The following is a 342,619-nucleotide window of genomic DNA, read 5'->3' as shown; positions in this document are numbered from 1 at the left end:
GATTGTCTGATAAATTGTTAAAGAGCGGTGCGACCAGCGGGTTAACCGTCTGTCGCGAGGTGGCGTATATTACGCTACTCTCCTTCGGAGTCAACCACTTTTTTCAGCGATTTCCTCCGGCGGTTCAGCGTTTCCTGAACCTCTCAACCCGGTGGCTGTGAAGCCGTTGTTCCGTGTCGATGGAGGCGCATTATAGGGAGTTCGTTTTCCCTGACAAGCGCTATTTTAAAGTTTTTGCACAACCGCTCATTTTACAGGCAACCCGCTGCAATAACCATCAAAATCGTGTGAAGCAGCAAAGAAAACGGGCCCGAAGGCCCGTTCAAAGCAATGAATATTACTGATCAGCCACAATTGCTCCATCCTTCACATCCATATTGATGGTTTTACCAGGCACCAATGCTCCAGAAAGGATCTGCTGCGCCAGCGGGTTTTCGATCTGCTGCTGAATGGCGCGTTTCAATGGTCGCGCGCCGTATACCGGATCGTAACCATTCTCGCCCAAGACTTTTAACGCCTCGTCTGAAATGTGCAGCGCATATCCTCGTTCTTCCAGACGTTTATAAAGTCGCTGCAGCTGAATCTGCGCAATAGAAGCAATATGTTTTTCTCCCAGCGGATGGAACACGACGACTTCATCAATACGGTTAATAAACTCAGGGCGGAAATGGTGGCTGACAACTGTCATCACTAAATCTTTCATATCGGCATAATCCAGCTCGCCGAAACGCTCCTGAATCATGTCTGAACCCAGGTTCGAGGTCATGATCACGACGGTGTTGCGAAAATCGACCGTACGTCCCTGCCCATCCGTTAAACGGCCATCGTCCAGCACCTGCAGCAGAATGTTAAAGACGTCAGGATGCGCTTTTTCAACCTCATCCAGCAGAATGACTGAATAGGGTCGACGACGCACAGCTTCTGTCAAATAGCCGCCCTCTTCATATCCCACATATCCGGGTGGTGCACCCACCAGACGAGAGACTGAATGTTTTTCCATAAACTCCGACATATCAATACGAACCATTGCGTCATCGCTGTCGAACAGGAAATTAGCTAATGCTTTACAGAGCTCAGTTTTACCTACGCCGGTCGGACCAAGGAACAGGAACGAACCAATAGGACGATTCGGATCGGAAAGGCCGGCGCGGCTGCGGCGAATCGCATTGGATACCGCTTCAACGGCTTCATTCTGACCAATTACACGGCTATGCAGCTCCTGTTCCATACGCAGCAGCTTGTCACGCTCGCCTTCCATCATGCGGGCCACAGGAATGCCGGTCCAGCGCGCCAGTACATCGGCGATCTCTACGTCGGTAACGCGGTTGCGCAGCAGCTTCATGGTTTTGCCTTCTGACTGCGTGGCTGCAGCCAGCTGTTTCTCCAGCGCCGGAATTTTTCCGTACTGCAGCTCAGACATCTGCCCCAGGTCGCCTACACGTCGCGCCTGTTCCAGAGAAAGACGCGCCTGCTCCAGCTCCGCCTTGATATTTTGCGTGCCGGAAAGAGAGGCTTTCTCCGCCTTCCATTCCTCTTCCAGCTCGGCGTATTCACGTTCTTTCTGGTCAAGTTCGCTTTCCAGCATCTCCAGCCGTTTGATACTGGCCTCGTCAGACTCTTTCTTCAGCGCCTGCTGCTCCAGTTTTAGCTGAATGATTCGGCGCTCAAGGCGATCCAGCGGCTCCGGTTTAGAGTCAATCTGCAGACGGATGCTGGAGGCCGCCTCATCTATCAGGTCGATCGCCTTATCGGGCAGCTGGCGATCGGCGATGTAGCGATGCGACAACGTAGCGGCAGCGACGATAGCCGGGTCGGTAATCTGAACGTGATGATGCAGCTCATAACGCTCTTTCAACCCGCGCAAAATGGCGATGGTATCTTCCACGCTCGGCTCAGCCACGAACACTTTCTGGAAGCGACGCTCCAGCGCGGCATCTTTCTCAATATACTGACGATATTCGTCCAGAGTGGTTGCACCTACGCAATGCAGTTCGCCGCGCGCCAGCGCAGGTTTCAGCATATTGCCGGCATCCATCGCGCCATCCGCTTTACCGGCGCCGACCATGGTATGCAGCTCATCAATAAACAGGATGACGTTGCCCTCCTGCTTCGACAAGTCGTTAAGCACCCCTTTCAGACGCTCCTCAAACTCGCCGCGATATTTCGCGCCAGCCACCAGCGCGCCCATATCCAGCGCCAGCACGCGGCGACCTTTCAGTCCTTCCGGTACTTCACCATTGATAATACGCTGCGCCAGGCCTTCAACAATCGCGGTTTTGCCGACGCCCGGTTCGCCAATCAGCACCGGGTTATTTTTGGTACGGCGTTGCAACACCTGAATAGTGCGGCGAATCTCTTCATCACGCCCAATTACCGGATCGAGTTTGCCCTGCTCGGCGCGTTCGGTAAGATCGATGGTGTATTTTTTTAATGCCTGGCGCTGATCTTCAGCTCCCTGATCGCTCACGTTTTCTCCTCCACGCATTTGCTCGATGGCCTTGGTGAGTTTTTCATTGGTCGCGCCAGCGGATTTCAACAGATCCGCCAGCGAGCCACGTGAATCGAGGGCCGCCAGAACAAAGAGTTCAGATGATATAAAGTTGTCGCCGCGCTTTTGCGCCAGCTTGTCGCACAGGTTAAGCGCGCGCACCAGATCGGACGACGGCTGTACATCGCCTCCGGCGCCTTCCACCTGCGGCAGTCGATTGATTGCCTGCTCGATGCCGCTGCGTAATGCAGCTACATCAATACCGGCAGAAGATAACAGTGGACGGACCGATCCCCCCTCCTGGTTGAGCAGCGCGCTCATCAGATGCAAAGGTTCGATGAATTGATTGTCTTGCCCCAGCGCAAGTGACTGGGCGTCAGCAAGGGCGAGTTGGAATTTATTAGTAAGACGATCCAGACGCATGATTCCTCCCATGACAGGTCAAGGTGCTACTGGAGATTAAATGAGGTCATCCCTCAAATTTTCAAGGTTAATGACCTGTCAAAGTGAGCGAAAAATACGCTACCTGGATCGTCCTGAGGCGTAAGGTTATATCAGCCAGATCAAAGTTGCCATACGGCCGGTAGTGCCATCGCGTCGGAAAGAGAAAAAATCGTTGCTTTCACTGAAGGTGCAGCGCGCCTCAGCGCTGACAGAACGGATGCCTGCCGCCAGCATACGCTGACGCGCCAGCAGCCAGATATCCGCATAATATTTATTGCCTGCCGGGCGAAAAGCCTGTTCTGCCTGTGGATCCTGCGTCAGAAAAGCGTCGCGGACTTCTCCGCCCACTTCAAATGCCGCAGGCCCGATTGCCGGGCCAAGCCAGGCATAAATCTCCTGCGGCTCACAGTGAAATTGCGCCAGAGTCTTTTCCAGCACCCCGGCGCACAGGCCGCGCCATCCGGCATGTGCAGCAGCAACTTCGCTGCCGTCCGCGGAACAGAACAGCACCGGCAGACAGTCGGCCGTCATTACTGCGCATACCACGCCGGGTTCCCGCGTCACAGCGCTGTCGGCACGCAGCGGGGTCTGCCGCGCCGCGCTTAGCCTCGCCACTTCGGTGCCGTGCACCTGTTCCAGCCAGTGCGGCATAGCGGGAAGCTGCGCCAGCTCGACTAAACGCTGGCGGTTAGCTGCAACGGCGGCGGGCTGGTCGCCAACGTGTCCGCCAAGATTTAACGATGACCACGGCGCCGGGCTGACGCCGCCTGTTCGGGTAGTTGAACAGGCGCGCACGTTAGCTGGCGCGGGCCATTGAGGAATGATTAAGGCACTCACATCCAGTCCAGCTGATCGCGGAAGGTATGCGTATCGGCTTTCAACGCGTCGATCAAATCAACCATATCCTGCGGCAGCGGCGCATGCCATTCCATCTCGATACCGGTAATCGGATGATAGAGACGCAGCATTGTCGCGTGCAGCGCCTGGCGATCGAAGCCGCGCAGCGTGGCGATAAAGTCGTCGGAAGCCCCTTTCGGCGGACGCGGACGGCCGCCATATAGCGGATCGCCCACCAGCGGATGGTTAATATGCGACATATGAACGCGAATCTGGTGCGTGCGGCCCGTTTCCAGACGCAGACGCAGACGCGTATGCGCGCGGAAATGTTCCATGATGCGATAGTGAGTGACCGCAGGTTTACCCATCGGATGCACCGCCATATGGGTTCGCTTGGTGGAGTGGCGCGAAATGGGTTCCTCTACCGTGCCACCCGCCGTCATGGTGCCGATCGCAACCGCCTCATATTCACGGGTAATTTCGCGCAGCTGAAGCATCTCTACCAGATAGGTTTGCGCCGGGACGGTTTTCGCCACCACCATTAAACCGGTGGTATCTTTATCAAGGCGGTGTACGATACCGGCACGCGGCACGTCAGCAATCGCCGGGTAGTGGTAAAGCAACGCGTTCAGCACCGTACCATCCGGATTGCCTGCTCCCGGATGAACGACCAGGTCGCGCGGCTTGTTGATAACCAGAATATCGTCATCTTCATATACGATATCCAGAGCGATATTTTGCGCTTCCCAGCGTTGTTCTTCTTCAATTTCGGCGTTAATCGCCACATGCTCACCGCCGAGCATTTTCTCTTTCGGCTTGTCGATAACCGTACCGTTGACGGTGACGCGACGCGCGAGGATCCACTCTTTTATGCGGGAACGTGAATAATCAGGGAACAATTCCGCCAAAATTTGATCTAAGCGTTGCCCGAGTTGTGATTCGGATACCGTTGCGGTGAGTTGAACTTGTTGTGCCATAGACAGCTTCTTCGTTAACGTTGGGTTTTCACGGCGATGCCGTTTAATATAATGTGCTATCGTACCTGGTCATTACCGGGAGCTATACGGACAGCTTCCGCCATAACATTTTGAGGATAATCATTTCGTCATGACGCGTATGAAACATCTGGTGGCTGTCGCCACTCTGAGCCTGGCCTTGCTGGGTTGTTCCGGCTCACAGGATACAGTGCCGGACAGCCCGCCTTCTGAAATTTATGCTAACGCTCAGCAAAAGCTGCAGGACGGTAACTTTAAAGCCGCGATTAAGCAACTGGAAGCGCTGGATAACCGCTACCCGTTCGGCCCTTACGCCCAGCAGGTACAGCTGGATTTGATCTACGCGTACTACAAAAATGCCGATCTGCCATTGGCTCAGGCGGCGATTGCACGTTTCATGCGTCTCAATCCCACTCATCCGAACATCGACTATGTCATCTATATGAAAGGTCTGACGGATATGGCGCTGGATGATTCTGCACTGCAGGGCTTCTTTGGCATTGACCGTTCCGATCGCGATCCGACCCATGCCCGCGACGCTTTCCGGGATTTTTCTCAGCTGCTGCGCGGTTACCCCAACAGCCAATACGCTGCCGATGCGCAGAAGCGTCTGGTCTATCTCAAGGATCGTCTGGCGAAGTATGAACTTTCCGTGGCGCAATTCTATACCAAGCGCGGGGCCTATGTCGCTGTTGTTAACCGTGTGGAAGGCATGATGCGTGATTTCCCGGATACACAGGCCACGCGCACTGCTCTGCCGCTGATGGAAAATGCGTATCGTCAGTTACAGCTAAATGGCGAAGCGGATAAAGTGGCGAAAATTATTGCGGCGAACAATGCGGCGTCGTAAGTAAGATTGACGAATCTGGCAGCCAGCGGGCTGCCATTTTTTTGCCTGAAAATCAGGCAATAGCGTTTTTTTACGGCGGGGTTAACTTATCAATCATGTACCTGCCGTCGGGCTACTTCAAGTTTTTTACGATACTTTTTGTCGGTTTTGCACAAATCACCAACATTGACAAAAAGTGACGTTTTTTCGTGACGCAGATCACACAAATTAGCTCTCTGCACGGTATGCTGGCTCTACCAAGACGGAAATGACAGAGAGGTATGAATAATGATTCTGAACATTACCAGCAAACAAATGGAAATCACTGCGGCTATCCGCAATCATGTCCAGGAGCGTCTTACCAAGCTGGAAAAATGGCAAACCGATCTGATAAACCCGCACATAGTGCTTTCAAAAGAGCCAAAAGAATTTGTGGCCGACGCCACCATTAACACTCCTAACGGCACGCTCGTGGCCAGCGCAAAACATGAAGATATGTACGCCGCGATTAACGAACTTATTTCTAAGCTGGAACGCCAGCTGAATAAGGTGCAGCATAAAGGGGAGGCGCGTCGCGCGACCGCAGGCGTGAAAGATTTCATCCCGGCGGATTAAGTAAAGGATCCTGAAACAACGCGCCTGCGGGCGCGTTTTTTATTGACAGGGTTAAATCAGTACGGTTACTCTCAGGTCACTTTATCTCTGGAAATCATCATGAAACAACTGCCGTTTTTCTTCGCATTCTTTTTTACCTTCCCCTGAACGGGAGGCAATTCGTCATGTGAAAAGAAATGCGAAGACGAACAACAAAGCCTCCCAACCGGGAGGCTTTTTTATTGGACAGCTTACAGGTGAGCCTTATGAATCCCGATAATCCGTTACTGGCGCTGCGTGACAAAATCAGCGCTGTCGATGAAAAGTTACTGACGCTGTTAGCCGAGCGGCGTTCGCTGGCGATTGAAGTAGCCCAGGCGAAAATGGCCACGCACCGCCCGATTCGTGACGTTGAGCGTGAGCGCGCATTGCTGGAACATCTGATCTCTCTCGGCCAGAAACATCAGCTTGACGCGCACTACATTACCCGTCTTTTCCAGTTGGTTATCGAAGATTCAGTGCTGACTCAGCAGGCCCTGCTGCAAAAAAACCTTAACCATACCCATGCAGAGGCAGCACGTATCGCGTTTCTTGGACCGAAAGGATCTTACTCCCATCTGGCCGCGCGCAAATATGCGGCTCGCCACTTCGATAATATGGTCGAAAGCGGCTGTCTGAAATTTCAGGATATTATTCATCAGGTAGAGTCAGGACAGGCGGATTATGCGGTGCTGCCTATCGAGAATACCAGCTCCGGCTCGATTAATGAGGTTTACGATCTGCTGCCGCAGACCAGCTTGTCTATCATCGGGGAAATGACCATTCCTATTGAACACTGCGTGCTGGTAGCCGGAAACACCGACCTGCAGCAGATTGAAACGGTCTACAGCCATCCTCAACCCTTCCAGCAGTGCAGTCAGTTCATTAACCGTTATCCGCACTGGAAAATCGAATATACCGAAAGCACGGCCGCAGCAATGGAAAAAGTCGCCGCGCTTAACTCGCCAAAAGCGGCGGCGCTGGGCAGTGAAGCGGGCGGAGAGCTTTACCAGCTGCAGGTACTGGAGCGCAATCTCGCCAATCAGCAGCAGAATATCACGCGCTTCATTATCCTTGCGCGTAAGCCGGTTGATGTTTCTGAACAGGTGCCGGCGAAAACCACACTAATTATGGCGACCGGGCAGCAGGCCGGCGCGCTGGTAGAAGCGCTGCTGGTTTTGCGCCAGCATAATCTGATTATGAGTAAGCTGGAGTCGCGACCGATTAACGGTAATCCCTGGGAAGAAATGTTCTACATTGACGTGCAGGGCAATCTGCGCTCGGAGAGTATGCAGCAGGCGCTGCAGGAGCTGGGTAAGCTGACGCGCTCACTCAAGGTGCTTGGCTGCTATCCGGGCGAAAATGTGGTGCCAGTCGAGCCCCGCTGAAAAAGAAAGGCATCCTCAGGGATGCCTTTAAGATTTTGATAACTTGTCTGCGCGGGTTATCCGTGGTTTGTGTGTGCCAGCATCCTCAGTGACGCCTTCTCTGCTCAGGGGCGACTGTCGTTCGCCGATCGCAGCAGGCTGCGGCTTTCCAGCAAAAAGCGTTTGGCGTAATCGCCAAACCAGTGCTCGACGCGGCGGAAGCTGTCGATAAACGCCTGCTTATCGCCCTGCTCCAGCAGTTTAATCGCCTCGCCAAAACGCTGATAGTAACGTTTAATCAGCGCCAGATTGCTTTCAGAAGACATAATAATGTCCGCGTAAAGCTGTGGATCCTGCGCAAACAGGCGCCCCACCATCGCCAGCTCAAGGCGATAAATTGGTGATGAGAGCGACAGCAGTTGATCGAGATTGACGTTCTCTTCCGCCAGATGCAGGCCGTAGGCGAAAGTTGCGAAGTGACGCAGCGCCTGAATAAACGCCATGTTCTGGTCGTGCTCAACCGCGCTGATGCGATGTAAGCGCGCGCCCCACACCTGAATCTGCTCCAGAAACCATTGATAGGCTTCCGGCTGACGGCCATCACACCAGACAACCACCTGTTTCGCCAGGCTGCCGCTGTCGGGACCAAACATCGGATGCAATCCCAGCACCGGCCCGGCGTGGGCAGCAAGCATCGCCTGCAGCGGACGGTTTTTCACCGAAGCCAGATCGACCAGAATGCAATCTTCCGGCAGTTGCGGCAGCTGCGCGATCACCTGTTCGGTCAAATGAATCGGTACGCTGATGATTACCATACCGGCGTCGCTTAACAGTGATTTCGCGCGATCCCAGTCATTTTTATCGAGAATTTTGACCTGATAACCGGAAAGGGTAAGCATTTTTTCAAACAGACGTCCCATCTGACCATTGCCGCCGACGATTACCACCGGTCGCAGTGTCGGACAGAGCGTTTTGAAACCTTTGTCGTTTTCGCTGGAATAGGATTCGCGCATGACGCGACGCAGTACGTCTTCAATTAAATCGGGCGGCACGCCCAGCGCTTCCGCCTCTTTACGCCGTGACGCCAGCATCGACGCCTCACGTTCCGGCACATAAATCGGCAGACCGTAACGGCTTTTAACTTCCCCTACTTCGGCGACCAGCTCAAGCCGCTTCGCCAGCAGATCGAGCAGAGCCTTATCAACTTCATCAATTTGATCGCGTAGCGCGGTCAGTTCAGCAACCATTGCTTATTACACCTCGTGTGACAGACGCGCCGACAGCACTCCCTGCAGATCCTGATGGATCTCGCGCAGCAGCGTTTCCGTGGATTCCCAGTTAATGCAGGCATCGGTAACGGAAACGCCATATTTCATTTCGCTGCGCGGCTGTTCAGAAGACTGGTTGCCTTCATGGATATGGCTTTCCAGCATCAGGCCGATAATGGAGCGGTTTCCATCTTTGATCTGGGCGACAGCCGATTCGGCTACGCCGGGCTGACGGCGAAAGTCTTTATCAGAATTACCATGACTGCAATCTATCATCAAGGCCGGGCGCAGTCCCGCTTTCAGCATCTCTTTTTCACACCTGGCGACATCTTCCGGCCCGTAGTTTGGCGCTTTGCCGCCGCGCAGAATCACATGTCCGTCGGGGTTGCCCTGGGTTTGCAGCAGACAGACCTGCCCAGCCTGGTTAATTCCAACAAAACGGTGCGGCATGGCGGCGGCGCGCATGGCGTTAATGGCGGTGCCGAGGCTGCCGTCGGTGCCGTTTTTAAAGCCGACCGGCATAGAGAGACCAGACGCCATTTCGCGATGGGTTTGCGATTCGGTGGTACGCGCGCCGATAGCGGACCAGCTGAAAAGGTCGCCCAGGTATTGCGGGCTGTTGGGATCGAGCGCTTCGGTGGCGAGCGGCAATCCCATTTCCACCAGGTTAACCAGCAGCTGACGTGCGATGTGTAAGCCTGCTTCCATATCAAACGAGTTATCCATGTAGGGATCGTTGATCAGCCCTTTCCAACCTACGGTAGTACGGGGTTTTTCAAAATAGACGCGCATAACGATATAGAGCTGATCCTGCAACTGCTCAGAGAGGATCTTCAGACGACGCGCATAATCAAGAGCGGCTTCCGGATCGTGAATCGAACAAGGGCCGCAGACCACCAGCAGACGCGGATCGCGCCCTGCGATGATGTCAGAAATTGTCTGGCGGGAAGCGGCGATTTGCGCTTCCTGCTGCGCGGTGAGCGGAAATTTAGCTTTCAGCTCCTCCGGCGTGATTAAAATCTGTTCGTCGGCGATATGCACGTTGTTCAGCGCGTCTTTCTGCATGGTTACGATCCTTTTCACTCGTTAGGCGTTCGTCTGATCCTCAGTAAGGATGGGCATCACTCTATCACACATCGTAAAGGTTGCAATCCGTAGCTGTACACTTTTATTACCATAAGAATAAGCTCGCTTGATAATATTTATTTAAAACTATAAAATTCAATAAGTTATTTATCTATACTGCTATAATTAGATATTCTATATGTAAAATATTATTTACACATATCATGATTCCATCAAAACCGCGGCTCTTGTTACGCTAACTTTCTGTTATCGCTTTAATCTGGAATAAAAATGGCCGGAGAAAAACCTGTAATCCAACTGCGCGCGTTCACGTCTGCCGACATTCCGGCATTTACCCAGGCCGTAAATGCCTCGCTGGATACGTTGCTTCCCTGGATGACGTGGGCACATGAAAGTTATCGTGAAGAGGAAGCTGAGAGCTGGATCCACTTTACCCAGATGCAGCGAAAAGCGGGCCTGGCGGAAGAGTTCGCGATTGTGGATCAGCAACAGCGTTTACTGGGCGGCGCAGGTATCCGCTTCGCTCGCAACCGCGCCGAGTTTAGCGCAATTGGCTACTGGGTACGGAGCGATGCGCAACGACAGGGTGTCGCCACGCAGGCGGTCGCTCAGCTTGTTGCCCTGGGCTTTCAACGTCCCGGTGTTGAGCTGATAGAGATTCTGGCGGCGGAAGAGAACTGCGCCAGCCGTGCCGTTGCTGAACGCTGCGGCGCGCAATTTATTGACTGTCGCTACGGGCTGATCATTCTTGAAAGCGGCCCGGTCAATACGGCGATCTACCATATTCATCGCCATCATGGTGATAAACGCTGAGCCGCTGCAGCCAGTTTGTGGTCATCGTCATAAAAAAAGGGGTTGGCATCACGCCAACCCCTTGTTTGCTATTAACTTTAAGATGTCGCTTACGCGAGCTCTTAGTTAAGACGCTCTTTAATACGAGCAGACTTACCAGTACGCTCACGCAGGTAGTACAGTTTGGCTTTACGCACGGCACCACGACGTTTAACGGTAATGCTGTCGATTACCGGTGAGTGAGTCTGGAAGACACGCTCAACACCTTCGCCGTTAGAAATTTTGCGAACAGTGAATGCAGAGTGCAGACCGCGGTTACGAATAGCGATAACCACGCCCTCGAATGCCTGCAGACGTTTTTTAGAACCTTCAACGACCCATACTTTCACTTCTACGCTGTCGCCAGGGCGGAAGGAAGGTACGTCCTGCTTCATCTGCTCTTGTTCGATTTGCTTGATAATGTTGCTCATAATTAAATCTCTTATCCTGGGTAAACTGATATTTAGGGAAGATTACTCTTCCGCATCATCGTTTTGTTGCTGCTGATGTTCACGTTTGAACTCACTCAGCAACCTTGCTTGCTCTTCAGTCAGAGCCAGGTTTTCCAGAAGTTCAGGTCTTCTCAGCCAGGTACGGCCCAGCGACTGTTTCAGGCGCCAGCGGCGAATATCTGCATGGTTTCCTGACAGCAACACTGCCGGGACCTCCATGCCTTCTAACACTTCAGGGCGGGTATAGTGCGGGCAATCCAGCAGGCCATCCGAGAACGAGTCCTCTTCGGCTGACGCCTGTTTGCCCAGTACGCCAGGAATAAACCGGGCGACGGAGTCAATCAGCGTCATTGCAGGCAGTTCCCCACCGCTAAGCACGTAATCACCGATTGACCACTCTTCGTCAATTTCGGTTTTGATCACGCGCTCATCGATCCCTTCGTAACGACCGCATACCAGAATAAGCTTCTGATTGGTCGCCAGTTCGCAAACGCCCTGTTGGTCGAGTTTGCGCCCCTGAGGTGAAAGATAAATCACCTTAGCACCCTCTCCTGCCGCCGCTTTCGCTGCGTGGATGGCGTCCCGCAGGGGTTGCACCATCATCAACATTCCCGGTCCGCCGCCGTAAGGACGATCGTCTACGGTACGGTGTCGGTCATGCGTGAAGTCGCGAGGACTCCAGCTTTGAATGTTGAGCAGGCCGTTTTTTACTGCCCGGCCGGTTACCCCGTAGTCGGTAATAGCGCGAAACATCTCTGGAAAAAGGCTGATGACACCAATCCACATCGCGTTCGCCGTTTCGTTACCGTTTTGTCCGGAGATCAAAAACCAGGATCCCAATCTACTTCAATCGAGCCAGTATTGAGATCGACTTTCTTGATAACCTGTTCATCAAGAAACGGAATTAACCGCTCCTTCACACCGAATGCATCCTTCAGGTTTGCCTTAACGACCATCACGTCGTTCGATCCGGTTTCCATCATGTCGATGACTTTTCCCATCTCGTAGCCGTCGACGTTTACTACGTTGCAACCAATCAGGTCTTTCCAGTAGTAATCGCCATCCTGCAGCGCAGGCAGCTGCGTCGAGTCAACCAGGATTTCGCAATTGGTTAACTGTGCCGCCGCATCCCGATCGTCAATGCCTTTGACTTTGATGATCAGGTCCTGATTGTGGTGCTTCCAGCCTTCCAGTTCGACCTGCTGCCATTTGCCGGCAAGCTGGATGAACCAGGGCTGATAGTCAAAGATACTATCGGCGTCTTCGGTGGAGGAAAACACTTTGAGCCAGCCCCGAATGCCGTAAGCGGCCCCCATTTTGCCCAGTACCACAGGCTGCGCGGGAGGCTGTGCGGCAAGTTGTCTGCTCATGCTCACCACCGTGACAGATTAAGCTGCTTTTTTCGCTTCTTTGATCAGCGCGTTAACGCGATCAGAAAGCGTTGCGCCCTGGCCAACCCAGTGCTCGATACGGTCCAGATCCAGACGCAGATGTTCAGCCTGACCAGAAGCGATCGGGTTGAAGAAGCCTACGCGCTCGATGAAGCGACCATTACGTGCATTGCGGCTGTCAGTAACGACAACTTGATAGAACGGACGCTTTTTCGCGCCGTGACGTGCCAAACGAATTGTTACCATAACATCCTCTTCAGTTAATAAAACACCCGGCCCCCATCGAGGAACGGGGTCCGGGTGCCATATAAAAAGCCCGAAAATTTTACTCATTTTGGCGCAAAAAGCAACCTGATAGCGTAACCTTTCCGGCTTTTATTGTATAAGTGCTTAACGCCCCGGGAATCCTGGCGGCATCATGCCTTTCATATTGCGCATCATTTTCGCCATCCCGCCCTTCTTCATCTTCTTCATCATGCGCTGCATGTCGTCGAACTGCTTTAACAGGCGGTTAACGTCCTGCACCTGCATGCCGGAGCCGGTAGCGATGCGGCGCTTGCGGGAGCCCTTGATGATCTCCGGCTTCTCGCGCTCTTTACGCGTCATGGAATTAATGATCGCCTCCATACGCACCAGCACCTTGTCATCCATCTGCGATTTCACGTTATCCGGCAACTGGCCCATGCCGGGCAGCTTGCCCATCAGACTGGCCATGCCGCCCATGTTGCGCATCTGCTTCAGCTGCTCGAGGAAATCGTTGAGATCAAAGCCGTCGCCGGTTTTGAGTTTCTTCGCCAGCTTTTCCGCCTGTTCGCGGTCAACCTTGCTCTCGATATCTTCGATCAGCGACAGCACATCGCCCATGCCGAGAATACGGGAGGCGATACGATCGGGATAGAACGGCTCCAGCGCCTCGGTTTTCTCGCCGACGCCCATGAACTTGATCGGCTTGCCGGTGATATGACGAATCGAGAGCGCCGCACCGCCACGCGCGTCGCCGTCGACCTTGGTAAGGATCACGCCGGTCAGCGGCAAGGCTTCGTTAAAGGCTTTCGCGGTATTGGCGGCATCCTGGCCGGTCATGGCATCGACCACAAACAGCGTTTCAACCGGATCGATCGCGGCATGAACCTGTTTGATTTCGTCCATCATCGCTTCGTCAATGTGCAGACGACCAGCGGTATCCACCAGCAGCACATCGTAGAATTGCAGCTTTGCCTCTTTCAGCGCGTTTTTCACGATGTCGACCGGCTTCTGGCTCAGGTCGGAAGGACAAAAGTCAACGCCGACCTGCTGCGCCAGAGTTTCCAGCTGTTTGATCGCCGCCGGGCGATAAACGTCAGCTGAAACCACCAGCACCTTTTTCTTGTGCTTTTCACGCAGGAACTTACCCAGTTTGCCGACGCTGGTGGTTTTACCGGCGCCCTGCAGGCCTGCCATCAGCACTACGGCGGGCGGCTGCGCGGCCAGGTTCAGGGCATTGTTTTCTGCGCCCATCGCCTCAACCAGTTCGTTGCGGACGATTTTGATGAATTCCTGACCAGGGGTCAGGCTTTTGTTAACATCATGACCAACCGCGCGCTCTTTCACACGGTTGATAAACTCGCGCACCACCGGCAGCGCAACGTCCGCCTCCAGCAACGCCATACGAACTTCGCGCAGCGTTTCCTTGATGTTTTCTTCGGTCAGCCTTCCGCGGCCGCTGATATTGCGCAGGGTTTGCGACAAACGATCGGTTAAATTATCAAACATTGTCTCTCACTCAGAAAAATAGAGAGGCCGCCTGGGCGACACAATGCGGCGGATTATAACACGAAGCGCTGACGATCTCTGCAATTGCCCATCAGATCGTTTGGAGCAAAACCGCGCTGGCGCTATACTGCTTTTTCCTTATCTGACCGATACCTGACACGATTTATGTCCGTTTTTGCGCTAGTGGCACTGTTCGCCTATTCCCTGAGCCTTGCATTGATCATTCCCAGCCTGTTGAAACGTAACAGCGGCTGGCGACGAATGGCGGTGCTTTCCGCCTTCGTGGCGCTGGTATCGCATGCCATCGCGTTGCAGCAGCGTATCTTCGCCGCCGATAGCGGGCAAAACCTTAGCCTGCTGAATATCGGCTCGCTGGTAAGCCTGCTGATTTGTGCCATCATGACCATTGTGGCGTCGCGCAATCGCGGCTGGCTGCTGTTGCCGATTGTTTACAGCTTTGCGTTAATCAATCTGGCTTTTGCCACCTTCGTGCCGAACGCCTTTATTACCCACCTGGAAACCACGCCGGGCATGATGATTCATATCGGCCTTTCGCTGTTCGCCTACGCCACGCTGATTATCGCCGCGCTCTATGCGTTGCAGCTGGCATGGATTGACTATCAGCTGAAGCATAAAAGGCTGGTCTTTACCCAGGATATGCCGCCGCTGCTGAGCATCGAACGCAAGATGTTTCACATTACCCAGGTGGGCGTTGTGCTGCTGACGCTGGTGCTCTGTACCGGCCTGTTCTACATGCACAACCTGTTCAGCGCCGAGAATCTCGATAAGGCAGTGCTCTCTATTACCGCCTGGTTTGTCTATATCGTTTTACTTTGGGGACATTATCATGAGGGCTGGCGCGGTCGCCGCGTGGTGTGGTTCAACTGCAGCGGCGCATTGCTGCTGACAATGGCCTATTTTGGCAGCCGCATTCTTCAGCACCTGCTTACTTCATCCTCTCACTAAAAAGGAAGTTCTGCGTTGGAACATGTTTCAACCACCACACTGATTATTACGCTGGTTATTATGGTGCTGGTTTCCGCCTACTTTTCTGGCTCCGAAACCGGCATGATGACCCTCAACCGCTACAAACTGCGTCATCAGGCTAAAAGCGGCCATCGCAGCGCGCGTCGGGTAGAAAAGCTGTTACGACGCCCGGATCGCCTGATTAGCCTGGTGCTGATCGGAAATAACCTGGTCAATATTCTCGCCTCCTCGCTGGCGACCATTGTGGGTATGCGTCTTTATGGCGATGCCGGGGTGGCCATCGCCACCGGCGTGCTGACTTTCGTGGTGCTGGTGTTTTCAGAAGTGCTGCCTAAAACCATCGCCGCGCTCTACCCGGAAAAAGTGGCTTATCCCAGCAGCCTGTTGCTGGGACCATTACAGTACGTGATGCTGCCGCTGGTCTGGCTGCTTAACACCATCACCCGCATTCTGATGCGTATGGTCGGCATCAAAACCGATGGCTCCGCCAGCGCTGCGCTGAGTAAAGAAGAGCTGCGGACTATCGTCTACGAATCGCGCAGCCTGATGTCGCGCCGTCATCAGGATATGCTGCTCTCCGTGCTGGATCTGGAAAAAGTTAACGTTGACGACATCATGGTGCCGCGCAATGAGATTGTCGGCATCAACATCAACGATGACTGGAAATCAGTGATGCGTCAGCTCAGCCATTCGCCACATGGCCGCATTGTGCTGTTTCGCGATTCGCTGGACGATGCCGTCGCTATGCTGCGGGTACGCGAAGCCTGGCGCATGATGACGGAGAAAAAAGAGTTCAACAAAGAGACGCTGCTGCGTGCTGCCGACGAAATCTACTATGTGCCTGAAGGCACGCCGCTCAACGTTCAGCTGGTGAAATTTCAGCGCAACAAAAAGAAAGTGGGGCTGGTAGTGGATGAGTATGGGGATATTAAAGGGCTGGTGACGATTGAAGACATTCTTGAAGAGATTGTCGGCGACTTTACCACGTCGATGTCGCCCTCGTTGGCGGAAGAAGTGCTGCCGCAGAATGATGGCTCGGTACTGATCGAAGGCAGCGCCAATGTGCGGGAAATCAACAAGGCGTTCAACTGGACGCTGCCGGAAGAGGAAGCCCGCACCATTAACGGCATGTTGCAGGAAGCGCTGCAGGAGATCCCGGAAGTGAACACGCGTGTGCAGGTCGGCAACTATGACGTAGATATTCTCGACGTGCAGGACAACATGGTGAAACAGGTGAAAATCACCCCGCTAACGCCGTTAAAAACGTCGATAGGTTCCTGATGCTGGCTGCAGAAAAAAGGCGACCCGTTGGTCGCCTTTTTTATCTGCCTGACAGACTAGATATGCAGTTCCTGCAGTTTCTCTTTCGGCAGCGCCAGCTCATCGTTGTGGTTGACACGCACGTCATGAGAAAGGATGTGACGCGCAATATCCTGCGCTTCGTCGAGAGAATGCATCTCATAAGTACCGCACTGATATTCGTTCAGCTCCGGGATTTGACGCTGATCGTTGACTTTCAGCACGTCACCCATCGCCGCTTTCCACGCGGTGGCAACAGTTTGCTCGTCCGGCGTGCCGATCAGACTCATATAGAAGCCGGTACGGCAGCCCATCGGAGAAATATCAATGATTTCAACGCCTTTACCGTTCAGGTGATTGCGCATGAATCCGGCAAACAGATGTTCCAGCGTGTGGATCCCACGCTCAGGCATCACTTCTTTGTTAGGCGCGCAAAAACGCAGATCAAAAACGGTGATGGTATCGCCATGAGGAGTGTTCATGGTTTTCGCGACGCGTACAGCAGGCGCGGCCATGCGTGTATGATCAACGGTAAAGCTATCCAACAATGGCATTTTGTCACCTCTATTTGATAAATTTTTTATAAACGATGAAACTTTTCTGTTCGCCCAGCGTCTGAATATATGAAAGACGCGCATTTGTTATCATCATCCCTGACAACAGAGATGTTAATTTGGCCACAGTGACGTGGCCTTTTTCTTTTCTACCCTTCCCGGCTGGCCAGATAGGCTTCAAATTCCAGCGTATCGCTCTCTTCCAATGTTTTTTGCGCGGCCAGTGATTCACGTGCCTGACGGGCAAAGTCATCTTCAGTCACTACTTCAAGCGGCTCTTCCGATAACATATGACGATACTGTTCCGCCAGAGCAATACCGGTACCGGCTAAGCCGTTATCCTTCATTGCCTGCAGAATGCGCGCTGAATAGGTTAGCTCAGGATCGTCGAACGATGCCACCAGTTGATCGCATACTTGTTGATATTGCGTGCTGCCTTGGTTGCTGTCGAGCACTTCGGCGACGCGACGCAGATCGGCGAACAGGGTTTTACCTACCTCAACCAGCGAGTGCTGCGCTTCTTCGCAGCCCACCGCAATCACCTGCTCCGGTTTACGCCCTTCCAGCACCACGCGGTTCCAGTTTTTGCGGCTGCAAAGCAGCTCTTCTGCACTCATTTCCGGCGCATCCGCCAGCGTGCACCAGATCAGGAAAAGATCGAGGAAACGCACCTGGTCAGCATCGACGCCGGTGGCGGAGAACGGGTTAATGTCCAGCGAGCGCACCTCAATATATTCGATGCCGCCACGCAGCAGCGCGTCTGACGGCGCTTCGCCTGAACGCGTCACGCGTTTCGGACGAATCGGCGCATAAAGCTCGTTTTCAATTTGCAGTACATTGGTGTTGAGCTGCAACCAGTTGCCCTGCGCATCTTTGGTGCCCATCGCCGCATACTCTTCGGACGGCGTTTTGATGGCGCTTTTCAGGGCCCTGACATATTCATCGAGTGAATTGAAGGTAATGCCCAGGCCGCTTTGCGATTTATTGGTGTAGCCAAGATCGCTCAGACGCAGCGAAGTGGCATAGGGCAGCCACAACATATCCTTACCATTGCTTTCAAATGGCAACTTACTCTCGCGTCCCTGCAGGAAGCTGGAGCTGATGGCTGGCGAGGCGCCAAAAAGATAAGGAATAACCCAGCCGAAGCGGTAGTAGTTACGGATCAAACGCAGATAGCCAGCGGAGATGGTCTCTTTGCCGCTCTCTTTGTCTTTCACGTCGGCCCACTCCTGCCAGAACGAAAGCGGCAGCGAGAAGTTGTAATGCACGCCGGAGATGGTCTGCATCAGCGCGCCGTAGCGATTTTTCAGCCCTTCGCGGTAAAGCGTTTTCATGCGGCCGATATTAGAGCTGCCATACTGCGCCAGCTGGATAGCGTCAGCATCGTCAATAATGCACGGCATACTGAACGGCCACATGCGCTCGTCGCCCAACTCGCGCGCAACGTGACGATGAATATCGCGCAGGAAGGTGAGCAGATGATCGATATCCTGATCCACCGGCGTAATGAACTCCAGCAGCGTTTCAGCGAAATCGGTGGTAATCCAGTCGTGCTTTAGCGCCGAGCCTAAAGACTCAGGATGACCGCTGGTCGCCAGATGTCCATCTGGTTTTACACGCAGCGTTTCGCGCTCAATACCACGGCAGATGCCTTTAAGCGCGTCGGGATGCGCTTCCAGCCAGGAAAGCGCCTTTGATACGTCCGGGATCACATTAACCTCCCGCTGTGAAAATATTTTATTTTTGTTCAGCATAATGTTAACCGTAGCCTCGAATCTGTGCGAATCAATGCCACCATTGCATGCCCTGTAATGTGGCGGTCGCGATAACGATGTAACGCAGTGTTTTACCGACAGCGAGAAACAGCAACGCCGGAAGCCAGGAAAAGCGCAACCAGCCTGCCATTACGCAGAGCAGATCGCCAATTACAGGCAGCCAGCTGAATAAAAGCGCTGCTGGTCCCAATCGGTGCAACCACGTCATTGCTGTGTCATGCCATCGCCCTTGCCGTTTCAGCGGCAACAAGCGACCAAGAATAATATTGGTCAGACCGCCCAGCGTGTTCCCCAGCGATGCGGCCAATAACAACCCGTAAACTGATGCCTTATGGACTATCAGGAAAGCAATCAGCAGCGCCTCAGAGCTTCCCGGAAGGAGCGTCGCACTGAGAAAACTGCTGCCAAACAAGGAGCCGTAAGTTAAAACTTCATTCACAGTAAACGCACGTCTACCACATCCATGCCAGCCGCTTTCGCTGCCTGCAGGCCAAAATCAGCATCCTCAAACACCACACAACGTTCCGGTGCCACGCCCATCAACTGCGCGCAGCGCAAAAAGGTATCCGGCTCAGGTTTATGACGCGTAACGTCATCCGCGCCTACAATGGCAGTAAAAAGGTGGCGTACGCCCAATTGGGTCAGTAAGGCATCGGCCATGCTGTGTTCGCTTCCGGTTCCTACCGCCATCGGACGGCGACCGTGATACGCCTTCACCACTTCCATGAGCGGCAAAGGATGAACATTTTCCAGCAGCATCGCTTTTACGGCAGCCGTCTTTTCAGCGGCCAGAAGATGGGGATCGTGAGTGGCCTGGTTCTGCTCAATAATAAATTGCGCCAGTCGCCAGGTCGGCGCGCCGTTGAATTCAATGATCCGCGCTTCATCCAGCGTCATTCCATAACGCGCCAGCACCTGATGCCAGGCTTTTCGATGTGTCGGCTCAGTATCCAGAATGGTGCCGTCCATATCGAAAATCAGGGCGTCGTATTGATCGTACATCGTCACTCCGGACATTCAATAAATGAGCCTTTACTTTAGCGTAATGCGCACAGGTTGTCGCCGGTAGTGATGAACAGCAAATGCTTTGAAAGCATTAGCATTTTTTGTTTTCAGAAAAAGGCGAGAGTGAAATGCCGGAGTTAACTGTCGGGAAACAATATAGTTTTTTGCTGTTAACGGCAGAAGAAAAAACAGGAAGATAAGCGATGGTGCATCCGGGAGGATTCGAACCTCCGACCGCTCGGTTCGTAGCCGAGTACTCTATCCAGCTGAGCTACGGATGCATTGAGAAATCGTTTTGAAGATTGGGGATGCTGCTGAAGTATAAAAGAGAATGGTGCATCCGGGAGGATTCGAACCTCCGACCGCTCGGTTCGTAGCCGAGTACTCTATCCAGCTGAGCTACGGATGCATTAAAAAATCGTTTTGTATGGACCGAATGAAATCAACCTGGGAATAATACGAAGAATGGTGCATCCGGGAGGATTCGAACCTCCGACCGCTCGGTTCGTAGCCGAGTACTCTATCCAGCTGAGCTACGGATGCATAGGTAATTCTTGTACAACGCAGGGTGCTGACAACTCACCATGAAAGGAACGACTCGTTCACTCTTATTTTCTTATTTACCGATGGTGCATCCGGGAGGATTCGAACCTCCGACCGCTCGGTTCGTAGCCGAGTACTCTATCCAGCTGAGCTACGGATGCATCGGTAAATGGCGGTGAGGCGGGGATTCGAACCCCGGATGCAGCTTTTGACCGCATACTCCCTTAGCAGGGGAGCGCCTTCAGCCTCTCGGCCACCTCACCTTACGCGTTCTTGCGAACCGTGCTTCTGAACTTTGTTTCCGCTCATCGGCACTGCGTGGCGCACATATTACTTTCCCCGACTTATAAGTCAAACAATTTTTCCCGCCAATGATTCGATTGCACAAATCACAGGCAATCCGCATATTTTGAAGGCAAAAAGAGTGAATAATCAACAGAGAAAGTCTGCTGAATTTAGCAAAAAGGGAAAAAAGAGTGAGAAGAGAAAAAGTAAGAAAAGGTGGGAGTAAAGCGGTAGCGCCTCGCCAGCAAGCGAGACGCTGGATCCGTTAGTAACTCGTTTGCTGAGTTTTTTCGGCCTGAATGCGCTGATAGATCTCTTCGCGATGCACCGAAACTTCTTTAGGCGCGTTAACACCAATGCGAACCTGGTTACCTTTAACTCCCAGCACCGTTACAGTCACCTCATCGCCAATCATGAGGGTTTCACCAACTCGACGAGTTAGAATAAGCATTCTTTGCTCCTTGAAAGATTAAAAGAGTCGGGCCTGTTTGGGCTCCCGGCATTATCCATCATATAACGCTAAAACGTTGACTATGACAAATACACCAATGTGCTTCATCGCGCCAATACATTCTGCTGATAGTTAGTTTAGCCGAAATACACTACCTCAGCCTGACTTTGTCATTACCTGATAGTCATCGTATTAAAAAGCGCCGGGGCTCAATACCCTGGCGCTTTTCACGACGCTTTGTTCTATTTCAGTTTGGCGCTAACCCAAGCCTCTACGCCCGAGAGCGCGCCAGCTAACGCCTGCGCGTCGGTTCCGCCTGCCTGCGCCATATCAGGACGGCCCCCTCCTTTACCACCGACCTGTTGGGCTAGTTCGCCCACTAACTCACCCGCTTTGACGCGATCGGTCAGATCTTTTGTCACACCGGCAATCAGCGATACTTTCCCTTCCGCCACGGTAGCCAGCACAATCACCGCTGAGCCGAGCTGGTTTTTCAGATCGTCAACCATGGTACGCAGCATCTTGGGTTCCACATTGCTGAGTTCATTAACCAGCAGCTTCACGCCCTGCAAATCGATAGCTTTGCTGCTCAGCGATGCGCTCTCCTGCGCGGCCTGCTGATCGCGCATCTGCTGCAACTCTTTCTCCAGCGCGCGGAGATGATCTACCAGTCCGCGCACTTTTTCGTTCAGGTTGCTGCTGTTGGCTTTTACCAGCTGCGCAACTTCATGCAGCTGCGCGCTCTGTGCATGCATCTGCGCCAGCGCGCCCTCGCCCGTTACCGCTTCGATACGGCGAATACCTGCTGCCGTGCCCGATTCAGACTGAATACGGAACAGGCCGATATCACCGGTACGGGCGGCATGGGTGCCTCCGCACAGCTCTGTGGAAAAATCGCCCATGGTCAGCACGCGCACGCGCTGATCGTATTTCTCACCAAACAGCGCCATTGCGCCTTTGGCTTTTGCCGCATCGAGATCCATCACGTTGGTTTCAACGGCCAGGTTGCGCCGAATCTGCGCATTGACAATATCTTCAACCTGACGAATTTCCTGAGGCTTCATTGCTTCAGTATGCGAGAAGTCGAAACGCAGGTATTTATCGTTAACCAGTGACCCTTTCTGCGCCACATGCTCACCCAATACCTGACGTAACGCCGCGTGCAGCAAGTGGGTTGCCGAGTGGTTGAGACGGATGCGTGCGCGACGCGCCTCATCTACCTGTGCATCCAGACGTTCACCCACGCGCAGATGTCCGCTATTCAGCTTACCGATATGACCAATCGCCTGACCATATTTTTGTGTATCCCGTACGGCAAATTCAGCATTTTTCCCTGCCAGCAGGCCGGTATCGCCAACCTGACCGCCCGATTCGCCGTAGAAAGGCGTTTCGTCCAGCACTACAACGGCTTCCTGACCAGCAGCTAGCTCATTTACTGCGTGACCATCAATGAAGATCGCCTTTACCGTCGAAGTCAGGTTGAGATGGTCGTAGCCTTTGAACGCGGAGGCAGAATCAATGCGAATCACATTGTTGTAGTCCGCACCGAAACCGCTCGCTTCGCGCGCGCGCTGGCGCTGCTGCTCCATCGCCGCGTCAAAACCCACCTCATCGATTTTCAGGTTACGTTCGCGGCAGACGTCGGCGGTCAAATCGACCGGAAAACCAAAGGTATCGTACAGGCGGAATACGGTTTCGCCATCCAGCGTATCGCCCTGCAGTTTCGCCAGCTCTTCATCCAGCAGCGCCAAACCACGCTCCAGCGTTTTCGCAAACTGCTCTTCTTCGCTTTTCAGGATATGCTCAACCTGCGTCTGCTGACGTTTCAGATCTTCGCCTGCGTCGCCCATCACTTCGATCAGCGGCGCCACTAATTTATAGAAAAAGGCTTCTTTCGCGCCCAGCATATTGCCGTGACGTACCGCGCGACGAATGATGCGGCGCAGCACGTAGCCGCGGTTTTCATTCGAGGGGGTTACGCCGTCAGCAATCAGGAAGGCGCAGGAGCGAATATGGTCCGCAATCACGCGCAGTGATTTATTGCTGAGGTCGTCGGCGCCGGTTACTGCGGCGACAGCTTCAATCAGCTTACGGAAGAGGTCGATCTCGTAGTTGGAGTTAACATGCTGCAGCACGGCAGAGATACGCTCCAGCCCCATGCCGGTATCCACAGACGGCTTCGGTAACGGCAGCATAGTGCCATCCGCCTGGCGATTAAACTGCATGAATACGATGTTCCAGATTTCGATATAGCGATCGCCATCTTCATCCGGGCTGCCTGGAGGACCACCAAAAATATGGTCGCCATGATCGTAGAAAATTTCACTGCAGGGACCACAGGGGCCGGTATCGCCCATCTGCCAGAAGTTATCTGATGCGTACGCGCTGCCTTTATTATCGCCAATGCGAATAATGCGCTCATGCGGTACGCCAATCTCGTTCGCCCAGATGTCAAAGGCTTCGTCATCGGTCTCGTAGATGGTGACCCACAGACGCTCTTTCGGCAGTTTGAACCACTGCTCGCTCGTCAGCAGTTCCCAGGCGAAGGCGATCGCTTCTTTTTTGAAATAGTCGCCGAAGCTGAAGTTGCCCAACATTTCAAAAAAGGTGTGGTGACGTGCGGTATAGCCGACATTTTCCAGATCGTTGTGTTTGCCGCCAGCGCGTACGCAGCGCTGTGAGGTAGTCGCGCGATGGTAGTTGCGCTTGTCCTGCCCAAGGAAAACATCTTTGAACTGGTTCATCCCGGCGTTGGTAAACAGCAACGTCGGATCGTTATTCGGTACGAGGGAGCTGCTGGCTACAACCTGATGTCCCTTGCTATGAAAAAAGTCGAGAAACGCTTGACGGATCTCAGCAGTGCTCTTGCTCATATATATCCTGGAATCACGCTAACGAACGTTCCGTCTCGCCTGCCGACCAGCATCCGCGCGGCCAGCCAGCAACAGAGGAACAAAAAGTGGGGATAAGATAAATTTTCTTCAGTGGGAAGTAAAATCCCATCGCAATTCAGTCGTTAAAATTTCTGAAAACGGCCTGAATGTCCTCCATCATAAAGCCTTTCGACTGCAAATAGCGCTGCACTTTCGCTTTTTCTTTCCACTCTGTGGGTAAGGGTAAACCAAACTTGCGCTCGGCGAGATCGGCTGCGCAGGCTGTCCAGTCTATCTCCGTCGCCTCCAGCGCCAGGTCAACCTCTTCGCGGCCAATTCCTTTTTGCGTCAGTTCCATACGAATACGCTGGGGTCCGTAGCCTCTACGGCTGCGGCTCTGGATAAAGCGTTCGGTAAAGCGATCGTCATTCAGCCAGCCATTCTCCTGACACCAGTTCAGCACCTTCTCCATCTGTTCGTCGGTGATAATCTCCGGCTTTTTTTGCTGCATCCAGGCTGCGCGCTGGGCTGACTGCTGCAGCTTGCGCTTCAACTCTTCACGACTGTGATCGCGCTGCGTCAAAATGCGCATCGCGCGATCAAGCAGGCGAGAAAAGGAGATGATCTGAGGCGCTTCAGGCTGTTCCGACATAGTGATTACCTTCTTAATGCTGAGGAGGAATTATGGCTGGAGAGAAGAGAGAGTGAAAGGCTGGCGCGGGAGAAAAGAAAACGGGAGTGGATTCCTCCACTCCCGTTGTTGTATCAGAAGTCTTCGTTGGTTTCGCTCTCTGCTTTTTCATAATCATCAGCAGAGGTTTCCCCAGCGCCGGTTTCACCGGTTGCGTTGAGCAGCATGTCACGCAGCTTCTGCTCAATCTCGTTGGCAATAGCCGGATTCTCTTTCAGGTGGTTGCTGGCATTCGCTTTACCCTGACCGATTTTATCGCCGTTGTAGCTGTACCAGGCGCCTGCTTTTTCAATCAGCTTATGCTTCACGCCCAGATCCACCAATTCACCGAAGACGTTGATGCCTTCGCCATACATGATTTGGAACTCAGCCTGCTTAAACGGCGCGGCGATTTTGTTTTTCACTACCTTCACGCGGGTTTCGCTGCCCACCACGTTGTCGCCTTCTTTGATGGCGCCAATACGGCGAATATCGAGACGGACGGAAGCGTAGAACTTCAGCGCGTTACCACCGGTGGTGGTTTCCGGGTTACCGAACATCACGCCAATTTTCATACGGATCTGGTTGATGAAGATCAGCAGAGTATTGGACTGCTTCAGGTTACCGGCCAGCTTACGCATCGCCTGGCTCATCATACGCGCCGCCAGACCCATGTGTGAGTCGCCGATTTCGCCTTCGATCTCCGCTTTCGGCGTCAGCGCCGCAACGGAGTCGACGATAATTACATCGACAGCACCGGAACGCGCCAGCGCATCACAGATCTCCAGCGCCTGCTCGCCAGTATCAGGCTGTGAACAGAGCAGGTTATCGATATCCACGCCCAGCTTCTTGGCGTAAACCGGATCGAGCGCATGCTCAGCATCGATAAAGGCACAAGTTTTGCCTTTACGCTGTGCCGATGCAATCACCTGCAGCGTCAGCGTGGTTTTACCGGAAGACTCCGGACCGTAAATTTCAACCATACGGCCCATCGGCAGACCACCCGCGCCCAACGCGATGTCCAGCGACAGCGAACCGGTGGAGATAGTCTCCACATCCATCGAGCGATCCTCACCCAGACGCATGATGGAGCCTTTGCCAAATTGTTTTTCAATCTGGCCAAGCGCAGCCGCTAAAGCCTTCTGTTTGTTTTCGTCAATTGCCATTTCAACTCCTAATCATGCCGGGTAAGCACGCATATCGAATGCCTGCTCGCGTTCTGTTGCCGCTAATTATACTGTATAGCCATACAGTATCAAGCTCTATTTATCAAAAATTCATCATGTAACGTACGCAGCGCCCAGGCCACCGACTGCCGTCGGACCGCCTCGCGATCGCCAGTGAAATGCTGTTGAAAAGCCTGGCTTTTTCCATGCGGAGCGGCAAAACCGAACCATACGGTTCCCACCGGTTTTTCCGCCGTGCCGCCGTCAGGTCCGGCGATGCCGCTTACGGCGATAGCGTAATCCGCGCGGGCGGCAAAACAGGCACCTTTTGCCATCTCGAGCACCGTTTGTTCACTCACCGCGCCGAACCGATCAAGCGTCGCGGATTGCACGCCGATCATCTCTTGTTTAGCCTCATTACTATAGGTAACAAAGCCGCGTTCAAACCAGGCGGAGCTGCCGCTAATGTCAGTAAAAACTTTAGCTATCCAGCCGCCGGTGCAAGATTCCGCGGCGGTTACCGTCGCGCGCAATGCTTTCAGCCGCTCGCCGATCATCAGGCTGAGCTGCAGTAATTCATTATCGGTCATGCCCGTTCTCCTGGGTTTCCGGGGCTTAACGTTAGCAGGTAATGGGGGGTTAAGTTAACCTTTTCAACCCTTCCCCCGCCGGGTTAAGTCATTCTTGCGAACAGGATTCCGCCGCCTTCAGGCCCTTTTCATCGCCACGATAAAAAGTCGGGGAAAAGCCAGCAAAATCTCTCCGTCTGCCTGACGAGGATAAGCGTCGCTCAGCGCCTCCTGATATGCCGCCAGAAAACCTTCCTGCGCCTGTTCATCCAGAGCGGATAAAAAAGGCCGTAAGCCGGTTGCGCGCAGCCAGCGGCTAATCGCCTGTACATCATTCATGCGGTGATAATAGGTGGTGCGCCAGATATCGACTTCACAACCCGACCGGCTCAGGAGATCATAATAGCAGCCAGCGCTCAGCAGTTTTTTACGATCGTCCGCGCCGGAGGCGATAGCGTCGCGCCAGGGATCGCGCGCAGCGACCTCACGCATCAACCGATGAGAAGGCTCGTCCAGATTATCGGGCATCTGAATTGCCAGCGAACCGCCCTCAGCAAGCTGGTTAATCAGCCGTGGCAGGAGTGTTTCATGATCGCTCACCCATTGCAGCGACGCATTCGCATAGATAACCTGCTGCGGCAATTCAGCCTGCCAGTCGCGGAAATCGCCCTGAATGAACCGGCACTGCGGCAGACGGTTGCGCGCCTCAGCTAACATCGCTTCCGAGCTATCCAGCCCGGTGATAATGGCTTCAGGCCATGCGCGCAATAATAGTTCCGTGCTGTTACCCGGCCCGCAGCCTAAATCTGTTGCCTGGCTAACGTCTTGCGTCGGTATGCGTGCCAGCAATTCCCGTGCGGGACGCGTTCTTTCCGTTTCGAACTGCCGGTATAACGCTGGATTCCACTCTTGCATCGTTTTCCCCTTCACTGCGTCGCGTTTATAAACACTCTACTTGCGCTGCGGGAAAGCAGATGATTAAAAATGCGATATCAGACAACTTTCACACTATCCGCTATAGCAGTACGCGCATCCTCTGGTTAAGTTAAAACAACGTTTCATTTTTCACTAACAGGAGCCCGTCATGCACGCTCAACCTGCTTTTTCCGGCGTATGGTGTCCATCGGTAACGCCTTTCGACAATCATAATGCGCCTGATATCGAGGCGCTGGGTCGCCATTTTGCGCGTCTGAACCGTTCCGGCATCGATACGCTGCTGTTAATGGGCAGCATTGGCGAATTTGCCTCGCTTACGCAGCAAGAACGTATGTTGTTGATCAAGGAAGCGCGTTCGTTATCAACACTGAGTATGGTAGCGAACGTCTCAAGCACCTGCGTGCCAGATATGCTACAGCTGGCGGAACAGGCCTGGAAAAGCGGTTTCGATGCGGTAATGGTGCTGCCGCCCTATTACTATGGGCAAACGCAGAAACAGCTGATGAGCTACTTCAAAGCGCTGGATAAACAGCTTGGCGGAAAATGGTTCGCCTACAACTTCCCGGCACGTACCGGCTGCGATTTGACGCCAACGCTGATTGCCGAGCTTGCGGCGGAGCTGCCCAATTTTATCGGCATCAAGGATACCGTGGACTGCCTTTCTCACAACCGCGCGTTGATTGAGGAGACAAAGAAAGTACGCAGCAATTTCGCCGTGCTGTCAGGTTATGACGAGTATCTGCTGCCAAACCTGCTGGCAGGCGGCGCAGGCGTGATATCAGGGCTGAACAACATTGTGCCCGAGCTGTTTGCCGCAGCGATGCAGGCCTGGCGTGCCGGCGATCTGGCCGAGCTTGCAAGCGTACAGCAACGCATCGGCCAGCTGATGGCGATCTACAGCATCGGTGATGATTTTGTTACCACGATTAAAACCGCGGTCTCGCGTCGTTTCGATTCCATGTCCAGCGCGTCACGCAACTACGGCGGCGCGCTGACGGCAGAGCAGTGTGAAATTATCGATCGGCTATTTGCCTGATCTCTTGCCGGGCCGGAGACATTGCAGCGCCGCTGGCCCGCCGCTATCAGCTTTTTTTCACAAATTCAGACTTCAGCTTCATGGGTCCAAATCCATCGATCTTACAATCGATGTTGTGATCCCCTTCAACCAGACGGATCCCTTTAACTTTGGTGCCGATCTTCAGCGTGAAAGAGCTGCCCTTTACCTTCAGATCTTTGATAACCGTGACGTTGTCGCCATCGGCCAGCAAATTGCTGTTGGCGTCGCGTACGACCAGCGCATCGTCTGACTGCGCCTCCGTTTGCGACCAGATATGACCGCATTCGGGGCAGTTAAGATTGTCGCCATCCTGCCAGGTATATTCAGAATGACACAGAGGACAGGCGGGTAAAGGCTGCATAAAAACTCCTTAATCGGCAGCTAAAAGACAAGATAACGCCATAAGCGGGCGTCATCTTATCTCCTTACAGTTAATAAGGGTAGCGTTAAAGCAGCGAGTCCTGACGCGCCTTGCTCACCGCCTCGCCCAGCTGCCAGACCGCCATCGCATAGTGCGTGCTGTGGTTATAGCGCGTGATGGTGTAAAAGTTAGGCAGCCCGTACCAGTATTGATAGCTGCTGCCCAAATCAAGGCGCAGCAGGCTAGCTTCGTTGTTGCCATCCAGCGATCCCTGCGGCGACAAGCCCGCTGCGGTCAGCGAGTTAACGGCGTAACGCGTTTTAAATCCGTTCTCTAAATAAGGCGCCTGCCCGCTGGCGGGCACCGCCACGCTCTGACCGGGCTGCCAGCCGTGCGCCTGGAAATAGTGCGCCACGCTACCAATGGCATCGACCGGATCCCAGAGATTAATATGACCATCGCCATTGAAATCAACGGCATATTCCTGATATGACGACGGCATGAACTGGCCGTAGCCCATTGCACCAGCAAAAGATCCGCGCAGATCCAGCGGATCGTCCTGCTCATTACGCGCCATCAGCAAAAACGTTTCCAGCTCGCTGCTAAAGTAGGCCGCGCGACGTGGGTAGTTAAACGAGAGGGTAGACAGCGCATCCAGAATGCGCGTTTTGCCCATTACCCTGCCCCAGCGGGTTTCCACACCGATAATGCCGACAATAATTTCCGGCGGCACGCCGTAAACCTGCTGCGCGCGCATTAACGCATCCTGATACTGATTCCAGAAAGCCACGCCGTTTTGCACATTGTCAGGGGTAATAAATTGCTTGCGGTAACGAATCCATGCGCCGTTGGGTCCGGTAGGAGGCGTATAGCTGGGTGCCTGGCGATCCATCAGACGCAAAACATAATCGAGCCGCTTAGCCTGACCGATAACAGCATGCAGCTGCTGCCGATCAAAACCGTGTTTCGTCACCATTTGATCGATGAAATCTTCTGCGGCCTGATTTCCGGCGAAGTCGCCGAACATCGGCTGTACGTTATGGGCAGACTCCAGTAAAAACCCCCCTTTGGGTGCGGGAAGGGTTGCCGCTTGTTTTGGGGTTTCTGGTTTGCTGCTGCAGGCAGCGAGCAGCGTAATTAATGAAACGAGGGCGACCTTAAAACGCATCAGATATCCATAAGCCAGGTTAAACCAAGTGCCGTAATGGTAATCGTTCAGCGCAGCGACATACAGGTGAAAATGTTAAAAAAACGTCAGTCCGGACGCTTTACGCCGTTTGCATTTTAACTTTGCGAAGCGGCTCGACACTTTCAACTTTGCTGCGCAAAAACCGTTTTCTCTCGCATCCACCTTTGCTATGTTCGGCGCCAATAAAAGCAGGAAGTCGCATGCAGGCGGGTGAAGCCCGCGCGGCAATAGTGGTAACATCGCCCTTTCGCGACGAATGCCACATGCAAGAAGCGTGAGTAAGAAAAAATAATTAACGGCAACCCCGGCACTATCGGGTTAACAGGAAGAGTCAACGTTGAGTGAAATCGAGATGAAAGGATCAGAGCAAATGGACTTCAGCGCCCATACGCCGATGATGCAGCAGTATCTGCGTCTGAAAGCGGAGCATCCCGACATCCTGCTGTTCTACCGCATGGGGGATTTTTATGAGCTGTTCTATGACGACGCTAAACGCGCCTCTCAGCTGCTGGATATTTCCCTGACCAAACGCGGCGCTTCAGCAGGCGAACCGATTCCGATGGCTGGCGTGCCCTATCATGCCGTGGAAGGCTATCTGGCAAAACTGGTGCAGCTGGGGGAATCCGTCGCGATTTGCGAGCAAATTGGCGATCCCGCCTTGAGCAAAGGTCCGGTCGAGCGCAAAGTGGTACGCATTGTCACGCCCGGCACTATTAGCGACGAAGCGCTGCTGCAGGAACGTCAGGATAATTTGCTGGCGGCGATTTTCCAAAGCCAGCGCGGATATGGATACGCCACGCTGGATATCAGCTCCGGGCGTTTTCGCCTCAGCGAGCCGGGCGATCAGGAAACCATGGCGGCGGAGCTGCAACGCACCAATCCGGCTGAGCTGCTCTACCCGGAAGATTTTCAGGCCACGGCGCTGATTGAAAACCGTCGTGGCTTACGTCGTCGCCCGCTGTGGGAGTTTGAAATTGATACTGCGCGTCAACAGCTTAATTTGCAGTTTGGCACGCGCGATCTGAATGGCTTCGGTGTAGAGCAGGCGCATCTCGCGCTGCGTGCCGCCGGCTGTTTATTGCAGTATGCAAAAGATACCCAGCGTACCTCCCTGCCCCATATTCGCTCGCTCTGCATGGAACGTCAGCAGGATGGCGTGATTATGGACGCCGCCACGCGGCGCAACCTGGAGATTACCCAGAATCTGGCTGGCGGCAGCGACAATACTCTGGCGTCTGTACTGGATAAAACCGTAACGCCGATGGGTAGCCGTATGCTGAAGCGCTGGCTGCATATGCCGCTACGCGATATAGAAACGATTAATCGTCGCCAGGAGTCGATTGCGGAACTGCAGGATCTGTGCGAAATCCTGCAGCCGGTGCTGCGACAGGTAGGCGATTTGGAACGTATCCTGGCGCGCCTGGCGTTGCGTACAGCCCGACCGCGTGATTTAGCCCGCATGCGCTACGCCTTCCAGCAGTTGCCAGCGTTGAATGAGCAGCTGGCTGACGTCCAATCTCCGCAGCTGCGGCAGTTACGCGAGCAGATGGGCGAGTTCAGCGAGCTGCGCGAGCTGCTGGAGCGGGCAATCATCGACTCGCCGCCGGTACTGGTGCGTGACGGCGGCGTCATTGCTCCCGGTTATCATGCAGAACTGGATGAGTGGCGAGCGCTGGCGGACGGTGCTACCGATTATCTCGACAAGCTTGAGATACGCGAACGCGAAAAGCTTGGCCTGGATACGTTGAAAGTGGGCTTTAACGCTATACATGGCTACTACATCCAGGTCAGCCGTGGTCAAAGTCATCAGGTGCCCATTCATTACGTCAGACGGCAAACGCTGAAAAATGCCGAGCGCTATATTATCCCGGAACTAAAAGAGTACGAAGATAAGGTGCTGACGTCGAAAGGCAAAGCGCTGGCGCTGGAGAAGAGTCTTTACGACGATCTGTTCGATCAGCTGCTGCCGCATCTGGAAGCATTGCAGCTCAGCGCCTCCGCTCTGGCAGAGCTGGATGTGTTAAGTAATCTGGCGGAACGCGCCTGGACGCTGAACTATTGCCGACCGGTATTGCAGGATAAACCGGGGATCAAAATCACCGGCGGCCGTCATCCTGTGGTGGAGCAGGTGCTTAAGGAGCCGTTCATTGCGAATCCGCTCTCACTCGCGCCTCAGCGCCGAATGCTGATCATTACCGGCCCGAATATGGGCGGTAAAAGCACCTATATGCGTCAGGCGGCGCTGATCGCCCTGATGGCGTGGATCGGCAGCTTCGTCCCGGCGGAAGAAACCCTCATTGGCCCGCTGGATCGTATTTTTACCCGCGTCGGCGCCGCTGACGATCTTGCGTCTGGTCGTTCAACTTTTATGGTGGAGATGACAGAAACCGCCAATATCCTTCATAACGCTACGGAACACAGTCTGGTGCTGATGGATGAAATTGGTCGCGGCACTTCAACCTATGATGGGCTTTCTCTGGCATGGGCCTGTGCCGAAAGTCTGGCTAACCGCATCAAAGCGATGACGCTGTTCGCCACCCACTACTTTGAGCTGACCACCCTGCCGGAGAAAATGGAAGGAGTGGTAAACGTGCATCTCGACGCGGTAGAGCATGGCGATACCATTGCGTTTATGCACAGCGTGCAGGAAGGTGCCGCCAGTAAAAGCTATGGCCTTGCCGTGGCGGCGCTGGCCGGCGTGCCAAAAGAGGTTATCAAGCGGGCGCGGCAAAAGCTGAGGGAACTGGAGGCGCTTTCAGGCAGCAGTGCGGCTTCTACCGTTGACGGCTCGCAGCTGCCGTTGCTGGTTGAAGAGAGCTCTCCTGCTGTGGAAGCGCTGGAAGCGCTTGACCCTGACACTCTGTCGCCACGCCAGGCGCTGGAATGGATTTATCGTCTGAAATCGCTGGTATAAGGCGGGTTAAAAGCTTGTCAGATGCCCAATAAAAAAGGTGGCCACTGGCCACCTTTTTGTTGGATTCCTGCCCGCTTAACGATTATTCACGAAACAGCGCTTCAATATTCAGACCTTGTGCCTGCAGGATTTCACGCAGACGACGCAAACCTTCAACCTGAATCTGACGTACACGCTCGCGAGTCAAACCGATTTCACGGCCCACATCTTCAAGCGTTGCCGCTTCATAGCCTAACAGGCCGAAACGACGTGCCAGCACTTCGCGCTGCTTGGCGTTCAGTTCGAACAACCATTTGACGATGCTTTGCTTCATATCGTCATCCTGCGTGGTATCTTCCGGACCGTTATCTTTCTCATCGGCCAAAATATCCAGCAGCGCTTTTTCGGAATCACCGCCTAACGGCGTATCCACTGAGGTAATGCGTTCGTTGAGGCGCAGCATACGGCTGACATCTTCAACTGGCTTATCCAACTGCTCAGCGATCTCTTCAGCACTCGGCTCATGATCGAGCTTGTGTGAAAGTTCACGCGCAGTACGCAGATAAACGTTCAGCTCTTTAACAATGTGGATAGGCAGACGAATGGTACGGGTTTGGTTCATGATTGCCCGTTCAATGGTCTGACGAATCCACCAGGTGGCGTACGTTGAAAAACGGAACCCGCGCTCCGGGTCAAACTTTTCAACGGCACGAATCAAGCCCAGGTTACCTTCTTCAATCAGGTCCAGCAGAGCAAGACCACGATTGCTGTAACGACGGGCAATCTTTACCACCAGTCTTAAGTTACTTTCAATCATGCGGCGACGAGAAGGGATGTCGCCTCGCAGAGCACGGCGAGCGAAGAACACTTCTTCCTCTGCCGTTAACAATGGCGAATAGCCAATCTCTCCGAGATAGAGTTGCGTCGCATCCAACACGCGCTGCGTCGCACCCTGTGACAACAACTCTTCTTCCGCTACGTCGTTATCACCAGGTTCGTTTTCAACAAGAGCCTTCTCATCAAAAACCTCAGCTCCGTTCTCGTCGAATTCCGCGTCTTCGTGTAACTCGTTAACTTTCAGCGTATTCTGGCTCATAAGCGGCTCCTACCCGTGATCCCAAGGCAGAACACCAGGGTTCTGCCGGTTTATCGCTGCGGTAAATAACGCAACGGGTTTACGGATTTCCCCTTGTAACGAATTTCAAAATGCAATCTAACTGAACTGGTTCCGGTGCTACCCATGGTAGCTATTTTTTGCCCCGCCTTCACTTCCTGTTGTTCCCGGACCAGCATCGTATCGTTGTGGGCGTAGGCGCTCAGGTAGTCATCATTATGTTTGATGATAATTAAATTACCGTAACCCCGAAGTGCGTTACCTGCGTAGACCACCCTTCCCGATGCGGTGGCGACCACAGGTTGTCCGCGCGTTCCGGAGATATCGATGCCTTTATTGCCACCTTCAGCGGCAGAGAAGTTATCGATAATCTTACCCTCGGTCGGCCAACGCCAGCTGCCGACAGGAGTCGAGCTGTTCGTGGTGCTACTGACCGTGGGCGGTGCGGCAACCGGAGCTGTTGTCGTTGCAACATTTGCTCCTTTCGACGGTAATAATTTGCTACCTGTCGAATTTCCTGAATCTTCAGAATACGTAATAACAGGTTGCTGTGCAACAGGGGTAGATTTAATTTGCGACGAACCGGGAGTAACCGGCACGGCGCCCTGCGTTGCATCAGCCGCCGTGATGGCGTTTCCACCGGTAATCGGCTGCCCTGATCCGTTGTCCACCTGAAGAGTCTGACCCACGCTCAAGCTGTACGGCGCGGGGATATTGTTGCGTTGGGCAAGGTCGCGAAAGTCATTGCCGGTAATCCATGCAATGTAGAATAAAGTGTCCCCGCGCCGTACCGTATAGGTCGCTCCGCTATAGCTACCTTTCGGAATATTCTGATAACTGCGGTTGTACACAATGCGCCCGTTTTGTGTGACAACATTATTACCGCCGCTAACCATTCCACCGCTTGCTGGCGCAGAGGGCACCGTGCCGCTAATCATTCCGCCCTGGCTGGGAGCAGACGGCACCCCGCCTGAAGCGTTGCTCATTCCGGAGTTATCTCCAACGCTGCTTATCGGTGCCTGTGTGTTATCGCCGGAACTACATCCTGCCAGCCAAAAACCTACCAGTGAAAGCGCCGCCAGACGACGTAGTTGAAATAGAGTGCTTCCCGTGCTCATTGCTCCCCCGTAATGGCAATCCTGTGTGTCTCTGAGTTACTGCAGACGGCTGCGTAAAACGCTGCATAGCGCGTCAAAGCTTGTTTTTCACGATTAAGAGAAAGGATAGTAACAATATCAACAGTGCCAGGCTATGGAACAGTTGTGAAGAAATACGATGGGAATCCTGCTTCAGGCGAGATCGCCCTGCACCAGCGGCACAAATCGTACCGGCTCAATCGTCTCTTCGATAAAATCGTCATCCTGGCGTCGGATGCGTTTCAGCACCTGATGATCTTCTCCTACCGGCAGCACCATAATGCCGTAGTTATCGAGTTGCGCCATCAGTGCAATCGGAATTTCAGGCGGGGCGGCGGTGACGATAATGGCATCAAAGGGGCCGCGTGCGGGCCATCCCTGCCAGCCGTCGCCGTGACGCGTAGAAACGTTATGCAGATCGAGCTGTTTCAATCGGCGTTTCGCCTGCCATTGCAGGCCTTTTATCCGCTCGACAGAATAAACATGGTCAACCAGATGCGCGAGGATCGCCGTCTGGTAACCTGAACCGGTGCCGATTTCCAGCACGCGTGAAGCGGGTTGCAGTTCCAGCAGCGCCGTCATTCGCGCCACCATATAGGGCTGGGAGATGGTCTGCCCGGAACCGATCGGCAGCGCGACGTTGTCCCAGGCTTTATGTTCAAACGCTTCATCGATGAAACGCTCACGCGGCACGTCGGCGATCGCCTTTAGCAGGCGCTCGTCATCAATGCCCTGCTGACGCAGTTGTGACAGCAACGTTTCAATGCGTCTGTTCACCATGCAAGATTGACCTCTGCTTTAGTTAACCAGTCAGCGACCACATCCTGCGCGCCATGCGCGGTTAAATCGACGTGCAGCGCGGTCACCGAAACATAACCTTCGTCTACGGCGGCAAAATCGGTATCCGGGCCGGCGTCAAACTTTTCACCCGGCGGGCCAATCCAGTAAAGGGTGTGGCCACGCGGATCCTGCTGCGGGATCACTTGATCGGCCGGATGGCGGCTGCCGCAGCGCGTCACGCGAATGCCTTTAATCTCCGCCAGCGGCAGATCGGGCACGTTGATATTCAGAATACGTCCGGTGCGCAGCGGTTCGCGCGCCAGCGCGCGCAAAATCGCGCAGGTTACCGCCGCCGCCGAATCATAGTGCTGATGTCCATCCAGCGATACCGCCAGCGCCGGCAGTCCGAGATGCCTTCCCTCCATCGCCGCCGCTACGGTGCCGGAATAGATCACATCATCGCCCAGATTGGGCCCGGCGTTAATGCCTGATACCACAATATCCGGCTTTGGGCGCATCAGCGCGTTAACCCCAAGGTAGACGCAGTCCGTGGGCGTGCCCATTTGCACAGCGATATCGCCATTATCGTGGGTAAAGGTGCGCAGCGGCGTTTCCAGCGTCAGCGAATTAGATGCCCCGCTGCGGTTACGATCGGGCGCGACAACCTGCACCTCAGCAAATTCACGCAGCGCCCTGGCCAGCGTCTGAATGCCGGGCGCATGAATGCCGTCATCGTTACTCAGCAATATCCGCATCGTTACCTTCTTGTTGGAGAAGTTCCCGTACCACGCTAGTGGCGAAGCTGCCCGCCGGAAGCCAGAATGTCATTTCCAGCGTCGCGTCATCCTGCCAGTACCAGCGCATATCCCGTGGGATTACCAGCATCGCGCGCCGTGCCGTATCAACGCGTTCCCGCTCAAGCAGTGTAACCAATTCCGCCGCCGCTGCCAGGCTCTGCTGTTCAAGCTCCAGTGCCGCGAGCTGCGTTCCCGCTTCGCCACGGCCCGCCAGCGGCGCAGTGACGCGCAGCTCATTATCCAGCACGCGCTGCTGCAGAACCTCCAGCTCCTCTGGCTGCGCCACAAACCAGCTGCCGCGACCGGTAAGCTGCAAGGCATCTCCAGCCAGCACGTCGGTCAGGTTGCCTTGCTGTAACAGTCGGCCGCTGGCGACCTGGTTAAACAGGGCGCTGCGCGCCGCTGAGAGGATCAGGCTGCGCTTATTGCGATCGCGCACCTGAATCTCGCCACGCGCCCACTGCTGCGCCATGGTCAGGTTATGCCCATCACGGCCAAAACGCTGCTCGCCGAAGTAATTAGGCACGCCTGCGTCACGAATTTTCTCCAGACGCTGCTCCACATCCTGGCGCAGGCTAATCTCACGCACAGTCAGACGAAACGCATTGCCTGCCAGCGCGCCGGTGCGCAGCTTGCGCTTATGGCGCACAGCCTCAAGGATTTCACAGCCCTCAAGGCTGAAGGCGCTCAGATCGGGCATCTCTTTGCCGGGCAGACGAAAACAGAGCGTCTGCTCGGTGACCGCATGGCGATCTTTCATCCCGGCGAAGCTCAGGTCACGCTGCGGGACGCCGAGAAATTTTGCCAGTGCCTCCGCCACGAAACGCGTATTGCAGCCGGTTTTGCGAATGCGCACCAGCAGCTGTTCGCCTTCGCCATCGGGCGCGTAACCGAGATCTTCGATCACTAAAAAATCTTCCGGCGTCGCTTTGATAACGCCCGTGGCGCGCGGCTTGCTGTGCAGCCAGGTTAAATCCTGCTTCAGCATTAGTTACTTGCCTTTACAATCAGCGCTACCGCTTCACAGGCGATTCCTTCACCACGGCCGGTAAAGCCCAGCTTTTCCGTGGTGGTCGCTTTTACGTTGACATCATCCATATGACAACCGAGATCTTCAGCGATGTTGATGCGCATTTGAGGAGCGTGCGGCAGCATTTTTGGGGCCTGCGCAATAAGGGTGACGTCCACGTTGCCGATGCGATAGCCCTTTTGCTGAATGCGGCGCCAGGCCTCACGCAGCAGGCCGCGGCTGTCTGCGCCTTTAAACGCGGGATCGGTATCGGGAAACAGCTTGCCGATATCGCCCATTGCCGCCGCGCCCAGCAGGGCATCTGTCAAGGCATGCAGCGCCACGTCGCCATCGGAATGTGCGATAAATCCTTTTTCAAAAGGAATACGCACGCCACCAATCACTAACGGCCCTTCCCCACCAAAGGCATGAACATCGAAACCGTGACCGATACGCATTATGCGCTCTCCTTTAAATGAATCTGTGTGAGATAGAACGCCGCCAGCGCCAGATCTTCCGGCCTGGTGACTTTGATGTTATCACTGCGCCCGTTAACCAGTTCGGGATGATAGCCGCAATACTCCAGCGCCGAAGCTTCGTCGGTAATGGTGGCACCTTCGTTGAGCGCCCGTGTCAGGCAGGCAAATAGCAGCGCATGGGGAAAAAACTGCGGCGTCAGCGCGTGCCAGAGATCTTCGCGCTCTACCGTATGGGCGATCAGCGTTTTGCCCGGCTCGCCGCGCTTCATGGTGTCGCAGACCGGCGCCGCCAGAATCGCGCCCACCTTGCTGGTGGCGCGCACGGCTAACAGGCGGTTGAGATCGTCAGGATGAAGACAGGGACGCGCGGCATCATGCACCAGCACCCAGCCTGCGCCCTCCGCCGCTTTCAGCCCGGCCAGCACCGATTCGGCGCGTGTTCCGCCGCCGACCACGCTAATAACGCGTGAATCCTGCGCCAGCGGCAGAGCCGGAAAGTAAGTATCGTCGGGGCTGAGAGCAACAATGACCCGTTTAACTGCCGGGTGGGCCAGCAGGCGCGTAATGCTGTGCTCAAGAAGCGTGTGCTGACCAATAGTCAGATACTGCTTGGGAGAGGTGGACTGCATACGGCTGCCGATACCGGCAGCCGGCACGACGGCAATCACATCCGCAGGGGAAGCCAGCTTGTTCATGTTTTATCGTTGTTGGTTTTGCGCAGCTTGTTGCGCGTTACGTTTGTTCTGGTCCGGCACCAGGCGATAGAAGGTCTCACCGGGCTTAACCATACCCAGTTCATTGCGTGCGCGCTCTTCGATGGCTTCAGAGCCGCCGTTAAGATCGTCGATTTCAGCGAACAACTGGTCGTTGCGCGTTTTGAGTTTGGCGTTTGTCGCCTGTTGTACCACCACGTCATCGCTGACGCGCGTGTAATCATGAATACCGTTCTTACCCAGCCATAATGAATACTGAAGCCAGCCGAGCAGCACGAGTAGCAGTAACGTCAGTTTTCCCATTCCCGCCCCCTGAAAATCGGCCCAATCATCCCATAACTTCGGCCCGGACTCCACTCCGGCGGCAAAATTGCCGCGCTTTCGGAATCAGCTGCATAAAAAATAGCAAGGTTGAGGTCAGGAATGGCAGGTAAAGTTTTGTAACCTGAAGATGCGTTTGTACATCCCGCAGCTACCAGCCGGAGAGAAAGGAGAAGAGCAGCCAGAAGAGGAATACCACGGCAATCGCGGTAACGAGCGCGGTCCAAAAAAGATGACCCCGCAATACCAGGCTCAGCGCGATCCCCAGCACCACTGACACCGGCAGCAGCGCAAGAAAGAAAGGCCAGGTATAGAGAAAGAAGAACAGCGTGTTAGAGCCGTACAACAGGAAGGGAATCGCCAGCGCGCACCAGTAGGAGAGGAAACCAATTACACCACCTGGCAGGGCTGAGCGAGGCTCATCCTGGGTGCGTTCATCTTTGCGTGCCAGCATAGGGGTAACATTCTGCATAAAAATCCTGTTGACGCTGAATGCGGCGAATCACGCAGGATTCGCCGCTCTCTTTTCAGGATTTGATGATATCGCGGTCACGCAGCAGATCTAACAATTGGGTGGTCAGTTTTGTAACCAATTGTTCGCCATCGAGATGGATTTCAGGCTGCTCCGGCGCCTCATAAACCGAGTCGATGCCGGTAAAGTTGCGCAGTTCGCCCGCACGCGCTTTTTTGTACAGCCCTTTGGGATCCCGCGCTTCACATATCGCGAGCGGCGTATCCACATAGACCTCGATGAAGCGGCCATCCGCCAGCAGGTCACGCACCATCTGCCGCTCGGCGCGGTGCGGCGAAATAAAGGCGGTAAGCACCACTAACCCGGCATCTACCATCAACTTCGCCACTTCGCCGACGCGTCGGATGTTCTCTTTACGATCGTCATCGCTGAAGCCGAGATCGCGGCACAGGCCATGCCGCACGTTGTCGCCGTCCAGCAGATAAGTGCTGACGCCGATCTGGTGCAGCGCCTGCTCCAGCGCGCCGGCGACGGTGGATTTACCGGAGCCGGACAGCCCGGTAAACCACAGCACGACGCCCTGGTGCCCGTGCTGCTGTTCGCGCTCTTCGCGCGTCACAGCATGGGCATGCCAGACGACATTCTCGTCGTGCTGCGCCATTATTGACCACCCAGCAGATCGCGCGCGTTCCAGTGCGGGAAGTGACGACGGATCAGCGCGTTCAGCTCCAGCTCAAAGTCGCTGAACTGACCGGCGTTGCGGGCCGCCTGCGATTGCGGCTCGTTGATCATGCCCGCGCCCACAGTAACGTTACTCAGGCGATCGATAAAGATCATCCCGCCGGTCACCGGGTTCTGCTTATATTTATCCAGCACCATCGGCTCATCGAAGGTGAGTTCCACCAGACCGATACCGTTCAGCGGCAGGCTCTCGGTTTCACGCTTCGCCAGGGTGTTGATTTCAACCTGATGCACAATCTTTTCGATACGCGCGCGCGCTTTCTTACCAGCGATTTTGATGTCGTAGCTCTGACCCGGCTGCAGCGGCTGTTCAGCCATCCACACCACGTCGACGGCGGCGGACTGCACGGCGGCCAGCTCAGCCTCTACGTCGACCAGCAGGTCGCCGCGGCTGATATCAATCTCATCTTTCAGCACCAGGGTAATCGCCTCGCCCGCGCCCGCTTCCTGCAGGTCGCCGTCGAAGGTCACGATGCGCGCCACGCTTGACTCCACGCCGGACGGCAGCACTTTTACCCGCTGTCCCACTTTTACCACGCCTGACGCCAGCGTACCGGCATAGCCGCGGAAATCGAGATTCGGACGGTTCACATACTGCACCGGGAAACGCATCGGCTGATGATCGACCACGCGGTTCAGCTCAACGGTTTCCAGCACGTCCAGCAGCGTCGGGCCGCTGTACCAGCCCATGGTCTGGCTCGGCGTGGCGACGTTGTCCCCTTCCAGTGCCGACATCGGTACAAAGCGGATATCCAGGTCTTCCGGCAGCTGCGCGGCGAAGTCGAGGTAATCCTGTTTGATCTGCTCAAAAACGTCCTGGTTATAATCCACCAGATCCATCTTGTTAATCGCCACTACCAGGTGCTTGATGCCCAGCAGCGTGGAGATAAAGCTGTGACGACGCGTCTGATCCAGCACGCCTTTACGCGCGTCGATCAGCAGAATCGCCAGATCGCAGGTAGAAGCGCCGGTCGCCATGTTGCGCGTATACTGCTCGTGCCCTGGGGTATCGGCGATAATAAATTTGCGCTTCTCGGTAGAGAAGTAGCGATAGGCGACATCGATGGTGATGCCCTGCTCGCGCTCCGCCTGCAGGCCATCCACCAACAGCGCCAGGTCGAGCTTCTCGCCCTGGGTGCCGTGACGTTTGCTGTCATTGTGCAGCGAAGAGAGCTGATCTTCATAAATCTGACGCGTATCGTGCAATAAACGACCAATTAGCGTACTTTTGCCGTCGTCCACGCTGCCGCAGGTCAGGAAACGCAGCAGACTTTTATGCTGTTGCGCCGTCAGCCAGGCTTCAACGCCACCCTGATCGGCAATCTGTTGTGCAATAACGATATTCATCTGGCGTCTCCTTAGAAATAACCCTGACGTTTTTTCAGTTCCATCGAACCGGACTGATCGCGGTCAATCACGCGCCCCTGACGCTCACTGGTGGTGGAAACCAACATCTCTTCGATAATTTCCGGCAGCGTCTGCGCTTCCGATTCCACTGCGCCGGTCAGCGGCCAGCAGCCCAGGGTACGAAAACGCACCATGCGCTGCTTGATCACTTCGCCCGGCTGCAGATCGATACGGTCGTCATCCACCATCATCAGCATGCCGTCGCGCTCCAGTACCGGACGCGGCGCGGCGAGATAGAGCGGAACAATCTCAATGTTTTCCAGGAAGATGTACTGCCAGATATCCAGCTCGGTCCAGTTCGACAGCGGGAAAACACGGATGCTTTCGCCTTTGTTGATCTGGCCGTTGTAGTTGTGCCACAGCTCCGGACGCTGGTTTTTCGGATCCCAGCGGTGGAAGCGGTCACGGAATGAATAGATACGCTCCTTGGCGCGCGACTTCTCTTCGTCGCGCCGCGCGCCGCCGAAGGCGGCATCAAAGCCATACTTGTTCAGCGCCTGCTTCAGCCCTTCAGTTTTCATGATATCAGTGTGCTTGGCGCTGCCGTGTACAAAGGGGTTGATGCCCATCGCGACGCCTTCCGGGTTGCGGTGCACCAGCAGCTCTGCGCCCATCGCCTTCACGGTGCGGTCGCGGAACTCATACATCTCGCGGAATTTCCAGCCGGTATCAACATGCAGCAGCGGAAACGGCAGCGTTCCCGGATAAAAGGCTTTGCGCGCCAAATGCAACATCACAGAAGAGTCTTTGCCGATAGAGTACATCATCACGGGATTGCTGAACTCAGCCGCGACTTCACGGATGATATGAATACTCTCCGCCTCCAGTTGACGCAGATGAGTGAGTCGTTTTTGGTCCATAATTTTCCCTCAAGCCAGATTGACAACAGCGGACTCGCGAGCCCCCTGCTGCGCTGAATGTTGAAACCAGGCCAGTTGCCCGTGCAAATTCACCACTTCCCCAATTACCAGCAGCGCTGGCGTCGGCGCTGAGCGAGCCAGCGCGTCGAGTTGTTCTAGGGTGCCGGTCAGTACCTGCTGATCCTGGCGCGTGCCGCGTCCAATCACCGCCACCGGCGTATCCGGGGCGCGCCCGTGCTGAATCAGCGCGGCGCTAATTTCCGCGGCCTTCACCGTGCCCATGTAGATTGCCAGCGTCTGACGCGCGCGCGCCAGCGAAGGCCAGTCGATATCTGCGCCGTCGGCGCGGCAGTGTCCGGTAATAAACAGCACGCTTTGCGCGTAGTCGCGGTGGGTTAACGGGATGCCCGCGTAAGCGGTGGCGCCCGCCGCAGCCGTTACGCCCGGCACCACCTGAAATGGAATGCCCGCCGCGCGCGCAGCCTGCAGCTCTTCGCCGCCGCGACCAAAAATAAAGGGATCGCCGCCCTTCAGGCGCACCACACGTTTGCCTTGCTGCGCCAGCTTCACCAACAAGTGGTTGGTCTCTTCCTGCGAAACCGAATGGGCACCGGCACGCTTGCCGACACAGATGCGATCGGCATCGCGCCGCACCAGCTCCAGCACCTCGTCGCTGACCAGGTGATCGTAAAGCACCACGTCCGCCAGCTGCATAACCTGCAGGCCGCGCAAGGTCAGCAGGCCGCTGTCGCCCGGTCCGGCGCCGACCAGAATAATTTCGCCCTGATTGTTTTCTTCGCCGTTCAGCTCATTATCGAGCGTCTGCTTTGCGGTGCTGAGGTTTCCGGCCGCCATCTGGCTGGCAAACAGGCCGTTAAAGGCGCGCTCCCAGAAACGACGACGATCAGACATTTTGCTGTAGCGCTGTTTAACTTTGTCGCGCCACTGACCGGCAACCTGCGCCATCTGCCCGAGGTTGGCAGGCAGCAACGCTTCCAGCTTCTCACGCAGCAGACGCGCCAGTACCGGCGCGGTGCCGCTGGAGGAGATCGCCACCACCAGCGGCGAGCGGTCAACAATAGAGGGGAAGATAAAGCTGCATTTCGGCTGATCGTCGACAACGTTAACCAGCTTCTGACGCGCGTTAGCGGCCTCAAAGACCCGGCTGTTCAGCGCATTGTCGTCGGTTGCGGCAATCACCAGAAAAACGCGATCCAGCTGCGCCTCATCGAACGCCGTCGCCAGCCATTCAACCTGCTGCTCTTCCTGCAGCGCCTGCAGTTCAGGACAGAGCGCGCGGGCGGCAATATGCACCTGAGCGCCGGCCCGACGCAGCAGTTCGATTTTACGCGCTGCCACATCACCACCGCCGACAACCAGAACCGGTCGGCCTTTGAGATCGGCAAAGAGAGGCAGATAGTCCACGTTAACCTTATCGTAGTTACAATGATTTAACGTGACTATACGACTGCGGGTTCAGGCAGATGAAATTACGAATTGGAATGAGTAGTTACCTAATGGAATAACGCGCCGCAAATGCTAAGAACAAATTGTGCTTAGCAGATGATATTACTGGCGTTTCGGGACAATTCGAATTGTGCAATCGCCATCACGGTTTCATACTGGCGATGAAATTTTTTCGCCCCAAACGTCACAGGACGACAGGAAAGGATTGCGTTATGTTTGCCACTCTCCGCCTGACCGCGCTGGCTGCGCTGCTCAGTTGCGGTTTAACCCTTCAGGCCCAGGCTGATGAAGCCGAAACCGGTCAGTTTGCTGAACAACAGCTGCGCCATATCGCCAGCTGGTTTCCCGGACGGATGAGCGGCAGTCCGGCAGAAATGATGGCGGCGGACTATCTCCGACAGCAGTTCAGCGCCCTGGGTTTTCAGAACAATACCCGACAGTTTAATACTGGCGCACCCTGGCGTGATGCTCACGGCGAGCAGCGCTGGCATAAAGTTACCGCCACCTCGGTGATCGCCGCACGCGCCGGTACGCAGCCGCAGGAGATTTTGATTCTGGCCTCGCTGGATACCTGGACGCCGCAAAACGCTGCTCAGGCGCAGCATGATCAGGGCGGCCTGCGCCTGCAGGGCGCGGATGATAATGCCTCAGGACTCGGCGTGATGCTGGAGCTGGCGCGCCATCTGAGCACAATGCCGCTGCATTATGGCGTACGCTTTGTCGCCCTCAGCGCCAGCGAAACCTCGCAGCGCGGCATGGAAGATTATCTGGCGCGTATGAGTGAAAAAGAGAAGAAGAACACGCTGTTGGTGATTAACCTGCACAGCCTGATCGTTGGCGATCGGCTCTGCTTCAACAGTGGCGTGCATATGCCGGGATCGGTACGTCAGCAAACCAGTCAGCGCGCGCTGGCGCTGGCGCGCCGCTTCGGCATTCCCGCCGCCAGCTATCGTTTGACGGAAAAAGATCATCACCCCATCAATCCGTTCGATAAAGCGGGCTTTCCCCTGCTGGATGTTACCGCCGGCAACGGGCCGCTGAGCGGCGCAGGAGGCATCCAGCGCGCGCGCACGACGCATTTTCCCGAGGGTACGGTTCGCCACCAGACCAATCGCGATAACCTGAACTATCTGGATCGCTGGCTGCCGGGCCGCATCACGCAGCGCATGCATGACAGCGTGAAAATTTTGCTGCCGCTGCTGACGGAGCTGACGAATCCACAAAAATAAAGCCGGAAAGGGGTGATTGCCCCTTTCCGGCTTCTTCACTTCGTTGCAGACCGCTTAGCCTTCGTGTAATCCGCACTCGCGTTTCAGGCCGAAGAAGCGCGTCTCCTCTTCCGCCATGCCCGGTTCCCATTTTTTGGTGGTGTGGGTATCGCCCACCGATAGATAGCCTTCGTCCCAGAGCGGGTGATATTTCAGGTTATGCTGCTTCAGGTACTGATAAACCTGACGGTTATCCCAGTCAATGATCGGCAGGATTTTAAACACGCCACGCTGAACGGCCAGCACCGGCAGATTGGCGCGGCTGCCGGACTGATCGCGACGCAGCCCGGCGAACCAGGTGTGCGCGCCAAGGGTTTCCAGGGCGCGGTTCATTGGCTCAACCTTATTGATCTGGTTGTACTTTTCGATGCCCTCAACCCCCTGCTCCCACAGCTTGCCGTAACGCGCTTCCTGCCAGGCTGGCGAGGTTTCCGCACGGAAAACATGCAGATTCAAATCCAGCTTATCGGTCAGCTCATCGATAAAACGGTAGGTTTCCGGGAACAGATAGCCGGTATCGGTCAGAATCACCGGAATGTCTGGTCTCAAACGCGTCACCAGATGCAGCGACACCGCCGCCTGAATGCCAAAGCTGGAAGAGAGCACAAAGGCGCCCGGCAAATTGTCCAGCGCCCAGCTGACGCGCTCCTCGGCGCTGCGCTTTTCCAGCAGCGCATTGGTTTCGGCAATTGCCAGAATGCGCTCAACTTTCGGTAATTCATTCAGTGTTGCGAGATCGAGTACAGACATGTTGCCTCCGTTATTCCCAAAAATCGCGGGCCGGATCCAGTACCGGTTTCACGATGCCGGCGCGAATGACGAAATCACCAAAGCCTTCGTCATGGTCACGCTCTTTCGCCCAGCGGCCCACCAGCTCATCAATGCTGGCAAGAATCTCGCTTTCGTTAATATTCTCACGGTACATGCGCGGAATGCGCGTGCCGATGCGGTTACCGCCGATATGCAGGTTGTAACGACCCGGCGCTTTCCCGACTAACCCGATTTCAGCCAGCATGGCACGACCGCAGCCGTTGGGACAACCGGTGACGCGTAGCACTATGTGCTCTTCGCCAACCCCATGACCCTGCATGATCTCTTCCACTTTAGTAACGAAAGCGGGCAGGAAACGCTCCGCTTCCGCCATCGCCAGCGGACAGGTCGGGAACGCCACGCAGGCCATGGAGTTCTCACGCTGCGCGCTGACGTTCTCCATTAAACCGTGCTGGCGGGCAATCAGTTCGATACGATCTTTTTCGCTCGCGGGTACCCCCGCCACGATCAGGTTCTGGTTAGCGGTGAGACGGAAGTCGCCCTGATGAACCTTTGCGATCTCCAGCATACCGGTTTTCAATGGGCGCCCCGGATAATCGAGCAGACGACCGTTTTCCACAAACAGCGTCAGGTGCCATTTGTTGTCGATGCCTTTGATCCAGCCAAAGCGATCGCCGCGGGTGGTGAATTCGTACGGACGAATCGGCTCGAAGGCGATACCTGCGCGCTTCTCCACTTCCGCTTTGAAGGTCTCGACGCCCACGCGCTCCAGGGTATATTTGGTCTTGGCGTTTTTACGGTCGGTACGGTTGCCCCAGTCGCGCTGGGTAGTCACTACCGCCGTAGCCACGTCGAGGGTTTTATCCAGCGGCAGATAGCCGATTTCGCTGGCGGTACGTGCATAGGTCGCCTTGTTGCCATGCTCAATAGAGAGACCACCGCCTACCAGCAGGTTGAAGCCCACCAGCTTGCCGTTCTCGGCGACCGCGATAAAGTTCAGATCGTTGGCATGCAGATCCACATCGTTGTGCGGCGGGATCACCACGGTGGTTTTGAACTTACGCGGCAGGTAGGTTTCACCGAGGATTGGCTCCTCATCGGTGGTCGCTACCTTCTCTTTATCCCACCAGATTTCTGCGTAGGCGCGGGTGCGCGGCAGCAGATGCTCAGAGATCTTCTTCGCCCACTCGTATGCTTCCTGATGCAGTTCAGACTCCACCGGGTTAGAGGTACAGAGCACATTACGGTTCACATCGTTGGCGGTCGCCAGCGCGTCAAGGCCCACTTCGTGCAGCATCTGATGCGCCGGTTTGACGTTCTTCTTCAGAATGCCGTGAAACTGGAAGGTCTGACGGTTAGTGATCCGAATGCTGCCGTAAATGGTTTTGTCGGTGGCGAATTTATCGATCTGAAGCCACTGCTGCGGCGTAATGATGCCGCCCGGCAGACGGCAGCGCAGCATCATCGCGTGACGCGGTTCCAGCTTCTGTTCAGCGCGTTCGGCGCGAATATCGCGATCGTCCTGCTGATACATGCCATGGAAACGGATCAGCAGAAAGTTATCGCCGTTAAAGCCGCCGGTCAGACCTTCATCGAGATCTTCCAGAATGGTGCCGCGCAGATAGTTGCTCTCTTTTTTCAGGCGCTCTGCGTCAGAAAGTTTGCCTTCAACGACCAGCGGTCCAGGGTGTTTTTCACTCATCAGTAAACGTCTCGCTGATAACGGCGCTCAATGCGCAGCTCACTTAAAAATTCGTCGGCCGTTTCACGATCCATTCCGCCGTGCCCGACCACCACATCCAGCAATGCCTGTTCAACGTCTTTCGCCATACGATTGGCGTCGCCGCAGACGTAAATATGCGCGCCTTCCTGAATCCAGCGCCACACTTCCGCGCCTTTGGCGCGGATTTTATCCTGTACGTAAACTTTCTCTGCCTGATCGCGCGACCAGGCGAGATCGATGTTGGTCAACAGGCCATCCTTGACATATTTCTGCCACTCTACCTGATAGAGAAAATCCTCGGTAAAATGCGGATTGCCGAAGAACAGCCAGTTTTTGCCGCCTGCGCCGTCGTTGTCGCGCTGCTGCATAAAGGCGCGGAACGGCGCGATGCCGGTGCCGGGACCAATCATAATCACCGGCGCGTCCGGGTCGGCAGGCAGACGGAAGTTATCGTTGTGTTCGATGAACACGCGGATTTCGCCATCCTCTTCCAGACGATCCGCCAGATAGCTGGAAGCGCCGCCCGCGCGGGCGCGGCCATCAATCTCGTAACGCACCGCGCCGACGGTGATATGCACTTCGGTATCTGTTTCCGCCTGCGAGGAGGCGATGGAATAAAGGCGCGGCGTCAGCGGGCGCAGCAAGGCGGTCAGCTGCTCGGCACGCAGTTCGCACGGCGCCTGACGCACCATATCCACAATCGGCATGGTCTGCGCATAGTGTTGCAGCTGCGCTTTATCCGCCACCAGCGCCAGCAGGGTTTCGTTACGCGCCAGCGCGGCGTATTGCTCTACGATCTGCGGCGTGTTGACGGTAAGTTCAAACTGTTTTTGCAGCGCGTCAGCGATCCTCAGGCTCTGACCGTTGATCTCAACTTCTTCGCTGCCGTTCAGCCACAACAGCTCAGTAAGCTCCTGCACCAACGCCGGATCGTTCTCATACCAGACGCCAAGCGCATCGCCTGGCTGGTAACGCAGACCGGAGTCGCCGAGGTCGATCTCGATATGACGCACATCTTTATCAGAGTCGCGGCCGGTAATTTTCTGGTTAACGGCCAGGGCGGCGCTAAGCGGCGCCTCTTTGCTATAGGGGCTGGTGAACACTTCGTTCACCGTACCCGCCGCGCTCATCGCCGCCTGCGCCGGGGTGGCAGCAGGCGCGCGCTGTTTCAGAATCGCGGTAATCTGTTCGCGCCATGCCGCCGCTGGCGCAGCGTATTCCACATCGGCATCCACGCGATCCAGCAGGCGTTCGGCGCCCAGCTCAGCCAGGCGTTTATCGAAATCCTTGCCCATCTTGCTGAAAAATTCGTAAGAGGTGTCACCAAGACCAAACACGGCAAAGGCGGTGCCCTCAAGCTTCGGCGCTTTTTTCGACATCAGGAATTTATACAACGCGACAGCTTCTTCCGGCGGATCCCCTTCTCCCTGCGTCGAGGTGACGATCACCAGCAGCTTCTCCTGGCCAATCTGCTTGAATTTATAGTCACCCGCATTCACCAAATTCACGTTCAGCTTCGCCGCCAGCAGATCGTCGCGCAGCTGTTCCGCAACGCGACGGGCGTTGCCGGTTTGCGAAGCGGAGATCAGCGTAATAGCGGGCGCTTCAGCCTGCGCCGGCGCGCTGGCCGCCATGCTGCCGGGCGTCTGATTGAGCATCCCCCAGAAGTAGCCGGAGAGCCACGCCAGTTGAGTGGTGGAGAAATCGGTTGTCGCCGCCTGCAAGCGCGCGAGTTGCTCCGGCGTCAGCGGGAGCAGAGAACTTGGGGGAGCCTGAGTCGTCATCGCGTTAAGAATTCCAGTGTCAAAAGTCCGGACCGTAAAGTGGCGGAAGAACAGATAGGTTACCGGCCCGTATATTAACGATTAAATAAAGCTTCGACATAAATAATAACCAAAACGACTAAACGGTTTTACGGGTAAAGTTAATCGGCAAAAGTGGTAAAGAAAAATCTTTCAATTCAAACATATGCTGTAATCACCTTACAGGCAAAGCGGGAAAAATGACTTTTAGCCCGTGACGGGTGCGTAAATTCCGCTTTTCAGGTAGACTTTGCGGGTTTTTAAGACCGGAAAATATTATGTCTACCACGCTGTTTAAAGAGTTCCAGTTCGAAGCGGCTCACCACTTGCCCCATGTGCCTGACGGGCACAAATGCGGGCGCTTACATGGCCATTCATTTTTGGTGCGTCTGGAAATTACCGGTGAAGTGGATGCGCATACCGGCTGGGTAATGGATTTCGCCGAACTGAAAGCGGCGTTTAAGCCGATTTACAATCGTCTCGATCACTTCTACCTGAATGAGATCCCGGGTCTGGAGAATCCTACCAGCGAAGTACTGGCGAAGTGGATTTGGGACCAGATGAAACCGCGCCTGCCCGAGCTGAGCGCGGTAATGATCAAAGAGACCTGTACCGCCGGCTGCGTCTATCGCGGCTGAGCCAAACGGATCGACCTGTTCGATCCGTTTTTTTTATCCCGTCATCATTCTGTCATCTTTGCTACTTACGTTGTTGGCTCCTTCATTAAAGATCAAGAGAATCAACAATGAATCTGGTCAAAAAACTTTCCCTGATTGCGCTTTTTATTTCTGCCTCTGCCGCCGTTCAGGCACAGAATGTGCTCGATTTTCCACAGCCGGAAAATAACCCTGATGAGTTTTATGCCGTGACTGAAATCCCGGCGGGCGGAATCATCAAATATGAGACCGACGCCAAAACAGGTTTTATCGTTGCGGACCGCTTTCAGTCGATGCCGGTAGCCTATCCGGCTAACTACGGCTCATTGACCCAGTCACTGGGCGGCGATAACGATCCGCTGGATGTGATCTTTTATACCCGCGCGCCGATGCAGCCGGGCACGCTGATCAAGCTGCGTCCGATTGGCGTGCTGAAGATGATTGATGGCGGCGAGGTGGACGATAAGATTGTCGCCGTACCGGCCAGCAAAATCGATCCTACCTATGATGATGTTCAGGCAATCAGCGATCTGCCGAAAATGGAGCAGGAGCGCCTGCAGGCGTTTTTCCGCGTTTACAAGCAGCTGCCAGATGGACGCAAGAAAGTGGAGCTGAACGGTTTCCAGGATGCGGCGACGGCCAAAACGGAGATCAAACAAGCATTCGACGCCTGGAAAGCGAAGCAGTAAGTTTTCCGACGATCGCTCAGGGCGGCTGTGGGCCGCCCTGCTTATTCAGACTCAGGCGATGTTCAGGTATTTGTGCGTCTGCATCGATAAACGCCAGTTGCGGGCGATACAGGTCTCGATGCAGAGCTTGGTCGCCGCCTCTTTACGGCTGATGGGCTGTAGTGCGATGACCCGCTGCTTGTCATCATCAATGCCTGCCAGCAGTTCATCCAACGCTTCGATGTCGCGTTCGCGCCCGACCGGATGTTTGATCTCATCGGCGCGCGCCAGCGCCTGCGGCAGCACGTCGTAGCCGCCACGCATATTTACTTTAGGCGAAACCGTCACCCAGGTGGCATCAGAACAGTGAATGCTGTGCGTTCCGCTGGTTTCAATCTGGCAGCCAAACCCAGCCGCTTCCAGCGCGCTGGTCAGCGGTCGCAGATCGTAAATGGCTGGTTCCCCACCGGTAATCACCACATGGCGCGCCGTCCAGCCCTGACGGGCAATAGTATCAATCAGCATCGCGGCATCGGCGTTGCCCCAGGCATCGCTTTCAATATTTTTGACCAGAATGTCACCCAGCGAAGTCTCCCGATCCGCCAGCTTTTCCCAGGTATGTTTGGTATCACACCAGCTACAGCCCACCGGACATCCCTGCATACGGATGAAGATGGCCGGAACGCCGGTATAAAAGCCTTCGCCCTGCAGCGTCTGGAACATTTCGTTAATCGGGTAGTGCATTTTTTACTCGTCTGGATAAATCGGGGCGCTGATTATGGCAGAGATTTGCTGCGCGACAAAATGAACATTGTCAGCAAGCGGCAGGCAGCGGTGGAAAAAGCATGGAATGAAAAAGCCTCGCGCCAGGGCGAGGCTTCAGTCAGACAGAGGCGCAGCCGTCGCCGCGCCCGCAGGCGATTACGCCTGGCCTTTCACTTCTTTCAGACCGTTGAACGGCGCTTTTGAACCCAGCGCTTCTTCAATACGGATCAACTGGTTGTATTTCGCTACACGGTCAGAACGGCTCATAGAACCGGTTTTGATCTGGCCCGCTGCGGTACCTACTGCCAGGTCAGCGATGGTAGCGTCTTCGGTTTCACCGGAGCGGTGAGAGATCACCGCGGTGTAGCCTGCGTCTTTCGCCATTTTGATCGCCGCCAGAGTTTCGGTCAGAGAACCGATCTGGTTGAATTTGATCAGAATGGAGTTAGCGATGCCTTTCTCGATACCTTCTTTCAGGATTTTGGTGTTAGTCACGAACAGGTCATCACCCACCAGCTGGATTTTGTCGCCCAGCACTTTGGTCTGGTAAGCGAAGCCTTCCCAGTCAGATTCGTCCAGGCCATCTTCGATGGAGACGATCGGATACTGTTTGGTCAGATCTTCCAGGAAGTGGGTGAACTCTTCAGAGGTGAACGCCTTGCCGCCTTCACCAGCCAGCACATATTTGCCGTCTTTGTAGAATTCAGAAGCCGCACAGTCCATCGCCAGGGTGATATCTTTGCCCAGCTCGTAACCGGCTGCTTTTACCGCTTCCGCGATCACGGCCAGCGCTTCGGCGTTGGAACCCAGGTTCGGCGCGTAGCCGCCTTCGTCGCCAACAGCGGTATTCATGCCTTTGCCTTTCAGCACTTTCGCCAGGTGATGGAACACTTCAGAACCCATGCGGATCGCTTCTTTCACGCTGGAAGCGCCTACCGGCTGGATCATGAATTCCTGGATATCGACGTTGTTGTCGGCGTGCTCGCCGCCGTTAATGATGTTCATCATCGGCAGCGGCATAGAGAATTTGCCCGGAGTGCCGTTCAGTTCAGCGATGTGCTCATACAGCGGCTGACCTTTAGAGGCCGCAGCGGCTTTCGCAGCTGCCAGAGAAACGGCCAGAATGGCGTTTGCACCGAAGTTGGATTTGTTTTCAGTACCGTCCAGGTCGATCATGATCTTATCAATGTTCGCCTGATCTTTGGCATCTTTGCCTTTAACCGCATCAGCAATCGGACCGTTAACTGCCGCAACCGCTTTGGTCACGCCTTTGCCGAGGAAACGTGATTTGTCGCCGTCACGCAGTTCCAGAGCCTCACGCGAACCGGTAGAAGCGCCTGATGGAGCCGCTGCCAGACCAACGAAACCACCTTCCAGATGCACTTCTGCTTCAACAGTCGGGTTACCACGGGAGTCGATGATTTCGCGACCGATGACTTTAACGATTTTGGACATTAGTTTTTCCTCAGTACAAGTTAGTCAATCCTAAGACAAACAACGCGCGAAAAGTTCGCGCGCTGCTCGTGAAAACTTACTTCGCTAAACGCTTCTGGTACTCGTGTGCCGCCTTAACAAAACCGGCGAACAGCGGGTGACCGTCGCGCGGGGTTGAGGTGAACTCAGGGTGGAACTGGCAAGCCACAAACCACGGATGGTTCGGGATCTCGATAATTTCCACCAGTTGGTCATCCCCGGAACGCCCCGCCACGCGCAGGCCTGCCGCTTCAATCTGCTTCAGCAGCAGGTTGTTCACTTCATAGCGATGACGATGGCGCTCAACAATGGTGTCGGAACCGTACAGCTGACGCACCAGGCTGTTGTCGGTTAGCTGACACTGCTGGCTGCCGAGGCGCATAGTGCCGCCCAGATCGCTCTGCTCGCTACGCACTTCCACATTGCCTTCTTCGTCACGCCATTCGGTAATCAGCGCCACCACCGGATATTTACAGTCTGGCACAAATTCCGTCGAGTTGGCGCCTTCCATCCCGGCGACGTTGCGCGCGAACTCCATCAGCGCAACCTGCATGCCGAGACAGATGCCGAGATAAGGCACGTTGTTTTCGCGCGCGTATTTAGCGGTAATCAGCTTGCCTTCCACGCCGCGATAGCCGAAGCCGCCCGGAATCAGAATCGCATCCAAATCTTTCAGTAATTCGACGCCGCGCGTTTCCACATCCTGCGAATCGATCAGCTTGATGTTAACGGTAACGCGATTTTTCAGGCCGCCGTGCTTCAGCGCTTCAATCACTGATTTATAGGCATCCGGCAGCTCAACATATTTGCCCACCATACCGATGGTAACTTCGCCGCCCGGATTTGCTTCTTCATAAATCACCTGCTCCCACTCGGCCAGATTGGCTTCCGGCGCGTTCAGGTTGAAGCGTTTGCAAATGTAGTCATCCAGCCCCTGCGATTTCAGCAGGCCGGGGATTTTATAAATGGAATCGACATCTTTCAGCGAGATAACCGCTTTTTCCGGCACGTTACAGAACAGCGCGATTTTAGCGCGTTCGTTGGACGGCACCGCGCGGTCTGAACGGCAGATAAGCACGTCAGGCTGGATACCGATCGACAGCAGCTCTTTCACCGAATGCTGCGTGGGTTTGGTTTTCACCTCGCCTGCCGCCGCCATATAGGGAACCAGCGTCAGGTGCATATACATGGTGTGCTCACGGCCCACGTCCACCGCCATCTGACGGATCGCTTCAAGGAACGGCAGCGATTCGATATCCCCTACGGTGCCGCCGATTTCCACCAGCACGACGTCGTGACCTTCGCCACCTTCGATGATACGTTCTTTGATGGCGTTAGTGATATGCGGGATCACCTGGATGGTGGCACCGAGATAGTCGCCGCGACGCTCTTTGCGCAGCACTTCGGAATAAATGCGGCCAGTGGTGAAGTTGTTGCGGCGCGACATTTTGGTACGGATGAAGCGCTCGTAGTGACCCAGATCCAGATCGGTTTCGGCCCCATCATCAGTAACGAACACTTCGCCGTGCTGTGTCGGGCTCATGGTGCCGGGATCGACGTTGATATACGGGTCCAGCTTCATGATGGTCACGTTAAGACCACGGGCTTCGAGAATGGCTGCGAGGGAGGCTGCGGCAATGCCTTTACCCAGAGAGGATACGACCCCGCCGGTCACAAAAATATAGTTCGTTGTCATGCTGAACCTGAGAGTTTAGGTTTAAAGATGGTGGAATAACCAGGACGGGAAAACAGTATACCGGAAACCACTATCTGCGACAATTGATGAATCAACGCCATCCTCCAACGCATTGCTCGGGTAACATAGCGGATTGCATTCAGGGAAATGTTGACCTGCGTCACAAAGTCGCGGTCTGGCTGAATCGAGTAAGCTTAAACGGTGAAACTATGCGCAGTTCAGGAATAATTGGCTGACAACGATCCCGTTACGCCTTTTCCTGCGCCTTCACCTGCTGCCAGGCGGCTTCCATCTGCTCCAGAGTCGCCTGCGACATCTCCAGGCCCTGTGCGGCGATAATGGCTTCAACCTGACGGAAACGGCGCTCAAATTTGTCGTTGGCCTTTTGCAGAGCGGTTTCCGCCTTGCTGCCGAGATGACGGGAAAGGTTAACGGTAGCAAACAGCAGATCGCCAATCTCCTCCTCCAGTTTTGCCGGATCGATTACTGCCTGCTGCGCCTCGAACATCACTTCATCAATCTCTTCGTGCACCTTCTCTACCACCGGGCCGAGAGTGGTCCAGTCAAAACCGACATGGCTACAGCGCTTCTGGATTTTATGGGCGCGCATCAATGCCGGCAGCGCTTTAGGAATATCGTCAAGGGCGGAGTGTTGTGCTTTATCGGCGCGCTCGGCGCGTTTGATCTGTTCCCAGTTGTGCAGCACTTCGCGGCTGCTTTCCGCTTTCACCTCGCCGAAAATATTCGGATGACGGCGCTCCAGCTTATCGCTGATGGCGTTACAGATGTCATCAAAGTTGAAGCGATCCTGCTCGCTCGCCATCTGAGCATAAAACACCACCTGAAACAGCAGATCCCCCAGCTCGCCGCGCAGATCGTCAAAATCTTCGCGCTGAATGGCATCCAGCACTTCGTAAGTCTCTTCGAGGGTATAAGGCGCGATGGTGGCAAAGGTCTGTTCACGATCCCACGGGCAGCCGTGTTGCGGATCGCGCAGGGTCTGCATGATGTTAAGCAGGCGTTCAAGGGAAGACATAGGCAGTTCCGTTAAAAAATAGAAAAGGCGCAGCCAGCCTGAGCGCACAGGCTGGCGGAGTTACTGGATGAAATCAATGTAACCGTTTCGCGTCGATAATATCCGGCACCTGATTCAGCCGCGCCAGCACACGTCCCAGCACCTGCTGATTATAGATTTCGATATCCATATCGATGGTGGCGAGCTGCTTTTTGGTATCGCTCCGGCTGGAGACGCCCAGCACATTGACCTTCTCGTTGGCGAGAATGGTGGTGATGTCGCGCAGCAGGCCGCTGCGATCGTTAGCGGTGACGCGTACCACCAGCGAGTAGCCGCTGGAGTAACTTTCGCCCCAGACCGCATCAACAATACGCTCCGGCGCATGATTAGTGAGTTCGGCCAGCTGGTCGCAGTCGGCGCGATGAATCGAGATGCCGCGCCCTTGGGTGATAAAGCCGACGATATCGTCGCCCGGAATTGGCTGGCAGCAACGCGCAATGTGATGCATCAGGTTGCCGACCCCTTCCACCACCACGCGGCCGCTCTCTTTGCGTGCCGAGGCGGGGGTGTAGGATTTTTGCGTCAGCTGGCGCAGCGCCTCGCGATCTTCTTCTTCCGCGCTCGGCTTATTCAGCTTCGACTGCAGATAGTTAATCATCTGATTCAGACGAATATCGCCGCCGCCGATAGCCGCCAGCAGTTCATCCAGCGAGCTGACGTTGTAGCGCGGCAGCAGGACTTTTTCCGCCTCTTTCAGGCTGATATCGAGATGGCTCAGTTCACTGTCAAGGATCTGGCGCCCGGCGATGATGTTTTTATCGCGATCCTGCTTGCGGAACCAGGCGTGAATTTTTGACCGACCGCGGCTGGTGGTGATGTAGCCGAGGTTGGGATTCAGCCAGTCGCGGCTCGGGTTCGGCTGCTTCTGCGTGATCACCTCAACCTGATCGCCCATCTGCAACTGGTAGGTAAAGGGCACGATGCGGCCGCCGATTTTAGCGCCGATACAGCGATGGCCGATATCGCTGTGGATGTGGTAAGCGAAATCGAGCGGCGTGGAGCCGGCTGGCAGATCCACCACGTCGCCCTTGGGCGTAAACACATAGACGCGGTCGTCGAACACCTGACTGCGCACCTCTTCCAGCATTTCGCCGGAGTCCGCCATCTCTTCCTGCCAGGCGATCAGCTTACGCAGCCAGGCGATGCGCTCCTCATGCCCCGCCGCGCCGCGCGCGTTGCTGTTGCCCGGCCCCTCTTTATATTTCCAGTGCGCGGCGACGCCCAGCTCCGCATCTTCATGCATCTGGCGAGTGCGGATCTGAATCTCTACCGTTTTTCCCTGCGGGCCAAGCACCACGGTGTGAATCGACTGGTAGCCATTGGGTTTGGGGTTGGCGACATAGTCATCGAACTCATCAGGCAGATGGCGATAAAGCGTGTGCACGATGCCCAGCGCGCCGTAGCAATCCTGCAGGCGATCGGCGACGATGCGCACCGCACGCACGTCAAACAGCTCATCAAACGCCAGCGACTTCTTCTGCATTTTGCGCCAGATGCTGTAGATGTGCTTGGGACGGCCATAGACCTCCGCGCGCACCCCTTCTGTGGTCATCTCTTTGCGCAGGCCGGAAACAAAGTTTTCGATATATTGCTCGCGATCGATGCGGCGCTCATGCAGCAGTTTAGCGATGCGCTTGTACTCATCGGGATGCAGATAGCGGAAGCAGTAATCTTCCAGCTCCCACTTCAGCTGGCCGATACCCAGCCGGTTAGCCAGCGGCGCATAAATATTGGTGCTCTCTTTGGCGGCCAGCACGCGCTCATCTTCGGGCGCATCCTTCATCTCGCGCAGATGGGCGATGCGCTCCGCCAGCTTGATCACCACGCAGCGGAAATCTTCCACCATCGCCAGCAGCATGCGACGCACATTATCGACCTGCTCGGAGGCCATCGAATCGTTATGAATTGCTTTCAGCTGGCGAATGGCGTCCATGTCGCGCACACCGTGCACCAGCGAGACGATCCCTTTGCCAACCGTCTGTTCCAGCTCCTCTTCGCTGACCACATCAGCGTTGGCCAGCGGGAAAATCAGCGCGGCGCGCAGGCTGTCGATATCCATGCTGAGCATGGAAAGGATCTCCACCATCTCGATACCGCGCCATAACAGCAGCGTCTGATCGGGATGATCGCGCGTTTCAGCTTCACAGTAGCGCCAGGTGTCAGCGAGACGGGCACATGATTGCGGGTTGGCGATGCCAAGGCTTTCGATCCATTGATCGAGAGCAAACTCCCCGGCCGTGTTTAAATGCGCACTTCTTACCGCAACCATATCCTCTCCTGCCACAGCCACTCAACGGCGGCTTATGTTTTGCTGAACAGCACCATGGATTCGAGATGACTGGTATGAGGAAACATATCCAGCATCGCGACCCTTTCCAAATGGTATCCCGCTGACAGTAATGTCTGACTGTCACGGGCAAGTGTTGTAGGGTTACAGGAAACATAGACCACACGTTCCGGGGCAAGTTTAACGATGTGCGACATTACCCCCGCCGCACCGGCCCGTGCCGGATCCAGTAACACCTTGTTAAATCCCTGCGCCGCCCACGGCTGGCGCGAAACGTCCTCTTCCAGGTTGTGCTGAAAAAAGGCGACATTTTTAAGATTATTCAAGCCAGCATTATACTCTGCCTGCCTCACTAATGCTGCAACGCCCTCCACACCAACCGCATTTAATACAAATTTTCCTACAGGAAGTGTGAAGTTTCCCATACCGCAAAACAGATCAAGCACGCGGTCCTGCGGCTGCAAATCGAGCCATTCGATCGTCTTCGCCACCATCTGCTGGTTCACCGCATCATTCACCTGAATGAAATCCTGCGGGCTGAAGGTGAGCTTCAGGTTGTGGGACTGGTAAAAGGGCGTTTCACCACCCAGCGCGGTCAGCCTGTCGCTGCCGTCCGCCAGAAACAGCATTAGCTGATGTTTATGCGAAAAACGTTCCAGTTTTTGTCTATCGTCCGCATGCAGCGCATCAAGATGGCGCAGCACCATCAACGGACCGTTATCCGCCAGTACCAGCTCAAGATGTCCCAGCCGCTTTGCCGCCTTCAGTTCGTTCAGACATGCTTTAACCGGCAGCAGCAGCGCCTCAAGTTCGGGCGCCAGAATGGGGCACTGCGCAATATCCACCAGATCGTTGCTCGCCGCCTGGCGAAATCCCATGCGCAGCTGCTGCGTTTTCGCCTGCCACTGCAATCCCAGCCGGGCGCGACGGCGATAGCCCCAGGGCGCGCCGGCAATGATCTCCTCCACCACGACCGGCTGCTGCGTCTCGCGGCTGAGCATACGGGCCAGCGCCTGCGCTTTGCTGCTCTGCTGCAACGCCTCATCAACGTGCTGTTGCTGACAGCCGCCGCACACGCCAAAATAAGCACAGCGCGGCGTGACGCGCGCCGGACTCTGACTCAGCAGGCGCGTGACTTTGGCGCGCGCGTACTGACGTTTATCCTCCAGCAGCGTCACCTCTGCCTGTTCGCCGGGCAATGCGCCCGTCACGAACAGCGTCTTGCCCTGATGTCGCGCAACGCCCTGACCAAAGGGATCGAGCGCTTCAATGGTGACGGTGATACGCTGTCGGGTCGTCACGCGCTGTTTTGCGGAGTAAAATTGCGCCATAGTGTTGTGAATTCTCTTTTAACTTGTCACGGTGTGCCTGCAACGGAAGTTTTCCCGTCATGCACAGGGATCGTAATGCCAGGAGTAGCCAGGCGACTATTATGACGAAATACAGCCTGCGGGCGCGAATGATGATTTTGATCCTGGCACCAACCCTGATGATTGGTCTGCTGCTCAGCACCTTTTTCGTGGTACATCGTTACAACGAACTGCAGCGACAGGTGATCGATGCCGGTGCCAATATTATCGAGCCGCTGGCGGTCTCCAGCGAATATGGCATGACCGGGAATCATCGTGATGCGATTCATCATCTGGTCAGCCTGCTGCATCGTCGCCATTCCGATATTGTCCGCGCCATTGCGGTTTTCGACAACCACAACCGTCTGTACACCACCTCCAATAATCTTCAGACGCCCGGCCTGCTGCAAAAAGAAGATCCGTCTAGCCTGACGGACAATGTCTCGATTGAGCGTAACGGCAACCTGATGATTCTGCGTACGCCAATCGTTACCGAGCGCGCCGCGCCAAATGAAACGCCGACCGGCAATCCGCTGGGCTATGTGGCAATTGAGCTGGATCTGCAATCGGTGCGTTTGCAGCAATATAAAGAAGTGTTTGTTGCCACGCTGCTGCTGCTTTTTTGTCTCTGTATCGCCATGCTGTTCGCCTATCGCCTGATGCGTGATGTCACCGGCCCGATTCGCAACATGGTGGCGACCGTGGACCGCATTCGCCGCGGCCAGCTCGACAGCCGCGTTGAGGGCTATATGCTGGGCGAGCTGAGCATGCTGAAAAATGGCATCAACGCCATGGCGATGTCGCTGACCGCCTATCACGAAGAGATGCAGCACCACATTGACCAGGCGACCTCCGATCTGCGGGAAACGCTGGAGCAGTTAGAGATTCAAAACGTTGAGCTGGATCTGGCGAAAAAGCGCGCGCAGGAAGCGGCGCGCATCAAATCGGAATTTCTGGCGAACATGTCTCACGAGCTGCGCACGCCGCTCAACGGGGTGATCGGCTTTACCCGCCAGATGCTGAAAACCGGACTTGGCACCACCCAGCGCGACTATATGCTGACCATTGAGCGCTCGGCCAACAATCTGCTGAGTATTATCAATGACGTGCTCGACTTCTCCAAGCTGGAGGCGGGCCGGCTGGTGCTGGAGTCGATTCCTTTCCCGCTGCGCGCCACGCTGGACGAAACCCTGGTGCTGCTGGCCCCTTCCGCGCATGAAAAAGCGCTGGAGCTTACCGTCAGTGTGGATAAAACCGTGCCGGATAATGTGATTGGCGATCCGCTGCGCCTGCAGCAGATTCTGATCAACCTGATGGGTAACGCCATTAAATTTACCGAGCATGGCACCATCGATCTGAAAGTGGCGAGACGCAGGCAAAATAATACCTGCGTCGAGCTGGAGATTCAGGTGCACGATACCGGCATCGGCATCTCGGAACAGCAGCAGACGCAGCTGTTCCAGGCGTTTCGTCAGGCGGATACCAGTATCTCCCGGCGTCACGGCGGCACCGGCCTTGGCCTGGTGATTACCCAGCGGTTGGTCAGGGAGATGGGCGGCGAAATCGCTTTCCACAGCCGCCTTAATCATGGCTCCACCTTCCGGGTGCATATTCAGCTCGATCTTAACCCTAACGCCCCCAGCATGCCGCGGGTGCTGGACGCGCTGAATCAGTCGCGCCTCGCCTATGTCGAGAGCCATCCGGCGGCGGCCAAAGCCGTGCTGGAGATGCTGGGCGCCACGCCGTTGCAGGTGCATTACAGCAGCACGCTGGAAGGGCTCGGCGACGAGCGCTTCAACACTCTGCTGGTGGGCATGCCGGTCAACGTTACCCGACAGGCGCTCTTCGCCGAAGGCCGCATTCCTGCACTGCTGGAGCGCGCCGACTCGGTGATTATGGCGTTGCCGAGCCAGATGATGATCTACGCCGACGAGCTGAAGTTATGCGGGGTTGCCGCCTGCATCGCCAAGCCGGTTTCGATGACGCGCCTGATGCCGCTCCTGCTCGATCTGCATGCCCGCCAGCGTGATGAACTGCCCGTCAGTCCGCGTTTACCGCTGACCGTGATGGCGGTGGATGACAATCCGGCGAACCTCAAGCTGATCGGCGCGTTGCTGGAGGAGCAGGTCGAGAACAGCGTACTGTGCGACAGCGCGGAACAGGCGATTCGTCAGGCGCGTCAGCAGCGACTGGACGTGATTCTGATGGATATTCAGATGCCGGAAATCGACGGCATTCGCGCCAGCGAAATTATCCGCAGCCTGCCGCTGCATGCCGGGACGCCTATTGTGGCGGTCACCGCCCACGCCATCGACGGCGAGCGTGAGCAGCTTATCAAAGCCGGAATGAATGATTACCTTGCCAAACCCATCGATGAGAGCAAGCTGAGCCTGCTGCTGGCGCGTTATGCCCCTTTGCCCGCGCCGCCAGCGCTATTGCCTCACGTCTCGCCCTCCCTCGACTGGACGCTGGCGTTACGCCAGGCCGCCAACAAGCCGGAACTGGCACGTGACCTGTTGCAGATGCTGCTCGATTTTATGCCCGAGGTGCGTGAAACCCTGGAAAAAGGCATGGCGACCAACGATGCCGCCGCGCTGCGCGAAATCATCCATAAGCTGCACGGCAGCGCCAGCTACAGCGGGATGCCGCGCATGAAGCAACTCTGCCAGCAGTTGGAGAAAAATCTGCACCAGGCGAGTGATATCGCGGCGCTGGAGCCGGAGCTGCTGGAGCTGATTGATGAGATGGACAATGTGGCGAAGGAAGCGCGAGGCTTGCTGGACGAATGATTTCCCTCTCCCATCGGGAGAGGGACGGATCACATTAATTGACCGATCTTCAGGCTGGCGGCGATATTACGCGCCGTCATGCGCACATTCTGCCCGGCGTTGCCCAGCGCCTCTTCCAGCGAGCAAATGCTGTAAAGCACGCTGAATACCGCATCCACGCCATGCTGGTGCACTACGCCGACATCCGCCGTCAGGCTGCCCGCGATGCCAATCACCGGCTTGTTAAAACGTTTCGCCACCTTCGCCACGCCAATCGGCACCTTGCCATTGATGGTCTGGCTGTCGATGCGCCCTTCGCCGGTGATCACCAGTGTCGCGTCTTTGACCTGCTCTGCCAGACCCAGCGCTTCGGTGACAATCTCAATGCCGCGCCGCAGCTCTGCCTGACAAAAAGCGTGCAGCGCCGCGCCCATACCGCCTGCTGCGCCGCCGCCGGGAATATGCAACACGTCGATATCCAGATCGCGGTGAATAATCTCCGCATAGTGCGCCAGCGCCCGATCAAGCTGCTGTACCAGCTCAGGCGTCGCGCCTTTTTGCGGGCCAAATATCGCCGAAGCCCCTTGATCGCCGGTCAGCGGATTGGTGACGTCGCAGGCGACTTCAAAGCGACACTGTGCGATGCGATCGTCAAGGTTGCTGATGTCGATGCGATCAAGATCGGGCAGCGCGCCGCCGCCAAAACCGATCTGCTCGCCCTGCTTATCCAGCAGGCGCGCGCCAAGCGCCTGCATCATACCGGCGCCGCCATCGTTGGTGGCGCTGCCTCCAATGCCGATAATAAAATGCTCCACGCCCCTGTCGAGGGCGTTTCTAATCAGCTCGCCGGTACCGTACGAGGTGGTGATTAGCGGATCGCGCTGTGCTGCCGGTACCAGTTCCAGCCCGCTCGCCGCCGCCATTTCAATAAACGCCGTGTGTTCATCGCCGGAAAGGCCATAAAAAGCATCGACCTCTGCGCCAAGCGGACCCGTTACCGCCAGTCTGACGAGGCTTCCCTGTGTCGCCGCCACCATCGCCTCTACCGTGCCTTCACCGCCGTCGGCGACCGGCAGTTTGACATAACAGGCATCGGGAAAGATGTCGCGGAATCCCGCCTCAATCGCTGAGGCCACTTCCAGAGCAGATAAACTTTCTTTATATGAATCCGGTGCGATAACGATTTTCATAGGCAATCCGAGCGCATAATTGACTGAAGCCAGTCCTGACGTGGCAGAAAGGCTATCCGGCATAAGGTCGATACCGGACGCAGGATCTACCGTGAAATCTCGACCTTCGCTAACTGTTCATAATAGCAGGCCAGCGCGCTATGGTCGGCGTTGCCTTTGCCATCAGCCTTCAGCGCCTGCATCATCTCCATCACCGCCGCGGTCAGCGGCAGATGCGCGCCAAGCTCGTGGGAGGTATCCAATGCATTCGCCAGGTCTTTGATATGCAGATCGATGCGGAAGCCCGGCTTGAAGTTGCGATCCATCACCATCGGCGCTTTGGCATCCAGCACCGTGCTGCCCGCCAGGCCGCCGCGAATCGCCTGATAGACCAGATCGGGATTGACGCCCGCTTTGGTTGCCAGCGACAGCGCCTCTGACATCGCCGCAATATTCAGCGCCACAATCACCTGGTTAGCCAGCTTGGTGACATTGCCCGCGCCGATGTCGCCGGTATGCACTACCGAACCCGCCATCGCCTTCATGATGTCGTAGCACTGGTCAAACACCGCTTTGTCGCCGCCGACCATCACCGACAGGGTGCCCTCAATCGCTTTCGGCTCGCCGCCGCTCACCGGCGCATCCAGCATTTTCACCTGTTTTGCCGTCAGCACATCGTGCACTTCGCGGCTCGCCAGCGGCGCGATAGAACTCATGTCGATCACCACCAGTCCCGGTTTTGCGCCGTCGATAATGCCGTTTTCGCCCAGGCAAACCTCTTTTACCTGCGGAGAGTTGGGCACCATGGTAATAACCACATCGCACTGTTCCGCCACCTCTTTTGGCGTTTTCGCCACGGTTGCGCCCAACTCCGCGAGTTCCGCTTCATTTTGCTGATTGTGATCGCGCACCACCAGGCTATAGCCCGCTTTCACCAGATTTTTACTCATGGGTTTGCCCATGATGCCGAGGCCGATAAATCCAATTTTCATGACATACTCCCCTTTAGTCAGTTACTTCTTAAAACGGTCGCACAGCGCCTGCGTCGCGTTGCGGAAAACCCCTAAATCGCTGCCGATGGCAACAAAACCGGCGCCCCACTCCAGATAGCGACGCGCATCCGCCTCTACCGGCGCCAGGATGCCGCTCGGTTTCCCCGCCGCTTTCGCGCGTTCAAATATATGTTTAATCACCTTCAGTACTTCCGGATGCGCCGGCTGCCCGAGATAGCCCATCGCCGCCGACAGATCGCCCGGTCCGACAAAAATGCCGTCAACCCCTTCCACCGCCGCAATCGCGTCGATGTTATCCACCGCCTGCTGCGTTTCGATCTGCACCAGCAGCGTGATGTTGTCATTTACGGTGGCGTTATAGTCGGGCAGCGTGCCGTACATATTGCTGCGGTGAGAGACGGAAACGCCGCGGATCCCGGCAGGCGGATAGCGCGTGGAGGCCACGGCGCGGCGCGCTTCCTCTTCCGTTTCCACAAAGGGGATCAGGAAGTTGTAAAAGCCGATATCCAGCAGTCGCTTAATGATCACCGGCTCGTTGCAGGGCGGACGTACTACCGGCGCGCTCGGGCTGCCTTTCAGCGCCATCAGCTGCGGCACAAAAGTCGTGATGTCATTGGGGGCGTGCTCGCCATCCAGCACCAGCCAGTCGAAACCGGCCAGGCCCAGCACTTCGGTGGTGATGGGGTTAGCCAGCGCGCACCAGCTGCCAATGAGCGTCTCACCGGCCAGCAGGCGCTGACGAAACGGGTTAAGCCAGGATGCATTACTCATGATTTTTACTCCTGTCACAACGACGCCCGCAGCGGGCGTCGAAGAAGTTAGCGTACCAGGCAGGGACGCTTGTTATCGAAAGTCCAACCGGGTACGAGGAACTGCATGGCCTGGGCATCGTCGCGCGCGCCAAGCCCATGTTTCTGATACAGCGCATTCGCCTGCATCACCTGATCCATATCCAGCTCAACGCCCAGCCCCGGTTTCTGCGGCACCTGCACCATGCCGCCTTTGATCTGCAGCGGCTCTTTGGTCAGGCGCTGATTGCCCTCCTGCCAGATCCAGTGGGTGTCGATGGCGGTAATTGCGCCCGGCGCGGCGGCGGCCACGTGGGTAAACATCGCCAGTGAGACGTCGAAGTGGTTGTTAGAGTGCGAGCCCCAGGTCAGGCCAAAATCGTGGCACATCTGCGCGACCCGCACCGAACCCTGCATGGTCCAGAAATGCGGATCCGCCAGCGGGATATCCACCGACTGCAGCGACAGGGTATGGCCCATCTGACGCCAGTCGGTGGCGATCATATTGGTCGCGGTAGGCAGGCCGGTGGCGCGACGGAATTCCGCCATCACTTCCCGGCCAGAGTAGCCCTGCTCGGCGCCGCAGGGATCTTCCGCATAGGCCAGCACGTTTTTTAGCTGTTTGCCCAGCAGAATCGCTTCATTGAGCGACCAGGCGCCGTTGGGATCGAGAGTAATGCGCGCCTCTGGGAAACGCTGCGCCAGCGCGGTGACGGCTTCCGCCTCTTCGCCGCCGCGCAGCACGCCGCCCTTGAGTTTGAAATCGTTGAAGCCATATTTCTCGTACGCCGCTTCCGCCAGGCGCACCACCGCGTCCGGCGTCAGCGCCTCTTCATGACGCAGGCGATACCAGTCGCATTTCTCATCCGGCTGGCTTTGATAAGGCAGATCCGTTTTGGTGCGGTCGCCGATATAAAACAGGTAGCCGAGCATTTCTACGCGGTCGCGCTGCTGACCATCGCCCAGCAGGCTGGCGACGTTTACTTCCAGATGCTGCCCCAGCAGGTCCAGCAGCGCCGCTTCAATGCCGGTCACCACATGGATGGTGGTGCGCAGATCGAAGGTTTGCGCGCCGCGCCCGCCCGCATCGCGGTCGGCAAAGGTACTGCGCACCAGGCCCAGGATATTTTTGTATTCGCCGATCGGTTTCTGCACCACCAGCGCGGCGGCATCTTCCAGCGTCTGCCGGATCTTCTCGCCGCCAGGAATTTCGCCCACGCCGGTATGGCCCGCGTTATCCTTGATAATCACGATATTGCGGGTAAAGAACGGCGCGTGCGCCCCGCTCAGGTTCAGTAGCATGCTGTCGTACCCCGCAACCGGGATCACCTGCATTGATGTGACTTTAGGTGTGGTACTCATCTTCTGCTCCTTTATGCTGTTGCGCGGCCAAACGCCGGGCGCTTGCGGTCGAAAGTCCAACCGGGAACCAGATACTGCATCGCCGTGGCGTCGTTACGCGCGCCGGCGGGCAGCGATTGATAGAGCGCGTGCGCCTGACGCAGGCGATCCCAGTCCAGCTCAACGCCGAGGCCAGGCTTGTCCGGTACGGCGATCTTGCCGTTGCGGATCTGCAGCGGCTCTTTGGTCAGGCGCTGGTCGCCTTCCTGCCAAATCCAGTGCGTATCGATGGCCGTGGGATTACCCGGCGCTGCCGCGCCCACATGGGTAAACATCGCCAGGGAAATATCGAAGTGGTTGTTGGAGTGGCAGCCCCAGGTCAGGCCCCAGTCGTCGCACAGCTGCGCAACGCGCACCGCGCCGTTCATCGTCCAGAAGTGCGGATCTGCCAGCGGGATATCGACCGCGTTCAGCATCACGGCATGATTCATTTCGCGCCAGTTGGTGGCGATCATGTTAGTGGCGACCGGCAGGCCGGTGGCGCGGCGAAACTCCGCCATCACTTCCCGGCCAGAGTAGCCCTGTTCAGCGCCGCAGGGATCTTCCGCATAGGTCAGCACATCCTGCATCCCTTTACACAGGCCGATCGCCTCATCCAGCAGCCAGGCGCCGTTGGGGTCCACGGTGATGCGCGCATCGGGAAAACGTTTTTTCAGGGCGGAAGCCGTCTCAATCTCCTGCTCGCCGGGCAGCACGCCGCCCTTGAGCTTGAAATCCTTAAAGCCATATTTGTCCTGCGCCGCTTCCGCCAGCCTCACCACCGCCTCGCTGTCCAGCGCCTGCTGATGGCGCAGGTGATACCATTCATGGCTCGCCTGTTCGCCGCTCAGATAAGGCAGGTCGGTTTTGCGTCGATCGCCGATATAGAAGAGATAGCCCAGCACCGTAACCTCATCACGCTGCTGGCCCGGCCCGAGCAGCTCCGCTACCGGCACGCCAAGCGCCTGGCCAAGCAGGTCAAGCAGCGCCGCTTCCAGCGCGGCTACCGCATTGACGCGCAGTTCAAACGTCCAGGCGCCTTTGCCGAAGGTGTCGAAATCCGCCGACTGATTGCCCTTATGCACCTGCTGTACCAGACGGTTCATACGCGCCACCTGCTGGCCTTTTACCTGCGGAATCGCTTCCATCAGCGTCCGGTAGATGGTTTCGCCGCCCGGCGCTTCGCCTACGCCGGTATGGCCGGCGTTGTCGGTCAGCACCACGATATTGCGGGTAAAGCAGGCGCTGTGGGCGCCGCCGATGTTCAGCAGCATGCTGTCGTATCCGGCGACCGGAATCACCTGCATATCGGTGATAACCGGCGTGCTTTGCGTAGTCATACTCTATCCTTATGTCCGATGTTTCAGTTCGATACGTTTGATATCGCCCGCAATGACCAGGAAACTGAACGCGGCGACGAAGGCATGGATGCCGACATAGACCAGTGCGCCTTCAAACGAGCCGCTGGCGGCGATGATGTAGCCGATAGCGATAGGCGTCACGATGCCAGATAAGTTGCCGAACATATTGAACAGGCCGCCGCTCAGGCCGCTGATCTCTTTCGGCGCGGTATCCGCCATTACCGCCCAGCCCAGCGCGCCGATGCCTTTACCGAAGAAGGCGAGCGCCATAAAGAACACCACTACCCACTCAGTGTCGCTGTAGTTACACATCACCATGCTGATGGAGAGCAGCATGCCAAGCACGATAGGCGTTTTGCGCGCGATATTGAGCGAGCCGGTTTTACGCATCAGGTAGTCGGAGATAACACCGCCCAGTATGCCGCCAAGGAAACCGCAGATTGCCGGAATCGACGCTATCATCCCCGCTTTCAGGATCGACATGCCGCGCGCCTGCACCAGATAGACCGGGAACCAGGTGATAAAGAAGTAGGTCAGCGCATTGATGCAGTACTGGCCGAGATAGATACCTATCATCATGCGCGAGGAGAGCAGCTGTTTAATCTGGAACCACTTTTCATTCCAGCTCACTTTGTGCTCGGACTTTTTCGCATCCATATTGATCAGCGCACCGCCCTGCTCCATGTACTCCAGTTCGGCTTTATTCACCCCTGGATGGTCATTGGGATCGTGAATCACTTTCAGCCAGATAAAGCTGAGGATGATGCCGAGACCGCCCATAAACCAGAACACATGCGCCCAGCCCACCTCAGCGACCAGCCAGCCCATGATTGGCGCAAAGATAACCGTGGCGAAATATTGCGCGGAGTTGAAAATCGCCACTGCGGTGCCGCGTTCCTGCGCCGGGAACCAGGCCGCAACAATACGGCTGTTGCCAGGGAAGGATGGCGCTTCGGCCAGGCCGACCATAAAACGCAGCATGAACAGCGAAGCGATAATGCCGAAACCGCTGAAGATACCCACAAAGCCCTGCAGCAGGGTAAACAGCGACCAGGTGAAGATGCTCCAGAAGTAAACGCGTTTTGAGCCGAAGCGGTCGAGCAGCCAGCCGCCCGGTATTTGGCCGATAACATAAGCCCATGAGAACGCCGAGAAGATATAGCCCAGTCCGACTGAATCCAGACCGATATCCTTAGACATGGCGGAACCGGCAATCGAAATGGTAGCGCGGTCACCGTAGTTGAAAGAGGTGACGATAAATAACATCACCACAATCCAGTAGCGGGCATTGGTGCGTTTTTGCACCTTTTCCGCAGTCTGGCTAACTGTATTCATGTTGCACTCCTGAGATATAGCCTGCGCTACATTCACTCTGACTGCATACACATCGCGTTGGGTATCAGAATGATGTTGGGTTAAACACGGCGATTAGTAATGGGCAAACCAGTGATGCGTCGTGACAAATAACCTAACGTTGTGTAAACGATAGCCAGTATAAGAACGGAACCGGGGCGAGGCATTGGCGTAACGCCTGAGGATTAAGCGGTAATAAAGCTGTTTTTATGGCATTCGCCCATATTGCTGCGTTATGGCTCACGGAACAAACTTTTAAACTTCCTTTTTGAACAATAATTGAACACGCCATCAAGGCTTTGTGAGTCCCTTCACTTGCTTTTGGAAAAACGTACCAAAAATGGTGAATAAAGCAGCTTAAAGCCAGTCAATTGCACAATGCTTCGCCACTGGCTGCTCTTTATACTCATTTCTGGCAACCATGATCGTTAGACAAATAACTTTATTACAGCGCGCCGCTGCGTACGGCGCGATTGACTGGAAGGCGAGCGATGAAGCGAACTCTTACCGAGCAACCGCTCTATATCAAAGTTCACGAGGCCGATAATGTGGCTATCGTGGTTAACAACCTGGGATTACCGGCCGACACCACCTTTGCTGATGGTCTGCAACTCACCGAACATGTGCCGCAGGGCCATAAAGTCGCCCTGCAGGCGATCGCCCGCGGCGCGGAGATTGTGCGTTACGGCGAAGTGATCGGCTATGCGCTGCGTGACATTGCGCGCGGCAGCTGGATTGACGAGTCGCTGGTCGCGCTGCCCGAAGCCCCGCCGCTCGACAGCCTGCCGCTGGCGAATAACGTGCCCCCCGCTCTGCCGCCGCTGGAAGGCTATACCTTTGAAGGCTACCGCAACGCGGACGGCAGCGTCGGCACGCGTAACCTGTTGGGCATTACCACCAGCGTTCACTGCGTGGCGGGCGTGACCGATTACGTCGTACAGATCATCGAGCGCGATCTGCTGCCGAAATACCCTAACGTTGATGGCGTGGTCGCGCTGAATCACCTTTATGGCTGCGGCGTGGCGATAAATGCTCCGGCAGCCGTGGTGCCGATTCGCACCATCCACAACCTGGCACTCAACGCCAATTTTGGCGGCGAGGTGATGATCATCAGCCTGGGTTGTGAAAAGCTCCAGCCAGAGCGCCTGCTTACCGGCACGCCGGACGTGCAGCCAATTTCGCTGGGCGACGAAGATATTGTGCGTTTGCAGGATGAGCGGCTGGTGGGATTTGCCGCGATGGTGGAAGAGATTCTTCAGGTTGCCGAGCGCCATCTGCAACGTCTTAACCAGCGCACGCGGGAAAATTGCCCGGCATCCGAGCTGATCGTTGGTACGCAGTGCGGCGGCAGCGACGCCTTTTCCGGCGTAACCGCTAATCCCGCCGTTGGCTTTGCTTCCGACCTGCTGGTGCGCTGCGGCGCAACGGTGATGTTTTCTGAAGTGACCGAAGTGCGTGACGCCATTCATCTGCTGACGCCGCGCGTCACAGACGAAGCGGTGGGCAAACGGCTGCTGGAGGAGATGGCCTGGTACGACGACTATCTTGATCAGGGCAAAACTGACCGCAGCGCCAATCCCTCCCCCGGCAATAAAAAAGGCGGACTCGCCAATGTTGTGGAGAAGGCGCTGGGTTCGATTGCCAAATCGGGGCGCAGCGCGATTGTTGAAGTCCTGTCGCCAGGTCAACGCCCGACCAAACGCGGCCTGATTTACGCAGCGACCCCGGCCAGCGATTTTGTCTGCGGCACGCAGCAGATGGCGTCGGGCATTACGCTACAGGTGTTCACCACCGGACGCGGCACGCCCTACGGCCTGGCGGCGATTCCGGTGATCAAAATGGCCACGCGTAATGCGCTGGCGGAGCGCTGGCACGACCTGATGGATATTAACGCGGGCACCATCGCTACCGGCGAAGAGACCATTGAGCAGGTCGGCTGGCGACTGTTTGAACTGATTCTGGATATTGCCAGCGGGCGCAAACAGACCTGGTCCGATCGCTGGGGCATCCGCAACCAGCTGGCGGTATTTAATCCGGCGCCGGTGACCTGAAAATCAAGCACGTTTTTATTGCCTCTCCCGTTTGTTGGGAGGGGCATTCAGGATTCAGAGCAGTTTTCCCCACGCCTCAACCCAGGGAGAGGTAACGCTTTCCGGCTCAGGGTGTTCCGTAGCATCCACCAGCAGGATGTCGCCGACGCGCTGCGCGCCCTGCTCCTGCAGCAACGCATCAAAGGTTTTTCCCGCGCCGCAGAAGGTGTCATAGCTGCTGTCGCCCAGCGCAATCACGCCGTAGCGCAACTCAGGCTGATGACCCAGCTTATCTTTCACAGCGTGAAACAGGCCAGCGATGCTGTCCGGAAAATCTCCCTGCCCGGTGGTGGAGGTGATCACCAACGCCACATCGCTGCTGTAATTTTGCCACTGCGCCAGGGTTGCATCTTCAAAGATCTTCACCTCATGGCCCTGCGCCTGTAATGCAGGCTCCGCCTCTTCAGCCACCAACAGGGCGTTACCGTATACCGTACCCACAAAAATGCCGATTTTTGCCATTCGCGCTCTCCTTATTCTGAAATGCTATCCTGACTCGCCTCAGGCGCAAACTCAACCCTGGGAACATCAGGGATCATTTCCTGCCAGCCAAACTGCTGCATCATTTTTTGCCAGACGCCATCGAGCCCGGCGCGAATAACTAAAGGCTCCCCGGTAACCGGATGGTTCAGGGTCAGCGCGCTGGCGTGCAGCATCAGACGCTGGCAGCCAAAATGTTCAGCCGCGCCGCGATTTTGTCGCAGATCGCCATGGGTGGTATCGCCAATAATCGGATGGCGCAGGTGGGCCATATGACGACGCAGCTGGTGCTTGCGGCCGGTACGCGGCGAGAGTTCCACCAGGCTGTAGCGGGCGGTGGGATAACGACCAATCGCCACCGGCATTTCCGTGCAGGCCAGGGCGCGATAATCGGTCATCGCAGGCTGCGCGCTGCGCTCCTCAGTGGCAAATTTATCGGCGATTTTATCCAGCTCTTCAACCAGAGGATAATCGAGCGTGCCGCTTTGTTGCAGCCAGCCGCGCAGCAGCGCATGGTAGGTTTTCTGAATCTGATGCTGCTCAAACTGTTGCGACAGCAAACGCCCAACCTCGCTTGACAGCCCCATCAGCAGTACGCCGGAGGTGGGTCGATCGAGACGGTGCGCTGTAAACACATGCTGTCCGATCTGATCGCGCACCGTTTGCATCACTACCACTTTTTCTTTGCGATCGAGCCAGCTGCGGTGTACCAGCCAACCCGCTGGCTTGTTGACGGCAACCAGCCATTCGTCCTGATAAATAATTTCCAGCATCAGCGGGCATCGTCCAGAAACTGCGCATCCAACTTGTTCAGGCTGAGCAGCAGCGGCACGCGGCCCGGCGTCGTATGATCCAGCGCCACCTCAAAATAGGGCGCAATCGCAAACTTTTCAGGTAACGGATTGCGGGCGGCGATCAGCGCGTGCATGCGCGGGATCAATACCCATTGCAGCCACTCAAGGGGTTGCAGGGTATCGAGACAAAAAGGTTCGGTGCTGTTGAAGGCGTGGGCGGCAGGTGATTCGCTCTGCCAGAGATGGTGCTCACGCATCACCTGTTCAACCTGTTGCAGCCGCTGGGTAATCAATTGTTCCGGCGTCATACGCCACCTCCGAATGCCTGTAAAAATCGGGCGGCAAGCATATCACTTGTCACGACGCGGACAAAAAATTCCCATAAAAAAAGGAGCACTGTAAAAACAGTGCTCCCGGTTCGTTTGCAGCCATCCAGCTACCCTGATGCTCCCTGCTCATCCATGAAAACTAGTCCTGTGCGAAATCCTCTCGCGCGTCGTCATGACGTTCATCCTTTGGCATCCTGGCCCGCGACACATCCTGTGTAGCTCTCTTTCTCCGTCCTGGAGGTGTCCCTTACTCAATCCTGAGCGTCCTGCTTCTTCCTAAAGCCTTCCCTGTGCCGTAAACTCCGTTACGTTCCTGGTCATCCTGACTCGCTCTCTTCTGAAAGCGTCTCAATCCTGTGGCTTCCTGCCAACGATGCTTATTTTGACAAAATTCCCTCAGGAAACAAGATACGAAAAAGTGTTACAAAACCTTTTTAATGACTAAAAATAAGTCAGCCCCCCTAAGTCCATGATTCACAATATTTTTACATATGGGCATTCTGAAAGGCTGCAAAATGAAATGACGATCTCTCACAAAGCATGTAAGAGATCTCTCACAGCAACAGAAGTCAATATCTGCATCTCATCCACTAACCGGTTGTAAACTTATAAGAAATGTCTCAATTCCACTGGACAGAACTTCTCTTTTTTTCACGCCAGGCTGTTCAATAACAACCTCACCGCTAAGGTTACATACCGAGACAATTTCAGTATCTGACTCGGTAGTGGCAATAAACAGCGTCGGCGTCTCTTTTAAACGCCGTTTCATCACCAGATGACCGATAAGATTTTCCTGCATGCGAACAAAGTCCGCCTCGCTCCATACCTGAAGCAGGTTCAGCTCGCGCTGTCCGCACTGCGCGCGCATATCGCCAGCGAACTGACTGGTATAAAATGCCGTAATATCAGGTTGCAGGCGAATTTCCAGCGCCCGCTCTACCGCATCCAGTGAAGCGGGTAACGAGAAGGGTTGCGGTTGCCAGAGGACCTGTTCGCCGCGCGTCTCGCTGATGCAGGGTGAAGGCACGCCAAAAAGATCTTCGCTGGCCGGAAGATGACCCTGCGTCTGTTGCCAGTGTGTTAAATAGCGCAACGTAAAGTCACGCAGCGCATCAGCTGTCTGCTGCATCATTCATATTCTCACTTCTGTTGGGTTACACTACCCACTTTGCTAAATTTTGTGGTAACCGTTATGTCTTCTTACGACCGCCATCAGGCGCTGAGCGGCCTGACCTTAGGCAAACCCACTGCCTATTACGACCATTACGACAGTAGCCTGTTACAGGCGGTGCCGCGCAGCCTGAACCGCGAGCCGCTTGGGCTTTATCCTGACAGCTTGCCGTTTCAGGGCGCCGATATCTGGACGCTCTATGAACTCTCCTGGCTGAACAGCAAAGGCGTGCCGCAGGTCGCCGTGGGCGAAGTTATCCTCTGCGCGCGCAGCCAGAATCTTATCGAGTCGAAAAGCTTCAAGCTCTATCTTAACAGCTTTAATCAGACAAAATTTGCCGACTGGGGCGAGGTACGTCAGACGCTGGAACGCGATCTCAGCGCCTGCGCGCAGGGAGAGGTGCGCGTGGCCCTGTTTCGCCTGAGTGAAATTGAGGGGCAGCCCATCGGCCAGTTCGCTGGTCATTGCATTGATGAGCAGGATATCACTATCGATGACTACGCCTTTAACGCCAGCTATCTTGAGAACGCAGCCGGGCCGGAAGCGATCGAAGAAACGCTGGTCAGCCATCTGCTGAAGTCAAACTGTCTGATCACAAACCAGCCAGACTGGGGATCGGTGATGATTCGTTATCGTGGTCCGCGTATCGATCGCGAAGCTCTGCTGCGCTATCTGATTTCGTTTCGCCAGCATAACGAATTTCACGAACAGTGCGTGGAGCGTATTTTTAATGATATTCAACGCTTCTGCCAGCCGCAGGCATTGACCGTTTACGCACGCTATACGCGTCGCGGCGGCCTGGATATTAATCCCTGGCGCAGCAATGTTCCTTTCTCTCCCGGCTTTTCACGTCTGGTACGCCAGTAAGCATTTGCGAGATCTCTCGCAGGCTGATGGCCTCGTGTGCAGATTCACTTGAGTAACCGCAGCCGACAAGGCTACTCTGATGAAGGCGGCGGTCGTCACGGGCCGCCGACCAGGGATTTCCGTCGCTGCGCGCCGAATGTTTTGAGCGCAGCGTCATCAGTCACCCTGGCGGGTGTAAAGGAGTTCACTTGATTACACATATCAGCCCTTTGGGCTCGATGGATCTGCTTTCCCAGCTGGAAGTCGATATGCTGAAACGCACGGCCAGCAGCGACCTTTACCAGCTGTTTCGTAACTGTTCTCTTGCCGTGCTCAATTCCGGTAGTCAAACCGACAGTAGCCACGAACTACTTTCCCGCTTCGAAAATTTTGATATTAACGTGTTGCGCCGTGAGCGCGGCGTCAAGCTTGAACTGATCAACCCACCAGAAGAAGCGTTTGTTGACGAACGTATTATCCGCTCGCTACAGGCAAACCTGTTTGCAGTGCTGCGCGATATCCTGTTTGTGAATGGTCAGCTCTCCAGCGCGGGACGCCTTCAGGATTCCGATCCGGAAGATTCCGCGCAGATCACCAACCAGGTTTTTTCTCTTCTGCGTAACGCCCGCGCGCTGCATGTTGGCGAATACCCGAATACCGTGGTCTGCTGGGGCGGCCACTCGATTAACGCCGTGGAGTATCAATATTGTCGCAATGTCGGTACGCAGCTGGGCCTGCGTGAGCTGAACATCTGCACCGGCTGCGGGCCGGGCGTAATGGAAGCGCCGATGAAAGGCGCTGCGGTGGGCCACGCCCAACAGCGCTACCGCGACAGCCGCTTTATTGGTCTCACTGAGCCTTCGATTATCGCTGCCGAGCCGCCAAATCCGCTGGTGAATGAGCTGATTATCATGCCGGATATTGAAAAGCGCCTCGAAGCCTTTGTGCGCATCGCGCACGGCATCGTGATCTTCCCTGGCGGCGTCGGCACGGCGGAAGAGCTGCTCTATCTGCTCGGCATTCTGATGAACCCGCAGAATGAGGATCAGGTTCTGCCGCTGATACTCACCGGCCCGAAAGAGAGCGCGGACTATTTCCGCGTGCTGGATGATTTTATCGTCAGCACCCTCGGCGAGCAGGCGAGAAGGCATTACACCATCATCATTGATGACGCGGCGGAAGTGGCGCGTCAGATGAGACAGGCGATGCCGCAGGTGAAAGAGTACCGTCGTGAAACCGGCGATGCGTACAGCTTCAACTGGTCCATCCGCATCGTGCAGGATTTGCAGCAGCCGTTCCTGCCCACGCATGAAAACATGGCAAACCTGAATCTCTACACTAATCAGCCAGCGGAAAAACTGGCGGCGGATCTGCGCCGCGCCTTCTCCGGCATTGTGGCGGGCAACGTGAAAGAGATGGGTATCCGTGAAATCCGTGAAAAAGGGCCGTATAAGCTGCATGGCGATGCGGACATCATGCACCGCATGGATGAACTGCTGCAGGGCTTTGTCGCCCAGCATCGCATGAAGCTGCCGGGTACCGCCTATATTCCCTGCTACGAAATCATTAAATAACTCAGGAGGCAGCCAGCTGGCTGCCCTTTTCTGCCATGGCTTTTCATCTTCTTATTGTGGATGCGTTAAATCTCATCCGCCGTATTCATGCTGTTCAGGGATCGCCCTGTCAGGAAGGTTGCCTTGCCGCCCTGCGTCAACTGCTGGGTCACACGCAGCCGACCCATGCGGTCGCCGTTTTTGACAGCGCGCTCCGTCACGAAGGTTGGCGACATCAGCTGCTGAGTGATTACAAAGCGGGCCGTCCGCCGATGCCGGACGATCTTCAGGCCGAACTCCCCGCGATCCAGGCCGCATTTCGTGCGGCAGGCGTCAGCGACTGGGTGGCGGAAAGCGATGAGGCGGACGATCTGGCGGCGACGCTGGCGGTAAAAATGGCGCAAGCGGGCCATCACGCCACCATTGTCTCCACCGACAAAGGCTATTGTCAGCTGCTGGCGCCGGAGATTCGCATTCGCGACTACTTTCAGAAACGCTGGCTGGATGTGCCCTTTATTGAAAAAGAGTTTGGCGTGACGCCGCAGCAGCTGCCCGATTACTGGGGGTTATGCGGTATCAGCAGCAGCAAAATTCCGGGCGTGACAGGCATCGGGCCGAAAAGCGCCCGCGAACTGCTGCTGCAGTTTGGCTCGCTCGACGGGATTTATCAAAATTTACCGGCGGTGCCGGAAAAGTGGCGGGAAAAGCTGCTGGCGCAGCGGGAGATGGCGGAAATTTGTCGCCAGGTCTCTACGCTGAAACGAGATCTCAGGTTGCAAGGCAACCTGAAAACCCTGCGCTATCAGGGCTGAGCGGTGCGCTCAGCCTGAAAATCAGCGCTCGTCGCGGCGGCCAGGCTGAGCGCTCCAGATGCGACGAATATGTACCGTGACCTCTTCACGATCGTGATAGAGCTGACGCGCCTGAATCTGCGCATTGATCCCCTGCTCTTTCAGCTTCTGGTCAATCATCGCCAGATTCTGCGTTACCTCTTCGTAGCGCTTTTTCATAGGCAGCTTGAGGTTGAAAATCGCTTCGCGGCACCAGCCGTTAACCAGCCATTCGGTCATCAGATTCGCCACGCGCACCGGCTTTTCCACCATGTCGCAGACCAGCCAGGTGATGTTGCTGCGCGGCGGGCGAAAGCGAAAGCCATCTTCGCGATAATGCATCACCTGCCCGGTATCCATCAGGCTGGGCGCCATCGGGCCATTGTCCACCGCGCAGACCATCATGCTGCGCTTCACCAGCTGATAAGTCCAGCCGCCAGGGCAGGCGCCGAGATCGACCGCATACATCCCGCTCGCCAGACGCTCATCCCACTCATCGGCAGGAATGAAAACATGGAACGCCTCTTCCAGCTTTAACGTAGAACGGCTGGGCGCATCGGCCGGGAATTTCAGGCGCGGAATGCCCATATAGAAGGGGGAATTATTATCGGCGTAAGAGTATCCCACATAGCAGGTGCCGGGCGCGATAAAGAAGACATGTACCACCGGGCGTTTCGCGCTCTCATAGTTGAGCAAAATCTGGCTGTCGCGCAGGCTGGCGCGCAGCGGCACGGTAAACTTACGGCAAAATTTCGTCAGCTCTTTCGCCTCGTTGGTATCGGGCACCTCGACGCGCAGCTCGCCGCCCTTCTCGACAACGCCGGTCAACATGCCCACGATTGGCGAAATACGATCTTCCGGCGGCAGATCGCGCAGCAGCTCGCCGACTACCAGCATCTGACGGGCAAAAATCAACTGACTGAACGGCAGCTGACGCACCAGTTTATCCGCTTCCTCATGCTGATAGCATTCGAACAGCACATAGCCAGAGTTCTCTTTGACGCGCGCAAAGCCATAAACTTCCTGCTCTGCGGCTTTGGCGCTGATTTCCGCTGCGCACTCTTTTTCAAAACCGGGGCGGCAATACAACAACACTTTATTCATGGCGATCTGCCTTTCGTTTCAGACGCAGCGCGCCAATCAACATCAAAAACCAACCGATCAGGAAGCAAAAGCCGCCAACCGGCGTAACAAACACCCAAAAACTCAGGTGCGACAGCGCCAGGCAATAGAGACTGCCGCTGAACAGCACGGTGCCTAAGGCCAGAAACGCGCTGCTCCAGTAAAACCAGATATTCGCCCGGCGCAGCATGGCTGCTCCGAGGCCGATAATCGCCAGCGTATGGTATGCCTGGTACTCCAGGCCGGTATGAATCCACGCCATTTCTGGCTGACCCAGAGACTTACTCAAAACGTGAGCGCCGAAAGCGCCAAAAGCCACCAGCACAAAACCGCTGATGGCTGCAAAGATAAACATGGCACGACTGGACATCAAACAATCCTCAAAGTGCATCTGCGCGTCACTGCGCAGAGATCAATAACTTATTGATCGTAACGAAAGCGGAATTTTTCTTGTTCGCTTGCGGCTTTCGCCAGGATCCACTGTCGGAAGGCGGCTATTTTACCCAGTTCTGCCTGGCTGTCATGACAAACCAGATAAAAAGCATTTTTACTCACTAACACATCGTTGAACGGGCAGACCAAACGGCCCGCTTCAATCTCGCTTTGTGCCATCACATTGTTGGCGAGCGCAACGCCCTGACCATGAATCGCCGCCTGGAGCACCATCGCGCTGTGGCTGAAAATCGGTCCCTGCTGCACGTTAATGTGCTGCAAGCCTAGCTGACGGATATAGGATTGCCAGTCACGGCGGGAAGCATCATGCAGCAACGTGCACTTCGCCAGATCGGCAGGGGTTTTTAACGGATGATCGCCGGTAAGCAGCGCGGGCGAACAAACCGGCAGCAGATATTCAGCGTAGAGTTTTTCCACGCGCAGACCTGGCCAGTTGCCGCGACCGTAAAAAATCGCCACGTCGACATCGTCCGCCAGTTTCTCTTCGTCGCGATCCACCGCCTGGATACGCACATCGATTCCCGGATAAGCCAGATTAAAGCTGGAAAGCCGTGGCACCAGCCACTGAATGGCAAAGCTGGGCAGCAGACTCACCGTTAATGCGCCCTTGGCGCTGCGCGCCTGAAGTTTGCGCGTGGCTTCGTTCAGCGCGGAGAAAATTTCCTTGATATCGAGATAGTAGCTTTGACCCTCTTCGGTGAGCAAAAGCGAACGATTCCTCCGCCGAAACAGCTTTAACCCCAGAAAATCTTCCAGAGATTTAATTTGATGGCTCACAGCTGCCTGGGTAACAAACAGCTCTTCAGCGGCTTTGGTGAAGCTTAAATGGCGCGCAGCGGCATCAAAAACCCGCAGGGCGTTGAGAGGAGGAAGGCGCTTTGACATGGTTCCCGTGATCCGGACAGTGGTAAAAATACGTCAGCTTATATAAAGCCTTAACGTATTAGTTTTTTTTATCCGATGCATTATAAATTTTCCGTTGAGGAAGCTCCAGCAAATACCTATAGTTGCCGCACTTCCAGAGCCGGAACGAAAAGTTATTTGGGATTTGAGCGAGACTTCGCTGTTTTCTGAAGCGCTTTTGGCTTGTGGTCGTGATGTTGTGTTTGCATTTGATCTGACGTTTTCAGATCTCATTTTTATTTCCTGTAGAAATACCTGTCTGTCCATAGTGATTTTTAAATAGCACCGCAATTGCGGTGCTTTTTTTTAGCTAATTACTGATCCATCTCTACCATCTCTTTGACGTCAGAGCGGTTGATCTGCTGCTGGTTGCCATTGGCGTCTTTATAGCTGATCATACCGGTATCATCGTCTACCGTTGGCTTGCCATCGGCAACAATGGTGCGGCCGTCGTTGGTATGCATTACATAGTTGCTTGAACAGGCAGCTAAGGTAAAGGCCATGGTACAAACGGCCAGCACTGCGGCGAGTTTTTTCATCTTCTATCTCCTTGCAGATTAAGTTGCATTAAACCACCCGCGTTACGCTGACCAGAGGCAGCTGGGAAGAAAAATCGACTGGTATCAGTCGCGTAGCTTTGCGGGGAGCGGTTCAAACCTTGCAATAATTAGCATAACGCGCTTTTTCAGCTTTGCCAGGCGACCAGCCCGCTTTCAGCATGGTCCTGATTTTTTATAACCGCGAGCCGAGCATGAGTGCATTCAATCCTTCCGCCTTTCGTCAGCAGTTTCCTGCCCTTGCCGATGCCGGCGTCTATCTCGATAGCGCCGCCACCGCCCTGAAGCCGCAGGCCGTTATTGAGGCCAGTGAACAGTTCTATAGCCTGAGCGCCGGAACCGTTCACCGCAGCCAGTTTGCCGCCGCACGTCAGTTAACCGAACGCTATGAGCAGGCGCGCGTCCAGGTTGCGCGCTGGCTCAATGCTGCCGACGACCGGCAGATCGTCTGGACGCGCGGCACCACCGAAGCGATTAATCTGGTGGCGAACAGCTGGCTGGCGCCGCGTCTGCAGGCGGGAGATGAGATTGTGGTCAGTGAAGCTGAGCACCACGCCAATCTGGTTCCCTGGCTGATGGTGGCGCAGACGAAAGGAGCCAAAGTGGTGAAATGGCCGATTGGCGCCGATCGTTTGCCGGATATCGCGCAACTGCCCGCGCTGCTGAACAGCCGGACACGCCTGCTGGCGATTGGCCAGATGTCCAACGTCACCGGCGGCATGCCCGATCTCGCTACTGCCATCCGCCTGGCGCACGACGTGGGCGCTAAAGTGATGGTGGATGGCGCGCAGGGCGTGGTGCACTGCCCGCCTGACGTGCAGGCAGCCGATATCGATTTTTACGCCTTTTCCGGCCATAAGCTTTACGGCCCGATGGGTATTGGGGTGCTGTATGGCAAAGCGGAACTGCTGGAAGCGATGGCACCCTGGCAAGGCGGAGGCAAGATGCTGACACAGGTGGATTTCAACGGCTTTACGCCGCAGCCGGTGCCCTGGCGTTTTGAAGCCGGTACGCCAAACGTGGCGGGCGTGGTAGGGCTTAGCGCGGCGCTGACCTGGCTGGGCCAACACGATCGGCAGAAGGCGGAGCGCTGGAGCCAGCAGCTGGCCAGCCTCGCCGAAGAGCAGCTGGCGGAGCTGGAGGGGTTCCGCAGCTTTCGCTGTGGCGCATCCAGCCTGCTGTCGTTTGATATCGCAGGAATTCACCACAGCGACATCGTCACGCTGCTGGCCGAGCATGGCATCGCCCTGCGCGCCGGTCAGCACTGCGCGCAGCCGCTGATGGCGGCGCTGGGCGTCAGCGGCACGCTGCGCGTCTCGTTCGCACCCTATAATAATTTGCAGGACGTGGACGCGCTGGTGCGCGCCATGCAGAGCGCTATCCGCTTACTGACAGAGTGATTGCCATGAGTACAACTCCATTAGCACCCCATCCCTTTGGGGATCTGATCACCGAAGCAAGCCTTAAAGAAAAATTCGCCAGCTTTCATCAGTGGGAAGATCGTTATCGCCAGCTGATTCAGCTCAGCCGCCAGCTGCCTGTGCTGCCGGAAACGTTAAAAACGCCGGAAATTGAGCTGAGCGGCTGTGAGAATCGCGTCTGGCTAAGCAGCCAGCGTTTGCCAAACGGCACGCTGCACTTTTACGGCGACAGCGAAGGCCGCATTGTGCGCGGCCTGCTGGCAGTGCTGCTGGCGGCGGTAGAGGGTAAAACACCGCAGGCGTTGCTGACGGGGGATCCGCTGCAAATTTTTGACGATCTGGGATTACGCGCCCAGCTCAGCGCCTCACGCAGCAGCGGGCTGCAGGCGCTGGCCGATGCGGTACAGCGCGCCGCCAGCGACGCCCTGCGCTAAGTGCGTTACGCCTGCTGGCGCACCGCTTTGGCGAGGAACTTTTTCAATGCGTGCGAGACCGCCACAAAGCCGAAGGTGGCGGTCACCATAGTGGCGGCGCCGAATCCGGAGGCGCAATCCATACGCTTCGGCCCTTCCGCCGTGCTGCGTGACGCGCAGACGCTGCCGTCCGGCTGCGGATAGACCAACGCTTCGGTAGAGAAAACGCAGTCGATGCCCAGCTTGCCCTTGCTGTTTTTCACCACGCCGAACTGCTGTTTCAGACGTTCACGCAGTTTGGCCGCCAGTGGATCCTGAATAGTTTTTGCCAGATCCGTTACCTGGATCTGCGTGGGATCGATCTGGCCGCCTGCCCCGCCGGTAGTGATCAGCGGGATCTTGTTGCGTCGGCACCAGGCGATCAGCGCCGCTTTAGGCCGCACGCTGTCAATCGCATCGATCACATAGTCGAACTTCGCCGCCAGCAGCTCAGCGGTGTTATCCGGCGTGATAAAATCATCCACGCAGATCACCTTACACTCCGGGTTAATCTCACGGATGCGATCCGCCATCACCTCGGTTTTCGCTTTGCCGACGTTGTCGCGCAGCGCGTGGATCTGCCGGTTGGTATTGGTAATACAGACATCGTCCATATCGATCAGCGTAATGGTGCCGATGCCGGTGCGCGCCAGCGCTTCCGCCGCCCAGGAGCCGACGCCGCCAATACCAATAACGCAGAAATGGGCCTCTGCAAAACGTTGCAGCGCGTCCTGCCCGTAGAGGCGCGCCGTGCCGCCAAAGCGCTGCCGCCAGGCGTCAGTTACCACAGTCATAGTAAACCTTATAAAGCCGTGCGGGCTGATGGCCCGCAGAAGAAGATCAGTTGGAACTCAGCAGCTCATTATTACCGCTTTGCGGATTGCTGAACAGCGGCTGTCCCGTGCCCGGCGCCGCTTTCAGTACCCAGACGCGACCATAGTGATTATAGAATCCTGCTAAATGGGCGGCATCCGGGCCGATGCCCTGATAGATATCGAAGTGCTGACCTTTAATCGCGCCGCCCACGTCCAACGCCACCATCAGGCGCATCTCATATCGGCCGTCAAACTTGCCCTTCTCGTTCAATTGCGGCACTTCCGCCAGCAGCACGGTGCCGGGCGGGATCAGCGAGCGGTCGGAAGCCACCGAGGCTTTCGCCACCAGCGGTACGGCGCTGGCGCCGCGCACCGGCGCAAAATCCTCTGGCTTAAAGAAGACGAAAGATTGGTTGGTCTCCAGCAGCGCACGCACCTCTTGCGGCGAGTGCTCGGCCGCCCACTGGCGAATCGCCTGCATCGACATATCTTCACGCTTCACTTCGCCGCGATCGATCAGCTCTTTACCGATGCTGTGATAGCTCCAGCCGTTTTTGCCGCCGTAGCCGAAGAAGGTCAGCGGACGCCCGTCGCCATAGTCGACATAGCCGCTGCCCTGCACATCCATCATAAAGTTATCGATTAACGAATTGCTCCAGGCCACCACGTAACGCTCATCCAGCGCGCCGCTGTAAATTGCCGAACGGCTCGGCAGTTTCTGCCCGCGTTTACGCGGCGGCATACGGTAAATCGGGTACTGGAACTCGCCCTGACGTGTATAGCGCGCTTCCACCACCGGCGTATAGTAGCCGGTGAACTGTACATTGCCGTAGTTGTCGGTGCCTTCCATCTGCCAGGCGTTGAGGCCAAACTGGCGCAGCTGACGCGTATCGCCGCCCGACATCAGCCAGTTCTCTACCGCGCTGAAGGTGCCGTTGTAGCGGCTAAACAGCCCGGAGGAGGCAGACTGGATCTGGCGCACCTGGTTGCCAAAGTCTGCGCCGTTTACCGGACGCCCTTTGGCATTGGGTTGATTCACCAGCGCCAGCGGCTGTTCCAGTTTGCCATCTTTATATTGTTGACCGCGGTCAGTCGGTTTTGAGGTACAGCCCGCAAGCAGCGCCAGAAACGCGCCAGTAAGTGCATACTTCGCCCAGGATCCTTTCATTACCTTCTCTTTTTAATCAGTGTTCGCAGAGCGAAGATAGCAAAGGCACAGAGAGAATAAAATCCATCCAGCCTGACTCCGGCCACATCTGTGCAATAAATAGTCAGACAGCGAAATAACCCGCCAAGCAACAGATAAATTGCGATTTTATTTCAAAAAGGGTTGCATCAAAACACACGGAGAGTATAGTGCGCTTCCACGGACGCGGGGTGGAGCAGCCTGGTAGCTCGTCGGGCTCATAACCCGAAGGTCGTCGGTTCAAATCCGGCCCCCGCAACCAATCTCCTCAGGGAGAAACAATGTGAAATGTCACGCAGAGTGACAAGACGGACGCGGGGTGGAGCAGCCTGGTAGCTCGTCGGGCTCATAACCCGAAGGTCGTCGGTTCAAATCCGGCCCCCGCAACCAATTCTCCTCAGGGAGAGACAATGTGAAGCGTCACGCAGAGTGACAAGACGGACGCGGGGTGGAGCAGCCTGGTAGCTCGTCGGGCTCATAACCCGAAGGTCGTCGGTTCAAATCCGGCCCCCGCAACCAATATTAAACACCTTCGGGTGTTTTTTTGTTTTTGCGCCCCGGCAAAAACACGCGGCCTCCCTGCCGCGCTCTTCAGCGATGCGCCAACACCGCCCCCCTGGCAAAATAGGCCTTAATCCCGCTAAAAATCGCTTCCGCCACCTGCTGCTGATAGCGCGCGGTGCGCAACTTACGCTCTTCCGCCACGTTACTGATAAACGCCGTTTCCACCAGAATCGACGGAATATCAGGCGCCTTCAGCACCGCGAATCCCGCCTGATCCACGCTACGCTTGTGCAGATGGTTAATCTTGCCCATATGGCTCAGTACCTCTTTGCCAAACTTCAGACTGTCGTGAATCGTCTGACGCTGCACCATATCGAACATGGTATGGTCGAGGTAAGGATCGCCGCTCATGCTGACGCCGCCAATCAGATCCGCTTCGTTCTGCGTGCGGGCAAGAAAGCGCGCCGCCGCCGAGGTCGCCCCTTTGGTTGACAGGGCAAACACGGAGGAACCGCGCGCCGCCCGGCTGGTAAAGGCATCGGCATGGATGGAAACGAAAAGATCGGCGCGCTGCTTGCGTGCCTTCGCCACTCTCACCCGCAGCGGAATAAACACATCCTCGTTACGCGTCATATACGCCTTCATATTCGGCTCTTTCTCAATCAGCGCCTTCAGACGTCGCCCAATTTTTAACACGATATCTTTTTCGCGCGTGTTGAACTTGCCATGCGCTCCCGGATCTTCACCGCCATGGCCGGGATCGATCATGATGATAATCGGACGATCGCGTCCGGCTTTGCCCGGCAGCGGCGCCTGCTCGGGCTGCGATCGCTCCAGCTCGCCCTGATTGTAATCTTTCAACAGCGCCAGCAGCGGATCGTCTTTCGTGTGGTCCTGGCTGGGATAGAGATCGATCACCAGACGGTTTTTAATACCGGCGACCGGCGCCAGGGTGAAGGTGCGTGGCGAGACGTTGCGCTTCAGTTCAAGCACCACGCGCACGGTGTTGGCATCAAACTGGCCGACGCGCGCATTTTTGATATAAGGATCGTCATCACGCACCAGATTGCCGACCCCTTTCAGCACATGATTCAGATGCAGATTTTCGATATCAATCACCACCCGCTCGGGATGGCTGAGCGCGAACTGCTTATATTTGAGCGGCGCACTGGACTCCAGCGTAACGCGTGAATAGGTGGAAGAAGGCCAGATACGCACCGCCACGATGTGGCTGCTGGCTGCAAGCCCCACCCGGCTTACGCTCAGTAACCATAAGGTGCCTGCGCCCTGTAATAATCGTCGTCGTGATAAAAAAGAGTTTGCTTCGGACATGCCGCTCCAACTGCTGTGTTATGTCTAAAAAAACGCCAGATGAAAAAAAGGTGACGGAAACTTTACGCATTCCATGGATTTCTGTCATCCCGGAAAAGCCAGATAATGCAGGCTGTTAGCCGCTTTATCATCTTAAAAATCGTAAATTTACGTCAGGATTGACGCTTGCAAAAGCGCGAATAAAAGCATAAAAATACATAAATTTCGAATAATCATTCACTGAGGGTTTGCCGTGAAGGAGCGCAGTACCGAACTGGTTCAGGGTTTTCGCCATACCGTTCCCTATATCAATGCCCACCGGGGCAAAACCTTTGTCATCATGCTTGGCGGCGAAGCCATTGAGCATGAGAACTTCTCCAGCATCGTGAATGATATCGGCTTACTGCACAGTCTCGGCATTCGTCTGGTAGTGGTGTATGGCGCGCGGCCGCAGATTGATGCCAACCTGGCAGAGCATCAGCTGGAGCCGATTTATCACAAGCATACGCGCGTCACCGATGCGCAGGCGCTGGAGCTGGTGAAGCAGGCAGCGGGTCGCCTACAGCTTGATATTACGGCGCGCCTCTCAATGAGCCTGAATAACACGCCGTTGCAGGGCGCGCATATCAACGTGGTCAGCGGCAACTTTATTATTTCGCAGCCGCTGGGCGTTGATGACGGCGTCGATTACTGTCACAGCGGGCGCATTCGCCGTATCGATGAAGAGGCGATCCATCGTCAGTTGGATAACGATGCCATTGTGCTGCTCGGCCCGGTGGCGGTATCGGTCACCGGCGAGAGTTTTAACCTGACCTCTGAAGAAGTCGCCACGCAGCTCGCCATCAAACTAAAGGCGGAAAAGATGATCGGCTTCTGCTCCGAGCAGGGCGTGACCAACCGCGAAGGCAACATTCTTTCTGAACTTTTTCCCAACGATGCGCAGGCGCGTATTGAAGAAATGGAGAGCGAAGGCGATTTTCTTTCCGGCACGGTGCGCTTCCTGCGCGGCGCGGTCAAAGCCTGCCGCAGCGGCGTGCGTCGCAGCCATCTCATCAGCTATCAGGAAGATGGCGCGCTGTTGCAGGAGCTTTTCTCTCGTGACGGCATAGGTACGCAGATCGTGATGGAATCCGCCGAGCAGATCCGGCGCGCGACCATCAACGATATTGGCGGCATTCTGGAGCTGATTCGTCCGCTGGAGCAGCAAGGTATTCTGGTACGCCGCTCGCGCGAGCAGCTGGAGATGGAGATCGATAAATTCACCATTATCCAACGCGATAATCTCACCATCGCCTGCGCGGCGCTCTACCCGTTCCCGGATGAGCAGATTGGCGAGATGGCGTGCGTGGCGGTGCATCCCGACTACCGCAGCTCCTCCCGTGGCGAATTGCTGCTGGATCGCGTGGCGTTGCAGGCACGTCAGATGGGACTGAAAAAGCTGTTTGTGCTGACGACGCGCAGCATTCACTGGTTCCAGGAGCGCGGCTTTACGCCGGTGGATATCGAGTCGCTGCCGGAGAGCAAAAAGAAGATGTACAACTATCAGCGCCGTTCCAAGGTGCTGATGGCCGATCTGGCGTAGCCAGCAAACATCAGGGCGAAAATTTTCCCGCCATGTGCGTTATGCCATTACCAGCCGGTCAACCAGACCGCTGCGTCGACGGGTGCGTAATTCCACCGCCCGGCGAAACACCTCGTCATCGCTGTAGAGCGTCAGGCGTTTGCGTGCGCGCGTAATCGCCGTGTAAACCAGCTCACGCGTCAGAACCGGCACAAACTGCCCCGGCATCACTAGCGCGGTATGGTCGAACTCCGAACCCTGCGATTTATGCACCGTCATCGCCCAGGCGGTGTCATGTGGCGGCAGGCGGCTTGGCTGCACCGGCTTGATGCTCCCGTCAGGCAGCGGGAAGTAAACCCTCATCGCCCCTTCGTCATCCAGCAGCGTAATGCCAATATCGCCATTGAACAGGCCAAGCGCGCTGTCGTTGCGGGCAATCATTACCGGACGTCCTACATACCAACGGCTGCCGCCCGGCGGACGCCGGATCTGGCGCTGCTGCACCAGCAACTGTTCAATGCGCTGGTTAAGCCCGTGCACGCCAAACGGCCCTTCGCGCAGCGCACAGAGCAGCTGAAAGCCGCTGAAAGCGGCAATAATCTCTGCGGGCTTCGCCTGGCGACGCACCAGGCCGATGAAATCCCGGTAGCCCTCCGCTATCTCCTCCAACATCGCCTGATAAGCTTCGCCATTATGTAACGGCTGACGACGGATATCCTCATAAGGCGCGGCAAAGACCTTTTCCACACTCTGCATATCGCCGAGGTTGACCGCTTTCGCCAGCTGACCAATGCCCGATTTGGCATCGAAGCGATAGCTTTTGCGTAGCAGGCAGATACTGTCGCGCACCGGCGGCGCCAGCGCGTCGTCCAGGCCATCCAGCGGACAACCGGTTAAATCCACCAGCTGAGAGGCGCGCAGCGCGCTATAGCCGGTTTCGGCGCAGCGGCAGATATCGCCCAGCACCGCGCCAGCTTCCACCGAGGCAAGCTGTTCGTGATCGCCCAGAAAAATGACGCGCGCATGAGGCGGCAGTGCGGCGATCAGGTTAGCCATCATCGGCAAATCCACCATCGAGGCTTCGTCCACCACCAGCACATCAAGATGCAGCCGGTTCGCGGCATGATAGCGCAGACGCTGGGTATCGTGCTGCGCGCCCAGCAGGCGGTGCAACGTGGTGGCTTCGGCAGGAAAACGCCGACGTTCTTCCTCATTTACCGGCAGCGCCTGCAATGCTTTGCCCAGCGACTCGGTGAGACGCGCAGCGGCTTTGCCGGTAGGCGCAGCGAGCTGAATGCGCAGCGCGCCCTGGCTCAGGCGGATCATCGCCGCCAGCAGTTTAGCGACGGTAGTGGTTTTGCCGGTGCCCGGCCCGCCGGAGATCACCGTGGTTTTGCGTGTCATCGCCACCGCCGCGGCGATTTTCTGCCAGTCTTCCGGCTGTTCGCCAAACAGGGTGTCGAGCACCGAACGCACGGCGTTAATGTCAAAGGCGTGCGCGCTCTCCTGCGCGGCAAAAAATTGCGCGACCCGCCCTTCGCTGTGCCAGAGACGATGCAGATAAAGACGCTGATTGCACAGCACCAGCGGCGTAGCCAGTTTGCCGTCGCTTACCGCGTTCCACTGTTGCAGGTGCGTTTGCCAATCCTGCGGCGCGCCCGCCGCCTGCCATAACGCCGCGGCCAGCGCCGGATGTCGTCCGGCGAACAGGCCATCAACAGTAAGATGCTCCAGCGGCAGACAAACATGCCCTTCCCCCGCTTCGGCACTGACGCAGGCCGCAGCCAGCAGCCGCGCCGGTTGGCTCTCATCCGCCAGCAGTCGGGCAAACTGAATATCCAGCGGGCGCAGCAGACGCTTCTCCACCGCCTGCATCAGTAACGCGTTGAACTCCATCATGAAAACTCCCCGGTTCCGCGAAAAAGCTGATCCAGCTGGTTGATAAAGGTGGCGGATGGCCGCGTGGTGAAAACACCGTTCGCCGGTGAGCTGCCATCCATCCCGCGCAGGAAAAGATAGAACACGCCGCCGAAGTGGCGTTCATAATCATAATCAGCCAGCCGGTGTCCGAGATAACGGTGCAGCGCCAGGCTGTAAAGCTGATATTGCAAATCGTAGCGATGGTCAATCATCGCCTGCTCCATCGCCTGCGGCGTGTAAGCCTCATGACTCTCCCCGAGCCAGTTGGACTTGTAATCCAACAGATAGTATTTACCTTGCCAGCGGAATACCAGATCGATAAAGCCTTTCAGCATCCCCTGTACCTGTTGAAAGTCGAGGGCTGGCGCGCGCGCGGAAAGTTGGTCGTGCTGGCGCAGCAGTGCGTCCAGCGTCGGTGCGCTCAGGCGTGCGTTAATGGGTAGATAAAATTCCATCTCCACCAGCCGATGCTGGCTGGTCAGTTCCTCCAGCCGGATCCCCTGCTCATTCAGTGGTGTCTGGATAACACGCGCAATCCAGCTATCCAGTACCGGCAGCCACTCTGCGCCATAGCCGCTCTGCAACAGCTGCGCCTCCAGCCAGGCGGCCTCAGGCGGTCGGGTAAAATCGAACGATTCGAACAGATTGTGCAGGAAGGTGCCGGGTGCGGCGCCGCGCGGGAAATGATGCGGCGTCAGCGCCGTTTCCAGCTCATGATCGTGCTCGCCAGCGGCATCAATATCGAAGCCTGGCATGACATCCAACAATTTACTGCCGCCATGCTGCTGCAGCCCGGAGTAGCTGGTGACGCGCCAGTCGTCAGTGAGGTTGCGCGACACGCAACGACTTTCCAGATTCTCATCGACGGGCGTCGCATCCTGCCAGCTTGCGGCTTCAGGTAAGGACTCACTTATCAGCTCTATGCCATCAACCGCCAGTTCGCGCAACTGCTCCGCCAGACGTGCGGCGCTGGCAGGTTCCCCGCGTTGCAGCAGAAAACCGAGGGCGCTTTTATGCAGATCGCTGTCGCCCTCTTTTTTGCGCGTGCCCTTAATCAGCGGCGCTACGCCCACGCTGCAGTGATAAACCGAACGGGTCAGCGCCACATAGAGCAGACGCAAATCTTCCGCCAGCCGCTCTTGCTCCGCCAACGCCAGGCTCTGCTCATCGCCATGTAAATCAAGCACCGCCGCAAAGCTTTCGCGATCGTGATAAAGCGCGGTGGTGGCCTCGCGGAAACCGGCGGCAAAAGGCAGCCAGACCAGCGGATACTGTAAGCCTTTCGATTTATGGATGGTGACGATCTGCACCAGATGGCGATCGCTCTCCAGGCGTAGCTGCTGGTTTGCCGCCTGGCTGTTGGGGCGCGCAATTTGCTGAGCGAGGAAGCGCACCAGCGCGTGCGGACTGTCGAGCTGCGCCGAAGCTTCCTGCAGCAGCTCACCCAGGTGCATCAGGTCAGTCAGCCGTCGCTCGCCGTTTTCCGATGCGAGCAGGTTCTCCGCCAGCTGCCGCTTCATCATCATATCGCGCAGCATCGGCAGCACGCCGCGTTGGTGCCAGAGCCGCTGCCAGCCGGCAAAGGTCTCCACCAGCGTATCCCACGCGCGCGCATCCTGCCCCATGGCGTCCAGCGCAGCGGCATCAATGCCGAAAATCGAGGTGGCCAGCGCGCTGCGCAGCAGGCGCTCCTGCTCCGGCGCCAGCACCGCCCGCAGCAGCCAGAGCAGCTCACGCGCTTCTGGCGTGGTGTACACGCTGTCGCGATTCGACAGATAGACCGACGGAATAGAGAGCGCATTCAGGGCATCGCGGATAATGCCCGCCTCGTTGCGGCTGCGCACCAGCACGGTAATGTCCGAGGCCGCGACCGGACGCAGATCCTCACCTTTACCCAGCAGCGCCTTGCCCTGCTGGCCCGCCTGCAGCCAGCGGCTGATATCGGCCGCGCACTGCTGCGCCATATATTGTTGGTAATCGCTTACGCTCACGCCTTCGCCCGGCTGCAGCCAAAAACGCAGCGCGGACTGTGGCACCTGATGAAAATCCAGGCGCAGCGCCTGATTTGGCGGCGCGGGATTAACCGGCAAAAATGGAATTTCGGCAAACAGAAACGGCGAGTCGAGGCGGGAAAAAAGCTGGTTAACGCTTTTCACCATCGCCGGAGAGGAGCGCCAGTTGGTATCAAGCGTGTAGTGTGCGCTCACTTCATTACGCGCGCGAATATAGGTGAAGATGTCCGCGCCGCGAAAAGCGTAGATCGCCTGCTTGGGATCGCCGATCAGCAACAGCGCATGTTCCGGCTGACTGCCGTAAAGGGTGCGGAAAATGCGGTATTGCAGCGGATCGGTATCCTGAAACTCATCGATCAGCGCCACGGGAAAACGGCTGCGAATGGTGCTGGCCAGCAGTTCGCCGCCGGGCTGCTGTAACGCCTCATCCAGCCGACTTAACAGGTCGTCAAAGCCGAGCAGCGCGCGCAGACGTTTCTCTTTACGCACCGTCTGACGCACATCCACCAGAGCGCGGGCAATCACCACATCACGGACCGAGAGCGCCTCAGCAAGAAAATTTTCTACGGCGCTGAACAGCGCGTGACGCGGCGCCTCGCCTTTTTTGGTTTTCTCATCCAGCACGCGCTGCGTAAAGCGCTCCAGCTCTTTCGGGCATTCATAATCCCGGGTTTCGCTCTGCGCCCATTCGCTGACTTTACTGACCCAGAGCGGCAGGTATTTGCTGCTGTAGCTGCGCTTGTCGACGCCCGAGCTGGCGATCATCCCCTCAACCTCATTCGCTACCGCGCGCCAGCGGTTTTTCATCTCAGCGATGCGGGCAAGGTTACGCTCATGTCGGGACTGTAGCGTCTCCGCTTCATCCGGCGGCAGCTTCAGCCCCGGCGTCTCACCCTGTAGCCAGGGCAGCAGCGTCGCAAGCAGCTGTTCCGGCCCGCTCCACTCCGCGACGATAACGCGCGCCACATCCAGCGTCAGCGGATAGCAGTGGCGTCGCCAGAAATCGGCGGCGGCCTGTTTCAGCAGCAACTGTTCATCTTCAATCAGCTGCTGTTCAAATAGCATGCCAGATTCAAAAGCGTTGAGATTGAGCATGCGCTGACAGAAGCCGTGGATGGTGAAGATGGCCGCTTCGTCCATCTGCCGTTCGGCGGCCAGCAACAGCGAAGCGGCATCCGCCGGGCTGGCGATCTGCTCCAGCAGCAGATTAAGCATGGCGTCGCCGCTCTTGCCGCGTACGCAGGCCAGCCGCAGCTCATGAATATTTTCACGGATACGACCGCGCAGCTCAGCCGTGGCGGCCTCGGTAAAGGTCACCACCAGAATCTCTTCCACCGACAACGGGCGACTGTATGCCCGATCGCCGCCCAATCCCAGCAGCAAACGCAGGTAAAGCAGGCCAATAGTAAAGGTTTTACCGGTACCGGCCGATGCCTCAATCAGCCGTTCTCCCTGTAAGGGCAACGTGAGCGGGTTTAGCCGCTCAGGTATCGGGTGACTCATTGCGTTTCGCTCTTCACCGGCAGGGAGCGTTGAAGCAGCGCGACTTCCTGCCAGGTTTTCCAGCCTGGCTGGCTGGCATAGCCCGGCTTGTCAGCAGCGTCGCCGGCAATTTGCGAAGTCATCGCCATGCCCTGATGCTCTATCACCGCTTTGCGGAAGAAATCCGCCACGCTGGCGGGCGTCAGCTGTTGGATCTGCGCAATCACCTTTTGACGTGTATCGAAAACGTAGTTCTGTCGATCAAAATCGCGGCTGTAGCGACTCGCTTCCTCATCCAGCGTCTGTGGACGCTGTTTCAGTTCATTAATCATCGCCTGTTGATACTGGTTAAACTCGTCGGTTTTCATCTCACGCAGGCGCTTTTCCGCCACCGGATAAAACGCCTGATAACGCTGCAGCAGATAAGCGGGCTGCTTGCTGTTGCTCTGCAACAGGAAACCTATTCCCCACTGGCGGCCAACCGGCATCTGGAAGGCAAACACCGCATAGCCCAACTGCTCCTGCGTACGCAGCTGGTTGTAAAACCAGGGCTGAACGATCTGGCTGAGCATGGAACTGTGCGCCATGCTCTGAAACTCGCTGTAGCCCAGCGGCACGTAAATCGCCGCCAACGCGGAGTCGGTGCTGCTGCCTCCTTTTTCCAGGTTAGCTTTGAGCGGTTTTTCAATGGCGACATAGTCGCTGTGCCAGTAATGAGTACCGTCGCTTTGCAGCTGCTGCTTCAGCTCGCCGCCCAACTGCACCACGCTCTGCGCGGAGAGGTTGCCCACCACCATCATTTCCGGCGTCGCGCTTTTCAACAGATTGTCGCGATAGGTCACTACTTCCTGCAGGGTAATGGCGCTTACCAGCTTGCGTCGCTCTTCGCGCTGGGTATAGGGCAGCTGCGACAACATCTGAATCGGCTGGATCGCCTGCTCAAACGCCTTGCCTTTTTCCGCTGCGGCCAGCTTTTCCAGATACCAGGATTTCGCCTGTTCCAGCTGTTGCGCATCTGGCGTAAAGGTGGCGTAGCCCTCCACCAGCTTTTTCAGCAGCGCGGGCAGGCGCTGAGTAAAGCCGCTGGCGTTAAACATCAGCCCGTCATCTTCGCTGGAAGAGAAACTGATGCCGCCCACCGAGGCCTGAGAATTCAACTCATCCAGCGCCAGGCTGGAGAGATAGTCGTTCAGGCCGAACAGCACCTGCTGACGCGCATCGCTAATCGCGCTTTTGTTACGCAGCGCCAGCGTAATGTTCGCTTTCGGTTCGCTGGCGTAAAACTGACTTGGCATCCAAAAGATGCGCATCCCGTAATCATTTTCCAGCTTCACCGGATGGGTATAGGTTTTGCCATCGGACGGAATCAGGGAAAAGTCGTCGGGAATGTAGGGGTTAAGCGTCGGCATAGCGAGCCTGATAGCATTGGCGCGCTGCTGCCAGTCGCTGAACTGCGCCGCGCTGATTTTATCTACCTCATAGGGCGCATTCACAAAATAAGCCTGTTTGTTATGCGGCTCCTGCGGGCTGATGTACCAGATGCGGGCATTCTGCGGCGTCATTGCCGCCAGACGCGCCTGAATCGCCGTTGGATCGTAGCGATCCGCCAGATAAGGCGCATCCAGCGTATGCTCAACCGGCACGCGCAGCATGGTGTCCGCCAGCCACTCAATGTAATCCATATCGCGCGTCAGCGAGGGATAGCGGAAGTCGAGCCCCAATACATGGGAAACTTCATCAAAGTAAGCTTTGTCGATCCCCTTGTCGCGCATCATGGCGATGTAGCTGAAAACAGCGGCCACCACTTCGTCACGTTGCGCCAGACCTTTATCGGTTAACGAAACGGAAACAGAGAAAATGCCGCCGTTGCGATCGTTCATCGGATCGGCGCCGGCATTGACGCCGTCCGCCAGCCCCTGATTTTGCAGCCAGTCGGCTAAGGTATTTTTGCTGCGGTTGCCCAGCAGATAGCTGATCAGCGTGTCGGTTTTGCTGCGAAACTTGTCGCTGTTGTTATCGATGCGAAACTCCAGCCTCAGCTGTTTGCGCGGCTGGGCCGGAACATAATGGATAATGATCCCTTTCTGCGCATCGGTCACGGCCGGTACATCGATCACTGGCACCGTGGCGTTATGGTTTGCCACGCGTCCAAAGGTTCGGGCGGCAATAGCGGCCATCTCCGCCAGCGGTTTATTGCTGTAGATCACCGCCTTCATCAGGTTAGCGGAGTAGTGCGCATGATAAAAATCAACCAGCGCCTGATGCAGCTTGCTGTTGGGTTTGTCGCGCAGGGTTTCAAGGTTGCCGCCGGAAAAGCGCGAGGCTGGATGGGCCGGATTCAGAGTTTCAGCGCCTACCTGCGCCATACGCAGTCCGTCGCGGGAACGCGCCATGGTCAGTTCAGCATTCACAGCGTGACGTTCGCGATCGGCATTGACCGGATCGAGCAGCGGCTCCGCCACGGCGTCCGCCAGGCGATCCACTGCCGGTTCCAGCGCCGCGTTTTCCACCTCCAGGTAGAACGCGGTGCGATAAGAGGCGGTGCTGGCGTTGTGACTGCCGCCATGTTTTTTCAGAAACTCCGCCAGATTATCGGGCTGCGGATAGCGCTTCGATCCCATCAGCACCATATGTTCCAGATAGTGCGCAAGGCCAAGCTGTTGGTCAGGATCGTCCAGCGACCCAATTGGCAGGGTAAGCGCAGCGAGCGATTTCTGGGCTGCTTTGTCTGACACCAGCAATACTGTCATACCGTTTTCCAGCCTGATGGCCTGATAGTCGCGTGGATCGTGATCACTCTTACGAATGGTTTCATTAACAGGCTGCCATCCGCCCTCTGCCCGCGCCACGGTGGTGACTGTGATAAAACTCAGCAGGATAGTGGCTACCCAGCGCGCGTGTATCCGCATTTAAACCCCTTACATTACCCTTGAAGCTGCGATGCTGTGCAACCGCAACCGAAAGTACCACAAAACACCACATCATCTGTTGTCAGCGATCAAGCGCGATGCCGCCGCCCGCCGCCCACTTTTTGAGTGCTATTCATCATTTTTATGCGCCTGCAGCATGGGGAGATACCATGTCTGCGCCGCGGCAATAATTTCCTGCATGCGCCTCTCATCAAGCACGCGACACAAACGTGCCAGGTAAGGATCGTTACCCTCGCCTTCTACCTGATAACCGCCCTGCCACGCCTGTAGCAGGCGATTGCGTGCTTTCTGCTGCGTGGCGTCGTCCAGCTGCAGCTCGCCGCTTTTGGCGTCAAAGCTCGCCTCCAGCCAGGCGCCGCCGCTTTTATTCAGCAGCATCAGCGGCTGGCACAGCCCTTCGCGGTAGCCCTCCACAAAGCGAGTGAGCGTCGCCAGCGCCTCGGCCTGCGGCAACGCGGCAAAGCGCCAGCAGCTCTGTTTGCGACCGTACATGCGGCTGCTTCCGCTGCCGCCAAGCGCGCAATAAACCAGATGTTCCAGCCACAGCAGCAGTCCGTCGTTCATGTTGAGTACGCCAGGACGCCAGCGTAACAGTCCATCAGCTTGCACCTGTGCCAGCCAACCGGTCAACAACAGGTCGCCAGATTGCAGATGGATCTCCCGGCTTTCGCCCTCGCTGCGCTGCGCGATAACTTCCTGCGCCACTTCCTGCATCTCTTCGGTTTGCGCCTGCCAGAAAAGCTCGCCGAAAGCGCCATAAGGTAAATTTCCGGCAGCACGATGGTGGGCATAGAGTTTTTCCGTATCCTCTCCGGTTACCAGCGCATTCAGCAACTGCGTGTTGATCTGGTAACGATCCAGGCTCTCCAGCGCAAAGGGTTCGCTGTCCGGCAGCTCGCTCTCTTCCAGCAGAAAGCTGACCCCCAGACGCTGTGAAAACCAGGCGCGCACCGGATGACGCCAGAAGCGCAGCAGCTGCTCCAGCGTCAGCTCCTCCAGCGGCAGGGCTGGCAGCCGCTGAACAAAATCCTGCTGCGGCTCGCCGGCGCCCAGCGCGGCCGGCAGCCATTCGCTGGCAAAGCTCCGGCAGTGCGCTTCAGGGTGGAAGTTTTCTGGCGCAAAGGGCATCCGGCTGTGGAGATGATGCATATGCGCCAGCACCCGCCGGGCGCTCTCATCAACCTCAAGCTTTTCGTCGCCCGGCAGGCAGAAGCTCTGCGCGATATAATCCATCAGCTCTGTGACCAATACCGAGGGATAGCGTTCCGTATTGTCCTGGATATCGCGGCCGATATAGCTGATATAAAGCTGCAGTTGAGCGGAGACCAGCGCCTCCAGAAACAGATAGCGGTCATCATCCCGTCGGCTGCGGTCCCCTCTGCGCGGCTGCTGCTGTATCAGATCAAAACCCAGCGGCGGCAGGGTGCGCGGATAAACGCCATCATTCATTCCCAGCAGGCAAACAACCTTAAAAGGGATAGAGCGCATCGGCATTAATGTACAGAAATTAATCTGACCGGCAAGGAAACGCTGACTGATGCGCTGCTGATCGAGCTGTCCGCGCAGGTCGTCACGCAGCAGCGTGACCGGAATCGCTTCCTCATAACGCGCCTCGCGGCCATGCTCGATAATCTGTTTCCACTGCTCTTCAATCAACAACAGCGCGGCTTCGGTATCGGCATCGCCGCTGAAAAACTGGCTCATCATGTCCCGACAGAGCGGCTGCCACGCCTCCAGGGTGCGCGGCGCGGCCAGTTTTTGCCGCCATTGATCCAGCTGCATCAGCAGTTCCGCCAGATGTCCCGCCAGCTCGCCGATGAGTCCACTCGATTCGTCATAAGGCAAAATGCCCTGCCAGTCGCCGTTATGGCTCTCCAGGGCGTAGCCCAGCAGCATACGCTGCAAACCAAAACGCCAGGTGTGCTGGCCGGTCACCGGTAGCGCCAGTTCTTCCACGCTGGCGTCATCCAAACCCCAGCGTACGCCTGACTCCATCACCCAGCGGCGCAACAGGCGCAAGCCCTCTTCATCAATCGAAAAGCGTTTTGCCAGCGCCGGGACTTCAAGCAGCGCCAGCACCTCTTCTGAGGCGAAGCGGCTGTCCGGCAAGCCGAGCAGACTCAGGAAAGCGGTAATAGCCGGGTGCGCCTGACTGGCGCGCCGGTCGGAGATGGCAAACGGCAGATAGCGTTCACGCGGCGCGTTAGCGAATACCGCCTGAATAAAGGGCGAATAGGCGTCGATATCCGCCACCATGACGATAATGTCGCGCGGCCTGAGCTCAGGATCTGCCTCCATCATCGCCAGCAGATGATCCTGCAACACTTCTACCTCGCGTTGCGCGCTGTGGCAGACCTGAAGCGAGATCGAACGATCGTCGGGATCGAGACGACGCTTTCTGCCGCTGTTTGTCAGCTCCGCCTGGCTCAGACCGATAACGGCGTTATCCTGCAGATTCAGCAGATCACACTGCATGGTTTGCAGCAGATTGTCGGGATCGACGTCAACAAAGGCGTCGACGTCGTTGTCAGACGCATCCATCTGACTGAGCAGGAAAAGGTTGTCGCGCCCGAGTTTGCCCCAGGAGGCAAGCAGCGGATTGGTTAACTGCTGTTCGCCGGCATCATTGAACAGACCGGCGGCGTGATCGGGATCGCTGAACAGCGCGCGCTCCTGCGTTGAGTCGTGCAGTCTGCGCCGACGGCTTTGCAGCTTCGCCAGAAAAGCATAATCCTGAATATCGCCCCAGTAATCACGGCAGGGATTGGTAAACAGCAGGTGGATATCGATATGCCTGCCCAACGCCTGCAGCGCCTGCAGATAAACCGGCGGCAACGCCGATATGCCGCAGATAAATACCCGTTTCGGCAGGTTGGCCGGGGGGCTGCTGGCGCTTTCCAGCGCCTGAATAAAGCGGGTATTGAGATTGCCGCGATGCCAGGCGGGCTGCCCCAGCTCGGCGGTATAGCTCACCAGATCGCGCCACAGCGCTGCCTGCCACTGCTGCGCCTCTCCGAGATTTTCGATCTTTTCTCGCTGCTCCCAGCGATTCAGCCAGTCGGCGCGGTAAACCAGATAGTTATCGAAAAGATCGGCGACGCGTGAGCTGAGCTGAAACAGCTTACGTTTATCACCATCATCGCTCAGGTAGTGTCGGAGCGAAACAAACTCTTCGCGCTCCAGCAGCATGGGCAGTCGGTTCATCAACTTCCAGCTCATGCTGGCTTTGGTAAACGCGCTCTCTTCCGGGATGCCGGGTAATACGCATTTGTACATATCCCAGATAAAAGCGGCGGGTAACGGAAAGTGAATATTGGCGGCAATGCCAAAACTCTGCGCCAGCTCCATTTGCAACCACTGCGCCATGCCCGGACTCTGTACCATCATCACTTCAGACGCGAACGGATCGGTTAAGGGATCGAGATCGATAATGGTCGCCGCCAGGGTTTTTAGCAGGTCGAGCTGATTGGAATGGTACACCCTGAACATGGGGACTCCTGTGGTAAAACGAAGGGACAGTGCAGCCCGGTCACTCTACCGCTTATCCACAGGCTTGCAAGTCTGTTGATCCCTTCGCGGCTAATTTCTTCTGTTACTTACAGCGCAGAATACTCAGCGCGGCGCGACGCTGGTGAGGTCCGGTCACCTCAGCCGTCTCCAGCTCGCATCCGCCTGGCCCGCCACGTCGGCTAAGATGGCTTTGCCAGCCAGGGATTTCCCGTCCGCTGAGACGCTGCGCCGCCGCCCGCCAGGCCTCCCGCTGCTGCCACTGCTGGCTGAAGCCGAGCGTGAGCGCGCGATGGTAGTTGAGCAGCGCGCTGACGCTCATCGCCAGCAGCAAAATAGCAAACAGCGTTTCCGGCAGGCTGAACCCCTGCTGTTTGCCGCTATAGCTGACACTGCTCCGCTGCAAGCGGACAAAAATCGATCCAGCCATGCGGCAGCAGATGCAGCCGGTTACCCTGATCTTCTGCCCAGTGCCATAACGCCAGTTCACGTCCCTCTCCTTCTCCACGCAGCAGCGCGCCTCCCTGTTCGTCACGCCGCAAACAGCTTCGCCAGCCAAAAGTTTTCTCCAGCTGGCACTGCCATTTATCGCCTGGCGGCCAGCTCAGGGTGGCGCCCCAGCGCAGCGCCGACTGCGCCTGGTAGTAATCCAGCATGTGTTGTCGCTCATCCGCCAGCAGCCCCATGTTCTGCGCCAGCTGCTGTCGGCTGGCGTACAGCGTGGCGCTGCCCATCAGCAGTACCATAATCACCATGCCGAGCGCGCTGTTGCCGTCTTGCTTCACAGATTTTCGCTCTCTACCCAGCTTTCAAGTGTGGTTTGCTGCTGTCCGGCCCGCCCACTCAGCTGCATTTTAACCAACGCGCCTTCCCGCAAGATGTGAAAATTTTCAATATGCAGAAAAGCGGGATCGGAAAGCTTTTCCCAACCGTTGCCGTCGCAGCTTTCCACGCCGCGCTGCATTTCGATCTGCTGCTGACGTAGCCGGTAGCCATAGGCTTCGCTTTCGTAGTGCGAAGCCCCCTCCCATTTTCCATTGCTGTTTTCATCCCATTTTACCAGCACGCATTGCCCCTGTGCGGCAATGGTCAGTGCGTTTCCGCTGCATTGCCCCTTACAGTAGCCTGCTCGCCGCACTGCTTTTTCCAGCGTCATCATGATTTGCTGTAATTCCTGCTGTAACTGCGCCCGCTGTTGCAGCGCCAGGCTTTCCCTCTGCAACAGCGGTAAAAAGCGGCCAACGCTTATCATCAGTACGCCGCCGATCGCCATTGCCACCAGCACTTCCGGCAGGCTAAATCCCCTGTTTTTCATTCGCAGCCCTCCATGCTGGTCTGGCATAAACGGATGCGGGCGCGGGCGGAGATGATCACACGCCAGCGCCCGGCGCCGTTGCCAAATTCGATACTGCCCGCTCTGGCAACATTGCGCCGTCCATAAAATCCTGGCTCGCCGTTAATCGCATAAATTTTCACGCCCGGATGGGGTGCCAGCAACATCAGACGCGTTGTCTCACAGTCCTGCGTCGACTTATCGCCGCTACCCAGGCACCAGCGTTCGCCTGGCATATGCCACAGCGGATAATCGCGGTTATGCCAGTTGGCATGGGCGCGCAGCCGCAGCAAAAAGCTTTGTAGCTGAAGCGCGGTTTCACGCAACTGCTGGCGCTGTTGCCAGCGCTGCCAGCCCTGTAGCGCGCCGATGCTCAATACGCCCACGATTAGCAAGACGATCAATAACTCAGCCAGGGTAAAACCCTGTGACAATACCTTTTTCATGCCGCGACTTTGCCGCCAGGCTCGCCATGCAGCAAGCGGCAACCTCTCTTTGTGGAAGCGGCTTTCCGGCAGATTTTCTCTACTCCGCACTCTGTTCCAGCGCAGCGTGATGTCGCTTCCAAAAAATTTTGAGCAATAAAAAACCCCGGCCGTTTGCACGCGCCGGGGTCAGAAGCCTTTCAGGCTGTGGATCAGATAGCGACCGGCGCCTTGATAGCCGGATGAGGATCGTACCCTTCGATTTCAAAATCTTCGAAGCGATAGTCGAACAGCGAGTCAGGTTTGCGCTTGATTACCAGCTTCGGCAGCGGTCGCGGCTCGCGTGTTAGTTGCAGGCGCGTCTGCTCAAGATGATTGCTGTAAAGATGGGTATCGCCACCGGTCCAGACAAAGTCACCCACCTCGAGATCGCACTGCTGCGCCACCATATGCACCAGCAGCGCATAGCTGGCGATGTTAAACGGCAGTCCCAGGAACACATCGCATGAACGCTGGTAGAGCTGGCAGGAGAGTTTGCCGTCAGCCACGTAAAACTGGAAAAACGCATGGCAGGGTGCCAGCGCCATCTGATCCAGCTCGCCCACGTTCCAGGAGGAGACGATGATACGGCGCGAATCGGGATCCGCTTTCAGCTGTTCCAGCACGCGGCTAATCTGATCGATCTCCTGCCCGCTGGCCGTGCCCCAACTGCGCCATTGCTTACCGTAAACCGGGCCTAAATCCCCGTTCTCGTCAGCCCACTCATCCCAGATGCTTACCTTGTTTTCCTTCAGGTAATCAATATTGGTATCGCCTTTCAGGAACCAGAGCAGCTCATGAATGATAGAGCGCAGATGACATTTTTTAGTGGTCACCAGGGGAAAACCGTCCTGCAGGTTAAAACGCATCTGGTGGCCAAAAATCGACAGCGTGCCGGTGCCGGTACGGTCATTTTTTTGCGTGCCCTCAGTCAGCACTTTCTGCATCAGGTCCAGATACTGTTTCATTTTTCCTCACGAAATTGTTGCTGCGGGCGACGACGATACGCCCAGATCATCATAACTACGCCCGCCAGAATCATCGGCACCGACAAAATCTGTCCCATGCTGATTACGCCATCAAACAGGCCAAGCTGCGCATCCGGCTGGCGGAAAAATTCGATGATGATGCGAAACGCGCCGTAGCCGATCAGGAACAGGCCGGAGACGCTGCCCATCGGGCGCGGCTTGCGGATAAAAAGATTAAGAATGATAAACAGCACCACCCCTTCCAGCAGCAGTTCATAGAGCTGCGACGGATGACGCGGCAGCACACCATAGGTATTCAGCAGGCCCTGCCACTGCGGGTGCGTCGCCGCCAGCGCTACATCCTCGCTGCGCGAGCCGGGGAACAGCATTGCCCAAGGCAGGTCCGGCGCCACGCGCCCCCAAAGTTCGCCGTTAATGAAGTTGCCCAGACGTCCTGCGCCCAGCCCGAACGGGATCAACGGCGCGATAAAATCAGAGACCTGAAAAAAGGTGCGTTTGGTACGACGGGCAAACAGCAGCATCACGATAATCACGCCCATCAGGCCGCCGTGGAATGACATGCCGCCATCCCAGACTTTGAACAGATAGAGAGGATTATCCAGGAACAGCGGCAGATTGTAGAACAGCACGTAGCCGATACGGCCGCCGAGAAAAACGCCGAGGAATCCCGCATAAAGCAGGTTTTCCACCTCTTCCTTTTTCCAGCCGCTGCCGGGCTTATTGGCGCGGCGTACCGCCAGCCACATGGCGAACACAAAGCCCACCAGATACATCAGTCCGTACCAGTGGAGCGAAACCGGTCCGATGGAAAAAATTACCGGATCAAATTCCGGAAAAGCGATATAGCCGTTAGTCATCTTTCACCATTCATTTTTCTGCCCTGAAAAAGTGGGCGGCGGCAACGCACGCTCAGCAACCCTGAGCAATTATGGCTGCGCATCATAGCACAGCCGTTTTTCAGGCGGGACGCGGAAATGTAAACGACGTTATCCGCTAACGGCCACCACGAATCAGGCCGCCCAGCCCGCGACGCTCCATAAAAGCGGAGACCAGATGACGCACCTCGGAAGCGGTTCGCGCCTGTAATCCCTGTTCGCTTAAATGTTGCGTCTCCTCGTGATCGAGGTGGCGCAGCAGATATTTTACGCGCGGGACATTTTTGCCGTTCATGCTGAGATGGCGGTAACCCAGGCCAACCAGCAGCGCCACGCACATCGGATCGCCGGCCATTTCACCACAAAGGCAGAGCTCCAGATTGGCCTGGCGGGCTTCCTGAGCGATGGCGCGCAGCGCGCGCAGCATGGCGGGATGCAGCGGGTCGTAGAGATTGGCGACGCGCGTGTTGTTGCGATCCACCGCCAGCAGATACTGCGTCAGGTCGTTGGTGCCCACCGAGACGAAATCGATGCGCGACGCCAGGTGTGGGATCATAAACAGCATTGAGGGCACTTCGATCATGATGCCGATACGCGGTTTCGGGATGGGATAACCCAGCATCTCTTCTACTTCGCGTCCGGCGCGATCGATTAACTGGCGCGCATCATCAATTTCATCAATGCTGCTGATCATCGGCAGCAGGATGCTGAGATTGCCCGATGCAGCGTTGGCGCGCAGCATGGCGCGCACCTGCACCAGAAAAATCTCCGGCTGATCAAGCGTCAGGCGGATGCCGCGCCAGCCCAGGCAGGGATTTTCCTCGCTGATCGGCATATAGGGCAGCTGTTTATCCGCGCCGACATCCAGCGTGCGCAGGGTGACGGGCTTGTTATGAAACAGCTGCAGCATTCCCTGATACTGCGCCACCTGCTCCTCTTCCGAGGGAAAGACGTTTTGCAGCATAAAGGGAATTTCGGTGCGGTAGAGGCCCACGCCATCCACCCAGCTATCGAGCGCCTGCTCATGTTCGGCGCTGAGACCGGCGTTAAGCATCACCTGGATGCGCTCGCCGCTTTTCAGCTCGCCGGGCTGCTCCACGCCCCCTTCCGCCATTTTGCTCAGCGCGTGCTCTTCGCTGATCAACCGCTGATATTCCTGAATCAGCACCGGTTCCGGGTCGATAAGCAGTTCGCCGCGATAACCATCCACAATCAGCAGCCGCTTGTTAAGCTGCTCGGGCAGGATATCCGCCCCCATGACGGTGGGTATGCCCATCGCCCGCGTCAGGATCGCCGCATGGGAGTTGGCGGCGCCGTCGCGCACCACCACGCCCGCCAGCCGCTCATGCGGCAGCTCGGCCAGGGTGGTGGCGGTGAGTTCGTCAGCGACCAGCACAAAACGTTCCGGCCAGGCATTGGGGCCTGACAGCGAGTCGTCAAGGTGAAACAGCAGACGCTGGCCGAGCACGCGCAGATCGCCGGCACGTTCACGCAGATAGCTGTCCTGCAGGCTGGCAAACTGGGCGGCAAATTTTTCAATCACCGTTTTAACCGCCCATTCGGCGACCGCCCCGTTGTCAATCTCGGCGAAGAGATCGTTTTTCAGGCGCGCATCGGAAAGCAGGTGGGAGTAAAGGTCGAAAATGGCGGCGCTCTCTTTCTGCACGCTGGCAGAAAAGCGCTTGCTGAAGCGGCGGAATTCGTTGGCCGCCTCGCTCATTGCCAGCGTCAGGCGCTCACGCTCCCGCTGCGCATCCAGGGTGGAGGCGGCGGAAACCTGTTCCAGCACCGGCTGCGTGGTATCGACCCAGCCGGGCGCCACCGCCACGCCAGGCGAGGCGGCAATGGCGCGAACGCGCGTCTGACGAAACTGACCAAACAGCTGTCCCATTTGCGACTGCGACAGCAGCGTCGCCATTTGGGTTGCCAGCGTGACGAGGAACGACTCTTCGCTCTCATCAAACTGACGATGTTCGCGCTGCTGAACCACCAGCACGCCCAGCAGCTGACGACGACTGATGATCGGCACGCCAAGAAAGGAGCGGTAGCGCTCCTCTTTCACGGCGGGAACAAATTTGAAGCTGGGATGGCTTTGCGCGTCGGCAAGGTTGATAGGTTCTGCGAGGCGTCCCACCAGCCCGACGATCCCTTCGTCAAAGGCCAGCGTAACAGTGCGTCCGCGCGGTTTTTTCAGGCCGCGCGTCGCCATCAGGTAGTAGCAGCGACGGTCGTGGTCGGCAAGATAAACCGAGCACACTTCCGTATCCATCGCCAGGCAGATTTCATTTACCAGGATGTCGAGTGCTTCAGTCAGACGCGGCGCACTCGCCACTTTTTCTACTATTTCGCGCAACTGAGTGAGCATAAGAAGCGTGGCCTATCCTCTTTTACGTCGATTGGCAGGCGTATTCCGCTGCACCGCACTCTCCTGCACAGACATCACCACGCCAGCGAATTCCTTCATTACGCGCCGGTAAACGTCGCGCTTAAAGGAGACAACCTGACGCACCGGATACCAGAAGCTGACCCAGCGCCAGCCATCAAACTCCGGCGTGCTGCTGTGTTGCACATTAATATCCGCGTCACTGCACATCAACTGCAGAAGAAACCACTTTTGTTTCTGGCCGATACATACCGGCTTTGTGTCCCAACGCACCAAACGTTTTGGCAACTTGTAACGTAACCAGTTACGGGTAGAAGCAAGAATACGAACATCTTTACGGTGCAACCCAACTTCTTCGAACAGTTCGCGATACATCGCCTGTTCGGGGGTTTCACCGGGATTGATGCCTCCCTGAGGAAACTGCCAGGAGTGCTGTCCGAAGCGCCTGGCCCATAAAACTTGTCCCTGCCTGTTACAGATTACGATACCAACATTCGGGCGGTAGCCATCATCATCGATCACCGGACTACCTCAAAGCTAAATTTGAATAGCCTGATTGTTTCACACTCCTCACAGGCGGTAAACCACTGGTTAGAGCGGTTTAGCTGGAATAAAACCTGGATAACTCACAGTGTTAAGCAAAGTTATAAACAGAAACGGTGGAATAAGATCAATTTTATTCACTTTTTCTGTGGATAGCTTTGTGAAGAACGCGGGAATGGCCTGAATAAACAATCAAGACAAATCCGATAAAAGCAAAAGGGCATATAAAAATAAAACATTAAAAACAAAAAGATAAACAAAAAAAATTGCCTAGAAAGTTCTGATAAGTTTCCCATATTGCGGTCGCGATCGGACTATTGGCTAAAGATCGAACGCCGTTGTTTTTATCCACAGAATATGCGCTAAGGTTACGCACGGAAGCAAAAATTTAGCACAAAAAATACGAAGTCAAGCCTGTAAATCGAACCAGTAGTGACTTTACCTGTTGGTTATCCCATCTTTCTGTGGATAACTACCACTGAGATCCTGTTCATTGTCGATAACAAACCGGGATAACCCGCCGCTGGTTGCGGAGACCCAATCCGATTCAGCGTAAAAAACCACGATTTATCATGTTATTATTCTGCTTACGCACAGCATCTGATTACAGAGCCTGTGTCACCATCCTCACCGCTCACTTTTTAACCGATACAGGATGCTTTATGCGTGAGATTCCCCTTCTGCCTGCGCCGCCGGAAAATGAAGCGGCCCTGTTGCAACGAGCCCAGACGCTGGCTGGCCTCACGCTGGAGGCGCTGGCAGCGAAGATCGGCCTGCCGATGCCTGCAAACCTGAAACGGGACAAGGGCTGGGTCGGGATGCTGCTGGAACTGCACCTGGGCGCGAGCGCTGGCAGTAAAGCAGAGCAGGATTTCGCTCATCTCGGCATTGAGCTGAAGACGATCCCGGTTGACAGCGCCGGTCGCCCGCTGGAAACCACCTTTGTCTGCGTCGCCCCGCTGACCGGCAATAGCGGCGTCACCTGGCAGACCAGCCACGTACGCCATAAGCTGGCGCGCGTGCTGTGGATCCCGGTTGAGGGCGATCGCGCCATTCCGCTCAGCGCCCGCCGCGTGGGCGCGCCGCTGCTGTGGAGTCCGGATGCGGAGGAAGATCAGATGCTGCGCCAGGACTGGGAAGAACTCATGGATATGATTGTTTTAGGCCAGGTCGAGCGAATCAGCGCCCGTCACGGCGCTTATCTACAAATTCGTCCCAAAGCAGCGAACAGCAAAGCGCTGACGGAAGGGATCGGCGCCGACGGTCGGCCAATCATGACGCTGCCGCGCGGTTTTTATCTGAAAAAAAGCTTTACCGCGCCGCTGCTGGCGCGACATTTTTTACTGTAAGTCAGGCTGGCGGGATGCGTATAATCTTCGTTTACTTTCTGTTTAGGATTGAACTTACGCATGTTTGACTGGATTGCTGATCCCAATGCCTGGTTAGCGCTGGGAACGTTAACCATTCTGGAAATCGTTCTGGGTATCGATAATATTATTTTCCTTTCGCTGGTAGTGGCAAAACTACCAAAAAATCAACAAAACAGCGCGCGTCGCCTGGGTCTGATGGCCGCAATGATTATGCGTCTGGTCCTGCTGGCCTGTATCGCCTGGGTAGTAAGGCTCACCCATCCGCTCTTCTCGCTGTTGGATCATCCTTTCTCCGCGCGTGATTTGATCCTGCTGGGCGGCGGGCTGTTCCTGCTCTGGAAGTCGAGCATGGAGATACATGAATCTATCGAAGGCGGTGAAGAAGAACATAAAACCAACGTTCACTCGTTTTTCGGCGCTATCGTGCAAATCATGCTGCTGGATATTATTTTCAGCCTGGATTCGGTGATTACCGCGGTCGGCCTTTCCGATCATCTGTTTATTATGATGGCGGCGGTGGTGATTGCGGTGCTGGTGATGATGTTTGCCGCACGCGCGATTGGCGAGTTTGTCGATCGCCATCCGTCGGTGAAAATGCTGGCGCTGGCGTTCCTGATTCTGGTGGGTTTCACTCTGATTCTGGAAAGTTTCAACGTGCACGTTCCAAAAGGCTACATCTACTTCGCTATGTTCTTCTCGATGGCGGTTGAAAGCCTGAACCTGATGCGCAGCAAGAAAAGCAAAGCCTGATAAAGTCAAGGGCGAGGAATGCTCGCCCTGGATTTTCGGAATCCTGCGATTAATCTCAACGGTAAAAAGATCTATTACTACACTTTGTGGCTGTGACGAGTGTAATCGGGGAGAAAGCAGGATGAGAGGGTTGGCTGGCGTAACATTACTGGCGGTAGGTTTGTTGTTGAGCGGATGCAGCAGTGATTATGTGATGGCGACAAAGGATGGTCGTATGATCATGACGGAAGGCAAGCCCACCATCGATCAGGAGACCGGTCTGGTACAATATACTGACCGCTCCGGCCATGAAATGCAGATCAATGGCGATGAAGTCTCGACCATGATTGAGCGTTAAGTGCCAAATGTCGTCGCCTGCTCTGTTTTTCCTTTCAGGCAGGCGATTTCCCGAACTTTCCCCCCTTCCTTCTCCGGCATTCCGCGCGCTATAGTCCCAAGGGACACAACATTCCATTCCATAAAGACAAAGGAAGCCGGCAATGCACTATCACCGTATCCCCCACAGCACGCTGGAAGTAAGTCAGCTGGGACTGGGAACCATGACGTTTGGTGAGCAAAACAGCGAAGCCGACGCGCATGCACAACTGGATCTGGCTGTCAGTTGCGGTATCAACCTGATCGATACCGCGGAAATGTATCCGGTGCCGCCGCGCCCGGAAACCCAGGGTTTGACCGAAAAATATATCGGCAGCTGGCTGAAGAAGCGCGGCAGCCGTGACAAAATCGTGCTGGCGAGCAAAGTCGCCGGTCCGTCGCGCGGCAGCGATGCCTCAATTCGTCCAAACCAGGCGCTGGACCGTAAGAATATTCGTGAGGCGCTGGAAGCCAGCCTGAAGCGTCTCAACACCGATTATCTCGATCTTTATCAGCTGCACTGGCCGCAGCGACAGACCAACTATTTTGGCAAGCTGGGCTATCAATACAGCGAAACCACGGCGCCAGTTACCTTGCTGGAAACGCTGGAAGCGCTGACCGAGCAGGTGCGCGCCGGGAAGATCCGCTATATCGGCGTCTCAAACGAAACTGCCTGGGGCGTAATGCGTTATCTGCAGATGGCGGAAAAGCATGAGCTGCCGCGCATCGTGACCATTCAGAATCCCTATAGCCTGCTGAACCGCAGCTTTGAAGTGGGTCTGGCAGAGATCAGTCAGCACGAAGGCGTGGAGCTGCTGGCCTATTCCAGCCTGGCGTTCGGCACCCTGAGCGGCAAATATTTGCACGGCGCGAAGCCTGCAGGCGCGCGCAATACTCTGTTCAGCCGCTTTACCCGCTACAGCGGCGAGCAGTCGGAAAAAGCGATCGCCGAGTATGTGGCGTTGGCGCAAAAACATGGCATGGATCCGTCCCAGATGGCGCTGGCCTATGTGCGTCAGCAGCCGTTCGTTGCCAGCACCCTGCTGGGCGCGACCACGCTGGAACAGCTGAAGGTGAATATTGAGAGTTTTAACCTGACGTTAAACGCCGATATTCTGGAAGAGCTGGAAGCGATTCATCGCCGCTATACCTATCCAGCGCCGTAAGTTTATTTGTTGTAATAAACCGTGCCGTTTTCCAGACAGGAAGCGGCACGCAATAAAAAACCAGCCTTTTCCACCTGCGAAAATCACCTTGCGGTTAATTCCTCTCCTGCCATAAAATAAATCCTCTTTTTCCCCAAAAACTAATCAGGCTAATGAAACACTGAATTAAACAAATACCAACCTGATTTTTACACGTTAATTAATCGCTCTACTAAAAGGAATTAGTATGAAAAACAGGGACGCCGCACGCCAATTCCCTCTCGGATATATCCTGCTTAACACTTTATTTTTACGAAAAAAATTAAACGCAACAGATAATAACCTTACCGCAAATTTTATTTTTAATTTTTAGTCGTATAGTTGTTAAGGAAAATAACGATGAAAAAAGGATACTGGATCGTCAGGGGCGACAGAACCTCCTGCGGCGGCATTGTACTGGAAGGACATCCGGGAAAAACCATGGCCCGAAGCCCTGTTGCGATAACGGGCAGCGCAGCGTCATGCGGGAAATATCCGGGCAACTACTTCATTGTTGGCGGCTTTTGCGGAGAGAAAATAGCAGGACGCTGCGTCGCCAGCACGCTTTACAGCTATGTAAATTGCCCGTGCAATGCTCAGCTGATTCCTTCTCAAACCTGGGCGTGGCATCGGCTTTGTCCGAAAAGAAACGAAACAACCCCATTCTTTAAAAAACCCTTAATAGCAGAACCGGTGCAGCATGCGCAGTCCGTGAGAAAGAATGCGCGGGAAATCACGCTGACCCTGGGAATTTTCTTTGACGGAACCGGTAATAACGCGGTGAATACAGAAAATATGCTGAAAGCCTATACGGCGCAGCATTATGACCTGAGCGATCCCGAGGCAGAAGGTATTCTGGCGCAATGCGCGCGTGAAAATATGGGCGTTTCAGGTACCGGGGCAACCAGTTATATTGGGTATTATACGAATGTGCACTGGATGAAAACATTGTATAAAGCTGACATCCCTCCGAAAACCGGCTTTTTCCAGAAAGCAATTTACGTGGAGGGTATCGGTACGGAGGCCGGAAAACCGGACAACCTGATTGGGCAGGGATTGGGAATCGCAGATACTGGTGTCATTGCGAAAACCGATAACGCTATCACCCAATTGTCGCAGAGTATACGTAACGCGATCACAGATATAAAATTCAAGCTGGCTGATGCATCTTTGACGATTAAGTCCCTCCAGTTTGATATTTTCGGCTTCAGTCGCGGCGCGGCGGCTTCCCGCCATTTTGCTAACCGTATTCATTCCGAAGATGCTGCCATCATCAACGCCATCCGTCAGGGAATGGAAGGCACTGAGTATAACGGCGCGCCGGCCGGGAAAATCCGCTTTATCGGTATATTTGACAGCGTGGCCGCCATCGGGACACCGATGAACGGCCTGAACCCGCACAGCGCTGATACTGGCGAGGTGAAACTTGCGCTGCGTCCCGGCGTGGCGGAAAAGGTGTTTCATATCACGGCGCAGCATGAGTGCCGCTTTAACTTCGCCCTGAACAGCGTGCGCCCGGCCTGGCCGGAGCTGGCGTTGCCCGGCGTGCATTCCGATATCGGCGGCGGCTATCTGCCGGCGGTGAGAGAGAACCTGTTTCTGAGTCGCCCGGAAACCAATACGGTATTGCTCAGCCATCCCGGTGAAAAAACCTTCGCTTATCAAAACGCCATCAAACAGCGTGAACTTCTGGCTGCCTCTCCCGCCATTGCGCCGCTGCTGCGCAGTCATGAAATCGCGACGGAAACCTGGTATGACGATCGGCTGCCTCAGGACAGGTATGGCAGATTTCAGAAGCGCAGCTATGCAGCGCTGACGCTGCGCAACAGGATAGTGAAAAATGACTGGTCGAAAGTGGCGCTGCGGACGATGCTGGACGCCGCACAGGAAGCGGGCGTGATGTTTGATCCCCTTCGCGAGACTAACAAAGAATTACACCTTCCTGATGAACTTGCTCCTCTTTGTGAAAAAGCGATCGCAATGGGAAAAGCGGTGCGTTCGGGTCGTTCCCTGCACATATTTACTCAGGATGAGATGAATAAGATAGCGAAGGAATATATTCACTGTTCGGCAAACTGGAATGCAGTCTTAATGGACGCGGCGGGCGTAAATCGCGGCGGGGCTTCGCTCGCAGAGGTCACCGGCTTCGTCAATCGCCCCGATGAGTACTGGAAGCGCACCACATACAACATGGACGGAAAAAAAGTATGAAACCAACAGCACTATTTTCTCTTCTCTTTGCCCTGGCGCTGACCGGATGCCGGGCTGGCGAACCCTCAACGCCGGAGGAAACCGGCGCAATGCCTTACGGGAAATGGGGTTTCGCCTTTTTCACGCCTAAAGCCCTGCCTGCTACAGTGAATTATGTCGCCATTATTGATGCTAAAAAGGTAGTGTACACATACCGTACGCTGGATGGCGTTCAGGGAAATCCCGACAGCATTAACAAGTGGGATAATCGGGTAAGAAGACACGCCTATTTCAATAAAGCCCGACATCCGCCGGTGGTAATGCTGTTCTGCTGGGATTCCATTATCGACAAAAAAACCTACGAAACGCGTATCACCTTTCCGGAAAGTATCCGCAAACAGATGCTGACGCCGACCGGTAAAGACAGTTACGGAAATACAGCATGGTATAACACGCTTCTGTTCGGGCTGGCACCGGAAGGCAAGGTCAGGATCTGGCTACAGAACAGCGCGGGCAGAGATCATTTGCCGGTGGAGCCGAAAAAAATCACCAGCCTGTCCGGGGATAAGCTGGATGTCTGTAAAGAGGTTCCTAACAAAATCGATTTTTCCTACAGCATTCCAGATGGATATGATCCGGATATAAAAAACTTCATCAAAGACAAAACCTACCCCTACGGCAGCTGGTAGAGCATGAGCTGATTTTCCCGGTAGCCGCTCCTTATGGCGTTGAGCGGCACCGGAACAGCAAAGGAATATATTCACTGTTCGGCAAACTGGAATGCAATCTTAATGGACGCGGCGGGCGTGAATCGTCGCGGGGCTTGGCTCGCAGACGTCACCGGCTTCGTCAATCGCCCCGATGAGTACTGGAAGCGCACCACATACAACATGGACGGAAAAAAAGTATGAAACCAACAGCATTACTCTCTCTTCTCTTTGCCCTGGCGCTGACCGGATGCCGGGCTGGCGAACCCTCAACGCCGGAGGAAACCGGCGCAATGCCTTACGGAAAATGGGGCTTCGCCTTTTTTACTCCCAAAGCCCTGCCTGCGACGGTGAATTATGTCGCCATGATTGATGCTAAACAGGTAGTGTACACATACCGTACGCTGGACGGCGTTCATGAAAATCCTTACAGCGTAGGAAAATGGGATGACAAGCTGATGAGATTCCCTTATTTCAACAAAGCCCGCCATCCGCCAATGGTGATGCTGTTCTGCTGGGATTCCATTATCGATAAAAAAACCTATGAAACGCGCATCACCTTTCCGGACAGCATTCGCAAACAGATGCTGACACCGACCGGAAAAGACCATCTCGGGAAAACAGCCTGGTATAACACCCTTCTGTTCGGACTGGCGCCGGAAGGCAAGGTCAGGATCTGGCTACAGAACAGCGGTGGAGGCGAAAATTTGCCGGTGGAGCCGAAAAAAATCACCAGCCTGTCCGGGGATAAACTGGATGTCTGTAAAGAGGTTCCCAACAAAATCGATTTTTCCTACAGCATTCCAGATGGATATGATCCGGATATAAAAAACTTCATCAAAGACAAAACCTACCCCTACGGCAGTTGGTAGAGCATGAGCTGATTTTCCCGGTAGCTGCTCCTTATGACGTTGAGCGGCACTGGGATAGTTAAGGAGCACATCCACTGTTCGGCAAACTGGAATGCAGTCTTAATGGACGCGGCGGGCGTAAATCGCGGCGGGGCTTCGCTCTCAGAGGTCACCGGCTTCGTCAATCGCCCCGATGAGTACTGGAAGCGCACCACATACAACATGGACGGAAAAAAAGTATGAAACCAACAGCATTACTCTCTCTTCTCTTTGCCCTGGCGCTGACCGGATGCCGGGCTGGCGAACCCTCAACGCCGGAGGAAACCGGCGCAATGCCTTACGGGAAATGGGGTTTTGCCTTTTTCACGCCTAAAGCCCTGCCTGCTACAGTGAATTATGTCGCCATGATTGATGCTAAACAGGTAGTGTACACATACCGTACGCTGGATGGCGTTCAGGGAAATCCCGACAGCATTAACAAGTGGGATAATCGGGTAAGAAGACACGCCTATTTCAATAAAGCCCGACATCCGCCGGTGGTAATGCTGTTCTGCTGGGATTCCATTATCGACAAAAAAACCTACGAAACGCGTATCACCTTTCCGGAAAGTATCCGCAAACAGATGCTGACGCCGACCGGTAAAGACAGTTACGGAAATACAGCATGGTATAACACGCTTCTGTTCGGACTGGCACCGGAAGGCAAGGTCAGGATCTGGCTACAGAACAGCGCGGGCAGAGATCATTTGCCGGTGGAGCCGAAAAAAATCACCAGCCTGTCCGGGGATAAGCTGGATCTCTGCAAGGGAGTGACTAATCACACTCGTGGATATGGATATACAAAAACCACTAAAGACTTCATCAAAGACAAAATCTACCCCTATGGAAGCTGGTAGAGGCAGCGCCTGACCGCATATCCACTCGCTCAGAGAAAACGGCCTGCATCCTGTCGTCCGGATGAAGGCCGCTTCTTTTACCGGGCAACGAAAATTCACGCCAGGCCCACTCTCCTCAGCCTGGCCGCCTTTTCCACCATAAAACCGCGATCGCCGCCGCAAACAGCACGCCAAAGCCAACGCCGGTCGCCACGGCAGGCGCACCCGCCCTGATTGCCAGAGTATAAAGCCCGAGCATAATCAGCATCGCGCCATTTTCACCCAGGTTCTGCACCGCAATGGCGTTGCCGGCACCCACGCTCTGCTTGCCGCGCGCCTGTAACAGCGCATTCAGCGGCACCACAAAAAAGCCGCCCAGCGCGCCGATAACAATCAGCACCAGGTAAGCATTCATCAGGCTGTGCTGCAATGAGAACACCACCACCATCACGCCAATCAGCACGCCCGCAGGCATACAACGTTTTACCGTCTCCAGCGTCACCAGCTTCGCCGCTGCGCCCGCGCCCAGCACGATACCTATCGCCACCATCGCATTCAGCATGGTGGGCGTTTTGTTATCGCTGATGCCCAGCGCGACCGGCACCCACAGCACCAGCAAAAAACGCAGCGTTACCCCGGCTCCCCAGAACAGGCTGGTGCCCAGCAGCGAGAAGCGGGTTTCACCGTTGCGCCACAGCAGCGCGCAGGCATGAAGGAAACTGCGCAGCATCGCGGCGAAATGCCAGCTCTGCCCCGGTCGCGCCGCATGTAGTTTAGGGATAAACAGGTTGGCCGCAACCGCGAGGGCATAGGTCAGCGCGCAGGCGACGAGCGCCGCCAGCAGATGCCAGTCTGCGAGAAAACCGCCCGCCACCGAGCCGAGCAGAATCGCGGCGATGGTGGAACCTTCCATCAGGCCGTTGGCCTTCACCAGCTTTTCACCGCGAGTAATCTCGCCGAGGATGCCATATTTGGCGGGTGAATAAGCCGCTGCGCCAACACCGACCAGCGTATAGCCGAGAAACGGATTCAGCCCCACGCAGATCGCCAGCGCCCCCAGCAGCTTCAGCGCATTCGCCACCATCATCACGCGTCCTTTGGCAAAGCTATCCGCCATCTGGCCGACAAAAGGAGCGAGCAGAATATAGGTAGCGACAAACAGCATCTGCATCACCGGCTGGCTCCAGTCGGGGTAAAGCTGATTTTTCAATACCGCCAGGGTGGCGAACAGCAGCGCATTGTCGCCGAAGGCCGAGAAAAACTGCGCCACAATCACCGCCAGCATGCCGCGGGAAACCAGGGAAAGCTCAGGGTTCGGGACGGCGCTCATGCGCGCTCCTCTTCAGCCATTTTTTTCAGGGTGACAAAATCGGGTTTGCCGCTGCCCAGCAGCGGTAGCTGCTTCAGCACGCGGATATCGCGCGGCAGCGCCAGCTCCGGCACGCCCCGCTCACGCGCCGCCTGTTGCAGCCGTTCGCGGTTCAGATCGCTGTCGGTAGTAAACAGCACCAGCGCTTCGCCGCGACTGCCATCCGGTCTCACCGAAGCGGCGTGCTGCTTGTCGGGCGATGCGGCAAGAGCAATCTGCTCAACGTTCTCCAGCGAGATCATCTCCCCGGCGATCTTCGCGAAGCGCTTCACGCGCCCCTGAATCTGCACAAAACCGCCCTCATCAAAGCTGACGATATCCCCGGTGTCATACCAACCCGGCTCCATCGCCCCCTCGCCGTTGTCGGCTGCGGGCGGCTCCAGCACGCCGGGATTTTCCACCCGCAGGTAGCCATTCATGATATTGGGGCCGCGCAATTGCAGGCGGCCGCCCTGTTCAATACCTGGCACGACCATCAGGCGCGAATCCATCCCCGGCAGGATGCGCCCCACGGTATGCGCCTTCGCCGCCATCGGCACGTTAATCGCCACCACCGGCGCGCATTCGGTCACGCCATAACCTTCCAGAATGCGGATGCCATACTTATCCATATAGAGCTGCCGCGTGTTCTCCTGCAACTTTTCCGCCCCGGCCACCACGTAACGCAGGCGGGCAAAATCGTAAGGATTGGCGAAGCGCGCATAGTGGTCAAGGAAGGTTGAGGTGCCAAACAGCACCGTACAGTTACGGTCGTAAACCAGCTCCGGCACGATGCGGTAATGTAGCGGGCTGGGATAGAGAAACACCTGAGCGCCGGTCATCAGCGGGGTAAACAGCCCGACCGTCAGGCCGAAGGCGTGAAACAGCGGCAGCGCCGCCATAAAGCGATCGCGCGGCGTAAAGTCCGCCACGGTGCGAATCTGCTCCACGTTTGCCAGCAGGCTTTTATGGGAGTGGACGACCCCTTTCGGATTGCCCTCCGAGCCGGAGGTAAACAGCACCATCGCCGCTTCCTCCGGCTGTAGCGCCACCTGCGCGCGTCGCGGCATCAGCAGATGCGCGAAGATCCAGAGCTTATCCTGCAATGTCACGGTATCGCGCAGATCCTCCAGGTAGATCCACTGCACCTCCGTTAAGGCTTCCGGCAGATGCCAGAGCTTGCCTTTATCCAGAAACTGGCGCGAGGTAAATACTGTTTTTACCTGTGAAGCGGTCAGCGCGGCGCGCACGCCGTTGACCCCGGCGGTATAGTTGAGCATCGCCGGCACGCGGCCACGCAGCGAAGCGCCCAGGATCGCCGCCGCCGAGACGGTGGCGTTCGGCAGCAGCAGGCCGATAACTTCGCCCTGCCCGCTGTAGCGCTCCAGAATCCGCCCTACGCCCAGCGCTTTTTTCAACAGGCCGCTGTAGCTGTCGGGCTTGAAATTACTATCTTCGATGCAGGGTTTGAACCAGCCGTAGCGGGCGCGCGCATTGAGAAACGCCTCAAACAGGGTTTCACGTGGACGCACCGCCATGCGCGCCTCCATCATCACATGATGCAGGTGTTCACCAGCCAGAATGCGGCGATCCCGCGCCCGTTTGGCCTCCGGCATCGGAATGCGCGTTGCAGGCAGCACGCTCAGCGTAATGCGTGGAAACAGACGACGCTTGAAAATGCCCGTCAGACGGCCAAACGGCGTATATTCCGCCCCTTCAATGCGCAGCGGCACCACGTTGGCCTGAGATTTCGCCGCCAGGAAACCCGCGCCGCTGTAGATTTTCATCAGCGAGCCGGTCACGGTAATACGACCCTCCGGGAAAATCACTACCGGACGACCGGCATTAATGGTGCGCACCAGGTATTTGATCGACATTGGTTTATTGGGATCGAGCGGCACAAAGTCGATATAAGGCGCAAGCAGGCGCATAAACCACTGGTCGCTAATGCTGGAGTAGACGGCAAACACCGGTTTGATCGGCAGGAACAGCGCCAGCAAAACGCCGTCCAGAAACGACATATGGTTGGGAGTAATCAGCACTTTCTCTTTGTGCAGTCCCGAGAGGTCGCCGCGAAGTTCCACGCGCCACAACAGGCGGCACAACAGACGCAAGAATTTGAATAACATGCCAGCTCCTTAGCATGGTGAAAAAGGGCTATAACGATGCAGGATCCCGAGGCTTTCGACAAGAGCGGGAGCGGAAATGTGTGGCGTGGCGTTCAGCAAGCAGCGTGCGCAGGCCACCAAAAGCGACCTGCGCCAGAGAAAGGTTATTGCGGCAGCGTCTCTTGCTGCCAGCCGCCGCCGAGCGCGGCGATCAGCGCGACGCTGCTTACCCACTGCGTGCTCTGCAACGACAACAGACTTTGCTGCGCGCTGAGGCTGCTGTTTTCCGTGGTGGCGACATCCAGATAATCGATCATTCCCGCTTCATACTGATTACGCGTCACCCGCGCCGACTCTCCTGCGGCATCGGCGGCGCGCTGCTGCGAGGCGATCTCCCCCTGCAATGTATTGAGCTCCACCAGGTTATCTTCCACTTCCTGCATTGCTTCCAGCACCGTCTCGCGATAGCTGGCGGCGCTGGCGTCATAAGCGGCGCGCGCCTGTTCCACCTGCGCCGAGGTCGCGCCAAAGTCGAGCAGCGTGCCGCTCAAATCCGGCCCAAGCGACCAGACGCGATTCGGCAAGGCGAAAAGGTTATGCAACGCCGAGGCGCTGGTGCCGCCGCTGGCGCTCAGGGTCAGATCGGGGAAGTAACCGGCGATCGCCACGCCAATCGCCGCGTTAGCCGCCGCCACGTTGCGTTCGGCGTAAGCGATATCGGGACGGCGCTGTAGCAGCTGCGACGGCAGCGCGCCCGGCACCACGGGTAGCGTGGCGTTCAGCGTTGCGGGCGACAGCGCAAACTCCGCCGGCGCTTTGCCCACCAGCAGCGCAATGGCGTGCTCCATTTGGGCGCGCTGCCACTGATAATCCTGCGCGGAGGCGCGGGCGCTCTCCAGTTGCATCTGCGCCTGCGCCAGGGTGGCGCGCGACTCGCTGCCCGCCTGGTATTTATTCTCAATCACCGTGAGATAGCGCTGATAGGCCGCTACGCTCTGCTGATAAAGCGCAATCTGCTCATCCATAATGCGCAGCTGAAAATAGTCCTGCGCCAGCTCCTTTTGCGCGCTCAGGGTGATATTCGCCAGCTCGGCAGCGCTGGCCTGGGCGCTGGCGCGATTCTCCTCCAGCGTGCGGCGCAGTTTTCCCCAGAGATCCAGCTCCCAACTGGCGCTCAGCTCTGCGCTGTGGCTGCTGCTGTCGGTGCGCTGGCTCAGGGTGCTGCTGCTGGCGCGGCTGCCGCTGCGTGTGATGCTGGCGTCATAGCCCAGCGACGGAAACAGATTCGCCCGCGACTGCGAAGCGAGCGCCTGCGCCTGCCGATACTGCGCCGCATAGTTGGCGACGTTCTGGTTGGAGATGCTTACCTGGCGCAGCAGTCCATCCAGCGTGGCGTCATGGTAAACCGCCCACCACTCGCCTTTGCTTTTTTCATCCTGCGGCGTGGCCTGCTGCCACCCTTTCGCCTCTTTGAAGTGCGCGGGCAGCGTCATGGCAGGACGCTGATAGTCGGGTCCGACAGTGCAGCCGCTCAGCAGCAGCCCTATCACTATTGGGGTAAAACCAAACAACTTTTTCATCAATCAGGATTCCGCAGAACGCCAGCGACGCCACTGGCGTCCCGAAGCGCGGCTCAGTCGGTCGAGCCAGAGATAAACCACCGGCGTGGTAAACAGCGTTAACAGCTGGCTAAGCGCCAGCCCGCCAGCAATCGCCAGCCCGAGCGGGCTGCGCAGATCGGCATCGCCGCCGCTGCCCAGCGCCAGCGGCAGCGCGCCGAAAAAGGCGGCCAGCGTGGTCATCATGATGGGACGAAAACGCATCAGGCACGCCTGGATAATCGCCTGCTGCGGCGAAACGCCGAGGCGACGCTCCGCGTCCAGGGCGAAGTCGATCATCATAATGGCGTTTTTCTTTACGATGCCGATCAGCAGAATAATGCCGATCAGCGCGATTACCGTGAGCTGAGTATTCGTCAGCAGCAACAGCAACAGCGCGCCCACCCCCGCCGAGGGCAAGGTCGAGAGAATGGTGAGCGGATGGATATAGCTCTCATAGAGCACGCCGAGCACAATATAGACCGCCGCCAGCGCGGCGATGATCAGCCACGGCATGGTCGCGGTGAGGTCAGAAAAAGCTTTCGCCGTACCCTGGAAGCCCGCCTGAATTGTCGACGGCAGGCCAATTTTCGCCATCGCCTGTTTGATCAGCGTCTGCGCCTGCGCCAGCGAGACGCCGTCGTTCAGGTTGAAGGCCACGGTACTGGTGGCCGACTGTCCCTGATGCGCCACCGACAGCGGCGCGTTGCCGCCCTGAAAGCGGGCGAAGGCGGAGAGCGGCACGCGGTCGCCGCTATCGTTGATAACATACAGCTGCTGCAAAATTTCCGGGTCGCGCGTGTAGCTATCCTGTAGCGTCATCACCACATGGTACTGATTCAGCGTGTGATAGAGCGTGGCGATCTGGCGCTGGCTGAAAGCGTTATTCAGCAGGGTATCCAGCATAGCCACATCCACGCCGAGGCGCGTGGCACGGTCGCGATCGATATCGATCACCACTTCCTGACCGCCGGTCTGGGCATCGGAATCAACGCTGTTGAGCTGCGGGATCGCCGCCAGCGCCTGCTGCACCTTTGGCGTCCATTCGCGCAGCGTATCGAGATCGTCCGCCTGCAAACTGTACTGATACGTGGCGTTGGCGCTGCGTCCGCCGATATGCAGATCCTGCGCCGCCATCAGAAACAGCTGTGCGCCGGCAATATGGCGCGTTTTGGCGCTCAGCCGGTTCGCCACTTCGGTGGCGCTGGCGTCGCGCTGGTCCAGATCCTTAAGATGCACAAAGAAGTTAGCGCTGTTGCGCGAGCCAAACATCCCGCTGCCCATCGAGGACATCACCGCGTCTACCGCCGGATCGGATTCGATGATTTTGGTGAAGGCCAGCATCTTCGGCTTCATCGCCTGGAAGGAGATGTTCTGATCGGCGCGCAGCGCGCCCATCAGCAGGCCGGTATCCTGATTAGGGAAGAAGCCTTTCTGCACCACCGAATAGAGAAACAGATTGAGCAGAACCGTAAGCAGCAGGCTGAGCATGGTCAGCTTCTGATGGCGCATCACCCAGTTCAGCGCGCGGGCATAGGCAGCCAGCAGACGGTTGAGCTGGTTCTCAATAAACTGATAAAGCGGATGCGGACGCTTGCGAACCGCAGACTTAGGCTTCAGTAAACGCGAACAGAGCATCGGCGTCAGGCTGAGGGAGACAAACATTGAGATCACCAGCGACACCGTCAGCGTCACGGCAAATTCACGAAACAGGCGACCCACAATGCTGCCCATTAGCAGAATCGGAATAAACACCGCCACCAGCGACAGGGTCATCGACAGCACGGTAAAGCTCACCTCATGCGCCCCGCGCAGCGCTGCACGCAGCGGACTGAGTCCCTCTTCGATATGGCGCGTAATGTTCTCCAGCACCACGATGGCGTCATCCACCACGAAGCCGGTGGCGATAATCAGCGCCATCAGCGACAGGTTGTCGAGGCTGTAGCCAAGCAGATACATCACCGCGCAGGTGCCGATCAGCGAAACCGGCAGCGCCAGCGCCGGAATGATCACCGCCTGCAGGTTACGCAGAAACACAAACACCACCGCGATCACCAGCAGTATCGCCACCAGCAGCGTCTCTTCGGTATCGTAGAGCGAAGCGCGCACCGTGGGCGAACGGTCGATCACCAGTTTCAACTGCGTATCCGCTGGCAAATCTTTTGTAAGCGATGGCAGCTGCGCCTTGATGGCGTCGATGGTCTCCAACATGTTGGCACCCGCCTGGCGCGTTACGCCAACCATCACCGCCGGGGTGGCGTTGAGGTAGCCGACGCTGTATTTGTCCTCCACCGAGTCGTACACGGTGGCGACATCGTGCAGGCGCACCGCTTTGCCATCCTGATAGCTGACAATCAGGTTGCGATACTGCGCCGCCTTGTCAAGCTGGCCGTTGCTGTCCACCACCCACGACTGGCTGCTGCCCTGCAACATTCCTTTCGGCAGGTTGGTGGTGCTGTTGGCGATGGCGCTGCGCACCGTGTCGAGGGAGATACCGTAGTGCGTCAGCTTGAGCGGTTGCAGATCGATGCGCACCGCCGGCAAGGCGCTGCCCATCAAGGATACGGAGCCGACGCCCTGTACCTGCGCCATTGCCTGCTCGATCTTGCTCTCGGCCAGATCGTACAGCTCGCCCGGCGTACGCGTGGTCGAGGTAAGCGCCAGCATCACGATCGGCGCATCGGAGGGGTTGGCTTTACGGTAGGTGGGCAGCGACTCCATGCTGCTCGGCAGCAGGCTGCGCGCGGCGTTGATCGCCGCCTGCACGTCGCGCGCCGCGCCGTTGATGTCGCGGTTGAGGTCAAACTGCAAAATAATGGTGCTGGAGCCCTGGGAACTGCTGGAGGTCATCTCGCTGATACCGGCGATTTGCCCTAACGCGCGCTCCAGCGGCGTCGCCACCGTGGCCGCCATGGTTTCCGGGCTGGCGCCTGCGAGGCTGGCGCTCACCATAATGGTGGGGAAATCGACCTGCGGCAGCGGCGCTACCGGCAATAACCGGTAGCCGAGCGCGCCCAGCAGCAGGATCGCCAGCGTCAGCAGCAGGGTCGCCACCGGACGAAAAATAAACAGCCGGGTGAGATTCATTACTGCCCCCGCGCCTGCTGCTGTTTGCGCTGCATGTAGCCTTTGCCGCGTTGCGCCAGACCGTCAAACCAGAGGTAGATCACCGGCGTGGAGAAAAGCGTCAGCGCCTGGCTGACGATCAGGCCGCCGACAATCGCCAGCCCCAGCGGCTGCCGCAGCTCGGCGCCGGAGCCGGAGGCGAGCATCAGCGGCAGCGCGCCGAGCAGCGCCGCCATGGTGGTCATCAGGATCGGGCGAAAGCGCAGCAGGCAGGCCTGATGGATCGCCTCGCGCGCGCTCATATGCTGCTTGTTCTCCGCATCAAGGGCGAAGTCGATCATCATAATCGCGTTTTTCTTCACGATGCCGATCAGCAGGATCACCCCGATAAGCGCGATCAGGCTGAACTCGCTGCCCGCCAGCATCAGCGTCAGCAGCGCCCCTACCGCCGCCGAGGGCAGCGTCGAGAGGATGGTTACCGGATGGATAAAGCTTTCATAGAGAATGCCCAGCACCACATACATGGTGAGCAGCGCGGCGAGGATCAGCCAGAGCGTATTGCCGGTGGCGCTCTGGAATGCCGCCGTTTCGCCCTGATAGCGCAGCGTGATGGCGGAGGGAAGCTGAAGCTGCTCGCTCGCCTCGGCAATCGCCTTCTGTCCATCCTCCAGCGAATAGCCGGGGTTGAGGTTAAATGACACCATCACCGCCGGGAACTGGTTCAGGCGCATATGCATCAGGGAGCCGGTGCGCTGATGAATAGTGGCGATAGCGGTCAGCTTCACCATGCCGTTGCTGCTGGTTTCGCTGCTGTCGCTGCTGGTGGTGGAACTATTGCTGCTACTGGTACTGGTACTGGTACTGGTACTGGTACTGGTACTGGTAGTGCTGCTGCTGGTTGAAGGTTGCAGATACACATCATCAAAAGAGGCTGGCGACTGCTGATACTTCGGCGCAACCTCCAGCACCACGCGATACTGGTTCGACTGGGTAAAAATGGTGGAGACCAGGCGCTGGCCAAAAGCGTTATAGAGCGCGGTATCCACGTCGGAAGCGGTAATGCCGTAGCGCGCCGCTTTATCACGGTTCAGCTCCACCCAGGCGACGCGTCCCTGATCCTGCAGGTTGCTTACCACGCCATTGAATTCGGCGCGCTGCTGCAACGCGCTGATGAGCTTCGGCGTCCAGCTTGCCAGATCCTCGCTATCGGCATCGTCGAGAGTGAATTGATACTGGCTCGGCGTGACCTGATCGTTAACGGTAAGATCCTGCGCTGGCTGCATATAAAGCTGAATGCCTGCCACCTGCGCCGCCGCCTGCTGCAATTGCTTAATCACCACATCCGCTTTATCGTCGCGCTCATCGAACGGCTTAAGGTTGATCTGAATACGACCGCTGTTAAGGCTGGTGTTGGTGCCGTCAATGCCGATGGTCGAGGAGAGACTTTCCACCGCCGGGTTTTGCAGGATAGTTTTCGCCAGCGCCTGCTGCCGCTTCGCCATCTCGTTAAACGAGACATCCTGCGAGGCGATAGTCACCCCCTGAATCAGCCCGGTATCCTGGGTCGGGAAAAAGCCTTTCGGAATCATGATATAGAGCAGCGCGGTCAGAGCAAAGGTCGCCAGCGCCACCAGCAGCGTCAGCTTCTGATGATTAAGCACGATGGTCAACAGCCGGTCGTAGCCGCGAATCAGCTTATCGAAAAACTCGCCGCCCTTACGCGAAAAGCGCGACTGCTTTTCCGGCGGGATATGCTTCAGAAGATAAGCGCAGAGCATCGGCGTCAGCGTCAACGAAACCACCATCGACACCAGAATCGACACCGCCAGGGTAATGGCGAACTCACGGAACAGCCTGCCCACCACGTCGCCCATAAACAGCAGTGGGATCAGCACTGCAATCAGCGAGAAGGTGAGTGAAATAATGGTAAAGCCAATCTGCTGCGAGCCTTTCAGCGCCGCTTCCATCGGCGTTTCCCCCTGCTCCAGCCGCCGCGAGATGTTCTCTACCACCACAATGGCGTCATCGATAACGAAGCCGGTGGCGATGGTCAGCGCCATCAGCGACAGATTGTTCAGGCTGAAATCGGCCAGATACATCACGCCGAAGGTGCCGATCAGCGAGAGCGGCACCGCCACGCTGGGGATCAGCGTCGCCGCCACGTTGCGTAAAAACAGAAAGGTGACCATCACTACCAGCGCAACAGAGAGCATCAGCTCGAACTGGACGTCGCTGATGGAGGCGCGAATGGTCTGGGTGCGGTCGGAGAGAATGGTCATTTTCACCCCGTCCGGCAGCGCCGCCTGTAGCCTGGGCAGCTGCGCCTTGATGTTATCCACCACCTGAATCACGTTTGCGCCCGGCTGACGCTGGACGCCAATCACAATCGCCGGGCTGTTATTCGCCCAGGCGGACTGATAGCTGTTTTCCGGCCCCTGCTCAATATGGGCAATATCACGCAGGCGCAGCGCCGCGCCGTTCTGATACGTCAGGATCAGGTTGCCATACTCGTCGGCGGTGCGCAGCTGATCATTGGCATCGATGGTGACCGAATGGTATTTGCCATCGAAGCCCCCTTTCGAGCCGTTCACGTTGCTGTTGCCGATCAGCGTGTTCACATCCTCCAGCGTCAGGCCGTGCGCCGCCAGCGCCTGCGGGTTCATCTGCACGCGGATTGCGGGCTGATGCCCGCCCGCCAGCGTCACCATCCCTACCCCGGAAATCTGCGACAGCTTCAGCGCCACGCGGGTGTTCACCAGATCCTGCACCTGGGTGAGCGGCAGGGTGTCAGAGCTGGCGGCAAGGGTGATCACCGCACTGTCCGCCGGGTTGACCTTTTTATAGGTGGGCGGATTGGGCAGATCGTTCGGCAACAGATTATTGGCGGCGTTGATCGCCGCCTGCACTTCCTGCTCCGCCACGTCGAGGGAGAGATCGAGCCCAAACTTCAGCGTGATAATTGAGGAGCCGCCGGAGCTGCTGGAGGTCATCTGGCTCAGCCCCGCCATCTGGCCAAGCTGGCGCTCCAGCGGCGAGGTTATCGAGGAGGCCATCACGTCAGGGCTGGCGCCCGGATAGAGGGTAGTCACCTGAATGGTGGGATAGTCCACCTGCGGCAGCGCCGAGGTGGAGAGAAAACGGTAAGCGAAAAGACCGGCAATCAACATGCCAACCATCAGCAGGATGGTAGCGACCGGACGCAGGATAAACAGACGTGACGGGTTCATTTTGCCTCTGCGTTTGCGGCGGTCTGCACGCTATTTTCGTCAGCAAGCGTGACTTTACTGCCGTTGGTCAGACGATCGAGTCCCTCCGTGACCAGCCTGTCGCCGGGCTGTACGCCGCTGAGGATCGCCTGTTGATCATCGTTCAGAGCCGGACCCGCCTGCACCGCTTTGCGCGTCACGCTGTTGTCTTTGTTGATCATAAACACAAAGCTGCCGTCGCTGCTGAGTTGCAATGCCTGGGTCGGGATCACCGTGGCCTGTGACAGCGTGCCGGTTTGCAGACGCAGGTTCACGAACTGATTGGCATAGAGCGCATCGTTCTCGTTCGGGAAGGTCGCCTTCAGCTCCACCGTACCGGTAGAGGTATCGATCTGGTTGCTGATGAACTTCACCTCCCCCTGCGCCAGCACGCTGTTGTTATCCTCGTCGAACGCGGTAGCGGGCAGCGCCTGGCCGTTATGCAACGCTTTGACCAGCGTCGGGATATTGCTCTGCGGCACGCTGAAGGTGACCGCGGCTGGCTGCATCTGAGTGAGGGTCACCAGGCCGGTGGTGTCGCTGGTGTGTACCATATTGCCGGGATCGACCTGACGCAGGCCGACGCGTCCGCTAACCGGCGCGGTAATACGCGCGTATTCGATATTCAGCCGGGCGCTGGCGATCTGCGCCTCGTCTGCCGCCACCGCGCCGCGATACTGTCCGACAGTCGCGATTTGGGTATCGAGATCCTGACGCGACAGCGAATCCTGCGCCGCCAGCTTGCGATAGCGCGCCAGGGTCAGCTCGGCGCTTTTCAGCAGCGCCTGGTTCTCATTCAGCTCGCCCTGATACTGCGCCAGCGTCGCCTGATAGCTGCGAGGGTCGATCTGCGCCAGCAGCTGGCCCGCTTCCACCTTCTGCCCTTCGGTGAAGTAGACTTTTTCCAGCTGTCCGTCGACGCGGCTGGTGACCGTGACGCTGGCGTTCGGGATCACCGTGCCGAGCGCATTCAGGTAGACCGGCACGTCAGCGGTGGTCGCCACCCCACTGTGCACCAGGGTTGCGCCGCCGCCCATCATCATACCTGGGCCGCCGCGTCCACCCGGCGGCCTACCGCCTCCCGCGCCTTTGCCGCCCGGCAGCAGACGCCAGGCCACAGCGGCGATAATCAGCAGGATCAGTAACAGGAGAAGCCATTTGAGCCAGCGGGAGCGAGACGGTCGGGAGGCGTTAATAATCATCGAACTCTTCAGTAAAGGGATAAAAGGAAAATCCCCTGCAAAGCCAGGGGATTATTTCGGTGCTAAATCATTACTGCTTGTATTATCGACTACAGCCGTACCGTTTTTCCATGTGCAAACCGTAAGGTTTACGTTAAGAAGAACGGGATTTCCAGCCGCCGCCGAGGGCCTTATACAGGGTGATTTTCTGGTTCAGCTGGCTCAGATGCGCGGCAATCAGCGTCTGCTGCGCAGCGTAAAGCGAACGTTGGGCCACCAATACATTGAGATAATTATCTACACCCTTGTTAAAGCGCAATTCAGAATAATCGTAGTCGCGCTGGTTAGCCGCTACCTCTTTTTGCAAGGCAACAAGCTGATCCTGATAAGTATCCTGACCTGCCAGCGCATCGCTCACCTCTCTGAAGGCGGTCTGAATCGCCTTTTCATAATTAGCGATCTCAATGCGTTTTTCAATTTTAGCCACGTTCAGATTGGCCTCGTTTACCCCGCCGTCAAAGATCGGCAGATTAACCGAAGGCACAAACGACCAGGCAGCGGTGCCGCCTTCCAGCAGATGCCCCAGAGAGCTGCTTGTCGATCCGCCTGACGCCGTCAGCGAGATGCTGGGAAAGAAGGCGGCGCGCGCTGCGCCAATATTGGCGTTAGCGGCTTTCAGGCTGTGCTCGGCAGCGATGATATCGGGACGTCGCGTCAGCAGATCGGATGGCAGTCCCGCTGGCGTCTGCGGAAATTGCCAGTTGGCGTTCAGCGTGGCGTGAGCCAGTAGTGAAGCAGGCAAACTGGTGCCCGCCAGCAGGCGCAGCGCATTCACATCCTGTCGAACCTGACGGGTATAGCTGGCCACATCCGCCTCGGCGCTGCGCACCGTGGTTTCCGCTTCGGCCAGCTCCTGCTCGCTGCTGACGCCGCCATCATAGCTTATTTTGGTCAGCCGGTACGAAGTCTGCTGGCTCTGCACGGTTTGCTGCGCCAGATGCAGCAGATCGTTATCCGAACAGAGCGTCAGCCAGGCGGAGGCAACCTCGGCTATCAGTGAAATCTGCGTCGCGCGCTGCGTTGCCGCCGTAGAGAGATAACTCTCCTGCGCCTCATCGCGCAGGCTGCGCAGGCGACCAAAGAAGTCAAGCTCCCACGAGGTCACGCCCAGTCCGGCGTTAAGCTCATGATAGGTAACCGCGCCGCTGCTCTGCGTGTTGTAGAGATTAGCGGGCAGGTGTTCTGATGTCTGGCTGGCGGTGGCGTCGATTGACGGCAGCAGCGCCGCGCGGTCAATCTGCACCTGCGCGCGCGCCTGCTCCACGTCCAGCGCCGCCACGCGCAGGTCACGGTTATTTTTCAGCGCCAGATCAATCAGATTGCGCATCGTGGCATCGGTGAAAAAATTCTGCCACGGCAGATCCGCCACATTGCCCGGCGATGTCGCCTGATCGTAGTGAGCCGTGACCGGCATTGCCGGTCGTTGATAGTTGGGCTGCAAGGTGCAGCCGCTGAGCCCAATGACGGCGGCCAGCGGCAGCAGCGCCCGGGGAAAAGCGTTAATGAACATGCTGACTTACCTCAGAGGAACGTTTTTTCTTGCGCGAGAAGAGCTGCGCGACAACCACATAAAACATTGGAACAAAAAAGATGGCGAGGAAGGTGGCGGTGAGCATACCGCCTACCACCGCCGTACCGATGGAGTGCTGACTGCCCGCGCCTGCGCCGTGCGAAATGGTCAGCGGCACAACCCCGAGCACGAAGGCCATCGATGTCATGATGATGGGACGAATACGCAGGCGCGCCGCATCAACCGCCGCCTCTACCAGGCTTTTACCCTCTTTCTCATGCAGCTCTTTGGCAAATTCGACGATCAGGATGGCGTTTTTTGCCGCCAGACCCACGGTGGTCAGCAGGCCGACCTGGAAGAAAACATCGTTCTGCAAACCGCGCAGCAGTACGGCGCCGATGGTGCCCAGCACCCCCAGCGGCACGACCAGCAGTACCGAGAACGGGATCGACCAGCTTTCATACAGCGCCGCCAGGCAGAGAAACACCACCAGAACCGAGATGGCGTAAAGCTGGGTAGTCTGGGAACCCGACGCCTGCTCCTCATAAGAGATGCCATGCCACTGCACGCGGAAACCCTTCGGCAATTTGGCTGCAACTTCGTTCACCGCCTGCATCGCTTCGCCGCTGCTGTAGCCGCTGGCGGGCGAGCCCATGATCTCTTCGGCGGAAATGCCGTTAAAGCGCTCGTAGCGGGGCGAGCCTGTCACCCATTCGCCGCTGGCAAAGGCGGAGAACGGCACCATGGTGCCGCTGCTGTTGCGGAAGTACCAACGGTTCATATCTTCTGGCGTGACGCGCGAGTCCGCTTTACCCATCAGGTAAACTTTTTTCACACGGCCGTTATACATGAACTGGTTAACGTAGCTGGAACCCCAGGCGACGGAGAGGGTGTCGTTGATGTCGGCAAGGCTCAAACCCAGCGCGCTGGCGCGTTCGTCATTAATGGTCAGCTGATATTCCGGCTCATCTTCCATACCGTTCATGCGCACCGCCGACATACGCTTGTCCTGGTTCGCCAGCTGGATAAATTGCCGGGTGGCATTCATCAACGCCTGATGGCCGCGGTTAAGCGTATCCTGCAGATAGAAGTCGAAGCCGGTGGCGTTGCCCAGTTCCATTACCGCTGGCGGCACCATAGCGAAGATCTTCGCATTTTTGTAACTGGCGAAATGGGCCATGGTGCGCGCGGCCAGATCCTGCACGCTCTGCCCTGAGGCGGTACGCTTGCTCCAGTCATTGAGGCGGATAAAGGCCATGCCGCTGCTCTGCCCGCGCCCGGCGAAGTTGAAGCCGTTAGCGGCGAAAACCGAGCTGACGACGCTGGCTTCATTTTTATGCATCCAACTGTTCAGATCGTTGAGCACCTGCTGGGTGCGCTGGGACGAGGCGTTGGTCGGCAGCGTTACCTGCACCATCATCAGTCCCTGATCTTCATCCGGCAGGAAGGAAGTCGGCACGCGGGTGAACAGAAAACCTGTTATCGCCACAATCACCAGCCAGACCACCATAAACAGACCACGGCGCGAGATCACTTTGCTCACGCCGCGCGTATAGTGCAGCGTACCGGCATCAAAGTAGCGGTTGAACCAGCCAGCAAGACCGGTGGTTTTGTGCTCAGCCGAGGCGGATTTCAGCAGAGTAGAGCAGAGCGCCGGGGTAAAGATCAGCGCCATCAGCACCGACAGCGCCATTGCCGAGACGATAGTGATTGAGAACTGGCGATAGATAACGCCGGTAGAGCCGGCAAAAAAGGCCATCGGCAGTAATACCGCCGCCAGCACCAATGCGATACCAAACAGCGCGCCCTGTATCTGCTGCATCGATTTAATGGTGGCGGCTTTAGGCTCAAGCTGTTCGTCATGCATCACGCGCTCGACGTTCTCTACCACCACAATGGCATCATCCACCAGTAGCCCGATCGCCAGCACCATCCCAAACATCGTCAGGGTGTTAATGCTGTAGCCAAAAGCGGCAAGGATGCCGAAGGTGCCGAGTAGCACCACCGGCACCACCATGGTGGTGACCAACGTGGCGCGCAGGTTCTGCAGAAAAATCAGCATCACAAAGAAGACCAGCACAATTGCTTCGATCAGCGTTTTTACCACTTCTTCGATAGAGGCGCTGACCACCGGCGAGGTATCATAGGGATAGGTCACCTCGACGTTATCGGGCAGCGAATCCTGCAGGTTGGCGATGGTTGCGCGCACCGCTTTGGCCGTGTCAAGTTCGTTCGCCCCGGTCGCCAGACGCAGCGCGATACCGGCTGAAGGCTGACCGTTCAGGGTGGAGTCGATGGTGTAGCTTTCCGGGCCGAGCGCCACGTTTGCCACATCTTTCAGGCGCACCTGAGAGCCGTCGCTATTGACCTTCAGCAGAATGTTTTCAAACTGCTTCACGGTGGTAAAACGTGATTTGCCGAGAATAGTGGCGCTGGTTTTGGCGCCGGGCACCGTCGGCATACCGCCGAGAGAGCCGGAGGAAACCTGCACGTTCTGATTGCTGATGGCGCTCGAGACGTCGCTGGGGATCAGGCTATATTTGTCGAGTTTGGCCGGGTCGAGCCAGATGCGCATGGCATACTCCGCGCCCAACACCATAAAATCGCCAACGCCTTTGGTACGGGAGATGGGATCCTCCAGCTTCGACACCAGCAGGTCGGCGAGATCGCCATTGCTCAGCTTGCCATCTTTTGAACTCAGGCCCACCACCATCATAAAGTTGGACTGATATTTACGAATACGCAGCCCCTGCTCCGTCACCTCGCTCGGCAGTTGCGCCTCCGCCAGCGACACGCGGTCCTGCACCTGTACCTGGGCGGTATCGGGATCGGTGCCCTGGTTAAAGGTCACAATGATTTGCGCGCTGCCGTCGCTGTTGCTTTGCGACTCCAGATAGCGCAGGCCGTCAAGACCATTCAGCTGCTGCTCAATAACCTGCACCACAGTATTCTGCGTGGTTTCCGCGCTGGCGCCGGGATAGGTTACCGAGATGGAGACCGCAGGCGGAGAGATGTTGGGATATTGGTTGACCGGTAAGTTCAGGGTGGCGATAGCGCCTACCAGCATCACGATAATCGCCACAACCCAGGCAAAAATTGGACGCTCAATAAAAAACGTAGACATTGCGCCTCCTTATTGTGCCGCGGGATCGGTCATTGAGAGGCTGATTTTGCTGGCGTCCGGCGTGTCATCAACGTTGGCGGCGACCGTTTTCACTTTGCTGCCGCTGCGCACATTCTGTGTGCCGTTTACCACTACCTGCTCGCCGGCTTTCAGGCCGCTGACGATCAGCCATTCGCCGTTCACCATTTCGCCGGTGGCAACGCTGCGCTGCGCGACGCTGCTGTCGCTGTTCACCACAAATACGTAAGGCTGACCTTTGGTGTCATGCATAACCGCTTCCTGCGGCACCAGAATGCCCTGCTGTTCGATCCCCTGCGGGAAGCTGGCGTGCACGTACATGCCAGGCAACAGTTCGTTATGCGGATTCGGGAATACCGCTCGCAGCACCACGGTGCCGGTAGCTTCATTGACGTTGACTTCGGAGAAGGCGAGCTTGCCCTCCTGTGGGTATGCCGAGCCATCTTCCAGCGTCAGCTTCACCGCAGCGGTGTCATCGCCGACTTTCTCCAGCTTGCCTTGCGCCAGCGCCCGGCGCAGGCGCAGCAGATCGGCGGAAGATTCACTGACGTCAACGTAGATGGGATTGAGCTGCTGAATGGTAGCGAGGTAATCGGTCTGGCCACTGGTAACCAGCGCCCCTTCAGTCACCAGCGAACGGCTGATATGGCCGGAGATGGGGGCCTTCACCAGCGTGTAATCGAGATTAACTTTGGCGGTTTCGAGATCGGCTTTCGCCTCCCGTTCGGCCGCTACCGCATCATCGTAAGTCTGCTGGCTGATGGCATGAGCCGCGGCCAGCGGCTGATAACGCTTGCTGAGCATGGCGTCATTTTTCCAGGTTGCCAGCGCTTTGTCATAGGTCGCCTGATAGGTGCTGGGATCGATCTGATAGAGCGGCTGACCCGCTTTGACTTCCCCACCCTCGGTAAACAGGCGCTTCTGAATAATGCCGCTTACCTGTGGCCGCACTTCGGCGGTTTTCACCGCGTTGGTGCGGCCAGGTAGTTGGGTCAGTAAGGTCACGGGCTCGCTTTTCAGGGTCACCACGCCGACTTCCGTACTGGAAGACGCGGCGGGAGCAACGGTTCCCTGATCGCAGGCTGCCAGCAAAAACACGACGCTGACAGAAAGGAGTTTCAGACGCATAGTTTTTCTCAATAATGTAGGTGAAAGTAACGGGGGTGATTATTCTCAAAGATGGCATTGTAGAGAATGAACAAAAACGCAGCTGTAAAGGTTGCGTAAAATATATTTTCGAAACAAAACCATTGAATCTTTTGTGCTTCAGCCTTTGGGTTCAATGCCGCGCCGTCGCAGTTCCCGGCGAGCCAGCTCCTTTAACCAACAGGAGAGCGTGATATTTTCGTTATCGGTCAGCGTCCGCAGCTGATCGTGCAGTTGCGGATGGATACGTATCTGAAATGCCGCCGACCTGCCCGCTCCACGCAGCGTTCTGTCTTTGATTTTTGGCATAGCGTTTTCAGTGATTTATTGAAGGGAAACAGGCGCCTCTTGCTGCGCTACCCACACAGTAAGAGGCTGGCGAACCGTCACGGAATGCGGGGTAACGGTGCGTTGGGGAGTAACATACAGGAAGCGTAATTTTGATGTTCGTGTGAAAGCGTTAAGTGTTTGATAAGAGGTGTGAGCAGTTTAGCGAGGTGAAACGAGGTGTGTTATTTCACACCTCGTTTACAGTTTGCGTTTTCAGGATTTATCGGCAGGTTTGCTGTAGAGCGCATCGGGCGCAATATTCATATGCTTCAGCACCGGCCCCATGATATTGCCGAAAATCGGCGCTGCCACCGAACCACCAAAGTGATCGCCTGCCGTGGGATGGTTGATCATCACCACCAGCGCGACCTCAGGATGGCTGGCGGGCGCCACGCCAGCGGTATAGTTAACGTAGCCGCCATCATATTTGCCGCTGCTGCCCATTTTTTCTGCGGTACCGGTTTTCGTCGCCAGACGGTAGCCAGGCACCGCCGCACGAATCCCCGTACCGCCGGGCAGCACGTCGCTTTCCAGCATATGCACCACGGTTTGCACCGTCTCCGGATTCGCCACCTGCTTGCCCAGCACCGGCGGGGTGACTTTGGTTATCGAGAGCGGACGATAGGTGCCGAACGAACCCAGGGTGGCGTACTCACGGGCGATTTGCAGCGGCGTGACGCGCAGACCGTAGCCGAAGGAGAAGGTGGCGCGTTCAATGTCCGCCCAGCGCTCGCGATGCAGCGGGAAGTAGCCTACGCTCTCGCCCGTCAGGCCGAGGCCGGTCGGCTTACCAAGGCCGAAGGCGTGGTAAGTATTCACCAGCGCTTCCGCCGGCATCGCCAGCGCAATGTGAGAAACGCCGATGTCGCTCGACTTCTGCAAAATGCCGGTCATCGTCAGGCGCGGCCAGTGTCCGACGTCGCGAATCAGGTGGCCGTTCACGCTGTATGGCGTGGTATCGATCACTGAATCTGGCCGCACCAGATGGCGCTCCAGGCCTTCCATTACCACCAGCGGCTTCACGGTGGAACCTGGCTCAAAGCTGTCGTTGATCGCCACGTTGCGCATCTGCGCGGGCGTCGCGCCATCGTAGTTATTCGGGTTGAAAGAGGGATAGGAGGCCATGCCGAGGATTTCACCGGTATCGATCTTCACCAGCACCGCCGCGCCGGAATCCGCTTTGTTCAGCAAAACCCCGTCACGCAGCTTGCTGTAGAGCGTGTACTGATCGAACTTATCGATGCTCAGCTGCACCGTGGGCGGCTGCTTCGGCGGCTGATAATCGATCATGGCGATGATATTGCCCTCACGGTCCTGACGATAAACTTCTTTGCCCGCTTCGCCCTGCAGCACTTTATCAAAGCCGCGCTCCAGCCCGTTCAGGCCGATGTTATCGGCACCGACGATGCCGATAAGGGGCGCGGCGGCCTCGCTCATGGGATAGAAACGGCTGTCGTCATAAACCGAGCTGATCCCTTTCAGGTGCAGCTCGGCGATATCTTTCGCGATGCCCAGCTCAATTTTGCGTCCCAGATAAAGGAAGCGCCTCTTCGGATTAGCGGTAATCTGCGCCGCGAGCTGTTCAGGACGTTCATTCAGCGCCGACGCAAGATAGGCCCATTTGGCGCTGGTGAATTCCGGATTCGCTTCCAGCACGCGCTGCGGATCGGCAATGATGTCGCGCGACGGAACGCTAAGCGCCAGCGCGTCGCCGTTACGATCCAGCAGCGTGCCGCGATTGGTCGGCAGCGTCACGGTGCGCAGTGAGCGCTGATCCGCTTCGTGCTCCAGCATCGGATGGTTGATCAGCTGGAGATTGCCGACCCACGCCAACAGCAAAGCTAAACAGCCAAGCACGCCGAGGCAGATCAGGCGAAAGCGAAATGGATTGAAAGGGGCTTTGATCTGGTCTTTTCCCAGTAGTTTTTTTATCCGGGGCATGGCATTCCGCTGCTATAAAAAGTTAAAAGGCACTATCCTGGCGAAAGTTATAAAGAAACAGTCGCTCCGGGAACAGAAAAACTGTGTATCAGTTCGTTATCCGGCGTGCCTGCGCCTTTTATATCGGCTGAAAAGCAGGGAGAAAATCAGGACAAAAAAAACCTGCGCATCTGCGCAGGTTGGTGTAATCAAGAAATTTTTTGATGTTCACCCATCAATACCTCTGGGACCTTGACTGTAGCAAGGCGGGACGATGGGCTGCCATCAAACAAACGCAACAGTTACCGGCAAAATGTAACCAGCCATGAGATCTTTACGCATTTTTGCAACCGCTGCGCTTTTTGATCTCCACCAGGCAACTCATGGCGTTCGGCCCCTGCGTCAGGGAAGAGGTGCCGATATCCAGCGTCAACACATTCGGGTTGCCCGCCCTGTCGTATGGCTGCCACACTTTGCCAAAGCCGGGATCAAACCAGGCGCCGGTGGCGATGGTCACCACGCCCGGCGTCAGCCCCTCGGTGAGCCGCACGCCCGCCAGCATGACGCCGCGCGCGTTGCTGACCTCAATCTCATCGCCGTCTGCAATGCCGCGCGCCGCCGCGTCCAGCGGATGCATCGAAAGCGTTTCATGTCCGGCGGTTTTGTTGCGCTGTACGCTGGCCGTCGCGTCCATCTGACTGTGCAGGCGATCGGCAGGCTGGACGGAGATCATATGCAGCGGATACTCCGCGCTGAGCGGCGCGCCCAGCCACTCCTGCGGCTCACGCCATTCAGGATGCCCCGCCATATCCTCAAGCTGATAGTCAGCAATGGTCTGGCTAAACAGCTCGATTTTACCGCTGGCGGTGCGAATTGGATTGGCCTGCGGGTCGGCGCGGAACGCATCCATAAAGATGTAAGGCTCGCCCCCTTCCGGCACTTCCACGTAGCCACGCTGCCAGAACGCTTCGAATTCCGGCCAGTCGATGCCTTTGCGTGCATGCGCCACAGCGCACTGCTGATAGAGATGTGCGATCCATTCGCGCTCGTTGCGCTGTTCAGTAAAGGCGTCGCGGTAACCGAGACGCTCCGCCAGGTCGGCAAAAATATCGAAATCGTTGCGCGCCTGGTGCTGCGGCCTGATCGCCTGATGCATCGCCAGCACAAAGCGATCGCGCGAGGAACCGCCGATGTCGTTGCGCTCGAGCGTGGTGGTGGCTGGCAGGACAATGTCCGCCATCTGCGCCGCCGGGGTCCAGACGATATCCTGCACCACCACGGTTTGCGGCTTCTGCCATCCTTCCACCAGGCGATTGAGCTGCTGATGATGGTGAAACGGATTGCCGCCTGCCCAGTGCACCATTTGAATATCGGGATAGTGTAACGTCTCCCCCTGGAAGCTGTAGGGCTGGCCGGGATTGAGCAGCATGTCGCTGATGCGCGCCACCGGAATCGCCAGTCCGGAGGGATTGACCCCTGCAGACATCATCGGCGCAGGTCCGTCGATGCGGGGATTGCCGACGCTGTTCATCGAGCCATGGCCAAAGGAGAAGCCGCCGCCCGGCAGGCCTGGCTGACCGAGCATCGAGGAGAGCGCAATCATCATCCAGTAAGGCTGTTCGCCGCGATGGGCGCGCTGCACCGAGTAGGAGCAGGTAATAAAGCTGCGTTTGCCGATCAGCTGCTGCGCCAGCGTTGCGATGCGCGCGGCGGGAATGCCGGTAATGGCGCTGGCCCAGGCGGGGGTTTTCGCCACGCCATCCTGCTCGCCGCGCAGATAGGCGCGCAGCTGCGGCCAGCCCTCGCAGTGGCTGGCAAGAAAGGCGTCGTCAATCGCGCCGCGCTGCTCAATCTCATAGCCGAGCGCCAGCATCAGCGCCACGTCGGTATTGGGACGGATCGGGATCCACTCCGCCTTGACGAACTCAGGGCAGTCGTCGCGCATCGGGCTGATGTTAATCACCGGCGTGCCTTTGGCCGCCAGCTGCTCCAGCGCCGGTTTCAGGCTGTGCTGCCCGGCGCCGCCGGAAGCGACCTGGGCATTTTTCAGCGCCAGCCCGCCGAAGGCGACAAAGATTTCCGCATGTTCCACCACGTCCGGCCAGTCGGTGACCCGGCCGGTAAGCGGCATATAGGTGCCGATAACGTAAGGCAGAAAGAACTGCGCGGCGCCCCAGCTGTAGTTACCCAGCTGATCGACGCCGCCGCCGCCGAGGTTGTAGAAGCGGCGGATCAATGTGCGCGCATGGTTAACGCGACCGGCCGACGACCAGCCGTAGGAGCCATTGAAAATGCCCGACGCGCCGTAGCGATCGCGCACGCGCCGGTTCTCCTCCGCCACCAGATCGAGCGCGGTTTCCCAGTCCACGGCGACAAAATCTTCCCGTCCACGCAGGGTGCGATCGCTCTTTTCGCGCAACTTCAGCCATGAGCGGCGCACCATCGGCTGGCGGATACGTTTATCGGAGTAAACCAGCTCGGGAATGGTGTTGAGCATTGGCGAGGGATCGGCGTCGGCAAAAAAGGGCTCACAGCCCGTCAGGCGATCGTTTTCCGTGACGGCGGTAAAGGCCCCCCAGTGCGCCAGGTGCGGCACTTTTTTTATCATCTCTGTTTGGGTCCGGCAGGCAGGTAAATACGGGAATAGCAGCATAACATGGGGAAGCCATCAGGCGCACGCCTGGGGATAACAGCTGATTTTTCCTTGCTTTTGCGACGCCGCTGACATTCTGTTGGCTTGATGTGCTGTTTGTTTTCCGTAACACTGGGCGGATGTGTAAACGTTTTCCCCGGAAGCAGGTAAGCGAATGGCTACCATAAAGGATGTTGCCAGACTGGCGGGCGTCTCCGTTGCCACGGTGTCGCGCGTGATCAATAACTCCCCCAAGGCCAGCGAAAATTCGCGTCAGGCAGTTGCCAGTGCGATGGAGCAGCTGCAATACCATCCCAACGCCAACGCGCGCGCGCTGGCGCAGCAGTCCACTGAAACCTTAGGGCTGGTGGTTGGCGACGTTTCCGATCCTTTTTTTGGCGCCATGGTAAAAGCGGTCGATGAAGTCGCAGGCCAGACCGGCAACTTTTTGCTGATTGGTAACGGTTACCATAACGAGCAAAAAGAGCGGCAGGCGATTGAGCAGCTGATGCGTCATCGCTGCGCGGCGCTGGTGGTGCACGCCAAGAAAATTCCCGACGCCGAGCTGGAGATGCTGATGAAGCAGATGCCGGGCATGGTGTTGCTTAACCGGCTGCTGAAAGGGTTTGAGACGCGCTGCATTGCGCTGGACGATCGTTACGGCTCATGGCTGGCGACGCGCCATTTGATCCAGCTCGGCCATCAGCAAATCGCCTTTATCTGTTCCACCCACACCATTTCCGACGCTGAGGAGCGTTTGCAGGGCTATTACGATGCGCTGAAAGAGCACGGCCTGCCCTGCAATGACCGGCTGGTCGCCTGGGGCGAGCCGGATGAGGTAGGCGGTGAACAGGCGATGACCGAACTGTTGGGGCGCGGCAAGAACTTTACCGCCGTCGCCTGCTATAACGATTCTATGGCCGCCGGCGCGCTGGCGGTATTAAGCGACAACGGCCTGCGCGTGCCGGAAGAGATGTCGCTGATCGGCTTTGATGATGTGCTGGTGTCGCGCTACGTGCGTCCGCGTCTGACCACGGTGCGTTATCCCATCGTGACCATGGCGCAGCAGGCGGCGGAACTGGCGCTGGCGCTGGCGAACAATCTGCCGTTGCCGGAAGTGACGAATATGTTTAGTCCGACGCTGGTGCGTCGTCACTCGGTGAGCGGGCCGGGCTAAGGCGACTTATATCTTCCTGATCAATTCCAGCCAACAATTGCGCTACCGTTTTTCTGCCTCGTGGAACGCGGCAGACAGGCTTAATGTTGACGGCGTCATCTATCGCCGTCACGTCAAGCTTCATGCCGACGCGCCAACCTGCTTGTGCCACAATATCATCGGGTAGGGTCAACATAAACATGCCATCCTGCTGACATAATTTTGTTAATGTCATATTGCCCCCTGCGTAACTAATTAGCGCTTTTTAATATTCGACTTTTTCCTGTGACCTGATTCACGCCCGGCTACAGCTTCCGCTGATACAGCCGCACAGGCTTATCCGGATACTCCAGCGCATCGCCGCGATACTGCCAGCCGAAGCGCTCATAGTAGCCGCCGAAAGTGGACCAGAGCCACAGCTCGGAATAGCCGCGCGCGTGCGCCCAGGCTAACACATGATTCTGCAACGCTTCGCTGAGTCCTGTGCCGCGCGCAGATTCATCTACATAGAGCGCCGCCAGCCAGGGAAAAAGATCCTGACGGCTGATAAGATCGCAGCGCCAGAAGCCAACCGTGCCGATCGCCCTGCCCTGATCCAGCGCGACGAAGGTGACGGGAAATTCCGCCCCCGACAGGCTGCTCTGAATAATGCTGGCGAAAAAATCACGGCTGCCGTCGCAGCCAAAGGCACGCCACAGCCAGTCGGTCAGCTGCTCCGCGTGCTGCGGCGCAGCTGTCAGCGACACAATCTCCATCTTATTCTCCCTGAAAACGTGGTCAGCCCAGCTCCAGCGCCAGCAGCTCCTGAATGGTCTGTGCGCGACGAATCTCACGCGGCTGGCCGTTTTCAAACAGCACTTCCGGGATCAGCGGACGGCTGTTGTAGTTGGAGGACATCGACGCGCCGTAAGCGCCGGTATCGTGGAACACCAGATAATCGCCCACCTGCGCCGCCGGAAGCGCACGCGTCTCCACCTTGCCGCCCTCCTGCTGGGTGAAAACATCGCCCGATTCGCACAGCGGGCCGGCAACCACGCTTTCCAGGGTTTGCGTTTCATCCAGCGTGCGGCCATCGCCCGCCATCACGGAAATATGATGATAGCTGCCGTACATCGACGGGCGCATCAGGTCGCTGAAGCCCGCATCGACCAGCACAAAGTAACGGCTGCCCATCGCTTTCACCGCGCGAACCTGAGAAACCAGCACCCCCGCCTCTGCCACCAGGAAACGGCCCGGCTCGATCTCCAGTTTCACCCTGTGGCCCAGATGCGCCGCGATACGATCGCGCGCCGCGTTCCACAAGCCAAAATAGTGTTCGGTATCGATCGCCTCCTCGCCATAACGGTAAGGAATCGACAGACCGCCACCGGCAGAGATCGCCGTAAGATCCTGGCCGAACTGCACCACCTGATCCACCATCGCGTCGCAAACCTGTTGCAGATGGCCGTAATCCACGCCGGAACCGATATGCATATGAATTCCAACCAGCTTCAGGCCGTACTGCTGAATCGCCTCAAGCGCCAGCGGCAAATCGTCGTGCCAGATGCCGTGCTTGCTGTTTTCGCCGCCGGTATTGGTTTTCTGGCTGTGGCCGTGGCCGAAGCCCGGATTAACGCGCAGCCAGACCGCATGACCCGGCGAGGCCGCGCCCAGCTGGTGCAGCATATCCACCGAACCGGCATTGACCGGCACCTGAAGTTCAACCACGCGCGCCAGCGTCGGCTGGTCGAAAACGTCGGCGGTAAATACGATCTCTTCGCCGCCCGCCTGATAGCCTGCGGCCAGCGCGCGTTCAATCTCACCCAGCGACACCGAATCCACCTTTACGCCTGCCGCACGCATCAGCCGCAGAATATGAATGTTGGAGCAGGCTTTCTGGGCAAAACGCACCACGTCAAAGGCGCGCAGCTGGGCGATGCGCTGCTGAATAATGGCGGCGTCATAGGCCCAGAACGGGCCGTGGTAGCGGCGCGCCAGCGGCAGCAGATTCTGTTCGGTCAGAGCGGTATCGGGATTATTCAATGGGCGTGGCATAGCAATTCTCCTGTGGCGATAGCGTTATTTAGCCACAGTCGGGTCATGCTGAAAAATATCTGTTTTAGCGCCAGCTATGCAAATATGATATAGGCGGAGGTGACAGATGGCACAAATAAACTGGCGACAAATTGAGATTTTTCATGCGGTGATGACCAGCGGCAGCCTGACGCAGGCCGCCGCTTTGCTGCATACCTCGCAGCCCACGGTAAGCCGCGAGCTGGCGCGTTTTGAAAAACAGCTGGGTATGGCGTTGTTTGAGCGGGTGCGAGGTCGCCTGCAACCCACGATACAGGGGCTGCGCCTGTTTGAAGAGGTGCAGCGCTCCTGGTATGGCCTCGATCGTATTATCGATGCCGCCGACGGGCTGCGTCAGTTCCGTCAGGGGGAACTTTCCGTCGCCTGCCTGCCGGTTTTTTCCCAGTCGCTGCTGCCACCGCTCTGCCAGCCTTTTCTGCTGCGCTATCCCGATGTCAGCATGAACATCATTCCGCAGGAATCGCCGCTGCTGGAAGAGTGGCTCTCGGCACAACGTTATGATTTAGGGCTCACGGAAACCCGCCACGTCCCTGCCGGAACCGATCGGCTGGAGCTGCTGACCTGCGATGAAGTTTGCGTGCTGCCGGAAAATCATCCCCTCAGCCAGCGCGATTTTCTGACGCCGCACGATTTTCATGGGCAGAACTATGTCAGCCTGTCGCGCAGCGACAGCTACCGGCAGCTGCTGGACAATCTGTTTCATGAGCAGCAGGTTGAAAGACGGCTGGTGATGGAGACGCACAGCGCGGCTTCGGTGTGTGCGATGGTGAAAGCGGGCGTGGGAATTTCGGTGGTAAACCCGCTGACGGCGCTTGATTACGTCGACAGCGGAGTAGTGATGCGCCGGTTCAGCGTGGCGGTGCCTTTTACCGTCAGCCTGGTGCGACCGCAGCACCGCCCCGCGTCAGCGCTGGTGGATGCTTTTGTGGCCCACCTTCAACAGCAGGCCGCGCAGTTCCACCCGCGCATCGCGGCGCGTCTGGCTTAGGCGCGCACGGCCTCAGCCTGGTCACGGGAATTGCGGAAGGTGATCAGGCAGACAAGCAGGCCGACAACCGCCAGCACCGCCGCCGCAACCGGCACCGAGGTCAGGCCATAACCGTTACCGATAACCGCGCCGCCAATCCAGGCGCCCAGCGCGTTGCCGACGTTGAACGCAGAAATATTCAGGGTGGAGACCAGGTTCGGCGCCTCTTTACCGTGGCGCACCACATTGATTTGCAGGCCCGGCACGGTCGCGAAGGTCGCCATTGCCCAGAGGAACAGCGTGATTTCCGCCAGCCACAGGGCATGGCTGGTCCAGCTGAACAGCAGCGAGAACAGCGCAATCAGCGAAAAGCTCAGGATCAGACTTAAGGAGACTTTCCAGTCCGCCAGCTTGCCGCCGAGAATGTTGCCGACCGTCAGGCCGCCGCCAATCAGGAACAACGTCCAGCTCACGCCGCGATCGCTGATGCCGGTGACCTGCAACAGCAGCGGCGCGATGTAGCTGAACAGCGCGAACATTGCGGCGGCGAAAAATACCGTCATCAGCAGCGACAGCCAGAGCTTGCCGTTCGCCAGTGCGCTTACCTCGCTGGCCAGATGCACCGGCTTCTCTTCTTTATTGACCGGCAAACTGACGATCAGCGCGATAAAGGCAAGAACGCCAATGATCGCCACGCCCCAGAAGGTGGCGCGCCAGCCGAAAAGCTGGCCGAACCAGGTGCCGAGCGGCACGCCCAGCACGTTTGCCAGCGTCAGGCCGGTGAACATCAGTGCCACCGCCGACGCCTGACGGCCTGGCGCCACCAGGCTGGCCGCCACCACCGCGCCGATACCAAAGAATGCGCCGTGGCAGAGCGCAGTCACCACGCGCGCCATCATCAGCAGGTTGTAGCTGTAGGCCAGCGCGCAGAGAACGTTGCCGATAATAAAAATGATCATCAGCAGAATTAAGGTTTTTTTACGCGGCAGCTTTGCCGTCAGCAGCGCCATGATCGGCGCGCCAATCGCCACGCCCAGCGCATAACCGCTGATCAGCCAGCCCGCGGAAGGAATCGACACCTGCAGATCGCCCGCCACTTCTGGCAGCAATCCCATAATGACAAATTCCGTGGTGCCGATAGCGAACGCGCTCAGCGCCAGTGCCAGTAGTGCAACAGGCATAACACACTCTCCCAATACGATAAAAATGCAGGCGGGCCGTTCTGCTTGCACAGAACGGTGAAATGGACGCTTATTAAAATTTGATCTGCGTCACAGTGCGTATTAAATCATAGCCGCCGCATGGCATACACCCCGCGACTCGCAAGGGTATGTTGCGGCGCAGGCAATAATCCCGGCATCTTTTGCACAGATTTCATTGCCGTTTGTTACCAGATTTGTGACCCGCCGCTGCGCTCAGGCAAACTGACTATACTTGACAATTCTTTGCATTGACGATGTTTTATACAGGGAATTGCACTATGTTGCGCCGCATCTTTTCGTTTACCGGCATCACGGGTCTGGTCGTGACCCTGGCCGGCCTGTTCTTTCTGATCTTCGGGGGTTGGCTGCTGGCTCTCGGCGGATCTCCCTACTACCTGCCTGCGGGCCTTCTGTTTACCCTGAGTGGCGTGCTGATCATCGCGCGCCGTCCTGCGGGTTTCTGGCTCTATCTGTTCGCCTTTGTGGTCACGTTGATCTGGTCGCTGTGGGAAGTGGGCCTCGACGGCTGGAAACTGATGCCGCGACTGTTCGGCTTCGCCCTGCTGGGGCTTTGGTGCTGCCTGCCGTGGATCACGCGCCCGCTGTTCGGCGCGCGCGGCGCGCGCGGCGCGCGGCGTACCGCCAGCGCCAGCAGCCTGATTTACCTGCTGGTGCTGGCAGGCATTTTCGTTACCGGTTGGCGCGTCTCCGCACAGCGTTTCGTGCAGGATAATCCGTTTCCGGCCGCCAGCGCGCCCGCGCCGGATCATAACGATCGCGACTGGCGCTACTATGGCCGCACGCCGGAAGGCGATCGCTTCTCGCCCGCCAGCCAGATCACGCCGCAAAACGTCAGCAAGCTACAGCCCGCCTGGGAATTTCATACCGGCGATCTGGCGAAAAAGTTTGAGACGGAAAAAGGACGTGAGTACAACTTCGAGGTGACGCCGACTAAAGTGGGCAATCGTCTCTATATCTGTACCCCGCACCGCCATGTGATTGCGCTGGAGGCGACCAGCGGCAAGAAGATTTGGGAATACGATCCGAAAAACAACACCTCCGCCAACGAATATCTCGCCTGCCGCGGCGTGGCTTACTATGACGCGCCGCAGTCTCAGGCCTGTCCGCATCGCATCATTACCACTACCGCCGATGCGCGCATGATTGCGCTGAATGCCGATAATGGTCAGCTCTGTAACGACTTTGGTAACAAAGGCATCGTCAGCCTGACCGATAATATGGGCAAGGTGCCTGCGGGCTTTCATTTCATCACCTCGCAACCGCTGGTGATGAAGGATCGGCTGGTGCTGGGCGGCTGGGTTTATGATAACCAGACGCGCGGCGAACCTTCCGGCGTGGTGCGCGCCTACGATCCGGTCAGCGGCAAGCTCGCCTGGGCATGGGATCTCGGCAAAACCAACCCCACGGCGCCGCTACAGCCGGGTGAAACCTGGACACGCGGCACGCCTAACGCCTGGGGCTCCTATACCGCCGACGCCAGGCTCGGGCTGATCTATCTGCCGCTCGGCAACGCCACGCCCGATTATTACGGCGCTCAACGCCCGGCCTATGACGATCGCTATTCAAGCTCGATCGTGGCGCTCGATATTGAAACCGGCGAAGAACGCTGGCATTACCAGACGGTGCATCACGATGTCTGGGATTTTGACGTGCCGATTGGGCCTTCGCTGGTGGATCTGCCCCAGGCAGACGGTTCGTCGCTGCCCGCGCTGGTGCAGACCACCAAAATGGGCCAGCTGTTTATGCTGGATCGCCGCACCGGCCAACCGCTGGCGCAGGTAACGGAAAAAACGGTGCCGACTTCGGTGCATCTGCCCGGCGAACACCTTTCCCCTACCCAGCCTTACTCACAGGGAATGCCGACGCTGGCGCCACGCGATCTCACCGAGCGCGACATGTGGGGCGCCACGCCCTTTGATCAGCTGATGTGTCGCGTGCAGTTCCACCAATATCGCTATCAGGGTCAGTACACGCCGCCCGCGCTCGATACCAATATCGCCTATCCCGCCTTTGATGGCGTGGTGGACTGGCACGGCGCGTCGATCGATCCTGCCCATCATCTGCTGATCGCCAATACCAGCTACATTCCTTTCACCGTGGAAGGGATGCGCAGCGCAGAGGCAATCAAAAAAGGATTAATGAAGCCGTGGCAAGGCTGGGACAGCAAAGGCCCTTATCCCAAGCCAAAAAGCTTTTCTGTCGGTCCTGAATATGGCACGCCTTACGCTGCCGTGGTGAAACCCTGGCTGTCGGTGCTGGGCGCGCCCTGTAACGCGCCGCCATGGGGCAAGCTGGTAGCGATCGATCTTGCCAGCAAGAAAATTGTCTGGCAGCGCCCGGTGGGCACCACACGCGATATGAATATTTTCAGTACCCACAATAACGTTCCGCTGCCTACCGGCATGTTCTCTATTGGCGGCAATATCATTACCGCCAGCGGGCTGATTTTCATGGGCGCGACTGCCGATGATTATCTGCGCGCCTTTGATGAGAAAACCGGCCATGAGCTGTGGAAAGCGCGATTGCCGGCGGGCGGTCAGGCGACGCCGATGACCTACGTAGGTGACGATGGTCGTCAGTACGTGGTGATCGCGGCGGGTGGTCACGGGGGGTTAGGCACCCGTTCAGGCGACGCCGTTATGGCTTACGCCTTGCCGAAACAGCAGGATTAAAGCTGAGTGATGCGCAGCGGGATCGTTTCCGCTGCGCGGATAAAGCAGCCTCAGGCGACTGACTCCGGCACCCAGGGACCTTGCAGGGTGATTTGCGGAAAGCCGCCGGTGAGAATGCGCAGTTCGGCATCGCGCGGCGTATTATCGCCCTGCCCCTGAATGCTGACGATATCCTGCGGGCAGGCGGAGAAAGCGACGAAACAATCCATCTCGGCACGCAGAATAATGTAGTCGCCGGGACGCGTCACGGTCGGCAGCGTTTTCAGGGTAATGCCGTCCGGCTGTACCTGAATATTCATAAAGATATTGAACGATGCCAGATTACCGTGCGGCAGATCCACTCCCAGCGCCGCCATCCCTTCATGCAGATTGTCGTGACAGTTGCGATGCGGCTCGGTACAGCCCAGCAGTTCGTAGCGACGCGCGTCGCAGGCGGCCATAAAAGTGTCATGGACGCCGGGCGAAGTATCGGCCACCAGCGTCAGAATCGGGTGGCGCTGGCTGGTGATAAAGCTGTCGCCCACTTTGGGATTCAGACGCTGGTTCCAGACGCGTGTCGCCTCCATACACATATATTCGCTAACGTCGTCAGCGCTATAAGCCCAACAATCTACGACCTGAGTGCCGTGCAGGTTAATCACCTGCACCGCTTCCCCTTTCGCCAGGCGCACGGCTTTGCCGTGGCGCGCCGGGATCATAATGGTTTCCCGCTGCTGAAAATCAGCACTCATTTTCTTCTCCTGGTTAATGCTGTAAACCGCGACGGTAGCGCGTCATGCGGTGTTCAATATGGCGGGCCAGCCAGTCGATCAAACTGTTCAGAACCCAGTAACAGAGCGCCACCGTGAGATAGATCTCCAGCGGCGCGTAGGTATCAGAAATTGCCTGTTTGGCGGCGTACATAAACTCCTGCACCGAAACCACCGAGAGCAGCGCGGAATCTTTGATCAGGCCGATCAATAAACCCACTAACGGCGAGAGCATCTGCGGCAGCGTTTGCGGCAGCACCACGTCGCGCAGCTGCTCGCTGCGGCTCAGCCCCAGCACGCGGCAGGCTTCCCACTGCCCTTTCGGCAGCGCTTCGATGGCGGCGCGAATCACCTGGGCGATATAGGGCGCGTAGTAGAGGGTCAGCGCCAGGATGCCGACCATCGGCGAAGAGAAGGTGATGTCATATTCCGGCAGCACAAAATAGAGCAGATAGATCACCACCAGCAGCGGCAGCGCCAGGGTTAAGCCGCTGTAAAGCTGGAGCAGCCGCTGCCAGAAGCGCGGCGCGCGCATCAGCGCCGCCGCCATCAGCGTGCCCCAAAGCAATGCGCAGATCGCGGCGATGGCGCAGAGTTGCAGGGTGTTGGCTAAGCCGTCGCCCAGGGCGGGAAGTGAGGCCACGATAGCCTGCCAGTCCATCACGCCGTTCTCCTTTTCGCTTCCAGATAGCGCGCCGCGCCAATCAGCGGCAGCGCAATCAGCAGATAGCCCGCCGCAACCAGCAGCAGCACCTGCGTCGCTTCATAAGTCCGGGCGATAACAATCTGCCCGGCATAGGTCAGCTCGGTCAGCGCCACCACCGACGCCAGCGGCGTGGTTTTCAGCAGAATGGTGAATTCGTTTACCAGCATCGGCAGGCTGGCGCGCATCACCTGTGGATTGACCACGTACCACCAGGTGAGCCAGCGGTTCAGGCCCAGCGTGCGCGCTGCTTCGCGCTGGCCGCGCGTAATCAGGCTCTGATTAACGCGCAGAATCTCCGCCACATAGGCGCCGCTGTTCAGCCCAATCGCCAGCACCGCAGCCAGCATCGGCTGACCGCCGAGACCGAGGCGCGGCAGAGTAAAAAAGACTACAAAAAGCTGAACGATGGCTGGCGTCCCGCGCATCACGCTGACATAGAAGCGACCCAGGCCGCGCAGCAGACGGCTGCGGCGCAGCTGTAGATAGCAGCCGAGCTGGCCCATGAGCAGGCTCAGCAGCGCAGCCAGCAGGGTAAGCGTCAGCGTCATCAGCAGCCCGTGCCACAGCTCCGGCAAGGCGGCCTGCACCTGTTCATCCAGCCCCATCATCCGCTTACTCCGCCGTAAAATTCGTGAGGTTTTCCGCCACGGAAAGGCCAAGCGGCGCGGGTTTATCGTTGCCTTCAATGCCGGTGCAGCAGGCGGAGACGATAAAATGCGTATCCATCACCACGCGGCAGGTAATGCTGTCGCCCGCTTTGGTGAGGTTGGTATCCGGCACCAGATCGCCCTCGCGCGTTAAGCCCACATGCATAAACAGGTTGATCGGATCGGGCAGTTTCGGCACTGACAGGTTGAGGCGCGTCAGTTCTGCCGCCACCGCTTCCATACAGCCTTCGCCCTCATAACCGCGCTCCGCCAGCCAGCCGCGGGTGGAGCCGGGCAGCAGCAGGTCGTGGCGCTTTACGCTGTCTTTCCCCAGCACCATCATGGGACGGCGGCGGTTGTTGACCAGGCGCATTCCGGAACCGAGCAGGTAGCTATTACTGAATACCCGCGTATGGTGTACCGACAGCCAGACTGCCGGATCGGCAACGCTGAAACCAAACAGCGAGGCCACCGCCCCGTCGCCCAGCGCGGTGATGCGCAGCAGCTGACCGCGCAGCACGCGAATCGATCCTGCCTGCCCCGCCTCAACTCGCACCGGCTCTGCCAGCGGGCGCGTGGTTGGCTCGCTGAATGCTTCTCTCATTAACAACATCTCAAACTCCGGAGTGTTCTGGCGCATCACTGATGCGAATGTCGACAGGCGTGACCTGCAGGCCGTTGCCGGGAATAATGTCCTGCGGGCAGGAGGAGACAGCGCAAATCAGATCGCACAGCGCTTCAAAAGTGATGCGATCGCCCGCCTTGCTGTTGGGATCGGTCACCTCCATGCGGCCATCGGCGGTAACCGGCCCGTTCTGAAACAGGTTAAACGGCTCCGGCAGGCTGAAGTAAGTCACGCCATATTCCCGCATGCCTTCCAGCAGGTTATCCACGCAGTTACGGTGCCCTTCCACGCCGAAATCGACGCTGAAACGTGTACGATCGCAGGCTGGTACGTTGGCGTCATGAATGCCGATGCTGTCTTCGATAATGCGCAGCATCGGGCGGTTTTCGCTTGACCAGAGCGCGTCGCCCGGCTTGAAAAAGAGCGAGCGCAGGTGCTGACGCGTATGCACCGGCGAAAGCTTTTCATCGAGGTTGTCCGCATTGACCGCGACAAAATCGGCGGCCTGCTGACCTTCGCTGTCAATTACGGTAATAAATTGTCCTTTACGCACGCGGAAAGTTTTTCCGTGGCCTGCCGGGACGCGCAACATGGGCTGGCACATGGCTTACTCCTGCGGGATAAAGTTGGCGGCGGGCACGGTGAAGGAGGTGCCCAGGTACTGTTTCTGCAGCTCGGTGAGTTCGCCCTGCTTCTGCATCGCCAGAATATGATCGCTAATCGCTTTGTTCAGGCTGGCGTCATCTTTGCGCGTCGCCCAGGCCATCCACTGCGACGGCCCAACTTCGCCGACCTGCGCCACTTTCGTTGGATATTTCTTCACTACCGGCGCCAGCACGGAGATGTCGTCAACCACAAAGTCGGCGCGTTTGGTCATCAGGGTGCTGACGGTCTGGTCAAGGGTATCGACGCTGACGATGGTGATCGGCTTTTTACCCTCTTTGTTCAAGGTTTCATTGAGGCCTTTCAGTATTTGCTCTGGCACACTGGTGCTCTTCACTGCGCCGCGCAGCCCGGAAAGATCCTCCGCGCTCAGCGTTTTGCCGCTGAAGTTTTTCGTTTCATCCTGACGCACCAGAACGCCATTTACCGTTTTGCTGTAAGGCACGGTAAACAACACTTTTTTGGCGCGTTCGGCAGTCACGTTGAGGGAGGAACCTTCGGCATTAAACGAGCCGGAGATCAGGCCTGGCAGAATGCCGCTGAAAGCGGTTTTCTGAAATTCCAGTTTCACGCCCAGATCTTTAGCGAAGGATTGCATGATGGCCACGCTGTAGCCCACGATCTCCCCTTTATCGTTGGTGTACTCGTAAGGCGGAAAGGTTGGATCGATACCGACGGTGATTTTGCCGCTGCTTTTGATATCAGAGAGCGTATCGGCCTGAGCCTGAGCAACGGTGCCGCTCATCAGTAACGCGGCTATCAGCAGTGCTGTTTTTTTCATTATGGTGTTTCCCTGGTGTTGGTGAAATGTCTTATATGACTGAGCAGCTTTTGTGCCAGCTTTGCAATTCACCGCATGCAGGAAGAGACCAGAAACGTTTTTTGCTTACAGAATCAGTAAGAAACATACGTTTCTTACACTGAAAATATTTTTTCTCCTGTTTCACAGACTGGCCTAATCCTTTTCAGCCACTAAGTTGGCCTGCACTGAAACGGGGAGAAAAAACAGGCAAGATGCGCCAAAACGGGGCGTTACTCCAGCTCCTCAAGCCACTGGTGCACCGATTCAATCGTCGCCAGATGATCGTTGCCCGCTTTACCCATCTGACGCGCCACCAGAGAACAGAGCAGATTACTGATACCCGACAGCGAGGCGGTGCTGTCAAAAATCAGGCTCCCTTCGGTGTGGCAGCGGATGACCCAACTGGCGTGTTTCGCCGGTTTGCCGGAGAGCACGTCGGAGAGATAGAGCATTGGCACGCCAAGCTCATGCAGTGCGGTCATCGCCATCTCCAGCGCCGGCATCCGTCGCCGCAGGCCGATGCAGATAGCGATGTCTTCCGGCCCGAGCGCCGCCAGATGTTCCGCCAGCGAATCACCGGCGCGCGGCAACAGCCTGACGTCGTTATGCACATGGATCAGGTCGCGGTAGATCAGCGCGGCAATGGTCTGGCTGTGACGCCAGCCCATTACTACCACGCGGCGCGCACCGGCAATCGCCGTGACCATTGCCGTGAGCTGCTGACCGTCAAGGGCGCGATAGCTGTTCACCAGATTGGCGATTTCTCTTTCCAGATGCTGCTGCATGACGCTATCAAGCGGCGAAGCTGAGGGAGCGGCCTGCAGATAGAGCGGCGATCCGCTGCTCTGCATCTCGCGTGCCTGACGTCGCGCCTCATCGTAACTTTCATAGCCGATATGGCGGAAAAAACGGGTGGTGGTGGCTTTTGAGACGCCAGCGCTCTGCGCCAACTCGGTGGCGGTATTCATCGCCAGCTGACCCGGCGCGGCCAGCAAGATATCAGCCAGCCGCTGCTCATGGCTGGAGAGCCGATCCCAGTGCTGACGGATACGGCTCTCTAACGACGACGATTTAGCACTCATGGCGTTTCCCTGGAAAAATAAAAATTCATCCTGCACAGAGCGTGCCCGCTTGTCATCTCAAATTTCAGGCAGAGGCACCGCGCGCTTAGCGCGGGTTGCCGGGCTGTTCAGATCGTGACGCATAAAAAAGGCCGACAAAGTCGGCCTCCAGCTTGTAGATATAGCGCCTGCGCAGGCGATTATTTGCCGCTCGGACGTAGCGCCGGGAACAGGATAACGTCGCGGATGGTGTGGCTGTTGGTGAATAGCATCACCAGACGGTCGATACCGATACCAAGACCGGCGGTCGGCGGCAGGCCGTGCTCCAGTGCGGTGACGTAATCTTCGTCGTAGAACATCGCTTCGTCGTCACCGGCATCTTTGGCATTCACCTGCTGCTGGAAACGATCCGCCTGATCTTCCGCATCGTTCAGCTCCGAGAAGCCGTTGCCGATTTCACGGCCGCCGATGAAGAACTCAAAGCGATCGGTGATTTCCGGATTCTCATCATTACGGCGCGCCAGCGGAGAGACTTCCGCCGGGTACTCGGTGATAAAGGTCGGCTGAATCAGGTGCGCTTCGGCGGTCTCTTCAAAGATCTCCGTGACCACGCGGCCCAGGCCCCAGCTTTTCTCTACCTTGATGCCAAGCCCGCGCGCAATCGCTACCGCTTTGTCGAAATCGTCGAGATCGGCCAAATCGGTTTCCGGACGGTATTTCTTGATCGCTTCACGCATGGTGAGCTTCTCAAACGGCTTGCCGAAATCGAAGGTTTGCTCGCCGTACGCCACTTCGGTGCTGCCCAGCACGTCCTGCGCCAGGGTGCGGAACAGGCTTTCGGTGAGTTCGATCAGATCTTTGTAATCCGCATAGGCCATATAGAGTTCCATCATGGTGAACTCAGGGTTATGGCGCGGAGAAATGCCTTCGTTACGGAAGTTGCGGTTGATTTCGAATACGCGATCGAAACCGCCCACCACCAGACGCTTCAGATACAGCTCCGGCGCAATACGCAGGTACATATCGATGTCGAGCGCATTGTGATGGGTAATAAAGGGACGCGCGGAAGCGCCGCCCGGAATCACCTGCATCATCGGGGTTTCCACTTCCATAAACTCACGTCCCACCATGAACTGGCGAATCGCAGCCATGATTTTAGAACGCACCAGGAAAGTGTGGCGTGACTCATCGTTGGCGATAAGGTCCAGGTAACGCTGGCGATAACGGGTTTCCTGATCCGCCAGACCGTGGAACTTATCCGGCAGCGGACGCAGCGCTTTGGTCAGCAGGCGCAGCTCGGTGCAGTGGATCGACAGCTCGCCGGTTTTGGTTTTGAACAGCTTGCCGCGTGCGCCAAGGATGTCGCCCAGGTCCCACTTTTTGAACTGCTCGTTGTAAACGCCTTCCGCCAGATCGTCGCGCGCCACGTAAAGCTGAATACGACCGCCGACATCCTGTAAGGTGACGAACGAGGCTTTGCCCATGATGCGGCGCGTCATCATACGACCGGCGACACTCACCTCAACGCCCAGATCTTCCAGCTCTTCATTGCTCTTCTCGTCATAGCTGGCGTGCAGCTTGTCGGAAGTGGTATCACGACGGAAATCGTTAGGAAACGCCACGCCGTTAGCACGCAGCGCGCTGAGCTTTTCGCGACGCGCTTTCAGCTCATTGTTTAACTCAAGTGCGGCGTCAGCGCTCTGCGGTTGTTGTTCAGACATGTCGGTTCCTTATAACCCTGCTTTTAAGCTTGCTTCAATAAATCGGTCGATATCGCCATCCAGCACCGCCTGCGTGTTGCGGGTTTCTACGCCGGTGCGCAGATCTTTGATGCGCGAGTCGTCCAGCACGTAGGAGCGAATCTGGCTGCCCCAGCCGATATCGGATTTGTTATCTTCCAGCGCCTGTTTCTCAGCATTTTTCTTCTGCATTTCCAGCTCGTACAGCTTCGCCTTCATCTGCTTCATCGCCTGATCTTTGTTCTTATGCTGAGAACGGTCGTTCTGACACTGGGTTACCGTACCGGTAGGAATGTGGGTAATACGCACCGCCGATTCCGTACGGTTAACGTGCTGACCGCCCGCGCCGGAGGCGCGGTAAACGTCGATGCGCAGGTCCGCCGGGTTGATTTCGATATCGATATCATCTTCCACTTCCGGGTAAACGAATGCGGAGCTGAAAGAGGTGTGACGACGACCACCGGAGTCAAACGGGCTTTTGCGCACCAGGCGATGCACGCCGGTTTCAGTACGCAACCAGCCAAAGGCGTAATCGCCCGCGATGCGGATGGTGGCGGATTTGGTGCCGGCCACTTCGCCTTCAGACTCTTCAATGATTTCGGTTTTAAAGCCGCGAGCTTCCGCCCAGCGCAGATACATACGCACCAGCATGCTGGCCCAGTCCTGCGCTTCAGTGCCGCCGGAACCGGCCTGGATATCGATATAGCAGTCGGCGCTGTCGTACTGGCCGGAGAACATGCGGCGGAATTCCAGCTCGCCGAGCTTGCTATCCAGCACGTCCAGCTCAGCGATGGCTTCGTTGAAGGTCTCTTCATCGTCCGCTTCTACCGCCAGATCGAGCAGCCCCTGCACATCTTCCAGGCCCTGCGCCATCTGGTTAAGGGTAGTGACGATCGCTTCCAGCGACGCGCGCTCTTTACCCAGCGCCTGCGCACGTTCTGGTTCGTTCCAGACGTCAGGCTGCTCCAGTTCGGCGTTTACTTCTTCGAGGCGTTCTTTCCTGGCATCGTAGTCAAAGATACCCCCTAAGAACGTCGCTGCGCTCCGTGAGGTCCTGAATACGGTTTTTGACCGGATTAATTTCAAACATGGTTTTAGATTCTTCTGGCGAAATGTCGATAGTGTAACGCGGCAGTTTAACCGAAATAGCGCTGAGTTTGTAGAAGAACACGCGTTTCTCCCCCTTCCCCATCGAGGAAAGAGGGAGGCGGCAAAAGGTCAGATAACGCCCGGTTTGCCTTCCAGCGGCCAGAGATGCTCGATAATCAGCTGAACGTTGCGGTTGCCGCGAAACTCGTTGATATCCAGCTTATACGCCAGCTCCACCTGACGTACGCTGCTGTCGGGCCAGAGCGTGGTATCAACGTTAAAAGCGATACCGTCCAGCAACGGCCCGCCGCCCAGCGGCTCCAGCATCACCTTGAGATGACGCTCGCCCACCAGGCGCTGCTGCAACAGTTTGAATTTGCCGTCAAACACCGGCTCAGGAAACGCCTGTCCCCACGGCCCCGCCTCGCGCAGCAGCTCGGCGGTTTGCAGCGAAAACTCCATCGGGTGCAGCTCGCCGTCTGACCAGATCACCCCCTGCAGGGTTTCGCCATCCAGCCACTCCCCCACCAGGTCGGCGAAGCGCTGGCGGAACTCCTCATAGCGCGCCGCCTCAAGCGACAAGCCGGCCGCCATGGCGTGACCGCCAAACTTCAGCATCATGCCCGGCCAGAGCGTATCCAGTCGCTCCAGTGCATCACGCAGATGAAAACCCGCGATGGAGCGGCCAGAACCTTTCAGCGTGCCGTCGCCCGCCGGGGCAAAGGCGATAACCGGACGATGAAAACGCTCTTTCAGGCGCGAGGCGAGAATGCCCACGACCCCCTGATGCCATTCGGGATGATAAAACGCCAGCCCGAGCGGCAGCTCGCTGTGCTGACTTTCCAGCTTCTGGCAGAGCGCCAGCGCCTCGCTTTTCATACCCTGTTCGATCTCTTTGCGCGTCTGGTTAAGCGCATCCAGCTCGCTGGCCAGCATGCGCGCCTGCGCCTGATCTTCCGTGAGCAGCAGCGCGACGCCAACTGACATATCATCCAGCCGACCGGCGGCGTTCAGGCGCGGCCCGAGGGCGAAACCGAGATCGCTGGCAACCAATTGACGCGCCTCGCGGTTAGCGATCTCCAGCAGCGCCCGGATGCCGGGACGACACTTCCCGGCGCGAATGCGGCTCAGCCCCTGCCACACCAGAATGCGGTTATTGGCATCCAGCGGCACCACATCCGCCACGGTACCCAGCGCCACCAGATCGAGCAGCTCGGCGAGGTTGGGCATTTCGCGCCCTTCGGCAAACCAGCCCTGCTCGCGCAGATGAGCGCGCAGCGCCAGCATCAGATAAAAGGCGACGCCGACCCCCGCCAGGGTACGCGAGGGAAAGGCGCAGTCGCTGAGGTTGGGATTCACGATGGCGTCTGCCTGCGGCAGCGTTTCGCCGGGCAGATGGTGATCGGTGACCAGCACGGGAATATTGTACTGATGAGCACAGACAACCCCCGCATGGGAGGAAATGCCGTTATCCACGGTCAGGATCAGTTCAGCACCGCGCGCGCGCGCCTGCTCCACCACTTCCGGACTCAGGCCATAGCCGTCGTCAAAGCGGTTCGGCACCAGATACTGGATGTTGCCGCCGCCCATGCTGCGCAGCGCCAGCACCGTCAGCGCGGTGCTGGTCGCGCCATCCGCATCAAAATCGCCTACCACCATAATGCGGCGGCCATCCCGCAGCGCCTGATGCAGCAGCGCAACGGCTTTATCGATGCCGCTCAGCGTATGATACGGCAGCAGATGCTTCGCGCCGCGTTCCAGTTCCGCAGCATCCAGCACGCCGCGCTGGCTGTAGAGCCGACGCAGCAGCGGATGCAAATCGGGGGGCAATGCGTCTGTCGTCAGCGCTTCGCGCCGACGCAGTTCAACCTGTTTCATCACTGTGAATTAACCACCACGTTTTTGCCCGTCGAGCACCTGTTTCAGCTCCTGCGGTCCCTGATATCCGGGGATCATCATGCCGCTATCAGTGAGGATAGCGGGCGTTCCCTGAATACCGTAAAGCACGCCCAGCTTATAATGCTGATCGAGATTGATATCACAGGAGGCCGCCGCCGGCGCGTTGCCCTTCATCGCTTCGTCAAACGCTTTATTGCGATCGGCCGCGCACCAGATCGATTTCATCGCGCTTTCTACCTGACCATGCAGACCTTCGCGCGGGAAAGCGAGATAGCGCACGGTAATGCCCAGCGCGTTGTAATCCGCCATCTGTTCGTGCAGCTTGCGGCAGTAGCCGCAGGTGATGTCGGTAAAGATGGTAATCACATGCTGCTCTTTCGGCGCCTTATAGACGATCATCTGCGGTGCCAGCGCTTCCACGCGCTTCTCCAGCAGCTTGTTGGTGACGTTGACCGGCTGTGCGCCGCTGACGTCATACAACGGCCCCTGAATCATATGCTTACCGTCATCGGTGACGTAGAGCACACCGCTCTCGGTCATCACGGTTTTAATGCCAGGCAGCGGTGATGGCTGAATCTCAGTCTGCTGCAATCCCAGCTTATTCAGGGATTGCTGAATCGCGCTGTCGTCGGCGTGAACCAAACCGGAAAAGGCGCCGGCCAGCAGAGCCATCATCACAAAATGCTTTTTCATCTGATTTCCTTATTTCCACGCTTCAGGCGCGCGGATGATGCTGTTGATGTAACTGACGCAGCCGCTCGGTGGCGACGTGCGTATAAATTTGCGTGGTTGAGAGATCGCTGTGTCCCAGCAACATCTGTACGACACGAAGATCGGCGCCGTGGTTCAGCAAATGGGTCGCAAACGCATGGCGCAGCACATGCGGCGAGAGCTTCTCGCTGTCGATCCCCGCCAGCGTGGCATAATGTTTGATGCGATGCCAGAAGGTTTGCCGCGTCATCTGCTGCGCGCGATTGCTGGGGAATAGCACGTCCAGCGTTTGCCCGTTCAGCAGCCAGGGCCGACCATACTCCATATACTGCTCCAGCCAGTGCACCGCTTCTTCACCCAAAGGCACAAGACGCTCTTTGTTGCCCTTGCCGATCACCCGCACCACGCCCTGGCGCAGACTGATGTCGCTCAGGGTCAGGCCGACCAGCTCGGAAACGCGGAGTCCGGTGGCGTACAGCAGTTCAAGCATCGCCTTATCGCGCAGCTCCAGCGGAATCTCCACGTTGGGCGCCTGCAACAGACGATCTACCTGCGCTTCCGACAGATCCTTGGGCAACCGCTGCGGCAGCTTCGGCGCGGCCAGCAGCGCGCTTGGATCGTCCGCGCGCAGCTTTTCCCGGTAGCAGTACTGGAAAAGCCGCCGCATGGCGCTGAGCAGGCGCGCCGAGCTGCTCGCCTTATAGCCGCCATCGAGCCGCTCCGCCAGAAAGGCCTGCAGATCCATGGCGCTTACCGTAAGCAGCGTAAGCTGATGATGAGCAAGCCAGCCGGTAAGGTGTTGCAGATCCTGACGGTATGAAGAGAGCGTATTTTGCGCCAGGTTACGCTCGATCCAGAGCGCATCGAGAAACTGTTCTGTGAGGTCGCTGTCTTGCACTTTTCCCCCGCTGACCGCTATGAAATCGTGCTCATTATGCCTGATATCCGCCTGCTTCTGGTACAATTGCGCCAGAGTCAGCAAAAACTGAGCATTATCTGTATGAAAATCGGTTTGTTTTACGGTTCCAGCACCTGTTATACCGAAATGGCGGCGGAGAAGATCCGTGACTTCATTGGCGAAGAGCTGGTGACGCTGCACAATCTGAAAGATGAGGATCCCTCCCTGATGGAGCAGTACGACCTGCTGATCCTCGGTATCCCTACCTGGGATTTTGGTGAGCTGCAGGAGGATTGGGAAGCAATTTGGCCCCTTCTGCCCGGTCTGAATTTGCAGGGAAAAATTGTGGCGCTGTATGGTATGGGCGATCAGATCGGCTACGGCGAATGGTTTTTAGATGCGCTGGGCATGTTGCACGATCTGCTGAAGCCGATGGGCGTGCAGTTTGTCGGCTACTGGCCGCTGGCGGGCTATGAGTTTACCAGCCCGAAACCGCTTACCGCCGACGGCACGCAGTTTGTTGGTCTGGCGCTGGATGACGTAAACCAGTTTGAGCAGAGCGACGAGCGCATCGAGCAGTGGTGCGAGCAGATTCTCACCGAAACGGCAGAGTTACTCTGATCGCCCCTGGCGGGTAAACCACAAGGCGCGCAGCGCGCGCCAGGCGGCGGGCGTCATGTTGTCCTGTATCAGCCAGAAACGCCTCGTCTCTGCTTTCTCGCCGCGCAACACCACCAGCACGGCAAAGGGCAGCCAGCGCAGTGGCTGCTTCAGCCGCCAGCGTCTGCCTTGCCACTGCCACGCTCCCTGTTCATCAATAGCGATTTCGCCGCAGCACAGGCTGAGCCGTCGCGCCGTGCACCGTGCTTCCCACAGCACCATCAGCAACAAAGGCAACTTTGCCCATGCCCAGCGGCTTTCCCAGGGGGAAAACAACAGCGCGGCAATCACCGCGCCGTGCAGTCCGCCCTGAAGCCAGCGCGCCATGGCCGATGGGCTGAGATCACATCGCCACCGGACCACGTTCACGGTTGCGCTGCTGAATCAGTTTCACCATACGTTTCAGCTCGGCATCGGCCGGTTCGCCATGATCCATCATCCAGTTGAACAGATCGGGATCGTCACTCTGCAACAGCGCAATAAAGACTTTTTTATCGTTATCGCTCAGAGTGTCATATTCATATTCAAAAAACGGCATGATAGCGAGGTCCAGCTCCAGCATGCCGCGACGGCAGGCCCAGTGGATACGGGGTTTGTCATGAATATCCATGCGTCAGGTTTCCACAATTCATACAGTGGCGGCTAGTGTACCCTGGATTTTCTCAGGCTGCAGGTCGCTGCGTTCGGGCTGTGCGATGTTACGCAACGTCGCGCTGCCGCCTGCGGAATTATCACGCGATTTGTGCGGCCGATTCGGTAAACAGGTTGCAAAGCCGCACTGCTCTTTTAACATTGGAAGCATAGTTTCGGATGAACCTCTCTAATCAGGATACCTCCATGCCCATTTTTACTTTACCGCCACGTCAGCCTGCCGCCTCGGCCCGTCTGCCGTTAACGCTGATTTCTCTTGATGAATGGGCGCTGGTCTCGGTGCAGGGCGCCGACAGCGTTAGCTATCTGCAGGGACAGATCACCCTGGACGTCTCCTCGCTGGACGCATCCCATCACCTGCCCGCCGCTCACTGTGATGCCAAAGGCAAAATGTGGAGCAACCTGCGCCTGTTCCATCGCGGCGAAGGCTACGCCTATCTGGTGCGTCGCAGCCTGCGTGATACCCAGATTGCTGAACTGAAAAAGTATGCGGTGTTTTCTAAAGTGACCATCGCCGCTGATGACGATGCGGTGCTGCTGGGCGTGGCTGGTTTTCAGGCGCGTGCGGCCTTAACCAACCTGTTTGTCACCCTGCCGGACAGCGAAACGCCGGTGGTGCAGCAGGGTGAAACCACGCTGCTGTGGTTTGATCAGCCTGCCGAGCGTTTTCTGCTGGTGACCTCGCTGGAACAGGCGCAGGCGCTGCAGCAGAAGCTGGCGGACGATGCGAGCCTGAACGACAGCACCCAATGGCTGGCGCTGAATATCGAAGCGGGCCTGCCGGTGATTGACAGCGCGACCAGCGCGCAGTTTATCCCGCAGGCGGCAAACCTGCAGGCGCTGAACGCTATTAGCTTTAAGAAAGGCTGTTATACCGGCCAGGAGATGGTGGCGCGCGCCAAGTATCGCGGCGCCAACAAGCGCGCGCTCTGGTGGCTGGCGGGCAACGCCAGTCATCTGCCGGCGGCAAATGATTCGCTGGAGCTGCAGATGGGCGAGAGATGGCGTCGCACCGGTACCGTGCTGGCCGCTGTACAGCTGGATGACGGCGTGGTTTGGGTGCAGGCGGTGCTGAATAACGATCTGGAGCCGGGGAGCGTATTACGCGTAGAAGGCGATGAAGGCGGTCAGCTGACCCTTCAGCCGCTGCCCTATTCGCTGGACGAGGCGTAAAGCAAAGCGGGCCGGTGCAATACCGGCCCGCCTGATTACATCACATAAAAGTAGATCGCGCAGAAGTGACAGGCGCTGCCGCCCAGCACAAAAGCGTGCCAGATGGCGTGGTTATAAGGAATACGGCGCGCCACATAGAAAATCACGCCGAGAGAATAGACAATCCCGCCCGCGGCCAGCAGCCAGATGCCGCCCGCTGAAAGCTTCAATGCCAGCTGATAAATCACAATCAGCGACAGCCAGCCCATGCTGAGATAGGTCACCAGCGACAGGATTTTGAAGCGGTGCGCGATGGTAAGTTTAAAAATGATGCCCGCCAGCGCCATGCTCCAAATCACCACCATCAGGCCGTGCGCCAGCGGCGACTTTAAGCCCACCAGCAGGAACGGCGTATAGGTGCCGGCAATCAGCAGGTAAATCGCGCAGTGGTCGAGCTTTTTCAGCCAGCGTTTCGCTTTCTGGTGTGGAATGGCGTGATAGAGCGTCGAGGCGAGAAACAGCAGAATCATGCTGCCGCCATAAAGGCTGTAGCTGGTGAGCGCCATCGCGTCGGCGCGCATTTCTATCGCCTGCGTCAGCAGCAATATCAGGCCCACAATGCCAAACACACAGCCGAGGCCGTGGCTGATACTGTTAGCAATTTCTTCCGCCAGCGAATAGCCATGGGTAACAATGCGGTTTTTTAACATAGGTGCGTTCCTGAAGAGTTATTGCCGGGTACTGTTGTTATTCTGCTAACCAGAGTAGCCCGGAATAGTTTCAGGGTACACCTGTACGCTAAAATAATCTGCGAATCCTGTCACCCTCCTTTGTGGTAGCGAATCTGGTACAATCCAGCTTCGTTAACAAGAGATTAGGCACCTTCCTGATGTTCTCGCACAGCGATCTGGCCACCCTGAACGACCTGGAAATGCAGGTCTATAACTTCATTATTAAAAATCGCGAGCATGTCAGTTATATGACCATTCGTGAACTGGCGGAGCAGGCTGGCGTCTCTACTACCACCGTGCTGCGTTTCTGCCGCAAAATGCAGTGCGATGGCTGGTCTGAATTTCGCATCCGCTTCAAGCTCTCTTTGCAGCAGAGCACGCCGCCGTTAGCCCACTCCGGCGTAAATGAGATCCTGAGTTTTTTTAAAAGTATTAATAACGAAGAGTTTGAATTGTTAATTGCCCGCGCGGCGGAAATGATTATTCAGGCTGAGCGGGTGTTTTTTATTGGCGCAGGAACTTCCGGTAGCCTGGGGAAATATGGCGCGCGCTTCTTTTCCAACGTCGGGAAATTTTGCCACCATATCGACGATCCTTATTATCCGGTGAGCCGCAGTTTATATGAGAATGCGCTGGCGATTATTCTCTCCGTCTCCGGCGAGACTGAAGAGATTCTGCGCCTGGCCAGTCAGTTCAGCCTGCATCACTGTAAAATCATCTCGATAACCAACAGCGAAACCAGTTCGCTGGCGAAAATGGTCGATTTCAATCTCTCTTATCATATGCCGCTGATTCGTCTCGCGGATCGTTATGATATTACTACCCAGGTGCCGGTGATCTATATTCTGGAAACCCTGGGCCGTAAAATATCCTCGCGCCTTACAGAATAAAACACCCTGTTTTTTACATGTCACAAGTCACAATAACGCGCCGGCGTTATAACGTGACTTTGCTTATTGCTTTGTTACACTCGGACCCCTATTCCCCTTAAATAAAGCACTTAATGAGGTCTCTGCATGAGTGAACAACAGTTACCGAAAGGATTTCTTTGGGGCGGTGCGGTGGCCGCGCATCAGGTTGAGGGCGGCTGGGATCAGGGCGGCAAAGGCGTCAGCATTGCCGACGTGCTGACCGGCGGCGCGCATGGCGTCAGCCGTGTGATCACCGACGGCGTTCAGCCCGATAACTATTACCCCAACCATCAGGCGGTGGAGTTTTATTCCCACTACAAGCAGGACGTCGCCTTATTCGCTGAAATGGGCTTTAAATGCTTTCGTACCTCTATCGCCTGGACGCGTATTTTCCCCAACGGCGACGAGCAGGAGCCGAACGAGGCGGGGCTACAATTTTATGATGATCTCTTTGATGAGCTGCTGAAATATGGCATCGAGCCGGTCATCACCCTCTCCCACTTCGAAATGCCTTATCACCTGGTGAAAGAGTATGGCGGCTGGTATAACCGCAAAGTGGTCGATTTTTTTGTGCGCTTCAGCGATGTGGTGATGCAGCGCTACAAAAACAAAGTGAAGTACTGGATGACCTTTAACGAGATCAACAACCAGCGCAACTGGCAGTACCCGCTGTTTGGCTACTGCTGCTCGGGCGTGATCTTTACCGAACACGAAAAGCCGGAACAGGTGATGTATCAGGTGATGCACCATCAGTTTGTCGCCAGCGCCAAAGTGGTGAAGCGCGGTCATGAGATCAACCCGGACTTCAAAATCGGCTGTATGATTGCGCTGGTGCCGGTTTACCCCTTCTCCTGCCATCCTGATGATGTGATGCTGGCGCAGGAAGCGATGCATCAGCGCTACGTTTTCAGCGACGTGCAGATGCGCGGCTACTACCCCGCCTATACGCTGAAAGAGTGGGCGCGCAAAGGCTATGAGATTCAGATGGAGCCGGAAGATAGCGAGACGCTGCGCAACGGCTGCGCGGATTATGTCGGCTTCAGCTACTACATGAGCAACGCGGTGCAGACCAACGCTTCCGGCGTGGACGATCCTATTACCGGTTTTGAAGGCGTAGTGCCGAACCCACATGTCAAAGCCTCCGACTGGGGCTGGCAGATCGATCCCGTTGGCCTGCGCTATGTGCTTAACACCCTTTACGAACGTTATGAGAAGCCGCTGTTTATCGTGGAGAACGGCTTTGGGGCGATTGATAAGCCGGATGCCGAAGGCTTTATCGCGGACGATTACCGCATCGACTACCTGCGCGCCCATATTGAAGAGATGAAAAAAGCGGTGATTCACGACGGCGTGGACCTGATGGGCTACACCCCCTGGGGCTGCATCGACTGCGTCTCCTTTACCACCGGTCAGTACAACAAGCGTTACGGCTTTATCCACGTGGATAAAAACGATGACGGCAGCGGCACCTTTGCCCGTGCGAAGAAGAAAAGCTTTAACTGGTATCAGCAGGTGATCGCCAGCAACGGCGCTGAGCTGTAAGCGCAGGTCAATAAAAAGCACCGATAAATCGGCCTCACAGACAGCTAATACGCTCAAAGCGCGGGTAACACAGTCAGAGGAGTAAAGCGTCCCGCGCCAGGGACGGCGCGGGACGAGCAGTCAGGGATGACGTTTTTGCGACTTTACGATCTGACTGTGTTACCTGCGCAGGCGCGTTATTCATCGTCTGTGAAGGGCCGATAAATCGGCCCTTTCGCCTGTTGCAAGCATCGCTTACTGGTATTCGCTCATCGGCACGCAGGAGCAGAACAGGTTGCGGTCGCCAAATACATCATCCAGACGCTTCACGGTCGGCCAGTATTTGTTGGCGCTGCCCGCCGGGAACACCGCCAGTTCGCGACTGTAAGGATGCGACCACTCGCCCACGATTTCCATCTGGGTGTGCGGCGCGTTGACCAGCGGATTGTCTGCCAACGGCCACTCGCCGTCAGCCACGCGATCGATCTCCATACGGATCGCCAGCATCGCGTCGATAAAGCGATCCAGCTCAATCTTGCTCTCCGACTCCGTCGGTTCCACCATCAGGGTTCCGGCCACCGGGAAAGACATGGTCGGCGCGTGGAAGCCGTAGTCGATCAGACGCTTGGCGATATCCAGCTCGCTGATGCCGGTCTGCTCTTTCAGCGGACGAATGTCGAGAATACATTCGTGCGCCACGCGACCATCACGGCCGGTATAGAGGATCGGGAAAGCGGATTGCAGACGATGAGCGATGTAGTTCGCATTCAGGATCGCTACCGAGCTTGCCTGCTTCAGACCTTCAGCCCCCATCATGCGGATATACATCCAGCTGATCGGCAGAATAGAGGCGCTGCCAAACGGCGCGGCGGAAACTGCGCCCTGCTGGGTCAGTACGCCATCGATCTGCACCACGCTATGTCCCGGCACGAAAGGCGCCAGGTGCGCTTTGACGCCGATCGGACCCATGCCCGGACCGCCGCCGCCGTGCGGAATGCAGAAAGTTTTGTGCAGGTTAAGGTGCGAAACGTCCGCGCCAATGTAGCCCGGCGTGGTGATGCCCACCTGAGCATTCATGTTCGCGCCGTCGAGGTAAACCTGACCGCCATACTGATGGACGATCTGGCACACTTCGCGGATGGTCTCCTCATAAACGCCGTGCGTGGAAGGATATGTCACCATGATGCAGGAGAGGTTTTCCCCCGCCTGCGCCGCTTTCTCACGCAGATCATGCAGATCGATGTTGCCCTGCTTATCACAGGCGACCACCACCACGCTCATGCCCGCCATCTGCGCAGAGGCCGGGTTAGTGCCGTGCGCGGAGCTTGGGATCAGGCAGAGATTGCGCTGTGCTTCGTTACGGCTTTCATGATAGCGGCGAATCGCCAGCAGCCCGGCATACTCGCCTTGCGCGCCGGAGTTCGGCTGCATGCAGAGTGCGTCGTAGCCGGTGAGCTGCACCAGCCACTGAGAAAGCTGGGCGATCATTTGCAGATAGCCGGTCGCCTGCTCTGCCGGGCAGAACGGATGCAGTTCCGCAAATTCCGGCCAGGTGATCGGAATCATCTCTGCGGCAGCGTTCAGCTTCATGGTGCAGGAGCCGAGCGGGATCATTGCCTGATTCAGCGCCAGATCTTTCTTCTCCAGGCTGTGCATGTAACGCATCATCTCGGTTTCGCTGTGATGACGGTTAAACACCGGATGGCTCAGAATCGCTGCCTTGCGTTGTAAGCCTGCGGGAATTGAATGGCTGTCGCGGGCAACGGCGGCGTCGAGCGCGTCGATATCCAAACCGTGCGCATCGCCCAGCAGAATGGCGAACAGCGCGGCGATATCTTCACGGCTGGTGGTTTCGTCCAGCGTGATGCCGACGGCGTTGTGGATGTCGTTGCGCAGGTTAACGCCAAAGCTCAGGGCGCGGTTCAGCACCGCGGCTTTATCCGTTACCTCAACGGTCAGGGTGTCGAACCAGCTGGCGTGGCGCAGCTTCATGCCGCCTTTTTGCAGGCCTGCCGCCAGGATATCGGTGAAGCGATGAATACGCGACGCGATGCGCTTCAGACCAGCCGGGCCGTGGAATACCGCGTAGAGACCAGCGATATTCGCCAGCAGTACCTGAGAAGTACAGATGTTGGAGTTGGCCTTTTCGCGACGGATATGCTGTTCACGCGTCTGCATCGCCATACGCAGCGCGTTATTACCCGCCATATCGCGGGAGACGCCGATGATACGGCCCGGCATTGAGCGTTTGTGCTCATCACGGCTGGCAAAGAAGGCCGCGTGCGGACCGCCGTAGCCCATCGGCACGCCGAAACGCTGGGCGGAGCCGAACACGATATCCGCGCCCTGCTTGCCTGGCGCTTCGAGCAACACCAGCGCCATAAAGTCGGCGGCAACGCTGACGATAACCTTGCGGCTTTTCAGGTCTGCCATCAGCGAACTGTAGTCATGCGCTTCACCCGTGGTGCCGACCTGTTGCAACAGCACGCCGAAGAGATCGTCGTGATCGCGCGCTTTTTCTGCGGTATCAACGATCAGGTCAAAGCCAAAGGTTTCAGCACGGGTGCGCACCACGTCAAGGGTCTGTGGATGAATATCCTCGGCGATAAAGAATTTGTTGGCGTTTTTCAGCTTGCTGATGCGTTTGGCCATCGCCATCGCTTCCGCCGCCGCGGTGGCTTCGTCCAGCAGTGACGCGGAGGCGACGTCCATGCCGGTGAGATCCAGCGTGACCTGCTGGAAATTCAGCAGCGCTTCCAGACGGCCCTGCGACACTTCAGGCTGATAAGGAGTATAGGCAGTATACCAGCCGGGGTTTTCCAGCATGTTGCGCAGGATAACCGGCGGCGTAATCACCGCGCTGTAGCCCATGCCGATCCAGGATTTGTAAATCTGATTCTGGCTGGCAATCGCCTTCAACTCCGCCAGCGCCTGCTGTTCGGTCGCTGCTTCACCAACGGCTGGCGGGCTGGGTAACTGGATATCAGCAGGCACAACAGAACCAATCAATGCGGCCAGCGAGCTGGCGTTAATCGCTTCCAGCATGGTGGCCTGTTGCTCAGGCGAAGGGCCGATATGGCGCTCAATGAACGCACCGTTGTGTTCAAGCTGGCTGAGAGTCTGGGTCATTAGCAGTAAATCCTGAATCGGGCTGGGTAACATTGATGCTGCGCGCAACCTGCGCGGCGCAGTGGGTTCGGGAGCGGGCTATCCGCTCCCGAAACGACAAGTCAGCGTGCCTGTTACTCGTCGATGGAGCCTTTATAAGCGTCCGCATCCAGCAGAGAATCAAGTTCTGACTCATCGCTGGCTTTGATTTTGAATAGCCATCCAGCAGCGTAAGGCTCGCTGTTTACCAACTCCGGCGCATCGGCTAATTCTTCATTCACTGCCACAACTTCACCGCTGATGGGGGCGTAGATATCGGAAGCCGCCTTGACGGATTCCGCGACCGCGCAGTCATCACCGGCGGAAAAAGTTGCGCCGACATCCGGCAGGTCAACAAAGACCATATCGCCCAGCAGTTCCTGTGCGTGTTCAGTGATGCCCACGGTCCAGGTGCCGTCATCTTCTTTACGCACCCACTCGTGGCTTTCACGGTATTTCAACTCATTTGGCACATTGCTCATCGCCATCTCTCCTGAAAAAATTACTGAGCGACCGGCTTACCGGCGCGAACGAAAACAGGTTTAGTGACCTTTACCGGCATTTCGCGGTTGCGGATCTGCACAATTGCGCTGTCGCCGATGCCGGCCGGAACGCGGGCCAGCGCAATGCTGCAACCCAGCGAGGGCGAGAAGGAACCGCTGGTAATGATCCCTTCCTGCACCTGGCCCTGCTCATCGATGAAGCGTACCGGCAGCTCGTTACGCAGCACGCCTTTCTCGGTCATGATCAGGCCGACCAGCTTCTCCGTGCCCGTTTTACGCTGAGCTTCCAGCGCTTCACGGCCAATGAAGTTGCGATCCACTGGCTCCCAGCTGATGGTCCAGCCCATGTTGGCCGCCAGCGGCGAAACGCCTTCATCCATCTCCTGACCGTACAGGTTCATGCCCGCTTCCAGACGCAGCGTATCGCGCGCGCCAAGACCGGCTGGCTTCACGCCCGCCGCCAGCAGCTGCTGCCAGAAATCCGCGGCTTTAGCTTTCGGCAGCGCGATCTCATAGCCCGCTTCGCCGGTGTAACCGGTAGTAGCGATAAAGAGCTCGCCCGCCTGAACGCCGAAGAACGGCTTCATTCCTTCAACGGCCTGACGCTGCTCAGCGCTGAACAGCGTCTGCGCTTTTTGCTGGGCGTTTGGCCCCTGCACCGCAATCAGCGCCAGATCGTTACGCTCGGTCAGCGTGACGTCATAGCCTTGCGCATGGTCACCAATCCACTTGAGATCTTTTTCACGCGTTGCGGAGTTAACCACCAGACGGAAAAAGTCCTCGGTCATAAAGTAAACAATCAAATCATCAATGACGCCACCGGAAGCGTTCAGCATACCGGTATAGAGGGCTTTGCCCGGCCGGGTGAGTTTGGCGACGTCGTTAGCCAGTAGGTAGCGCAGGAAGTCACGCGTTTGGGCGCCGTGCAGGTCAACGATGGTCATGTGGGAAACATCGAACATACCCGCGTCGTTACGTACCGCGTGATGTTCATCCATCTGGGAACCGTAGTGCAGCGGCATCATCCAGCCATGAAAGTCCACCATGCGGGCACCGCAGGCTTGATGTTGTTCAAACAAAGGCGTCTGTTGAGTCATAACTATCCTGTGCAGAAGCAAGTCAGTCGAAACGGGCGCTTTTACCGGTTTTATCACCGACGCAAACGTTCTCTTTGCAATGACGTTATCACCGAACGGGTCAATTAACCATAAGCAAAACGAGGGTGAAGATTAATCTCAGTCGCGGGGCGCTGTGAATATTAACCAGTGAAATAAACTGGAAATATGTGATTTATTGCACATAAAAATCAATACAATAGCCTGTGAGCAGCAAATTAACGAAGCATAAGCCGCATAAAAGAAAAATCAGACGGGGCGAAAAACGTTATCACATGAAAAAAAATAATGCGAAGAGAGCGGTAAAATTAGAATAAATCAAATGAGGCACAAAAAGAGTGCGCCCCTGCCTTTTTTTGGTGCAGTGAAGGAATTGAGGTCAGCGAAGAAGGTAAAACAGAGGAGAAGCGGCCAGAGAGATTCTCCGGCCAGTAAAAATTATTTAGCGCAGCCAGGCCGGCAGATCGTTGAGACCCATCGCCTGTTTCAACATCATGGGCTTGACGCCAGGCAAGGTATCCGCCAGCTTCAGCCCGACGTCGCGCAGCAGTTTTTTTGCCGGATGCGTTCCGGCAAACAGCTCGCGGAAACCCTGCATTCCGGCAAGCATCATCGCCGCGCTCTGTTTACGGCTGCGCTCGTAGCGACGCAGATAGAGATGCTGGCCAATATCTTTCCCCTGCTGATGCAGACGTTTGATTTCGCCAATCAGCTCAGCGGCATCCATAAAACCGAGATTCACTCCCTGCCCGGCCAGTGGATGGATAGTGTGCGCCGCATCGCCTACCAGCGCCAGACGGTGCGCGGCAAAGCTACGCGCATAGCGCGCCATCAGCGGGAAGGCCTTACGCTCGCTTTCCAGATGACACAGCCCTAAACGCATATCAAAGGCAACGGAGAGCTGCTGATTAAACAGCGCTTCCGGCATGGTTTCCAGACGGCCTGCCTCCTGCGGCGAGAGCGACCAGACGATGGAGCTGAGATGAGGATCCTGCATCGGCAGAAAAGCCAGAATGCCATCGCCATGAAACACCTGACGCGCCACCGCATCGTGCGGCATATCGGTACGCACGTTGGCGACCAGCGCATGATGCTCGTAATCCCAGAAGGTAATCGGGATATCTACTTTATTACGCAGCCAGGAGTTGGCGCCATCAGCGGCAACCAGCAGGCGCGTGCTCATCATGTTGCCATCCTGCAGGGTAATAAAAGCTTCGTTGTCGCCGAACGCTACCTGCTGCAGCTGCGCCGGGGCCAGCAGCGTGACATCGCTGCAGCTGCTGGCGCGCTGCCAGAGCGCGCTGTGTATCACCGGGTTTTCAATAATGTGTCCGAGATGGGACAAGCCCTGCTGCTCATCGTCAAACGAGATGCTGCCGAAGCTATCCTGATCCCAGACTTCCATGCCGTGATAGCTGCTGGCGCGCATTGAGAGGATCGTTGACCAGACGTCCAGCTTTTGCAGCAGCCGCTCGCTGGCGGCGTTGATCGCGGAGACGCGAATCGCCGCGGGCGCGTTGGCATCAAAGTGCGGCGCCGCAGATTTCTCCAGCACGGCGACGCGCAGACCGCTGCCCTGCAGTCCACAGGCTACTGCCAGCCCGACCATGCCGCCGCCGGCGATAGCCACATCAAAAGTTTGCATCGAAGCCCCTTATTAACGCTTTACCCACCCGAGGGTGCGCTCAGCCAGTTGATTTCGCAGCCACGGCTGATTATCCATCGCCATCAGCCCAAGGTTTCTTCCTACCACCAACGGAGCGTAGCGATTGGCAAACAGTCGCACCAGCCCATCGGTGACGCCAATGGTCGCCTCACGATCCGGCAGACGCCGCTGCTGATAATGTTGCAGAACGCTAAAGCTGCCGACATCCTGCTGATGGCGATGCGCCGTCGCCAGCGTTTCCGCCAGCGACATTACGTCGCGCAGGCCAAGGTTGAAACCCTGCCCGGCGATGGGATGCAGCGTCTGCGCAGCATTACCGACCAGCGCCAGCCGGTGGGAAACGGTCTGCGTCGCCACCTGTAACGCCAGTGGATAACTGTCGCGCTGGCCGCTATGGGTAAACTTGCCTAAGCGCCAGCCAAACGCCCGCTGCAGCTGCACAAGAAACTCCGCATCGCTCCAGTTCTGCACCGTTTCTCGTGCCGACAGCGGATGACACCAGACCAGCGAAAGACGCCCTTCCGACATCGGCAACAGCGCCAGCGGACCATGTTCGGTAAATCGTTCGAAAGCGCGTCCCTGATGCGGCAGCTGCGTGGAGACGTTGGCGATCAGCGCCAGCTGCTGGTAATCGTCACGCTGCCACTGAATGCCGCAGGAAGCGGCAAGCGGCGAACGCGAGCCGTCAGCTGCCACCAGCAGCGAGCCGCTGAGCTGTTCGCCGCTGTTCAGCGTTACCTGCACGCTATCCTGCTGGCGTGACACCGAGGTGACGCTGGCGGGACAACGCAGCGTCACGCCCGGCGCGCTCTTCAGCCGGGCAAACAGGCGCTGCCCGACGTCGAACAGTTCCACCACGTTGCCCAGCACGTTAAGTCCATAATCCTGCGCCTGCATCGAGACAAAACCCACATGGCCGCGATCGCTAACGTGAATATCGGTGATCGGCGTGGCGCAGCTTTCCAGCGTGCGCCAGAGATTAATCGCCGCCAGCTGCTGACAGGTACCCGCCGCCAGCGCAATGGCGCGGCTGTCATAGCCCGGATGCGTACGGCTGCCCGGTTCGCTGCTTTCAATCAGCGTCACCGACAGTTGCCCCTGCGTCAGATGAGAAAGCGCCAGCGCCAGGGTTGCGCCAGTCATACCGCCGCCAGCAATGATAATACTCATCTGTTGCGCGCCGCCGCCATCAGCGTCTCGATCGCCTCAGCGTCCTTAACCACGCTGTCGGTGAGATTCTCGTTGCCGGTTTCGGTGATCAGAATGTCATCTTCGATACGCACGCCAATGCCGCGATATTGCGTCGGTACATCCGCATCCGGCGCGATATAGAGGCCGGGTTCAATGGTCAACACCATGCCCGGCTCCAGAATGCGATCGCGGCTCGGCGTGCCGTAGTGGCCGACATCGTGTACATCCAGCCCCAACCAGTGGCCCAGCCCGTGCATATAGAACTGACGATGGGCATTCTCGGCGATCAGGGTATCTACGTCGCCTTCCAGGATTCCCAGCTCAACCAGCCCGCTGACCATGATCTGCACCACTTCGTCATTCACTTCGCGAATACTGATACCGGGACGGAACAGGCTCAGCGCATGGTAGAGCGAAGCCAGCACGATGTCATAGATCTCGCGCTGCGCCGGGCTGAATTTGCCGCTCACCGGAAAGGTGCGCGTGATATCGCCCGCGTAGCCATGAAATTCGCAACCGGCGTCGATCAGCACCAGATCGCCGTCGCGCAGCTCGCTCTCGTTTTCGGTGTAGTGCAGAATACAGGCGTTTTCGCCCGAACCGACAATGGTGTTATAGGAGGGGAAACGCGCGCCGTGGCGGTTAAATTCATGCAGAATTTCCCCTTCCAGATGGTATTCAAACAGTCCGGGCCGACAGGCTTCCATCGCCCTGGTATGCGCCAGCGCGCTGATCTGCCCGGCGCGGCGCAGAATTTCAATCTCTTCCGGCGCTTTGAACAGGCGCATCTCATGCACCCAGGGTCGCCAGTCGGTCAGGGTATCAGGCGCGCTCAGGTTCTGGCGAAAGCCGCGGCGCAGTTTTTCCAGCGCGCCAAAGACTAACTCATCTGCCTCGCGAAACAGCCCCTGCGCGTGATAAACCACATCCAGCCCATTCAGCAGTTGATAAAGCTGCTCGTTAATATCATCCCAGGGCAAGGCGCGATCGACGCCCAGCTTCGCCGGCGCCGCCTCCTGGCCCAGACGGCGGCCAAACCAGATTTCTGCCGTAAGATCGCGAACGCGATTGAACAGCACGCTGTGGTTATGGTTCTCATCACTCTTGATCAACACCAGCAGCGCCTGCGGCTCGTTAAAGCCGGTGAAGTACCAGAAATCGCTGTTCTGACGAAACGGATATTCGCTGTCGTTGCTGCGCGTCACTTCCGGGGCGGCAAAGAGAAGCGCCGCGCTGCCGGGAGCCATGCGCGCTAACAGCGCCTGACGACGTTGCTGGAAAGTCTCCAGAGTAATCATGTTCTGCACTCCCTGTTAAACGGGCACGCCGGTGCCCCTGAGATGATTCGCGTTATAGTGCCTTAGTGTAACGTGGGTTTACTCACTTCGGGTGCGGTCATCGGCGGATGATTGAAAGTGTCATGACACAGCAGCGCGGCAACACGCACATATTCGATCACCTCTTCCAGCGACTGCTCAAGCTCTTCCTGATCTTCATCTTCGTCATAGCCCAGTTGGCCGATAGTGCGCAGATCGTCGATCGCCTCGCCGGTCTCGCCGGTGACTTTGTCGAGCTTCGGCTGCGTGACGCCGAGGCCAAGCAGAAAATGGTTTACCCAGCCCGCCAGCGCATCGGCGCGATCGAATACTGTGATATCGTCATCGTCTGGCAACAGCAGCTGAAACAGATAGCCTTCGTCTTCAAGCGTGTTGGAAATGCCGTCATGCAGCGCCTGCAGAGGCTGCGCCAGGCTTTGCGAAAACGCCAGGCCTTCATTGGTGAGATCGTGTACCAGCTTCTTCCAACTGTGATCCTGATTGCCGCCACAGATGATGCCGCTGAGCAAGCCATGCATCTCTGCCGGCGTCATCCCCACGCCCTGTTGGGAAAGCACTGACGCCAGCGCGTTGTAGTTCGGGGTTGCGTTCTGTAAAGACATAAGCATTCATCATCGTTGGCAGAATAAGTTCATGTTATGCTACCACCAGGTGCCTCAAGGTTTCCAGAAAAGGGGTTGTAAGTTATTTCTCGGGTCTATATAGTGCGCACCTCCCAAACCTGCGACGGGTAAGGGTGATGCGGGCAAAGGATAAAGTCAGGAAGGTGGCATGTCTGCACAACCGGTAGATATTCAAATTTTTGGTCGTTCATTGAGAGTGAATTGTCCGCCTGAACAGCAAGATGCGCTGAATTCGGCAGCTGAGGATCTCAATCAACGGTTGCAAGATTTAAAAGTTCGCACTAGAGTCACAAATACAGAGCAGCTGGTGTTCATCGCCGCGTTAAACATCTGCCACGAGCTGGCGCAAGAGAAAGTGAAAACGCGCGATTACGCTGCTAATATGGAACAACGTATCCGTGTTTTGCAGCAGACCATCGAACAGGCTTTAGTTGAGCAGGGTCGCATAACTGAACGCCAGGGTGCAAAGTTTGAATAACACTTCATGGTTGCTGTGATAGAGTGACGGTGAAGTAAATTTTCTCTGAGGTGTTTGCCAGTGGGCCAGTCCCCTGAGCCGATATTTCAAAAAAACAGAGTGTGGCGCTCCGTTACCTGTGAGCATGCTCGGTCCGTCCGAGAAGCCTGATGGTTGCGACGGCACATTCACCTTGAACCAAGGGTTCAAGGGTTACAGCCTACGGCGGCATCTCGGAGATCTCCCCTTTCGTTTGTTGTTCCCTTTCTTCCCGTCTCGCATGATATAGTTGCTGCTCTGAGCAGGCTCTTCACGGGGACATCATGACTCATCCCTCTTTACTCGATCGCCAGGATATTCGTCAGCACGTGCGCCATCTGCGTCGTGGTCTCAGCGCTGAGCAGCAGGAACGGGCCGCCGATCTACTGGCCGAACATGCGATTAACTTTGCCCCGGTCAGCGCAGCCGAAAAGATTGCGTTGTTTCTGTCGGTGGACGGAGAGCTCAATACGCGACCGCTGATCGCCAAACTCTGGCAGCAGAAGAAGCAGGTTTTTCTGCCGGTGCTTCATCCCTTCTCGCCCGGTCATTTACTCTTTTTGCGCTATACGCCGGAAACCCCGTTAGCTCCGAATAAATTGCGTATCCCTGAACCGCCGCTGGATATCCGTCAGATGGCGACGCTGGATGAACTGGATGTGATGATGGTGCCGCTGGTAGCCTTTGATCGCGACGGACAGCGTCTCGGCATGGGCGGCGGTTTTTATGACCGCACGCTGCAACACTGGCAGCAGCACGGTTTTTTGCCGGTGGGGCTTGCTCACGATTGCCAGCTGGTAGAGAAGCTGCCAGTAGCGGAATGGGATGTGCCGTTGCCCGCCGTGCTGACGCCGTCAAAGCTGTGGCAGTGGTAAGAAAAAAGGAGACCTGAGGTCTCCTTTCTTTTTTCAGGTCAGAATATCAGTACAGCAAACGCGCGCGGATGGTACCCGGAATCGCCTTCATCAGCTGCAGCGCTTTGTCTGCCACATCCTGCTGCGCATCAATGTCGATTACCACGTAGCCCATGTAAGGGGACGTTTGCAGGAACTGTGCGGCGATGTTAATGCCCTGCTCGGCGAAAATCTGGTTGATGGCAGTCAGAATGCCCGGACGGTTCTCATGAATGTGCAGCAGACGACTGGCGCTGGCGGCGTGCATCGGCAGCGACACTTCCGGGAAGTTAACGGCGGAAAGGGTAGAGCCGTTATCGGAATATTTCGCCAGCTTGCCGGAGACTTCCAGCCCGATGTTTTCCTGCGCTTCCTGGGTGGAACCACCGATATGCGGCGTCAGGATCACGTTGTCAAACTCACACAGCGGAGAGTTGAAAGGCTCGCTGTTGGTCGCCGGCTCAACCGGGAACACGTCGATGGCGGCGCCCGCCAGATGTTTGTTTGCCAGCACGTCGCACAGCGCGGGGAGATCCACCACGGTACCGCGTGAAGCATTAATCAGCAGCGAACCCGGCTTCATCAGCGCCAGCTCTTCGGCACCAATCATCTCTTGCGTGGACGGCGTTTCCGGCACGTGCAGACTAACCACGTCGCTCATGTTCAGCAGGTCGGAAAGATGACGAACCTGAGTGGCGTTACCCAGCGGCAATTTGTTTTCAATATCGTAGAAGAAGACATGCATACCCAGGCTTTCCGCCAGCACGCCAAGCTGCATACCGATATGGCCATAGCCGATGATGCCCAGCTTTTTACCGCGCGCTTCAAACGAGCCTTGGGCATTTTTATTCCAGATGCCGCGATGGGCTTTGGCGTTTGCTTCCGGAATGCCGCGCAGCATCAGCAGCATTTCGCCGATTACCAGCTCGGCAACGGAACGGGTATTGGAGAACGGCGCGTTAAACACCGGAATACCGCGCTTCGCCGCAGCGTTCAGATCGACCTGGTTGGTGCCGATACAAAAACAGCCAACAGCAACCAGCTTCTCAGCGGCGGCAAACACCTCTTCGGTAAGATTGGTGCGGGAACGGATACCGATAAAGTGCGCATCACGGACCGACTCTTTTAACGCCTCCGTATCCAGCGCACCTTTATGGAATTCAATATTGGTGTAGCCTGCCGCGCGCAGGTTATCCAGCGCGCTCTGATGGACACCCTCCACCAGCAGGAACTTAATCTTGTCTTTTTCCAGTGATACCTTTGCCATTTCCCGACCCTATTCAGAATTCAATGAGAGCTGCCATAAGTCAGCCTTCTGTCAAAATATCAAAAAATACGCGCGCAGCAATACAAACGATTGCCTCTCTGCCAGCACGGGTCAGCTATCCCACAGCGCATTTCCCTACAAAATAGGGTGTTGCGTAACGCTAAAAGGACGAACCTGAGGAAGATATCAGATTTGTGACATAACTCACCGAATTTTACTGAGCAAAGAAAAGATGTTTTGCGTCAGGAAATAACTGGCGTCCGGGAACGCCAGACAGATCATTTTTCGATGGTTTTCACCCCGTCGGCGGTGCCAATCAACGCAATATCGGCGCCGCGCGTGGCGAAAAGCCCCACGGTGACTACGCCAGGCAGGGCATTAATGCTTTTTTCCAGCGCAATGGGATCGAGGATGCTGAGATTATGCACGTCGAGAATAATGTTGCCGTTGTCGGTTACCACATGCTGTCGATACTCCGGCAGGCCGCCGAGCTTGACCAGCTCCCGCGCTACATAGGCGCGCGCCATCGGTATTACCTCGACAGGTAGAGGAAATCGCCCCAGCACGTCCACTTCTTTCGTGGCATCGGCAATACAGATGAACTTATCCGCGACGGCCGCGATGATTTTTTCCCGCGTCAGCGCTGCGCCGCCGCCTTTGATCATCTGCATCTGAGGATTGATCTCATCAGCGCCATCCACATAAACCGCCAGCTGGTCGATCTCGTTGAGATCGAATACCGGAATGCCGAGGCTTTTCAGCTTCAGCGTCGAGGCTTCCGAGCTGGAAACCGCTCCCTCAATCTGATGTTTCATGGTGCCTAACGCATCGATAAAATGCGCGGCGGTAGAGCCGGTGCCAACGCCCACCACGGTGCCCGGCTGCACATATTTCAGTGCGGCCCAGCCAACGGCTTTTTTCAGTTCATCCTGGGTCATGGTATCTTTACAACCTGTGCTGCGACGGAATGCGCGTAGTATAAAGCAAGGCTTCGGCAAAAAGCGCGTGCGTTAAATGCGGATTCGCCGCTTTGGAAGCCAGCCCACAAAAACAAACGCAGCGCTGCACATCCCGTTACGCGCTACGCCAGGCTGAAATAAAGAACCGGCTTACCCACCCTGAAGGAGAGAAAAAAACAATGAAACGCCCGGATTATCGAACGCTTCAGGCGCTGGATGCTGTGATTCGCGAACGCGGTTTTGAACGTGCTGCGCAAAAGCTCTGTATCACCCAGTCTGCGGTGTCGCAGCGAATCAAGCAGCTGGAGAATCTGTTCGGCCAGCCGCTGCTGGTGCGCACCGTGCCGCCGCGTCCGACCGAGCAGGGACAAAAACTGCTGGCGTTGCTGCACCAGGTTGAGCTGCTGGAAGAAGAGTGGCTGGGCGATGAAGTTAGCGGGACGACGCCGCTGCTGCTGTCGCTGGCGGTCAACGCCGACAGTCTCGCGACCTGGCTGCTGCCCGCGCTGAAAGATGTGCTGGCCGATTCGCCGGTGCGTCTGAACTTACAGGTAGAAGATGAAACCCGCACCCAGGAGCGTTTACGTCGGGGCGAAGTGGTGGGCGCGGTGAGTATTCAGCCGCAGCCGCTGCCGAGCTGTCTGGTGGATCAGCTGGGCGCGCTGGACTATCTGTTTGTCGCCTCGCGCGAATTTGCTGACCGCTACTTTCCTAACGGCGTCACGCGTTCCGCCCTGCTGAAAGCACCGGCGGTGGCCTTTGATCATCTTGATGATATGCATCAGGCGTTTTTGCAGCAGAACTTTGACCTGTCGCCGGGTAGCGTTCCCTGCCATATCGTCAACTCGTCAGAAGCCTTCGTGCAGCTGGCCCGTCAGGGATCGACCTGCTGTATGATCCCGCATCTGCAAATTGAGCGCGAGCTGGCGAGCGGCGAGCTGATTGACCTGACGCCCGGCCTTTATCAGCGCCGTATGCTCTACTGGCATCGTTTTGCGCCGGAGAGCCGTCTGATGCGCCGTGTCACCGATGCGCTGCTGGCGCATGGTCATCGCGTGCTGCGTCAGGATATGCAGGCGGCCTGAGACGCTGAGCGATAAAAAACGGGGCGACGTGCGCCCCGCTTTGGTTATGGCGTGTTGGGTTTGATTTCAAACACCACATCCACCTGATCGTCAAAGTGAATGCTCTGCTGCTCGTAAGTCTGTTGCGCGGTGGTATCGGCTGGCGCCGCCGCCGCTTTGTACATGCGCGCCATCGGCATCGGCTGGTAGTTGGCGACATGGTAACGAATGCTGTAAACCGGGCCCAGTTTTGCATTGAACCCTTCCGCCAGCGAAGCGGCCTGTTTGGTGGCGTTATCCATTGCCGCTTTGCGCGCCTGATCCTTAAAGCTGTCCGGGTTGGTGACGCCCAGTTCCACAGAGCGAATCTCATTCAGGCCCGATTTTAATGCCCCGTCCAGCAGCTCGTTGAGCTTATCCAGCTGGCGTAACGTTACCTGAACCTGACGTACCGCACGGTAGCCTTTCAGTATCGATTTCCCCTCTTTGGTATAATCGTACTCTGGCTGCGTGCTCAGGTTCGCCGCATCGATATCTTTCTTTTCAATACCGTTTTTCTGCAAAAAGTCGAAATATTGCGCGACGCGATCGTCTGCCTGTTTCTTCGCGTCCGCCGCCTCTTTTGACGAGACGTTAACCATGATCGACAGCGTGGCGATATCGGGACGCGCATCTACCGTTGCCTGGCCGGAGGTCACAACGTGCGGACCGTTAGGCACTTCCCCTGCCAGCGCCGCGTAAGGCAAAGCGCCCATGCTCATTATTGCGGCCAGGGCCATCGTTTTCATCATTAATAAAGTCCTCCATGAGAATGTTAATTCAACCGCTGCCACTATGGCGAAGCCTGAAACAGTTTACTATGCGTGTTGCTCTGAGTTTAGATTCTGGCAAAAGTTCGTCGCATTTGAATGACTGGCAGCGTCCTGTTGGCGCAATGGGTGGCAGATCAGTGAAAGCCCTGAATACCCTGGCGCGCCAGCTGCAGAGCGATAACCCACATCACTATCCCCACCAGCAGATTTATAACCCGCTGCGCTTTGGCTGTACGTAACAGCGGCGAGAGCCAGGCGGCGAGCAGCGCCAGGCCAAAGAACCAGAGAAATGAGGCGCTGGCAGAACCCAGCGCAAACCAGCGGCGCGCCTCCTGCGGCATCTGTCCGCCAAGACTGCCCAGCACCACAAAGGTATCAAGATAAACGTGAGGATTGAGCCAGGTAACGGCCATCATAGTGGCAACGATGCGCCAGCGCCCTTGCTTCATCACCTCAGCCGCCGCCAAATCCACGTTACCGCTAAAGGCGGTACGCAGCGCTCCCCAGCCATACCAGAGCAGAAAAGCCACGCCAGCCCAGGTTATCAGCATTAATAACACAGGCGACTGATTAAGCAGTGCACTGCCGCCAAAAATACCGGCGCAAATCAGCACCACATCGCTGAGCGTACAAAGCGATGCGGTCATCAGATGATACTGACGACGCACGCCCTGATTCATCACGAAGGCGTTTTGCGGCCCCAGCGGCAGAATTAACGCGGCGCCAAGAGCAAGCCCTTGTAAATAAAAAGATAACACAGTTACACCTCAGGAAAGACTGGAAACAGGCGCAGTGTAGCCGGAACGAATTATTAGCGGAAATGGAAAATTTTAATATCGCATTAGCAAAGTTGATGCAGCAATGCGATAAAAAGGGCGGAAAATCCGCCCTGCTTTGTTATTCGGCCTGCGGCGCTGTTTGCGCTTCGCCATCCGCCTGTTTCACTTGATGCAGGTGAACATCCATCTGCGGATAAGGAATGCCGATACCGTGCGCATCCAGTGTACGCTTGAAGTTTTTCATCAGATCCCAGTAAACATCCTGCAGATCGCTGCTGTTGCTCCAGCAGCGCACCACGAAGTTCAGCGATGAAGCCGCCAGCTCATTCAAACCAATCTGTACGCCTTTATCCTGCAGGACGCGCTGATCGGCATCCACCACTTCCCGCAGCAGCGTGATCACCTGATCAACATCCGCATCGTAGGCGACGCCAATAATGAACTCATTACGGCGAACCGGCTCACGAGAAAAGTTGATGATATTGCCAGTGATAATTTTGCCGTTCGGCACAACAGCAATTTTGCCGTCACCGGTTCTCAGCGTGGTGGAAAAAATTTGCACACTCAGCACGGTTCCCATTACGCCGCCGAGATCAACAAACTCACCAGCTCGCAACGGACGGAAAGTGACCAGCAGCACGCCTGCCGCCAGGTTAGAGAGCGATCCCTGTAATGCCAGGCCGACGGCCAGACCCGCGGCACCCAGTACGGCGATGACCGATGCGGTTTGCACGCCGACGCGCCCTAACGCCGCAATGAGCGTGAAAGCGATAATCCCGTAGCGCACCAGCGCAGAGAGAAAATCCGCGACCGTAGCGTCAATGTGGCGCGCCACCAGCAGGCGGTTAATCCCGTTAGAGATAATACGCGCCACAATCATCCCGACGATAAGAATAGCAATCGCGGCAACAATATTAACGGCGTAGCTCAGCAGTAACGCCTGGTTACGCACCAGCCAGTTTCCTGCATTACTGATTCCGTTAACGACATTTAAATCTTCCATTAGTTAGCCCTGTGTTGTTTACCCATGAGGGAAATGACAAAACATTGCCAGAGAAGTTCCGACAATCCATGTTAGAAGGTTAAGACATGATCAGAAGATACGCCAAATCACGCCTGAATTCCTTGGTTTTTGTAGGGATAATTGTATAAAAAAAGGCCCTCGCGGGCCTTTTTGTCTGTATCACGAAAAACTACAGTACATCGATAGCGTTAAGCTCTTTAAATGCCTGTTCCAGACGCGTCACCATAGAGGCCTGGGCTGAGCGCAGCCATACGCGCGGATCGTAATATTTCTTGTTCGGCTTATCGTCGCCTTCCGGGTTACCCAGCTGCGCCTGCAGGTAGCCTTCGTTCTTTTTGTAATACTGCAAAATGCCGTCCCAGGTCGCCCACTGCGTGTCGGTGTCGATGTTCATCTTGATCACGCCGTAGCCGATAGACTCTTCGATTTCAGCAGCGGAAGAACCGGAGCCGCCATGGAACACAAAGTCCAGCGAGTTATGCGGCAGGCCATGCTTCTGGCTGACATATTCCTGTGAGTTTTTCAGGATAACCGGAGTCAGTTTCACGTTACCCGGCTTATAAACGCCGTGTACGTTGCCGAAAGAAGCAGCGATAGTGAAACGTGGGCTGATCGCGCTCAGTTTGGTGTAAGCGTAATCGACATCTTCCGGCTGGGTGTAGAGCGCAGAACTGTCAACATCGGAGTTATCCACGCCATCTTCTTCACCGCCGGTCACGCCCAGTTCAATTTCCAGGGTCATGTTCAGCTTAGACATGCGCTCCAGATATTTACCGCACAGCTCGATGTTCTCTTCCAGCGACTCTTCAGAAAGATCGATCATGTGAGAGGAGAAAAGCGGCTTACCGGTTTTCTGGAAATGCGCTTCGCCCGCGTCCAGCAGACCGTCGATCCACGGCAGCAGTTTCTTCGCGCAGTGGTCAGTATGCAAAATAACCGGCACGCCATACTGCTCGGCCATCAGATGAACGTGCTGTGCGCCTGAGATGGCGCCGAAAATCGCTGCACCCTGCGGCTTGTCAGTTTTGAAGCCTTTACCGGCAATAAAAGCGGCACCGCCGTTAGAGAATTGAACGATAACCGGGGCTTTGGCTTTTGCTGCTGCTTCCAGTGCCGCATTGATAGAATCGGTGCCGACACAGTTTACCGCTGGCAGCGCGAATTTGTTCTCTTTCGCTACCTTGAATATCTTCTGTACGTCATCACCGGTCACAACGCCGGGTTTTACGAAATCAAAAATTTTAGACATGGTTGTGTCCTGTTTGTCCTGTTTCGTTGGCCGCATAACGGATTCAACGCCCGTAACCGGGCAACACTTCAGGCGACGCGATACGCCGCCCCTAAAGGATTACTGCTTAGCACGCTCTTCCAGCATCGCTACAGCAGGCAGTTTTTTCCCTTCCACAAATTCCAGGAAAGCGCCGCCGCCGGTAGAGATGTAAGAGATCTTATCTTCAATGCCGAACAGGTCGATCGCCGCCAGCGTATCGCCGCCGCCCGCTACCGAGAAAGCGTCGCTGTCCGCGATAGCATTGGCGATAATTTCAGTGCCCTTACGGAAGTTCGGGAACTCAAACACGCCGACCGGACCGTTCCACAGAATGGTTTTTGCTTCTTTCAGCAGCTTCGCCATCGCCTGGGCGGTTTCGTCACCGAAGTCCATAATCTCTTCGTTATCCGCCACTTCGGAAACTTTTTTCACGGTAGCCGGGGCAGTTTCAGAGAATTCCGTGCCGACGCGGGAGTCGACAGGTACCGGAATGCCGTGCTCGTCACGCAGTTTTTTCGCCGCTTCGACAAAGTCAGGTTCGTAGAGTGATTTACCCACGTTGTTATCGATCGCGACGAAAGTGTTGGCGATGCCGCCGCCGACAATCACGGTATCCGCGATGTTGACCAGCGATTGCAGCACGTCGAATTTGGTGGAAACTTTAGAGCCGCCGACCACTGCCACCAGCGGACGCTCCGGGTTACTCATTACTTTGCCCAGCGCTTCCAGCTCGGCAGAGAGCAGCGGACCGGCACAGGCGATCGGGGCGAATTTGCCGACGCCATGGGTAGAAGCCTGCGCGCGGTGCGCGGTGCCGAAGGCATCCATCACAAACACGTCGCAGAGCGCAGCATATTTCTTCGCGAGGGTTTCTTCGTCTTTTTTCTCGCCTTTGTTGAAGCGGACGTTTTCCAGCACCACCAGCTCGCCGGCGGCGACATCAACGCCGTCCAGGTAATCTTTCGCCAGAGTGACCGTGGTGCCGTTCAGCTTTTCTTTCAGGTAGTTAACAACCGGCAGCAGGGAGAACTCTTCGTTGTATTCACCTTCGGTCGGGCGACCCAGGTGAGAGGTAACCATCACTTTCGCGCCCTGTTTCAACGCCGCTTCGATGGTAGGCAGAGAAGCACGAATACGTGCGTCTGACGTCACTTTCCCTTCTTTTACTGGCACGTTGAGATCGGCACGGATCAAAACACGCTTACCAGCAAGATCCAGATCGGTCATCTTAATTACAGACATGGTAAACCCTCTCGTTGATTCTCATAAGTTTTGTCAGACACAAACCGCGTCTTACCTGAAACCGCGTGCGGCCATTGCTAACGTCGTATCGAGCATTCGGTTAGCAAAGCCCCATTCGTTGTCACACCAAACCAGGGTTTTGATCAGGTGCTGACCGCTGACCCGCGTCTGCGTGCCGTCCACTATGGCACTGTGCGGATCGTGGTTAAAATCTACTGAGACTAACGGTATTTCCGTATAGTCAACTATACCACTAAATGCCCCCTCTGACGCGTTTTGCAGTAAGGCGTTGACCTCACTCGCCTTCACCGCCTGGCGCACAGAAACGCTGAGATCGATGGCGGTAACGTTGATCGTCGGCACGCGTACCGCAATCGCTTCGAAGCGGTCATTGAATTTCGGAAAAATACGCGTAATGCCAGCGGCAAGACGCGTATCCACCGGAATGATCGACTGACTGGCGGCGCGCGTGCGGCGCAGATCGCTGTGGTAAGCGTCGATCACCTGTTGATCGTGCATCGCCGAATGGATCGTCGTGACGGTGCCGGTCTCAATGCCAAAGGCGTCATCCAGCAGCTTGATCACCGGAATAATGCAGTTGGTGGTGCAGGAGGCGTTAGAGACAATGCGATCGGTTGGTTTAAGAGCCTGCTCATTCACGCCGAACACCACGGTGGCATCAAGATCGTTGCCGCCCGGATGGGAAAACAGCACTTTCTTCGCGCCCGCCCGCAGATGGGCTTCGCCATCGGCACGGCTGCCGTAAACGCCGGTGCAGTCCAGCACGATATCCACGTTAAGCTCGCGCCATGGCAGATGCTGTAACTCCGCCTGATGCAGAATGCGGATAGTATCGTCTCCTACCCAGAGCAGATCGCGCTCCTGGCGCACGTCAAAGGCGAAGCGGCCATGGCTGGTATCGTACTTGAGCAGATGCGCCATACCCACGGCTTCCGCCAGCTCGTTAATCGCCACCACCGTGATTTCAGCCCGACGACCGGTTTCGTACAGCGCGCGCAATACGTTGCGCCCAATGCGGCCAAAACCATTTATCGCAACCCGAACGGTCATATCTCTCCTGCGCTAACTGCCTGAAAATGTGCTAATAGCCTGAGCGTTTCGCACAGGTTTGTACAGGAAATTCTTGACTGCCTGCGGGCCGCGCAGCGGTATCAAAACCGCAAACTGAAACGGTTCAGCGAGAATAAAGCAACTGAGGAATAACAGGAATGATTGCGATCAATTGTGCTGTTGATAATTGGATCTGCGTCACAATTTTTCGTCAGAAAAATTATTACTGCGGGAATAATTCCCGGAGGAATAGATGCAAAAAGGGCGAACAAGTCGCCCTTAACGTTAAACGCTGTTTGCCCGTGCTGCCACGGGCGTGAATCGTAGATCGCGATTACAGAATCGATTTGGCGGTTTTCACAACGTTTTCAACGGTGAAGCCAAACAGGTCGAACAGCTTCTCTGCCGGTGCAGACTCGCCAAAGGTAGTCATGCCGACGATTGCGCCGTTCAGACCAGTGTATTTGAACCAGAAATCGGCAATACCGGCTTCGATAGCGACGCGTGCGGCCACCGCTTTCGGCAGTACCGATTCACGGTAAGCAGCGTCCTGCTTGTCAAAGGCGTCGGTAGAAGGCATGGAAACCACGCGCACCTTACGTCCTTCGCTGGAAAGCTGGTCATACGCCGCCACAGCCAGTTCTACTTCGGAACCGGTGGCGATCAGAATCAGCTCCGGCTGGCCGTCGCAATCCTTCAGCACATAACCGCCGCGCGCCACGTTCGCCAGCTGCTCAGCGCTACGATCCTGCTGCGCCAGGTTCTGACGGGAGAAGATCAGCGCGCTCGGGCCATCTTTACGCTCAATGGCATATTTCCAGGCAACGGCAGATTCAACCTGGTCACAGGGACGCCAGGTGCTCATGTTCGGCGTGGTGCGCAGGCTGGCGAGCTGCTCGACCGGCTGGTGCGTCGGGCCATCTTCACCCAGACCGATAGAGTCGTGGGTATAAACCATTACCTGACGGATCTTCATCAGCGCCGCCATACGCGCCGCGTTACGGGCATACTCCACAAACATCAGGAAGGTCGCGGTGTACGGCAGGAAGCCGCCGTGCAGCGCGATACCGTTAGCGATGGCGGTCATACCGAACTCACGCACGCCGTAATGAATGTAGTTGCCTGCCGCGTCGACGTTGATCGGCTTCGATCCGGACCACATGGTCAGGTTGCTCGGCGCCAGGTCAGCGGAGCCGCCCAGGTATTCCGGCAACAGCTTGCCAAAAGCTTCGATGGTATTTTGTGAGGCTTTACGGCTGGCGATTTTCGCCGGGTTAGCCTGCAGTTGCTCGATAAACTTCTGCGACTCTTCCTGCCAGTTGGCCGGCAGCTCATTGCTCATGCGGCGTTTGAATTCAGCCGCCAGCTCCGGGTGCGCTTTGGCATAGGCAGCGAACTTCTCATCCCATGCAGATTCTTTGGTTTTACCCGTCTCTTTCGCATCCCACTCGGCATAAATTTCCTGCGGAATCACGAACGGCGCATGCTCCCAACCCAGCTGCTTGCGGGTCAGCGCGATTTCGTCGTCGCCCAGCGGCGCGCCGTGCGAGTCGTGGGTGCCCGCTTTGTTCGGTGAACCGAAACCGATAACGGTTTTGCACATCAGCAGCGAAGGCTTGTCGCTGACCGCTTTCGCTTCTTCAATCGCTTTTTTGATCGCTTCCGCGTCGTGGCCGTCAACGCCGCGCACGACGTGCCAGCCGTAGGCTTCAAAACGTGCGGCGGTGTCGTCAGTGAACCAGCCGTCGATATGACCGTCGATGGAGATGCCGTTGTCGTCGTAGAAAGCAACCAGTTTGCCCAACTTCAGGGTACCGGCCAGTGAACAGACCTCGTGTGAGATCCCTTCCATCATGCAGCCGTCGCCCATGAAGACGTAAGTATTGTGGTCTACGATCTCATGACCCGGACGGTTGAACTGCGCAGCCAGCGTGCGCTCGGCGATGGCGAAACCTACCGCGTTAGCAATGCCCTGCCCCAGCGGGCCGGTGGTGGTTTCCACACCCACGGTGTAGCCATATTCCGGGTGACCTGGAGTTTTTGAGTGCAGCTGACGGAAGTTCTGCAGCTCGCTCATCGGCAGATCGTAACCGCTGAGGTGCAGCAGGCTATAAATCAGCATGGAACCGTGACCGTTAGAGAGGATAAAGCGGTCGCGATCCGCCCACTGTGGATTGGTGGGGCTATGATTCAGGTAATCACGCCACAACACCTCAGCGATGTCAGCCATGCCCATTGGGGCACCCGGATGTCCCGATTTGGCTTTTTGTACTGCGTCCATACTTAACGCGCGAATAGCGTTGGCAAGCTCTTTACGAGAGGGCATTTTTTACTCCAGGTCGGATTAAGGCTTCGCCATCCCTAACTTATTGTAATTAATCAGTTATCAGGCAAAACCGGAAAAAAGTCGCGCTTCAATGTACATGAAAAACAGATCAAAAGTACATGGACGGAAATGCGATATCTTGCCGGGAAGCGTTGCAAATACAGCTTTGTCTGCTATGCAGACTGCAGACGAGGCGTTATAACCGAAACCTTACTCGCCTGGCGTTATATTCAGGTGATTGTTTTTCTTACCTTGTTACTTAATGGAATGAACAGTATGAAGATGCAAACCACAATACTGACCCTGGGCCTGGCTGCGCTGCTGAGCGGTTGCCAGGGACTGGACAACAATGCGCTGCTGACCTCGGGCGCGCAGGCTTTTCAGGCTTATACCCTTAACGACGACCAGGTGAAGCAGCTGAGCGACCAGTCATGCGAGCAGATGGATAAAGAGAATCAGCTTGCGCCTGCCAACAGCGAATACCAGCAGCGCCTGAACAAAATCGCCGCCGCGCTGGGCGATAACATCAACGGCACGCCAGCCAACTACAAGGTCTACGTCACGAAAGATGTTAATGCCTGGGCGATGGCAAACGGCTGTATTCGTGTTTACAGCGGCCTGATGGATATGATGAATGATGATGAAGTGGAAGGCGTAGTGGGACATGAGATGGGCCATGTGGCGCTCGGTCATACCCGCAAAGCGATGCAGCTGGCGCTGACCACCACCGCCGCACGCACTGCCGCGGCCTCGGTAGGCGGCGTGATCGGTTCGCTGTCACAGTCACAGCTGGGGGAGCTGGGTGAGAAACTGGTGAATGCACAATTCTCGCAGACCCAGGAGTCGCAGGCGGACGATTATTCTTACGATTTGCTGAAGAAACGCGGCATCAACCCGAACGGACTGGTCACCAGTTTTGAAAAACTGGCGAAGCTGCAAGGAGAGAGCGGAAGCAGCATGTTTGATTCCCATCCTGCCTCCGAAGCGCGCGCGCAGCATATTCGTGAGCGCATCGCGGCAAATAAATAACAGAGGATATAACCTCCTCTGCATTGAGGAGGTTATCGCGGTTTATTATCTGTTCTGCTAAAGATATTCATGACACTAAACAAATCAATCCAACAGAACTTATTACCAATTAATCAGAGCATTAATTTCATCATGATTAATTCAATAAATATCATTTGCCGATAACCTTCTCGTCATGTTTATAATTTAATGCTCTCTTATAATATCGGACAGAGAATCTGGAAATGAAGTTGGTCTTAGCTGAGAAAGACAACCTTTAATTTCGGAAAATCTTTTAATTTGTATCTCAGGCTCTCAATCTCTTGGCACAAAACAATATGGAAATTTTCTCATCTTAATGGATGAGATTGTTATTTATAAAACACAAAGGAATAGGCTATGAATCTCAATACACTGAATGCAATGATGCTGAGCGCCGGTATGGCGTTTGCCTCTTTCGCCAATGCGCTTTCCTCTAACACCATCGAATTTATCGGTGAGGTTACCGATCAAACCTGCGAAGCTTCCATTAATGGTAATACCAGCGCGCCGGTTATTTTGCTGCCTACCGTCAGCAAAGCGGAATTGGGCGCGGTGGGTCAAACCGCCGGAGAAACGCCATTTACCATCAAGCTGACTGGCTGTACGGCAGACTCCACAAAAGAGTTAGATATTAAAACCCGCTTCGTGGCGAACAATCTCACCAGTACTAACCGTATCGGTAATACCGGTGATGCCACAAACGTTGCGCTTGAACTTTTCGATCCGCAAAACGCCACAGCTCAGGTTGATGTCACCGGCGCAACGCCCGCGCCTGGCCTGAAATTACTGAAAGACTCTACTGAAGCCAGCTACGACTTCGGGGTACGTTACTACGCCGAGGGCGCCGCGACAGCGGGCACGGTCAACGGCAGTGTTCAGTACGCACTCTCCTATCGTTAATTTCTCAAACCCCCTCACTGAGTGAGATTTTGCTCACTCAGTGAGTATCCAGCGTAATGCTTTTATGAAATTTTATTCTGTTATCCCAATACTGTTTTGCAGTGTGCTGAGCTTTTCCGCTTCAGCCAGCGTGGTCATGACCAATACACGCGTAATCTACCCGGCGGAAGAAAAATCGAAAACGATTCAGTTTACCAATCGGAGTGATATTCCTTACCTGATGCAACTCTGGACGGATATTAATAATCCAGACTCCTCACCGGATAATGCTGATGGCCCTTTTCTCGTCTCCCCGGTGATTTTTCGCATGGAGCCGAAATCGGGTCACTCCGCCAGGCTTAGTTTTGTCGGTGAAAATCTGCCACAGGATCGCGAATCGCTTTTTTATCTGAATTTTTCTCAAATCCCGCCGAAAAGCAGTGGCGGCGAAGCGAACAAGCTGCTGTTAATTCTTAAAAGCCGGGTAAAGATATTTTATCGACCCAAGGCTATTCAGGGAAGGCCGACGGATCTGGCAAAAAATCTCTCTTTCGAATTAAGCCAGTTAAATGGCGTGAACCTGCTACGGATTAAAAACAGTAGCGGCTTTTATGCTTCTTTCGCCAGTGCGGAAATCAAAGTAAAGGATAAATCTTATCCGGTCGACATTGATATGGTCGCGCCAAAAAGCGAACAAATTTTGACGATCAAAAATATGCCCGCAGGCCAGAAAGGCGCATTTACCTTGCGTTATACCCTGATTAATGACCTGGGTGCGAAGAGAGTCAACGAAACCCTGATTTAAGCTGTGAACCGATGTATTTCTGCGGTTTAAAACCGTAATCGTTCTATAAAGCTAAAATAAGCACAACTTAAAATGGATTTTTCAAAGCCCAAAAAAAGCGCAGCCTTTAAAGTAAAGTCGCTCGCTTCGTTGATTTTTCTTTCTTGCCTCCCCATTGACGTGGCCTGGGCGCAAGAGCGCTCTGAGACATCGCCTGAACGCTCCGGGCAGGAACATATTGAGTTTGATGTCGACCTGCTGATTGGTGAGAAAAGCAAAAAAATCGATCTGTCCCGCTTCAGCAAAAAAAACCGCGCGGCGCCAGGCCGCTATATTGCCGACATCTGGTTTAATGATGAGTATTTTTCGCGTCAGTCAGTCAGCTTTGTTGCGGTGAGTGATGATGAGGTGCAGCCCTGCCTGACGGAAAAAATGCTGAAAGAGGCGCAAATCCGTTTTAAACAAACAATGACGCCCAACGCCGACGGCTGTCTGCTTCCCGGCAGGGATCTTGCTTCAAGCCAGGCGCAGTTTGATATCAGCACGCAGAAATTAAACATTTTGATTCCGCAAATTCTGCTGGAAAAGCGTTTTAAGGGCGTGCCGGAAGAACAGCTTTCCAGCGGTGAAAGCGCGCTTTTTGCCAACTACGACACTAACTATTACTACAGTCATTCAAAAACTAACCCCTCGCATTCTGTTTATCTGTTTCTGAACAGCGGCCTGAACCTGGGGCTGTGGCAACTGCGTTCGCAATCTAACGCCACCGGGTATAAAAGCCATACGCAAAAACAGCAGCTAAAGTGGCAGACGCTGCGCACGTATTTACAGCGCCCTCTCACCTCACTCGGCAGCCAGCTGACTGTGGGTGAAACCTATACCGCCAGCAACGGATTCAGCGGAACAGGCTTTGTCGGCGTCAAGCTGGAAACGGATGAGCGCATGAAGCCGGACAGAGAACGCGGCTATGCGCCCGTGATTCGCGGCGTCGCGGCGACCACGGCGAAAGTAACCTTGCGTCAACGCGGTCAAATCATTCATCAGACCACGGTTTCCCCTGGCGCATTTGAAATCGACGATCTGCCGCCTACCTCCTTTCAGGGTGATATTGACGTCAGCGTCGAAGAGGCTGACGGGCGCGTCTCTTCGTTTAGCGTCCCTTTTGCCGCCGTGCCTGACTCGTTACGTCCCGGTTATTCCCAATTCAGCGTTGTTGCTGGCGAAACCGCAAACACCCATACCTCGAATGCGCTTTTCACCGATCTGGTGTGGCGCAAAGGGGTATCAAATCAGTTCACCTATAATTCCGGGCTGCGCTTATCACGGGATTATCTTTCGCTGCTTTCCGGGCTGGTTTACAGCAATCCGTTCGGGGCGTTTGGATTTAACAGTATCTGGTCAAGCACCAGTATTAATGGCGAAAGATTAAATGGCTGGCGTCTCGGCAGCACCTGGAGCCGCACCTTTAATACCACCGGCACCAAGGTAGCGTTAGCCGGTTATCGTTATTCCACTCTGGGTTATCGTGAACTGAATGATGTGCTGGGTTTACGCGATGCGGCGAAAGATAACCAACGCTGGCAATCGGATAGTTACCAGCAAAGCAGCCAGCTCACGCTGACGCTTAATCAGAACCTAAATGGCTACGGCAATTTGTGGCTGTCCGGGACGCAGAGTCGCTACCATAACGGCGGCGATCCTAACATGAGCTTTTATTTGGGCTACAGCAACGCCTGGAAAAGCATAAATTATGATATTTCCGTGAACCGTCAATATTCAGGGCTGCGGAAGTATGGCCTGGTTGCGGATACAAATAATTCACGATTGAAAGCGGAAAACATTTTTATGCTTTCGTTCTCTGTTCCGTTATCCACTTCAGCCCGGGCGCCGAATCTTTCCACCAGCATTAATCACGCACCGGATCGGCAAAACCGCACCAGCTTGCGCAGCAGCGTCTCTGGCACATTGGGCAACGAGCGCCGTTCCGTCTGGAGCATAAACGCCAACCGCGATACACAAGGAAACGCTAGCGGGTTCGGCGGCAGCCTGACGCAAAATTTCTCAGCGGCGACAACCAGCATGAATTTTTCAAAATCCGATCGTTTTTTTCAGGGCGGCGCTGCGCTGCGCGGTAGCCTGGTGATGCATCAGGGAGGGGTGACTTTCGGGCCTTATTTAGGAGATTCATTCGCGCTGGTCGAAGCGCAAGGCGCGCAAGGCGCTACCCTGATCAACGGCATGGGCGCCACCATCGATCGTTTTGGCTACGCCATTTATCCAACATTAATTCCCTATCGTTACAATGAAATTGCTTTGGATGCAAAAAATACTCGAGATGCCTACACCGAGCTGACTGATAACCAAAAGCGGGTAGCGGCCTACTCAGGCGCAATGGTAAAAGTCAAATTTAAGACACAGCGTGGTTATCCAGTTTTAATCAAGGTCAAAGACAATAATAAATTACCGCTTAACGCCGATGTTTTTGATGAAAATAACAATATTGTAGGATTAGTCGGCCAGGGCAATCAAATTTACGCCAGAGTAAGCAATCAAAAAGGCGTTTTATCTGTTGGCGACCGTTCATTGTGCAATATCGCTTACTCTCTGGATAACAACAAAAGCACACAACTTCTCTGGCGGCTGACAGCTGCCTGTAGTCATTAACTTAGCCAGGTAAAAATATGAAAAAGTGGAAGCACAACGTTATTAGCGTGCTTTTTTGTTTTTTTTGGTTACCCGGCTGCTGGGCGACCTGCTACAAAATCACAGCGGTAAATAATACTCCCTCTAGTGCATCCTATACTGAGCCGGGCAAGGGCGAGGTTGTCCCCTGGGGAGGTGCGCTCGATACCGCAGGCAGTGCAGGCAGCATAGCCGGTAACGTTAATTTACCCGATGACTCAGCATTAGGTGGGAATGAAACATTTGTGCCCGATGGGACTATACTCGCCAGCGGTACCGTGCGTTTTCTGGAGATGGGATCGATCGCTTATACACCAGAAACCATTCTGTTCCGCTGCACGGCGGATGAAAATGGCAAGTTATACGAATATTATTCGACAAACGGGGATTATGCTTATGGCGGGAATATAGAGGTAGGTAAGAACACAGGGCAAAGTGAGTCCTACCAGACCTACGTTACTCAAGTCGCCTCGCGCATTACCAATCTGGCTACAGGGGAATATTACTCACGCTACTGGAAAAGTCGCCCGCTGCGCAACCTGGACCGCGACTCTTACGGCTGGATATTAATAAAAGCTAAAAATTTTTCTGACGCAAAAATAGAGCTTTTTAAAAACAGTAATGCCAAAGGAGTAATTCCCTCAGGTAACTATTCTTATCATCAGCCGCTCGCCTATATTGCTTTCAAAGGAGGCGGTTTAAGTTCCAAGCTTTACGATGGCGCCGATCATGCCTCGAATTTTGACGGCTGGTACAGCTACTGGCCTGGCGCAGTTAATCTCTATAACCGCGTATCATTTACGACTATCCTCACCTGTAAATTAACACAAACTACGCCGAGCGTTATTTTCCCGCTTATTTCCGTGCAACAATTGATGCAGGGACAAAAAATCACGCAGCCCATTGATATCAGTTTTATATGTCAATCAACACAGTCATCAGGTAATTATACAGGTTTTCAGTCAGGTACTTTTCCAGGCCAAACAGCCATTGGTTTTGTGGTTAATAGTGAGAATGCCGCCGCTGCCCGTGAGGAAGGACTTGAATCTGATCCTGGCATCATCAGCCATTTGCTTTCCGATGGATATAAAAAGGATCCCGAAGCGCCAACCGGCGTAGGCGTCAGCATAAGCGATGGAAAGCAATCGGCGCGGATCGATCTGCTTGATGATATAAACGCGATAGAAGGTTGGAATCCGGTTCTCTTCAATGCCTCCGTTACGGGAGGAGTCAACGGCACACGCCGTTATAAAGCACGTTATTACGCCACGCTGGAACGCTTGCCTGGCAAACAGGTCACGAGTGGATACTTTCATGCCACCCTACAGGTTGTTATCAAGGTAATGTAATGAAGATTTTTATCAGTTTGCTGCTTTTTGGCTTGTTGTTTTCTTCCCCGGGTTGGGCAGCGCTGGCGATTGAAGGCAGCCGGGTTATTTTTTCCAGCGATCAACGGGAAGGGTCATTGCGGCTGATGAATGGCAGCGATAAACCGATTTTGGTGCAGGCGTGGGTAGATGATGGCTCTGCGCAGGGCACGCCGCAAAACGCCGGCGATGTGCCAGTGATTCCCCTGCCCTCTCTGTTTCGTATCGAACCGCGCAGACCCTATACATTACGTTTGCTGGCAACTCCCATAACTCTGCCGCAGGACAGGGAGTCGCTGTTCTGGCTGAACCTGAATGAGATCCCGGCGTCATCGCCGCAGCCACAAGCCAGCCCGTTTCAGCTGAAAGTACAGGTTCGCATGCAGCTTAAACTGCTTTATCGTCCAGTTCAGATCAGGGATAGCGTTGATAAGCGCACTGCTTCGCAACAATTTCAGCTGTTGCGGGAAAATGGCGAGATGAAACTGAAGGTGACAAACCCTACGCCTTTTTACGCCATTTATTCCCGAGCGGAAATCGAAACAGCAGGCCAGAAAGCGCAGCCTGTTGAGCTGGCAATATTTGCCCCTTTTGAAAGCAAAACGCTTAGCTTGCCGGAAAGCATCACCTGGACACCCGGACGGATACGTTTTGCGCTGATTAATGATCAAGGTAATGAAGAGGTGGCTGAGAAAAAATTGTAGTGCCTGTACCTCAACTCTTTTAATGAATGAAAGAGTTGAGGCAAGGAAATCTTCTTAACGCTTAAACAGCTGATCCACCATACTGCCTAAATCCAGCTTGTTATCATGCATCGTCTGCTCGTCAAGCTGGCCCTGCGGCGACATCTTATCAATCAGCTGCGGCAGCAGTGAAGCCAGGGTGCCGGATGCGCCCTGCACATCGGTGCCCAGCTTGTCCGCCAGCGAATGCAGCTCGCCCTGACCAAACGCCGACTGGATTTCATCGCCGCTCACCGGCCGGTTCGAACCGGTGCCGATCCAGGAGGAAAAAACATCCGCCAGCCCGCCTTGCTGAAACTTATGCAGCAGTACTTCAATGCCGCCCTGCTCCTGCACCCAGTTCCAGATAGCGTGCAGCTGCCCCAGTTTATTCCCCTGTCCGCCGCCCAGCGAACCCACTAACTCATCAAGTAAGCCCATTGTGGCCTCCTGTAAATCAAATGAACGCCACAAAGTGTAGCTGCCGGGCGGCATATTCACCGTGATGGCTTAGCCTTTATTGGCAGCCTGCACGTGCAGCATATCCAGCGCCAGGGTCGCTGCCGCCAGCGACGTCAGATCGGCGTGGTCGTAACCTGGCGCCACTTCCACCAGATCCATCCCGACGATGTTCATCCCCTGCAGGCCGCGAATCAGCTTGGTGGCTTTATCAGTGGTCAGGCCGCCAATTACCGGCGTGCCGGTGCCGGGCGCGTGTGCCGGGTCCAGGCAGTCGATATCAAAGGTCAGGTAAACCGGCAGATCGCCCACGGTGCGTTTTACTTCCGCCAGAATATCGTCCACGCTGCGATCGTTGACCTGTGCCGCATCCAGCACGTTAAAGCCGAGGCTCTTATCAAATTCGGTACGAATACCGATCTGCACCGAATGGTTGGGATCGATCAGCTCCTCTTTCGGCGCGGTGAAGAACATGGTGCCGTGGTCAAAGGTCGGACCGTTGGAATAGGTGTCGGTATGAGCATCGAAATGCACCAGCGCCATTTTGCCGAAATGTTTTGCGTGCGCGCGCAGCAGCGGCAGCGTGACGTAGTGGTCGCCGCCAAAGGTCAGCATACGTTTGCCGTTCGCCAGCAGCTTTTCGGCGTGCGCCTGCAATTTGTCGGAGAGATCCTGCGAATCACCGAAGGCGTAAACCAGGTCGCCGCAGTCAACCACGTTCAGCCGCTGACGCAGATCAAAATCCCACGGCCAGCGACATCCTTCCCACGCCAGGTTAGTGGAAATCTGACGAATCGCGCCTGGTCCCAGGCGGCTGCCCGGACGGCCTGAGGTGGCGGCATCAAAAGGCACGCCGGTGATCACCCATTCGGCATCGCTGTCGTAAGGCTGGAAGTTGACCGGAAAACGCATGAAGCCGAAGGCGTTTGAGACCAGGGAATTGTCGTACTGATTGCCCAGGGTGTTATACATAACTCATCCTCGTGATATCTGAGAGTCGGGCCAGGCCCGCATGCCTGTTAAGGTATAGATGAAAAAAATCCCCTCCGCGTCGTTGAACCCGACGAGGAAGGGATTGATGATATTCAGCAAATTACGCTGATTATCGCGAAGAAGCGGGTAAGCTGCAACAGGTTGTCCTGATGGCGGAGAGACGCCGTAAAGCATGAAAAAGATTAATAAATTAGCAAATATAACAATTTGTCATCTATTTATTGTAAAAGCCAAGGATATTCCCATCATGAACAAGCTGAGTAAAATGCTATATTACGCTTTCAGGGCAGATAAAAGCTTAATTGCTGGCGCAAGGATATTGAGCGTCAAGATAATAAGTTTGCAACAACCGATTATTCTGACAGGTTTTTAGGGTACGCGGCATCTGCCACACTGTTCATACTCCGCCATATCACTTCATTGTCGACTTCTTTTCGCTTATTCCGTTGCGTAAATATCCATTCAAGGGCGCATAAGTCGTTCCTGACCGGCTGTGATTATTTCACTCAGGGTACAGGCTGGTGGCCAGACAGCATGTCAGCGCAAAAAGACGTCAGTGAATTGTTACTCATCGCTAAATCAAAAAGATGAGCAACAAAAGCTGAACGATCTCTAAAGCAAAAGGATAATTTTTCTGACGAGTGGAATGACACACAAACCTGACTTCAATAACAGGAGAACAAAATAAGAGATTTCTGACATGATGAATTTATCGGCAATAGTTGAATACAGGTATCGCCTTCTGTAAAAAACTACCCAACTGGTGCCATTTTTTCATTATAATTATCGGCGAACGCGCAGCAGATTATTTATTTTTCACAACATAACTCATTGAATAAAAATTATTTTCCACCTCAGGCTATAATGTTTTTCAGAGCTCGGCAAACAGATGAATAATTATTAACCACTATAATTTGATCTGAATCAAATTTTCACAATGCTAAAAAACACACAATATCAGTAATGTATTTAGCTTAGCGATTCGTCTGTATCTACTCTTTCATCTTTTCCAATACTATTCAGAGAGCCAGAAGAACGTAACGTTCGTTTCAAAACAAACTTAAAGATATGCATCGCAAATGATTAACCCTATCTCATTAAAGCAAAAAGCGTATATCGCCTCTATTTGCGCAGCGCTATTTATGGCCATTTCTTTTACCGGAATCTACTTCCCTTATAAAAAAACCAAAGTGGAAGTGAGCCTGGCTGGCGAACGTTTTTCTAAAATCCTCATCGATAACTTCAATCTGAACGAGCAGGTTGCTGAGACTATTTCTGTTAATCTTTTGCAACGAAGCAAAGAGGACGACGGCCTGTCACGCCTCGCGTTAAAGGAGGTGGAATATGATGAGACTCATCATATTTATGGTTTTAACACTCATCATAAGAACACACATCCGCAGGTGCACGGAACACTACAATGTGTTAATCCTGTCAGTGTAGAGGTTTACAATATTATAAAAAGCATAGATTATATTTATAATAATTATAGATTTGATAACAATTACATGGCGAGAACCCACTATTTTTATTCATTTGCCGGGGATTGTGTCTATGTCACGATCCCTGCGCCGCTGGATACCTATATCTTTGTTCCTGAGCGCGCTAATGCGTTAAAGATTTTCACGCGGCATTACAGTTATCTGAACCGTAAATTTTCTAAGGATCCCCAGTCAAAAGGCACGGTCAGTACTGAAATTTATGAAGACCAGCTTACCCATACCAATGCATACAGCGTAATCAGCTATATTTATGATTTGAGCCAACCCGGAAGCGAGCGGGTACTCGGCGCATTAATGTATGATAATACCATGAGCGATTTAAAAGTATTCGCTAAAGCGGCGGCTGGCGAGCTTGACAGTCGTTACGTCAACGAAAAGCTCGTTTCATACGATACGGGGAATGAGATCATTCTGTCAGGGGATAAAAGCGATTATCACAATCCCATGGTCTATGACTTATCTAAAAAATATACCGTGATGGTTGATATCGTTCTGCCTGCGTTTGTGATTTATAATCGTACTGCGTTTACTGCTTTGCTGCTGGCTTTTTTAACCACGGTGGTGGTCTGGTTTGTTTTAAGGTGGTACGTAATAAAAAGCAGCCAGGAAAGTATGACTGACCATTTAACCAACATTTATAATCGCAAAGTGTTAAATTTGCTTCATGTGCCTCACCCTTGTGCCCTCGCGGTAATAGATTGCAATAAGTTTAAGTTTATCAATGATACTTACGGGCATGAAATGGGCGATAACGCACTGGTATATATTACCAATATTTTCCAACAGTTGAGGAAAAGCGGAAAAGAGATATTTATTCGTTTAGGCGGCGATGAGTTCTGCATCGTGTTTCCCGAAAGGTCCTGTCGCCATGCAGAAGAATATTTGCAGGAAGTATTGGTGCAACTCAAAGATTTTCGTAAGCATATTTCTTTATCTGTCTCATGGGGTGTGGTGGAATGGAAACACAATGAATCTGTGACGAGCGCAATTAAACGCGCTGATGAGATTTTGTATGCAGAAAAAAATAAAAAATCACTAAAATCCATCACCCATTAAATATAACATCTTACTCACGAGAAAATTATGTTTTCCAAAAATGAAATGAGAAAAAAATTAAGCTGCGCTTTAAAAAACAGAGAGTTATATGCTGTTTTTCAGCCAAAGGTCGATGTAACGAATAATCAGATTTATTCTTTAGAAGCGTTGATACGCTGGCATTATCAGGGACAGGATATTCCCCTCAGCACTTTTTACACGCTTCTGCAAAGCGATCTGCTGGGCCATCAGGTGTTTAAATTCATCATCAAAGAGAGCCTGGACATGCATAAAAAGCTTCTTGATGAAGGATTAACCTGTGCAATGAGCATCAATGTGTCAAACCCGACGCTTAAGCTGCCTCATGCTGCCGAAGAGATCCTTGAGCTGCTTGAAAAGTCACACATCGATAAAGCAGCCGTTAAGCTGGAGATATTAGAGTGCGTTGATATATTTTCAGATGAAATTATTCAGGATAATCTAAAGCGGTTAAAAGCTAGCGGCATCCCTCTGATTCTGGATGATTTCGGGTCAGGAGAGTTTTTTCTGAAAAATATTCAGCTGGTTGACTTCGATGCGATAAAGATCGACAGAGAGATCTGCCTGACGGCGCAAAGCAATAACCTGATCCGCGATATCATCTCTTCCGTGGTGGTTTACGGACAGCAAAACAGCAAAGTCATTATTGCGGAAGGTATTGAGACTGAGCCGCAACAGGCATTGATGCGCTCACAGGGTGTGGAAGTTTTTCAGGGTTATCTTTTTGCTCGTCCGATGGCTCAGCGGCAGGTTCTTCCCTGGCTAAATAATTTTTATCAGCAAGCTGCCGGGTATTAAAAAGGTTGAGCGTCTGGCGCTCAACCTTTTTGTAAAGCTTACTCGTCTTCCAGATAGGTATAGCCATACAGGCCGCTTTCAAACTCCGCGAGGAACTGCGCACGCAGCTCTTCGTCGAGGTCGGTCTCTTTTACCTGGTTGCGGAACAGACTCATCAGTTCATCCGGGTTGAGCTGAACATACTGCAGCATATCCGCCACGGTATCGCCCTCATCCGAAAGCTGAACATCTACCCTGCCGTCAGGACGAGCATAGACATCCACCGCTTCGGTATCGCCGAACAGGTTGTGCATGTTGCCGAGAATCTCCTGATAAGCGCCGACCATAAAGAAGCCGAGCATGGGCGGATTATCAACGTCATATTCCGGCATCGGCATCGTGGTGGCGATGCCGTCGCCATCGACATAATGATCGATGGTGCCGTCAGAGTCACAAGTGATATCCAGCAGCACGGCGCGACGTTTCGGCGATTTGTTCAGCCCCTCCAGCGGCAGCACCGGGAAGAGTTGGCCAATCCCCCAGGCGTCCGGCATTGACTGAAACAACGAGAAGTTGACGTAAATCTTATCCGCCATGCGTTCCTGCAACTCGTCGATAATCGGACGGTGCGCGCGGTTGCTGGGATCGAGATGCTGCTGGATATAGTGACAAATCCCCAGGTAAAGCTGCTCGGCCCAGGCACGCTGTTTCAGATCGTAAGTGCCTGATGAGTAGCCGGTGTGGATATCAAACAGGTCCATCTGACTGTCATGCAGCCACTCGCGCAGCGAACGGCGATTGCCCGGCTCGTGCATCTCCTGCCAGGTTTCCCACAGGCTGAGGATCGGACGCGGCGCGTCGGCTTCCGGCGCTTCCGGCGTGCTGAACTCATTGCGCTCTACGCCAATGATGTTAGAGACCAACACCGTATGATGCGCGGTCACGGCGCGGCCCGACTCGGTGATCACCGTGGGATGCTCCAGCCCATGCTCGTCACAGGCGGCGCCAATGGCCCAGATAACGTTATTCGCGTATTCGTTCAGGCCGTAGTTTACCGAGCAGTCAGACTGCGAGCGCGTGCCTTCATAATCCACGCCGAGACCGCCGCCCACGTCAAAACATTTGATATTAACGCCCAGCCTGGCAAGCTCAACGAAGAAGCGCGCCGACTCACGCACGCCAGTAGCGATATCGCGGATATTAGCCAGCTGCGAGCCGAGATGGAAATGCAGCAGTTGCAGGCTGTCGAGACGACCGGCATTGCGCATGATTTCTACCAGCTGCAACACCTGCGTTGCCGACAGCCCGAACTTCGATTTTTCACCGCCGCTGGACTGCCATTTACCGGAGCCTTGCGAGGCGAGACGCGCGCGGATGCCGAGGCGCGGCGTAACGTTCAGACGCTCAGCCTCTTCCAGCACCAGGCGCACCTCGGTCATTTTCTCGAGCACCAGATAAACTTTGTGGCCGAGCTTCTCGCCGATCAGCGCCAGACGAATATACTCACGATCTTTATAACCGTTGCAGACGATAACCGAACGAGTCTGCCCGGCATGGGCCAGCACCGCCATCAGCTCTGCTTTGGAACCTGCTTCCAGACCGAGCGGTTCGCCAGAGTGGATCAGCGATTCGATCACGCGTTTATGCTGGTTCACCTTGATCGGATAAACGAGGAAATAGTTGCCTTTGTAGCCGTAAGATTCACGGGCGCGCTTAAACGCCGCGTTAATGGAGCGCAGGCGATGTTGCAGAATTTGCGGGAAGCAGAACAGCGCCGGCAGACGCTGACCGTCCGCTTCGCGCTCTTTCACCAGCTTCGCCAGATCGACGCGAACTTCCGGCATATCCGGATCCGGGCAGACGCTGATGTGCCCCAGCTCGTTTACGTCGTAGTAGTTATTGCCCCACCAGGCAATATTGTATGTGCGCAGCATTTTGCTGGCGTCCTGATCGTTCATGGCTACCTCCTGCATAGAGCGGAGTACACCCAGTTCGCCTGCTGACGAACCCTTGATATTCTTCATGTCGTCAGACATCACGAACCTCAATTTTCCGTTGAAATAAAAAATCGTTTTCTGGCTTAGCCGCAGATAAACCAGGTTCCCTCGTTTTTCCCGCCGTCAACCTAAACCGTGGTGCACCCGCCTGAGCGGTTGTTGCAAAGCTATAAGTGTAAAACACCTGGACGGACTCCGCTTAACGGAACAGAAATAGCCTGGACCTTCTACCGGCAAAAGCAGGCGAAGATCGCGCGTGGTCAGAATGGTTGAAAAGATTAACCGGCGCTCGTGTCGGGATAATTACCGCAACGAACATAACGTCGGCAGAAAAGAGAAACAGGTAAGAAGAGAGAGAGGATCGCCAGCGCGCCTGAACAGCGCAGAGAACCGAAATGAGCAAAAAGTAGGTTCATTACTCTTATCACCTCCACACATGCCATCAGCATATGGAAAACAACCTGGGTGAAAGCCAGATAAACAGCTTATCTGACGGGCGCGACGCGCTGCGGCGTCATCCTTTACGGCACACAAAGCCGCGGCGTTTTATACCTCCTGGCCGGGGAAATTGCAAAAAATTTCCCGGCAATCCGCCAGCTGTCAGGAAAATTTTCCAGCGCTGCGTTGATGTAAAATGCGGAAACAGAAAAAGCACTGGTAATTCGCTCACTGTGTAACCTAAAATAGCCGTCCAGATGGTTTTCCATCTAAACTGGTTAACATCCAGGCTGCGTCAGCCTTATGTGCTCGCACTTCCTTAACTGCTCGCGGCTTTGCCTGAAGGAGCGCCGGAACAGGCCTCGCCTCTCTTGCGCTATGCAGTCGAATTCAAACCATTTTAGTAAGGTAAAGAATAGAATGGCAAAACACCTTTTTACGTCCGAGTCCGTATCGGAAGGACATCCTGATAAAATCGCTGACCAAATCTCTGATGCCGTGCTGGACGCAATCCTGGAACAGGACCCCAAAGCGCGCGTGGCCTGCGAAACCTACGTGAAAACCGGTATGGTGCTGGTTGGCGGTGAAATCACCACCAGCGCATGGGTTGATATCGAAGAGATCACCCGTAATACCGTACGTGATATCGGCTATGTTCATTCCGATATGGGCTTTGATGCCAACTCCTGCGCAGTACTGAGCGCAATCGGCAAACAGTCTCCGGATATCAACCAGGGCGTTGACCGCACCGATCCGCTGGAACAGGGCGCAGGCGACCAGGGTCTGATGTTTGGTTATGCGACCAACGAAACAGACGTGCTGATGCCAGCGCCGATCACCTATGCGCACCGTCTGGTACAGCGCCAGTCTGAAGTGCGCAAAAACGGCACCCTGCCGTGGCTGCGCCCGGATGCGAAAAGCCAGGTCACCTTCCAGTATGACGACGGCAAAATCGTCGGCATCGACGCGGTAGTGCTCTCAACCCAGCATGCGGAAGAGATTGCGCAGAAAGATCTGCAGGAAGCGGTGATGGAAACCATCATCAAGCCGGTCTTACCGTCAGAATGGCTGAACAGCAGCACCAAATATTTCATTAACCCCACGGGGCGTTTCGTTATCGGCGGCCCGATGGGCGATTGCGGCCTGACCGGTCGTAAAATCATCGTTGATACCTACGGCGGCATGGCGCGTCACGGCGGCGGTGCATTCTCCGGTAAAGATCCGTCGAAAGTAGACCGCTCTGCCGCTTATGCAGCGCGCTACGTAGCGAAAAATATCGTGGCGGCCGGTCTGGCTGACCGCTGTGAGATTCAGGTTTCCTACGCTATCGGCGTGGCTGAGCCGACTTCCATCATGGTGGAAACCTTCGGCACCGAGAAAATTGCTACTGAACAGCTGACGCTGCTGGTTCGTGAGTTCTTCGACCTGCGTCCTTACGGTCTGATCCAGATGCTGGATCTGCTGCAACCGATCTACCGCGAGACTGCCGCTTACGGCCACTTTGGTCGCGAGCATTTCCCGTGGGAAAAAACCGACAAAGCGGAACAACTGCGCGACGCCGCTGGTCTGTAATTCCGCTCTCTGCGCCCTGATGGTTTCAGGGCTGGAGATAAAGAATCAGAGAGCGTGAATGACGCAACGTTAAAGGGAGCCAGAGATGGCTCCCTTTGCTTTTCTGTTACGCCGATGCGCATGGTTGCGTCTGAATTAGCAGAAGAAAAAACCGCTTAAAATTAACCTATTTAATATAAAGACCATTTTTACAGAAACCCCTTCCTGACGAATCATAGATTCAAATAAAGCGTTATCTGCTCTATAACCTGAAATACTTTTGTGATCTACATCACAATATTGCCTCCACTGCCTTAAGATAACTTCGCAAAAATTTTGCCTGCTTATTCCTCTGATTTTTTCTGCCACATCAATCTTTGGTTTATCTACTACACTTCAATCGCTTGTTGATGCACCTTTTTGATAACGCTTACAAATTGAAACGCTTTAACTTTCTGTGATTTAGGAATTTAACAGCGTAGTTATTTCATTAAAAATGCGTTATTTTCAGCGTCCTCTGATATCTACGATTGGAAGCGATGTCAGAAACTTAACGGGTGCAATACCTTACTGGTTATTTAACCTTTTCAGGAAAAAATGCTGAATTTCAGGGTCTCAGCGTGTGTAACCGCTTACATTGATGTGATCGGCTTCACTTTTTTCCGGAAACAGGTTTTTTAACATTGATAAAAACAAAGACAGATAAATTTGGAGACAAAATGCCTGCCAATACATCCAAAAGCAGAACGTCAAATAAGGCAATGACCTTCTTTGTCTGCTTTCTTGCGGCTCTTGCTGGTCTGCTGTTCGGGCTTGATATCGGCGTTATCGCCGGCGCTCTGCCCTTTATTGCGAAAGATTTTAACGTTACGCCTCATCAGCAAGAGTGGATCGTCAGCTCTATGATGTTTGGCGCCGCCGTAGGCGCGATTGGCAGCGGCTGGATGTCTTCCCATCTTGGCCGTAAAAAAAGCCTGATGGCGGGCGCAATCTTGTTTGTGATGGGTTCGCTCTGGTCCGCTATGGCACCAAACCCGGAAATGCTGATTGCGGCGCGTGTTCTGCTGGGTCTGGCGGTGGGCGTCGCCTCTTACACCGCCCCGCTCTATCTTTCTGAGATTGCGCCTGAGAAAATTCGCGGCAGCATGATCTCTCTTTATCAGTTGATGATCACCATCGGTATTCTCGGTGCTTACCTCTCTGATACCGCGCTGAGCTTTAGCGGCAACTGGCGCTGGATGCTGGGGGTGATTACCATTCCGGCTGCGCTGCTGTTGGTGGGCGTGTTCTTCTTACCGAACAGCCCGCGCTGGCTGGCAGCGAAAGGCAACTTTCGCGATGCGCAGCGGGTGCTGGATCGCCTGCGTGATACCAGCGAGCAGGCGAAACGCGAGCTGGATGAGATTCGTGAAAGCCTGAAGGTGAAACAGACCGGCTGGGCGCTGTTCCAGAGCAACAGCAACTTTCGTCGCGCCGTATTCCTTGGCATTCTGCTGCAGGTAATGCAGCAGTTCACCGGCATGAACGTCATCATGTACTACGCGCCGAAAATCTTCGAAATCGCCGGTTTCACCAATACCACCGAGCAGATGTGGGGAACGGTAATTGTTGGCCTGATCAACGTGCTGGCGACCTTTATCGCTATCGGTCTGGTGGATCGCTGGGGACGTAAGCCGACGCTGGTGCTGGGCTTCCTGGTGATGGCTATCGGCATGGGCATTTTGGGTACCATGCTCCATATAGGCATCCATTCGCAGGGCGCGCAATACTTCGCTATCGCCATGCTGTTGATGTTCATCATTGGCTTTGCGATGAGCGCCGGCCCGCTGATTTGGGTGCTTTGCTCTGAGATCCAGCCGCTGAAAGGACGCGACTTCGGTATCACCATTTCGACCACCACCAACTGGATAGCCAACATGATCGTCGGCGCAACCTTCCTGACGATGCTGAACACGCTGGGCAATGCGAACACCTTCTGGGTTTACGCCGCACTCAACGTCTTCTTTATCCTGTTGACGCTGGCGCTGATCCCGGAGACGAAAAACGTTTCGCTGGAGCACATCGAGCGCAACCTGATGGCCGGTAAAAAATTACGCGACATCGGTTCGCACGATTAAGTTTGTTGCATTAATGAGATGAAACGGCGGGCTTGTCCCGCCGTTTTTATTTCCTCCGCTTTCCCCGTTGAGTTCCTTTCTTCCCCGGCTTATGCTTGCCGACATGAAAGCTCCCCGTCTCCCCATCGCGCTGCAACAGGCCGTGATGCGCGCGCTGCGCGAAAACCTGCTTCTGGCGAACCGTCGGCTGGAATGCGATTATCCCGAACCGAAACTGGTTTATCAGCAGCGCGGCACCGCTGCGGGCACCGCCTGGCTGGAAAACTGGGAAATTCGCCTCAACCCGGTGCTACTGCTGGAAAACCAGCAGGCGTTCATTGAGGAAGTAGTGCCGCATGAGCTGGCGCATCTGCTGACATGGAAACACTTTGGCCGCGTGCCGCCGCACGGCAAAGAGTGGAAATGGATGATGGAAAGCGTGCTCGGCGTGCCAGCACGGCGCACGCATCAGTTTGAAATCGACTCGGTGCGCAGCCGCACCTTCGCTTATCGCTGTGGTTGCCAGCAGCACCAGCTTACGATACGTCGCCATAACCGCATCCTGCGCGGCGAAAGCGAATACCGCTGCGTTCAGTGCGGCACCCTGCTACAGCCAGGGGAATTCAGCGCAACCCAGGCTTAATTCTCATTCCGCCTGCGGCGCCATTCTGGTACCCTGCCGCCTTTTTGATGGCCCTGGTACTGGAATATGTCTCGCAAAACGCTTATCGCTTTTTCATTGTTGCTTTCTCCGCTGGCGGCTCACAGCCTGAGCCTGAATAACTACCATCAGAACAATTTCCAGCAGGCGAAAACATACGCAGCCAGCATCAATGCTGACGCCCCCGGCTCCTTCTACTGCGGCTGTAAAATCAACTGGCAGGGTAAAAAAGGGGTGCCGGATCTCAATTCGTGCGGATATCAGGTGCGCAAAAACGCCAACCGCGCCAACCGCATCGAGTGGGAACACGTCATGCCTGCCTGGGAGTTTGGTCATCAGCGCCAATGCTGGCAGAACGGCGGTCGTAAAAACTGCAGCAAGGATGAGGGCTATCGCCGTATCGAGTCTGATCTGCATAACCTGCAGCCGGCGGTAGGCGAAGTGAACGGCGACCGCGGCAATTTCCAGTACAGTCAGTGGAACGGCAGCGAAAAACAGTATGGGCAATGCAGCATGAAGATCGACTTTAAAAACAAGCTTGCCGAGCCGCCCGAGCGCGCACGCGGCGCTATCGCCCGCACCTATTTCTATATGCGCGACCAGTACCAGCTGCGCCTGTCACGTCAGCAAACCCAGCTGTTCACCGTCTGGGATAAGCAGTATCCGGTTACCGCCTGGGAGTGCGAACGCGACGCCCGCATCGCTAAGGTACAGGGCAACCATAACCCTTATGTGCAGCGCGCTTGCCAGCGCTAAAATCCCTGCCCTACACTATGCCCTTTCTTCACCTTGCCGTGTGGCAGCACACGGCATAATGCTGGCAGGATCCGCATGCGCATACCTCGCATTTATCATCCCGAACCGTTACAACCTGGCAACGAAATTTTTCTTGATGACGACGCGGCCAACCATGTTGGCCGCGTGCTGCGCATGACCAGCGGCCAGCGTCTGGAACTGTTCGATGGCACTAATCTGACTTTTGTGGCTGAGATCACACAGGCAGACAAAAAACGTGTAAAAGTAACTCTCCTTGAAAGCCAGCAGGATGACCGCGAATCGCCGCTGTTTTTACACCTTGGCCAGGTGATGTCGCGCGGCGAAAAAATGGAATTCACCATCCAGAAATCGATCGAACTGGGTGTAAATGTGATAACGCCCTTGTTTTCTGAACGCTGTGGCGTAAAGCTGGATGCCGACAGGCTGGCGAAAAAGATTCAGCAATGGCAAAAAATTGCGATTGCCGCCTGCGAGCAGTGCGGCCGCAACCGCGTGCCGGAAATTCGCGCGGCGATGACGCTGGAGGCCTGGTGCGCCGAAGCGGATGACGGTCTGAAGCTAAACCTGCATCCGCGCGCCAGCCACAGCATCAACACGTTGCCGCAGCCGGTTGAGCGCGTGCGCCTGTTGATTGGTCCGGAAGGCGGACTGACGGCGGATGAAATCGCCATGACCGGCGAGCACGGTTTTACCGATATCCTGCTCGGCCCACGCGTATTGCGCACCGAAACCACCGCTCTGACGGCTATTACGGCACTTCAGGTGAGGTTTGGCGACTTAGGTTAATGGATAATTCCAGGCTATATAGAGACGCGCGGCACTCAACGGCGTCCTGACTGGTCAGCAATCGCTGCCCGCACGGAACGGGGCGGAAATATGTCCGCTTCATTGAGGAGAGAATAATGATCAAACTTGGCATTGTAATGGACCCGATTTCGTCCATTAATATTAAAAAAGACACCAGCTTCGCGATGTTGCTGGAAGCACAGCGCCGTGGTTATGAAATTCACTACATAGAGATGGGCGATCTCTCCCTGCGCGGCGGCGTAGCCTGGGCGCGCACCCGTCTGCTGAGCGTAGAGCAGAACTACGATAAATGGTATGAGTTCGGCAGCGAGCAGGAGATTCAGTTAGCCGATCTCAACGTAGTGCTGATGCGCAAAGATCCGCCGTTTGATACCGAATTTATCTACGCCACCTATATCCTTGAGCGCGCCGAAGAGCTGGGCACGCTGATCGTCAATAAGCCGCAGAGCCTGCGCGACTGTAATGAAAAGCTCTACACCGCCTGGTTTGCTGAACTGACGCCGGATACGCTGGTGACGCGCAGCAAAGAGAAACTGCGCGCCTTCTGGCAGGAGCATGGCGACATTATCCTCAAGCCGCTGGACGGCATGGGCGGCACCTCGATCTTCCGCGTAAAACAGGAAGATCCTAACTTCTCCGTAATCACCGAAGCCCTGACCAACTATGGCCGCTTCTACTGCATGGCGCAGAACTATGTGCCCGCGATAAAGGATGGCGACAAGCGCGTGCTGGTGGTAGATGGCGAGCCGGTGCCTTACTGCCTGGCGCGCATTCCTCAGTCGGGTGAAACGCGCGGCAATCTGGCAGCGGGGGGACGTGGCGAAGCACGTCCTCTGAGCGAGAGCGACTGGGAGATTGCCCGTCGCGTTGGCCCGACGTTGAAGGCGAAAGGGCTAATTTTTGTCGGACTGGATATTATCGGTGATAAACTAACTGAAGTTAACGTGACCAGCCCGACCTGCGTGCGTGAAATCGAAGCGGCTTTCCCGATCTCCATTACCGGCATGTTAATGGACGCGATCGAGAAACGTCTGGGCTGAGCATAAAGACGGAACGCGCCGTCATCAACCCATTACCGATGCTGCGCCTGCGGCGTCGGTAAACATTGATAAATCGAGTGAGAATGAATTTACAGCATCATTTTTTGATTGCGATGCCTTCGCTGCAGGATCCTTTGTTCAAGCGCTCAGTGGTTTACGTCTGCGAGCACAATGACGAGGGCGCAATGGGTCTGATTGTGAACAAGCCGCTGGAAAATCTGACGGTGGAAGGCATTCTGAAAAAGCTCAAAATCACCCCCGGCGAGCGCGATCCCGCCATTAAGCTGGATAAGCCGGTGTTTGCTGGCGGCCCGCTGGCGGAAGATCGCGGCTTTATTTTGCATTCAGCTCAACATACTTACGCCTCCAGCATTCGCATCTCCGATAACACGGTGATCACCACGTCACGCGACGTGCTGGAAGCGATCGGCACGCCTGAACAGCCGGACCAGGTACTGGTGGCGCTGGGCTACTGCGCCTGGGAAAAAGATCAGCTGGAAAATGAGCTGCTGGAAAACGCCTGGCTGACTACGCCAGCCAACAGCCTCATTCTGTTCCAGACGCCGGTGGCTGAGCGCTGGCGCGAAGCGGCGAAGAGTCTGGGCGTGGATATTCACAACATGACCAGCGATGCCGGACACGCCTGATGCCGACGCAAACCTTGTTAGGCTTCGACTTCGGCACCAAAAGCATTGGCGTGGCGATTGGTCAGCAGCTGACCGGCACCGCCCGCCCGCTGGCCGCCCTGAAAGCGCAGGAAGGCACGCCCGACTGGAATCTGATCGAGCGTCTGCTGAAAGAGTGGCAGCCCGATTTTGTCGTGGTGGGCCTGCCGCTGAATATGGATGGCACCGAGCAGCCGCTTACGGCGCGCGCGCGCAAATTTGCTAACCGCCTGCATGGCCGCTTTGGCGTTCAGGTCGAGTTGCAGGATGAACGTCTGAGCACGGTTGAAGCGCGCGCGTCGCTGTTCGAACGCGGCGGCTATCGCGCCCTGAATAAAGGTCAGGTGGATTCCCAGTCAGCGGTCATCATTCTGCAGGACTGGTTCGAAAACCACTGATTCCCCCATTTGGCGCGGCGGTTTGCGGCGGTTTAAAGCAATCCTTCCTGCTGGCGCGCCTGGCGGCTCTGCTCAAAAGTTTGCATTCCCGCCTGCGACCCGGTTTGCAGCACGCCGGGAAGCTGGTGCATTTTGCCTTCACGGATCAGATTGGCCACCGCTGGCGTGTTGATGAGCACTTCAAACAGCCCGACGCGCCCGCCTTCGCGCGCCCTCTCCAGCCGCTGAGCAAAGACCGCTTGCAGGCTACCGGCCAGCTGGGTGCGCACCAGATTTTTTTCTTCGGCAGGAAAAACATCCACGAGCCTGTCTACCGCCTGCGTTGCCCCACGCGTATGCAACGTCGCCAGTACCAGATGGCCAGTCTCCGCCGCCGTCAGCGCCAGACGAATGGTTTCGCTGTCGCGCAGCTCGCCGAGCAGAATCACATCGGGATCCTCACGCAGCGCCGCCTTCAGCCCCAGCGCAAACGAGCCGCAGTGCTGGCCGATTTCCCGCTGCTGGATCAGGGAGCGCTGGCTGTGATGAATAAACTCAATGGGATCTTCCAGGGTGATAATGTGCCGCTGCTGTTCACGGTTAAGGGCGTCGATCATCGCCGCCAGGGTCGTGGTTTTTCCACTGCCGGTCGCGCCGGTAATCAGGATTAAACCCGCCTCCAGCAGCAGCAGCGAAGCGGTTACCGCTGGCAGGCGCAGCGTCTCAAGCCGGGGGGCGCTGCTGGCGATGTTGCGCAGCGCCAGCGACAAACCGTGGCGTTGAATAAACAGATTGGCGCGCAGACGAGCGCCCTGTTCCAGCTGGAGGGCAAAATCCACATGCCCTTCGCGCTCCAGCTGGCTCTGCTGGCTGCCATCGAGCTGCTGCATCATAAAGGATTCCAGCCATTGCCCATCGACAACAGCCTGGTCCGGCATCGCCTCCAGCTCGCCCTGTCGTCGCCAGTGCGGCAAATGTCCGCTGCAAAGGTGCAGATCGGCGGCGTTATGCTTTACACTAAGGCTCACAATTTCATCCAGCTCCATGTTTATTCTCCCGACTATGACCTCTATCCAGCACAACCTACAGCAAGTACGTCAGCGTATCTCAGCGGCAGCGCAGCGTTGCGGGCGCGATCCACAGGAAATTACCCTGCTTGCAGTGAGCAAAACCAAACCTGCGAGCGCTGTCGAAGAAGCCGCCGCCGCCGGGCAGCACGCCTTTGGGGAAAATTACGTGCAGGAGGGGGTTGAAAAGATCCAGGCGCTGGCCGCACATCCCCTTTTGCAATGGCATTTTATCGGGCCGCTGCAGTCGAACAAAAGCCGCCTGGTGGCGGAACATTTCGCCTGGTGCCACACCGTTGATCGCCTGCGTATTGCTCAGCGTCTCAACGATCAGCGTCCGGACGCGTTACCGCCGCTGAACGTGTTAATTCAGGTAAATATCAGTGACGAAAACAGCAAATCTGGCATCATGCTGGAGGCGTTACCCGAGCTGGCGCAGGCCATCGCAGCACTGCCCCGGCTGCGGCTGCGCGGCCTGATGGCGATTCCTGCGCCCGAAAGCGACTATCAGCGTCAGCTTGCCGTTTGCCAGCAGATGGCCGCCGCGTTTACGTCGCTGAAGCTTCACTATCCTGACGTCGATACGCTTTCTCTGGGAATGAGCGACGATATGGAAGCCGCCATTGAGGCGGGCAGCACTATGGTGCGCATCGGCACCGCCATTTTTGGCGCACGCTATGCACAGCAACCACAACAATAATTGAGGAACCCCATGTTAACACTGACGTTTTTAGTCAAAACCCTGATTGATCTCTACGTCATGGTGCTGCTGCTGCGCATCTGGATGCAGTGGTCGCGCTGTGACTTTTACAATCCGCTGGCGCAGTTTGTCGTCAAGGTGACCCAGCCCATCATTAAGCCGCTACGCCGCATTATTCCGGCTATCGGCCCCATTGATACCGCCTCGCTGCTGCTGGCCTTTATCCTGACCACGCTGAAATATCCGATTTTGCTGCTGATTCAGGTGGGCGTCTTCTCGGTCGATCCTACTAACCTGCTGGTTGGCTTGCTGTCGCTGGTGAAATCAGCCGGTTATCTGGTGTTCTGGGTAATCATCATCCGTTCGCTGATGAGCTGGATCAGTCAGGGACGCGGTGCGATCGATTATGTGCTGATTCAGCTGACCGAGCCGCTGATGGCACCGATTCGTCGTATTCTGCCTGCGATGGGCGGCATCGATTTCTCCGCGATGATCGTGATTCTGGTGTTGTATGCCCTGAACTTCCTCGGCATGGACCTGTTCCCTGGCCTCTGGTACCTGCTGTAATTGTTTAATTCTGGAACTGTTATGCAAAAAGTTGTGCTCGCTACCGGCAATCCCGGCAAAGTACGTGAACTGGCGGATCTGCTCGCCGCCTTCGGCCTGGATATCGTGGCGCAAACCGATCTTGGCGTGGAGTCAGCCGAGGAAACCGGCCTGACCTTTATCGAAAACGCTATTCTCAAGGCGCGTCATGCAGCGCAGATTACCGGCCTGCCGGCGATAGCGGATGATTCCGGTCTGGCGGTGGATGCGCTCGGCGGCGCGCCGGGAATTTACTCTGCGCGCTACGCGGGCGAAGATGCCACTGACCAGCAGAATCTGAAGAAGCTGCTGGCGGCGCTGGAGAAGGTGCCGGACGGCGAGCGTCAGGCGCAGTTCCACTGCGTGCTGGTTTATCTGCGTCATGCAGAGGATCCGACACCGCTGGTGTTTCATGGCAGCTGGGCGGGGGAAATGACCCGCGCGGCGGCTGGTGAAGGCGGCTTTGGTTACGATCCGATTTTTTATCTGCCTGAGCTGGGCAAAACTGCCGCGGAGCTGAGCAAAGATGAAAAGCGCGCGGTTTCCCACCGCGGCAAAGCGCTGACGCTGCTGCTGGATGCGATGCGCAATGATTAATTTGCCGCCGCTGAGCCTCTATATCCACATTCCGTGGTGCGTACAGAAATGCCCCTATTGCGACTTCAACTCCCATGCGTTGAAGGGCGACGTGCCGCACATTGAGTATGTCCGTCACCTGCTGGTGGATCTGGAACAGGATCTGCCGCTTTCTCAGGGACGCGAAGTGCGGACGATTTTCATCGGCGGCGGTACGCCCAGCCTGCTGAGCAGCGACGCGATGCAAATGCTGATGGATGGCGTGCGCGCCCGTCTGCCGCTGGCGGCCGATGCTGAGATCACCATGGAAGCGAACCCCGGCACGGTAGAAGCCGATCGCTTTAGCGCCTATCAACGCGCAGGGATCAACCGTATCTCCATTGGCGTACAGAGCTTTAGCCCGCAGAAACTGGAACGTCTGGGCCGCATCCACGGCCCGGAAGAGGCAAAGCGGGCGGCAGCGCTGGCCGCCGGTTTGCAGCTGCGCAGCTTTAACCTCGATTTGATGCACGGCCTGCCCGATCAGTCGCTGGAAGAGGCGCTGGACGATCTGCGCCAGGCCATCGCGTTGAACCCGCCGCATCTGTCGTGGTATCAGCTAACCATTGAGCCGAACACGCTGTTTAGCTCGCGCCCGCCTAAGCTGCCGGACGACGATGCGCTGTGGGATATTTTCGAGCAGGGCCATGAACTGCTGACAGCGGCGGGTTATCAGCAATATGAAACCTCGGCCTACGCCAAACCGGGCTATCGCTGCGAGCACAATCTGAACTACTGGCGCTTTGGTGATTATCTTGGCATCGGCTGCGGCGCGCACGGCAAGCTGACTCAGCCTGATGGACGTATTGTTCGCACGGTAAAAACCCGTCACCCGCGCGGCTTTATGGCCGGGAAATATCGTGATAAGCAGTATGAAGTCGCCGATGCGGAGAAACCTTTCGAGTACTTTATGAACCGTTTCCGTCTGCTGGAAGCCGCGCCGCGTGACGAATTTGTGCGCTATACCGGCCTGCCGGAGCAGAGGATTCGCCCACAGATGGATGCCGCCATCGCCGCCGGTTACGTAGTGGAAAGCAGTGAAAGTTGGCAAATCACCGAGAAAGGCAAACTGTTCCTGAACTCGCTGCTGGAGCTGTTCCTCGACGAGGCAGCGTAATCACTGCGCTAAAAAAATTCGGGCCGGTCAGCGCCGGCCCGTTATCTTACTTCTTCAATCCTGCTAACAACGCTTTACGCTGATCTTCCAGCGTAATAACACGGTTACAGACTTCATGGCCGAAATTCTGGAAATCCTGCTCCTGATTATTCCACTCGGTCTGAATCGCCTGCTGCAATCCGCCGAGGTTGCCCATGATCGCCTGTAGAGGATTGCTGCTGTTGCCGGTCTGCTTGGTTCCCATCTCGTTCAGGCTGTCCTGCAACACGCCGCCCAGCGCGCTCTGAACAAGGCGCTCGCCGTCGGCGCGCACCTGATCGATCGCCTGATGATGGAACGTCAGACCGTCGGGCCGATGTTCGATAATGCGGTTCATCTGCTGCTTCAGCTGGCTGTTCAGCGTGGTCAGACGGTTGCGAACGTTGCTGTTGGCACCCAGCTTCTCAACGATAACCTTATCCAGCGCGGCGCGCCCTTTTTCAAGGTGCGAGCTGGCGCCGCTGTCAACCCACGGCAGGTCGCGACGCAGCGCGTTCTGGTAATCGATCGCTTTCTGCCGCGTGGCGTTATCCACCTCGACTTTGTCGCCGTTAAACTGCAGGTCGCCCTGCGGGGAGATCTGCAAATTGCCGCTGGCGCCTGCCACCTGCACGCTCTGCGGCGTAATCACCACATCATCCTGCGGCTTGACGCTGCATTCATACGCCGCCTGCGCCTGTACGGCGCTCAGCAGCAGTGCAGCCAGAAGAGCTTTACGAAACATGAATTCTCCTTAAAAAGCGTCAGTAAGCCAGACCGAATGCTTCTTTAGTCCCACCAGACGTCAAACAGTTCCGTTACCTTCACATCTTCAAGCTTGCGATCTTCCAGCCACTTACGCACCAGCTCACGATGCTCATCGGTGCATTGGCCGATCTTTTGCAGGCAGATCAGCCCCTCCCACTGCAGATAGCCGCTGCCATCGTAAGCGAGACCGTTGGGAGCGATCGCCTGATTGATGAAATCTTCCAGCGTGGCGTCGATCTGCTGTTCGTTGCTGCCTTCGGGAAAACGCCAGGCGACGGAAAAGCCCAGCTCCTGAAACTCATCAATATGTAACTTTTTACGTAAACGACGGCTGCGCTGTTTTGCCATTATTTCACCCTCTCAAACATCAGATCCCAAACGCCATGGCCCAGACGCTGCCCGCGCTGCTCAAATTTGGTTAACGGACGCGTTTCCGGACGCGGCACGTAATCGTTGCTTTCCGACTGGTTGCGGTAACCTTCCACATTGCTCATCACGCTCAGCATATGCTCTGCGTAGGCTTCCCAGTCGGTTGCCATATGAAACACCCCGCCCGGCTTCAGCTTGCTCAGCACCAGCTCGGCAAACGGCGCCTGTACGATGCGACGCTTGTTGTGACGCGCCTTGTGCCAGGGATCGGGGAAAAAGAGCTGCACCATGCGCAGCGAATTGTCGGGGATCATCTTCTCCAGCACTTCAACCGCGTCGTGACACATCACGCGCAGGTTTTCCACCCCCGCTTCTTTTGCCGAACCCAGGCAGGCGCCGACGCCCGGCGCATGCACTTCAATGCCGAGGAAATTCTGATGCGGATTGCTCTGCGCCATGCTGACCAGCGAAGCGCCCATGCCAAAGCCGATCTCCAGCACCACTGGCGCGTCGCGGCCAAACAGCGCGACCAGATCGAGCGGCTCCGGCTGGAACTCCACGCCCATCACCGGCCAGTATTGATCGAGCGCCTGCTCCTGCCCTTTAGTTAAACGCCCCTGGCGGCGTACGAAACTGCGAATGCGGCGCAATGGACGCCCGTTCTCGTCAAATTCTGGTGTGATGACGTCATTTATCATGTCAAAGCCTGCTGATTAGCCTGTTCAGGGAAACGGGCATTATGCAAAGTTCATAAACAGAAGCAAGCCTTTGCAATCTTCCGGTTTACACCCTCCAGCGTCTGTGCTGGAATTCCTGCCTGAGTGTAGAGTAATCACGGAAAATTTCCTTCTTATGATGCAAGCGCAGCAGTTCGCGCAACAGGTGCTGAACTGGTATCAGCGCTTTGGCCGCAAAACCCTGCCGTGGCAGCAGGACAAAACGCCCTATAAGGTCTGGCTGTCTGAAGTGATGCTGCAACAGACCCAGGTCGCTACCGTTATCCCCTATTTTGAACGCTTTATGGCGCGCTTTCCCGAAGTGGGCGATCTCGCTGCCGCGCCGTTGGACGAGGTGCTGCACCTCTGGACCGGTCTTGGCTACTATGCGCGCGCGCGCAATCTGCACAAGGCGGCGCAGCAGGTAGTGGAACGGCATCAGGGCGCGTTTCCGCAAAATTTCGACGACGTGGCGGCGCTGCCGGGCGTGGGACGATCCACCGCCGGGGCGATCCTTTCACTCTCTTTAGGTCAGCACTATCCTATTCTCGACGGCAACGTGAAGCGCGTGCTGGCGCGCTGCTATGCTGTGGCAGGCTGGCCGGGTAAAAAAGAGGTTGAGAAACGTCTGTGGCAGATCAGCGAAGAAGTCACGCCAGCGACAGGCGTGAACCATTTTAATCAGGCGATGATGGATCTCGGCGCGCTGGTCTGTACCCGTTCACGTCCAAAATGCGAGATTTGTCCGCTGAACAGCGGCTGCGTCGCTTACGCCAACAACAGTTGGGCCAGTTATCCCGGCAAAAAACCGAAGCAGACATTGCCAGAGCGCAGCGGCTGGTTTCTGATGATGCAGCATGGCGACGGCGTCTGGCTGGAGCAGCGGCCGCCGGTGGGCCTGTGGGGCGGCCTGTTCTGTTTCCCGCAGTTCAGCAGCGAAGAGGCGCTTCAGGCCTGGCTCGACGTGCGCGGCATCAAAGGTCAGCCGCAGCAGATGACCGCCTTTCGGCATACCTTCAGCCATTTTCATCTTGATATCGTGCCGATGTGGCTTGAGTGGCCCTCGGCCGGAGCCGCGATGGATGAAGCAGGCGGTCTCTGGTATAACTTAGCGCAACCACCGTCAGTTGGTTTGGCCGCGCCGGTAGAGCGTCTGCTGCATGAACTGCGGCATCCCCGGCAACTGACGCTGCACACGCGCGTGACCCAAGAGGAAGAGTAATGAGCCGCACTATTTTTTGTACTTATTTACAACGAGATGCTGAAGGTCAGGATTTTCAGCTTTATCCCGGCGAGCTGGGCAAACGCATCTACAATGAGATCTCCAAAGAGGCCTGGCAGAAATGGATGGCCAAGCAGACCATGCTGATCAATGAGAAGAAGCTCAGCATGATGAATCCGGAAGATCGTAAAGTGCTGGAGAAGGAGATGGTGAATTTCCTTTTTGAAGGCAAAGATGTGCACATTGAAGGCTACACGCCGCCCGAAGCGTAAACTTTAGGGCCTCAGCCTTGAGGCCCTCCGATTCCATGCCATGCACTGATGTAAAATGAATAAAAAATTGATAGCTTTGCTGGTGATTGCACCACTTTTGGTTTCATGCTCCGGAAATAAGAAAGAACAGTTTCACGAGGAGTGGGTTAAGGACACCAACGGATTTGATATTCTGATGGGGCAGTTTGCCCATAACATCGAAAATATTTGGGGTATCAATGAGGTATTGATCGCCGGACCGAAAGATTACGTCAAATACAGCGACAACTATTACACCCGTAGCCACATTAACTTCGAAAGCGGTAACATTACCATTGAGACCATTTCCGGCACCGATCCGATGGTCAGCCTGCGTCAGGCGATCATTTCAACGCTGTTGATCGGTGACGATCCGGGTAATGTCGATCTCTACTCTGACGCCAACGATATCAAGATCAGTAAAGAGCCGCTGCTTTATGGGCAGGTGCTGGATAATACCGGTCAGCCGATCCGCTGGCAGGGTCGCGCCGGTAACTTTGCTGATTATCTGATTCAGAACAAGCTGCAGCGCCGTGTTTCCGGCCTGCATGTGATCTGGTCCGTGACCATTCCGATGGTGCCGAACCATCTGGATAAGCGTGCGCATAAATATCTGCCGATCGTGCGTAAAGCCGCCGAGCAGTACGGCGTGGATCCTTCGCTGATTCTGGCGATTATGCAGATTGAGTCGAGCTTTAACCCCTATGCGGTGAGTCACGCCGACGCGCTGGGTCTGATGCAGGTAGTGCAGCATACCGCCGGGGTGGATGTGTTCCGTATGAAAGGCAAATGGGGCAAACCGAGCCGCAGCTATTTGCTCGATCCGGAGAACAATATCGACGCCGGTACCGCTTATCTGTCGCTGCTACAAAACAGCTACCTGTCAGGTATCACAAACCCACTCTCGCGCCGTTACGCAGTGATCACTGCCTATAACGGCGGCGCAGGCAGCGTGCTGCGCGTGTTCTCCAGCGATAAAGATCGCGCTTTTGCAGCGATTAACGGCATGACGCCAAGTGAAGTGTATGAAACGCTGACCAGCAACCATCCATCGGCTGAGTCGCGTCGCTATCTGTATAAGGTGAGTAGCGCACAGCGGAGCTATCATCGGTTTTAGGTGCCGACCGGGGGGTCGGGAAACGCGCCGGCGGGTCAGGCGGGTGTGCGGCCCGCCCCCGTCCGACCAACGGACAGCCCCGCCTACTCCGCCAGCATATTCGCTACCAGACGCTTTACACCTTTTTCATCCGTCTCGGTGTAAACCCCCTGTAGCTCCGGGGAGAAGCCTGGCAGCAGATTAATTCCCTCTTCCAGCGCCAGGAAATAGCGCTGCACCGCCCCGCCCCAGGCTTCGCCCGGCACCACGCAGAGCACGCCCGGCGGATAGGGCAACGCCCCTTCGGCAGCGATACGACCTTCCGCTCTGGCAATCGGCACCAGCTCCACCTCGCCACGGATAAAGGCCTGATTGGCATCCTGAGGGTTCACCTTCACCTCCGGCAGACTCTCCTGACGGAACATCGCCTTCTGCAAATCCTTCACGCCGTAACTGACATAAAGATCATGCATCTCCTGACAGAGACGGCGCAGCGTATAGCCCTGGTAACGCGCCGCATTTTTGCGATAGATGGTCGGCAGCACGTCCGCCAGCAGCGCATCCTGCTTCACATGCTGCTCAAACTGCACCAGCATCGCCACCAGATGCGCCATCTTCTCCGCGCTTTCGGCGGGGGTCAGCAAAAACAGAATCGAATTAAGATCGCACTTCTCCGGCACGATGCCGTTCTCGCGTAGATAGTTGGCGAGGATGGTCGCCGGAATGCCAAAGCGGGCATATTCACCGCTGGCCGCGTCAATGCCCGGTGTGGTCAACAGCAGCTTGCAGGGATCAATCAAATATTGCCCTTTATCGTAACCGGCAAACCCGTGCCATTTCGCGCCGGGTTCAAAGCTGAAATAGCGCATATCGGCGGCGATCGCTTCCGTTGACGCATCCTGCCATGCTTTGCCCGCCACGGTTTCCGGCAGGAAAGGCTTGATCATCTCACAGTGCGCCAGAATCGCTTTGCGCGCGTCGATGCCCAGCGTCACGCACTCGTGCCACAAACGCCGCCCGGCCGCTCCCTGATGCATCTTTGCATTCACATCAAGCGCGGCAAACAGCGGATAAAAGGGACTGGTCGACGCGTGCAGCATAAAGGCGTTGTTCAGGCGCTTGTGCGGACAAAACCGTTTTTGCCCGCGAATATGGTTATCTTTTTTATGGATCTGCGAGGTTTGCGAGAAGCCCGCCAGCTGCTTATGCACCGACTGGGTGACAAAAATGCCGGGATCGTTCTCGTTCAGATCGAGCAGCAGCGGCGAACAGGCCTGCATCATCGGGATGAACTGCTCGTAGCCCAACCACGCGGAATCAAACAAAATGTAGTCGCACAAATGGCCGATGCGATCGATCACCTGACGCGCGTTATACACGGTGCCGTCGTAAGTGCCGAGCTGGATAATCGCCAGACGGAACGGGCGCGCGTCGTTGGCGCGCTGCGGCGCAACCTCTTTGATCTGCTTGCGCAGGTAGCGCTCGTCAAAGCAGTGCGCATCGATGCCGCCGATAAAGCCAAAGGGGTTACGCGCCGCTTCCAGATAAACCGGCGTCGCGCCCGCCTGAATCAGCGCGCCGTGATGGTTGGATTTATGGTTGTTGCGGTCAAACAGCACCAGATCGCCGCGCGTCAGCAGCGCATTGGCGACTACTTTGTTGGCGCTGGAGGTGCCGTTCAGCACGAAATAGGTTTTATCTGCGTTAAACACTTTCGCGGCAAACTTTTGCGCATGTTTGGCCGAGCCTTCGTGGATCAACAGATCGCCCAGCTTTACATCCGCATTGCACATATCGGAACGAAAGACGTTTTCGCCGTAAAAATCGTAAAACTGCCGCCCGGCCGGATGTTTTTTGAAGAACGCGCCGCCCTGATGGCCCGGACAGGCAAAGGTGCTGTTCTGCATGGCGACATATTTCGTCAGGGTATCGAAGAATGGCGGCAGCAGCGCCGCTTCGTAGCCAGCAGCGGCAGCCTCCAGCGCGGCGCAATCTTCCGCCGAGCCGCTGAACAAGCCGGCAACCTCAGGCAGCGCGTGTAACTCGGCGCCCTTTTCCAGCGCGATAAACACCGGCAGGTTGAAGCCGGTATGTCGCAACAGCGACAGCACGCCGCTGCGCGAATCGGCCAGCGATACGACAACCGCTGCCACATCGGTGAAGTCAGTGTTGTCCAGCGTAACGACGTCGCGCGTGCTGGAAAGCGTGGGCGCCACAGCAGCGCTGGCGGCAATTTTTAATGGTGTCATAACACAAATCCCCAACGGTCAAGGATGAGTGGGTGCCAGAGGCACGGCAATGAGGAAAATTCCCCGGCGAATAACGTCAGGCGGATGCGAACAATGGGTTACAGCCGCAACCGATAGACATCAGTAAAGCCAGAACAAAGTCTGTCTTTACGCATGCCCAACAGCGAGCGTCAGGCTGGCCTCACCGCATGGTGAGTGGGAGATTGGGAGAGCAAACGGAGGATGGCGCGCGGCGCTTCAGGCGAAGCGAACGGGAACAAGTGCTGATGATAAGCATTGTACCGGACATGGCGGCGTCCTCGAGTCAGAAAGGTAACAACAAAAGTGGCGCAATCATGTCATCTTTTTTTCACAGGGACAACCCGCGCCAGGCAATTAATTAAGCAAAGCGCTAAATTAACAACCCGTTGATTTAAAAACATATTACAGAAAACAATCAATATAAAATGGTTAAATATCCGTACCTTATGCAAAGTTATGCAAGGCACGGTTTTTTACGACAAGCTGTTACAGCCAGTGCTGGGCGCGCACAGGATCGCCATCGGTAAAGCGCGACAGGCGAAACGGTGTCGCATCCACCGAAGGGGTGGAATCCAGCACCAGATCGGCCATCAGCTGCCCGGCGCCGGGCGCAATGCCAAAACCATGGCCGGAAAAGCCGGTGGCGAGAAATAGCCCCTGCACCTTATCGACCGCTGAGATAACCGGAATGGCATCCGGCATGGTATCGATCAAACCGCCCCAGCTTTGCGCGACCGGCAGCTGCGCCAGCGGCGGCAGAAGTGTCGCCAGGCTGTCGCGCATGCGCTGAACGGTTACCGGATCGATCAGCGGATCGAGCACGCGCACCACTTCAAAAATGGATCGCTTATCCGCCTGGCCGGGCCGCCAGTGCAGCAGCTCTTCGCTAAAGCGTTTACCCAGGCGCAATTTGAGCGCCTTGCGCTCGACGCGGAAGGCGGGCATAAACAGCGGGCTGAAGCGCAGCGAGTCGGCAGTGATATCCACTGTATTCGTGGCGGAGCTGGCGACGGTCAGGCCGCCGTCCAGCCGCTTGCGCAGCGCCACGCTGCCAAAGCTGGCGCAGACGCCGGGATCGTAATCGATCGGACGCGTACGCAGCACCGTCGACAGCACTTTCAGTTGCGGCAGCGTGACGTCAACGCCCTGCAACAGCAGGCGCGACCAGGCGCCGCCCGCTACCACCACTCTTTCACAGCGAATCACGCCATGCTCGGTACAAACCGCGTTCACCCGCCCGTTGGTACGTTCAATGGTGCGCACCGCGCAGTGCTGTTGCAGATTCAGCCCCAGCTCCAGCGCCTTTAACGCCATGGCCGGTGCGGCTTTCTGCGGTTCGGCGCGCCCGTCCAGCGGCGTATAAAGCCCGCCGTGAAAATCGCCCTGTAGCTGCGGCAGATGCTGGCGCAACTGCTGATTTGACACCATCTGGCTGTGGATATCGTACTGCTTCGCCTCATCAACCCAGCGCTGATGTCGCTCCCGCTGCGCCTCACTGCGCGACGCATAAAGGATGCCGTCACGGCGGAAGCCGGTTTCACGTTCCAGGGTAGCGTTCATCTTTTCCCAGAGTTGCATGCTGAGATTAATCAGCGGCAGCTCGCGCAGGTCACGCCCGCTGCGGCGACACCAGCCCCAGTTGCGGCTCGACTGCTCCGCCGCTACCGTACCCTTTTCCAGCAGCACGGTACGAATGCCGCGCTGCACCAACGAGAGTGCGGTCGCCACGCCGATAATGCCGCCGCCAATCACCACCACCTCGCTATCTGTGGGAAACCTCTCAGAAGAAAGAACCGCATCAACGCCAGGGCCCATAGCTCATCACCTCGTTTAAGGGCGAATAAAAAGCACCCTCAGAGGATGCCGTTTCGGTTATCAGTAATTATCTTCCACGGTCCAGTTAACCGGAATTTCCGCAATGCTGGCGGTGCCAGGCAGCTCCAGTACGGTACGCACCAGATGAGCAATATCCTCCGGCTGGGTCATCTTTTCCATCGGCATTTCGGTCAGCGAGGTGCCCATATCGGTGGCGACAAAGCCGGGACAGATGGCGGTACAACGAATCCCATGGGCGTCGCCAATTTTGCGCAGGCCGTGCGCCAGCGCCAGCGCGGCATACTTGCTCATGGCGTAGAGGCTGGAGCGCTCGCCCTTGACGCGCTTGCCGGAGAGCGATACCAGCATCACGATACGCCCCGCCCCGCTCGCCTGCAAATGGGGCCACAGCTTACGGCTCAGACGCATCGGCGATTTCACATTCACGTCAAAGGTACGATCGAAATCGTCATCGCTCGCTTCCAGAATCGAAACCGGCAGCATCATGCCCGCGTTGTGTACCACCGCATCGATGCGGCCAAACTTCTCCAGCGTGGCGGCGATCCAGGCCTCTTCGCTGCTGGCATCGAAAGCGTCGAAATGAGTTACCAGCTGGTTTTCCGCATCGCTGACGTTTACCTGCTGCGGCGAACGACAGCCGAGGCTCACTGCCCAGCCGTTTGCCAGCAGCGTCTCTGCCACTGCCGCCCCAATGCCACGGCTGGCCCCACTGATTAATGCGACTTTACGGCCTGATACTGCCATCGTTCTCTCCTTTCAAGGGTTACGTTTTTTGCGTTTAGCAGCTACATCGATGTCCGCAGGCGTGTATCCAGCGGACTGAGCAGCGGTTCAATACCGGCTACCTCTTCCTGCAGCAGCGCCACATAGCGGGCGCAGACCTCCGCGTTCAGGCGCGGCGAGAGAAAGGTCAGGCCGAGCGAGCCCACCACGCCCGCCCCCGCCACGCGCACCGGCACGGCGATCCCGGCAATGCCCGGAATCAGCTCGCCGCTGTCGATGGCGTAACCCTGCTGCAGGGTGGCGGCGATCCAGCTATCGAGCCGCTCCGGCGTCAGCATTGACCAGCTGTCGAGGCGCGCGCGGTTACGCGCCAGAATCGCCTGCTGCTGCTCCGGCTCAAGAAACGAGAGGATCGCCAGACTGCCCGGTCCAAGACCCAGCGGCACCGCGCCGCCCACCGAACCGGTCAGCGTCTGCATCTGATATTCACTGTCATAGCGGTCAATACAGACCGAATCGTCGCGATCACGCGCCATCAGCATCACGGTTTCCCCGGTCTGCTGGCGCAGGCGCTCCAGCGCAGGCTGAAACTGACGCCGCAGCCCCGGCCCGCGCGCCGCTTTGGCGCCAAATACCAGCAGCTTGGTGCCGAGCCGGTAGTGTTTGTCGCCGTGAATTTTGTGCAGCAACTGGTGCTCCACCAGCGAATTAAGGATGCGGTGGCAGGTGACTTTATTCAGGCCGGACAGCTCGCACAGCGTTTTCAGCGTGGCTCCTTCGCTGCCCGCGTCGGCCACCAGGTCAAGCAGCATTACTGCCCGATCCAGCAGCTGGACGCCATTTTTCCCGGCGTTATCGCTCATGCCTTCTCCCGGAAAATTCCACAATGTGAAACTTTCAACTATAAGATTTCAATATATGGTTTTTTGTTGACTAAATTTCTACCAGATTTCATAGTCGGTTGACAAGTGAGCCGCATTTTTCGCCACAAATATCACACCTGCACACTGGCATGAAGAAAGGATCAGACTATGAAACACCATCGCAAACACTTACTGGCAGCCTGTATGCTGCTGGCTGCTCCGGCGATTACCCATGCGGATACCCTGTCGGATATCAAAAGCCGCGGCGTGCTAACCGTTGGCGTGAAAAATGATTATCCACCCTACGGTTACATGAACGAAGAAGGTAAAACCGTGGGCTTTGAGATCAGCCTGGCGCGTTCAATTGCGGCAGATCTGCTCGGCTCACCGGACAAAATCAAGCTGGTGCCGGTCAATGCCTCTAACCGTATTCAGTTCCTGAACGCCGGACAGATCGATCTGATTATGGCAACGCTGGGCGTAACGCCGGAGCGCGCCAAAGAGATCGACTTCACCGAGCAGTATGTTTCCGCCGCCGGCCCGTCGGTACTGGCGCGCAAAGAGGTGAAATTCAGCCAGTGGGAACAGCTGAAAGGGCAGAAGATCTGCGGCATTCAGGGCGCTTACTTCAATAAAACCGTGACGCAGAAATATGGCATGCAGCTGGTGAACTTCACCGCGCTGCCGGAAGCCTACCGCGCATTGCAGGACAACCGCTGCGTGGCGATGGTTTTCGACGATATGACGTTGCAGAACAAGATTAAAGAGCCGGGCTGGACCGATTACAAAATCGCCGTGAAGCCTTACGAGTTCCTGCCGATGGCGGGCGGCGTGCGTAAAGGCGACAGCGCTTTCCTCGCGGCGGTGAACAAAGCGATCGTCAAAACCGAAGGCGAGAACAAGCTGATCGGTTGGGAAAAAGAGTTCAATATGCCTGCCTCGGACTACATTGTTAAACGTGCTGAAGCCGCACGTGCTGCCGCCCAGTAAGCGGGCAGGAGCGTAACCATGTCTGGACTTGATTATTCCTGGCTGCTGGATCCTGTTTATCAACAGTGGCTGTTTCAGGGTGTGGTGCAAACGCTGGAACTGGCGGCGCTCTCGTCGGCGTTCGCCATCCTCCTCGGGCTGGCGGGTACGCTCGGACTGACATTAAAGCTCCCCTGGCTTGATGCCATTATTGAGTTGTTTGTTGAGCTGTTCCGCAATACGCCGCCGCTGTTACAGATGCTGTTCTTTTACTTCACCCTGACGCAGATCGGCTTTACCCGCGAAGATCCGGTCACCGGTTTGCAGCTGCCGCTGGTCAGCGCCTTTATGTCGGCCACGGTGTCGCTCAGCCTGTTCGGCGGCGCGCTGAGCATTGAAGCTTTTCGCTCCGGTTTTGATGCGGTGCCGAAAGCCACGCTGGAAGCGGCGCGCTCGCTCGGCTATTCGCGCATGGGTCTCTTCTGCCATGTGCAGGTGCCGATCGCCTCGCGCATCTGCCTGCCGCCGCTCGCCAACGTGCTGACCAACCTGTTCAAAACCACCTCGCAGGCCTCGGTGATCACCGTGCCGGAGCTGATGTACGCCGCCGGTCAAATCTATAACGACACCTTTCGCACCCTTGAAGTGATGCTGCTGGTGCTGGTGATTTACGTCGTGCTGGTGAGCATGCTGGTCTGGTTGATTAGCTGGATGGAACGTCGTCTCGCTTATCCTGGCTATGGAGGTTAAGAATGAGCGACATTCTCTACCTGAAACGCAAAAAACAGACCAAACAAGCCTTTTTGATCCTCGCCCTGCTGGCGCTGCTGTTCAGCATCTTCAACGATCGCGGCGGCGAATGGCATCAGGTCTGGGCCAGACTGCCGCTGCTGCTCACCGGCTCGATGCAGGGCTGGCCTTTTGATGGCGGCTTCATGCTTAACATCTTTATCAGCATCGCCAGTATGGCGATCGCCACCCTGCTCGGTCTGTTTCTCGGTCTGTCGATGCTGGCGAAACGCCGCTGGCTGAGCCTGCCCGCCCGGCTGGTGATGAACTTTCTGCGCAACGCCCCCTGGCTGGTGCTGCTGTTCTCCATGCTCTATCTGCTGCCCTATCGCGTTGAGCTGTTCGGCCTGCAGCTGACCTTCTCGCCGGTGTTTAAATCGATTGTGGGCCTCAGCCTGCCTACCGCCGCCAACTTCGCCGAAGTGATTCGCGGCGCGGTGAACTCGGTGCACAGCGGCCAGTGGGAATCGGCGCGCGCCTTCGGCTACAGCCAGTGGCAGATTTACCGCATCGTGATTTTGCCGCAGGCGATGCGCCGCATTATTCCCGGCTGGATGAACCTCTACGCGCTGCTGGCGATATCCACGGCTCTCGCCACCGTAACCGGCGTGCAGGAAGTGGTCACGCTGCTGCGCACCACGCTGGCGACCGAAAGCGAAAGCACACTGGTCTACTTCTATGTCGCGGTGCTGCTGATGTTCTTTTGCTACTGCTATCCGATCGCCCTGCTGGCGCGTCGGCTGGAAAACAACACCAAAGGGGATGCCCTATGATCGATCGTCATTCCTCCCTGATCGAGCTGGACAACATACATAAATCCTTCGGCAATACCGAGGTGCTGAAGGGCATTTCGCTGGAGGTCGCCAAAGGCGAAGCGGTGTGCATTATCGGCCCGTCGGGCTCGGGGAAATCGACCATTCTGCGCTGCATCAATGGTCTGCTGCCCATCGACGAAGGCTTTGTGCGCGTCGGCCATCACCGTGTGCACGACATCAAAAACGAAAAGGCGATGCGCCCGCTGCGTCATCAGGTGGCGATGGTGTTTCAGCAGTACAACCTGTTTCCCCATCGCACCGTGCTGGACAACGTGATGATGGCGCCGATGCAGGTGCTGAAGCACGAGCGCGAGGCGGTGCGTGAGCGCGCGGTGCGCCTGCTGGAGAAAGTGCGCCTCGGCGGTAAAGAGGGGCGCTATCCCGGCGAGCTGTCCGGCGGTCAGCAGCAGCGCGTCGCCATTGCCCGCGCGCTGGCGATGCAGCCGGAAATCATTTTGTTTGATGAGGTCACCGCCGCGCTCGATCCCGAAACGGTGAAAGAGGTGCTGAATACCATTCGCGAGCTGGTGGACGAAGGGCTGACCTGCCTGCTGGTCACGCATGAAATGCGCTTCGCGCGCGAAGTGTCGCATCGCGTCTGCTTTACCGACAAAGGCAAAATTGTCGAAATGGCAGCGCCGGAACAGCTGTTTGATGCCCCGCAGGATGCGCGTACGCGCGAATTCCTCGGCCAGGTTTTGTAATTAAGTTGAGAGACATCATGTCTGACCACGATAGCGCCCTGTTTACCGATGACGTTAAAACCACGCCTTACTGGTGGGATGCCGCCCCGCCGGAAACCGCAATGGATCCTTTACCGGCGCGTGCCGATGTGGTGATCGTCGGCTCCGGCTTTGCCGGGCTGAATGCCGCCGCTGAGCTGGCGCGCCACGGCAAAGCGGTGGTGGTGCTCGACGCCAACGCCCTCGGTAGCGGCGGCAGCACCCGTACCGGTGGGATGATCAGCAGCGGCCAGAAGCTGGTGGTGGGCGGCGCGATTAAAGGCATTCCCTCTGAACTGTTCCAGCGCATGATCGCCGACTCCATCGCCTCCTTCGCCTTTATTCAGCATCTGGTGCGTGAGGAGCAGCTCGATGCTGACCTGTTTATCGGCGGCCGCTATTTCGGCGCTCACACGCGCAAACAGCTCGCCAGCCTGTACAACATGGGCGACATTTTGCATCGTGTTACCGGCGTTACCGTGCACAAGGTCGATCGTGAACATCAGGCGTCAATTATCGGCTCCGACTTTTATCACGGCGGCATTTTGGTTGATGAATATGGCGGCGTTCATCCCGGCAAATATAACCGCGCCCTGCGCGAGCTGGCGCGCAAATTCGGCGCACAGCTTTTTTCCCATGCGCGCGTCACTTCCGTAGAGGATCACGGCAAGGGCAAAAGGGTCAACACCGAACGCGGTGCTATCGAAGCCGATGAGGTGATCTTTCTCACTAACGGCTACACCGACCGCGCGCCTACGCCGAACCTGGCGAAACGCATCGTACCGGTGAAAAGCTACCAGATCGCTACCGAGCCGCTGCCTGCCGATCTGCTGGCGAAACTGATCCCCGGCGGCCGCATGATCACCGACAGCCGACGCGATCTGATCTATACCCGCCCTTCGCCGGACGGCACACGGCTGCTGTTTGGCTCGCGTCCCGGCATCATGGATTGCGATGACATCACGGCGGCGCGTCGTATTCGTCAGCGTATGCTGGCAATCTGGCCGGAACTGGCACCTTATCGCATCAGCCACGCCTGGAGCGGCTACGTCGGCATGACCTGGGACAAAACCGCCTATGCCGGTGAGATGGATAACGCCCGTTTCGCCGTGGGCTGTAACGGCAACGGCGTGGCGCTGATGAGCTGGCTCGGCTTTCGCGCCGCGCAGAAGCTGCTCGGCACCGAACCGCAGCCGCTGTCGTTTGAACGCGGCAACTTCCGCCCGATCCCGATGTATAACGGCAAGCCGTGGTTTGTGCCGCTGGTAAGCGGCTGGTATCGCCTGCAAGATAAGGTGGATAAGCTGCGTGACTGATGCGCCGCGTCTGGCTCCCTTTTCCGGCAAGGAGTAGTATGAATGGCTCTGCCCGCCTCGGCGGGCCATTTCTTCTACCTTGCCGGAGGCTGCATGTTCAAGGCTTTGGTCATTGATAATGATGAACAGGGATACCGCACCACGCTGAAGGAGCTGGATGAAAGCCAGCTGCCGGACCACGACGTCACGCTGGACGTCAGTTACTCCACCCTGAATTACAAAGATGCCCTCGCGATATGCAATAAAGGTCCGATCGTGCGCACGTTTCCGATGGTGCCGGGCATCGATTTCGTAGGCCGGGTGATCGCCAGCCGCCACGGAGCGTGGCAGGAAGATGATGCGGCGCTGCTGACCGGCTGGGGCGTAGGTGAAAAACAGTGGGGCGGCCTGGCGCAAAAGGCCAGCGTATCGGGCGACTGGCTGGTGGAAGTGCCTGCCGCACTGAGTCCATTACAGACAATGGCGATCGGCACCGCCGGTTTGACCGCCATGCTGTGCGTGCTGGCGCTGGAAAAACAGGGCGTCACGCCGCAGCAGGGACCGGTGCTGGTCACCGGCGCCAGCGGCGGCGTGGGCAGCTTCAGCGTGAGCCTGCTGGCCCGGCTCGGCTATCAGGTTATCGCCTCCAGCGGCCGTGGCCATGACAGTGACTATCTGATCAAAATCCTGGGCGCCGCCTCGGTCATCAATCGCGCGGAGCTACAGCAGCCGGGCAAGCCGCTGGCGAAAGAGCGCTGGGCTGCCGCCATTGACAGCGTCGGCAGCCATACGCTGAGCAACGTGCTGGCCGGCACGCAGCGCGACGGCGTAGTCGCCGCCTGCGGCATGGCGCAGGGGCTGGATCTGCCTGCCAGCGTTGCGCCCTTTATTCTGCGCGGCGTTACGCTTGCCGGGGTAGACAGCGTGATGTGCCCGAAACCGCTGCGTCAGCAGGCCTGGCAGCGCCTCGCCAGTCTGGTGGATAGCGACCTGCTGGAGCAGATGACGCAGGTAATCCCCTTAAGCGAGGCGAAAAACGGCGCGCAGGATTTGCTGGACGGTAAGGTGCGTGGCCGACTGATTATCGACTGTCGGTAAAGCGCTTATTTAGCCTGCTGCAACAGCTCCGCAAGACGATTTAAGGCGAAGACCGCGCCCTGATCCATTATCGATTTCGGCTCGCCTTCAAATTGCCGCACCTCGGCGACCTGCTCGCCATCTGGTAAATTCCAGCCGAACCAGATGGTGCCCGCCGGGGTGCCATCTTCCCCGCCGTCCGGCCCGGCATAGCCGGTAACGGAAAGGCTTACCGGCTCGCCGGAGAGCGCGCAGGCACCGCTCGCCATCTCGCGCGCGGTCTGTTCGCTTACCGCTGTATGCTCTTCAATGGTTTCCTGCTTCACCTTCAACATGCGGATCTTGGCATTATCGGTGTAGGTAATCACGCTGCCGGTATAGAAATAGCCGCTGTTTTCCACTGCCGCCAGCGCCATGCCTATCTGGCCAGCCGTGCAGGATTCCGCCGTCGCCATTTTCAGCTCAGCATCGAGTAAGATCTTACCCAAACGCTCTGCCGCATCGCTCAATGTTTTATCCATAGTGCCACCCTTATTCGTAAAGAAGTGGTTTTAGTATGGTTGAAAGATAAAACGCGTGCGTAACAGAAAGCCGTTGAAACTCAGGCGCGCAGCTGGTTTGATTTAAATTACTGGCAATCAGCTTGTGGAAGAGGAACAGAACCATGGCAACGAAACCCACCGTCACGATTCACTACTGTACGCAGTGCAACTGGCTGTTGCGTTCCGCCTGGATGGCGCAAGAGCTGTTGCATACCTTTGCCGATGATTTAGCCGCCGTGACGCTACAGCCAGGCAGCGGCGGCACCTTTGAAATTACCATTGACGGTCACACCATTTGGGAACGCAAGCAGGAAGGCGGTTTTCCCGATGCCTCAACGCTGAAGCAGCGCGTGCGTGATTACTGTTTCCCCGACCGCCCGCTCGGCCATGTGGATAAGAAAAAGCCCGCTGCCCGCTAAAAACCAAAGCGATGTGAGAAAATAGTTTTACCGGGTAGTCATGACGATCTTTCAATCGTGGCTAACATCAATCAGCTCCGACCGATTTTCTCCGCCGCTTCATTCATCGCGGCGATAATAGTCTGCAACGTCTGCAGGGAAATATCCTGCTGTGCAAGGCGGCTGTTTAACGCGGTTTTTATTTGATGTATCGCCTGCTCCACTTCCGGGATGCTGCGATTATTAACCAGAACGGCTAAAGAAGATAAACGTTCGATTATCGCACTCACATTATCTTTATTGGTTTTTAACAGCTCGCGCCCTTTATCATTCAGCACATATGCTTTACGTGATGCCTGCGCATCCAGCACGCGAATCGCATCCATCTCTTCCAGCAGCGTGAGATTGGGATAAATAATGCCGGGACTGGGGGAATACTCGCCTTTAGAGAGATCCTCTATCGACTTAATTAACTCATAACCGTGGGCGGCTTGCTGAGAGATAAAATGCAGCATCAACAGGCGAATCTCGCTGGCATCCAGAATCTTTTCCCGACGCTTTTTACGCATTTTGGCCCAGGCCGCATGCTGTTCGTGATCGGGTTGCAAGGATTCCGGTTGCTGTTTCATCGCCTGCCTGAAGGTCGGATAAAGGGAGCCTGATAGTAGTCCGCCGCCTGGCAAAATTCAACACAGGCGGCACTACCGGTAAAGAGGATTTACTTCTGGTGCCAGTAGGCCACGGCACGCACAAAGTCAGTATCACAGCCGCGGCGCTGGGTGAAATAGTCGCTCAAAACCTTTACCGCCTCGCCTTCGCCGGTCAGCCAGATAAAATACTCTTCCGTGGGCAATGCGATCTTATCCAGCGCGGCAATCAGTGGAGCGAGATTATCGCTCTGCATAGCAGTACCGCTGCCGAGCCAGGTCGCGCTGACACCATCCAGGTTTTGCAGGTAATCACGCCCTTTCGCCTCATCAGTCCAGGCCAGCAGATGCAGCTGTTCCGCCCGGATATCCGCCTTGCGGCGTTTAAACGCAGGCAAACCCGTTTCATCGCAAACGTAAAGCTGGAAAGCATAGTCGGTCGGCACCACCAGCGAACCGCGCGGGCCGCCGATCACCAGTGCGTCGCCCGGCTGCGCCTGTGCGGCCCAGTTGCTCGCCACGCCTCCTTCATGAATGTAGAAGTCGAGGGTCAGGCTCGATACGCCATCAAAGGCGAGCGGCGTATAGTCACGCGCCACAGGGCGCACGCCCTCTTTCCACAGGATGCCGTCAGCGGTGACCTCCGGCAGATGCAGCTCGCCGGTTTGTGCGTCGGGGAAAAACACTTTGATATGGTCGTCAAATCCGGCGGAATGAAAGCCCGCCAGATCGCTGCCGCTAAAGACGATACGCCAGAAGCTGTCAGCCACTTTGATTTTGCTCGCCACCTTGATGTGGCGGAAGCGCAGTTCGTTACGTACGCGCTGCGGCGCACGGCTGTTACTCTTATTATGCAAAAGGGATCTCCTTGTTCCGGGCTGGTTGATGACTCAGCCGGGAATGATTCTCATCTGATGCGCTCAAGATAGCTATGATATATCTTGAGCGCAATGATGAAAAATGCGATCCCGCGTGGGGCAATCAGGAGAGATGGTTGCCGCAGGTTTGCATGCCCTGATCGTCCTGGGAATGCTGCGGTAATTGACCGTCACCGAGAATTTCGCGCTGCTGGCAATGCTGCTGATGCGGATGAATACCGCCCGGCGGCGTAAAAGAATCGTCCATTTGGGCAGAAGCAATAACAGGCAGCACAGAAAAAGCCGTAACAAAGAACAACGTTAAAAGTCGCATGATGAGTTTTGATTCACAATAAGTGCCCGATGCGGGCGAAGAAAGCAGATGAAAATCCAGCCTGAGAAGCGCCTGTCAGTTTTTTTGATTGGCTCTCAGGTTTCAGGAAGAAATTTTACGCTTCTCCGGGACGCTTATTTATAAAATCGTGCGGTTCATCACGCTTAACCGCACAAATTATGCATTACAGCGCGCTGACCGGAATGAAAAATTCGCCTTTCAGCTGCTCCGGCGTACTGTTTTTCATGTCCAGCTTGAACAGATCTTTGCCCTGACGGCGCGCTACGCCCAGCTGCGGCAGATAGATATAGTAAATATCGGCAATAAAAGCGGTCAGCTGCTCCGGCGTGCCGCTCCAGGGAAGCCAGGCATAAAGACCGGCAGGCGATGCCCAGTCAACCTTCTCGCCTGGCAGCAGGTCGGCATCCTCGCTCAGTAATCCCTGAAGCAGACTGATGTGCTGCTGGCTGGCGCTGCTGATGCCGGGTCCATACTGAAAACCGAGCCAGCCGTGCGTCGCTTTCTGCCCGACGACCTCGACAAAATGCCGGGCAAGCTGCGCAACCCTCTGCTCCTGGTCCTGAACATATTCTCCGAACGGGCATTCCCATTCAGCGAGCTCACCACGCAACTGACGCGACTCCCTCTCCACCAGCTGCGGCTGGACAAGACGCGGCTGCACCGCAATACGGCTCTGAAACGCTTTTACCTGCAATTCGGGAATACGGCGAAACGCCCCAGGCGTTACGGAAAAATGGCTTTTGAATACGCGAGTAAAATTTTGCTGATTATCGAATCCGAAGCGCACCGCGATATCAATCAGCGGCATCCTTGTCAGGCGCAGCGCCATGGCCGACATCGTCAGACGACGTTTACGCGTGTAGGCCGCCAGCGTCTGGCCGGTAATCTCCTTGAACATGCGCTGCATGTGCCATTTGGAGTAGCCGGACTTCAGGGTAATAAGATCGATATTGAGATCGTCAGTAAGGTTCGCTTCTATCCAGTCCACCAGATCGTTGATGTACTGTTTCTTCAGAGCAAGGCTTAGCATTTTGGTTAGCGTTCAGTGCGCGCAGGCAGGATTGTTATGACAAAATCATAACAAAAGTCTCAAAGAAGCGTAATGAAATGTAAATAAAGGCCAGAGGCTAGCGCAGGAAATGGCACGAAAGGCTTAGAAACGCAGCGGGAATAACGGGCCGGAAGCTTCCGACCCGGAGGATGAGGAAATTAGTGGCTACGCATTCCAGCCGCGGTCATCATCATGCGGAACAGCGAGGCCACGATGCCGAGGGCCAGCACGCTTGCACCATAGATAACAACCAGCCAGAAAAGGCGTTTCCACAGCGGGGATTTCTCTTGGGTTTGGGTTTGAATCATGCTGACCTCCGTCATGCCCTTACCGCCACACCCTCTGGTGTGACGGTAAGGGAAATCAATCAATGGTAACCTTCGTCCGCTTTGATTTTTCCGCGGAACACGTAGTAGCTCCAGAAGGTGTAGCCGAGGATCATCGGAATGATCAGCAAGCTGCCCACCAGCATAAAGGCCTGGCTCTGCGGCGGCGATGCGGCTTCCCAAATGGAGATGGAAGGCGGAATAATGTTCGGCCAGATACTGATACCCAAGCCGGAAAAGCCGAGGAATACCAGCGCTAACGTCAGCAGGAAAGGCGAGTAGTGCGCTTCACGTTTAATGGCGCGCACGATGCCCCACGAGCAGAGCAGCACCAGAATCGGTACCGGCAGGAACCAGAACAGGTTCGGCGTGCTGAACCAGCGATGGGCGATATCAGCATGAGCAAACGGCGTCCACAGGCTGATGATACCCACCACGACCAGCAGCGCGATCACCAGCGGCGTTGCCAGCGCTGACATCTTACGATGCAGTTCGTTTTCGGTTTTCATGATCAGCCAGGTGCAGCCCAGCAGCGCATAGGCGATAACCAGGCCGACGCCGCAGAACAGCGGGAACGGCGCCAGCCAGCTCAGCGCGGAGCCGCTGTAGGCGCGGCCCGTGACCTGGAAGCCGTTGAGGATTGCGCCTACCGCCACGCCCTGGCTGAAGGTTGCCAGAATGGAACCGGCAATGAACGACTTATCCCAGAAGGCGCGGTGTTCTTCGGTCGCCTTGAAGCGGAACTCAAAGGCCACACCACGGAAGATCAGGCCAATCAGCATCGCCGTCAGCGGAATCGACAGCGCATCCGCCAGCACCGAGTAAGCAAGCGGGAAAGCGCCATACAGGCCTGCGCCGCCCAATACCAGCCAGGTTTCGTTGCCATCCCACACCGGCGCGACGGTGTTGACCATCATGTCGCGCTCGGTTTTATCCTTGTTAAAAGGAAACAGGATACCGATGCCCAAATCGAAGCCATCCATCACGATATACATCAGGGTGGCAAAAACGATAATCGTAAACCAGATAACGGAGAAATCGATCATCTTAGTTACCCCCTTCCGGATGCTGCAGGTTTTCAGGCGCGGCAGAGAGCGGACGTGCCGGGGTTTTACCCTGACCCGGACCACCGTGTCGTACATCATCACCTTCACCGGTGATCGGACCTTTCTTGATGAGACGCATCATATAGATGTAGCCAACACCGAACACAGAAGAGTAAACCAGAATAAAGGCCAACAGGCTGACGCTCATCTGCAGATCGCTGTGTCCCGACACCGCATCAATGGTGCGCTGTACGCCGTAAACCACCCATGGCTGACGACCGATTTCAGTGGTGAACCAACCGGCAAGAATCGCGATCAGACCAGACGGCCCCATCAGCAGCGCAAACCAGAGGAACGGACGCGATTTATACAGCTTCTGCTTGTAGCGCAGCCAGAGACTGACCACGCCCAGCGTAATCATCAGCAGACCCATTGCCACCATAACGCGGAATGACCAGAAGATGATGGTTGAGTTAGGACGATCTTCTTTCGGGAAGCTTTTCAGCGCCGGAACCTGTTTGGTCAGGCTGTGCGTCAGAATCAGGCTGCCGAGGTAAGGCACTTCCAGCGCATATTTGGTGCGCTCTTCATCCATATCCGGCACGCCGAACAGGATCAGCGGCGTCGCTTCACCCGGCGGGTTCTCCCAGTGCCCTTCAATCGCGGCGATTTTTGCCGGTTGATGTTCAAGGGTATTCAGGCCGTGCGCATCTCCTACCATCGCCTGAATCGGCGCGACGATCAGCGCCATCCACAGCGCCATGGAGAACATCTTACGGATTGCCGGAGAATCATTACCGCGCAGCAGATGCCAGGCGGCAGACGAGCCGACAAAGAAGGCGCTGGCAAGGAAAGCGGCGATCGACATGTGGAACAGGCGGTACGGGAATGAGGGGTTAAAGACGATTTTAAACCAGTCCACCGGAATCACGATGCCGTTCTGGATTTCATAGCCCTGCGGCGTATGCATCCAGCTGTTGGAAGCCAGGATCCAGAAGGTGGAAATAATGGTGCCGAGGGCGACCATACAGGTGGCAAAGAAGTGCAGGCCCGAGCCTACGCGGTTCCAGCCGAACAGCATCACGCCGAGGAAGCCCGCTTCGAGGAAGAAAGCGGTGAGCACTTCATAGGTCAGCAGCGGGCCGGTAATACTGCCTGCAAACTGTGAGAAGCCGCTCCAGTTGGTGCCGAACTGGTACGCCATCACCAGACCAGACACTACGCCCATGCCAAAGTTAACCGCAAAAATCTTCGACCAGAAATGGTAGAGATCGCGGTAGCTTTGCTGACGGGTTTTCAGCCACATTCCTTCGAGCACGGCCAGAAAGCTGGCGAGGCCGATGGTGATAGCCGGGAAGATGATATGAAAGGAGACAGTGAAGGCGAACTGTATCCTTGCCAGGTGAAAGGCATCTAATCCAAACATTGCTTACCTCTTTGCCACATAATACACCTTTGTGTTTACTTATAATTAACAACTTAAACGCAGCCGCAATATATGCGCTGCGTTTAATTAGCGTGTCGCAGCAAATCTAATGGGATTTACCGCACACAAACAGAAACAGTTGGGAGTGCGAAAACTATAGCAGCCTTTTTTGATTTTGATCATTGTTTTTATCGGAAACTACTTATTTAAAATTCGTGCTTTAAGGTTAATTTACGTAGCTCAATGTGAAGGTAATGTTAGCTATTAATGACGGGGAAAACGGCTTTCTTATGAACAAGCAAAAAGTCTTGGGAGGCGATTTTTTGCAGGCAAAGCGCTGTTTTCAGAGGTTATTCATGGATGAAAACGTTATCATTGGCGGCTTAACCCTGTGAGCATAAGAAATAAACAAGATGTTTTTCTTAGGGTTAATGAGATCAGCAAAGCTTTATCGCGTTTTTCTGAATGAAAGCGTTTTTTGCGCGACTCTGTTCTGCTTTAATAATTATCTGGCGATAAAAAACCGGCCTGAAATATATTTCTTTATTGTTAAAACTCACCGGCGTGGTTTTATATCAGGTCTCACTTAAATAGCGCAGGCGCAGCAGAAATAATTAAGTCTGTTGGTCAGCCGGATAACGCAGCTTTAACGCAAACTCAGGCGAGCTTTAATTCAACGCCTGCCGCTGGCTTGGGTTCTGACTTTTCAGGGCCATCAGCTTTTTAACCCTCTGCGGCAGCGGATTTGCCTCGGAACGTCAGCTGTGCTTTGTTATAGCAGCACCGCTTCCCTGTTAATCTGCGTTAAGGAGTCGCTATGGCACGTCTTACAGCACAAGATTTCCCCCAGGAGTTGCTCGAGCTTTACGATTACTATGCCCACGGCAAGATCAGCAAACGCGAGTTCATCTCGATGGCAGCGAAGTTCGCCATTGGCGGTATGACCGGCGCCACGCTGCTTGGCATGATGAGTCCGAACTATGCGCTGGCCCAGCAGGTTGAATTTACCGATCCCGCCATTAAGCCCGACTATATTCACTACCCGTCGCCGCAGGGGCATGGCGAAGTGCGTGCTTACCTGGTGCGCCCCACCGGCGTCAGCGGCAAAGTGCCGGCGGTGGTGGTGGTGCATGAGAACCGCGGCCTGAACCCTTATATAGAAGATGTGGCGCGCCGCGTGGCGAAAGCAGGCTATATCGCGCTGGCGCCGGACGGCCTCAGCTCCATGGGAGGCTATCCCGGTAATGATGACGAGGGGCGTGAAATGCAGGCGAAGGTCGATCCCGTGAAGCTGATGAACGATTTCTTCGCGGCGGTGGATTTTATGATGCATCACGAAGAGGGCACCGGCAAAGTGGGCATCACCGGCTTCTGCTACGGCGGCGGCGTGGCCAACGCTGCGGCGGTCGCCTTTCCGGAGCTGGCCTGCGCGGTGCCCTTTTATGGTCGTCAGCCAAAGGCGGAAGATGTGCCGCGCATTCAGGCTCCCCTGCTGCTGCATTACGCGGCGCTGGATACGCGCATCAACGAAGGCTGGCCGCCCTACGAAACGGCGCTGAAAGCGGCCGGTAAAACCTATGAGGCGCATATCTATCCCGGCGTGAACCACGGCTTTCATAATGATTCCACGCCACGCTACGACAAAGCCGCCGCCGAACTCGCCTGGAGCCGCACTCTGGCGTGGTTTAAGCGCTATCTGACGTAAGCCCTTTGCCCTGACGCAGCAGCATGCTGTGCTGCTGTTCTCTCCGTTCGTTTCTCTGGCATAGCACATAGTGACGTTGAAAAGCCGTAGTTAACGCGGTAAACAACCACTCGTTTTTTAACCTGAATCAAAGAGGGTGCTATGTCAGGTTTGTTTTCTTCCTTTACTTTAAAAGATGTGACGTTGCGTAACCGCATCGCGATCCCGCCGATGTGTCAGTACAGCGCGGTTGACGGCTTGAGCAACGACTGGCATCGCGTGCATTACAACAGCCTGGCGCGCGGCGGCGCTGGGCTGGTGATCGTAGAAGCGACCGCGGTTGCGCCGGAAGGCCGCATCACGCCGGGCTGTCTTGGCATCTGGAACGATGCGCAGGCGGAAAAGCTGGCGCAGATCGCCCGCGAAATCAAAGCGGCTGGCGCCGTGCCGGGCATTCAGATTGCTCATGCAGGACGCAAAGCCAGCGCTAACAAGCCCTGGGAAGGCGACGATCATATCGCCGCTGATGAGGGTCGCGGTTGGGAAACCATCGCCCCTTCCGCCGTGGCCTTTGGCGAGAATCTTCCGCAGGTGCCGAAAGCGATGACGCTCGACGACATTGCGCGGGTGCGCAACGATTTCGTGACGGCGGCGAAACGTGCGCTGGATGCGGGCTTCGAGTGGCTGGAGCTGCACTTCGCTCACGGCTATCTGGCGCAAAGCTTCTTCTCGGTAGCGGCTAACCAGCGTACCGATGCATACGGCGGCGACGTCGCGGGCCGCAGCCGTTTCCTGCTGGAAACCTTTGATGCGGTGCGCGCCGTATGGCCGGAAAATCTGCCGCTGACCGCACGCTTCGGCGTGATTGAGTATGACGGTCGCGATGAAGAGACGCTGGAAGAATCGATTGGATTGACGAAGCAGATGCGTGCTAACGGGCTGGATCTGCTGAGCGTCAGCGTCGGCTTCTCGACGCCGCATGCCAACATTCCGTGGGGCCCGGCGTTTCTGGCGCCCGTGGCGGAGCGCGTACGTCGTGAAGCGCAGATCCCGGTGGCGTCCGCCTGGGGCATCGATTCTCCGCGTATCGCCAACGAAACCATTGAGCAGGGTCAGCTTGATCTGGTGATGGTGGGTCGTGCGCACCTGAAAAACCCGAACTGGTCTTATCAGGCCGCGCTGGCGCTGGATAAAAGCGATCCGTCATGGGTGCTGCCGGCCCCTTATGCGCACTGGCTGGAACGCTACCGCGTGAGTGAAGCGTAAAAACAAAACGCCTTCTCTGGAAGGCGTTTTTTATTTCAGATGGTTTTATCTTTTAGTACTACCTGCTGTTCAATCTCTTCCGGCGTTTTCAGGAACGGCGTCAAAATTGCACTGAGAATATAAAGCCCGGCGTAGATACCCAACACCCCGCCCGCGCCCAGCGACTGGTAGAACATTCCGGCGATAGCGGGCGCCAGAAAGGCGCTCAGCCCGGCCCCCAGATTGAGCACTGACATCGCCGCGCCTTTGTTATCCGGCGCCAGTAGTGGAAAAAGCGCGGAGAGCGGCACGTAGCCTGCCATCGTCACGCCGCACAGACAAAGCACCACCGCCATCAGCCAGAAATTATGGCCTGCCACCTGCGGCACCAGCCACACCAGTATCAGCACGATTGCATAGCAGACGCCGCCCACCCACATGATGGTGTTGCGCCAGCCAAACTTATCGCCGAAAAAGCCGAAGAACAGGTTAGCGAAGATCGCCACCACAAACACCGCTGACCACATATGCAGCCATTCGGTTTTGCTGTAGCCATACTGCAACAGCCAGAGCGGCAGAAACACCGCCAGTCCATACTGGGCGATACCGTTGATCGATTTCACCACCAGCCCTACCGCAATGCGCGGACGTTGCAGAATAGTGATACAGGTCAGCAGTTCGCTGAGGTTAAAGGGATGAATCTCTTCGGCAGGCACCTTGTCACGATTTACCAGAATCGCCATAAATGCCCCGGCCAGCACAAAGGCCACGCCTGTCCAGAGCACCGGCACCTCGCCAATCAGCGGGAGCGCCAGCGAAGAGAAAAACGGGCCGATAACGCTTAATCCCAGCGAGAAGGTAAACCAGAACCAGCCCACCGCCGTGGCGCGTTTCTCCAGAGGGGAACTGTAGTTAATCCAGATCAGAAAGGAGTAAGCGAACAGCGGATAGCCGATGCCGCGAATCGCATAGAACGGCAGCATGATCTTCAGGCTCATAGCAGGAATACCAAAGCCGATAAAGCCCAGACTGCCGATAAAAAACGCGACCACGCCCCACAGCATCACCTTGCGTGGACCCAGCGTCTGCACCAGTACGCCGGAGAGCCACGCCGCCAGCGTCACCGCCACGCCGTAGGCGGTAAGCAGGAATGAGGATTCTGTTACCGTCAATCCTTTCTCGACCAACCACATTGAGATCCAGGCTTGTTCAACACCGTCGCCCACCATAAAAAGCGTCAGGCCAATAAATCCCCACAACAGATTTTTGGGCATGCCCAGTTTATCAAACATAGCGCCTCCTGGCGTGTCAGTTACGCCGATGGCAAGAGGGTTAAGGTAAGTGTTCTTATTTATTTATTCCGCGCGACCTGAAATCAGCGACAGCAGCATGTTCTGAACTTTCAGCGCATCCTGAGAGCGAATAATCGATTCAATTTCCTCAATGGTTAATTGATCGATAAAGCCCGCCAGGGTTTTATACATGCGAATATTCTGCGCGCACTCTTTCACTGGATCTTCACGACTCGGAAACGTGTCGAAATAGACCAGACCATCGAATTTTACTTTCTTCGCATAGTAGATATATTCCAGCGTCTGCATTAAGTGCACGGAACCCAGCATTAACCCGTCATCAAAATGACCGTAGCCATCATTCAGATGGAAGCCGACCAGTTTATTACGTTTCGCCGACAGGAAAAGTGAATAAGCAGGGTTCTCTTTTTTCATGATCATGTGGCAGAAATCGAGGGTAATACCTAAATTCGGTTCGCCAACGTCATCAATCAGCATCAGCGTGGAAGAGACATCACCAATCAAAGAAAAAGTACGCGGCTCATAGGGCTTATATTCAAAGCTGAACGTCATGTCGGGATGTTCGCGCGTGATGCGTTGCAGGGCATCAACCACATGCTGGTAAGCACGGAAATAATCCTGCTGGAACGGATAATCGTAGCCGTCGTTGGCAAACCAGAGCGTTACCGTGCTGCCGCCCAGGGCTTTACACACCTGCACCGCCTCCAGTGTGGTCTGCACCGCTTTTTCACGGATCGCCGCGTCCGGGTTGCTGAACTCACCCTCGTTAAAATGCTTCTGATAGCGCAGCGCAATGCCGCCCACCTGCAGGCCGCGAGCCGCGATGCGCGCTTTGATCGTATCCACATCCTGACCGACGAAGTGCTCAGGATAGTTCAGTTCGATATGGGTTAAGCCATCGACCAGCGCCATGCGGTCAATCAAGTCACAGGTATCCAGCTTCTCTTTATCGGTAAAAAGCTCCGGACGGGATTTAAAAGAATTAATGCGCGAAGAGAATTTCATTGGGGACCTCTGTGTGTTTCAGAATAGAGAGATTTATAAAATCCACCAAAGATAAAATAAAGCGCCCGACGCAATTATTACTGAAAGTTTTTTGCCGCAACCATTCGGCGGTTAAAAATTTTACTTTTAGTAAAATGAGTAAAATACGAAAATAAAATTAACACTGTGGATGTGATCCACTTAACATTTTCTTGCTAAGCAGTGTGCCAGTCTAGGTAAAAGTCATACTAAAAAACCTTTACCATTAAGAGAAATCTTATGTCTGCCAAACTTCAGGGAAAAGAGATTATTCTGCTGGCCAGAACGCTTTCTCCGACACTGGGGAAAAAAGAGCGCGCCATTGCGCGTTTTATTGAAAATAATCCTGACACCCTCGCTACCATGACCATCAGTGATATTGCCGATTTTTTAAAGGTCAGCGTATCCAGTATTACCAAAGTGGCAAAGAAACTGGGATTTAGCGGTTTTTACGATTTAAAAATGAATTTAAATCAGGCCGGCATTGTGGAAGAAGAATATTTTGACTATTCCCAAACCCAGGGTGATTTCTGTTTAAACATTCTGCAAAACACCTTTTTAAGCGCGGTGCTGGCGCTACAGGAAAGCGTGTCGGTGCTGGATATCGAGGTGTTTAAAAAGGTTGCGGCCCTGCTTTCAGCGGTAACGGCGGAACAGCGTATCATTCTGGCCGGCTCCGGCGGCTCTGGCGCTATCTGCGACGATTTCCATCATAAGCTATTAAAAATTGGCATTTTCGCCAGTGTTTATCACGACGCTCACCTGCAACAGATGGCTGCCTCATTAATGAAGCCGGGTGACATTCTGCTGGGCATTTCCCATTCGGGCAAAACCAGCGACATCATTAATACCATGAAAACCGCCAAAGCCAATCAGGCGGCAACCATCTGCATTACCAACTATCCCAACAGTCCGTTGAGCCATCTGGCCGACTACGCGCTGGTCTCCGCCGTGCGCAATAACCCGATTACCGGTGAGAACGCCACGACGCGCATTGTGCATCTGAATATTCTCGATGCGCTTTTTACCGTAGTCGCCAGCAAACGCAGCGAACTCAGCCAAATCAGTTTGCAAAAAACCCGTGATTCCGTGCAGGCCAAAAGGGCTGCCAGCTAACCGGAGGAAAATATGACAACAGATGTACTGGTGATTGGCAGTTTGAACTTCGATATATTGATCCAGCAGGATCGCCTGCCCCATCTCGGGGAGACCTTTACCGGCAACGGCATGATGATGATGCCCGGTGGCAAAGGCGCCAATCAGGCGGTGCAGTGCGCCAGGCTGGGGCTGACCGTGAACATGGTTGGCTGTGTAGGCCAGGATATGTATGGGCAGGAGCTGTTGCAGTCGCTGGAGAAATATCAAGTCGCGACGCAGAATATTAAACGCTGCGGCACTTCAGGCGTCGGCATCGTTCAGATAATGAAAGAGGGCGACTATTGCAGCACGATCATTAAAGGGGCGAATTACCATATTACCGCCGCCGACTTAAAGGATGCGTTTTTTAGCGATCGGCCTTTAGTGATCCTGCAATCGGAAATTCCGCCGTCGGTGGTTGATGAAGCGGTAAAAAAAGCGGTGCGCTTCGGCTGCACGGTTCTGCTGAATAATGCGCCCGCCCGCGAAATTGCCGCTGAAACGCTGCGCCAGGTAAATTATCTGGTGGTAAATGAAACGGAAGCGGCATTTATGCTTGGCACGCCGGTTAAGGATGTCACCCAGGCTAATGATGCCGCCCTGCAGCTGAGCCAGCGCATCAATGGCACGGTTATCGTGACGCTTGGTGAAAAAGGCGCGGTAGTGAAGTCCGCGGAGATGCTGCAACATTTTCCCGCCAAACCCTGCGCGAACGTGGTGGACACCACCGGTGCTGGCGACGCCTTTATCGGCGCGCTTGCCTGGTCTCTGGTGCGTCAGCGCTCGTTAAGCGAAGCGATTCCCTTTGCCGCCTCGGTCAGCGCGCTGGCGATTCAGAAATATGGCGGACAAAGCGCCTTTCCGACCTTAAGCGATATAGAGGCGCAGCAGGTTTCCGCTAACGTGACTTGATTCTGAGTGCTGTGCTAAAGCGAAGCGGTAAAATAAACATCTGTTTTTTACCGCTTGGTTTGCCATGAATCGCTAAAGGTTTTGGCTGTAGAAAAACGCGATAAAACGTACCAGTGAAATATGCAGATTTATCCCTGCTTCTGATTAATCCTGGTTTCAGCAGCATATTTTCAATTCTTGAGATATATTCCGTTGTAATCCCTCTCTTTTTCTCTTTTACGCTTATTAATAGACATTTTTTATTACTTTCATAGGCAATCTGAATTGTTGTGTGCCGGGATCAGGTGTCTATAATTCTCTTTTTGCACAACCCGGACCGTTCAGGAGGCCGTTATTAATACTTCCACCCAGCAACTTCACGATTTTAACGCTGTACGCGCAGATGCTGAAATTGAGTATCAATACGATCCTCATGAACTCAAGCTGGATCGTATGCACGATTCGGAGCCTGAGCCGGAGCACATTGAAGGCTTGCCCGCGCCGGATGCGCTGACCCCAGCCGATCGTTATATGGAGCTGTTTGAGCATGTGCAGATGTCGCGCATCTTTGAAGACAGCAAAACTTTTCCGGACTGCGCGCCGAAATTCGATCCGCTGGATATTTTGATCCGCTATCGTCGTCGCAAACGCGCGCCGGATTTCGATCTGGTCAGCTTTGTGCATGAACATTTTTACCTGCCGCAAAGCAACGAGAGTTTCTACGTCTCGAATCCTGACAAGACGCTGAACGAGCATATCGACGAGCTGTGGCCGGTACTGACCAAAATGCCGCAGCAGCATATTGCGCACTCTTCGCTGCTGCCGCTGCCGAAACCTTATGTGGTGCCGGGCGGACGCTTCGGCGAGACCTATTACTGGGACTCTTATTTCACCATGCTCGGCCTGGCTGAGAGCGGTCGCGACGATCTGCTGCGCCATATGGCGGATAACTTCGCCTGGCTGATCGATAACTACGGTCATATCCCTAACGGCAATCGCACCTATTATCTGAGCCGTTCGCAGCCGCCGGTGTTCGCGCTGATGGTAGAACTGTTCGAAGAGGATGGCATACGCGGCGCGAAGCGCTACCTCGACCACCTGATGAAAGAGTATCAGTTCTGGATGGATGGCGCGGGCTCGCTGATGCCGAACCAGGCCTATCGCCATGTGGTGCGCATGCAGGACGGCTCGCTGCTGAATCGTTATTGGGATGACCGCGATACCCCGCGTGATGAATCCTGGATTGAGGATGTGGAGACCGCCAGCCGCTCAAGCCGTCCGGCCAGCGAGGTTTATCGCGATCTGCGCGCAGGCGCGGCATCGGGCTGGGATTACTCCTCACGCTGGCTGCGCGATCCGAAACGTCTGGCGAGCATTCGCACCACACAGTTTATCCCGATCGACCTGAACGCGTTTCTTTATAAGCTGGAGGTGACCATCTCCACCCTGTCGCGGGCAAAAGGCGAAGAGCTGACGGCGCTCGCCTGGCAGAAAAAGGCGGAAGCGCGTAAGCGAGCCATTAATCGCTATCTGTGGGACAAAACCGCAGGGGTGTTCCGCGACTACGACTGGCGACGTCAGCGCTTCGGCGCTTTTACCGCCGCTGCTGTGGTGCCGCTTTATGTCGGGCTGGCTACGCCGGAGCAGGCGCATTTACAGGCGATCGCGCTGCGCCACCTGCTGCTGACCTCAGGCGGTTTGGTTACCTCAATGGTGGAGAGCGGCGAGCAGTGGGATAAACCCAACGGCTGGGCGCCGTTGCAGTGGATGGCGATTCAGGGGCTGAATAGCTACAGTGAAGAGACGCTGGCGACTGAGATTGCAGTGAACTGGCTGACCACGGTGAAAAACTTCTACCGCCTGCACCACAAGCTGGTGGAGAAATACGATATCAGCGGCGATCGCGCGCGTCCTGGCGGCGGCGGCGAATATCCGTTGCAGGATGGCTTTGGCTGGACCAACGGCGTCACCCGCCGTCTGATGGCGATGTACGGCCATATGCTGGCCGACTAACCTGTCTCCTTCCTCTCTGGCGGCCCGCAGCGCAAGTTTCGGGCCGCTTTTCTTTAGATATCCCAAACGGGCATGCTGCTGCAAAAAGTCGGGCAACGCCGCATCAGGCACGGCGCGGCGTGTGTTTCTGCGTCACGATTTTGCGCTACCGATCAGCGAGACGATCTCCGCACGACACTGCATCAGCGCCGACAGCAGATGAGGGAAGGTCTCCTGAAAGCGCAACGACGGCACCGCCAGCGCAATGGCGTAGTGGTCGGAAAGTCCGGTTTCCAGCCAGATGCCGATGCCGCAGACGCCCGGCGCGTGCTCCTGCTCGTCAAGCGCGTAGCCGCGCTCGCGTATCGCAGCGAGTTCGGCCAGCAGCGATGCTTTGCTCGTCAGGGTATGGGGCGTGCGAAACTCCAGCGGCTCCGGCAACGCCTCAAGCTGTGCTGTCGGCAGCGCCGCCAGCAGGGCTTTGCCATGCGCGGTAGTATGAACGGGAAAGGCGGTGCCGATGGCGGAAACCACGCGCAGCTCCCGATCGCTGGGAAACTGATCCACCGAAACCGAATGGGTACCGCGAAACACGCAGAGATCGACCGTTTCGCGCGTTTTACGCCCTAGCGTTTCAATACTGCTGCGCGCCAGCGAAATCATATCGGTGTGCGCCGAGGCGGCCAGACGTAACAGTGCCGGGCCGAGCCGTACGCCATCGTCGCCGTTAATCACCAGCTGCTGCGCCTCGAGCGAACCCACCAGCCGATGCACGGTAGTGCGCGGCAGCGTGGTGGCACGCGCCAGCGCAGAAAGGGTTAATCCCTGCGGTTGCTGCTCCAGCGCCCGCAGAATTGCCGCCGCACGGGCAATAACCTGTGAGCCGCCGTTATCACTTTCTGTCACCATCGCCTCTCCTCCGTGGAAAAGCATGGTAAACGCTGGACGAGGCAAATAACAGAAAAATGCCCCAGCGCAGGACTCTCCACTGAGGCATTGTTACGCGGTAAGCATCCCGACAGGGTTGACGCTGACCGGGATAAACAGCAGTAGATTATTTCTTCGCTTCGGTGTTTGGTTCAGCCGAGCGCATCAGGAACTGCTCCGTGACGTTTGGCAAATGCGTATAAGCCCATTCCGCCATGGCGATCTCCTGATCGCGGATCTGTTCCAGAATACGCATGCCTTCGTTATCACCGACCATCTTGGCTGCGCCAATCAGCGCAGTGTAGTTGGCAATTTCGAACTGTTCAAAGACATAGCTGCTGATAGCGCCTTTGACCACTTCATCAGGCGTAAACATGCCGCCCATCGCCTGACCCATCGCCGACATTTTCCCCATCACGTCTTTCATCGAGGAGTGAGAAATGTTGTGGTTGTCGAGAATCTGCTCCAGCATCGCCTGCTGCTGTTTGGTCTCTTCCAGATGCTGCGCCAGACGCGCTTTCAGGTCCGGATAGTGCTCAAGACGCTCGGACATCTTCTCCAGCATGGTTTCTGCCTGCTTCTCCATGGCATGGGCATCGCGTAGCCAGTCATGGTAGTTCTCTTCATAAGTCGAGCTCATACGCTTTTCTCCCTTTTGTCAGGTTTAGCTGATGCTGTCAGCGACCTGGGTCAGTTTCACATCGGTGTTCTTCTCTTCGTTCAGCGTCTCTTCCAGCAGCTTAGCGGCATCATTTAAGCCCAGCTTCAGCGCTAACGCATGCAATGTGCCGTAGGTGGCGATCTCATAGTGCTCGACCTTCTGCGCCGCACCGATCAGGCCCTGGTCGCGCACCTCACCTTTTTCCACGGAATCGATAATTTCCTGAGCCTCTTCAACCAGACCTTCCAGCGCGTGGCATTTCATGCGTTTCAGCTTAATGCCTTCCGTTTTCTCGATCAGTTCGTCCAGACGTTCAATTTGCCCCTGCGTCTCTTCAAGATGCTGCTGAAAAGCGGCAACCAGATTTTCATCACTGGCGGCACGCGCCATTTTCGGCAATGCACGGGTAATCTGTTTTTCAGCGCTGTAAACGTCTGACAAATCATGGATGAAAAGATCTTTAAGCGTTTTAACGGTCATTGGGTCTCTACTCCATTAAAGTGTTAACGAAGCGGTATTTACTAAACAACGGTAAAACCACTTTTCTGAATCACACTAAAACTTTAGCGGGTATTTGGCAGCTTTCTAGCCTGAGCCGTCTCTTTTCCGCAGAAAAAGCGCGCGCAGCTTATTTTTTTTAAACAAGAAGAACAGCTTAGCGGAAACATCTTTTTTTAGCCGCAGGCAAAATTATCGCTCACCCTTTATCCAACAAACCTGTACAACATCAGAATACTCTGTATAAATACCGCCAGAAAGCTGTACGAATATAAATTCTTTGCCTGTTAAATGTCAGATAAAAATAAAACAAACTCGCCTGAAAATTTTGTCAACTTTTTAGTATAAAAAAACCGGACAGAGATAAGCTGCCCGGTTTTAATTACTTTTTATTAACACAAAGCGCGCTAAACAATTGGCTTATGCGCGTCTCTTCTCAGTCGGGGAATACCCCATCAGAGTGAATGAAATGGTGAACTACATGCCGCCTTCTTAATCGGTTTGCTCATCCTGAAGCTTAACAAACCCAGTAAGAGTCAGGTGCCATTCCCTCAGCTGCGACGGCTGATTTTCCCTCCTTTCCTCCCTGCTTCAACGGCTTTCTCGCGGTTATTTTTAAAGTTTCCACCGCTCATCTGGCCGCCTTTGCGTCCTGCTTCCGATGCTCTTTGTTTATCTTCGGCAAAATTACCCGAACCACCACGATGTTGAGCCATACCGTGTTTCCTCTTCATGGGTTAATAGTTGAATATCCCAGCTATCACTTCATGACGACGCAGAAGTAAGAATAAATGTAGCCGCAATCTTCTCGTTATCAAGTTAGCTAAAAGGTTATTTCAAAAAATTTCCCCGGCTTCGCCTGCACGCAATAAAAAAGCTATAGCTGGCTGTCAGATAGATAACATTCTTCGCCGGAAAATAATAACCAACGGAAACGTTTGACGGGATTAATTTGCTATTAGATCTGGTGCTAAATAAGTACAAATCAGGGACAAATAAGCAGCAAAACAAAACAGAAAACAAAGAAAATAAGCGAAGCGGCCCGCAGGCCGATGAGCTTTTATAGCGCGACTTATTATGTAAGCAAAAGCAATAATGAATAAAATTAAGATTATTCTACTTGTCCGCGAAATACCCAAAAGGCCCAGCTGTGATAAATCAGCGTGAGCGGCATCACAAAAGCGATCCCCACCAGCACGAAACTTTGGGTAGTGGCGCTGGCAGCCGTATTATGCAGATTCGCCACGTTGGGGATCAGCCAGGGATAAAGTCCGGTCGCCAGCAGCAGAACCACGGCCACCATTAACAACAGCGTGACGATCAACTGGGTAAGCGCACGGGCGCGCAGCAACGCATAGAGCAATGCCAGCCAGAGCAGCGTAATCAGCGCCATCAGGGCTTTGCCCGCCCCAACATCCCACGCGTGACGCCAGGGCGCAGGTTCCAACAGCTGTAACCCCAGGAACAGCACCAGGCTCAGCACCAGCCAAAGCCAGGCTAGCGTGCTGGCCCGCTCTTCAACCTTTTCGCCGATGCGCCAGCGTATCCAGCAGCAGCCGAGCAGCATGTAGATCGCCATCAATCCAAAGCCGCTCAGCATTGGATAGAAGTTCAGCCAGGTGAAGGCGCCGCGCGATACGTCACCGCTGACCACCACCCCGGCGCAAGCGCCCTGGCAAAAGGCCGCCAGCGCTGAGGTGACGGGCAGCAAAATATCGAGCCAGTGTTTGCTGCCGCCGGTCGCCGTGCCACGATACTCCAGCGCCATGGCACGGAAAAAAAGGCTGAACAGCATCAGGAAGATCGGGATATAAAGCGTGCTGAACAGCAGCGCATAGGTCGCAGGAAACAGCGCCAGCATGCCGCCCGCCAGCAGCACCAACCAGGTTTCGTTGGCGTCCCAGATGGGCAACATCGATTGCACCATCGGCCTTTTCTGTTCTTCCTGCTTAAAACAGACAAACAGCATTCCGACGCCGAGATCGGTGCCATCCAGCATCATGTACATCAGCAGTGAAAACAGTAGCGCTGCCGCGGAGAGATTTGCCAGCCAGTCCATCTACGCTTCCTCAGGTTGAAGTGGGGATCACGGCGGTTACCACTTCCGGCTCCTGCGGCAGCGGCGAGGCGACATAGCGCAGGAAGTAGCGCATCCCCAGGCTAAAGGCCACGCCATACACCAGCACCACGCCGCAGCAGGAGGCGATAATCCAGGGGAGCGGCAGCGGCGACACACTCTCTGCCGTACGCACGATGCCATAAACCGTAAAGGGCTGACGCCCCACTTCCGTCACCACCCAACCTGACAGCAGAGCGATAAAACCCATGGGCGACATCGCTACCAACAGCCAGAGCAGCGGCGTTGAGCGGTAAAGCCTGCCGCGCGCGCGTTGAATCGCCGCCGCCACGCTGGTCAGCAGCATCAGAATCCCCAGCCCCACCATGATGCGGAACGCGAAGAATACCGGCGCGACCGGCGGAATATCGTCAGGCGGAAACTCGCTCAGGCTTTTGATATGGCCGGTCAGATTGTGACGCAGATAGAGCGAGGCGACTTCGGGAATGGCCAGTTCAAAATCATTACGCTGCGCCTGCTGATCCGGCAGCGCAAACAGCCGCAACGGCTCGCCTGTTCCCGCCGGAGGCTGATGCCAGCTTCCCTCGATTGCCGCCAGCTTTTGCGGCTGGTGATCCCGGGTGTTTTCTCCATGCAGATCCCCCAGCACGATCTGTACCGGCACGGCGAACAGGGCAAACCAGAGCGCCGTCGAGAGCATGGTGCGCGCCGCCGCTTCCGTGGGACGATGCAGCAGACGCCACGCTGCCACGCCCGCAATCATAAAGGAGACCGCGATCAGCGAAGCTACCAGCATATGACTGAGACGCCAGGGAAAGGATGGCGCAGCGAGCACCCCGAGCCAGCTTTCGGGATGAAAGATTCCGTCACCGTCACGCATAAAACCCACCGGCGTCTGCATCCATGAGTTAGCGGCGAGGATCCAGAAGGTGCTGAGCAGCGCGCCGATGGCGACCAGGCAGGTGATGATAAAATGCACCCTGGGACCAATTTTTCCCATGCCGAACAGCATCACGCCGGTTAGCCCGGACTCAAGGAAAAAGGCGATCAGCACTTCATAAAACAGCAGCGGCCCGATAACGCCTCCGACCTTTTGCGAGAAGGCCGCCCAGTTGGTGCCGAACTGAAACTCCATCACCACGCCGGAAACCGCGCCAATCGCCACCGTCAGAGCAAAGATCTTCAGCCAGAAGTGCAGCGCATTGCGTGCGGCGGGCCGTTTTCCCCACAGCCAGCGCGCCTCGAACCAAACCAGATAAGGTGCCAGCCCCAGCGTCAACGCCGCAAGCGTGATGTGCATCCCCATGGTGACAGCAAACTGTCCGCGTGAAAGCAGTAAAACCCAGTCGGCGTCACTCATGGCTCTCTTTACCGCTGTAGCGCGTAATCGGTTTCTCCTCTTTTTTATGCATTTCCCGTGCGAAGGCTTCCACGCCGGCGAAAATGGGCCGCAGCCCCTGCCAGAGGTCCTCATCATTCAGCAGCTTCATCACGCCGCGAATGCCGGGCGCCGCCGAATCCTGCTTCGTTTCATCGCTGGCCGGTTTCACCGCCATTACGCCCGCTCTCAACGCCAGCAGCAGATGATTGAGGCGCTCAGGCGGAATGGTGCTCAGCATCATAAACAGCAGGGAGATGTTCTGAATCGCGTTCTGGGAGCCGGGCTTATTCAGCCCCTCCGCCAGAATTTTGCCAATGTCGCTGTTCGCCCGCACCAGATCGTTCGCCAGGCGTAAAAAACCGTGCTGATGCAGACTCTCCAGCAGCGTATCCAGCGCTTCCTGCGCCGTGGGTTCGGTGCGCGTTGGCGGCACCTGATAATGCATACGTTCCGCCATTAGAATTTCTCCGGATGTTCAACGTGTTCAGGTGGCAAGCGGTAACCCTCCTGCTTCCATTTATCTTCTACCGGCACATGGCTGAGCGGCGTGCGCTTGCCGTGACGGAAATTCTGTTCCGGCAGCGGATTATGCAGCGGCTCGCGCTCCAGCTTCGTCATGTTCACCGCGATCTCTTTATAGGCGGGGGTATTCACGGCGGGATCGTGATGATCGCCGGTCAGGCCATTGACACCAGGCTTACCATGATGAATAGGAATAAACAGGACGTTGCTGCCCATGCGCTCGGTGATCACCACCGGCACCGAAAGCGAGCCGCGTCGCGACTTCAGCCGCACCCAATCGCCTTCTTGTAACTGACGCTCCGCCGCCAGCGCCGGCCCGATCTCCACATACCAGTTGGGCGAAAGCGACGTGATTCGTCCTCCTTTTCCGGTCTGGTTGGTGGACTGGAAGTGCTCCAGCATGCGGCCATTATTCAGCAGCAGATCGTACTCCTCATCCTCCGTTTCCATCGGGGGATGCCATTCAAGGGGATAGAGCCGCGCCTTGCCGTCGGGGAACTTAAATTTTTCGGTATAGAGCAGCGGCGTGCTTTCGCCGTTGGCGCTCACCGGCCAGAGCTGCGACTGCCAGCCCGCCAGACGTTCATAGCTTACGCCAGCGAAAATCTCGGAAATACCGGCAACCTCGGCCATGATTTCACCCGGATGCTGATAGTACCAGGGATGTCCGAGGCGCGACGCCAGCTCGGTCAGGATTTGCCAGTCCGGGCGGCTGTCGCCCAGCGGCTTCATCACTTCATAGAAGCGCTGAATACGCCGCTCGGTATTCACAAAGGTGCCCTCTTTCTCCACGCTCGGGCAGCCGGGCAGTACCACGTCGGCGAACTCGGCGGTGCGGCTCATGAAGATATCCTGCACCACCATAAATTCCAGCTTGCTGAAGGCTTCATGAACTTTGGTGGAGTCAGCATCAGAAAACGCCGTCTCTTCGCCGATGATATACATCGCCTTGACTTTGCCCTGATGGGCGTGATCCACCATTTTGTAGTTGTCCGCGCCAACCTGATCCGACAGCGCCGCCGCCTCGACGCCCCAGGCTTTCGCCCACTTCTCACGTACGGCGGGATCGGTAACCTTTTCATAGCCAGGGTAGATATTGCTCAGGCAGCCGAAATCGCTGGCACCCTGCACGTTGTTATGGCCGCGCATCGGATAGCCGCCAGTGCCGGGACGTCCGTAGTTGCCGGTTACCAGCAGCAGGTTCGAGAGTGCGGTACTGGTATCGGAGCCGTGGCTGTGCTGAGTAATACCCATCGCCCAGAGCAGACAGACGCTCTTCGCCTGACCAATCATTTCTGCCGCCTCGGTCAGCGCTTCCACGCTCAGCCCGGTGATTTCACTGGCGTACTCCAGAGTGAAAGGCTCCAGCGAGGCGCGATACTCATCAACCAGATTGACGCGCTGCGCGAGAAACGCTTCATCTGCATAGCCATGATCGAACATGTAGCGCGACATGGCCGAAGCCCAGGCCAGATCGGTGCCCGGTTTGATGCGCAGAAATTGATCGGCGCGATCCGCCATCTCATGGCGACGCGGATCCACCACCAGCAGTTTCTGCCCATGATGCTTATGGGACTGCTTGATGTGGGAAGCGATGACCGGATGGTTCTCTGCCAGATTGCTGCCCACGGTAATGATCAAGTCGGCCAGTTGCAGATCCTTAATGGTGCCCGCATCGCCACCGTAGCCCACGGTGCGGAACAGTCCCTGAGTGGCCGGGTTCTGGCAGTAGCGCGAGGAGTTATCCACATTGTTGGTGCCGAAGATCAGGCGCGCAATCTTCTGCGTCAGATAGGCTTCTTCGTTGCTCGCCTTGCTGGATCCGATAAAGCCGATGGCATCGCCGCCATGCTGCTGTTCGATTTCACGCAGCCGACGCGCGACGGTTTCCAGCGCTTCGTCCCAGCTGGCGGGTCGGAAGCGACCATTCTCCCGGATCAGCGGCGTGGTAAGCCGCTCCTCGCTGTTGACAAAGTCCCAGCCAAATTTGCCTTTCACGCAGGTGGAGATGCCGTTCGCGGGCGCATCGGCCACCGGCTGTACTTTGAGAATATGGCGATCGCGCGTCCACATTTCGAAACTGCAACCCACGCCACAATAGGTGCAAACGGTTTTGGTGCGTTTGATCTCCGCCTGACGCATTTTGGTATCTATCACGGAGATAGCGGTAATCGGTTCTGCACCGATGCTGTTTTCCAGCGCTTTCACGAAGTCGATCAGCGGACGTTTGACCGGCTCCGGCATGGCGGTCAGGGGTCCGGCGTCCGGCTGCATGGTCTTTTCCAGCAGCGCGTTGCAGGGACAAACCGTGACGCAGTGGCCGCAGCTCACACAGCTCGATCCGGCAATCAGTTTGCCGCCGTCCCAGAGCACGCGGGGATGTTCCTGGGTGTAATCGATCGAAAGAGTTTCGTTCACTTCCACGTTCTGACACGCCTCGACGCAGCGCCCACACAAGATGCACTGGTCGGGATCGTAGGTGTAAAACGGGTTGGAGTGATCTTTTTCGTAGGGCTTGCGTTCGTAGGGATAGTACTGAATCGGGATATGCATATCGGCGACGGTGTTATGCAACGTGCAGTCGCCGGTGTTGTGCTCGCACACCGTACAGTAAAGCTCATGGCGATTGAGGATGCGATCCATGCCCTCTTCCTGCGCGGCACGGATACCAGCGCTCTCGCTGTTGATGTTCAGTCCGTCCTGCGTCCTGACAGTGCATCCGCGTACGATTTCGCCATTGACTTCGACCCAGCATACGTCACAGGTTTCCAGCGGCTGGAGAGACGGGTGATAACATACGTGAGGCAATTTTTTTTCATGTTGATCAAGAAAGTCAATCAGCGGCTGGTCGGTCGCGCCGCTCAGAAGCTCACCGTTAAAAAGTATGGTGCAGGTTTGTTCGCTCATGTAAGCGCCTCGATGTCTGACATTGCAAAATGGCTTCCTGCCGTGCTGAATCCCTGCTTATTTCTGTAAAGTTGTGTATTTCAGCGTAGCTAAAAACCCACGGTCTGCAATCAGAGCGCAGCGCGACTGTTAGCGGTGAGAGGTTATTTCAGCAGTGAAAAAAACACGCCTGAAATCAGCCTGCCCCGATCGTCCTCGCCTCACTGCCTATACTTCCTTCTGTTTGATCGCTTATGACAAAATTAACCGGAGGAAATATGAAAGCACTGGTCTGGCACGGTTTAGGGGATATTCGTCTGGATGATGTTGCGGATCCGCAAATCGAGCAGCCAACGGATGCGGTGATTAATTTAACCGCGTCGGCCATCTGCGGTACTGACCTGCATTTTATCCGCGGCACCTTCAGCGGTATGCAGGCCGGCACCATCCTCGGTCATGAAGGGGTAGGCATCATTGAAGAGCTGGGCGACGAGGTGCGTAACTTTGAGAAAGGCGACCGCGTGGTGGTCTGCTCTACCGTCTCCTGCGGCGTCTGCCCACCTTGCCGTGCCGGCCATACGGCACAGTGCGATAACGCCAACCCGAACGGGCCGGAAGCGGGCACCTGCTTCTTTGGCGGTCCACAGGCCACCGGCCCGGTAAACGGCTTGCAGGCGGAGAAGGCGCGTATCCCTTATGCGGCCAATACGCTGGTGAAAATCCCGGACGGCGTCAGTGATGACCAGGCGATTCTTATCAGCGACATTTTTCCTACCGCCTGGTTCGGCGCTGAGCTGGCGGATATTACCCGAGGCGATATCGTGGTGGTGTTTGGCTGCGGGCCGGTGGGTCAGTTCGCCATCGCCAGCGCGCTGCTAATGGGCGCGGCGCGGGTAATCGCCGTTGACAAACATCAGGATCGACTGGCGATGGCGCGTCGTCAGGGCGCATTTGTCATTAACTTCGAGCGGGAAGATCCGGTTGCGGCCATCAAGAAGCTGACCGGCGGCACCGGCGCGGACTGCGCCATTGATGCCGTGGGCGTCGACAGCATGCACGCCCATCACGGCCCGGCCAGCGCTGAAGCGGAGCAGAAAGCAGAGAAGTTTGAGCAGGAAGTGAAGCAGGTCGCGCCGCAAACCAACGTGCAGGACGGCAACTGGGTGCCGGGCGATGCGCCAACCCAGGCGCTGGAGTGGGCGATTTCCACGCTGAAAAAAGCGGGTCGTCTGAGCATTATCGGTGTCTATCCGCCGACGGCGGAAGTTTTTCCCATCGGTAAGGCGATGAATAAAAACCTGACGATGAAGATGGGCAACTGCAATCACCACACGGTGATCCCGCATCTGCTGGAGCTGACGCGCGCTGGCGTGATCGATCCGGTGAAGGTGCTGACCAAAATTGAACCGATGAGCGATGTGCTGAACGCCTACAAAGCTTTCGACAAGCGCGAGCCGGGCTGGATCAAAACCGAGCTGAAGCCGCACGCGTGAGCGTTTTCAGACACAGCCTGACAGAGAAACCCTCTGCTTCAGGCTGATTTTTCGTTAAACCAGTCGCGCTTGATCCTCGCAGAGTTAACGGTTGGCGCCTCGCCAAACAGACGCTTAAATTCACGGCTGAACTGTGAATTGCTGCTGTAGCCGACCCGGTTCGCCGCCTGCGACGCCGTCATGTTGTCATTGATCATCAGCATACGCGCCTTGTGCAGACGAATCACCTTGAGATATTGCAGCGGCGTGGCGTGAGTAATCTGTTTGAAATGGGTATGAAACGCCGACACGCTCATCCCGCTGACGCGCGCCAGCTGCGCCATATCGAAGTTGTCGGCATAGTTCTGATGCATCTGATTAAGAATGCGCGCGATCTGAAACTGCTTGCCGGTATTCAGCGCCAGATATTTGAGGTTATCGCCGCCTGTCTCCCGCATCAGATCGTATAAAAACTCGCGCAGCGTGTTGCCTGCCAGAATACGTGCGCGCTCGGGTGAAGCCAGGCTCTCGACCAACCGCACCAGAATGCCTGCCTGATGCATGGTCAGGCTGCGGGTACTGACCACATCAATCTCATCGCCGCTCAGCGTCGGGTTATCCATCTGCAACAGGATTTCAGCAATCAGCGCGGGCGAGAGCCGGATAATCATGCCGATCATCGGCTCGCTTTCCGAACCCACGGTTTCGCACTCAAAAGGCAGCGGCACCGTCAGCGTCAGAAACTGGTTGCGGTCATAAATAAAATGTTTATCTCCCAGCACGCCGCGCTTCTGCCCCTGCAGAATAATCACCACGCTGGGTTCATACATCACTGACGTCCTGCTGGTGTGCTGGCTGGCGCGCATAAACTGCACCTCCGGAATCGCGGCGGGAAAAATCCCGTCTCCGGCGATCTGTCGGCTGATAATCTCTATCATCTTCTTATTACGCTTTTTGATTGCCGCCTGGTTTTCAAACATCACGGACACGCTCTCTGCTCTGCTGGTGTAAGGAAAAATGCAGGGTCGGGCTTTTTTTTATTTTTCTCGGGCTACCGCTCAGTGTAGCGCAGCGGTTTTGCCACAGCGAAAAACAGGCAAAACAATTGGAATAACAGGCAACCCTGCTTTCGCTAAGCCACCTAAACTCAATAGAGCTGCACATTTTCCCGATAATCCTTTCATAAGTGCACACCGTTCCCTTTTTAAACCCGTTCAATACTGGAAGAGAGTTATGGCTGAGAACTTACGTTTGCAACTTGAGATCAACGGGCAGCCGCATACGCTGCTGGTCGATCCACGCGTTACTCTGCTGGATGCGCTGCGTGAACATCTGGCGCTAACCGGCACCAAAAAAGGGTGCGATCAGGGCCAGTGCGGCGCCTGTACGGTACACGTTAATGGAAAACGCGTACTGAGCTGCCTGACGCTGGCGGCCCAGGTCGCTAACCAGTCGGTGACAACCATTGAAGGCATGGCCAATGCCGACGGCTCTCTGCATCCGGTACAGGCGCGCTTTCTGGAGCATGACGCCTTCCAATGCGGCTACTGCACGCCGGGGCAGATTATGTCTGCAGCGGCCTGCATCGAAGAGGGACACGCCGGTTCGGCGGATGAGATTCGTGAATATATGAGCGGCAATATCTGCCGCTGCGGCGCTTATCCCAATATCGTCGAGGCGATACAGCAGGCGGCCGCCGATCTCAGCAAGGAGGCAACATGAACGAGTTCAACTATTTTTCCGCCACCCGTGTGGAAGATGCCCTGCGTAAAAAACAGAGCGACGGCAGCCGCTTTCTCGCAGGCGGCACCACGTTGATCGATCTGATGAAGTGCGATGTGGAAAAGCCGACGCAGCTGATCGATATCACCCAGCTACCGGCGATGAGCAACATCAGCTTCGATGCCGGAATGGTGCGTGTCGGCGCGCTGGCGCACATGAGCGATCTGGAAAACCATCCCGACTGCCGCACGCTAGCCCCGGCAATCTACGACAGCCTCTGGCAGGCGGCTTCGCCACAGCTGCGCAATATGGCGACCATCGGCGGCAATCTGTTGCAGCGCACCCGCTGCGTCTATTTCCGTGATCCCCACACCTTCTCCGCCTGTAATAAGCGCAACCCCGGTTCCGGCTGCGCCGCGCGTGACGGCATCAACGGCAATCACGCTATTTTAGGCACCAGCGAAAGCTGCATCGCCGTCTATCCAGGCGATCTCGCCGTGGCGCTCACCGCCTTCGACGCCGAGGTGATTGTGCGTAACGCTTTCCAGCGCGAACGCCGCATTCCCATTAATCATTTCTACCGGCTGCCGGGTGATACGCCGCATCTGGAGAACGATCTGGCGGCAGATGAGTTGATCGTGGCGATCGAGCTGCGTCAGATCCCTGCCCTGCGCCGATCGCACTACCTCAAGGTACGCGACCGCAGCTCCTATGAGTTCGCGACTGCCAGCGCGGCGGTGGGCATTGAGCTGGATGGCGACCGCATCCGCGATGTGCGTATCGCGCTTGGCGGCGTCGCGACCAAACCCTGGCGCGCAGAGAGCGTGGAGGCAGCGCTGCGCGGTCAAACTTTTGATGAACAGACGCTGCGCCAGGCAGCGGAGCGGGTGACGCAGGATGCCGAGATCCTGCCGCAGAACAAACACAAAAAGCTGCTGGCTCCGCGCGTAATCGCGCGTGCGCTGATGAAGGCAGGAGAGATGGCGTGACGCCAGAGGCCAGTAAACAGCGACGCGCCTTTCTCAAGGCAACGGCAGCGCTTTTCGCTGTCAGTGGCGTCGGGCTGAAAGGGTCTGTCGTGCAGGCAGCAGACAATACAGGTGAAAAAATGTCGGAAACAAAAAACAGTTATCAGGCGTTGGGCGCGAAACGCGATCGCGGCGATGGCGTGGTGAAGGTCACAGGCAAGGCCGCTTACGCCTATGAACATCAGCCAGAGAACGCGGCGTATGGCGTGGTGATCCAGTCCACGGTACCCAGCGGACGCATTGTGCGGATGGAGACGGAGAAAGCGCGTCAGGCGCCAGGCGTGATTGAGGTTTATACCCATCTCAACAGCCTGAAGATCAACAAGCCCACCGCGATTGCTGACGGCGGCGCGGCGCAGTCAACCTATACGCCGATTCAGGATGACAAGATCATTCACAACGGTCAGAACATCGGCCTGGTGGTGGCGGAAACCTTTGAACAGGCGACGCATGCCGCCAGCCTGGTCGAGGTGGAGTATGAAACCACGCCCGCGCTGATTTATCCCGACGATCCCGCCGCGAAACGCAAAGAGAATGAATCTTCTAATATCGATCTCGGCAATGCGCAGCAGGCGATGGCGCAGGCGGAGGTGAAGATCAAAAGTCACTACACGACTCCGCGCGAATACAATATGCCAATGGAGCTGCACGCCTGCATCGCCTCCTGGCAGGATGGCAAAATGACGGTGTGGGAGCCGAGCCAGTGGGTGATGGGCGCCCAGCAGGAGATTTCTGAATGGCTCGGCATCGATAAGCGCCAGGTCCATATTATCTCCCCCTACGTGGGCGGCGGATTCGGCTCCAAGCCGGTGCCCTACACCCATGTGGCGCTCGCCTGCGTCGCCTCCCGCGCCCTGAATCGTCCGGTGAAGGTGGAATTAACCCGTCCGCAAACCTTTACCGGCCTGGGTGGCCGCCCCGCGACGATGCAAACCCTGGAGATGGGCGCATCGCGCGACGGCAAAATCCTCGCCATTCAGCATGAAGGCCTGAGCGACACCTCGCTTATTGACACCTTCGCTGAAGCGACCAACAAGGTCACGGCGCGCCTCTACGCGGTGCCCAACGTCTATTCCCGTCACTATGTTGCCGCGATCAATACCGTGACGCCGGGCTGGATGCGTGCGCCGGGCGAAAACCCGAGCGCTTTCGGCCTGGAAGTGGCAATGGATGAGATGGCCTATGCGCTGAATATCGATCCGCTGGCGTTCCGTCTGCGCAACTGGGCCGATCACGATTATCAGAAGGATAAACCCTGGAGCACGCGCCGTCTGAAAGAGGCGTATGCCGCTGCCGCCGAGGCCTTTGGCTGGGAGAAACGCAGCATGGCGCCGCGATCGATGCGTGAAGGACGCGAACTGATTGGCTGGGGTATGGCCACCGCCACCTATCCGGTCAGCAACCAGCCCGCCGAAGCGAAACTGATTTTCCATAGCGATGGCAGCCTGGTGGTGCAGAGCGCCGGGGCGGATATCGGCACCGGCACCTATACCATTCTGGCGCAGACCGCTGCCGAAGTGTTGCAGATCCCGTCAGAAAGCATCCGCGTGGAGCTGGGCGATACCTCACTACCGCGTGCCGGCGTGGCGGGCGGCTCGCAGCTGGCGGGCAACCTTACCGCCGCGGTGAACCGCACCGCTGAGGCGATGCGCAGCAAACTGGTTGCGCTGGCGGTCGCCCATCCCAAATCGCCGCTGTTTCAGCTGGATAAGCAGCAGGTGGTGGTGCAGGATGGCGCGGTACGCACCGCGCTGCGCCCCGGCAAAGCGATCGACTTTGCCGGGCTGATGAAACTGCACGACGCGCCGACGCTGGAAGTGATTTCCGGCACCTTCAACGAAGGATTGTCACAGGCCGATCGCGACGAAGCGGTGCACTCTATGGAGAGCATGTCGCGGCCAGAAGCCGTGTCGGCGCACAGCTGGGGCGCACAGTTTGTCGAGGTGCGCGTGGATGAGGATTTCGGCACCGTGCGGGTAAAACGTCTGGTTTCCGCCTTCGACAGCGGCCGCCTCTATAATCCCAAGCTGGCGCGCAGCCAGTGGATCGGCGGCATGGTGATGGGGCTGGGACAGGCGCTGCTGGAGGGTGGCCATATCGACCCGCGCAACGCGCGCATCGTCAACAACAACCTGGCGGACTATCTGGTGGCGGTGAATGCCGACGTGCCGGAAGTGATTGCGATTGATGTGGGCGAGCCTGACTATCACGCCACCCTGATGGGCGGCAAGGCGGTCGGCGAGCTGGGGATTGTGGGTATGGCGGCGGCGATCAGCAACGCCGTGTTCCATGCCACCGGCAAGCGCATTCGCGACCTGCCGATTTCGCTGGATAAGCTTATCGACTGACGGCTGGCGGCGGCATTATGCCGCCGCTTCTCCGCTACGTAACGCGCGATTTTTATGGCGCACAATATCGGCCATTACCGCCAGCGCAATTTCCGCCGGGGTTTTGCTGCCGATATCCAGTCCCACCGGCGCATGAATCCGCGCCAGCTCCTGTTCCGTTAATCCGCCCACTTTCGCCAGTCGCGCCAGACGATTTTCGCTGTTGCGCTGCGAACCCATCACGCCCAGATAGAAGGCATCGGTGTTTACCGCCTCCATCATGGTGAGATCGTCCATGCGTGGATCGTGTGTCAGCGCCACAATGGCGGTATGCGCATGGCAGCCGTGGCGCTCCAGATAGCGCGCAGGAAATTGCGTTTCCAGCAGGCTCTGCGCGGGCAGCCGGTCACGAAAGTTTTCCAGCATCTCCTCGCGGCTTTCGCAAATAATGGTCTCGAAGCCGAGGGAGACGGCAAATTCCACGCAGTAGATCGCCACCGGCGACAGCCCGGCGACAATCAGTCGCGGCGCGGCGGCGATGGTCAGCAGAATTCTGTCGCCGTCGCGCTCTACCACCGTGCTGCTGCGCCAGTCGATAGTCTCCAGCGCCTCGCAGCGCTGCGGCGGCCTTACCACTTTACGCAGCGCCAGATGACCGCTCAGCGCCTGTTGCAGCTGCGCCAGCCGCGCCGCGTTTTGCGCGTCGGGCTGAAGATATTCAATCAGGATGTCGAGCACGCCGCCGCACGGCAAGGTGCGATCCGGCGTCAGACCGCCATCGCCGTAGCGCACCACCTGACTTTCGGCGCGGAAATCGCCGTCGCGGATGCGGGCGATAAAATCTTCTTCAATGCAGCCGCCGGACAGCGATCCGCAAAACTGGCCCGCGCCGTTAATCGCCATCAGCGTGCCCGGCGGGCGCGGCGAGGAGCCAAAGGTATTGAGCACGGTACAGAGCCAGACCGGCTGCGTCTGGATCCATTGCTGGCTCTGGTCGATAACCTGAAGATCGAGATGCTGCATCAGGAGGCTCCGTTTGCGGTTAAAGGCAGGTCAATGTCGACTATCACCCCGGCGTCGTCGCAAGGAACAGGATAAGGGGGAAATTGTTGCAGCACGCGGCGCGCGCCCTGCTCCTGCGAAAGCTGGAGCAGCGCGTCACGCGTGCTGTGAGCGAAACCCACCGGATGGCCGGGCTGGCCGCGCCAGAAAGGTCGGGCGCTATGATACTGCTGCAGCGCCTGCGCCACGCGCAGAATGATTTCCGGCGACACCCGGGGCATGTCCGCCAGCAGCACGATCCAGCCGTGCCAGTCGTCACGCAGACGCACGCCAGCCGCCAGGGTTTCTCCCAGCGACTGCGACGCCACCTGCACACAGGGCACCTTCAACTGCTGGCAGGTTTGCTGAATAAAGCTGTATTCGGGACGGGTGATGACCTGAACCGGCAGGCCGCTCTGCATAGCGTGAGTCAGGCTTTGCTGAAACAGCGTCATCCCGCCCTCCAGCCGCTGCGCAAGCTTATTGCCCTGCCCGCCTGCGGCGCGATAACGTCGGCCAAAGCCTGCGGCGGCCAGCAAAATACCTGTTGTGGTCATTTAACGTCTTTTCCGTTTTTCTGCACGTGTTTTGAAAGAATAGCGGAGAAGCACAACAAACAGATTGCCCGTTTTTCCCTGTTACTTGCCTGAAACTGCAATTTTTCGTCGCTGCCGGGCGATCAGGGCGCAACGTAGATGTCGCGCAGCCCCGGCACGGTTTGCAGCTTCTCCCGCCACCACATCGCCGCGTTCCCCGTGGCGTTTTCATTCCAGGCGAGATATGCCAGATCGCGCCGACACTCGCTGTCAAGCTGGCGCTCCACCAGGGTGCCGTCGGCCAGACAGGGCGCGGCCAGATAACGCGGCAGATAGCCGCAGCCCAGCCCGGCGAGCTGCGCCTGGAGCTTGGCGTGAAAGTCATACACGCTCAGCGTTTTCTGTTCATCCAGCACGCGCAGATCGATGCCGACGCCGTGACGCGACGAATCATGCACCGTGACGGCGCGATACTGGCGGATCTGTTCACGCAACAGCGGCTCCGGCAGAGAGGCCAGCGGATGATGCGGCGCGATGGCAAAGACATACTCCAGCCAGCCAAGCGGCAGGCAGCCCACGCCTTTACGCGTCGCCGGCTCCTGCACGGCACCAAACAGGATATCCGCCTCGCCATACATCAGCGCTTCCCAGCAGCCCGCCAGCACATCGTGACGGAACTGCAGCTGAGTATGCTGATGGTGCTGATAAAATTCATCCACCAGCGGCGTCAGCAGCGCAAAAGGCACCGAAGCGTCCACGCTGATGATCAGGGTGCTCTCCCAGCCGCTCTCTACGTAGCGCGCCTGCTGCTCCAGATCGTTGACCGCGCGCAGCAGCGCACGCCCCTTCTCCAGCATCAGCCGACCGGTTGGGGTAAAAGTAGCGCGATGACCGGAGCGATCCAGCAACGTGATCTTCATGTCGCTTTCCATTTTCTGCACCGTGTAGCTGAGCGCAGAGGCGGTTTTAAACAGCCGCGCCGCCGCTGCCGCAAAGGTGCCGTGACGGTCAAGCGCATCGAGAATCAGCAGCGCCTCCAGATTTAATCGCATCGTTTACCCCTCGGCAAAATTTGTTAAACAACAACCCAAAAATATTCCGCTAACAATAAATATTCTCATTCCGTATGTTCTATTCATCAACGCAACGCCTGTAAATCATTTTTAACCGAAACAGTTACGGGCTAGCACGTTCTATCTATCCGCAGGAGAGCGCCATGAACTACCCGCAGCAGGCGAATCACGTCACGCTGGTGATCACCCACAGCGTGCAGCCCGGAAAACAGGCTGCTTATGAGGCCTGGCTGGAGACCATCATGCCGCAGGCGGCCAGCTTTCCCGGCCACCTCGGGGTAAACGTGCTGCGTCCGGTTCATGGCGATAACGCCTACACCGTACTGATTCGCTTTACCAGCCTCGACAGTCTGTTCAACTGGATTCAGTCCGACGCACGCAAGGCGCTGGTGAAAACCCTGCCGGAGATGCTCGCCACGCCAGAGCATATCGAGGTTCGTCCCGGCGCCGCCTTCTGGTTTACGCCGGTTAGCAAAACGCGGCCAGGCCCTGCGCGCTGGAAGCAATTCGTGTTGACCCTGGCAGTTATTTTTCCCTCGACGCTGCTGATCCCCTGGCTTAGCGGCATGTTGCTGCCTGCCAGTCGCGGCACGCTGTGGGGCCATTTTCTCAATGATGCCTGTGTGGTGGCGACGGTGGTCTGGCTCTGGATGCCGGTGCTGACGCGCTTGCTCAAAAACTGGCTGATCCCGCGTGAATAAAGCGCTGGCCACAGAGCATTTTCGTTTTGTCGCTCATCTGCCCGGCCTGTGTCGGGTACTTTTTTCGAGCCAGCTTCCGGGTGCTTTTTAACGAAAGTAAATTCTACGAATAATATGCGTACGCGCTTCCAGCCAATCCATTACAGGTTTATTTAACTCTTTCTTTTAACTGATATTATCTTCCTGCTTTATTACGTAGTTTAATTACTCAACATCACGCAACGCTGCTGGAGGCATGGCATGACTCTTTCCATTCAACAGGTCCGCTTTGACGAAGCGCATTTAATCGTAGAGTTCAGTGATAAACGCATCCTGAGCGTACCGCTAAGCTGGTTTCCCCGCTTGCAACAGGCCGCGCCCGCGCAGCGGCAATGTTACGAGCTGAGCCCGGCGGGCATTCATTGGGATGCGCTGGATGAAGATATTTCAGTTAAAGGTTTATTGAAAGGAGATGGCGCCCGCAGCATTCATCCCTGGCGCGTCGCCTGAATTAACCTGTACTGCACTGCCTGCCAAACGCTCGCTTATGGCTGATGCCCCGCCATCCGATCCGTTAAAGAAAGGGCTTAACCCAGCGCCACGCCGCGCTTGCCGCTTCTTTTGATGCGGTACATCGCTTCATCGGCGCGCATCAGCGCGGTGGTGAAATCGTCATTTCCCACCGCTTCCGCAACGCCGATCGACGCGCCGATATTGGCGCTGCCGTTATCCAGCTCAAACGGCTGAAGCGCCGCGTTCAGGCAGGCGTGCGCTATTCGTGACACCAGCGGATGCGTCAGTGCAAAGGGCAGCAGCAGAACAAACTCATCTCCGCCCAGTCTGCCAATCGTCATATCAGGCGGACAGGCGTCGCGCATGCGCTGGCTGAGCTGAATCAGCACTTCATCGCCGCTGCGGTGGCCGAGCGTATCGTTGACGTTTTTGAAGTTATCGAGATCGATAAAGGCGACGCAGAGCCGGCCCTGCTTTTTCAGCAGGGAAAACTGCTCCTGCAAGGCGTGACGATTGGTTAAGCCGGTAAGCGGATCGTGAAGCGCCAGTAGCGCAAGCTGGGCTTCATACTGTTTCTCTTTGGTCATGTCGATATGGGTGCCGGTGACTTTTAATGGCCGCCCCTCGTCATCCCACTCGGTGATGCGCCCACGATCCAGTACCCAGGTGATTTTGTCGTTTTTTCCCACCATTCGGTGCAGCGCTTCATAATAAGGCGCTTTGCCTTCGATGTGATCGAAAAAAGCCTTCAGCACATAATCCGCGTCGTCGGGATGCAGGCACTCACGCCAGGCATCAAACTGGGCTCTGGTCTCCTTCGGCTGGAAACCCAGCATCGCGCCCCAGCGACGGTTGAAAATCACCAGTTTGCCGCTCGGTACGTCCAGTTGCCACAGGCAGAGGCCCGTGCCGTCCAGCGCTGCGCTCAGCTTGTTGCGCGCGTCATGCGCGATGCGCTTCAGCCGGGCATTATGCTTTTTCAGATTCTGAATCTGCTGTTTCAGCGCTTCTTCCGACATGGCAACTTTACATAAGGAAATAAGGCTTATTGTGCCTGCTACAGGAAAGTTGTAAATACAACAGCAGAAAAAGCGATGACAAACGCTTAATTGGTGAGAAAACGGGATTTTTGGCGGATAAGCACATCAGGGTTGGCAGATAGATGAGTTTCACTTCATGCCGCTTCAGCGCAGCCGTAGCGATCGCAGCGCAGCAGACCAGGAATCGTCCCCACACCTTGTGCAGCGACACTTCTGCTGCGCCTGGAGATGCTGCGTCAGGCCGCAGTGGTTACAGGCATATAGCCCGTCAGCCTGCACTTGCGTAAAGTCTTCACGATGGGCAGGCGGCAGCACGGAAAGCCCCGGTCGCACTTCATCGTTGTCATAAAAGTAGAGACTGACATCACCGATCAGTTCCAGGATGGCGAGCCTGACCTGTCCCAGATGTTCAACCCCCTGCTGGCGCAATTCCATAAAAAACTCATCTTCCGAGATGTTCAGCCGGTTGAGGCTGTCAATTTCATACAGTCCATCTTTGATAAGAGTAACCACATCTCCCTCGATCAAGCGGGAAAAACGCGGACTGCGCGCGGTAAGCCAGGTGGTAAGGCGATAAAGAACCAGCAGCACCACAAAGACCATGGTGACAGGCAGGATCGGCACATCATCATAAAAGGTCACGTCGCCCGAGGCTGAGCCGAGCGTCAGGATAATCACCAGTTCAAACAGGGAGAGCTGCCGGATACCGCGTCGACCCGATATTTTCAGAAAGGTAAACACGATGATATAGGCAAAAATCACCCGGAAAGCGACTTCGACCAGGAAGGTGATGGAAAGGTCGTTAAGTAAAAAGCGATGCCAGTCAAATGAAGTCATAAGCGAACAGCCGCGAAGATCCTTATCGGGAAAATGACGATGGCTGCCACTGTTATTATGCAGAATCGCGGCGCGCCATCCCTTGTTATCATTGCAATAACTGTAGTTCAGCGGCGAGCAAAGCGGCAACATTCGCTTTTCTTTCAGCGATCTGGGTCACCTCGCGGGGATGTTTTCAGGCGCCCAAAAGCAAAAACCCAGCCATAAGGCTGGGTTCTTTAATATGGTGCCCGAACTCGGAATCGAACCAAGGACACGGGGATTTTCAATCCCCTGCTCTACCGACTGAGCTATTCGGGCAACGGGGCGCATTAAACCCTAATGGCCGATTTGCGTCAAACGCTTTTCTGCGAAGTTAAATTCGATTGCCGTCTTTTGCAGCAACCCGCAAATCCGTCTGATAAAAAACAGCCAAAACGCAATCAGATATGCTGAAGTTCTGCCCATCTTTGCCGATAACCGATTATGACTAATCATACTCATAATAAGGTTAACCATGTTTACAACTATTTCATCAGGAATTAAATCGCGCCTCGCTTTTCAGAAGCGCACCTATTCTTCCGCCACGCTCAGTTCGCTGAAGGGATCCATGGCCATGGTCGAATTTTCGCCCGACGGTACGGTTCTCACCGCTAACGCCTTGTTTCTGGAAAGTATGGGTTACCAGCAAGAGGAAGTTATCGGCCAGCACCACAGCCTGTTCTGTACCGCCGATCTGATCGCCTCGCAGGCTTACGGCGATTTCTGGTTGCGTCTGAATCGTGGCGAGAGTTTTAGCGATAAATTTCTGCGCCTGGCTAAAAACAGTCGCCCTGTCTGGCTGGAAGCGAATTACGTGCCGATTGTCGACCGTGGCGGGCGCGTTATTAAAATCGTCAAGCTGGCGACGGACATCACCGCACACATTATTGATGCCCAGGAGCAGCGCGCCATCACCACCGCCATTGAGCGCTCCATGGCGGTTATCGCTTTCAACCTCAAGGGCGAAGTGCTGAAGGCCAATGAAAATTTTTTAAAAACCATGGGCTATCGCGAGCAGGAGGTTATTGGCCAGCATCACAGCTTGTTCTGCTCGCCTGAACTGCGTGCCAGCGCGGAATATCGCGACTTCTGGAAAAAGCTGAATCATGGCGACTTTATTTCCGGTCAATTTGCGCGTGTGGATAAGCAAGGCCGCACCCTATGGCTACGCGCCACCTATAATCCGGTATTTGATGATGACGGTCGCCTTTATAAAGTGGTGAAGTTCGCCACCAACGTCACGGCGCAGGTAGAGAAAAACCAGCTGGAACGCAACGCGGCGCAACAGGCTTATCACACTGCACTGCACACCAGCGAAAGTACGCGTATCGGCGCCAGCGTGATTGAGAACAGCGTGCAGACCATCAATGCCCTGGCGGGCGAACTGCACACCATTTCAGGCGATATTTCCGAACTGAGCGCGCAGAGCGGTCGCATTGGTTATATCGTAGAAAGCATTCGCAGCATTGCCAACCAGACAAATCTGCTGGCGCTCAACGCCGCCATTGAAGCAGCGCGCGCCGGAGCGCACGGACGCAGCTTTGCGGTGGTCGCCAACGAAGTGCGCACCCTGGCGGCCAATATCAATCGCGCCACCAGCGAGATTGAAAACCATGTAGAGCAGAACCATCAGCTGGCGGAAAAAGCGTTGAAGGGGATTGAGTCGAACCTGATTCGCGCCGATCGCAGCGTGGTGCTGGCGCAGGAGGCGGGCGGCGTGATCGCTGAAATCCGCGACAGCTCTTCGCAAGTGGTACGCGCCATCGGCCACGTCACGCAGACGCTGAGCAAAGGGTAATCTGCCGGGGCCAGCCCTGCTGGCTGGCCCTTTCTCCGCCATGAGTTTTCGTTAAATCACGATCTTTCACTGATCTTCCCCGCTTCGCTTGTTTGCCATAAAACTGTCATATCCGCCACTTAATCTGAGAATATTCTTAATCAGCCATGAGCAGCCCTTATGCAGCTGCCCGACTCTCTCGCTGGCATTACCTCGCCATCGAGCCGTTATAGCGCGCGTTCGCTTTGCATCAACGTGCCGTTTGTCACGCCAGCAGCAGATAACCTGGCGGTAATGACGCTGTTTACCGATCATAAAGATCTGATCGGTCTGCCGGTCGTGGAAGATGACCGCCCCTTCGGTATGATCAACCGCCATATTTTCCTTTCGCAGATGGCCCGGCCCTTTTTCCGTGAGCTTTACGATCGCAAAAGCTGCATCGCGTTTATGGATAAGTATCCGCTGGTTATCGAGGCGGACAGCTCGCTGGAGAGCGTGGCGCAGCAGGTGGTCGCTACCGGCGATAAGTCAGTTACCGACGGCTTTATCCTTACCGACGCGGGACGCTATATCGGCATCGGGTTAGGGATCGATCTGATCCGCACCGTGTCGGATCTGCAAACCCAGCAGCATCAGCAGATTTTACAGAGCATTGATTATGCGCGCGTGATTCAGGACGCGATGCTCGATCGCTCCCATCAGCTGATGGCGCGCGATCTGCACGACTGGTGTCTGAACTGGCAGCCGCGCGACGGCGTAGGCGGCGACTATTATGCCTTTCACCGCCATGCTCACGGCTGGCTGGCGCTGATCGCCGACTGTACCGGCCACGGCATCCCTGGCGCCTTTATGACGGTGATTTTGCAGTCGGCGCTGGAAAATGCGCTCAAGCTCGCCGATGTGCAGGCCCCCGCCGCCATTTTGCAGGCGATCAACCAACAGATTAAACAGACGCTGGGCCAGCTTAACGCTTCGCAGCAAACTTCCCTTTCCAATGACGGCTGCGATGCCATCGTGCTCTCGGTAGACAGCGAACAGCATCAGCTGCGCTGGGCCAGCGCGCGCGTGCAGGCTTTTATGCTGGCGCGCCACAGCGCAGAGACCATGGCGCTGGCGGGCGATCGCGTGGGCGTTGGCTATACCGATACGCCGGAAGATTACCAGTGGCATGAGCATCAGCTGCCGCTCAGCCAGGGTGATATGCTGTTTATTCTCACCGACGGCGTGACCGATCAGCCCGGCGGCGAACGCAACATTATGTTTGGTAAAAAGCGCATCCAGGCGCTGTTGACCCGCTATCAGGATCTGCCGATGCCCGCGCTCTCCGAGGCGTTCCGGCAGGACTATCTCAACTGGCAAGGCAATCAGGCACGGCGCGATGACGTTACCTGGTTTGGCTTCCGTTACTGATTGAGTCGAGTACAGGATGAATCACAGATCGCTGCTTAATGCGCCATTGTGCGCCATGCCGCAGGGCACGGTCGCGCTCCACTACACCGGTTTTTTTTCGCCGCAGAACATTACGGCGATGGGTGAAGTGGTGAAGCTTTATCTGGAAACGCACGAAGCCTCGCAGAAGGTGCGCCGCAGGCTCTTTTCCAGCTTCGTGGAAATTGTGCAAAATATTCTGCGCTATTCGCAGGACAGCCGCGCCCTCAGCCAGGATGAGAAAGATTACCGGTTTGGCTCGGTCTGTTTCCGTTATGACGAAGGAAAATATTATCTGGAAAGCAGCAATCTGGTCTGCACCGCAGCCTCTGATCAGCTGCGCGAAAATCTGGAGTCGCTGCGCGTCATGTCAGCGGACGAAATCAAACAGGCTTACCGCAGCGGCCTGCGCGCCGAAAGTCCCGCCTGGAGCAAAGGGGCGAATATCGGCCTGCTGACCCTGGCGCGCGACGTGAGCGAACCGCTGGAATATCACCTTTATCCGCTGGAAGCCAGCGATTACTCAGCCTTCTGGCTTAAGGCGACTATCTGCCATGACTGAAACTATCCCTATGCAACCCATTCAACTCGCCGCCACCGACTGCACGCCACATGTCGATTTTAACTTTGCAACGCAGCGTTTTACGCTGAAAGGCGAATCCTGGCCGGAAAACGCCGCAGCCTTTTACCGCCCGCTGATGAGCGCGCTGGAAAACTGGGCGATAAACGGCGAAGCGCGCCTGGTGGTGGATATCACCCTTAGCTACTTCAACAGTTCCAGCACCAAAATGCTGTTTGGCCTGCTTGAACGCTTCAACCAGCTGGCGCAGCGCGGCTGTGCCGTGGAACTGAACTGGTATTACGACGCGGAAGATGATGTTTCCGAAGAGTTCGGCCAGGAGCTGGCACTCGACTTCACCGCGCTTGACGTTCAGCTGCATGCGGAAGTGAACCAATGATCGACCTCGACGATCTGTTTCGCGAAGAGACGCGAGTCGCGAATGAAGCCAATGAAGTGGCGGCGCAAACCGCGCTGAGCGCTGAGGCTTATCGGGAGACGTTGCAAAGACTAAACCGGCACTATCAGCGTCTGATGCGCGAAACCTGGCGCCTGATTTCCCGCAGCGATCGCGCCGAACGCGAGCTTAACCGTGTTAATGAGCAGCTGAACCGGCTGGCCTCCGAGCTGGAGTATAAAGCGACGCACGATCCGCTCACCGCGATCTGGAACCGCAGCGCCATTATTCACCGTATTACGCAGACGCTGCAAAACGGCCCGGCGGCGTTGATCATTCTCGACATCGATCATTTCAAGAAGATCAACGACGATCACGGTCATCCTGTTGGCGATAAGGTGATTTGCGAGCTGGTGTCGCGTATCCAGAAAAACCTTCCCGACTTCGCCAGCCTCGGTCGCGTCGGCGGCGAAGAGTTCACCATTCTGCTGCCTGACCTGTTTATGGCCGACGCGGTGAAGGTAGCGGGCACCATTCATGCTTCGCTCAACGCCGCACCGCTGGCCTCCCTGCCCGGTCGGCTGGTCACCGCCAGCCTGGGCGTGAGCTGGGGCAAGCAGGGCAGCGACTTCGAAACCCTTTACAGCACCGCCGACGCTGCGCTCTATGATGCCAAACATCATGGGCGCAACCGGGTGTTCTTCCGCTAAGGCTGCTGTACCGTCTCCATTGGCGCCGCAGAGGGCGGCGGCAGGAAGATATGGTCGAGAATATTGCGCATCAGCGGCGCCGCTGTCACTCCCTCGTTGCCGCCATTCTCCAGAATCAGCGCCACCGCTACCTTCGGGTTATTGAAAGGGGCAAAGGCGGTATAGAAGATGTGGTCGCGCAGGCGCACCGGGATCATCTTCGCGTTATAGGTCTGGTTCTGCTTCAGGCTGAACACCTGCGAAGTGCCGCTCTTGGCCGCGATGCCGTAAGGCGCAGTGTGAAAATATTTATAGCCGGTGCCGTTGGGCGCATTGGCCATGCCGAACATGGCGCGGCGCACCAGAGTCCAGTAAGGTGATTTCGCGTCGCCAACCTGCGCCTGGGGCAGCGTCGGACGATATTCCTCGCTCCACTTGCCGCGCTGCGCTTTGTAGAACAGGTGAGGCTTGATCACGCGCCCGTTGTTCAGCAGCGTCACCAGCGCCTTGACCATCTGAATCGGGGTGGCGATCCAGTAGCCCTGACCAATGCCAACCGAAATGGTATCGCCCTGATACCAGGTTTTTTTATGCACTTTCTGTTTCCATTCCCGGCTAGGCAGTAAGCCGCTGTACTCTTCGTTAAGATCGATGCCGGTCTGCTTGCCATAGCCAAACTGGCTCAGCATCTGATGAATACGATCGATCCCCATCATAAACGCCACCTGATAGAAAAAGGTGTCAGCCGATTCCTCGATCGCTTTGGTCACGTCCAGCATACCGTGACCCGTTTTTTTCCAGTCGCGGTAGCGTCGTTCAGTGCCGGGCAGCGTCCAGGTCGGCGCGCCGAAAAAGGTGGTCTGCGGCGTGATCACGCCGGTCAGCAGCGCCGACATCGCCATATAGGGTTTTACGGTAGAGGCGGGCGGATAGAGTCCCTGCGTCACGCGGTTGATCAGCGGCAGATTTTTATCTTCGAGCAGCGCTTTATAGGCCGGATAGCTGATTCCTTTCACAAAAGGATTGGGATCGTAGCTGGGGCTGGAGACCATCGCCAGCACCGCGCCGTCATGCGGATCCTCAATCAGCACCGCCGCGCGCTGCCCCACCAGCTGGCTTTCCACGTACTGTTGCAGATGGAGATCCAGCGTCAGGTAAATATTTTTACCCGCTACCGGCGGCACCTCTTTCAGCACGCGGATAATGCGGCCATGGTTGTCGACTTCCACTTCCTGGTAGCCGGTTTTGCCGTGCAGCAGCGACTCGTAATACCCCTCAATGCCCTGCTTGCCGATATTATGATCCGCCGCGTAGTTTTCGGCCGTGCCCGCTTCGTTCAGGCGCTTGTAATCGTTGTCATTTATTTTTGAGACATAGCCGACCACATGCGCCAGATCGGCGCCATAGGGGTACTGGCGATCCTGGTAAGTGTCTACGGTCACGCCGGTAAATTTGTATTGGTTCACCGAAAAGCGCGCCACCTGCTCATCGGTCAGCTCCTCTTTCAACACCAGCGGCTTGTAACGGCTGCTCTGCTTGAGCAGCCGCTGAAAATCGGCGATCTCTTCAGGCGTCAGATCCACAATCGGCGTCAGCGCTTTCAGCGTCGCCTGCATATCTTCAACCTTGTAAGGAGTGAGCAAAATGTCATACCAGGTCAGATTACGCACCAGCGGAATACCGTTACGGTCATAAATCAGTCCGCGCGTCGGCGCGATGGGGATCATTTTGATGTCGTTCTGGTTGGAGCGCGTCTGATAATAACCATGTTCGCGCACCTGCAGGCGCCAGAGATTGAACGCCAGGATAGCAAAGCAGACCACGACCAGGGCAAAGGCTATCGCCGCACGGCGAATAAACAGTTTTTCTTCAGCTTCGAAATTACGAAAATTCATCAGGAGACATTAGTTGGACTCTTTTTTGTTGTCCGGCTAATGATAGAGAGCTGAGCCGCCAGTACCAGCGCGAAGATGCACAAGCATCAGGGAAAGTGTGTCATTTGTTGAAGGATGTTTCAGGGTGTGGCGATGCGCCGTCTCTCCCCGCGCGGGAAAGACGGCGAACCGTCAGGCGTTATCGCCCAGCAGCACAGATTCGAGCGCGATTTTGATCATGTCGTTGAAAGTAGTCTGACGTTCAGCGGCAGTGGTTTGCTCGTGAGTGCGGATATGGTCGGAGACGGTGCAGATCGCCAGCGCCTTCGCGCCGAACTCGGCAGCGACGCCATAGATACCGGCCGCCTCCATCTCCACGCCGAGGATGCCATATTTCTCCATCACGTCGAACATCTGCGGGTCCGGCGTATAGAACAGGTCGGCAGAGAAAATGTTGCCCACGCGCGCGTCCACGCCCAGCGCTTTGGCGGCGTCGACCGCGTTACGCACCATGTCGAAGTCAGCGATAGCGGCAAAGTCGTGATCTTTGAAGCGCATGCGGTTGACTTTGGAGTCGGTGCAGGCGCCCATGCCAATCACCACGTCGCGCAGCTTCACGTCGGCACGCACCGCGCCGCAGGAGCCGACACGAATGATCTTTTTCACGCCGAAATCAGTGATCAGCTCTTTGGTGTAGATGGAGCAGGAGGGAATGCCCATGCCGTGACCCATCACCGAAATGCTGCGACCTTTGTAGGTGCCGGTATAAGCCAGCATGCCGCGCACGTTGTTCACTTCAACCGCATTCTCCAGAAAGGTTTCTGCGATATGTTTTGCCCGCAGCGGATCGCCCGGCATCAGAACCACGTCCGCGAAATCACCCATCTCTGCATTAATGTGAGGCGTTGCCATTGTTATTTATCCTTGTTAAAGCCAGGGCCGACCCGCGTCAGCCCGCAAAAAAGTGGTCGCTGTTTTACAGCATGCTTTTGCCGTAGTCCATCTCGGAGAGGCCAAAATAGTGCGCAATCGTCTGGCCAATGTCGGCAAAGGTTTCACGATAGCCGAGCGAACCAGGTTTCACTTTCGGTCCGTAGATCAGAATCGGGATGTGTTCGCGCGTATGCTCGGTGCCCTGCCAGGTGGGATCGCAGCCATGGTCTGCGGTCAGGATCAGAATATCATCCTCTTTCACCTGTTCCATCAGCTCCGGCAGACGACGGTCAAACAGCTCCAGCCCGCCCGCATAGCCCGCTACGTCGCGGCGGTGACCCCAGGTAGAGTCGAAGTCAACGAAGTTGGTAAAGACGATCGACATATCCGGTGCCTGCTTCATCTCGGCGATAGTGGCGTCAAACAGCGCGTCCAGCCCGGTGGCTTTGACTTTTTTGGTGATGCCCTGTTGCGCATAGATATCGGCGATTTTGCCTACCGAAATCACCTCGCCGTTTTTCTCATCCACCAGCTTTTTCAGCATGGTGGGCGACGGCGGCTCAACGGCGAGATCGTGACGGTTGCCGGTGCGCTGGAAGTTGCCCGCTTTGTCGCCGACAAACGGACGGGCGATCACGCGGCCAATGTTGTAGCCGCCTTCGGTCAGCTCTTCGCGAGCGATTTCACACAGCGCGTAGAGGCGATCCAGGCCAAAAGTCTCTTCATGACAGGCGATCTGAAATACCGAGTCGGCGGAAGTGTAGAAAATCGGCTTGCCGGTTCGCATATGCTCTTCGCCCAGCTCGTCGAGGATCACGGTGCCGGATGAGTGGCAGTTGCCAAGATAACCCGGCAGATCGGCACGCTCCACCAGCTTATCCAGCAGCGCCTGCGGGAAGCTGTTCTCTTTGTCGCTGAAGTAGCCCCAGTCGAACAGTACCGGCACGCCGGCGATTTCCCAGTGGCCCGAAGGCGTATCTTTACCGGAAGAGATCTCACTGGCATAAGCATAAGCGGCCGTGATCTCCGCATTTTCATCCATGCCCGGCGGCACGCGGCCGGTAGAGAGCTCAGCCGCTTTGCCCAAGCCCAGCGCCGTTAAATTCGGCAGATGCAACGGACCCTGTCGGCCAATATCCGCTTCGCCTTTGAAACAGGCTTCGGCAATGTGGCCAAGCGTATCCGATCCATGGTCGCCGAATTTGTCGGCATCTTTGCTGGAGCCGATCCCGAAGGAGTCGAGAACCATAATAAATGCACGTTTCATGCAGGTCTCCTGCGCATTCGCGCGATGAAGAAGTCAAAAAAAAGCGATCAGAACAGTATACCCGATTGCGCTGGCCCTGAGCAGGCTGGCGTGCGAAAACCCATCGCCGGGCCGGTTATTCGCTGAGGCGGCGATAAACCACCGGCGTGGCGGCGGGTGCGCTATCGCTGAGCCTGATAGATGCTTTTACCGCCTGCGCCGCCTGCTGCCAGTGCGCTTCGCTGGCGGCATGGATCACCGCCAGCGGTCGTTGGCTATCCGCCCGTTCGCCGAGTGTAATCATCTCGCTCAGGCCGACGCTGTAGTCAATGATGTCCGTGGCGCGCTGGCGTCCGCCGCCCATCGCCACTACCGCCAGGCCGAGCGCGCGGGTATCCATGGCGCTGACGATGCCGGGACGATCGGCATAGACCGCTTTGCTGAGCATCGGCGCGGGCAGGTAGCTGTCAATACGCTCGATAAAGTCTGCCGGGCCTTTTTGCGCCGCCACCATGCGCGCAAAGACTTCCGCCGCCTGGCCGTTATCCAGCACCTGCATCAGCTTCTGGCGCGCTTCAGCAACGCTGCCAGCCAGACCGCCGGAAAGCAGCATTTCGCTACAGAGCGCCAGCGTCACTTCCAGCAGGCGCGGATTGCGCGCAGAACGGGTAAGAAACTGCACCGCTTCACGCACTTCCAGCGCGTTACCGGCGCTGGAGGCCAGCACCTGATTCATGTCGGTGAGCAGCGCGGTGGTTTTGCAGCCTGAGCCGTTTGCTACGCCGACAATCGCCTGCGCCAGCAGCTCGGACTGTTCATAGCTGGGCATAAAGGCGCCGGAACCCACCTTGACATCCATCACCAGCGCATCCAGCCCTTCCGCCAGCTTTTTCGCCAGAATCGAGGCGGTGATCAGCGGAATAGAGTCCACGGTGGCGGTAATGTCGCGCGTGGCATAAAAACGCTTGTCCGCCGGGGCCAGCGAATTGGTCTGGCCGATAATCGCCACGCCGTTCTCTTTGATCATCTGACGGAAGCGATCGTCGCTGGGGAAAATATCAAAGCCGGGGATCGCTTCGAGCTTGTCGAGCGTGCCGCCGGTATGGCCAAGGCCGCGCCCGGAGATCATCGGTACATAGCCGCCGCAGGCCGCGACCATCGGTCCCAGCATCAGCGAGGTAACATCGCCCACCCCGCCGGTAGAGTGTTTATCCACCACCGGGCCGTTCAGGCCGAGCGATTTCCAGTTCAGCACCGAGCCGGAGTCGCGCATCGCCATGGTGAGCGCCACGCGCTCCTCCAGCGACATATCGTGGAAATAAATGGTCATCGCCAGTGCGGCAATCTGTCCTTCAGATACGCTATTATCGCGCACGCCGTTGATAAAGAAGCGAATTTCTTCTTCACTCAGCGCATGGCCATCACGTTTTTTTCGAATGATCTCTTGCGGCAAAAACAAGGTCGCCCCCTTGGGATTCAGGGATGGTTAACGGAGTCGCTGTGTGTGGGCGGAAGCTCCGCCCAAAAAGAGATTAATAGCCCGATTTAGCGACGTCAGCCTGGTGCCCGGCGGCATTCAGCAGGCTCGCCAGCAGACTGGAAGCGCCAAAACGGAAATGGCGCGCGTCGGCCCAGTCAGCGCCGAGAATGCGGTCCGCCAGAGCCAGATAGATTGCGGCATCGTCCGCCGTGCGCACGCCGCCAGCCGGTTTGAAGCCCACCTGCTGCTGCACGCCTTTATCATGAATCACGTTCAGCATGATTTCAGCCACCTCCGGCGTGGCGTTAACCGCAACTTTACCAGTAGAGGTTTTAATAAAGTCGGCACCGGCATCAATCGCGATTTCGGATGCCTGGCGGATCAAGGCAGCCTCTTTTAGCTCGCCAGTTTCGATAATCACCTTCAGCAGCACATCCGCTTCTGCGCAGGCGGTTTTACAGGCTTTCACCAGATCGTAACCCACTTGGGTATTGCCGGCGATAAGCGCGCGATACGGGAATACCACGTCCACTTCATCCGCACCATAAGCAATGGCCGCGCGGGTTTCCGCCAGCGCGATGTCGATATCATCGTTGCCGTGCGGGAAGTTGGTGACGGTAGCGATGCGGATCTCAGGCGTGCCCTGCTCGCGCAGGGTTTTGCGCGCGATCGGGATGAAACGCGGATAGATGCAGATAGCCGCGGTATTACCCGCCGGTGATTTCGCCTGACGGCAAAGCGCGATCACCTTCTCGTCGGTATCGTCGTCGTTCAGGGTCGTCAGGTCCATCAGCTTCAGCGCGCGCAGCGCCGCAGCGGTCATATCACTCATGTTACTCTCCAAAGGGTCAGGGTATTGCCGCCCGAAAGGGTATGGCGGCACGCTGAATGTGATAATTCTAACAATCGACGCGCAGGAACTTTGCGTCTCACGTCACATAAAATTGAGAAAATTGTGCAGCAATTTTACATTATAAGTGATAAAAATCACATAACACCCCGGTCAGCCAGGGAAATTTCTTTAATAAAAAGGCGTAACGCAGCATGTGATAATTATCACATTTCAGCAGCAGATAAGCGTGATACCGCCCATGCTGTTTCTCATGATCGTAGACAACATGGAGGCGGAAAGGGAAAAACCAGAGTTTTGCGTCAGATAAATACGCCGGCAGAGCGATTAAAACTGAAACAGACGTCGGGTATTTGCGTACAGGGCTTCGGCGATCGCTTCAGGCGCTTCGTCGCGCAGCTCGCATAACGCCTGCCAGACCAGACGGGCGCGCTCCGGGCGGTTGGGCTGGCCCTGATAGCCGTGCAGCGGCATGTCGGGCGCGTCCGTTTCCAGCAGCAGCGCGCTCAGCGGAAGTTGCGCGATGGTGTTACGTGTTTTGCTGGCCCGCTCGTAGGTGATGGTGCCGCCAACGCCGATGCAGTAGCCGAGCTTGATAAACGCCTGCGCCTGTTGCAGGCTGCCGGCGAAACCGTGCACCACACCGCGGCGCGGCAGGTCGTGGCGGCGCAGGTGAAGCGCCAGCTTGTCATGGGTGCGACGCGAGTGCAGGATCACCGGCAGATCCTGTTCGCGCGCCAGTTTCAGCTGCGCATCCAGCAGCCACTCCTGCTTATCAAAATGTGGGTCGTCCCGGTAGAGATCGAGGCCGATCTCGCCGAGCGCCACCAGCTTTGCCGGGCGCTGTTTCAGCGCGGCCTCCAGCGCCGCAAGGTGCGCCTCTTCGTGCTGTTCAATCACAATCGGATGCAGGCCGAGGGCGATGTAAATTGCCGGGTACGCTTCGGCTAACTCCAGCAGATGTTGAAAGCCGCTCACATCCACAGCGGGCACGATCAGCTTTTCCATGCCCGTCCTGGCGGCGCGCGCAATGCTGTTTGCCTCATCGCCGACAAAAGGCGGGAAATCGAAGTGACAATGGGTATCGATAAATCTCATGCCAGTGAACCTTTGTCGTAATCGGCGTCGTTGTCGGCAAGCGGCGGCGTAATAATGGGCCGGTTATCCGGCGCGTTGGCCACCGGCGCCGGTGGGGTAACCATGGCAGGAAGCGCCTGAGATTCGGCATCGCTTAACCACTGTCCCAGCGTGGCGAGGAAATAGCGCCCGCAGCGGCGGCCCAGATGGTAATCCTGATTCAGCGAGGCGATGCGGCTTCCCAGCGCGCTGCTGGCCAGCGGCTTCGGCGGATAGATTTCAATGATACGTAGATCGCCCGGCGGATTATCGATAAACTGCTGAATCTCCAGATAGCTCTGCTCATGATGTTGCAGCACTTTTATCATCGGCTGCAACGCGCTGTCGCTCAGCCAGCGCTCCATGCGCTTGATCCATTTTGGCGTGTAAGCCATCTGCGAGGGCACGGTGCGGATCACCACGATGGTATCCGCGCCGCGCCGCGCCGCTTCCCGCACCGGAATGGCGTCGCTGATGCCGCCGTCAAAATAGCTGCTGCCTTCAAGATCCACCCCCAGTCGATAGAAGCCAGGAATGGCGCTGGAGGCGCGGATGATATCATGCCAGTTAGCGCTGGTCGGCGCGAAATAGCCGGGCGTGTAGTCGTCGCTGCGGCAGGCGCACATATAGAATTCGCGTCCGCTGGCGAACAGCGTCTCTGCGGCATCCATCGCCAGCGGGAACTCCTGTTTGGTAATATCCACCAGCCAGTCGAGATCGATAAGATGGCCGCCGCGCACAAAGCGCAGAGGATCAAAGAAGAGTTTGCTGGTGGTGTAACGGGTAATTACCCGGCGCGCATAGCCAGGCTGTGCGCAGACAAAAGCAGAGAGATTTTGCGCGCCCGCCGAGGTGCCAAGCAGTAAATGAAAGGGGTTGAATTTAGCCCGCTGAAACTCGTCCAGCACGCCTGCGGTAAAAATACCGCGTTGCCCGCCGCCTTCGCACACCAGCGCGATTTTGCGAGCCTTAAACGGCAACAGCGCCAGAGGCTCAATAGCCCCCAGCGTAACCGGTATGCGTATTCCCACATCTGCTCCTCAGTGTTTTTCTTTCTCTGAGGCGTGCTGTTGCGCTTTTCCGTAATCTTCCTGCAGCATCCCGGAGAACCAGTCATTATTTCCCATTAACCAGGCAGAATCAGAATCAAACCATTCCGCCCACAGCAACCATACCTGGCCCTTCCATTGCTTCCATTTGCCTGTAATGATGTCGCTGTTCATGACTGGTCTCCGCTTTATGCTGATTTTGCGTTGGTCAGAGTTTTTTGCGCCCGGTAAACAGGCTGATCAAGAACAGGATAATACCAACCACAAAGACAACTTTAGCTGCCCATGCTGCCGTACCCGCCAGTCCACCAAAACCTAACGCAGCTGCAATCAGTGCGATAACCAGAAAAATAATACCCCAACGAAACATAAGCCTCTCCTTTACCATAGTGAAAATCGAACTGCTTGTTTCATCCCTGGATCCCGGTTCGTTCAGGTTGCGGACGCAGAGACAGAGCCAACACATCTGCAACGTGAAGTAAAAAGGATACATAAGGGTTGTCCGCCACGCGGATATTGTTTTTACGACGCAGTCTCGCCCTGAGACCGCGCCGCAGGCATTAAGACTTCACGGTCAGGTCGTTCTTAACGCTTTTCACGCCTTCAATGGCTTTAGCAATGCTCTCGGCACGATCGGACTGCGCCTTGTTTTGCACGGTACCTGTCAGCTGCACCACGCCGTTAGTGGTTTCGACTTTCACGTTCCGTGAAGGCACGATGTCATCGGCTAAAAGCTTAGCTTTGATTTCGCTGGTTGTAGCGGTATCGCCCGCATAACCTTTAATCGACTGCTCGCCGCTCTCTTTAACATGCAGTTTATCGCTGACGGATTTTACGCCTTCAACTTTTTTCACCAGGGCGACAGCTTTTTCGGACTGCTCAGGCGAGGCTACAAAGCCGCTCAGCGTCACGACGCCCTGATGCGTTTCAACTGAAATATCGGTGCTTTTGATGGTTTCATCATCAACCAGAGCCGCTTTGGCTTTGGCGGTCACGGCGCTGTCATCCATAAAGCCGCCGACTTTTTTCATAGAGCTATCGACTTTCGAACCCGCATTGTCTGCCGCTTGCTGAGCTTTTTCCGTCATAGAAGAGTCTGCGGCCAGCGCTGAACCGCTCAGCAACGCAGAACCTACCATTACAGCCATCAGGGTTTGGGCAATCTTAGTCTTGTTCATCGATATCTTCCTTCTATCAGTTAACTCACCCACCACCGTGGGCGCAGCAACAGCAAGCAGCGCCGTTGCGGTACTGGAGGCAAGGAAGGATACTTCGCTCCCTTCGCCGTCCGACAGAATAATCATAGTTGGGATTTCCCGTTTCGCAGGGTTTTCTGGTTGAAATAGCAGTGAAAAAGGAAAAACGCGGCTTTTTTAAGAGGAGTCTGTAAGCAGTGAATCAGGGCCAGTATTGGCTACAGGCCCTGTAAAGCAAGGCGGGATCAGTGTTCGCGCGTTTTGCGGAAGGTAACGTCAGGATAACGTTCCTGCGTGATGTTCAGGTTAACCATGGTCGGTGCGATATAGGTAAGGTTATCGCCGCCGTCCAGCGCAAGGTTGATCTCGTTTTTACGCTGAAATTCATCGAATTTCTTCACGTCGTCACACTCAACCCAGCGCGCGGTCGCCACGTTAATCGATTCGTAGATCGCTTCCACGTTGTATTCGCTTTTCAGACGCGCCACCACCACATCGAACTGCAGCACGCCCACTGCGCCCACGATCAAATCGTTGTTATGAACCGGACGGAATACCTGCACTGCGCCCTCTTCCGACAGCTGCACCAGCCCTTTTAACAACTGTTTCTGCTTCAGCGGATCGCGCAGGCGAATACGGCGGAACAGCTCCGGCGCGAAGTTCGGAATGCCGGTGAACTTCATGGTTTCGCCCTGGGTGAAGGTATCGCCAATCTGGATAGTGCCGTGGTTATGCAGGCCGATAATATCGCCCGGATAAGCCTCTTCAACGTGCGAACGGTCGCCCGCCATAAAGGTCAGCGCGTCGGAAATCACCACATCTTTACCGAGGCGAACCTGGCGCAGCTTCATGCCCTTTTCATATTTGCCGGAAACCACGCGCATAAAGGCGACGCGGTCACGGTGTTTTGGATCCATATTCGCCTGAATCTTAAACACGAAGCCGCTGAACTTCTCTTCCTGCGCTTCCACGGTGCGGGTGTCGGTTTTACGCGGCATCGGCTGCGGTGCCCAGGAGACCAGGCCATCCAGCATATGATCCACGCCGAAGTTACCCAGCGCGGTGCCGAAGAAGACCGGCGTGATTTCGCCTTGCAAAAACGCTTCCTGCTCAAACTCGTGCGAGGCGCCTTTTACCAGCTCCAGCTCGTCACGCAGCTGCGCGGCCAGCTCTTCGCCGACGGCGCTGTCCAGTGCCGGATTATCCAGCCCTTTGACAATGCGCACTTCCTGAATGGTATGGCCCTTGCCGGTCTGATACAGGTAGGTTTCATCGTTATAGAGATGGTAAACGCCTTTGAACAGCTTGCCGCAGCCGATTGGCCAGGTGATGGGCGCACAGGCGATTTTCAGCTCGCTCTCCACCTCATCCAGCAGCTCCATCGGATCGCGAATATCGCGGTCGAGCTTGTTCATAAAGGTGATGATCGGCGTATCGCGCAGGCGCGTAACTTCCATCAGCTTACGGGTACGATCCTCAACGCCTTTCGCGGCGTCAATAACCATCAGACAGCAGTCCACCGCCGTCAGCGTACGATAGGTATCTTCCGAGAAGTCTTCGTGGCCGGGGGTATCCAGCAGGTTAACCAGGCTGTCGCGATAGGGAAACTGCATCACGGAGGTTGTGATAGAGATACCGCGCTGTTTCTCCATCTCCATCCAGTCCGATTTGGCATGCTGGTTGGAGCCACGGCCTTTTACCGTACCGGCGGTCTGGATCGCCTGTCCGAAAAGCAGCACTTTCTCGGTAATGGTGGTTTTACCGGCGTCCGGGTGCGAAATGATCGCAAAGGTACGGCGGCGCGCCACCTCTTGTAAAAAGGGAGCATTAGACATGAATGAGTTCTTCAGTTGGGGCGCTGTTCCGGCGTTTCGCCGCTAACATCGCCGATAAATCACGTAGGCCGGTGCAAGCCTTCACCGGCAGGTAAACGGTGCCGTGCGTCACGCCATCTCAATGGCAAACGGCGAATCTGGATGCAATTTTACATTGGCGACGATTCCGCTTACCAGGCAAACATAAAGGCGGCATAGCATACAATAATTCAGCCTGAAGGACTACGGGCAGCAACGGGATCAAGATCCGCGCTGCCCTTTCTGCTGCGGATTAGCCCAGCACGCGACGCACGCAGGCTTTAAAGATATTGACGCCAATCTCCAGCGAGTTGATATCGAAATGCATATCGGGATGATGCAGACCAGGCACCAGGTTGGTTCCCAGTCCCCAGAAGCCTGCCTTCACCTGCGGACATTTCACCGGATAGTAGAAGAAGTCTTCGCTGCCCGGCGTGGTTTTGGCTTGAGTCAGACCCGACTCGCCCAGCACTTCGCTGATGGCGGCGCGGATGATATCCGTCGCTTCGTCATGAATCTCCGCCGCCGGCATCTCTTTCAGCACCACCACGTCCGCCGTGGCCCCTACCGCCGCTACGCTGTTCAGGATCGCCTGAGTCACCTTCGCCTTCAGCACCTCCATCGGCGCGTTCTCCTGCGAACGCAGATCCCACACCACGCGCGCTTCATCCGGCACCGAGTTGGTGACGCCCGCATCGCACAGGAAGCGCGTCGCTTTGACGCTCCAGGTCAGCCCTGGCGCAAGGTGAATGGTGTTGACTGCCTGCACTGCCTGCACCGCCGCATCCAGCGCGTTTACGCCAAGATGCGGGCGCGCCGCGTGGGCGGGCACGCCTTTGATGGTGGCTTCCAGCGTGCTGCATGCGGAATAGATCACCGCAGGCACCGCCTGGCCGACCTGACACTCTTCCAGCGGACGCAGGTGGAAGCCGAGGATCATCTCCACATCATCCAGCGCGCCGCCTTCAATCATCGACAGCGCGCCGGCGCCCAGCTCTTCCGCCGGCTGGAACAGCAGCTTCAGTCGTCCTTTTTTTACCGTTCCCTCTTTCAGCATCTCCTGAGCGGCGGTGAGCACCACCGACGAGTGGCCATCGTGACCGCAGGTGTGACGCGCGCAAGGCTGACCATCAATGATATGACCCAACGCATCCATATCGGCGCGCAGCGCCAGCACCGGACCGGGCACGCCGCTGTCGATCTCCGCCACAATACCGGTAGTCTTGTTGATGCCGCGCGTCACTTTGAGGCCCGCGCGCTCCAGCTGCTCTGCAATATAGGCGGAGGTTTTGAACTCTTCGAATCCCAGTTCCGGGATTTCATGCAGAAAGTGGTAATGCTCTAAAACGTTGGACACCGTTGCTCTCTCCTAAACAAAAAGACGCATAACGAACATGGCGATGACCGCATTGATAACGCTGATCAGCATCAGCAGCGGCCAGTATTTTTTCGGCACATCGGCCACGCCTAACAGGCGTCCCATATATTGCAGTTGCGACCCCATCAAAAAGATAGCGGGGGCGAGAATGGTGATATCAGCCCCGGTCAGTAACCCTTTGGTCAGCAGGCTCACCGCCACGCCGGTTCCGGCAGAGGAAGAGAGCCACGCGGTAAGCAGCACGGTAATCGCCTCGCCCGGCAGGCCGAACAGCCCCATCACCGGCGCAAACACATGCCCTAAAAACTGCATGATGCCCAGCAGGTTAAGCACTTCCGCCAGCACATAGGCCATCACCACATTGGGCATCAGGTTGTGAATGGCGATATGAAACCCTTTGCGGGCGCCGGTGACGAAGATATCAAACGGGTTCTGGCTGACTTTAACTTCGCTGTTAGCGGACATCGGTGAAATCCTTCTTATAAACCGTGTTTAACACAGTACGCGTCAGGGCCGCACCAACAAATTTCAGAACGAACATTAACGCCAATGGAATAATGATCGGCAGCGTCATAGAGGCAAACAGAGCGGAACCAATCGCGAAATAGTTATTGATCAAACCAGCGCCGGAATATTGCCAGGCGCTCATCACCACAATCTCTTTTTTGCTTACCAGCTTCTGGTCATACATCTCTTTGGTCAGCGCCGCGCCGGCATCGGTGCTTTGCAGATCGGTGATCAGCGCCAGCCCGCAGCGACCCGGCAGCCCCATCAGCGGCTTCAACAGCGGCGTCAGCAGTTTGTGCGCCGCGCGGATTGCGCCGTAATGAGTGAAAATTTCCAGCACGCCGAGCGCCAGCATCACGGTCGGCGTCAGCGAGAGCGCGAACAGAAAACCCGCTTTGGCGCTGAGGCCGCCCGCGCCGACAAAGGTATTGCTGGCGGGATTCTTCATCGTGCCGAAGCTGCCGCCCAGCGTCGTGAAGTCAAATGCGCCCAGCCACTTTAGGCCATCGACCTTATAAAACAGGCCGGAAAAAAACAGAATCGCCACCACCAGCGCAACATAAGCGCCTTTTCCTGCCGAAACACGCTCAGGAGCAGCAGCCAGCACTTTTTCATCAGACATAGATCACCTGCAAGCTTTGCAACTCAGCGCCCGACAAAAGCACACGCGAGTTGCAGTATATGGAACTCAGTTCTAAGCAGGATCTATGCCAGAAGAGACGATTGAGAATTCGCCTGTTCTGTTTTTAACCGTTAGCGATTTTTATCGTTTCGTTGCGCTTGCTTAGCTGCAAAACGCATTCTTCAGGACGGTGATTATTAAGCCGGCACTATGTCTGCCGGGAAATCAGTTTGGCGAAATAAAAAGCAGCGCCCGTTGCGCTGCACCAGTTTCGTACAACCGTTATGCACCAAAAGGGGGCTCAGTCGAGCGCTTTCAGCCGCCGCTCCGCAGGCTGCGGGCGGCCAAACAAATAGCCCTGAAACAGCGTGCATCCCTCCTCACGCAGCCGGGCAAACTGCTCGTTGCTCTCGACCCCTTCGGCGGTGATCTGAATATCCAGGCTGCGGCTCATACCGGTAATGGCGCGGATAATCGCCAGCGCCTCGCGGCTGTCGCCCATATCATTGATAAAAGATTTGTCGATTTTGATCTTATCAAACGGGAAAGAGCGCAGATAGCTCAGGGAGGAGTAGCCGGTGCCGAAGTCATCGAGCGCAATCTGTACGCCCAACGCCTTCAGGCTTTGCAAAATGCCAATATTGCCGAGGGTATCGTCCAGCAGCACCGACTCGGTGATCTCCACTTCCAGCCGCTGCGGCTCCAGCCCGGAGGCCTTTAGCGCGCCTTCCACCACCGAGACCAGCGAGCTGTTTTTAAACTGTAACGGCGAGAGGTTTACCGATACCGACTGCTTCACTTCCCAGCTTGCGGCCTCGCGGCAGGCTTCATACAAGGCGTAGGCGCCCAGCATATGAATCAGTCCGGTCTCTTCGGCGATAGGAATAAAATCGTTCGGCATGATCAGGCCTTTAACCGGATGATGCCAGCGCATCAGCGCTTCGTAACCGATAATGGTTTTCTGATCGCCATTGGTAATGGGCTGATAGTAAAGCTTCAGCTGCCGATCGCTGATCGCTTCGCGCAGATCGTTTTCGATGATGCGTCGGCTACGCGCCATATCATCCATCGTCAGGGTGAAATGCTCGTAACGGTTACGTCCGTTGCGCTTCGCCTCATACAACGCCATATCCGCGCAGCGCAGCATCTGCTCCGGCGTATCAGCGGCAGTGCCGGTGAGCGCAATGCCGACGCTCAGCCCCACGGAAAGGTTATGTCCTTCTACGTTGAGCGGCTGGCGGATCACCTCAATCAGACGCTGGGCGATATGGCTCGCCTCCTCAGGCCGGGCGAGATCCGGCAGCACGATAGCAAACTCATCGCCGCCGATGCGCGCCAGGGTATCCTTTTCGCGCAGCGCATGGCGTAAACGCTTCGCCACCGCTCGCAGCAGCTCATCGCCAATCTGATGGCCCAGCGCGTCGTTGACGTTTTTGAAATTGTCGAGATCGAGACAGAGCGTCGCGGTCAGCGCACTGTTCAGGGCGGCGCTGCGTAGCGCATCGCTCAGACATTGGCGGAACAGAATACGGTTCGGCAGGCTGGTCAGATTATCGTGATGCGCCATATGGTGGATGCGCGCATCGGCGGCGCGCTGATCGGTTACGTCTTCCACAATCAGCATCACATAGTTCCGCCGCGCATCCTGACCGCAAATGGTGGTGGCGCGCGTCTGCAAAATGCGCTCGCCGTTGGCGGTGATCAACATCCGCTCGCGCTGGTGAATTCCTTCACTGCGCAACGCAACGTCCGCCAGGCTGTTAAAGTAATCGCTCAGCTCCTGCGTCATGCATTCATGAGGGCGCTTATGGATCAGCATTGATTTCGCCAGACCAAACAGCTCCTCAGCCTTGTCGTTCACCAGCAGGATCTCACGCGTAACGGCATCTTCCACAATCACGCAGGAGGGAATGTTGGCGATGATATTGTCGAGAAATTTTGACAGCGAGGAGAGCTGCGCGCTCTGCGCTTCGGCCAGATCCTTTGCCTGTAGCAGCTGCTGCTCGTTTTCACGCCGTTCAGTAATATCGCGGGTGATCTTGGCGAAGCCGATGAGTTCTCCTGTCTCATCGTGCACCGCATCGATCATCACATGGGCCCAAAAGGCGCTGCCATCTTTGCGGTAGCGCCAGCCTTCTGTTTCAAAGCGACCGGTTGCGGCAGCGATAGCCAGACCACGCTGCGGCGTGCCTTTCTGGCGATCTGCCTCGCTGTAAAACAGCGCATAGTTTTTGCCAACGATCTCATCGGGCGTGTAACCTTTGGCGCGCTGCGCGCCGGCATTCCAGTTCGCCACGGTGCCATCGGGTTTGATCATATAAATTGCGTAATCGAGCACGCTCTGCACGAGCAGCCGATACATGACATCAGCATTGTTATCCATTATTTTCTGCCTGCTACAACCTGGTAAAAGCCCGAACAACGGGAAAAGTCTTAATTACCATCAGACTTAAACGGAAAAGCGATGAATTGACAAGCGCTATCCGTCTGACCACTAAAGTTAGTAGTCGCTTAAATTAAATTGGCGCAAAAGCGAGCATCCCGGTGCCTGCTTGCACCGGAATAAAAGATCACAGGGAATGCGGGCGAACTCAGAGCTGGAGCGGCGGCAGCTGGGAGAAAACGCTGAGCAGCCCTTTGCTCCACATCTGACGAATCTGCGAAAAATAAGGATGCTGGTCGTTGATATGATATTGCTCGCTGTCGCTGAAGCTGTCGGCACGATAGATCATCACGTCGAGCGGCAGCCCTACCGAGATATTGCTCGCCAGGGTTGAATCCATTGAGATCAAGGCGCACTGCATCGCCTGGCTGAGCGGCGTTTCGTAACGCAGCACGCGATCGATAATCGGCTTGCCGTACTTGCTCTCGCCGATTTGAAAATAGGGCGTATCGACGCTGGCCTCGATAAAGTTGCCCTGCGGATAGATCTGGAACAGCCGCGGCGCTTCGCCACGAATCTGCCCGCCGAGCAGCAGCGTGCCGCCGAACTCCTCGCCGTCGCGCTTGATCACTTCGCGCAGCGTATCCCCTACCAGCAGCGCCACATCATAGAGCGAACGTCCATTGAGCAGGTTGGGCTTTTCGCTGTCGTCGCAGGCACGCCACAGCAGGCTCATTACGCTCTGCGTGGTGGCGAGGTTGCCCGCGCTCTGCAACACCAGCGTGCGTTCATCATCTACCTGAAAAACATGCAGCTTACGAAATGAAGAGATATGGTCGACACCCGCGTTGGTGCGCGAGTCGGAAACAAATATCATTCCTGAAGATAAACGCATTGCCACGCAATAGGTCATAGGTCACGCCTTAAAAGTTACTGCGTCGGAAGCACCCGGTGCACCGCCGCGACCGCCAGCATATTTTCACCCCCTCCCCCCAGCCGCATTCCGCGCACCGGGCAGGCATCCATATAATCCACGCCCACCGCCAGCTTCAGATGCTGACGCGTACTGCGCGTATTGTTGGTGATATCAAAGCTGTGCCAACTGCCATCCAGCCAGGCCTCAACCCAGGCGTGAGTGGCGACGTGTTCATCACTGTCAGTATAGAGATAGCCGCTCACATAGCGAGCGGGAATCGCCAGCGTGCGACAGCAGGCGAGGAACACATGGCTATGATCCTGACAAACGCCGGAACCGGCGGCAAACACTTTCGCGGCCGGGTCGGTCACCTCGGTGGTGCCGGGGCGATAAGGCATTTTCAGCAGCACTTCGTCCATCAGCTTTTCCAGGCTGGCGAGCGGCGCTTCCGGCCGCCAGTAGCGCAGCGCAAAGTCGCGGATCGCCGGGTCGGGCTGGGTAAGCGGCGTGATGCGTAGAAAAACCAGCGGCGACAGCGTGCTCTCCGGGTCGGGCACCATTTCGCCCTCATCCAGAATTTCCACCACGCCGCGCGCTGCGATCTCCAGCAGCTGATGCGGCTTATCCAGCGTCAGCACATGCAGGACGTTGCCGTAAGTATCCAGGGTGCGGGTCGCCTCGCAGGGCAGATCCAGCTCCCAGGAAAGGATTTTCTGATGCACCGAATTTTGGGGCGTCATCCGCAGATACTGCGTGCTGAGCGTCACCTGTTGCTCCCAGGCATAACGGGTACTGTGCTCGATGTTCAGCTTCATTTCGCCTCCAGATAGGTCTGATTGATGCTCTCCGCCAGGGCGGTAATCTCATCCAGAAAGCCGTTCAGCCAGCTTTGCAGCCCGGCCTGTATCAGGCTCTCCCAGGTGCTGAAGCGCAACTGGGCCAGCAGCACGGTTATCAGATAGCGTGGTCGATCTTCGCCGCTACGGCCAATAAGCTCCAGCTGATTCGCGATCTCTTCCACGCAGGAGTGGAGCGAGCGCGGGCTTTCGATACGCAGGATCAACATCTCGTTGACGTTGTCCGGCATCAACTGCTCTTTAAAGATGGCGTTATAGGCTTCGCGCGCGGAAACCGCCCTGAGCAGGGTATCGAGGCAGTAATATTCGCGCACCGAGTCGGCGTGCTGCTCCATCAGGCTGTGGTTAATGCGCAGCAGGCGCGCGGTGGCGTCGCTGCGTTCCAGCAAGGTGCCGAGGCGGATAAAACACATGGCGTCACCGCGCATCAGGGTGCCGAACATCGCGCCGCGAAACAGGTGCGAACGCTCTTTTACCCAATCGAAAAAGCTGTCGGCGCTGGCGCTGGTAATGCCGCGTCGGCGGATTTTGCGGATCTCAATCCAGGTGCTGTTGATGCTCTCCCACACTTCCGAAGAGAGGCTACCACGTACCGCATGGGCATTATTCCAGGCCGCCTGCCAGCAGCTGAAAATGCTGCTGGGGTTGCGCTCGTCGAGGGCGAAAAAGTTGAACAGCTGCGACATGGTGAAACGGCCGTTCAGAGTATCGAACAGCTGGCGCGTGCCGGTGAGATTGAGCGGCAACAGCAGTTCATCGCCGTGGCTGCCGCGCACCGGCATCAGCGACAGGCGGTTGGTAACATCGAGGATGCGGGCAAGCTGTTCCGCGCGCTCCAGATAGCGCGCCATCCAGTAAAGGCCACTGGCCGTGCGACTAAGCATTATGCGTCATCCTCCAGAACCCAGGTATCTTTGGTGCCGCCGCCCTGCGACGAGTTCACCACCAGCGATCCTTCGTTAAGCGCCACGCGCGTCAGGCCGCCAGGCACCAGCCGAATCTCCGCGCCGCACAAGGCAAAGGGACGCAGGTCGATATGGCGCGGCGCCAGACCATTATCGATAAAGGTTGGGCAGGTAGAGAGCGCCAGGGTGTTCTGCGCGATGTAGTTTTCCGGCTTCGCCTTGAGGCGCGCGCGGAACAGCTCCAGCTCCTGCTGGCTGGCGACCGGGCCGATTAACATGCCGTAGCCTCCCGCGCCATGCACCTCTTTCACCACCATCTGTGCCAGGTTCGCCAGCACGTAAGAGAGATCTTTGGGTTTGCGGCACTGCCAGGTCGGCACATTATTGAGGATCGGTTCTTCATCGAGATAGAAGCGCACCATATCCGGCACGTAGGGATAGATCGATTTGTCATCCGCCACCCCGGTGCCGATGGCGTTCGCCAGCACCACGTTGCCGGCGCGATAGACCGAAAGCAGTCCCGGCACGCCGAGCATCGAGTCGGGGCGGAAGGCGAGCGGATCGAGAAAGGCGTCATCCACGCGCCGGTAAATAACGTCGACTTTGCACGGCCCCGCCGTGGTGCGCATCAGCACCGCACCATCTTTTACAAAGAGATCGGCGCTCTCCACCAGCTCGACGCCCATCTGCTGAGCAAGGAAGCTGTGCTCGAAATAGGCGCTGTTGAAGCGGCCCGGCGTCAGCACCACGATCACCGGATCGTTCACCGGCGAGCTTTCGCGCAGCGTTTGCAGCAGCAGCGAGGGGTAGCGCTCCACCGGCGCGATATGCTGTTCAACAAACAGCTCAGGGTAGAGACGCATCATCATCTTGCGGTTCTCCAGCATGTAGGAGACGCCGGAGGGGGTGCGCAGGTTGTCTTCCAGCACGTAATATTCGCCGTCGCTGTTGCGCACCATATCGACGCCGACAATATGCGCATAGATATCGCGATGCAGCGCAACGCCCTGCATACAGGGCTGGTACTGCTCGTTGACCAGTACCTGTTCCGCCGGGATGATGCCCGCCTTGAGAATATGTTGTTGATGATAGATATCATGCAGGAAGGCGTTGAGTGCCCGGACACGCTGATGAATGCCGCGATCCAACATCGCCCACTCGCTGGCGGGAATGATGCGCGGCACGCTGTCGAAGGGAATCAGACGCTCGGCGCCGCTGTCGTCGCCGTAGACGTTGAAGGTGATGCCCACGCGATGAAACAACAGTTCCGCCTCTTCGCGTTTACGGGCAATCGTCTCTTTATCCGCCTGTTGCAACCATTCCCAGTAGTGCTGATAGTGAGCACGGTAGCGCCCGTCACTCAGCAACATCTCATCATAAAAATTTGACGCTATCTGGTAGCTTTGATTCATGATTTACCCGGCGCTTGTCAGAGAACCTGAGACGATCTCTGCACAAAATGTGCCAGGGATCAGCATGCTGCTCCGGTCTGTATCCACCGCGCGGACACAGAGAGGCGCATCCCGGCGGCTGCACCTTACTGGTGCAAAAGCTGACTCACCACCGGATACCAAATATCGGTCATCGCGCCTTCGCCGCCGGTAAAGGGATCCTGCTGCGGAACCGCTACGTGCTTTACGCTTTCCTGCGAACTTTTTAACCGCTCCGGCTCATCGCGCAAGGTTTGCGCATCGGTGCCCTGCGGATAAGCGCCTACGCAGAAGAAATCTTCGCTGGCGCTGACCTGCCGGTGGCCGACGCCTGCCGGGATCAGCACTGCATCACCGGCGCGCAGCGTCACCATCCGGCCGCTTTCGCCGCCGAACAGCACTTCCGCCCAGCCGGCAGCCACGCCCAGCAGCTCATGCGCATTGGGATGATAGTGAGTATAAGGGAAAATCGGAAAGCGCCAGGCGGGCGGCCAGCCGTTTTGCCCGAAGGTGGTTTCAAACCAGGCGGCGATATCCTCTTCATCCTGCGGCGCCACGCGCGGCCAGATGATCAGCGGCAGCGGATTATTGGGCACGCCGTTGGACGGCGCGGCCAGCATCAAATGCTGAGGATTATTCGAGGAACCGGCAGAAAAAGTGCCAGCGGCAAATGACATCATTAATAACAAGGAAGGTGAGGCAGACATAAAATCTCTCCGGTTAGCCAGGCTCTATTGATTGTGGCAAAGCCGGAACGCATTGCAACAGGCGTGGGCCGCTTGATTTCACACAAATCGTTATTTTTATTAACTAAAGTCAAATTTTATATTAACAATTCTTTGCCGTTCTCTTTTGCTGGCGCGGCACACTCATTTATCCGCTGCGACTGCGATAAAAAAGCGTCCGCGCAGCTTTAATCCCCGGTCATCTGCCGAATCAGCTTTCCAAGCGTCTCCACCGCCGCCTCAGCCCTGTTATCCCACGGCCAGGCGGCATTAAAGCGAAAGCAGTGGGTATACTGCTCACCCGACGAAAAAAGATGACCCGGCGCAATGCTGATGCCGCACGCCAGCGCTTGCTGATAAAGCTGACGCGTATCCACCGTTTCCGGTAACGACACCCAGAGAAAATAGCCGCCGTTCGATTCATTGATGTGCGCGGCGGGCAGCGCGCGACGCAGCGCCTGGCGCGCCAGCTGCTTGCGCCGCTCCAGCGTCTGCCGCAGGCGCTTCAGATGCGCGTCGTAACGGCGCGTGGCGAGAAAATCGGCAATCGCCAGCTGCATCGGCGCGCTGGTGGAGATAGTGCTCATCAGCTGTAAACGCTGCACGCGCTGGGCATGACGTCCGGCCGCGACCCAGCCGACGCGAAATCCCGCCACCAGGTTTTTCGAGAAAGAGCCGCAGTGAAAAACGTTGCCGTCGCGGTCAAAGGCTTTGGCGGGCAGCGGCTTCTCCTCGCCGAACCACAGCTCGCTGTAAACGTCATCCTCGATCAGCGCCACCTGATGCGCCGCCAGCAGGTCCACCACCTGCTGCTTGCGTTCACGGCTCAGGGTAAAGCCGACCGGGTTTTGCTGGTTGGTCATCAGCCAGCACGCTTTGATCGGCCAGCGCTGTAGTGCCTCTTCCAGCTGCGCCAGATCGATGCCGTCGCGCACGTCGGTGGCAATCGCCACTGCCTTCAGCTTGAGCCGTTCAATCGCCTGTAGCGCGCCGTAAAAGGCCGGGTTTTCCACCACTACCCAGTCCCCCGGCTCAGTGACCGCCTGCAGACTCAGGTTGAGCGCTTCCATCGCGCCGTTGGTAATCACGATTTCGTCCGGCGAAACGGTGATCCCCTGCTGCGCGTAACGCTGCGCCAGGGTCTTACGCAGCGCCTCGTTGCCCGGCGGCAAATTATTGATGGCGTCGCTGGGTTTCAGACTGTGGGAAACGCTGATCAGGCTGCGCATCAGCTGACGCTGGGGAAAGAGTTCCGGATCGGGAAAGGCGGAGCCAAAGGGCACTATTTTGGGATCGCGGCAGGCCTGCAACACGTCAAACACCGCGCTGTTGATATCGACCTTTTCCGTCAGCTCCATGGGATTGTGTGACGCGGGCGGCAACGTTCGGGCGCGCGGCGCGACGTAGTAGCCCGACTGCGGGCGCGAGACGATCCAGCCCTGCCCCTCCAGCACTTCATAAGCGTGCATCACCGTCATCAGGCTCAGCCCGCTCAGCTCCACCTGCTGACGCAGCGAAGGCAGCTTCTCGCCCGGCGGCCAGACATCGGCCTCGATCTGCTGCTGAATCTGCTGTACCAACCGTTGGTATTTGGCCATGAATCATAATCAGGTCGCTGAATGAGAAGCAGAGTATATCGCGCCAGGCAGAAAAAGGTCTTGCTCATCAGGAGCAACCCGATAAAAACGCGTGGGGCTGAGCGCGCCCCATGCTTTTCAGGAGGCGGGCTGGGTTTCTGCGTGCTCTGTGCCGATAAAATTCGCCAGCTCGTTGATGCGATCCGGCGGAATCGGTTTGCCCAGCAGATAGCCCTGTAGCGTATTACAGCCCAGCCCGGTAAGAAACGCCTGCTGCTCCTGGGTTTCTACCCCTTCGGCGACCACTTTCAGATTGAGCGAGCGCGCCAGCGCCACGATAGCAGAGACGATCGTGGCGTCCTCGGTTTCACTTTGCAGCTCATTGACGAAAGCGCGGTCGATCTTCAGCTCGCTGGCCGGCAGCCGCTTGAGATAGAGCAGGCTGGAGTAGCCGGTGCCGAAATCGTCAATGGACGCCTTCACGCCAAGGGTGGTGAGTTCGGTCAGGATGCGTACGCTTTCGTCGGGATCGCGCATGGCGGTGGTTTCCGTGACCTCCAGCGTCAACAGCTCCGGCGGAATTTCATGTTGCGCCAGCGCCTGGGTGACGATTTCCACCAGATTGCTCTGTTCAAACTGCAGCGCCGAGAGGTTGACCGCCACCGACCAGTGCGGATGTCCCTGCAGATGCCAGCTGCGCAACTGGCGGCAGGCTTCATTGATCACCCAGTTGCCGATATTGACGATCATGCCGGTCTTTTCGGCAATCGGTAAAAAGATATCCGGCGCCAGCAGGCCGCGGCTCGGATGTTGCCAGCGCAGCAGCGCTTCAAAGCCCACAATCGGCCCGCCCGGCGCGCAATATTTCGGCTGGTAGAACAGGCGCAGTTCGTCCTGCTCCAGCGCGTGCCAGAGATCGTTATTCAGTTGTAGCTGGCTCTGCGCCAGCATGTTCATAGATGGCTGGAAAAAGTTGTAGCCGTTGCGGCCGTTGTTTTTGGTGTGATACATCGCGGCGTCGGCATTGAACATCAGCTCGCGCTCATCCTTGCCGTCGCCAGGATAGACCGCGATGCCGATGCTGAGCGAGACCATCAGCTCATAGCGTGACACATCGAACGGCTCATCAATGGCGCGCACCAGGCTATCCGCTACCGCCGCAGCATCATTTGGATCGTCAATCTCTATCAGCAGCACGAACTCGTCGCCGCCCAGACGCGCCAGCGTATAGTGACCTTGCATCTTCGCGTTCATCCGCTCGGTCACGGCGATCAGCAGGTTATCGCCGACGTGATGACCAAAGGCGTCGTTGACCGCCTTGAAACCATCCAGGTCCATAAACATCAGAGCGAAGCGGGAGTGTTCGCGATTCGCCTTGTTCAGCGCCTGTTCGAGACGGTCTTCCAGCAGAATACGGTTCGGCAAACGCGTCAGGTTGTCATGCAGCGCCAGCTGCGCCAGCTCGCGGTTCGCCTCCGCCAGCGAATGCGCCAGGATGGAGGTTCGCGCCTGCATGCGCGCGTCCAGCATTGAGACCAGCAGCGTGATGCCAAGAATAGCGAGCGTGACCACGGTAACCAGAATCGCCAGCCAGTTGCCGTTAACCCCCATGTGGGTCGCGTGACTGCTCATCGGGAAACTGGCGGCCGCCATACCGGTATAATGCATTCCGGCGATGGCGATGCCCATCACCGTCGATGCCCCCATGCGCAGCAGATTAACGTGCGGTTTGCCTTCCCGCAGCTTAAACGCCAGCCAGAGCGCCGCGCCGGACGCCACCAGCGCAATCACTATTGAAAGCGCCACCCAAGCCCAGTTCCAGACGATACCGGGCGAGAACATCAGCGCCGCCATGCCGGTATAGTGCATCGCGGCAACGCCGCAGCCCAATACCAGCGCGCCGCCGCACAGCCGACGGAACGGCAGATCGCCATGACATACCAGCCAGAGGGCGAAGATCGAGGCGCAGATGGCGATCAGCATCGAGAGCGCGGTCAGCGGCTCGTTATAGCTCATCACCATATCCAGGCTCATCGACAGCATGCCGATGAAGTGCATCGCCCAGATGCCCACGCCCATGGCGAAGCCGCCGCCCAACAGCCAAATCAGGGCGACCCTGCCGGTTGACGTGGCAACGCGCCCCGCCATATCCAGCGCGGTAAAGGAGGCCAGCATGGCAACCAGGATGGAGACGATAACGATAAAGGAATCGTATGAGGTCGCTAACATCGTTTATTTCCAGAATGCAGCCATCTTTGCGGCTGTGGTGTTGTTAAAAGCGTCACTAATGAACGAATGTTTAAATTATCGGCAAATCAGAGCAAGCGCTTAGGGTTTACACGATGAAAGGTTCCGATGTCTGTGAGTGTTAAAATCTATCGTCAGGCACCGGTCAGCGGCGTCAGGTTATCCGCCAGCGCCAGCGGAGAATTGGCTGCCTCGGTGAATTCATTGATGCGATCGGCGGGGGTCGGCTTGCCCAGCAGGTAGCCCTGCAAAACGTCAAAGCCGAGACCGGTCAACAGGCGCTGTTGCTCTTTGGTCTCTACCCCTTCCGCGACCATGCGCAGATTCAGGCTCTGCGCCAGCGTCAACATTGCGCTCACCACTGTGGCGTCTTCGCTGTCGGCGCGCAGCTTGTTGATAAAGCTGCGGTCAATTTTCAGCTCGCTGGCGTTAAAATGCTTCAGCTGCAACAGGTTAGCGTAGCCGATGCCAAAATTATCGATGGCGACGTTGACGCCGATCCGATGCAGTTCGTCAATCAGCTGCTGACTGAACACCGGGTCGCGCATGGCGATGGTTTCGCTCACCTCCAGCGTCAGGGCGGCGGCGGGCAACTGATGATGCGCCAGCGTCTGACGTACGGTTTCCACCAGATCGCGCTGGTGGAACTGCAGCGCGGAGAGATTGACCGAAACCGTCCAGTGGCTATGGCCTTCGCTGTGCCAGGTTTTTAGTTGAGAGCAGGCTTCGTTGATCACCCAGTTGCCGAGCGCGACAATTTGCCCGCTTTTCTCCGTATGGGGGAGGAACATGTCGGGCATCAGCAGGCCGCGCGTCGGATGCTGCCAGCGCAGCAGCACTTCAAAGCCCAGCAGTATATTGCCGCTGGAGCGAAACTTCGGCTGGTAAAACAGCCGCATCTCTTGGCGATCCAGCGCGCGCCAGAGATCGTTCGCCAGCTCCAGCTGATGCTGCGCCATAACGCTCATCGTCGGCTCAAACAGACACCAGCCGTTGCGGCCATTTTGTTTGATGTGATACATCGCCGCGTCAGCATTAAACATCAGTTCCTGTCTGCTGCGCCCGTGCAAAGGAAACAGAGCGATGCCGACGCTGAGCGAAACCCGCAGCAGATAGCGATCCAGCCTGAAGGGCGTATCAATCAGCGTAACCAGCCGCTGAGCCAGCGTCGCCGCGTTCACCGCGTCGCTGTCGGGGATCAGCAAAACAAACTCATCGCCGCCCAGTCGCGCCAGGGTTGCCTTGTCATCCAGCTGTGCGCGCAGCTGTGCGGTCACGGCAATCAATAACCGATCGCCCACATGATGGCCCCAGGTGTCGTTAACCGCCTTGAAGCCGTCAAGATCCATAAACATCAGCACAAAGGCGCTGTCATGCAGGTCAGCCTGCCGGATGGCTTCATCAAGACGCTGCTCCAGCAGCACGCGGTTCGGCAACGAGGTGAGATTGTCATGCATCGCCAGCTGGTGCAGCTCCTGATTGGCATGCCTTAGCCGCGCCGCTAACCGTGTTGCGCGCAGCTGCGCATCCAGCATCGACGCCAGCAGGGTCAGGCCAAGAATGCTCAGGGTAACGATGGTGACCCAAACCGCCAGCCCCTCATCGCTGGCGCCCCGATGCATTATGATGCCGGAGGCGCTGAACTGCGCGGCGGCTATGCCGACATAGTGCATGCCCGCGATGGCGCCACCCATCACCAGCGCGGCCAGCATCCGCATCCGCAATGAACCGCGTTCATCCTGGCGCAGATGAAACGCCAGCCAGAGCGCCACGCCGGAGGCGGCAAAGGCGATCGCCACTGAGAGCGCGACCAGGGAAAAATTCCAGCTTAACGATGGCGAAAACCGCAGCGCCGCCATGCCGGTATAATGCATGCCGACAATGCCGGAGCCGAGAATAAGCGTGCCGGTGACCAGCCGCCGGGTAGTGAGATGCGATCCGCTAACCGCCTGCGCAAACGCCAGCATGGCGCTAACGATGGCGAGCAGCAGCGACAGAATGGTTAAGCTGACGTCGTAGCGCATGCTCATCGGCAAGTTCATCGCAATCATGCCGATAAAGTGCATCGCCCAGATGCCGATACCCATTGCCGTGCCGCCGCCTGCCAGCCAGAGCTTTGCCAGACCGCCACGCGATACTGCGACGCGTCCGGCACTGTCCAGCGCCGTAAAAGCCGCAATAAATGCGACGATCAGGGAGACGGCAACCAGAATAGTGTCCCAGGTGACCAGCAACATGAACAACTCCTCACGAACCCGCCGGTGAGCAGGTGCTGTGTTGGTAATCTGCCGTAAAGCGAAAAGTTACCCCACGGGTGAAAACTCAGCGGCCTGAAAACGATTCCACCACGCATGATGAGCGTGCAACAACGACCGGGATTTTTCTCTAAACAGATTCCGGCAACTTAATTAGTAACCAGCCCTGATTAATGCACGAACATATCATTGAACTCTGGCTGGCGATAGGGGACGAAATCGTTCTTGTTCCGTTTTTTTACGCTTCCGTTGATGCCTTGCTGTGACTGACTTAGCGCCCTGCCGCGAACATTGATTAGCGAATTTTTTATCCTTTCGGTTACGCTTTGCTTCCTGCTGCTCTATAGTAAAGAAAATTGATAGAAAGGCCCTTTGTCAGACTTGAGATTTTTCCTAATATAATTAGACATTCAGCTCAGCGAACCCGTTGAGAGCCTTTATTTTGGTTTATATTTTCAATGTATTACCAGGCGAAAAAGCACTGAACAACAATAATCAGTAAGGATTGGTTATGAAACTCAAGCTTTTTTTGCTGGCTGTAAGCCTGAGCGCGGGACTGCCTGCCGTAAGTCTTGCCGCGACCACCACCGGCACCATCAATGCCACCCTGACGCTCACGACCGGCTGCCTGGTAAACGGTCAGTCAGCGACCAGTGGCGTTAACTTCGGTACCCTGGACTTCGGCAGTAGCGCTGCCACTTTTGATACCTTAAACGCCACGCTGGTAGGCTCGGCGGGTAACGGCATATTCGTCCGTTGTACCACCGGTCAAACCTATAACGTTCAGGTGACCAGCAGCAACACTGCCCCTGCGACCGTTTATGGCGACGTTACCGGCCAGCCGCGCTATCTGGTGCTTGGCGCCGATGCCACTCAGGGCATCGCCTATACCCTGTACAGCGATGCCGCTTTTACCACGGCGATCGCCAATAACGCCAATCTAACCCCCAGCGGCACCACCAATCCCACGCTGGGCGAGAACTACCCTATTTATGGCCGCGTGACCGGCGGCGGCTTTAATGCCGTTATTCCGGCCGGTACCTATACGGATACCATTAACGTTGCCGTGAATTACTGAGTCCCCCTCTTGAAGTAGTGAGTATGCCAACGCGCGTACGGCCAGCACTGACGCGCGGCCTGTTACTCTGGTTGTTGGGCTGTGGCACAAGCTGGAGTTTGCCGACGCAAACTTTTCAGGTGACCGCCAGCATCGTGGCAGGCTGCGTGATTTCCGGAACCAATACCGGGGTCTTCGGCTCGCTTAATTTCGGCTCCCATTCGGGGGTGGAAAGCGGCAGCGTCAGCGCCAGCTATGTGCAAAGCACTACTCTCAACCTGGCCTGCACGCCGGGCACCACGTTGAGCATGAGCATCAACGGCGGTAGCAATTACACCTCCACACGCAACCTGAAGCTGGCTAATGCCAGCGATACCGTGCCCTATACGCTTTACACCAACGCCAGCCACACCACGGCCATCCCGATAAACCAGGCGGTGGCGCTCAGTTACAGCGACAGCAATAACATAACGCTTCCTATTTATGGCCTGCTGCAACTCCCCGGCACCACAAGCGCCGGTGTTTATAGCGATACCCTCACGGTTACCCTGAGTTGGTGAAATGATGACAACAAGGATTTTTTTCATGAGATTCACGCGCCCTCTTCTTCTGCTTCTCGCAGCGATCGCTATGCCCCAGGCGCTGGCGGCCAATTCCGTGATGATTTGGCCGATCGATCCGGTGATTAACCCCGATGAAAAGGCCAGCGAGCTCTGGCTGGAAAACCGCGGCAACGCCACCACGCTGATGCAGGTGCGAATTTTCGGCTGGCAGCAGGTTAATCAGCAGGATCAATACCAAACGCAACAGCAGATCGTCGCCAGTCCTCCGCTGGTGCGTATTGAGCCGGGACAGAAACAGCTGGTGCGGCTGATCAAACAAACGCCGCCCGCCGCCGGTGAAGAGCAGGCTTACCGCGTGGTACTGGACGAGATCCCAACGCCGCGCACTCCCGGCAGCGATCAGGCGGGACTGAACTTCCAGATGCGCTACTCCGTACCGCTGTTTGTTTATGGTAGCGGCCTGACCGCCGACAGCGCGAAGCCCGATCTCTCCTGGCAGGCGGTGAGCGCTCAGGGGCGCCGCTGGATCGAAATCACCAATCGCGGCAACGGTCATGCGCGGCTGAGCAATCCCACGCTGGGCGGACGCAAGCTGGGCGACGGCCTGTATGGCTATGTGCTGGCGAATACCACTCACCGCTGGCCGCTGAATGTGCCTGCCAGCGGCGTACTGGAGAGCGAGATGAATAAAGGTCACTGGCGCAGCACCGCCAGTCGCTAACATGCGTTTTGCGTTGACTCCTTGCGCGCTGGCTGTGGCCAGCGTCATCGCCTGCCTGTATACGGGCGCTGCCGGTGCGGAAACTTTCTCCACGCTGCCGCCGCCGCCTGCGCTCAATACCAATGGCAGCGCGCAGCAATATATGCTGGAACTGGTAGTGAACGAGCAGGAACGTGGCGATATCGTGCCGGTAGAGCGGCGTAACGGCGATTTCTGGGTGCGCGCAGGCGATCTGCAGCGCGCCGGTATTCCTGCTGAAAAGCTGGCTGCGCCGCAGGTGAATCTCTCCCGTCTGGCGGAGGTCCGGGTGCAGTATGACGATCGCGGCCAGCGCCTGTTGGTGACCGTGCCGCCCGCCTGGCTTCCCGGCCAGACCATCGTCCATCGTCAGGACGAGCCGCGCTATCCTGGCCGCACCAGCAGCGGCGCGCTGCTTAACTACGACTTCTATGCGACGCGCACCGATGACGTTGGATCGCGCCTTTCCGCCTGGAACGAGCTGCGCCTGTTTGGTCAGAGCGGGCAATTTTCCAGCAACGGCGTCTGGCAGCAGCAGCTGGAAGGCGACACCAGCGCACAGCAGGATGGCTATATCCGCTACGATAGCTGGTGGAGCAGCGAAAATGAGAACCGGATAGTAAGCTGGCGCGTCGGCGATTTGATCACCGACTCGCTGAGCTGGAGCAGCAGCGTGCGCCTCGGTGGCGTGCAGATTGGTCGCGATTTTAGCGTACGTCCCGACCTGGTCACCTATCCGTTGCCGGAATTTTCCGGCCAGGCGGCGGTGCCCTCCACGGTCGATCTTTTCGTGAATGGCTATCGCTCCAGCCACACCGACGTACAGCCTGGCCCTTATTCGCTGACCAACTTGCCCTTTGTTAACGGTGCAGGCGACGCCGTGATTGTCACCACCGACGCCGTGGGCCGCCAGGTCACAACCACGCTGCCCTTCTACGTTTCCAGCAGCCTGCTGAAACAGGGACTATCCGACTACTCCTTCTCAGCCGGGGCGATCCGCGAAAATTACGGTATTAAAAGCTTCGATTACGGCGCGGCGGCGGCCAGCGGCTCCTGGCGTTACGGCCTGACCCGCTGGCTGACGCTGGAAAGCCATGCGGAGGGATCGGATTCGCTGGCGATGGGCGGCTTTGGCGCGCTGGTGAAAGTGGGCAGCCTCGGTGTGGTTAACGGCGCGCTGGCGCAGAGCCAGATGGATGGCAAGCCCGGAATCCAGTACAGCTGGGGCTATCAGTACAACAACAGCTGGTTCAGCCTGGGGACTCAGCACACTATCCGCACTGTGGAGTTCGGCAATCTCGCGCTGTTGGGCAACCGCCTCGGCGACGTGGACAACACCGCTTATACGCTCAGCCGCCGCAGCGCGCAGTACAACGCCAGCGTGTCGCTGAAAGAGTATGGCAGCATTGGCGCCGCCTTTATCGATATCCGCAGCGGCGATGGTGAACGCACTCAGCTCTGGAACCTGTCGTGGAGTAAAAACCTGTGGGGCAACAGCAGCCTTTACGTTTCCGCCAGCCGCGATCAGCAACAGGACGAATGGAGCGGCGCCATTTCTCTGGTGATCCCTTTTGGCGAACATGGCAGCAGTTCGCTCAGCGTCGAGCGCGATCAACAGGGTGAAAGCGCGCAACGCGTCTACCTTTCACGATCCATGCCCAGCGATGGCGGCTTCGCCTGGGATGCCTCCTGGGCGCATCAGGGCGGCGGCAGCGGCGATTACCGTCAAGGCAGCCTGCGCTGGCGCAACAACAAAATCGATACCTCGGCGGGCTTCTATGGTGATGCGGATAACACCACCCAGTGGGGCGATCTCAGCGGCTCACTGGTGTTGATGGATAACCGTATCTTTGCCGCCAACCAGGTGAATGACGCCTTTGTGCTGGTTAAAACCGGCTATCCCGACGTCAACGTGCGTTATGAAAACCAGTCGATGGGGCGGACCGATAAGGAAGGCTATCTGCTGGTGCCCTCCATCAGCAGCTACTATCCGGCAAAATATGATATCGATACGCTCGACCTGCCGGCCAATCTCACCACGCCGAAGGTGGAACAGCGCTTTGCCGTTAAGCGCCAGAGCGGATTCCTGCTGAACTTCCCGGTTGAGCCGCTGCGCGCCGCCAGCGTGATCCTGCACGATCGGCACGGCCAGCCGTTGCCGGTTTCCAGCCAGGTTGTACGACCCGGCGAGGCGACGGAGTATGTCGGCTGGGATGGTCTGGCTTATATGGAAAATCTGGGCAGCGATAACCCGATTCATGTGGTGACGCCCGATGGTCGCAGCTGTGATACCCGGCTGAACATCCCCCACGGCCAGCCGCAAGCGCTGAAAACCTATGGTCCCCTGACCTGTGCGCTGCCCGACGCCAACCCTGGCGCGCCGGTGGCGAATCCCGCTAATTCAACCACAGGAATTACCCCCTGATGAGAAGCCTGTTACTGCTGGTTCTGCTGAGCCTGTTTCCCCTGATGAGCAAGGCCGCCTGTACTTCTCCCAGCTCCACCGCCAGCTTTGGTACGTCCACCACCTTTGTGGTCAATACCACGCCCGGCACCACCTCCACCACGGTCGGCGTGAACTGCGGCGCGGGAAGTACCCTGACGCTGCTGGGTACAGATACGATAACGTTTCGTCTGACCGGAGCCACGGTAGTCAGCGCCTCGCGCGGCATCATGAAGCGCAGCGGCGATACCGGTACCGACAATATTCCGGTGCGCCTTTGCGTAGACAGCGCCTGCGCCACCGAACTGCTGGTCAACGGCGCCAGCTATACCTTTAGCTCGTCATCGTTGCTGACTCTGCTCGGTTCAGGCGGCCTGCTCAATTTCAACCTTCCGGTTTATCTGCGCACCGTCGCTGGCCAGACAATCGCCGCCGGCACCTATAACGTCTCGCTGAGCCTGTCGGTTACCTATAACATCTGCACCAGCATTAACCTGCTGGGAATTTGTTTAGGATCGCAGAGCGGCACCAACGTGGTGCCGATTGCGGTCTCCATCATCGTCAGCAACGACTGTACCACCATCACCGCGCCCAACGTCAGCTTCGGCAGCGCGCCGCTGGTGGGCAGCTTCTCCAGCGTGGTGCAAACTATTAGCGTGATCTGCTCAAAAGGCAGTACCTATACCGTGGGGTTGAGCAACGGCAGTTACGCCGCAGGCAGCGTGCGCAATATGGCGAACGGGACTAATCGTCTGAGCTATGAGATTTACAAGGGAACCAGCAGCGACCGCTGGGGGCCGAGCGGAACAGAACGCTGGAGCAGCAGCAGCTCAACCAGCATCAGCAGCGATGGGTTGACGCGCGGCTATAACTACACCGCGCGTATTCTCACCAGTCAAAGCACGCCGCCTGCGGGAAACTATAGCGACAGCGTGGTGGTCGATCTCTCTTTCTAGGCGCTGACCGGCGCGCCGCTATGGCGGGCGCGGTACTGTTTCACCATGCGGCCAATCATCAGAGTGCCGATCAGGCCGCAGACGGCAGCAAAGGTGAGCCAGACGCCCGGCATCGCTTTGTCGCCGGTGGCGTGGATCAGATAGCTGGAGACCGCCGGAGTAAAGCCGCCGAACAGCGCGGTCGCCAGGCTGTAAGCCAGCGAGAAGCCTGAGGCGCGCACCTCAGCAGGCATAATCTCCGCCAGATAGACCACCATCGCCCCGTTGTAGCTGGCATAGAGGAAAGAGAGCCACAGCTCCGCCTCCAGCAGGTGAGAGAAAGTGGGCGATCCCACCAGCCAGTGCAGCACCGGCCAGGTGGTGAGAATCATCAGAATGGTGAACAGAATCAGCAGAGGACGGCGGCCAACGCGGTCAGAAAGCGATCCCATCAGCGGCAGCCAGAACAGGTTGGAGATCCCCACAAACAGCGTGACGAGGAAGCTCTGTTTGTCGCTCATCATCAATACGGTTTTGCCGAAGGTCGGGGTAAATGCGGTGATCATGTAAAACATCACCGTGGTGGTGACTACCATCAGCATACCGGCTAATACCAGCGCCCAGCTGCTGGCGACCGAGCGCATAATTTCACGCATGGTTGGATGATGTTTGCGCTGGCTGAAAGCTTCGGTCTCCTCCAGCATGCGTCGGATCCAGAACAGGAAAGGCACAATCATACAGCCAACCACAAACGGAATACGCCAGCCCCATTCGGTAACCGCTTCCTTCGCCATCAGATGATTCAGCAACAAACCCAGCAGCGCGGCAAAGATCACGGCAACCTGCTGGCTGCCCGACTGCCAGCTGACATAAAAGCCTTTACGGCCTTTTGGCGCGACTTCTGCCAGGTAAACGGAAACCCCGCCCAGCTCTACGCCCGCCGAGAAGCCCTGTAGCAGACGGCCCAGCAAAATCAGGATTGGCGCCGCCACGCCCAAAGTGGCGTAACCAGGCACCAGCGCGATGGTGAGCGTGCCGACTGCCATCAGTCCCAGCGTCAGCAGTAACCCTTTGCGGCGGCCATGATGGTCAATATAGGCGCCCAAAATAATCGCCCCCAGCGGGCGCATCAAAAAGCCTGCGCCGAAGGTCATCAGCGTCAACATCAGCGAGGCGAAAGGGTTATCGCCGGGAAAGAAGGTTTTTGCAATGGCCGTGGCGTAATAGCCAAACACCATAAAGTCATACATCTCCAGAAAGTTACCGCTGGTCACGCTGAAGATGGTTTTAGCGCCGCGTTGGGACGACTTTTGTAAAGAATGCATAGGGCTTATACCGGCTTTATTAAGGTTTTATACCTTTTAGCCTGCCGCGCGCCAATTTAATGTGATGGGGTTCACCATTGCAGTTTACAAAAAGCGCGCAAAAAGTAACAAAAAATTAACACGATTAATTATGCAACAGAACCCACTGCCTGAGCGCTCATTTATACTTTTTAATATTCCGTAACCTGAGGCGATTAAAATTTTTTTAATCAATTCATTGGGTAAGCGGAAAGAGTATGAACAAGCTGGACAGCACTCCCTCCTCACCTAGCCTTAACAGGGTAAAAAACGAAATGACAAGGAGGAAACATGAGTGATCAATACAAAATGCAGAATCCGCTGACCCAGTACTACCACGGTGAGTATTCCAAACAGCAACAGCCTGCGCCGGGCATTCAGGCAGATATGGCGCCAGTGCCGGACTGCGGCGAAAAAACCTACCGTGGTAGCGGCCGTCTGGAAGGTCGAAAAGCATTGGTAACGGGTGCAGACTCCGGTATTGGTCGTGCCGCCGCTATCGCTTATGCCCGCGAAGGGGCAGACGTGGCGATTTCCTACCTGCCAGAAGAGCAGCGCGACGCTGAGGATGTGGCTCAGCTGATTCGTGATGCAGGCCGTAAGGCCGTGCTGCTGCCGGGCGACGTCAGTGACGAATCTTTCTGTCAAAAGCTGGTTGATGATGCGCGCGAGCAACTGGGTGGGCTCGATATCCTGGCGCTGGTCGCCGGTAAACAGACCGCCACCAGCAGCATTGCCGAGCTGACCACCGAGCAGTTCCGTAAAACGTTCGAAACCAACGTGTTCGCGCTGTTCTGGATCACCAAGGCGGCGATTCCGCATCTGCCTGCGGGTAGCTCCATTATTACCACCTCATCGATTCAGGCTTACCAGCCAAGCCCGACGCTGCTGGATTACGCCTCAACTAAAGCGGCGATTCTTAACTATACGCGCGCGCTGGCGAAACAGGTGGCGGAGAAAGGTATTCGCGTGAACTCGGTGGCGCCAGGCCCAATCTGGACCGCGCTGCAGGTGACAGGCGGTCAGCCGCAGGAAAAACTGCCGACCTTTGGTCAGCAGACGCCGATGAAGCGTGCCGGTCAGCCTGCCGAGCTGGCTGGTGTTTACGTTTACCTCGCCTCGCAAGAATCGAGCTACGTTACCGCTGAAGTGCATGGCGTGACGGGCGGCGAACATCTGAGCTGATTTAGTTTGATCTGACAACAGGCGGGTAAATTACCCGCCTTTTTTATTGCCTGATTATCTTGCCCGGCTTGTATGAATCCTGATTAATCATTAAGATTAAAGTTGATTAAATCATTCATGCAGGAGAGAAAGCATGCCGCAGGCACAGACAAGAGTTCTTACTGCCCATGTCCCGTTATTGCTGGCGGAGAAAATTGACGCAGCCGCAGAAAGACTGGAGCGTCCTAAGGGTTGGATTATTAAGCAAGCCCTGATGGCATGGCTTGATCAGGAAGAGGAGCGCAAGCAGCTGACGCTTGAAGCGATAGAAGAGGTTGATCAAGGTAACGTCGTGGATCAGGAAGCCGTGATGGCCTGGGCCGAGAGCCTGAATAGCGCTACGCCTTTACCGTTACCGAAAAAATAGTGGAGTGCACAGGGAGTGGAAATAAAATGGACCGCAAAGGCGCTTTCTGACATTGCCCGACTTTATGAATTCCTCGCTAAGGTTAACCCTCTGGCTGCGGCAAAAACCGTTCAGTCGCTTGTTGCCTCGCCGCAACGTCTTATGAAAAACCCGCGCCTCGGCGAGCGCCTGGAGGAATTTGAACCACAGGAAATCCGACGGATTCTGGTTGGACGTTATGAAATACGTTACGAGCTTCGTAACAATACGCTTTATGTTTTGCGCTTGTGGCACACCCGTGAAGAGCAATAAAAAAGGACGACCATGGGTCGCCCTTTCTGCATCTGTAACACGTTGAAGAGTTACTTTCGCACGCTTTCCATGCCCATCAGGCCGATTTTCAGATAACCGGCGCCGCGCAGCTGATCCATCACCGTCATCAGGGTTTCGTAATCAACCGATTTGTCCGCCTGGAAGAAAATGGTGGTCTCTTTATTGCCTTGCGTTTGCTCAGTCAGCACCTTCACCAGGTTTTCACTGGTGACGGCATCATTGCCTACGTAAAGCTGCTTATCCGCCTTGATGGAAAGATAAACCGGCTTTTCCGGACGCGGCTGCGGCACGCTGGTGGAAGCAGGCAGGTTAACGCGCACGTCAACCGTCGCCAGCGGCGCGGCAACCATAAAAATGATCAGCAGGACTAACATCACGTCGATAAACGGCGTCACGTTAATTTCGTGCATTTCACCATCGGTTTCCAGGTCGTCGTTTAATCGCATCGCCATGATAGTTAACCTACGCGCAGTTTCTGAGTGGTGGCGCGCGGGGCTTCTTTACTGCTGACGGCGTTTCCCAAATCGAGATCGCGGCTCTGCAGCAGCAGGATTTGCGCGGCGACATCGCCCAGCGACGCTTTGTAGCCGGCAATCATACGGGCGAACACGTTATAGATCACCACCGCCGGAATCGCGGCCACCAGGCCGATGGCGGTCGCCAGCAGCGCTTCAGCGATACCCGGTGCCACAACCGCCAGATTGGTGGTTTGCGTTTTGGCGATGCCGATAAAGCTGTTCATGATGCCCCATACGGTGCCAAACAGGCCGATAAATGGCGCAACGGAACCGATGGTAGCGAGGAAGCCGTTGCCGCGACCGGCATGGCGGCTGAACGCGGCGACCCGGCGCTCAAGGCGGAAGCTGGTGCGATCTTTAATGCCGTCGGTCCCCTCGGCACCGGCGGAAAGCTCCAGCTCGTTTTGCGCGTCGTTCAGCAGTACGCTGCTGTGGCTGTTGGCGCTGAAGCTTTTCGCAGTCTGCGCCGCGTCGTTCAGGGAACGCGCCTCGCTCAGCGCCAGCTGTTCACGCTTTAAACGACGTTTCGCCGCGCTGAGTTCCGCATATTTGCCGAAGAAAATCGCCCAGGTCACCATTGAGGCCAGCAACAGTCCAATCATGACCGCTTTTACCACGATATCTGCATGTTGATACATGCCCCAAACGGAGAGATCCGTTTGCATCAAATCACTGGCTACCACGCTGCGTCTCCAACATCAAATTGCACAGTTTTGGAATAAGCGCGGATCATATCAAATCAACAGCGAATTGATAGTAGTTCTCATTACTATTTACAAACTTATGGTGCGTTTGTCGGACGGTGCGCCAGACATTTTTCATCCGGTTAAAGGCAGGTTTTGAAAATGTGACGGCGCGTATAAATTTATTAAAACAACGTTTCAAAATGTGATGCGTTTCATTCAATCACAACGGTGCCCATTTTCCCCTTTCGCTTTTTCTCTATGCTGGAGCAGCCATTCAGATACGCGGCCGCTCTTTTTAACATTCCATAACTCACTGCGCCGCGCTGTAACCGCTTTCTATGCTGGAGAAAACAGAATGACACTGAATAAATTACTACTCGCAGTTTCGTTATCTTCCGCAGCGCTCTTTTCTGGTGCCGCTTCCGCCAAAGTCCTGAAGGTGGCAGAAGTGCAGCCCGCCGGATACCCCACCGTCGTCGCGCTGGAACATATGGGCGATAAGCTAAAGCAAGCTACTGATGGCCGACTGGAGATGAAAGTCTTTGCAGGCGGTGTGCTGGGCGATGAAGATCAAACATTGCAGCAGGTGCAGCTGGGCGCCGTCGATATGATCCGCGTCTCGCTGGCGCCGGTCACCACCATCGCCCCGGAAACCAGCGTGCTGACGTTACCCTATATTTTCCGCGACGAAGATCATATGCATAAGGTGCTGGACGGCGACGTCGGCAAGGAGATTGTCGATAAATTTAATAAGGATCCCAATACGCGCATGGTGTTTCTCGGCTGGACCGATGCCGGCGTGCGTAACATGATCACGAAAAAGCCGATGGAGAAACCGGAAGATCTGAAAGGCATGAAGATCCGCGTGCAGAACAGCCCGATTTCACTCGCCACGCTGAAAGCGATGGGCGCTAACCCGGTCGCGATGGGGGTGAGTGAAGTGTTCAGCGCCATGCAGACCGGCGTGGTGGACGGCACGGAAAACAACCCGCCGACGTTTGTTGCCCATAACTATATGCCGGTAGCGAAATATTACACCCTGACCGGACACTTTATGCAGCCGGAAATGATCCTCTTCTCTAAACCTTCGTGGGATCGTCTCTCCGCCGATGACCAGGCGCTGCTGAAAAAGCTCGGTAAAGAAGCCCAGGATGAAGAGCGTCAGCTGTGGGCGAAATATACCCAAGAGTCGCTGGATAAAATGAAAGCGGGCGGCGTGACCTTCCAGAAAATCGATCGTGATTATTTTATGAAGGCGACCCAGCCGGTACGCGACCAGTTTGGCGGCAAATATCAGGATCTGATGAAACAGATTGCTGATGTGAAATAACTCTTCCCGCGCCGCGCGCCTGCGCGGCAGCTGAATCAGGTACACCACTATGACTGCTTTTTGTCGTCTGATGGATGGGCTTTATCTGCTCTGCATGTGTATAGCAACCGTGGCGCTGCTGATCATGGTGACCGTAATCCCCATCGGCATTTTTGCGCGCTATGTGTTGAACGGCGCGCTCGCCTGGCCGGAGCCGGTGGCGATTATCTGCATGATCATTTTTACCTTTATCGGCGCGCCGGTCGGGCTGCGTGCCGGTACCCATATCTGCGTCTCGATGGTGACCGACCGTTTGTCGCCGCGCGCGCAGAGCTATGCGTTGCGCTTTTGCGACCTGTTGATGATCGCTACCTGTATCATCATCTTCCGCGCCAGCTACAACCTGTGTGAAGCGATGTGGATCCAGCAACTCGCCTCGCTGCCCGATGTCACTTATGGTCAGATGTATCTGCCGATCCCTCTCGGCGCGCTCTTTACCCTGCTGTTTGTTGTTGAGCGGCTGGTTTGCGGTGAGCAAACCCAGCGTCCGATTGTTACCCTCGGCGGTACGCACTAACGCGGAGTAATCCCATGGATGCCCTGATTCTGATTGGCAGTCTGATCCTGCTGTTAATGGTCGGTTTTCCTGTCGCCTTCGCTGTTGGCCTGAGCGCTTTTATCGGCGCCTGGTGGATCGACCTGCCGCTGGAAGCGGTAGTGATCCAGATTACCAACGGTATTAATAAATTTTCTCTGTTAACCATTCCCTTCTTTATTCTCGCCGGCGCCATTATGGCAGAAGGCGGTATCGCGCGGCGGTTGGTTAACTTTGCTTATATCTTTGTCGGCTTTATCCGCGGCGGCCTGTCGCTGGTCAATATTGTCGCCTCTACCTTTTTTGGCGCCATCTCCGGCTCCTCTGTGGCGGATACCGCCTCAATTGGCTCGGTGATGATCCCGGAGATGGAGGAGAAAGGTTACCCGCGCGATTTTGCCGCCGCGGTGACCGCCAGCGGCTCGGTGCAGGCAGTGCTGACGCCGCCAAGCCATAACTCGGTGATCTATTCGTTAGCCACCGGCGGGGTGGTCACCATCTCCTCACTGTTCGTTGCCGGTATTTTTCCCGGTCTGCTACTCGGCCTTTGCCTGATGATCATGTGCCTCGGCTTTGCGCGTAAGCGCGGCTATCCAAAAGGCGAACGCATTCCGTTTCGCCAGGCGCTGAAAATCTTTATCGACGCCTTCTGGGGTCTGTTTACCATCGTGATTATTCTCGGCGGGATTTTATCGGGGATTTTTACCGCTTCGGAATCGGCGGCTATCGCCTGTATTTGGGCCTTTTTCGTCACGATGTTTATCTACCGCGACTTTAAATGGAATCAGCTGCATGTCCTGATGTTCCGTACCATTAAAACGGTCACCATCGTCATGGTGCTGATTGCCTTTGCCGCCGGCTTTGGCGCGGTAATGACCTTTATGCAGTTACCGACCACTATCACCAGCTTTTTCACCAGCATTTCTGACAACAAATATGTGATCCTGATGTGTATTAACCTATTGCTGCTGCTGGTAGGCACGCTGATGGATATGGCACCGATCATTCTGATCCTGACGCCGGTATTACTGCCGGTGACCAGCGCGCTAGGCGTTGATCCGGTGCATTTTGGCATGATCATGATGATTAACCTTGGGATCGGTCTGATCACCCCGCCGGTGGGTTCAGTGCTGTTTGTCGCCAGTGCGGTAGGCAAGCAAAAGATTGAACAGGTGGTGCGCGCCATGCTGCCCTTCTACTGCGTGCTGTTTGTAATGCTGATGCTGATTACCTATATCCCGGCGCTTTCGCTCTGGTTGCCGCATGCGATGGGATTAATGTAACGCCTTACGACCAGCCAGGCAGAGAAAACGGGCGCAACGGAGCGCCCGTTTTTTTATCTCTGGCCCGGCTCTGATAATCGCTTTTCCCGGTCATCCCCCGGCGCGATTCGTGGTAACGTGATTGCTTTGTTGGAAGCGGCAGGACAAGCAGTGATGGCAACTAAAAAAATTGATACCGCCCTGATCAATGCGGGGCGCAGCAAACGTTATACTCAAGGCTCGGTGAACAGCGTTATTCAGCGCGCCTCATCGCTGGTGTTTGACACGGTCGCGGATAAAAAACGCGCTACCGCCGGTCGCGCTCAGGGCGAACTGTTTTATGGCCGCCGCGGCACCCTGACCCATTTTTCCCTGCAGGAAGCGATGACCGAGCTGGAAAACGGCGCGGGCTGTGCGCTTTATCCCTGCGGCGCGGCGGCGGTGTCCAACGCGATTCTCGCCTTTGTCGAGGCGGGCGATCACCTGCTGATGAGCGGCGCGGTGTATGAGCCGACCCAGGATTTTTGCAGCAAAATCCTCAGTAAGCTGAACGTTACCACCACCTTTTTTGACCACTGCATCGGCAGTGAAATCGCCGAACTGGTGCAGCCCAACACGCGCGTGGTGTTCCTTGAATCCCCCGCCTCGATCACCATGGAAGTGCAGGATGTGCCGTCAATCGTCAAAGCCGTACGCGCCAAAGCGCCGGACGCGGTGATCATGATCGATAATACCTGGGCAGCGGGCGTATTGTTTAACGCGCTGGATCACGGCGTGGATATTTCCATTCAGGCGGGCACCAAATATCTGATTGGTCACAGCGATGCGATGATCGGCACCGCCGTGGCGAATGCGCGCTGCTGGGATCAGCTGCGCGAAAACTCTTACCTGATGGGCCAGATGGTGGATGCCGACACGGCCTATATGGCGAGCCGTGGTCTGCGCACCCTGGGCACGCGCTTACGCCAGCATGAAGAGAGCGCGTTACAGGTGGCGGAGTGGCTGGCGCAGCAGCCTGCGGTTGCCCGTGTTAATCATCCGGCGTTGTCGCAGTGCAAAGGCCATGAATACTGGCGTCGGGATTTTTCCGGCAGCAGCGGCCTCTTTTCCTTTGTTTTGAAAAAGAAATTAAACAACGACCAACTGGCAAATTATCTTGATCGCTTCCATCATTTCAGCATGGCTTATTCGTGGGGCGGCTATGAATCGCTGATTCTCGCCAACCAGCCGGAGGAGCTGGCGGCGATTCGCCCGGCAGGCGGCGTCGATTTTGACGGCACCCTGGTGCGCCTGCATATCGGCCTGGAGCACGTCGAGGATCTGATTGCCGATCTTGCCGCCGGCTTTGATCGACTGGCGCAATAATAAAGCTCAACAAAACCTCAACCACGCGGCCGGAGCGCGAGCAGATCAAGTTTTGCTGCCCTGTTAGCCGCTAAAATAGAAGCCTTGTGACTTGATGGGATAACCAATGGCTGTTTTACATGAGATTGTTCAGGCGCTCTGGCATCAGGACTTTGCCGCGCTGGCCAATCCGGATGTAGTGTGGATCGTTTATGGCGTGATGTTCCTGACGCTGTTCCTGGAAAACGGCCTGCTGCCCGCTTCTTTTTTGCCGGGCGACAGTTTGCTGCTGCTTGCGGGCGCGATGGTGGCAAAAGGCGTGATGGATTTTGTACCGACAATGCTGATTCTGACCGCCGCCGCCAGCCTTGGCTGCTGGCTGAGCTATCTGCAGGGGCGCTGGCTGGGCAATACCAAACTGGTAAAAAGCTGGCTGTTGCATCTTCCGGCGCAATATCATCAGCGCGCCTGGCACCTGTTTAATCGTCACGGCCTGATGGCGCTGCTGGTGGGCCGCTTTCTCGCTTTTGTCCGCACCCTGCTGCCTACCATGGCCGGGATCTCAGGGTTGCAGAATGGCCGCTTCCAGTTCTTCAACTGGCTGAGCGGCCTGCTGTGGGTCACTATTGTGGTGGCCTTTGGCTACGGCATCAGCCAGGTGCCCTTTATCAAGCGTCACGAAGATCAGGTGATGGCGATCCTGATGATTCTGCCGGTGGCGCTGCTGTTTCTGGGTCTGGCGGGCAGCATTATCGTCATCTGGAAAAAACGAAAACAAAAACAGGCCTGACGCCGTGCGTCAGCCCGGCGGTTCAGCCACCGTCTGGCGCACGCGGTTCATCTCTTCCCCCGGCGTCACGCCAAAATAGCGCTTAAACTCGCGCGAAAACTGCGAGGCGCTTTCATAACCCACACGCACCGCCGCCGCGCTCGCCTTCATGCCGTCGTGCAGCATCAGCAGCCGCGCCTGGTGCAGACGATAGCGCTTCAGATACTGTAACGGCGACGTCTGCGTGACCGCCTTGAAGTTATGGTGAAACGCCGACACGCTCATATTCACTTCCGCCGCCAGCGCATCCACGCTCAGGTTATCCGCGTAGTGATTCTCGATACGCCGCAGCGCGCGAGCGATCTGACTGAACTGTGTCTGACGGCTCACCAGCGATAGCAGCGCGCCGCCGCAGGGACCGGTCAGCACGTAATAGATGATTTCACGCACGATTTGCGGCCCCAGCACGCGCGCATTGCGCGGCTGGCCCATTACGTCGAGCAGGCGCTCGGCGGCGCAGAGCATCTCTTCGCTCAGGTAAGCGGAATGGATGCCGGAAGTTTGCGGCTGAGGCTGAAAGGTGTCGTCGTCGCCGATATCCATCAGCAGATCCTGCAGGCGCGCAGCATCCACGCTCAGGCAGATGCCTGCCAGCGGCTGCTCCGGCGTCGCCCAGGTTTCACACTCTACCGGCAGCGGCACGGTAAGCATCAGGTATTTGGTGGCGTCATAATGAAACACGGTGCTGCCAAGGTAGCCGGTTTTACGCCCCTGAAACAAAATGACAATGCCTGGCTGATACATGATCGGCGTGCGCGGATAGTGCTGGCTGGCGTAGATCAGCGAGACGTTATCCACCGCGCACAGCGTATCGTGCCGGGTAGTCATCAGCGCGATCACCTGGTGCGCCAGGCGGCGGCAAAGGGCGTCATGTGGCATAGCGTCATCTCAAAAAATCAGGGAGTAACTATTGTGCCGCCATGCTGTCTTAATCTCTACCCACCTGGAGAAACAGGCAAGAATCACACAGGAATAAGCAGAGCGGACAGCAGGATCTGCGGCTACATTTACATCAGCGAAAAGTTTATTTTCCGGACTTCAACCCAAATCACTGACCAGTCAGGTTCAATGCAGATAAAGGAGCAACCATGGCAGACCAACCAATTATTAAACTGCGTGATGGCAACATGATGCCGCAGCTGGGATTAGGCGTATGGCAGGCCAGCATTGACGATGCGCGTAAGGCGGTACTTAAGGCGCTGGAAGTGGGCTACCGCTCCATCGATACCGCTGCCGCCTACAAAAATGAAGAGGCGATCGGCCAGGCGCTGCAGGAAACTGACGTGCCGCGCGACGAGATCTTTGTCACCACCAAGCTGTGGAATGACGATCAGCAGAACTGGCAGCAGGCGCTGGAAACCAGCCTGGAAAAACTGGAGCTGGATCAGGTGGATCTCTATCTGATGCACTGGCCATGTCCGGCGAAAGATCACTACGTCGAGGCCTGGAAAGGGATGATTGAACTGCAACAGCAGGGCCTGACCAAAAGCATCGGCGTCTGTAACTTTCATGAGAAGCACCTGAAACGCCTGATGGATGAAACGGGCGTGACGCCGGTGGTTAACCAGATCGAGCTGCATCCGATGCTGCAACAGCGCACGCTGCATGCCTGGAACGCAATGCATCAAATCCAGACCGAATCCTGGAGCCCGCTGGCGCAGGGCGGTAAAGGCGTTTTCGATCAGGCAATCATCAAAGAGATGGCGAAGAAATATGGTAAAACTCCGGCACAGATCGTGATTCGCTGGCATCTGGATAGCGGCCTGGTGGTGATCCCGAAATCGGTTACCCCTGCACGCATCGAGGAAAACTTTGCCGTGTTCGACTTCCGTCTGGATAAGACGGAGATCAGCGAGATCGCCAAGCTGGATCAAGGTAATCGTCTGGGGCCGGATCCGGAAGAGTTTAACTGATGAAGTGCGCGGCACCTGCCAGGGAGCCGCGCTGATTGAGGCCGGTGCGGCCTTTTATCCCACCGGCTGCACGAAAAGCTGCCCCGCTGTGCCGCGATCGGCCATCTCCAGACTCTGGCTGTAGTAGACAAAGGGGAAATGCTCCGAGGAACTTTGCGGGAAACTCACCAGCAGCTCCACATCGCCATCGACCCAGACGGTATCTTTCCAGCCGCGATCTTCGCCCATCGGCTGCGCGCCGTTAACGCTTTTGATCAGAAACATCACGCCCTGAATATGCAGCGCCTGCGGGCGATCGGCATGGATGATCCAGCGCTCGAAGGTGCCCTGCTGCACCACCGTATCGATACGGCTCATATCCCAGAGCGCGCCGTTGATCCCAGGCGCACTGTCGCCGAGCCGGAATTCGCGCGTCCGCACGGCGACGCCATCAAGAATCTGATCCGCCAGCAGGCGCATCGGCAGGTTATCGGTCACTAACGGCAGCAGTCCGGTCGGGCGCAGCGTCAGCACCAGGGTCGAGGTCAAAATTGAGGAAGGCTGAAACAGGCCGCGCAGACGATCCATAATGCCTGCCGCCGTGCCTGCGGTGATCGACACCTCATCGCCCTGCGACATATCGATCAGCACTTCGCGTCGTTCGCCTGGCGCCAGCGAAAGCTGCTGTACCGCCATCGGCGCAGGCAAAAAGCCCTGGTCGCTGGCGATCACCGTGAAGGGCCGGTTATCACTCATGCTTAGCTGATAGCGACGCGCATTGGACGCATTCAGCAGGCGCAGACGCACCCAGCCGCGGGAAACCTCGATGTAAGGGTTTCGTACGCCGTTGACCAGCAGTACGTCGCCCAGGAAGCCGCCATCCTGCGGCGGGTCGTAAACCGGCGTGGCGAAGTTATCGAGCCGTTTGTCCTGAATAATCAGCGGAAAATCATCGACGCCGTAGTGTTTGGGTAAAGGTAAGGATTTACTCACCTCATCCTCAACCAGCCACATGCCAGCCAGGCCATTGTAGACGTGCGGCGCCATGCGGTTCGGCGTATTCGCATGATACCAGCAGGTCGATGCGCCCTGACGAATCGGCAGCACCGGCGCCCAGTCGGCGCCGGACGACATCATACGCGGCGCGCCGCCCATCAGCGCGCCCGGCACCTGCAGGCCGCTGACGGTCATCGCTACCGGCTCGTTAAGGCGATTGGTGTAGATCAGCTTAACGTCATCACCACTGTAAACGCGCACGGTGGGACCAAGATAAAGGCCATTGATGCCCCATACCGGCACCTTGTTGTTGTCACCGTTAAATGACCAGTGGCTGCGCTGAAGCGTCAGGAACAGGGGTTGACCGCGGCGGGATTCCAGCAGCGGCGGTACGGGCAGAGGAACATCGCCGCCGCCTTCTGCGGCACGCGCCGCGGAAGGCATAACACCGGCGCTGAGCGCCATACCGGCGGAAAGCTGGATAAATTGACGTCTGCTGAAAGACATAAAACTTCTGACCCTATGAGCATGGCGAGCGAACGCCGTCCATTTTTATTCTGATTTGCTGTGCTGCGGGGCGTGTCGCGGATGCTCACGCCCCTTTTTTGGCTGTGTTAACCGGTCAGATTTTACCGTTTTTCTCGCGCTCGGCGACTTCAGCGTTAAGCTCTTCCAGCTTCGCCGACATCAGCTCGCGACAGTGGGTCGCCAGCTTGCGCACCGAGGCGTTTTCAAACGCTTTGATGTCCACCGGCGGCAGCATCTCTACGATCACTAAACCGTTTTTCAGGCGGTTGAGTTTGATTTTGCCGTGAGTGTTGGAAACCACCACCGGAATAATCGGGACGCCTGCCGCAACCGCCGCATGAAATGCGCCGGTTTTAAACGGCAGCAGACCACGTCCACGGCTGCGCGTGCCTTCCGGGAACATCCAGAAAGAGATGTTCTTCTTTTTGAACTGCTCTACCACGTCGCCAATGGTGCCGTGCGCCTTGGCGCGGTTGTCCCGATCAATCAGCAGATTGCCGGTCAGCCAGTAGAGCGGGCCGAAAAACGGGATCCAGAGCAGGCTTTTTTTCCCTACCGTTACCGTCGGCGGCTGAACAATTTTCGCCGCGGTAATCATGTCGTAATTGTTCTGGTGGTTAGCAATATAGATGGCATTGCCGTAATTTTCCGCCCCCGCAGGCTTACGCAACTCCACCTTGACGCCGCAGATGCCTGACATGGTGCCAAACAGCCGGCCAAACGTAGAAACATGGCGCGGATTACGCGGCGAAAAAAGACACCAGATCGATCCAAACACACAGACCAAAAGCGAAAAGATAATAATGTAAATAGTACGCAAAATTAATAACATAACTTCCTCATTGTGGCATCGCCTGACCCGTGAGCGTACAGCTTTGTTTATTCTTCGCTGGCCACCGCATCCGGCCGGGCTGGCGCATCCAGCTCAACGCGATCGATACGTTGTAGACCGCGCGGCAGCAGCGTGCCGCGACGTCCGCGTTCGGCGCGGAATTTCTGCAGCTCTTCGCTACGCAATGTCATTTTGCGTTTGCCGACGTGGAGCGTGACGGCGCTGCCCGGCGGCAGAATCAGCAGCCACGCCAGCTTATCCTGACCCGCCGCCGCTTCCGCTGACGGAATAGAGACGATCTTATTGCCTTTGCCTTTCGACATTTGCGGCAGATCGCCCACCGGGAACATCAGCATACGTCCGGCAGCGGTAATCGCCAGCAGCATGTCATCCTCATGATGTACCGCCATCGGCGTCATCACTTTGGCGTTATCAGGCAGCGAGAGCAGCGCTTTACCAGCGCGGTTGCGCGAAATCAGATCGTTAAAGGTACAGATAAAGCCGTAACCGGCATCGGAAGCCATCAGCAGACGCTGCTCTTCCGCCTCCATCAGCACCTGTTCCACCACCGCGCCCGGCGGCGGCGTTAGCTTACCGGTGAGCGGCTCGCCCTGACCACGCGCCGACGGCAGCGAGGTAGGATCCAGCGTATAGCTGCGTCCCGTGGAGTCGATAAAGGCCACCGGCTGGTTACTCTTGCCACGCGCCGCGGCGAGATAGCTGTCGCCCGCTTTGTAGCTCAGCCCGGCAGGATCGATATCGTGGCCTTTGGCGCTGCGCACCCAGCCCATCTGAGAAAGCACGATGGTGACCGGCTCGGAAGGCACCAGCTCGTTTTCGCTCAGCGCTTTCGCCTCTTCGCGTTCGCGCAGTGGTGAACGGCGATCGTCGCCGTAGGCGTTGCTGTCCGCCTGCAGTTCTTTCTTCAGCAAGGTATTCATTTTGCGCTCTGAGGCGAGAATCGCCTGGATCTGGTCGCGCTCTTTCTCCAGCTCGCTCTGCTCGCTGCGAATTTTCACCTCTTCCAGTTTGGCGAGGTGACGCAGTTTCAGCTCCAGAATCGCTTCCGCCTGGGTTTCGCTGATCTCAAAGCGCGACATCAATACCGGCTTCGGCTCATCTTCGCTGCGGATGATGTGGATCACTTCATCAATATTCAGAAAAGCGATCAGCAAGCCTTGCAGGATATGCAGACGACGCAGCACCTTCTCAAGACGGTAGTTAAGGCGGCGGCGCACGGTATCGCGACGGAACACCAGCCATTCGGAGAGGATTTCCAGCAGGTTTTTCACCGCCGGACGGTTATCCAGTCCGATCATGTTCAGGTTAACGCGATAGCTCTTTTCAAGATCGGTGGTGGCGAACAGGTGGTTCATCACCTGATCAAGATCGACACGGTTGGAACGCGGCACAATCACCAGACGCGTGGGGTTTTCGTGATCCGACTCGTCGCGCAGATCTTCAACCATCGGCAGCTTTTTATTGCGCATTTGCGCCGCGATCTGCTCCAGCACGCGCGCGCCGGAGACCTGATGCGGCAACGCGGTGATTACCGCCTCGCCATCCTCTTTCTTCCATACCGCGCGTTGGCGGATGGATCCACGGCCGTTCTGGTAGATTTTGCGGATTTCCTCGCGCGGCGTGATGATCTCCGCCTCGGTGGGGAAATCGGGTCCCTGCACGATATCCAGCAGCATTTCCAGCGTGGTTTTTGGATTGTCGATCAGCGTTATCGCCGCCTGCGCCACTTCACGCAGGTTGTGCGGCGGAATATCGGTCGCCATGCCTACCGCAATGCCGGTGGTGCCGTTCAGCAGAATGTTCGGCAGGCGTGCAGGCAGCATCTTCGGCTCCTGCAAGGTGCCGTCGAAGTTAGGCGCAAAATCCACCGTGCCCTGGCCCAGCTCGCTGAGCAGTACTTCGGCATATTTGGACAGGCGCGATTCGGTGTAGCGCATCGCGGCGAAAGATTTCGGATCGTCCGGGGCGCCCCAGTTGCCCTGCCCGTCGACCAGCGGATAACGATAGGAAAAGGGCTGCGCCATTAACACCATCGCTTCGTAACAGGCGCTGTCGCCGTGCGGATGATATTTACCCAGCACGTCACCCACGGTACGCGCCGACTTTTTAAATTTGGCGCTGGCGTTCAAACCCAGCTCGGACATGGCGTAGACAATACGGCGCTGCACCGGCTTCAGGCCGTCGCCGATATAGGGCAGCGCCCTGTCCATGATGACGTACATGGAGTAGTTCAGGTACGCGTTTTCAGTAAATTTGTGCAGGGCAAGACGCTCTGCACCATCCTGCGTCAATTCACTCATTAAGCTTGCTTCCTCACATCGTAGCCCGCCGCAGCGGAACACCGGCGATCGTTTGGCGAGGATAGTACCTTATTCGCCGCGGTTAGTCACAGGGGAGCCTGCAGGTGACGGCCCCTTCACCGCAGGTGGCAGGACGGACAAACAACAACGGCTTGCCTCTGAGGTTTTCTTTTTCACTTTTTTCAGCAAGCGAGCCTGATTGTTGCGTTTGCAGCAAAAGTATTGTGACCAAAGCCGTATTTTTCCCCGTTCCGTCATCAGGTAAACTGGCGTTATTCTTTGATACGGGAGCTGAATAAATGAGCAAAATTTTGATTATCGACGGCGGCAAGGCCTTCGCCCATTCCAAAGGCGAGCTGAACCATACCATGACCAACGTGGCAACCACCTGGCTGCGCGATCAGGGTCATGAGGTTGCGGTAACTGAAGTCGATAAAGGCTACGTCGTCGCCGATGAGGTGCAGAAATACCTCGACAGCGACGTCGTGATCTATCAGATGCCGGGCTGGTGGATGGGCGAACCCTGGATCGTAAAAAAATATATCGATGAAGTCTTCACCGAAGGTCACGGTTCACTTTACGCCAGCGATGGCCGTACGCGCGCCGATGCCGCTAAAAAATATGGTTCCGGCGGTCTGATCCAGGGCAAAAAATATATGCTTTCCCTGACCTGGAACGCGCCGCTGGAAGCCTTTACCGATCCGGAGCAGTTCTTTGAAGGCGTTGGCGTTGACGGGCTTTATCTCCATTTCCACAAGGCGAATCAGTTCCTTGGCATGGAAGCACTGCCGACCTTTATCTGTAACGACGTCATCAAACAGCCGGATATTCCGCGCGATATCGAGCGTTATCGGACTCATCTCAGCCAGATCTTTGCTTAACTGTATATAGCTAAAAAAAGGAACAAGGCTATGTTGACCGTGGTTGCTGAGATTTGCATTAAACCGGGCCATCGCGATCGGGTGCTGGCGGCGATTCAAAAGCTTACCCCCGTGGTGCTGCAGGAAGAGGGTTGCGGTCAGTATGACGCGCTGGTAGACCATCAGGCGCAGATGCCATGGAAACACAACTCGCCAGATTCCATTTTTATGCTGGAACAGTGGGAATCGCTGCGTCATCTGGAGCAGCATCAGCAGATGCCGCATATGGAGGCGCATCGCGCAGCGATTAAAGATGATGTGGTTGATGTGAAAATCCTGGTACTGGAACCCACCCACGGGTAACAGGCTGAATGACTCCCCCGCATTCGGGGGAATGATTTCGCTCAGGCTCAGAAAAGCTTCTGCTCCTCAATCTTGTCCCGCAGGAAATCCAGAAAACAGGTGATGCGCGCCGCCAGCGTCGAATTGCTGTAGTAGACCGCATGCACCGGCAAACGGGTATCACGCGTTTCACTTTCCAGTACCTGAACCAGCCTGCCGCTGGCCATATCGCTCTCGCTGACAAAGTCGGAAATCCGCGCAATGCCCTGTCCCGCCAACGCCAGCTGCCGGATGGTTTCGCCGCTGGACGCGCCGATGGTGGGCTTGATCTGCAGCAGCTGTCCCTCTTTTTCCCATACCGGCCAGCGGTTATGCACGTCGGAATTGCTGAATCCGATCAGACGATGCTGCGATAACGCAGCCACGCTCTGCGGCTCGCCATATTTCGCCAGATAGGTCGGACTTGCCAGCAGACGCAGCCGACTGTGGCCGAGCATACGTGCCCGGATGGTGGAATCCCGCAGCTCGCCGATGCGGATCGCAATATCGGTTTGCTGCTCCAGCAGATCGATAACGATGTCGTCGGTATTCAGTTCAAGCTGAACAAGGGGATAGCGCGTGCTGAACTCCTCCACCAGCGGCACAATGACATGCAGCATAAAGGGCGTGGCGGCGTTAATACGCAGACGGCCTGCCGGGGTTTCACGGCGCTGAGCGATTTGCTCTTCGGCCTGCTCCACCGAGGCGAGGATTTTGCGCGCGTGCGTCAGAAAGATCTGCCCCTCTTCGGTGAGCGCCAGACGTCGCGTAGTGCGGTGCAACAAGGTGGTTTGCAGCTTGCTTTCCAGTCGGCTCAGCGCCCGGCTGATGCCGGAGCTGGTTTGTTCCAGTTGCTCCGCCGCGGCGGTAATCGATCCGGTATCCACCACCACGACCCAGGCGCGCAGCTCTTCAAGCGTAATCTTCACCCGTCTCTTTTCCTGTGACGAAAAGGGACGCCGCAGCGTCCCTGTTATTACACGTCGATATCGGCCATATCGCCTTTTTCCTGCAGCCAGTTGCGGCGATCTTCCGAGCGCTTTTTGGCCAGCAGCATATCCATCATACGTAGCGTCTGATCAACGTCTTCGTCGTCAATGGTAAGCTGTACCAGACGGCGCGTATTGGGATCGAGGGTGGTTTCGCGCAGCTGCAGCGGGTTCATCTCGCCCAGCCCTTTAAAACGCTGCACGTTAGGCTTGCCTTTTTTGCGCTTCAGCTGCTCCAGCACGCCCTCTTTCTCATCTTCATCCAGCGCATACCATACCTCTTTGCCGAGATCGATGCGATAGAGCGGCGGCATCGCCACGTAGACGTGGCCGCCTTTCACCAGCGAGCGGAAATGCTTTACAAACAGCGCGCAGAGCAAGGTGGCGATATGCAGGCCATCGGAATCCGCATCCGCCAGAATGCAGATTTTACCGTAGCGCAGCTGGCTGAGATCTTCGCTGTCGGGATCGATGCCGATCGCCACAGAGATATCATGTACTTCCTGCGAGGCGAGTACCTCATCTGAGGAGACTTCCCAGGTATTCAGGATTTTGCCTTTCAGCGGCATGATCGCCTGGTATTCACGGTCGCGCGCCTGTTTGGCTGAGCCGCCCGCCGAATCCCCTTCCACCAGGAACAGCTCGGTTTTATTCAGATCCTGCGCGGTGCAGTCTGCCAGCTTGCCGGGCAACGCCGGTCCGCTGGTCAGCTTTTTACGCACCACCTTTTTCGCCGCGCGCATACGACGTTGGGCGCTGGAAATCGCCAGCTCCGCCAGCTGTTCCGCCGCCTGCACGTTCTGGTTGAGCCACAGGCTGAAGGCGTCTTTTACCACTGCGGAAACAAAGGCCGCGCACTGACGCGACGATAAGCGTTCTTTGGTCTGGCCCGCAAACTGCGGATCCTGCATTTTTACCGAGAGCACATAGGCGCAGCGATCCCAGATATCTTCTGCCGAGAGCTTCACGCCGCGCGGCAGGATATTGCGGTATTCGCAGAACTCACGCATCGCGTCCAGCAGGCCCTGGCGCAAACCGTTAACGTGCGTGCCGCCCTGCATGGTGGGGATCAGGTTAACGTAGCTCTCCGTTAGCAGCTCGCCGCCTTCCGGCAGCCAGAGCAATGCCCAGTCCACCGCCTCCACATCACCGGCAAAGCTGCCGACAAAGGGTTTTTCCGGCAGCGTCGGCAGGCCATTTACCGCCTCGCAAAGATAGTCGGTCAGACCATCTTCATAGAGCCAGCGCTGCTCGGTGTTGTTGACCTTATCCTTAAACACAATCTCCACGCCAGGGCAAAGCACCGCTTTGGCTTTTAACAGATGCGTCAGGCGTGAAATGGAGAAGCGCGGGCTGTCGAAGAACGAGACATCTGGCCAGAAGTGGACCCGCGTACCGGTATTGCGTTTGCTGACGCTGCCGGTAACGGTGAGATCCTGCACCTTCTCGCCATTTTCAAAGGCGATATCGTAAACTTCGCCGTTGCGGCGCACCGTGACCTCAACGCGTTTCGACAGGGCGTTGACCACGGAAATACCGACGCCGTGCAGGCCGCCGGAGAACTGATAGTTTTTATTGGAGAACTTACCGCCAGCGTGCAGACGGCACAGGATCAGTTCAACCGCAGGCACGCCCTCTTCCGGATGGATATCTACCGGCATGCCGCGCCCGTCGTCGATTACTTCCAGCGACTGATCCGCGTGCAGGATCACTTCCACACGTTTTGCGTGCCCGGCCAGCGCCTCATCGACGCTGTTATCTATCACTTCCTGTCCCAGATGGTTGGGACGCGAAGTATCAGTGTACATGCCCGGACGACGACGTACGGGCTCGAGGCCAGTAAGAACCTCAATGGCATCCGCGTTATAGCTTGATTGAGTCATCGTAACTGTCTGATTTGAAGTTTGATAATAGTCGCGACTCCCGCCGCGCTCAGACGTGATTCAGACCAAGGAAGTCGAGAATCGGCGGGAAATAGCGTTCGAATCCGATAAAGGCATGATTGCCGCCCTCTTCTACCGTCTGGCGACAGGAACTGTAATAATCGAGCGCCTGACGGTAATCGAGCACTTCATCGCCGGTTTGTTGCAGCAGCCAGAGTAAATCAGGCGCTTCCAGCGGCTCAATCTGCATCACTTTCAGATCGTAAATGTGGCGTGACTCTAACACATATTGCTGACCGGTGTATGGATTCTGATTTGTCCCCAGGTAATCCGCCAGCAACTCAAAGGGGCGCACCGCCGGGTTCACCACCACCGCCGGCACCATAAAACATTGCGACAGCCAGGTGGCGTAGTAGCCGCCCAGCGAGGAGCCGATCAGGCCCAGCGGCTCGCCCGCACGCTGAAGCACCAGCTCTTCCAGCAGCAGAGCGGCATCAGCCGGAAAGGCGGGCAGCTGCGGCACAATCATCTCAATTTGCGGGCGCGTTTCAGCCAGCCAGCGCTGAAACAGCGTCGCTTTGGCCGACTGCGGCGAACTGTTGAAACCGTGCAGATAGAGCAACGCCGCCATGAGTTAATAGCCTTCAGCGTCAAGATCGGGACAGAATGCCCGCGTTTGCAGGCGATTCACTTCGGTAAAGACCCTGCCATCTGTTTCCAGCTCCAGCCAGCGCCAGCCGGGGGCCACGCTGTCAATGGTAAAGCCGGTGCAGTGCGGCTTGAACTGCACGCAGGTGGAGGGCGTGGCCAGAATCCGACGTCCTTGCCACTCGATATCCATCTCCTGATGGATATGGCCGCAAATTAACGTCTTTGCCAGCGGATAGCGCTCCAGCACCGCGTCCAGCTGATGCGGATTGCGCAGGCTGTGCTGATCGAGCCAGGTGCAGCCTGATGCCTGAGGATGGTGATGCAGCAACACCAGCGTGTGCCGCTCCGGCGCCAGCGCCAGGGTTTTCTCCAGCCATTCGAGCTGATATTCGCTCAGCATGCCGTGCGGCACGCCGAAAACCTGGCTGTCCAGCAGCACCAGTTGCCACTGTTCGCCAAGGAAAACGTGTTTGGCGTCGGCGATTTTCGCTTTGGCTAAGGTATCAAACATCGCAGGCTGAAAATCGTGATTGCCGGGCAGCCAGACGCAGGGCGCCGGCAGGCGTGAAATCCCCTCAGCAAAATGCTGATACGCTTCGATTGAGTGATCCTGAGCTAAGTCTCCGGTCGCGATGATAAGATCATACTCGCGCTGCTGAGCCGCAATGGCCTGCAGCACCGCGTCATAACTCGCCCAGGTATTTACGCCCAGCAGCGATTCATCTTTACCCGCGAAAAGGTGGGTATCTGTAATCTGTAAGATCCTGATTTTGGACCCATTCGCCACAGGAAGAGTTAGCAGGCTATCCAAAGCGTTTCCTTAATCTCCACGCCGTTTCACACGTTTTACGCTATCAGCAGACCGGTACCGCCATGGCTCCATGCGCCAGGCAGTAGCGCAACCAGTCAGCGAGAAACTGATTAATCTGATGTTTCTCATCGCGCTGATGCAATTTTTTATTGGGGTAATCATAACGCGCTTTAAAGCGATAGATCTGCTGTGTTGAACACACTTCAGCGACCATCGCATCGTGATATAACCTGACCGACATCGAAGGCAGGCTCCAGTAACTGACGGCAGGCGCAACCTGTCGAATCTCCACCAACGTGGTGTAACGGGTAGACTCTTCGATCGTCAATTGATAGCTGGCGCCATTCACCTGATAAGTCACCGATGCGCCCGCTTCGTCGCTGCGCGGCAGCAGGCGGCGTAGTTGGGCAAAATTGGTTTCGCACAGCCGCATCATCTCGGGGAAATCAGGGGTATAGCGCTGTCTCATGTTATCTTCCACTCTTCTCGTAATTTCGCATGGTGCAACGCTAACCATTGCAGGGCAATGACAGACGCCGCGTTGTCAATTATTCCCTCCTCAACCCAGCGGTAAGCCTGCTCCCGGCTGACCACATGGACAAGAATATCCTCATTCTCTTCCTCCAGCCCGTGGTATCCCTCTGCCAGGCTGGCATCCACTTCCCCGACCAGTACCGACAGGCGCTCGGTGGTGCCGCCCGGACTGGCCAGATAATTTATCACAGATTTAACACGGCCTACCGACAGGCCCGCCTCCTCCACCGCCTCACGGCGCACCACCTCTTCCACGCTCTCGCCAGGCTCGATAATGCCCGCCACCAGTTCCAGCAGCCAGGGGGTACGGCTGGTGTCATAGGCCGGGATGCGGATCTGTTCGATCAGCACCACTTCATCGCGCAGGGGATCATAGGGTAGCAGCACGGCGGCGTGCCCGCGCTCAAAAACTTCGCGCTGCACTTCACCGCTCATTTCGCCATTAAAAAGACGATGGCGAAAGCGATAGCGAACAAGCGAAAAAAAACCGTCGTAAAGTGTTTCGCGTGCAATAATTTCTACATCGTTTTTTGTGAAAGTCACAGGAGATTTTTTCTCGCCCGTCATCGTCTGACTCCTTATGCAGATTGGGATGGAGCTAAGAAAAGCCAACCCTCTTACTCCATCTGAGTGGTTCTTTCTGAAATATTTGCGTAAATTAGGGGCAGAAGGCACGTTCAGCCAACTTATCTGGCAGTCGTACTCTGCTAGAATCGGCGATTATTTTTTGGCTTATCGGCAGCGCTACCCTAGCTATTTTGCTGCAACACAAGGAATGCAAATGAAAAAACTGCTCCCATTCGTTATTGGACTGAGCCTGGGCGCTTTCAGCTTCGCCAGTCAGGCAGAGAATCTGGTTCAGGTCTACCAGCAGGCTCGCCTGAGCAACCCTGACTTACGCAGCTCCGCTGCCGATCGCGATGCCGCGTTCGAAAAGATCAATGAAGCTCGCAGTCCTTTGTTGCCGCAGCTGGGTTTGGGCGCAGATTATGCATATAACGGCGGCTATCGCGACAGCAGCGGTATTCACTCCAACACGACCAGCGCCTCACTGCAACTGACGCAGACCATTTTTGATATGTCGAGATGGCGCGCCCTGACGCTGCAGGAAAAAACCGCCGGCATCCAGGATGTCTCCTATCAGGTTGCCCAGCAGAATCTGATCCTGAACACCGCTACCGCTTATTTTAACGTACTGAACGCGATCGATACGCTTTCTTACTACGAAGCGCAAAAACAATCTATTTATCGTCAGCTGGATCAGACCACTCAGCGCTTTAACGTTGGCCTGGTCGCCATCACCGACGTGCAAAACGCGCGCGCGCAGTATGACGCCGTGCTGGCGAATGAAGTCACGGCACGTAATACCCTTGATAACCAGGTTGAAACGCTGCGCCAGATTACCGGCAATGCTTATCTCTCGCTGGCGTCGCTCAATATCGATCGCTTCCAGACCACTAAGCCGTCGCCGGTCAATACCCTGTTAAAAGAGGCGGAAAGCCGCAACCTGAGCCTGCTCTCGGCGCGTTTGTCGCAGGATCTGGCGCGCGAACAGATTCGCTATGCTGAAACCGGCCATATGCCTACGCTGGATCTTACCGCGTCTACCGGTCTTTCCAATACCAAATATGGCGGCAGCCGCGCTAACCAGGGCACCACCAACGATGCTATCTCTGGTTCCAACCAGGTGGGTCTGAGCTTTTCTCTGCCCCTCTACAGCGGCGGTAGTGTGACTTCGCAGGTGAAACAGGCGCAGTACAGCTTTGTCAGCGCCAGCGAACAGTTAGAAAGCGCGCATCGCTCTGCTGTGCAGACCGTTCGCTCCTCCTTTAACAACGTGAACGCTTCTATCAGCAGCATCGAGGCCTTCAGGCAGGCGGTCGTTTCCGCGCAAAGCTCGCTGGAAGCCACCGAAGCGGGTTATCAGGTCGGCACCCGTACCATTGTTGATGTGCTGGACGCCACCACTACGCTCTACAGCGCGAAGCAGCAGCTGTCGGATGCGCGCTACAGCTATCTGATTAATCAGCTGAATATCAAATATGCGCTCGGCACTCTGAATGAACAGGACCTGGCGACGCTTAACGCTCAGCTGGGCAAAGAGATCCCGACCTCGCCGGAAAGCGTTGCGCCGGAGAATCCGCAGCAGGACTCCCGTGCCGACAACGGCCCGAGCGCGAATGCCGGCATGTCGCCCGCCGCCGCGCGTCCTGCCGCCGCGCGCAGCACCAGCAATCCATTCAGCCATTAATGCTTTCAGGGGCCCGTTTGCGGCCCCTTTCCCAATCAAACGTATAGCAACGTAAATATCCCTTAACGTTCAGCCCCTCAGCTTCATTTTTCACCACTCATCCCCTATCCTAAGCGCTACCTTTGGGCACAGGATCACGATAATGAAACGGACTAAAAATATTCGTCATGCCGCCTTTCGCAAGAGCTGGCAGGCAAGACATTTAACCCCGGTCGCTTTCGCCATTTCGGCGGTATTTATGCTGGCTGGCTGCGAACAAAATGATGAAACCGTTGCGCTCTATCAGAATGCGGATGATTGCTCGAAAGCGAATCCCGATCAAAGCGCGCAATGCACCACTGCGTATAACAATGCGCTGAAAGAAGCGGAGCGCACCGCGCCGAAATATGCCAGTAAAGAGGATTGCGTGGCGGAGTTCGGGGAAAATCAGTGTCAGCAAGCGCCCGCGCAGGCAGGCACTCAGGCTGAGCCTCAGCAGAGCGGCAGTTTCTGGATGCCGCTGATGGCCGGTTACATGATGGGACGTTTGATGGGTGGCGGAGCGGGCTTTGCCCAGCAGCCGCTGTTCTCGCCCAGAACGCCGAACAGCCCGGCGAACGGCCAGTTTGTCGATGCGTCCGGTCGTAATTATGGCAATGCCGCTTCTGGCCGTACCATGACGGTGCCGAAAACCGCGCTGGCGCCAAAACCGGCCACCACGACCACCGTAACCCGCGGCGGTTTTGGTGAAACCGTCGCAAAACAGAACAGCATGCAGCGCAGCAGCGCCACCGGCACCAGCAGCCGTTCGTTTGGAGGCTAACCCACCCTTATGCAACGCATTGCCATTACAGAACGACCAGGCTGGCGCGAAAAAGCCACCGAATACGGCTTCCGTTTTCATACCATGCATGGCGAGCCCTACTGGTGTGAGGATGCTTATTATCAGTTCACTCTTGCGCAAATCGAGAAGCTGGAGGCGACCACGGCCGAGCTGCATCAGATGTGCCTTGATGTGGTGGAGAAAGTGGTGAAAAGCGAGGAGCTGCTGACCCGGTTCCGCATTCCCAAACACACCTGGGATTTTGTTCGCGACTCCTGGAAACTGAGCCAGCCTTCCCTCTACTCCCGCCTCGATCTCGCCTGGGATGGCAAAGGCGATGCTAAGCTGCTGGAGAATAATGCCGATACGCCCACCTCGCTCTACGAAGCGGCGTTTTTTCAATGGATCTGGCTGGAAGATCAGCTGAATGCCGGCCAGCTTCCGGCAGGCAGCGATCAATTTAACAGTTTGCAGGAGAAGCTGATTGAGCGTTTCGCGGCGCTTCATCAGCAGCACGGCTTTAACTGGCTGCATTTCGCCTGCTGCCGCGACACAGAAGAAGATCGCGGCACGGTGCAGTACCTTCAGGATTGCGCCACCGAAGCGGGCTTGCCGAGCGAGTTTCTTTATATCGATGAGATCGGTTTGGGAGAGAAAGGTCAGTTTACCGATGTCAACGATCAGGTAATCAGCAATCTCTTCAAGCTCTATCCGTGGGAATTCATGCTGCGCGAGATATTTTCGACCAAGCTGGCGGATGCCGGCGTGCGCTGGCTGGAGCCTGCCTGGAAGAGCATTCTGTCGAATAAGGCTTTGCTGCCGATGCTGTGGCAGATGTTTCCCAACCATCCCAATTTGCTGCCGTCTTATTTTGCTGACGATAACGTGCCATCAATGGATAAATATGTGGTGAAGCCGCTCTTCTCGCGTGAAGGCGCTAACATTCGCATTATCGAAAACGGTAAAGAGATTGCCCGCGTCGACGGTCCCTATGGCGAAGAAGGCATGATCGTGCAGCAGTTTTATCCACTGCCGAAATTCGGCGACAGCTATACCCTGATCGGCAGCTGGTTGATTGACGATCAGCCCGCTGGCATCGGACTCCGCGAGGATCGCGATTTGATTACTCAGGATCTGTCGCGCTTTTATCCGCACGCTTTTATCGAGTAATCATCAGGCCGCAATTTGCGGCCTTTTTTACGCCGCGCCGTTAGCCAACCCGCACTGACAGCATACTGATAGCGCTCATCTCTACGCCATCGACGGGGATCGTCACCGCCTCGTCAGGCTGGCGCGAGCCCAGCACATAAAGTAGCGGCAGATAATGCTCTGGCGTAGGATTTGCGAGCTTTGCATGCTCATGTTGCATAAAGCTCACCAGCGGATGCGCTTCAGCTTCCCCCTGAAAGTTCAGGTTTTCACGAACAAATTCATTGAATGAATTGGCCCATGGCCAGGCCTCTTCACCGCCCTGCCAGCGCAACATACGCAGGTTATGCACTACGTTGCCGCTGGCGACAATCATTACGCCACAATCGCGCAACGCCGCCAGCTTGTGTCCCAGTTCATAATGCCAGGCGGCTGATTTGGTGCTGTCAACGCTGAGCTGCACTACCGGGATATCCGCATCCGGGTACATCTTGATTAACACTCCCCATGAGCCGTGATCGAATCCCCATTCCTGATCAAGATGCACCGCAACCGGCGCCAGCAGCTCGGCAATTTCCTGAGCCAGCTCCGGCGAGCCGGGCGCCGGATAATACGTATCATAAAGCGCCTGTGGGAAGCCGCCAAAATCATGAATAGTACGCGGGTTATTCATTGCCGTTACCGCCGTACCGCGCGTATACCAGTGTGCGGAAACCGCCACAATGGCGCGTGGACGCGGTAAGGTTTTACCCAGTTTACGCCAGGCCTGAGTATAACGGTTCTCTTCCAGCGCATTCATCGGGCTGCCATGACCCAGAAACAGCGCAGGCATACGAATTTCACTCATGAGACTTTCCCGGACCAGTAAGTTGTTTTGATGACGGCTACGATACGCCGTTTAGCGACCGGAATAACTCTGATAAGCATGATGATCATCGTCAGAAAATTTGAATAAAAAAACAGCGACATTTCTTTACGTAACAAAACTTTATTTTTTGTAAGGGCAAAGGTAAGTTAACCAGGAATCATTATCATCAAGGAGATGAGCATGTCAGTGCCGTTGCTTTTGACCATTCTGGCTGGCGGAGCCACTTTTGTTGGGGCCGTCGTCGGGGTGATGGGACAAAAGCCGTCCAATCGCGTGCTGGCTTTCGCCCTGGGCTTCGCCGCAGGCATTATGTTGCTTATCTCTCTGATGGAAATGCTGCCTGTGGCTCTGCATACTCCTGGGATGTCACCGGTGTTAGGGTACGGCATGTTTATGTTGGGTCTGCTGGGCTATTTTGCATTGGACCGTATGCTGCCGCATCAGCACCCGCAGGATTTGATGGCGATTAATCGCCGCCCCGCCAACCTCAGACGCACCGCCATGTTGTTGACGCTTGGCATCAGCCTGCACAATTTTCCGGAGGGCGTCGCCACCTTTGTTACCGCCAGCAGCGATATGGATTTGGGGCTGGGCATCGCCCTGGCTGTTGCCATTCATAATATTCCTGAAGGTCTGGCGGTAGCCGGTCCCATGTATGCGGCCACCGGCTCAAAGATGAAGGCGATATTCTGGGCCTGCGCCTCCGGGATGGCGGAAATTATCGGCGGCATTACCGCCTTTATGCTGTTTGGTCCGATGGTGTCGCCCGTGGTCATCGCTGCGGTAATGGCGGCTGTCGCCGGGATTATGGTGGCGCTCTCGGTTGATGAGCTGATGCCGCTGGCGCGTGAAATCGATCCCCACAACAATCCCAGTTATGGCGTACTGTGCGGTATGACGGTGATGGGCCTGAGCCTGACGCTGCTGCAAAGCAGCGGTATCAGCTAGTGGCACCGGTAAATCAGCGACATAAAAAAAGCCGGGATTTTCCGGCTTTTTCGTTGTTCAGGCCAGGATCAGCTCGCCTGACGCGTCTCGCGTTCACGACGATACGCCACCAAATCTTCGATGGTGACAACCGGCATATCATGCTGTTTCGCAAAGACGATCGCTTCAGGCGCGTGCGCCATAGAACCGTCATCATTGGTCAGTTCGCAGAGCACGCCAGCCGGTTTGAAGCCTGCCAGCGTAACCAGATCGATAGTCGCTTCGGTGTGGCCGCCGCGCGTCAGCACGCCGCCATCCTGCGCGCGCAGCGGGAAAACGTGGCCCGGACGATTCAGGTCGCTGGGTTTGGCGTTATCAGCAATGGCGGTACGAATAGTGGTAAGACGATCTTTAGCGGAAACGCCGGTGGTAACCCCCTGCGCCGCTTCAATGGTCACCGTAAAACCGGTGCCGTATGAGCTGGTGTTGTTCTCTACCATCATCGGCAGCTCAAGCTGCTGACGACGCGCGTCGGTCAGGCACAGGCAAACAATGCCGCTGCCGTGACGAATAGTCAGCGCCATCTGCTCTACGGTCATGGTTTCGGCGGCGAAAATCATATCGCCTTCATTTTCACGATTTTCGTCATCAAGCACCATTACGCCGCGGCCGTCCCGCAGCGCCGCAACGGCGCGTTCCACACGCTGTTCCGGCGTGCCAAATTCAGAAAGAAGCGTCTGATTCATGGTAAAAACCTTATGTAAGAATATGAGTTACCAGAATCAGGGCGAACTTAGGAGTGACGTCAAAAAGACATGGCAATAACGTGAAGCAGGCATAGCCCGACTGATGTCGTTACCCTCTCCCATCCGGACTTTAACCGTCGGCCCCGGAATTACACCGGATCTGCTGACCTTCAAACCTGAGGATCTGAAGCGCTCGCGGGCTTTCAGCAACGCTGATTTACCGCCGGTGGGGAATTTCGCCCCGCCCTGAGAATAAGCAAAATCACTATAACGCCAAAAAACCGGGCGGGCAATCGACAAAACCGCAAAAGCTTTTGCATTTCCTGCGTTGACGATTTGAGGTTTAACCTTTTCATTTCTGGCATTACACTTAATGCATATTTTGACAAAAGAGACGCTGCCGTCGGCAACCCGCAAACAGGAAATCACCATGATCGACACGAAAAAAATTGAACAACTTGCGCGTCAGGTGCATGAGGCCATGCCAAAAGGAATTCGTGAATTTGGCGATGACGTCGAAAAGAAAATTCGCCAGGTGCTACAGGCGCAGCTTACCCGCATGGATTTGGTAAACCGCGAAGAGTTTGATGTGCAGACGCAGGTTTTGCTGCGCACCCGTGAGAAGCTGGCCGCGCTGGAGCAGCGTCTGGCGCAGTTAGAGAACAACGCGACGGTTAACAGCGTGACCCCCGCCGCCAGCGTGCCGCAGGAAGTGATCAAAACGGAAGATCCGCAGTAAATCCCGGATCTGCCGTTTTTGCGGGAGCCTGGCTCCCGCACAGCTTTTAGCTTTTCGCGCCGCGAATGGTTTTGATGATATTGGTCGTTGAGATGCCATCTTCGAAGTTAAGCACCATCACCTCGCCGCCGTTCGCCCACACCTCCTTGCTGCCCGCGATATCTTCCGGTCGGTAATCGCCGCCTTTTACCAGCAGATCCGGCAGAACGTCAGCGATCAGACGCTGCGGCGTATCCTCTTCGAATGAAACCACCCAATCCACCGCTTCCAGCGCGCCCAGCACGATCATGCGGTTAACCAGCGGGTTCACCGGACGCGTTTCGCCTTTCAGACGTTTGGTGGAAGCATCGCTGTTAACCGCCACGATCAGACGATCGCCCAGCTTGCGCGCATTGGCCAGATAGGAGACGTGTCCGGCGTGCAGAATGTCGAAAACGCCGTTGGTCATCACCACCTTCTCACCGCGCCTGCGCGCCAGCGCCACCGCCTCTTTAAGCTGCACTTCGTTCATCACGCCAAAACCGCTTTCCGGACGGGCATGAATCGCGTTTTCCAGCTCTACCGGGCTGACGGTTGAGGTCCCGAGTTTTCCGACCACCACGCCTGCGGCGGCGTTAGCGAGGAAGCAGGCCTCTTCCAGAGAATTGCCCGCCGCCAGCGCAGCGGCCAGCACGCCAATCACCGTATCGCCGGCGCCGGTAACGTCATAAACTTCCTGCGCAAGGGTCGGCAGATGCAGCGGCGCTTTGCCTGGCTGCAACAGCGTCATGCCATTCTCCGAGCGTGTAATCAGCAAAGCGGAGAGTTGGTAATCCGTCACCAGCTGCATGCCGCGGGTCACAATCTCTTCTTCGCTCTTGCATTTTCCGGCAACGGCTTCAAATTCAGAGAGGTTTGGCGTCAGCAGCGTGGCGCCGCGATAACGAGCGAAATCGGTGCCTTTCGGATCGATCAACACCGGCACGCCGGCATCCCGCGCCAGCTGAATCATCGCCTGAACGCTGGTCAGCGCCCCTTTCGCATAGTCGGAAAGCACCAGCGCCCCTGAGGCCGCCAGCGACTGGCGGATACGCTGATGAATCGGCTCCGGGTCAACATTGTCGAAGCCCTCTTCAAAGTCGAGGCGAATCAGCTGCTGGTTGCGGGAAAGCACGCGCAGTTTGGTAATCGTGGGATGGGTTTTGATGGCGACAAAATCACAGTTAACCTTAACGTCATTCAGCCGCGCATTCAGTACGCGCGCCGCATCATCCTCGCCGGTCAGTCCAATCAAACGTGAAGCTGCCCCCAGCGCCGCAATGTTCATTGCCACGTTGGCTGCACCGCCCGGCCGCTCCTCCACCGTATCCACTTTCACCACCGGCACCGGGGCCTCAGGGGAAATACGGCTCGTGGGGCCATACCAGTAGCGATCCAACATCACGTCGCCGACAACCAGCACTGCGGCGCGGTCGAATTCGGGCAGTGTTACTTTCATTCCAGACACTCCAGACTGCAGTAAAAATAGTGCGCGGATAATAGCACAGAAGCCTGCTGTGCCATCTGTTCCGCATCCGGACTGGCGGCGTTAAGCCAGCCAGCGCCGCCAGCTTTCGCGAACGCTCTCACGTTCCGCCATAAACGCCTCAGGCGCCACATGCCCCGGCAATTCCTGCAGGGCAAGATGGTGCAGCGCATCACGCAGCGTGACGTAAGCCTGAGTTAGCGCCTGCGCTTCCGGCTGCGGCATAATTTTATGCTTTGCCATCAGCTCAAAGATGCGCACGTTATCAGACCAGCGCGTCAGAGCGGGCTGCTCAGCGGCGTAGCGTAAGACAAGATATTGCGCGATGAATTCAATATCGGTGATGCCGCCTTCGTCGGTCTTAATCTCCCAGCGCCCTTTATGTTTGTTGCTGAGATGGGCGCGCATCTTTTCGCGCATTTCGCGCACGTCCGTTTGCAGTTGCGCCGCTTCACGCGGCAGGCAAAGCACGCCGCGACGGATAGCATCAAAACGCTGACACAACGTCGGCTCGCCGAACACAATGCGCGCGCGCACCAGCGCCTGATGTTCCCAGGTCCAGGCCTCATTGCGCTGATAGTCGTCGAACGCGTCAAAGGTACTCACCAGCATGCCCGCCGCGCCCGAGGGGCGCAGTCGCGCATCTACTTCATAGAGAATTCCTGACGAGGTGCGCGTACTGAACAGATGCATCACGCGTTGCGCCAGTCGCAGGTAAAATTGACGACCGTCAATGCTGCGATCGCCCTGTGTCACCGCATCGGCAGGGCAATCGTGCAGAAACACCAGGTCGAGATCGGAGCTGTAGCCCAGCTCCCAGCCGCCCAGCTTGCCATAGCCCACCACGGCAAAGCCGCGCTCATGCTCGTTCTGCAGATGGGAGGGCCGCCCGTAGCGCTGCACCATCATGTGCCAGGCCTGCTGCACCACCGATTCGATAATCGCCTCCGCCAGCCAGGTTAAGTGATCGCTCACTTTCATCACCGGCAGGGTTTTGGCGATATCGGCAGCGGCGATACGCAGATGCTGCGCCTGTTTGAACTGGCGCAACGCCTCAAGCTGCTGCTCCTCATCATCGGCGGGAATACGCATCAGGTACTGCCGCAGCTCGTCCCGATAGGCATCAGTCGCGGTTGGCTGGTAAAGCGTGGCGGGATCCAGCAGTTCATCCAACAGCAGCGGATGCCGCGCCAGCTGGCTGGCCAGCATCGGCGAGGCGGCGCAGAGGCGAATCAGATGACGCAGCGCGCGGTGGGATTCGGTCAGCAGCTCCAGATAGGTGCTGCGCGTCAGCACTCCCACCAGCAGCGGCGTCAGGCGGTTCAGGGTTTCGGCTGCATCCGGCAGCAGACAAATCTCGCTCAGCAGACGCGGCATCAGCTGATCCAACGCCTGGCGACCGCGCGGGCCGATAGTGCGTTTATTAACCTCGAGGCGAAAAGCGTTCAGCGTGCTCAGCAGCCGCTGACGCTGCGCGTCCGTCACCAGCTCAGCCTCATCCAGTGGGTCCTGCCACAGCGCGGTATACTCTGCCAGCGTGCGGTTATCGTCAGGTTCCGGCGTATCTTCGCCAATCAGCTCATCGAAGATATCGCGTACCGCCGCCATATGGTTTTCCAGCTGCGCCTTCAGCGCCTCCCAATCGGCGAAGCCCATTGCCCAGGCCAGGCGCGCGCGATTCAGCGCATCGGCCGGCAGCGTTTGCGTCTGCTCATCGCCGATACTCTGGAGTAAATTTTCAAGGCGGCGCAGGAACAGGTAGCTGGTGCGCAGCTGCTCAATCTGCATTAAGGGCAGCAGCTCAAGCTCACCAATCGCAGAAAGCGTGGGCAACAGGGAGCGCAGCTGAAGCGAGCGCTCACGCCCGCCACGAATCAGCTGAAAGACCTGGACGATAAACTCCGCCTCGCGAATCCCGCCCGCGCCCAACTTGATGTTATCCGTCAGGCCGCGACGTCGCACCTCGCGCGCGATCATGCTTTTCATGTTACGCAGCGACTGAATCACACTGAAATCGATGTAGCGACGGTAGATGAAAGGTCGCAGCATCTGACGCAGCTCCTGGCTCCAGCGGTCGTCATCGCCGCCCATCAGGCGCGCTTTCACCATGGCGTAACGCTCCCAGTCGCGTCCCTGCTCCTGGTAGTAATCCTCCAGCGCCGCAAAGCTCAGCACCAGAGGCCCGCTATCGCCAAAAGGCCGCAGGCGCATGTCGACGCGATAGACGAAGCCGTCCATGGTGGGTTGATCCAGCACTTTTATCAGCCGCTGGCCCATGCGGGTAAAAAACTGCGCGTTATCCAGCTCGCGTCGCCCGCCGTGCGTGACGCCATTTTCCGGCCAGGCAAAAATCAGATCGATATCAGAGGAGAAGTTCAGCTCGCCGCCGCCAAGCTTGCCCATGCCCAGAATCAGCATCGGCTGCGCTTCGCCTTCGGCGTTGCAGGGGGTGCCGAAATCCCGGCAGCAATCCTGATAAACCCAGTCGCGCGCGGCGACAATCAGCGTCTCCGCCAGCACGCTCAGCTGTTGCAGGCTCTGCCCGGTACTGGCGTGATGCAAAGCCTGCATCCAGCCGATGCGGACCAGCATCCGGCGGCGAAACAGACGCAGCGTGCGCATCAGCGTCGCCTCATCGCTTACCGCCTCCAGCGCCTCGCGCAGCCAGGCCGGATAGTGCCGCCACTCCTCCGGCTGCGGAGGCTGCTGCTGCATCTCTTGCCACCAGGCGGGATATTGCTGCAGGTTCTCGACGATGAAATCGCTGAAGGCCAGCGCGCCAGCCTGTTCCGCGCTCAGCGCGTCCGGGGCAAGCTGCAATTTTTCAGCCGCCTTCTCCTGCTGCGTTTTCAGTATCAGTGATAGCTCAGACACTTTTTCTCTCCCTGATGGCAGGTTTCACTTAGCAATTGGATGGCTTAGCGTGCGGCCGTCCCGTTCAGCCAGAATGCCGGCTGCTTCAACGCCTGGCTGGCGTGCGCATTCAGCCAGCTCGCCTGCTGCTGATGAATGGCCTGCAGCAGCTGTTGCCAGGGCGCCAGCCAGCCTTCCACGGCGCTGACCTGATAGGCGCCGCTCAACAGATGCACAGCCAGCAGCTGGCGGCTTAGCCGTGCGGCTTTGTCATGGTATTCATTCGGCTGGCGGATATCGCTGAAGGTCTCTTTGAGATCGGCCGCGATACGTCCCAGCATAATGTCGCAGAAGCGTTTAAACGATCCCTGCATTTTGCTTTTGCTTTTCTCATCCAGCCAGCGCTGCCATTGCGCCTCAACCAGCCAGTGGGTCAGCGTAAGCTGAGCATCAACCCACAGGGTGGAAAAGCAGAGGGAGTGCGCGTCCGGCGAGGCGTCCGTCAGCGCTTCTTCCAGCGCCGTCAGCTTTTGCCGCAGTTCGCTGCTGGCTTTACGCGGCACCAGCGCGCCAAACAGCGCGAAAGCCTGACGCAGCGTTTCCAGCGCCTCGCGTACCGACGTCAGCGCCTGCGGGTTGCCGCGCAGCCACACCTCTTCGTGATACTGCCAGTGGCTGAGCGCCAGCGACATCGCTGCCAGCATGCCCTCTTCCACCGTGGCTTTGGGCGCGATGTTCAGAATCGGCAGCGAACGCAGCGGACGGGCGGGATTGCCCTGCGCCAACTGATAGCCGCGCGCCGCTTTGCTCAGACTGCCGAGGCGCAGGCCGCCCATGGCGATCAGCTGATGGGCAAACATCATCAAATCGCTGCGCTGGCCCGATTTTAACTCCAGCTCCACTTCGTACAGCGGCTCTTTCAGCTCGCCAGCCGCCACTTCGCCCTGATCGAACGCCACCTCGATTTCGCTCTGCTGGTAGCGCACCAGCCACTTTTCACGCACAAAATGCGTGCTGAACAGCGGCTGCAAACGTGACTGAAGCGCGGCAAGAGCGGTGCCCTGCGGCCAGATTTCTGCCGGCAGGCGGGTGATATCAAGCACCGGCTCGGTTAAATCAACATTGTATTCCGGGCGCTGATGCAGTCCGCCCAGGGTTTTTCCTGCGGCTTTCAGCGTCATCTCAAAGCGCTTATCCACGCCGCGGATGCGCAGGCCCATATCCCAGCGTCGCAGCTGGTTATCTTCGGTTTCGTAATAGATGTTGGTCAGTTCCTGCGCCGACTCGTGATCGTGCGGCCAGGCGGTGAGCGCTGCGGCCAGTTTCCCGGCGGCATGTGGTGTGACAATGAACTTTAATTCGATTTCGATGGTCATAATTTTTTATTCAATACGCTACTGGCACCAGAGAGGTTATTCAGGCGAAGAGTAATGCACAGAAGCGTTACTGTCTCGGCTTTCTTACGCTTTCGCGCCCCTTTTAACGGGTTCGAGTCCAGGATAGTTCTCATTCATATCCCTGCGAAGCCTCTCCAGACTGTGCCGGTAATTTTACTGACCTTATGCAAAAACGATATCGAATGAAAAAAATCACTTTAGTTGGACTTACTTTGCTGGCTTTCAGCGTAATCACTCCTGTTCACGCCGAAGAGAAACGTTATATTTCTGACGAATTATCCACCTGGGTTCGCAGCGGACCGGGCGATCAATATCGCCTGGTCGGCAAACTGAACGCGGGGGAAGAGGTGGCGCTGCTGCAAACGAACAATGATACGCAGTATGGCCAGATTCGTGACGCTGAAGGACATACAAACTGGATTCCGCTTTCGCAGCTCAGCGCCGATCCCAGCCTGCGCACCCGGGTGCCGCAACTGGAACAGCAGGTAAAAGATCTTACCGCCAAGCTGGCTAACATTGACGGCAGCTGGAACCAGCGCACCGCCGAAATGCAGAACAAAGTGGCCAGCAGCGACAGCGTGATCAACGGGCTGAAAGATGAAAACCAGAAGCTGAAAAACGAACTTATCGTGGCGCAAAAGAAGGTCAATGCGGCGAACGTACAGCTTGATGATAAGCAGCGCACCATCATCATGCAGTGGTTTATGTATGGCGGTGGGGTGTTGGGCGTCGGCTTGCTGCTCGGCCTGTTGCTGCCACATATGATCCCGCGTCGTAAAAAGAAAGATCGCTGGATGAACTGAGTGGGTTTTCTGCTTTTTGCCAGGGGATCTCAGGATGCCCCTTTTCTCATGCCCGCAATTTACACGAATGTGTGTAACAATAAAGCAACGTGCGTGTTCTTTAACGGGTGCCGGACGCCCCCGGACACGCGAGATTATTTTACCTCTGGAGTGGTTGAGTGAAGACGTTTCTTGTCGGCGGCGCAGTGCGCGATGCGCTGCTTAATCTACCGGTTAAAGATAAAGACTGGGTAGTCGTTGGCGCAACGCCAGAGATGATGCTGGCGCAAGGTTATCAACAGGTTGGTCGCGATTTCCCGGTGTTTTTGCATCCCAAAAGCCGTGAAGAGTATGCGCTGGCGCGTACCGAGCGTAAATCGGGCAGCGGCTATACCGGTTTCGTCACCTGGTCCTCGCCGGACGTGACGCTGGAGCAGGATTTGCAGCGCCGCGATCTCACCATCAACGCGATTGCGCGCAGCACGGATGGAAAGCTGATCGATCCTTATCATGGACAGCGCGATATCGAAGCGCGCCTGCTGCGCCACGTCTCCCCCGCCTTTGAGGAAGATCCGCTGCGCGTGCTGCGCGTGGCGCGTTTTGCCGCCCGCTTCGCTCACCTGAACTTTCGCGTGGCGGATGAAACCCAGGCGCTGATGCGTGATATGGCGCAGAGCGGCGAGCTGGCGCACCTTACGCCGGAGCGGGTATGGAAAGAGACGGAAAAGGCGCTGGAATCGCCGAATCCTCAGGTCTATTTTCAGGTGCTGCGTGACTGCGGCGCGTTGCGGATTTTGTTTCCCGAGCTGGACGCGCTGTTTGGCGTGCCGGCTCCTGCCAAATGGCACCCGGAAATTGATACCGGCGTGCATACGCTGATGACCCTTGCGATGGCGGCGGCGCTCTCCGATCGCGTGGATGTGCGTTTCGCCACCCTGTTTCATGACGTTGGCAAGGCGCTGACGCCGCCGGAGAAGTGGCCCAGCCATCATGGTCACGGTCCGGCAGGTCTGCCGATCGTTGAGCAGCTGTGCCAGCGGCTGCGCGTGCCCAATGCCCTGCGCGATTTAGCCCTGCTGGTGACGGAATTTCACGACGTGGTGCACACCATCGAGCGACAGTCGGCGGAATCGCTGGTCGCACTGTTTGATCGCATTGATGCCTGGCGCAAACCGCAGCGCGTTGAGCAGATCGCCCTGACCAGCGAAGCGGATGCGCGTGGTCGCGCCGGGCTGGAGAATATGCCCTATCCGCAAGGTGATTATCTGCGTCAGGCCTTTGCGCTGGCGCAGGCAGTGCCGACCAAAGCGGTGGTGGATGCCGGATTTAAAGGTGCAGACGTGCGGGAAGAGTTAACACGGCGACGTATCGCTGCCGTCGCGGAAGGCTTAATCACTTTGCGGCCAGCTTAGCTGGCCGCACGTTTTCTTACATAAAAATGGCGTAGACCACGGCCGCTACGATAAAACGATAGATGGCGAACGAAACGAACGAGATACGTTTAATCAGCTCCAGGAAGGCTTTGATAGCGATAAGCGCCACGACGAAAGCAGTGATGAAACCTACAGCGAACATCGGCAAATCGTTCATTGTCAGGAAGCTCATGCTTCTGTAGAGATCGAGCGCTGTCGCGCCGATCATCATCGGTACGGCCAGGATAAAGGAGAATTCCGAGGCTGCATAACGGCTGACGCCCATCAGCATACCGCCGGAAATGGTCGCGCCGGAGCGTGAAAAGCCGGGCCAGAGCGCCAGACACTGAAAGCAGCCAATCATAAACGCCTGACGGTAGCTGATGTCATCAATCCCCACCGCCTTCGGCTGTTTCGGCTTGAGATATTCTGCCGCCAGCAGCAGCACGCCCCCCACCACCAGCGCATACATCACGTTGATCGGATTAAACAGGGTTTTAATCTGATCGTGAAATACCAGACCAATCACCACCGCCGGAATCATGCCCAGCAGAATATGGATCAGCGTCAGATGACCGCGGCCCACGCCCTCGTGCTTAACTTCGCCGAAACGAATACCAATCAGCCCAAACAAACGACGCCAGAACATCACCACTACCGCGAGAATCGAACCCAACTGAATCACCACTTCAAAGGTCTCGGCGGTATTTCCCTCAAAGCCTAACAGGTGGCCCACAATGATCATGTGGCCCGTGGAGGAGACCGGCAGGAACTCGGTCAATCCCTCCACCAACCCCAGGATTGCGGCTACCCAAAGCTG

At 56.5% G+C, this 342,619-nt stretch carries 304 protein-coding genes, 9 tRNA genes, 1 other RNA gene, 1 pseudogene, 1 riboswitch and 1 other annotated feature (1 of these 317 only partly in view); of the genes and pseudogenes, 113 read left to right on the top strand and 202 right to left on the bottom strand.

Going from position 1 to position 342,619, the window contains the following annotated elements:
* Positions 1–337 precede the first annotated feature (337 nt).
* The 3 genes from clpB to rluD all read right to left on the bottom strand — a co-directional run bounded on the left by clpB (position 338) and on the right by rluD (position 4,746).
* Complete coding sequence (gene clpB, locus ABU178_RS16040) at positions 338–2,911, bottom strand: ATP-dependent chaperone ClpB (protein ID WP_397216665.1); 2,574 nt, start codon at positions 2,909–2,911, stop codon at positions 338–340.
* 126 nt (positions 2,912–3,037) lie between these two features.
* Positions 3,038–3,769: a purine nucleoside phosphorylase YfiH gene (gene yfiH / locus ABU178_RS16035; RefSeq protein WP_397216663.1), complete on the bottom strand. Its 732-nt coding sequence runs from the start codon at positions 3,767–3,769 to the stop codon at positions 3,038–3,040.
* Complete coding sequence (rluD, locus tag ABU178_RS16030; protein ID WP_397216661.1) at positions 3,766–4,746, bottom strand: 23S rRNA pseudouridine(1911/1915/1917) synthase RluD; 981 nt, start codon at positions 4,744–4,746, stop codon at positions 3,766–3,768. The genes yfiH and rluD overlap by 4 nt, the downstream gene beginning before the upstream one ends.
* Before the next feature lie 130 nt (positions 4,747–4,876).
* Between rluD and bamD the strand changes: the two genes are divergently transcribed.
* The 4 genes from bamD to pheA all read left to right on the top strand — a co-directional run bounded on the left by bamD (position 4,877) and on the right by pheA (position 7,614).
* Positions 4,877–5,614, top strand: a complete 738-nt coding sequence (gene bamD, locus ABU178_RS16025; protein ID WP_397216660.1) for an outer membrane protein assembly factor BamD — start codon at positions 4,877–4,879, stop codon at positions 5,612–5,614.
* Between the two features lie 267 nt (positions 5,615–5,881).
* Positions 5,882–6,208: a ribosome-associated translation inhibitor RaiA gene (gene raiA, locus ABU178_RS16020; RefSeq protein ID WP_397216658.1), complete on the top strand. Its 327-nt coding sequence runs from the start codon at positions 5,882–5,884 to the stop codon at positions 6,206–6,208.
* Between the two features lie 98 nt (positions 6,209–6,306).
* Positions 6,307–6,431 (top strand) — a sequence feature (Phe leader region).
* Positions 6,308–6,355, top strand: coding sequence for a pheA operon leader peptide PheL (pheL, locus tag ABU178_RS16015; RefSeq protein WP_125294913.1), 48 nt, complete (start codon positions 6,308–6,310; stop codon positions 6,353–6,355). (Overlaps the previous feature by 48 nt.)
* Before the next feature lie 22 nt (positions 6,432–6,453).
* Positions 6,454–7,614 (top strand): bifunctional chorismate mutase/prephenate dehydratase, encoded by a 1,161-nt coding sequence (gene pheA, locus ABU178_RS16010; RefSeq protein WP_397216656.1) that lies wholly within the window; start codon positions 6,454–6,456, stop codon positions 7,612–7,614.
* A 104-nt stretch (positions 7,615–7,718) separates the two neighbouring features.
* Here the strand turns inward: pheA and tyrA are convergent, their stop codons facing one another.
* Both tyrA and ABU178_RS16000 read right to left on the bottom strand, forming a co-directional pair.
* On the bottom strand, positions 7,719–8,840 hold the full coding sequence (gene tyrA, locus ABU178_RS16005; RefSeq protein ID WP_397216654.1) for a bifunctional chorismate mutase/prephenate dehydrogenase: 1,122 nt from the start codon (positions 8,838–8,840) through the stop codon (positions 7,719–7,721).
* Positions 8,841–8,846: 6 nt separating this feature from the next.
* Entirely contained in the window at positions 8,847–9,926 is a 1,080-nt protein-coding gene (locus ABU178_RS16000; protein ID WP_397216652.1) for a 3-deoxy-7-phosphoheptulonate synthase, read from the bottom strand.
* Between the two features lie 291 nt (positions 9,927–10,217).
* On the opposite strand from ABU178_RS16000, the gene ABU178_RS15995 reads away from it, so the two are divergent.
* On the top strand, positions 10,218–10,760 hold the full coding sequence (locus tag ABU178_RS15995) for a GNAT family N-acetyltransferase (protein ID WP_397216651.1): 543 nt from the start codon (positions 10,218–10,220) through the stop codon (positions 10,758–10,760).
* Positions 10,761–10,861: 101 nt separating this feature from the next.
* Here the strand turns inward: ABU178_RS15995 and rplS are convergent, their stop codons facing one another.
* From rplS to ffh, 5 genes are all read right to left on the bottom strand, one after another.
* Positions 10,862–11,209 (bottom strand): 50S ribosomal protein L19, encoded by a 348-nt coding sequence (rplS, locus tag ABU178_RS15990; protein WP_031374778.1) that lies wholly within the window; start codon positions 11,207–11,209, stop codon positions 10,862–10,864.
* 42 nt (positions 11,210–11,251) lie between these two features.
* A complete protein-coding gene (gene trmD / locus ABU178_RS15985) occupies positions 11,252–12,016 on the bottom strand; it encodes a tRNA (guanosine(37)-N1)-methyltransferase TrmD (protein ID WP_397216648.1) in 765 nt (254 codons plus the stop codon).
* A 35-nt stretch (positions 12,017–12,051) separates the two neighbouring features.
* On the bottom strand, positions 12,052–12,600 hold the full coding sequence (gene rimM, locus ABU178_RS15980; protein ID WP_397216646.1) for a ribosome maturation factor RimM: 549 nt from the start codon (positions 12,598–12,600) through the stop codon (positions 12,052–12,054).
* Positions 12,601–12,618: 18 nt separating this feature from the next.
* Positions 12,619–12,867: a 30S ribosomal protein S16 gene (gene rpsP / locus ABU178_RS15975; protein ID WP_397216644.1), complete on the bottom strand. Its 249-nt coding sequence runs from the start codon at positions 12,865–12,867 to the stop codon at positions 12,619–12,621.
* Positions 12,868–13,011: 144 nt separating this feature from the next.
* On the bottom strand, positions 13,012–14,373 hold the full coding sequence (gene ffh / locus ABU178_RS15970; RefSeq protein WP_397216643.1) for a signal recognition particle protein: 1,362 nt from the start codon (positions 14,371–14,373) through the stop codon (positions 13,012–13,014).
* A 165-nt stretch (positions 14,374–14,538) separates the two neighbouring features.
* Here ffh and ABU178_RS15965 point away from each other — a divergent pair, with 165 nt between their 5' ends.
* Together ABU178_RS15965 and ABU178_RS15960 are read left to right on the top strand one after the other, a co-directional pair.
* The gene (locus ABU178_RS15965) at positions 14,539–15,339 is read left to right on the top strand and encodes an inner membrane protein YpjD (protein WP_397216641.1); all 801 of its coding nucleotides are present in this window, start codon (positions 14,539–14,541) and stop codon (positions 15,337–15,339) included.
* 15 nt (positions 15,340–15,354) lie between these two features.
* Complete coding sequence (locus ABU178_RS15960; RefSeq protein WP_397216639.1) at positions 15,355–16,641, top strand: HlyC/CorC family transporter; 1,287 nt, start codon at positions 15,355–15,357, stop codon at positions 16,639–16,641.
* 56 nt (positions 16,642–16,697) lie between these two features.
* Here the strand turns inward: ABU178_RS15960 and luxS are convergent, their stop codons facing one another.
* The 15 genes from luxS to tam form a co-directional block, all read right to left on the bottom strand.
* Positions 16,698–17,213, bottom strand: coding sequence for an S-ribosylhomocysteine lyase (gene luxS / locus ABU178_RS15955; protein WP_397216637.1), 516 nt, complete (start codon positions 17,211–17,213; stop codon positions 16,698–16,700).
* A 149-nt stretch (positions 17,214–17,362) separates the two neighbouring features.
* A complete protein-coding gene (gene gshA, locus ABU178_RS15950; protein WP_397216636.1) occupies positions 17,363–18,967 on the bottom strand; it encodes a glutamate--cysteine ligase in 1,605 nt (534 codons plus the stop codon).
* 31 nt (positions 18,968–18,998) lie between these two features.
* Positions 18,999–19,427 (bottom strand): YqaA family protein, encoded by a 429-nt coding sequence (locus tag ABU178_RS15945; protein ID WP_397216634.1) that lies wholly within the window; start codon positions 19,425–19,427, stop codon positions 18,999–19,001.
* Positions 19,424–19,990 (bottom strand): fructose-1-phosphate/6-phosphogluconate phosphatase, encoded by a 567-nt coding sequence (gene yqaB, locus ABU178_RS15940; RefSeq protein WP_397216632.1) that lies wholly within the window; start codon positions 19,988–19,990, stop codon positions 19,424–19,426. The genes ABU178_RS15945 and yqaB overlap by 4 nt, the downstream gene beginning before the upstream one ends.
* Positions 19,991–20,197: 207 nt before the next feature.
* Positions 20,198–20,274 (bottom strand) — tRNA-Arg (locus ABU178_RS15935).
* Positions 20,275–20,325: 51 nt separating this feature from the next.
* Positions 20,326–20,402 (bottom strand) — tRNA-Arg (locus ABU178_RS15930).
* A 57-nt stretch (positions 20,403–20,459) separates the two neighbouring features.
* A tRNA-Arg gene (locus ABU178_RS15925) sits at positions 20,460–20,536 on the bottom strand.
* A gap of 84 nt (positions 20,537–20,620) precedes the next feature.
* A tRNA-Arg gene (locus ABU178_RS15920) sits at positions 20,621–20,697 on the bottom strand.
* Positions 20,698–20,706: 9 nt separating this feature from the next.
* A tRNA-Ser gene (locus ABU178_RS15915) sits at positions 20,707–20,799 on the bottom strand.
* A 287-nt stretch (positions 20,800–21,086) separates the two neighbouring features.
* Entirely contained in the window at positions 21,087–21,272 is a 186-nt protein-coding gene (gene csrA, locus ABU178_RS15910) for a carbon storage regulator CsrA (protein WP_004155916.1), read from the bottom strand.
* A 242-nt stretch (positions 21,273–21,514) separates the two neighbouring features.
* Positions 21,515–24,145 (bottom strand): alanine--tRNA ligase, encoded by a 2,631-nt coding sequence (alaS, locus tag ABU178_RS15905; RefSeq protein WP_397216630.1) that lies wholly within the window; start codon positions 24,143–24,145, stop codon positions 21,515–21,517.
* A 136-nt stretch (positions 24,146–24,281) separates the two neighbouring features.
* A complete protein-coding gene (locus ABU178_RS15900) occupies positions 24,282–24,797 on the bottom strand; it encodes a regulatory protein RecX (protein ID WP_397216628.1) in 516 nt (171 codons plus the stop codon).
* Between the two features lie 113 nt (positions 24,798–24,910).
* Positions 24,911–25,981 (bottom strand): recombinase RecA, encoded by a 1,071-nt coding sequence (recA, locus tag ABU178_RS15895; protein WP_397216626.1) that lies wholly within the window; start codon positions 25,979–25,981, stop codon positions 24,911–24,913.
* Positions 25,982–26,070: 89 nt separating this feature from the next.
* Entirely contained in the window at positions 26,071–26,571 is a 501-nt protein-coding gene (gene pncC, locus ABU178_RS15890; protein WP_397216625.1) for a nicotinamide-nucleotide amidase, read from the bottom strand.
* 117 nt (positions 26,572–26,688) lie between these two features.
* Entirely contained in the window at positions 26,689–27,465 is a 777-nt protein-coding gene (gene tam / locus ABU178_RS15885; protein WP_397216623.1) for a trans-aconitate 2-methyltransferase, read from the bottom strand.
* A 169-nt stretch (positions 27,466–27,634) separates the two neighbouring features.
* On the opposite strand from tam, the gene ABU178_RS15880 reads away from it, so the two are divergent.
* Entirely contained in the window at positions 27,635–28,522 is an 888-nt protein-coding gene (locus ABU178_RS15880) for a dihydrodipicolinate synthase family protein (protein ID WP_397216621.1), read from the top strand.
* A 46-nt stretch (positions 28,523–28,568) separates the two neighbouring features.
* On the opposite strand, the gene ABU178_RS15875 is transcribed toward ABU178_RS15880, so the two are convergent.
* Both ABU178_RS15875 and mltB read right to left on the bottom strand, forming a co-directional pair.
* Entirely contained in the window at positions 28,569–28,904 is a 336-nt protein-coding gene (locus ABU178_RS15875; protein ID WP_397216619.1) for a zinc ribbon domain-containing protein YjdM, read from the bottom strand.
* Positions 28,905–28,989: 85 nt separating this feature from the next.
* Positions 28,990–30,072 carry a lytic murein transglycosylase B gene (gene mltB, locus ABU178_RS15870; protein ID WP_397216617.1) on the bottom strand — a complete coding sequence of 361 codons (1,083 nt, stop codon included), beginning with the start codon at positions 30,070–30,072 and terminating at the stop codon, positions 28,990–28,992.
* Positions 30,073–30,445: 373 nt separating this feature from the next.
* Here mltB and mutS point away from each other — a divergent pair, with 373 nt between their 5' ends.
* A complete protein-coding gene (gene mutS / locus ABU178_RS15865; protein WP_397216615.1) occupies positions 30,446–33,007 on the top strand; it encodes a DNA mismatch repair protein MutS in 2,562 nt (853 codons plus the stop codon).
* A gap of 82 nt (positions 33,008–33,089) precedes the next feature.
* Here mutS and rpoS read toward each other — a convergent pair whose 3' ends face one another.
* The 13 genes from rpoS to cysG all read right to left on the bottom strand — a co-directional run bounded on the left by rpoS (position 33,090) and on the right by cysG (position 44,240).
* A complete protein-coding gene (rpoS, locus tag ABU178_RS15860; RefSeq protein WP_397216613.1) occupies positions 33,090–34,082 on the bottom strand; it encodes an RNA polymerase sigma factor RpoS in 993 nt (330 codons plus the stop codon).
* Positions 34,083–34,132: 50 nt separating this feature from the next.
* Positions 34,133–35,218, bottom strand: a complete 1,086-nt coding sequence (gene nlpD, locus ABU178_RS15855; protein ID WP_397216611.1) for a murein hydrolase activator NlpD — start codon at positions 35,216–35,218, stop codon at positions 34,133–34,135.
* Between the two features lie 171 nt (positions 35,219–35,389).
* The gene (locus ABU178_RS15850; RefSeq protein WP_397216609.1) at positions 35,390–36,016 is read right to left on the bottom strand and encodes a protein-L-isoaspartate(D-aspartate) O-methyltransferase; all 627 of its coding nucleotides are present in this window, start codon (positions 36,014–36,016) and stop codon (positions 35,390–35,392) included.
* Positions 36,010–36,771 carry a 5'/3'-nucleotidase SurE gene (gene surE, locus ABU178_RS15845; protein WP_397216607.1) on the bottom strand — a complete coding sequence of 254 codons (762 nt, stop codon included), beginning with the start codon at positions 36,769–36,771 and terminating at the stop codon, positions 36,010–36,012. Before surE ends, ABU178_RS15850 begins: the two co-directional genes overlap by 7 nt.
* Complete coding sequence (gene truD, locus ABU178_RS15840) at positions 36,752–37,801, bottom strand: tRNA pseudouridine(13) synthase TruD (RefSeq protein WP_397216605.1); 1,050 nt, start codon at positions 37,799–37,801, stop codon at positions 36,752–36,754. The genes surE and truD overlap by 20 nt, the downstream gene beginning before the upstream one ends.
* Positions 37,801–38,280, bottom strand: coding sequence for a 2-C-methyl-D-erythritol 2,4-cyclodiphosphate synthase (gene ispF, locus ABU178_RS15835; RefSeq protein WP_397216603.1), 480 nt, complete (start codon positions 38,278–38,280; stop codon positions 37,801–37,803). Before ispF ends, truD begins: the two co-directional genes overlap by 1 nt.
* Positions 38,280–38,996 (bottom strand): 2-C-methyl-D-erythritol 4-phosphate cytidylyltransferase, encoded by a 717-nt coding sequence (gene ispD, locus ABU178_RS15830; protein WP_397216601.1) that lies wholly within the window; start codon positions 38,994–38,996, stop codon positions 38,280–38,282. The genes ispF and ispD overlap by 1 nt, the downstream gene beginning before the upstream one ends.
* Positions 38,997–38,999: 3 nt before the next feature.
* Positions 39,000–39,317, bottom strand: a complete 318-nt coding sequence (gene ftsB / locus ABU178_RS15825; protein ID WP_397216599.1) for a cell division protein FtsB — start codon at positions 39,315–39,317, stop codon at positions 39,000–39,002.
* A gap of 169 nt (positions 39,318–39,486) precedes the next feature.
* Complete coding sequence (locus ABU178_RS15820) at positions 39,487–39,807, bottom strand: DUF3561 family protein (protein ID WP_397216597.1); 321 nt, start codon at positions 39,805–39,807, stop codon at positions 39,487–39,489.
* A gap of 55 nt (positions 39,808–39,862) precedes the next feature.
* A complete protein-coding gene (gene cysC / locus ABU178_RS15815) occupies positions 39,863–40,468 on the bottom strand; it encodes an adenylyl-sulfate kinase (protein WP_397216596.1) in 606 nt (201 codons plus the stop codon).
* Positions 40,468–41,895 carry a sulfate adenylyltransferase subunit CysN gene (cysN, locus tag ABU178_RS15810; RefSeq protein ID WP_397216594.1) on the bottom strand — a complete coding sequence of 476 codons (1,428 nt, stop codon included), beginning with the start codon at positions 41,893–41,895 and terminating at the stop codon, positions 40,468–40,470. The genes cysC and cysN overlap by 1 nt, the downstream gene beginning before the upstream one ends.
* Positions 41,896–41,906: 11 nt before the next feature.
* Positions 41,907–42,815, bottom strand: coding sequence for a sulfate adenylyltransferase subunit CysD (cysD, locus tag ABU178_RS15805; RefSeq protein WP_130831405.1), 909 nt, complete (start codon positions 42,813–42,815; stop codon positions 41,907–41,909).
* Between the two features lie 9 nt (positions 42,816–42,824).
* Positions 42,825–44,240 (bottom strand): siroheme synthase CysG, encoded by a 1,416-nt coding sequence (gene cysG, locus ABU178_RS15800; RefSeq protein WP_397216592.1) that lies wholly within the window; start codon positions 44,238–44,240, stop codon positions 42,825–42,827.
* A 254-nt stretch (positions 44,241–44,494) separates the two neighbouring features.
* On the opposite strand from cysG, the gene ABU178_RS15795 reads away from it, so the two are divergent.
* Entirely contained in the window at positions 44,495–45,511 is a 1,017-nt protein-coding gene (locus ABU178_RS15795) for an aminopeptidase (protein ID WP_397216590.1), read from the top strand.
* A gap of 54 nt (positions 45,512–45,565) precedes the next feature.
* On the opposite strand, the gene cysH is transcribed toward ABU178_RS15795, so the two are convergent.
* From cysH to cysJ, 3 genes are read right to left on the bottom strand one after another with little or no spacing between them, the layout of a single operon-like run.
* The gene (gene cysH / locus ABU178_RS15790; protein ID WP_397216588.1) at positions 45,566–46,300 is read right to left on the bottom strand and encodes a phosphoadenosine phosphosulfate reductase; all 735 of its coding nucleotides are present in this window, start codon (positions 46,298–46,300) and stop codon (positions 45,566–45,568) included.
* Between the two features lie 10 nt (positions 46,301–46,310).
* Complete coding sequence (gene cysI, locus ABU178_RS15785) at positions 46,311–48,023, bottom strand: assimilatory sulfite reductase (NADPH) hemoprotein subunit (protein WP_397216586.1); 1,713 nt, start codon at positions 48,021–48,023, stop codon at positions 46,311–46,313.
* Positions 48,023–49,828 (bottom strand): NADPH-dependent assimilatory sulfite reductase flavoprotein subunit, encoded by a 1,806-nt coding sequence (gene cysJ, locus ABU178_RS15780; protein WP_397216584.1) that lies wholly within the window; start codon positions 49,826–49,828, stop codon positions 48,023–48,025. Before cysJ ends, cysI begins: the two co-directional genes overlap by 1 nt.
* A 296-nt stretch (positions 49,829–50,124) precedes the next feature.
* Between cysJ and queD the strand changes: the two genes are divergently transcribed.
* Both queD and ABU178_RS15770 read left to right on the top strand, forming a co-directional pair.
* On the top strand, positions 50,125–50,484 hold the full coding sequence (gene queD / locus ABU178_RS15775; RefSeq protein ID WP_397216583.1) for a 6-carboxytetrahydropterin synthase QueD: 360 nt from the start codon (positions 50,125–50,127) through the stop codon (positions 50,482–50,484).
* A gap of 107 nt (positions 50,485–50,591) precedes the next feature.
* Positions 50,592–51,191: an inorganic diphosphatase gene (locus tag ABU178_RS15770; RefSeq protein ID WP_397216581.1), complete on the top strand. Its 600-nt coding sequence runs from the start codon at positions 50,592–50,594 to the stop codon at positions 51,189–51,191.
* A gap of 51 nt (positions 51,192–51,242) precedes the next feature.
* On the opposite strand, the gene queE is transcribed toward ABU178_RS15770, so the two are convergent.
* The 6 genes from queE to rlmD all read right to left on the bottom strand — a co-directional run bounded on the left by queE (position 51,243) and on the right by rlmD (position 59,797).
* The gene (gene queE, locus ABU178_RS15765; protein WP_397216579.1) at positions 51,243–51,914 is read right to left on the bottom strand and encodes a 7-carboxy-7-deazaguanine synthase QueE; all 672 of its coding nucleotides are present in this window, start codon (positions 51,912–51,914) and stop codon (positions 51,243–51,245) included.
* Positions 51,915–52,091: 177 nt separating this feature from the next.
* Positions 52,092–53,390, bottom strand: coding sequence for a phosphopyruvate hydratase (gene eno, locus ABU178_RS15760; protein ID WP_397216577.1), 1,299 nt, complete (start codon positions 53,388–53,390; stop codon positions 52,092–52,094).
* A gap of 76 nt (positions 53,391–53,466) precedes the next feature.
* On the bottom strand, positions 53,467–55,104 hold the full coding sequence (gene pyrG, locus ABU178_RS15755; RefSeq protein ID WP_397216576.1) for a glutamine hydrolyzing CTP synthase: 1,638 nt from the start codon (positions 55,102–55,104) through the stop codon (positions 53,467–53,469).
* 247 nt (positions 55,105–55,351) lie between these two features.
* Positions 55,352–56,140, bottom strand: coding sequence for a nucleoside triphosphate pyrophosphohydrolase (gene mazG, locus ABU178_RS15750; protein WP_397216574.1), 789 nt, complete (start codon positions 56,138–56,140; stop codon positions 55,352–55,354).
* 73 nt (positions 56,141–56,213) lie between these two features.
* Positions 56,214–58,448 (bottom strand): GTP diphosphokinase, encoded by a 2,235-nt coding sequence (gene relA / locus ABU178_RS15745; RefSeq protein WP_397216572.1) that lies wholly within the window; start codon positions 58,446–58,448, stop codon positions 56,214–56,216.
* 32 nt (positions 58,449–58,480) lie between these two features.
* A complete protein-coding gene (gene rlmD / locus ABU178_RS15740; protein WP_397216570.1) occupies positions 58,481–59,797 on the bottom strand; it encodes a 23S rRNA (uracil(1939)-C(5))-methyltransferase RlmD in 1,317 nt (438 codons plus the stop codon).
* 101 nt (positions 59,798–59,898) lie between these two features.
* On the opposite strand from rlmD, the gene barA reads away from it, so the two are divergent.
* The gene (barA, locus tag ABU178_RS15735; protein WP_397216568.1) at positions 59,899–62,604 is read left to right on the top strand and encodes a two-component sensor histidine kinase BarA; all 2,706 of its coding nucleotides are present in this window, start codon (positions 59,899–59,901) and stop codon (positions 62,602–62,604) included.
* Positions 62,605–62,633: 29 nt separating this feature from the next.
* On the opposite strand, the gene ABU178_RS15730 is transcribed toward barA, so the two are convergent.
* The 6 genes from ABU178_RS15730 to ABU178_RS15705 form a co-directional block, all read right to left on the bottom strand.
* Entirely contained in the window at positions 62,634–63,773 is a 1,140-nt protein-coding gene (locus tag ABU178_RS15730) for a glycerate kinase (protein WP_397216566.1), read from the bottom strand.
* A gap of 86 nt (positions 63,774–63,859) precedes the next feature.
* A complete protein-coding gene (gene garR / locus ABU178_RS15725) occupies positions 63,860–64,744 on the bottom strand; it encodes a 2-hydroxy-3-oxopropionate reductase (protein ID WP_397216564.1) in 885 nt (294 codons plus the stop codon).
* A gap of 21 nt (positions 64,745–64,765) precedes the next feature.
* Positions 64,766–65,536, bottom strand: coding sequence for a 2-dehydro-3-deoxyglucarate aldolase (garL, locus tag ABU178_RS15720; RefSeq protein ID WP_397216562.1), 771 nt, complete (start codon positions 65,534–65,536; stop codon positions 64,766–64,768).
* A gap of 47 nt (positions 65,537–65,583) precedes the next feature.
* Entirely contained in the window at positions 65,584–66,915 is a 1,332-nt protein-coding gene (gudD, locus tag ABU178_RS15715) for a glucarate dehydratase (RefSeq protein ID WP_397216560.1), read from the bottom strand.
* Positions 66,916–66,926: 11 nt separating this feature from the next.
* Positions 66,927–68,273, bottom strand: coding sequence for an enolase C-terminal domain-like protein (locus ABU178_RS15710; RefSeq protein WP_397216558.1), 1,347 nt, complete (start codon positions 68,271–68,273; stop codon positions 66,927–66,929).
* A 9-nt stretch (positions 68,274–68,282) separates the two neighbouring features.
* The gene (locus tag ABU178_RS15705; RefSeq protein WP_397216556.1) at positions 68,283–69,629 is read right to left on the bottom strand and encodes an MFS transporter; all 1,347 of its coding nucleotides are present in this window, start codon (positions 69,627–69,629) and stop codon (positions 68,283–68,285) included.
* A 509-nt stretch (positions 69,630–70,138) separates the two neighbouring features.
* Here ABU178_RS15705 and garD point away from each other — a divergent pair.
* Entirely contained in the window at positions 70,139–71,698 is a 1,560-nt protein-coding gene (garD, locus tag ABU178_RS15700) for a galactarate dehydratase (protein ID WP_397216554.1), read from the top strand.
* Positions 71,699–71,752: 54 nt separating this feature from the next.
* Here garD and ABU178_RS15695 read toward each other — a convergent pair whose 3' ends face one another.
* From ABU178_RS15695 to syd, 4 genes are all read right to left on the bottom strand, one after another.
* Positions 71,753–72,199, bottom strand: a complete 447-nt coding sequence (locus tag ABU178_RS15695; protein ID WP_397216552.1) for a flavodoxin — start codon at positions 72,197–72,199, stop codon at positions 71,753–71,755.
* An 11-nt stretch (positions 72,200–72,210) separates the two neighbouring features.
* Positions 72,211–72,990 carry a tRNA pseudouridine(65) synthase TruC gene (gene truC / locus ABU178_RS15690; RefSeq protein ID WP_397216550.1) on the bottom strand — a complete coding sequence of 260 codons (780 nt, stop codon included), beginning with the start codon at positions 72,988–72,990 and terminating at the stop codon, positions 72,211–72,213.
* Positions 72,990–73,319 (bottom strand): YqcC family protein, encoded by a 330-nt coding sequence (locus ABU178_RS15685; protein WP_397216548.1) that lies wholly within the window; start codon positions 73,317–73,319, stop codon positions 72,990–72,992. The genes truC and ABU178_RS15685 overlap by 1 nt, the downstream gene beginning before the upstream one ends.
* 604 nt (positions 73,320–73,923) lie before the next feature.
* Positions 73,924–74,472 (bottom strand): SecY-interacting protein, encoded by a 549-nt coding sequence (gene syd / locus ABU178_RS15680; RefSeq protein ID WP_397216546.1) that lies wholly within the window; start codon positions 74,470–74,472, stop codon positions 73,924–73,926.
* A 60-nt stretch (positions 74,473–74,532) separates the two neighbouring features.
* On the opposite strand from syd, the gene queF reads away from it, so the two are divergent.
* The 3 genes from queF (at position 74,533) to xni (ending at position 77,722) form a co-directional block, all read left to right on the top strand.
* A complete protein-coding gene (queF, locus tag ABU178_RS15675; RefSeq protein WP_397216544.1) occupies positions 74,533–75,378 on the top strand; it encodes an NADPH-dependent 7-cyano-7-deazaguanine reductase QueF in 846 nt (281 codons plus the stop codon).
* A 188-nt stretch (positions 75,379–75,566) separates the two neighbouring features.
* Positions 75,567–76,931: a nucleotide 5'-monophosphate nucleosidase PpnN gene (gene ppnN, locus ABU178_RS15670; protein WP_397216542.1), complete on the top strand. Its 1,365-nt coding sequence runs from the start codon at positions 75,567–75,569 to the stop codon at positions 76,929–76,931.
* Positions 76,932–76,966: 35 nt separating this feature from the next.
* Entirely contained in the window at positions 76,967–77,722 is a 756-nt protein-coding gene (gene xni / locus ABU178_RS15665; protein ID WP_397216540.1) for a flap endonuclease Xni, read from the top strand.
* Positions 77,723–77,743: 21 nt separating this feature from the next.
* Here the strand turns inward: xni and rlmM are convergent, their stop codons facing one another.
* The 4 genes from rlmM to ABU178_RS15645 all read right to left on the bottom strand — a co-directional run bounded on the left by rlmM (position 77,744) and on the right by ABU178_RS15645 (position 80,757).
* On the bottom strand, positions 77,744–78,844 hold the full coding sequence (gene rlmM, locus ABU178_RS15660) for a 23S rRNA (cytidine(2498)-2'-O)-methyltransferase RlmM (protein ID WP_397216538.1): 1,101 nt from the start codon (positions 78,842–78,844) through the stop codon (positions 77,744–77,746).
* Entirely contained in the window at positions 78,837–79,232 is a 396-nt protein-coding gene (locus ABU178_RS15655; protein WP_397216536.1) for a DUF423 domain-containing protein, read from the bottom strand. The genes rlmM and ABU178_RS15655 overlap by 8 nt, the downstream gene beginning before the upstream one ends.
* 50 nt (positions 79,233–79,282) lie before the next feature.
* Positions 79,283–80,200 carry a glycine cleavage system transcriptional regulator GcvA gene (gene gcvA / locus ABU178_RS15650; RefSeq protein ID WP_397216534.1) on the bottom strand — a complete coding sequence of 306 codons (918 nt, stop codon included), beginning with the start codon at positions 80,198–80,200 and terminating at the stop codon, positions 79,283–79,285.
* A gap of 332 nt (positions 80,201–80,532) precedes the next feature.
* Positions 80,533–80,757: a YgdI/YgdR family lipoprotein gene (locus tag ABU178_RS15645; protein WP_397216532.1), complete on the bottom strand. Its 225-nt coding sequence runs from the start codon at positions 80,755–80,757 to the stop codon at positions 80,533–80,535.
* A gap of 212 nt (positions 80,758–80,969) precedes the next feature.
* On the opposite strand from ABU178_RS15645, the gene csdA reads away from it, so the two are divergent.
* Together csdA and csdE are read left to right on the top strand one after the other, a co-directional pair.
* Entirely contained in the window at positions 80,970–82,175 is a 1,206-nt protein-coding gene (csdA, locus tag ABU178_RS15640; protein ID WP_397216531.1) for a cysteine desulfurase CsdA, read from the top strand.
* Between the two features lie 5 nt (positions 82,176–82,180).
* A complete protein-coding gene (gene csdE, locus ABU178_RS15635; RefSeq protein WP_397216529.1) occupies positions 82,181–82,630 on the top strand; it encodes a cysteine desulfurase sulfur acceptor subunit CsdE in 450 nt (149 codons plus the stop codon).
* Between the two features lie 5 nt (positions 82,631–82,635).
* Here csdE and tcdA read toward each other — a convergent pair whose 3' ends face one another.
* Positions 82,636–83,442, bottom strand: a complete 807-nt coding sequence (tcdA, locus tag ABU178_RS15630) for a tRNA cyclic N6-threonylcarbamoyladenosine(37) synthase TcdA (protein WP_397216527.1) — start codon at positions 83,440–83,442, stop codon at positions 82,636–82,638.
* Between the two features lie 46 nt (positions 83,443–83,488).
* Complete coding sequence (mltA, locus tag ABU178_RS15625) at positions 83,489–84,631, bottom strand: murein transglycosylase A (protein ID WP_397216525.1); 1,143 nt, start codon at positions 84,629–84,631, stop codon at positions 83,489–83,491.
* A 203-nt stretch (positions 84,632–84,834) separates the two neighbouring features.
* Here mltA and ABU178_RS15620 point away from each other — a divergent pair.
* The 3 genes from ABU178_RS15620 (at position 84,835) to ABU178_RS15610 (ending at position 85,168) form a co-directional block, all read left to right on the top strand.
* Positions 84,835–84,911, top strand: a tRNA-Met gene (locus tag ABU178_RS15620).
* A gap of 51 nt (positions 84,912–84,962) precedes the next feature.
* Positions 84,963–85,039: transfer RNA gene (locus tag ABU178_RS15615), tRNA-Met, on the top strand.
* Between the two features lie 52 nt (positions 85,040–85,091).
* Positions 85,092–85,168, top strand: a tRNA-Met gene (locus ABU178_RS15610).
* Between the two features lie 72 nt (positions 85,169–85,240).
* On the opposite strand, the gene amiC is transcribed toward ABU178_RS15610, so the two are convergent.
* A complete protein-coding gene (gene amiC / locus ABU178_RS15605) occupies positions 85,241–86,485 on the bottom strand; it encodes an N-acetylmuramoyl-L-alanine amidase AmiC (protein ID WP_397216523.1) in 1,245 nt (414 codons plus the stop codon).
* A 232-nt stretch (positions 86,486–86,717) separates the two neighbouring features.
* Between amiC and argA the strand changes: the two genes are divergently transcribed.
* A complete protein-coding gene (gene argA / locus ABU178_RS15600; RefSeq protein WP_397216522.1) occupies positions 86,718–88,046 on the top strand; it encodes an amino-acid N-acetyltransferase in 1,329 nt (442 codons plus the stop codon).
* A 39-nt stretch (positions 88,047–88,085) separates the two neighbouring features.
* Here the strand turns inward: argA and recD are convergent, their stop codons facing one another.
* The 12 genes from recD to rppH all read right to left on the bottom strand — a co-directional run bounded on the left by recD (position 88,086) and on the right by rppH (position 106,442).
* Positions 88,086–89,924: an exodeoxyribonuclease V subunit alpha gene (gene recD, locus ABU178_RS15595; RefSeq protein ID WP_397216520.1), complete on the bottom strand. Its 1,839-nt coding sequence runs from the start codon at positions 89,922–89,924 to the stop codon at positions 88,086–88,088.
* Positions 89,921–93,460 (bottom strand): exodeoxyribonuclease V subunit beta, encoded by a 3,540-nt coding sequence (gene recB / locus ABU178_RS15590; protein ID WP_397216518.1) that lies wholly within the window; start codon positions 93,458–93,460, stop codon positions 89,921–89,923. The genes recD and recB overlap by 4 nt, the downstream gene beginning before the upstream one ends.
* Complete coding sequence (gene ptrA / locus ABU178_RS15585; protein WP_397216517.1) at positions 93,457–96,348, bottom strand: pitrilysin; 2,892 nt, start codon at positions 96,346–96,348, stop codon at positions 93,457–93,459. The genes recB and ptrA overlap by 4 nt, the downstream gene beginning before the upstream one ends.
* 129 nt (positions 96,349–96,477) lie before the next feature.
* Positions 96,478–99,858 (bottom strand): exodeoxyribonuclease V subunit gamma, encoded by a 3,381-nt coding sequence (gene recC, locus ABU178_RS15580; RefSeq protein ID WP_397216515.1) that lies wholly within the window; start codon positions 99,856–99,858, stop codon positions 96,478–96,480.
* A gap of 103 nt (positions 99,859–99,961) precedes the next feature.
* Positions 99,962–100,282, bottom strand: coding sequence for a prepilin-type N-terminal cleavage/methylation domain-containing protein (locus ABU178_RS15575; protein ID WP_397216513.1), 321 nt, complete (start codon positions 100,280–100,282; stop codon positions 99,962–99,964).
* Entirely contained in the window at positions 100,257–100,661 is a 405-nt protein-coding gene (locus ABU178_RS15570; RefSeq protein ID WP_397216511.1) for a DUF2509 family protein, read from the bottom strand. The genes ABU178_RS15575 and ABU178_RS15570 overlap by 26 nt, the downstream gene beginning before the upstream one ends.
* Positions 100,658–101,191, bottom strand: coding sequence for a prepilin peptidase-dependent protein (locus tag ABU178_RS15565; protein ID WP_397216509.1), 534 nt, complete (start codon positions 101,189–101,191; stop codon positions 100,658–100,660). The genes ABU178_RS15570 and ABU178_RS15565 overlap by 4 nt, the downstream gene beginning before the upstream one ends.
* Entirely contained in the window at positions 101,188–101,655 is a 468-nt protein-coding gene (locus ABU178_RS15560; RefSeq protein WP_397216696.1) for a prepilin peptidase-dependent protein, read from the bottom strand. Before ABU178_RS15560 ends, ABU178_RS15565 begins: the two co-directional genes overlap by 4 nt.
* A gap of 191 nt (positions 101,656–101,846) precedes the next feature.
* Positions 101,847–102,641, bottom strand: a complete 795-nt coding sequence (gene thyA / locus ABU178_RS15555) for a thymidylate synthase (RefSeq protein WP_397216507.1) — start codon at positions 102,639–102,641, stop codon at positions 101,847–101,849.
* Positions 102,638–103,519: a prolipoprotein diacylglyceryl transferase gene (lgt, locus tag ABU178_RS15550; protein WP_397216505.1), complete on the bottom strand. Its 882-nt coding sequence runs from the start codon at positions 103,517–103,519 to the stop codon at positions 102,638–102,640. The genes thyA and lgt overlap by 4 nt, the downstream gene beginning before the upstream one ends.
* 136 nt (positions 103,520–103,655) lie before the next feature.
* Positions 103,656–105,902, bottom strand: coding sequence for a phosphoenolpyruvate--protein phosphotransferase (gene ptsP / locus ABU178_RS15545; RefSeq protein WP_397216503.1), 2,247 nt, complete (start codon positions 105,900–105,902; stop codon positions 103,656–103,658).
* A gap of 12 nt (positions 105,903–105,914) precedes the next feature.
* Positions 105,915–106,442 (bottom strand): RNA pyrophosphohydrolase, encoded by a 528-nt coding sequence (rppH, locus tag ABU178_RS15540; RefSeq protein WP_397216501.1) that lies wholly within the window; start codon positions 106,440–106,442, stop codon positions 105,915–105,917.
* 692 nt (positions 106,443–107,134) lie between these two features.
* On the opposite strand from rppH, the gene mutH reads away from it, so the two are divergent.
* The 9 genes from mutH to ABU178_RS15495 all read left to right on the top strand — a co-directional run bounded on the left by mutH (position 107,135) and on the right by ABU178_RS15495 (position 114,765).
* Entirely contained in the window at positions 107,135–107,812 is a 678-nt protein-coding gene (gene mutH, locus ABU178_RS15535) for a DNA mismatch repair endonuclease MutH (RefSeq protein ID WP_397216694.1), read from the top strand.
* 60 nt (positions 107,813–107,872) lie between these two features.
* On the top strand, positions 107,873–108,583 hold the full coding sequence (locus ABU178_RS15530) for a TerC family protein (RefSeq protein ID WP_397216499.1): 711 nt from the start codon (positions 107,873–107,875) through the stop codon (positions 108,581–108,583).
* A gap of 121 nt (positions 108,584–108,704) precedes the next feature.
* Positions 108,705–108,920: a YgdI/YgdR family lipoprotein gene (locus tag ABU178_RS15525; RefSeq protein WP_397216497.1), complete on the top strand. Its 216-nt coding sequence runs from the start codon at positions 108,705–108,707 to the stop codon at positions 108,918–108,920.
* 142 nt (positions 108,921–109,062) lie between these two features.
* Complete coding sequence (locus ABU178_RS15520; protein ID WP_397216495.1) at positions 109,063–110,103, top strand: NADP(H)-dependent aldo-keto reductase; 1,041 nt, start codon at positions 109,063–109,065, stop codon at positions 110,101–110,103.
* Positions 110,104–110,481: 378 nt separating this feature from the next.
* On the top strand, positions 110,482–112,332 hold the full coding sequence (locus tag ABU178_RS15515; protein ID WP_397216493.1) for a PAAR domain-containing protein: 1,851 nt from the start codon (positions 110,482–110,484) through the stop codon (positions 112,330–112,332).
* Positions 112,329–113,000: a DUF2931 family protein gene (locus ABU178_RS15510; RefSeq protein ID WP_397216491.1), complete on the top strand. Its 672-nt coding sequence runs from the start codon at positions 112,329–112,331 to the stop codon at positions 112,998–113,000. Before ABU178_RS15515 ends, ABU178_RS15510 begins: the two co-directional genes overlap by 4 nt.
* 33 nt (positions 113,001–113,033) lie before the next feature.
* Positions 113,034–113,222: a hypothetical protein gene (locus ABU178_RS15505; RefSeq protein WP_397216489.1), complete on the top strand. Its 189-nt coding sequence runs from the start codon at positions 113,034–113,036 to the stop codon at positions 113,220–113,222.
* Positions 113,219–113,890, top strand: coding sequence for a DUF2931 family protein (locus ABU178_RS15500; protein ID WP_397216487.1), 672 nt, complete (start codon positions 113,219–113,221; stop codon positions 113,888–113,890). The genes ABU178_RS15505 and ABU178_RS15500 overlap by 4 nt, the downstream gene beginning before the upstream one ends.
* A 218-nt stretch (positions 113,891–114,108) precedes the next feature.
* Positions 114,109–114,765: a DUF2931 family protein gene (locus ABU178_RS15495; protein ID WP_397216485.1), complete on the top strand. Its 657-nt coding sequence runs from the start codon at positions 114,109–114,111 to the stop codon at positions 114,763–114,765.
* A gap of 115 nt (positions 114,766–114,880) precedes the next feature.
* On the opposite strand, the gene lplT is transcribed toward ABU178_RS15495, so the two are convergent.
* The 12 genes from lplT to ABU178_RS15435 all read right to left on the bottom strand — a co-directional run bounded on the left by lplT (position 114,881) and on the right by ABU178_RS15435 (position 138,006).
* Positions 114,881–116,074 (bottom strand): lysophospholipid transporter LplT, encoded by a 1,194-nt coding sequence (gene lplT, locus ABU178_RS15490; RefSeq protein ID WP_397216484.1) that lies wholly within the window; start codon positions 116,072–116,074, stop codon positions 114,881–114,883.
* Positions 116,071–118,221 carry a bifunctional acyl-ACP--phospholipid O-acyltransferase/long-chain-fatty-acid--ACP ligase gene (gene aas, locus ABU178_RS15485; RefSeq protein ID WP_397216482.1) on the bottom strand — a complete coding sequence of 717 codons (2,151 nt, stop codon included), beginning with the start codon at positions 118,219–118,221 and terminating at the stop codon, positions 116,071–116,073. The genes lplT and aas overlap by 4 nt, the downstream gene beginning before the upstream one ends.
* Positions 118,222–118,364: 143 nt before the next feature.
* Positions 118,365–119,780, bottom strand: a complete 1,416-nt coding sequence (locus ABU178_RS15480) for an efflux transporter outer membrane subunit (protein ID WP_397216480.1) — start codon at positions 119,778–119,780, stop codon at positions 118,365–118,367.
* Between the two features lie 3 nt (positions 119,781–119,783).
* Positions 119,784–122,885: a multidrug efflux RND transporter permease subunit gene (locus ABU178_RS15475; protein WP_397216478.1), complete on the bottom strand. Its 3,102-nt coding sequence runs from the start codon at positions 122,883–122,885 to the stop codon at positions 119,784–119,786.
* Positions 122,885–126,091: an efflux RND transporter permease subunit gene (locus ABU178_RS15470; RefSeq protein WP_397216476.1), complete on the bottom strand. Its 3,207-nt coding sequence runs from the start codon at positions 126,089–126,091 to the stop codon at positions 122,885–122,887. Before ABU178_RS15470 ends, ABU178_RS15475 begins: the two co-directional genes overlap by 1 nt.
* Positions 126,088–127,311, bottom strand: coding sequence for an MdtA/MuxA family multidrug efflux RND transporter periplasmic adaptor subunit (locus ABU178_RS15465; RefSeq protein ID WP_397216474.1), 1,224 nt, complete (start codon positions 127,309–127,311; stop codon positions 126,088–126,090). Before ABU178_RS15465 ends, ABU178_RS15470 begins: the two co-directional genes overlap by 4 nt.
* 133 nt (positions 127,312–127,444) lie before the next feature.
* Positions 127,445–128,860, bottom strand: coding sequence for an efflux transporter outer membrane subunit (locus ABU178_RS15460; RefSeq protein WP_397216472.1), 1,416 nt, complete (start codon positions 128,858–128,860; stop codon positions 127,445–127,447).
* Complete coding sequence (locus ABU178_RS15455; RefSeq protein WP_397216470.1) at positions 128,850–131,984, bottom strand: efflux RND transporter permease subunit; 3,135 nt, start codon at positions 131,982–131,984, stop codon at positions 128,850–128,852. Before ABU178_RS15455 ends, ABU178_RS15460 begins: the two co-directional genes overlap by 11 nt.
* A 9-nt stretch (positions 131,985–131,993) precedes the next feature.
* Positions 131,994–133,130, bottom strand: coding sequence for an efflux RND transporter periplasmic adaptor subunit (locus ABU178_RS15450; RefSeq protein WP_397216468.1), 1,137 nt, complete (start codon positions 133,128–133,130; stop codon positions 131,994–131,996).
* A 138-nt stretch (positions 133,131–133,268) separates the two neighbouring features.
* Positions 133,269–133,457 (bottom strand): toxin-antitoxin system HicB family antitoxin, encoded by a 189-nt coding sequence (locus ABU178_RS15445; protein WP_397216466.1) that lies wholly within the window; start codon positions 133,455–133,457, stop codon positions 133,269–133,271.
* Positions 133,458–133,691: 234 nt separating this feature from the next.
* Positions 133,692–135,419, bottom strand: coding sequence for a penicillin-binding transpeptidase domain-containing protein (locus tag ABU178_RS15440; protein ID WP_397216464.1), 1,728 nt, complete (start codon positions 135,417–135,419; stop codon positions 133,692–133,694).
* A gap of 313 nt (positions 135,420–135,732) precedes the next feature.
* The gene (locus tag ABU178_RS15435) at positions 135,733–138,006 is read right to left on the bottom strand and encodes a molybdopterin guanine dinucleotide-containing S/N-oxide reductase (RefSeq protein WP_397216462.1); all 2,274 of its coding nucleotides are present in this window, start codon (positions 138,004–138,006) and stop codon (positions 135,733–135,735) included.
* 199 nt (positions 138,007–138,205) lie between these two features.
* On the opposite strand from ABU178_RS15435, the gene galR reads away from it, so the two are divergent.
* Positions 138,206–139,207 carry an HTH-type transcriptional regulator GalR gene (gene galR, locus ABU178_RS15430; RefSeq protein ID WP_397216461.1) on the top strand — a complete coding sequence of 334 codons (1,002 nt, stop codon included), beginning with the start codon at positions 138,206–138,208 and terminating at the stop codon, positions 139,205–139,207.
* A gap of 284 nt (positions 139,208–139,491) precedes the next feature.
* Here the strand turns inward: galR and ABU178_RS15425 are convergent, their stop codons facing one another.
* Positions 139,492–139,941 (bottom strand): GNAT family N-acetyltransferase, encoded by a 450-nt coding sequence (locus ABU178_RS15425; protein ID WP_397216459.1) that lies wholly within the window; start codon positions 139,939–139,941, stop codon positions 139,492–139,494.
* A 22-nt stretch (positions 139,942–139,963) separates the two neighbouring features.
* Positions 139,964–141,220, bottom strand: a complete 1,257-nt coding sequence (gene lysA / locus ABU178_RS15420; RefSeq protein ID WP_397216458.1) for a diaminopimelate decarboxylase — start codon at positions 141,218–141,220, stop codon at positions 139,964–139,966.
* A 106-nt stretch (positions 141,221–141,326) separates the two neighbouring features.
* On the opposite strand from lysA, the gene ABU178_RS15415 reads away from it, so the two are divergent.
* A complete protein-coding gene (locus ABU178_RS15415) occupies positions 141,327–142,247 on the top strand; it encodes a LysR family transcriptional regulator (protein ID WP_397216456.1) in 921 nt (306 codons plus the stop codon).
* On the opposite strand, the gene ABU178_RS15410 is transcribed toward ABU178_RS15415, so the two are convergent.
* Positions 142,244–143,407: an MFS transporter gene (locus ABU178_RS15410; RefSeq protein ID WP_397216454.1), complete on the bottom strand. Its 1,164-nt coding sequence runs from the start codon at positions 143,405–143,407 to the stop codon at positions 142,244–142,246. The genes ABU178_RS15415 and ABU178_RS15410 overlap by 4 nt on opposite strands.
* Before the next feature lie 299 nt (positions 143,408–143,706).
* Here ABU178_RS15410 and ABU178_RS15405 point away from each other — a divergent pair, with 299 nt between their 5' ends.
* A complete protein-coding gene (locus ABU178_RS15405) occupies positions 143,707–146,121 on the top strand; it encodes a membrane-bound PQQ-dependent dehydrogenase, glucose/quinate/shikimate family (RefSeq protein ID WP_397216452.1) in 2,415 nt (804 codons plus the stop codon).
* Between the two features lie 50 nt (positions 146,122–146,171).
* Here ABU178_RS15405 and ABU178_RS15400 read toward each other — a convergent pair whose 3' ends face one another.
* The 12 genes from ABU178_RS15400 to xerD form a co-directional block, all read right to left on the bottom strand.
* The gene (locus tag ABU178_RS15400; RefSeq protein WP_397216450.1) at positions 146,172–146,852 is read right to left on the bottom strand and encodes a DUF1989 domain-containing protein; all 681 of its coding nucleotides are present in this window, start codon (positions 146,850–146,852) and stop codon (positions 146,172–146,174) included.
* A gap of 13 nt (positions 146,853–146,865) precedes the next feature.
* Positions 146,866–147,531: an amino acid ABC transporter permease gene (locus tag ABU178_RS15395; protein WP_397216692.1), complete on the bottom strand. Its 666-nt coding sequence runs from the start codon at positions 147,529–147,531 to the stop codon at positions 146,866–146,868.
* Complete coding sequence (locus ABU178_RS15390; RefSeq protein WP_397216690.1) at positions 147,531–148,181, bottom strand: amino acid ABC transporter permease; 651 nt, start codon at positions 148,179–148,181, stop codon at positions 147,531–147,533. The genes ABU178_RS15395 and ABU178_RS15390 overlap by 1 nt, the downstream gene beginning before the upstream one ends.
* A gap of 7 nt (positions 148,182–148,188) precedes the next feature.
* Positions 148,189–148,836: an urea carboxylase-associated family protein gene (locus ABU178_RS15385; RefSeq protein ID WP_397216448.1), complete on the bottom strand. Its 648-nt coding sequence runs from the start codon at positions 148,834–148,836 to the stop codon at positions 148,189–148,191.
* Position 148,837: 1 nt separating this feature from the next.
* Complete coding sequence (locus tag ABU178_RS15380) at positions 148,838–149,452, bottom strand: DUF1989 domain-containing protein (protein WP_397216447.1); 615 nt, start codon at positions 149,450–149,452, stop codon at positions 148,838–148,840.
* A gap of 3 nt (positions 149,453–149,455) precedes the next feature.
* Positions 149,456–150,292: a transporter substrate-binding domain-containing protein gene (locus ABU178_RS15375; RefSeq protein WP_397216445.1), complete on the bottom strand. Its 837-nt coding sequence runs from the start codon at positions 150,290–150,292 to the stop codon at positions 149,456–149,458.
* A 251-nt stretch (positions 150,293–150,543) separates the two neighbouring features.
* Positions 150,544–151,395 carry a MurR/RpiR family transcriptional regulator gene (locus ABU178_RS15370; RefSeq protein WP_397216443.1) on the bottom strand — a complete coding sequence of 284 codons (852 nt, stop codon included), beginning with the start codon at positions 151,393–151,395 and terminating at the stop codon, positions 150,544–150,546.
* A gap of 179 nt (positions 151,396–151,574) precedes the next feature.
* On the bottom strand, positions 151,575–153,095 hold the full coding sequence (gene lysS, locus ABU178_RS15365; protein ID WP_397216441.1) for a lysine--tRNA ligase: 1,521 nt from the start codon (positions 153,093–153,095) through the stop codon (positions 151,575–151,577).
* Positions 153,096–153,104: 9 nt separating this feature from the next.
* Positions 153,105–154,203 (bottom strand): peptide chain release factor 2 gene (gene prfB, locus ABU178_RS15360; RefSeq protein WP_397216688.1). Its coding sequence is split into 2 segments (ribosomal slippage): positions 153,105–154,127 and positions 154,129–154,203, totalling 1,098 coding nucleotides; the frame shifts between segments, so codons are not numbered across the junction.
* A gap of 128 nt (positions 154,204–154,331) precedes the next feature.
* Positions 154,332–156,080, bottom strand: a complete 1,749-nt coding sequence (gene recJ / locus ABU178_RS15355; RefSeq protein WP_397216439.1) for a single-stranded-DNA-specific exonuclease RecJ — start codon at positions 156,078–156,080, stop codon at positions 154,332–154,334.
* A gap of 9 nt (positions 156,081–156,089) precedes the next feature.
* Positions 156,090–156,794, bottom strand: a complete 705-nt coding sequence (gene dsbC / locus ABU178_RS15350) for a bifunctional protein-disulfide isomerase/oxidoreductase DsbC (protein WP_397216437.1) — start codon at positions 156,792–156,794, stop codon at positions 156,090–156,092.
* A 22-nt stretch (positions 156,795–156,816) separates the two neighbouring features.
* Positions 156,817–157,710: a site-specific tyrosine recombinase XerD gene (gene xerD, locus ABU178_RS15345; protein WP_397216435.1), complete on the bottom strand. Its 894-nt coding sequence runs from the start codon at positions 157,708–157,710 to the stop codon at positions 156,817–156,819.
* Positions 157,711–157,812: 102 nt separating this feature from the next.
* On the opposite strand from xerD, the gene fldB reads away from it, so the two are divergent.
* The gene (gene fldB, locus ABU178_RS15340; protein ID WP_397216686.1) at positions 157,813–158,331 is read left to right on the top strand and encodes a flavodoxin FldB; all 519 of its coding nucleotides are present in this window, start codon (positions 157,813–157,815) and stop codon (positions 158,329–158,331) included.
* On the opposite strand, the gene ABU178_RS15335 is transcribed toward fldB, so the two are convergent.
* Together ABU178_RS15335 and sdhE are read right to left on the bottom strand one after the other, a co-directional pair.
* Positions 158,323–158,697: a protein YgfX gene (locus ABU178_RS15335; RefSeq protein WP_397216433.1), complete on the bottom strand. Its 375-nt coding sequence runs from the start codon at positions 158,695–158,697 to the stop codon at positions 158,323–158,325. The two genes, fldB and ABU178_RS15335, sit on opposite strands and share 9 nt — an antisense overlap.
* A 16-nt stretch (positions 158,698–158,713) precedes the next feature.
* Positions 158,714–158,980, bottom strand: a complete 267-nt coding sequence (gene sdhE / locus ABU178_RS15330; protein ID WP_397216431.1) for an FAD assembly factor SdhE — start codon at positions 158,978–158,980, stop codon at positions 158,714–158,716.
* 227 nt (positions 158,981–159,207) lie between these two features.
* Between sdhE and ygfZ the strand changes: the two genes are divergently transcribed.
* Complete coding sequence (gene ygfZ / locus ABU178_RS15325) at positions 159,208–160,194, top strand: tRNA-modifying protein YgfZ (RefSeq protein ID WP_397216429.1); 987 nt, start codon at positions 159,208–159,210, stop codon at positions 160,192–160,194.
* Between the two features lie 35 nt (positions 160,195–160,229).
* On the opposite strand, the gene trhA is transcribed toward ygfZ, so the two are convergent.
* Positions 160,230–160,883: a PAQR family membrane homeostasis protein TrhA gene (gene trhA, locus ABU178_RS15320; RefSeq protein ID WP_397216427.1), complete on the bottom strand. Its 654-nt coding sequence runs from the start codon at positions 160,881–160,883 to the stop codon at positions 160,230–160,232.
* Between the two features lie 179 nt (positions 160,884–161,062).
* Between trhA and ABU178_RS15315 the strand changes: the two genes are divergently transcribed.
* Together ABU178_RS15315 and ABU178_RS15310 are read left to right on the top strand one after the other, a co-directional pair.
* Complete coding sequence (locus ABU178_RS15315; protein ID WP_397216425.1) at positions 161,063–161,794, top strand: MurR/RpiR family transcriptional regulator; 732 nt, start codon at positions 161,063–161,065, stop codon at positions 161,792–161,794.
* 126 nt (positions 161,795–161,920) lie between these two features.
* Positions 161,921–163,357: a 6-phospho-beta-glucosidase gene (locus ABU178_RS15310; protein ID WP_397216423.1), complete on the top strand. Its 1,437-nt coding sequence runs from the start codon at positions 161,921–161,923 to the stop codon at positions 163,355–163,357.
* 234 nt (positions 163,358–163,591) lie between these two features.
* On the opposite strand, the gene gcvP is transcribed toward ABU178_RS15310, so the two are convergent.
* The 7 genes from gcvP to ABU178_RS15275 form a co-directional block, all read right to left on the bottom strand.
* Complete coding sequence (gene gcvP, locus ABU178_RS15305; RefSeq protein ID WP_397216421.1) at positions 163,592–166,465, bottom strand: aminomethyl-transferring glycine dehydrogenase; 2,874 nt, start codon at positions 166,463–166,465, stop codon at positions 163,592–163,594.
* 113 nt (positions 166,466–166,578) lie between these two features.
* A complete protein-coding gene (gene gcvH / locus ABU178_RS15300) occupies positions 166,579–166,965 on the bottom strand; it encodes a glycine cleavage system protein GcvH (protein WP_397216419.1) in 387 nt (128 codons plus the stop codon).
* Positions 166,966–166,985: 20 nt separating this feature from the next.
* Positions 166,986–168,083: a glycine cleavage system aminomethyltransferase GcvT gene (gene gcvT / locus ABU178_RS15295; protein WP_397216417.1), complete on the bottom strand. Its 1,098-nt coding sequence runs from the start codon at positions 168,081–168,083 to the stop codon at positions 166,986–166,988.
* 460 nt (positions 168,084–168,543) lie between these two features.
* Positions 168,544–169,746, bottom strand: coding sequence for an FAD-dependent 2-octaprenylphenol hydroxylase (gene ubiI / locus ABU178_RS15290; RefSeq protein ID WP_397216416.1), 1,203 nt, complete (start codon positions 169,744–169,746; stop codon positions 168,544–168,546).
* Positions 169,747–169,758: 12 nt separating this feature from the next.
* Positions 169,759–170,937 carry a 2-octaprenyl-6-methoxyphenyl hydroxylase gene (gene ubiH, locus ABU178_RS15285; RefSeq protein WP_397216414.1) on the bottom strand — a complete coding sequence of 393 codons (1,179 nt, stop codon included), beginning with the start codon at positions 170,935–170,937 and terminating at the stop codon, positions 169,759–169,761.
* A complete protein-coding gene (gene pepP, locus ABU178_RS15280) occupies positions 170,934–172,256 on the bottom strand; it encodes a Xaa-Pro aminopeptidase (RefSeq protein WP_397216412.1) in 1,323 nt (440 codons plus the stop codon). Before pepP ends, ubiH begins: the two co-directional genes overlap by 4 nt.
* 62 nt (positions 172,257–172,318) lie before the next feature.
* On the bottom strand, positions 172,319–172,897 hold the full coding sequence (locus tag ABU178_RS15275; RefSeq protein WP_397216410.1) for a YecA family protein: 579 nt from the start codon (positions 172,895–172,897) through the stop codon (positions 172,319–172,321).
* Between the two features lie 169 nt (positions 172,898–173,066).
* Between ABU178_RS15275 and zapA the strand changes: the two genes are divergently transcribed.
* From zapA to ABU178_RS15260, 3 genes are all read left to right on the top strand, one after another.
* Positions 173,067–173,396, top strand: coding sequence for a cell division protein ZapA (gene zapA, locus ABU178_RS15270; protein ID WP_312239675.1), 330 nt, complete (start codon positions 173,067–173,069; stop codon positions 173,394–173,396).
* Positions 173,397–173,435: 39 nt separating this feature from the next.
* Positions 173,436–173,619: non-coding RNA, 6S RNA (gene ssrS, locus ABU178_RS15265), on the top strand.
* A 79-nt stretch (positions 173,620–173,698) separates the two neighbouring features.
* Complete coding sequence (locus ABU178_RS15260; protein WP_397216408.1) at positions 173,699–174,289, top strand: 5-formyltetrahydrofolate cyclo-ligase; 591 nt, start codon at positions 173,699–173,701, stop codon at positions 174,287–174,289.
* A gap of 46 nt (positions 174,290–174,335) precedes the next feature.
* Here ABU178_RS15260 and serA read toward each other — a convergent pair whose 3' ends face one another.
* Entirely contained in the window at positions 174,336–175,574 is a 1,239-nt protein-coding gene (serA, locus tag ABU178_RS15255) for a phosphoglycerate dehydrogenase (RefSeq protein WP_397216406.1), read from the bottom strand.
* Between the two features lie 278 nt (positions 175,575–175,852).
* Positions 175,853–176,512: a ribose-5-phosphate isomerase RpiA gene (gene rpiA, locus ABU178_RS15250; RefSeq protein WP_397216404.1), complete on the bottom strand. Its 660-nt coding sequence runs from the start codon at positions 176,510–176,512 to the stop codon at positions 175,853–175,855.
* 200 nt (positions 176,513–176,712) lie between these two features.
* On the opposite strand from rpiA, the gene ABU178_RS15245 reads away from it, so the two are divergent.
* Positions 176,713–177,618, top strand: a complete 906-nt coding sequence (locus tag ABU178_RS15245) for a LysR family transcriptional regulator ArgP (protein ID WP_397216402.1) — start codon at positions 176,713–176,715, stop codon at positions 177,616–177,618.
* 44 nt (positions 177,619–177,662) lie between these two features.
* On the opposite strand, the gene ABU178_RS15240 is transcribed toward ABU178_RS15245, so the two are convergent.
* The 7 genes from ABU178_RS15240 to tkt all read right to left on the bottom strand — a co-directional run bounded on the left by ABU178_RS15240 (position 177,663) and on the right by tkt (position 186,121).
* The gene (locus ABU178_RS15240) at positions 177,663–178,388 is read right to left on the bottom strand and encodes an oxidative stress defense protein (RefSeq protein WP_397216400.1); all 726 of its coding nucleotides are present in this window, start codon (positions 178,386–178,388) and stop codon (positions 177,663–177,665) included.
* Between the two features lie 155 nt (positions 178,389–178,543).
* Positions 178,544–179,167 (bottom strand): arginine exporter ArgO, encoded by a 624-nt coding sequence (gene argO / locus ABU178_RS15235; protein ID WP_397216398.1) that lies wholly within the window; start codon positions 179,165–179,167, stop codon positions 178,544–178,546.
* A 139-nt stretch (positions 179,168–179,306) separates the two neighbouring features.
* Positions 179,307–180,191: a small-conductance mechanosensitive channel MscS gene (mscS, locus tag ABU178_RS15230; RefSeq protein WP_397216396.1), complete on the bottom strand. Its 885-nt coding sequence runs from the start codon at positions 180,189–180,191 to the stop codon at positions 179,307–179,309.
* 190 nt (positions 180,192–180,381) lie between these two features.
* On the bottom strand, positions 180,382–181,461 hold the full coding sequence (fbaA, locus tag ABU178_RS15225; protein ID WP_397216394.1) for a class II fructose-bisphosphate aldolase: 1,080 nt from the start codon (positions 181,459–181,461) through the stop codon (positions 180,382–180,384).
* Positions 181,462–181,560: 99 nt separating this feature from the next.
* On the bottom strand, positions 181,561–182,724 hold the full coding sequence (gene pgk, locus ABU178_RS15220) for a phosphoglycerate kinase (RefSeq protein WP_397216392.1): 1,164 nt from the start codon (positions 182,722–182,724) through the stop codon (positions 181,561–181,563).
* A 51-nt stretch (positions 182,725–182,775) separates the two neighbouring features.
* Entirely contained in the window at positions 182,776–183,795 is a 1,020-nt protein-coding gene (gene epd / locus ABU178_RS15215) for an erythrose-4-phosphate dehydrogenase (protein ID WP_397216390.1), read from the bottom strand.
* 334 nt (positions 183,796–184,129) lie between these two features.
* Entirely contained in the window at positions 184,130–186,121 is a 1,992-nt protein-coding gene (gene tkt / locus ABU178_RS15210; protein WP_397216388.1) for a transketolase, read from the bottom strand.
* 276 nt (positions 186,122–186,397) lie between these two features.
* On the opposite strand from tkt, the gene loiP reads away from it, so the two are divergent.
* The 6 genes from loiP (at position 186,398) to ABU178_RS15180 (ending at position 193,587) form a co-directional block, all read left to right on the top strand.
* Positions 186,398–187,150, top strand: coding sequence for a metalloprotease LoiP (loiP, locus tag ABU178_RS15205; RefSeq protein WP_397216386.1), 753 nt, complete (start codon positions 186,398–186,400; stop codon positions 187,148–187,150).
* Between the two features lie 378 nt (positions 187,151–187,528).
* Positions 187,529–188,071, top strand: coding sequence for a fimbrial protein (locus ABU178_RS15200; RefSeq protein ID WP_397216384.1), 543 nt, complete (start codon positions 187,529–187,531; stop codon positions 188,069–188,071).
* Positions 188,072–188,111: 40 nt separating this feature from the next.
* Complete coding sequence (locus tag ABU178_RS15195; RefSeq protein ID WP_397216382.1) at positions 188,112–188,855, top strand: molecular chaperone; 744 nt, start codon at positions 188,112–188,114, stop codon at positions 188,853–188,855.
* Between the two features lie 72 nt (positions 188,856–188,927).
* On the top strand, positions 188,928–191,498 hold the full coding sequence (locus ABU178_RS15190; RefSeq protein WP_397216380.1) for a fimbria/pilus outer membrane usher protein: 2,571 nt from the start codon (positions 188,928–188,930) through the stop codon (positions 191,496–191,498).
* Positions 191,499–191,515: 17 nt separating this feature from the next.
* Complete coding sequence (locus ABU178_RS15185) at positions 191,516–192,865, top strand: fimbrial protein (protein ID WP_397216378.1); 1,350 nt, start codon at positions 191,516–191,518, stop codon at positions 192,863–192,865.
* The gene (locus tag ABU178_RS15180; protein ID WP_397216376.1) at positions 192,865–193,587 is read left to right on the top strand and encodes a molecular chaperone; all 723 of its coding nucleotides are present in this window, start codon (positions 192,865–192,867) and stop codon (positions 193,585–193,587) included. Before ABU178_RS15185 ends, ABU178_RS15180 begins: the two co-directional genes overlap by 1 nt.
* A 54-nt stretch (positions 193,588–193,641) precedes the next feature.
* Here ABU178_RS15180 and ABU178_RS15175 read toward each other — a convergent pair whose 3' ends face one another.
* Positions 193,642–194,046: a YidB family protein gene (locus ABU178_RS15175; protein ID WP_397216374.1), complete on the bottom strand. Its 405-nt coding sequence runs from the start codon at positions 194,044–194,046 to the stop codon at positions 193,642–193,644.
* A gap of 69 nt (positions 194,047–194,115) precedes the next feature.
* On the bottom strand, positions 194,116–195,036 hold the full coding sequence (gene speB, locus ABU178_RS15170; RefSeq protein ID WP_397216372.1) for an agmatinase: 921 nt from the start codon (positions 195,034–195,036) through the stop codon (positions 194,116–194,118).
* A 1,100-nt stretch (positions 195,037–196,136) separates the two neighbouring features.
* Here speB and ABU178_RS15165 point away from each other — a divergent pair.
* On the top strand, positions 196,137–197,615 hold the full coding sequence (locus tag ABU178_RS15165; RefSeq protein ID WP_397216370.1) for a diguanylate cyclase domain-containing protein: 1,479 nt from the start codon (positions 196,137–196,139) through the stop codon (positions 197,613–197,615).
* 27 nt (positions 197,616–197,642) lie between these two features.
* On the top strand, positions 197,643–198,431 hold the full coding sequence (locus ABU178_RS15160) for an EAL domain-containing protein (protein ID WP_397216368.1): 789 nt from the start codon (positions 197,643–197,645) through the stop codon (positions 198,429–198,431).
* Positions 198,432–198,469: 38 nt separating this feature from the next.
* Here ABU178_RS15160 and speA read toward each other — a convergent pair whose 3' ends face one another.
* Positions 198,470–200,446, bottom strand: a complete 1,977-nt coding sequence (gene speA, locus ABU178_RS15155; RefSeq protein ID WP_397216366.1) for a biosynthetic arginine decarboxylase — start codon at positions 200,444–200,446, stop codon at positions 198,470–198,472.
* An 819-nt stretch (positions 200,447–201,265) separates the two neighbouring features.
* On the opposite strand from speA, the gene metK reads away from it, so the two are divergent.
* The 8 genes from metK to ruvX all read left to right on the top strand — a co-directional run bounded on the left by metK (position 201,266) and on the right by ruvX (position 208,840).
* Positions 201,266–202,417, top strand: coding sequence for a methionine adenosyltransferase (gene metK, locus ABU178_RS15150; RefSeq protein WP_397216365.1), 1,152 nt, complete (start codon positions 201,266–201,268; stop codon positions 202,415–202,417).
* Positions 202,418–203,115: 698 nt separating this feature from the next.
* Positions 203,116–204,513, top strand: a complete 1,398-nt coding sequence (locus tag ABU178_RS15145; RefSeq protein WP_397216363.1) for a sugar porter family MFS transporter — start codon at positions 203,116–203,118, stop codon at positions 204,511–204,513.
* Positions 204,514–204,616: 103 nt separating this feature from the next.
* On the top strand, positions 204,617–205,135 hold the full coding sequence (locus ABU178_RS15140) for a SprT family zinc-dependent metalloprotease (protein ID WP_397216361.1): 519 nt from the start codon (positions 204,617–204,619) through the stop codon (positions 205,133–205,135).
* Positions 205,136–205,201: 66 nt separating this feature from the next.
* Positions 205,202–205,909 carry a deoxyribonuclease I gene (gene endA, locus ABU178_RS15135; protein WP_397216359.1) on the top strand — a complete coding sequence of 236 codons (708 nt, stop codon included), beginning with the start codon at positions 205,202–205,204 and terminating at the stop codon, positions 205,907–205,909.
* A gap of 75 nt (positions 205,910–205,984) precedes the next feature.
* On the top strand, positions 205,985–206,716 hold the full coding sequence (rsmE, locus tag ABU178_RS15130; protein WP_397216357.1) for a 16S rRNA (uracil(1498)-N(3))-methyltransferase: 732 nt from the start codon (positions 205,985–205,987) through the stop codon (positions 206,714–206,716).
* A gap of 116 nt (positions 206,717–206,832) precedes the next feature.
* The gene (gene gshB / locus ABU178_RS15125) at positions 206,833–207,777 is read left to right on the top strand and encodes a glutathione synthase (RefSeq protein WP_397216355.1); all 945 of its coding nucleotides are present in this window, start codon (positions 206,833–206,835) and stop codon (positions 207,775–207,777) included.
* Positions 207,778–207,860: 83 nt separating this feature from the next.
* Positions 207,861–208,424 (top strand): YqgE/AlgH family protein, encoded by a 564-nt coding sequence (locus ABU178_RS15120; protein ID WP_397216354.1) that lies wholly within the window; start codon positions 207,861–207,863, stop codon positions 208,422–208,424.
* Complete coding sequence (gene ruvX, locus ABU178_RS15115; protein ID WP_397216353.1) at positions 208,424–208,840, top strand: Holliday junction resolvase RuvX; 417 nt, start codon at positions 208,424–208,426, stop codon at positions 208,838–208,840. The genes ABU178_RS15120 and ruvX overlap by 1 nt, the downstream gene beginning before the upstream one ends.
* A 32-nt stretch (positions 208,841–208,872) precedes the next feature.
* Here ruvX and ABU178_RS15110 read toward each other — a convergent pair whose 3' ends face one another.
* Positions 208,873–209,865 carry a type IV pilus twitching motility protein PilT gene (locus ABU178_RS15110; protein WP_397216351.1) on the bottom strand — a complete coding sequence of 331 codons (993 nt, stop codon included), beginning with the start codon at positions 209,863–209,865 and terminating at the stop codon, positions 208,873–208,875.
* A gap of 16 nt (positions 209,866–209,881) precedes the next feature.
* Between ABU178_RS15110 and ABU178_RS15105 the strand changes: the two genes are divergently transcribed.
* Genes ABU178_RS15105 through hemW form a run of 4 tightly spaced genes read left to right on the top strand, consistent with a single transcriptional unit; the run spans position 209,882 to position 212,903 of the window.
* Positions 209,882–210,586, top strand: coding sequence for a YggS family pyridoxal phosphate-dependent enzyme (locus tag ABU178_RS15105; protein ID WP_397216349.1), 705 nt, complete (start codon positions 209,882–209,884; stop codon positions 210,584–210,586).
* A gap of 12 nt (positions 210,587–210,598) precedes the next feature.
* Complete coding sequence (locus ABU178_RS15100; RefSeq protein WP_397216347.1) at positions 210,599–211,153, top strand: YggT family protein; 555 nt, start codon at positions 210,599–210,601, stop codon at positions 211,151–211,153.
* 21 nt (positions 211,154–211,174) lie between these two features.
* Complete coding sequence (locus ABU178_RS15095; RefSeq protein ID WP_397216345.1) at positions 211,175–211,768, top strand: XTP/dITP diphosphatase; 594 nt, start codon at positions 211,175–211,177, stop codon at positions 211,766–211,768.
* Positions 211,761–212,903: a radical SAM family heme chaperone HemW gene (gene hemW, locus ABU178_RS15090; RefSeq protein ID WP_397216343.1), complete on the top strand. Its 1,143-nt coding sequence runs from the start codon at positions 211,761–211,763 to the stop codon at positions 212,901–212,903. The genes ABU178_RS15095 and hemW overlap by 8 nt, the downstream gene beginning before the upstream one ends.
* 46 nt (positions 212,904–212,949) lie before the next feature.
* On the opposite strand, the gene ABU178_RS15085 is transcribed toward hemW, so the two are convergent.
* Genes ABU178_RS15085 through trmB form a run of 3 tightly spaced genes read right to left on the bottom strand, consistent with a single transcriptional unit; the run spans position 212,950 to position 214,756 of the window.
* Complete coding sequence (locus ABU178_RS15085) at positions 212,950–213,666, bottom strand: DUF2884 domain-containing protein (protein ID WP_397216341.1); 717 nt, start codon at positions 213,664–213,666, stop codon at positions 212,950–212,952.
* 44 nt (positions 213,667–213,710) lie between these two features.
* A complete protein-coding gene (locus ABU178_RS15080; RefSeq protein WP_397216339.1) occupies positions 213,711–214,037 on the bottom strand; it encodes a YggL family protein in 327 nt (108 codons plus the stop codon).
* Positions 214,037–214,756 (bottom strand): tRNA (guanosine(46)-N7)-methyltransferase TrmB, encoded by a 720-nt coding sequence (gene trmB, locus ABU178_RS15075; RefSeq protein WP_397216337.1) that lies wholly within the window; start codon positions 214,754–214,756, stop codon positions 214,037–214,039. Before trmB ends, ABU178_RS15080 begins: the two co-directional genes overlap by 1 nt.
* Positions 214,757–214,910: 154 nt before the next feature.
* Between trmB and mutY the strand changes: the two genes are divergently transcribed.
* The 3 genes from mutY to mltC are packed head-to-tail and all read left to right on the top strand — an operon-like array spanning position 214,911 to position 217,403.
* Positions 214,911–215,996 carry an A/G-specific adenine glycosylase gene (gene mutY / locus ABU178_RS15070; protein WP_397216335.1) on the top strand — a complete coding sequence of 362 codons (1,086 nt, stop codon included), beginning with the start codon at positions 214,911–214,913 and terminating at the stop codon, positions 215,994–215,996.
* Complete coding sequence (locus ABU178_RS15065; protein WP_397216333.1) at positions 215,996–216,268, top strand: oxidative damage protection protein; 273 nt, start codon at positions 215,996–215,998, stop codon at positions 216,266–216,268. Before mutY ends, ABU178_RS15065 begins: the two co-directional genes overlap by 1 nt.
* Positions 216,269–216,323: 55 nt before the next feature.
* Positions 216,324–217,403, top strand: a complete 1,080-nt coding sequence (gene mltC / locus ABU178_RS15060; RefSeq protein ID WP_397216331.1) for a membrane-bound lytic murein transglycosylase MltC — start codon at positions 216,324–216,326, stop codon at positions 217,401–217,403.
* A gap of 83 nt (positions 217,404–217,486) precedes the next feature.
* On the opposite strand, the gene ABU178_RS15055 is transcribed toward mltC, so the two are convergent.
* The 4 genes from ABU178_RS15055 to ABU178_RS15040 form a co-directional block, all read right to left on the bottom strand.
* Positions 217,487–219,631 (bottom strand): ornithine decarboxylase, encoded by a 2,145-nt coding sequence (locus ABU178_RS15055; RefSeq protein WP_397216329.1) that lies wholly within the window; start codon positions 219,629–219,631, stop codon positions 217,487–217,489.
* A gap of 507 nt (positions 219,632–220,138) precedes the next feature.
* Entirely contained in the window at positions 220,139–221,467 is a 1,329-nt protein-coding gene (locus ABU178_RS15050; protein WP_397216327.1) for an NAD(P)/FAD-dependent oxidoreductase, read from the bottom strand.
* A 60-nt stretch (positions 221,468–221,527) separates the two neighbouring features.
* Positions 221,528–222,232, bottom strand: a complete 705-nt coding sequence (locus ABU178_RS15045) for an SDR family NAD(P)-dependent oxidoreductase (RefSeq protein ID WP_397216325.1) — start codon at positions 222,230–222,232, stop codon at positions 221,528–221,530.
* A 41-nt stretch (positions 222,233–222,273) separates the two neighbouring features.
* The gene (locus ABU178_RS15040; protein ID WP_397216323.1) at positions 222,274–223,074 is read right to left on the bottom strand and encodes an IclR family transcriptional regulator; all 801 of its coding nucleotides are present in this window, start codon (positions 223,072–223,074) and stop codon (positions 222,274–222,276) included.
* 168 nt (positions 223,075–223,242) lie between these two features.
* Between ABU178_RS15040 and ABU178_RS15035 the strand changes: the two genes are divergently transcribed.
* From ABU178_RS15035 to acuI, 6 genes are all read left to right on the top strand, one after another.
* A complete protein-coding gene (locus tag ABU178_RS15035) occupies positions 223,243–224,064 on the top strand; it encodes a transporter substrate-binding domain-containing protein (protein ID WP_397216321.1) in 822 nt (273 codons plus the stop codon).
* 18 nt (positions 224,065–224,082) lie between these two features.
* Positions 224,083–224,793, top strand: a complete 711-nt coding sequence (locus tag ABU178_RS15030) for an amino acid ABC transporter permease (RefSeq protein ID WP_397216319.1) — start codon at positions 224,083–224,085, stop codon at positions 224,791–224,793.
* Positions 224,794–224,795: 2 nt separating this feature from the next.
* A complete protein-coding gene (locus ABU178_RS15025) occupies positions 224,796–225,605 on the top strand; it encodes an amino acid ABC transporter permease (RefSeq protein ID WP_397216317.1) in 810 nt (269 codons plus the stop codon).
* Positions 225,602–226,351 carry an amino acid ABC transporter ATP-binding protein gene (locus tag ABU178_RS15020; RefSeq protein WP_397216315.1) on the top strand — a complete coding sequence of 250 codons (750 nt, stop codon included), beginning with the start codon at positions 225,602–225,604 and terminating at the stop codon, positions 226,349–226,351. Before ABU178_RS15025 ends, ABU178_RS15020 begins: the two co-directional genes overlap by 4 nt.
* Positions 226,352–226,368: 17 nt before the next feature.
* Complete coding sequence (locus ABU178_RS15015) at positions 226,369–227,685, top strand: NAD(P)/FAD-dependent oxidoreductase (protein ID WP_397216313.1); 1,317 nt, start codon at positions 226,369–226,371, stop codon at positions 227,683–227,685.
* Between the two features lie 93 nt (positions 227,686–227,778).
* On the top strand, positions 227,779–228,762 hold the full coding sequence (gene acuI / locus ABU178_RS15010) for an acrylyl-CoA reductase (NADPH) (RefSeq protein WP_397216685.1): 984 nt from the start codon (positions 227,779–227,781) through the stop codon (positions 228,760–228,762).
* Between the two features lie 5 nt (positions 228,763–228,767).
* Here the strand turns inward: acuI and ABU178_RS15005 are convergent, their stop codons facing one another.
* Positions 228,768–229,262, bottom strand: coding sequence for a CinA family protein (locus ABU178_RS15005; protein WP_397216311.1), 495 nt, complete (start codon positions 229,260–229,262; stop codon positions 228,768–228,770).
* A gap of 143 nt (positions 229,263–229,405) precedes the next feature.
* Between ABU178_RS15005 and ABU178_RS15000 the strand changes: the two genes are divergently transcribed.
* Positions 229,406–229,702, top strand: coding sequence for a SelT/SelW/SelH family protein (locus ABU178_RS15000; protein WP_397216309.1), 297 nt, complete (start codon positions 229,406–229,408; stop codon positions 229,700–229,702).
* Between the two features lie 71 nt (positions 229,703–229,773).
* On the opposite strand, the gene ABU178_RS14995 is transcribed toward ABU178_RS15000, so the two are convergent.
* The 7 genes from ABU178_RS14995 to ABU178_RS14965 form a co-directional block, all read right to left on the bottom strand.
* Positions 229,774–230,310: a PadR family transcriptional regulator gene (locus ABU178_RS14995; RefSeq protein ID WP_397216307.1), complete on the bottom strand. Its 537-nt coding sequence runs from the start codon at positions 230,308–230,310 to the stop codon at positions 229,774–229,776.
* A gap of 89 nt (positions 230,311–230,399) precedes the next feature.
* Positions 230,400–231,185, bottom strand: coding sequence for a siderophore-interacting protein (locus ABU178_RS14990; RefSeq protein WP_397216305.1), 786 nt, complete (start codon positions 231,183–231,185; stop codon positions 230,400–230,402).
* A 124-nt stretch (positions 231,186–231,309) separates the two neighbouring features.
* Positions 231,310–231,453 (bottom strand): hypothetical protein, encoded by a 144-nt coding sequence (locus ABU178_RS14985; protein ID WP_397216303.1) that lies wholly within the window; start codon positions 231,451–231,453, stop codon positions 231,310–231,312.
* Positions 231,454–231,703: 250 nt separating this feature from the next.
* On the bottom strand, positions 231,704–232,570 hold the full coding sequence (locus ABU178_RS14980; RefSeq protein WP_397216301.1) for a helix-turn-helix domain-containing protein: 867 nt from the start codon (positions 232,568–232,570) through the stop codon (positions 231,704–231,706).
* A gap of 179 nt (positions 232,571–232,749) precedes the next feature.
* The gene (locus tag ABU178_RS14975) at positions 232,750–232,899 is read right to left on the bottom strand and encodes a DUF2474 domain-containing protein (protein ID WP_397216299.1); all 150 of its coding nucleotides are present in this window, start codon (positions 232,897–232,899) and stop codon (positions 232,750–232,752) included.
* Positions 232,900–232,958: 59 nt separating this feature from the next.
* Entirely contained in the window at positions 232,959–233,963 is a 1,005-nt protein-coding gene (gene cydB / locus ABU178_RS14970; RefSeq protein WP_397216298.1) for a cytochrome d ubiquinol oxidase subunit II, read from the bottom strand.
* 1 nt (position 233,964) lies between these two features.
* Entirely contained in the window at positions 233,965–235,389 is a 1,425-nt protein-coding gene (locus tag ABU178_RS14965; RefSeq protein WP_397216296.1) for a cytochrome ubiquinol oxidase subunit I, read from the bottom strand.
* 254 nt (positions 235,390–235,643) lie between these two features.
* Here ABU178_RS14965 and ABU178_RS14960 point away from each other — a divergent pair, with 254 nt between their 5' ends.
* From ABU178_RS14960 to ABU178_RS14950, 3 genes and pseudogenes are all read left to right on the top strand, one after another.
* Entirely contained in the window at positions 235,644–235,784 is a 141-nt protein-coding gene (locus ABU178_RS14960; protein WP_397216294.1) for a hypothetical protein, read from the top strand.
* A 422-nt stretch (positions 235,785–236,206) separates the two neighbouring features.
* A complete protein-coding gene (gene yghX / locus ABU178_RS14955; RefSeq protein ID WP_397216292.1) occupies positions 236,207–237,094 on the top strand; it encodes a YghX family hydrolase in 888 nt (295 codons plus the stop codon).
* Between the two features lie 141 nt (positions 237,095–237,235).
* Positions 237,236–238,240 (top strand): annotated as a pseudogene (locus ABU178_RS14950) (NADH:flavin oxidoreductase/NADH oxidase); the annotation flags it as partial.
* A gap of 134 nt (positions 238,241–238,374) precedes the next feature.
* Here ABU178_RS14950 and ABU178_RS14945 read toward each other — a convergent pair.
* Positions 238,375–239,610 (bottom strand): MFS transporter, encoded by a 1,236-nt coding sequence (locus ABU178_RS14945; RefSeq protein ID WP_397216290.1) that lies wholly within the window; start codon positions 239,608–239,610, stop codon positions 238,375–238,377.
* A 63-nt stretch (positions 239,611–239,673) separates the two neighbouring features.
* Complete coding sequence (locus ABU178_RS14940; RefSeq protein WP_397216288.1) at positions 239,674–240,636, bottom strand: sugar phosphate isomerase/epimerase family protein; 963 nt, start codon at positions 240,634–240,636, stop codon at positions 239,674–239,676.
* A gap of 258 nt (positions 240,637–240,894) precedes the next feature.
* On the opposite strand from ABU178_RS14940, the gene ABU178_RS14935 reads away from it, so the two are divergent.
* The 3 genes from ABU178_RS14935 to treF all read left to right on the top strand — a co-directional run bounded on the left by ABU178_RS14935 (position 240,895) and on the right by treF (position 244,695).
* Positions 240,895–241,770, top strand: a complete 876-nt coding sequence (locus ABU178_RS14935; RefSeq protein ID WP_397216286.1) for an SIS domain-containing protein — start codon at positions 240,895–240,897, stop codon at positions 241,768–241,770.
* Positions 241,771–241,782: 12 nt separating this feature from the next.
* A complete protein-coding gene (locus ABU178_RS14930) occupies positions 241,783–242,703 on the top strand; it encodes a ribokinase (RefSeq protein ID WP_397216284.1) in 921 nt (306 codons plus the stop codon).
* A 333-nt stretch (positions 242,704–243,036) separates the two neighbouring features.
* Entirely contained in the window at positions 243,037–244,695 is a 1,659-nt protein-coding gene (gene treF, locus ABU178_RS14925; RefSeq protein WP_397216683.1) for an alpha,alpha-trehalase TreF, read from the top strand.
* Positions 244,696–244,827: 132 nt separating this feature from the next.
* Here the strand turns inward: treF and ABU178_RS14920 are convergent, their stop codons facing one another.
* From ABU178_RS14920 to fdhF, 8 genes are all read right to left on the bottom strand, one after another.
* Complete coding sequence (locus ABU178_RS14920) at positions 244,828–245,583, bottom strand: IclR family transcriptional regulator (RefSeq protein ID WP_397216282.1); 756 nt, start codon at positions 245,581–245,583, stop codon at positions 244,828–244,830.
* Between the two features lie 145 nt (positions 245,584–245,728).
* Positions 245,729–246,241 carry a ferritin-like domain-containing protein gene (locus ABU178_RS14915; protein WP_397216280.1) on the bottom strand — a complete coding sequence of 171 codons (513 nt, stop codon included), beginning with the start codon at positions 246,239–246,241 and terminating at the stop codon, positions 245,729–245,731.
* Positions 246,242–246,265: 24 nt separating this feature from the next.
* Positions 246,266–246,742, bottom strand: coding sequence for a ferritin-like domain-containing protein (locus ABU178_RS14910; RefSeq protein ID WP_397216278.1), 477 nt, complete (start codon positions 246,740–246,742; stop codon positions 246,266–246,268).
* A 569-nt stretch (positions 246,743–247,311) separates the two neighbouring features.
* Complete coding sequence (locus tag ABU178_RS14905; RefSeq protein ID WP_312242375.1) at positions 247,312–247,476, bottom strand: con-10 family general stress protein; 165 nt, start codon at positions 247,474–247,476, stop codon at positions 247,312–247,314.
* Positions 247,477–247,871: 395 nt separating this feature from the next.
* A complete protein-coding gene (locus ABU178_RS14900; RefSeq protein ID WP_397216276.1) occupies positions 247,872–248,819 on the bottom strand; it encodes a cytochrome d ubiquinol oxidase subunit II in 948 nt (315 codons plus the stop codon).
* Positions 248,820–248,829: 10 nt separating this feature from the next.
* Positions 248,830–250,197: a cytochrome ubiquinol oxidase subunit I gene (locus tag ABU178_RS14895; RefSeq protein ID WP_397216274.1), complete on the bottom strand. Its 1,368-nt coding sequence runs from the start codon at positions 250,195–250,197 to the stop codon at positions 248,830–248,832.
* Entirely contained in the window at positions 250,190–250,675 is a 486-nt protein-coding gene (locus ABU178_RS14890) for a DUF1641 domain-containing protein (protein WP_397216272.1), read from the bottom strand. Before ABU178_RS14890 ends, ABU178_RS14895 begins: the two co-directional genes overlap by 8 nt.
* Positions 250,675–253,647 carry a formate dehydrogenase subunit alpha gene (fdhF, locus tag ABU178_RS14885; protein ID WP_397216270.1) on the bottom strand — a complete coding sequence of 991 codons (2,973 nt, stop codon included), beginning with the start codon at positions 253,645–253,647 and terminating at the stop codon, positions 250,675–250,677. The genes ABU178_RS14890 and fdhF overlap by 1 nt, the downstream gene beginning before the upstream one ends.
* Positions 253,648–253,904: 257 nt before the next feature.
* Here fdhF and ABU178_RS14880 point away from each other — a divergent pair, with 257 nt between their 5' ends.
* Positions 253,905–255,119 carry a zinc-dependent alcohol dehydrogenase gene (locus ABU178_RS14880; protein WP_397216268.1) on the top strand — a complete coding sequence of 405 codons (1,215 nt, stop codon included), beginning with the start codon at positions 253,905–253,907 and terminating at the stop codon, positions 255,117–255,119.
* A gap of 38 nt (positions 255,120–255,157) precedes the next feature.
* Here ABU178_RS14880 and ABU178_RS14875 read toward each other — a convergent pair whose 3' ends face one another.
* Positions 255,158–256,078 carry an AraC family transcriptional regulator gene (locus ABU178_RS14875; RefSeq protein ID WP_397216681.1) on the bottom strand — a complete coding sequence of 307 codons (921 nt, stop codon included), beginning with the start codon at positions 256,076–256,078 and terminating at the stop codon, positions 255,158–255,160.
* Positions 256,079–256,331: 253 nt separating this feature from the next.
* Between ABU178_RS14875 and ABU178_RS14870 the strand changes: the two genes are divergently transcribed.
* The 3 genes from ABU178_RS14870 to ABU178_RS14860 all read left to right on the top strand — a co-directional run bounded on the left by ABU178_RS14870 (position 256,332) and on the right by ABU178_RS14860 (position 260,196).
* Complete coding sequence (locus ABU178_RS14870) at positions 256,332–256,820, top strand: (2Fe-2S)-binding protein (RefSeq protein WP_397216266.1); 489 nt, start codon at positions 256,332–256,334, stop codon at positions 256,818–256,820.
* Entirely contained in the window at positions 256,817–257,809 is a 993-nt protein-coding gene (locus tag ABU178_RS14865; RefSeq protein ID WP_397216264.1) for an FAD binding domain-containing protein, read from the top strand. The genes ABU178_RS14870 and ABU178_RS14865 overlap by 4 nt, the downstream gene beginning before the upstream one ends.
* A gap of 119 nt (positions 257,810–257,928) precedes the next feature.
* Positions 257,929–260,196, top strand: coding sequence for a xanthine dehydrogenase family protein molybdopterin-binding subunit (locus ABU178_RS14860; RefSeq protein WP_397216262.1), 2,268 nt, complete (start codon positions 257,929–257,931; stop codon positions 260,194–260,196).
* A gap of 15 nt (positions 260,197–260,211) precedes the next feature.
* On the opposite strand, the gene ABU178_RS14855 is transcribed toward ABU178_RS14860, so the two are convergent.
* The 3 genes from ABU178_RS14855 to ABU178_RS14845 form a co-directional block, all read right to left on the bottom strand.
* Positions 260,212–261,198, bottom strand: coding sequence for an XdhC family protein (locus ABU178_RS14855; RefSeq protein WP_397216260.1), 987 nt, complete (start codon positions 261,196–261,198; stop codon positions 260,212–260,214).
* Positions 261,198–261,773 (bottom strand): nucleotidyltransferase family protein, encoded by a 576-nt coding sequence (locus tag ABU178_RS14850; protein ID WP_397216258.1) that lies wholly within the window; start codon positions 261,771–261,773, stop codon positions 261,198–261,200. Before ABU178_RS14850 ends, ABU178_RS14855 begins: the two co-directional genes overlap by 1 nt.
* 122 nt (positions 261,774–261,895) lie before the next feature.
* Entirely contained in the window at positions 261,896–262,804 is a 909-nt protein-coding gene (locus ABU178_RS14845) for a LysR family transcriptional regulator (RefSeq protein WP_397216257.1), read from the bottom strand.
* Between the two features lie 164 nt (positions 262,805–262,968).
* On the opposite strand from ABU178_RS14845, the gene ABU178_RS14840 reads away from it, so the two are divergent.
* Positions 262,969–263,526, top strand: a complete 558-nt coding sequence (locus ABU178_RS14840) for an antibiotic biosynthesis monooxygenase (RefSeq protein WP_397216255.1) — start codon at positions 262,969–262,971, stop codon at positions 263,524–263,526.
* A gap of 240 nt (positions 263,527–263,766) precedes the next feature.
* Entirely contained in the window at positions 263,767–264,015 is a 249-nt protein-coding gene (locus ABU178_RS14835; RefSeq protein ID WP_397216253.1) for a DUF2442 domain-containing protein, read from the top strand.
* A gap of 77 nt (positions 264,016–264,092) precedes the next feature.
* Here the strand turns inward: ABU178_RS14835 and ABU178_RS14830 are convergent, their stop codons facing one another.
* From ABU178_RS14830 to ABU178_RS14820, 3 genes are all read right to left on the bottom strand, one after another.
* Positions 264,093–265,037: a diguanylate cyclase domain-containing protein gene (locus ABU178_RS14830; RefSeq protein WP_397216251.1), complete on the bottom strand. Its 945-nt coding sequence runs from the start codon at positions 265,035–265,037 to the stop codon at positions 264,093–264,095.
* A 165-nt stretch (positions 265,038–265,202) separates the two neighbouring features.
* A complete protein-coding gene (locus tag ABU178_RS14825; RefSeq protein WP_397216679.1) occupies positions 265,203–265,895 on the bottom strand; it encodes a DUF421 domain-containing protein in 693 nt (230 codons plus the stop codon).
* Between the two features lie 224 nt (positions 265,896–266,119).
* Positions 266,120–266,195, bottom strand: a tRNA-Phe gene (locus ABU178_RS14820).
* A gap of 196 nt (positions 266,196–266,391) precedes the next feature.
* On the opposite strand from ABU178_RS14820, the gene ABU178_RS14815 reads away from it, so the two are divergent.
* From ABU178_RS14815 to ABU178_RS14795, 5 genes are all read left to right on the top strand, one after another.
* On the top strand, positions 266,392–267,714 hold the full coding sequence (locus tag ABU178_RS14815) for a methyl-accepting chemotaxis protein (protein WP_397216249.1): 1,323 nt from the start codon (positions 266,392–266,394) through the stop codon (positions 267,712–267,714).
* Positions 267,715–267,873: 159 nt separating this feature from the next.
* The gene (locus ABU178_RS14810; RefSeq protein WP_397216247.1) at positions 267,874–269,103 is read left to right on the top strand and encodes a SpoIIE family protein phosphatase; all 1,230 of its coding nucleotides are present in this window, start codon (positions 267,874–267,876) and stop codon (positions 269,101–269,103) included.
* 16 nt (positions 269,104–269,119) lie between these two features.
* Positions 269,120–269,683, top strand: a complete 564-nt coding sequence (locus tag ABU178_RS14805) for a SiaB family protein kinase (RefSeq protein WP_397216245.1) — start codon at positions 269,120–269,122, stop codon at positions 269,681–269,683.
* Positions 269,676–270,080 (top strand): DUF1987 domain-containing protein, encoded by a 405-nt coding sequence (locus ABU178_RS14800; RefSeq protein WP_397216243.1) that lies wholly within the window; start codon positions 269,676–269,678, stop codon positions 270,078–270,080. Before ABU178_RS14805 ends, ABU178_RS14800 begins: the two co-directional genes overlap by 8 nt.
* Positions 270,077–270,787 (top strand): GGDEF domain-containing protein, encoded by a 711-nt coding sequence (locus ABU178_RS14795; protein ID WP_397216242.1) that lies wholly within the window; start codon positions 270,077–270,079, stop codon positions 270,785–270,787. Before ABU178_RS14800 ends, ABU178_RS14795 begins: the two co-directional genes overlap by 4 nt.
* Here ABU178_RS14795 and mrdA read toward each other — a convergent pair.
* The 23 genes from mrdA to ABU178_RS14680 form a co-directional block, all read right to left on the bottom strand.
* Positions 270,784–272,661 (bottom strand): penicillin-binding protein 2, encoded by a 1,878-nt coding sequence (gene mrdA / locus ABU178_RS14790; protein WP_397216241.1) that lies wholly within the window; start codon positions 272,659–272,661, stop codon positions 270,784–270,786. The two genes, ABU178_RS14795 and mrdA, sit on opposite strands and share 4 nt — an antisense overlap.
* Before the next feature lie 171 nt (positions 272,662–272,832).
* On the bottom strand, positions 272,833–273,552 hold the full coding sequence (gene deoD, locus ABU178_RS14785; RefSeq protein ID WP_397216239.1) for a purine-nucleoside phosphorylase: 720 nt from the start codon (positions 273,550–273,552) through the stop codon (positions 272,833–272,835).
* 64 nt (positions 273,553–273,616) lie between these two features.
* Positions 273,617–274,840: a phosphopentomutase gene (deoB, locus tag ABU178_RS14780; protein ID WP_397216237.1), complete on the bottom strand. Its 1,224-nt coding sequence runs from the start codon at positions 274,838–274,840 to the stop codon at positions 273,617–273,619.
* A 115-nt stretch (positions 274,841–274,955) separates the two neighbouring features.
* Positions 274,956–276,278 carry a thymidine phosphorylase gene (gene deoA / locus ABU178_RS14775; RefSeq protein ID WP_397216235.1) on the bottom strand — a complete coding sequence of 441 codons (1,323 nt, stop codon included), beginning with the start codon at positions 276,276–276,278 and terminating at the stop codon, positions 274,956–274,958.
* A gap of 73 nt (positions 276,279–276,351) precedes the next feature.
* Positions 276,352–277,131 (bottom strand): deoxyribose-phosphate aldolase, encoded by a 780-nt coding sequence (gene deoC, locus ABU178_RS14770; RefSeq protein ID WP_397216234.1) that lies wholly within the window; start codon positions 277,129–277,131, stop codon positions 276,352–276,354.
* A gap of 345 nt (positions 277,132–277,476) precedes the next feature.
* Positions 277,477–278,247, bottom strand: coding sequence for a TatD family hydrolase (locus ABU178_RS14765; protein WP_397216232.1), 771 nt, complete (start codon positions 278,245–278,247; stop codon positions 277,477–277,479).
* Positions 278,244–279,296: a patatin family protein gene (locus ABU178_RS14760; RefSeq protein ID WP_397216230.1), complete on the bottom strand. Its 1,053-nt coding sequence runs from the start codon at positions 279,294–279,296 to the stop codon at positions 278,244–278,246. The genes ABU178_RS14765 and ABU178_RS14760 overlap by 4 nt, the downstream gene beginning before the upstream one ends.
* A gap of 9 nt (positions 279,297–279,305) precedes the next feature.
* Positions 279,306–279,488, bottom strand: coding sequence for a CsbD family protein (locus ABU178_RS14755; protein WP_397216228.1), 183 nt, complete (start codon positions 279,486–279,488; stop codon positions 279,306–279,308).
* Between the two features lie 34 nt (positions 279,489–279,522).
* On the bottom strand, positions 279,523–279,684 hold the full coding sequence (locus tag ABU178_RS14750; protein WP_003848537.1) for a DUF1328 domain-containing protein: 162 nt from the start codon (positions 279,682–279,684) through the stop codon (positions 279,523–279,525).
* Between the two features lie 190 nt (positions 279,685–279,874).
* On the bottom strand, positions 279,875–280,492 hold the full coding sequence (gene osmY, locus ABU178_RS14745; protein WP_397216226.1) for a molecular chaperone OsmY: 618 nt from the start codon (positions 280,490–280,492) through the stop codon (positions 279,875–279,877).
* A gap of 263 nt (positions 280,493–280,755) precedes the next feature.
* The gene (gene prfC, locus ABU178_RS14740; protein ID WP_397216224.1) at positions 280,756–282,345 is read right to left on the bottom strand and encodes a peptide chain release factor 3; all 1,590 of its coding nucleotides are present in this window, start codon (positions 282,343–282,345) and stop codon (positions 280,756–280,758) included.
* A gap of 271 nt (positions 282,346–282,616) precedes the next feature.
* Entirely contained in the window at positions 282,617–283,720 is a 1,104-nt protein-coding gene (locus ABU178_RS14735; protein ID WP_397216222.1) for a M20 peptidase aminoacylase family protein, read from the bottom strand.
* A 12-nt stretch (positions 283,721–283,732) separates the two neighbouring features.
* Complete coding sequence (locus ABU178_RS14730; RefSeq protein ID WP_397216220.1) at positions 283,733–284,206, bottom strand: YjiG family protein; 474 nt, start codon at positions 284,204–284,206, stop codon at positions 283,733–283,735.
* Entirely contained in the window at positions 284,196–284,870 is a 675-nt protein-coding gene (locus ABU178_RS14725) for a nucleoside recognition domain-containing protein (protein WP_397216218.1), read from the bottom strand. Before ABU178_RS14725 ends, ABU178_RS14730 begins: the two co-directional genes overlap by 11 nt.
* 301 nt (positions 284,871–285,171) lie before the next feature.
* Positions 285,172–287,253: a sensor domain-containing protein gene (locus ABU178_RS14720; RefSeq protein WP_397216216.1), complete on the bottom strand. Its 2,082-nt coding sequence runs from the start codon at positions 287,251–287,253 to the stop codon at positions 285,172–285,174.
* A 208-nt stretch (positions 287,254–287,461) separates the two neighbouring features.
* A complete protein-coding gene (locus tag ABU178_RS14715; protein ID WP_397216215.1) occupies positions 287,462–288,166 on the bottom strand; it encodes a peptidase in 705 nt (234 codons plus the stop codon).
* 17 nt (positions 288,167–288,183) lie between these two features.
* Entirely contained in the window at positions 288,184–288,984 is an 801-nt protein-coding gene (locus ABU178_RS14710) for a transglutaminase family protein (protein WP_397216213.1), read from the bottom strand.
* Entirely contained in the window at positions 288,981–289,910 is a 930-nt protein-coding gene (locus ABU178_RS14705) for an alpha-E domain-containing protein (protein ID WP_397216211.1), read from the bottom strand. Before ABU178_RS14705 ends, ABU178_RS14710 begins: the two co-directional genes overlap by 4 nt.
* Positions 289,910–291,343 (bottom strand): circularly permuted type 2 ATP-grasp protein, encoded by a 1,434-nt coding sequence (locus ABU178_RS14700; protein WP_397216209.1) that lies wholly within the window; start codon positions 291,341–291,343, stop codon positions 289,910–289,912. The genes ABU178_RS14705 and ABU178_RS14700 overlap by 1 nt, the downstream gene beginning before the upstream one ends.
* A gap of 125 nt (positions 291,344–291,468) precedes the next feature.
* Positions 291,469–292,068: a cupin domain-containing protein gene (locus tag ABU178_RS14695; RefSeq protein ID WP_397216208.1), complete on the bottom strand. Its 600-nt coding sequence runs from the start codon at positions 292,066–292,068 to the stop codon at positions 291,469–291,471.
* Between the two features lie 206 nt (positions 292,069–292,274).
* Positions 292,275–293,684: a PLP-dependent aminotransferase family protein gene (locus ABU178_RS14690; protein WP_397216206.1), complete on the bottom strand. Its 1,410-nt coding sequence runs from the start codon at positions 293,682–293,684 to the stop codon at positions 292,275–292,277.
* A 117-nt stretch (positions 293,685–293,801) separates the two neighbouring features.
* Entirely contained in the window at positions 293,802–295,892 is a 2,091-nt protein-coding gene (locus ABU178_RS14685; protein WP_397216204.1) for a putative bifunctional diguanylate cyclase/phosphodiesterase, read from the bottom strand.
* Positions 295,893–296,044: 152 nt separating this feature from the next.
* Positions 296,045–298,147: a putative bifunctional diguanylate cyclase/phosphodiesterase gene (locus tag ABU178_RS14680; protein WP_397216202.1), complete on the bottom strand. Its 2,103-nt coding sequence runs from the start codon at positions 298,145–298,147 to the stop codon at positions 296,045–296,047.
* A gap of 529 nt (positions 298,148–298,676) precedes the next feature.
* Between ABU178_RS14680 and ABU178_RS14675 the strand changes: the two genes are divergently transcribed.
* The 5 genes from ABU178_RS14675 to ABU178_RS14655 are packed head-to-tail and all read left to right on the top strand — an operon-like array spanning position 298,677 to position 303,923.
* Positions 298,677–299,243, top strand: a complete 567-nt coding sequence (locus tag ABU178_RS14675; RefSeq protein WP_397216200.1) for a spore coat U domain-containing protein — start codon at positions 298,677–298,679, stop codon at positions 299,241–299,243.
* Between the two features lie 23 nt (positions 299,244–299,266).
* A complete protein-coding gene (locus ABU178_RS14670; RefSeq protein ID WP_397216199.1) occupies positions 299,267–299,782 on the top strand; it encodes a spore coat U domain-containing protein in 516 nt (171 codons plus the stop codon).
* 25 nt (positions 299,783–299,807) lie between these two features.
* On the top strand, positions 299,808–300,506 hold the full coding sequence (locus ABU178_RS14665; RefSeq protein WP_397216197.1) for a molecular chaperone: 699 nt from the start codon (positions 299,808–299,810) through the stop codon (positions 300,504–300,506).
* A 1-nt stretch (position 300,507) separates the two neighbouring features.
* Positions 300,508–302,949, top strand: coding sequence for a fimbria/pilus outer membrane usher protein (locus ABU178_RS14660; protein WP_397216195.1), 2,442 nt, complete (start codon positions 300,508–300,510; stop codon positions 302,947–302,949).
* Positions 302,949–303,923 carry a spore coat protein U domain-containing protein gene (locus ABU178_RS14655; RefSeq protein ID WP_397216193.1) on the top strand — a complete coding sequence of 325 codons (975 nt, stop codon included), beginning with the start codon at positions 302,949–302,951 and terminating at the stop codon, positions 303,921–303,923. The genes ABU178_RS14660 and ABU178_RS14655 overlap by 1 nt, the downstream gene beginning before the upstream one ends.
* On the opposite strand, the gene ABU178_RS14650 is transcribed toward ABU178_RS14655, so the two are convergent.
* On the bottom strand, positions 303,920–305,236 hold the full coding sequence (locus ABU178_RS14650) for an MFS transporter (RefSeq protein WP_397216677.1): 1,317 nt from the start codon (positions 305,234–305,236) through the stop codon (positions 303,920–303,922). The two genes, ABU178_RS14655 and ABU178_RS14650, sit on opposite strands and share 4 nt — an antisense overlap.
* A 300-nt stretch (positions 305,237–305,536) precedes the next feature.
* Here ABU178_RS14650 and ABU178_RS14645 point away from each other — a divergent pair, with 300 nt between their 5' ends.
* The 3 genes from ABU178_RS14645 to ABU178_RS14635 all read left to right on the top strand — a co-directional run bounded on the left by ABU178_RS14645 (position 305,537) and on the right by ABU178_RS14635 (position 307,127).
* Positions 305,537–306,430, top strand: a complete 894-nt coding sequence (locus tag ABU178_RS14645) for an SDR family oxidoreductase (protein ID WP_397216191.1) — start codon at positions 305,537–305,539, stop codon at positions 306,428–306,430.
* A 133-nt stretch (positions 306,431–306,563) separates the two neighbouring features.
* Positions 306,564–306,836, top strand: a complete 273-nt coding sequence (locus ABU178_RS14640) for a CopG family ribbon-helix-helix protein (protein WP_397216189.1) — start codon at positions 306,564–306,566, stop codon at positions 306,834–306,836.
* Positions 306,837–306,851: 15 nt separating this feature from the next.
* The gene (locus ABU178_RS14635) at positions 306,852–307,127 is read left to right on the top strand and encodes a type II toxin-antitoxin system RelE/ParE family toxin (RefSeq protein ID WP_397216188.1); all 276 of its coding nucleotides are present in this window, start codon (positions 306,852–306,854) and stop codon (positions 307,125–307,127) included.
* Between the two features lie 50 nt (positions 307,128–307,177).
* Here the strand turns inward: ABU178_RS14635 and exbD are convergent, their stop codons facing one another.
* Positions 307,178–307,600 carry a TonB system transport protein ExbD gene (exbD, locus tag ABU178_RS14630; protein WP_397216186.1) on the bottom strand — a complete coding sequence of 141 codons (423 nt, stop codon included), beginning with the start codon at positions 307,598–307,600 and terminating at the stop codon, positions 307,178–307,180.
* 5 nt (positions 307,601–307,605) lie between these two features.
* Entirely contained in the window at positions 307,606–308,331 is a 726-nt protein-coding gene (gene exbB / locus ABU178_RS14625) for a tol-pal system-associated acyl-CoA thioesterase (RefSeq protein WP_397216675.1), read from the bottom strand.
* Between the two features lie 376 nt (positions 308,332–308,707).
* Between exbB and ABU178_RS14620 the strand changes: the two genes are divergently transcribed.
* From ABU178_RS14620 to ABU178_RS14600, 5 genes are all read left to right on the top strand, one after another.
* Complete coding sequence (locus ABU178_RS14620; RefSeq protein ID WP_397216184.1) at positions 308,708–309,682, top strand: TRAP transporter substrate-binding protein; 975 nt, start codon at positions 308,708–308,710, stop codon at positions 309,680–309,682.
* A 49-nt stretch (positions 309,683–309,731) separates the two neighbouring features.
* The gene (locus tag ABU178_RS14615) at positions 309,732–310,238 is read left to right on the top strand and encodes a TRAP transporter small permease (protein ID WP_397216182.1); all 507 of its coding nucleotides are present in this window, start codon (positions 309,732–309,734) and stop codon (positions 310,236–310,238) included.
* A gap of 14 nt (positions 310,239–310,252) precedes the next feature.
* Positions 310,253–311,539, top strand: a complete 1,287-nt coding sequence (locus ABU178_RS14610) for a TRAP transporter large permease (RefSeq protein WP_397216180.1) — start codon at positions 310,253–310,255, stop codon at positions 311,537–311,539.
* A gap of 153 nt (positions 311,540–311,692) precedes the next feature.
* Positions 311,693–312,883, top strand: a complete 1,191-nt coding sequence (gene metC / locus ABU178_RS14605) for a cystathionine beta-lyase (RefSeq protein ID WP_397216178.1) — start codon at positions 311,693–311,695, stop codon at positions 312,881–312,883.
* A 106-nt stretch (positions 312,884–312,989) separates the two neighbouring features.
* Positions 312,990–313,652 carry a DedA family protein gene (locus ABU178_RS14600; protein ID WP_397216176.1) on the top strand — a complete coding sequence of 221 codons (663 nt, stop codon included), beginning with the start codon at positions 312,990–312,992 and terminating at the stop codon, positions 313,650–313,652.
* Positions 313,653–313,661: 9 nt separating this feature from the next.
* On the opposite strand, the gene ABU178_RS14595 is transcribed toward ABU178_RS14600, so the two are convergent.
* Complete coding sequence (locus ABU178_RS14595; RefSeq protein WP_397216174.1) at positions 313,662–314,570, bottom strand: AraC family transcriptional regulator; 909 nt, start codon at positions 314,568–314,570, stop codon at positions 313,662–313,664.
* A 209-nt stretch (positions 314,571–314,779) separates the two neighbouring features.
* Between ABU178_RS14595 and dkgA the strand changes: the two genes are divergently transcribed.
* Positions 314,780–315,604, top strand: coding sequence for a 2,5-didehydrogluconate reductase DkgA (gene dkgA, locus ABU178_RS14590; RefSeq protein ID WP_397216172.1), 825 nt, complete (start codon positions 314,780–314,782; stop codon positions 315,602–315,604).
* A gap of 54 nt (positions 315,605–315,658) precedes the next feature.
* Here the strand turns inward: dkgA and ftsP are convergent, their stop codons facing one another.
* The 3 genes from ftsP to parC all read right to left on the bottom strand — a co-directional run bounded on the left by ftsP (position 315,659) and on the right by parC (position 320,260).
* Positions 315,659–317,086: a cell division protein FtsP gene (gene ftsP, locus ABU178_RS14585; RefSeq protein WP_397216170.1), complete on the bottom strand. Its 1,428-nt coding sequence runs from the start codon at positions 317,084–317,086 to the stop codon at positions 315,659–315,661.
* A gap of 115 nt (positions 317,087–317,201) precedes the next feature.
* Positions 317,202–317,939, bottom strand: a complete 738-nt coding sequence (locus ABU178_RS14580) for a 1-acylglycerol-3-phosphate O-acyltransferase (protein ID WP_397216168.1) — start codon at positions 317,937–317,939, stop codon at positions 317,202–317,204.
* A 47-nt stretch (positions 317,940–317,986) separates the two neighbouring features.
* Complete coding sequence (gene parC, locus ABU178_RS14575; RefSeq protein WP_397216166.1) at positions 317,987–320,260, bottom strand: DNA topoisomerase IV subunit A; 2,274 nt, start codon at positions 320,258–320,260, stop codon at positions 317,987–317,989.
* Positions 320,261–320,559: 299 nt separating this feature from the next.
* Here parC and ABU178_RS14570 point away from each other — a divergent pair, with 299 nt between their 5' ends.
* On the top strand, positions 320,560–321,141 hold the full coding sequence (locus ABU178_RS14570) for an NAD(P)H-dependent oxidoreductase (RefSeq protein WP_397216164.1): 582 nt from the start codon (positions 320,560–320,562) through the stop codon (positions 321,139–321,141).
* Positions 321,142–321,171: 30 nt separating this feature from the next.
* A complete protein-coding gene (locus ABU178_RS14565; RefSeq protein ID WP_397216162.1) occupies positions 321,172–321,483 on the top strand; it encodes a putative quinol monooxygenase in 312 nt (103 codons plus the stop codon).
* Between the two features lie 47 nt (positions 321,484–321,530).
* Here the strand turns inward: ABU178_RS14565 and ABU178_RS14560 are convergent, their stop codons facing one another.
* From ABU178_RS14560 to nudF, 6 genes are read right to left on the bottom strand one after another with little or no spacing between them, the layout of a single operon-like run.
* The gene (locus ABU178_RS14560; RefSeq protein WP_397216160.1) at positions 321,531–322,430 is read right to left on the bottom strand and encodes a LysR family transcriptional regulator; all 900 of its coding nucleotides are present in this window, start codon (positions 322,428–322,430) and stop codon (positions 321,531–321,533) included.
* Positions 322,431–322,477: 47 nt separating this feature from the next.
* Positions 322,478–324,373 carry a DNA topoisomerase IV subunit B gene (parE, locus tag ABU178_RS14555; protein WP_397216158.1) on the bottom strand — a complete coding sequence of 632 codons (1,896 nt, stop codon included), beginning with the start codon at positions 324,371–324,373 and terminating at the stop codon, positions 322,478–322,480.
* 49 nt (positions 324,374–324,422) lie between these two features.
* Positions 324,423–325,004, bottom strand: coding sequence for an esterase YqiA (gene yqiA / locus ABU178_RS14550; protein ID WP_397216156.1), 582 nt, complete (start codon positions 325,002–325,004; stop codon positions 324,423–324,425).
* A 3-nt stretch (positions 325,005–325,007) separates the two neighbouring features.
* Positions 325,008–325,835 (bottom strand): 3',5'-cyclic-AMP phosphodiesterase, encoded by an 828-nt coding sequence (gene cpdA, locus ABU178_RS14545; RefSeq protein WP_397216154.1) that lies wholly within the window; start codon positions 325,833–325,835, stop codon positions 325,008–325,010.
* Between the two features lie 43 nt (positions 325,836–325,878).
* Entirely contained in the window at positions 325,879–326,304 is a 426-nt protein-coding gene (locus ABU178_RS14540) for a DUF1249 family protein (RefSeq protein WP_397216152.1), read from the bottom strand.
* Positions 326,301–326,936 carry an ADP-ribose diphosphatase gene (gene nudF, locus ABU178_RS14535; RefSeq protein ID WP_397216150.1) on the bottom strand — a complete coding sequence of 212 codons (636 nt, stop codon included), beginning with the start codon at positions 326,934–326,936 and terminating at the stop codon, positions 326,301–326,303. Before nudF ends, ABU178_RS14540 begins: the two co-directional genes overlap by 4 nt.
* Before the next feature lie 214 nt (positions 326,937–327,150).
* Here nudF and tolC point away from each other — a divergent pair, with 214 nt between their 5' ends.
* From tolC to ABU178_RS14520, 3 genes are all read left to right on the top strand, one after another.
* Complete coding sequence (gene tolC / locus ABU178_RS14530) at positions 327,151–328,620, top strand: outer membrane channel protein TolC (RefSeq protein ID WP_397216148.1); 1,470 nt, start codon at positions 327,151–327,153, stop codon at positions 328,618–328,620.
* Between the two features lie 142 nt (positions 328,621–328,762).
* Complete coding sequence (locus ABU178_RS14525) at positions 328,763–329,422, top strand: DUF1190 family protein (RefSeq protein WP_397216146.1); 660 nt, start codon at positions 328,763–328,765, stop codon at positions 329,420–329,422.
* A gap of 9 nt (positions 329,423–329,431) precedes the next feature.
* Positions 329,432–330,592, top strand: a complete 1,161-nt coding sequence (locus tag ABU178_RS14520; RefSeq protein ID WP_397216144.1) for a glutathionylspermidine synthase family protein — start codon at positions 329,432–329,434, stop codon at positions 330,590–330,592.
* A gap of 40 nt (positions 330,593–330,632) precedes the next feature.
* Here ABU178_RS14520 and ygiD read toward each other — a convergent pair whose 3' ends face one another.
* A complete protein-coding gene (gene ygiD, locus ABU178_RS14515) occupies positions 330,633–331,418 on the bottom strand; it encodes a 4,5-DOPA-extradiol-dioxygenase (protein ID WP_397216142.1) in 786 nt (261 codons plus the stop codon).
* A 201-nt stretch (positions 331,419–331,619) separates the two neighbouring features.
* Between ygiD and zupT the strand changes: the two genes are divergently transcribed.
* A complete protein-coding gene (gene zupT, locus ABU178_RS14510; RefSeq protein ID WP_397216140.1) occupies positions 331,620–332,387 on the top strand; it encodes a zinc transporter ZupT in 768 nt (255 codons plus the stop codon).
* A gap of 68 nt (positions 332,388–332,455) precedes the next feature.
* On the opposite strand, the gene ribB is transcribed toward zupT, so the two are convergent.
* On the bottom strand, positions 332,456–333,112 hold the full coding sequence (gene ribB / locus ABU178_RS14505) for a 3,4-dihydroxy-2-butanone-4-phosphate synthase (RefSeq protein ID WP_397216138.1): 657 nt from the start codon (positions 333,110–333,112) through the stop codon (positions 332,456–332,458).
* 107 nt (positions 333,113–333,219) lie between these two features.
* Positions 333,220–333,370: riboswitch (FMN riboswitch) on the bottom strand.
* Positions 333,371–333,542: 172 nt separating this feature from the next.
* On the opposite strand from ribB, the gene ubiK reads away from it, so the two are divergent.
* Positions 333,543–333,851, top strand: a complete 309-nt coding sequence (gene ubiK, locus ABU178_RS14500; RefSeq protein WP_397216673.1) for a ubiquinone biosynthesis accessory factor UbiK — start codon at positions 333,543–333,545, stop codon at positions 333,849–333,851.
* A 46-nt stretch (positions 333,852–333,897) separates the two neighbouring features.
* Here the strand turns inward: ubiK and hldE are convergent, their stop codons facing one another.
* The 3 genes from hldE to ABU178_RS14485 form a co-directional block, all read right to left on the bottom strand.
* Positions 333,898–335,328, bottom strand: a complete 1,431-nt coding sequence (gene hldE / locus ABU178_RS14495) for a bifunctional D-glycero-beta-D-manno-heptose-7-phosphate kinase/D-glycero-beta-D-manno-heptose 1-phosphate adenylyltransferase HldE (RefSeq protein ID WP_397216136.1) — start codon at positions 335,326–335,328, stop codon at positions 333,898–333,900.
* 90 nt (positions 335,329–335,418) lie between these two features.
* On the bottom strand, positions 335,419–338,229 hold the full coding sequence (gene glnE, locus ABU178_RS14490) for a bifunctional [glutamate--ammonia ligase]-adenylyl-L-tyrosine phosphorylase/[glutamate--ammonia-ligase] adenylyltransferase (RefSeq protein ID WP_397216134.1): 2,811 nt from the start codon (positions 338,227–338,229) through the stop codon (positions 335,419–335,421).
* Between the two features lie 44 nt (positions 338,230–338,273).
* The gene (locus ABU178_RS14485) at positions 338,274–339,584 is read right to left on the bottom strand and encodes an inorganic triphosphatase (RefSeq protein WP_397216132.1); all 1,311 of its coding nucleotides are present in this window, start codon (positions 339,582–339,584) and stop codon (positions 338,274–338,276) included.
* Positions 339,585–339,787: 203 nt separating this feature from the next.
* Here ABU178_RS14485 and ABU178_RS14480 point away from each other — a divergent pair, with 203 nt between their 5' ends.
* Both ABU178_RS14480 and ABU178_RS14475 read left to right on the top strand, forming a co-directional pair.
* Positions 339,788–340,408: a TIGR04211 family SH3 domain-containing protein gene (locus ABU178_RS14480; protein WP_397216130.1), complete on the top strand. Its 621-nt coding sequence runs from the start codon at positions 339,788–339,790 to the stop codon at positions 340,406–340,408.
* Positions 340,409–340,566: 158 nt separating this feature from the next.
* The gene (locus ABU178_RS14475) at positions 340,567–341,799 is read left to right on the top strand and encodes a multifunctional CCA addition/repair protein (RefSeq protein WP_397216128.1); all 1,233 of its coding nucleotides are present in this window, start codon (positions 340,567–340,569) and stop codon (positions 341,797–341,799) included.
* 16 nt (positions 341,800–341,815) lie between these two features.
* Here ABU178_RS14475 and bacA read toward each other — a convergent pair whose 3' ends face one another.
* On the bottom strand, positions 341,816–342,619 hold the 3' portion of the coding sequence (gene bacA / locus ABU178_RS14470) for an undecaprenyl-diphosphate phosphatase (protein WP_397216126.1). The gene runs 15 nt beyond the window's last position; only the last 804 of its 819 coding nucleotides appear in the window; its start codon lies off the right edge, out of view — the gene reads right to left on this strand; its stop codon occupies positions 341,816–341,818.

Origin of the sequence: Pantoea osteomyelitidis (genome assembly GCF_044342975.1) — a bacterium.
Taxonomy (GTDB): Bacteria; Pseudomonadota; Gammaproteobacteria; order Enterobacterales; family Enterobacteriaceae; genus Pantoea; species Pantoea osteomyelitidis.
Note: the sequence above shows the minus strand (reverse complement) of the source record. Positions and strands in the feature narration are given on the sequence as shown.

What these genes read in the sequence shown, in the direction of transcription:
- clpB (WP_397216665.1), bottom strand. Translation starts at nt 2,911, where the DNA reads ATGCGTCTGGATCGTCTTACTAATAAATTCCAACTCGCCCTTGCTGAC.
- rluD (WP_397216661.1), bottom strand. Translation starts at nt 4,746, where the DNA reads ATGGCACAACAAGTTCAACTCACCGCAACGGTATCCGAATCACAACTC.
- bamD (WP_397216660.1), top strand. Translation starts at nt 4,877, where the DNA reads ATGACGCGTATGAAACATCTGGTGGCTGTCGCCACTCTGAGCCTGGCC.
- raiA (WP_397216658.1), top strand. Translation starts at nt 5,882, where the DNA reads ATGATTCTGAACATTACCAGCAAACAAATGGAAATCACTGCGGCTATC.
- pheA (WP_397216656.1), top strand. Translation starts at nt 6,454, where the DNA reads ATGAATCCCGATAATCCGTTACTGGCGCTGCGTGACAAAATCAGCGCT.
- tyrA (WP_397216654.1), bottom strand. Translation starts at nt 8,840, where the DNA reads ATGGTTGCTGAACTGACCGCGCTACGCGATCAAATTGATGAAGTTGAT.
- ABU178_RS16000 (WP_397216652.1), bottom strand. Translation starts at nt 9,926, where the DNA reads ATGCAGAAAGACGCGCTGAACAACGTGCATATCGCCGACGAACAGATT.
- ABU178_RS15995 (WP_397216651.1), top strand. Translation starts at nt 10,218, where the DNA reads ATGGCCGGAGAAAAACCTGTAATCCAACTGCGCGCGTTCACGTCTGCC.
- rplS (WP_031374778.1), bottom strand. Translation starts at nt 11,209, where the DNA reads ATGAGCAACATTATCAAGCAAATCGAACAAGAGCAGATGAAGCAGGAC.
- trmD (WP_397216648.1), bottom strand. Translation starts at nt 12,016, where the DNA reads ATGTGGATTGGTGTCATCAGCCTTTTTCCAGAGATGTTTCGCGCTATT.
- rimM (WP_397216646.1), bottom strand. Translation starts at nt 12,600, where the DNA reads ATGAGCAGACAACTTGCCGCACAGCCTCCCGCGCAGCCTGTGGTACTG.
- rpsP (WP_397216644.1), bottom strand. Translation starts at nt 12,867, where the DNA reads ATGGTAACAATTCGTTTGGCACGTCACGGCGCGAAAAAGCGTCCGTTC.
- ffh (WP_397216643.1), bottom strand. Translation starts at nt 14,373, where the DNA reads ATGTTTGATAATTTAACCGATCGTTTGTCGCAAACCCTGCGCAATATC.
- ABU178_RS15965 (WP_397216641.1), top strand. Translation starts at nt 14,539, where the DNA reads ATGTCCGTTTTTGCGCTAGTGGCACTGTTCGCCTATTCCCTGAGCCTT.
- luxS (WP_397216637.1), bottom strand. Translation starts at nt 17,213, where the DNA reads ATGCCATTGTTGGATAGCTTTACCGTTGATCATACACGCATGGCCGCG.
- gshA (WP_397216636.1), bottom strand. Translation starts at nt 18,967, where the DNA reads ATGCTGAACAAAAATAAAATATTTTCACAGCGGGAGGTTAATGTGATC.
- yqaB (WP_397216632.1), bottom strand. Translation starts at nt 19,990, where the DNA reads ATGTACGATCAATACGACGCCCTGATTTTCGATATGGACGGCACCATT.
- csrA (WP_004155916.1), bottom strand. Translation starts at nt 21,272, where the DNA reads ATGCTTATTCTAACTCGTCGAGTTGGTGAAACCCTCATGATTGGCGAT.
- alaS (WP_397216630.1), bottom strand. Translation starts at nt 24,145, where the DNA reads ATGAGCAAGAGCACTGCTGAGATCCGTCAAGCGTTTCTCGACTTTTTT.
- ABU178_RS15900 (WP_397216628.1), bottom strand. Translation starts at nt 24,797, where the DNA reads ATGTCGGAACAGCCTGAAGCGCCTCAGATCATCTCCTTTTCTCGCCTG.
- recA (WP_397216626.1), bottom strand. Translation starts at nt 25,981, where the DNA reads ATGGCAATTGACGAAAACAAACAGAAGGCTTTAGCGGCTGCGCTTGGC.
- pncC (WP_397216625.1), bottom strand. Translation starts at nt 26,571, where the DNA reads ATGACCGATAATGAATTACTGCAGCTCAGCCTGATGATCGGCGAGCGG.
- tam (WP_397216623.1), bottom strand. Translation starts at nt 27,465, where the DNA reads ATGCAAGAGTGGAATCCAGCGTTATACCGGCAGTTCGAAACGGAAAGA.
- ABU178_RS15880 (WP_397216621.1), top strand. Translation starts at nt 27,635, where the DNA reads ATGCACGCTCAACCTGCTTTTTCCGGCGTATGGTGTCCATCGGTAACG.
- ABU178_RS15875 (WP_397216619.1), bottom strand. Translation starts at nt 28,904, where the DNA reads ATGCAGCCTTTACCCGCCTGTCCTCTGTGTCATTCTGAATATACCTGG.
- mltB (WP_397216617.1), bottom strand. Translation starts at nt 30,072, where the DNA reads ATGCGTTTTAAGGTCGCCCTCGTTTCATTAATTACGCTGCTCGCTGCC.
- mutS (WP_397216615.1), top strand. Translation starts at nt 30,446, where the DNA reads ATGAAAGGATCAGAGCAAATGGACTTCAGCGCCCATACGCCGATGATG.
- rpoS (WP_397216613.1), bottom strand. Translation starts at nt 34,082, where the DNA reads ATGAGCCAGAATACGCTGAAAGTTAACGAGTTACACGAAGACGCGGAA.
- nlpD (WP_397216611.1), bottom strand. Translation starts at nt 35,218, where the DNA reads ATGAGCACGGGAAGCACTCTATTTCAACTACGTCGTCTGGCGGCGCTT.
- ABU178_RS15850 (WP_397216609.1), bottom strand. Translation starts at nt 36,016, where the DNA reads ATGGTGAACAGACGCATTGAAACGTTGCTGTCACAACTGCGTCAGCAG.
- surE (WP_397216607.1), bottom strand. Translation starts at nt 36,771, where the DNA reads ATGCGGATATTGCTGAGTAACGATGACGGCATTCATGCGCCCGGCATT.
- truD (WP_397216605.1), bottom strand. Translation starts at nt 37,801, where the DNA reads ATGCTGAAGCAGGATTTAACCTGGCTGCACAGCAAGCCGCGCGCCACG.
- ispF (WP_397216603.1), bottom strand. Translation starts at nt 38,280, where the DNA reads ATGCGTATCGGTCACGGTTTCGATGTTCATGCCTTTGGTGGGGAAGGG.
- ispD (WP_397216601.1), bottom strand. Translation starts at nt 38,996, where the DNA reads ATGAACAAGCTGGCTTCCCCTGCGGATGTGATTGCCGTCGTGCCGGCT.
- ftsB (WP_397216599.1), bottom strand. Translation starts at nt 39,317, where the DNA reads ATGGGAAAACTGACGTTACTGCTACTCGTGCTGCTCGGCTGGCTTCAG.
- ABU178_RS15820 (WP_397216597.1), bottom strand. Translation starts at nt 39,807, where the DNA reads ATGCAGAATGTTACCCCTATGCTGGCACGCAAAGATGAACGCACCCAG.
- cysC (WP_397216596.1), bottom strand. Translation starts at nt 40,468, where the DNA reads ATGGCGCAGCACGACGAGAATGTCGTCTGGCATGCCCATGCTGTGACG.
- cysN (WP_397216594.1), bottom strand. Translation starts at nt 41,895, where the DNA reads ATGAATATCGTTATTGCACAACAGATTGCCGATCAGGGTGGCGTTGAA.
- cysD (WP_130831405.1), bottom strand. Translation starts at nt 42,815, where the DNA reads ATGGACCAAAAACGACTCACTCATCTGCGTCAACTGGAGGCGGAGAGT.
- ABU178_RS15795 (WP_397216590.1), top strand. Translation starts at nt 44,495, where the DNA reads ATGTTTGCCACTCTCCGCCTGACCGCGCTGGCTGCGCTGCTCAGTTGC.
- cysH (WP_397216588.1), bottom strand. Translation starts at nt 46,300, where the DNA reads ATGTCTGTACTCGATCTCGCAACACTGAATGAATTACCGAAAGTTGAG.
- cysI (WP_397216586.1), bottom strand. Translation starts at nt 48,023, where the DNA reads ATGAGTGAAAAACACCCTGGACCGCTGGTCGTTGAAGGCAAACTTTCT.
- cysJ (WP_397216584.1), bottom strand. Translation starts at nt 49,828, where the DNA reads ATGACGACTCAGGCTCCCCCAAGTTCTCTGCTCCCGCTGACGCCGGAG.
- queD (WP_397216583.1), top strand. Translation starts at nt 50,125, where the DNA reads ATGTCTACCACGCTGTTTAAAGAGTTCCAGTTCGAAGCGGCTCACCAC.
- ABU178_RS15770 (WP_397216581.1), top strand. Translation starts at nt 50,592, where the DNA reads ATGAATCTGGTCAAAAAACTTTCCCTGATTGCGCTTTTTATTTCTGCC.
- queE (WP_397216579.1), bottom strand. Translation starts at nt 51,914, where the DNA reads ATGCACTACCCGATTAACGAAATGTTCCAGACGCTGCAGGGCGAAGGC.
- eno (WP_397216577.1), bottom strand. Translation starts at nt 53,390, where the DNA reads ATGTCCAAAATCGTTAAAGTCATCGGTCGCGAAATCATCGACTCCCGT.
- pyrG (WP_397216576.1), bottom strand. Translation starts at nt 55,104, where the DNA reads ATGACAACGAACTATATTTTTGTGACCGGCGGGGTCGTATCCTCTCTG.
- mazG (WP_397216574.1), bottom strand. Translation starts at nt 56,140, where the DNA reads ATGTCTTCCCTTGAACGCCTGCTTAACATCATGCAGACCCTGCGCGAT.
- relA (WP_397216572.1), bottom strand. Translation starts at nt 58,448, where the DNA reads ATGGTTGCGGTAAGAAGTGCGCATTTAAACACGGCCGGGGAGTTTGCT.
- rlmD (WP_397216570.1), bottom strand. Translation starts at nt 59,797, where the DNA reads ATGGCGCAATTTTACTCCGCAAAACAGCGCGTGACGACCCGACAGCGT.
- barA (WP_397216568.1), top strand. Translation starts at nt 59,899, where the DNA reads ATGACGAAATACAGCCTGCGGGCGCGAATGATGATTTTGATCCTGGCA.
- ABU178_RS15730 (WP_397216566.1), bottom strand. Translation starts at nt 63,773, where the DNA reads ATGAAAATCGTTATCGCACCGGATTCATATAAAGAAAGTTTATCTGCT.
- garR (WP_397216564.1), bottom strand. Translation starts at nt 64,744, where the DNA reads ATGAAAATTGGATTTATCGGCCTCGGCATCATGGGCAAACCCATGAGT.
- garL (WP_397216562.1), bottom strand. Translation starts at nt 65,536, where the DNA reads ATGAGTAATGCATCCTGGCTTAACCCGTTTCGTCAGCGCCTGCTGGCC.
- gudD (WP_397216560.1), bottom strand. Translation starts at nt 66,915, where the DNA reads ATGAGTACCACACCTAAAGTCACATCAATGCAGGTGATCCCGGTTGCG.
- ABU178_RS15710 (WP_397216558.1), bottom strand. Translation starts at nt 68,273, where the DNA reads ATGACTACGCAAAGCACGCCGGTTATCACCGATATGCAGGTGATTCCG.
- ABU178_RS15705 (WP_397216556.1), bottom strand. Translation starts at nt 69,629, where the DNA reads ATGAATACAGTTAGCCAGACTGCGGAAAAGGTGCAAAAACGCACCAAT.
- garD (WP_397216554.1), top strand. Translation starts at nt 70,139, where the DNA reads ATGAAGCGAACTCTTACCGAGCAACCGCTCTATATCAAAGTTCACGAG.
- ABU178_RS15695 (WP_397216552.1), bottom strand. Translation starts at nt 72,199, where the DNA reads ATGGCAAAAATCGGCATTTTTGTGGGTACGGTATACGGTAACGCCCTG.
- truC (WP_397216550.1), bottom strand. Translation starts at nt 72,990, where the DNA reads ATGCTGGAAATTATTTATCAGGACGAATGGCTGGTTGCCGTCAACAAG.
- ABU178_RS15685 (WP_397216548.1), bottom strand. Translation starts at nt 73,319, where the DNA reads ATGACGCCGGAACAATTGATTACCCAGCGGCTGCAACAGGTTGAACAG.
- syd (WP_397216546.1), bottom strand. Translation starts at nt 74,472, where the DNA reads ATGATGCAGCAGACAGCTGATGCGCTGCGTGACTTTACGTTGCGCTAT.
- queF (WP_397216544.1), top strand. Translation starts at nt 74,533, where the DNA reads ATGTCTTCTTACGACCGCCATCAGGCGCTGAGCGGCCTGACCTTAGGC.
- xni (WP_397216540.1), top strand. Translation starts at nt 76,967, where the DNA reads ATGGCTTTTCATCTTCTTATTGTGGATGCGTTAAATCTCATCCGCCGT.
- rlmM (WP_397216538.1), bottom strand. Translation starts at nt 78,844, where the DNA reads ATGAATAAAGTGTTGTTGTATTGCCGCCCCGGTTTTGAAAAAGAGTGC.
- ABU178_RS15655 (WP_397216536.1), bottom strand. Translation starts at nt 79,232, where the DNA reads ATGTCCAGTCGTGCCATGTTTATCTTTGCAGCCATCAGCGGTTTTGTG.
- gcvA (WP_397216534.1), bottom strand. Translation starts at nt 80,200, where the DNA reads ATGTCAAAGCGCCTTCCTCCTCTCAACGCCCTGCGGGTTTTTGATGCC.
- ABU178_RS15645 (WP_397216532.1), bottom strand. Translation starts at nt 80,757, where the DNA reads ATGAAAAAACTCGCCGCAGTGCTGGCCGTTTGTACCATGGCCTTTACC.
- csdA (WP_397216531.1), top strand. Translation starts at nt 80,970, where the DNA reads ATGAGTGCATTCAATCCTTCCGCCTTTCGTCAGCAGTTTCCTGCCCTT.
- csdE (WP_397216529.1), top strand. Translation starts at nt 82,181, where the DNA reads ATGAGTACAACTCCATTAGCACCCCATCCCTTTGGGGATCTGATCACC.
- tcdA (WP_397216527.1), bottom strand. Translation starts at nt 83,442, where the DNA reads ATGACTGTGGTAACTGACGCCTGGCGGCAGCGCTTTGGCGGCACGGCG.
- mltA (WP_397216525.1), bottom strand. Translation starts at nt 84,631, where the DNA reads ATGAAAGGATCCTGGGCGAAGTATGCACTTACTGGCGCGTTTCTGGCG.
- amiC (WP_397216523.1), bottom strand. Translation starts at nt 86,485, where the DNA reads ATGTCCGAAGCAAACTCTTTTTTATCACGACGACGATTATTACAGGGC.
- recD (WP_397216520.1), bottom strand. Translation starts at nt 89,924, where the DNA reads ATGATGGAGTTCAACGCGTTACTGATGCAGGCGGTGGAGAAGCGTCTG.
- recB (WP_397216518.1), bottom strand. Translation starts at nt 93,460, where the DNA reads ATGAGTCACCCGATACCTGAGCGGCTAAACCCGCTCACGTTGCCCTTA.
- ptrA (WP_397216517.1), bottom strand. Translation starts at nt 96,348, where the DNA reads ATGCGGATACACGCGCGCTGGGTAGCCACTATCCTGCTGAGTTTTATC.
- recC (WP_397216515.1), bottom strand. Translation starts at nt 99,858, where the DNA reads ATGTTCAGGGTGTACCATTCCAATCAGCTCGACCTGCTAAAAACCCTG.
- ABU178_RS15565 (WP_397216509.1), bottom strand. Translation starts at nt 101,191, where the DNA reads ATGAAAAACAGGGGATTTAGCCTGCCGGAAGTGCTGGTGGCAATGGCG.
- ABU178_RS15560 (WP_397216696.1), bottom strand. Translation starts at nt 101,655, where the DNA reads ATGAAAAAGGTATTGTCACAGGGTTTTACCCTGGCTGAGTTATTGATC.
- thyA (WP_397216507.1), bottom strand. Translation starts at nt 102,641, where the DNA reads ATGAAACAGTATCTGGACCTGATGCAGAAAGTGCTGACTGAGGGCACG.
- lgt (WP_397216505.1), bottom strand. Translation starts at nt 103,519, where the DNA reads ATGACTAACGGCTATATCGCTTTTCCGGAATTTGATCCGGTAATTTTT.
- ptsP (WP_397216503.1), bottom strand. Translation starts at nt 105,902, where the DNA reads ATGCTCACTCAGTTGCGCGAAATAGTAGAAAAAGTGGCGAGTGCGCCG.
- ABU178_RS15530 (WP_397216499.1), top strand. Translation starts at nt 107,873, where the DNA reads ATGTTTGACTGGATTGCTGATCCCAATGCCTGGTTAGCGCTGGGAACG.
- ABU178_RS15525 (WP_397216497.1), top strand. Translation starts at nt 108,705, where the DNA reads ATGAGAGGGTTGGCTGGCGTAACATTACTGGCGGTAGGTTTGTTGTTG.
- ABU178_RS15520 (WP_397216495.1), top strand. Translation starts at nt 109,063, where the DNA reads ATGCACTATCACCGTATCCCCCACAGCACGCTGGAAGTAAGTCAGCTG.
- ABU178_RS15515 (WP_397216493.1), top strand. Translation starts at nt 110,482, where the DNA reads ATGAAAAAAGGATACTGGATCGTCAGGGGCGACAGAACCTCCTGCGGC.
- ABU178_RS15510 (WP_397216491.1), top strand. Translation starts at nt 112,329, where the DNA reads ATGAAACCAACAGCACTATTTTCTCTTCTCTTTGCCCTGGCGCTGACC.
- ABU178_RS15505 (WP_397216489.1), top strand. Translation starts at nt 113,034, where the DNA reads ATGGCGTTGAGCGGCACCGGAACAGCAAAGGAATATATTCACTGTTCG.
- ABU178_RS15500 (WP_397216487.1), top strand. Translation starts at nt 113,219, where the DNA reads ATGAAACCAACAGCATTACTCTCTCTTCTCTTTGCCCTGGCGCTGACC.
- ABU178_RS15495 (WP_397216485.1), top strand. Translation starts at nt 114,109, where the DNA reads ATGAAACCAACAGCATTACTCTCTCTTCTCTTTGCCCTGGCGCTGACC.
- lplT (WP_397216484.1), bottom strand. Translation starts at nt 116,074, where the DNA reads ATGAGCGCCGTCCCGAACCCTGAGCTTTCCCTGGTTTCCCGCGGCATG.
- aas (WP_397216482.1), bottom strand. Translation starts at nt 118,221, where the DNA reads ATGTTATTCAAATTCTTGCGTCTGTTGTGCCGCCTGTTGTGGCGCGTG.
- ABU178_RS15480 (WP_397216480.1), bottom strand. Translation starts at nt 119,780, where the DNA reads ATGAAAAAGTTGTTTGGTTTTACCCCAATAGTGATAGGGCTGCTGCTG.
- ABU178_RS15475 (WP_397216478.1), bottom strand. Translation starts at nt 122,885, where the DNA reads ATGAATCTCACCCGGCTGTTTATTTTTCGTCCGGTGGCGACCCTGCTG.
- ABU178_RS15470 (WP_397216476.1), bottom strand. Translation starts at nt 126,091, where the DNA reads ATGAACCCGTCACGTCTGTTTATCCTGCGTCCGGTCGCTACCATCCTG.
- ABU178_RS15465 (WP_397216474.1), bottom strand. Translation starts at nt 127,311, where the DNA reads ATGATTATTAACGCCTCCCGACCGTCTCGCTCCCGCTGGCTCAAATGG.
- ABU178_RS15460 (WP_397216472.1), bottom strand. Translation starts at nt 128,860, where the DNA reads ATGTTCATTAACGCTTTTCCCCGGGCGCTGCTGCCGCTGGCCGCCGTC.
- ABU178_RS15455 (WP_397216470.1), bottom strand. Translation starts at nt 131,984, where the DNA reads ATGTCTACGTTTTTTATTGAGCGTCCAATTTTTGCCTGGGTTGTGGCG.
- ABU178_RS15450 (WP_397216468.1), bottom strand. Translation starts at nt 133,130, where the DNA reads ATGCGTCTGAAACTCCTTTCTGTCAGCGTCGTGTTTTTGCTGGCAGCC.
- ABU178_RS15445 (WP_397216466.1), bottom strand. Translation starts at nt 133,457, where the DNA reads ATGCCAAAAATCAAAGACAGAACGCTGCGTGGAGCGGGCAGGTCGGCG.
- ABU178_RS15440 (WP_397216464.1), bottom strand. Translation starts at nt 135,419, where the DNA reads ATGCCCCGGATAAAAAAACTACTGGGAAAAGACCAGATCAAAGCCCCT.
- ABU178_RS15435 (WP_397216462.1), bottom strand. Translation starts at nt 138,006, where the DNA reads ATGATAAAAAAAGTGCCGCACCTGGCGCACTGGGGGGCCTTTACCGCC.
- galR (WP_397216461.1), top strand. Translation starts at nt 138,206, where the DNA reads ATGGCTACCATAAAGGATGTTGCCAGACTGGCGGGCGTCTCCGTTGCC.
- ABU178_RS15425 (WP_397216459.1), bottom strand. Translation starts at nt 139,941, where the DNA reads ATGGAGATTGTGTCGCTGACAGCTGCGCCGCAGCACGCGGAGCAGCTG.
- lysA (WP_397216458.1), bottom strand. Translation starts at nt 141,220, where the DNA reads ATGCCACGCCCATTGAATAATCCCGATACCGCTCTGACCGAACAGAAT.
- ABU178_RS15415 (WP_397216456.1), top strand. Translation starts at nt 141,327, where the DNA reads ATGGCACAAATAAACTGGCGACAAATTGAGATTTTTCATGCGGTGATG.
- ABU178_RS15410 (WP_397216454.1), bottom strand. Translation starts at nt 143,407, where the DNA reads ATGCCTGTTGCACTACTGGCACTGGCGCTGAGCGCGTTCGCTATCGGC.
- ABU178_RS15405 (WP_397216452.1), top strand. Translation starts at nt 143,707, where the DNA reads ATGTTGCGCCGCATCTTTTCGTTTACCGGCATCACGGGTCTGGTCGTG.
- ABU178_RS15400 (WP_397216450.1), bottom strand. Translation starts at nt 146,852, where the DNA reads ATGAGTGCTGATTTTCAGCAGCGGGAAACCATTATGATCCCGGCGCGC.
- ABU178_RS15395 (WP_397216692.1), bottom strand. Translation starts at nt 147,531, where the DNA reads ATGGACTGGCAGGCTATCGTGGCCTCACTTCCCGCCCTGGGCGACGGC.
- ABU178_RS15390 (WP_397216690.1), bottom strand. Translation starts at nt 148,181, where the DNA reads ATGGGGCTGGATGAACAGGTGCAGGCCGCCTTGCCGGAGCTGTGGCAC.
- ABU178_RS15385 (WP_397216448.1), bottom strand. Translation starts at nt 148,836, where the DNA reads ATGTTGTTAATGAGAGAAGCATTCAGCGAGCCAACCACGCGCCCGCTG.
- ABU178_RS15380 (WP_397216447.1), bottom strand. Translation starts at nt 149,452, where the DNA reads ATGTGCCAGCCCATGTTGCGCGTCCCGGCAGGCCACGGAAAAACTTTC.
- ABU178_RS15375 (WP_397216445.1), bottom strand. Translation starts at nt 150,292, where the DNA reads ATGAAAAAAACAGCACTGCTGATAGCCGCGTTACTGATGAGCGGCACC.
- ABU178_RS15370 (WP_397216443.1), bottom strand. Translation starts at nt 151,395, where the DNA reads ATGAGTGCTAAATCGTCGTCGTTAGAGAGCCGTATCCGTCAGCACTGG.
- lysS (WP_397216441.1), bottom strand. Translation starts at nt 153,095, where the DNA reads ATGTCTGAACAACAACCGCAGAGCGCTGACGCCGCACTTGAGTTAAAC.
- recJ (WP_397216439.1), bottom strand. Translation starts at nt 156,080, where the DNA reads ATGAAACAGGTTGAACTGCGTCGGCGCGAAGCGCTGACGACAGACGCA.
- dsbC (WP_397216437.1), bottom strand. Translation starts at nt 156,794, where the DNA reads ATGAAAAAGCATTTTGTGATGATGGCTCTGCTGGCCGGCGCCTTTTCC.
- fldB (WP_397216686.1), top strand. Translation starts at nt 157,813, where the DNA reads ATGAAAATCGGTTTGTTTTACGGTTCCAGCACCTGTTATACCGAAATG.
- ABU178_RS15335 (WP_397216433.1), bottom strand. Translation starts at nt 158,697, where the DNA reads ATGGCGCGCTGGCTTCAGGGCGGACTGCACGGCGCGGTGATTGCCGCG.
- sdhE (WP_397216431.1), bottom strand. Translation starts at nt 158,980, where the DNA reads ATGGATATTCATGACAAACCCCGTATCCACTGGGCCTGCCGTCGCGGC.
- ygfZ (WP_397216429.1), top strand. Translation starts at nt 159,208, where the DNA reads ATGCCCATTTTTACTTTACCGCCACGTCAGCCTGCCGCCTCGGCCCGT.
- trhA (WP_397216427.1), bottom strand. Translation starts at nt 160,883, where the DNA reads ATGTTAAAAAACCGCATTGTTACCCATGGCTATTCGCTGGCGGAAGAA.
- ABU178_RS15315 (WP_397216425.1), top strand. Translation starts at nt 161,063, where the DNA reads ATGTTCTCGCACAGCGATCTGGCCACCCTGAACGACCTGGAAATGCAG.
- ABU178_RS15310 (WP_397216423.1), top strand. Translation starts at nt 161,921, where the DNA reads ATGAGTGAACAACAGTTACCGAAAGGATTTCTTTGGGGCGGTGCGGTG.
- gcvP (WP_397216421.1), bottom strand. Translation starts at nt 166,465, where the DNA reads ATGACCCAGACTCTCAGCCAGCTTGAACACAACGGTGCGTTCATTGAG.
- gcvH (WP_397216419.1), bottom strand. Translation starts at nt 166,965, where the DNA reads ATGAGCAATGTGCCAAATGAGTTGAAATACCGTGAAAGCCACGAGTGG.
- gcvT (WP_397216417.1), bottom strand. Translation starts at nt 168,083, where the DNA reads ATGACTCAACAGACGCCTTTGTTTGAACAACATCAAGCCTGCGGTGCC.
- ubiI (WP_397216416.1), bottom strand. Translation starts at nt 169,746, where the DNA reads ATGCAAACTTTTGATGTGGCTATCGCCGGCGGCGGCATGGTCGGGCTG.
- ubiH (WP_397216414.1), bottom strand. Translation starts at nt 170,937, where the DNA reads ATGAGTATTATCATTGCTGGCGGCGGTATGACTGGCGCAACCCTGGCG.
- pepP (WP_397216412.1), bottom strand. Translation starts at nt 172,256, where the DNA reads ATGATTACTCTGGAGACTTTCCAGCAACGTCGTCAGGCGCTGTTAGCG.
- ABU178_RS15275 (WP_397216410.1), bottom strand. Translation starts at nt 172,897, where the DNA reads ATGTCTTTACAGAACGCAACCCCGAACTACAACGCGCTGGCGTCAGTG.
- zapA (WP_312239675.1), top strand. Translation starts at nt 173,067, where the DNA reads ATGTCTGCACAACCGGTAGATATTCAAATTTTTGGTCGTTCATTGAGA.
- ABU178_RS15260 (WP_397216408.1), top strand. Translation starts at nt 173,699, where the DNA reads ATGACTCATCCCTCTTTACTCGATCGCCAGGATATTCGTCAGCACGTG.
- serA (WP_397216406.1), bottom strand. Translation starts at nt 175,574, where the DNA reads ATGGCAAAGGTATCACTGGAAAAAGACAAGATTAAGTTCCTGCTGGTG.
- rpiA (WP_397216404.1), bottom strand. Translation starts at nt 176,512, where the DNA reads ATGACCCAGGATGAACTGAAAAAAGCCGTTGGCTGGGCCGCACTGAAA.
- ABU178_RS15245 (WP_397216402.1), top strand. Translation starts at nt 176,713, where the DNA reads ATGAAACGCCCGGATTATCGAACGCTTCAGGCGCTGGATGCTGTGATT.
- ABU178_RS15240 (WP_397216400.1), bottom strand. Translation starts at nt 178,388, where the DNA reads ATGATGAAAACGATGGCCCTGGCCGCAATAATGAGCATGGGCGCTTTG.
- mscS (WP_397216396.1), bottom strand. Translation starts at nt 180,191, where the DNA reads ATGGAAGATTTAAATGTCGTTAACGGAATCAGTAATGCAGGAAACTGG.
- fbaA (WP_397216394.1), bottom strand. Translation starts at nt 181,461, where the DNA reads ATGTCTAAAATTTTTGATTTCGTAAAACCCGGCGTTGTGACCGGTGAT.
- pgk (WP_397216392.1), bottom strand. Translation starts at nt 182,724, where the DNA reads ATGTCTGTAATTAAGATGACCGATCTGGATCTTGCTGGTAAGCGTGTT.
- epd (WP_397216390.1), bottom strand. Translation starts at nt 183,795, where the DNA reads ATGACCGTTCGGGTTGCGATAAATGGTTTTGGCCGCATTGGGCGCAAC.
- tkt (WP_397216388.1), bottom strand. Translation starts at nt 186,121, where the DNA reads ATGCCCTCTCGTAAAGAGCTTGCCAACGCTATTCGCGCGTTAAGTATG.
- loiP (WP_397216386.1), top strand. Translation starts at nt 186,398, where the DNA reads ATGAAGATGCAAACCACAATACTGACCCTGGGCCTGGCTGCGCTGCTG.
- ABU178_RS15200 (WP_397216384.1), top strand. Translation starts at nt 187,529, where the DNA reads ATGAATCTCAATACACTGAATGCAATGATGCTGAGCGCCGGTATGGCG.
- ABU178_RS15190 (WP_397216380.1), top strand. Translation starts at nt 188,928, where the DNA reads ATGGATTTTTCAAAGCCCAAAAAAAGCGCAGCCTTTAAAGTAAAGTCG.
- ABU178_RS15185 (WP_397216378.1), top strand. Translation starts at nt 191,516, where the DNA reads ATGAAAAAGTGGAAGCACAACGTTATTAGCGTGCTTTTTTGTTTTTTT.
- ABU178_RS15180 (WP_397216376.1), top strand. Translation starts at nt 192,865, where the DNA reads ATGAAGATTTTTATCAGTTTGCTGCTTTTTGGCTTGTTGTTTTCTTCC.
- ABU178_RS15175 (WP_397216374.1), bottom strand. Translation starts at nt 194,046, where the DNA reads ATGGGCTTACTTGATGAGTTAGTGGGTTCGCTGGGCGGCGGACAGGGG.
- speB (WP_397216372.1), bottom strand. Translation starts at nt 195,036, where the DNA reads ATGTATAACACCCTGGGCAATCAGTACGACAATTCCCTGGTCTCAAAC.
- ABU178_RS15165 (WP_397216370.1), top strand. Translation starts at nt 196,137, where the DNA reads ATGATTAACCCTATCTCATTAAAGCAAAAAGCGTATATCGCCTCTATT.
- ABU178_RS15160 (WP_397216368.1), top strand. Translation starts at nt 197,643, where the DNA reads ATGTTTTCCAAAAATGAAATGAGAAAAAAATTAAGCTGCGCTTTAAAA.
- speA (WP_397216366.1), bottom strand. Translation starts at nt 200,446, where the DNA reads ATGTCTGACGACATGAAGAATATCAAGGGTTCGTCAGCAGGCGAACTG.
- metK (WP_397216365.1), top strand. Translation starts at nt 201,266, where the DNA reads ATGGCAAAACACCTTTTTACGTCCGAGTCCGTATCGGAAGGACATCCT.
- ABU178_RS15145 (WP_397216363.1), top strand. Translation starts at nt 203,116, where the DNA reads ATGCCTGCCAATACATCCAAAAGCAGAACGTCAAATAAGGCAATGACC.
- ABU178_RS15140 (WP_397216361.1), top strand. Translation starts at nt 204,617, where the DNA reads ATGAAAGCTCCCCGTCTCCCCATCGCGCTGCAACAGGCCGTGATGCGC.
- endA (WP_397216359.1), top strand. Translation starts at nt 205,202, where the DNA reads ATGTCTCGCAAAACGCTTATCGCTTTTTCATTGTTGCTTTCTCCGCTG.
- rsmE (WP_397216357.1), top strand. Translation starts at nt 205,985, where the DNA reads ATGCGCATACCTCGCATTTATCATCCCGAACCGTTACAACCTGGCAAC.
- gshB (WP_397216355.1), top strand. Translation starts at nt 206,833, where the DNA reads ATGATCAAACTTGGCATTGTAATGGACCCGATTTCGTCCATTAATATT.
- ABU178_RS15120 (WP_397216354.1), top strand. Translation starts at nt 207,861, where the DNA reads ATGAATTTACAGCATCATTTTTTGATTGCGATGCCTTCGCTGCAGGAT.
- ruvX (WP_397216353.1), top strand. Translation starts at nt 208,424, where the DNA reads ATGCCGACGCAAACCTTGTTAGGCTTCGACTTCGGCACCAAAAGCATT.
- ABU178_RS15110 (WP_397216351.1), bottom strand. Translation starts at nt 209,865, where the DNA reads ATGGAGCTGGATGAAATTGTGAGCCTTAGTGTAAAGCATAACGCCGCC.
- ABU178_RS15105 (WP_397216349.1), top strand. Translation starts at nt 209,882, where the DNA reads ATGACCTCTATCCAGCACAACCTACAGCAAGTACGTCAGCGTATCTCA.
- ABU178_RS15100 (WP_397216347.1), top strand. Translation starts at nt 210,599, where the DNA reads ATGTTAACACTGACGTTTTTAGTCAAAACCCTGATTGATCTCTACGTC.
- ABU178_RS15095 (WP_397216345.1), top strand. Translation starts at nt 211,175, where the DNA reads ATGCAAAAAGTTGTGCTCGCTACCGGCAATCCCGGCAAAGTACGTGAA.
- hemW (WP_397216343.1), top strand. Translation starts at nt 211,761, where the DNA reads ATGATTAATTTGCCGCCGCTGAGCCTCTATATCCACATTCCGTGGTGC.
- ABU178_RS15085 (WP_397216341.1), bottom strand. Translation starts at nt 213,666, where the DNA reads ATGTTTCGTAAAGCTCTTCTGGCTGCACTGCTGCTGAGCGCCGTACAG.
- ABU178_RS15080 (WP_397216339.1), bottom strand. Translation starts at nt 214,037, where the DNA reads ATGGCAAAACAGCGCAGCCGTCGTTTACGTAAAAAGTTACATATTGAT.
- trmB (WP_397216337.1), bottom strand. Translation starts at nt 214,756, where the DNA reads ATGATAAATGACGTCATCACACCAGAATTTGACGAGAACGGGCGTCCA.
- mutY (WP_397216335.1), top strand. Translation starts at nt 214,911, where the DNA reads ATGATGCAAGCGCAGCAGTTCGCGCAACAGGTGCTGAACTGGTATCAG.
- ABU178_RS15065 (WP_397216333.1), top strand. Translation starts at nt 215,996, where the DNA reads ATGAGCCGCACTATTTTTTGTACTTATTTACAACGAGATGCTGAAGGT.
- mltC (WP_397216331.1), top strand. Translation starts at nt 216,324, where the DNA reads ATGAATAAAAAATTGATAGCTTTGCTGGTGATTGCACCACTTTTGGTT.
- ABU178_RS15055 (WP_397216329.1), bottom strand. Translation starts at nt 219,631, where the DNA reads ATGACACCATTAAAAATTGCCGCCAGCGCTGCTGTGGCGCCCACGCTT.
- ABU178_RS15050 (WP_397216327.1), bottom strand. Translation starts at nt 221,467, where the DNA reads ATGGGCCCTGGCGTTGATGCGGTTCTTTCTTCTGAGAGGTTTCCCACA.
- ABU178_RS15045 (WP_397216325.1), bottom strand. Translation starts at nt 222,232, where the DNA reads ATGGCAGTATCAGGCCGTAAAGTCGCATTAATCAGTGGGGCCAGCCGT.
- ABU178_RS15040 (WP_397216323.1), bottom strand. Translation starts at nt 223,074, where the DNA reads ATGAGCGATAACGCCGGGAAAAATGGCGTCCAGCTGCTGGATCGGGCA.
- ABU178_RS15035 (WP_397216321.1), top strand. Translation starts at nt 223,243, where the DNA reads ATGAAACACCATCGCAAACACTTACTGGCAGCCTGTATGCTGCTGGCT.
- ABU178_RS15030 (WP_397216319.1), top strand. Translation starts at nt 224,083, where the DNA reads ATGTCTGGACTTGATTATTCCTGGCTGCTGGATCCTGTTTATCAACAG.
- ABU178_RS15025 (WP_397216317.1), top strand. Translation starts at nt 224,796, where the DNA reads ATGAGCGACATTCTCTACCTGAAACGCAAAAAACAGACCAAACAAGCC.
- ABU178_RS15020 (WP_397216315.1), top strand. Translation starts at nt 225,602, where the DNA reads ATGATCGATCGTCATTCCTCCCTGATCGAGCTGGACAACATACATAAA.
- ABU178_RS15015 (WP_397216313.1), top strand. Translation starts at nt 226,369, where the DNA reads ATGTCTGACCACGATAGCGCCCTGTTTACCGATGACGTTAAAACCACG.
- acuI (WP_397216685.1), top strand. Translation starts at nt 227,779, where the DNA reads ATGTTCAAGGCTTTGGTCATTGATAATGATGAACAGGGATACCGCACC.
- ABU178_RS15005 (WP_397216311.1), bottom strand. Translation starts at nt 229,262, where the DNA reads ATGGATAAAACATTGAGCGATGCGGCAGAGCGTTTGGGTAAGATCTTA.
- ABU178_RS15000 (WP_397216309.1), top strand. Translation starts at nt 229,406, where the DNA reads ATGGCAACGAAACCCACCGTCACGATTCACTACTGTACGCAGTGCAAC.
- ABU178_RS14995 (WP_397216307.1), bottom strand. Translation starts at nt 230,310, where the DNA reads ATGAAACAGCAACCGGAATCCTTGCAACCCGATCACGAACAGCATGCG.
- ABU178_RS14985 (WP_397216303.1), bottom strand. Translation starts at nt 231,453, where the DNA reads ATGGACGATTCTTTTACGCCGCCGGGCGGTATTCATCCGCATCAGCAG.
- ABU178_RS14980 (WP_397216301.1), bottom strand. Translation starts at nt 232,570, where the DNA reads ATGCTAAGCCTTGCTCTGAAGAAACAGTACATCAACGATCTGGTGGAC.
- ABU178_RS14975 (WP_397216299.1), bottom strand. Translation starts at nt 232,899, where the DNA reads ATGATTCAAACCCAAACCCAAGAGAAATCCCCGCTGTGGAAACGCCTT.
- cydB (WP_397216298.1), bottom strand. Translation starts at nt 233,963, where the DNA reads ATGATCGATTTCTCCGTTATCTGGTTTACGATTATCGTTTTTGCCACC.
- ABU178_RS14965 (WP_397216296.1), bottom strand. Translation starts at nt 235,389, where the DNA reads ATGTTTGGATTAGATGCCTTTCACCTGGCAAGGATACAGTTCGCCTTC.
- ABU178_RS14960 (WP_397216294.1), top strand. Translation starts at nt 235,644, where the DNA reads ATGTTAGCTATTAATGACGGGGAAAACGGCTTTCTTATGAACAAGCAA.
- yghX (WP_397216292.1), top strand. Translation starts at nt 236,207, where the DNA reads ATGGCACGTCTTACAGCACAAGATTTCCCCCAGGAGTTGCTCGAGCTT.
- ABU178_RS14945 (WP_397216290.1), bottom strand. Translation starts at nt 239,610, where the DNA reads ATGTTTGATAAACTGGGCATGCCCAAAAATCTGTTGTGGGGATTTATT.
- ABU178_RS14940 (WP_397216288.1), bottom strand. Translation starts at nt 240,636, where the DNA reads ATGAAATTCTCTTCGCGCATTAATTCTTTTAAATCCCGTCCGGAGCTT.
- ABU178_RS14935 (WP_397216286.1), top strand. Translation starts at nt 240,895, where the DNA reads ATGTCTGCCAAACTTCAGGGAAAAGAGATTATTCTGCTGGCCAGAACG.
- ABU178_RS14930 (WP_397216284.1), top strand. Translation starts at nt 241,783, where the DNA reads ATGACAACAGATGTACTGGTGATTGGCAGTTTGAACTTCGATATATTG.
- ABU178_RS14920 (WP_397216282.1), bottom strand. Translation starts at nt 245,583, where the DNA reads ATGGTGACAGAAAGTGATAACGGCGGCTCACAGGTTATTGCCCGTGCG.
- ABU178_RS14915 (WP_397216280.1), bottom strand. Translation starts at nt 246,241, where the DNA reads ATGAGCTCGACTTATGAAGAGAACTACCATGACTGGCTACGCGATGCC.
- ABU178_RS14910 (WP_397216278.1), bottom strand. Translation starts at nt 246,742, where the DNA reads ATGACCGTTAAAACGCTTAAAGATCTTTTCATCCATGATTTGTCAGAC.
- ABU178_RS14905 (WP_312242375.1), bottom strand. Translation starts at nt 247,476, where the DNA reads ATGGCTCAACATCGTGGTGGTTCGGGTAATTTTGCCGAAGATAAACAA.
- ABU178_RS14900 (WP_397216276.1), bottom strand. Translation starts at nt 248,819, where the DNA reads ATGGACTGGCTGGCAAATCTCTCCGCGGCAGCGCTACTGTTTTCACTG.
- ABU178_RS14895 (WP_397216274.1), bottom strand. Translation starts at nt 250,197, where the DNA reads ATGAGTGACGCCGACTGGGTTTTACTGCTTTCACGCGGACAGTTTGCT.
- ABU178_RS14890 (WP_397216272.1), bottom strand. Translation starts at nt 250,675, where the DNA reads ATGGCGGAACGTATGCATTATCAGGTGCCGCCAACGCGCACCGAACCC.
- fdhF (WP_397216270.1), bottom strand. Translation starts at nt 253,647, where the DNA reads ATGAGCGAACAAACCTGCACCATACTTTTTAACGGTGAGCTTCTGAGC.
- ABU178_RS14880 (WP_397216268.1), top strand. Translation starts at nt 253,905, where the DNA reads ATGAAAGCACTGGTCTGGCACGGTTTAGGGGATATTCGTCTGGATGAT.
- ABU178_RS14875 (WP_397216681.1), bottom strand. Translation starts at nt 256,078, where the DNA reads ATGTTTGAAAACCAGGCGGCAATCAAAAAGCGTAATAAGAAGATGATA.
- ABU178_RS14870 (WP_397216266.1), top strand. Translation starts at nt 256,332, where the DNA reads ATGGCTGAGAACTTACGTTTGCAACTTGAGATCAACGGGCAGCCGCAT.
- ABU178_RS14865 (WP_397216264.1), top strand. Translation starts at nt 256,817, where the DNA reads ATGAACGAGTTCAACTATTTTTCCGCCACCCGTGTGGAAGATGCCCTG.
- ABU178_RS14860 (WP_397216262.1), top strand. Translation starts at nt 257,929, where the DNA reads ATGTCGGAAACAAAAAACAGTTATCAGGCGTTGGGCGCGAAACGCGAT.
- ABU178_RS14855 (WP_397216260.1), bottom strand. Translation starts at nt 261,198, where the DNA reads ATGCAGCATCTCGATCTTCAGGTTATCGACCAGAGCCAGCAATGGATC.
- ABU178_RS14850 (WP_397216258.1), bottom strand. Translation starts at nt 261,773, where the DNA reads ATGACCACAACAGGTATTTTGCTGGCCGCCGCAGGCTTTGGCCGACGT.
- ABU178_RS14845 (WP_397216257.1), bottom strand. Translation starts at nt 262,804, where the DNA reads ATGCGATTAAATCTGGAGGCGCTGCTGATTCTCGATGCGCTTGACCGT.
- ABU178_RS14840 (WP_397216255.1), top strand. Translation starts at nt 262,969, where the DNA reads ATGAACTACCCGCAGCAGGCGAATCACGTCACGCTGGTGATCACCCAC.
- ABU178_RS14835 (WP_397216253.1), top strand. Translation starts at nt 263,767, where the DNA reads ATGACTCTTTCCATTCAACAGGTCCGCTTTGACGAAGCGCATTTAATC.
- ABU178_RS14830 (WP_397216251.1), bottom strand. Translation starts at nt 265,037, where the DNA reads ATGTCGGAAGAAGCGCTGAAACAGCAGATTCAGAATCTGAAAAAGCAT.
- ABU178_RS14825 (WP_397216679.1), bottom strand. Translation starts at nt 265,895, where the DNA reads ATGACTTCATTTGACTGGCATCGCTTTTTACTTAACGACCTTTCCATC.
- ABU178_RS14815 (WP_397216249.1), top strand. Translation starts at nt 266,392, where the DNA reads ATGTTTACAACTATTTCATCAGGAATTAAATCGCGCCTCGCTTTTCAG.
- ABU178_RS14810 (WP_397216247.1), top strand. Translation starts at nt 267,874, where the DNA reads ATGCAGCTGCCCGACTCTCTCGCTGGCATTACCTCGCCATCGAGCCGT.
- ABU178_RS14805 (WP_397216245.1), top strand. Translation starts at nt 269,120, where the DNA reads ATGAATCACAGATCGCTGCTTAATGCGCCATTGTGCGCCATGCCGCAG.
- ABU178_RS14800 (WP_397216243.1), top strand. Translation starts at nt 269,676, where the DNA reads ATGACTGAAACTATCCCTATGCAACCCATTCAACTCGCCGCCACCGAC.
- ABU178_RS14795 (WP_397216242.1), top strand. Translation starts at nt 270,077, where the DNA reads ATGATCGACCTCGACGATCTGTTTCGCGAAGAGACGCGAGTCGCGAAT.
- mrdA (WP_397216241.1), bottom strand. Translation starts at nt 272,661, where the DNA reads ATGAATTTTCGTAATTTCGAAGCTGAAGAAAAACTGTTTATTCGCCGT.
- deoD (WP_397216239.1), bottom strand. Translation starts at nt 273,552, where the DNA reads ATGGCAACGCCTCACATTAATGCAGAGATGGGTGATTTCGCGGACGTG.
- deoB (WP_397216237.1), bottom strand. Translation starts at nt 274,840, where the DNA reads ATGAAACGTGCATTTATTATGGTTCTCGACTCCTTCGGGATCGGCTCC.
- deoC (WP_397216234.1), bottom strand. Translation starts at nt 277,131, where the DNA reads ATGAGTGATATGACCGCTGCGGCGCTGCGCGCGCTGAAGCTGATGGAC.
- ABU178_RS14765 (WP_397216232.1), bottom strand. Translation starts at nt 278,247, where the DNA reads ATGAGATTTATCGATACCCATTGTCACTTCGATTTCCCGCCTTTTGTC.
- ABU178_RS14755 (WP_397216228.1), bottom strand. Translation starts at nt 279,488, where the DNA reads ATGAACAGCGACATCATTACAGGCAAATGGAAGCAATGGAAGGGCCAG.
- ABU178_RS14750 (WP_003848537.1), bottom strand. Translation starts at nt 279,684, where the DNA reads ATGTTTCGTTGGGGTATTATTTTTCTGGTTATCGCACTGATTGCAGCT.
- osmY (WP_397216226.1), bottom strand. Translation starts at nt 280,492, where the DNA reads ATGAACAAGACTAAGATTGCCCAAACCCTGATGGCTGTAATGGTAGGT.
- prfC (WP_397216224.1), bottom strand. Translation starts at nt 282,345, where the DNA reads ATGTCTAATGCTCCCTTTTTACAAGAGGTGGCGCGCCGCCGTACCTTT.
- ABU178_RS14730 (WP_397216220.1), bottom strand. Translation starts at nt 284,206, where the DNA reads ATGTCCGCTAACAGCGAAGTTAAAGTCAGCCAGAACCCGTTTGATATC.
- ABU178_RS14725 (WP_397216218.1), bottom strand. Translation starts at nt 284,870, where the DNA reads ATGTCTGATGAAAAAGTGCTGGCTGCTGCTCCTGAGCGTGTTTCGGCA.
- ABU178_RS14720 (WP_397216216.1), bottom strand. Translation starts at nt 287,253, where the DNA reads ATGGATAACAATGCTGATGTCATGTATCGGCTGCTCGTGCAGAGCGTG.
- ABU178_RS14715 (WP_397216215.1), bottom strand. Translation starts at nt 288,166, where the DNA reads ATGACCTATTGCGTGGCAATGCGTTTATCTTCAGGAATGATATTTGTT.
- ABU178_RS14710 (WP_397216213.1), bottom strand. Translation starts at nt 288,984, where the DNA reads ATGAAGCTGAACATCGAGCACAGTACCCGTTATGCCTGGGAGCAACAG.
- ABU178_RS14705 (WP_397216211.1), bottom strand. Translation starts at nt 289,910, where the DNA reads ATGCTTAGTCGCACGGCCAGTGGCCTTTACTGGATGGCGCGCTATCTG.
- ABU178_RS14700 (WP_397216209.1), bottom strand. Translation starts at nt 291,343, where the DNA reads ATGAATCAAAGCTACCAGATAGCGTCAAATTTTTATGATGAGATGTTG.
- ABU178_RS14695 (WP_397216208.1), bottom strand. Translation starts at nt 292,068, where the DNA reads ATGTCTGCCTCACCTTCCTTGTTATTAATGATGTCATTTGCCGCTGGC.
- ABU178_RS14690 (WP_397216206.1), bottom strand. Translation starts at nt 293,684, where the DNA reads ATGGCCAAATACCAACGGTTGGTACAGCAGATTCAGCAGCAGATCGAG.
- ABU178_RS14685 (WP_397216204.1), bottom strand. Translation starts at nt 295,892, where the DNA reads ATGTTAGCGACCTCATACGATTCCTTTATCGTTATCGTCTCCATCCTG.
- ABU178_RS14680 (WP_397216202.1), bottom strand. Translation starts at nt 298,147, where the DNA reads ATGTTGCTGGTCACCTGGGACACTATTCTGGTTGCCGTCTCCCTGATC.
- ABU178_RS14675 (WP_397216200.1), top strand. Translation starts at nt 298,677, where the DNA reads ATGAAACTCAAGCTTTTTTTGCTGGCTGTAAGCCTGAGCGCGGGACTG.
- ABU178_RS14670 (WP_397216199.1), top strand. Translation starts at nt 299,267, where the DNA reads ATGCCAACGCGCGTACGGCCAGCACTGACGCGCGGCCTGTTACTCTGG.
- ABU178_RS14665 (WP_397216197.1), top strand. Translation starts at nt 299,808, where the DNA reads ATGAGATTCACGCGCCCTCTTCTTCTGCTTCTCGCAGCGATCGCTATG.
- ABU178_RS14660 (WP_397216195.1), top strand. Translation starts at nt 300,508, where the DNA reads ATGCGTTTTGCGTTGACTCCTTGCGCGCTGGCTGTGGCCAGCGTCATC.
- ABU178_RS14655 (WP_397216193.1), top strand. Translation starts at nt 302,949, where the DNA reads ATGAGAAGCCTGTTACTGCTGGTTCTGCTGAGCCTGTTTCCCCTGATG.
- ABU178_RS14645 (WP_397216191.1), top strand. Translation starts at nt 305,537, where the DNA reads ATGAGTGATCAATACAAAATGCAGAATCCGCTGACCCAGTACTACCAC.
- ABU178_RS14640 (WP_397216189.1), top strand. Translation starts at nt 306,564, where the DNA reads ATGCCGCAGGCACAGACAAGAGTTCTTACTGCCCATGTCCCGTTATTG.
- exbD (WP_397216186.1), bottom strand. Translation starts at nt 307,600, where the DNA reads ATGGCGATGCGATTAAACGACGACCTGGAAACCGATGGTGAAATGCAC.
- exbB (WP_397216675.1), bottom strand. Translation starts at nt 308,331, where the DNA reads ATGCAAACGGATCTCTCCGTTTGGGGCATGTATCAACATGCAGATATC.
- ABU178_RS14620 (WP_397216184.1), top strand. Translation starts at nt 308,708, where the DNA reads ATGACACTGAATAAATTACTACTCGCAGTTTCGTTATCTTCCGCAGCG.
- ABU178_RS14615 (WP_397216182.1), top strand. Translation starts at nt 309,732, where the DNA reads ATGACTGCTTTTTGTCGTCTGATGGATGGGCTTTATCTGCTCTGCATG.
- ABU178_RS14610 (WP_397216180.1), top strand. Translation starts at nt 310,253, where the DNA reads ATGGATGCCCTGATTCTGATTGGCAGTCTGATCCTGCTGTTAATGGTC.
- metC (WP_397216178.1), top strand. Translation starts at nt 311,693, where the DNA reads ATGGCAACTAAAAAAATTGATACCGCCCTGATCAATGCGGGGCGCAGC.
- ABU178_RS14600 (WP_397216176.1), top strand. Translation starts at nt 312,990, where the DNA reads ATGGCTGTTTTACATGAGATTGTTCAGGCGCTCTGGCATCAGGACTTT.
- ABU178_RS14595 (WP_397216174.1), bottom strand. Translation starts at nt 314,570, where the DNA reads ATGCCACATGACGCCCTTTGCCGCCGCCTGGCGCACCAGGTGATCGCG.
- dkgA (WP_397216172.1), top strand. Translation starts at nt 314,780, where the DNA reads ATGGCAGACCAACCAATTATTAAACTGCGTGATGGCAACATGATGCCG.
- ftsP (WP_397216170.1), bottom strand. Translation starts at nt 317,086, where the DNA reads ATGTCTTTCAGCAGACGTCAATTTATCCAGCTTTCCGCCGGTATGGCG.
- ABU178_RS14580 (WP_397216168.1), bottom strand. Translation starts at nt 317,939, where the DNA reads ATGTTATTAATTTTGCGTACTATTTACATTATTATCTTTTCGCTTTTG.
- parC (WP_397216166.1), bottom strand. Translation starts at nt 320,260, where the DNA reads ATGAGTGAATTGACGCAGGATGGTGCAGAGCGTCTTGCCCTGCACAAA.
- ABU178_RS14570 (WP_397216164.1), top strand. Translation starts at nt 320,560, where the DNA reads ATGAGCAAAATTTTGATTATCGACGGCGGCAAGGCCTTCGCCCATTCC.
- ABU178_RS14565 (WP_397216162.1), top strand. Translation starts at nt 321,172, where the DNA reads ATGTTGACCGTGGTTGCTGAGATTTGCATTAAACCGGGCCATCGCGAT.
- parE (WP_397216158.1), bottom strand. Translation starts at nt 324,373, where the DNA reads ATGACTCAATCAAGCTATAACGCGGATGCCATTGAGGTTCTTACTGGC.
- yqiA (WP_397216156.1), bottom strand. Translation starts at nt 325,004, where the DNA reads ATGGCGGCGTTGCTCTATCTGCACGGTTTCAACAGTTCGCCGCAGTCG.
- ABU178_RS14540 (WP_397216152.1), bottom strand. Translation starts at nt 326,304, where the DNA reads ATGAGACAGCGCTATACCCCTGATTTCCCCGAGATGATGCGGCTGTGC.
- nudF (WP_397216150.1), bottom strand. Translation starts at nt 326,936, where the DNA reads ATGACGGGCGAGAAAAAATCTCCTGTGACTTTCACAAAAAACGATGTA.
- tolC (WP_397216148.1), top strand. Translation starts at nt 327,151, where the DNA reads ATGAAAAAACTGCTCCCATTCGTTATTGGACTGAGCCTGGGCGCTTTC.
- ABU178_RS14525 (WP_397216146.1), top strand. Translation starts at nt 328,763, where the DNA reads ATGAAACGGACTAAAAATATTCGTCATGCCGCCTTTCGCAAGAGCTGG.
- ABU178_RS14520 (WP_397216144.1), top strand. Translation starts at nt 329,432, where the DNA reads ATGCAACGCATTGCCATTACAGAACGACCAGGCTGGCGCGAAAAAGCC.
- ygiD (WP_397216142.1), bottom strand. Translation starts at nt 331,418, where the DNA reads ATGAGTGAAATTCGTATGCCTGCGCTGTTTCTGGGTCATGGCAGCCCG.
- zupT (WP_397216140.1), top strand. Translation starts at nt 331,620, where the DNA reads ATGTCAGTGCCGTTGCTTTTGACCATTCTGGCTGGCGGAGCCACTTTT.
- ribB (WP_397216138.1), bottom strand. Translation starts at nt 333,112, where the DNA reads ATGAATCAGACGCTTCTTTCTGAATTTGGCACGCCGGAACAGCGTGTG.
- ubiK (WP_397216673.1), top strand. Translation starts at nt 333,543, where the DNA reads ATGATCGACACGAAAAAAATTGAACAACTTGCGCGTCAGGTGCATGAG.
- hldE (WP_397216136.1), bottom strand. Translation starts at nt 335,328, where the DNA reads ATGAAAGTAACACTGCCCGAATTCGACCGCGCCGCAGTGCTGGTTGTC.
- ABU178_RS14485 (WP_397216132.1), bottom strand. Translation starts at nt 339,584, where the DNA reads ATGACCATCGAAATCGAATTAAAGTTCATTGTCACACCACATGCCGCC.
- ABU178_RS14480 (WP_397216130.1), top strand. Translation starts at nt 339,788, where the DNA reads ATGAAAAAAATCACTTTAGTTGGACTTACTTTGCTGGCTTTCAGCGTA.